Origin of the sequence: Streptomyces sp. CA-294286 (assembly GCF_050947155.1) — a bacterium.
Classification (GTDB): domain Bacteria; phylum Actinomycetota; class Actinomycetes; order Streptomycetales; family Streptomycetaceae; genus Streptomyces.
Map to the genome: position 1 here is coordinate 5,149,727 of NZ_CP192005.1, position 335,274 is coordinate 5,485,000.

Annotated in this window: 295 protein-coding genes, 8 tRNA genes, 3 pseudogenes and 1 riboswitch (2 of these 307 only partly in view); of the genes and pseudogenes, 204 read left to right on the forward strand and 102 right to left on the reverse strand. The window is 71.9% G+C overall.

The genetic code is table 11. The annotated features are described in order from the left end of the window. Positions 1 to 213, forward strand: the 3' end of a protein-coding gene (locus ACQPZG_RS27445) for a Zn-dependent alcohol dehydrogenase (RefSeq protein ID WP_433548377.1). It extends 870 nt beyond the left edge of the window; 213 of the gene's 1,083 nt are visible here — the last part of the coding sequence; its start codon lies beyond the left edge, outside the window; it ends in the stop codon at positions 211 to 213. A 10-nt stretch (positions 214 to 223) separates the two neighbouring features. On the opposite strand, the gene ACQPZG_RS27450 is transcribed toward ACQPZG_RS27445, so the two are convergent. The 3 genes from ACQPZG_RS27450 to ACQPZG_RS27460 are packed head-to-tail and all read right to left on the reverse strand — an operon-like array spanning position 224 to position 2,684. Then, on the reverse strand, positions 224 to 1,180 hold the full coding sequence (locus ACQPZG_RS27450) for a DMT family transporter (protein WP_433548378.1): 957 nt from the start codon (positions 1,178 to 1,180) through the stop codon (positions 224 to 226). Positions 1,181 to 1,232: 52 nt separating this feature from the next. Next, positions 1,233 to 1,982 (reverse strand): ArsR/SmtB family transcription factor, encoded by a 750-nt coding sequence (locus ACQPZG_RS27455; protein WP_433548379.1) that lies wholly within the window; start codon positions 1,980 to 1,982, stop codon positions 1,233 to 1,235. 51 nt (positions 1,983 to 2,033) lie between these two features. Continuing rightward, positions 2,034 to 2,684, reverse strand: coding sequence for a TetR/AcrR family transcriptional regulator (locus tag ACQPZG_RS27460; protein WP_433548380.1), 651 nt, complete (start codon positions 2,682 to 2,684; stop codon positions 2,034 to 2,036). 78 nt (positions 2,685 to 2,762) lie between these two features. Here ACQPZG_RS27460 and ACQPZG_RS27465 point away from each other — a divergent pair, with 78 nt between their 5' ends. The 3 genes from ACQPZG_RS27465 (at position 2,763) to ACQPZG_RS27475 (ending at position 5,037) form a co-directional block, all read left to right on the forward strand. Then, the gene (locus ACQPZG_RS27465; RefSeq protein WP_433548381.1) at positions 2,763 to 3,914 is read left to right on the forward strand and encodes an acyl-CoA dehydrogenase family protein; all 1,152 of its coding nucleotides are present in this window, start codon (positions 2,763 to 2,765) and stop codon (positions 3,912 to 3,914) included. Between the two features lie 60 nt (positions 3,915 to 3,974). Then, on the forward strand, positions 3,975 to 4,262 hold the full coding sequence (locus tag ACQPZG_RS27470) for a YiaA/YiaB family inner membrane protein (protein ID WP_185030938.1): 288 nt from the start codon (positions 3,975 to 3,977) through the stop codon (positions 4,260 to 4,262). A 94-nt stretch (positions 4,263 to 4,356) separates the two neighbouring features. Continuing rightward, positions 4,357 to 5,037 carry a TetR/AcrR family transcriptional regulator gene (locus ACQPZG_RS27475; protein WP_433548382.1) on the forward strand — a complete coding sequence of 227 codons (681 nt, stop codon included), beginning with the start codon at positions 4,357 to 4,359 and terminating at the stop codon, positions 5,035 to 5,037. An 11-nt stretch (positions 5,038 to 5,048) separates the two neighbouring features. Here ACQPZG_RS27475 and ACQPZG_RS27480 read toward each other — a convergent pair whose 3' ends face one another. Next, positions 5,049 to 5,510: a MaoC family dehydratase gene (locus tag ACQPZG_RS27480; RefSeq protein WP_433548383.1), complete on the reverse strand. Its 462-nt coding sequence runs from the start codon at positions 5,508 to 5,510 to the stop codon at positions 5,049 to 5,051. Positions 5,511 to 5,630: 120 nt separating this feature from the next. Between ACQPZG_RS27480 and soxR the strand changes: the two genes are divergently transcribed. Continuing rightward, positions 5,631 to 6,092, forward strand: a complete 462-nt coding sequence (gene soxR / locus ACQPZG_RS27485) for a redox-sensitive transcriptional activator SoxR (RefSeq protein ID WP_433548384.1) — start codon at positions 5,631 to 5,633, stop codon at positions 6,090 to 6,092. Positions 6,093 to 6,192: 100 nt separating this feature from the next. Here soxR and ACQPZG_RS27490 read toward each other — a convergent pair whose 3' ends face one another. From ACQPZG_RS27490 to ACQPZG_RS27500, 3 genes are all read right to left on the reverse strand, one after another. Continuing rightward, the gene (locus ACQPZG_RS27490) at positions 6,193 to 6,945 is read right to left on the reverse strand and encodes a 3-keto-5-aminohexanoate cleavage protein (RefSeq protein ID WP_433549576.1); all 753 of its coding nucleotides are present in this window, start codon (positions 6,943 to 6,945) and stop codon (positions 6,193 to 6,195) included. Positions 6,946 to 7,196: 251 nt separating this feature from the next. Next, entirely contained in the window at positions 7,197 to 7,808 is a 612-nt protein-coding gene (locus ACQPZG_RS27495) for a hypothetical protein (protein ID WP_433548385.1), read from the reverse strand. A gap of 211 nt (positions 7,809 to 8,019) precedes the next feature. Next, entirely contained in the window at positions 8,020 to 9,288 is a 1,269-nt protein-coding gene (locus ACQPZG_RS27500) for an exo-beta-N-acetylmuramidase NamZ family protein (protein WP_433548386.1), read from the reverse strand. A 183-nt stretch (positions 9,289 to 9,471) separates the two neighbouring features. On the opposite strand from ACQPZG_RS27500, the gene ACQPZG_RS27505 reads away from it, so the two are divergent. The 3 genes from ACQPZG_RS27505 to ACQPZG_RS27515 all read left to right on the forward strand — a co-directional run bounded on the left by ACQPZG_RS27505 (position 9,472) and on the right by ACQPZG_RS27515 (position 12,613). After that, positions 9,472 to 10,236 carry an SDR family oxidoreductase gene (locus ACQPZG_RS27505; protein WP_433548387.1) on the forward strand — a complete coding sequence of 255 codons (765 nt, stop codon included), beginning with the start codon at positions 9,472 to 9,474 and terminating at the stop codon, positions 10,234 to 10,236. A 92-nt stretch (positions 10,237 to 10,328) separates the two neighbouring features. After that, positions 10,329 to 11,954, forward strand: a complete 1,626-nt coding sequence (locus ACQPZG_RS27510; protein WP_433549577.1) for a class I adenylate-forming enzyme family protein — start codon at positions 10,329 to 10,331, stop codon at positions 11,952 to 11,954. Positions 11,955 to 12,019: 65 nt separating this feature from the next. Beyond that, positions 12,020 to 12,613, forward strand: coding sequence for a TetR/AcrR family transcriptional regulator (locus tag ACQPZG_RS27515; RefSeq protein WP_433548388.1), 594 nt, complete (start codon positions 12,020 to 12,022; stop codon positions 12,611 to 12,613). Positions 12,614 to 12,693: 80 nt separating this feature from the next. Here ACQPZG_RS27515 and ACQPZG_RS27520 read toward each other — a convergent pair whose 3' ends face one another. From ACQPZG_RS27520 to ACQPZG_RS27540, 5 genes are all read right to left on the reverse strand, one after another. Further along, complete coding sequence (locus ACQPZG_RS27520; protein WP_433548389.1) at positions 12,694 to 13,914, reverse strand: acyl-CoA dehydrogenase family protein; 1,221 nt, start codon at positions 13,912 to 13,914, stop codon at positions 12,694 to 12,696. Between the two features lie 6 nt (positions 13,915 to 13,920). After that, the gene (locus tag ACQPZG_RS27525; protein ID WP_433548390.1) at positions 13,921 to 14,979 is read right to left on the reverse strand and encodes a phosphotransferase family protein; all 1,059 of its coding nucleotides are present in this window, start codon (positions 14,977 to 14,979) and stop codon (positions 13,921 to 13,923) included. A gap of 125 nt (positions 14,980 to 15,104) precedes the next feature. After that, the gene (locus ACQPZG_RS27530; protein ID WP_433548391.1) at positions 15,105 to 15,422 is read right to left on the reverse strand and encodes a DUF202 domain-containing protein; all 318 of its coding nucleotides are present in this window, start codon (positions 15,420 to 15,422) and stop codon (positions 15,105 to 15,107) included. Between the two features lie 37 nt (positions 15,423 to 15,459). Further along, on the reverse strand, positions 15,460 to 15,840 hold the full coding sequence (locus tag ACQPZG_RS27535) for a YidH family protein (RefSeq protein ID WP_433548392.1): 381 nt from the start codon (positions 15,838 to 15,840) through the stop codon (positions 15,460 to 15,462). Continuing rightward, positions 15,837 to 16,352: an NUDIX hydrolase gene (locus ACQPZG_RS27540; RefSeq protein ID WP_433548393.1), complete on the reverse strand. Its 516-nt coding sequence runs from the start codon at positions 16,350 to 16,352 to the stop codon at positions 15,837 to 15,839. The genes ACQPZG_RS27535 and ACQPZG_RS27540 overlap by 4 nt, the downstream gene beginning before the upstream one ends. 167 nt (positions 16,353 to 16,519) lie before the next feature. On the opposite strand from ACQPZG_RS27540, the gene ACQPZG_RS27545 reads away from it, so the two are divergent. Continuing rightward, entirely contained in the window at positions 16,520 to 18,199 is a 1,680-nt protein-coding gene (locus ACQPZG_RS27545; protein WP_433548394.1) for an FAD-binding dehydrogenase, read from the forward strand. Positions 18,200 to 18,223: 24 nt separating this feature from the next. Here the strand turns inward: ACQPZG_RS27545 and ACQPZG_RS27550 are convergent, their stop codons facing one another. After that, entirely contained in the window at positions 18,224 to 18,688 is a 465-nt protein-coding gene (locus ACQPZG_RS27550; protein WP_433548395.1) for an ASCH domain-containing protein, read from the reverse strand. A gap of 185 nt (positions 18,689 to 18,873) precedes the next feature. Between ACQPZG_RS27550 and ACQPZG_RS27555 the strand changes: the two genes are divergently transcribed. From ACQPZG_RS27555 to ACQPZG_RS27570, 4 genes are all read left to right on the forward strand, one after another. Further along, positions 18,874 to 19,821 (forward strand): hypothetical protein, encoded by a 948-nt coding sequence (locus ACQPZG_RS27555; RefSeq protein WP_433548396.1) that lies wholly within the window; start codon positions 18,874 to 18,876, stop codon positions 19,819 to 19,821. Positions 19,822 to 19,886: 65 nt separating this feature from the next. Continuing rightward, on the forward strand, positions 19,887 to 21,497 hold the full coding sequence (locus tag ACQPZG_RS27560; RefSeq protein ID WP_433548397.1) for an APC family permease: 1,611 nt from the start codon (positions 19,887 to 19,889) through the stop codon (positions 21,495 to 21,497). Between the two features lie 312 nt (positions 21,498 to 21,809). Then, complete coding sequence (locus ACQPZG_RS27565; protein ID WP_433548398.1) at positions 21,810 to 22,475, forward strand: molybdopterin-dependent oxidoreductase; 666 nt, start codon at positions 21,810 to 21,812, stop codon at positions 22,473 to 22,475. Beyond that, complete coding sequence (locus ACQPZG_RS27570; RefSeq protein WP_433548399.1) at positions 22,417 to 23,070, forward strand: cytochrome b/b6 domain-containing protein; 654 nt, start codon at positions 22,417 to 22,419, stop codon at positions 23,068 to 23,070. The genes ACQPZG_RS27565 and ACQPZG_RS27570 overlap by 59 nt, the downstream gene beginning before the upstream one ends. Before the next feature lie 21 nt (positions 23,071 to 23,091). On the opposite strand, the gene ACQPZG_RS27575 is transcribed toward ACQPZG_RS27570, so the two are convergent. Next, entirely contained in the window at positions 23,092 to 23,595 is a 504-nt protein-coding gene (locus tag ACQPZG_RS27575; protein WP_433548400.1) for a gluconokinase, read from the reverse strand. A gap of 300 nt (positions 23,596 to 23,895) precedes the next feature. On the opposite strand from ACQPZG_RS27575, the gene ACQPZG_RS27580 reads away from it, so the two are divergent. Further along, positions 23,896 to 24,984, forward strand: a complete 1,089-nt coding sequence (locus ACQPZG_RS27580; protein ID WP_433548401.1) for an S-(hydroxymethyl)mycothiol dehydrogenase — start codon at positions 23,896 to 23,898, stop codon at positions 24,982 to 24,984. Beyond that, positions 24,981 to 25,649, forward strand: a complete 669-nt coding sequence (locus ACQPZG_RS27585; RefSeq protein WP_433548402.1) for an MBL fold metallo-hydrolase — start codon at positions 24,981 to 24,983, stop codon at positions 25,647 to 25,649. Before ACQPZG_RS27580 ends, ACQPZG_RS27585 begins: the two co-directional genes overlap by 4 nt. A 141-nt stretch (positions 25,650 to 25,790) precedes the next feature. On the opposite strand, the gene ACQPZG_RS27590 is transcribed toward ACQPZG_RS27585, so the two are convergent. Beyond that, a tRNA-Leu gene (locus ACQPZG_RS27590) sits at positions 25,791 to 25,878 on the reverse strand. A 205-nt stretch (positions 25,879 to 26,083) separates the two neighbouring features. On the opposite strand from ACQPZG_RS27590, the gene ACQPZG_RS27595 reads away from it, so the two are divergent. From ACQPZG_RS27595 to ACQPZG_RS27605, 3 genes are all read left to right on the forward strand, one after another. After that, positions 26,084 to 27,415, forward strand: a complete 1,332-nt coding sequence (locus ACQPZG_RS27595) for a M20/M25/M40 family metallo-hydrolase (RefSeq protein ID WP_433548403.1) — start codon at positions 26,084 to 26,086, stop codon at positions 27,413 to 27,415. 189 nt (positions 27,416 to 27,604) lie between these two features. Next, the gene (chpH, locus tag ACQPZG_RS27600) at positions 27,605 to 27,838 is read left to right on the forward strand and encodes a chaplin ChpH (protein ID WP_433548404.1); all 234 of its coding nucleotides are present in this window, start codon (positions 27,605 to 27,607) and stop codon (positions 27,836 to 27,838) included. Positions 27,839 to 27,977: 139 nt separating this feature from the next. Beyond that, positions 27,978 to 28,760, forward strand: a complete 783-nt coding sequence (locus tag ACQPZG_RS27605) for a chaplin family protein (RefSeq protein WP_433548405.1) — start codon at positions 27,978 to 27,980, stop codon at positions 28,758 to 28,760. Between the two features lie 73 nt (positions 28,761 to 28,833). Here ACQPZG_RS27605 and ACQPZG_RS27610 read toward each other — a convergent pair whose 3' ends face one another. After that, a complete protein-coding gene (locus ACQPZG_RS27610; RefSeq protein ID WP_005319466.1) occupies positions 28,834 to 29,022 on the reverse strand; it encodes a DUF5703 family protein in 189 nt (62 codons plus the stop codon). 47 nt (positions 29,023 to 29,069) lie between these two features. Here ACQPZG_RS27610 and ACQPZG_RS27615 point away from each other — a divergent pair, with 47 nt between their 5' ends. Beyond that, positions 29,070 to 29,714 (forward strand): hypothetical protein, encoded by a 645-nt coding sequence (locus tag ACQPZG_RS27615; RefSeq protein WP_433548406.1) that lies wholly within the window; start codon positions 29,070 to 29,072, stop codon positions 29,712 to 29,714. 70 nt (positions 29,715 to 29,784) lie between these two features. Here the strand turns inward: ACQPZG_RS27615 and ACQPZG_RS27620 are convergent, their stop codons facing one another. Continuing rightward, entirely contained in the window at positions 29,785 to 32,133 is a 2,349-nt protein-coding gene (locus tag ACQPZG_RS27620) for a helix-hairpin-helix domain-containing protein (RefSeq protein ID WP_433548407.1), read from the reverse strand. Beyond that, complete coding sequence (locus ACQPZG_RS27625) at positions 32,130 to 33,113, reverse strand: aldo/keto reductase (protein ID WP_433548408.1); 984 nt, start codon at positions 33,111 to 33,113, stop codon at positions 32,130 to 32,132. Before ACQPZG_RS27625 ends, ACQPZG_RS27620 begins: the two co-directional genes overlap by 4 nt. A 163-nt stretch (positions 33,114 to 33,276) precedes the next feature. Here ACQPZG_RS27625 and ACQPZG_RS27630 point away from each other — a divergent pair, with 163 nt between their 5' ends. Then, a complete protein-coding gene (locus tag ACQPZG_RS27630; RefSeq protein ID WP_433548409.1) occupies positions 33,277 to 34,326 on the forward strand; it encodes an LLM class F420-dependent oxidoreductase in 1,050 nt (349 codons plus the stop codon). A 190-nt stretch (positions 34,327 to 34,516) separates the two neighbouring features. On the opposite strand, the gene corA is transcribed toward ACQPZG_RS27630, so the two are convergent. Then, a complete protein-coding gene (gene corA, locus ACQPZG_RS27635; protein ID WP_433548410.1) occupies positions 34,517 to 35,509 on the reverse strand; it encodes a magnesium/cobalt transporter CorA in 993 nt (330 codons plus the stop codon). A gap of 59 nt (positions 35,510 to 35,568) precedes the next feature. On the opposite strand from corA, the gene ACQPZG_RS27640 reads away from it, so the two are divergent. The 4 genes from ACQPZG_RS27640 (at position 35,569) to mshC (ending at position 39,206) form a co-directional block, all read left to right on the forward strand. Continuing rightward, on the forward strand, positions 35,569 to 36,288 hold the full coding sequence (locus ACQPZG_RS27640) for a histidine phosphatase family protein (protein ID WP_433548411.1): 720 nt from the start codon (positions 35,569 to 35,571) through the stop codon (positions 36,286 to 36,288). Positions 36,289 to 36,373: 85 nt separating this feature from the next. Next, the gene (locus tag ACQPZG_RS27645; protein WP_433548412.1) at positions 36,374 to 36,964 is read left to right on the forward strand and encodes a DUF3090 domain-containing protein; all 591 of its coding nucleotides are present in this window, start codon (positions 36,374 to 36,376) and stop codon (positions 36,962 to 36,964) included. Beyond that, positions 36,928 to 37,785 carry an SCO1664 family protein gene (locus ACQPZG_RS27650; RefSeq protein WP_433548413.1) on the forward strand — a complete coding sequence of 286 codons (858 nt, stop codon included), beginning with the start codon at positions 36,928 to 36,930 and terminating at the stop codon, positions 37,783 to 37,785. The genes ACQPZG_RS27645 and ACQPZG_RS27650 overlap by 37 nt, the downstream gene beginning before the upstream one ends. 191 nt (positions 37,786 to 37,976) lie before the next feature. Further along, complete coding sequence (gene mshC, locus ACQPZG_RS27655; protein ID WP_433548414.1) at positions 37,977 to 39,206, forward strand: cysteine--1-D-myo-inosityl 2-amino-2-deoxy-alpha-D-glucopyranoside ligase; 1,230 nt, start codon at positions 37,977 to 37,979, stop codon at positions 39,204 to 39,206. Positions 39,207 to 39,420: 214 nt separating this feature from the next. On the opposite strand, the gene ACQPZG_RS27660 is transcribed toward mshC, so the two are convergent. The 6 genes from ACQPZG_RS27660 to ACQPZG_RS27685 all read right to left on the reverse strand — a co-directional run bounded on the left by ACQPZG_RS27660 (position 39,421) and on the right by ACQPZG_RS27685 (position 46,453). Then, a complete protein-coding gene (locus tag ACQPZG_RS27660) occupies positions 39,421 to 40,488 on the reverse strand; it encodes a PAC2 family protein (protein ID WP_433548415.1) in 1,068 nt (355 codons plus the stop codon). Positions 40,489 to 40,646: 158 nt separating this feature from the next. Beyond that, positions 40,647 to 41,318 (reverse strand): FadR/GntR family transcriptional regulator, encoded by a 672-nt coding sequence (locus ACQPZG_RS27665; RefSeq protein ID WP_433548416.1) that lies wholly within the window; start codon positions 41,316 to 41,318, stop codon positions 40,647 to 40,649. 138 nt (positions 41,319 to 41,456) lie between these two features. Then, a complete protein-coding gene (locus tag ACQPZG_RS27670; protein ID WP_433548417.1) occupies positions 41,457 to 43,067 on the reverse strand; it encodes an FAD-dependent oxidoreductase in 1,611 nt (536 codons plus the stop codon). A 5-nt stretch (positions 43,068 to 43,072) separates the two neighbouring features. Beyond that, on the reverse strand, positions 43,073 to 44,608 hold the full coding sequence (glpK, locus tag ACQPZG_RS27675; protein ID WP_433548418.1) for a glycerol kinase GlpK: 1,536 nt from the start codon (positions 44,606 to 44,608) through the stop codon (positions 43,073 to 43,075). Between the two features lie 50 nt (positions 44,609 to 44,658). Continuing rightward, positions 44,659 to 45,465 carry an MIP/aquaporin family protein gene (locus ACQPZG_RS27680; RefSeq protein ID WP_433548419.1) on the reverse strand — a complete coding sequence of 269 codons (807 nt, stop codon included), beginning with the start codon at positions 45,463 to 45,465 and terminating at the stop codon, positions 44,659 to 44,661. A gap of 223 nt (positions 45,466 to 45,688) precedes the next feature. Further along, positions 45,689 to 46,453, reverse strand: coding sequence for an IclR family transcriptional regulator (locus ACQPZG_RS27685; protein WP_433548420.1), 765 nt, complete (start codon positions 46,451 to 46,453; stop codon positions 45,689 to 45,691). A 302-nt stretch (positions 46,454 to 46,755) separates the two neighbouring features. On the opposite strand from ACQPZG_RS27685, the gene metH reads away from it, so the two are divergent. From metH to ACQPZG_RS27705, 4 genes are all read left to right on the forward strand, one after another. Beyond that, positions 46,756 to 50,268 (forward strand): methionine synthase, encoded by a 3,513-nt coding sequence (gene metH / locus ACQPZG_RS27690; protein WP_433548421.1) that lies wholly within the window; start codon positions 46,756 to 46,758, stop codon positions 50,266 to 50,268. Positions 50,269 to 50,397: 129 nt separating this feature from the next. After that, positions 50,398 to 51,099 (forward strand): HAD family hydrolase, encoded by a 702-nt coding sequence (locus ACQPZG_RS27695; protein ID WP_433548422.1) that lies wholly within the window; start codon positions 50,398 to 50,400, stop codon positions 51,097 to 51,099. A gap of 423 nt (positions 51,100 to 51,522) precedes the next feature. After that, positions 51,523 to 53,124 (forward strand): ABC transporter substrate-binding protein, encoded by a 1,602-nt coding sequence (locus ACQPZG_RS27700; protein ID WP_433548423.1) that lies wholly within the window; start codon positions 51,523 to 51,525, stop codon positions 53,122 to 53,124. Between the two features lie 85 nt (positions 53,125 to 53,209). Continuing rightward, on the forward strand, positions 53,210 to 54,805 hold the full coding sequence (locus ACQPZG_RS27705; RefSeq protein WP_433548424.1) for an ABC transporter substrate-binding protein: 1,596 nt from the start codon (positions 53,210 to 53,212) through the stop codon (positions 54,803 to 54,805). Positions 54,806 to 54,927: 122 nt separating this feature from the next. Here the strand turns inward: ACQPZG_RS27705 and ACQPZG_RS27710 are convergent, their stop codons facing one another. Next, on the reverse strand, positions 54,928 to 55,599 hold the full coding sequence (locus ACQPZG_RS27710; RefSeq protein WP_433548425.1) for a response regulator: 672 nt from the start codon (positions 55,597 to 55,599) through the stop codon (positions 54,928 to 54,930). A 100-nt stretch (positions 55,600 to 55,699) separates the two neighbouring features. Next, positions 55,700 to 56,779, reverse strand: a complete 1,080-nt coding sequence (locus ACQPZG_RS27715) for a PD-(D/E)XK nuclease family protein (protein ID WP_433548426.1) — start codon at positions 56,777 to 56,779, stop codon at positions 55,700 to 55,702. Between the two features lie 136 nt (positions 56,780 to 56,915). Between ACQPZG_RS27715 and ACQPZG_RS27720 the strand changes: the two genes are divergently transcribed. The 3 genes from ACQPZG_RS27720 (at position 56,916) to ACQPZG_RS27730 (ending at position 60,773) form a co-directional block, all read left to right on the forward strand. After that, positions 56,916 to 58,667 carry a site-2 protease family protein gene (locus ACQPZG_RS27720; protein ID WP_433548427.1) on the forward strand — a complete coding sequence of 584 codons (1,752 nt, stop codon included), beginning with the start codon at positions 56,916 to 56,918 and terminating at the stop codon, positions 58,665 to 58,667. A gap of 58 nt (positions 58,668 to 58,725) precedes the next feature. Further along, positions 58,726 to 59,631, forward strand: a complete 906-nt coding sequence (locus ACQPZG_RS27725; protein ID WP_433548428.1) for a tRNA (adenine-N1)-methyltransferase — start codon at positions 58,726 to 58,728, stop codon at positions 59,629 to 59,631. Positions 59,632 to 60,221: 590 nt separating this feature from the next. Continuing rightward, positions 60,222 to 60,773, forward strand: a complete 552-nt coding sequence (locus ACQPZG_RS27730; protein WP_433548429.1) for a hypothetical protein — start codon at positions 60,222 to 60,224, stop codon at positions 60,771 to 60,773. 14 nt (positions 60,774 to 60,787) lie between these two features. On the opposite strand, the gene ACQPZG_RS27735 is transcribed toward ACQPZG_RS27730, so the two are convergent. After that, a complete protein-coding gene (locus tag ACQPZG_RS27735) occupies positions 60,788 to 61,108 on the reverse strand; it encodes a ferredoxin (protein ID WP_433549578.1) in 321 nt (106 codons plus the stop codon). 243 nt (positions 61,109 to 61,351) lie between these two features. Here ACQPZG_RS27735 and arc point away from each other — a divergent pair, with 243 nt between their 5' ends. The 6 genes from arc to prcA all read left to right on the forward strand — a co-directional run bounded on the left by arc (position 61,352) and on the right by prcA (position 67,461). Then, positions 61,352 to 63,118 carry a proteasome ATPase gene (gene arc, locus ACQPZG_RS27740; protein ID WP_185030845.1) on the forward strand — a complete coding sequence of 589 codons (1,767 nt, stop codon included), beginning with the start codon at positions 61,352 to 61,354 and terminating at the stop codon, positions 63,116 to 63,118. Positions 63,119 to 63,381: 263 nt separating this feature from the next. Then, the gene (gene dop, locus ACQPZG_RS27745; RefSeq protein WP_433548430.1) at positions 63,382 to 64,893 is read left to right on the forward strand and encodes a depupylase/deamidase Dop; all 1,512 of its coding nucleotides are present in this window, start codon (positions 63,382 to 63,384) and stop codon (positions 64,891 to 64,893) included. 135 nt (positions 64,894 to 65,028) lie between these two features. Beyond that, positions 65,029 to 65,247 (forward strand): ubiquitin-like protein Pup, encoded by a 219-nt coding sequence (locus ACQPZG_RS27750; RefSeq protein WP_185031130.1) that lies wholly within the window; start codon positions 65,029 to 65,031, stop codon positions 65,245 to 65,247. Positions 65,248 to 65,253: 6 nt separating this feature from the next. Then, positions 65,254 to 65,847, forward strand: coding sequence for an endonuclease VII domain-containing protein (locus ACQPZG_RS27755; protein WP_433548431.1), 594 nt, complete (start codon positions 65,254 to 65,256; stop codon positions 65,845 to 65,847). Further along, entirely contained in the window at positions 65,799 to 66,644 is an 846-nt protein-coding gene (gene prcB / locus ACQPZG_RS27760) for a proteasome subunit beta (protein WP_433548432.1), read from the forward strand. The genes ACQPZG_RS27755 and prcB overlap by 49 nt, the downstream gene beginning before the upstream one ends. A 67-nt stretch (positions 66,645 to 66,711) precedes the next feature. After that, positions 66,712 to 67,461 carry a proteasome subunit alpha gene (gene prcA / locus ACQPZG_RS27765; RefSeq protein ID WP_433548433.1) on the forward strand — a complete coding sequence of 250 codons (750 nt, stop codon included), beginning with the start codon at positions 66,712 to 66,714 and terminating at the stop codon, positions 67,459 to 67,461. A gap of 133 nt (positions 67,462 to 67,594) precedes the next feature. Here the strand turns inward: prcA and ACQPZG_RS27770 are convergent, their stop codons facing one another. Continuing rightward, entirely contained in the window at positions 67,595 to 68,617 is a 1,023-nt protein-coding gene (locus tag ACQPZG_RS27770) for a LacI family DNA-binding transcriptional regulator (RefSeq protein ID WP_433548434.1), read from the reverse strand. Between the two features lie 128 nt (positions 68,618 to 68,745). Here ACQPZG_RS27770 and ACQPZG_RS27775 point away from each other — a divergent pair, with 128 nt between their 5' ends. The 11 genes from ACQPZG_RS27775 (at position 68,746) to ACQPZG_RS27825 (ending at position 80,293) form a co-directional block, all read left to right on the forward strand. After that, positions 68,746 to 70,014, forward strand: coding sequence for an MFS transporter (locus ACQPZG_RS27775; protein WP_433548435.1), 1,269 nt, complete (start codon positions 68,746 to 68,748; stop codon positions 70,012 to 70,014). Between the two features lie 9 nt (positions 70,015 to 70,023). Then, positions 70,024 to 71,385 carry a Pup--protein ligase gene (gene pafA, locus ACQPZG_RS27780; RefSeq protein ID WP_185030834.1) on the forward strand — a complete coding sequence of 454 codons (1,362 nt, stop codon included), beginning with the start codon at positions 70,024 to 70,026 and terminating at the stop codon, positions 71,383 to 71,385. A 158-nt stretch (positions 71,386 to 71,543) separates the two neighbouring features. Further along, positions 71,544 to 72,557: an FKBP-type peptidyl-prolyl cis-trans isomerase gene (locus ACQPZG_RS27785; RefSeq protein ID WP_433548436.1), complete on the forward strand. Its 1,014-nt coding sequence runs from the start codon at positions 71,544 to 71,546 to the stop codon at positions 72,555 to 72,557. A gap of 42 nt (positions 72,558 to 72,599) precedes the next feature. Next, positions 72,600 to 72,974, forward strand: coding sequence for an FKBP-type peptidyl-prolyl cis-trans isomerase (locus ACQPZG_RS27790; RefSeq protein ID WP_433548437.1), 375 nt, complete (start codon positions 72,600 to 72,602; stop codon positions 72,972 to 72,974). A 174-nt stretch (positions 72,975 to 73,148) separates the two neighbouring features. Then, positions 73,149 to 74,108 carry a helix-turn-helix transcriptional regulator gene (locus tag ACQPZG_RS27795; protein ID WP_433548438.1) on the forward strand — a complete coding sequence of 320 codons (960 nt, stop codon included), beginning with the start codon at positions 73,149 to 73,151 and terminating at the stop codon, positions 74,106 to 74,108. A 15-nt stretch (positions 74,109 to 74,123) separates the two neighbouring features. Beyond that, positions 74,124 to 75,104, forward strand: a complete 981-nt coding sequence (locus ACQPZG_RS27800) for a helix-turn-helix transcriptional regulator (RefSeq protein ID WP_433548439.1) — start codon at positions 74,124 to 74,126, stop codon at positions 75,102 to 75,104. Positions 75,105 to 75,375: 271 nt separating this feature from the next. After that, a complete protein-coding gene (locus ACQPZG_RS27805; protein ID WP_433548440.1) occupies positions 75,376 to 75,630 on the forward strand; it encodes a hypothetical protein in 255 nt (84 codons plus the stop codon). Positions 75,631 to 75,665: 35 nt separating this feature from the next. Beyond that, positions 75,666 to 75,863 carry a hypothetical protein gene (locus tag ACQPZG_RS27810; protein WP_433548441.1) on the forward strand — a complete coding sequence of 66 codons (198 nt, stop codon included), beginning with the start codon at positions 75,666 to 75,668 and terminating at the stop codon, positions 75,861 to 75,863. Between the two features lie 223 nt (positions 75,864 to 76,086). After that, a complete protein-coding gene (tatA, locus tag ACQPZG_RS27815) occupies positions 76,087 to 76,359 on the forward strand; it encodes a Sec-independent protein translocase subunit TatA (RefSeq protein WP_433548442.1) in 273 nt (90 codons plus the stop codon). 106 nt (positions 76,360 to 76,465) lie between these two features. Further along, entirely contained in the window at positions 76,466 to 77,359 is an 894-nt protein-coding gene (gene tatC, locus ACQPZG_RS27820) for a twin-arginine translocase subunit TatC (protein ID WP_433549579.1), read from the forward strand. 111 nt (positions 77,360 to 77,470) lie between these two features. Next, entirely contained in the window at positions 77,471 to 80,293 is a 2,823-nt protein-coding gene (locus ACQPZG_RS27825) for a DEAD/DEAH box helicase (RefSeq protein ID WP_433548443.1), read from the forward strand. Between the two features lie 127 nt (positions 80,294 to 80,420). Here the strand turns inward: ACQPZG_RS27825 and ACQPZG_RS27830 are convergent, their stop codons facing one another. The 8 genes from ACQPZG_RS27830 to ACQPZG_RS27865 form a co-directional block, all read right to left on the reverse strand. After that, entirely contained in the window at positions 80,421 to 81,563 is a 1,143-nt protein-coding gene (locus tag ACQPZG_RS27830; protein ID WP_433548444.1) for an RluA family pseudouridine synthase, read from the reverse strand. Positions 81,564 to 82,044: 481 nt separating this feature from the next. Continuing rightward, the gene (locus ACQPZG_RS27835; protein ID WP_433548445.1) at positions 82,045 to 82,704 is read right to left on the reverse strand and encodes a fasciclin domain-containing protein; all 660 of its coding nucleotides are present in this window, start codon (positions 82,702 to 82,704) and stop codon (positions 82,045 to 82,047) included. A 66-nt stretch (positions 82,705 to 82,770) separates the two neighbouring features. Beyond that, positions 82,771 to 84,624 carry a molybdopterin-dependent oxidoreductase gene (locus ACQPZG_RS27840; protein WP_433548446.1) on the reverse strand — a complete coding sequence of 618 codons (1,854 nt, stop codon included), beginning with the start codon at positions 84,622 to 84,624 and terminating at the stop codon, positions 82,771 to 82,773. A 219-nt stretch (positions 84,625 to 84,843) separates the two neighbouring features. Next, positions 84,844 to 86,253, reverse strand: a complete 1,410-nt coding sequence (locus ACQPZG_RS27845) for a cryptochrome/photolyase family protein (protein WP_433548447.1) — start codon at positions 86,251 to 86,253, stop codon at positions 84,844 to 84,846. After that, a complete protein-coding gene (locus ACQPZG_RS27850) occupies positions 86,250 to 86,996 on the reverse strand; it encodes an anti-sigma factor (protein WP_433548448.1) in 747 nt (248 codons plus the stop codon). The genes ACQPZG_RS27845 and ACQPZG_RS27850 overlap by 4 nt, the downstream gene beginning before the upstream one ends. Continuing rightward, the gene (locus tag ACQPZG_RS27855; protein WP_433548449.1) at positions 86,993 to 87,577 is read right to left on the reverse strand and encodes a sigma-70 family RNA polymerase sigma factor; all 585 of its coding nucleotides are present in this window, start codon (positions 87,575 to 87,577) and stop codon (positions 86,993 to 86,995) included. Before ACQPZG_RS27855 ends, ACQPZG_RS27850 begins: the two co-directional genes overlap by 4 nt. Positions 87,578 to 87,852: 275 nt before the next feature. Continuing rightward, a complete protein-coding gene (locus ACQPZG_RS27860; protein ID WP_433548450.1) occupies positions 87,853 to 88,689 on the reverse strand; it encodes a siderophore-interacting protein in 837 nt (278 codons plus the stop codon). Positions 88,690 to 88,744: 55 nt separating this feature from the next. Beyond that, positions 88,745 to 89,650, reverse strand: a complete 906-nt coding sequence (locus tag ACQPZG_RS27865; RefSeq protein ID WP_433549580.1) for a 5'-3' exonuclease — start codon at positions 89,648 to 89,650, stop codon at positions 88,745 to 88,747. Between the two features lie 354 nt (positions 89,651 to 90,004). On the opposite strand from ACQPZG_RS27865, the gene ACQPZG_RS27870 reads away from it, so the two are divergent. Together ACQPZG_RS27870 and ACQPZG_RS27875 are read left to right on the forward strand one after the other, a co-directional pair. Continuing rightward, the gene (locus ACQPZG_RS27870; RefSeq protein WP_433548451.1) at positions 90,005 to 90,595 is read left to right on the forward strand and encodes a helix-turn-helix domain-containing protein; all 591 of its coding nucleotides are present in this window, start codon (positions 90,005 to 90,007) and stop codon (positions 90,593 to 90,595) included. Next, positions 90,592 to 91,341 carry a helical backbone metal receptor gene (locus tag ACQPZG_RS27875; protein WP_433548452.1) on the forward strand — a complete coding sequence of 250 codons (750 nt, stop codon included), beginning with the start codon at positions 90,592 to 90,594 and terminating at the stop codon, positions 91,339 to 91,341. The genes ACQPZG_RS27870 and ACQPZG_RS27875 overlap by 4 nt, the downstream gene beginning before the upstream one ends. On the opposite strand, the gene ACQPZG_RS27880 is transcribed toward ACQPZG_RS27875, so the two are convergent. After that, on the reverse strand, positions 91,289 to 92,440 hold the full coding sequence (locus tag ACQPZG_RS27880) for a TDT family transporter (RefSeq protein ID WP_433548453.1): 1,152 nt from the start codon (positions 92,438 to 92,440) through the stop codon (positions 91,289 to 91,291). The two genes, ACQPZG_RS27875 and ACQPZG_RS27880, sit on opposite strands and share 53 nt — an antisense overlap. Before the next feature lie 70 nt (positions 92,441 to 92,510). Here ACQPZG_RS27880 and ACQPZG_RS27885 point away from each other — a divergent pair, with 70 nt between their 5' ends. Beyond that, on the forward strand, positions 92,511 to 93,440 hold the full coding sequence (locus ACQPZG_RS27885; RefSeq protein WP_433548454.1) for a LysR family transcriptional regulator: 930 nt from the start codon (positions 92,511 to 92,513) through the stop codon (positions 93,438 to 93,440). Positions 93,441 to 93,615: 175 nt separating this feature from the next. Next, positions 93,616 to 94,101, forward strand: a complete 486-nt coding sequence (locus ACQPZG_RS27890) for a hypothetical protein (RefSeq protein WP_433548455.1) — start codon at positions 93,616 to 93,618, stop codon at positions 94,099 to 94,101. Positions 94,102 to 94,188: 87 nt separating this feature from the next. Here the strand turns inward: ACQPZG_RS27890 and ACQPZG_RS27895 are convergent, their stop codons facing one another. The 4 genes from ACQPZG_RS27895 to ACQPZG_RS27910 form a co-directional block, all read right to left on the reverse strand. Continuing rightward, the gene (locus tag ACQPZG_RS27895) at positions 94,189 to 95,712 is read right to left on the reverse strand and encodes an SDR family oxidoreductase (protein WP_433548456.1); all 1,524 of its coding nucleotides are present in this window, start codon (positions 95,710 to 95,712) and stop codon (positions 94,189 to 94,191) included. 165 nt (positions 95,713 to 95,877) lie between these two features. After that, positions 95,878 to 96,621, reverse strand: a complete 744-nt coding sequence (locus ACQPZG_RS27900) for a gamma-glutamyl-gamma-aminobutyrate hydrolase family protein (protein WP_433548457.1) — start codon at positions 96,619 to 96,621, stop codon at positions 95,878 to 95,880. 30 nt (positions 96,622 to 96,651) lie between these two features. Beyond that, entirely contained in the window at positions 96,652 to 98,130 is a 1,479-nt protein-coding gene (gene eat / locus ACQPZG_RS27905; RefSeq protein ID WP_433548458.1) for an ethanolamine permease, read from the reverse strand. Positions 98,131 to 98,229: 99 nt separating this feature from the next. Continuing rightward, positions 98,230 to 98,967 carry a FadR/GntR family transcriptional regulator gene (locus ACQPZG_RS27910; RefSeq protein WP_433548459.1) on the reverse strand — a complete coding sequence of 246 codons (738 nt, stop codon included), beginning with the start codon at positions 98,965 to 98,967 and terminating at the stop codon, positions 98,230 to 98,232. A gap of 76 nt (positions 98,968 to 99,043) precedes the next feature. On the opposite strand from ACQPZG_RS27910, the gene ACQPZG_RS27915 reads away from it, so the two are divergent. The 4 genes from ACQPZG_RS27915 to ACQPZG_RS27930 all read left to right on the forward strand — a co-directional run bounded on the left by ACQPZG_RS27915 (position 99,044) and on the right by ACQPZG_RS27930 (position 103,865). Continuing rightward, positions 99,044 to 100,420: a glutamine synthetase family protein gene (locus tag ACQPZG_RS27915; RefSeq protein WP_433548460.1), complete on the forward strand. Its 1,377-nt coding sequence runs from the start codon at positions 99,044 to 99,046 to the stop codon at positions 100,418 to 100,420. Between the two features lie 259 nt (positions 100,421 to 100,679). Continuing rightward, complete coding sequence (locus tag ACQPZG_RS27920; protein ID WP_433548461.1) at positions 100,680 to 102,044, forward strand: aldehyde dehydrogenase family protein; 1,365 nt, start codon at positions 100,680 to 100,682, stop codon at positions 102,042 to 102,044. Positions 102,045 to 102,051: 7 nt separating this feature from the next. Beyond that, complete coding sequence (locus tag ACQPZG_RS27925; protein ID WP_433548462.1) at positions 102,052 to 102,840, forward strand: 3-oxoacyl-ACP reductase; 789 nt, start codon at positions 102,052 to 102,054, stop codon at positions 102,838 to 102,840. Between the two features lie 23 nt (positions 102,841 to 102,863). Further along, entirely contained in the window at positions 102,864 to 103,865 is a 1,002-nt protein-coding gene (locus ACQPZG_RS27930; RefSeq protein WP_433548463.1) for a DUF2510 domain-containing protein, read from the forward strand. Between the two features lie 46 nt (positions 103,866 to 103,911). Here ACQPZG_RS27930 and ACQPZG_RS27935 read toward each other — a convergent pair whose 3' ends face one another. After that, the gene (locus ACQPZG_RS27935) at positions 103,912 to 105,111 is read right to left on the reverse strand and encodes an amino acid deaminase/aldolase (RefSeq protein ID WP_433548464.1); all 1,200 of its coding nucleotides are present in this window, start codon (positions 105,109 to 105,111) and stop codon (positions 103,912 to 103,914) included. 266 nt (positions 105,112 to 105,377) lie between these two features. Here ACQPZG_RS27935 and ACQPZG_RS27940 point away from each other — a divergent pair, with 266 nt between their 5' ends. Genes ACQPZG_RS27940 through ACQPZG_RS27950 form a run of 3 tightly spaced genes read left to right on the forward strand, consistent with a single transcriptional unit; the run spans position 105,378 to position 108,409 of the window. Continuing rightward, a complete protein-coding gene (locus ACQPZG_RS27940) occupies positions 105,378 to 106,424 on the forward strand; it encodes a hypothetical protein (RefSeq protein WP_433548465.1) in 1,047 nt (348 codons plus the stop codon). Further along, positions 106,421 to 107,638, forward strand: a complete 1,218-nt coding sequence (gene mycP / locus ACQPZG_RS27945; protein ID WP_433548466.1) for a type VII secretion-associated serine protease mycosin — start codon at positions 106,421 to 106,423, stop codon at positions 107,636 to 107,638. The genes ACQPZG_RS27940 and mycP overlap by 4 nt, the downstream gene beginning before the upstream one ends. Before the next feature lie 27 nt (positions 107,639 to 107,665). Beyond that, positions 107,666 to 108,409 (forward strand): SseB family protein, encoded by a 744-nt coding sequence (locus ACQPZG_RS27950; RefSeq protein ID WP_433548467.1) that lies wholly within the window; start codon positions 107,666 to 107,668, stop codon positions 108,407 to 108,409. A gap of 88 nt (positions 108,410 to 108,497) precedes the next feature. Here ACQPZG_RS27950 and ACQPZG_RS27955 read toward each other — a convergent pair whose 3' ends face one another. Next, entirely contained in the window at positions 108,498 to 108,875 is a 378-nt protein-coding gene (locus tag ACQPZG_RS27955) for a DUF1844 domain-containing protein (RefSeq protein WP_433548468.1), read from the reverse strand. Positions 108,876 to 109,273: 398 nt separating this feature from the next. On the opposite strand from ACQPZG_RS27955, the gene infC reads away from it, so the two are divergent. From infC to ACQPZG_RS28005, 10 genes are all read left to right on the forward strand, one after another. After that, positions 109,274 to 109,930 carry a translation initiation factor IF-3 gene (gene infC / locus ACQPZG_RS27960; RefSeq protein WP_433549581.1) on the forward strand — a complete coding sequence of 219 codons (657 nt, stop codon included), beginning with the start codon at positions 109,274 to 109,276 and terminating at the stop codon, positions 109,928 to 109,930. A gap of 130 nt (positions 109,931 to 110,060) precedes the next feature. Next, the gene (rpmI, locus tag ACQPZG_RS27965; RefSeq protein WP_030387121.1) at positions 110,061 to 110,255 is read left to right on the forward strand and encodes a 50S ribosomal protein L35; all 195 of its coding nucleotides are present in this window, start codon (positions 110,061 to 110,063) and stop codon (positions 110,253 to 110,255) included. A gap of 106 nt (positions 110,256 to 110,361) precedes the next feature. Beyond that, entirely contained in the window at positions 110,362 to 110,748 is a 387-nt protein-coding gene (gene rplT, locus ACQPZG_RS27970; protein WP_266655864.1) for a 50S ribosomal protein L20, read from the forward strand. Positions 110,749 to 110,875: 127 nt separating this feature from the next. Continuing rightward, complete coding sequence (locus tag ACQPZG_RS27975) at positions 110,876 to 111,718, forward strand: TrmH family RNA methyltransferase (protein ID WP_433548469.1); 843 nt, start codon at positions 110,876 to 110,878, stop codon at positions 111,716 to 111,718. 149 nt (positions 111,719 to 111,867) lie between these two features. Continuing rightward, positions 111,868 to 112,923, forward strand: a complete 1,056-nt coding sequence (locus ACQPZG_RS27980; protein WP_433548470.1) for an ATP-binding protein — start codon at positions 111,868 to 111,870, stop codon at positions 112,921 to 112,923. Positions 112,924 to 113,037: 114 nt separating this feature from the next. Continuing rightward, on the forward strand, positions 113,038 to 114,168 hold the full coding sequence (gene pheS, locus ACQPZG_RS27985) for a phenylalanine--tRNA ligase subunit alpha (protein WP_433548471.1): 1,131 nt from the start codon (positions 113,038 to 113,040) through the stop codon (positions 114,166 to 114,168). Next, complete coding sequence (gene pheT, locus ACQPZG_RS27990; protein WP_433548472.1) at positions 114,168 to 116,696, forward strand: phenylalanine--tRNA ligase subunit beta; 2,529 nt, start codon at positions 114,168 to 114,170, stop codon at positions 116,694 to 116,696. Before pheS ends, pheT begins: the two co-directional genes overlap by 1 nt. A gap of 182 nt (positions 116,697 to 116,878) precedes the next feature. After that, complete coding sequence (locus ACQPZG_RS27995; RefSeq protein ID WP_433548473.1) at positions 116,879 to 117,970, forward strand: PP2C family protein-serine/threonine phosphatase; 1,092 nt, start codon at positions 116,879 to 116,881, stop codon at positions 117,968 to 117,970. 282 nt (positions 117,971 to 118,252) lie between these two features. Beyond that, the gene (locus tag ACQPZG_RS28000; RefSeq protein ID WP_433548474.1) at positions 118,253 to 119,608 is read left to right on the forward strand and encodes a transcriptional regulator; all 1,356 of its coding nucleotides are present in this window, start codon (positions 118,253 to 118,255) and stop codon (positions 119,606 to 119,608) included. Positions 119,609 to 119,706: 98 nt separating this feature from the next. After that, complete coding sequence (locus ACQPZG_RS28005; protein ID WP_433548475.1) at positions 119,707 to 120,258, forward strand: NUDIX hydrolase; 552 nt, start codon at positions 119,707 to 119,709, stop codon at positions 120,256 to 120,258. 79 nt (positions 120,259 to 120,337) lie between these two features. Here ACQPZG_RS28005 and ACQPZG_RS28010 read toward each other — a convergent pair whose 3' ends face one another. Both ACQPZG_RS28010 and ACQPZG_RS28015 read right to left on the reverse strand, forming a co-directional pair. Next, positions 120,338 to 120,595 (reverse strand): hypothetical protein, encoded by a 258-nt coding sequence (locus ACQPZG_RS28010; protein ID WP_433548476.1) that lies wholly within the window; start codon positions 120,593 to 120,595, stop codon positions 120,338 to 120,340. A gap of 224 nt (positions 120,596 to 120,819) precedes the next feature. Further along, positions 120,820 to 121,680 carry a 3-hydroxybutyryl-CoA dehydrogenase gene (locus ACQPZG_RS28015; RefSeq protein ID WP_433548477.1) on the reverse strand — a complete coding sequence of 287 codons (861 nt, stop codon included), beginning with the start codon at positions 121,678 to 121,680 and terminating at the stop codon, positions 120,820 to 120,822. 172 nt (positions 121,681 to 121,852) lie between these two features. Between ACQPZG_RS28015 and ACQPZG_RS28020 the strand changes: the two genes are divergently transcribed. Then, on the forward strand, positions 121,853 to 123,061 hold the full coding sequence (locus ACQPZG_RS28020) for a glycoside hydrolase family 10 protein (protein WP_433548478.1): 1,209 nt from the start codon (positions 121,853 to 121,855) through the stop codon (positions 123,059 to 123,061). 509 nt (positions 123,062 to 123,570) lie between these two features. Further along, positions 123,571 to 124,014: a barstar family protein gene (locus ACQPZG_RS28025; RefSeq protein ID WP_433548479.1), complete on the forward strand. Its 444-nt coding sequence runs from the start codon at positions 123,571 to 123,573 to the stop codon at positions 124,012 to 124,014. A gap of 9 nt (positions 124,015 to 124,023) precedes the next feature. Here ACQPZG_RS28025 and ACQPZG_RS28030 read toward each other — a convergent pair whose 3' ends face one another. Further along, on the reverse strand, positions 124,024 to 125,460 hold the full coding sequence (locus ACQPZG_RS28030) for a PLP-dependent aminotransferase family protein (RefSeq protein WP_433548480.1): 1,437 nt from the start codon (positions 125,458 to 125,460) through the stop codon (positions 124,024 to 124,026). Here ACQPZG_RS28030 and ACQPZG_RS28035 point away from each other — a divergent pair. Next, complete coding sequence (locus ACQPZG_RS28035) at positions 125,459 to 126,424, forward strand: DMT family transporter (RefSeq protein WP_433548481.1); 966 nt, start codon at positions 125,459 to 125,461, stop codon at positions 126,422 to 126,424. The two genes, ACQPZG_RS28030 and ACQPZG_RS28035, sit on opposite strands and share 2 nt — an antisense overlap. A gap of 93 nt (positions 126,425 to 126,517) precedes the next feature. Further along, positions 126,518 to 126,715 carry a DUF1918 domain-containing protein gene (locus ACQPZG_RS28040; RefSeq protein ID WP_433548482.1) on the forward strand — a complete coding sequence of 66 codons (198 nt, stop codon included), beginning with the start codon at positions 126,518 to 126,520 and terminating at the stop codon, positions 126,713 to 126,715. Between the two features lie 136 nt (positions 126,716 to 126,851). Here the strand turns inward: ACQPZG_RS28040 and ACQPZG_RS28045 are convergent, their stop codons facing one another. Continuing rightward, positions 126,852 to 127,331, reverse strand: coding sequence for a nucleoside deaminase (locus ACQPZG_RS28045; RefSeq protein ID WP_433548483.1), 480 nt, complete (start codon positions 127,329 to 127,331; stop codon positions 126,852 to 126,854). Between the two features lie 107 nt (positions 127,332 to 127,438). Between ACQPZG_RS28045 and ACQPZG_RS28050 the strand changes: the two genes are divergently transcribed. Then, the gene (locus ACQPZG_RS28050) at positions 127,439 to 130,108 is read left to right on the forward strand and encodes a GNAT family N-acetyltransferase (protein ID WP_433548484.1); all 2,670 of its coding nucleotides are present in this window, start codon (positions 127,439 to 127,441) and stop codon (positions 130,106 to 130,108) included. 193 nt (positions 130,109 to 130,301) lie between these two features. Continuing rightward, the gene (locus ACQPZG_RS28055; protein ID WP_433548485.1) at positions 130,302 to 132,524 is read left to right on the forward strand and encodes an NADP-dependent isocitrate dehydrogenase; all 2,223 of its coding nucleotides are present in this window, start codon (positions 130,302 to 130,304) and stop codon (positions 132,522 to 132,524) included. Positions 132,525 to 132,785: 261 nt separating this feature from the next. On the opposite strand, the gene ACQPZG_RS28060 is transcribed toward ACQPZG_RS28055, so the two are convergent. Further along, on the reverse strand, positions 132,786 to 133,523 hold the full coding sequence (locus ACQPZG_RS28060; RefSeq protein ID WP_433548486.1) for a TetR/AcrR family transcriptional regulator: 738 nt from the start codon (positions 133,521 to 133,523) through the stop codon (positions 132,786 to 132,788). A gap of 89 nt (positions 133,524 to 133,612) precedes the next feature. Here ACQPZG_RS28060 and ACQPZG_RS28065 point away from each other — a divergent pair, with 89 nt between their 5' ends. After that, a complete protein-coding gene (locus tag ACQPZG_RS28065) occupies positions 133,613 to 134,578 on the forward strand; it encodes an alpha/beta fold hydrolase (RefSeq protein ID WP_433548487.1) in 966 nt (321 codons plus the stop codon). Positions 134,579 to 134,964: 386 nt separating this feature from the next. On the opposite strand, the gene ACQPZG_RS28070 is transcribed toward ACQPZG_RS28065, so the two are convergent. From ACQPZG_RS28070 to ACQPZG_RS28085, 4 genes are all read right to left on the reverse strand, one after another. Then, on the reverse strand, positions 134,965 to 135,984 hold the full coding sequence (locus ACQPZG_RS28070) for a MerR family transcriptional regulator (RefSeq protein WP_433548488.1): 1,020 nt from the start codon (positions 135,982 to 135,984) through the stop codon (positions 134,965 to 134,967). Between the two features lie 233 nt (positions 135,985 to 136,217). Next, a complete protein-coding gene (locus tag ACQPZG_RS28075; protein ID WP_433548489.1) occupies positions 136,218 to 136,901 on the reverse strand; it encodes a HEAT repeat domain-containing protein in 684 nt (227 codons plus the stop codon). Positions 136,902 to 137,699: 798 nt separating this feature from the next. Beyond that, positions 137,700 to 138,308 (reverse strand): HNH endonuclease signature motif containing protein, encoded by a 609-nt coding sequence (locus ACQPZG_RS28080; protein ID WP_433548490.1) that lies wholly within the window; start codon positions 138,306 to 138,308, stop codon positions 137,700 to 137,702. Positions 138,309 to 138,448: 140 nt separating this feature from the next. Beyond that, complete coding sequence (locus ACQPZG_RS28085) at positions 138,449 to 139,708, reverse strand: AAA family ATPase (protein WP_433548491.1); 1,260 nt, start codon at positions 139,706 to 139,708, stop codon at positions 138,449 to 138,451. 396 nt (positions 139,709 to 140,104) lie between these two features. On the opposite strand from ACQPZG_RS28085, the gene ACQPZG_RS28090 reads away from it, so the two are divergent. From ACQPZG_RS28090 to ACQPZG_RS28130, 9 genes are all read left to right on the forward strand, one after another. After that, a complete protein-coding gene (locus ACQPZG_RS28090; protein WP_433548492.1) occupies positions 140,105 to 140,953 on the forward strand; it encodes a TnsA-like heteromeric transposase endonuclease subunit in 849 nt (282 codons plus the stop codon). Next, positions 140,946 to 142,985 carry a transposase gene (locus ACQPZG_RS28095; protein WP_433548493.1) on the forward strand — a complete coding sequence of 680 codons (2,040 nt, stop codon included), beginning with the start codon at positions 140,946 to 140,948 and terminating at the stop codon, positions 142,983 to 142,985. Before ACQPZG_RS28090 ends, ACQPZG_RS28095 begins: the two co-directional genes overlap by 8 nt. After that, positions 142,982 to 144,232 (forward strand): TniB family NTP-binding protein, encoded by a 1,251-nt coding sequence (locus ACQPZG_RS28100; RefSeq protein WP_433548494.1) that lies wholly within the window; start codon positions 142,982 to 142,984, stop codon positions 144,230 to 144,232. The genes ACQPZG_RS28095 and ACQPZG_RS28100 overlap by 4 nt, the downstream gene beginning before the upstream one ends. A gap of 2 nt (positions 144,233 to 144,234) precedes the next feature. Next, complete coding sequence (locus tag ACQPZG_RS28105) at positions 144,235 to 146,058, forward strand: TniQ family protein (RefSeq protein ID WP_433548495.1); 1,824 nt, start codon at positions 144,235 to 144,237, stop codon at positions 146,056 to 146,058. A 140-nt stretch (positions 146,059 to 146,198) separates the two neighbouring features. Continuing rightward, on the forward strand, positions 146,199 to 147,227 hold the full coding sequence (gene argC, locus ACQPZG_RS28110; RefSeq protein WP_433548496.1) for an N-acetyl-gamma-glutamyl-phosphate reductase: 1,029 nt from the start codon (positions 146,199 to 146,201) through the stop codon (positions 147,225 to 147,227). Next, entirely contained in the window at positions 147,224 to 148,390 is a 1,167-nt protein-coding gene (argJ, locus tag ACQPZG_RS28115; protein WP_433548497.1) for a bifunctional glutamate N-acetyltransferase/amino-acid acetyltransferase ArgJ, read from the forward strand. The genes argC and argJ overlap by 4 nt, the downstream gene beginning before the upstream one ends. Then, the gene (gene argB, locus ACQPZG_RS28120; protein ID WP_433548498.1) at positions 148,387 to 149,364 is read left to right on the forward strand and encodes an acetylglutamate kinase; all 978 of its coding nucleotides are present in this window, start codon (positions 148,387 to 148,389) and stop codon (positions 149,362 to 149,364) included. The genes argJ and argB overlap by 4 nt, the downstream gene beginning before the upstream one ends. Continuing rightward, positions 149,361 to 150,569, forward strand: coding sequence for an acetylornithine transaminase (locus tag ACQPZG_RS28125; RefSeq protein WP_433548499.1), 1,209 nt, complete (start codon positions 149,361 to 149,363; stop codon positions 150,567 to 150,569). The genes argB and ACQPZG_RS28125 overlap by 4 nt, the downstream gene beginning before the upstream one ends. Before the next feature lie 5 nt (positions 150,570 to 150,574). Beyond that, positions 150,575 to 151,126 carry an arginine repressor gene (locus ACQPZG_RS28130; RefSeq protein ID WP_185031121.1) on the forward strand — a complete coding sequence of 184 codons (552 nt, stop codon included), beginning with the start codon at positions 150,575 to 150,577 and terminating at the stop codon, positions 151,124 to 151,126. Between the two features lie 88 nt (positions 151,127 to 151,214). Here the strand turns inward: ACQPZG_RS28130 and ACQPZG_RS28135 are convergent. From ACQPZG_RS28135 to ACQPZG_RS28145, 3 genes and pseudogenes are all read right to left on the reverse strand, one after another. Continuing rightward, positions 151,215 to 151,909, reverse strand: a pseudogene (locus ACQPZG_RS28135) (L,D-transpeptidase family protein). Between the two features lie 64 nt (positions 151,910 to 151,973). Beyond that, positions 151,974 to 153,371, reverse strand: a complete 1,398-nt coding sequence (locus tag ACQPZG_RS28140; protein ID WP_433548500.1) for a hypothetical protein — start codon at positions 153,369 to 153,371, stop codon at positions 151,974 to 151,976. Positions 153,372 to 153,413: 42 nt separating this feature from the next. Continuing rightward, the gene (locus tag ACQPZG_RS28145) at positions 153,414 to 154,772 is read right to left on the reverse strand and encodes an NAD(P)/FAD-dependent oxidoreductase (RefSeq protein ID WP_433548501.1); all 1,359 of its coding nucleotides are present in this window, start codon (positions 154,770 to 154,772) and stop codon (positions 153,414 to 153,416) included. A 293-nt stretch (positions 154,773 to 155,065) separates the two neighbouring features. Here ACQPZG_RS28145 and argH point away from each other — a divergent pair, with 293 nt between their 5' ends. The 3 genes from argH to ACQPZG_RS28160 all read left to right on the forward strand — a co-directional run bounded on the left by argH (position 155,066) and on the right by ACQPZG_RS28160 (position 158,778). Continuing rightward, positions 155,066 to 156,496 carry an argininosuccinate lyase gene (argH, locus tag ACQPZG_RS28150; protein WP_433548502.1) on the forward strand — a complete coding sequence of 477 codons (1,431 nt, stop codon included), beginning with the start codon at positions 155,066 to 155,068 and terminating at the stop codon, positions 156,494 to 156,496. A gap of 180 nt (positions 156,497 to 156,676) precedes the next feature. Beyond that, positions 156,677 to 157,225, forward strand: coding sequence for a TetR/AcrR family transcriptional regulator (locus ACQPZG_RS28155; protein WP_433548503.1), 549 nt, complete (start codon positions 156,677 to 156,679; stop codon positions 157,223 to 157,225). Beyond that, positions 157,222 to 158,778, forward strand: a complete 1,557-nt coding sequence (locus tag ACQPZG_RS28160; protein WP_433548504.1) for an MFS transporter — start codon at positions 157,222 to 157,224, stop codon at positions 158,776 to 158,778. The genes ACQPZG_RS28155 and ACQPZG_RS28160 overlap by 4 nt, the downstream gene beginning before the upstream one ends. A 68-nt stretch (positions 158,779 to 158,846) precedes the next feature. Here the strand turns inward: ACQPZG_RS28160 and ACQPZG_RS28165 are convergent, their stop codons facing one another. Beyond that, positions 158,847 to 159,518 (reverse strand): lysophospholipid acyltransferase family protein, encoded by a 672-nt coding sequence (locus tag ACQPZG_RS28165; RefSeq protein ID WP_433548505.1) that lies wholly within the window; start codon positions 159,516 to 159,518, stop codon positions 158,847 to 158,849. 217 nt (positions 159,519 to 159,735) lie between these two features. On the opposite strand from ACQPZG_RS28165, the gene ACQPZG_RS28170 reads away from it, so the two are divergent. The 3 genes from ACQPZG_RS28170 to ACQPZG_RS28180 all read left to right on the forward strand — a co-directional run bounded on the left by ACQPZG_RS28170 (position 159,736) and on the right by ACQPZG_RS28180 (position 162,024). Beyond that, complete coding sequence (locus ACQPZG_RS28170; protein WP_433548506.1) at positions 159,736 to 160,884, forward strand: glycerophosphodiester phosphodiesterase; 1,149 nt, start codon at positions 159,736 to 159,738, stop codon at positions 160,882 to 160,884. Positions 160,885 to 160,960: 76 nt separating this feature from the next. Then, entirely contained in the window at positions 160,961 to 161,476 is a 516-nt protein-coding gene (locus ACQPZG_RS28175) for a sigma-70 family RNA polymerase sigma factor (protein WP_433548507.1), read from the forward strand. 35 nt (positions 161,477 to 161,511) lie between these two features. Then, positions 161,512 to 162,024 carry a GNAT family N-acetyltransferase gene (locus ACQPZG_RS28180; RefSeq protein WP_433548508.1) on the forward strand — a complete coding sequence of 171 codons (513 nt, stop codon included), beginning with the start codon at positions 161,512 to 161,514 and terminating at the stop codon, positions 162,022 to 162,024. A 130-nt stretch (positions 162,025 to 162,154) separates the two neighbouring features. Here ACQPZG_RS28180 and ACQPZG_RS28185 read toward each other — a convergent pair whose 3' ends face one another. Both ACQPZG_RS28185 and ACQPZG_RS28190 read right to left on the reverse strand, forming a co-directional pair. Next, positions 162,155 to 162,484: a hypothetical protein gene (locus tag ACQPZG_RS28185; RefSeq protein ID WP_433549582.1), complete on the reverse strand. Its 330-nt coding sequence runs from the start codon at positions 162,482 to 162,484 to the stop codon at positions 162,155 to 162,157. 82 nt (positions 162,485 to 162,566) lie between these two features. Then, positions 162,567 to 162,926, reverse strand: a complete 360-nt coding sequence (locus tag ACQPZG_RS28190; protein WP_433548509.1) for a hypothetical protein — start codon at positions 162,924 to 162,926, stop codon at positions 162,567 to 162,569. Between the two features lie 516 nt (positions 162,927 to 163,442). Here ACQPZG_RS28190 and ACQPZG_RS28195 point away from each other — a divergent pair. From ACQPZG_RS28195 to ACQPZG_RS28230, 8 genes are all read left to right on the forward strand, one after another. Next, a complete protein-coding gene (locus tag ACQPZG_RS28195) occupies positions 163,443 to 164,507 on the forward strand; it encodes a methionine ABC transporter ATP-binding protein (RefSeq protein ID WP_433548510.1) in 1,065 nt (354 codons plus the stop codon). Further along, positions 164,504 to 165,172, forward strand: coding sequence for a methionine ABC transporter permease (locus ACQPZG_RS28200; RefSeq protein ID WP_433548511.1), 669 nt, complete (start codon positions 164,504 to 164,506; stop codon positions 165,170 to 165,172). Before ACQPZG_RS28195 ends, ACQPZG_RS28200 begins: the two co-directional genes overlap by 4 nt. A 72-nt stretch (positions 165,173 to 165,244) precedes the next feature. Beyond that, entirely contained in the window at positions 165,245 to 166,099 is an 855-nt protein-coding gene (locus ACQPZG_RS28205) for a MetQ/NlpA family ABC transporter substrate-binding protein (RefSeq protein WP_433548512.1), read from the forward strand. A 196-nt stretch (positions 166,100 to 166,295) separates the two neighbouring features. After that, complete coding sequence (locus ACQPZG_RS28210) at positions 166,296 to 166,946, forward strand: GNAT family N-acetyltransferase (RefSeq protein ID WP_433548513.1); 651 nt, start codon at positions 166,296 to 166,298, stop codon at positions 166,944 to 166,946. Positions 166,947 to 167,096: 150 nt separating this feature from the next. Continuing rightward, the gene (gene cbiE, locus ACQPZG_RS28215; protein ID WP_433548514.1) at positions 167,097 to 168,332 is read left to right on the forward strand and encodes a precorrin-6y C5,15-methyltransferase (decarboxylating) subunit CbiE; all 1,236 of its coding nucleotides are present in this window, start codon (positions 167,097 to 167,099) and stop codon (positions 168,330 to 168,332) included. A 497-nt stretch (positions 168,333 to 168,829) separates the two neighbouring features. Beyond that, positions 168,830 to 173,341, forward strand: coding sequence for a nicotinate-nucleotide--dimethylbenzimidazole phosphoribosyltransferase (gene cobT / locus ACQPZG_RS28220; protein ID WP_433548515.1), 4,512 nt, complete (start codon positions 168,830 to 168,832; stop codon positions 173,339 to 173,341). Positions 173,342 to 173,930: 589 nt separating this feature from the next. Then, entirely contained in the window at positions 173,931 to 175,274 is a 1,344-nt protein-coding gene (cobA, locus tag ACQPZG_RS28225; protein WP_433548516.1) for a uroporphyrinogen-III C-methyltransferase, read from the forward strand. A gap of 63 nt (positions 175,275 to 175,337) precedes the next feature. After that, positions 175,338 to 176,156 (forward strand): TrmH family RNA methyltransferase, encoded by an 819-nt coding sequence (locus ACQPZG_RS28230; RefSeq protein WP_433548517.1) that lies wholly within the window; start codon positions 175,338 to 175,340, stop codon positions 176,154 to 176,156. Between the two features lie 123 nt (positions 176,157 to 176,279). On the opposite strand, the gene ACQPZG_RS28235 is transcribed toward ACQPZG_RS28230, so the two are convergent. Continuing rightward, complete coding sequence (locus ACQPZG_RS28235; RefSeq protein WP_433548518.1) at positions 176,280 to 177,584, reverse strand: protein kinase domain-containing protein; 1,305 nt, start codon at positions 177,582 to 177,584, stop codon at positions 176,280 to 176,282. Positions 177,585 to 178,245: 661 nt separating this feature from the next. Between ACQPZG_RS28235 and ACQPZG_RS28240 the strand changes: the two genes are divergently transcribed. Continuing rightward, positions 178,246 to 178,467 carry a hypothetical protein gene (locus ACQPZG_RS28240; protein WP_433548519.1) on the forward strand — a complete coding sequence of 74 codons (222 nt, stop codon included), beginning with the start codon at positions 178,246 to 178,248 and terminating at the stop codon, positions 178,465 to 178,467. Between the two features lie 281 nt (positions 178,468 to 178,748). Here the strand turns inward: ACQPZG_RS28240 and ACQPZG_RS28245 are convergent. The 5 genes from ACQPZG_RS28245 to ACQPZG_RS28265 form a co-directional block, all read right to left on the reverse strand. Next, positions 178,749 to 178,820: transfer RNA gene (locus ACQPZG_RS28245), tRNA-Val, on the reverse strand. A 39-nt stretch (positions 178,821 to 178,859) separates the two neighbouring features. After that, positions 178,860 to 178,931 (reverse strand) — tRNA-Val (locus ACQPZG_RS28250). 41 nt (positions 178,932 to 178,972) lie between these two features. Next, a tRNA-Val gene (locus ACQPZG_RS28255) sits at positions 178,973 to 179,044 on the reverse strand. A 1-nt stretch (position 179,045) separates the two neighbouring features. Then, positions 179,046 to 179,119: transfer RNA gene (locus ACQPZG_RS28260), tRNA-Cys, on the reverse strand. Positions 179,120 to 179,162: 43 nt separating this feature from the next. Beyond that, positions 179,163 to 179,235 (reverse strand) — tRNA-Gly (locus ACQPZG_RS28265). 156 nt (positions 179,236 to 179,391) lie between these two features. On the opposite strand from ACQPZG_RS28265, the gene ACQPZG_RS28270 reads away from it, so the two are divergent. The 3 genes from ACQPZG_RS28270 (at position 179,392) to ACQPZG_RS28280 (ending at position 182,182) form a co-directional block, all read left to right on the forward strand. After that, positions 179,392 to 180,450 carry a chorismate-binding protein gene (locus ACQPZG_RS28270; protein ID WP_433548520.1) on the forward strand — a complete coding sequence of 353 codons (1,059 nt, stop codon included), beginning with the start codon at positions 179,392 to 179,394 and terminating at the stop codon, positions 180,448 to 180,450. Continuing rightward, positions 180,447 to 181,268 (forward strand): aminotransferase class IV, encoded by an 822-nt coding sequence (locus ACQPZG_RS28275; protein WP_433548521.1) that lies wholly within the window; start codon positions 180,447 to 180,449, stop codon positions 181,266 to 181,268. The genes ACQPZG_RS28270 and ACQPZG_RS28275 overlap by 4 nt, the downstream gene beginning before the upstream one ends. Before the next feature lie 74 nt (positions 181,269 to 181,342). After that, positions 181,343 to 182,182: a GNAT family N-acetyltransferase gene (locus ACQPZG_RS28280; RefSeq protein WP_433548522.1), complete on the forward strand. Its 840-nt coding sequence runs from the start codon at positions 181,343 to 181,345 to the stop codon at positions 182,180 to 182,182. A gap of 19 nt (positions 182,183 to 182,201) precedes the next feature. On the opposite strand, the gene ACQPZG_RS28285 is transcribed toward ACQPZG_RS28280, so the two are convergent. Then, positions 182,202 to 182,717: a DsbA family protein gene (locus ACQPZG_RS28285; RefSeq protein ID WP_433548523.1), complete on the reverse strand. Its 516-nt coding sequence runs from the start codon at positions 182,715 to 182,717 to the stop codon at positions 182,202 to 182,204. Positions 182,718 to 182,877: 160 nt separating this feature from the next. Between ACQPZG_RS28285 and ACQPZG_RS28290 the strand changes: the two genes are divergently transcribed. Further along, entirely contained in the window at positions 182,878 to 183,342 is a 465-nt protein-coding gene (locus ACQPZG_RS28290) for a hypothetical protein (protein ID WP_433549583.1), read from the forward strand. A gap of 148 nt (positions 183,343 to 183,490) precedes the next feature. Further along, the gene (locus ACQPZG_RS28295; RefSeq protein ID WP_433548524.1) at positions 183,491 to 183,649 is read left to right on the forward strand and encodes a hypothetical protein; all 159 of its coding nucleotides are present in this window, start codon (positions 183,491 to 183,493) and stop codon (positions 183,647 to 183,649) included. Positions 183,650 to 183,712: 63 nt separating this feature from the next. Here the strand turns inward: ACQPZG_RS28295 and ACQPZG_RS28300 are convergent, their stop codons facing one another. Next, positions 183,713 to 184,270, reverse strand: a complete 558-nt coding sequence (locus ACQPZG_RS28300; RefSeq protein WP_433548525.1) for a CGNR zinc finger domain-containing protein — start codon at positions 184,268 to 184,270, stop codon at positions 183,713 to 183,715. Positions 184,271 to 184,522: 252 nt separating this feature from the next. Beyond that, on the reverse strand, positions 184,523 to 184,936 hold the full coding sequence (locus tag ACQPZG_RS28305) for an SsgA family sporulation/cell division regulator (protein WP_003987206.1): 414 nt from the start codon (positions 184,934 to 184,936) through the stop codon (positions 184,523 to 184,525). A 190-nt stretch (positions 184,937 to 185,126) separates the two neighbouring features. Between ACQPZG_RS28305 and ACQPZG_RS28310 the strand changes: the two genes are divergently transcribed. Next, positions 185,127 to 185,579: a TIGR02611 family protein gene (locus ACQPZG_RS28310; RefSeq protein WP_433548526.1), complete on the forward strand. Its 453-nt coding sequence runs from the start codon at positions 185,127 to 185,129 to the stop codon at positions 185,577 to 185,579. Positions 185,580 to 185,659: 80 nt separating this feature from the next. After that, positions 185,660 to 185,731: transfer RNA gene (locus tag ACQPZG_RS28315), tRNA-Val, on the forward strand. Between the two features lie 81 nt (positions 185,732 to 185,812). Here the strand turns inward: ACQPZG_RS28315 and ACQPZG_RS28320 are convergent. After that, positions 185,813 to 188,506 carry an SCO7613 C-terminal domain-containing membrane protein gene (locus tag ACQPZG_RS28320; protein ID WP_433548527.1) on the reverse strand — a complete coding sequence of 898 codons (2,694 nt, stop codon included), beginning with the start codon at positions 188,504 to 188,506 and terminating at the stop codon, positions 185,813 to 185,815. A gap of 104 nt (positions 188,507 to 188,610) precedes the next feature. Here ACQPZG_RS28320 and ACQPZG_RS28325 point away from each other — a divergent pair, with 104 nt between their 5' ends. The 3 genes from ACQPZG_RS28325 to ACQPZG_RS28335 all read left to right on the forward strand — a co-directional run bounded on the left by ACQPZG_RS28325 (position 188,611) and on the right by ACQPZG_RS28335 (position 189,577). After that, positions 188,611 to 189,072, forward strand: coding sequence for an SRPBCC family protein (locus ACQPZG_RS28325; protein ID WP_433548528.1), 462 nt, complete (start codon positions 188,611 to 188,613; stop codon positions 189,070 to 189,072). Positions 189,073 to 189,124: 52 nt separating this feature from the next. Beyond that, positions 189,125 to 189,196 (forward strand) — tRNA-Val (locus ACQPZG_RS28330). Positions 189,197 to 189,388: 192 nt separating this feature from the next. Beyond that, the gene (locus ACQPZG_RS28335) at positions 189,389 to 189,577 is read left to right on the forward strand and encodes a hypothetical protein (RefSeq protein ID WP_433548529.1); all 189 of its coding nucleotides are present in this window, start codon (positions 189,389 to 189,391) and stop codon (positions 189,575 to 189,577) included. Positions 189,578 to 189,615: 38 nt separating this feature from the next. On the opposite strand, the gene ACQPZG_RS28340 is transcribed toward ACQPZG_RS28335, so the two are convergent. Continuing rightward, positions 189,616 to 190,344: a 3'-5' exonuclease gene (locus ACQPZG_RS28340; RefSeq protein WP_433548530.1), complete on the reverse strand. Its 729-nt coding sequence runs from the start codon at positions 190,342 to 190,344 to the stop codon at positions 189,616 to 189,618. 229 nt (positions 190,345 to 190,573) lie between these two features. Here ACQPZG_RS28340 and ACQPZG_RS28345 point away from each other — a divergent pair, with 229 nt between their 5' ends. The 4 genes from ACQPZG_RS28345 to ACQPZG_RS28360 all read left to right on the forward strand — a co-directional run bounded on the left by ACQPZG_RS28345 (position 190,574) and on the right by ACQPZG_RS28360 (position 195,106). After that, the gene (locus ACQPZG_RS28345) at positions 190,574 to 191,161 is read left to right on the forward strand and encodes a DUF4365 domain-containing protein (RefSeq protein ID WP_433548531.1); all 588 of its coding nucleotides are present in this window, start codon (positions 190,574 to 190,576) and stop codon (positions 191,159 to 191,161) included. Beyond that, positions 191,161 to 192,378 (forward strand): hypothetical protein, encoded by a 1,218-nt coding sequence (locus tag ACQPZG_RS28350; RefSeq protein ID WP_433548532.1) that lies wholly within the window; start codon positions 191,161 to 191,163, stop codon positions 192,376 to 192,378. Before ACQPZG_RS28345 ends, ACQPZG_RS28350 begins: the two co-directional genes overlap by 1 nt. 111 nt (positions 192,379 to 192,489) lie before the next feature. After that, on the forward strand, positions 192,490 to 194,466 hold the full coding sequence (thrS, locus tag ACQPZG_RS28355) for a threonine--tRNA ligase (protein ID WP_433548533.1): 1,977 nt from the start codon (positions 192,490 to 192,492) through the stop codon (positions 194,464 to 194,466). 85 nt (positions 194,467 to 194,551) lie between these two features. Then, complete coding sequence (locus ACQPZG_RS28360; protein ID WP_185030658.1) at positions 194,552 to 195,106, forward strand: HIT family protein; 555 nt, start codon at positions 194,552 to 194,554, stop codon at positions 195,104 to 195,106. Between the two features lie 4 nt (positions 195,107 to 195,110). Here ACQPZG_RS28360 and ACQPZG_RS28365 read toward each other — a convergent pair whose 3' ends face one another. Together ACQPZG_RS28365 and ACQPZG_RS28370 are read right to left on the reverse strand one after the other, a co-directional pair. Then, positions 195,111 to 196,766, reverse strand: a complete 1,656-nt coding sequence (locus ACQPZG_RS28365; protein ID WP_433549584.1) for a hypothetical protein — start codon at positions 196,764 to 196,766, stop codon at positions 195,111 to 195,113. Positions 196,767 to 196,980: 214 nt separating this feature from the next. Beyond that, positions 196,981 to 199,185: an elongation factor G-like protein EF-G2 gene (locus ACQPZG_RS28370; protein WP_433548534.1), complete on the reverse strand. Its 2,205-nt coding sequence runs from the start codon at positions 199,183 to 199,185 to the stop codon at positions 196,981 to 196,983. A gap of 349 nt (positions 199,186 to 199,534) precedes the next feature. Here ACQPZG_RS28370 and pgsA point away from each other — a divergent pair, with 349 nt between their 5' ends. From pgsA to ACQPZG_RS28445, 15 genes are all read left to right on the forward strand, one after another. Beyond that, complete coding sequence (pgsA, locus tag ACQPZG_RS28375) at positions 199,535 to 200,191, forward strand: phosphatidylinositol phosphate synthase (RefSeq protein ID WP_433548535.1); 657 nt, start codon at positions 199,535 to 199,537, stop codon at positions 200,189 to 200,191. Further along, positions 200,188 to 201,126: a phosphatidylinositol mannoside acyltransferase gene (locus ACQPZG_RS28380; RefSeq protein WP_433548536.1), complete on the forward strand. Its 939-nt coding sequence runs from the start codon at positions 200,188 to 200,190 to the stop codon at positions 201,124 to 201,126. The genes pgsA and ACQPZG_RS28380 overlap by 4 nt, the downstream gene beginning before the upstream one ends. Further along, positions 201,123 to 202,298 (forward strand): glycosyltransferase family 4 protein, encoded by a 1,176-nt coding sequence (locus tag ACQPZG_RS28385; protein ID WP_433548537.1) that lies wholly within the window; start codon positions 201,123 to 201,125, stop codon positions 202,296 to 202,298. Before ACQPZG_RS28380 ends, ACQPZG_RS28385 begins: the two co-directional genes overlap by 4 nt. A 58-nt stretch (positions 202,299 to 202,356) precedes the next feature. Then, the gene (locus ACQPZG_RS28390; protein WP_185030648.1) at positions 202,357 to 202,902 is read left to right on the forward strand and encodes a hypothetical protein; all 546 of its coding nucleotides are present in this window, start codon (positions 202,357 to 202,359) and stop codon (positions 202,900 to 202,902) included. Positions 202,903 to 203,011: 109 nt separating this feature from the next. Continuing rightward, positions 203,012 to 203,977, forward strand: coding sequence for a pyridoxal 5'-phosphate synthase lyase subunit PdxS (pdxS, locus tag ACQPZG_RS28395; protein WP_433548538.1), 966 nt, complete (start codon positions 203,012 to 203,014; stop codon positions 203,975 to 203,977). Positions 203,978 to 203,982: 5 nt separating this feature from the next. Next, the gene (pdxT, locus tag ACQPZG_RS28400; protein ID WP_433548539.1) at positions 203,983 to 204,576 is read left to right on the forward strand and encodes a pyridoxal 5'-phosphate synthase glutaminase subunit PdxT; all 594 of its coding nucleotides are present in this window, start codon (positions 203,983 to 203,985) and stop codon (positions 204,574 to 204,576) included. A gap of 62 nt (positions 204,577 to 204,638) precedes the next feature. Next, positions 204,639 to 205,394 carry a YebC/PmpR family DNA-binding transcriptional regulator gene (locus ACQPZG_RS28405; protein WP_433548540.1) on the forward strand — a complete coding sequence of 252 codons (756 nt, stop codon included), beginning with the start codon at positions 204,639 to 204,641 and terminating at the stop codon, positions 205,392 to 205,394. A 181-nt stretch (positions 205,395 to 205,575) separates the two neighbouring features. Further along, positions 205,576 to 206,160 (forward strand): crossover junction endodeoxyribonuclease RuvC, encoded by a 585-nt coding sequence (ruvC, locus tag ACQPZG_RS28410; protein WP_433548541.1) that lies wholly within the window; start codon positions 205,576 to 205,578, stop codon positions 206,158 to 206,160. Then, positions 206,157 to 206,789 (forward strand): Holliday junction branch migration protein RuvA, encoded by a 633-nt coding sequence (ruvA, locus tag ACQPZG_RS28415; RefSeq protein ID WP_433548542.1) that lies wholly within the window; start codon positions 206,157 to 206,159, stop codon positions 206,787 to 206,789. The genes ruvC and ruvA overlap by 4 nt, the downstream gene beginning before the upstream one ends. 56 nt (positions 206,790 to 206,845) lie before the next feature. Then, positions 206,846 to 207,922, forward strand: coding sequence for a Holliday junction branch migration DNA helicase RuvB (gene ruvB, locus ACQPZG_RS28420; RefSeq protein ID WP_185030637.1), 1,077 nt, complete (start codon positions 206,846 to 206,848; stop codon positions 207,920 to 207,922). A 165-nt stretch (positions 207,923 to 208,087) separates the two neighbouring features. Next, entirely contained in the window at positions 208,088 to 208,558 is a 471-nt protein-coding gene (yajC, locus tag ACQPZG_RS28425; protein WP_433548543.1) for a preprotein translocase subunit YajC, read from the forward strand. Between the two features lie 146 nt (positions 208,559 to 208,704). Beyond that, on the forward strand, positions 208,705 to 210,477 hold the full coding sequence (gene secD, locus ACQPZG_RS28430; protein ID WP_433548544.1) for a protein translocase subunit SecD: 1,773 nt from the start codon (positions 208,705 to 208,707) through the stop codon (positions 210,475 to 210,477). 1 nt (position 210,478) lies between these two features. Further along, entirely contained in the window at positions 210,479 to 211,561 is a 1,083-nt protein-coding gene (gene secF / locus ACQPZG_RS28435; RefSeq protein WP_433548545.1) for a protein translocase subunit SecF, read from the forward strand. Further along, the gene (locus ACQPZG_RS28440) at positions 211,558 to 212,106 is read left to right on the forward strand and encodes an adenine phosphoribosyltransferase (protein WP_433548546.1); all 549 of its coding nucleotides are present in this window, start codon (positions 211,558 to 211,560) and stop codon (positions 212,104 to 212,106) included. Before secF ends, ACQPZG_RS28440 begins: the two co-directional genes overlap by 4 nt. Positions 212,107 to 212,294: 188 nt before the next feature. Further along, complete coding sequence (locus ACQPZG_RS28445; protein ID WP_433548547.1) at positions 212,295 to 214,781, forward strand: RelA/SpoT family protein; 2,487 nt, start codon at positions 212,295 to 212,297, stop codon at positions 214,779 to 214,781. A 414-nt stretch (positions 214,782 to 215,195) separates the two neighbouring features. Here ACQPZG_RS28445 and ACQPZG_RS28450 read toward each other — a convergent pair whose 3' ends face one another. Together ACQPZG_RS28450 and ACQPZG_RS28455 are read right to left on the reverse strand one after the other, a co-directional pair. Further along, positions 215,196 to 216,425 (reverse strand): DUF349 domain-containing protein, encoded by a 1,230-nt coding sequence (locus ACQPZG_RS28450; RefSeq protein ID WP_433548548.1) that lies wholly within the window; start codon positions 216,423 to 216,425, stop codon positions 215,196 to 215,198. 159 nt (positions 216,426 to 216,584) lie between these two features. Beyond that, on the reverse strand, positions 216,585 to 217,391 hold the full coding sequence (locus ACQPZG_RS28455) for a peptidylprolyl isomerase (RefSeq protein WP_433548549.1): 807 nt from the start codon (positions 217,389 to 217,391) through the stop codon (positions 216,585 to 216,587). A 182-nt stretch (positions 217,392 to 217,573) separates the two neighbouring features. On the opposite strand from ACQPZG_RS28455, the gene ACQPZG_RS28460 reads away from it, so the two are divergent. The 9 genes from ACQPZG_RS28460 (at position 217,574) to ruvX (ending at position 226,868) form a co-directional block, all read left to right on the forward strand. Continuing rightward, positions 217,574 to 218,269 carry an MBL fold metallo-hydrolase gene (locus ACQPZG_RS28460; protein ID WP_433548550.1) on the forward strand — a complete coding sequence of 232 codons (696 nt, stop codon included), beginning with the start codon at positions 217,574 to 217,576 and terminating at the stop codon, positions 218,267 to 218,269. A 10-nt stretch (positions 218,270 to 218,279) separates the two neighbouring features. Further along, on the forward strand, positions 218,280 to 219,542 hold the full coding sequence (hisS, locus tag ACQPZG_RS28465; protein ID WP_433548551.1) for a histidine--tRNA ligase: 1,263 nt from the start codon (positions 218,280 to 218,282) through the stop codon (positions 219,540 to 219,542). A 193-nt stretch (positions 219,543 to 219,735) separates the two neighbouring features. Further along, on the forward strand, positions 219,736 to 220,371 hold the full coding sequence (locus tag ACQPZG_RS28470) for a vitamin K epoxide reductase family protein (RefSeq protein WP_433548552.1): 636 nt from the start codon (positions 219,736 to 219,738) through the stop codon (positions 220,369 to 220,371). A gap of 59 nt (positions 220,372 to 220,430) precedes the next feature. Beyond that, entirely contained in the window at positions 220,431 to 221,783 is a 1,353-nt protein-coding gene (locus tag ACQPZG_RS28475) for a replication-associated recombination protein A (RefSeq protein ID WP_433548553.1), read from the forward strand. A gap of 344 nt (positions 221,784 to 222,127) precedes the next feature. Then, entirely contained in the window at positions 222,128 to 222,742 is a 615-nt protein-coding gene (gene rpsD / locus ACQPZG_RS28480; RefSeq protein ID WP_185030621.1) for a 30S ribosomal protein S4, read from the forward strand. 212 nt (positions 222,743 to 222,954) lie between these two features. Next, positions 222,955 to 223,395 (forward strand): DUF948 domain-containing protein, encoded by a 441-nt coding sequence (locus ACQPZG_RS28485; RefSeq protein WP_433549585.1) that lies wholly within the window; start codon positions 222,955 to 222,957, stop codon positions 223,393 to 223,395. 7 nt (positions 223,396 to 223,402) lie between these two features. Continuing rightward, positions 223,403 to 223,735 (forward strand): DUF6167 family protein, encoded by a 333-nt coding sequence (locus ACQPZG_RS28490; protein ID WP_433548554.1) that lies wholly within the window; start codon positions 223,403 to 223,405, stop codon positions 223,733 to 223,735. Further along, positions 223,735 to 226,404: an alanine--tRNA ligase gene (gene alaS / locus ACQPZG_RS28495; protein ID WP_433548555.1), complete on the forward strand. Its 2,670-nt coding sequence runs from the start codon at positions 223,735 to 223,737 to the stop codon at positions 226,402 to 226,404. Before ACQPZG_RS28490 ends, alaS begins: the two co-directional genes overlap by 1 nt. Next, a complete protein-coding gene (gene ruvX, locus ACQPZG_RS28500) occupies positions 226,404 to 226,868 on the forward strand; it encodes a Holliday junction resolvase RuvX (RefSeq protein WP_433548556.1) in 465 nt (154 codons plus the stop codon). The genes alaS and ruvX overlap by 1 nt, the downstream gene beginning before the upstream one ends. A 93-nt stretch (positions 226,869 to 226,961) precedes the next feature. Here the strand turns inward: ruvX and ACQPZG_RS28505 are convergent, their stop codons facing one another. Then, the gene (locus tag ACQPZG_RS28505; RefSeq protein ID WP_433548557.1) at positions 226,962 to 227,387 is read right to left on the reverse strand and encodes a hypothetical protein; all 426 of its coding nucleotides are present in this window, start codon (positions 227,385 to 227,387) and stop codon (positions 226,962 to 226,964) included. Here ACQPZG_RS28505 and mltG point away from each other — a divergent pair. From mltG to nusB, 10 genes and pseudogenes are all read left to right on the forward strand, one after another. Further along, positions 227,349 to 228,863 (forward strand): endolytic transglycosylase MltG, encoded by a 1,515-nt coding sequence (gene mltG / locus ACQPZG_RS28510; RefSeq protein WP_433548558.1) that lies wholly within the window; start codon positions 227,349 to 227,351, stop codon positions 228,861 to 228,863. The two genes, ACQPZG_RS28505 and mltG, sit on opposite strands and share 39 nt — an antisense overlap. Next, the gene (locus ACQPZG_RS28515) at positions 228,860 to 229,690 is read left to right on the forward strand and encodes a shikimate dehydrogenase (protein WP_433548559.1); all 831 of its coding nucleotides are present in this window, start codon (positions 228,860 to 228,862) and stop codon (positions 229,688 to 229,690) included. Before mltG ends, ACQPZG_RS28515 begins: the two co-directional genes overlap by 4 nt. Positions 229,691 to 229,842: 152 nt before the next feature. Then, on the forward strand, positions 229,843 to 231,027 hold the full coding sequence (gene aroC, locus ACQPZG_RS28520; RefSeq protein WP_433548560.1) for a chorismate synthase: 1,185 nt from the start codon (positions 229,843 to 229,845) through the stop codon (positions 231,025 to 231,027). 41 nt (positions 231,028 to 231,068) lie between these two features. After that, positions 231,069 to 231,551: a shikimate kinase gene (locus ACQPZG_RS28525; RefSeq protein WP_433549586.1), complete on the forward strand. Its 483-nt coding sequence runs from the start codon at positions 231,069 to 231,071 to the stop codon at positions 231,549 to 231,551. Further along, positions 231,548 to 232,648: a 3-dehydroquinate synthase gene (gene aroB, locus ACQPZG_RS28530; protein WP_433548561.1), complete on the forward strand. Its 1,101-nt coding sequence runs from the start codon at positions 231,548 to 231,550 to the stop codon at positions 232,646 to 232,648. The genes ACQPZG_RS28525 and aroB overlap by 4 nt, the downstream gene beginning before the upstream one ends. Further along, complete coding sequence (aroQ, locus tag ACQPZG_RS28535; protein WP_433548562.1) at positions 232,645 to 233,091, forward strand: type II 3-dehydroquinate dehydratase; 447 nt, start codon at positions 232,645 to 232,647, stop codon at positions 233,089 to 233,091. The genes aroB and aroQ overlap by 4 nt, the downstream gene beginning before the upstream one ends. Before the next feature lie 573 nt (positions 233,092 to 233,664). Beyond that, positions 233,665 to 234,564, forward strand: a pseudogene (locus tag ACQPZG_RS28540) (AAA family ATPase); the annotation flags it as partial. A gap of 90 nt (positions 234,565 to 234,654) precedes the next feature. Beyond that, positions 234,655 to 235,770: an aminopeptidase P family protein gene (locus ACQPZG_RS28545; RefSeq protein ID WP_433548563.1), complete on the forward strand. Its 1,116-nt coding sequence runs from the start codon at positions 234,655 to 234,657 to the stop codon at positions 235,768 to 235,770. Between the two features lie 60 nt (positions 235,771 to 235,830). Next, positions 235,831 to 236,397: an elongation factor P gene (efp, locus tag ACQPZG_RS28550; RefSeq protein ID WP_185030603.1), complete on the forward strand. Its 567-nt coding sequence runs from the start codon at positions 235,831 to 235,833 to the stop codon at positions 236,395 to 236,397. A gap of 2 nt (positions 236,398 to 236,399) precedes the next feature. Then, a complete protein-coding gene (nusB, locus tag ACQPZG_RS28555; protein WP_433548564.1) occupies positions 236,400 to 236,834 on the forward strand; it encodes a transcription antitermination factor NusB in 435 nt (144 codons plus the stop codon). Positions 236,835 to 237,027: 193 nt separating this feature from the next. Here nusB and bldD read toward each other — a convergent pair whose 3' ends face one another. After that, the gene (bldD, locus tag ACQPZG_RS28560) at positions 237,028 to 237,528 is read right to left on the reverse strand and encodes a transcriptional regulator BldD (protein WP_185030598.1); all 501 of its coding nucleotides are present in this window, start codon (positions 237,526 to 237,528) and stop codon (positions 237,028 to 237,030) included. Between the two features lie 206 nt (positions 237,529 to 237,734). Between bldD and pyrR the strand changes: the two genes are divergently transcribed. From pyrR to ACQPZG_RS28630, 14 genes are all read left to right on the forward strand, one after another. Beyond that, positions 237,735 to 238,334 carry a bifunctional pyr operon transcriptional regulator/uracil phosphoribosyltransferase PyrR gene (gene pyrR / locus ACQPZG_RS28565; RefSeq protein ID WP_433548565.1) on the forward strand — a complete coding sequence of 200 codons (600 nt, stop codon included), beginning with the start codon at positions 237,735 to 237,737 and terminating at the stop codon, positions 238,332 to 238,334. Between the two features lie 100 nt (positions 238,335 to 238,434). After that, positions 238,435 to 239,421, forward strand: a complete 987-nt coding sequence (locus ACQPZG_RS28570; RefSeq protein ID WP_433548566.1) for an aspartate carbamoyltransferase catalytic subunit — start codon at positions 238,435 to 238,437, stop codon at positions 239,419 to 239,421. A 2-nt stretch (positions 239,422 to 239,423) separates the two neighbouring features. After that, a complete protein-coding gene (locus ACQPZG_RS28575; protein WP_433548567.1) occupies positions 239,424 to 240,710 on the forward strand; it encodes a dihydroorotase in 1,287 nt (428 codons plus the stop codon). After that, positions 240,707 to 241,327, forward strand: a complete 621-nt coding sequence (locus ACQPZG_RS28580) for a hypothetical protein (RefSeq protein WP_433548568.1) — start codon at positions 240,707 to 240,709, stop codon at positions 241,325 to 241,327. Before ACQPZG_RS28575 ends, ACQPZG_RS28580 begins: the two co-directional genes overlap by 4 nt. Next, on the forward strand, positions 241,324 to 242,460 hold the full coding sequence (gene carA / locus ACQPZG_RS28585; protein WP_433548569.1) for a glutamine-hydrolyzing carbamoyl-phosphate synthase small subunit: 1,137 nt from the start codon (positions 241,324 to 241,326) through the stop codon (positions 242,458 to 242,460). Before ACQPZG_RS28580 ends, carA begins: the two co-directional genes overlap by 4 nt. After that, complete coding sequence (carB, locus tag ACQPZG_RS28590; protein ID WP_433548570.1) at positions 242,453 to 245,764, forward strand: carbamoyl-phosphate synthase large subunit; 3,312 nt, start codon at positions 242,453 to 242,455, stop codon at positions 245,762 to 245,764. Before carA ends, carB begins: the two co-directional genes overlap by 8 nt. Before the next feature lie 79 nt (positions 245,765 to 245,843). After that, positions 245,844 to 246,956 (forward strand): quinone-dependent dihydroorotate dehydrogenase, encoded by a 1,113-nt coding sequence (locus ACQPZG_RS28595; protein ID WP_433548571.1) that lies wholly within the window; start codon positions 245,844 to 245,846, stop codon positions 246,954 to 246,956. Then, positions 246,953 to 247,792: an orotidine-5'-phosphate decarboxylase gene (gene pyrF, locus ACQPZG_RS28600; protein ID WP_433548572.1), complete on the forward strand. Its 840-nt coding sequence runs from the start codon at positions 246,953 to 246,955 to the stop codon at positions 247,790 to 247,792. Before ACQPZG_RS28595 ends, pyrF begins: the two co-directional genes overlap by 4 nt. A gap of 257 nt (positions 247,793 to 248,049) precedes the next feature. Beyond that, complete coding sequence (locus ACQPZG_RS28605) at positions 248,050 to 248,373, forward strand: integration host factor (protein ID WP_014157387.1); 324 nt, start codon at positions 248,050 to 248,052, stop codon at positions 248,371 to 248,373. 96 nt (positions 248,374 to 248,469) lie between these two features. After that, the gene (gene gmk / locus ACQPZG_RS28610; RefSeq protein ID WP_433548573.1) at positions 248,470 to 249,063 is read left to right on the forward strand and encodes a guanylate kinase; all 594 of its coding nucleotides are present in this window, start codon (positions 248,470 to 248,472) and stop codon (positions 249,061 to 249,063) included. An 81-nt stretch (positions 249,064 to 249,144) separates the two neighbouring features. Further along, positions 249,145 to 249,417 carry a DNA-directed RNA polymerase subunit omega gene (rpoZ, locus tag ACQPZG_RS28615; RefSeq protein ID WP_003970369.1) on the forward strand — a complete coding sequence of 91 codons (273 nt, stop codon included), beginning with the start codon at positions 249,145 to 249,147 and terminating at the stop codon, positions 249,415 to 249,417. A gap of 103 nt (positions 249,418 to 249,520) precedes the next feature. After that, complete coding sequence (coaBC, locus tag ACQPZG_RS28620) at positions 249,521 to 250,747, forward strand: bifunctional phosphopantothenoylcysteine decarboxylase/phosphopantothenate--cysteine ligase CoaBC (protein WP_433548574.1); 1,227 nt, start codon at positions 249,521 to 249,523, stop codon at positions 250,745 to 250,747. Positions 250,748 to 251,005: 258 nt separating this feature from the next. Then, a complete protein-coding gene (gene metK / locus ACQPZG_RS28625; protein ID WP_433548575.1) occupies positions 251,006 to 252,214 on the forward strand; it encodes a methionine adenosyltransferase in 1,209 nt (402 codons plus the stop codon). Between the two features lie 229 nt (positions 252,215 to 252,443). Continuing rightward, on the forward strand, positions 252,444 to 254,615 hold the full coding sequence (locus ACQPZG_RS28630) for a primosomal protein N' (RefSeq protein WP_433548576.1): 2,172 nt from the start codon (positions 252,444 to 252,446) through the stop codon (positions 254,613 to 254,615). A 72-nt stretch (positions 254,616 to 254,687) separates the two neighbouring features. Here the strand turns inward: ACQPZG_RS28630 and ACQPZG_RS28635 are convergent, their stop codons facing one another. Then, on the reverse strand, positions 254,688 to 255,329 hold the full coding sequence (locus tag ACQPZG_RS28635; RefSeq protein WP_433548577.1) for a hypothetical protein: 642 nt from the start codon (positions 255,327 to 255,329) through the stop codon (positions 254,688 to 254,690). Between the two features lie 293 nt (positions 255,330 to 255,622). Here ACQPZG_RS28635 and fmt point away from each other — a divergent pair, with 293 nt between their 5' ends. From fmt to ACQPZG_RS28675, 8 genes are all read left to right on the forward strand, one after another. Continuing rightward, on the forward strand, positions 255,623 to 256,564 hold the full coding sequence (gene fmt / locus ACQPZG_RS28640) for a methionyl-tRNA formyltransferase (RefSeq protein WP_433548578.1): 942 nt from the start codon (positions 255,623 to 255,625) through the stop codon (positions 256,562 to 256,564). A gap of 34 nt (positions 256,565 to 256,598) precedes the next feature. Further along, entirely contained in the window at positions 256,599 to 258,077 is a 1,479-nt protein-coding gene (locus ACQPZG_RS28645) for an RsmB/NOP family class I SAM-dependent RNA methyltransferase (RefSeq protein WP_433548579.1), read from the forward strand. A gap of 298 nt (positions 258,078 to 258,375) precedes the next feature. Further along, entirely contained in the window at positions 258,376 to 259,062 is a 687-nt protein-coding gene (gene rpe, locus ACQPZG_RS28650; RefSeq protein ID WP_433548580.1) for a ribulose-phosphate 3-epimerase, read from the forward strand. Between the two features lie 150 nt (positions 259,063 to 259,212). Next, positions 259,213 to 260,226, forward strand: coding sequence for a sugar-binding transcriptional regulator (locus tag ACQPZG_RS28655; protein ID WP_433549587.1), 1,014 nt, complete (start codon positions 259,213 to 259,215; stop codon positions 260,224 to 260,226). 266 nt (positions 260,227 to 260,492) lie between these two features. After that, positions 260,493 to 261,935 carry a GuaB1 family IMP dehydrogenase-related protein gene (locus ACQPZG_RS28660; RefSeq protein ID WP_433548581.1) on the forward strand — a complete coding sequence of 481 codons (1,443 nt, stop codon included), beginning with the start codon at positions 260,493 to 260,495 and terminating at the stop codon, positions 261,933 to 261,935. A gap of 198 nt (positions 261,936 to 262,133) precedes the next feature. Beyond that, positions 262,134 to 262,790, forward strand: coding sequence for a response regulator (locus tag ACQPZG_RS28665; protein ID WP_433548582.1), 657 nt, complete (start codon positions 262,134 to 262,136; stop codon positions 262,788 to 262,790). A 126-nt stretch (positions 262,791 to 262,916) separates the two neighbouring features. Then, positions 262,917 to 264,455, forward strand: a complete 1,539-nt coding sequence (locus ACQPZG_RS28670; protein ID WP_433548583.1) for a sensor histidine kinase — start codon at positions 262,917 to 262,919, stop codon at positions 264,453 to 264,455. 136 nt (positions 264,456 to 264,591) lie between these two features. Further along, on the forward strand, positions 264,592 to 265,464 hold the full coding sequence (locus tag ACQPZG_RS28675) for an RNA polymerase sigma factor SigF (protein WP_433548584.1): 873 nt from the start codon (positions 264,592 to 264,594) through the stop codon (positions 265,462 to 265,464). Between the two features lie 81 nt (positions 265,465 to 265,545). Here the strand turns inward: ACQPZG_RS28675 and ACQPZG_RS28680 are convergent, their stop codons facing one another. From ACQPZG_RS28680 to ACQPZG_RS28715, 8 genes are all read right to left on the reverse strand, one after another. After that, positions 265,546 to 265,929, reverse strand: a complete 384-nt coding sequence (locus tag ACQPZG_RS28680; protein WP_433548585.1) for an ATP-binding protein — start codon at positions 265,927 to 265,929, stop codon at positions 265,546 to 265,548. Positions 265,930 to 265,996: 67 nt separating this feature from the next. Further along, complete coding sequence (locus ACQPZG_RS28685; protein ID WP_433548586.1) at positions 265,997 to 266,368, reverse strand: STAS domain-containing protein; 372 nt, start codon at positions 266,366 to 266,368, stop codon at positions 265,997 to 265,999. Continuing rightward, a complete protein-coding gene (locus tag ACQPZG_RS28690; protein WP_433548587.1) occupies positions 266,365 to 267,633 on the reverse strand; it encodes a PP2C family protein-serine/threonine phosphatase in 1,269 nt (422 codons plus the stop codon). Before ACQPZG_RS28690 ends, ACQPZG_RS28685 begins: the two co-directional genes overlap by 4 nt. Further along, on the reverse strand, positions 267,630 to 268,775 hold the full coding sequence (locus ACQPZG_RS28695) for a SpoIIE family protein phosphatase (protein WP_433548588.1): 1,146 nt from the start codon (positions 268,773 to 268,775) through the stop codon (positions 267,630 to 267,632). Before ACQPZG_RS28695 ends, ACQPZG_RS28690 begins: the two co-directional genes overlap by 4 nt. Then, the gene (locus ACQPZG_RS28700; RefSeq protein WP_433549588.1) at positions 268,775 to 269,212 is read right to left on the reverse strand and encodes an anti-sigma regulatory factor; all 438 of its coding nucleotides are present in this window, start codon (positions 269,210 to 269,212) and stop codon (positions 268,775 to 268,777) included. Before ACQPZG_RS28700 ends, ACQPZG_RS28695 begins: the two co-directional genes overlap by 1 nt. 22 nt (positions 269,213 to 269,234) lie before the next feature. Next, entirely contained in the window at positions 269,235 to 269,696 is a 462-nt protein-coding gene (locus ACQPZG_RS28705; protein ID WP_433548589.1) for an STAS domain-containing protein, read from the reverse strand. Continuing rightward, complete coding sequence (locus ACQPZG_RS28710) at positions 269,693 to 270,574, reverse strand: STAS domain-containing protein (RefSeq protein ID WP_433548590.1); 882 nt, start codon at positions 270,572 to 270,574, stop codon at positions 269,693 to 269,695. Before ACQPZG_RS28710 ends, ACQPZG_RS28705 begins: the two co-directional genes overlap by 4 nt. Positions 270,575 to 270,728: 154 nt before the next feature. Next, entirely contained in the window at positions 270,729 to 271,694 is a 966-nt protein-coding gene (locus ACQPZG_RS28715; protein WP_433548591.1) for a GDSL-type esterase/lipase family protein, read from the reverse strand. Positions 271,695 to 272,055: 361 nt separating this feature from the next. Between ACQPZG_RS28715 and ACQPZG_RS28720 the strand changes: the two genes are divergently transcribed. From ACQPZG_RS28720 to ACQPZG_RS28735, 4 genes are all read left to right on the forward strand, one after another. Continuing rightward, on the forward strand, positions 272,056 to 273,546 hold the full coding sequence (locus tag ACQPZG_RS28720; protein WP_433548592.1) for an amino acid permease: 1,491 nt from the start codon (positions 272,056 to 272,058) through the stop codon (positions 273,544 to 273,546). Between the two features lie 10 nt (positions 273,547 to 273,556). Then, positions 273,557 to 274,012 (forward strand): Lrp/AsnC family transcriptional regulator, encoded by a 456-nt coding sequence (locus tag ACQPZG_RS28725; RefSeq protein ID WP_185030508.1) that lies wholly within the window; start codon positions 273,557 to 273,559, stop codon positions 274,010 to 274,012. 415 nt (positions 274,013 to 274,427) lie between these two features. Beyond that, positions 274,428 to 275,267, forward strand: a complete 840-nt coding sequence (locus tag ACQPZG_RS28730; RefSeq protein ID WP_433549589.1) for a carbon-nitrogen hydrolase family protein — start codon at positions 274,428 to 274,430, stop codon at positions 275,265 to 275,267. Between the two features lie 87 nt (positions 275,268 to 275,354). Then, entirely contained in the window at positions 275,355 to 277,049 is a 1,695-nt protein-coding gene (locus tag ACQPZG_RS28735) for a flavin monoamine oxidase family protein (RefSeq protein WP_433548593.1), read from the forward strand. A gap of 109 nt (positions 277,050 to 277,158) precedes the next feature. On the opposite strand, the gene ACQPZG_RS28740 is transcribed toward ACQPZG_RS28735, so the two are convergent. Further along, a complete protein-coding gene (locus tag ACQPZG_RS28740; protein ID WP_433549590.1) occupies positions 277,159 to 277,839 on the reverse strand; it encodes a DUF5995 family protein in 681 nt (226 codons plus the stop codon). Between the two features lie 419 nt (positions 277,840 to 278,258). On the opposite strand from ACQPZG_RS28740, the gene ACQPZG_RS28745 reads away from it, so the two are divergent. Beyond that, positions 278,259 to 279,401: a glycoside hydrolase family 6 protein gene (locus tag ACQPZG_RS28745; protein WP_433549591.1), complete on the forward strand. Its 1,143-nt coding sequence runs from the start codon at positions 278,259 to 278,261 to the stop codon at positions 279,399 to 279,401. A 219-nt stretch (positions 279,402 to 279,620) separates the two neighbouring features. Here ACQPZG_RS28745 and ACQPZG_RS28750 read toward each other — a convergent pair whose 3' ends face one another. Together ACQPZG_RS28750 and ACQPZG_RS28755 are read right to left on the reverse strand one after the other, a co-directional pair. After that, positions 279,621 to 281,024 carry a uracil-xanthine permease family protein gene (locus ACQPZG_RS28750; RefSeq protein WP_433548594.1) on the reverse strand — a complete coding sequence of 468 codons (1,404 nt, stop codon included), beginning with the start codon at positions 281,022 to 281,024 and terminating at the stop codon, positions 279,621 to 279,623. Positions 281,025 to 281,118: 94 nt separating this feature from the next. Further along, entirely contained in the window at positions 281,119 to 282,312 is a 1,194-nt protein-coding gene (locus ACQPZG_RS28755) for an MFS transporter (protein WP_433548595.1), read from the reverse strand. Positions 282,313 to 282,402: 90 nt separating this feature from the next. Between ACQPZG_RS28755 and ACQPZG_RS28760 the strand changes: the two genes are divergently transcribed. Further along, positions 282,403 to 283,566 carry an ROK family transcriptional regulator gene (locus ACQPZG_RS28760; protein ID WP_433548596.1) on the forward strand — a complete coding sequence of 388 codons (1,164 nt, stop codon included), beginning with the start codon at positions 282,403 to 282,405 and terminating at the stop codon, positions 283,564 to 283,566. Positions 283,567 to 283,744: 178 nt separating this feature from the next. Here the strand turns inward: ACQPZG_RS28760 and ACQPZG_RS28765 are convergent, their stop codons facing one another. After that, positions 283,745 to 286,132: a chitinase C-terminal domain-containing protein gene (locus ACQPZG_RS28765; protein WP_433548597.1), complete on the reverse strand. Its 2,388-nt coding sequence runs from the start codon at positions 286,130 to 286,132 to the stop codon at positions 283,745 to 283,747. Between the two features lie 250 nt (positions 286,133 to 286,382). After that, a riboswitch (FMN riboswitch) is annotated at positions 286,383 to 286,513 on the forward strand. A gap of 220 nt (positions 286,514 to 286,733) precedes the next feature. Between ACQPZG_RS28765 and ribD the strand changes: the two genes are divergently transcribed. Genes ribD through ACQPZG_RS28805 form a run of 8 tightly spaced genes read left to right on the forward strand, consistent with a single transcriptional unit; the run spans position 286,734 to position 292,693 of the window. Beyond that, a complete protein-coding gene (gene ribD / locus ACQPZG_RS28770) occupies positions 286,734 to 287,801 on the forward strand; it encodes a bifunctional diaminohydroxyphosphoribosylaminopyrimidine deaminase/5-amino-6-(5-phosphoribosylamino)uracil reductase RibD (protein ID WP_433549592.1) in 1,068 nt (355 codons plus the stop codon). A gap of 2 nt (positions 287,802 to 287,803) precedes the next feature. Then, entirely contained in the window at positions 287,804 to 288,421 is a 618-nt protein-coding gene (locus ACQPZG_RS28775; RefSeq protein WP_433548598.1) for a riboflavin synthase, read from the forward strand. Next, positions 288,418 to 289,074: a nicotinamide mononucleotide transporter family protein gene (locus ACQPZG_RS28780; protein WP_433548599.1), complete on the forward strand. Its 657-nt coding sequence runs from the start codon at positions 288,418 to 288,420 to the stop codon at positions 289,072 to 289,074. Before ACQPZG_RS28775 ends, ACQPZG_RS28780 begins: the two co-directional genes overlap by 4 nt. Next, positions 289,071 to 290,441, forward strand: coding sequence for a bifunctional 3,4-dihydroxy-2-butanone-4-phosphate synthase/GTP cyclohydrolase II (locus ACQPZG_RS28785; RefSeq protein WP_433548600.1), 1,371 nt, complete (start codon positions 289,071 to 289,073; stop codon positions 290,439 to 290,441). The genes ACQPZG_RS28780 and ACQPZG_RS28785 overlap by 4 nt, the downstream gene beginning before the upstream one ends. A 49-nt stretch (positions 290,442 to 290,490) precedes the next feature. After that, a complete protein-coding gene (ribH, locus tag ACQPZG_RS28790) occupies positions 290,491 to 290,976 on the forward strand; it encodes a 6,7-dimethyl-8-ribityllumazine synthase (protein WP_433548601.1) in 486 nt (161 codons plus the stop codon). A gap of 35 nt (positions 290,977 to 291,011) precedes the next feature. Continuing rightward, positions 291,012 to 291,284, forward strand: coding sequence for a phosphoribosyl-ATP diphosphatase (locus ACQPZG_RS28795; RefSeq protein ID WP_185030482.1), 273 nt, complete (start codon positions 291,012 to 291,014; stop codon positions 291,282 to 291,284). 56 nt (positions 291,285 to 291,340) lie between these two features. Next, the gene (gene hisG, locus ACQPZG_RS28800; protein ID WP_433548602.1) at positions 291,341 to 292,189 is read left to right on the forward strand and encodes an ATP phosphoribosyltransferase; all 849 of its coding nucleotides are present in this window, start codon (positions 291,341 to 291,343) and stop codon (positions 292,187 to 292,189) included. A gap of 57 nt (positions 292,190 to 292,246) precedes the next feature. Continuing rightward, the gene (locus ACQPZG_RS28805) at positions 292,247 to 292,693 is read left to right on the forward strand and encodes a PH domain-containing protein (protein WP_433548603.1); all 447 of its coding nucleotides are present in this window, start codon (positions 292,247 to 292,249) and stop codon (positions 292,691 to 292,693) included. A 266-nt stretch (positions 292,694 to 292,959) separates the two neighbouring features. Here the strand turns inward: ACQPZG_RS28805 and ACQPZG_RS28810 are convergent, their stop codons facing one another. Then, the gene (locus tag ACQPZG_RS28810; protein ID WP_433548604.1) at positions 292,960 to 294,849 is read right to left on the reverse strand and encodes an AAA family ATPase; all 1,890 of its coding nucleotides are present in this window, start codon (positions 294,847 to 294,849) and stop codon (positions 292,960 to 292,962) included. 424 nt (positions 294,850 to 295,273) lie between these two features. After that, a complete protein-coding gene (locus tag ACQPZG_RS28815) occupies positions 295,274 to 295,858 on the reverse strand; it encodes a uridine kinase family protein (protein ID WP_433548605.1) in 585 nt (194 codons plus the stop codon). Between the two features lie 583 nt (positions 295,859 to 296,441). On the opposite strand from ACQPZG_RS28815, the gene ACQPZG_RS28820 reads away from it, so the two are divergent. The 3 genes from ACQPZG_RS28820 to ACQPZG_RS28830 all read left to right on the forward strand — a co-directional run bounded on the left by ACQPZG_RS28820 (position 296,442) and on the right by ACQPZG_RS28830 (position 299,412). Continuing rightward, positions 296,442 to 297,695, forward strand: coding sequence for a peptidase C39 family protein (locus ACQPZG_RS28820; protein ID WP_433548606.1), 1,254 nt, complete (start codon positions 296,442 to 296,444; stop codon positions 297,693 to 297,695). A gap of 111 nt (positions 297,696 to 297,806) precedes the next feature. Beyond that, complete coding sequence (locus tag ACQPZG_RS28825; protein ID WP_185030462.1) at positions 297,807 to 297,959, forward strand: SCO1431 family membrane protein; 153 nt, start codon at positions 297,807 to 297,809, stop codon at positions 297,957 to 297,959. Between the two features lie 280 nt (positions 297,960 to 298,239). Beyond that, positions 298,240 to 299,412: an acyl-CoA dehydrogenase family protein gene (locus ACQPZG_RS28830; RefSeq protein ID WP_433548607.1), complete on the forward strand. Its 1,173-nt coding sequence runs from the start codon at positions 298,240 to 298,242 to the stop codon at positions 299,410 to 299,412. Positions 299,413 to 299,472: 60 nt separating this feature from the next. On the opposite strand, the gene ACQPZG_RS28835 is transcribed toward ACQPZG_RS28830, so the two are convergent. Then, on the reverse strand, positions 299,473 to 299,907 hold the full coding sequence (locus ACQPZG_RS28835) for a hypothetical protein (RefSeq protein WP_433548608.1): 435 nt from the start codon (positions 299,905 to 299,907) through the stop codon (positions 299,473 to 299,475). Between the two features lie 288 nt (positions 299,908 to 300,195). Between ACQPZG_RS28835 and ACQPZG_RS28840 the strand changes: the two genes are divergently transcribed. The 4 genes from ACQPZG_RS28840 (at position 300,196) to fxsA (ending at position 304,403) form a co-directional block, all read left to right on the forward strand. After that, complete coding sequence (locus ACQPZG_RS28840; RefSeq protein ID WP_185030450.1) at positions 300,196 to 300,636, forward strand: Lrp/AsnC family transcriptional regulator; 441 nt, start codon at positions 300,196 to 300,198, stop codon at positions 300,634 to 300,636. A gap of 130 nt (positions 300,637 to 300,766) precedes the next feature. Further along, entirely contained in the window at positions 300,767 to 302,425 is a 1,659-nt protein-coding gene (locus ACQPZG_RS28845) for an amidohydrolase (RefSeq protein WP_433548609.1), read from the forward strand. Positions 302,426 to 302,900: 475 nt separating this feature from the next. Next, the gene (locus tag ACQPZG_RS28850) at positions 302,901 to 303,668 is read left to right on the forward strand and encodes a polyprenol monophosphomannose synthase (protein ID WP_433548610.1); all 768 of its coding nucleotides are present in this window, start codon (positions 302,901 to 302,903) and stop codon (positions 303,666 to 303,668) included. 120 nt (positions 303,669 to 303,788) lie between these two features. Next, positions 303,789 to 304,403, forward strand: coding sequence for an FxsA family membrane protein (gene fxsA / locus ACQPZG_RS28855; protein ID WP_433548611.1), 615 nt, complete (start codon positions 303,789 to 303,791; stop codon positions 304,401 to 304,403). Positions 304,404 to 304,524: 121 nt separating this feature from the next. Here the strand turns inward: fxsA and ACQPZG_RS28860 are convergent, their stop codons facing one another. The 3 genes from ACQPZG_RS28860 to ACQPZG_RS28870 form a co-directional block, all read right to left on the reverse strand. Next, positions 304,525 to 304,899 carry an RNA polymerase-binding protein RbpA gene (locus ACQPZG_RS28860; RefSeq protein WP_142215978.1) on the reverse strand — a complete coding sequence of 125 codons (375 nt, stop codon included), beginning with the start codon at positions 304,897 to 304,899 and terminating at the stop codon, positions 304,525 to 304,527. Between the two features lie 434 nt (positions 304,900 to 305,333). Further along, complete coding sequence (locus ACQPZG_RS28865; protein WP_433548612.1) at positions 305,334 to 306,104, reverse strand: glycerophosphodiester phosphodiesterase family protein; 771 nt, start codon at positions 306,102 to 306,104, stop codon at positions 305,334 to 305,336. Further along, complete coding sequence (locus tag ACQPZG_RS28870) at positions 306,101 to 306,847, reverse strand: YczE/YyaS/YitT family protein (RefSeq protein WP_433548613.1); 747 nt, start codon at positions 306,845 to 306,847, stop codon at positions 306,101 to 306,103. The genes ACQPZG_RS28865 and ACQPZG_RS28870 overlap by 4 nt, the downstream gene beginning before the upstream one ends. A gap of 29 nt (positions 306,848 to 306,876) precedes the next feature. On the opposite strand from ACQPZG_RS28870, the gene ACQPZG_RS28875 reads away from it, so the two are divergent. Further along, positions 306,877 to 308,376, forward strand: a complete 1,500-nt coding sequence (locus ACQPZG_RS28875) for a PLP-dependent aminotransferase family protein (RefSeq protein WP_433548614.1) — start codon at positions 306,877 to 306,879, stop codon at positions 308,374 to 308,376. Here ACQPZG_RS28875 and ACQPZG_RS28880 read toward each other — a convergent pair whose 3' ends face one another. Beyond that, complete coding sequence (locus tag ACQPZG_RS28880; protein WP_433548615.1) at positions 308,377 to 310,011, reverse strand: hypothetical protein; 1,635 nt, start codon at positions 310,009 to 310,011, stop codon at positions 308,377 to 308,379. 37 nt (positions 310,012 to 310,048) lie between these two features. Then, positions 310,049 to 310,243, reverse strand: coding sequence for a hypothetical protein (locus ACQPZG_RS28885; protein WP_018534760.1), 195 nt, complete (start codon positions 310,241 to 310,243; stop codon positions 310,049 to 310,051). Positions 310,244 to 310,499: 256 nt separating this feature from the next. Here ACQPZG_RS28885 and ACQPZG_RS28890 point away from each other — a divergent pair, with 256 nt between their 5' ends. The 5 genes from ACQPZG_RS28890 to ACQPZG_RS28910 all read left to right on the forward strand — a co-directional run bounded on the left by ACQPZG_RS28890 (position 310,500) and on the right by ACQPZG_RS28910 (position 320,295). After that, on the forward strand, positions 310,500 to 310,892 hold the full coding sequence (locus ACQPZG_RS28890; protein WP_433548616.1) for an ankyrin repeat domain-containing protein: 393 nt from the start codon (positions 310,500 to 310,502) through the stop codon (positions 310,890 to 310,892). A 280-nt stretch (positions 310,893 to 311,172) separates the two neighbouring features. Continuing rightward, positions 311,173 to 312,591 (forward strand): HEAT repeat domain-containing protein, encoded by a 1,419-nt coding sequence (locus tag ACQPZG_RS28895; RefSeq protein ID WP_433548617.1) that lies wholly within the window; start codon positions 311,173 to 311,175, stop codon positions 312,589 to 312,591. A gap of 136 nt (positions 312,592 to 312,727) precedes the next feature. Further along, positions 312,728 to 314,260 carry a hypothetical protein gene (locus ACQPZG_RS28900; protein WP_433548618.1) on the forward strand — a complete coding sequence of 511 codons (1,533 nt, stop codon included), beginning with the start codon at positions 312,728 to 312,730 and terminating at the stop codon, positions 314,258 to 314,260. A 58-nt stretch (positions 314,261 to 314,318) separates the two neighbouring features. After that, positions 314,319 to 315,209, forward strand: a complete 891-nt coding sequence (locus ACQPZG_RS28905; RefSeq protein WP_433548619.1) for a hypothetical protein — start codon at positions 314,319 to 314,321, stop codon at positions 315,207 to 315,209. Between the two features lie 37 nt (positions 315,210 to 315,246). Beyond that, positions 315,247 to 320,295, forward strand: a complete 5,049-nt coding sequence (locus ACQPZG_RS28910; protein ID WP_433548620.1) for a hypothetical protein — start codon at positions 315,247 to 315,249, stop codon at positions 320,293 to 320,295. 108 nt (positions 320,296 to 320,403) lie between these two features. Here ACQPZG_RS28910 and ACQPZG_RS28915 read toward each other — a convergent pair whose 3' ends face one another. After that, complete coding sequence (locus tag ACQPZG_RS28915) at positions 320,404 to 320,829, reverse strand: hypothetical protein (protein ID WP_433548621.1); 426 nt, start codon at positions 320,827 to 320,829, stop codon at positions 320,404 to 320,406. A gap of 449 nt (positions 320,830 to 321,278) precedes the next feature. Here ACQPZG_RS28915 and ACQPZG_RS28920 point away from each other — a divergent pair, with 449 nt between their 5' ends. The 4 genes from ACQPZG_RS28920 to ACQPZG_RS28935 all read left to right on the forward strand — a co-directional run bounded on the left by ACQPZG_RS28920 (position 321,279) and on the right by ACQPZG_RS28935 (position 325,952). Further along, a complete protein-coding gene (locus ACQPZG_RS28920) occupies positions 321,279 to 324,215 on the forward strand; it encodes a sensor histidine kinase (protein ID WP_433548622.1) in 2,937 nt (978 codons plus the stop codon). Continuing rightward, positions 324,212 to 324,652, forward strand: coding sequence for a roadblock/LC7 domain-containing protein (locus ACQPZG_RS28925; RefSeq protein WP_433548623.1), 441 nt, complete (start codon positions 324,212 to 324,214; stop codon positions 324,650 to 324,652). Before ACQPZG_RS28920 ends, ACQPZG_RS28925 begins: the two co-directional genes overlap by 4 nt. An 11-nt stretch (positions 324,653 to 324,663) precedes the next feature. After that, entirely contained in the window at positions 324,664 to 325,218 is a 555-nt protein-coding gene (locus ACQPZG_RS28930; RefSeq protein WP_433548624.1) for a DUF742 domain-containing protein, read from the forward strand. A gap of 119 nt (positions 325,219 to 325,337) precedes the next feature. Then, positions 325,338 to 325,952 carry a GTP-binding protein gene (locus ACQPZG_RS28935; RefSeq protein ID WP_433548625.1) on the forward strand — a complete coding sequence of 205 codons (615 nt, stop codon included), beginning with the start codon at positions 325,338 to 325,340 and terminating at the stop codon, positions 325,950 to 325,952. Positions 325,953 to 326,111: 159 nt separating this feature from the next. Here the strand turns inward: ACQPZG_RS28935 and glpK (ACQPZG_RS28940) are convergent, their stop codons facing one another. The 3 genes and pseudogenes from glpK (ACQPZG_RS28940) to ACQPZG_RS28950 form a co-directional block, all read right to left on the reverse strand. Next, on the reverse strand, positions 326,112 to 327,632 hold the full coding sequence (gene glpK / locus ACQPZG_RS28940; protein WP_433548626.1) for a glycerol kinase GlpK: 1,521 nt from the start codon (positions 327,630 to 327,632) through the stop codon (positions 326,112 to 326,114). Between the two features lie 9 nt (positions 327,633 to 327,641). Next, a pseudogene (locus ACQPZG_RS28945) lies at positions 327,642 to 328,435 on the reverse strand (MIP/aquaporin family protein). Between the two features lie 215 nt (positions 328,436 to 328,650). Beyond that, positions 328,651 to 328,995: an Mpo1-like protein gene (locus ACQPZG_RS28950; protein WP_433548627.1), complete on the reverse strand. Its 345-nt coding sequence runs from the start codon at positions 328,993 to 328,995 to the stop codon at positions 328,651 to 328,653. Between the two features lie 894 nt (positions 328,996 to 329,889). Here ACQPZG_RS28950 and ACQPZG_RS28955 point away from each other — a divergent pair. From ACQPZG_RS28955 to ACQPZG_RS28965, 3 genes are all read left to right on the forward strand, one after another. After that, entirely contained in the window at positions 329,890 to 330,390 is a 501-nt protein-coding gene (locus tag ACQPZG_RS28955; RefSeq protein WP_433548628.1) for an NUDIX domain-containing protein, read from the forward strand. A 972-nt stretch (positions 330,391 to 331,362) separates the two neighbouring features. Continuing rightward, entirely contained in the window at positions 331,363 to 333,369 is a 2,007-nt protein-coding gene (locus ACQPZG_RS28960; protein ID WP_433548629.1) for an acetoacetate--CoA ligase, read from the forward strand. A gap of 77 nt (positions 333,370 to 333,446) precedes the next feature. Further along, a complete protein-coding gene (locus ACQPZG_RS28965; RefSeq protein WP_433548630.1) occupies positions 333,447 to 334,367 on the forward strand; it encodes a hypothetical protein in 921 nt (306 codons plus the stop codon). Between the two features lie 69 nt (positions 334,368 to 334,436). Here the strand turns inward: ACQPZG_RS28965 and ptsP are convergent, their stop codons facing one another. Next, positions 334,437 to 335,274: the 3' portion of a phosphoenolpyruvate--protein phosphotransferase gene (gene ptsP, locus ACQPZG_RS28970; protein WP_433548631.1), read on the reverse strand. It continues 833 nt past the right edge of the window; the window shows 838 of its 1,671 coding nt (coding positions 834-1,671); its start codon lies beyond the right edge, outside the window; it ends in the stop codon at positions 334,437 to 334,439.

Consider the following 335,274-nt stretch of genomic DNA (forward strand, 5'->3'; position numbering starts at 1 on the left):
CTGGAGATCTTCCACTGGGGCCGCACCCTGACCGGCTGCGTGTACGGCAACAGCGACCCGGCCCGCGACCTTCCGGTCCTCGCCGAACACGTGCGCGCGGGCCGCCTCGACCTGGCCTCCATGGTCACCGAACGCATCACCCTGGACGGCATCCCGGCCGCCTTCGCCAACATGCTGGCGGGCAAGGGCGGCCGGGCGATGGTGGTGTTCTAGGCCCCGCGACTCACCGGATTCCGGCGGCGCGGGCGGCGTCCTCCCCGGCCGGGGGCACCGCGCCCCGCCGGGTCCGCGACCGGGAGACCGCCACCCCCGCCAGGCAGACCACGCCACCGAGCAGCGTCAGCCACCCGGGGACCTCGTCCAGCAGCAGCCACGACATCAGGACGACGATCGCCGGCACCGCGTACGTGGTCGCGCCCATCTTCCCGGCGGTCGTGCGCTTCAGCGCGTACGCCCAGGTGGTGAACGCCAGGGCGGTCGGGAAGACGCCCAGGTAGAGCATGTTGAGGGTGGCGGACAGCGGGGCGCGGGCCACGTCGTGGACCAGCTGTCCGGCGAACGGCAGGCAGGCGACGGCACCGATCAGGCAGCCGTACGCCGTGGCCTGGAGGGGTGTGGCGTGTCCCAGGGCGGGCTTCTGTGCGACCACGCCGATCGCGTACGTCACGGCCGCGGCCAGACACAGCCCCACGCCGAGCAGTGACGTTCCGCCGCCGCCCGACATCGAGACGCCCACGATCGCTGCGCCCGCGAACGACACCGCCATTCCCGCGAGCAGTCGCGGCGGCAGGCCCTCGCCGAGGAAGCGGCCTGCGAGCAGCGCCATCAGGATCGGCGCCACGTTCACCACCAGGGAGGCCGTGCCCGCGTCCACGAGCTGCTCGCCCCAGTTGAGGGCGACCGCGTACGCCCCGAACCACAGCAGTCCGGACGTGACGATTCCCGGCCAGGCGGCGCGCGGCGGCAGCCCCTCGCGGCGAAGCAGCACGAGGGCCACCAGGACGAGGGAGCCGGACAGCAGGCGACCCAGCGCCAGAGCGCCGGGCGCGTACGACTCGCCGGCGCTGCGGATCGACACGAAGGCCGAGGCCCAGAGCACGACGGTGACACCGGCGGCGACCAGGGCGAGAGGTTCGGCACGGCCGCCGGAACGGTCCGTGGCGGAGGGGGAGTTGCTCATGCCGCGATGCTAGGGCACGAATAGTTCGGCTGTCACCGAAGTATGTTCGGCGTCAGCGGAGCGCGTCTGCCTCGATGCCCAGCAGGTCGTACAGGGCCCGCTCGCCCGCCGCCGTCACCTTCACCGCCCGCTCGCTGCCGATCCGCACGCACCACTGCCTCTCCAGCGCCAGCCGGCACAGCTCCGCTCCCGCGATGCCCGCCAGGTGCCGCTTGCGCTCCGTCCAGTCCAGGCACGAACCGACCATGGGGCGGCGGCCCTTGGCCCGCAGGAGATGGACACCGAGTCCGCCGAACCAGTCGAGCCCCTCGTCCGTGAGGGCGAACCCGCTGCCCGTCAGCAGCAGCCCGCGCCGTTCCATCGCGTCCGTGATCGCGATGCCGAGCCGCCCGGCGAAATGGTCGTAGCAGGTGCGCCCGCGCGCCATGGCACTGCTCGCGCCCGCCGCGCGCAGGGTGTGCGGATTGTCGCGGCCGGGCAGCGCGTACGCGGCGACGGACTCGACGAGCTGAGCGGCCGCCGCGTCGGCGAGCCGTACGTAACGGTGTCTGCCCTGCCGTTCCTCGGTGAGCAGTCCGGCGGCGGTGAGCCGGCTCAGGTGCTCGCTCGCGGTGGAGGCGGCGACACCCGCCTGCCGGGCGAGCTCGCCTGCCGTCCAGGCGCGGCCGTCCAGCAGGGAGAGGAGGAAGACGGCCCGGGTCTCGTCGGCGAGCAGGGAGGCGACGTGGGCCAGCCTGAGTCCGGGCGGCGTCTGCGCGACGGTGTCGGCGGGGGCGGCTGCGGGGCCGGAGGAGGGCGACATCTCCCCAGCATGCCCCAGTGACCCTTCGGCGCGGACCGAACGGTCGCACCGTCATCCCTTCCGGTAGCCGCCCGCCTCGTACTGGCACCCCAGCCCGTCGAGCAGCGCCCGCAGCCCCGTTCCGAAGGCCCCCTCGTCCACCTTCTCCTGATGGTCCGCGAGCAGATGCGCCTGCTGGAGGTGCGGGTAGTCCGCCGGGTCGTACGCCGTCCGGTCGTCCACGAAGCCGCGGGCGAACGACCCCAGGGCGGAGCCCGTGATGAAGTACCGCATGAGGGCTCCGATGTGGGTGGCCTGCGCGGGCGGCCAGCCGGCCCGCGTCATCGCACCGAACACCGCGTCCGCGACCTTCAGGCCGGCCGGCCGCCGCCCGGGGCCCCGGGCCAGCACCGGGACGATGTGCGGGTGCGCGGTGAGCGCCGCGCGGTAGGAGAGCGCCCAGTCGTGCAGCGCCTCGCGCCAGTCGCGGGGATCGCCCTCGTCGAACATCGACAGGTCGACCTTCGCCGAGACCGCGTCCGCGACCGCCTCCAGAATTTCGTCCTTGGTGCGGAAGTGGTTGTAGAGGGACGGGCCGCTGACCCCCAGCTCGGCCGCCAGTCGCCGGGTGGACACCGCCTCCAGGCCCTCCGAGTCGACGAGCGCGCCCGCCGTCCCGACGATGCGGTCTCTGCTCAGGAGGGGCTTGCGTGGTCGGGCCATGCGGCACATAGTAGGCCCTGCACACCAGAAACTAGCAGTGCTAATTAATCGTGCGACGAACGGGATGGTGAGTGGTCCGTGAACCTGGAACTCAGCGAGGAGCAGGCTGCCGTCCAGCGGCTCGCCCGCGACTTCGTCACCCGCGAGATCACCCCGCACGTCGTCGAGTGGGACCGTGCCGAGAACGTCGACAGAGGGATCGTGAAGAAGCTCGGCGCGCTCGGCTTCCTCGGCCTCACCGTCCCCGAGGAGTACGGCGGCTCGGGCGGCGACCACCTCGCGTACTGCCTGGTCACCGAGGAGCTCGGCCGCGGCGACTCCTCGGTGCGCGGCATCGTCTCCGTGTCGCTCGGCCTGGTCGCCAAGACGATCGCCGCCTGGGGCAGTGAGGAGCAGAAGCAGCGGTGGCTGCCCGGCCTCACCTCGGGCGAAGCCGTCGGCTGCTTCGGCCTCACCGAGCCGGGCACCGGCTCCGATGCCGGAAACCTGAGCACCCGGGCCGTCCGCGACGGGGACGACTACGTCATCAACGGCACCAAGATGTTCATCACCAACGGCACCTGGGCCGACGTCGTCCTGCTCTTCGCCCGCTCCACCGACGCCCCCGGCCATCGGGGCGTCTCCGCCTTCCTCGTCCCCGCCGACACCCCCGGCCTCACCCGCCGCACCCTGCACGGCAAGCTCGGCCTGCGCGGCCAGGCCACCGCCGAACTCGTCCTCGAAGACGTCCGGGTCCCCGCCTCCGCGATGCTGGCGCCGGAGGGCAAGGGCTTCTCCGTCGCCATGTCCGCCCTGGCCAAGGGCCGGATGTCGGTCGCCGCCGGCTGCGTCGGCATCGCCCAGGCGGCACTGGACGCGGCACTCTCCTACGCCGGTGAGCGCGAGCAGTTCGGCAGGACCATCGCCCACCACCAGCTCGTCCAGGAACTGCTCAGCGACATCGCGGTCGACGTCGACGCGGCCCGCCTGCTCACCTGGCGCGTCGCCGACCTGGTCGACCGCGGCCTGCCGTTCGCCACCGAGGCGTCCAAGGCCAAGCTCTACGCCTCCGAGGCCGCCGTCCGTGCCGCGAACAACGCCCTTCAGGTGTACGGCGGCTACGGCTACATCGACGAGTACCCGGTCGGCAAACTGCTCCGGGACGCCCGCGTGATGACCCTCTACGAAGGCACCAGCCAGATCCAGAAGCTCCTCATCGGCCGGGCGCTGACGGGGATTTCGGCCTTCTGAGTACCCGACTGAGTACGAAAGCGGATGGTGCGCCCGGGTGATCCGGGTCACTGTGGCCGCATGAGTGAGACACAGGTAAAGCAGCAGAGCAGCGGCGCCTTCTACGGCCAGGCGGTCGCCTCCTTCGCCGTCGCCCTGGCCGCCACCTCGATCGGCATCTTCTTCCTCGACGCCAGCGGCTGGGTCCGCGCCTTCCTGGCGATCGCCGTCCTCTACCTCACCACCTCCGCCTTCACCCTCGCCAAGGTGATCCGCGACAAGCAGGAGGCCGGGCAGATCGTCAGCCGGGTCGACCAGGCGCGACTGGAGAAGATCCTGGCCGAGCACGACCCGTTCCAGAAGCTCTGACCCGGCTCGCTCCGCCCCACTCGCTCTAAGCGCTTGCTCAGAGGGCCGGGGTATGGTGTTCGTCCTGCTGTACGGACGGACGAAGGGGCGAGCGATGAGCACGGCGGAGGGCGCGGCGGAAACCACCGACGGCAAGCCGGGCGGCGGTGCCGCCGACGAGGTGCCCGCCTGGGCCGAGGTCGCCCCCGAGGCCGCCCGCAGGCTGCTCGTCGCCGCGGTCGAGGCATTCGCCGAGCGCGGCTACCACGCCACCACCACGCGCGACATCGCGGGCCGCGCGGGCATGAGCCCCGCCGCGCTCTACATCCACTACAAGACCAAGGAGGAGCTGCTCCACCGGATCAGCCGCATCGGCCACGACAAGGCCCTGCGCATCCTGGAGAGCGCCGCCGACGGCGACGGCAGCGCCGCCGAGCGCCTCACGGACGCCGTCACCACCTTCGTGCGGTGGCACGCCGCGCACCACACCACGGCGCGGGTGGTGCAGTACGAACTGGACGCGCTGGCCGACGAGCACCGTGCGGAGATCGTCCAGCTGCGCCGCCGCAGCGACGCGGCGGTACGGCGCATCATCAACGACGGCGTGAAGGCGGGCGAGTTCCAGGTCGCCGACGTTTCCGGCACCACGCTCGCCGTGCTGTCGCTGTGCATAGACGTGGCGCGCTGGTTCGACGTGCAGGGGCGGCGGACCCCCGACGAGGTCGGCGCGCTGTACGCCGAACTCGTCCTGCGGATGGTGGCCGCCGACTCCTCGGAGCAGCCGACGTCCGCGTGAGGTCCGGCGGGTCAGAAGTAGTAGCGGGAGATCGACTCCGCCACGCACACCGGCTTCTCGCCGCCCTCGATCTCCACCGTCACCGTCGCCGTGACCTGCACTCCGCCGCCGGCCTCGGCGACGTCCGTCAGCACCGCGGTGGCGCGCACCCGTGAGCCCACCGGCACGGGGGCGGGGAAGCGGACCTTGCCCGTCCCGTAGTTGACGCCCATCTTCATGCCCTCGACCCGGAGGATCTGCGGCACGAGCACCGGCAGCAGCGACAGCGTCAGGTACCCGTGCGCGATCGGCTTCCCGAACGGCCCCGCAGCCGCCTTCTCAGGGTCCACGTGGATCCACTGGTGGTCGCCGGTCGCCTCGGCGAACAGGTCGATGCGCTTCTGGTCGATCTCCAGCCAGTCGCTGTACCCCAGTTGCTCGCCCACCCCGCCCCGCAGTTCCTCGGCGGACATGAAGACCTTCGGCTCGGACATCCTTGTGCTCCCTCTGCTCAGGCGCTGCCGCGTTCACCGTTCACACCACTGTCTAAGCGCTTGCTCAGCATGGTCGGGCCCCCGTGTTCCTGTCAACGGATGGCCACTAGGCTTCGCGGAGTGCCGCAGATTCCAGAGAAGATCCACGAGCTCACGGTCGGCCAGCTGTCCTCCCGCAGCGGCGCCGCCGTCTCCGCCCTGCACTTCTACGAGGCCAAGGGGCTCATCTCCAGCCGCCGCACCTCGGGCAACCAGCGCCGTTACGGCCGCGACGCGTTGCGCCGCGTCGCCTTCGTGCGGGCCGCCCAGCGCGTCGGCATCCCGCTCGCCACCATCCGCGACGCCCTCGCCGAACTCCCCGAGGAGCGCACGCCCACCCGCGAGGACTGGGCCCGGCTGTCCGAGAACTGGCGTGCCGAACTCGACGCCCGCATCATGCAGTTGGGGCGCCTGCGCGACCACCTCACCGACTGCATCGGGTGCGGCTGCCTGTCGTTGGAAACCTGCGTGCTGTCCAACCCCGACGACGTGTTCGGCGAGAAGGCGAGCGGCTCGCGGCTGCTGGTCGAGAAGAAGAAGTAGCGTTCCGGGGCGGGCCGCCCCTTCCCCCCGGAAGGCGGCCCGTGCCCCCGTAAGCGGCCCGTGTCCCTGCGGCCCGTGCCCCGCGGTCCGCGACCCCCGGTCAGACCTCCTCCCGCGGCCACCGGATCTCCCGCGCCGCGCCGACCAGTTGGGCGTTCGACTCGGCGTACCGGCCGTCCGGCAGCAGCAGCGTGTCCTCCAGGCCGATCCGGGTGGCCAGCCCCAGCCGCCGCGCCAGCGCGAGCACCGGCCAGGCCCCGCCGCCCTCGCCGTGCAGCAGCATCGGAGCACCGCACACGTCCCCCCGGGGCCCCACCGCGCCCCGGCGCGAGAGGTCTGCCAGGAACTGCAGCGCGGAGTCCTCGGCGGTCAGCGGATCGGGGTCGGTCACCTCGACCAGCACCCGCAACGACCGGGAGGCCAGCGGGGAACGCAGGAACCGCTCCGCCCCGTCCGTACCCGACCACAGCCCCGACTCCACCGCGACACCGCGTGCCAGCAGCGCCTCGACGACCTCCTCCGCGCCCGGCTCGTGCCAGTTCACCGAGGCGTGGTCGGGCAGCACCGTCCAGGAGGCGATGCGCTCGACGCGGCGCTGCGGCTCCGGTTCCGTCCACGCGCCGGTCGTCACCCCGACGGGCACGTCCACCGCCGCGCGCATCGCCGTGAGGGTCTGGGCCAGGACCCGGGGCGACAGGGTGTCGTCCCCGCAGGGCGACTTGGGGTGCACGTGCACATCCGCCGCACCCGCCGCCACCGCGGCGGCGGCGGACCGCGCCATCGCGTCCGGAGACACCGGGACCGCCGCTCCGTCGCCGGGACCGCGCTGTCCGTTCACACAGACCTGAATCAAGGGCTCGACCATGCATTCGATGGTGGCACCCACCACTGACATTCAGCCATGCACTGAGCATTCGCACGGTTGTCGCGCGGAAACCCTCCGGTCGGAGTGCGACGCCCCTCCGCGCCACACCCCCGCGCGCCCCGCTTCCCTCTCCGGCGGCCTACCGTACCGAGCCGGTCGCACCACCGCTCCCGCGCAGCCGGCTGCCACGCACACGGGACGCGGCGCCACGGGGATGGCCTCCGCCGCGCCCCGGGCGCTCACCCCACGGACGCCAGCTCCCTGCGCCGGACGCGACGGGCCTGCGCCAGCGCCTCGTCCGTCAGGACGGGCTGGGGCACCAGGATCCCGCACCCCGTGCAGACCGGCCCGCACCACGGCTCGTGGACCATGTCCTGCTTCCACACGATCCGGCTCGACGTGCAGACCGGACAGTGCCCGCCGGGTTCCGACTCCAGTGCGGCGATCAGTGCGCGCAGCACCCCGGCCAGCGGGCCCTTCGGATGGACCGCCGGGTCGTCGCACCAGGCGACCCCGAAACCGCCCCAGGTCCGCCGGTGCCAGTCGTCGAAGGAGCCCGGCCGGCGCAGCCCGTCGTGCTTCTCCCGCTTGCGGCGCTCGGCGAACGCCACCTCGTACGCGAGCCAGACGGCCCGCGCCTCCTCCAGTTCCTCCAGCGCGGCCACCAGCCGCGCAGGATCGGGCGACCTGTCCTCGGGACCGAACCCGTGCCGGGAGCACAGGTGGTCCCAGGTCGCCCGGTGCCCGTAAGGGGCGAACCTCTCCAGGCACTTGCGCAGCGAATACCGCCTGAGCGCAAGGTCGCACCTCGGATCACGGACCTGTCTTGCGAGACTCCGAAAACCGGCCATCGCACTGCCACCTCCGTCGCTGGTACTTCGGCGTCGATGAATGGACGTACGAGTGCCCGTTTCGGCTCCATCGAAAATCCGATGAGCCCCATCAGAGAACAATTGGCCCGGATTCGCACCGTTCCCTCCCGTCCCCTCCAGATTCGAATGGCATGCTCGAACGCGTGGAGGGGCTGGGAGAACAGGCGCACCACCACCCCGCGGGAGGCGGTCACCGGTACAGAAGATGCTCCCGCCGCACCCGCCGGAACGTGGCGAGATCCGACTGCCAGGCCCCCACCACCTCGTCCGTGCCGGCCCCCGCGTCGATCATCGTCCGCACCCTGTCGTTCCCGGTGAGCTTGTCGATCCAGTGGTCCGGCCGCCACGCGAACCCGCTCCACGACCTCTTCGCCGTCACCAGCAGGGCGATCCCGGTCCGCACCGGGTCGAACGACTCCCGGTCGTGCACGTGCAGTTGCACACCGCCGATCGTCCGCCCCTGGAACTTGGAGAAGGTGGGCGCGAAGTACGCCTCCCGCAGCCGCACCCCCGCCAACCGTTCCCCGTTCGCCGCCTCCGCCCACCGGCGGTCGACGCCCTCCGCGCCCAGCAGCTCGAACGGCCGGGTCGTGCCGCGTCCCTCCGACAGATTCGTCCCCTCGAAGAGGCAGGTGCCGGAATACACCAACGCGGACTCGGGTGTGGGCATGTTGGGACTCGGCGGCACCCACGGCAGCCCGGTCGCGTCGAAGAAGTCGCCCCGCCGCCACCCCGACATCCGCACCACCTCCAGGGGCACCGGTTCGGCCAGGAACTCCGCGTTGAACAGCAGCGCCAGCTCCGCCACCGTCATCCCGTGCGCCTGTGCGATCGGTTCCCGCCCCACGAACGTCGCGAACGCCCGGTCCAGGACCGGCCCGAGCGCCGCCCGCCCGGTCACCGGGTTCGGCCGGTCGAGCACCACGAACCGCTTGCCCGCGAGCCGCGCGGCCACCATGCAGTCGTACAGCGTCCAGATGTAGGTGTAGAAGCGGGCGCCCGCGTCCTGGATGTCGAAGACGACGGTGTCCACGCCCGACGCGGTGAAGACGTCGGCCAGTTTCCGGCCGCTGGTCAGGTACGTGTCGTAGACCGGCAGCCCGGTCGCGGGGTCGGTGTGGCGGCCCTCGGAGCCGCCCGCCTGCGCGGTGCCCCGGAAGCCGTGCTCCGGGCCGAAGACGGCTGTCAGGCGCACCCGCTCGTCGGCGTGCATCACGTCGACGACGTGCCGCACGTCGGCGGTCACCCCGGTCGGGTTGGTGACGATGCCGACCTCGCGTCCGTGCAGCAGCCGGTAGCCGTCGTCGGCCAGCCGGTCGAAGCCCGTACGGACCCTTCGGTGACCGCCGAACCCTGCTCCGGGCGGGCCGGACGCCGCCGAGGCGGCGGTCCCGGTGGCGGCCAGCGCGCCCACCGCGCCGCCGCTCGCGGCCAGCAGCCCTCTTCTGGACAAGCTCATGTGCACAACCTCCGGGATCGGACGGTCTGTCATGTCCGCGCACGCTAGCCCGTGCGGCCTTCCCGCGGAACGGAACGCGCCCCGGTTCGCGCGCACACCACCCCCACCGGTGTCGCCGGGCCCTTTCCTCCCGGCATACCGACTGGTTAGTCTGCGAGGCAGTCGTCAGGGAGAGGCAGGCCGATGGTGAACGCGGTGCAGGGTGCCACAGTGGTGGTCACGGGCGCGGGAGGCGGCATCGGAGCCGCACTGGCCCGCAGGTTCGCGGCCGAGGGAGCCAGAGTCGTGGTCAACGACCTGGACGCGGACAGGGCCAAGGCGGTCGCCGAGGACATCGGCGCGACGGCGGTCCCCGGAGACGCCTCGCACATCGTCGAGGAGGCACGCGCGGCACTCGGCGGCACGATCGACGTGTACTGCGCCAACGCCGGCGTCGGCGGCGGCGGCGACCCCTTCGGGGAGGAACTCTGGGAAAGGGCCTGGGACGTCAACGTGATGGCCCACGTACGGGCGGCCCGCGCACTGCTGCCCGAGTGGGTGGAGCGCGGCAGCGGCCGGTTCGTGTCCACGGTGTCGGCGGCCGGCCTGCTGACGATGATCGGCGCAGCCCCCTACAGCGTCACCAAGCACGGGGCCCTCGCCTTCGCGGAGTGGCTGTCGCTGACCTATCGCCACCGCGGGATCAAGGTCCACGCGATCTGCCCGCAGGGCGTACGGACCGACATGCTGACGTCCGCCGGCTCGGCCGGGAGCCTCGTCCTGGCGCCCACCGCCATCGAACCCGAGGACGTCGCCGACGCTCTCTTCGACGGCATGGCGAGCGACCGCTTCCTGATCCTGCCGCACCCCGAGGTGGCCGACTACTACCGGGCGCGCGCGGCGGAACCCGAGCGTTGGCTGGCGGGCATGAACCGCCTCCAGCAGAAGTGGGAAGGGGCAGGCCGGTGACCGGGCCCGCGCGGGACACGGCGACGGCGGCGGAACCGCCGCGCACGACGACCACCGGGACGGCCGGGTCCCCCTACGCGGCCAAGCCGTGGCTGGCGCAGCTCACCGAGGCCCAGCGGGCGCCCGTGCACCCCGAACCCACCCTGGTGCACGCCTTCCGGGAGAGCGTCCGGCGCGCCCCCGACCGCACCGCGCTCGCCTACTTCGACGGCAGGCTGAGCTACCGGGAGACCGACGCCCTGTCGGACTCGGTGGCCGGACACCTCGCCGCCGAGGGCCTGCGGCCCGGCGACCGGGTCGCGCTCATGCTCCAGAACTCGCCGCACTTCGTGCTCGCGCTGCTCGGCGCGTGGAAGGCGGGCGCGACGGTCGTCCCGCTCAATCCGATGTACAAGTCGGCGGAGGCCGCCCACGTCCTCAAGGACGCCGAGGCGAGCGCGCTGATCTGCTCCGACCGGGCCTGGGCGGCCTACCTGCGGGAGACCGCAGCCGACGTGCCGTCGGTCCGTACCGTGCTGACGGGCTGCGAACGCGACTTCCAGAGCACGGACGACCCACGGGTGCTGAACTTCGAGCGGCTGCCCCGGGCGGCCGACGCGGCCGATCTGACCGCTGTGGCCCGCGCGGGCGCGAACGCGCCCCGCGAACGCGCACCCGGCCCCGACGACACGGCGTTGATCAGTTACACGTCCGGCACCAGCGGCACGCCGAAGGGGGCGATGAACTCCCACCGGAACATCATGGTCAACGCGGAACGGCAGCGCACCGGGCACCCCGTCGCCGAGGGGTCGACCTACTTCGCGCTCGCCCCGCTCTTCCACATCACCGGCATGGTCTGCCAGCTGGCCGTCTGCCTCGCCCACGCGGGCACCCTCGTCCTCACCCACCGCTTCCACCCCCAGGTGGTCCTGGAGGCCTTCGCCGAGCACCGGCCCGCGTACACCGTCGGCCCCTCGACGGCGTTCATGGCGCTCGCAGCGACCCCGGGCGCCACGCGCGAGCACTTCGCCTCGTTCGAGGTGATCTCCTGCGGAGGCGCGCCGCTGCCGCCGGCGCTGGTGGAGAAGTTCCGGGCGGGCTTCGGGCCGTACCTGCGCAACGGCTACGGGCTGACCGAGTGCACGGCGCCCTGCGCTGCCGTACCGCCGGAGAAGGAGGCGCCCCTCGACCCGGTGTCGGGCACGCTGTCGGTCGGTGTGCCGGGGGCCGACACGGTCGTCCGCATCGTCGACGACAAGGGCGCCGACGTGCCCTTCGGCGAGCACGGCGAGATCGCGGTGCGCGGCCCGCAGGTCGTCTCCGGCTACTGGCGGCAGCCCGGGGCCACCGCGGAGGCATTTCCGGACGGCGAGCTGCGAACCGGCGACATCGGCTTCATGGACGCCGACGGCTGGCTCTACGTCGTCGACCGCAAGAAGGACATGATCAACGCGTCCGGCTTCAAGGTCTGGCCGCGCGAGGTCGAGGACGTCCTGCACACCCATCCGGCGGTGCGCGAGGCGGCCGTGGTCGGCGTCCCCGACGCGTACCGGGGGGAGAGCGTCAAGGCGTACGTCAGCCTGCTCCCCGACGCGGGGACCGGCCCCCAGGAGCTCGTGTCGTACTGCCGGGAGCGGCTCGCCGCGTACAAGTACCCGCGCGAAGTGGTCATCCTGCCGGAGCTTCCCAAGACCACGAGTGGGAAGATCCTCCGACGGGAACTGCGTTCCCCGCGGTGAGCACGAACGCACCCGTACGACGGCATGCGGACAACGGACAAGCGACGAGCAAGGCAGGTGCGGCCATGGCCAGGACGACGGAACCGAACGGCACCCCCGTTCCCCAGCGACTGCTGGCCGCCGCCACCCGGCTCTTCGCCGAGCGCGGCTACGACCGCACGTCGGTCCAGGAGATCGTCGAGGCGGCGGGCGTCACCAAGGGCGCCCTCTACCACTACTTCGGCTCCAAGGACGACCTGCTGCACGAGGTGTACGCGCGCGTGCTGCGCGTGCAGCAGGAACGACTGGACGCGTTCGCCGACGCCGACGCGCCGGTCGAACGGCGGCTGCGGGACGCGGCGGCCGACGTGGTGGTGACGACCATCGAGAACCTCGACGACGCGTCGATCTTCTTCCGCTCCATGCATCACCTGGGGCCGGAGAAGGACAAGCAGGTACGCGCGGAGCGCAGGCGCTACCACGAGCGCTTCCGCGCGCTGGTGGAGGAGGGCCAGCGGTCCGGCGTCTTCTCCACGGCCACCCCCGCCGACCTGGTGGTGGACTACCACTTCGGGTCGGTGCACCACCTGTCCACCTGGTACCGGCCCGACGGCCCGCTCACCCCCCAGCAGGTCGCCGACCACCTCGCCGACCTCCTGCTGCGGGCCCTGCGCCCGTAGCCCACGGCCGCCCGCAGGCGGCGGACGCCGCAACCCCCGGCGCCCGCCCCCCGAGAGGGCGGGCGCCGGGGGCGTCCCCGTTACGCGTACTTCTTCAGCTCCCGACGGGCCAGCGACCGCTGGTGCACCTCGTCCGGCCCGTCCGCAAGCCGCAGCGTCCGGGCGCTCGCCCACAGTTCGGCCAGCGGGAAGTCCTGGCTGACGCCGCCCGCGCCGTACAGCTGCACCGCGTCGTCGATGATGTCGAGCACCGCGCGCGGCGTCGCGATCTTGATGGACTGGATCTCGGTGTGCGCCCCCCGGTTGCCGACCGTGTCCATCAGCCAGGCGGTCTTGAGGACCAGCAGGCGCAGCTGCTCGACGGTGACCCGGGCGTCCGCGATCCAGTTCTGCACGACGCCCTGCCGGGCAAGCGGCTTGCCGAACGCGGTGCGCGTGACGGCCCGACGGCACATCAGCTCGATGGCGCGCTCGGCCATCCCGATGAGGCGCATGCAGTGGTGGATCCGGCCGGGGCCGAGCCGTGCCTGGGCGATGGCGAAGCCGCCGCCCTCCTCGCCGACCAGGTTCGCGGCGGGCACCCGCACCCCGTCGAGGACGATCTCCGCGTGACCCCCGTGGGAGTGGTCCTCGTACCCGTACACCTGCATCGCACGGCGGATCTCCACGCCCGGCGTGTCGCGCGGGACCAGGATCATCGACTGCTGGCGGCGCACGTCGTCGCCGTCCGGATCGGTCTTGCCCATCACGATGAAGATCTTGCAGTCGGGGTTCATCGCCCCGGAGATGTACCACTTGCGGCCGGTGACGACGTACTCCGAGCCGTCGGCCGACCGCTCGATACGGGTCTCGATGTTCGTCGCGTCCGAGGACGCCACCTCCGGCTCGGTCATCGCGAACGCCGACCGGATCTCCCCGGCCAGCAGCGGCTCCAGCCACTGCTTCTTCTGCTCGTCGGTCGCGAACTGGGACAGCAGCTCCATGTTCCCGGTGTCCGGAGCGGCGCAGTTGAGGGCGGTGGGCGCCAGCTGCGGGGAGCGGCCGGTGATCTCTGCCAGCGGGGCGTACTGGAGGTTGGTCAGCCCGGCCCCGTACTCGGCGTCGGGCAGGAAGAGGTTCCACAGACCCTGGCGGCGCGCCTCGGCCTTCAGCTCCTCCACCACCGCCGGGGTGTCCCACGGCGAGGCGAGCAGGGCGCGCTGTTCCTGGGCGACGGTCTCGGCCGGGTAGACGTGTGCGTCCATGAAGGCGAGCAGCCTGCCGCGCAGTTCTTCGGTGCGCGCGTCGTATGCGAAGTCCATGAGGAATCAGCCCTTCCGGGGGGTCGTCAGAGTCGTCAGGCCGTGCTGGATGAAGACCGGCACCAGCTCGCCGATCCGGTCGAAGCCCGCGCCGACCGTCTGCCCGAGCGTGTAGCGGTAGTGGATGCCTTCGAGGATCACGGCGAGCTTGAACCAGGCGAACGCCGTGTACCAGTGGACCGCCGAGACGTCCCGCCCGGACGCCTGCGCGTAGCGGGCGACGATCTCGTCCGTCGTCGGGTGGCCGGCCGCCGAGGCCGTCGTCGAGACGGGGGAGGCGGGAAGGTCGAGCTTCGTCCCGTACATCACGAGCAGGCCCAGGTCGGTCAGCGGGTCGCCGAGCGTCGACATCTCCCAGTCGAGGATCGCCCGGGTGGTGTCGTCGGGGCCGCCGATGAGGACGTTGTCGAGGCGGTAGTCACCGTGCACGACGGTCGCGGCGGGGGAGGCGGGGAGCGCCTCGCCCAGCGCGGCGTGCAGTGCGTCGATGCCGGGCAGCTCGCGGTTGCGGGAGGCGTCCAGCTGCTTTCCCCAGCGCCGCAGCTGCCGGTCCAGGAAGCCCTCGGGACGGCCGAAGTCACCGAGTCCGGCCGCCACAGGGTCCACCGCGTGCAGTTCGACGAGCGTGTCCACCAGGCCGAACACCGCGGCCCGGGTCCGCTCGGGACCGAGCGGGGCCAGTTCCTCGGCCGTGCGGTACGGGGTGCCCTCCACGAACTCCATGACGTAGAAGGGCGCTCCGAGCACCGAGTCGTCCTCGCACAGCAGCACCGGAGCGGGCACCGGCACGGCCGTCGGATGCAGTCCGCTGATCACCCGGAACTCGCGCTTCATGTCGTGCGCGGTCGCCAGTACGTGGCCCAGCGGCGGCCTGCGCACCACCCAGCGCGAGCGCCCGTCGGTGACGTCGTACGTCAGGTTGGACCGCCCGCCCTCGATCAGCCGTGCGGACAGCGGTCCGGCCACCAGACCGGGCAGCACGCCGTCGAGATGGCCGCGCAGCCGCTCCGGATCGAGTCCGGGCGGCGCGGCGGCCTGGGGCCCTGGTGGGGGGACGGAGCTCATGGGCGATACCTCCGGGCGCGTGCGTGCGTACAGAACAGTCCGCCTCATGATGCCGACCAGTCGGTATGCCGTCCAGAGGGGCGGACCCACCGGGTGCCCGGCACCCGGTGGGGGCAGCCGACGGCTCAGAGCGCGACGGCCACCGCGAACGCCGCCAGAGCCACCGCGCAGCCCACCGCCGCCACCGCCCGCCCCGGCGTCAGCGCGTCGGGCCGCGCCCGCTCCAGCTCCCGCATCCGACGGTGCGCGACCACCAGGAACAACACCCACACCAGCGCGCTCAGGGCGGCGGCCAGCAGCCCGGGAGCCGTCACCCCGTCGTGCACGGCCTGCTTCCCCGCCAGCACCGCGACGACCGTGCAGGACAGCGTCGTGCGCCGCCACGCGAGCCGGGTCCGCTCGGGCTGGAGCCCCGGATCCCGCACCGCCACCGGCGCGCTCACCCGGCCCACCCGCTCAGCAGGCACACCACCGGCGCGCTCACCCGGCCCACCCGAACAGCACGAGCACCACCATCGCGACGGCGACCACCGCCACCAACAGGCCGAGCAGCACCGGAAAACGCGTCATCGGCAGGTCCTCGCCGCGTCGCATCGCCCGCTCGCAGCGCACCCAGTGGTTCACCGCGCGCAGCGCGCACAGCGCACCCACCGCCAGGAGCGCGAGCGCCATCCCCACCCGAACGCCCCACCGCAGGTCCGGGAGGAACTGGTCGACCGCGAAACCGGCCCCCACCAGCGCCAGCGCCGTCCGTACCCAGGCGAGGAAGGTCCGCTCATTGGCCAGCGAGAACCGGTAGTCGGGGGTCTCGCCCTCCTCCCGGACACGCTGCGGCGCGAACCACAGCCGCGGACCGGTCACCGGTTCACCAGCCGCTCGTACGCCGCCAGGCCGTCCGGCACCCACTCCCAGCCGTCCGGACCGCCGCCGAGCCGCCGTGCCAGCTCCTCCTCCGTGAGGAAGGCGTGCCACGCCACCTCTTCGGCCTGCGGGCGCACCGGCAGCGCGCAGCGCACCTGGTACACCTGGCTCCACCAGGTCCTGCCCGCCCCCTCGAAGAGGAACTTGAACAGGGGCTCCGGCCGGGCGAGCCCCGACACCCCCAGCTCCTCCTCCGCCTCCCGCAGCGCCGCCTCGTCGTACGACTCGCCCGCGCCGACGACACCGCCCACGAACATGTCGTACAGCGAAGGAAAGACCGGCTTCGTCGCGGTCCTGCGGTGCACGAAGATCCGGTCCTCCGGGTCGCGCACCAGGACGAAGGCGCAGCGGTGACGCATCCTCCGCGCGGTCGCCTCGCCGCGCGGGGCCTGCCCGACGACCTCGTCGTTCTCGTCGACGATGTCCAGGATCTCCTCAGAAGGGGAAGTCATGCGCCCATCCAACAGCACGCCGCGCCACCGGCCACGACGCGCTGCACCGCCGGGCCGGTCGGCCCGCCGACGTCCGCCCCGCCCGCCGGTCCGCCGACCGCCACGGTGCCGCGAAAGCGTGCCGCCGGACGGTTGACTAGTTACCGCCCCGTACCGAAGATCGGGCCATGGGAGACACGGGTACGGCAGCCACGGGTTACGACGCGGACGTCATCGTCATCGGAGCGGGCCTCGCCGGCCTCGTCGCGACCGCCGAGCTGGTCGACGCGGGGCGGAAGGTGATCCTCCTCGACCAGGAGCCCGAGCAGTCGATCGGCGGCCAGGCGCACTGGTCCTTCGGCGGCCTCTTCCTCGTCGACTCGCCCGAACAGCGCCGGATGCGCGTCAAGGACAGCCGCGAACTCGCCCTCCAGGACTGGCTCGGCACCGCCGGGTTCGACCGCGAGGAGGACGAGTGGCCGCGCAAGTGGGCCGAGGCGTACGTCGACTTCGCGGCCGGGGAGAAGCGCAGCTGGCTGCACCGGAAGGGCGTCCGGTTCTTCCCGGTCGTCGGCTGGGCGGAGCGCGGCGGCTACGACGCGAACGGCCACGGCAACTCCGTGCCCCGCTTCCACATCACCTGGGGCACCGGCCCCGGCCTGGTCACGCCCTTCGAGCAGCGGGTGCGCGACGGCGTCGCACGCGGCCTCGTCACCCTCATGTTCCGCCACCGGGTGACCGGGCTCGCCGCCACCGCCGGAGCCGTCGACACGGTGACCGGCGAGGTACTGGAGCCGTCGTCCACCGCACGCGGCACCGCCAGCAGCCGTACCGTCACCGGGGACTTCTCGCTCCGCGCGCAGGCGGTGATCGTCACCTCGGGCGGCATCGGCGGCAACCACGACCTGGTCCGCGCCCAGTGGCCCGAGCGACTCGGCACCCCGCCCGCCCACCTGCTCTCCGGAGTCCCCGCCCACGTCGACGGCCTGATGCTCGGCATCACGGAAGCGGCCGGCGCCAGCCACATCAACCGCGACCGGATGTGGCACTACACCGAGGGCATCCAGAACTGGGACCCGATCTGGGCCAGGCACGGCATCCGGATCCTCCCGGGTCCGTCCTCCCTGTGGCTGGACGCCCGCGGGAACCGGCTGCCCGTCCCGCTCTTCCCCGGCTTCGACACCCTCGGCACCCTCGACCACATCATGAAGACCGGCTTCGGCCACACGTGGTTCGTCCTCGACCAGAAGATCATCGGCAAGGAGTTCGCCCTCTCCGGCTCCGAGCAGAACCCCGACCTGACCGGCAAGTCGGTGCGCGGCGTCCTCGACCGGGCCCGCGCCGCCGTCCCCGCCCCGGTGAAGGCGTTCATGGACCACGGCGCGGACTTCGTCGTCGAGAAGGACCTGTCCTCGCTCGTACGGGGCATGAACGCACTCACCAAGGAACCCCTCATCGACGAGGCCGAGCTGCGCCGTCAACTCGTCTCCAGGGACCGGGAGATGGCCAACCCCTTCACCAAGGACCTCCAGGTCACCGCGATCCGCGGCGCCCGCAAGTACCTGGGCGACAAACTGATCCGCACCGCCACCCCGCACCGCATCCTGGACCCGAAGGCGGGCCCGCTGATCGCCGTGCGCCTGCACATCCTGACCCGCAAGTCCCTCGGCGGCCTGGAGACCGACCTGTCGTCCCGCGTGCTCACTCCGCAGGGCTCGCCCCTCCCGGGCGTCTACGCGGCCGGGGAAGCGGCCGGCTTCGGCGGCGGCGGCGTCCACGGCTACCGCTCCCTGGAAGGCACCTTCCTCGGCGGCTGCATCTTCTCGGGCCGCGCGGCGGGAAGGGCGGCGGCGAAGGCGGTGGGGTAGCGCCCGCCCCGGTACGCGCCGCCCCTAGAGCACCTCCACCACCTCGAACCGCTCCGCCACCACCTGCGTCTCGTCGTCCACGGCGAAATCCGGGTCGCCCATCGCCTCCCGCATCTCCTCGCCGTGCCAGAACCTCTCGTGCGCCGCCCGCCACTCGGCCACGGACCGGTGGCCCTCGCCCTCGTCGATCGCGTGCTGGAGATCCACGTCCCCGAGCCGCAGCACCCGCACGTCGGTCGTTTCGAGGACCGCCACCTCGCGTCCTTCCGAGTCGATCAGCGCGTACCGTTCGCCGACCGGCGGCAGCTCCTCGTCCTCCGCCTCGTACTCGGCGAGCAGACCCGTCGTCGACACCTTCTCGCCGCTCAGCACCGCCGCGACCAGCCGGTCGCGCAGCGGCCCGGGGAACGCCAGCAGATACGGCGGCAGTGCCGGACGCCGTTCCGTCGCCGCACCGTTCGCGGCCTCGGCCCTCAAGTCGTCGCTCATCCCGCCACCTTAGCCGCGCCGCCCCACCCCACCTGCGGCGCTCTCTCACCGCGCGTATCCAACCCACGCGCCGGAGGTCCCAGTTGACGGCGGCGGCACTTATCCGGCCTTGACGTGGAGCCGTCCCTACCGCTTTGCTGTCCGTGATCAAACGTCGGCCGGCTCGTCGTGGAGGTACCCCGCGGATGGCCCCACCTCCGCCGTTCCCCGGCCGCCGACGCCGCGGCGAGCAGCCCCCGGATCCGGCCCTCGACGACGCCGAACTCGTCGACGTGCGCGAACAGCTGGCCCAGGGCCGCTGGACGAGGGTGCGCAGCCTGCTGGCCCGTACCGGCGACGACTGGGACCGCCGGGGGCACCGGCTGCTCGTCCTCGGCGAGGCCAGGAGCACCCACGCCTGGGCGCAGGACTGGCTGCTCGCCGAACCCGAGAGCGCCGACGCCGCCGCACTGCTCGCCTGCGCCGCCGTCCACCGCGCCCTGGCAGGCAAGGGCTGCACCGACCGCGCCCAGCAGGCGTGCCGGGCGGCAGCCGCGCGCGCCCCGCAGGACCCCACGCCCTGGCTCGCCCAGCTTCTCCTCGCCCGCCACCTCGGCACGGAGGAAGCGGTCACCCAGCTCTACGACCAGGTCAGGGCACGCCACCCGGAACACCACCACGCCCACCACCTGATCATCGCCCGCCTCGCGGAACGCCGCCCCGACACGGGGCAGGACCCCCTCCACGAGGTCTACGACTTCGCCGCCTGGGCCGCCGAACAGGCCCCGGCGGACTCCCCGCTGGCGGTGCTCCCCGTCGTCGCGCACGCCGAGCGGCACCGGGCGCTCGCCGTCGCCGGACAGGTCCCGCCGGACCCGGTGGCCTCCGGGCACTGGGCGACCCGCCGGGCCCGGCAGACGATGAAGGCCGCGTTCGACTGGTGGCTGGAGTGGGAGCGCGAGGACCACCCCCGCTCCCGCGTCGACCTCAACTACCTCGCCCACGCGAAGTTCTGCGAGGGCCGTCTCGCGGAGGCCGCCGCACTCTTCCACCGCATCGGCCCGCACCGCACCACCGCGCCCTGGTCCTACCCCGACCGGGACCCCCACCAGGCGTTCCGGGCCGCGCGCCGAGCCGCGCTCGGAGACGCCTGAGCACATCCGACCAGCGACCCACGACCCGCTCCTCACGACTCGCACTCCGAAGGGACCACCCCGCTATGGCCACGGGCAGTTCACCCACCCGCGCGAAAAGAGCGACCGGCGCCGCCGGCAACGGCCGCCCCGCGAACGGCGGCGACGGCGAAGCCGGAATCAGCACCTACAAGGGCGAGGAGAGCGCCCTGCGGGCCGGCCGCCTCGGCACCCTCGGACTCCTGCTGTCCGTCCTCGCCGCGAGCGCCCCCCTGATGGTCGTCGCAGGTGTCATGCCCACGATCTTCGGCGTGATGGGAGTGGTCGGCCAGCCGCTCCTGTTCCTCATCCTCGGCGCGGTCCTGCTGCTGTTCAGCGTCGGGTACGCGGAGATGAGCCGACACGTCCACAACGCGGGCGCGTTCTACGCGTACATAGCCCGCGGTCTCGGCGCCACCGCCGGCGCCGGGGCCTCCCTGGTCGCCCTCGTCGCGTACAGCGCGATGCAGGTCGGCATCTTCGGCATCCTCGGCTTCGAGCTCTCCGGCATCTTCGCCACCTACCTCGGCCTGCACATCGCCTGGTGGATCCCGGCCCTGGCCTCCGTCCTGCTCATCGGCGTCCTCGGCTGGCTGAAGATCGACCTCAACGCCAAGGTCCTCGGCGTCCTGCTCCTCATCGAGTGCCTGCTCGTCGTCATCTTCGACGTGTCCGCCGTCGCCGAGCCGGCGGAGGCGACCGGCCTGTCCTTCGCCGCGTTCGACCCCGGCACCCTCGCCGGCCCCGGCGTCGCCCTCGGTACCGCGCTCTGCTTCTCCGTCGCCGCCTTCGTCGGCTTCGAGCAGGCCCCGGTGTACGCGGAGGAGACCAAGCGCCCGCACGTCGTCGTCTCCCGCGTGATGTTCCTCGGCGTCGCCTACTCCGCGGTCTTCCTGGCCCTCAGCTCCTGGGCGATCAGCATCGCCGCCGGGCCCGACAAGGTCGCCAAGCTGGCCGCCGACGAGGGCCCGGGAATGCTGTTCACCCTGGTACAGGCGCGCCTGGGCGACACCTTCACCGACGTGCTGCACATCCTCTTCGTGTCCGGCATGCTCGCCGCGCTCCTCAGCTTCCACAACGTCGTCGCCCGCTACTCCTTCGCGATGGGCCGCGAGGGCCTGCTGCCCGCCGCCTTCGGCCGCACCAACAAGAGCACCGGCGCCCCCGCCACCGGCTCCATCCTCCAGACGGTCGTGTCCGTCCTCGTGGTCCTGGCCTTCGCCGTCACCGACGACAAGCCCATCGGCGACCCGACCGCCCCCGTGCTGCACCTCTTCACCTGGATGGGCAACATCGGCGCACTCGGCGTCATCCTGCTGATGGCCGTCGCGTCCTTCGCGGTCATCGCCTTCTTCGTACGACGCGGGGCGGGCGCGGCGCAGAAGTGGCGGCTGCTCTGCTCGGGCGTGGCGGGTACCGCGCTGCTGGGCATCGCCGTCTACACCGTCAAGGACTTCGCCCTCCTGGTCGGCGCGGAGTCCGGTTCGGCCCTGAGGTGGCTGCTGCCCGCCCTCATCGGCGCCACAGCGGTCGGCGGGCTGGCGTACGGAGCGGTCCTCAAGGCGAAGAGGCCCGAGGTGCACGCCCGCATCGGCCTCGGCAACGAAGCGTTCCAGCTCGACAAGGCGGCGGCCGCCTCCCCGGCGGAACGCCACTGACCAGCCGCCCGTCCCCGACGTCGCCGGATCCGCACACACTCCGTCCCTCGGACGCCGTGCTCGGCGACGCAGCAAATCTGACCGAACGCTGACGGACACTCGCGGCCCCTGGTACCGAAAGGCCGCGAGTGCTCGAATCGTCGTGTGACCCCTCAACCCCCACCCCAGGACCCGGCGCCGCCCCTTGCGGAACCGCCCCACGGCGCATCCCCGCCCCACGGCGAACCGGCACCGCCGGAACCGTCCCGCAGGGCACGGCCGACCGCCCCGGTGTCCCGCGGTGCGCCCGTCGGCCGCCGTCTCGTACTCGGCATGCTCGGACTCGGCGCGGCCGGCGTGGCGGCGGCCCCGTACCTGCAGAGCGGCTTCGACTCGTTCCTGGGGGCGGCCGCAGGCAAGGATCCCACCGGCCTCACCGGTCTCCTCCCCGGCAGCGGCGGCTTCCGCTACTACTCGGTCGCCTCGTCCGTCCCCGAGAAGACCCCGCAGACCTACCGCCTCACCGTCGACGGCCTGGTGGACCGCCCCGCCACGTACACGCTGGCCCAGCTCAAGGCGCTGCCGCAGACCCGGATGGTCCGCGACGTGCAGTGCGTGACCGGCTGGCGCGTCCCGGACACGCCTTTCGAGGGCGTACGGCTGTCCCACCTGCTCTCGCTCGCAGGCGTGCGGCCCACCGCCCGCGCCCTCCGCTTCACCTGCTTCGACGGCGTGTACAGCGAGAGCCTCACCCTCCAACAGGCGGGCCGCGGCGACGTGTTGGTGGCCCTGCGCATGCAGGACAAGGACGTCTCCCACTCACACGGCGGCCCCGCCCGCCTCTACGTGGCCCCCATGTACTTCTACAAATCCGCGAAATGGCTCACGGGCATCACGGTCACGGACCGGGCGCGGCCCGGCTACTGGGAGGAGTTGGGCTATGACATCGACGCCTGGGTCGGCCGGTCCAACGGACGCGACGACACCCCCACCGCCTGAACGCCCCTCGCACGGGGCGAAAAAACGGGTTCCGTCCCCGCCGCCCGCCCCGGTGCGGCGGTTCAGCCCCGCCGAGCGCCTCATCCACCGTACGACCGCGATCCTGACGCTCACCTGCGTCGCCACCGCCGCCTGCCTCTACCTGCCCTCCCTCGCCGAACTCGTCGGCCGCCGACACCTGGTGGTCACCGTCCACATCTGGACGGGCCTGCTGCTGCCCGTCCCGTACGTCCTGGGCCTGGCCTCCCGGGCCTTCCGCGCCGACCTCGCGCTCCTCGGCCGTCTCACACCGGCCGACAGGGCGTGGCTGCGCGCCGTCCGCCGGCGCCGGCCCGCACGCCCGTCGGGGAAGTTCAACGCGGGGCAGAAGCTGTTCGCCGGCTGGATCGCGGGCGCGACTCTGGTCATGCTCGGCACCGGCCTCCTGATGTGGCTCAGCCACCTCGCCCCGCTCACCTGGCGCACCGGAGCCACCTTCGTCCACGACTGGCTCGCACTGGCCATGGGCACGGTCATCGCCGGTCACCTCTGGATGGCCGCCACCCACCCGGAAGCCCGCCGCGCCCTGCGCACCGGCTTCACCCGGCCCCGGTAGACCCACGGACGCCCCGCCCCGCTACCGTTCCCTAAGCCGCTCCACCGCCCGCCGCACGATCTCCTCCGGCGTCCCGTCCACCGACACCGTCGCACCGGCCTCGTCGGCCCCCAGTTCCTCCAGTGCCGCGAACTGCGAATCCAGCAGCCCCACCGGCATGAAGTGCCCCTCGCGGGCCGCCATCCGCCGCTCGATCAGTTCCCGGCCCCCGGCCAGGTGCAGGAAGAGCACCCCGGGCGCAGCCTCCCGCAGCCGGTCCCGGTACGCCCTCTTCAACGCCGAACAGCTCACCACGCCCCCCGACTCCCCGCGCGTGGCAGCCCACGCGCCGACGCGGTCCAGCCACGGCCACCGGTCCGCGTCGTCCAGGGGAAGGCCGGCGGCCATCTTCGCGACGTTCGCCGCCGGGTGGAAGTCGTCGCCCTCCGCGAACTCGACGCCGACCGCGTCGGCCAGCAACGCCCCGATGGTGGACTTTCCGGTGCCCGATACGCCCATGACCGCCACCACGTGTGGAGAATTCATCAGCCCGTCCGTTCCCCTCTGCCGATCCGATCGCCCGCGAGGCCCCGTGTACCCGTAGCAGCACCGGCCAGACGGTGTTCCGTGCCGGCAAGGGTACGTACGTACGGGGGCGAGCCGACGGACCCGGCCCCCAGCGGCCCCCGTGCACACGCGAGCGCACCGCGCGGGTGCCGAACCGCCCCGTACCCACACGTATCCGCCCGTGCCCCGGTCGCCCCTCTCCGGGCACGGGAGCGCCCCACCGGCGTAGGGTCGGACATATTGCGAGGTCAGGCACCCCCAGCTCAGAAAGGACCGCACATGCCGCAACAGGTACGAGGCGTGATCGCACCCGGCAGGAACGAACCGGTACGGGTGGAGACGATCGTGATCCCCGACCCCGGCCCCGGCGAGGCCGTGGTGAGGATCCAGGCATGTGGCGTCTGCCACACCGATCTGCACTACAAGCAGGGCGGAATCAACGACGAGTTCCCCTTCCTCCTCGGCCACGAGGCCGCGGGCGTCGTGGAGTCCGTCGGCGAAGGCGTCGGCGACGTGCGCCCCGGCGACTTCGTCGTCCTCAACTGGCGCGCGGTGTGCGGCCAGTGCCGGGCCTGCCTGCGGGGCCGCCCGCAGTACTGCTTCGACACCCACAACGCCCGGCAGAGGATGACCCTGCTCGACGGCACGGAACTCTCCCCGGCCCTGGGGATCGGCGCGTTCGCCGAGAAGACCCTGGTCGCCTCGGGCCAGTGCACCAAGGTCGACCCCGCCGTCGCGCCGGAGGTCGCGGGCCTGCTCGGCTGCGGCGTCATGGCGGGCATCGGCGCGGCGATCAACACCGGCCAGGTCGGCCGCGGCGACTCGGTCGCCGTCATCGGCTGCGGGGGAGTGGGCGACGCCGCGATCGTCGGCGCCCGCCTCGCCGGAGCGTCGAAGATCATCGCCGTCGACATCGACGACCGCAAGCTCGCCACCGCGAAGACCATGGGCGCGACCCACACCGTCAACTCCCGCACCACCGACCCCGTCGAGGCCGTCCGCGGGCTCACCGACGGCAACGGCGCGGACGTCGTCATCGAGGCCGTCGGCCGCCCCGAGACCTACAAGCAGGCCTTCTACGCCCGCGATCTCGCCGGCACGGTCGTCCTCGTCGGCGTCCCCACCCCGGAGATGACCCTCGAACTCCCGCTCCTCGACGTCTTCGGCCGCGGCGGCGCGCTCAAGTCCTCCTGGTACGGCGACTGTCTGCCCTCCCGCGACTTCCCGATGCTCGTCGACCTGCACCAGCAGGGCCGCATCGACCTGGCCGCGTTCGTCACGGAGACCATCGGCCTCGGCGACGTCGAGAAGGCCTTCGCCCGCATGCACGAGGGCGACGTACTGCGCTCGGTGGTGACGTTCGCATGAGCCCCACGGACCCCACCGACCGCACGGCCCCCGCAGCGGCCGTCCGCATCGACCATCTGACCACCTCCGGCACCTTCTCCCTGGACGGCGGCACCTGGGACGTCGACAACAACGTCTGGATCGTCGGCGACGACTCGGAGGCCGTCGTCATCGACGCCGCCCACGACGCGGACGCCATCCTCTCCGCCCTCGACGGCCGCACCCTGCGTGCCATCGTCTGCACCCACGCCCACAACGACCACATCGACGCCGCACCCGCCCTGGCGGCCGCCACCGGCGCGCCGATCCTGCTGCACGAGGACGACCTCCCCCTCTGGAAGCAGACCCACCCGGACCGCGCCCCCGACGGCGCCCTCACGGACGGCCAGGAGATCACGGTGGCCGGTACGGTCCTCCGGGTGCTGCACACCCCCGGCCACGCCCCCGGCGCGGTCTGCCTCCACTCCGAGGAACTCGCGACCGTCTTCACCGGCGACACGCTCTTCCACGGCGGCCCCGGAGCCACCGGCCGCTCCTTCTCGCACTTCCCGACGATCATCGACTCGATCCGCGACCGACTGCTGGCGCTCTCCCCGGAGACCTCCGTCCGCACCGGCCACGGCGATTCCACCACCATCGGCGCGGAGGCCCCGCACCTGGCCGACTGGATCGACCGGGGGCACTGACGGCCCTCGCCGCTCACCGCCGCCGCCCACGCCGAAGGGGGCCGCTCAACCCGAGCGGCCCCCTTCGTGACGTCCGTCCTCGCGTCGAACGATTCGTCCGAACACGCGAAAAAGGCCCCAGGAGAACCGGGGCCTTCGCCGTGGTGTCCGAGGGGGGACTTGAACCCCCACGCCCGATAAAGGGCACTAGCACCTCAAGCTAGCGCGTCTGCCATTCCGCCACCCGGACAAGGTGTCTGCCGTCCGGGGCCGCTCTGCGCTGGCCCGTTCCGACGTAGAAAACAATACCAGGGGTTTCGAGTGCTCCCCGACCACCCCCGCCACACCGCCCCACCTGCGTGAACGGCGCCTCGTGGGAAGGGCCCCCCTTGGGCGGGGAAGCCGGGAGCGGGAGGATGAGGGGGACCACCAGCAACGCAGTGGGAGGAAGCAGCGTGAGCGAGTCGAACACGACGCGGAAGGTGACCGGCGAGGACGAGGTCGTCGACCTCTGCCGGGACCTCATCCGCATCGACACCAGCAACTACGGCGACCACTCCGGGCCGGGGGAGCGCAAGGCCGCCGAGTACGTCGCCGAGAAGCTCGCCGAGGTCGGTCTCGAACCGAAGATCTTCGAGTCGCATCCGGGACGGGCCTCCACCGTGGCCCGGATCGAGGGCGAGGACCCGTCGCGGCCGGCACTCCTCATCCACGGCCACACCGACGTCGTCCCGGCCAACGCGCAGGACTGGACGCACCACCCGTTCTCCGGCGAGATCGTCGAGGACTGCGTGTGGGGGCGCGGCGCTGTCGACATGAAGGACATGGACGCGATGACCCTCGCGGTCGTCCGCGACCGGATGCGCTCCGGCCGCAAGCCGCCGCGCGACATCGTGCTGGCCTTCCTCGCCGACGAGGAGGCGGGCGGCACCTACGGCGCCCGCCATCTCGTCGACAACCACCCGGACCTCTTCGAGGGCGTCACGGAGGCCATCGGCGAGGTCGGCGGCTTCTCGTTCACGGTGAACGAGAACCTGCGGCTGTACCTGGTGGAGACCGCGCAGAAGGGCATGAACTGGATGCGGCTCACGGTGGACGGCACCGCGGGCCACGGTTCGATGACCAACAAGGACAACGCCATCACCGAACTGTGCGAGGCGGTGGGGCGGCTCGGCCGCTACGAGTGGCCGGTGCGCGTCACCAAGACCGTACGGTCCTTCCTCGACGAGCTCTCCGACGCGCTCGGCACCGAACTCGACCCGGAGGACATGGACGAGACCCTGGCCAAGCTCGGCGGCATCGCCAAGATGGTCGGCGCCACCCTCCGCAACTCGGCGGCGCCCACCATGCTCGACGCCGGGTACAAGGTGAACGTCATCCCCGGCCAGGCGAGCGCCCACGTCGACGGACGGTTCCTGCCCGGGTACGAGGAGGAGTTCCACGCCGACCTGGCCCGCATCCTCGGCCCCCGGGTGAAGATCGACGAAAGCCGCTCGCACCGCGACAAGGCGCTGGAGACCGACTTCGACGGCCACCTCGTGGACGCCATGCAGACCGCACTGCGCGCCCATGACCCGATCGCCCGCGCCATCCCGTACATGCTCTCCGGCGGCACCGACGCCAAGCACTTCGACGACCTGGGCATCCGCTGCTTCGGCTTCGCGCCGCTCAGGCTGCCGCCGGAGCTGGACTTCGCCGGCATGTTCCACGGCGTGGACGAGCGGGTGCCGGTCGACGGGCTGACGTTCGGAACGCGGGTGCTGGACCGTTTCCTCGACGACTGCTGAGGGCTCGTCGACGCCCCTGTGTCCCGTGCGGCGGCCCCGGCCACGCGCACGCTCCGCAATTCGCCCAAACGTTCCTCTTGAGTGAAACGAGTGAATGAGGCTGTCGGGTCGTAGCCCCGCGCGCCTCCCTTCGTTACAGGTGATGCGGTCCGCGGCTGGGATCGCACCTTTCAACTAGGAGGAACAACAATGATCAAGAAGATCGTCGCTGCTGCGGCTGCCACGGGTGGCCTCGTTCTCGCGGGTGCGGGCATGGCCGTCGCCGACTCCGGCGCCCAGGGTGCCGCGCTGAACTCCCCCGGTGTCCTCTCGGGCAACGTCGTTCAGGTTCCGGTTCACATTCCGGTGAACCTGTGCGGCAACACGGTCTCCGTGATCGGTCTGCTGAACCCGGCCTTCGGCAACACCTGCGTCAACAGCTGACGTCGTGCATGACCCCGTGAGGGGCTGAACTACCCGGGCGGCCCCGGAGTGCGCGCCATGCACTCCGGGGCCGTTCCGGGTTTCTCGCCCGCGGACACGCACGTACGCGGGCACTCGGAAGGCAGAGACAGGGGAACGAATGCGTCAGGTCACCAAAAAAGGGCTCATCAGCTTCGCGGCCGCCGGTGGCGTGCTCGCTCTGGGCGGCGGTCACGCTCACGCCGACTCAGGTGCCGACGGGACCGCCTCGAACTCGCCGGGCGTGCTGTCCGGCAACTCGCTCCAGGTCCCGGTACACGTCCCGGTCAACGCGTGCGGAAACACCGCCAGCGTCGTCGGGGTCCTCAACCCGGCAATGGGCAACGCGTGCGCCAACAAGTCGGAGCCGGCCAAGCACGGGCATCCCGGACAGCCCCACAGGCCCGGACCGGCGGAGCCCGGCACACACAGCGAGCAGGGCTCGTCCGCGCACGGCAACACCACCGACTCGCCCGGCGTCGGCTCCGGCAACAACATCAAGGTGCCGGTCCACGTACCGGTGAACGCGTGCGGCAACAGCGTCGACGTCATCGGGCTGCTCAACCCGACGTTCGGCAACGACTGCACCAACCAGTCCGGCCCCGCCACCCCGGACGAGCCGCAGACCCCGGACGAGCCGAAGAACCCGGGCAACCCCGACATCCCGCACACCCCGGGTGACCCGGTCTCCCCGGGACAGCCGCGCGACCGGGCGATCCCGAGCGACCCGAGCGCCCCCCACACGCCGAACGCCCCGGAGGCGCAGACCGTCGCCCAGGCCGAGAGCACCGAGGCGCTGGCACAGACCGGCGCCTCGGACTCCCTGGGCATCGCGGTTCCCGCAGGAGCGGGCCTGCTTCTCGCGGGCGCGATCCTCTACCGCCGGGCACGCTCGGCGGCGTGACGCGGCAGGAACACCGATCGGCGTTACGGAGCGGGCCCCCGGGTTGCGGGACCCGCTCCGTTGCGGAAGCCGCTCACCAGGTGGCGCGCACCTGGCGGATGATCCGCCTGCGCAACCGCACCCGGCGGCTCCCGTCGCGGTGCAGACTCAGTCGGTCCAGCTCCCAGTGCCCGTACTCGGCATGGTCGGTCAGCAGACGCGTCGCTTCCTTGCGGGAAACCCCGCGCGGGACGTACACGTCGACAAATTCGTATTCCGGCATCGCATCTATTGTGCGGGCAGAGGTCGTCTACGGATAGCGTCTGTCCCATGTCTGATGCCGCTCAGCCCACCGCTGCCGAGGTACGCGCCGCCGCCGAGGCGGTAAAAGCCGCGCTGGACCGCCACCTTGAGGCGGTCGAGCGCCGATCCGGAGACGACGACCCCGCCGTCTACGACGCATTCAACGAACTCGCCTCGGCCGCGGAAGAATACGACGAGCTGCTCTACGAGCGCTACGACGAAGTCACCCCGTTCGAGATTCCCAGCCCCGAGGACGCGCTGCCCGCCCACGAGGGGCCCGTCGACGCCCTCAGCGTGCTGATCCGTCGCGACTACGCCGTGGCCCAGCCGCAGCGCCTGCTCGCCCAGGCGCAGCGCATCGCCGACCTCGACCCGGACGTCGCCCCGAACGGACTGCCCGCCGCCGCGGGTGTCGTCGGCGGCAGCGTGCAGGCGGCGCTGGGTGTCCTCTTCGGCGAGTACGAACCCGACGAGATCGCTTCCCGGCACAAGGAGTTCGGCCTGGAGGAGGGTGACTCCACGCTGTGGGTCGCGGCCGTGGAGGAACTGCCGGAACCGGGGGAGTGGCTCAGCTCCCCGTTCGAGGGCGCGGACCCGCAGGCCGTCGTCTGCCGCTTCGACGTGAGTTCGGTCTTCGACGACGACGAGATGGACGACCTCGAAGAGGTCTGAGCAGCCACGAAGGGGGCGGGGGTGCGGGGCTCGACGGCCCCGCACCCCCGCCCCCGTTCCTTCGCCTTCGTTACGCGGGTGCCTCGACCGGCACCGGGCGCAGCAGCTCCGCCAGCCGGGTCGTGCGCCGCTTGGCCGGAATCTCGGCCACCGCCTTGGGCAGTGCCTGGTCCACACCGTGCACCACCGACAGGTGCCGCTGGGCCCGGCCGAACGCCGTGTACACCCAGGGGCGGTCCAGAGCCGCCGCGGCGTCGCCCGGCAGCACCACGACCACCGCGGGCCAACGCATCCCGGCCGCCTGGTGCGCGGTCAGCGCCCACGCGTGCCGCACAGCCGTCTCGACCTGCTCCTTCGGTACGAGGACGGGCGTGCCCGCACAGTCCAGCCGCAGCCCCTGGGCGTCGGCGCCCAGCACCGTGCCCGTCACCGTCCGGCCCGGGAGGGGTACGTACGCGATCCGGTCCCCCGCGTCGAACCCGCCGAAGCGGCCGGGGCCGGGGTTGAGACGCTGCTTGAGCGCCGCGTTCAGCGCCCGGGTGCCGGCCGAGCCGCCGTGGCCCGGGGTGATCACCTGGGTGTCCTCGGACGGCACACCGACGGCACGCGGCACCGAGTCCGCGACGAGCTGCACCGTGCGGTGCACGGCCTCGCCCGCGTCGCGCACCGGCACGATCACCACTTCTCTGCCGGGAGCATCGACCTGGTTCAGTTCGCCGATGCCGATTCCCGAGACCAGCTCGCCGATCGGCCCGGGGTCCGGCGTGCGCGAGGCGACCTGAGGGCAGGCGCGGGCACTCAGGACGTCCACGAAGACCTGCCCCGCGCCCGCCGAGGCCAGCACGCCCGGGTCGCCGCTCAGTACCAGCCGGGCACCGTCCGGCAGCGCCTCGACGAGCACCGCGCCGGTTTCCACGTCGAGCTGCGGCGCGTCGAGCACGACCAGCAGGTCGAGGGCGAGAGCGCCGTCCGCGTCCCGGCCCGGCCCCTCGGCCCCCGACAGGAGACCGGCGAGGGTGACGACGGCACCACCGGACGCGTCGGGGTCGCCGACGGCACCGAGCGCCTCGGCGACACGGGCGCGGCCGTCGGCGCTGTGAGTGGCCGCGTACGCGCGCAGGCCCAGGCGGTGCGCCGTGGCCAGCAGGGCGACGGGTTCGGCGCGGGCGGCCTCGCCGCCGGTGTGGGCGACCAGCCCGTGGCCCGCCACCGCACGCACCAGTTCACCTGCGGAGCCCGCCGGCGCCGGCCACTCGTCGGCGTCCGGCACCGGCGAGCCGACCAGCCGGGCGAGGCCCTCGGCCAGGCTCTCCTCGGCCATCGCGTACCGGTCCAGCCCGAGGAGGGCGGGCGCGGCCTCCGGCTGGTCGGCGTCGGGAGCGCCGCCGTGCACGGCCTCCTCGTCCTCGCCCTCGTCCGGGTACGCCTCCTTGGACCCGGCGCCGTCCTGCAGGGACAGGGCCACGCCTTCCGCCACGGCGTGGTCCACGGCCCCGGCCGGGTCCGGCACCGCGAGTCCGGCGAGCGCCGCGCACACCTGCTCCGTCGCGACGGCCGTGTGCCCCTGAAGGGCGGCCCGCTCCAGCAGCCAGCCGACGAGCGCGGCGGTCCTTCGCCCGTCGCCCGGACCGCACTCGGCGCCCAGCAGCGCACGGGCGAACCCGTCGGCCTGCTCGGGGCGTACACCCGGTACGGCCAGCAACTGCCAGGGATCCGCGCGCAGCAGTCGTCCCGCCTGCTCGCCGAGCGCCTTCGCGACGTTGGCGGCGAGCGTCTCGGGCGCCCCTCCGGCGATCAGCACGCCCCGTGCGTCCTCCACGGTCTCCGCCGCCACGGGCGCTGCCGGCGGGGCCGTGGGCGGTGCGTTCGTCCCCTGGGCCGGTACGGGAGCGGGTGCGGCCGTCGGCGCGGTGACAGCGGGGGTGGAGGCCGTGACGAACGTCGCGGCAGGCTTGGCTCCGCTCTCCACCGCCTTCACGGCGGCCAGGAGGTCGGCGGCCCGTCCGCTCAGCTTGGTGCCGGCGGTGATGGCGGCCTTCTCGGCCTTCCGCTTCTCGATCTTCGCCCGGAACTCGCGCTGTGCGGCCAGCTCGGCCTCCGCCTCGGAGAGTGCGGGGACGGCGGGGGCGTCGGCCGCGGTGGCGGAGGCGTCGCCGTCCGCGGTGGCCGGCCCGGCGGCGTCCGCGGTGGCCGGCCCGGAGTCAGGCGCTTCCGCATCGGGCGCGTCCGCGGGCGCGTCCGCCGGTGGCGCTTCCGGTCCGGGCGGTTCCGCGGGATCGGCCTCGGCCTTCGCCTCGGACGCCTTCGCGCCGGTCGGCGGAACCGGGGCGGCTGTGTCGTCGTCCGGTGTCCCGGCCGCGGGGGCGGTCTCGGGGTCGGCCTCCGGGACGGGGGTCTCCCCCCGGGGGTGCGCGGTCACAGCGTGCTCCAGTCCTGATCGGGATAGCGGTGCACGGGCGCGGACACGTCGTCCAGCGCTCGGCGGATCTCGTAGGGAAGACTAAGCGCCTCCACTGACAATGCCGCCGCCAGTTGCTGCGCGTGGCGCGCGCCCACGATCGGGGCGACCACCCCGGGCCGGTCCCGTACCCACGCCAGCGCCACCTGGAGCGCCGTCGCCGCCAGACCGTCGGCGGCCGTCGCCACCGCGTCCACGATGCGGCCCGCCGCGTCGTCCAGGTAGGGGGCGACGAAGGGGGAGAGGTGGTCGGAGGCGCCCCGCGAGTCGGACGGGGTGCCGTGCCGGTACTTGCCGGTCAGCACGCCCCGGCCGAGCGGCGAGGAGGGGAGGAGGCCGACGCCCAGGTCGAGCGCGGCGGGCAGGACTTCGCGCTCCACGCCGCGCTGGAGAAGGGAGTACTCCATCTGCGTACTGGCCAGCCGGGTCCGTACGCCCGGTGCCGCCAGCTGCCAGGTCGCGGCCTTCGCGAGCTGCCAGCCGCAGAAGTTGGAGACTCCGGCATAGCGGACCCGGCCGCTGGCCACGGCGATGTCGAGGGCCTGGAGGGTCTCCTCCAGCGGGGTGCCGGGGTCGAAGGCGTGCACCTGCCACACGTCGACGTAGTCCGTGCCCAGGCGTTCCAGTGAGGCGTCCAGCGCGGAGAGGAGGTGTCCGCGCGAGCCGTCGAAGCGGCGGTCCGGATCGGGCACGCTGCCCGCCTTGGTGGCGATGATCAAATCCCGGCGCGGGACGAGCCGTTCGACGAGCTGCCCGAGCACGTACTCCGCGTCGCCGTCCCCGTACACGTCGGCCGTGTCGACGAGTGTGCCCCCGGCCTCCCAGAAGACCTTCAACAGGTCGGCGGCGTCGTGCTCACGGGTGTCCCGGCCCCAGGTCAGGGTGCCCAGCCCGATTCTCGAAACGCGCAGGCCCGTGCGGCCGAGATGCCTCTGCTCCATGGCGGCGAGGTTACTGGGCCACCCGCATGTCCGAAGGGGGCCTGTGGACAACCCGTGGCTGACGGATCGCCGTACCCGCGCTAGAGTCCGCCGGACCAGGACGTTACTGGTTGGTACGACAGTGAGAGCGCACGGCAGAAGCGACGGCAAGAGGGAGCGACGTATGCAGCTCGGGATCAACCTCGGCTACTGGGGAGCGGGCATGGACGGCGACAATCTCGCCGTCGCCAAGGAAGCGGACCGGCTCGGCTACGCGGTCTGCTGGGCCGCCGAGGCGTACGGCTCGGACGCCCCCACCGTGCTCTCCTGGGTCGCCGCCCAGACCGAGCGCATCGACGTCGGGTCCGCGATCATGCAGATCCCGGCCCGCCAGCCAGCGATGACGGCGATGACGGCCGCCACCCTCGACTCGCTGTCCGGCGGCCGCTTCCGGCTCGGCCTGGGCGTCTCGGGGCCGCAGGTCTCCGAGGGCTGGTACGGAGTCAAGTTCGACAAGCCGCTCGCCAGGACCCGCGAGTACGTCGAGATCGTCCGCAAGGCCATGTCGCGGGAACGGCTGACGTACGAGGGGCAGCACTGGACGCTGCCGCTGCCGGACGGTCCGGGCAAGCCCATCAAGCTGACCGTGCACCCCGAGCGCGAGACCATCCCCCTCTACATCGCCGCGATCGGCCCCAAGAACCTGGAGCAGACCGGCGAGATCGCCGACGGCGCGCTGCTGATCTTCCCCTCCGCCGAGCACCTGGAGGAGACCGCCCTCGCCCCGCTGCGCGCGGGTCGCGCGAAGGCCGGCAAGACCATGGAGGGCTTCGACGTCTGCCCGACGCTGCCGCTCGCCGTCGGTGACGACGTGACGGCGCTGGCAGACATGTTCCGCCCGTACACCGCGCTGTACGTCGGCGGCATGGGCAGCCGCAAGCAGAACTTCTACAACAGCCTCGCCCAGCGCATGGGCTACGAGAAGGCCGCCGCCGAGATCCAGGACAAGTACCTGTCCGGCGACAAGGAGGGCGCCGCCGCGGCCGTACCCCACGAGCTGATCGACCGGACGACCCTGCTCGGCCCCGTCGAGCGGATCGCCGAGCGGATGCAGGCGTACGCCGCCGTCGGGGTCACCACGCTGACGCTGGCTCCCGCCGGGTTCACGCTCGACGAGCGGATCGCCGCCCTGCGGGCCGGCACCGAGGCGTTGGAGCGCGCCGGACTCGCCTGAAGCCCGACGCGACAAGACGCGGAGGGAGAAAGGGAGTTGAAGTCCGCGGCCGTGGTGGGGGCTCGGGGGTCTTCCCCGCCACGGCCGTCACGCAGAACAACGCGCGAGACGGCCCCGGGTTACGCCTCCGTCCCTCCGAGCGGACGGCACGCCTCTCCGGAGGGCGACACGGCGCCCCGGGGCGGGCCGTTCAGAGCCAGCCGCGCCGTTTGAAGAGGCGGTACAGGCCCACCTCGCACACCGCCATGAACACCAGCACCGCGTAGTACGCCCACGACCACTCCAGCTCCGGCATGTGCGCGAAGTTCATGCCGTAGATGCCCGCGACCATCGTCGGCACGGCGGCCATCGCCGCCCACGCGGAGATCTTCCGCATGTCGTCGTTCTGCCGTACGCCCATCTGCGCCAGGTGGGCGGACAGGATGTCGGAGAGCAGCCGGTCCAGGCCGTCCACGTGCTCGTTGGCGCGGGTCAGGTGGTCGCTGACGTCCCGGAAGAACGGCTGCGCGTGGTCGTGCACGAACGGCAGGCCGGGGCTGGACAACCGCTGCATCGGCTGCGCCAGCGGGCCGGTCGCCCGGCGGAACTCCAGCACCTGCCGCTTGAAGGTGTAGATCCGTGCCGCGGTGCCCTTCGCGTCACCGCCCTGCGGGGCGAACACCTCCGCCTCCAGCTCCTCCAGGTCGGTCTGCAGTTCCGCCGCGACCTCCATGTAGTGGTCGACCACCGCGTCGCTCACCGCGTAGAGGACCGAGGTCGGCCCGTGCGAGAGCAGTTGCGGATCGGACTCCAGCCGCTTGCGCACGGCGGCCAGCGGCGCGCCCTCGCCGTGCCGCACGGTCACCACGAAGGAATCCCCGACGAAGACCATCAGTTCGTCCGTCGACACGGTGTCGCTCCGCGGCTCGTACACGACCGGCTTGAGGACGGCGAACAGCGAGTTGTCGTACACCTCCAGCTTGGGCCGCTGGTGCGCGGACAGGGAGTCCTCCACCGCCAGCGGATGCAGCCCGAACTCGCTCGTGACGAGTGCGAACTCCTCCTCCGTCGGCTCGTGCAGGCCGATCCAGAGGAACCGGTCCTGCGCGGACCGCGCCTGCCCCAGCGCCTCGGAGAAGTCGGACGGGCCCTCGGTGCGGCAGCCCTCTCGGTAAATGGCGCAGTCGACGATCACGGCGTGCATTCTCCCCGGGCGAGGGCCCCTGCGCACGCCGGTGCGCCCGGCCGCCTACGCTGAGGCACATGGCCACGCTGATCCTCGTACGGCACGGACGCTCCACCGCCAACACCGCAGGTCTGCTCGCGGGCCGTACCCCCGGTGTCGCTCTGGACGAACGCGGCGCCGAACAGGCCGCCGCGCTTCCCGGACGGCTCGCGGGACTGCCCCTGGCAGCGGTGGTGAGCAGCCCCCTCCAGCGCTGCCGCGAGACCGTACGACCGCTCCTGGACGCCCGCCCGGACCTGCCGCTGCACACCGAGGAGCGGATCAACGAGTGCGACTACGGCGAGTGGTCGGGGCGCAAGCTCGGCGAACTCACCGACCATCCCCTCATGGACGTCGTGCAACGGCACGCGTCCGCCGCGGCCTTCCCCGGCGGCGAATCCATGCGCGCCATGCAGGCCCGCGCGGTGGACGCCGTGCACGACTGGAACGCGACGATCGACGCCGGACACGGTGCCGACGCGCTCTACGTCATGTGTTCCCACGGCGACATCATCAAGTCCCTCGTCGCCGACGCCCTCGGCATGCATCTCGACCTCTTCCAGCGCATTCACGTCGACCCGTGTTCCCTGACCGTGATCCGCTACACCAGGCTCCGGCCCTTTCTCGTGCGTCTCGGCGACACCGGCGACCTGTCCGGCCTCGCCCCCCGGCCGGTCGACGACGGCGCGGCCGACGCGAGCGGCAGCACGGGCAGCGACGGCGACGCGGCGGTCGGGGGCGGCGCGGGGGCGCCGTGATCGCCGTGCACAGTAGGGTGGTCGCGCCGTAAACCATTTGTTGTCCCCGCCCCTTTTCTGCCCCCGAATCGATGGAGATCAGGACGTGTCCCGTCAGGTGTTCCTCTACGACCCGCCGGAGCGTTTCGTGGCCGGTACGGTCGGGCTGCCTGGCCGCCGTACCTTCTTCCTCCAGGCGTCGGCGGCCGGCCGGGTGACCAGCGTTTCCCTGGAGAAGGCCCAGGTCGAGGCGCTCGCCGAACGCATCGACGAACTCCTCGACGAGGTCGTGCGCCGCACCGGGGGCAACGCCCCCGTACCCGCGGTCGCCCCCGCCGACGTGCACGACACCGCCCCGCTGGACGCCCCCGTCGAGGAGGAGTTCCGGGTCGGCACCATGGCGCTCGCCTGGGACGGCGAGGACCAGCGCATGGTCGTCGAGGCGCAGGCGCTGGTGGAACTCGACGTCGACACCGACGAGGACCTCGCCGAGGCCGAGGAGCGGATGCTCCAGGACGACGAGAACGGCCCGCCCATGCTGCGCGTACGGCTCAGCGGCGCCCAGGCCAGGGCCTTCGCCAAGCGCGCCCTGGACGTCGTCAACGCCGGCCGCCCGCCGTGCCCGCTGTGCAGCCTGCCGCTCGACCCGGAGGGACACGTATGCCCGCGCCAGAACGGATACCGGCGGGGCCTGTGACCCCGGCGGCCCCCGATGCCCTGACCCTCCTCACCAAGGGCGAGCTCACGGTGCTCGGGCAGATCCGCGAGGCATCCAACGCGGTGCTCCACTGCGAGATCTCCTACGAGGGCGACAGCGCGACCTGCGTCTACAAGCCCGTCGCGGGGGAGCAGCCGCTGTGGGACTTCCCCGACGGCAACCTTGCCCGGCGCGAGGTCGCCGCGTACGAGGTCTCCGAGGCGACGGGGTGGGGCCTGATCCCGCCGACGGTGCTGCGTGAGGGACCGTACGGCGAGGGCATGTGCCAGCTGTGGATCGAGGGCGCGCAGGACACGGGCGAGGACGGGGCCCTCCTGGCCCTCGTGGAGGAGCCGGCGGAGGGCGAAGGACCGGGCGACGGATGGAAACCAGTGGTGCTGGCGGAGGTCGCCGAGGGCCGCACCGCACTTCTCGTGCACGCCGACGACATACGCCTGCGACGCCTCGCCGTGCTCGACGCGGTGATCAACAACGGTGACCGCAAGGGAGGCCACCTGCTGCCCGCCGGGGACGGCCGCCTCTACGGCATCGACCACGGCGTCACCTTCCACGTCGACGACAAGCTGCGCACGCTGCTGTGGGGCTGGGCCGGCGAGCCACTGCCGGACGAGGCCCTGTCCGTACTGGAGAAGCTCGCCGCCGCGCTCGCCCCGGGGGCGTCGCTCGCCACCCGACTGGCCGAACTCGTCACGACGGCGGAGCTGGAGGCACTGCGGGAGCGGGTGACGGCGCTGCGGACCACGGGAGCGCACCCGCGCCCGAGCGGACAGTGGCCCGCCATTCCCTGGCCGCCCGTCTGAACTGCGCACCCTGTCCTGTTGTCCTGTGAACCGCGCACCCTGTCCGGTTGTCCTGACACATGGTCCGGGTCCTTGTCCGGACATGCAGCCCCGACACGGTGTCTGCACACGCGCGGCGCGCAAGACGGCGTAATCGGCCAAGATCCCGATCCGGGTCGTAACCGGAACATGCGTCCGGTTAGGCTCGACGTATGCATGCCTGGCCCGCTTCCGAGGTCCCCGCTCTGCCCGGCAAGGGCCGCGACCTCCAGATCCACGACACCGCGACCGACGGGTTGATCACCCTCGCCCCCGGTCCCGTCGCCCGCATCTACGTGTGCGGCATCACGCCGTACGACGCGACCCATATGGGGCACGCGGCGACCTACAACGCGTTCGACCTCGTACAGCGCGTGTGGCTCGACACCAAGCGGCAGGTCCACTACGTCCAGAACGTCACGGACGTCGACGACCCCCTGCTGGAGCGGGCGATCCGCGACGGCGTCGACTGGACCGGCCTCGCCGAACGCGAGACCGCCCTCTTCCGCGAGGACATGACCGCCCTGCGCATGCTGCCTCCGCAGCAGTACGTCGGCGCGGTCGAGGCGATACCCGGCATCGTGCCGCTCGTCGAGCGACTGCGGGACGCGGGCGCCGCCTACGAACTCGAAGGCGACGTCTACTTCTCCGTCGAGGCCGACCCGCACTTCGGCGAGGTCTCCCGCCTCGACGCCGAGGCGATGCGGATCCTCTCCGCCGAGCGCGGCGGCGACCCCGAGCGCCCCGGCAAGAAGAACCCGCTCGACCCGATGCTGTGGATGGCGGCCCGCGACGGCGAACCCAGCTGGGACGGCGCCTCGCTCGGCGCAGGCCGCCCCGGCTGGCACATCGAGTGCGTGGCCATCGCCCTGGAACACCTCGGGATGGGCTTCGACGTGCAGGGCGGCGGCTCCGACCTCGCCTTCCCGCACCACGAGATGGGCGCCTCGCACGCCCAGGCGCTGACCGGCGAACACCCTTTCGCCAAGGCGTACGTGCACGCCGGCATGGTCGGCCTGGACGGCGAGAAGATGTCCAAGTCCAAGGGCAACCTGGTCTTCGTCTCCGCGCTGCGCCGCGACGGCGTCGACCCGGCGGCGATCCGCCTCGCCCTGCTCTCGCACCACTACCGCGCCGACTGGGAGTGGACCGACCAGGTGCTGGCCGACGCGGTGGCCCGGCTGGGCCGGTGGCGCGCGGCCGTCTCCCGCCCGGACGGACCGTCGGCGGACGCCGTGGTCGACGAGGTCCGCGAGGCCCTCGCCCACGACCTCGACGCCCCCGCGGCACTGGCCGCCGTCGACCGCTGGGCGCAGCTGCAGGCCGCCGAGGGCGGTACCGAGGAGGGCGCACCGGGCGTGATCTCGCGGGCCGTGGACGCGCTCCTCGGAGTCGCGCTCTAGCCGCGGGCGACAGTCGCGGCGCACGACCGGCGGCGCCGGGCGGGGGATCGACCACCGCCCGGCGCCGCCGGCCCGTGCGGAACCGGGCCCGGGACGCGGCCCCCGCGCCGTCCCGGCCGGCAGGCCACCGTTCCCCGGCCGCACACGGGAGAGGGGCGGCGCCGACCGGCACCGCCCCTCGCTGCCCGCACGTTCCGTACCGCGCGCAGTCGGCCTACTCCCCGCCGCCCCCGGAATCCCCGGAGCCCGCACCCGACCCGGAGGACGAACCGTCGCCGCCCGGATCGTCGCCGCCCTCGGGGCCCTCGTCCGTGCCCGTGCGGGGCTTCTTCGGCGGCCGGGTCCTTCCGCTCGCCGCGTCCCGGAGGTACGAACCGCCCTCCCCGCCGTCCGTCGCGTGACCGGTGCCGCCGCCCGGCACGTTGCCGCCCGGACCCGCGCCCGGGTCACGCCGTCGCAGATACCGCTCGAACTCGCGCGCGATGGCCTCGCCCGACGCCTCCGGGAGGTCCGCGGTGTCCCGCGCCTCCTCCAGCGACTGCACGTACTCCGCCACCTCGCTGTCCTCGGCGGCCAGCTGGTCGACGCCCACCTGCCAGGCCCGGGCGTCCTCGGCCAGCTCGCCCAGCGGAATGCGCAGTCCCAGCAGGTCCTCCAGCCGGTTCAGCAGGGCCAGCGTCGCCTTCGGGTTCGGCGGCTGCGACACGTAGTGCGGCACCGCCGCCCACAGGCTCACCGCGGGCACGCCCGCGTGGGTGCACGCCTCCTGGAGAATGCCGACGATTCCCGTGGGCCCCTCGTAGCGCGTCTCCTCCAGGTCCATCGTGCGCGCCAGGTCCGGGTCCGAGGTGACCCCGCTGACCGGTACGGGACGGGTGTGCGGGGTGTCGCCGAGCAGGGCGCCCAGCACCACCACCATCTCCACGCCCAGTTCGTGCGCGAAACCCAGGATCTCGTTGCAGAACGAGCGCCACCGCATGGAGGGCTCGATTCCGCGCACCAGCACGAGGTCGCGCGGCTTCTCGCCGCCGGTGCGGATCACCGAGAGCCGCGTCGTCGGCCAGGTGACCTTCCGTACCCCGTTCTCCAGGAAGACCGTGGGCCGGTTCACCTGGAAGTCGTAGTAGTCCTCGGCGTCGAGCGCCGCGAACACCTCGCCCTTCCACTCCCGGTCCAGATGCGCGACTGCGGCCGAAGCGGCGTCACCTGCGTCGTTCCAGCCCTCGAACGCGGCCACCATGACCGGGTCGACCAGCTCGGGAACCCCGTCGAGCTCGATCACCCAGCGCCTCCTTCATCCGGAACATCCCTGTGCGGGCGATACAGCAGAACCCCCACCTTACGCATGCCGAAAGCGTGCCCTCCGGGCGCTGAATCAATCGACATCGACCACGGCGGAGAGACCCGATCTTCCGCCCCGCGACCTGGGCCGTGCCCCGCCTACGGCATGGACCGAAGCCACCGCTCCACGCTCGCGATGTGCACCGTCGCCCAGGACCGGGCGGCCTCCGCGTCCCGGTCGCGCAGCGCGCCGAGGATCGCCCGGTGCTCGTGCAGGGTGCGGCCGAGCGCGTCGTCCTGCGCCAGGCCCCGCCAGATCCGTGCCCGGGTGGTCGGCCCGGAGAGACCGTCGAGCAGCGAGCACAACACGGAATTCCCCGAGGCCCGCACGATGCGCCGGTGGAACTCCAGGTCGGCCGCGACCAGCTCCTCCACCGACGGCTCGGGGACCAGCGCCGCCAGCTGTGCCTCCAGGGCGTCCAGTTCGTCCTCGCCGATCCGTCCGCACGCCATCGCCGTGGCCGCCGGCTCCAGAATCCTGCGTACCGCCAGGAACTCCAGGACCGTGTCGTCGCGGTGGAAGTCCACCACGAAGCTCATCGCCTCCAGCAGCAGCTGGGGATCGAGGCTGGTGACGTAGGTGCCGTCGCCCTGGCGCACGTCCAGGATCCGGATCAGCGACAGCGCCCGTACCGCCTCGCGCAGGGAGTTGCGGGACAGGCCCAGCTCGGCGGCCAGCTCGCTCTCCTTGGGCAGCCGGTCGCCCGGCCGCAGCGCACCCGAGACGATCATGGCCTTGATGCGTGCGATGGCCTCGTCGGTGACGGCCATGGGCTGCCCTCCTGCTCCCGCCCGGCGCCGCCGCCAGACATCCGACCTATGGTCGCACGGTGCTCAGCAGGGGCACCGCACACGGCGGCGGGCGGACCCCGAGGGGCCCGCCCGCCGCCGTGAAGCGGTGATGCCTGCTCAGACCTCGCGGCTCAGTACCCGCTCGACCTGCGCCCGCACGTCGTCCGTGGCAAGGCCCCGGATCGTCAGCGTGGTGCGGCGGCGCAGCACGTCGTCCGCGGTCTCCGCCCACTCGTGGTCGCGTGCGTAGACGACCTGCGCCCAGATCTCCGGGGCGTCGGGGTGGATGCGCTCGGCCAGGGCCGGGTCCTCGTTCGCCAGGCGGGCGATCTCGAAGGACAGCGACCCGTAGTGCGTGGCCAGGTGGCGGGCGGTCTCCGGGGACATCCGGGGGCCGGGCGTACCGCCGTCGACCAGCAGCCGGTGGGCGACCGCGTTCGGGTTGGAGATGCCCGGCAGCGGCAGCTTCTTCGGCAGGTGGGAGATGGGCTCCATGTCCTCGCCCAGCGGGTGGCCGGGCAGGGCGGCGAGCTTGTTCATCACCGTGCGGCCGATGTGGCGGAACGTCGTCCACTTGCCGCCGGCCACCGACAGCATGCCGCCGCGGCCCTCGGTGACGACCGTCTCCCGCTTGGCCTTCGAGGTGTCGCCGGGGCCACCGGGCAGCACCCGCAGGCCCGCGAAGGAGTACGTGATCAGGTCCCGCGACAGCTGCTGGTCGCGGATCGAGAACGCGGCCTCGTCGAGAATCTGCGTGACGTCCTTCTCGTTGACCGAGACGTCGGCCGGGTCGCCCTCGTACTCCTCGTCGGTGGTGCCCAGCAGGAGCTGGTCCTCCCACGGCAGGGCGAAGGTGATCCGGTACTTGTCGATCGGGGTGGCCAGCGCGGCGTTCCACGGCGACGTCCGCTTGAGGACCAGGTGCGCGCCCTTGGACAGGCGTATGGAGGGCGCCGCGTTGGGGTCCTCCAGCTTGCGCAGGTGGTCCACCCACGGGCCGGTCGCGTTCAGCACCAGCCGGGCGTCGACGCCGAACTCGGCGCCGTCCATGCGGTCCTTGAGCTCCGCGCCCGTCACCCGGCCGTGCGTGAAGCGCAGCCCGGTGACCTCGGCGTGGTTGAGGACCGTGGCGCCGGCCTCGGCCGCCGCGCGGACCGTCATCAGCGCCATGCGCGAGTCGTTCATCTGGTCGTCGCCGTAGACCGCGACGGCCTTCAGGTTGTCCGTGCGCAGCTCCGGCACGTCACGCGCCGCCCGCGACGGCGAGATGACGTGGCCGACGCCGTCGCCGAACGCGGACAGCGCGGAGTAGGCGAAGACGCCCGCGCCGAGCTTGGCCGCGCCGTGCGGGCCGCCCTTGTAGACGGGCAGGTAGAAGGTCAGCGGGTTGGACAGGTGCGGGGCGACGTCCCGCGAGACCGCCCGCCGCTCGAAGTGGTTCTCCGCGACGAGCTTGACCGCACCCGTCTGGAGGTAGCGGAGCCCGCCGTGGAGCAGCTTCGAGGAGGCGGAGGAGGTGGCGCCGGCGAAGTCGCCGGCGTCCACCAGGGCCACCCGCAGTCCGGACTGCGCGGCGTGCCAGGCGGTGGAGATGCCCAGAATGCCGCCACCGATCACCAGGAGGTCGTACGTCGCCTTGGAAAGCCGCTCCCGGGTCTCGGCGCGGCTCGCGGTCGAACCGTCGGCCGGGCGCGTCCCGGGGGCCGGGACGCTCTGCAGGGTGGTCATGTCGGTTACTCCTCGCCTGTGTTTTCGTCGAGCCAGCCCATGGAGCGTTCAACGGCCTTGAGCCAGTTCTTGTACTCGCGGTCCCGCATGTCCGCGTCCATGCGGGGGGTCCACTCGGCGGCCCTGCGCCAGTTGGCGCGCAGCTCGTCGGTGCTGGACCAGAAGCCGACCGCGAGGCCGGCTGCGTAGGCAGCGCCGAGACAGGTCGTCTCGGCGACCATCGGACGGACGACGGGGGCGTCCAGGAAGTCCGACAGGGTCTGCATCAGCAAGTTGTTGGAGGTCATGCCGCCGTCGACCTTCAGCGCGGTCAGCTCGACCCCGGAGTCCTTGGTCATGGCGTCGGTGATCTCACGGGTCTGCCAGGCCGTCGCCTCCAGCACGGCGCGGGCGATGTGCGCCCGGGTGACGTACCGGGTGAGGCCGGCGATCACCCCGCGCGCGTCGGAACGCCAGTACGGGGCGAACAGACCGGAGAAGGCGGGCACGAAGTACGCGCCGCCGTTGTCGTCGACGCTGGAGGCCAGGGTCTCGATCTCGGCAGCGGTCTTGATCATGCCCATCTGGTCGCGCATCCACTGCACCAGCGAACCGGTGACCGCGATCGACCCCTCCAGCGCGTACACCGGCTTCTGGTCGCCGATCTGGTACCCGACGGTCGTCAGCAGGCCGTTGTACGAGTTGACGGGCTCCTCGCCGGTGTTCATCAGCATGAAGGTGCCCGTGCCGTACGTCGACTTCGCCTCACCCTCGGAGAAGCAGGTCTGGCCGAACAGGGCCGCCTGCTGGTCGCCCAGCGCGGACGCCACCGGCACGCCCTTCAGGACGCCGGAGGCGGCCTTCCCGTACACCTCGGCGGAGGACTTGATCTCCGGGAGGACGGCGGCGGGGATGCCCATGGAGGAGAGGATCTTCTCGTCCCAGGCCATCGTGTGCAGGTTCATCAGCAGGGTGCGCGAGGCGTTGGTGACGTCGGTGACGTGCACGCCGCCGTTCACGCCGCCCGTGAGGTTCCAGATGACCCAGGAGTCCATGGTGCCGAAGAGGATGTCGCCGCTCTCGGCGCGCTCGCGCAGGCCCTCGACGTTGTCGAGCAGCCAGCGGATCTTCGGGCCGGCGAAGTAGGAGGCGAGCGGCAGACCGGTCTCGCGGCGGAAACGGTCCTGGCCGACGTTGCGGCCGAGCTCCCTGCACAGCGCGTCGGTACGGGTGTCCTGCCACACGATGGCGTGGTGGACCGGCTCACCGGTGGTCCGGTCCCACATCATCGTGGTCTCGCGCTGATTGGTGATGCCGATCGCCTTGACGTCGGCGGCGGAGATGCCCGCCTTGACGACCGCCCCGGCCACGACCTCCTGGACGTTCTCCCAGATCTCGGTCGCGTCGTGCTCCACCCAGCCCGGCTTCGGGAAGATCTGCTCGTGCTCCTTCTGGTCGACGGAGACGATCCGGCCGTCCTTGTCGAAGACGATGCAGCGGCTGGAGGTGGTGCCCTGGTCGATGGCCGCGATGAACGGGCCGGTGGTGTGTGCGTCGGTCACGGTGTGCTCCTCGAAGTCTTGTGTCGTACGGCTCTGGCGCGTGCGGGCTCTCAGGCGAAGGCGAGCTGGTATATGCCGCCCGCCAGCGCGCCGCCGATCAGCGGCCCGACGACGGGAATCCAGGCGTAGCCCCAGTCGGAACCGCCCTTGTTGGGCAGCGGGAGCAGAGCGTGCACGATGCGCGGACCGAGGTCACGGACCGGGTTGATGGCGTAGCCGGTCGGTCCGCCGAGGGACAGGCCGATGCCGACCACGACCAGGGCGGTGATCAGCGCGCCCATGACACCGGGGCCCTTGGGGTCGGTGGGCAGGACGCCGCCGATGGTCGACTGCGTCAGGATGGCCAGAACCAGGACGGCGGTCGCGATGATCTCGGTGACCAGGTTCTGCGCGACGTTGCGGATCTCGGGGCCGGTGGAGAAGACGCCCAGCACCGGACCGGCCTGCGGTGCGGTCTTCTGGTCGACCATGCCCTCCTCGGCGGGCTGGGCCGCGAGGATCTCCGGGTCCGTCAGGTGTGCGCGGAACTGACCGGCGTACGAGGCCCAGACCAGCAGCGCACCGATCATCGCGCCGAGGAGCTGGCCCGCGAAGTACACCGGGACGTCGCCCCAGTCGGTACCGCCCTTGACGGCGAGACCGACGGTGACGGCCGGGTTCAGGTGGGCGCCGGAGAGCCCGCCGGAGATGTAGGCGGCGGTCAGCACGGCGAAACCCCACCCGAAGGTGATGGCGAGCCAGCCGGCGTTGAGCGCCTTCGAGCGCTTGAGCGTCACGGCGGCGCACACGCCGCCGCCGAGCAGGATGAGTACGGCGGTACCTATGGTCTCGCCGGTGAAGATGTCGAGGCTGGACACCCGCGACTCCTTTGTCCTTCGTCCAGGTTCAGAACCCTCGATGAGGGCCCAGTCGGTTCCTGGCCTGTCACATCCTAACTCCTATTGCCGTCAGGTGTTCGACAATGCCGACCGATGAACGGCAGTTTTCCTCCCGGTTACCGGCACGTCAAGGGTTCTGTGAGCTGCGTTTCACAGCGCCGTGCGGTCTTCCATGGTCATCCCCGCGCCCGCACGGCGCAGCTCAGAAGCGCCCGGCGCCCAGATCCCGCGACACGGCGCGCGCGCAGTCCCGTACCGCCGCGACCAGCTCCGGCTTCAACTCCCCGTCGGGGCAGATCCGTTCGACCGCACCGGCGACGCCCACCGCGCCCACCGGCATCCGCCGCCGGTCGTGAACGGGTGCGGCGATCGAGGCCAGCCCCTCCCAGGTCTCCTCCACGTCCGCCGCCCAGCCGCGCGCCCGGGTGAGGTCGAGCACCCCCTCGAAGTCCGCCTCCGAGGTCAGCGTGCGCGCGGTGAACGCCTCCCGCTCGCCCTCCACCGCCTCCGTGTGCGCCACCGGGTCGTACGCGGAGAGCACCTTGCCCAGGGCCGTGCTGTGCAGCGGCTGCATCGCCCCCACCTCCAGGACCTGGCGGCTGTCGTCCGGGCGGAAGACGTGGTGGACGATCAGGACGCCCTGCTGGTGCAGCACGCCCAGGTAGACGCTCTCGCCGCTGGAGCGGGCCAGGTCGTCCGTCCACACCAGTGCGCGGGCCCGCAGCTCGTGCACGTCCAGGAAGCTGTTGCCCAGGCGCAGCAGCTCGGCGCCCAGCTGGTAGCGGCCCGAGGCCGGGTCCTGCTCCACGAAGCCCTCGTGCTGGAGGGTGCGCAGGATGCCGTGTGCGGTGCCCTTGGCCAGCCCGAGGGCGGTCGCCACGTCGGAGAGGCCGAGCCGCCGCTCACCACCCGCGAGCAGCCGCAGCATGGCGGCCGCCCGCTCCAGCGACTGGATGTTGCGAGCCATCGCTCGATCGCCTCCACGGGGCAGTTCGGTTCGTTTCTTCTGGTCGGCGCCGTCGGCCGGTGGCCGGCCGCCTCGGGGCAGCCCCTCCAGGCCGAAGCAGCACCCGACGTTCGGCAATGCTGAACACTATCGGCCCTGGCCGACCCCTGTCATGACGGCCACTGGCCCACCGGCACCTTTCGGCCCGTCCATCGACCGGGACACTTGCGCGCCTGGAGGGTCCTCCCCGTTACCCTGACCGCGTGCGCCCGCCACCGGGCGGGCGCAAAGCCGACAGCCGTCGCAACCCTGGGAGCACATCCATGGCCTCGTTGCCGAACTCCACGCCCGACGCCCGGACACGAGTCGAAGCCCTCCGCGAGGCGCTCGCCACCCGCGTAGTGGTCGCCGACGGCGCGATGGGCACGATGCTGCAGGCGCAGGACCCCACCCTGGAGGACTTCCAGAACCTCGAAGGCTGCAACGAGGTCCTGAACGTCACCCGCCCGGACATCGTCCGCAACGTGCACAAGGAGTACTTCGCGGTCGGTGTCGACTGCGTGGAGACCAACACGTTCGGCGCGAACCACTCCGCGGCCAACGAGTACGACATCGCCGACCGCATCGTGGAGCTCTCCGAGTCCGGCGCCCGTATCGCCCGTGAGGTCGCCGACGAGTTCACCGCCGCCGACGGCCGCCCGCGCTGGGTGCTCGGCTCGATCGGCCCCGGCACCAAGCTGCCCTCCCTCGGGCACATCGAGTACGAGGTCCTGCGCGACGGCTACCAGCAGAACGCCGAGGGCCTCCTGGCGGGCGGCTCGGACGCCCTCATCGTGGAGACCACCCAGGACCTCCTGCAGACCAAGTCGAGCCTGATCGGCGCGCGCCGCGCGATGGACGCCCTCGGCGTCAGCGTCCCGCTGATCTGCTCCCTCGCCTTCGAGACCACCGGAGTGATGCTGCTCGGCTCGGAGATCGGCGCGGCCCTCACCGCCCTGGAGCCCCTGGGCATCGACCTGATCGGTCTGAACTGCTCCACCGGCCCCGCCGAGATGAGCGAGCACCTGCGCTACCTGGCCCGCCACTCGCGGACCCCGCTGATGTGCATGCCCAACGCCGGCCTGCCCGTCCTGACCAAGGACGGTGCGCACTTCCCGCTCGGCCCCGAGGGCCTCGCCGACGCCCAGCAGGCGTTCGTGCAGGACTACGGCCTCTCCCTGATCGGCGGCTGCTGCGGCACCACCCCCGAGCACCTGCGCCAGGTCGTCGACCGCGCCCGCGGTCTGACGCCCACGGCCCGCGAGCCGCGCCCCGAGCCGGGCGCCGCGTCCCTCTACCAGACCATCCCGTTCCGCCAGGACACCGCCTACCTGGCCATCGGCGAGCGGACCAACGCCAACGGCTCGAAGAAGTTCCGCGAGGCCATGCTGGACGGCCGCTGGGACGACTGCGTGGAGATGGCCCGCGACCAGATCCGCGAGGGCGCCCACATGCTCGACCTGTGCGTCGACTACGTGGGCCGCGACGGCGTCGCCGACATGAAGGAACTCGCCGGCCGCTTCGCGACCGCCTCCACCCTCCCCGTCGTCCTGGACTCGACCGAACTCCCCGTCCTGAAGGCGGGGTTGGAGAAGCTCGGCGGGCGCGCCGTCATCAACTCGGTCAACTACGAGGACGGCGACGGCCCCGAGTCCCGCTTCCAGCAGGTCACCGCCCTCGCGGTCGAGCACGGCGCCGCCCTCATCGCGCTGACCATCGACGAGGAGGGCCAGGCCCGCACCGTCGAGCACAAGGTCGCCATCGCCGAGCGCCTCATCGCCGACCTGACCGGCAACTGGGGGGTGAACGAGTCCGACATCCTCATCGACGTCCTCACCTTCACCATCTGCACCGGCCAGGAGGAGTCCCGCAAGGACGGCATCGCCACCATCGGGGCGATCCGCGAACTCAAGAAGCGCCACCCCGACGTCCAGACCACCCTGGGCCTGTCCAACATCTCCTTCGGCCTCAACCCGGCCGCCCGCGTCATCCTCAACTCCGTCTTCCTCGACGAGTGCGTCAAGGCCGGACTCGACTCCGCCATCGTGCACGCCTCCAAGATCCTGCCGATCGCCCGGCTGGAGGAGGAACAGGTCGAGGTCGCCCTCGACCTCATCCACGACCGCCGCGCCGAGGGCTACGACCCGCTGCAGAAGCTCATGGAGCTCTTCGAGGGCGTCAGCACCAAGTCGATGAAGGCCGGGCGCGCCGAGGAACTCATGGCCCTGCCCCTCGACGAGCGGCTCCAGCGCCGCATCATCGACGGCGAGAAGAACGGCCTGGAAGCCGACCTCGACGAGGCCCTCACCGGCGCCCCCGCCCTCGACATCGTCAACAACACGCTGCTCGAAGGCATGAAGGTGGTCGGCGAGCTGTTCGGCTCCGGCCAGATGCAGCTGCCGTTCGTCCTCCAGTCCGCCGAGGTCATGAAGACCGCGGTCGCCTACCTGGAGCCGCACATGGAGAAGACGGACGACGACGGCAAGGGCACCATCGTGCTGGCCACCGTCCGCGGCGACGTCCACGACATCGGCAAGAACCTCGTCGACATCATCCTCTCCAACAACGGCTACAACGTCGTCAACCTCGGCATCAAGCAGCCCGTCTCCGCGATCCTCGAAGCCGCCGAGGAACACCGGGCCGACGTCATCGGCATGTCCGGCCTGCTCGTCAAATCCACCGTGATCATGAAGGAGAACCTCCAGGAGCTCAACCAGCGCAAGATGGCCGCCGACTTCCCCGTCATCCTCGGCGGCGCCGCCCTCACCCGGGCATACGTGGAACAGGACCTCCACGAGATCTACGAGGGCGAAGTACGTTACGCCCGCGACGCGTTCGAGGGCCTGCGCCTCATGGACGCCCTCATCGGCGTCAAGCGCGGCGTCCCCGGCGCCAAGCTCCCCGAGCTCAAGCAGCGCCGCGTGCCCCGGCGCGAGAACGCCGCCGTACCGGAAGTCGACGAGCCCGAGGGTTCCGTGCGCTCCGAGACCGCCACCGACAACCCGGTGCCCACCCCGCCGTTCTGGGGCACCCGCGTCGTCAAGGGCATCCCGCTCAAGGACTACGCCTCCTGGCTCGACGAGGGCGCCCTCTTCAAGGGCCAGTGGGGCCTGAAGGAAGCCCGCAAGGGCGGACCGAGCTACGAGGAACTGGTGGAGACCGAGGGCCGCCCGCACCTGCGCGGCTGGCTCGACAAGCTGCACACCGACAACCTCCTCGAAGCGGCCGTCGTCTACGGCTACTTCCCCTGCGTCTCCAAGGGCGACGACCTGATCCTCCTGCACGAGGACGGCTCCGAGCGGACCCGCTTCACCTTCCCGCGCCAGCGCCGCGGCCGCCGCCTGTGCCTCGCGGACTTCTTCCGTCCCGAGGAGTCCGGCGAGCAGGACGTGGTCGGCCTCCAGGTCGTCACCGTCGGCTCCAGGATCGGCGAGGAGACCGCCAAGCTCTTCGAGGCCAACGCCTACCGCGACTACCTCGAACTGCACGGCCTGTCCGTCCAGCTCGCCGAGGCCATGGCCGAGTACTGGCACGCCCGGGTCCGCTCCGAGCTCGGCTTCGCCGGCGAGGACCCGTCCGACGTCCAGGACATGTTCGACCTGAAGTACCGGGGCGCACGCTTCTCGCTCGGCTACGGCGCCTGCCCCAACCTGGAGGACCGCGCCAAGATCGCCGAACTGCTGGAGCCGGAGCGCATCGGCGTCCACCTCTCCGAGGAGTTCCAGCTCCACCCGGAGCAGTCCACCGACGCGATCGTCATCCACCACCCGGAGGCCAAGTACTTCAACGCGCGCTGACCCCCGGAAACAATCCACAGCGCACGTTCACCGGGCCCGACGTACACTGGTCGGCCCAGTGCAGGCCGGTCGTCCTTCCCCACGGGGGAGGACGACCGGCCTTCTCGTCCCCCCAGGAGGTGTGCCCGGATGACCAGTACCGTCCCCGCGCCCAGTACACGCACGGCCGAAGGCGCGACGCTCCAGGCGGTCTTCCTCGACATGGACGGCACTCTCGTCGACACCGAAGGCCTGTGGTGGGACGTCGAGAAGGAGGTCTTCGCCGACCTGGGGCACCAGCTCGACGCATCCTGGCGGGACGTGGTCGTCGGCGGCCCGATGACCCGCAGCGCCGGCTTCCTCATCGACTCCACCGGCGCCGACATCCCCCTGCCCGAGCTGACCGTACTGCTCAACGACCGTTTCGAGGCACGCATCAAGAACGGCGTGCCCCTGATGCCGGGCGCCGCGAAGCTGCTGGCCGAACTGCGGGCGCACGACGTGCCCACCGCTCTCGTCTCCGCCTCGCACCGGCGCATCATCGACCGCGTCCTTGAGTCCTTCGGCCCCGACGACTTCCGCTTCACCGTCGCCGGCGACGAGGTGGCCCGTACGAAACCCCACCCCGACCCCTACCTCCACGCGGCGGCCCGGGTCGGCGCCGACCCGGCCAGGTGCGCGGTCGTCGAGGACACCGCGACCGGTGTCGCGGCAGCGGAGTCGGCGGGCTGCCGGGTGGTCGCCGTACCGTCCGTGGCGCCCATCGCGCCCGCGCCGGGACGAACGGTCGTCGCCTCGCTGGAAGAAGTCGATCTCGCATTTCTCCGCACACTCATGACGGGAATGCACTGAACCGGACACCCAGTGTGGTTTTCCGCGGCACCGGAAACACAGGGGAACGGTTCATGCGGGCTCCGTAATTTCCGCTATTAGGAATTCACTCCTCCGTAAATGTATTCAGGGGTGAGCTTGGTCACGAGGCGGCCCGCCGACACGGGGAGAGCAGCACGGGAACCCCGGTCGGCGGGCCGTTTTGCCCACCCTTGTGTCCTGATTCGTGAATCCCTGTACGAAAAATTCCCCTCCAGTACGCGCCGCCGGGAACACGGGACAGCGGTCGGAACGCCCGCACATTCCCACTAATCTCAACGCGAGAACTTCGCCGGACCCCTGCGGCTCGGTAACCGGCCCGAACTGCATCCCCAACTGGCGGACAACGGCGAAGTGTTCGCAGACCGCTGCAATGCAGCCGCCGGTTGAGGGAGAACGTCCAGGATGAACCGCAAGACATGGGTACTGCCGGCAGTCGTCGGCCTGCTCGCCCCGGCACTCGCCGCGTGCGGCGGCGGGTCCGACAGTGGCGAGGGCAGCGGGTCCATTGTCGTCGGCACCACGGACCACTTCGTCGCCACCAAGGAGGCCCCGGCCCCCTTCGACCCGGCACACGCCTACGACGTCGGTGCCTGGAACGTCCTGCGGCAGTCCCTGCAGACCCTGATGCGCGTCCCGCGCGGCGGCGGCGAACCCGTCCCCGAAGCCGCCCAGAAGTGCGGATTCACCGACACCCAGAACACCAGCTACCGCTGCACCCTGCGCAGCGGCCTGAAGTTCTCCGACGGCAAACCGCTGGACGCCACCGACGTCAAGTTCTCCATCGACCGCGTCCTGAAGATCCAGGACGAGAACGGCCCCGTCACCCTCCTCGCCAACATCGACACCGTCGAGACCAAGGGCGAGAACGAGGTCGTCTTCCACCTCAAGACCCCCGACGCCACCTTCCCGTACAAGCTGGCCACCCCCGCCGCCTCCCTCGTGGACAACGCCACCTACGCCCCCGACAAGGTGCGCGCCGGCTTCCGGGTGGACGGCTCCGGCCCGTACACCGTCGAAGTCGAGACCAAGGGCCAGACCGTCACCAAGACGGTCTTCACGAAGAACCCGCACTACAAGGGCGACGTCACGTTCCAGAACGACAAGGTCGAGATCCGGTCCTTCGACGACTCCGCCGCCATGGAGAAGGCCCTGCGCGACGGCGAGATCGACACCGTCTCGCGCACCCTGACGCCCCAGCAGGTCAACAGCATGTCCGCGAGCAACGACCAGTCCCTCAAGCTCACCGAACTGCCCGGCCTGGAGATCCGCTACCTCGGCTTCAACACCGCCGACCCGGTGATGAAGAAGAAGGCGGTACGCCAGGCCATGGCGTCCGTCATCGACCGCACCAAGCTCACCAGCGAGGTGTACGGCGCCACCGCCGAGCCGCTCTACTCAGTGGTCCCCACGACCATCACCGGCCACAAGAACTCCTTCTTCAACAAGTACCCCGCCGCGGACCTGAAGAAGGCCGCCGACCTGCTGCGCGGCGCGGGCGTCCGCACGCCCCTCAAGGTCACCCTCAACTACACGACCGACCACTACGGCTCCGTCACGAAGAAGGAGTTCGAGGTGCTCCAGCAGCAGCTGAACGCCTCCAAGCTCTTCGACGTCACCCTCAAGGGCACCGCGTGGAGCGAGTTCTCCCCCCAGCAGAAGGCCGGCAAGTACGCCGTCTACGGCATGGGCTGGTTCCCCGACTTCACGGACGGCGACAACTACGTCGCCCCGTTCCTGGACAAGGACAACTTCCTCAACAGCCCCTACGCCAACGCCGAGATCCGCGACACCCTCATCCCGCAGTCCCGCCGCGAAGCCGAACGGGGCTCGGCCGTTCCCGCCTTCGAACGGATCCAGGACATCGTCGCCGACGACGTACCGATCCTCCCGCTGTGGCAGGGCAAGCAGTACCTCGTCTCCCGCACCGACATCACCGGCACCGAGTGGGCGGTCAACTTCGCCGCCGACCTCCAGCTGTGGGAACTCGGCCGCGGCGTCGCCTGACCCACGCACGCCCCTCACCCCTACACCCCCACCTCGTACGCCACCCCTCGTACGACGTACAGACCCGGAAAGTGTGAATCGCGCGGTGCAGATACGAAAGCCATGGCTGACCGCCCCCCTCGCGGCAGGACTCTCGGCAGGCCTCCTCGTCGGATGCGGCACCTCCGACGGCTCCGACGCCGGCCAGAACGCCGGAACCGGCAAGGGCATCGTCATGGGCATGTCCGACGAGATCAAGGCCATCGACCCCGCCTCCGGATACGACCCCGGCTCCTGGCTCCTGTTCAACAACGTCTTCCAGTCCCTGATGGCCTTCCCCAAGGGCAGCTCGGAACCCGAACCGGAAGCGGCCCGCAGCTGCGCCCTCGACAAGGGCAGCACCGTCTACCGCTGCACCCTGCGCGACGGCCTCACCTTCAGCAACGGCAACGAGCTCACCTCCAAGGACGTCAAGCACTCCTTCGAGCGCATCCTGAAGATCAACGACCCCGCCGGGCCGGCCGTCATGCTCTCCACCATCAAGAGCATCGAGACCCCCGACGACAAGCAGGTCGTCTTCCACCTCACGGTCCCCGACGCCACCTTCCCCAGCAAGATCGCCTCCGGCGCCGGTTCCATCGTCGACCACCGCGAATATCCCGCCGACAAGCTGCGCACCGGCAACAAGGCCATCGGCTCGGGACCGTACCGCCTGGACTCCTACGAAAAGGACCAGGCCGTCTTCGCCGTCAACGCCAACTACCGCGGCACCGCCGAGGTCCAGAACACCGGCATGACCCTCAAGCTCTTCCACGGCGACCAGAAGGCGCTGGGGGACGCACTCAAGAAGGGCAGCATCGACCTCGCCTACCGAGGACTCGACGCCAAGGAACTCGCCGAGACCGAGGCCGCCGCACTCGACGGCAAGCACCCCGTCCAGCCCATCGAAGGCAGCAGCGCCGAGGTCCACCACCTGGTCTTCAACATGAAGGACCCGGTCGCCGGAAACGTCGCCGTCCGCCGCGCCGTCGCCCACCTCGTCGACCGCGACGCACTCGTCCACGACGTCTACCGCTCCACCGCGACCCCCCTCTACTCGATCATTCCCGCGGGCATCACCGGCCACAACACCGCCTTCTTCAACCGGTACGGCGGCTCCCCCCAGCCCGACAAGGCCAAGAAGGTCCTGCGCGCGGCAGGCATCAAGGACAAGGTCAAGCTCACCCTCTGGGCCACCCCCACCCGCTACGGACCCGCCACCGTGGACGAGTTCAAGGCCCTCGCCGCCCAGCTCAACAGCAGCGGCCTCTTCACCGCCGACGTCAAGTCCGTCCAGCAGGAGCAGTACGAGAAGGACATCGCGGCCGGAAAGTACGGCGTCTACGTCAAGGGCTGGATCCCGGACTACCCCGACCCCGAGAACTTCACCCAGCCGTTCTTCGGCAAGGGCAACGTCCTCTCCAACAACTACGAGAACGCCGAGATCACCGGCAAGATCCTCCCCGCCACCGCGGCAGCCGCCGGCCGCGGCGCCACCGCGGACGACTTCGACCGCCTCCAGAACGTGGTCGCCGAGGACGTCCCGATCATCCCGCTGTGGCAGGGCAAGCAGTACGCCGTCGCCCGGGACGGCATCACCGGACTCGAATGGACCCTCGACTCCTCCACGGTCTTCCGCTTCTGGGAGATCAGCAAGAACTGAGCGGCCGGCCGCACCACACCGTCGAACGGCGCCCCCGTACGACGACCCGCACACCGTACGACGGAGGGGCCCCACCGGACACGATCCGGTAGGGCCCCTCCCGCACGCAGCGAGCGGAACCGCTACTGAGCGCCCGGACGCACCAGACCGCTCTCGTACGCGTACACCGCCGCCTGCACCCGGTCCCGCAACCCCAGCTTCGTCAGCACGTGCCCGACATGCGTCTTGACCGTCGTCTCGCTCACGAACAGGTCCGCCGCGATCTCGGCGTTCGACAGGCCGCGCGCCACCAGCTTCAGCACCTCCACCTCACGCTCGGTCAGCGTGTGCAAGGTGTTCGGCACCTCGTCCTCCCCGGACGGCAGATGATCCGCGTACTTGTCCAGCAACCGGCGCGTGATGCTCGGCGCGAGCATCGCCTCACCCGCCGCCACCACCCGGATCGCCTGCACCAGCTCGTGTGCGGGAGCGTCCTTCAGCAGGAACCCACTGGCCCCCGCACGCAGCGCCTCCACCACGTACTCGTCCAGGTCGAACGTCGTCAGCACCAGAACCTTCGCCGGGCCGTCCCGTCCCGGACCCGTGATCTGCCGCGTCGCCTCGACACCGTCCATCCGCGGCATCCGGATGTCCATCAACACCACATCGGGCTGCAACGCCCGCACCTGATCGAGCGCCTGCAGACCGTCACCGGCCTCACCGACGACCGCGAGGTCCTGCTCGGCCTCCAGAATCATCCGGAACCCGGTGCGCAGCAGCGGCTGGTCGTCAACCAACAGGACGCGGATAGCCACGTGTACTCCTTCTCTAGACGGCCCCATTCTGCCCTGCCGCCCGAGCGCCGCACCCGCCCGGGGGACAACCCCGAACCTCCTGCCGCAGCGCCCCCGCAAACTATTCCGCGGTCTCCCGCGGCCGGACCTCCCGGGGCTGTGCCGCCACGCGGACAGCCTCCGGGCCCCCGCCCGGTGTCCCCGCCGCTTCCGGCCCCCGGACCGCCTGTGCCTGCGCTGTTCCGGGGGCGACCTCCGGACCCCCGGCGGGTGCTTCTGGGGGGTGCTGCTCCCGGTTCTCCTCCGGCTGTGCTGTTCCGGGGGTGACCTCAGGGCCCCCGGCGGGTGCTTCTGCCGCCTCCTGCCCGCGGATCTCCAGCGGGTAGACCGGTGGCGTCCCGCCGAACTCGGGACACACCGCCCGGTGGTCGCACCACCCGCACAGCTTCGTCGGACGCGGACGCCACTCGCCCGTCGCCGTCGCCTCCTTGATCGACTCCCACAGCGCGTGCAGCTTTCGCTCCATCCGCTCCAGGTCCGCCTCGTTCGGGTCGTACGTCATCACGTCGCCACTGCCCAGATACACCAGCTGGAGCCTGCGCGGCACGATCCGCTTCCACCGCCAGATCACCAGCGCGTAGAACTTCATCTGGAACAGCGCGCCCTCCGCGTACTCCGGACGCGGCGCCTTCCCCGTCTTGTAGTCGACGATCCGCACCTCGCCCGTCGGCGCCACGTCCACCCGGTCGATCACGCCGCGCAGCCGCAGCCCCGACTCCAGCTCCGTCTCCACGAACAGCTCCCGCTCGGCGGGCTCCAACCGGGTCGGATCCTCCAGCGTGAACCACTTCTCGACCAGGTCCTCCGCCTGCCCCAGCCACCGCGTCAGCCGCTCGCCCTGCGCGTCGTCCGCGAACAACTCCGACAGCTCCGGCTTCGACTCCAGCAACCGGTCCCACTGCCCCGGCACCATCGCCCGCGCCTTCGGAGCCGTACGCTCCACCGCCGGATCGTCGAACAGCCGCTCCAGCACGGCATGCACCAGCGTCCCCCGGGTAGCAGCCTCACTCGGCTTCTCCGGAAGCTTGTCGATCACCCTGAACCGGTACAGCAGCGGGCACTGCATGAAATCGCTCGCCCTGGAGGGTGACAGCGAAGTGGGCCGCCTCGCCGCAGCCGCCGGACCGGAACTCGTATTCATGACTCCGACCCTACGGCCCGCCACCGACAACGCCCCCCTACCATCGACGACAGACCCTCCCGCACTGCATGATCAGGGCATTGCCCCGCACATCGGCAACAGGGCGGCAGAGAGCGTACGCAGACGAAGGGACCCCGTGGACGAGCGCGACGAGAGCGGCGAGGCCGGCGACGGCCGACGCCCCAGGCCCGGCACGGCAGACACCACCACCTCCGCCGGCCCCACGGACACCACCGACCCCGCCACCTCCACCGAGGGCGGCCCCTCGGCCACGCCCACGGCCCCGGACGCCCCCGCGACGGCCCCCGCCCCGGACGCCCCCGGCGCGGGCAGGCCCCAGGACGCCAGCACGGACACCGACCCGGCGCCCCGCACCCCCGCACCCGACAGCGACACCGGTCCCGCGTCCGGCGATACCGCTCCGGGCGCCGTCTCCGAGCCCGGACCGCCCCCGAGCCGCCCCGACGGCAGCGCCCCCGCCGCCGCCGACCACGGCCCGAACCCGAACAGTCCCACCGGCACCGGCACCGGCACCGGCACCGGCACCGGCACCGACCACGCCCACCCCTCCGCCACCGGGAGCACCATCAGCGGGAGCACAGGGAGCACAGGGAGCACAGGGAGCACAGGGAGCACCCGGAGCACCGGGAGCACAGGCAGTACCGGGAGCACCGGGCGGAGCACGAGCAGCAGCAACACCGGCAGCGCGCCGGGCAAGACCCCCAAACCCCCCGGCGAACCCGGAGGAGGCATCCTCATGGGACGGCCCTTCGGCGTGCCCGTCTACGTCGCCCCCAGCTGGTTCCTCGTCGCCGCCCTGATCACCTGGGTCTTCGGCGGACAGATCGACATCGTCCTGCCCGAACTCGGCGCCGCCCGCTACCTCGTCTCCCTCTTCTTCGCCGTCGCCTTCTACGCGTCCGTGCTCGTCCACGAGCTCGCCCACACCGTCGCCGCCCTCCGCTTCAAACTCCCCGTCCGCCGCATCCAGCTCCAGTTCTTCGGCGGCGTCTCCGAGATCGAGAAGGAGACCGAGACCCCCGGCCGGGAATTCGTCCTCGCCTTCGTCGGCCCCCTCCTCTCCCTCGTCCTCGGCGGCCTCTTCTACCTCGCCATGGACCTCGTCGAAGCGAGCACCGTCCCCGGCGTCCTGCTCGCCGGCCTGATGATCTCCAACCTCATCGTGGCGGCCTTCAACCTGCTCCCCGGCCTGCCCCTCGACGGCGGCCGGATGCTCCGTGCCGTCGTCTGGAAGATCACCGGCAACCCCATGACCGGTACCGTCGCCGCCGCCTGGGTCGGCCGCGCCCTCGCCGTCGCCGTCCTCATCGGCCTCCCCCTCCTCACCCACACCGGCGCCCTCGGCAACGACACCGAGGACATCACCGGCATGGACACCGTCCTCGACGCACTCCTCGCCGCGATCCTCGCCGCCATCATCTGGACCGGCGCCGGCAACAGCCTCCGTATGGCCCGCCTGCGCGAGCACCTCCCCGCCCTGCGCGCCCGCACCCTCACCCGGCGCGCCGTCCCCGTCGAACCCGCCACCCCCCTCTCCGAAGCGCTCCGCCGCGCCAACGAAGCGGGCGCCCGCGCACTCGTCGTCGTCGACGCACAGGGCCGCCCCACCGCCCTCGTTCGGGAAGCCGCCATCGTCGGCGTCCCCGAACACCGCCGCCCCTGGGTCGCCGTCAGCGGCCTCGCCCAGGACCTCACCGAGGACATGCGCATCCCCGCCGGACTCGACGGCCAGGACCTCCTCGACCGGCTCCAGACGGCCCCCGCCACCGAGTACCTCGTCGTCGAGGACACCGGCGAGATCTACGGCGTCCTGTCCACCGCCGACGTCGAGCGTGCCTTCGTCAACGCCATGGCCCGCCCCCAGTGAGACCCCGGCCGGAACGGGCCCGGCGCGAGGGCACCCAAACAGCCGGTAGGCTGGTCACATGTCCGAACCGACCGGTGCCGCCCGCCGACGCGGGCCCTTCAAGGTCGGGGACCAGGTCCAGCTGACTGACCCCAAGGGCCGCCACTACACGTTCACGCTCGAAGCCGGGAAGCAGTTCCACACCCACAAGGGTGCCTTCTCGCACGACGAGCTGATCGGGGCGTCCGAGGGCAGTGTTGTCCGTACCACGGGGAACGTCGCCTACCTGGCGCTCCGCCCCCTGCTCCCCGACTACGTCCTGTCCATGCCCCGCGGCGCAGCCGTGGTCTACCCCAAGGACGCGGGGCAGATCCTGGCCTTCGCCGACATCTTCGCCGGCGCCCGCGTCGTCGAAGCCGGAGTGGGCTCCGGCGCACTGAGCGCCTTCCTGCTGCGCGCCATCGGCGACCACGGGATGCTGCACTCCTACGAGCGCCGCCAGGACTTCGCGGACATCGCCCAGGGCAACGTGGAGCGGTACTTCGGCGGCCCCCACCCCGCGTGGACCCTCACCGTCGGCGACCTCCAGGACAACCTGTCCGACACCGAGGTCGACCGCGTCGTCCTCGACATGCTCGCCCCCTGGGAAACCCTCGAAGCCGTCTCCAAGGCGCTCGTCCCCGGCGGCATCATGTGCGCCTACGTCGCCACCACCACCCAGCTCGCCAGGACCGTCGAGTCCATCCGCGAGATCGGCTGCTTCGCCGAGCCCCAGCCGTGGGAATCCATGGTCCGCAACTGGCACGTCGAGGGCCTCGCCGTCCGCCCGGACCACCGCATGATCGGCCACACGGGCTTCCTCGTCACCGCCCGCCGCCTCGCCGACGGCGTCGAGCCCCCCATGCGCCGCCGCCGCCCCTCCAAGGGCGCCTACGGCGAGGACTACGAGGGCCCCAACAAGGAGCGCGGCAGCGGCCAGGTCTGACCGCCCGGCCCACCGCCCCCAACAGACCGGCGCCGCCGTCCAGTTCCCGGACCGACACGAGAACTGGACGGCGGCGCCTTTTGCTTGCCCACCCGTGGGCTTCCCAGCCCACCCGTGGGCACCATCCCATCCCACCCCGTGGGCACCACCACGCCGAGCAGCTCCGCCACGGCACACGCGGAGCGACCGGCCCACGTACGCGCGCGTGGAAGCTACGGCACACGCGGAGCGACCGGCCCAGGCACGCGCGCGTGGAAGCTACGGCACCCGTGGAGCGACCGGTCCGGGCACGCGCGCGTGGAGCGACCGGCCCGGGCACGCGCGCGTGGAGCGACCGGCCCACCGCGTCAGTGAGGGCCGGGATCCGGTCCTGCCTACGCGCGACCGCGGTCCGGTCCTGCGTACGCGCGACTGCGGTCCGGTCGCACCTACACGCGAGTGAAGCCCCCGCAGGGCCCCGCCACGGCCCTCCGCGACGTCACGCGCACTTCCGCCCCGGCGTTCCGCTCCGCCGCACCGTGTGGCACGATGCTGGCCACCCTCCCGTCGCCGACGCCCCTGGCGCCACAGCCCCACAGGAGACACCCCGCGTGCACACCCCCGCGCCCACGGCCCCCGCACACGCCCGGCCCCGCGCGGTGCACTGGCTGATCACCGCCGCAGCCACCGCAGCCGTCATAGCGGGCGCCGCCCTCCTCCAGCCCGCCACCGCCACCGCCACCCAGGAAACCCCCACTGCGGCCGAGGCACGCCCCGCCCCGGACCCGAAGGCGGCCACGTACCCCCTGGAGTGCCGGGGCGGCGCACCCCGCGTCGTGAACCGCGCCACCGGCGACCTCGACGGCGACGGCCACCCCGAAACCGTCGCCGTCGTCCGCTGCGACGCCGGCATCGGCACACCGCCGAGCGGGATCTACGTGCTCACCTCACCCCACCGCGTCGTCGCCACCCTCCTCGACCCGCGCGACGGAGAGAACGTCACCGAGATCGCCATCGCCGGAGGCGCGGTCGCCGCCACACTCCTCGGCTACTCCTCCGACGCGGTCGCCCGCTGCTGCCCCGACCGGACCCAGAAGGTGAAATGGCAGTGGCGGAACGGGAAGTTCACCCGCTCCGCCACCCCCGACGCCCGCGGCGTCTGAAACACAAGGCCCAGCTACTCCGCGTCCGGCCCGTACACCTCGACGCTGTCCGAAACGCGACGTACATGAATGCAGTCGCCCGGGCACTCCTTCGCCGAGTCCACGACGTCGTTCAGCAGCGTCAGCGGCACCGGCGTCGTCGCCCCAGGCGTCTGCAGCAACTCGTCGTCACCGCTCTTGACGTACGCCAGCCCGTCGATGTCGAGCTCGAAGACCTCCGGCGCGTACTGCGCACAGATGCCGTCACCGGTGCAGAGGTCCTGGTCGATCCACACCTCAAGGGGGTCGCCTGCCTGGGCGCCCTCTGCGGTGGGAGCCTTCTCCTCCACGGTCATATCTCCTGCCGTTCCCTGCGCGGTATGCACCAATTGAAGCCAGCCCTGACGGGTGTTGAACACTTCGACGATACAACCGCCCGCTTTCCGATGTTGCTGGGTGGGTATCCCCCCTCCATGAGGGAGTACGCAAGGGTGAAGATCAGACACTCCTCGATCCTGTTTGTGATCTAGGGGTTTCAACCAGCACCCACCCAGGTAGGGTCAGGAAGCGTCCAGCTCCCCTTGGAGGAGGTGAGGACCGTGGCAGCCCACGACGACGACATCAACCGCGGCATCCGGCCCGCGCGAGGGTCCGAGGACCCCGCCGGACAGGTTGCCTATCTAGAGCAGGAAATCGCCGTCCTGCGACGCAAGCTCGCCGACTCTCCGCGTCATACGAGGATTCTCGAAGAGCGGATCGTCGAGCTGCAGACCAACCTGGCAGGCGTGTCCGCACAGAACGAGCGGCTCGCCAACACACTCCGCGAGGCCCGCGACCAGATCGTGGCCCTCAAGGAAGAAGTGGACCGGCTCGCACAGCCGCCGGCCGGCTTCGGTGTGTTCCTGGAGGCCAACGAGGACGGCACGGCCGACATCTTCACCGGAGGACGCAAACTCCGGGTGAACGTCAGCCCGAGCGTCGAGCTCGAAGAGCTCCGGCGCGGCCAGGAAGTCATGCTGAACGAAGCGCTCAACGTGGTCGAGGCCATGGAATTCGAGCGCGCAGGGGACATCGTCACCCTCAAGGAGATCCTTGAGGACGGCGAGCGCGCCCTGGTGGTCGGGCACACCGACGAAGAGCGGGTGGTGAGGCTCGCCGAGCCGCTGCTGGACATCACCATCCGCCCCGGCGACGCCCTGCTGCTGGAGCCCAGGTCCGGCTACGTCTACGAGATCATCCCGAAGAGCGAGGTCGAGGACCTGGTCCTCGAAGAGGTCCCGGACGTCGACTACGAGAAGATCGGCGGCCTGGGCAACCAGATCGAACTGATCCGCGACGCGGTCGAACTCCCCTACCTCTACCCCGACCTCTTCAAAGAGCACGAACTGCGACCCCCGAAGGGCATCCTGCTCTACGGACCGCCCGGCTGCGGCAAGACGCTCATCGCCAAAGCCGTCGCCAACTCCCTCGCCAAGAAGGTCGCCGAAGTCACCGGCCGACCCCAGGGCAAGTCCTACTTCCTCAACATCAAGGGCCCCGAACTCCTCAACAAGTACGTCGGCGAGACCGAGCGCCACATCCGCCTGGTCTTCCAGCGCGCACGGGAGAAGGCGAGCGAAGGCACCCCCGTCATCGTCTTCTTCGACGAGATGGAATCCCTCTTCCGCACCCGCGGATCAGGCGTCAGCTCGGACGTGGAGAACACCATCGTCCCCCAGCTGCTCGCCGAGATCGACGGCGTGGAAGGCCTGGAGAACGTCATCGTCATCGGCGCCTCCAACCGCGAGGACATGATCGACCCCGCGATCCTGCGGCCCGGACGACTCGACGTCAAGATCAAGATCGAGCGCCCGGACGCCGAAGCCGCGAAGGACATCTTTGCCAAGTACCTCAAGGCGACCCTGCCGCTGCACTCCGACGACCTCGCCGAGCACACCGGCTCCAAGGACGCCGCAGTACACGGCATGATCCAGACCGTCGTCGAGCAGATGTACGCGGAATCCGAGGAGAACCGCTTCCTGGAGGTCACGTACGCCAACGGCGACAAGGAAGTCCTGTACTTCAAGGACTTCAACTCCGGCGCGATGATCCAGAACATCGTCGACCGGGCCAAGAAGATGGCCATCAAGGCCTTCCTCGACCAGAACCAGAAGGGCCTGAGGATCGCACACCTCATCCAGGCCTGCGTGGACGAGTTCAAGGAGAACGAGGACCTCCCCAACACCACCAACCCCGACGACTGGGCCCGCATCTCCGGCAAGAAGGGCGAACGGATCGTCTTCATCCGCACGCTCGTCACCGGAAAACAGGGCGCGGACACCGGGCGCTCCATCGACACGGTGGCCAATACGGGCCAGTACCTCTGAAGCACAGCCCGGCTGCGGATACCCCCCGGGTATCCGCAGCCGGTTGCTTTCCCCCGCAACCCCGGCCATCCGAGCGGGACTTCCGCACACAACAGGGCAATGACGGATTTGATCTCCCCACCAGCGCAAAGGCGTTCTAGGCTCTTCCGTACCGCCACCGCCGGGCCGCACAGTGCGGGGACGGGCACCGCACACGCACCCGAGAACCAGCGGTACTTGAGCGCCGCCCCAGGACGGGGGCGACGCCGGGCAAGGAGGGCCGCATGACCGTACGGCGAGTAATGGGCATCGAGACGGAATACGGAATCTCCGTCCCCGGCCACCCCAACGCCAATGCCATGCTCACCTCGTCCCAGATCGTCAACGCCTACGCGGCGGCGATGCACCGGGCGCGCCGCGCCCGCTGGGACTTCGAGGAAGAGAACCCGCTGCGAGACGCCCGAGGCTTCGACCTCGCCCGCGAAGCAGCCGACTCCAGCCAGCTCACCGACGAGGACATCGGCCTGGCCAACGTCATCCTGACCAACGGCGCCAGGCTCTACGTCGACCACGCACACCCCGAGTACAGCTCCCCCGAAATCACCAACCCCATGGACGCCGTCCTCTGGGACAAGGCCGGCGAGCGCATCATGGCCGAAGCCGCCGAACGCGCCGCACAGCTCCCCGGCGCCCAGCCGATCCTGCTCTACAAGAACAACACCGACAACAAGGGCGCCTCCTACGGCACGCACGAGAACTACCTGATGAAGCGGGAGACCCCCTTCTCCGACATCGTGCGCCACCTCACGCCGTTCTTCGTCTCCCGCCAGGTCATCACAGGCGCAGGACGGGTCGGCATCGGCCAGGACGGCAACGAACACGGCTTCCAGATCAGCCAGCGCGCCGACTACTTCGAAGTGGAGGTCGGCCTGGAGACCACCCTCAAACGCCCCATCATCAACACCCGCGACGAACCCCACTCCGACGCCGAGAAGTACCGCCGGCTGCACGTCATCATCGGCGACGCGAACCTCTCCGAGATCTCGACCTACCTGAAGCTCGGTACGACGGCGCTCGTCCTGTCGATGATCGAGGACGGCTTCATCAACGTCGACCTGGCCGTGGACCAGCCTGTGCGGACCCTGCACCAGGTCTCCCACGACCCCTCGCTCCAGCACCTGATCACCCTGCGCAGCGGACGCTCACTGACCGCCGTCCAGCTCCAGCTGGAATACTTCGAGCTGGCCAGGAAGTACGTCGAGGACCGGTACGGGGCGGACGCCGACGACCAGACCAAGGACGTCCTCACCCGCTGGGAGGACGTGCTCAACCGGCTGGAGAACGACCCGATGAGCCTGTCCGGGGAACTGGACTGGATCGCCAAGCGGGAGCTCCTGGAGGGCTACCGCCGCCGCGACAACCTCGAATGGGACGCACCCAGGCTCCACCTGGTCGACCTCCAGTACGCGGACGTACGACCCGACAAGGGGCTCTACAACCGGCTGGCGGCCCGCGGCAGGATGAAGCGCCTGCTGGACGAGAGCGCCGTCCAGCGGGCCGAGAACAAGCCCCCGGAGGACACCAGGGCGTACTTCCGCGGCCGCTGCCTGGAGCAGTACGCGGACGACGTCGCGGCGGCCTCCTGGGACTCCGTGATCTTCGACCTGCCGGGCCGGGACTCGCTCCAGCGGGTGCCGACGCTGGAGCCGCTGCGGGGCACCAGGAACCACGTCAAGGAGCTCCTGGACCGGTGCCGCACGGCGGACGAACTGGTCCGGGTGCTGTCCGGCGGCTGAAGCGCGGCTGAAATGCGCGGCAAGTGGGAATCACAGAAGTACGGAGCGAATGTCGGAGCCTGGTTATAGGGTCTGATCAACGGTCCGGTGAGCGACCGGCTGCAAAAGCATCCAACCGAGCGGGGTGAGGTAGAGATGGCGAGCAAGGACACCGGCGGCGGACAGCAGAAGGCGACGCGTTCCACCGAGGAGACCGAAGAGCAGACTGCGGAGGCGCAGGGCTCGGAAGACCTCAAGGAACGCCAGGAGAAGCTTTCGGACGACGTGGACTCGGTTCTCGACGAAATCGATGACGTACTTGAGGAGAATGCAGAGGAGTTCGTGCGGGGATTTGTTCAGAAAGGCGGAGAATAGGGCGTTATGTCCGATTCGCTTGAAGCGAAGAAATGTTCGCGTTGTCAGCAGGTTCTTTCCCGGGATGCTTTTGCGCGTAATAAAGCATGCCGGGATGGGCTCCAAGCCTATTGCCGGAATTGCTGGGCGGAGTATTACCAGGAACGCCAGATTGCGCGCGGAAAGACCGTCCGGCAAAAGGTAGAAGTGCCTGAAGGGTACAAGTTCTGCCGAACCTGCGAGCAAATCAAGCCGCACAGTGAATGGTGTCGGAATCGAACCGCTCCCGATGGCCTGGACACCCTGTGCAAGCCTTGTAAGGCAGAAAAGAGCCGGGCGAGTCATTTCAAGCGTTCGTACGGCATCACCCTCGCCCAACGCGACGAAATGATCGCCTCGCAAGCAGGGGTCTGCACGATCTGCCTGAAGGTCCCCGCCGTGCATGTGGATCACTGCCACGAGACGGGTAGGGTCCGGGGCGTACTGTGCTTCAACTGCAACGCGGCCATCGGACAGTTGGGAGACGATCCCGGCAGTCTGCGTCGGGCCATCGCATACCTGGAGGGAAACGCGTGGAAGCCAACACTCGTAGCACCGGGCGTCTACCAGCTGCCTTCCTGACGCCCGGGTCGTCCTCGTTCATGGACTTCCTCGGGGAGCACTCGCCGGAGATGCTCCCCGGCAAGCGGGTGCTGCCGCCCGTGCAGGGCGTCATCGAAGCGCCGCACGGAACGACCATCGTGGCCGCCGCCTTCCCCGGCGGCGTCGTTCTCGCCGGCGACCGCCGCGCGACCATGGGGAACATGATCGCCCAGCGCGACATCGAGAAGGTCTTCCCGGCGGACGAGTACTCGGCGGTCGGGATCGCGGGCACGGCCGGGCTCGCCGTCGAGATGGTGAAGCTCTTCCAACTGGAGCTTGAGCACTTCGAGAAGGTGGAAGGCGCCCAGCTCTCGCTCGAAGGCAAGGCGAACCGCCTCTCGACCATGATCCGGTCGAATCTCGGAATGGCCATGCAGGGCCTCGCGGTGGTGCCGCTGTTCGCCGGTTACGACGTCGACCGTGAGAAGGGGCGCATCTTCTCCTACGACGTCACCGGCGGCCGCTCGGAGGAGCACGGCTACGCCGCCACCGGGTCGGGTTCCGTGTTCGCCCGCGGTTCGATGAAGAAGCTCTACCGGAACGACCTGACGGAGCAGGAGACCACCACCCTGGTCATCCAGGCGCTCTACGACGCGGCCGACGACGATTCGGCGACCGGCGGGCCCGATGTGGCGCGGCGGATCTATCCGATCGTGACGGTCATCACGGAGGAGGGTTTCCGGCGGCTTTCGGACGACGAGTCCGCCGAACTGGCGCGGGCGATTCTGGCGAAGCGGCTGGAGCAGCCCGACGGGCCGCGTGCCGCGCTTCTCTGAAGTTCCGCGCGTATTCTCCTGGGCTTCTTCGATGTTTTTGCCTCTGACAGAAAGGGACGGATAGCCGGTGTCGACGCCGTTCTATGTCTCACCCCAGCAGGCCATGGCCGACCGGGCGGAATACGCCCGGAAGGGCATCGCCCGTGGACGCAGTCTGGTTGTGCTGCAGTTCGCCGACGGCATCGTCTTCGTCGGCGAGAACCCGTCCCGTGCGCTGCACAAGTTCAGCGAGATCTACGACCGGATCGGTTTCGCGGCCGCCGGTAAGTACAACGAGTACGAGAATCTGCGGATCGGTGGTGTCCGGTACGCGGATCTTCGTGGGTACACCTACGACCGTGACGACGTGACGGCGCGCGGTCTGGCGAACGTCTACGCGCAGACGCTCGGCACGATCTTCTCCAGCAACGCGGAGAAGCCGTACGAGGTGGAGCTGGTGGTTGCCGAGGTCGGTACGGAGCGTGAGGGCGACCAGATCTACCGGTTGCCGCACGACGGGTCGATCGTGGACGAGCACGGTTCGGTCGCGGTGGGCGGCAACGCGGAGCAGATCAGTGGTTATCTGGATCAGCGGCACCGGGACGACATGTCCTTGGCAGAGGCGCTGAAGCTGGCCGTGCAGGCGTTGTCGCGGGACACCAACGGTACGGAGCGGGAGATTCCGGCGGAGCGGCTGGAGGTGGCAGTGCTGGACCGTACGCGGCCGCAGCAGCGGAAGTTCAAGCGGATCGTGGGGCGTCAGCTGGCGCGGTTGCTGGAGGCCGACGGTGATGCGTCGGCGCCGACGGACGTGCCGTCGGACGCCGAGGAGGAGTAGTCCTCGAAGGTGTGGTGTGTGGCCCCGGACCGCGTGGAGCGGTCCGGGGCCACACGTGTGTCAGGACGCGGGTGGGGCGGTCCGGGGCCACACGGTGTCAGGGCGCGGCTGGAGCGGTCCGGGGCCACACGGGTCAGGGCGCGGGTGGGGCGGTGGAGCCGCGTACGACGAGTTCGACGGGGAGGTCGTCGCCGGTGGGGGTGCGGTTGTCCAGGACGGCGAGGAGGGCTGCCATGCCGCGTTCGCCGACCTGTTCGGCGGGGAGGCGGACGGTGGTGAGTTCGGGTTCGACGGCGGTGGCGAGGGCGAGGTCGTCGAAGCCGGTGACGGAGACGTCCTCGGGGACGCGCAGGCCCAGGCGGCGCAGGGCTTTGCAGGCACCGGCGGCGAGGATGTCGTCGTCGCAGATCAGGGCCGTGGGGCGGGTGCGGCCTGCGGTGAGGGCGCGGGTGGTGGTTTCGCGGGCGCGTTGGACGTCGTGGGCGGAGCGTGCGGTGTGCAGGGTGACGTCCGGGAGCGGGGCGAGGGTGTCGGTGAGGGTGTGGGCGCGGACGTCGAAGGTCCAGGTGTCGACGGCGGAGGCGAGGTGGAGGAAGCGTCGGTGGCCGAGGTCCAGGAGGTGGCGGGCGACCTGGTGCATGCCGTCGGCGATGGCGAGGTTGACGTGGGCGGCTGCGTCGCTTGCGGGGTCGCTGTCGAGCATGACGAGGGGGAGGTCGGCGCTGCGGAGTGCGCCGAGGGCGCCGGTGGCCATGGAGGAGGCGATGACGCCGTCGAGGGCGGTGCGGGCGGAGGCGAAGGGGTCGCGGGCGGGGCCGGTGCCGTCGGGGGAGGGGTAGAGGACGACGCCGAAGCCGTGGGTGGCGGCGGTGGCGGCGGCTCCGGCGTAGACGCGGGCGAAGAATTCGTTGGTGAGGGCGGGGACGACGAGGAGCGCGGTGCGGGTGTTGCCGAGGCGGAGGCTGCGGGCGGCCTGGTTGGGGCGGTAGCCGAGGTCGGTGGCGGTGGTGCGGACGAGGGCGGCGGTGCGTTCGGAGACGCGTCCGCGCCACTTGTCGCCGAGGACGAGGGAGACGGTGGCCTGGGAGACGCCGGCGGCCCGGGCGACGTCGCGGCTGGTGGGTGTGGTGCGGGCGGGGTGTGCGGGGGTGGGCACGGGGGTCTCCGTGGGTGGGGGCCGTGGGGTGGACCTCGGGTCCGGGGTCATGGTACGTATGACGGCGGTAGTTATACGTAAAACGTGCGTCGTCCGCGTGGGCGGCGTCCTCTGGGAGAGGCGGCACGATGGCCGCGGGATATGCCGAACTGCTCAGGACGCGGCATGCCGCGCGGCTGCTGGCCGGGACCCTGGTCGGGCGGTTGCCGAACGCGACGGCGCCGATCGCGATCATGCTGTTCACGCGGGCGGAGGGCGGGAGTTACACCCTGGGCGGCGCGCTGGCCGCGGTGTACGGGGTGACCAACGCGATCGGGCAGCCGCTGCTGGGGCGGGCGGTGGACCTGCACGGGCAGCCGCGGGTGCAGCTGCCGGCGGTGCTGGTGTCGGCGCTGGGCGTGGTGGTGCTCTGTCTGGCGGGGATCGATCCGCTGGTGCTCACGTACGCCGCGGTGGCGGTGGCGGGGCTGTTCACGCCGCCGCTGGAGGGCGGGCTGCGGGCGCTGTGGCCGAGTGTGCTGGGGGACGGGGACAAGGTGCACCGGGCGTACGCGATGGACGCGGTGGCCCAGGAGATCATGTTCACGGTCGGGCCGTTGCTGGTGACGCTGCTGGTGTCGTTGTGGTCGCCCGCGGCGGCGTTGCTGGTGATCAACGGCGTGGGGGTGCTGGGCGCGCTGTCGGTGGTGCTGTCCGAGCCGTCGAGGGGGTGGCGGTCGGCGCCGCGTGAGGCGCACTGGCTGGGTGCGCTGCGTTCGCCGGGGCTGCTGGCGCTGCTGGGGTCGTTCTTCTTCGTGGGGACGGCGTTGGGGTCGATCACGGTGGCGGGGGTGGCGTACGGCGACGACCACGGGAAGACGTGGGTGTACGGGGTGCTGATGGCGGCGCTGGGGCTGGGCGCGCTGTGCGGGGGGCTGGTGTACGGGGCGCGGCGGTGGGCGGGGGAGCCGGAGGCGCGGCTGCTGGTGATCGTGGCGTTGCTGGCGGCGGGGTACCTGCCGTTGATGCTGACGCCGGGTGTGGTGGCGATGGCGGTGCTGGCGGGGGTGTCGGGGGTGTTTCTGGCGCCGGCGCTGGCGTGTGCGTTCATCGTGGTGGACCGGCATGCGCCGCGGGGGACGGTGACGGAGGCGTTCTCGTGGCTGGTGACGACGTTCGGCGTGGGGTCGGCGGTCGGTACGGGTGTGGCGGGGCCCGCGGTGGAGTTCGGGGGGACGTCGGTGAGTTTCGCGGTGGCGGGGGCCGGCGGGGTGGCGGCGTTGCTGGTGCTGTTGGCGACGCGCCGGGTGTTGAGGGCGCCTCAGGTCGGGGAGGGCGGCGTAAACCTCGTGGGGGCTTGCGAAAATGATCGAATCGGTGTTGTCGAACCCGGTTTCAGCTCCGGTCATCAGGCGTAATGTTCAGACATGGACCGCCGCATTTTCGGGCTGGAGAACGAGTACGGCGTCACGTGCACATTCAGGGGACAGCGCCGACTGTCTCCTGACGAAGTGGCGCGCTACCTCTTCCGCCGTGTTGTGTCATGGGGCCGCAGCAGCAATGTCTTCCTGCGGAACGGCGCCCGCCTGTATCTCGACGTGGGTTCGCATCCGGAGTACGCGACACCCGAGTGCGACAACCTGACCGAGTTGGTCACGCACGACAAGGCAGGCGAGCGCATTCTCGAAGGTCTGCTGGTCGATGCCGAGCGCCGCCTGCACGAGGAGGGGATCGCGGGCGACGTCTATCTGTTCAAGAACAACACCGACTCCGCGGGGAACTCCTACGGGTGTCACGAGAATTACCTGGTCGCGCGGCACGGTGAGTTCTCCCGGTTGGCGGACATCCTCATTCCGTTCCTGGTGACGCGTCAGCTGATCTGTGGTGCGGGGAAGGTGTTGCAGACGCCGCGTGGTGCGGTGTACTGCGTGAGTCAGCGGGCGGAGCACATCTGGGAGGGTGTCAGTTCGGCGACGACCCGTTCCCGGCCGATCATCAACACCCGGGACGAGCCGCATGCGGATGCGGAGCGTTATCGGCGTCTGCATGTGATCGTGGGCGACTCGAACATGTCCGAGACGACGATGCTGCTGAAGGTCGGCGCGACGGATCTGGTGCTGCGCATGATCGAGGCGGGCACGGTGATGCGGGATCTGACGCTGGAGAACCCGATCCGGGCGATCCGTGAGGTCAGTCATGACATCACGGGTCAGCGCAAGGTGCGTCTGGCCAACGGGCGGGAGGCGTCGGCGCTGGAGGTGCAGCGGGAGTACTACGAGAAGGCGGTGGACTTCGTCGATCGGCGCGGTATCCGGACGGGGACCGTGGCGCAGGTGCTGGAGCTGTGGGGCCGGACGCTGGACGCGATCGAGGCGGAGGACCTGGACCGGGTCGGCACGGAGATCGACTGGGTCATGAAGTACAAGCTGATCGAGCGGTACCGGGCCAAGCACAACATGACGATGTCGCATCCGCGGGTCGCGCAGTTGGACCTGGCGTACCACGACATCCACCGGCGCCGTGGTCTGTACTACCTGCTGGAGCGGAAGGGGCAGGCTGCCCGGATCTGCAACGATCTGAAGATCTTCGAGGGGAAGTCGGTTCCTCCGCAGACGACCCGGGCGAGGTTGCGGGGTGACTTCATCCGGCGGGCGCAGGAGCAGCGGCGGGACTTCACCGTGGACTGGGTGCATCTGAAGCTCAATGACCAGGCGCAGCGCACGGTTTTGTGCAAGGACCCGTTCCGGTCGGTGGACGACCGGGTGGAGAAGTTGATCGCGGGCATGTAGTCGGTTTTCCGGCGGCATGTGGGGGAGTTGCGTCACTCCTCGGGGCCCCATGGACTTGTTGTCCGTGGGGCCTTGCGTATGCCCTCCGGCGTGTGGGGCCGGGCGGGCCGTAGAGTGGCGGGACTGAATCAGGTCCCCCCCAATCCCCGAGGACACTCGTGCGACGTCGACTTGCAGCCTTGTTGATCGTTCCGGCCCTGGCGCTGACCGCGTGCGGGGGCGGTGAGTCCAAGGAGCCGACCGATGCGAAGAGTGCGTCGTCGACTCCGGACAAGCCTGCGGATCAGCCGGAGGCGCCGAAGCCGGTGGACTCCGCCGACCCGATGCCCACGGTGAAGGGTGAGGCGGGGAAGCAGCCCGAGGTGACCATTCCCAAGGGTGAGCCGAGCGGCAAGTTCGTGGTGAACACCGTGAAGGCGGGTGACGGCGCGGAGGTCAAGAAGGGCGATCTGGTCGTCGCCGGGTACGAGGCGAAGGTCTGGAAGGGCAGCAAGTCGCTGGGTGGTTCGTACGGTGAGAAGGGTGCCCCGCAGGTCATTTCGGCGGGTTCGCCGTCGGTGATTCCGGCGTTCTCGCAGGCGGTGCTGGGCAAGAAGCTGGGCAGCCGTCTGCTGGTCGTCGCTCCGCCGGCCGCGGCCTTCGGTGCGCAGGGGCAGCCGCAGATGGGGGTGGGCCCGACGGACAACCTGGTCTTCGTGCTGGATCTCCAGAAGGTGATGCCGAAGAAGGCGGAGGGCGAGCAGAAGGACACCGCCGCCGACCAGCCGAAGATCGAGGCGGACAAGGAGGAGCCGGCGACGATCGCGATTCCGAAGAACGACCCGCCGAAGAAGCTGGTCTCGGAGACGCTGATCGAGGGCGACGGTCCGGCGGTGAAGAAGGGCCAGACCGTGTACATGCAGTACAGCGGTGCGGCCTGGGAGCTGAACAAGGGCAAGCCGAAGGCGGAGCTGTTCGACTCCAGTTGGAAGACCGGTTCGCCGTTCGTCACGCCGATCGGTGAGGGCCGGGTCATCAAGGGCTGGGACGAGGGTCTGGTCGGCAAGAAGGCCGGCAGCCGCGTCATGCTGGTGATCCCGCCGGAGATGGCGTACGGCAAGGAGGCCAAGGGGGAGACGCTGCCGGCGAACTCCACGCTGGTCTTTGTGGTGGACATTCTCTCGGCAGTGTAAGACTGTCCCTTTGTCCGACATGTACGAAGTAGGAGCGCAGTGGTGAGCATCGAGAAGCCCGAGATCGACTTTCCCGGTGGCGAGGCCCCGAAGGACCTGCAGATCAAGGAGATCTGGGAGGGCGAAGGTGCCGTTGCCAAGGCCGGTGACTACGTCAAGGTCCACTACGTGGGTGTGGCCTTCTCCACCGGTGAGGAGTTCGACGCCTCCTGGAACCGCGGTACGCCGCTGGAGTTCCAGCTGGGCGCCGGTCAGGTCATCGCGGGCTGGGACCAGGGCGTGCAGGGCATGAAGGTCGGCGGCCGTCGTCAGCTGACCATCCCGGCGCACCTCGCGTACGGCGACCGCGGTGCGGGCGCCGGTGTGATCGCGCCGGGCGAGACGCTGATCTTCGTCTGCGACCTGGTCTCCGTCTGATCGGGGCAGGTGTGTGAGGAGGGCCCCCGCCGGACGGCGGGGGCCCTCCGTTCGTTCCGCTCGTGTTCGCTGTCCGCTTTCTCCCTCGGCTTTTGCCGCGACACCCCGGGGCGGTACGGTCGACGGTCGTAGCGCCGGGACGGTACGCGGTGCACTTCGGATGAGAGGGCGTCGATGGCGATTGCCAAGGCCGAGCGTTTGATGAACCTGGCTCTGTGCCTGTTGGGGACCCGGCGCCCGCTCAGCAAGCGTGAGTTGAAGGAGTCCATCGAGGCCTACCTGGAGGCGGGCAACGAGGAGTCCTTCAACCGGATGTTCGAGCGCGACAAGGACGATCTGCGCGAGCTCGGTCTGGTCATCGAGACGGTGGAGAACCTGGACGGTGACGCGGGTTACCTGGCCCGCCGGGACAGCAACCGGCTGCCCGCGATCCAGTTGGACGCCGAGGAGGCCGCCGCGCTCGGGCTGGCGGCGAAGGTGTGGCAGCAGGCGCGGTTGGCGGGTGCGGCCAGCGGTGCGCTCCAGAAGCTGCGCGCGGCGGGGATGCCGGAGGCGGAGGACCCCTATGCCGGGGGGCAGCACAGTGCGCTGGAGCCGCGGATCCCCGTGCACGAGGCGGCGTTCGAGCCGTTGATGCTGGCGTGCCGGGACCGCCGGCCGGTGGTCTTCGAGTACCGCAAGGCGACCGCTGCCCGTCCCGAGGTGCGGCAGGTGGAGCCGTGGACGCTGGAGTGCTGGCGCGGCCACTGGTACCTGGCGGGCTGGGACCGGGACCGGGGTGCGGAGCGGGTGTTCCGGCTGTCGCGCATCACGGGCAAGGTGCGGTCGCGGGCGGGCGCGTTCACCGTCGAGGTGCCGGACGTGGTGACGGTGCGGGAGACGGTGGAGAGCTGGGCGGGGGAGACCGCGACCCGCAGTGCGCTGATCAAGCTGCGGGCGGGGGCGGGCTACCCGTTGCGGTCGCGGGCGAGCGCGGTGCGCGAACTGGGCGACGGGTGGGACGAGTTGGCCATTCCGTACGGTCATGGGCTGGATGCCTGGCTGGTGGAGTTCGGGCCGGACGTGGTGGTGCTGGAGCCCGCGGACCTGCGGGCGGATGTCGTGGACCGGCTGCGCGCCGTGGCCCAGGGCTGAGGGGCGGGACGGATCGTGGCGACCAATGCCATCGACCAGACGCGGCGGATGCTGTCGCTGGTGACGTATTTGCGGGAGCGGCCCGGGGCGCACGTCGACGACGTGGCGCGGGCCTTCGGCATCACCCAGGACGAGCTGATCTCGGACCTGGACGTGCTGCCGATGTGCGGGACGAGTTTCCGGGGCGGTGACCTGCTCGACATCGACACCGACGGCGAGCGGATCTGGTGGCACAACCCGGACGACGTGGCGTCCCCGTTGCGGCTGGCCGCCGACGAGGCGACGGCGCTGCTGGTGGCGGCGCGCGCGGTGTCGACGTTGCCCGGTCTGCGGGAGGGCGACCGGCAGGCGCTGCTGCGGGCGACCGCGAAGCTGGAGGCGGCGGCGGGCGAGGTGGCGGGCGCCAGCTCGCGGCTCTCGGTGACGTTCGAGTCGGAGGGCGGGGTCTTCGCGGACGTCGACCGGGCGATCTCGGAGCGGCGGCGGCTGTGGCTGCGCTACTACTCCCCGGCGCGTGACGAGCTGACCGAGCGGGAGGTGGACCCGATCCGGCTGTTCGCGGTGGGGCACACGTACATGGAGGCGTGGTGCCGGACGTCCGAGGCGCGGCGCACGTTCCGCCTGGACCGGGTCGCGGAGATCAAGCTGCTCGACGAGCCGTCCGAGCCGCCGCAGATCGAGTTGCGGGACCTGTCCGAGGGGCTGGTGCAGCCTGCGGCCGAGGACCCGGAGGTGGTGGTCGAGGTGGGGCCCGGCGGGCGCTGGGTCGCCGAGTACTACCCGCACGACAGCGCGGAGGAGCTGCCCGACGGCGGGCTGCGGGTGACGCTGCGCACGCCGGATCCCACGTCGCTGCGGCGGCTCGCGCTGCGCCTGGGCCGGGACGGGCGGATCGTCTCGCCGGCCGGGCTGGCGGTCAGTGCGCGGGAGGCGGCCCGGGAGGCGCTGGCGGCGTACGGGCCGGTCGAGGGGCGGAGCCCCGATCCGGTCGCCTGACGCCGGGGTCCGGAAGGCACCGGGCTCGCGCCGGGGCGACGGGCGCACCGGCACGAGGAGGCACCGGTCCGCCGCACCGGACGCGGCTCCGGATGTCGGCCCGGCAGGCCGGACGGCGGCGCTGGTCGCCTGCGAGGCGTCGGGCCCGGTCCGGGGGCGGGCGTCCGACGCGTCACCCCCGGCGCACCGCCGCCGCAGTGAGCAGCAGCCGTGCAGGCGGAACACCCGCCGCGCCGGGCGGGAAGAACAAGGCACGAGGAGAGCTGGGGACATGAGCGTGATGTCTGGTATTGCCGCTCCGGAGGAGTCGATCCTCTTCAAGGCCGCGTGCCCCGACTGCCGGGCCCGCATCGAGCTGGCCGCGGGGGCGCTGCGGCTGGCGATCGGCGGCAGCCGCCGTACGACGTTCTACTCCTTCACCTGCCCGGAGTGCGGGTCGGCGGTGCGCAAGCCGGCCGGCGAGCGCATCGTGGAACTGCTCACCGGCGGTGGGGTGCGGACGCTGCGCCTGCACTCCGCGCTGTGATGCGCGCCCGTCCCGGGACCCCGTAGGCTCGGCCCATGTTCTGGCCCATGCTCGCCATCGCGCTCGGTTTCCTCGGTCTCGCCGTACTCGGTGTCCTGGCGGTCCGGGTGTTCGCCGAAGTCCGCAGGCTGGGCCGGCAGGTCGCGGAGAGTTCGCAAGCCATCAACGTCGCCGCGGGCGAGCTGGAGCGGTCGGCGGAGAGCCTGGCGCGGACGGGTGACGCGTTGCGCTAGCCGGCCGGGGCCCCGTGCGCGTATCCCTCCGCGGTGGTACCGGCGGTACGCTCGGTAAACGCGGACTCGGAGCGAGGCGTCGGGCCGCTACCGGGGCGACGCACGGGCATTGCCCCGCGTTTACCCCCTCGGGTTACGATCGCTGTCAGCGCGGCGACCGGACAGACGTCCGGCCGGTCGAGTGCCAGACCCCCCTGTCGCCTCGGTGAAGAAGGTAATCAGCATGAACCTCGGTGCCCCCGAAATCATCCTCATCGTCCTGGTCGTCATCCTGCTGTTCGGCGCCAAGAAGCTGCCGGACATGGCCCGCTCGCTGGGCAAGTCCGCCCGCATCCTCAAGAGCGAGGCCAAGGCGATGAAGAAGGACGACGCCCCCGAGCACACCTCCGCGACCCCGCAGGGACCGGTCACCGAGGCCCCCCGCACGATCAAGGCGGCGCCCGGTGACGTGACCGGCTCGCGCCCGGTGACCGAGCCGACCGACACCCAGCGCTGACCCAGGTCCGCCGCAGGCACCGCAACCGGTGAATCCCTGCCGCACGAGATGAGGACGTGGGTTGCTCAAGTCTGCCCGCAAGACGGAGAAGGACCCCGAGGGCCGGATGCCCCTCGTGGAACACCTGCGTGAGCTCCGCAACCGGCTCGCCAAGGGTGTGCTCGCCATTCTGGCGGCGACCATCGTGGCTCTCGTCTTCAGCGAGAAGCTGCTCGGCTTCATCACGGAACCGGTGCCCAAGTGCGACCCGGACGTCACGAGCAGCGGCGGCAACTGCGCCATCGTCGCGTTCAACTCCCTCATGTCGCCACTGAGCGTGACGATCCAGGTGAGCCTCACCGTCGGGCTCGTGGTGTCCAGCCCGGTCTGGCTGTACCAGCTGTGGGCGTTCGTCGCGCCGGGCCTGCACCGCAACGAGAAGAAGTACACGTACGCCTTCGTCGGCGCTGCCGTGCCGCTGTTCGCGGGCGGTGCCTACCTCGCGTACCTGATCCTCCCCATCAGCGTGAAGGTGCTCATCAGCTTCACGCCCGACGGGTCCGCGAACATCCTCTCGCTCGGTGACGTCCTGGACTTCACGCTGCGCATGGTGCTCGTCTTCGGCGTCTCCTTCGAGCTGCCCCTGGTCCTGATCATGCTGAACATGACGGGTGTCCTGTCCGGCAGGCGCATGGTCAAGTGGTGGCGCGCCGTCATCATGGGCGTCTTCGTCTTCGGCGCGGTGATCACGCCGACGACCGACCCCGTCGGCATGCTCGCCCTGGCCGGCCCGATCGCCGTCCTGTACTTCCTCGCGGTCGGCTTCTCGCTGCTCAACGACCGGCGGCGCGAGCGCAAGAACCCGGACGCGCACCTGAGCGACGACGAGGCGTCCGCCCTCGACCTGACGCCCGAGCCGCTCGACCACGAGGTCGAGCCCGTCGCGGCGTCCCGGATGCTTCCGGAACAGCCCCAGCCGACGCCGGCCAAGCAGCTCAACGGGTACGACGACATCACCTGAGCCCCAGCCGGGCACCGGGTCGGCGGGAGCGTTCCGTTCCGGGGCCCGGTCCGTCGGGCTGAACAAAGATCGGGCCGAGTGTCACAGGTGCCGGGTAGGCTCGAAGACAAGATGACAGAGGACCTCTCACCAGCCGAGCGATACGCCGCCTCCCGGATCCGCGCCGCCGAGGAGGCCACCGCGCTCCACCCGTTCCGCGCCATGTACGACTTCGATCTGGACCCCTTCCAGATCGAGGCGTGCGAGGCGCTGGAAGCGGGAAAGGGAGTGCTGGTCGCGGCACCCACCGGCTCGGGCAAGACGATCGTCGGCGAATTCGCCGTGCACCTCGCCCTCACGCAGGGCGGCAAATGCTTCTACACCACGCCCATCAAGGCGCTGTCCAACCAGAAGTACCAGGACCTCGTGAAGCGCTACGGCGCGTCCAAGGTCGGTCTCCTCACCGGTGACAACAGCGTCAACGCGGACGCACCCGTGGTCGTGATGACCACCGAGGTGCTGCGGAACATGCTGTACGCGGGCTCGCAGTCGCTGCGCGGCCTGGCCTATGTGGTCATGGACGAGGTGCACTACCTCTCCGACCGCTTCCGCGGGGCCGTCTGGGAGGAGGTGATCATCCACCTTCCCGAGTCGGTGACGCTGGTCTCCCTGTCGGCGACCGTCTCCAACGCCGAGGAGTTCGGCGACTGGCTGGACACCGTCCGCGGCGACACCGACGTGATCGTCTCCGAGCACCGGCCGGTGCCCCTGTGGCAGCACGTGCTGGCCGGACGGAAGATGTACGACCTCTTCGAGGAGTCCGACGACGGGCGCGGCGGGCGACGCGAGGTCAACCCGGACCTGCTGCGGATGGCCCGGCTGGAGAACCAGAAGACGTACCACCCGCGCGACCGCCGCAAGGGCAAGACGGTGCGCGAGGCCGACCGGGAACGCGAGCGCCGCTCCCGCACGAGGATCTGGACGCCCAGCCGGGCGGAAGTGATCGAACGGCTGGATTCGGCGGGCCTGCTGCCCGCGATCACGTTCATCTTCAGCCGGGCCGGCTGCGAGGCCGCCGTGCAGCAGTGCATGTACGCCGGTCTGCGGCTCAACGACGAGGACGCCCGGCAGCGCGTGCGGGAGATCGTCGAGGAGCGGACCGCGTCCATCCCCGGCGAGGACCTGCACGTCCTCGGGTACTACGAGTGGCTGGAGGGCCTGGAACGGGGCATCGCCGCGCACCACGCGGGCATGCTGCCGACGTTCAAGGAGGTCGTGGAGGAGCTGTTCGTACGAGGACTGGTGAAGGCCGTCTTCGCGACGGAGACCCTCGCGCTCGGCATCAACATGCCCGCCCGTTCCGTGGTGCTGGAGAAGCTCGTCAAGTGGAACGGCGAGCAGCACGCCGACATCACCCCCGGCGAGTACACGCAGCTCACCGGGCGGGCCGGACGCCGCGGCATCGACGTCGAGGGGCACGCGGCGGTGCTCTGGCAGCGCGGCATGGACCCGACGGCGCTGGCGGGCCTGGCCGGAACGCGGACGTACCCGCTGCGCTCCAGCTTCAGGCCGTCGTACAACATGGCGGTGAACCTGGTCCAGCAGTTCGGCAGGCACCGGTCGCGGGAGCTGCTGGAGACCTCGTTCGCGCAGTTCCAGGCGGACAGGTCCGTGGTGGGGATCTCCAAGCAGGTCCAGCGCAACGAGGAGGGCCTGGAGGGCTACAAGGAGGGCATGACCTGCCACCTCGGGGACTTCGAGGAGTACGCGGCGATGCGCCGGGACCTCAAGGACCGGGAGACGGAACTCGCCAAGCAGGGCGCCGCCCAGCGGCGGGCGGCCGCCGCGGACTCGCTGGAGAAGCTCAGGACCGGCGACGTCATCCACGTGCCGACGGGCAAGTTCGCGGGCCTCGCCCTGGTACTGGACCCGGGCGTGCCGGCGGGCCGCACCAACGGGCACCGGCGCGGCTTCGAGCACCACGACGGGCCCCGTCCCCTGGTGCTCACGGCGGAGCGGCAGGTCAAACGCCTCGCGGAGATCGACTTCCCGGTGCCGGTGGAGGCCCTGGAGCGGATGCGGATCCCGAAGTCCTTCAACCCGCGGTCCCCGCAGTCCCGGCGGGACCTCGCCTCGCAGCTGCGGTCCAAGGCCGGGCATCTCGCCCCCGAGCGGCAGCGCAGGGGGCGGGCCGCGGCCGCCGACGACCGGGAGATCGCCCGGCTGCGGGCCGCGCTGCGCGCCCACCCCTGCCACGGCTGCGACGAGCGCGAGGACCACGCACGGTGGGCGGAGCGCTACCACCGGCTGCGGCGCGACACCCGGCAGCTGGAGAACCGGATCGAGGGCCGGACCAACACCATCGCCCGCACCTTCGACCGGATCTACGGGCTCCTGACGGAGCTGGACTACCTGCGCGGCGACGAGGCCACCGAGCACGGGAAGCGACTGGCCCGGCTCTACGGCGAGTTGGACCTGCTGGCGTCCGAGTGCCTGCGCGAGGGGGTCTGGGAGGGGCTCGGCCCGGCCGACCTCGCCTCCTGCGTCTCCGCTCTGGTGTACGAGGCGCGGCAGTCCGACGACGCGGTGGCGCCGAAGGTCCCCGGCGTCGCGGCGAAGGCGGCCCTCGGGGAGATGGTGCGGATCTGGGGCAGGCTGGACGCCCTGGAGGAGGAGCACAGGATCAATCAGGCGGAGGGGGTCGGCCAGCGCGAGCCGGACCTCGGGTTCGCCTGGGCGGTTCACATGTGGGCCTCCGGCAAGGGGCTCGACGAAGTGCTGCGTGAGGCGGAGATGCCGGCCGGGGACTTCGTGCGCTGGTGCAAGCAGGTCATCGACGTGCTGGGGCAGGTGGCGGCGGCGGCTCCCCGGGAGGGCAGCACGGTCACCAAGAACGCCCGGAAGGCGGTCGACGCGGTGCTGCGGGGAGTGGTGGCGTACAGCTCGGTGGGGTGAGGCCGAAGCGGTGTGCCGCGTCTCGCGGCAGCGGATCGGGTGGGGCCCTCGTCGGACGCTTCGGTGTCCCGGCGGGGGCCTTCGGCCTGTGCGGGCCCTGCGCGGCCTGTGCGGGGTGACGTGTGGATCAGGGGGTGGGTCCCGTCGACCAGCCGTCGGGGTCGGTCCATGCCTGGAGGGTGCGGCGGGACTCGAAGCGGTGCCGGACACCGGTCAGGGGGTCGGTGAACTCCAGTACCCGGGCCAGGAGTTGCAGCGGGCGGCGGAAATCGGTGGGCGACGGGTCGGTGAGCCGGGGGAAGTAGGGGTCGCCGAGGATCGGGAGGCCGAGCGAGTTCATGTGGACGCGGAGCTGGTGCGTGCGGCCGGTGCGGGGGACGAGGCGGTAGCACCCCAGGTCGCGGTCGTGGTCGACGAGTTCGATGCGGGTCTCGCTGTTGGGCTCGCCCGGGACCTCGCGGGCGGCGACGACGCCGGGCGTCTTCTCGATCCGGCTGCGCAGAGTGCGGGGGAGGGTGACAGTGGGGTCGTACGCGGCCAACGCCGTGTACTCCTTGTGGACTTGACGGTCACGGAACAGGGTCTGGTACGCGCCGCGCACGTCCGGGCGGACCGTGAACAGGACCAGACCGGCGGTGAGGCGGTCCAGACGGTGCGCCGGGCTGAGGGCGGGGAGGTCGAGGTCGCGGCGCAGGCGGGCCAGTGCGGTCTCGGTGATGTGGCTGCCGCGCGGGGTGGTGGCGAGGAAGTGCGGCTTGTCGACGACGAGGAGGTGCTCGTCGCGGTGCAGCACGGTGACGGGGAACGGAACGGGAGGCTCCGGGGCGAGGTGGCGGTGGAACCAGACGCTCAACCCCGGGACGTACGGGGCGTCCGGGGCGAGCGGGGTGCCGTCGGCGGTGACGAACGCACCGGACCGGAGCATGCGGTCGACGGTGTCGTACCCCGCGACGGTGCCGAGACGGCTGCGGAGGTACGCGCGGGCGCTGCCCGGCGGAGGGCTCGGGGCGCGCCGGGCGGCCGGGGGGCGCGGGGCGCCCGCACCGTCCGGGACGCCCGCGCCGTCCGTGTTCGTGCCGTCCGGGACGCCCGCGCCGTCCGTGACCTCCGCGCCGCTCGGGGCACACGGGCCGTCCGGGACGCCGCCCGGGGTGTCCCGAGCGTCCCGGGACCCGGGAGCGAGGGGTGGGAACCTCAGGTGGACGGGGTCGATGCCCTGACGCTGGGGGAGCGGGGCGGGGGCGGGGCGGCGGCGAGGTCTGCGGTTCATGTCGGGGACCAGGGTACGGAGCGGTGGGGCGGGGTCGCGGCGTGTGGGTGAGGCGGAGGCCGGAACCAGGACGGCCGTCCCGGTGGCGGGCCGCTGTCCCCGCCGGGTTCGTCCCGGTGGCGGCCCGGCGTCCTCTGCGGGTCCTCGCGGGGTGCCTGGGTCTCATTGGCCACGCTGCTCGGTGGGGGTCTGCCTCCCGACCGGTCCGGGCATCCGGTGACGGTCCGGCGTCCTTTCCGTCCCGTTCGCGGGGTGGGGCCCGTCTTCACCGGCCACGCTGCTTGTGGGGGTTCTGCGTCCCGGCCGGTCCGGCCCTCCGGTGACGGGTCCGGCGTCCTCTGCGGACCCGTCACCCGGGGGCGGGCCCGCTTCCCCCCCGCCCCGCCCCTGCACCCCGGCTCCGCCTCGCGCGCGAGTGAGCCGTGTCCGTACGCGTCACGGGTGGGCGTACGGACACGGCGGAGTTGCCCGGTGCGACGGGTCAGCTCTTCGGCATCAGGACCGTGTCGACGATGTAGACCGTCGCGTTGGCGGTCGGGACGTTGCCGCAGACGACGTTGGAGCTGTCGTTGACCTTGTAGGACTCACCGGATCCGGCGGTGGTCAGAGTGGACTTCTGGAGGGTCGGGTAGGTGCCCGACTCCAGCTGCTTGGGCGTCAGCTTCTCGCCCACCACGTGGTAGGTGAGGATGCTGGTGAGCTTGTCCTTGTCGGCGAGGACCGCGTCCAGGTCGGCCTTCGGGAGCTTGGCGAAGGCGTCGTTGGTGGGCGCGAAGACGGTGATGTTCTCGGCGTTGTTGAGGGTGTCGACCAGGCCCGCCTTCTTCACCGCGGTGACCAGGGTGGACAGGGCCGGGTTGTTGGAAGCGGCGGTGGCGACGGGGTCCTTGGCCATGCCGTCGAAGCTGCCCGCGCCTTCCTTCGGGACGCCGGCACACCCCGGACCGAACGGGGTGGCCATCGGGTCGGCGGAGGCGGCCCCGGCGGGCGTCTCCGGCGCCTGGCTCTGCGAGACGTCGGACTTGGCGGGCGCGTCCTTGTCCGTGCCGCCGTCGGAGCAGCCGGTCAGGGCGAGGGGGAGCAGTGCCACCGCGGAGACGGTGAGGGCGGCACGACGGGCGAGGGTGCGGGTGGTGCGCATGATGTTCTCCTTGAAAAGGGGGTGGGCTTGCTGGGGTGTGCGGTGGTCCGGGGCGTGCCCGGTGCGTCAGGTCACGGCGACCACCACCGAATGGAGGCCGGTGGCGCCGTCGGGGACGGTGCCGACCCGGCGCTCGGTCTGGGTGTCCCCCTCGCGGTCCGTCGCGCGGACTTCGAGGGTGTGGTTGCCGGGGGTGGCAGTCCACGGCCACGTCCACTGGCGCCAGGTGTCGCGGCCCGCCTCGGCGGCGAGCCGCGCGTCCTGCCAGGGGCCGCCGTCGACCCGTACCTCCACCCGGGCGATGCCCCGGTGCTGGGCCCACGCGACGCCGGCCACGGTGACCCGGCCGGCCTTCGGCGAGGCGAGGGGACGCGGGGTGTCGATGCGTGACTGCGTCTTGATCGGCGCCTCACGGGCCCACTTGCGGCGCACCCAGTACGCGTCGAAGTCGTCGAACGTGGTCAGTTCCAGGTCCTGGAGCCACTTGCACGCCGAGACGTACCCGTACAGGCCCGGGACGACCATGCGGACGGGGAAGCCGTGGTCGAAGGGGAGCGGTTCGCCGTTCATGCCGAGGGCCAGCAGGGCGTCACGTCCGTCCATGACCGTCTCGACGGGGGAGCCGAGCGTCATGCCGTCGACCGAGCGGGCGACCAGCTGGTCGGCGGGGCCGCCGCGCGAGGGCGGTCGCACGCCCGCGTCGCGCAGGACGTCGGCCAGCCGTACGCCGATCCAGCGCGCGCTGCCCACGTACGGGCCGCCCACCTGGTTGGACACACAGGTGAGGGTGATGTCCCGCTCGATCAGCGGAAGCTTGAGGAGGTCGTCGTACGAGAGGGACAGCGGGCTGCGTACCCCCCGGCCGTGCACCTTCAGCCGCCAGCGCGTGGCATCGACGCGGGGCACGACGAGGGCGGTGTCCACCCGGTAGAAGTCCCGGTTGGGCGTGGTGAAGGGGGCGACGCCGGGGAGGGAGAGTTCCGCGCCCCGGGGGATCGGGCGGGCCCGTTCGGCGGGGGCGGGGAGGTCGATCCGGGACCGGGCGGCGGAGGCGTCGGCCTGACGACCGGAGTTGAGGTGCCGGCCGAGCAGTCCGGCGCCTGCGGAGGCGGCGACCGAGGCGGAGGCGGCGAGTACGAACGCGCGGCGGTCGAAGCCCGGCGATCCGGCGGGGCGGCGGCGGTCCGCTTCCTGGCTGCCGGGAATTCCGTGGATGGAGGATGCGTCCGGGCGCATCGTCGGCTTTCCGGCGGAGCGCTCGGGCTCCGCCGCGGCCGTGTCCGCCGGGCGGGAAGGGGCCGCCCCCGCAGTGGGCGGCCGCTCCCTCCCGCTCGGGGCGGTGGGGGGCGCGGAGGCCGCACTCCCCGCGCCCCCGGGGCGGGCCGGGTCCGTGGGGGAGCCCACGTTCCCCGTACCGGAACCTCCTGGCCCGCCCCCGGGCGCCGCCGTCTTCCCCTCAGCCGCGGGGGACGGGCGTGCGCCCAGTTTCGATGTGAGCACGAACAGCACCGCGCACCCGGCGAGTCCTCCCGCCAGCGAGGGCAGCGCATCCAGAAGACGGCCGTCCGGCCGTCCCACGGCGGCCCACGCGCCCAGTGCGCCGAAGCCCGCCACGAGGAGCGCGGCCGTGCGCCGGTGCCGGGCCGACAGCAGACCGACGGCCAGTGCGAACACGGCCAGTACGGTCAGGATGCCGATCTGGAGCACCAGTTTGTCGGCGGTGCCGAAGGTGCGGATGGCGAAGTCCTTCACGGCGGCCGGGGTGCGGTCCACGACCGCGCCGCCCACCGCCGTCACGGGACTCGCCTCGGGGCGTACCGCGGCCGCCGCCAGCTCCGCCACGCACAGCGCCGCGAAGGCGGCGATCGGTCCGCTGACCGCTGCCGCGAGGATGCGTCGACTTCCGGTTTTTTCGCTCACGCAATGCATTCGGGGCCGAGGCCGCTTCCGGATTGGTCCGCGTGCGTGATTCATCCGTGCGGGTATTTCTCGGCCCCTCGGGCAATCCGGCCGCCCCGCGGCTCCGAAGGTCCGTGGCGTTCCTCCGGAAAGGGCAGGTGGGCCCGTCGGGGAAGCCACCCGTCGTGCGGGTGCGGGTACGGGGGCGGTGCGGGTGCGGTTCCGCTCCGGCGGTGGCCGCTACTCGCGTGCCCGCTCGAACCGGGCCCGGCTCTCCGCCAGGTCGACGATCGGGTCCGGGTAGTCGAAGCGGGCCCGTGCCGGCCCCTCCAGACGCCACGGCTGGTGCACGGCGGAGCCCGCGAAGTCCGCCAGTTCCGGCACCCAGCGGCGCACGTAGTCGCCGTGCGGGTCGAAGCGTTTGGCCTGGGCCAGGGGGTTGAGGATGCGGTGGGGGCGGGTGTCGGTGCCGGTGCCCGCCGCCCACTGCCAGTTCATCTGGTTGTTGGCCAGATCGCCGTCGACCAGGAGCGACAGGAAGTGGGCGGCCCCCACCCGCCAGTCCACGTACAGCGTCTTGGTGAGGAAACTGGCGACCAGCAGCCTGCCCCGGTTGTGCATCCACCCTTCGTGCGCGAGCTGCCGCATCGCCGCGTCGACCACCGGGAAACCGGTCAGGCCCGCCTTCCAGGCGTCGATCTCGGCCGCGTCCGAGCGCCAGGCGTCGTGCCGTGGACGGTAGTCGGTGTGCGCGGCGGCCGGGCGCGCCGCGAGGACCTGGTGGTGGAAGTCCCGCCAGGCCAGCTGACGTACGAACGCCTCCGCACCGGGCCCGCCCTTCTGCCGGGCCCGGTGCACCGCCTCCAGGGGCGACAGGCACCCGAAGTGGAAGTACGGGGAGAGCCGGGACGTGGCGTCGCCGGGGAGGTCGTCGTGCTGGTCCTCGTAACCGGCGATGCCCGACGTGCCGTCGCTGAGCCAGGCGGTGAAGCGTTGACGGGCGGTGCGCTCGCCGCCCGTGGCCAGCCCGGGGGAGGTGTGCCGCACGGACGTGCGGGCGGGAAGAGGATCGCTCGCGACCCCCTCCGGCACGCGCACCGTCCTCGGGGCCCCGAGCACCGCACGCGTCCCCGCCGCTTCCCATCGGCGGAGGTACGGGGTGAACACGGCGAAGTGGTCGCTGCCGGAACCCGTCGGGGTCTCCGCGCCGGGCGGCAGCACGGTGATCACCGCGTCGTGCACCGCCAGCTCGCAGCCGTGCGCGGCCAGCGCGGTGCGCAGCCGCTGCTCGCGCCCGGTGGCGTACCCGCTGACCCCGCCCGCCACGTGCACCGTCAGCGCGCCGGTCTCGGCCACCACCCGGACGACCTCGTCCACCACCCGGCCGGTACGGACGACCAGCCTGCCGCCCCGCGCGCGCAGTTCCGCGTCCAGCCCGGCCAGGCAGTCGGCGAGGAAGGCGCGCCGGTTGGGGGCGGCGAAACCCGCCTCCCGCACCCCGTCGTCGAGCACGAACAGCGGGACCACCTCGTCGGCCCCGCGCAGTGCCGCCCGCAGCACGGGCTGGTCGTGGACGCGCAGGTCGGAGGTGAAGAGGACGACGGAGACACGGCCGCCGGACGTGGCGGAAGAGGGAGTCGAGGGGCTCATGCGGGAAAGTCCATCACTGCGAGCGGGTCCGACGTGGGAGCGGCGGAACCTCCGGCGGGTTCGACCGTGAGGCCCATGCCGGACGCGCTGCCGACCGGGCCGTCGAGGAGCACCGCGTCGGTGCGCGCCCCGGGGTCCATCAGCCCGGCCGCACGCATGGTGCCGCCGTCGTTGAACCACAGCTGGTAGACCTTGCCGGGCGGCGGCTGCGGCAGCCCGGCCGCCACGAACGCCGCCTGGTTCCGGCTGCGGGACACCACGACCGTGGCCGACGCGCCGTCCCCGACCCGGCCCGTCGCGGCCTTGGCGTCCGGTGCGGCGAGCACCGACGCCAGCGCCTCGGCCCGCGTCTGGGCGGCCTGCGCCTGCTGTCGGGCGTCCCGCGCCTCGTCGTACTGCCACAGGGCGACACCGCCGAACGCGGCCGCCGCCGCCACGCACGCGGCGAGCACGAACCGTGACGCGGCCCGCCCGTACCTGCCCGGCGACCGGCCCTGACGGGCCGTCAGCGGGCCCTCCTGGCGTTCGGCCGCGATGCGCCGCAGGACCTCGTCCTTCATGCGGTCCGGAGGGTTCTCCGTCATGGCGCGGCCCAGCCGGGCTGCCGTGGCGGCCAGTTCCCGTACCTCCTGCGTGCAGGAGGGGCAGTCCGCGAGGTGGCGCTCGAAGGCGGCGCGTTCGTCGTCGGGCAGTGCGTGCAGCGCGTACGCGCCGGTCAGCGTGTGCAGTTCGGCGGTGCTCATGCGCCCACTCCCAGGCAGTCGCGCAGCCGGATCAGTCCGTCGCGCATACGGGTCTTGACGGTCCCCAGAGGTACGGAGAGCAGCTCGGCGACCTCGCGGTAGGCGAGGCCGCGGTAGTACGCCAGGGTCACCGACTGGCGTTGCAGCTCGGTGAGCGTGCGCAGGCAGCGGCGCACCTGCTCGCGCTCCAGCCGGGCCTCCACCTGCTCGGTGACCTCGTCGAACGCGGGGGTGCGGTCGAGCAGCGCGGCCCGTTGCTCCCGGTCCGTCGACGCCTGCGCCGCACGCACCCGGTCGACGGCCCTGCGATGCGCCAGGGTCAGCACCCAGGTCATTCCGCTGCCGCGGGCCGGCTGGAAGCGGGCGGCGGTGCGCCACACCTCCACCAGCACCTCCTGGGCGACCTCCTCGGACTGTGCCGGATCGCGCAGCACACTGCGGATCAATCCCAGGACCGGGCCGCTGACCAGGTCGTACACCCGGCCGAAGGCGTCCTGGTCGCCCCTGGCCACTTGCCCGATGAGCTCTTGGAGGTCCGGCCCCGAGGGGGCTGCTCCACTGAACTGGACGGCTTCTTCCACGCGGGTCTTTCCTTCGCTCTCACTCTGCGGACACTGGCTCCCACAGGGTGTTCGGAGCGGGCGCCCGCCCGGATTGGTCAGCTTGCCCCGCCCGACGGGTGCGTAGGGCTGCGACTCACGGGAGCGGGCGAAGGAGCGAGGGCGTGGGGTCGGGGGGCGACGGCAGGAGGGCGCGGAGCCGACTGGCTCCGCGCCCTCCTGCCGGACCTGCCGGACGTACCGGATGTGTCTGTCGTGCCGGACGGGGGGCGGATCGTGCCCGCCCCCGGGATGCGCTACTGCTCCTGTTCGCGCTCCACCTGCTCGTTCCACTCCCGCTTGACCGCGCGCCACGCGTCGTCGTCCTGGCCCTGACGCCAGTAGCCGGAGATGGAGAGCCGCTCGCGGGGGATCTCGCGGTCGATGCGCAGGTGGCGGCGCAGCTCCTTCACGAAGCCCGCCTCGCCGTGCACGAACGCGTGGACGTCGCCGGAGGGGAAGTCCAGGTCGCGCACCGCCGCCACCAGTTGCTCGCCGACCGGGCGGCCGTCGCGGTGCAGCCAGGTCACCGAGACGCCGTCCGGGGTGACGATCTTCTGCTCCTCGGCCGCGTCCTGGACCTCGATGAACGCGTGCACCACCGCGCCCCGGGGCATCCGCTCCAGGGAGGCGGCGATCGCCGGCAGTGCGCTCTCGTCGCCGACGAGCAGGTGCCAGTCGGCGGCCGGGTCCGGGGCGTAGCCGCCGCCCGGACCCAGAAAGCGCACCGTTTCGCCGGGCTGGACGCGGGCCGCCCACGGACCGGCCAGGCCCTCGTCGCCGTGCACCACGAAGTCGATGGCCAGCTCGCGGGTCCCGGCGTCCCAGCTGCGCACCGTGTACGTCCGGTTGACCGGCCACTGCTCGGCCGGGAACTCCTCGCGGATCCGGGCCATGTCGAAGGGCTCCGGGTAGGTCACCCCGGGCACGGGGAAGAGCACCTTCACGTAGTGGTCGGTGAACTCGTCGGCGCCGAGGGCCGCGAGAGCCTCGCCGCCGAGAACGACGCGCACCATGTGCGGAGTGATCCGCTCGGTGCGCACCACCGTCGCCTCGTGGGCTCGCGGTGCCTTACGGGCCGGTCGTTCTGCCACGGTGCTCTCCCCAAAACGCTCTGCTGCATTGCTTAGGCTTACCTAAGCTAACAGCTCAGCCGGGCAGCACCGAGAGAAGTCGCTGCAAAGAACCGCCCAAGCCGTACCGCTGTGCCAGGGCCTCCAGTGCCGCCGGATCCCGGGGGGCGGAGGGCAGTGCCGGATCGAAGGGCGGGAGGGGGACGTCGTCGGCGACCCGTACGACCTTCGGCGCGACCGCGAGGTAGGGACGGGCCTCGTCCAGCTTCCTGCGCTGGGAGGGGGTGAGCCGGGAAGCGGGGTCGTCGACGGCCGCCATGATCCCGGCCAGGTTCCCGAACGCGTCGAGCAGCTTGGCTGCGGTCTTCTCGCCGACCCCCGGTACGCCCGGCAGGCCGTCGCTCGGGTCGCCGCGCAGCAGGGCCAGATCGACGTAACCCGGGCCGTCCACCCCGTACCGCTCGCGCAGCCATGCCTCGTCGGTGACCTGGAGCGTGCCGACGCCCTTGATCGGATAGAGGATGCGGCGCCCGCGGGCGTCGTCGACGAGCTGGAAGAGGTCCCGGTCGCCGGTGACGACGTCGACCGGCCCCTTCGCCCGCGCGGTGAGGGTGCCGATCACGTCGTCCGCCTCGTACCCGTCCGAGCCGACCCGGGCGATGCCCAGTGCGGCGAGGACCTCCTCGATGACCGGGACCTGCGGGGAGAGGGTGTCGGGGGTCTCCTCGGCGTCCGGGGCGCCCTCGATCTCCTCGGCGACGCGGTGCGCCTTGTAGGACGGGATCAGGTCGACCCGCCACTGGGGGCGCCAGTCGTTGTCCCAGCAGGCGACCAGGTCGTCCGGCCGGTGGTCGTGGACCAGGCGGGCGATGAAGTCGAGCAGCCCGCGCACCGCGTTGACGGGGGTGCCGTCGGGTGCGCGGACCGAGTCCGGGACCCCGAAGTAGGCCCGGTAGTAGAGGGAAGCGGTGTCGAGGAGCATCAGGCGTCGGGTCACGTCCCCGATGATGCCGCACACCACTGACAGCGGCCCGGGACCGGGCCGAGGAGCAGTGTGCGGGCATCGCGGGGAGGGCCGCGGGTGCGGCGGGTGAGGGTCTCTCAAGTGCAGTGCGGTACCACGCCGTTCGCGAGGCGGGCCGGTGGTGGGGCGGCGCGCCGGGGGCGGTACCCGGCCGCGGCGCCCCGCACGGGGTCCGGGGCGGGCGAGTGACGTCCGGGCGGAAGCAGTGGTGTCGTCCAGGTGTGACGTGTGCGGGAAACCATGGGATGAAATTGCGTAGGCTGCTGTGCGTCGGTGGGAGAACGGGACGGGGCGGGGAGGAGGGCCGGAGCGATGCCGAGGGACGACAAGGACGAGAAGAAGGACGACAAGGCGATCGTCCGCGTCGGTACGGCAGTGCGCAGGCGCCGCCGCGCCCTGGGGCTGACCCTCGCCGTGGTCGCCGAGCGCAGCGGCCTGTCCGTGCCGTTCCTCAGCCAGATAGAGAACGAGCGGGCCAGGCCCAGCATGCGTTCGCTCCAGCGGGTCGCGGACGCCCTGGAGACGACCGCGGCGCAGCTGCTCGCCGCGGCGGACTCCGCACTGTCGGTGGACCTCGTACGGGCGGGCGAGGACCCCGGCCTGGAACCGGGCGCGGGAGTACGGCCCCTGGTGCGCGGACACCACCAGCTGCACGCCCTGGAGTTCACCGGGATGCAGGACGCGGGCCGGGAGTACCAGCACCGCAACGACGAGCTGATGTACGTCGCCGACGGCGCGGTGGAGGTCGAGGCGGAGGGCCGCGCCTACCGGCTGTCCAAGGGGGACGCGCTGCATCTGTCCGGCGGCGTCCGGCACCGCTGGCGGGCCACCGAACCCGGCACCCGGCTCGTGGTCGTGGCGGTGGCGGAGCACATCGACGCGGCGGACGGGTCCCGGCGGTGAGCGCGGCCCCGGCGGCGCGGAAGCGGGTCGTCTCGCTGGTCCCCTCGCTGACCGAGGCGGTCGCCGTCACCGTGCCCGGGGCACTCGTCGGCGCCACGGACTGGTGCACGCACCCGGCGGACCTCGGGCCCGGGGTCGTACGCGTCGGCGGCACCAAGAACCCGGACGTCCCGGCAGTCCTCGCGTTGCGCCCCGACCTCGTGCTCGCCAACGAGGAGGAGAATCGCGCACCGGACGTGGCCGCCCTGCGGGAGGCGGGCGTCGACGTCCTGGTCACCGAGGTGCGCAGCCTGGAGCAGGCATTCGCCGAGCTGGCCAGGACGCTGCGCGCCTGCGGGGCCGCCGGGCGCGTCGCGTGGCTGGACGAGGCGCGGGCGGCGTGGGACGCGGTGCCGGAGCCGGACGCTCGGTGCCGGGCGGTCGTGCCGGTCTGGCGGCGGCCGTGGATGGTGCTGGGCCGGGACACCTTCGCCGGGGACCTGCTGCGCCGGCTCGGCGTGGCGAACGCGTACGCCTCGCACGAGGACCGTTATCCGAGAATCGGCATCGGCGAGCTCGGCTCCTGCGGGGCCGAGCTGGTGGTCCTGCCCGACGAGCCCTACCGGTTCACCGCCGAGGACGGGCCGGAGGCGTTCCCGGGTTGTGCGGCGGCCCTCGTCGACGGGCGGATGCTCACCTGGTACGGGCCCTCGCTCACCCAGGCGCCGGCCGTGCTGGCCGCGGCCCTGCGAGCAGCGCGCCGCTGAGCAGGCCCCGTACGGTGCGGAAGGCCGTCACCGTCCAGGCGGCGACGAGCAGCAGGAACAGCCCCGTCGCGAGCCAGAGCAGGGCGTCGAGCCCGGTGTGCCGGGCCAGTCCCGCCGCCCCCGTCACGCACGTGCCGACGGGGAAGGTGAAGCCCCACCACGTCATCGCGAACGGCATCCCGGCGCGGGCTCCCCGTACGACCATCGCCACCGCCAGTGCCAGCCACAGCAGCGCGAAGCCCAGCACGGGGACCCCGTAGACGACGGCGAAGGCCTGGAAGCCGTGCGCGTACGTCGCGCCTATCGCGCCCGGAGCGACGTCCGCCAGCTGGTTGACGGCGGTCGTGGACTGGCCGAGCGGACCCAGTACCAGGAACAGCGTCGGCGTGAGCGGCAGCGGCAGCGGCCCGTGCACGAGCAGCCGCGCCAGCACCAGCGGCAGGATCAGCAGCGTCGCCAGCAGGCTCAGTCCGAACAGGGCGTAGCAGGTGAGCAGCATCGCCGTACGGGCCTGGCCCTGCGGCAGGTGCCCCATCAGCTGCGGGCCCAGCGCGGCCGACACCATCGGCGCGACCAGCGGCAGCAGCCACACGGGAGAGGCGGCGGACACCCCCTCGATGCGGTGCCGCACCACCATCAGGTACGGCACGACCGCCGCCGCCAGCAGTGCGAGGACGGTCCCCGCGCCCCAGAGCACCGACGCCACCCCCAGTGCCGTCGCAGGACCCAGCACGTCCTGCCCCACGGTCGCGGCACCCCCGCCGACGGCGAGCACGGCCATGGCGAGACAGCCGTAGAAGGGGGCGACCGCCGGGTCGAGGAGATGGGCGCGGGCCTGGTCGCGGTGGTGGCGCCAGTGGAGGGCGCGGGCCGCCAGCAGGACGAGCAGGACGAGCGCGGCCAGCACCCAGGCGGCGGTCAGTGCCACGTGCAGGACGGGCGAACGGTACGGCAGGGCGGTGCCGGCGGTTGCCAGGACGGCGGTGCCCATGACGGTGGCGTACCACTGGGGGCCCAGGTGACGCAGCTGCGGGAACGGCACGACGGGATCGGCTCGTTCGGGGGTGCGGGGGAGGAGCTGCTGCGCGGTGAGGGCCATGGCTCCAGGGTCCGGTGCCAATGCCCCGCCCACCAGGGACAACGCCTCTATGAGGACATAAGCTGGGCTTATGAGCCCCGGTGAACCGTCTCTCCCGACCCCTCTCTCCCACCGTGTCCCGGACCTGGCCGCCATGGAACTGCTGCTCGCCGTGGCGCGGCTCGGGAGCCTCGGGCGTGCCGCCAGGGAACTGGGCGTCTCACAGCCCGCCGCGAGCGGCCGGATCCGGTCGATGGAGCGACAGCTCGGCGTGACCCTGGTCGAGCGTTCGCCGCGCGGTTCGCGGCTGACGGAGGCCGGTGTCCTCGTCACCGACTGGTCGCGGCGGATCGTGGAGGCCGCCGAGGCGTTCGACGCGGGGGCGCGGGCGCTGCGCGGACAGCGGGACTCGCGGCTGCGCGTCGCCGCGAGCATGACGATCGCGGAGTACCTGCTGCCGGGGTGGCTCGTCGCCCTCCAGGCGGAACGTCCCGGTACGGCGGTCTCGCTCCAGGCGGGCAACTCCGCGGCCGTGGCACGGAGCCTGCTCGACGGATCCGCGGACCTGGGATTCGTGGAGGGCACCGCGATGCCCGAGGGGCTGGACGGGGTGGTCATCAGGCGCGACCGGCTGGTGGTCGTCACGGCACCGGGCCACCCCTGGGCACGGCGCCGGCGTCCGGTGGACGCGGCCGAGCTGGCGTCCACGCCGCTGATCCTGCGCGAGGAGGGGTCGGGAACCCGCCAGGTCCTGGACGCGGCCCTCGCCCCGTACGGCGGCCTGGCGCTGCCGCTCCTCGAACTGTCCTCCACGACGGCCGTGAAGGCCGCGGCGGTGAGCGGGGCGGGACCGAGCGTGCTGAGCGAGCTGGCGGTGGGGGAGGAAGTGGGCGCGCGCCGGCTGGTGCCGGTCGAGGTGGCAGGGGTCGAACTGCGCCGCGACCTGCGCGCGGTCTGGCCCGTGGGGCCGGCGCCGGTCGGGCCGGGAAGGGATCTGCTGGGCCTGACGCGGGAGCGATGACGCGGGGCGGCCGGGCGCTCCCGGGTGCGGGGACATCAAGGGCCCGCTGACGAGCGTTTCGTGACGGCCCATCGGCCTCGTCGCTTCCCTTCGCGGAACCCGACCGGGCGAAACGGCCGCCCTGTTGTGCCGCGTGGTGTTGTTTGCGGTGTGGACGAGCGGATACCCGGTGTTCATGACTGCACAGAATTCGAACGCCAAGTCCGCTGCCACCGACGCCAAGACCGATGCCACCGGCGCGAAGGCCACTGCCGCAGGCGCCGCGAAGTCCACCGCCGCCGACGCCAAGAAGGCCGCGACGGACACCAAGGCCACTGCTCAGGACACCACTTCGCAGGCCAAGGGCGCCGCCGACAAGGCCAAGGACGCCACCGGCCCGGTGAAGGACGTCGCCGGGAAGGCGACGAGCGCCGCGCAGAGCGCGACGGCCGCAGGTCTCAAGGGGGTCCAGGCCGGGAAGCAGGCCCTGGAGTCCGCGTCCGGGAAGGTCGCATCGAAGGCCACCACGGCATGGACGCTCATCAACAACCGCAAGGCGATCGTCGCCGGGGCGGGCGCGGGGGTCGTCGCGTTGACCGCCGCCTCCTTCACGGCCGGCCGCCGCGTCGAGCAGCACAGCCGCGGCCCGCTGACGAAGCTCCTCGCCGGTACGAAGCTCTGAGTCCGGGAGCGCCCGCGCGGATCCTCGACGGGCTGCCGCGACCGCGGCCGACGCGACGTGCTTCGCCCCCTGAGCGAAGACGTCACGTCACGCGGTCGCGGCTGCCGCGATGTTGCGCACCATCCCTCCGAACACCACGCCGTGGAACGGCGCCACGCTCCACCAGTACGCGTGCCCGGCCAGCCCGTGCGGGTGGAAGACCGCCCGCTGCCGGTAGAGCGTCCGGCCCTTCTCGTCCCGTTCCACGGCCAGCTCCAGCCAGGCGAGACCCGGCACCCGCATCTCGGCCCGCAGCCGCAGCAGCTTCCCCGGCTCGATCTCCTCGACCCGCCAGAAGTCGAGCGAGTCCCCGACCCGCAGCCGCGCCGCGTCCCGTCGTCCGCGCCGCAGGCCCACACCGCCCACCAGGCGGTCCATCCACCCCCGTACCGCCCAGGCCAGCGGGAACGAGTACCAGCCGTTCTCTCCGCCGATGCCTTCGATCACCCGCCACAGCCGCTCGGGCGTGGCCTCCACCACCGCCTCCCGCACGTCGGTGTAGAGGCTGCCGCCCGCCCACGCGGGGTCGGTGGGCAGCGGGTCGCTCGGCGTTCCCGGCACGGACGCGTTCGACCAGCGGGTGGTGACGTCGGCCTCCTGGACCCGGCGCAGCGCCAGCTCCACGGCCCGTTCGAAGCCGATCGGCCCGCCGTCCTCGTCCTGTGCCGCGCGGGGCACGTACCGCTCGATGTCGTGCTCGGCGCACACCACCTCGTGCCGCAGCGACTCCGCCAGCGGGCGGGCGATCGACGCGGGCACCGGCGTGATCAGCCCCACCCAGTGGCTGGAGAGCCCCGGGGTGAGCACCGGAAGCGGCAGGATCAGCCGACGGGGGAGCCCGGCCACCCGGGCGTACCGCTGCATCATGTCCCGGTAGGTGAGGACGTCCGGCCCGCCGACGTCGAAGGTCCGGTTCACGTCTTCCGGAAGCCGGGCGCAGCCGACGAGCAGCCGCAGGACGTCCCGCACCGCGACCGGCTGGATGCGGGTACGGACCCAGCTGGGCGTCACCATCAGCGGCAGCCGCTCCGTCAGGTACCGCAGCATCTCGAACGACGCCGAGCCCGAACCGATGATCACCGCCGCGCGCAGGGCCGCGGTCGGAACCCCGGAGTCCAGCAGGATGCGTCCCACTTCGGCACGCGAACGCAGGTGCGGCGACAGCTCGTGCTCCGCGACCCCGGCCGGGGTGAGTCCGCCCAGGTAGACGATGCGCCCGACCCCGGCCCGTTTCGCCTGCTCGCCGAAGTTCCGTGCGGCGTCCCGGTCGGTCCTCTCGAAGCCCTTGCCGGTGCCGAGGGCGTGCACCAGGTAGTAGGCGACGTCCACTCCCTCCATGGCCCGCCGCGTCGACTCCGGGTCCGTGACGTCACCCCGTACCGTCTCCACCTGCGCGGCCCAGGGGAAGTCCCGCAGTTTGGCGGGGGTGCGCGCCAGACAGCGCACCTCGTACCCGGCGGCCAGCAGCTCGGGCACCAGCCTTCCGCCGATGTAGCCGCTCGCCCCGGTCACCAGACACCGCACGCCGTCGCCTCCTCGCTCCTGTGACTTCCGTGTTCTCCGCCCCTCCACTGTGGACCCCCACCGGTGATTCGGAGCGGCGGGGCGGGCGGATGGGTGTGCGGACGGGTGAACGGGACCATCGGAGCGTCGTTGCTGGCCGCGGGGTGCACCGTGCGGTGCGGGCGCGGCTGCGGGAGGGGGAGCGGGGGGCGGCGCGCGCCGCCGGGCGCTTCCTTACGGGCGTCCGGCGGTCAGGACGCCGTCGGCCCCCGCGGCGCCGGCCTCGTCGGGGGTGCTGAGGGCGGCCGACACCAGCGCCTGCGTCAGCCGCAGGTCGGTGCCCATCTCCGGGTGCCACTGCACGCCCAACGCCCAGCTCTCGCCCGGTAGTTCGACCGCCTCCACCGTGCCGTCCGCGGTGTACGCGGAGACCACCAGGCCCTCGCCGACCCGCAGGACGGCCTGGTGGTGGTAGGCCGGTACGTCGCTGCTGCCCGGCAGGATCTCCGCGCAGCGCGTGCCGGGCACCGTCCGCACCGGGTGGGTTCCGAAGGCGCCGACGGTCACGGCGTGCCCGTCGAGGTGCTGGACGAGGGTCCCGCCGAGCGCCACGTTCAGCAACTGCATGCCCCGGCAGACGCCGAGCAGTGGGGTGCGGGAGTCCAACGCGGCCCGGATCAGAGCCAGTTCCCAGGCGTCGCGCGCCGTCGCGGGCGGCCCGGTGCGGGGGTCGCGCTCGGCTGCGTACCGTACCGGATCCACGTCGGGACCTCCCGCGATCACCAGCGCGTCGAGCCGGGCGACGACCTGGGCCGCGTACGCCGGGTCGTCGGGCGGCAGCAGGAGCGCGCTGCCGCCCGACGCCTGGACGAGCTGCGGGTAGCCGGCGGGGACCAGGGCGGCGGGAAGCTCCCAGACGCCCCACCGGACGGACGACTCCAGGTAGGTGCTGATGCCGACGAGGGGCTTGACGGACACGTGCGGTTCCTCCCACTGACGCGGTACGGGTTACTTGCGTTCCAGTTCGGCCTCGGCGGCGGCCAGCGCCGCGAACTCCTCCTCGGGCGCCGAAGCGACCAGCCGGTGCCGAGAATAGAGCGCGAAGTAGGCCAGGGCGACGACGTACACCACCAAGGCGATCAACGCCGCGTCCGTGTCCACCAGAAACGTCGCCACCAGCGCGAACAGTGCCAGCACGAACGCCGTCGACGAGGTGACGACGCCGCCGGGCGTGCGGTACGGGCGGGGCAGGTCCGGCTCGCGACGGCGCAGGACGATGTGCGACAGGGCCATCAGGGCGTAGGAGATGGTCGCGCCGAAGACGGCGATGTTCAGCATCCGGGCCCCGTTGCCGGTGGACGCGGCCAGCGCGAAGCCGATCGCGCCGGGTATCAGCAGGCCGAGGTAGGGGGCCTTGCGGCGGCTGGTGAGCGAGAGGAACCGGGGGAGGTAGCCGGCCCGGGACAGGGCGAAGAGCTGGCGGGAGCCCGCGTAGATGAGGGAGAAGAACGACGCGACGAGCCCGGCCAGCCCTGCGTAGTTCACGAAGCGGCTCAGCCCGGTGGCCGGTCCGTCGCCCTGGAGCGCCACGACCAGCGGATTGCCCGCGTCCTGCACGGCGGCCGCGCCGCGGGCTCCCGTCGCGGCGAAGAAGGTCAGCATGGCGAGCAGGACCAGGACGCCCAGGGAGATCGACAGTGCCCGCGGCATCGACCGCACCGGGTCCTTCGCCTCCTCGGCGGCCAGCGGGACCCCCTCGACCCCCAGGAAGAACCACATGCCGAACGGGAACGCCGCCCAGATGCCGAGCAGTCCGAACGGCAGCCACGAGTTCGCCCCGAGCGCGCCCTCGTCCACCGGGATGTCGTTCAGGCCGTCCGCGTCGAACTCGGTGAACGCGCCCACCGCGAAGATCAGCAGCGCGGCCACCGCGATCGCCGTGACGACCAGGCTGAAGCGCAGCGCCTCGCCGACACCCCAGAGGTGGATGCCGATGAAGACGACGAAGCAGGCGAGGTAGACCGGCCAGCCGGAGGTCAGGCCGAACAGGTTCAGCGACTCCACGTAGTCGCCGATGAAGATGGAGATCGCGGCCGGGGCGAGGATGTACTCGATGAGGATGGCCGTGCCGGTCAGGAAGCCGCCCCAGGTCCCCAGCGCCCGGCGGGCGAAGCCGTAGCCGCCGCCCGCCGTCGGCAGGATGGCGGACAGTTCCGCGAGGGCGAAGACCAGGCAGGCGTACATCGCGCCCATCAGGAGGGTGGCGATCGCGAGGCCGCCGAAGCCGCCCTTGGAGAGGCCGACGTTCCAGCCGGAGAAGTCCCCGGAGACGACGTAGGCGACGCCGAGCCCGGTGAGCAGCAGCCAGCCCGCGCTGCCCCGGCGCAGGGCGCGGCGTTTGAGGTAGTCGTCCGTGACGTCCGCTCCGCCGGTGGTTCCCGGTCCGCCGGTGGATCTGTCCGTGGAACCCTGTCCGTCCGTGGCCATGGGCCGCTCCCGCCGTCGCCTGACAATGGTGTGGGACCACACCTTTGCGGCCGGAACGGCTCCTGGCAACCCCTCTGCGTCACGCGGGAGTTGCGGACGTCACGAGAGGAAGCCCCGGAGCAGCGCCGCCGTTCCCGAGCAGTGCTCGCGCATCACCTCGCGCGCCGCCTCCGCGTTGCCTTCGAGGACGGCCTCCACGAGTGCCGTGTGCTGGCGCTGGGAGTGCTCCAGATTGCGCACCAGCAGGGGTATGCAGTCCAGGAGTTCGTTCACCTCGGCCCGTACGGCGGCGTACTGCGCGTCAAGCCGCGGCGAGCCGGCGAGCCCGGTCAGCGTCAGGTGCAGCAGCGTGTCCGCCCGGCGGTAGTCGGCGAGGGGGGCGTCGTGCGTCGCGGCCAGTGCGGCCCGCAGCCGGTCCGCCTCCGGGCCGTCCAGTCCCCGGTCCGCGCAGAGCCCGGCCGCCCCCACCTCCAGCACCTCGCGGAAGCGCAGCGCGTCCTCCACGTCCAGCGAGGCGATCCTGCGCCGGAGTTCCTCGCCCCCGGGGCTCTCGGGGCGGCGGCACACGAACGTCCCCCCGTACCTGCCGCGCCTGCTCTCCACCAGCCCCTGGTCCTGGAGCACCTTCAGCACCTCGCGCAGGGTGACCCGGCTGACGCGCAGCCGCTCCGCCAGGTCCCGCTCCGCCGGCAGCCGTCCACCAGCCGGCACCAGGCCCAGCCGCAGCACCTGGAGCACCTGTTCCAGGGCCTCCTCGAAGCCGTTGCCCGCCCGCACCGGACGCAGTACGGCCGTCAACCGGTCGCCGTACACATCACCCTCCCCACCCTCCGGCATGTTCCCGAACCCCCTTCCCAAGCAATGGTCTTGAGGAATACCTTAAGGGCTCCGGCCGACCCTGGAGGGCTTTCCCGTGGCAGTTCCCGAGGCAGACCGCACACCCCCGCTCCCGTTGGAAGAGCTGCGCGCGCTGGTCGCGAGCGGCGAGATCGACACCGTGGTGCTGGCCTTCCCCGACATGCAGGGACGACTCACGGGCAAACGGTTCGCCGCCCCGTTCTTCCTCGACGACGTGCTGACCGACGGCGCGGAGGGCTGCAACTACCTCCTGGCCGTCGACGTCGACCTCAACACGGTCGACGGCTACGCCATGTCCTCCTGGGACAGCGGCTACGGCGACTTCGCCATGCGACCCGACCTCGCCACCCTGCGCCGCGTCCCCTGGAACGAGGGCACCGCCCTGCTGATGGCCGACCTGATGTGGCACGACGACACCCCGGTCGTCGCCGCGCCCCGCCAGATCCTGCGCCACCAGATGGCACGACTCGCCGAGCTCGGCTACACCGCGTACGCCGGCACCGAACTGGAGTTCATCGTCTTCAAGGACACCTACGAACAGGCGTGGGACGCCTGCTACCGGGACCTGGAGCCCGTCAACCAGTACAACGTCGACTACTCCATCCTCGGCACCGGCCGCGTCGAGCCCCTGCTGCGCCGCATCCGCAACGAGATGGCCGCCGCGGGTCTGACCGTGGAGTCCGCCAAGGGCGAGTGCAACCCCGGCCAGCACGAGATCGCCTTCAAGTACGACGAGGTTCTCACCACCTGCGACCAGCACGCCCTCTACAAGAACGGCGCCAAGGAAATCGCCGCCCAGGAAGGCGTCTCGCTCACCTTCATGGCGAAGTACAACGAGCGCGAGGGCAACTCCTGCCACATCCACCTCTCGCTGCGCGACGCGGACGACCGGAGCGCGATGGCCGGTGACGGCCCCGACGGCATGTCCCCGCTGATGCGCCACTTCCTCGCCGGACAGCTCGCCGCACTGCGCGACTTCTCCCTCCTCTACGCGCCCAACATCAACTCCTACAAACGCTTCCAGCCCGGCTCGTTCGCCCCGACCGCCGTCGCCTGGGGCCACGACAACCGCACGTGCTCGCTGCGCGTCGTCGGCCACGGACCCTCGATGCGGTTCGAGAACCGGCTCCCGGGCGGCGACGTCAACCCGTACCTCGCCGTCGCGGGCCTGATAGCGGCAGGCATGTACGGCGTCGAGCACAAGCTGGAACTCCCCGAACCCTGTACGGGCAACGCCTACACCGCCGACTACGAGCGCGTCCCCACCACGCTGCGCGAGGCGGCCGAGCTGTGGGAGGCGAGCCCGATCGCGCGGGCGGCCTTCGGGGACGAGGTGGTGGCGCACTACGCCAACATGGCCCGCGTCGAACTGCGGGCCTTCGACGCCGCGGTCACGGACTGGGAGCTGCGGCGCTCCTTCGAGCGCATGTGAGCCGAAGCCCCACACGGGGGTGCGCGAAGGGCCGATGCCCCGCGGCGAGCACGCGGGGCGGCCCTTCGGCGGGCCCGTCGCCCCCTTCACGCCCTTCACGCAGGCCCGCGCATGCCTCGATTCCGCTGCCCCGGGCCGCCCCCGGCCCCCGCCCGACCACCGCCCCCGGCCCCACCCGCCGGACGGTCCGCCGGCGTGACGGGGCCCCGCGGGCGGACGCCCGCAGAGCCCCGCCCGACCCACCCCGTAAGGAAGCCCCTTGCAGATCCTCAACCCCGCCACCGAAGAAGTGATCGCCACCGTCCCCGCCGCGACGGCGGCGGACGTCGACGCCGCAGTCGCCCGCGCCACGCACGCCCAGCGCGCCTGGGCCGCCACCCCTCCGGCCGCCCGCGCCCGCCACCTCCGCCGCTTCGCCGCCACCGTCGACCAGCACGTCGAGGAACTCGCCCGGCTGGAGGTGCGGGAAGCCGGCCACACCCTCGGCAACGCCCGCTGGGAAGCGGGCAACGTCCGCGACCTCCTCGACTACGCCGCCGGAGGAGCAGAACGCCTCCACGGCCGCCAGATCCCGGTGCCCGACGGACTCGACGTCACCCTCCTGGAACCCCTCGGCGTCATCGGCGTCATCGCCCCCTGGAACTTCCCCATGCCGATCGCCGCGTGGGCGACGGCCCCCGCCCTGGCCGCGGGCAACGCGGTGCTCCTCAAGCCCGCCGAAACCACCCCGCTCACCGCGCTGCGCCTCGCCGAACTCGCCCTGGAGGCCGGGCTGCCCGAACACCTCTTCCAGGTCCTCCCCGGCGAGGGCCCGGTCGCCGGCAACGCCCTCGTCGAGCACCCCGGCGTCGCCAAGATCGTCTTCACCGGTTCCACCCGCGTCGGCAAGGAGGTCATGGCCAGGTGCGCGGCCCGGGTGAAGCGCGTCACCCTCGAACTCGGCGGCAAGAGCCCCAACATCGTCTTCGCCGACGCCGACCTCGAAACCGCCGTCGCCGCCACCCCCCTGTCCTTCCTCGACAACGCCGGCCAGGACTGCTGCGCCCGCACCCGCATCCTCGTCGAGCGCTCCGTGCACGACCGCTTCCTCGAACTCCTGGCCCCCGCCGTCGAGTCGATCGTCGTCGGCGACCCCTTTGACGAGAAGACCCAGATGGGCCCGCTGATCTCCCGGACGCAACGGGACAGGGTCCGCGCGTACGTCGACGAGAACGCCCCCGGCATCCGCGGAACGGCCCCCACCGGCCCCGGCTTCTGGTTCCCGCCCACGGTCCTCACGGGCCTCGCCCCCGACGCGCCCGCCGCCACCGAAGAGATCTTCGGCCCCGTCGCCGTCGTCCTCCCCTTCGACGACGAGGCCGACGCGATCCGCCTCGCCAACGCCACCGACTACGGGCTGTCCGGTTCGATCTGGACCCGCGACGTGGGCCGCGCCCTGCGCGTCTCCCAGGCCGTACGGGCGGGCAACCTCTCCGTCAACTCCCACAGCAGCGTCCGCTACTGGACCCCCTTCGGCGGTTACGGCCAGTCCGGTCTCGGCCGCGAACTCGGCCCCGACGCCCTCGCGGCCTTCACCGAAACCAAGAACGTCTTCATCAGCACGAGCCACGGCACGGAGGCCTGAGAACACCATGAGCACCGACAACGACATCGTCTGCCGCCGCCTCGTCGGCCGCACCGCCGTCATCACCGGCGCCGGAAGCGGCATCGGTCTCGCCGCCGCCCGCCGCCTGGCCTCCGAGGGCGCGCACGTCGTCTGCGGCGACATCGACGAAACGGCGGGGAAGGCCGCCGCCGAAGCCGTCGCGGGCACCTTCGTCCGGGTCGACGTCACCGACCCCGAGCAGGTCGACGCGCTCTACCGGGCCGCGCACGACACCTACGGCAGCGTCGACATCGCGTTCAACAACGCCGGCATCAGCCCGCCCGACGACGACTCCATCCTCACCACGGGCCTGGACGCCTGGAAGCGCGTCCAGGACGTCAACCTCACCTCCGTCTACCTGTGCTGCAAGGCGGCCCTGCCGTACATGCGGCGCCAGGGCCGGGGCTCGATCATCAACACCGCGTCCTTCGTGGCGGTCATGGGCGCCGCCACCTCCCAGATCTCGTACACCGCCTCCAAGGGCGGCGTCCTGGCGATGTCGCGGGAGCTGGGCGTGCAGTTCGCCCGCGAGGGCATCCGCGTCAACGCGCTCTGCCCGGGGCCGGTCAACACCCCGCTCCTCCAAGAGCTGTTCGCCTCCGACCCCGAGCGCGCCGCCCGCCGTCTCGTCCACATCCCGCTCGGCCGGTTCGCCGAGGCGACGGAGATCGCGGCGGCCGTCGCCTTCCTGGCCAGCGACGACTCCTCGTTCGTCAACGCCACGGACTTTCTGGTCGACGGCGGCATCTCGGGCGCATACGTCACTCCGCTCTAGGCCCGCCCTTTAAGGTGAGCCGCATGAGCATGACGACCCCGCCCGGCTGGTACCAGGACCCCAGCGCCCCCACCCAGGAGCGCTGGTGGGACGGTTCGGCATGGAGCGCGCACACCCGCCCTCCCGGTCAGAGCCCGCAGTTCGGCACGCCGCAGTCCCAGCCGCCGCAGGGGGGTTACGGCTACCCGCAGACCGCACCACCGGCCCAGGGCTACGGATACCCGCAGGCCCCGCAGCCGTACGGCACGCCGCCGCCCCCGCCCGCACCCCCGGGCGGAGGGCAGGGCGGCTCCGGCGGCCTCAGCAAGGGCGCGCTCATCGCGGTCGTCGTCGCGGGGGTCGCCGTCGTCGCCGCGATCATCACCGGCGTCGTCGTCCTCGGCAAGGACGACGACGCCCCCGCACCCCCCGTCGCGGCGCCCACGTCGGCGACCAGCCCGGAAGCGGACCGCAGCGCCCCCGCCGAGCCGACGGCCCCCGGCTCCTCCGGTCCGTCCGCCGACGCCACCACGCTCGCCGACCAGCTCAACGGGATCACGCTGCCCATCCCCGAGGGCTGGGAGATCCCGGAGTACGGCGGCGACCGCGAGGCCGCCACCATGCAGACTGACGAGACGTACGACTGCCCCGCCGAGGGCGGCTTCTGCCGCCACGGCACGGTCACCTCCCGCACGGCGCCCTCCGGGCCGACCACTCCCGAGGCCGTGGCCAAGGCCGACATCGCCAAGGCCACCGAACTGGCCTACGGCAAGGACTACCTCGACCGCGAGAAGCACGGCGGCGTCACCTCCCACACCGAGGTCAAGTCGGAGGCCGTCACCGTCGCGGGCAAGCAGGGCTACCTGGTCCGCTGGAAGGTCGTCACCGGCAAGGGGCCGGGCGGCTACGTGCAGTCCCTCGCCTTCCCCAGCAGCGTCGGCCCCGGCTCGCTCGTCCTGGTCCGCTTCCACGTCGACGCGGGACCCGGCGCCCCGTCGGTCGACGTCATGGACACCATCACCCAGGGCATCCGCAGCACGACCTGAGGCGCACGAGGGGGCCGTGGGCCCCGGCAGGCGGGGGCCGCACCTGTCACAGGAAGGTGTGGCCCTCGCCCCGGTACGTCGGGACGGACTCCGTCACCCGGTCGCCCTCGATCAGGTGCAACCGGGCGAAGCGCTCGCACAGTTCACCCGCCTTCGCGTGCCGGAACCACACCTTGTCGCCGATGAGCAGATCGTCCGCCGCCGAACCCAGCAGCGGCGTCTGCACCTCGCCCGCCCCCTCCTGCGCGTCGTACCGCAGACCCTCCGGCAGGTACGGAACGGGCGAGCGGTCCGCACCGGCCACACCGGAGGCGGGGTAACCGCCGCCGAGCACCGTCACCACGCCCACCCCCGGCCGCCGCACCACCGGCATCGCGTACAGCGCCGCCGGACGCCCGCTGAACGACCGGTAGTTGTCGAACAGGCGCGGCACGTACAGCCCCGATCCGGCAGCCACCTCCGTCACCGCGTCCTCGGCGACCGTGCTCTCCACGCTCCCCGTCCCGCCGCCGTTCACGAACTCCAGATCCGGTACGACGTTCCGCACCGCCCGTACCACCTCCGCCCGCCGCACCGCCAGCTCCCGCCGCGCCGCCGCCTGCATCACCCGCACCGCACGGGACCGCAACGGCCGCCCCCTGACGAGGTCACCGACGCCGGCGACATGCCCCTCGTACGCCATGATCCCGACCAGCCGGAAACCCGGCCGACGGGCCACCGAGCGTGCCAGCTCCGCGAGTTGGGCGGGCTCGCGCAGCGGGGAGCGCAGCGCGCCCAGCCGGATCCGGCCGCCCAGCATCCGCAGCGAGGTGTCCAGCTCCAGGCAGACCCGGATCTCCTCGTTCCCTCCGCCGCGCGACCGCTCGATCAGCTCCAACTGCGCCGGGTCGTCCACCATCACCGTCACGGCGGCGGCCAGCTTCGGATCGCCGGCCAGCTCCGCGTACCCGCCCCGGTCCACGGACGGATAGGCGAGCAGCACGTCCTCGAAACCGGACCGCGCCAGCCACAGCGACTCGGCCAGGGTGTACGACATCACCCCGGAGAAGCCCTCCCGCGCCAGCACCCGCTCCAACAGCGCCCGGCACCGCACCGACTTGCTCGCCACCCGTACGGGCTTGCCGCCCGCCCGGCGCACCAGGTCGGCGGCGTTGTCGTCGAACGCCTCCAGATCGACCACGGCCAGCGGCCCGTCCAGGTGCGCCGTCGCCCGGTCGTAGCGGGCCCGGTCAGTGGCCCGAGGCACCGCACCGGACACGGCGGCAGGGGCTGTACGGGCAACTGCGCGGGGAGTCACACGGGGAGTCATGGCCGCAGCTTGCCAGAGACGATTACCCCTCGGTAGGGGGACGATCCGGTCAGATGCGCCCTCCGCCCGGCTCTGGTTCCCCGGGCGCCGGGGCCACCCCGTAGAGTGACCGGAATTCCGCAGGAATCCCGGGTGGGCCCGGGTGAAGGGGCTGCCACGGGGCAGCAGCCGGGAACACGAGAAGAGACGGACCTGGGGGCCGGATGACCACCGAACCGCACGGCCCCACCGTCCCTCCCCGGCCCTCCTCCCCTCCGCCCCCGGCGGCCCCCCGCACACCCGCACCCGAGCCGTCGCCCGGCCCGGCGTACGCCCACTCCGGCGCGCCCCTCGCCCAGGCGCCGACGCGGGCACCGCGTCCCGCGGTGCCCCACGCCCCCCGCCACGACCCGCACGACGCCGTCGGCGACCCCCGTACGGACACGGCCCGCCCCCTCGCCTTCGCCCCGCCGCAGCACTGGGCCCGGGACGACGAACGGCCCCCCGCCCGGCACCGGCCGACCGCGGCCCGCATCGCCGCCACCGCCGTCTGCACGGTGCTCGGCGTCGGCCTCATCGGCGGTGCCGCCGCCGGGAGCTGGCTGGCCGACAGCTCTGCCGCACCCACCGTCGACAGCGCCTTCGCCGAGGCCCGTGCGACATGGCACAGCACCCCCGTCGACACCCTCTTCCCCCGCGCACTCGCGGGAACGGGCGCGGGCCCCGGCGGCGCCGACCGAAAGTGGACGCGGGTGGCCGTCGCCCCGGACGGTGACTGCGCGAACGCCCTGGACCCGCTCCTGCTCAAGGCCCTAGGTCCGGTCGGCTGCGAACGCCTGCTGCGCGCCACCTACACCGACGCCACCACCAGCAGCGTCACCACCGTCGGCATGGTCTTCACCCAGGCGGACGAGAACGCGACGCACGCCCTGCGCGCACGCTTCGCCCGCGAGAAGCTCGACCGGCGCCGGGACCTGATGCCCCGTACGCACCCCGTGCCCGGGACCGTCGCCGCCGGGTTCGGCGACGGGCAGCGGGCCAGCTGGACCGTCAGCGTCCTGAAGGACGCCCCCGTCGTCGTGTACGCGGTCTCCGGCTTCGCCGACGGGCGCGCCGTGTCCGACCCGCAGCCCGCCGCGCTCGCCACCGTCGCGGGGGCGGTCAGCACCCCCGCCCAGGCCGGACTCGGCCACGAGGCGAAGGGCATCGCGGACCGCATCGAACGCGCACTGCGCAGAACCGTCAACTCGGCGGCGGAGAAAGCAGGATGAGCACCCGTCAGACGTGCGGATTCGCAGACGGGGCGGCGCCCCGTCCGGCGCACCGCACGCGTCGCGCCGTCGCCTTCGTGTCCGCGGCCACCGCTGCCCTGCTCGCCGTGCTGCCCCACTCCGCCGCCCACGCCGACAGCATCCGCGACCGGCAGTGGGGGCTCGCCGCCCTGCACACGCAGGAGGCATGGCGCACCACGAAGGGCGCGGGCATCACCGTCGCCGTCCTCGACACCGGCGTCGACGACCAGCATCCCGACCTGCGCGGCAACGTGCTCAGGGGCCGCGACCTCGTCGGCTTCGGCGCGAAGCGCGGCAACCGGTCGTGGGCCCGGCACGGCACGGCCATGGCCTCGATCATCGCGGGCCACGGACACGGCCCGGGGCGGGGCGAGGGGGTGCTCGGGATCGCCCCCGAAGCGAAGATCCTGCCCGTACGCGTCATCCTCGAAGGCGGCGACCCGGCCCGCGAGAAGGCGCGCGAGTCGCGCGGCAACGCCCTTGCCCAGGGCATCCGTTGGGCCGTCGACCACGGCGCGGACGTCATCAACCTGTCGCTGGGCGACGACAGCGAGTCCGCGCACCCGCAGGCCGAGGAGGACGCGGCCGTCCAGTACGCACTCAGCAAGGGCGCCGTGGTCGTCGCCTCCGCGGGCAACGGCGGCGAGAAGGGCGACCACCTCTCCTACCCGGCCGCCTACCCCGGCGTCATCGCGGTCACCGCCGTCGATCCGGCCGGCACGCACGCCTCCTTCTCCACCCGGCGCTGGTACGCGACCGTGGCCGCGCCCGGAGTCGACGTCGTGATCGCCGACCCCGACCGGAGCTACTACGAGGGGTGGGGAACGAGCGCCGCGGCCGCGTTCGTCTCGGGGGCGGTGGCGCTGGTGCGCTCCGCGCATCCCGGACTGCCGCCCGCACAGGTCAAGCGCCTGCTGGCGAAGACCGCACGGAACGCGCCGAGCGGAGGGCGGGACGACTCCCGCGGGCACGGGATGGTCGATCCGGCGGCCGCGATCGCGGCGGGGGGACGGGACACGGCGGTGCGGTCCACCTCGGGGGAGGGGTACGCCGAGCGGTACTTCGGGCCGGGTCCGCGGGCTCCCCACGAGGCGGCCGCGGGGCCCGAGGCCTGGGCGCTGGCGGCCGGCTCGGCGGGCGTGCTGGTGCTGGGAGCGGGTGTGGTGATCTGGCGCAGGGGCGCGAGGAGCTGAGGACTCCGCTCCCGTTAGGGTCGGTCCGTGCTCAAGAACATTCCCGATCCCGGTTTCGGCGACGACGACGGCACCGCCGACCCCGCCCTCGCATCCGCCCTCGCGGCCTGGGCCGGCGGGCCGCCGGACGACGCGCCGGCCCAGCAGCGCATCCTCGACGCGCTACCCGCCGCCCGTCTCCTGGTGCCCGTCGTCGCGGTCCTCGGCGAGGTCGAGACCGACCCGGAGACCGGGCTCAAGCGGGAGAAGACGAGCGACATGGCGGTGCCGACCCTCCGCGCGGGGGACCGCAAGGCGCTGCCCGCGTTCACCTCCGTCGAGGCGTTGGCGCGGTGGGACCCCGCCGCCCGGCCCGTCGCCGTACCCCTGCACCAGGCACTTCGGGCCGCCGCCCACGAGCAGGCGGACACCGTGGTGCTGGACCTCGCGGGGCCGGTGCCCTACCAGCTCACCGGGCCCGCCCTGCGTGCCCTCGCCGAGGGCCGCACCAGTACCCGCCCGCTCGACGACCCCGCCGTGACGCAGGCCCTGCGCGCGCTCGTCGCCGCCGAGCCCGCCGTGCTCCGGGCCCATCTCGGGCCCGGTGAGGCCGACGGAGTGCTGGCCCTGGTGCTGACCGCGGACGCGGTGCCGGCCGAGGCCGTACGCCGCATCGCGCAGGCGCTGGCGGCGGACGAGGTGCTCAGGGCCCGTCTCGTACGGGGGCTGGACCTGGCCCTGCTGCCCGCCGGGGCCACCCCGCCGCCCGGCGAGCCGCTCTTCACGCGCTGACGACCCGCGCGGGTGACGCGTGCAGCCTCCCCCGCCCGGACGCGGCCCGTGTCCGCGAGGACGGGGCCGCGGCAGCGGGCCGGAGCGCTCAGCCGTAGACCGGACCGGTGTACTTCTCGCCCGGTCCCTGGCCCGGCTCGTCGGGGACCACGGAGGCCTCGCGGAAGGCCAGCTGGAGGGACTTCAGGCCGTCCCGCAGCGGCGCCGCGTGGAAGGAGCTGATCTCGGTGGCACTGGCCGTGATCAGGCCCGCCAGTGCCTGGATCAGCTTCCGGGCCTCGTCCAGGTCCTTCTGCTCCTCGCCGCCCTCGGCGAGGCCCAGGTTCACGGCGGCGGCGCTCATCAGGTGCACGGCGACCGTGGTGATGACCTCGACGGCGGGAACGTCCGCGATGTCGCGGGTCATGTCGTCGAAGCCGGGGTTGTTCTCGTCAGTGGTGCCGGTGGTGCCGGTCGCGTCGCTCATGGCGTCAACGATAGGTCCCGTGTCGCGGCGGACTTCCCCGGGACGGGTGGTTTACGCAGGGTTCGCGGTGATGGGGAAAGTGCAGTACTGTTTTCTCACGACCGGCTGGACACTCCTGTGCCCGGCCCACAAGTGGAGGCTCCGATCTCCCACCTGACCGTCCCCCGGGACGGCGGGTCACCGGTCAGAAGACGGTACCCATCGTTCCGTACGGACGATGGAACTGTCCGATGTGCGCGCCCCGCGGTTTCAGACGCGGCGGTGCTCCGGTATTTCCAGGAGCCCTGCCTGTGTCCCGTCCGGGGCGTTTCTTGCTCTCCCGGTGCGGTTGGTCCGAAGAAATAAGACGTTGCGCGGCTGTCTGCCAGACAGCCGTGTGGTGCTACTGAGGAGGATCCATCAGCGCCGAGCCCCGCATTAACGACCGGATTCGCGTTCCCGAGGTCCGGCTTGTAGGCCCCAGCGGCGAACAGGTCGGCATCGTTCCCCTCGCCAAGGCCCTTGAGCTGGCGCAGGAGTACGACCTCGACCTGGTCGAGGTCGCGGCGACCGCCCGTCCGCCCGTGTGCAAGCTCATGGACTACGGGAAGTTCAAGTACGAGTCGGCCATGAAGGCCCGTGAGGCGCGCAAGAACCAGGCGCACACGGTCATCAAGGAAATGAAGCTCCGCCCGAAGATCGACCCGCACGACTACGACACCAAAAAGGGTCACGTCGTCCGGTTCCTCAAGCAGGGTGACAAGGTCAAGATCACGATCATGTTCCGTGGTCGTGAGCAGTCCCGTCCCGAGCTTGGCTTCCGGCTGCTTCAGCGACTCGCCTCCGACGTGGAGGACCTGGGCTTCATCGAGTCCAACCCGAAGCAGGACGGCCGGAACATGATCATGGTTCTCGGCCCCCACAAGAAGAAGACCGAGGCGATGGCCGAGGCCCGCGAGGCCCAGGCCGCCCGCAAGGCGGAGCGTCAGGGCACCACTGCCCACGACGACCAGCCCGCGGGCGAGGTCGCCGAGGCCGCTGCCGAGGCTCCGGCCGAGGCACCCTCCGAGGCGTGATCCACGGGGCCGCCATCCAGGCGGCCCCCGGGTCCCCGACCGGAACCCCCAACCAAAGATCTGACGCTCCCGCAGTCCGGTGCCCGCACCGGGGGCCGGGGGAGCGGCACTGACGAGGAGATACGGCGCGATGCCGAAGAACAAGACGCACAGCGGTTCCAAGAAGCGCTTCAAGATCACCGGCTCCGGCAAGGTGCTCCGCGAGCGTGCCGGCAAGCGCCACCTGCTCGAACACAAGTCGTCCCGCGTGACGCGCCGCCTCACCGGCACCGCCGAGATGGCCCCGGGCGACGCCGCGAAGATCAAGAAGCTTCTCGGCAAGTGATCCGGCTGCCCCGGGTGCACCCGCCCGAGGCGCTGGAACAAGACCGGGACCAATTCGTTTTCGGGTCGTGTGAACACCCCCACGACCCCGCTACAAGGAGTCAAAAGTGGCACGCGTCAAGCGCGCAGTAAACGCCCACAAGAAGCGCCGGGCAATCCTCGAAGCGGCCAAGGGCTACCGCGGCCAGCGTTCGCGCCTGTACCGCAAGGCCAAGGAGCAGGTCACCCACTCCCTGGTCTACAACTACAACGACCGCAAGAAGCGCAAGGGCGACTTCCGCCGTCTGTGGATCCAGCGCATCAACGCCGCTGCCCGCGAGAACGGCATGACGTACAACCGCCTCATCCAGGGTCTGAACGCCGCCAACATCGAGGTGGACCGCAAGATCCTCGCCGAGCTGGCCGTCAACGACCCGAACGCGTTCGCCGCGCTCGTCGAGGTCGCCCAGAAGGCGCTTCCGAGCGACGTCAACGCCCCGAAGGCCGCCGCCTAGTCCTCGCGACAGGCACGATCTTCCTGGCTTGAAGCCGGACCCGCAGGCGCACCGTGCGCCTGCGGGTCCGGTGCGTTGTGCTCCTGCCGGCCCGTCCCGCCCCTACGAAGAAGTGAGCCGCACACCCATGGGCAGCACCCCCGAGCCGATCTCCCCGCGTTCCCCCCGCGTCGTCGCCGCCAGACGGCTGGCCAAGCGCAGCTTCCGGGGCAAGGAACGCCGGTTCATCGCCGAGGGACCGCAGGCCGTGCGGGAGGCGGTCGGCCACCGGGGGCCGGACGGGACGCCCACGCTGATCGAACTGTTCGCGACCGTGGAGGCCGCCGAACGGTACGCCGACATCGTGGACGCGGCCCAGGCGGCCGGGGCCCGGGTGCACCTCGCCGCGGACGACGTCCTCGCGGACATCTCGCAGACCGTCACCCCGCAGGGCATCGTCGGCGTGTGCCACTTCCTGGACTCCCCGTTCGCGGACATCCTCGCCGCCGGACCCCGGCTGGTCGCCGTCCTCGCGCACGTGCGCGACCCCGGCAACGCCGGCACGGTGCTGCGCTGCGCGGACGCGGCCGGCGCCGACGCGGTGGTCCTCACCGACGCCTCCGTCGACCTCTACAACCCCAAGTCGGTGCGCGCGTCCGTCGGTTCGCACTTCCACCTGCCGGTCGCCGTGGGCGTACCCGTCGAACAGGCGGTCGCCGAGCTCCGGGCGGCGGGAGTGCGCGTCCTGGCGGCCGACGGCGCGGGCGACCGCGACCTGGACGACGAACTCGACGCGGGCACCATGAGCGGCCCCACCGCCTGGGTCTTCGGCAACGAGGCATGGGGACTCCCCGAGGAGACCCGCGCGCTGGCGGACGCCGTCGTGCGCGTCCCCATCCACGGAAAGGCCGAGAGCCTCAACCTCGCCACGGCCGCCGCCGTATGCCTCTATGCGTCCGCGCGCGCACAGCGGGTACGCAGCACTCCCTGACAGGCCCCCTTCCCGGATAGGGTGACGGGCTCGGGGGCTCCTGCGCTCGTCGGATGGGTGGGGTACGGGGAATGGTTGCGCAAGTGCCTGAACGGGCGTCCGGAGCGCAGAAGCCGATGCCTGAACGGGCGTCCGGAGCGCGGAAGCCGATGGAGCCCGCCATCGGGGCCGACGATCTCCCGGACGGCCTGGTCGTCGCCGACGAGACGGGCGCCGTCGTCTGCTTCAACGCCGCCGCCGCCCGCCTCACCGCGGTCCCGGCCGGCCGCGCGCTGGGCCGCGCGCTGGACGACGTGCTCCCGCTCGAAGACCTCAAGGGCCGCCGCTGGTGGGCGCTGACCGACCCGTACGGAGGTCTCGCCATCCGGGCGGGGCAGCCCGAGCGGAACCTGCTGCTGCCCGGCGGGCGCGAGGTGCTGGTCTCCGCGCGTTACGTGCGGGAGCGGCCGTGCGGTCCGGTGCGCCGCGTGGTGGTGACGCTGCGCGGGACCGAGGCGCGTCGGCGCACCGAGCGCAGCCACGCCGAGCTGATCGCGACGGTCGCCCACGAGCTGCGCTCTCCGCTGACCTCGGTGAAGGGGTTCACCCGGACCCTGCTGCGGAAGTGGGAGCGCTTCACCGACGACCAGAAGCTGATGATGCTGGAGACCGTCGACAACGACGCCGAACGGCTCACCCGGCTGATCGCCGAACTCCTCGACATCGCCCGCATCGACTCCGGGCGCCTGGAGCTGCGCCGGCAGCCGGTGGACGTCGTGGCGGCCGTCGGACGCCACGTGCACGCCCGGGTCTCCGCCGGGCAGGCCGCCGATCGCTTCCTGGTGCGGATCGAGCACCCGCTGCCCGGCCTGTGGGCGGACCCCGACAAGATCGACCAGGTGCTCGACAACCTGCTGGAAAATGCGGTGCGGCACGGCGCTGGAATGGTCACCATCGAGGTGGCGCCCGCCACCGCCAAGGACGACGAGAAGGGAACGGCAGTGACCGTCAGCGACGAGGGCCCGGGAATTCCGGAGGAGTCGCTGAGCCGCGTCTTCACCCGTTTCTGGCGGGGCAGCAAGTGCGGCGGCACCGGCCTGGGGCTGTACATCGTCAAGGGCGTCGTCGAGGCGCACGGCGGCACGATCACGGTCGGCCGCGGACCCGGCGGCGGCGCCGAGTTCCGATTTATCCTGCCCGTGGGGGCACCGGCCTACCTGGCCTGACCCCGCCCACGGGCTTCGTCGCGTCCCGCGTCCCTTTAGACTCGACTTTTGGCACCTTTGCGTCCTCACGTGTCGAGCGGGGCCGCCCACCAGCCATCGGAAGTACGGGAAGAGATGTCCGCACCCAATAAGTCGTACGACCCTGTCGAGGTCGAGGCGCTGAAACCCGAAGAGATCGAGCGCATGCGGGACGAGGCGCTCGCCGCCTTCGAGTCCGCCGCCGACCTCGACGCGCTGACGCACGCCAAGACCGCGCACACCGGTCCCACCTCGCCGCTGTCCCTCGCCAACCGCGAGATCGGCGCGCTCCCGCCCCAGGCCAAGGCCGAGGCGGGCAAGCGCGTCGGCATGGCACGCGGTGCCGTCAACAAGGCCCTCGCGGCCCGGCTGGCGGTGCTGGAGGCCGAGCGCGACGAGCGCGTGCTGGTCGAGGAGGCGGTGGACGTCACCCTGCCGTACGACCGCACCCCGGCAGGCGCCCGGCACCCGCTGACCACCTTCATGGAGCGCGTCGCCGACGTCTTCGTGGCGATGGGCTACGAGGTCGCGGAGGGCCCCGAGGCAGAGGCCGAGTGGTTCAACTTCGACGCCCTGAACTTCGTGCCGGACCACCCGGCCCGGCAGATGCAGGACACCTTCTTCGTCCAGGACGCCGCCGGCGCGACGTCCGACGAGTCCGGTGTCGTGCTGCGTACGCACACCTCGCCCGTGCAGGCCCGCGCGCTCCTGGAGCGCCGCGAGCCGCCCGTGTACGTCGTGTGCCCCGGCCGCGTCTACCGCACCGACGAGCTCGACGCCACGCACACCCCGGTCTTCCACCAGATCGAGCTGCTGGCCGTCGACGAGGGCCTCACCATGGCCGACCTCAAGGGCACCCTCGACCACATGGTCCAGGCGCTCTTCGGGGAGGGCATGAAGACCCGGCTGCGCCCCAACTACTTCCCCTTCACCGAGCCGTCCGCCGAGATGGACATGGTCTGCTACGTGTGCCGCGGCGAGTCCGTCGGCAACCCGGACCGTCCCTGCCGCACCTGCGGCAGCGAGGGCTGGATCGAGCTCGGCGGCTGCGGCATGGTCAACCCGAAGGTCCTCGTGGCCTGCGGCGTCGACCCCCAGAAGTACAGCGGCTTCGCCTTCGGCTTCGGCATCGAGCGGATGCTGATGTTCCGGCACAACGTGGAAGACATGCGAGACATGGTCGAGGGTGACGTGCGTTTCACTCGGCCCTTCGGGATGGAGATCTGATGCGGGTCCCGCTTTCCTGGCTGCGGGAGTACGTCGATCTCCCCGCCACCGAGACCGGCCGTGACGTACAGGCCAAGCTCGTGTCCGCCGGTCTGGAGGTCGAGACGGTCGAGCAGACCGGCGCCGGCCTCAAGGGCCCCCTGGTCGTCGGCCAGGTCCTCACCATCGAGGAGTTGGAGGGCTTCAAGAAGCCCATCCGCTTCTGCACGGTGAATGTGGGCCAGGCGAACGGCACGGGCGAGCCGCAGGAGATCGTCTGCGGCGCCCGCAACTTCGCCGTCGGCGACAAGGTCGTCGTGGTCCTCCCCGGTGCGGTGCTGCCCGGCGACTTCGCGATCGCCGCGCGCAAGACGTACGGCAGGACCTCGCACGGCATGATCTGCTCCGGCGACGAGCTGGGCATGGGCGACGACGGGACCGGCGGCATCATCGTGCTGCCGCCCGAGTACGAGCCGGGCACGGACGCCATCGAGCTGCTGGAGCTGGTGGACGAGGTCCTCGACATCGCCGTCACCCCCGACCGCGGCTACGCGCTGTCCCTGCGCGGCATCGCCCGCGAGGCCGCCACCGCGTACGGACTGCCGCTGCGCGACCCCGCGCTGCTCGACGTGCCCGCACCGAACTCGTACGGCTACCCGGTGAAGATCAGCGACCCGCAGGGCTGCGACCGCTTCACCGTGCGCACCGTGACCGGTGTCGCCCCCGAGGCCCGCTCGCCGATCTGGATGCAGCGCCGCCTGCAGAAGGCCGGCATGCGTCCGATCTCGCTCGCCGTGGACGTCACCAACTACGTGATGCTGGAGCTGGGCCAGCCCCTGCACGCGTACGACCGCTCCCGCGTCCAGGGCGCCATCGGCGTCCGCCGCGCCGAACCGGGCGAGAAGTTCACGACGCTCGACGGCGCCAAGCGGGTGCTCGACGCCGAGGACCTGGTCATCACCGACGACCGCGGGCCGATCGGCCTGGCGGGCGTCATGGGCGGCGCGAACACCGAGGTCGCCGACGTACGGACGGACGCGCAGACCGGTGAGGCGACCGGGACGACCGACCTCGTCATCGAGGCCGCGCACTTCGACGCGCTGACCGTGGCCCGCGCCTCGCGCCGTCACAAGCTGACCTCCGAGGCGTCCAGGCGCTTCGAGCGCGGCGTGGACCCGCAGGCCGGCCCGGCCGCCGCCCAGCGGTGCGTCGACCTGCTCGTACTGCTCGCCGGCGGCACCGCCGAGGCCGGGGTCACCGAGGTCATCGCGCCCTCCGCGCCCCGCTCCATCTCCATGAAGGCGGACCACCCGGACCGCGTGGCGGGCGTCGCCTACGGCCGCGAGACCGTGGTGCGCCGCCTCCAGGAGGTCGGCTGCGACGTCTACGGTTCCGACGAACTCGTCGTCACCGTGCCGTCCTGGCGGCCCGACCTGGCGTTCCCCAACGACCTGGCCGAAGAGGTCATCCGGCTGGAGGGCTACGAGAACCTGCCCTCCACGCTGCCGACCCCGCCGTCCGGGCGCGGGCTCACCGAGCGCCAGCGGCTGCACCGCCGCGTCGGCCGCTCGCTGGCCGGCGCAGGATACGTCGAGGCGCTGAACTACCCGTTCGTCGGCGACGCCGTCTTCGACCAGCTCCAGCTCGACGCCGACGACGCCCGCCGCCGTACGGTCAAGCTGGTCAACCCGCTCGCCGACACGGAGCCCGCGCTGCGCACGACGCTGCTGCCCGGCCTCCTGGGGGCGCTGCGCCGCAACGACGGGCGTGGCGCGCACGACCTGGCGCTGTTCGAGACGGGCCTGGTCTTCCGGCCGACCGGCCAGGAGCACAAGGCGGTACGCCTTCCCGTCGACCGCCGCCCCACGCAGGAGGAGATCGCGGGGCTGAACGCCTCGCTGCCCGCCCAGCCCCGGCACGCCGCCGTCGTCCTCGCGGGCGCCCGCGAGCAGGCCGGCTGGTGGGGCAGGGGCCGTCCGGCGACCTGGGCCGACGCGGTCGAGGCCGCCCGCGGGCTGGCCCGTGAGGCCGGCGCCGACCTGCGCGTGGGCCGTGCCGTCAACGCGCCCTGGCACCCGGGCCGTTGCGCCGCGCTGTCCGTCGTCGTCGACGGCGAGGAGCAGATCATCGGGTACGCCGGTGAACTGCACCCGCGCGTCGTGAAGGCGATGCACCTCCCGGAGCGCACCTGCGCGATGGAACTCGACCTGGACGTCCTGGAGAAGGCCGGCCGGGGGGCGCTGCGCGCGCCCCGGATCTCCACCTTCCCGGTCGCCACCCAGGACGTGGCGCTGGTCGTCGACACGGACGTGACGTCCGCGGCCGTCGAGGACCTGCTGCGCGAGGGGGCCGGTGAACTGCTGGAGGGCATCCGGCTGTTCGACGTCTTCGAGGGCGAGCAGCTCGGCGCGGGCAAGAAGTCCCTGGCGTACGCGCTGCGCTTCCGCGCAGCCGACCGCACGCTGACCGTCGAGGAGGCCACGGCGGCCCGCGACGCGGCGGTGGCACGCGCCGCCGAGCACGTGGGCGCGGTACTGCGCGGGGCGTAACTCCGCGCGGTGTCACGGTCGTTGCACGCGTGACAGAGGGGCACATCCGGGACACGGGTGTGCCCCTCACTCATTCGGGTGAGTTGTGCGGGCGATGTACGCATAGCGGCACGAACGGTGGACACAATCGTTCCGGCCGACCGGCCGCACCGCCGCAGAGCGCTCCGAGGGGGCCGTCCGCGATGAACACGTTGAAGGCGGGCCCACCGCGCAGGGCGGGGGGCCGCGCCCGCCGCTTACCGCGCTCCGTCGTCGCCGTGCTCCTCGGACTCTGGCTCGTCCTCGTCACCTGCTGGGAGCTGGCCTGCCCGCTGTCGGACGCGGGCGTCGTTCCGGGCCTCGCCACCTGCACGGGATTCCTGCTGGCCGTCCTCGTGCTGGCCGGGTGGCTGCGGAGCGGGCTGCTGCGGGAGCTGCGCCGGGCCAAGGAGGTCGCGCGCGCCGCCCAGGAGGTGCTGCTGCGCCCGTTGCCCGCCCGGCTCGACGGACTCGCCCTGGCCGCAGGACAGTTGTCGGCCAGCCGGGGCGCGTCCGTCGGCGGCGACCTGTACGAGGCCGTGGCGACGGAGGACGGGGTACGGGTGGTGATCGGCGACGTGCGGGGGCACGGCCTGCCCGCGATCGCAGTGGTGGCCGCCCTGCTCGGCAGCTTCCGTGAGGCCGCACACGACGAAAGCGAACTCGGCGGCGTGCTGCGGAGGCTGGAGCGCGCTCTGCAGCGGAACCTGAGGGAGCGGGCCCGCGACGAGCACCCGGCGTCCGGCGGGGCCGGCCCGGACACCCCGTCGGCCGAGGAGTTCGTCACCGTGCTGCTGCTGGAGATCCGGCAGGACGGCGAGGTGCTGGCCCTCAACTGCGGTCATCCGTGGCCCCACCGGCTGAGCGGGACGGCGGAGCAGGTGGCCGGAGGGGAGCCGCTGCCGCCGCTCGGGCCCTTCCCGCTCCCGGTCGAACTGCCCGCCCGCCGCTGCATGAGGCTGCTGCCGGGCGAACTGCTCGTCCTGCACACGGACGGGGCCGAGGACGCCCGGAACGCGCACGGGGAGTTCTTCCCGCTGCGGGAAGTACTCGGCCGGACCGCCGCGGCGCGTCCCGCGTCGCCCGCCGCGGTCGTCGAGGGAGTGCAGCGGGAGCTGCTGCGGCACGCCGGGGGACGGGTGCGCGACGATGTGGCCCTGGTGGTGCTGCGCAACGACCGGCTGCGGATGCCCGTACAGCCCGGCGAGCAGGCCGTCGCCGCCCGGCGGCCGTGCCCCGAACCGTCCCGGCGGTAGGTTCGTCCGCCGGGCGCGGCGGGGTGCGGGACGCGGCTGCCGCCCGCCCCGCCCGGGGATGCCGGGCAGCCGGGGCGGGGCGGGCGGGGGTGGGAACGGGCCGCCGCACTGAGGGAGGGGGGAGCCGGCGGCCCGGCCGCCTCTTGCGAGGCAGTTCAGTCAACCGACTCGCGGGGCGCGAGGGGAGTGGGTGAAGGGGGTGGATGCGGGCGTTCCGTTCACCCCCCGTGTGAATCGCCCCGTACTACGCTGGTCGGGACCGAGTCAGCCGGAGGCGCTCTCATGCAGCCCAATGCACTCCTCGACGCCCTGCTGGACGAGGCGGGGATCTCCCAGGCCGGACTGGCCGCGCACGTCAACCTGGCGGGGAGGAAACGCGGGTTGGCGCTGCGCTACGACCACACGGCGGTCCGCCGGTGGCTCAAGGGACAGCGCCCGCGCGGCCAGGCACCCGACCTGATCTGTGAGGTGCTCAGCGCACGGCTGCACCGCCAGGTCGCGCTGGTCGACATCGGGCTGAGCGGAATCCAGGGAGAGTTGATCTCTCCCAGCAGCAGTTCCAGCAGCTCCACCCTGTCCGGGTTCGTGGAGCGGGCCACCGCGCTGTGGCGCTCGGACGAACAGCAGCGCCCGCACGTCATCAGCGCTCCCGCCGTCACCGGGACGCCCGCCGTGATGCCGGTCTGGGAGTGGGAGAACCCGCCCGAGGACAGCGACGTGTCCCGGTCCGGGCCGACCCATGTGAACCTCTCGGACATCGAGACCCTCAAAGGGGCCAGGGCGCACTACGAGCAGATGTACCGCAAGGCCGGCGGCATCGCGACCCGTTCGCGCATCGTCGGCTTCCTCAACTCCGAGACCGCGCCCCTGCTGCGCGGCGGCTACAACGACGCGACCGGCCGTCAACTCCACCGGGCGACGGGAGGGTTGGTGGCCATCGCGGGGATCTGCGCCTACGACTCGGACGCCCAGGGGCTCGCCCAACGCTACTTCCACCAGGCCCTGCGTCTGGCGAAGGCCAGTTGCGACCGGGGGCTCGGCGCGTACGTCATCGCGCTGCTCGTCAACCAGTCGCTGTTCATGCGGGAGTACCGGCAGGCCGTCGCCTTCGCGGAGGCCGCCCTGCGCACGGCCGGACGCGAGATCAGCCCCGCGCTGGCCGCCGACCTGTACGCGATGCAGGCCAAGTCGTACGCCCATCTCGGCGACGGGACGAGCGCGCTGGCCTGCATCAGGCGGGCCGAGAAGGCCGCCGACCGCATCCGCCCCGGCCGCGAGCCCGACGAGACCGGCTACGTGCAACCGGGGCTGGTCAACGTGCAGGTGGCGGAGGCGCTGCTCAGCATGGGTGATCTGCCGGCCGCGCGGGAGCACGCGGCGACGGCTGTCGACACCCGCGCACACGACCGCGGCCGGGTGCACCGGCTCGCCATCCTCACCCATGTCGAGCTGAGGCAGGGGGAGGCCGATCTGGCCGTTGCCACCGCGGTCGAGATGGCCGAGCAGGCGCGGGGCATGGAGTCCCACCGGCTGAGAGACCGGTTGCGGGCCGTCCGCGAACATCTCGCGGCCAGCGGCTGCGCCCAGGCCGACGAGGCGGCCGAAATGATCGACGGGGCGCTGCGGATTCCGCTGTAGCATCCCGCGTCCGACCGGACGACCGCTGGTTCCCCCGGCGTGCCCCTCCTGCGATGTTGCCATCTACGTGCATCCAATTGCCGGAAGGTGGCAGAACCGTGCAGTGGACGAACCTAAACGAACAAACTGTGTATGAGAACCCGTGGTTCCGGGTGAATCTCGCGGACGTCGAACTCCCCAACGGCCGTCATCTGGACCACTTCCTCATCCGTCTGCGCGCGGTCGCCGTGGCGACCGCGGTCAACGAGGAGAACGAGGTGCTGATGCTCTGGCGCCACCGCTTCATCACCGACAGCTGGGGCTGGGAACTGGCCGCGGGCGTCGTCGAGGACGGCGAGGACGTCGAAGCCGCGGCGGCACGCGAGATGGAGGAGGAGACGGGGTGGCGGCCGGGGCCGCTGCGTCATCTCCTCACCGTCGAGCCGTCCAACGGCCTCACCGACGCCCGCCACCACCTCTACTGGGCGGAAGGCGCGACGTACACCGGCTACCCCGAGGACGACTTCGAGTCCTCGCGCCGTGAGTGGGTACCGCTGAAGCTGATCCCCGACATGATCGCCCGGGGCGAGGTCCCGGCCGCCAACATGGCGGCCGGGCTGCTGATGCTGTATCACCTGCGGCTGGGCCAGCAGGAGTTGCGGCGCTCCTGAGCCGCGACTGCCGTAGGCCGTGGGCGCTGTCCGTCGAGCGCGCCGTACTTCGCGCGCGGCGTGCGGCGCAGGCGTCGCGTCAATGCCCGAGGGCCTGCCACACGGTGACGGCGAGTGCGCCGATCGCGGTGAGCGCCGCCACCGCCGGCAACGGCCAGCGGGAGTGTTCAAGGGCGCTGACGCGGACGATCAGATCGGCGAGGTCCTTGTCGTTCTGGTCGTCCCGCAGCGTCTGTACGGCCAGCCGTCCCTCGATGTGGGCCAGCCCCACGTCGAGGCGGCGGCGGACCTCCGCGAGTTCCTCTACGACCACGCTCTGCTCGGGGTCGGTGGTCACGATGTCCGCTCCTTCGGGAGAGTCGTCTCTGCATCTCGTGACGGTGAGTCAACTCTCTTTGCGGGCCCAGCGGGAGCGTGTGTTCCGGGCATATGCGAGCACGCCTCGCACACCGCGCGCGCCCCCGCACACACCGTGTGAATCAGGCGTGGGCGGGGGCACGGGTGACGCTCTGTCAGGAGCGGACCGGTCAGGGGCGGCGCACTGTCCGGGCGCGCGGCACGTCAGCCGTACGGGTAGAAGCCCGAGCCCGTCTTGCGGCCGAGCCGACCGGCGTCCACCATCCGCTGGAGCAGCGGCGGAGCGGCGTACAGCGGCTCCTTGAACTCCATGTACATGGAGTCCGCCACGGACGCGACCGTGTCCAGGCCGATGAGGTCGGCGAGCTTCAGCGGGCCCATCGGGTGCGCGCAGCCCAGCTCCATGCCGTTGTCGATGTCCTCGCGGGACGCGATGCCCGACTCGAACATCCGGATCGCGGAGAGCAGGTACGGGATGAGCAGCGCGTTCACCACGAAGCCCGACCGGTCCTGGGCGCGGATCGCGTGCTTGCCGAGGATCTTCTCCACCATGGCGTGCGCCCTGCTGATGGTGCCCTCGGAGGTGGTGAGGGCCGGGATCAGCTCGACGAGCTTCTGCACGGGGGCCGGGTTGAAGAAGTGGATGCCGATGACGGCGTCCGGGCGGGACGTGGCGACGGCCAGCTTCACCAGCGGGATGGAGGAGGTGTTGGAGGCCAGGATCGCGTCCGGGCGGGTCACCACCTGGTCCAGAACCTGGAAGATCTCCGTCTTGACCTGCTCGTTCTCCACCACGGCCTCGATGACGAGGTCGCGGTCGGCGAACTCGCCGAGGTCGGTGGTGAAGCTCAGGCGCTCCAGCGTCGCGTCGCGCTCCTCCTCGGTGATCTTGCCGCGTTCGGCGGCCTTCGAGAGGGAGTTGTAGAGGCGCGTGCGGCCGATCTCCAGGGCCTCGCCGGTGGTCTCGGCGACCTTGACCTCAAGGCCGCTGCGGGCGCACACCTCCGCGATACCGGCGCCCATCTGGCCGCAGCCCACTACTCCGACGCGTTCGATGTCGGTCACATCGTGCCTTTCGCTCTACGTTCACGCTCTACGGCTCGGCGGGCCCCCCGGTGTCTCCGTCGGCCCGCCCCGAACCCCTGACGTTACTCCGCGTCCGAGCGGCGGTGAGGCGGTGGGGCGGGCATGCTGTGCGGGAACGAGCAGCGGAACCGGCACGGCGAGGAGCTTTTTTGTGGGACATGTCGCACGAAGGCAGATTCTGGCGGGCGCACTCGGAGCGCTGTCCGCACTGGCCCTGACGAGCTCCTCGGCGGCGGATCCGCGCCGATCCGCGAAGGGTGACCTGCGGGGGGTCTGGCTGGCCACCGTGGCCAACCGGGACTGGCCGTCCCGCAAGGGCCTCACGGCCGCCGAACAACGCGCTGAGCTGCTGGTTCACCTGGACACGGCGGTGCGGCGGAAGCTGAACGCGGTGATCCTCCAGGTGCGCCCGACCGCCGACGCGCTGTGGCCCTCCCCGTACGAACCCTGGGCCGAATGCCTCACCGGCCAACAGGGCCGGCATCCCGGCTGGGACCCCCTCGGCACAGCGGTGGAGGAGGCCCACCGGCGGGGCCTGGAACTGCACGCCTGGTGCAATCCCTACCGGGTGGCGAATCACACAGACCCCACCCGGCTCTCGCCGTCCCATCCGGCTCGGGCGAACCCGGGATGGGTGCTCCCGTACGGCGGCAAGCTCTACTACAACCCCGGACTGCCCGAGGTCCGCCGCTTCGTGCAGGACGCGATGCTCGACGCGGTGCGGCGCTACGAGGTGGACGCCCTCCACTGGGACGACTACTTCTACCCGTACCCGGTGAAGGGCGAGACCTTCGACGACTCCGCGGCCCACGCGGCGTACGGCGCGGGATTCGCCACGCTGGGGGACTGGCGCCGTCACAACACGGACCTGCTCGTACGCGAGACGAGCGAGCGGATCCGGCAGGTGCGGCCCGGGGTGCGCTTCGGCATCAGCCCGTTCGGCGTGTGGCGCAACGAGTCGGCGGATCCGGAGGGATCGCGGACCCGGGCGGGCGTCGGCACGTACGACGACCTGTACGCGGACACGCGGAGGTGGGTGCGGGAGGGGTGGCTGGACTACGTCTGCCCGCAGCTGTACTGGAACGTGGGGTTCGAGGCCGCGGACTACGCGGAGCTGGTGCGCTGGTGGTCGGGCACGGTACGGGGGACCCCGGTCGACCTCTACGTGGGGGAGGCGCTCTACAAGGCGGGGAACCCGGCGCAGGGCAAGGCGTGGCAGGACCCGGCGGAACTGTCGCGCCATCTGACGCTGGCCAAGTCGCACCCGGAGGTGGGGGGACACGTGTTCTTCGCGGGACGCGAGATGCGGGAGGACCGCATCGGCGCGATGCAACGCGTGGTCCAGGACCACTACCGCTAGCCCCCGGACCAACCCGCCCGCCCGCCCCTTCTCCACCTCCGCGCGCGCCGGAGCCGTCCTCACCTCGGCTTCGGTACGAGCCGGGACCGCCGCCTCTCAGCACCCGTGTGCGCCGCGGCCGCCCCCTTCCAGCCCATGCGAGCCGGGGCGTCCTCACTTCAGCCGCCGTGCGCGCCGGGGCACGCCCTGACGTCCGTTCTCCCCGCGGGCGGCACGCCCTCCCGGTAGCTCCCTTGGGCGGAGGTGCCCTCGGGGGCGCGGGGGCACGTCCCTGCACGGGCGGAACCGAGTGCCTGGGGGGAGGGCGGGCAAGGGGGGCGTGCCCCCACCGGAGCGGTGCCCGCCCACCCGACGCGCCCCACGTGCGTTCCTCACCCCATCCTTCCCGCCCCGCGCCACCGCTGCCCACCCCACACCCACCGCACCGCCTCATCTCTGCCCCCGCAGACGCCCACGCCTACGCCCCCGCCCACCTCGCCGCCTGCGGCCACCGCCCGCACAATTCCCCCATGAGCGACCATCCTCCCCACCTCCCCGGCGCCCACGCCTCCGACGTCCCCGACCTCCGCACCCTCACCCGCTCCAGCGCCTGGGCCCCCCTCGACGCCGACGGGCGTCGCCGCTGGCTCGTCGCCGTCCGGGAGCAGTACTTCTCCCGGACGGAGGTCGCCCCGGACACCCCCGCGGGCGCCGTCCACACCCTCGCCGGGCGGTACATCACCGACCGGTCCGCCCTCTTCCTCGCGCTCGGCGAGGCGGTGAACGGCCCCGGCGGCTATTTCGGAGCGGATCTGGACGCCCTCAACGACTGCCTGCGCGGTGGTTTCGGCGCCACCACCCCGTTCACGCTCGACTGGCCGGACTCCGCGACCGCCCGCACCCACCTGGTGGCGTACTTCGACTCAGCGCTCGACGTGCTCCGCGACCACGGGGTGGACGTACGCCTGCGGTGAGTGCGCGGCTCATCCGGCCGGCCCGTCGACGGCGGTGCGCAGCCTCCGTACCCCTTCGGTGATCTCCGCGGCGCTCGCCACCGCGGCGAAGCTGAGGCGCAGGTGCCCGGCGGAGGGCTCCGCGCTGAAGTAGGGGCGGCCGGGGGCGACGGCGACCCCGGCGCGCAGCGCGGCGGCGACCACGGCGGTCTCGTCCGTGCCGTCGGGCAGCCGGAGCCACAGGTGGTAGCCGCCGGACGGGACGTGGGGGAGGGCCAGTTGAGGGAGGTGCAGGCGCAGGGCCGCCGTCGCGGTGTCGCGGCGCAGCCTCAACTCGGCTGCCACCGTGCGGAGATGACGCGACCAGGCCACCGATCCGACCAGCTCGGTGGCGGCCTCCTGGAGGGGACGCGGGACGAAGAAGTTCTCGACGACCTGGATGGCGCGAAGGCGTTCGAGCACCGGGCCGCGCGCGGCCAGCGCGCAGACGCGGAAGCTGGGCGAGGTCGCTTTGGTGAGCGAGCCGACGTGGACGACGACCCCGTCGTGGTCGTCGGCGGCCAGCGGGCGCGGCAACGGGCCCGCGTCCTCGTGGGCGAGGCGGCGCACGAAGTCGTCCTCGACGACGAAGGCCCCGGCCGCGCGGGAGATCCGCAGCACTTCGGGGCGGCGTTCGGCGGAGAGGACCGCGCCGGTGGGGTTCTGGAAGAGCGGCTGGCACACGAAGGCGCGGGCGCCGGTCGCCCGGAAGGCGGCTTCGAGGAGTTCCGGGCGCACCCCGTGCCGGTCCACGGGCACGGGTACCGGCCGCAGCCCCGCGGCGCGGGCGATGGCGAGCATGCCGGGGTACGTCGGCGACTCGACCAGCACCGGGGCGCCGGGCGGCGCGAGTGCGCGCAGGGTGGTCGTCAGCGCGCTCTGCCCGCCCGAGGCGATCAGCACGTCGGCGGCGGTGATCGCCCCGCCGATGCCCCGGGCGAACCATTCGCGCAGCTCGGGAATGCCGTCGGTGGGCGGTCGCCCCCACACCCCGGGCCGCCTGCCCGCACGGGCCAGGGCGGCGGCCATCGCCCGCTCCGGCTGGAGCGAGGCGTGCAGGTAACCGCCGTTGAACTCGACGACTCCGGCGGCCGGCGCGGTCAGCGTGGCCAGCAGGCCGGACGCGTCGACGTGGCGCGGGACGAGATCGGTCGCCCCGTCGGCGCTCAGGGACACCTCCTGCCAGGACGTGTCACCGGGCGCCGGGGCGGGCGTACGGGGCTCCGCCCGGAAGGCGCCCGCCCCGGGCCTGGTCACCACCAGCCCCTCGGCGGCGAGCTTGGCCAGCGCCCGGGAGACGGTGACGGGGCTGACGCGGTACCGCTCGACCAGTGCGCGGCTCGACGGCAGCTTTCCACCGGGGGAGTAGCGGTGAAGGTCCGCGCGAAGGGCTTCTGCCAGTTCGGAGACGCTGCTACGCTCGTGCATGACAGCAAAGAATAGCGCTACTGGCTCGCCCTCGATAGCGGTTGAAGGTTCGACAACAGGTGGGGAAACTCCACCGAGCGATCCGGTACCGGTGGGCGGCGCTTCCCGGACCCGCGAAGGCACCCTGCTCGCCGCGCTCGGCATCGTCTGCTTCTCCCTCACCTTCCCGGCGACCGCGTGGGGGCTCGAAGGGTTCGGGCCGTGGTCCCTGGTCGCCGTGCGGAGCGTGCTCGCCGCGCTCGTCGCGGGCGGTGCGCTGCTGGCCCTGCGGGTGCCGGTGCCGGACCGGCGGCACCGGGGTGCACTGGCGGTCGTCGGGCTCGGCGTCGTCCTCGGCTTCCCCATGCTGACCACGCTCGCCCTCCAGACGTCCACCACCGCCCACTCGGCCGTGGTGGTGGGACTGCTGCCGCTGACCACCGCCGTCTTCTCCGCCGTACGTACGGGAAACCGGCCCTCGCGCGCCTTCTGGGCCGCCGCGCTCGCCGGGGCGGCGGTCGTCATCGGTTTCACGGTGCAGCAGAGCGGCGGCGTCCTCTCGGCGGCCGACCTCTGTCTGTTCGGTGCGCTGGTGGTGTGTGCGGCCGGATACACCGAGGGCGGCCGGCTGGCCCGCGAGATGCCGGGCTGGCAGGTCATCGGGTGGGCGCTCGTCATGTGCCTCCCGGTGACCGTCCCTGCGGCGGCCGTGGGGCTGACCTTCGAACCGGTGCGGTGGACGGTCCACGGGGTCGTCGGGCTGCTGTGGGTGGCGGTGGGCTCTCAGTTCCTGGGGCTGTTGGTCTGGTACCGGGGGATGGCGGCGATCGGAGTGGCGCGGGCCAGTCAACTCCAGTTGGCGCAGCCTCTGTTGACGCTGGTGTGGTCGGTGTTCCTGCTGGGCGAGGTGCTGCCGGTGGCGGCCCCGGTGGCGGCGGTGGCGGTACTGGTGTGCATCGCGGTCACCCAGCGCGCCCGAAGCTGAGGAAGGGCGTCACGACGGGGGCCAACTCCCTTCTGGAGTCCTAGACTTGGGTCGACCGAAAGGGCCTTGGGCGACCTTGGAGGTTCAGTCGCGATGCGAGCGAACGTGGGCGACCAACTGCTGACGCACGGCCGGATCGTCGGCCGGCGGGACCGCGTGGTACTGATCGTCGAGGTACTGGGTCCCCACGGGGCGCCGCCGTACCGGGTGCGGTTCGAGGACGGGCACGAGACGGTGATGTCGCCCGGACCGGACACGGTGGTACGGGAGCGGCGGGGCCCCGGACGCTGAGGCGCACGCGCGGTGACCGTGGGGCGGGGCGGGGTCGCGGGCACCGCCTGCCGGTCGGGACGGTGCGGTCGCACGGGCCGTGACCGCGGCCCCTGCGGGCCGGGACAGCGGCGGCCGGGCGTGTCGGGGCCGGACCCTACGCCCCGCGCAGCATCCTGCGGAACAACCCCCGGATCTCCTCCTCCAGCTCCGGCGCCGGCCCCTCCACCACGATGCCCGGCGCCACCTCCCGTACGGAGAGAATCGTCACGGGCGGCTTCTCCGCGCCCCACTCGCCCAGCCACCCCATCAGCTGCTCGGAGGAGCTGGCGTACGAGATGCGGCCGAGCCCGACCCAGCCGTGGGCGGCGGCACACATGGTGCAGTGCTCGCTGGACGTGTAGACGGTCGCGGCCCGCCGCTCCTCGGGCGTCAGGTGCGCGGCGGCCCAGCGGGCGAGCGCGAACTCGGGGTGCTGCGTGGCGTCACCGCCGCCGACCCGGTTGTGGTCCTCGGCGAGCACCGTGCCGTCGCCGCCGACGAGCACCGATCCGAACGGTTGGTGGCCCGCCGCCAGGGCCTCCGACGCGAGCTGTACGCAGCGGCGCAGATGGACGAGTTCGCTCTGTTCCGTCATGAGGTCTCCGAGTGCGCGAAGTGCCGGGGTGATCAACTCAGTGGAGGGTAGCCGCTCTTGGGGCTACGGTGGCCGCACCCCGCCTCGACGTACGGAGCCCCTTCGACATGCCCCAACCGCCCGACGTGCCGCGCCCCGAGGTCATCAGGACCGACCGGCTCGACCTCCTCCCGCTCGCCGTCGAGCACGCCGCCGAGATGAGCGGGGTCCTCGCCGACCCCGCCCTGCACGCCTTCATCGGCGGCGAACCGCTCTCCGTCGACGCCCTGCGCGCACGCTACGAACGCGTGGTGCGCGGCACACCGGATCCGTCCGTGGGCTGGCTCAACTGGGTGGTCGGGCTGCGCGACGAGGAGCGGCTGACGGGCACGGTGCAAGCGACGATCGCGGACGGGCACGCGGAGGTCTCCTGGGTGCTCGGGACGCCCTGGCAGGGACGCGGCCTCGCAGCGGAGGCCGCGCGCGGGCTGGTGGAATGGCTGGCCGCCCGTCCCGGCATCTCCGAGGTGCGCGCCCACATCCATCCCGACCACCACGCGTCGGCGGCCGTCGCCGGGGCGGCGGGTCTGACGCCATCGGGGGAGTGGCAGAACGGCGAGCGGCGCTGGACACGGAACATCCGCCCCGACGCCGACCCCGCCGCCAGGACACGGAACACCCGTCCCTACGCCGTCACCTCCGCCACGCCCGAAGCGACGCCGAAGGCGCGCCTTCGCGCCGTGGCCGCAGGGCCCTCCGCAACCGCCACTCCCGCCGCGCCGCACGCGCGTGTCCGTGCGGCGACCGTGCCCCTCTCCGCGTCCGCCTCCCCCGCGTCGGTGGACGCCGTGCCGGATGCGGGTGCCTGTGCGGCGACCGTCGTCCGCGCGTCGGCCGAGGCCGTGCCGGGCGCGGGTGTCCGTGCGGCGACCGTCACCCTCTCCGCGACCGCCTCCCCCGCGTCGGTGGACGTCGTGCCGGATGCGGGTGTCCGTGCCGCGACCGGCGTCCCCGCGCCAGCCGCCTGTGCCGCGACCGCCGCCCCCGCCGCGACCGCCGCCCCGACCATCGCCCTCGCGCCGACCATCGCCCTCGCGCCCGCCGAGGCCGCGCCCCGCACGCGCGCCCGTGCCGTGGCCGCGGGGCCCTCGGAAACCTTCGCCCCCGCGCCGCCCGAGGCCGTCGTGCGCACCGGTCGGATACGCGGGCTGCGCCCCGCCCCCGGTATGCGCGCCTTCCTCGGGATCCCGTACGCCGCTCCTCCGTTCGGCTTCCACCGCTTCCGGCCGCCGCAGCCGCCCGAGCCCTGGGACGGCGTGCGGGACTGCACCGCCTTCGGGCCCGTCTGCCCGCAGTCGGCGGAGCTGCCCGGCGCGCCCTCCTGGTCGCCCGGCGACGAGGACGTACTGACCCTCAACGTATGGGCCGCGGAGAGGGGCTCCCAGGACGGGCGGCAGCAGGGGGCGCTCCCCGTCCTCGTCTGGATCCACGGCGGCGCCTACACCTTCGGCTCCTCCGCACAGCCCGACTTCGACGGCACGGCACTGGCCCGCGCCGGGCTGGTGGTGGTCACGGTCAACTACCGGCTCGGTTTCGAAGGCTTCGGGCACGTCCCCGCGGGAGGACCCGCGCACCCGGACAACCGCGGCCTCCTCGACCAGGCTGCCGCCCTGCGCTGGGTCCGCGACAACATCGCGTCCTTCGGCGGCGACCCGCAGCGCGTCACCGTCGCCGGCCAGTCCGCCGGGGCCACCTCCGCGACCTGCCTGATGCTGATGGACGAGGCGCGCGGGCTCCTTGGGCGAGCCGTCGCGCACAGCGCCGTGGGGCCGTGCTTCTCGCCCGCCACGGCGAGCGAGTACACCCGGCGGATCGCCGCCGCCGCGGGTGTCCCCGCCACCGTCGAAGGGCTGCTCGCCGCCTCTCCGCAGGACCTGGTCGCCGCCTCGGACGCGGTCGTCGAGTCCCTCCGCAGGGACCCCGGCTCCGGCGCCCCGCACTACGACCCCGTCCTGTACGGGCCGGTCGCCGACGGTGCGGTACTGCCCGCCGACCCCTTGGCGGCCCTGGCCTCGCCCGCCGCCGCGGAGGTCGACCTGCTGGTCTGCCACACCACCGAGGAATTCTGGCTGATGGACGCCGTCGACGGCTGCGCGAAAGTCACCACCGAGGCCGAACTCTCCGCGTTCCAGGCCGCTTTCCGCCTTCCGGACGCCCTCGTCGACGCCTACCGATCCCGACTCCCGGACGCCCCTGTCCTCGACGTCTACCTCGCCCTCCTCGGCGACCTGTCGTTCGCCGAGTACAGCAACCGCGTAGCCGACGCCCACACCCGCGCCGGGGGCCGCACCCACCTCGCCCGCTTCGCCCGCACCCGCAGCGACGCCGCGGGCCGTCCCCAGGTACGCGCCTGGCACTGCGCCGACGTCCCCTTCGCCTTCGGCACCCACCGGGACCCGCGTCTGGAGTTCCTCGTGGGCGGTCCGCCCACCCGCGCCGACGACGAGCTGTCCGCCCGGCTCCTCCGTGCCTGGGCGGACTTCGCGGCCACCGGAGATCCGGGCTGGGGGCCCTACGACGGCACGGAGACGGGGCCGGTCCGCATCTGGGGCGCCTCCACGGCGAGCGGCCCGCCACGTGCGGCATGGCGCGAGGTGGACTACGCGCCCGTCACATGGGACCCGGTGTCCCGTGCCGACGGCTCGGCGCCCGACGCGGACTCCGACGCGACCGCGCCCGCCGAGGACGGCCGCATCGCCTCGGTCCAGGGCCTCCCGGGCCGCGAACCGGGAGCCTGACCGCCGGAGCGCGGTCCGGTCGGCGACGGCGTTCGCGCAGGGCGCCGACGTCGGCTCCGAGGGGCCGCCCCCGTGCCCGTACGCAGGCACATCGACCGCCCCGCACCCCGCTGCCCGCCCCCGCTCCCCGCCCACCCCCTCCACGAGATATCTTGACGTCAAGCAATGTTGCAGACGTGGAGCGGAGTACCCGGTGACTGACTCGACCATCATCTATACGCACACCGACGAGGCCCCGGCCCTCGCGACGTATTCGTTCCTGCCCGTCGTGAAGGCCTACGCCTCCACGGCCGGTGTCACGGTGGAGCGCCGTGACATCTCCCTGGCGGGCCGCATCATCGCGAGCTTCCCCGAGCGCCTCAAGGAGGAGCAGCGTATCGATGACGCGCTCGCCGAGCTCGGCGCGCTGGCCAAGACGCCCGGCGCCAACATCATCAAGCTGCCCAACATCTCGGCCTCGATCCCGCAGCTGAAGGCCGCGATCGCGGAACTGCAGGAGCAGGGCTACGCCCTCCCGGACTACCCGGACGACCCGCGGACCGACGAGGACAAGGACGTCCGCGCCCGGTACGACAAGGTCAAGGGCAGCGCCGTCAACCCGGTCCTGCGCGAGGGCAACTCCGACCGCCGCGCCCCCGCCTCGGTCAAGAACTACGCCAAGGCCCACCCCCACCGCATGGGCAAGTGGACCGCGGACTCGAAGACGAACGTCGCCACCATGGGCGCCGACGACTTCCGCTCCACCGAGAAGTCCGCCGTGATCGCCGAAGAGGGCTCGCTCCGCATCGAGCTGGTCGGCGACGACGGCGTCACCACCGTCCTGCGCGAGTCGGTCCCCGTCCTCGCGGGCGAGGTCGTCGACGCCTCGGTCATGCGCGTCGCCGCGCTGCGCGAGTTCTTCACCGCACAGCTGGCCCGCGCCAAGTCCGAGGGCGTGCTGTTCTCCGTACACCTCAAGGCCACGATGATGAAGGTCTCCGACCCGATCATCTTCGGCCACGCCGTCCGCGCCTTCTTCCCGAAGACCTTCGCGAAGTACGGCGAGGCGCTCATCGCGGCCGGCCTCACCCCGAACGACGGCCTCGGCGGCATCTACAAGGGTCTGGAGTCCCTCCCGCACTTCGGCGAGGAGATCAAGGCATCCTTCGACGCCGAGCTCGCCGAGGGCCCGGCCCTCGCGATGGTCGACTCCGACAAGGGCATCAGCAACCTGCACGTGCCGTCCGACGTCATCGTCGACGCCTCCATGCCGGCCATGATCCGCACCTCCGGCCACATGTGGGGCCCGGACGGCAACGAGGCCGACACCCTCGCGGTCCTCCCGGACTCCTCGTACGCGGGCATCTACCAGGTCGTCATCGACGACTGCCGCGCCCACGGCGCCTTCGACCCGGCGACCATGGGCTCCGTCCCGAACGTCGGTCTGATGGCGCAGAAGGCCGAGGAGTACGGCAGCCACGACAAGACCTTCGAGATCCCGGCGGGCGGCACCGTGCGCGTCGTCGACGCCGCGGGCAACGCCGTCCTGGAGCAGGCCGTCGGCGCCGGCGACATCTTCCGGATGTGCCAGACGAAGGACCTCCCGATCCAGGACTGGGTCAAGCTGGCCGTCACCCGCGCCCGCGCCACCGGCGTCCCGGCGATCTTCTGGCTGGACGAGACCCGCGCCCACGACGCGCAGCTCGTCACCAAGGTCGAGAAGTACCTCGCCGACCACGACACGGACGGCCTGACCATCGAGATCATGGCGCCGGAGAAGGCCATCGCCTACTCCCTTGAGCGCATCCGCCGCGGCGAGGACACCATCTCGGTGACCGGCAACGTGCTCCGCGACTACCTCACGGACCTCTTCCCGATCCTTGAGCTGGGCACCAGCGCCAAGATGCTCTCCGTGGTGCCGCTGATGAACGGCGGCGGCCTCTTCGAGACGGGCGCCGGCGGCTCGGCCCCGAAGCACGTCCAGCAGCTCGTCAAGGAGAACTACCTCCGCTGGGACTCGCTCGGCGAGTTCCTGGCACTGGCCGTCTCCTTCGAGCACCTCGCCACCACCACGGGCAACGCGCGGGCCCAGGTCCTCGCCGACACCCTGGACCGCGCCACGGGCACCTTCCTCAACGAGGACAAGTCCCCGAGCCGCAAGCTCGGCGGCATCGACAACCGCGGCAGCCACTTCTACCTCGCTCTGTACTGGGCGCAGGAGCTGGCCCAGCAGACGTCGGACACACAGCTGGCGGAGGCCTTCGGCCCGGTCGCCAAGGCGCTCGCCGAGCAGGAGGAGACCATCGTCGCCGAGCTCGTCGCGGTGCAGGGCTCCCCGGCCGACATCGGCGGCTACTACCAGCCGGACGCCGCGAAGTCCGAGGCGGTCATGCGTCCGTCGAAGACGCTGAACCAGACGCTGTCGCTGCTCGCCTGACGCCTCGTCAGCCGCAGCCGCGGTCGCAGTTCGTGGGACGGGGCTGCCCCGACCGGTGCTCCACCGGTCGGGGCAGCCCCTTTTGTGTTGCGGGGTGGGCGGGGGTGTGGGGTGGCGGGGTGGGACACCTCCGGTGGAGGCCGCCCCCTTGCCCGCCCGTTCCGCGCTCGGGGGCGGCCCCGCCACCCAAGGGGCTACGGAGGTACGGCGCCGGCCCCGGTGGCCGACGGGGCCGGCGGCCGGGACGAGGTGCGGACGCCCTCAGTGGGCACCCCCGGGCACCACGAGCGCGTCGAGCACCCGGCGCATCGTCCGCCGGAACACCGCCTCCCCGCCGTCCGAGGACTCCGCCGTCGCCCGCGCGGCGTCGGCCTGCCCCGCCTGCCCGGCCAGTGCGGCCGCCAGGTGCGGGTGCTCCCCTCCGGCGGCGGCACCGGCCAGGTACGCCGCCTGTGCCGCCCGTCGCCCGGCATCTGATGCGGGGCCCTGCTGCTCCGTACGGGCGAACTGCGCGACCAGCGCGTTCATCACGGCGACCACCTCCAGCTGAACCGGCCCCGGCAGTCCGGTGGGCGCGAGGGCCCGCAGCGCGTACTCCAGGTACGCCAGCCCGCACGGGCCCAGCCGGAGCGGCTCCGGAGGCACGTCGACAAGCCAGCGGTGCCGCAGCAGGACGGCCCTGGTGCGCTCCGCCAGGCCCAGCAGATCCTCGGCGGGGCCACCGGACAGGGGGACACGCAGGTCGGTTTCGCCCGCCACCCTGTCCGTCATGAGGTCGAGCAGGTCGTCGCGACCGGCGACATAGCGGTAGAGGGACGACTGCCCCACGCCCAGTTCCCGGGCGACCCGACGCATCGACACCGCCGCGAGCCCCTCCCGGTCCGCGAGGGCGACGGCCGCCGCCGCCAGTTCCGTACGGCTGTGCCCGGCGGCCGGGCCCCGTGCTCCGCGCTCGGGGCGCGTCCACACGCTGACCGGCTGCTGCGTCACCTCGTCCACTCGTCCGCTCCGCCCTTCCGGCCTTCCCCGTTCGGGGTGCGCACCCCTATAAAACTGCGAACATCGATCGCAGTTACAGGGAGGCTCCGATGACCACGTCCCCCACCCCCCTCTGGGGGCCCACCCGCTTCGCCGAGAACGGCCCCGTCCGCCTCGCCTTCGACGCCCTGAACGAGGGCGCGGACGGCGAGCCGCTGCTCGTCGCCACCGGCCTCGGAGCGAACCGTCACTGGGTACCCGACGGGCTGTGCCGGATGCTCGCCGCGGAGGGCTTCGCCGTCGCCCGGTACGACCAGCGCGACGGCGGCGAGTCGACCCACCTGCCGCCGCCGCCCACCGCCGCCCGGAACCCGATCTCCGCACTGCTCGCCAAGGGTTCGGGCCGTGGCCGTGCCCCGTACACGGCCGAGGACATGGCGGACGACGCGGTCGCCGTCATGAACGACCTGGGCTGGAGGTCCGCGCACCTGGTGGGCGTCTCGCTCGGCGGCGCCGTCGTCCAGCGCGTCGCCCTGCGCCACCCGGACCGCGTCCGTACGCTCACGACCGTGAGCGCCGTCCCCGGCGACGCCGCCGGGCTGCGGGCACTGCGGTACGTACGGCTGGGCACCCTGGCGAAGTTCGCCCGACTGAAGTTCCCCGACACACGTGAAGGGGCGATCGAGGCGGGCGTCGCCGTGTCCCGCCTCCTCGCCTCCCCGTACCGCCCCTTCGACGAGCGGGCGGCCCGCGCCGCAGCCGAGGGCAACGCCGACCGCGGCATCCACGACCGGCAGGCCCAGAGCCGGCAGATCGGCGCGCGCTGGCACGGTCCGCCGATCGGCGCCGTCGACCGGCCGACCCTCGTGCTCCACGGCGCGGACGACCCGCTCATCAAGCCCCGCGCGGGCAGGGCCGTCGCCGCGCGCATCCCGGGCGCGCGTCTGCTCGTGCTGCCCGGCGTCGGCCACGAACTGCCCGAACCCGCCTGGCCCGCCCTCGCCACGGAGATCCGCAGGCACGCCGACAGCGCATCCCGGACGCCCGGAGCCATGCCGGGCGTCCGGGAACAATGAGCTGCACGCGAATCCCGCGGACTCCGAGCTGGGACCGGTTCGAGATCCGGACGCTCGACGCGCATGTCCGAAATCGCGGGCATCGCCCGCCGCACACTGAGCCCGTGCCTCGTGCCCCGTGCCTCGTGCCCCGTGCCTCGTGCCCCGTGCCTCGTGCACTGAGCCCGTGCCCCGTGTGTGCTCCCTGCTTGTGGGCGCGGTTCGCTGAGAAGGCCCCGTGTTCCGTCCTTGGCGGCGTGCTGAGGAGGGCACCGCGCCCCGTGCGTGCGGGCCCGGCGTGCTGAGAAGGGCACCGTGTCGCGTGCGTGAGGGTGCGCCCTGCTGGGAAGGGCACGTGTCCCGTCCTTGCGGGCGCGGCCTGCTGCGGAGTGCCCCTCCCGAGACCGTCAGGGCGCGTCACGCAACCGCAGAAGGTACGTCGCCGTCAGCGCGACGGCGCGGTCCTCGTCGTTCGACAGCTCCGCGAGGGCACGTGAAGCCGTCGGGCCGGGGACGTCCGCCAGCGCCTGGGTCAGGCGTCCGCGCGCGGACGCCTCCGTGGCCCGGAGGGACAGGCGGCCGACGAGATCCCTCGCGATGCGCTCCGCCGTCGCGGCGTCCCTGGCCGCCAGCAGGCTCAGCGCGTCGGCGGCATCGGTGTCGTTCCTGCCCGCCACGACCATGTCGACCAGCGTCGGCACCGTGTCGGTGACCCCGCGTGCCGCGAGCGCGGGCGCCGCGTGTCCGCGGACCACCGGGTCGGGGTGCGCCAGTGCCTCCCGCAACCGCGCGTCCGCCGCGGCGCCGGGCAGTGCGGCCAGAGCCCGGACAGCGCGTTCGCGCACGGCCGCCACCGGCGAACCGAGAGCCTCCGCCAACAGTGCCGAACCGTCCCCCGCCGCACGCGCGAGCGCCCAGCGCAGGGCCCCGGCGACGTTCGGGTCCGTCTCCGCGAGGGCGGCCTCGACCAGGGCCTCCACCGGCGCCTCGTCGTGCGACGAGGCAGAGGACGCCGAGGACAGGGCCGCGCGCTGGCGTGCGGCGGGACTCGTCGAACCCAGTGACCGCAACAGCGACACCACTTGGAGTACGTCCTCCCAGCCGGCGGGCTCCGCCCTGTCGATCCGGTGCAGCCGCGTCAGCAGCTCCGTCTCCGCCGCGATGCGTTCGCGGGTCCGGCGGACGAGGTCGCCGACGAGTGCGGAGGGCGTGAATCCGGGATCGTCGAGGGCGCGCCCGACCTCCCGCAGCGACAGGCCGAGCGACCGCAGGCTCTCCACGTGCAGGATCCGCCGGATGTCCGCGTCCGCGTACTCCCGGTACCCGGAACCGGTGCGCCCCGACGGCCGCACCAGGCCCAGGGATTCGTAGTGCCGGAGCATGCGGGCACTGACTCCCGAGCGCCGCGCCACCTCACCGATCAACACACCCTCATCGTCCTCTCTCGCCGCACCGCCGCCCCCGCCGGGAACCTCGGACACACCCGCTCCGCGGATCTCCGCCCCACCCTCCCTGCCGAGCGCCCTCACCCACACACCCGCTCCGCGGATCTCGGCCCCACCCTCCTGGTCGAGCGCCCCCACCCAACCACCCGCTCCGCGGATCTCCGCCCCACCCTCCCCCCGCCGAGCGCCCCGCCCCCACCGTCCCGTCATGGGCGTCAGCTCCCGTCGTCCCCGTCGAGATCTCCCGCCCCGCCCAGCGCCACGAGCCTCAGCGCCTCCGCGACCGCGCTCTCGAACCCCGCCTCCGGGTCCCGCAGCAGCCGCCGTGTGGCGAGTGCGTGCGCGCGTACCTCCGGGTCGGCGGTCGCCGTCGCCGTACGCACCGCCGGAACCATCGCTTCCCCGAGCGCGACCAGAGCACGGCTGAGGCTCAGCCGCGTGTCCCGCCCGCCCCGGCCGAGCTGCGTCGCCAGCACTGCGGCGAGGTCCGCCTCCCCGCCCGCCGGTACGAGCACGACCGCGGCCCGCCAGGCGCTCCGCGCCACCTCGTCGTCGGCGTCGCACAGAAGCTCCCGCGAGAGAGCCGGCCACGCCCGCCGGTCCCCGAGCTTGGACAGCGTGTGCAGCGCCTGACTCCGTGCCTGCCCCCGCTCCGACCGCACCTCGGCCATCAGCGCCGGCAGCGTCAGGGAGACCGGATGCCGGGTGAGCGCCCAGGTCAGCATGTCCCGTACGAGAAATTCGGGCTCGCTCGCACACCGTGCGACGAGCGGTTCGACGAAGCCCGGGTCGGGCGTCGACCCCATCGCCAGGGCTGCCCGCAGCCGTACGGACGCGTGCGCGTCGCCCAGCGCCCGGAGCGCTCGTGCCGCCGGTGTCTCCTCTTCCGTGGTCGTCATCGTGACCACCTCCTCGCCGAGCAGTGAAGACCTTGTCACCGTGTCAAGGTCAACCGGTGTGACTGAGCGCCATAGATGGCGGACTTCGCCAACTGAAGTGCGCGAGTACTGACGAGCCTCATCCACGTACATGCACCAAGCCGTCCGACGGCGAGACGTCTCGATGAGGCGGCAGGTTGTATGGCCATGATGGGCATGCTTTCGACTCTGACCTGCACGGGAGTCGCATGGGTTGCGTCAACGCCTTTTGCCCACATGCCTCTCACACGATTGCAGGGGTGGGAAGACTGCCAGCGTGGTGTGCGCGGGGGCAGGATTCCGGTGGGAACGACAGACGGATGCTTGTACTGAGGCGCTTCGGGAGTCTGCTGCGAACCTGATTGCTTTGAATCAGCTGGCTTAGGAGACGAGGGGGCGGCCAGCGGGCGAGCCAGCTGGTGCGGTTGCGGCTATCAACTGGCGGCCGCGGCAAGACACTCTGGTAATGGCGAGTCTCGTGGCCGACCTTGGACTCGCCCACGCAGCTCATGCGATTGACGAGCAGATCTGGCGCACTCATCTTGCTCCAGTCCGCCAGGCATCCACGCAGGAGCGCTGGTTTGAGCTATGAGGCATTGTTGAGGGCCGCCAGTCCTTCACCGCAGTTGCCCGCCGCCGATTGTCTGTCCGGGACCGGTACCGAGCCGACTTCACGGTCGGCCGGACCCGAACGATCCGGTGTGGGTACTTCCGGCACCCCCGCCGCCTGTGCCGGACAAGGCGTGAGTGGAGGGATGCCGCAGCGTAGTTGGACAGGACCTAGTTTTGTAGGGCAAGCCTCACGAACTTGCGCCAACAGTGCGGAAAATCTTTCCTCAGTTGCAGAAACTTTTCCTCTTTCGCGCCTTCTCGCAGTGCGAACCATGCTGATACGCCGTACTCATCTTCTCTGACTTCGCGTGCCAGACCTGCAAATTGTGTGGACGAGCCGCTGGATTCAAGTATCCGGTCGATAGCTTCGTAGTAGCGGCGAATAACGCGTTTCCGTCCTTCGGTGACAGCCTCGAAATTTATGCAGGAGAGAACGTCGAGCGTTGCCTCGCCCATAGGGTCGAAGTCATTATCTAGAAACCGTGGAGCCAGGTATCCTGTAGCCGTGTCCAGGATTAGGTGATCCCATGGGTCAACTTGGGTCGGATCGATGATAAGTGGCGCACCCGTTGGATCAAGCGGGAATCGCTTGCCCTTCCTCCTGTTGCACTCTGGGCACACCCAGATGAAGTTGACCCACTTGAATGCCTTGGTGAAGTCGATGCCGATTGGGATGAAATGATCAACATCGGCTGAACGTGAGTCACAACAGTAGAGGCATCTTTGGCGGATACCTACAGCACTTTTCAGTGCGTCGACCACAACCTTACTCTTCACCGACTTTCGGTATTTATTCCATTCCCCCCTGGCCTTTTCTTGAGAAGTTGCTAGTCTCTGACGCTTGAAGAGTTCTTGGCGTGCCTGGAGAGGGATTTCCCCTCTCTCGATCCTCCGCAATTTCCCCCCTTCCTCTCTGTTTAATCGGCAAAAAGTGAGAGCTGATTCAACTCTAGCTCCTCGTTTTTGCTGAGCCTTCCAGAGAGCTGTTTGGCGCGAAGGCGAGAGTGCTGTCGGTTTGCCATTACTGCCCTTGGTGACCTGGTGTGAGGCATGCCGAATGCTGGTGAAATAAGGATCTGGTCGGGCTTTCCCGCGATGACTCGGTTGAAGTCGTTTTCGTCAAGTCGGAAAGGGATCTCGCCCGACCCAGGCTGAGCCATGTGGTAAATGCGGCCGCGATCCGCAGCCTGGCAGACGAGTGGGCTGTGGGTAGTGACGATGAACTGAACCAGCGGGAAGTGCTTTTTCAGCCAGAACCCGATTTCCCTCTGCCAAGCTGGATGAAGATGCGAGTCGACTTCATCGATAACTACAACACCGGGACGGTTTACATAAGAAGACCCGTCTTCACTCTTCGAGGTTAGATCTACGGCTCCATATACATCTACCATGTGTCGGAAGATATCGATGAGCATCGCCAGAGCTGACCTGTAGCCTTCACTCATGTCGGCCAGGGGCATGTCCCGTCCGGCTGAGTCGGTCAACCAAATCCCCTCGGAGTTGACGCCCCGGACGGAAACCCCTTGGCGCAAGAAGTCATCATTTAGGATCTCAAGTAGGCTATCGAGGGCAATCTTTTCTGACTCTTGCTTTTCAAGTTTCTTGTAGTTGAGCTGCTTCACCCACTGTTCGCACTCGCCGAGCGTCGCGTCTTCCTTGAATAGAGTTGCAAACCTTGGAACACGACCAGGGATCACCATAAGGCGCTGGGCGTCGGGGGAACTTCCGTACAGGCGCCGAAATGGACCGTACCCTAGCGAAAACCATCCGGGAGTTCCGACCGACCATGGTCCATTGAACGCCCCTTTCTTCTTGTTTCGGTAGACGTCGGCAGAGGAGATTGCCCAAGAGCTACTCTCCCGCTTGAATTCGATCTCTGCCCAGAATGTGTTCTGGACGCGAAACCCTCCCTTGGCTGTCCGGTCGAAGTCGTGGTGCGGTTTTACTTCGACCGAAATCGAGCCATTATCTTGCCCTTCCGTAACCCATCCGCGCAGGTCGGGAATTAGAACGCGAGAATCGTCAGGTCCAAGAAGGGCCATGCAGAGAGATTTCAGAAAGGCAGTCTTTCCTGAGCCATTATCGCCGGTTATTACGGCCCAACCCGCATGCTTCCCATCGTTTCCTGAAAAGTCTAGTTCCGCCTCCGTGAACCCCTTGATATTCCTCAGAGCCACTCGCTCTACATACATGCCGCCCCCTGGATAATGGCTAGGTAGGATCGGTGCGCACCCGTGCCGATAGCATAGATGCGATCTGCGTGTACGCACTGCCCAAACTGCGTGTCTCTCTGCAAGGTCGGCGACGCGTGGCACATGGTCGCGATGGCGGCACGTTCAAGGCGCGCGTATGGGTATCGGCCTGCCTGCCGGCTCCGGTGCCACCCTGCCTCCCTTTCGTCTCCACTCGGAGGGCGTGTATCACCACTCTCCGCCCACTACGATCGCCTGAAATGCGCAGCCCCAGCCCGGAGCCTTCCAGTTGGCGGGCAGGGTACTTGACTCTGCCTCTGACCTGTGGGGCTTTCCCGGGAAGCTGTACGAGAAGCGGCTTGGGCGGGCTGTGCTGGGTACATGGAAGCTTCGGTCTGCACACAGGACGTCGAGGCGGGGTCGGTGTGGTCGCACAGCTGCACCTTGGATGATCTCCTCGCGACGTACGTCCTTGACCCTGCGGCAGGCGCGTGTCTGGAGTCGGGGCCGGGGTGGACGCGCCGGTGGAAGACGGTGTGGAGAGCGTCCCAGGCGGAGGTGACCTGCCCGGTCCAGGACTTGGCCGTTTTCCCGGTGCTGGCCTCGGTGCCGGTACGCGGCTTCACCTGGCGGGCGCGGCAGCGTCATCGGCCGGGACTGGCATACACGCTGACCACGGGCCGGATGCACGGTTTCGAGAGCCTGGCCGAGCGTCGCCTGCTGCTGGCCCTGGACTTTCTGGACGGTGTCGAGGAGGTGTTGTCCCAGCCGTTCAGGCTGAAGTTCATCACAGTCGAGGGCGCCAAGGACCACACCCCGGATTTCCTGGTCCTGCTGCCCGGGACGGCGGTGCTGGTCGACGTCCGGCCCGGCCATCTGATCAAGGACAAGGACCTGGTGAAGTTCGCGGCGGCCGAGCGGGCGGCGGCAGCAGCGGGATGGCGCTACCTGGTGGTGACCGGCTGGCGCCGTCACGTGACCGCCGGACTGGACGCGCTGTCGGCCCGGCGGCGGCCGATGGCCGACCGTCTCGGGCTGCACGGTGAACTGCTGGGTCTGGTCGCCGAACGTCCGCGACGGTTCGGTGAACTGGTGGAGGAGACGTCGCTGCCGGCGGTCGCCCGTGCACACGCCCTTCATCTGCTCTGGCACCGGCGGCTGGCAGTGGATCTTGCCCAGCCGCTGGGTGATGCCGCGTGGGTCTATCCGGTGGGAGGCCGTGATGGGTGAGGAGCGCCAGCCGCAGCGGGCCGAGGACTTGCATGGCCATGACCTGACGCGGGCTCAGATCCGGGCGGCGCATCTGCTGGAGGCGCAGACCGGTTACCGCAGCGGCAGCCGGTATTGGGCGCTTTCGGGAGAGCCGAGGCCCGAGTACGACCCGGAGCACACCACGCTGACGGAGCGGCGCAGGGCAAAGGCGGCCGAGCTGAAGGGGCTGGACCGGCGGGAGGCCAAGCAGCTGGGGCTGGAGTGGATCAGCCAGCGGACGCTGGAGCGGATGGCCGCCCAGTACGCCGAGCACGGGCTGATGGGGGTGGCGGACGGGCGGTGGACGCCGCCGTTGCGGGGCTGGCGGACGGTCACTGATCAGGTCGCCGAGGCGATCCGGGCCGTCCATGCCGAGTGCGAGCACCGCTCCAGGGTGAGCATGAAGACCAAGGAGCGGATGATCCACCAGTACGTGCGCGAGAGGTTCGGCCCGGCGGAGGAGGAGAGGATCCCGCATTACACGACGCTCGCGAAGATCTGGAAGGAGTGGTTCGGGCCGCAGGGCGCGCGCCAGCGCTATGTCCGTTCGGCCGCGGCGGTGGAGACGGGCAAGGCGAAGGTCGTGGTGACCCGGCCTGGGCAGGTGGTCGCGCTGGACACCACGCCGTTGCCGGTGAAGGTCCTAGACGACGTGTTTGGTGCCCCGATCACCGTGCATCTCACGCTGGCTTTGGATGCCTACTCGCATTCCCTGGTCGCCTTCCGGCTCACGCCGGTGTCTGAGTCGTCGGTGGAGGTGGCGATGCTGCTGCGGGATGTGCTGCTGCCGCTGCCAATGCGCCCGGACTGGGATGAGGAACTGGAATGGTCCTACCCCTGTGTCCCGGCCGCGCTGGTGGCGGAGTTCGCCGGGCATCCGGTGGCGGGGCTGCCGTTCTTCGCGCCGGAGACGGTGACGGCCGATCACGGGGGCGTCTACAAAAACCATCATGTCGTCGCTGTCGCCCGCCAGTTGGGGATCGATTTGCTACCGGCCCGCGCAATGCGACCGACCGACAAGGCCGCCTGCGAGCGCGCCTTCGCCGGAATCCAGTCCCTGCTGTTGGAGTTGCTGCTCGGCTACCGCGGTGTCGATGTCGCCGATCGCGGCGCCGACCCGGAAGGGGACGCGGTCTGGACGCTGTCGCAGATGGAGCACCTTCTGGCCACCTGGATCGTCTCGGTGTGGCAAAAGCGCAGGCTGGACCAGAGTGCGCCGGCGTGGGACCCGGGTGGGCGGCACAGCCCGAACACGCTCTTTGCCGCTGCGGCGGCCCGTGACGGGATCAGCCTGGAGATCCCTGAACCGGAGTTGTACTTTGAGCTGTTGCCCACCCACTTAGTGAAGATCGACGCCCGGCGCGGGGTGAAGATCGGCGGACTTTGGTACGGCGGCACTGACCCAGCGCTCGATCCCTATCGTGGCCGGCGTTCGGGGCGCAGTGGACGGCACGCGGGCAAGTGGGCGATCCACCGCGATCCGCGCGACTGCCGTCAGGTCTTCTTCGAAGATCCTTTTCAGCCGGGCTGTTGGAGTGCACTGGACTGGAACGGTCTGCCGCCCGGAGACGACGTTCTGGCCTTCTCCGATGCACGGGTGGGCGAGCTTCTCGCCCAGGCTGCCCGCGCCGGCCTGAGGCCACTTGACGACCGGGAACTGCTTCCGGTGCTGCTGAAACTGCTGGCCACGCGGACTCCGGTGAATCAGTGGCCGACCCAGATGACCACGACGGAGAAGGCCGATAGGGCTCGCGAACTGGCCCGGGCACGGTCGGCCGCAGCCGACCGGCCGTCCAGCCCGATCACAGTCCTTCCCGAACCAGCCCAGCCGGCCGAGCTAGCCGCATCCACCCGCCGGGCCGTCACCGCCGACCGGCAGCGGCGCCGCCAGGCGGCTCTTTCCTCAAGGCCACCGACCCCGCCGCCCCTGCTCGGCGAGGCACTGCGGGAACGCAGCTTCTTCCTGCTGCCCGGCGGCCAGGACGACGAGCCGGACCCGGAGCAGGGATGAGTACGTTCGGGTCGCCTGCGTTCTTTCGTCCCGGGCCGCCGCCGATGCGGGACACCCTCCCGCACTGGCAGAACTGGGTGGCCACCCGGAACACCTTCGAGCCCGCACCGCAGCTGAGGCTGGCTGAGTGGAGGCACTTGAGCCCACAAGACAAGGCGCTGCACGATCTGCACCGCGCGGTAACCCACGCCAACCTGCCGCTGCTACAGACCCCGATGAGCCTGGCCGTCACGAAACTGCTGCGCGGCCGCGTCCAGAGCAACGCGGTCAAGCGAAAGCCGACCACCTTGTCCGGTCTGATGATCACTGGCGGCGGCTATCAGGGGAAGACTGAGACGGCATGCGAGTGCCTGGCCACGTTCGAGGAGGACTGGCTGGCCCTACACCACTACCTCAACCCCCAGACCGTCCCCGGCACCCGAGACCTCCACGTTCCCGTCGCCTACGTACAGACGCCGGTGACCGCGAAGCCCAAGAGCCTCTGCAAAGCCATCCTTCACTTCTACGACGCTGAGGTGAATCCACGCATGGACCTGCCCGATCTGATCCGTCAGGTCGCACTGTCCCTGCGTGAACACGGAACAAGAGCCTTGCTCCTGGACGACATTACGAGGCTCCGCATGCATCGCGCCGATGACCAAGACACCCTCGATCTGATCCGGGCATTCATGAGCATGAACGTGACCCTCGTACTGGTCGGCGTCAACATCCACGGCGCCGGCTTGCTGCGGGAAGGGCGCCATGACCCGCGCACCGGCCAAGTCGCCTTCCCACCTTCCCGGCACAAGGTGGTAAACGGAGAGGAAGCGACACAGACCGAGCGGCGCTTCGACGTGGCCGAACTCGACCGCTTCCGCTACGACACCGACGCGCAGATCATGGCCTGGACTGACCACCTCGCCGGTGTCGAGGGCCACCTTCGCCTACTCAAAGCCAAGCCGGGCATGCTCACTTCGGGCACCATGCCCGAGTACTTCTACGAGCGCACCGACGGTGTGGTCGGCCTCCTGGAGCGGCTGGTCGAGGACGGCTGCCGGGAAGCCCTCGACTCCGGCGCCGAATGCCTGACCGAGCCGCTGCTGGATGGCATCGCCATCACCCTCAATTCTGCCGATGGCCGAGACCTGGGCGCCGGGGAGATCCCCGACATCCCTGAGCCGAAGGAATGGAAGCGGAGCAGCAGCCGGACCCGTCCGAGGAACACCGTCCTCGACGACCAGGGCCCGGCCGCAGGGACCGGGAGCTAAGGATGCGTCCCCTGCCCCGAAGCCTTGACCCGCTGCCGGGGGAGTCCCTGCCCGGCTATGTCTTGCGGCTCGCCCACCGGCTTGACCTCGCACCCTCTGACGTGGCCCGGCGCACTGGCCTGCTGCCCGCGGGCAGCCAGCGCCTCGTCCGCCTCAGCTACCAGCTTTTGATCAACCCAGCACCGGACATTCTCGCCGACTTCGCCGCCTCGACCCGGCTCAGCTACGAAGAAGCCGCCGCGCTAACACTGACCGACCTGCGCGACCACTATCCGCCCTTGGCCCTCAGCCTCAGACAGCCCCTGGGCGCCGGGCATCGCAGCCTCGACCACTGGCTCTTAACCGGCTTCCCCCGCTACTGCTCCCAATGCCTGGCCGGAGACGGATCCGCCATCCAGCAGGCCCACGGCGGCCCCTGGAAGAAGGAATGGCACCTCGCAGTCGTCTTCTCCTGCCTTGAGCACGAGTGCTTCCTGAAACACCAGTGCCCCACCTGCCACCGCCCCGACAAACGACTGGCAGGTGGTCCGTTGCTGATCCGGCCCGGTGCCCGCCGCCTGCACCCCACCCAATGCCGCTTCCCCGCACCCGACTCGGGACGCGGAGCGCAGGGAAAAGCCTGCGCAACCCGGCTCGACCTCACCGAGACCCTGATCCGGCCCAGCCGAAAACTCCTCGACATCCAGCGCGACATCCTGAGCGGACTCGACCCTGCCCTGCCCGGAGCCCTCACCACCGAGAGCTTGACCGACCTGCGGATGGTCGTGGGCTTCATCGCCGCCTCATGGCCCCGGTCCCGCTACCTACTCGACGTCGACCTCGTGGATTCCGTGAACACGTACTTCCAGGCGGGAAAGTCTCCCGCCGACAGGCACTACAGGGTGAGCCTGATGAACACGGCACCGGCGGACGCCGCGGTCTGCGGCGCACTGCTCGGCGTTGCCGACTCTCTGCTGTTTGCCACGAACTCCTGGCAGCGGATCATGAGCCTGTTCGAGGTCTCCTTCGACACTCACGACAGCCGCATGTCCTGGTTCCGCTTCTACGACCGCCACAAACACACCTGCTCACAGCGACTGCATGAAATCTTGAAACCGCTGGTCAATGCCACTCCGGCCACTGCCGACCGGTTCGTCCCCCGCGGCCCAGGGTTCGCACCCCACCACATCCCGGCCTTCTTGGAACAGGACTGGCACGAGCGATTCGTCCAGCCGGCCAACATCCCCCTCGATGAACGACTTGTCCGCCGCTGCGCGGCCATCCAACTCGTCCGCCGGGCCGCCCACTGCGACACCCGCGAAGCGGCTCTCCTGCTGGGCATCCCAACGGACAAAGTTCCCCGAGGCATCGACGACGACCGCTTCTGGATCGGCGCCAAGGACGCCCCTACAGACTTCCGCATTGCCATGACCGAACTCGGCCTGCACCTGGGCGAGAACACCGACCGGCTGCCCGACTACCAACGGCGGCGGGACGCCCTGCGGGACTGGGTCCTCCCTCAAAATGACTGGCGGGACGTGACCGCCCAGCTCCCCAGGACCTTCGGAAAGCAGCCCGTTCTCGACGACCGCAAGCGCCAGGTCGCCTCCATCTTCATCTGGACCCGTGTCACCGGCGGCGAACACCTCTTCGCTCCCCGCCCCCTCGAACAGACCCAGCCTCAGCACATCCGGCGGGCCTGGGCCGCACGGCGCCCTACCACCTGGCACCAACTCGCCGGTCGACCGGATCCGGGCCCGCACTACGCGACGCTTCGGCGTCTCCTCAGCAAATACGCCGACGACCTGGTCAAAAGAGTCGACGCCGGCGCGCTCCTCGCCAACTGAATTCCTCAGCCCCGCCAACTCAGCCGCTCACCCGCCACCTGAAGCGCTCAGTCACAACCGGAGCGCCGCCCAGCGCCGCATCTCTTTGCATAAACCTGCGTGTGTACGTATAGTCATGCCATCGGCGAGGAGGGTTTTCGATGGTGGTACGGGCAGCGGTGGCAGGGGCGAGTGGATATGCGGGGGGTGAACTCCTGCGCTTCCTCCTCGCGCATCCCGGCGTCGAGATCGGCGCGCTGACCGGGCACTCGAACGCGGGGCAGCGGCTCGGGGCGCTCCAGCCGCATCTCGGTCCGCTCGCGGACCGCGTCCTGGAGCCGACCAGCCCGGAGGTGCTCGCCGGTCACGACGTGGTGTTTCTCGCGCTGCCGCACGGGCAGTCGGCCGCGGTGGCCGAGCAGCTCGGCGAGGAGGTGCTGGTCGTGGACATGGGCGCCGACTTCCGGCTGACGGACGCGGCGGACTGGGAGGCGTTCTACGGTTCCCCGCACGCCGGTACCTGGCCGTACGGCCTGCCGGAACTGCCCGGCGCGCGTGCCGCGCTGGCGGGGAGCCGGCGCATCGCGGTGCCGGGGTGCTACCCGACGGCCGTCACCCTCGGTCTCTTCCCCGCGTACGCGGCCGGCCTCGCGGAGCCGGAGGCGGTGATCGTCGCCGCGTCGGGCACCTCCGGCGCGGGCAAGGCGGTCAGGCCCCATCTGCTGGGTTCGGAGGTCATGGGTTCCATGTCCCCCTACGGCGTGGGCGGCGGCCACCGGCACACCCCCGAGATGATCCAGAACCTGAGCGCGGTCGCGGGGGAGCGGGTCACCGTCTCCTTCACGCCGACACTGGCCCCCATGCCCCGCGGCATCCTCGCCACCAGCAGCGCCAGGGCCAGGCCCCACGTGACGTACGAGGCGGTCCGGGCCGCCTACGAGAAGACCTACGCCGACGAGCCGTTCGTCACGCTGCTGCCCGAGGGGCAGTGGCCCGCGACCGCTTCCGTGTACGGGTCCAACGCCGTACAGGTCCAGGTCGCACACGACACCGCCGCGCACCGCATCGTCGTCGTCAGCGCGATCGACAACCTCGCCAAAGGCACCGCCGGCGGCGCGGTGCAGAGCATGAACATCGCCCTGGGACTGGACGAGTCCGCAGGACTTTCCTCGATTGGAGTCGCACCGTGAGCGTCACGGCAGCACAGGGATTCACCGCGGCGGGCATCGCCGCGGGAATCAAGGCCAACGGAAACCCGGACCTGGCCCTCGTGGTCAACACCGGGCCGCGCCGGGCCGCCGCGGGCGTCTTCACCTCCAACCGCGTCAAGGCCGCCCCCGTCCTGTGGTCCGAGCAGGTCGTCAGGGGCGGGGAGGTCTCCGCCGTCGTCCTCAACTCCGGCGGCGCCAACGCCTGCACGGGCCCGCGGGGATTCCAGGACACCCACGCCACCGCCGAGAAGGTCGCCGAGGTCCTCAGCGCGGCCGGAACGGAGACCGGCGCGGGCGAGGTCGCCGTCGCGTCCACCGGACTCATCGGCATCCTCCTCCCCATGGACAAGCTGCTCCCCGGCATCGGGACGGCCGCCGCCGAACTCTCCGCGCACGGCGGCGAGAAGGCCGCCATCGCCATCAAGACCACGGACTCCGTCCACAAGACCGCGGTCGTGGAGGGCGCCGGCTGGACCGTCGGCGGGATGGCCAAGGGCGCGGGCATGCTCGCCCCGGGCCTGGCCACCATGCTCGTCGTGCTGACCACCGACGCGGACGTGGAGACCCCGGTACTCGACCGCGCGCTGCGCGACGCCACCCGGCAGACCTTCGACCGCATCGACTCCGACGGCTGCATGTCGACCAACGACACCGTGCTGCTGCTCGCCTCCGGCGCGTCCGGCACCGCCCCCGGGTACGACGAGTTCGCGGCGGCCGTGCGCAGCGTCTGCGACGACCTCGCCCGCCAGCTCATCGGCGACGCCGAGGGCGCCAGCAAGGACATCCGGATCGAGGTGATCAACGCGGCCACCGAGGACGACGCCGTCGAGGTCGGCCGGTCCATCGCCCGCAACAACCTCCTCAAGTGCGCCCTGCACGGCGAGGACCCCAACTGGGGCCGGGTGCTCTCCGCCATCGGCACCACGAAGGCCGCCTTCGACCCGGACGCGCTCAACGTCGCCATCAACGGCGTATGGGTCTGCAAGAAGGGCTCCGTCGGGGACGACCGCGACCTCGTCGACATGCGCTACCGCGAGATCAGGATCACCGCTGACCTCGCCGAGGGCTCCGAGTCCGCCGTCATCTGGGCGAACGACCTCACCGCCGACTACGTCCACGAGAACAGCGCGTACTCCTCATGAGCACCGGAGCGGGCAACCCCGCCGCGAGCGGCCCGGCGGAGCGCACTCCCGCCGCGAGCAGCACCCGCAAGCACACCGCCCTGCCCAAGGCGCAGATCCTCATCGAGGCCCTGCCCTGGCTCACCCGCCACCAGGGCAAGACCGTCGTCATCAAGTTCGGCGGCAACGCCATGGTCGACGAGGACCTCAAGGCGGCCTTCGCCCAGGACGTCGTCTTCCTGCACCACGCCGGCCTCAAGCCGGTCGTCGTGCACGGCGGCGGCCCCCAGATCAGCAGGCAGCTCGACGCCGCGGGCATCGTCAGCGAGTTCAAGGCCGGCCTGCGCGTCACCACGCCGGAAGCGATGGACGTCGTACGCATGGTCCTCGCGGGCCAGGTCCAGCGCGAACTGGTCGGGCTGCTCAACCAGCACGGCCCGCTCGCCGTCGGCCTCACCGGCGAGGACGCCCACACCATCACCGCCACCCAGCACTTCCCGCAGATCGACGGCGCGGCCGTGGACATCGGCCGGGTCGGCGAGATCACCGCGATCGACACGGGCGCCATCAAGGCGCTCCTGGCCGACGGCCGCATCCCGGTCGTCTCCTCGATCGCCCGCTCCCAGGACGACGGACATGTCTACAACGTCAATGCTGATACGGCGGCTGCGGCACTCGCTGCGGCGCTGGACGCCGAAACGCTGATGGTCCTCACCGACGTCGAGGGCCTCTACGAGGACTGGCCCCACAGCGACGACGTCATCAGCCGCCTCACCGCCACCGAGCTGGAGAAACTCCTGCCCGAGCTGGCCAGCGGCATGGTGCCCAAGATGCAGGGCTGCCTGCACGCGGTACGCAACGGAGTCACCACCGCCCGCGTCATCGACGGACGGGTCCCGCACTCCATCCTGCTGGAGATCTTCACGGACGAGGGCATCGGCACGATGGTCGTGCCCGACGCGCAGCACGAACAGCACGCACAGGGGGAATCATGAGCAACGCCGACCTCACCGGACGGTGGCAGAACGCACTGGCCGACAACTACGGCACCCCGAAGCTCGCCCTCGTCCACGGCGAGGGCTCCCGGGTCCGGGACGCGGACGGCAAGGAATACGCCGATTTCGTCGGGGGCATCGCGGTCAACGCGCTCGGCCACGCACACCCCGCGATCGTCGAAGCGGTCTCCCGTCAGATCGCCTCCCTCGGCCACGTCTCCAACCTGTACGTCGCGGAGCCGCCCGTGGAGCTGGCCGAGAAGCTCATCCAGGGCTCCGGGCGCCCCGGCCGGGTCTACTTCTGCAACTCCGGCGCCGAAGCCGTCGAAGCGGCCTTCAAGATCGGCCGGCTCACCGGCCGCGGTCACATGGTCGCCACCACCGGCGGCTTCCACGGCCGGACCATGGGCGCCCTCGCCCTCACCGGGCAGCAGGGCAAGCGGGAACCCTTCCTCCCGCTCCCCGGCGACGTCACGCACGTCCCGTACGGAGACGTCGACGCGCTCCGCGCGGCGGTCACCGAGGACACGGCGCTGCTGGTCGTCGAACCCATCCAGGGAGAACTCGGCGTCGTCGTGCCGCCGCCCGGCTACCTGTTGGCCGCCCGTGAGATCACCCGCGCCACCGGCACGCTCCTGGTCCTCGACGAGGTCCAGACCGGCATCGGCCGCACCGGCCACTTCCTCGCCCACCAGGCCGAGGACGGCATCGACCCCGACGTCGTCACCCTGGCCAAGGGCCTCGGCGGCGGCCTCCCGCTCGGCGCGACGATCGCGTACGGCGAGGCCGCCGACCTCCTCAAGCCGGGTCACCACGGCTCCACCTTCGGCGGCAACCCCGTCGCCTGCGCCGCCGGAATCGCCGTCCTGGACACCCTCGCCGCCGACGGACTCCTGGACGCGACCAAACGCAAGGGCGAGAAACTGCGCGACGGAATCCAGTCACTCGGGCACCCGCTGGTCTCCCACGTCAGGGGGGCGGGTCTGCTCCTGGGTATCGTCTTGACCGAGTCCCTCGCTCCCCGAGTGCAGCAGGCGGCTCAGGACGCCGGTTTCCTGGTGAACGCGCCCGCCCCCGATGTCGTACGGCTGATGCCGGCCCTGACCATCGAGGACGACGTGCTGGACACCTTCGTGACGACCCTCCCCGGCATCCTCGACGAGGCGTACGCCGCAGCACACGGGGACCAACGATCCGGAGAATGACGCAGATGACCGAGGCCCAGGCGCGGGACAACGAACACGGCGGCAACGGCGGCCCCGCGGTACCGCAGACCCGGACCGCACGCCACCGCCGGATCGTGGACATCCTGAACCGGCAGCCGGTGCGCTCGCAGAGCCAGCTCGCCAAGCTCCTCAGCGACGACGGGCTGAGCGTCACCCAGGCGACGCTCAGCCGCGACCTCGACGAGCTCGGCGCGGTGAAGATCCGCAACACCGGCGGCGAACTGATCTACGCGGTTCCCAGCGAGGGCGGCTTCCGCACCCCGCAGGCCCCCCTCGGCGAGTCCGCCAAGGAGGAGCGGATGAGCCGCCTCGCCGCCGAACTGCTGATCTCGGCGGAGGCCTCGGCCAACCTCGTCGTCCTGCGCACCCCGCCCGGCGCCGCCCAGTTCCTGGCCTCCGCCATCGACCAGGCGGAACTGCGCGCCATCCTCGGCACCATCGCGGGCGACGACACGCTGATGCTGATCAGCCGCGACCCGGCGGGCGGCCAGGCACTGGCCGACCACCTGCTGAGGCTGGCGCAGAAGGAGCGCTGAGCGCCCGAGAGCCGACGGACGGCGCGCGGGAGGCCCACCGCACGGGGCGGCGGGCAGCACCTCCGCACGCCGGTCGCCGGAGACCGGGTCATCGTCGGGCGAGCGCGGTCGCCCCGCCCTCGGTCCCGATCGCCAGGTGCGGCCGACGGGCCGGATCGACCCACGCCAGGATCCGCCGCATGGCCTCCCTCGGCACCGACACGCAACCGGCCGTCGCCCCCGCCCGTTCACGTGCAGGAAGATGCCCGCGCCCCGCCCGCGTACCGGGTGCGCGTAGTTGTACCCGACGACCAGGGCGTACGCGTACTGGGTCCCGTACGAGTCCAGCTTCTCGGCCTCGCCCGGACGGCAGTCCTCCGGCAGCCCCTCCACCCACCGGTTGTACGACAGGGAAGCGTTGTCCTGGCACCACCAGGACTGCGGGCCGACCCGCCGGTAGCCGATCCGCGTCCCCTCCGGGGCCTCCTGCGTGCCGAAGCCGTACGGCAGGTCGTACAGCCCGGTCGGCGTCGTGTGCGTGCCCTGCACCCGCCGGGCGCCGTCCACCAGCCCCTTCGCGCCGAACCGGGCCGGCGCGCGCCCCGCCTCGACCCAGCGCCCGCGCCGCCGGTCCCACCAGCTCACCGTGCCCGTGGTCGCGCGCAGGTCGGCGGCGACGGCGGTGATCAGCTGGCGCCCGCCACCGGTGTCCGCCATCCGCGTGGGCAGCGGATCGTTGCCCGTTCCGCCTCCGGCGAGAGCGAGAACGGCCAGCAGAACGGAAGCGGCGGCGGTGCGCAGAATGGTCACCCCCCGACGTTAGGCACTCTCACCCCCGCAACGGCGGAAGCGGCAACGGCAAGCCGCCTCAGTGCTTCAGCGCCCGCGTGGCCGCGCGGACGACGGCGCGGGACGGGTCGTCGAGCAGAGGGAGCAGATCGTTCGCGAAGGTCAGGTCCAGCGCCCGCAGCCCGGCGACGGCGTGCGCGCGGACCTGGGGGAGCGGGTGGGCGAGCAGCGGGCGCAGCAGCGCGCCGTCCCGCTTGCGCTCGCCGCACTCGCCGAGCCCCGCTGCCGCGGCGGCGGTCGTGCGGTCGAACCGGTCGGGTTCCGCGCACAGTTGCCGGTAACGGGGCGCCGGGTCGACGCCGTGCCGCCGCAGCACCCAGCGCGCGCAGGCCCGCACGACCGGGGCGCGGTCGGTGAGGAAGGGCGCGGCCCGGTCGGGCAGGCCGAGCCGGTGGAGAGCGGTCACGCCGGTGGCGCGGACGCGCGGCTGCCGGGAGCCGAGGAGCAGGTCAAGGACCTCGCCCGTGGCCGCACCGGCGGGCAGCGCGACGGCAGCCGCCCGGGCGAACCGGTCCTGTACGACGACGTCGCAGCCGGTCGCCGCGAAGAGAGCGAGCTGCAAGGGCGCGAACACGCCCCGCTCCACGGCGACCTGAGCGGCCGTGCGCTGCACCCGGCGGTCAGGTGCGTCGAGGCATCCGGTGAGGAACCCGCCTCCGGCGTCGCGCAGGCGCTGCTCCACCAGGTCCCGCGCGGGTTCGCCGTGGCGGCGGGTGGCGGTGCGTGCGACAACGGCCGCGACGTCGCAGAAGGCGTCGACGGACAGGGAGGGCAGCGCCGTGCGGAGGAGAGCGAGCGCCCGTGTGCGTACCGGAGCCACCCAGTCCGTGCAGCGGACGGCCACCAGCGGCAACAGCCCCGGAGCCCCGGCCGCCCGGAGGACCGCTGCTTCGCGCACCCGGCCATCGGGGTGGCACAGGGCCGTGGCGAGGGCCTGCTGGGGGAGGTCGCCGGGGAGGGCCTGCCCGGTGTCCGCGAGCTCGCGAGGAGAGGAGGCGGGGGAGGCGGGCCCGGCGGCTTCGTCCCACGGCCGCCACGCCCAGCGGAGCGCCGCACGGGTGTCGAGGTCGAAGGCGACCCAGGCGCGGGGATCGCGGAGCGTCAGGACGGCCGCCACCGAGGGTGCGGCGGGAGGAACCAGCGCGAGCGGTGCCGCACCGCACGGCGGGACAGCATCGGCCCCGCCGCGCGCTGCTTCCTCCTGGGGCGCGTCGCTCCGCGCTGCTTCCTCCTCGGGTGCGTTGCTCCGAGCTGCTTCCTCCTCGGGTGCGTCGCCCCGCGGTGCTTCGCCGCCGGCCGAGGCCCCCGGTTGCGGCGCGCACGGCCGTGCGTGCGGCACGGACCCGTCGGCCGCGCCTGAGGACAGGCGCGCCGGGGGCCCGTGAAGGATCCTGCTCAGGCGCTTCTTGAGGTTCACCCGGCGGAGCCTACGGTCGCAGCCCCGCCCCCCGACAGCCGATTACGCCCGTACGTTCAGCGTCTCGCTGTGCTTCTTCACCTCGTCGGGCGACAGGTACGCCTTCGTCCGCTCGAAGTCCTGGAGGGTCTTGGGGCGGCTGTCCTGGAAGTCCGTGCGGACGAAGTCGTCGCCGGCGACCGCGTTGAGGCCCCAGTTGACGAGGACCCGGGTGCGGGCCGTGAAGGTCGGCAGGGCCATGACGTGGTAGCCGCGGGCCACGACCTGGGCGGGCAGGCCGTGGAGTTCGACACCGAGGGGCTTGGAGACGGCGTCCGCGCCACCGAGGTCGACGACCAGTCCGAGGTCCTTGTGGATGTACGGCTTCAGCGGAGTGGCGGACATGCTCGCCACGATGTTGTCCGCGAGGACCTTGCCCTGGCGCTGGGCGTGCTGGGCGGTCGGCGGGCAGATCGCGTCACCGCCCTTGGCGACGTCCGGGACCGCCGCCACGTCCCCCGCCGCGTACAGGCCGGCGTAACCGGGGACGGTCAGCTGGTTCGAGGCGATGATGCGACCGCGTACCGTCTCCGCGCCGAGCGTGGTGACCAGCGGCGACGCGGCGACGCCCGCGGTCCAGATGAGGGTGCGGGAGGGGAGGGTGCGCCCGTCGGTGAGCTTGACGGTGGTCCCGTCGACGGAGGCGACGGAGGTGCCGAGGGAGAACTCGATGCCGCGTTCGCGGAGCATCGCCATGGCCTTGACACCGAGGCGGTCGCCGAGTTCGGGCAGGAGCCGGGGGGCCACGTCGACCAGGTGCCAGCGGAGCAGCGCGGGGTCCAGGCGGGGGTAGCGCTTGAGTGCGTTGGTGGTGAGACGCTGCAGGCAGGCGGCCGTCTCCACGCCCGCGTAGCCGCCGCCGACGACCACGAACTGGAGTCGGGCCCTGCGCTCCTCCTCGTCGGTGGCGGCCGCCGCGAGGTCGAGCTGGGCGATCACGTGGTCCCGGATGTACGCGGCCTGGGCGAGCGTCTTCACGCCGAGCGCGTGGTCCGTGAGGCCGGGGATGTCGAAGGTGCGGGTGGTGGAACCGGCGGCGATGACCAGGTGGTCGTACGGCTTCACCGTCACCTCGCCCGTCGTCCGACGGACGATGCAGACCTTGGCGGCCGCGTCGATGCCGATCGCCACACCGGGCACGATCTTCGTACGGCGGAGACGGCGGCGCAGCGAGACGGCGACCGACTGCGGGGTGAGGACGCCCGCCGCCACGTGGGGGAGGAGGGGGAGATAGAGCTGGTAGTCCTGCGGGGACACCAGGATCAGTTCGGCATCGCGCGCGGAGAGCTTGCGCTCCAACCGGTGCAGGCACTCGATCCCGACGAAGCCTGCGCCGACCACCACAATCCTCGGTCGCGTCATGGTGTCCACTGCTCCTTCGGTCCGGCGGGATGACTCAAGCGGCAATCTCGGAGATCGTCTCCAGCATCAGCTCTCGCTCGCCTGCCCGCTCGTTGGCGGACGATTCACCGGCCATCCGGGGGAGCCGGGGAAGCTTTTGACAAAACATACGGACCTCCGCATAGTTATGCTCAGCGCGGTTCGGGGTCGACCCGGCTCGATCTTCGTCCGCAACGTGAGAGACCCGCCTGCCCGCCCTGCGCGCGAGCAGGCGGCGGCGCACTTCCACCCCGAGGCTCTGAGGAGTTCCAGCTGTGAGCAGCAACACCGGTGATGTTCGGCTCTGGGGCGGCCGTTTCGCAGACGGCCCGGCCGAGGCCCTGGCCAAGCTGTCCGCGTCCGTCCACTTCGACTGGCGGCTCGCCCCGTACGACATCGCCGGCTCGCGCGCCCACGCCCGCGTCCTGCACGGGGCGAACCTCCTCACCGCCGACGAGCTGACCCGGATGCTCGCGGGGCTCGACCGGCTGGAAAGCGACGTCGCGTCCGGCGAGTTCGTCGGCACGGTCGCCGACGAGGACGTGCACACGGCCCTGGAAAGGGGGCTGCTGGAACGCCTCGGCGCAGACCTCGGCGGCAAGCTGCGCGCCGGACGGTCCCGCAACGACCAGGTCGCCACCCTCTTCCGGATGTACCTTCGTGACCACGCCAGGATCATCGGCGGCCTCATCGCCGGACTCCAGGACGCGCTGATCGGACTCGCCGAGGCCCACCCGGACCTGGCGATGCCCGGCCGGACCCACCTCCAGCACGCCCAGCCCGTCCTCTTCGCCCATCACGTCCTGGCCCACGTGCAGGCCCTGTCCCGGGACGCGGAGCGGCTGCGCCAGTGGGACGCCCGCACCGCCGTATCCCCCTACGGCTCGGGTGCCCTGGCGGGCTCCTCGCTCGGCCTCGACCCGGAGGCGGTCGCCGCCGACCTCGGCTTCGAGAACGGGTCCGTCGGCAACTCGATCGACGGCACCGCCTCCCGCGACTTCGCGGCGGAGTTCGCGTTCGTCACCGCGATGATCGGCGTGAACCTGTCCCGGATCGCCGAGGAGATCATCATCTGGAACACGAAGGAGTTCTCCTTCGTCACCCTCCACGACGCCTTCTCCACCGGCTCCTCGATCATGCCGCAGAAGAAGAACCCGGACATCGCGGAACTGGCGCGCGGCAAGTCGGGGCGGCTGATCGGCAACCTCACCGGGCTGATGGCGACCCTGAAGGCCCTCCCGCTCGCCTACAACCGTGACCTCCAGGAGGACAAGGAACCCGTCTTCGACTCCTGCGACACGCTCGAAGTCCTGCTCCCCGCCTTCACCGGCATGATGGCGACGCTCACCGTCAACCGCGAGCGGATGGAGGAGCTGGCCCCGGCGGGCTTCTCCCTCGCCACCGACATCGCGGAGTGGCTGGTCAAGCAGGGCGTGCCGTTCCGGGTGGCGCACGAGGTGGCGGGCGAGTGCGTGAAGGTCTGCGAGCGCGAGGGGATCGAACTCGACGAGCTGACGGACGAGCAGTTCGCCGCCCTCTCGACGCACCTGACACCGGAGGTGCGGACCGTCCTCGACGTCGCCGGCGCGCTGGCCTCCCGCGACGGCCGCGGCGGCACCGCGCCGTCCGCGGTGGCCGTGCAGCTGGCCGAGCTGAAGGCGGACCTGGCGCAGCAGTGGGCGTGGGCGGAGGCGAAGAAGGCGTAAGGAGCCCACGGGGGCGGGGCGAGGGAGCATGCCCCGCCCCCGGCTTCCGGGGTGCAGCGGCCCCGCCTCTTGCGGATGCGCGCCGCTCCGGGTCTCCCAGGGGCACGCCCGCCCCCGCCTCCCGCGTGCACACGCACACCCAATGAGACATTGTCGTCTCACCCGGGCTATCCTCGTCTCATGACAGTCGACCGTGAGCGCGTTCTGCGTTCCGCCGCCGCGCTCCTCACCCGCAAGGCCACCTCCACCATGGACGAGGTCGCCAGAGCCGCCGGGATCGGGCGCGCCACCCTGCACCGCCACTTCGCCGGCCGTGACGCGCTGATCAAGGCACTGGAGGAGTTCGGCCTCCGCGAACTGAACGCCGCCCTCGACGCCGCCGCCCTGGACGAGGGCCGCGCCGCGGACGCCCTGCGCCGCCTGGTCCGCGAGGTCGAGCCCGTCGCGGGTCTCTTCGCGTTCCTGATCACGGAGAACCAGCTCTTCGAAGCGGGCCAGAACCCCGGCTGGGACCGCGCGGACGCCCGTCTGGCCGCCCTCTTCCGGCGCGGTCAGGAAAACGGCGAGTTCCGCATCGACCTCAGCCCCGCCTGGCTGACCGACGCCCTGTACGGTCTCGTCAGCTCCGCGGCCTGGTCGGTCCAGGACGGGCGGACCGCCGCCAAGGACTTCCAGCACATGATCGTCGAGTTGCTGCTCGGCGGTGCACGGCGGAGCGTGGAGAAATGACAAGCACAGAGCGGCGCCTGTCCGCGGACCAGCCGGACTCCCCGGGAGCGACCTCCCGACCCGGCCGCTGGCTCGCGCTCGCCGTACTCGTCCTCGCGGTGCTCCTGGTGGCGGTCGACGCCACCGTGCTCGGCCTGGCGACCCCGTTCCTGAGCGAGGACCTCAAGCCGTCCGGCACGCAGCTCCTGTGGATCGGTGACGTCTACTCGTTCGTCATCGCCGGTCTGCTCGTCTCCATGGGCAGCCTCGGCGACCGCATCGGACGCAAGAAGCTCCTGCTCACCGGCGCGGTCGCGTTCGGCGCCGTGTCCGTGCTGAACGCGTACGCCACCAGCCCCGAGATGATGATCGTCGCCCGCGCCCTGCTCGGCGTCGCCGGCGCGACCCTGATGCCCTCCACGCTCGCCCTGATCCGCAACATCTTCCACGACGCCAAGGAACGCAGCCTCGCCGTCGGCATCTGGGGCGCCGCCGCCTCGGCCGGCGCGGCGGTCGGACCCGTCGTCGGCGGGTTCCTCCTGGAGAACTTCTGGTGGGGTTCGGTCTTCCTCATCAACCTGCCCGTGATGGCGGTCCTGGTCGTCGTCGGCATCAAGCTGCTGCCCGAGTCGAAGAACCCCCGACCCGGCCCGTGGGACCTGCTCAGCGTGGCGCTCTCGCTCGTCGGCATGGTCGCCGTCGTGTACGCCGTCAAGGAAGCGGCGGTGCACGGCTTCCGCTGGGACATCGCCGCCGCGGCCGTCGTCGGCGTGGCCGCGCTGTACTGGTTCGTACGACGCCAGCGCACGCTGCCCTCGCCGCTGCTGGACATGCGGCTCTTCCAGCACCGGGGCTTCTCGGGGGCGGTGCTCGCCGACCTGCTGACCATCCTCGGCCTCGCCGGACTGGTCTTCTTCCTCTCCCAGTTCCTCCAGCTGGTGCAGGGCCGCACGCCGCTGAACGCCGGACTCATCGAACTCCCGGCGGCGGTGGGCGCTGTCGCGGCCGGGCTGTCGGCCGGCTACCTCGCCCGGAAGGTGTCCGTACGGAGCGCGGTCGCCGTCGGCCTCCTCGCCGTCGGCCTCGCCCTGGCCGCCTGCACCCTGATGACCGCCGACACCGGCGAGGTGGCGCTCGGGCTCGCGCTCTTCCTCGGCGGGCTCGGCGCGGGACTCGCCTTCACGGTCACCGCCGACGTCATCCTCTCCAGCGTCCCCAAGGAACAGGCGGGCGCCGCCTCCGCCGTCTCCGAGACCGCCTACGAACTCGGCGCGGCCCTCGGCATCGCCCTGCTCGGCTCCATCGTCACCGGTATCTACCGGGGCTTCCCGGTCCCGGCCGGAGTCCCCGCCGACGTGTCCGCCGCCGCACACGACTCGCTCGGCGGAGCCGTCGAGTCGGCGACCGACCTCCCGCAGGAACAGGCGGCCGCCCTGCTCGCCGCCGCCCGTGACTCCTTCACCGACGGCTTCCAGACGGCCGCCCTGGTCGGCGCCCTGGTGCTCTTCGCGACGGCGGTCGCGGCCTGGTTCATGCTCAAGGGCCAGAAGCTCGAAGAGGGCGTCGAGCACTGAGCGGTACGGGTACGGGTGGGGCCCGCCGGAAAGATCCGGCGGGCCCCACCCGTACCCGTACGGAAGACTCAGGCGGCCTTCGCCTTGGTCGCGTACATGTCCACGTACTCCTGGCCCGACAACTGCATGACCTCGGACATCACCGAGTCCGTCACCGCCCGCAGCACATAGCGGTCGCGGTCCATGCCCTCGTACCGGGAGAACTCCATCGGCGCGCCGAAACGCACCCTCACCTTGCCCGGACGCGGCAGCCCCGCGCCGCCCGGCTGGATCTTGTCGGTGCCGATCATCGCGAACGGGACCACCGGCGCGCCCGTCATCAGCGTCAGCCGCGCGATACCGGTACGGCCGCGGTACAGGCGGCCGTCGGGAGAGCGGGTGCCCTCGGGGTAGATGGAGAACATCTTGCCCTCCTCCAACACCCGGCGGCCCGTCATCAGGGCCGCGACGCCGCCGCGCCCGCCGTCCCGGTCGACCGGGATCATGCCGCAGCTGGTGAAGAACCAGGCCATCAGACGGCCCTTGAGGCCCTTGCCCGTGACGTACTCGTCCTTGCCGATGTAGTGCACCGGGCGGTCCAGGCAGATCGGCATGATCATCGAGTCGATGAAGGTGAGGTGGTTGCCGGCGAGAATGACGGGCCCCGTTCCCGGGATGTTCTCGGCGCCCTCCACCTGTGGGCGGAACATCAGGCGCAGGATCGGTCCGAGCACTGCCTTGATGAGCGCGAGACGGGACAACGGTTCCTCCGAAGTCGTGATTCTTCTGGTGGCCATTCGAGGTTTACGAGGGTCGGTGCAGGTGAGGACGATACTCGCGGGTCGCCGCTGATCGCACATCGGGTTCACCGATTGGATACGCAGTGTTGACGTGTGTTTCCGGTGCGTACCGTCCAGGGGCTCCACTCTTTACGTCGTAGCCCTTCGCGGGCCTTCTCCCCACCTCAAGGAGTACTTCATGACGCACGGTGCGCAATTCGGTCCCGGTCGCAGGGCGTTGCTGGGAGCAGCGGTCCTCGGTGCCGGCGGTGCCGCCCTGGGGCTGTCGGGTACGGCGTCCGCGGCCGAGCGCGGCAAGGGCGGGACCTCGTACACGCGCCTGCCCGTGCCGACCGTGGTCGCCCACCGCGGCGCCAGCGGGTACCGCCCCGAGCACACCCTCGGCTCGTACCAGCTCGCCCTCGACATGGGCGCGCACGTCATCGAGCAGGACGTCGTCCCGACCAAGGACGGCCACCTGGTCTGCCGCCACGAGAACGACATCACCGGCACCACGGACGTGGCGGCGCGCCCCGAGTTCGCCTCCCGCAAGGCCACCAAGAAGATCGACGGCGTGGAACTCACCGGCTGGTTCACCGAGGACTTCACCCTCTCCGAGCTGAGGACGCTGCGCACCAAGGAGCGCATCCCCGCACTGCGCCAGCACAACACCGTCTACGACGGCCGCTGGCCGATACCCACCCTCGAAGAGGTGCTCCGCTGGGCGGAGAAGGAGGGTCGCAGGCGCGGCCGCCCGGTCTGGCTGCACATCGAGACCAAGCACCCCACCTACTTCCGCGGCCTCGGTCTGGGAACGGAGGAGCCGCTGGCCAAGCTCCTGCGCAAGTACGGCCGCCACAAGCGGAACTCCCCGACCTTCCTCCAGTCCTTCGAGCCCAGCAGCATGCAGCGGCTCGCCCGGCTCGTGGACGCGCCGCGCGTGGTCCTGCTGGACGGCCCGAAGACCCGCCCTTGGGACTTCGTGCAGGCGGGCGACCCGCGCACCGTCGCCGACCTGATCAAGCCCGAGGGCCTGAAGTGGATCGCCGGATTCGCGCAGGGCATCGGCCCGTCCCTCAACGAGATCATCCCCAGGGACGCCGCAGGCAGGCTGGGCAGGCCCACCACCCTCGTCCGGGACGCGCACGCCAAGGGTCTTCTCCTGCACCCGTACACGATGCGCAACGAGAACAACTTCCTGCCGGCCGACTTCCGCCGCGGCACCGACCCGGCCGCCCACGGCGACGCCTTCGGCGCCCTGAAGGCGTACTTCGCGACCGGCATCGACGGCATCTTCTCCGACCACCCGGACACCGCGCTCCTGGCGGCGGCCGACTGCACCGCGTAACCCGCCCACGCGCCCGTACGGGTGAGACGCGGCCGCGACGGCAACCACAGCCGCCCCCGGCCGCGTCCCGCCCGGCATGGATCTACTGCTGCAAGAGGTGCACGCCCTCACTCCGCTGCTGGCGGCCGAGGCCGCCGCGGAGGCGCCGGGCGCGGGGATCGACGCCGCCGATCTCGAACAGGCCGTCTGGGTCAGGCTGTTGGAACACCCGGACGGCGTGCCCGCGGAACCCGCCGGGTGGCTGCGCACCGCCGTACGGGCCGAAGCGCGGCTCGCCAGACGCCGGACCCTGCACGAGCAGCCGTACGCCGCCGAGCCCCCGGCCGCGTACGACGCGGGACCCGAACCGGCCGCTCTGGCCGCCGAACGACGCCGGGTGCTGCGGGCCGCCGTCCGCCGTCTGCCCGCCCGCTGCCGTCCCCTGCTCGCCCTGCTCCTCTCGCCCTCTGACCCCACCTACCGGGAAATCGCAGGGAAGTTGGGAATGTCACAAGGGAGTTTGGGGCCCATGCGTTCCCGATGCCTGGGATGCCTGCGCAGAATGCTGGCGGCGGAGGTTGCGCCCCCCGAACGCAGGGGAATGGAGCCGTAGACCGGCCGGTGGAGCGGGCGAGCAGGAGGCAGCACATGGGCACGAGCGTGATCATCTCTGCGGTGGCGGACGAACGGGACGCCGAGCAGATCCTCAAACTCCAGTACCTCTGCTACCAGAGCGAGGCGGCGCTCTACGACGACTACGGCATGGAGCCGCTCACCCAGACCCTCGCGGACCTGACGGCCGAACTCGGCCGGGGGCGCGCCCTGGTGGCCCGCCTGGGCGACGAGGTGGTCGGTTCCGTACGGGCGACGGTCGACGCATCCGGCACCGCGCGGATCGCGAAGCTCATCGTGCACCCGCGGATGCGGCGGCACGGGCTGGGCGGGCGGCTGCTGGCGGCCATCGAGGCCCAGCTGACGGCGGAGGACTGCGCCGAGCGCTTCCGGCTCTTCACCGGGCACCGCAGCGAGACGAACCTGCGGCTGTACCGCAGCAGGGGCTACGAAACCGTCTCCCGCGAACCGTCGGGGCCGAACCCGAAGCTGACGGTGATCACCCTGGAGAAGGTCGCCGGGGCGGGGGAGTTCGCCGCGAGCGCGTAGGGGTGGGGAGGGGAGTGGGCGAGCGGGGGTGGCGGGCGTACGGGGGGGGTGCACCTCCGGTGGGGGCCGCCCCCTTGCCCGCCCGTTCCGCCCCCGGGGCGGCCCCGCCGCCCAAGGAAGCCTGAGGGGGCTAACGGCGGTGGCGCAGCCAGAGGAGGCCGGTGAGGGGCAGGATCACCGGGATCAGCAGGTATCCGGCTCCGAACTTCGACCACACCGTCGCATCGGGGAACGATCCCGGCGAGACGAGCGTCCACGTGCCGACCACCAGCACCCCCACCAGCTCCACGGCGCAGCACCCCAGCGCCACGCGCCGGGCCGTCTCCCCGCCGCGCACCAGTGTGTACGTGATGAACGCGTAGACCACCGCCGCGACCGCCGACAGCGTGTACGCCAGCGGCGCCCGGTCGAACTCCGTCGCGATCTGGTACGCCGAGCGCGACACCGCGCCGACCGACATCACTCCGTACAGCCACACCAGGAGCAGTCCCGGCCCCTTGACGAGGCGCTTGCGCTCGCCCGCATCCGTCCCGGAAACCACGTCAGCCACCCCAGATGTCGTACAGCCGTACTTCCAGCACGGCCAGGACGACCGCCCCCGCCGCCACGGTGATCGAACCCCACTTGGTGCGCTCGGCCAGCGACATGAACCCCGCGGCCGGGACCGCCGCGAACGCCCCGACCAGGTACGACACGAAGATCACATTGCCCTCGGCGGGCTTCTCGCCGCGTGCCAGCTGCACGATGCCGACCACCAGCTGGGCGAGCGCGAGGACCGTCACCACGGCCATGCCGATGAAGTGCCAGTCCTTGGTGGGCTGGTCGCGGAAGGCGGCATGGCCGCACCACGCGGCGAGGGCGAGCGCGGCCACGGAGACCGCGACCGTCAGGGCGTCAAGCATGGAAAGGAGCGTACTGGGCGCTTCCGGACGCCGTCCGAGGGCCCCCGGGCGGGACGGTCCGGCGTGGCGTCCGCCACACCGCCTGCGGGAATCACGCCGCCGAGGCCGTGCCGGAGCGGCTGTCCGGCGCCTTTCCGTATCCACCCGTGGACACGTCGCGTCCGCTATTCGGACACGCGAGAGTGCCTCGCACGCCCGTCTGGTTTACTCGTTCTCATGACCACGACGAGCAACCGCACCCTTGCGACCGAGGCGATGACGACGCCCGGTGCTCGTTGTATGTGTCGAATGTGCGACTTCTGAGGGCCCCCGTCTGAGCCTCGCGCCCCGAAGCGAGCCCCGGTCCGGCCGTGTGCGTACCGCAACCCCCTGCCCCGTACGTGACGCGCCGCCCGCCCCGCGCGCAGCCGGCTTCCCCGAGCACCCCGAGCCGAGCCGTGCCGCGCGCCCCGGACACCTGCCCCGTGCGCCCGGCGGAAGAGCCGCCGCGCACTCGACAACAGTGATGGAAACCCTGTGATCACCACTACTGGCCTGACCAAGGTCTACCAGTCGCGCGGCCGTGAGGTCACCGCTCTCGACGGCGTCGACCTGCACGTCCGCGAGGGCGAGGTGTTCGGCGTCATCGGTCAGAGCGGCGCCGGAAAGTCCTCGCTCATCCGCTGCGTCAACCTCCTGGAGCGTCCCACCACCGGCACCGTGACCGTCGACGGCGTGGACCTCACCGCCCTCGCCGGCCGCGGCCACCGGGCCGGCAGGGAACTGCGCGAGGCCCGCTCCCGCATCGGCATGGTCTTCCAGCACTTCAACCTGCTCTCCTCGCGCACCGTGCAGGGCAACATCGAACTGCCGCTGGAGATCCTCGGCGTCTCCGGCAGGGAGCGCAGCCGCAAGGCGCTGGAACTGCTGGACCTGGTGGGACTCGCCGACAAGGCGAAGTCCTACCCCGGCCAGCTCTCCGGCGGGCAGAAGCAGCGCGTCGGCATCGCCCGCGCCCTCGCGGGCGACCCCAAGGTGCTGCTCTCCGACGAGGCCACCAGCGCCCTCGACCCGGAGACCACCCGCTCCATCCTCCAGCTGCTGCGCGACCTCAACCGTCAGCTCGGCCTGACCGTCCTGCTCATCACGCACGAGATGGACGTCGTCAAGACGGTCTGCGACTCCGCCGCCCTGATGAAGCGCGGCCGCGTCGTCGAGACCGGCACGGTCGGCGAGCTGCTCGCCACCCCCGGCTCCGAACTCGCGGCGGAACTGTTCCCGGTGACCGGCCACGCGACCGGCCCCCGCCGCACGGTCGTCGACGTCACCTTCCACGGCGAGGCGGCGACCCGGCCGGTCATCTCGCAGCTCTCCCGCACCTACAACATCGACATATCGATCCTGGGTGCCGCCATGGACACCGTCGGCGGCAAGCAGATCGGCCGGATGCGCATCGAGCTGCCCGGCCAGTACGAGGAGAACGTCGTCCCCGTCGGATTCCTGCGCGAGCAGGGCCTCCAGGTTGACGTCGTCGACGACGAGAACGCTTCGCCCGAACCCCAGGACCCCACGCCCGCCCTGGTCAAGGAGACTGCCAAGTGACCTGGTCAGAGATGCAGCCGCTGCTGTCGCAGGGCATCATCGACACGCTCTACATGGTGCTGTGGTCCACCCTGGTCTCGGTGGCCGTCGGTCTGCCGCTCGGCGTGCTGCTCGTCCTCACGGACAAGGGCGGACTCCTCCGGAACGTCGCCGTCAACAAGATCGTCGGCGTGATCGTGAACATCGGCCGCTCGCTGCCGTTCATCGTGCTGCTGATCGCCCTGATTCCGTTCACGACGCTCGTCGTCGGCACCTTCATCGGGCCCAGCGCGATGATCGTTCCGCTCGCCATCGGCGCCATCCCCTTCTTCGCGCGGCTGGTCGAGACCGCCGTGCGCGAGGTCGACCACGGCCTCGTCGAAGCGGCGCAGGCGATGGGCGGCGGAGTGCCCACCGTGGTCTTCAAGGTGCTGCTGCCGCAGGCGCTGCCCTCGCTGATCTCGTCCGTCACCACCACGTTCATCGTGCTGATCGGCTACTCGGCGATGGCCGGAGCGGTCGGCGGCGGCGGTCTCGGCAGCGTCGCCATCAGCTACGGCTACCAGCGCTTCGAGACTCAGTTCATGCTCGCGACCGTCGTGATCCTGGTGCTGCTGGTCACCGTCGTCCAACTGCTCGGCGACGCCGCCGTCCGCCTCCTCGCCCGTCGCGGACGCACCTCCTAGAACCTTCTCCCCCCGAGCCCGCACTCCTTGTCCGGGCGTACCACCCGCAAGATCAAGAAAGAGGCACTTTTCGTGCGCAACAACATCAGGATCTCCGCCGCAGCCGCCGTCACCGCACTCGCCCTGGGCGCCACCGCCTGCGGCACCGCGTCCGACCCGGCCAGGAAGTCCGAGGGCGGAAAGGTCGACGAGTCCAAGGCACTCGTCGTCGCCGCCTCCCCGACGCCCCACGCCGACATCCTCGAATACGTCAAGAAGAACCTCGCCGAAAAGGCCGGCCTCAAGCTGGAGGTGAAGGAGTTCACGGACTACGTCCTGCCGAACACCGCCACCCAGTCCGGCGAGGTCGACGCCAACTTCTTCCAGCACAAGCCCTACCTCGACGACTTCAACAAGAAGCAGAAGACGGACATCGTGCCGGTGGTCAACGTCGAGCTGGAACCGCTGGCCCTCTACTCCAAGAAGGTCAAGGACCTCAAGGACCTGAAGGCCGGCCAGACCGTCGCCGTTCCCAACGACACGACCAACGAGGGCCGGGCGCTCCACCTGCTGGCGGACAACGGCGTGATCGTCCTCAAGGAGGGCGTCGGCACCGACGCCAAGCTGTCCGACATCAAGGACACCAAGGGCCTGCAGTTCAAGGAACTGGAGGCGGCCACCCTGCCCCGCGCCCTGAACGACGTGGACGCCGCCGTCATCAACGGCAACTACGCCATCGAGGCCGACCTCAAGCCCGTCGAGGACTCCCTGGCCATCGAGAAGGCCGACGGCAACCCGTACGCCAACTTCCTCGCCGTCAAGAAGGGCAGCGAGAAGGACCCGCGCGTCGAGAAGCTCGCCGGGCTGCTCAACTCCGACGAGGTCAAGGCGTTCATCGAGAAGCAGTACGCCGGCGCGGTCGTACCGGCCTTCGGCCCGGTCAAGTAGCCCGAGCGCACCCCGCCGGCGGCCGGTTCCGTACGGCAGCCGGCATGCGGAACGCACCGACGGCCCCGTACTCCCGCGCGGAGTACGGGGCTTCGGCCCGTTCAGACCCGTCACCCGCACCGCGGACCCGGTCATGCGCACCGCGCGCCGCATGCTGCATGCTGTGCGTTCACGCCCCTTCGGTATGGAGCAGCGCATGACTACCACCTTCCCGGACGTCTCGATCAGCACGGACCGGCTGGTGCTTCGCCCGTACGAGGAGGCGGACGTGCCCGCGCACATCGAGATGATGAACGACGAGGCCGTCACGGCCTGGACCAACGCCCCGCACCCCTACACCGCGCGCGACGCCGAACGCTGGGTGCGCCGCATCGCGCCCACCGAGCGCACCCAGGGCCGCGGCATCGTCCTCGCCGTGACCGAGTTCCTCACCCAGCGACTCGTCGGCCTCGTCCATCTCTCCCGCACCGACTGGCACATCCGGGCCGCGGAGGTCTCGTACATCACCGCCCCCTGGGCGCGCGGCGAGGGTTACGCCACCGAGGCCGTGCTCGCCGTCGCCCAGTGGCTCTTCCGCGACCAGCGCTTCGAGCGCATCGAACTGCGCACCCCGGCCGACAACACCGCCGCCCAGCAGGTCGCCCAGAAGATCGGCTGCATCAGCGAAGGCGTACTGCGCAACGCCTGGATAGCGCGTACCCGCACGGAGAACGGCAGCCCCGAGGGCTGGACGAACATCCGTACCGACCTCCTCGTGTGGAGTTTGCTCCCCGAGGACCTCGAAGGCGTCGGCGACGAGATGGCCGACGCGGGAGGCTACGCCTCCGCGTACAACGACTGGAACTGAGCCGCCGCACCCGGGGCCCGAGCGGTCCGCAGCAGGTACGCTCAGCCTGCCTCGACCGCGGAGATCACCACACCGGGAAACAGCCTCGCCCCACGCGCCCACCCGTGACACCTTCCGCTCGACCTTGACTGCTTCAGGAGACAGACCACGATGGCCGACCGCGTCACGGTGATCGGCTGGGACGGCTCACCCCTCACGGAGGCCGCCAGGTCCGCCCTCCGGGCCGCCACCCTCGTCGCGGGCGCCGCACACCACCTCGCGCTCCCCGAGGTGCCGCCCCGGGCAGAGCGCATCCGGCTCGGCAGCGTCGACCTGGCCGCCCGCCGGATCGCCGCCCACCGCGGCACCGCCGTCGTCCTGGCCGACGGCGACCCCGGCTTCTTCGGCGTCGTACGGGCCCTGCGCGCCCCGGCGCACGGACTGGAGGTGGAGGTCGTGCCCGCCGTGTCGGCCGTCGCCACCGCCTTCGCCCGCGCCGGCATGCCGTGGGACGACGCCCAGGTGGTCGTCGCCCACCGCCGTACCCTGCGCCGCGCCGTCAACGTCGTCCGCGCCCACACCAAGGTCGCCGTCCTCACCTCCCCGGGCGCGGGCCCCGCCGAACTCGCCCTGCTGATGGACGGCGTGCACCGCACCTTCGTCATCTGCGAGGAACTGGGCACCGACCGCGAACGCATCACCGTCCTCACCTCCGACAAGGCCGCCGACCACGTCTGGCGCGACCCCAACGTCGTCATCGCCGTCGGCGGCACCCAGCCCCCCGCCCCCGGCGGCGGCTGGCTGGCGGGACGCGAGCCCGGCCACCCCCAGGACCCGCGCGGCTGGGCGCTGACGGCACAGGAGTACGGGGAGGGCCTGGCGGAGGGCGAGGCGCCGGGGCTTCGCGCGGCACAGCTCGCCCGCCTGGGCCCCCGTACCGGCGACCTCGTGTGGGACATCGGCGCGGGCAGCGGTGCGCTCGCCGTGGAGGCGGCCCGGTTCGGGGCCGCGGTCATCGCCGTCGACGCGAGCGCGGACGCCTGCGTACGGAGCGCCGCCGCCGCGCGCAGGTTCGGCGTACAGCTCCAGGTGGTGCACGGCCGCGCACCGTACGTCCTGGAGGATCTGCCCGAGCCGGACGTCGTACGCATCGGGGGCGGCGGAGCGCCCGTCGTCCAGGCGTGCGTGGACCGGCGGCCCGAGCGGATCGTCACGCACGCCCAGAACCGTGACGTCGCCGAGGAGATGGTCCGTACCCTCGCCGAGGGCGACTACGACGTCGACTGCGCACTCTTCCAGGCAGTCGACCTGGACACGGCGGGGGACTGGGCGGAGCGCACCCGGTCGGTGGTCTTCCTGGTGACGGGCCGTCGGCGCGAGCGGGCGACCCGGGACGCCCGCCACTGAGCCGTGCGGCTGCGGGCGGGCTCCTCCACCGCATCCCCGCCGCCCGCGCGGCACTTCGGGACCCTCGTACTCGAACCGGCGGGACCATCTCCCCTTCTTCGCGCTGATGTTCTGCCGATCGCTCCCCAGGGCGAACGCTGTCGGTGGCGCGAGGTAGGCTGACCGATCGTTGTACCGCAGACGGGCGCTCGGCAAAACGTTCGCCGATGTCCCGGAAAGTGGCCTTCTTCGGGGTCGTGAGCGGTGCGGCGGACCCGGGACGTGCGCGACGTGGCGCAGCCCACAGAGGGTCGTGGCTGTTCTTCCTGCCCCGGCCCCCGAGGGCCGCGACAATGCTTGATGTCCGCGGAACCTTTCGTGCCGCGCGACACCCCCGCTCGTTCAACCAACTGACGGGCGCGGGTGTGTCGAGCGGTCGTCCCGGGCGACGGGGTCCTGCCGGCGAGAGGCGGCGGGGCCGAAGAAGCGCTGGCGCTACAGATGGGCGAGGGGTACGCATGACTGACACCGGCCAGGTCCCGGGCGAGGGACTGCCGGAGAACGCAGGCATGGTGGAGCAGCCGGGCGTCCCCGCCCCAGGCGCCTACACCTTCCTCGACCCCTCCGACCCTTCGGGGCACAGCACCGACCCCTCCATGGAGGACGACGACCTCCTCCTCATGCCCGCCTCGCAGGGCGCGTGGAGCGACCCCCAGGTCGTCCCCGCCTCCGCGCCGTACGTCGCCGAGGCGGTCACCCCCGCGGAGACGGGTGCGCACGAGGCCGGTGGCAGGGACTCCGGTTCCGTCGACCTGTCGGGCGTACGCATGCCCGCGCCGTCCGCGCAGACCCCCACGCCCTCCGGCGCCCCCGCGGCACCGCCGTCCCGCCGGCCGCTGCACATGGGCCCGCCCGTCCCGGACGCCTCGGGCGGCGTCGTACGGTCGCTGGCGGACCGCGGTCCGGCGGCGCAGGGCCGCCCGGCGGGAAGTCAGGTCTCGGCGCAGGCGGCCCCCGCCGCGCCCGGTGCGGTCCCCGGCCCGTACCCGACGCCGACGCGTCACGCGGGGCCGCCGACGATGGGCCTCGAATACCTCGACGTCCCGGCCGAGGAGGCCGCGTTGCTGCCCGGACCGCAGCTGGGTGAAATCCCGTCGCAGGGTCCCTCTCCCTGGGCGCACCACCCCCGGACCGCCCCGACGCACGCGGCGGCGCCGACGTCTGCGCCCGTAGAGCCGGCCGGTTCCGGGCAGGTGCGGGAGCCGCAGGCGGGTGCCTCGCAACCGGATGCCCGGACCGCGGAAGTCCAGCAGATGCAGGGTGCGCCGGTGCCGACGCAGGCCCAGCCGCAGGACGGGTCGCAGGGCGGTGCGGAGGGCGCGGTTGCGCGGACGGGCTCCGAGCAGGCCGTCCCCGCGCCGACCGAGACGCATGTGCAGGACGCGACGCAGACCGGTGCCGTGCCGCCGCAGGCCCGGCCGCATCAGGACCCGCAGGGCTCCGAGGCCCCCCAGGACTCGCAGAATCCCCGGAGCGTCGCAGCAGAAACGGTCGCTCCGGAAAGGGGCACCTCGGAGCAGGGTGTTCCGGAGCCGGGTCTTCCGTTGCAGGTTGCGCCGGAACACCTCGCTCCGGATGTGGACGCGGCAGCGCTCCCGGCGGAGGCCGTGGCGCCGGACCCGGGAGCGGCCGAGGCGTCGGCAGCCGCCGAGCCGGCGGTTGCCGCCCAGGTGCCGACTGCGCCCGTTGACGCGGCTGCGGCGACCGACAGCTCGGGGGAGGCTGCTCCGGCCGCGACTGCTCCGGTGGCCGAGGCCACGGAAGCCGCCGCAGGGGGAGCGCCCGCGACAGCGGCCCCGGCGGGGGAGTCCCCGGGGCCGGGGGTCGCTGCGTCGGCCGTGGTGGCTCCGGCCGGTGCGGACACGGAGGCTGTCGCCACCGCGGGTGCTGCCCAGCGGGACGCAGCCGAGGAGGGCGTGGCGGTGTCGGCCGGGGCCGTGGTGACGGAGGCCGGGGCCATGGTGCCGGAAGGCACGGTTGCGGGATCTGCGGAGCCGGAGGTCGCAGCGACCGAAGCCCGGACGCACCACGCCGAGGCCCCTGGCGACCCGGCTGATGCCGACACGGAGATCCCCCGTGCCGGAGGTACGGAAGCAGGGACCCCAGCGACGGCGGTCCCGGAGTCGGCGGGCCCGCTCGCCGCCTCGGGAGGAGATGCGGAGCCGAGCGAGGTGACGGCGGAGGCCGTGCCGGAGGCCGCCGTCCCGGCGGAGGCCGTCGCGGAGGCCGCTGTTTCTGCGGACGTCGCTCCGGAGGGGGACGTGCCTGCGGGCGGTGCCCCGCAGGAAGCCGTTCCGGTGGGTGGCGCGTCCGACGTCGCCCCTCCCGGGCACCTCGTCCCGGACGGCGCCGCCGCGACCGCTCCCGGTACCGAAAGTCCTTCCGCACCCGCACCCGCACCCGCACCCGCACCCGCACCCGCACCCGCACCCGCTCCGGCGAGTGCGGCTCCGCACGCCGTCCCCTTCGCGGGCCCTTCCCCCACGCAGCCCGTCTCCCCGCCCGGCCCCGCGCACGCCACTCCGACCGTGCCGGTGCCCGACCCGGGGGCGACACCGCTCCAGGGGCAGTTCGTACTGGTGCAGGGCACGGTTCCGGACGGTACGGGCCCGGCGCCGACGGCCGCACCCCCGGTCGAGTCCGCGGCCGCACCGGTCGAGTCGGCGGTCGCCCCGGTCGAGGCCGTACCCGTGCAGCAGGCCGCTCCCGAGCAGGCCGCCGCGTCGGGCGGTGCCGCCGGTGAGGCCCCGGCGGACGAGGCCCCGGCGACCGTCGTGCCCGCCTCGCAGCCCCTCGTCACCGTCGAACAGCCGGAACCGGTACAGAACGTGCAGCCCACCGACCTTCCCCCCGTTGCCCCCGCCCCCGGTGCGGCCGAGCCCGCCGCGGTACGGCAGGACGCGGAGCGGCCCGCTGCCTCCGGGCCCGTGCCCCCGGCCGAGACGGCAGCCGTCCCCGCCGTCGCCCCGGCCACCCCCGCGGAGGCCGAGGGCACCCCCGCCGGGCAGCCCGGCGCCGTACCCGTGGAGCAGCAGTCCGCACCGGTGCCCGCACCGCGCCACGGGGGGCCGGTCGCACCGCAGGCGCCGACGTACCAGGAGTCCGAGACCGCCGAGGTCATCGAGACACCCGCGGAACCCGAGGACCCCGCGGCCGTGTCCCAAGCCCCCGCGCCTGCGGAGTCCGCCCCGACGGCGGCCGACGGGCCCGCGGCAGCCGGCAGGGAGCAGCACACGGGCCCCCCGGCCCCCGGCTACGACGACGCCGAGCGCGAAGCGGTCCTCCGCGTCATGCGTGAACGCCGCGACATCCGCAACGGCTTCCGCAGCGACCCCATCCCGCACGAGGTTCTGCTCCGCGTCCTGGAAGCAGCCCACCACGCCCCCAGCGTCGGCCATTCCCAGCCCTGGGACTTCGTCGTCATCCGCTCGGCCGAGACCCGCCGCGCGATGCATGAGCTCGCCGTCCGCCAGCGCGAGGCGTACGCCAAGTCGCTGCCCAAGGCCCGCGCGAAGCAGTTCAAGGAGCTGAAGATCGAGGCCATCCTCGACACCCCCGTCAACATCGTCGTCACCGCCGACCCGACGCGCGGCGGCCGTCACACCCTCGGCCGCCACACGCAGCCGCAGATGGCCCCGTACTCCTCGGCGCTCGCCGTCGAGAACCTGTGGCTCGCCGCCCGCGCCGAGGGCCTGGGCGTCGGCTGGGTCAGCTTCTTCGACGAGCGCGAGATGGTACGGGCGCTCGGCCTGCCCGAGCACCTCGAAGTCGTCGCCTACCTGTGCGTGGGATACGTCGACGAGTTCCCCGAGGAGCCGGAACTCCTCCAGGCGGGCTGGTCCAAGCGCCGCCCCCTGTCCTGGGTCGTCCACGAGGAGACGTACGGCCGACGCGCCCTGCCCGGCGAGGAGCCGCACGACCTTCTCCAGGAGACGATCCGGAACATCCGCCCGCTGGACGCCAAGGCGCTCGGCGAGGCGTGGGAGCGTCAGAAGCGGATGACCAAGCCGGCCGGCGCGCTCGGCATGCTGGAGATCATCTCCGCACAGCTCAGCGGTCTGTCGCGGGCCTGCCCGCCGCCGATCCCGGAGCCCGCGGCCGTCGCGATCTTCGCGGGCGACCACGGCGTCCACGCCCAGGGCGTCACCGCCTGGCCGCAGGAAGTGACCTCCCAGATGGTCGCCAACTTCCTCGGCGGGGGAGCGGTCTGCAACGCGTTCGCCCACCAGGTGGGCGCCGAGGTCTGCGTGATCGACGTCGGTGTCGCAGGCGAACTCCCGGCCACCCCGGGCCTGTTGCCCCGCAAGGTACGTCCGGGCACGGCCGACTTCACGACCGGCCCCGCGCTCTCCCGCGAAGAGGTCCTGGCCGCGATCGAGGTGGGCATCGAGACCGCCCGCGACCTCGTCGCCGCCGGCAACAAGGCCCTCCTCACGGGCGAGATGGGCATCGCCAACACCACCGTGTCGGCCGCCCTGATCTGCGTGTACACCGGCCAGGACCCGGCCGAGGTCACCGGCCGCGGCACCGGCATCAACGACGAGATGCACGCCCGCAAGGTCGACGTCGTCCGCCGGGCCCTGGACCTCCACAAGCCGGACCCGGCTGACCCCATCGGCGTGCTCTCCGCGGTCGGCGGCCTGGAGCACGCGGCCCTGGTCGGCTTCCTGCTCGGCGGGGCGTCCCTGCGTACGCCGGTGATCCTGGACGGGGTCAGTGCCGGCGCGGCGGCGCTGGTCGCCCGTGCGGTCGCCCCGGAGTCCCTCGCGGCCTGCATCGCCGGCCACCGCAGCGCGGAGCCCGGCCACGTGGCCGCCCTCAACAAGCTGGGCCTGCGTCCGCTGGTCGACCTGGACCTCCGCCTCGGCGAGGGCACGGGCGCACTGCTCGCCCTGCCGGTGGTGCAGAGCGCGGCACGGGCGATGCACGAGGTGGCGACGTTCGACTCGGCAGGCGTCACCGAGAAATAACGCGCAGGCGCATGGGAGCCAGGCGGCGGAACCGCCCCGCCGCCTGTTTCCCCAAGCCTGCTCGCCCCGGTCGGCCTCCCGGGGGGACGGGCGCGCCCGTGCGTCAGTCACCTCGGGCGGCGGGACCGCCCGCCGGGAGCCCGGGGGCCGCCGTACGAGCGAAGCCGAGTGCGGGGGGAGGAGGGCCGGGGGAGGGCTGCCAAGTGAGCGGCCCCCTCGCGAAGCGTCGCGCTCCTGCCGCACGCCCCGCTCCCGCTGCCGCCCCCGCCGTACGCCCCGCCCCGGTCCCGCATCCGTGCCCCGACCGAGCGAAGCCCCGCCCCCCGCTCCAGCCCGTGCCAGGGATCACGAGCGCCCCCCTTGCCACGCCCCGTAAGGTAGCCCCCGGGGCTGAAACACCGCCCCACCAGCGCCGCTCCACCGCCGAAGCGGCCGGCCCCGGCACCCGGCCCGCCCGGTTCGAGACCCCACGGTCCCGAAATCCGGGCCAGGCCCCGCCCGCCCCGGTACGTACATCCCGTAACGAGGCGGACCCAGGGCCACCCCCGGACAGACGACCCAGCTCGCCCCTCCCGAGGAGCCGCACCCCATGACCGCGCACGCCGCAGGCGACCCGCAAGCCAACGGGACCCCCTCTCCCGCCACCGGGGCCCCCGCACCCGCCGCCCCCGCCACCGGCGGCCCGGAAACCCCCGCCTACCCCGTCGGGCTGCGCCTCTCCGGCCGCCGCACCGTGGTCGTCGGCGGCGGCCAGGTCGCCCAGCGCCGCCTCCCCGCCCTCGTCGCGGCCGGTGCCCGCGTCACGCTGATCTCGCCCTCCGCGACCCCCTCCGTGGAGGCCATGGCCGAAGCGGGCGAGATCACCTGGCACCGGCGCCGCTACCAGGACGGCGACCTCGCCGACACCTGGTACGCCCTCGTCGCCTCCAGCGACCTCGCCGCCAACGAGGCCGCCTCCGCCGAGGCCGAACGCACCCGCACCTGGTGCGTGCGCTCCGACGACGCCGAGGCCGCCACCGCGTGGACCCCCGCCACCGGCCGCTCCGACGGCGTCACCGTCGCGATTCTGACCGGCCACGACCCCCGCCGCAGCGCCGCCGTCCGCGACGCCGTCGTCGAGGGGCTGCGCGACGGCAGCCTCGCCGCCCCGCGCCACCGCGCGGCCGGCGACGACACCCCCCGGGTCTCCCTCGTCGGCGGCGGCCCCGGCGACCCCGACCTGATCACCGTCCGCGGTCGGCGTCTGCTCGCCGAGGCCGACGTCGTCATCGCCGACCGTCTCGGCCCCCGGGACCTCCTGGACGAACTGCCGCCGCACGTCGAGGTGATCGACGCCGCGAAGATCCCGTACGGCCGCTTCATGGCCCAGGAGGCCATCAACCAGGCCCTGATCGACCACGCCAAGCAGGGCAAGGCCGTCGTACGCCTCAAGGGCGGCGACCCGTTCGTGTTCGGCCGCGGCATGGAGGAGGCACAGGCGCTGGCCGCCGAAGGCATTCCCTGCACGATCGTGCCCGGCATCTCCAGCACCATCAGCGTCCCCGGCGCGGCCGGCATCCCGGTCACGCACCGTGGCGTGGCCCACGAGTTCACCGTGGTCAGCGGCCACGTCGCGCCGGACGACCCGCGTTCCCTCGTCGACTGGGAGGCCCTCGCCAGGCTCCGCGGCACGCTGGTGCTGCTGATGGCCGTCGAGCGGATAGCCCCGATCGCCGACGCACTCGTCGCGCACGGCCGCTCTCCCGAGACCCCGGTCGCGATCATCCAGGAGGGCACGATGGCCACCCAGCGCCGCGTCGACGCCACCCTCGCCACGGTCGGCGCGACAGCGAAGGCGGAGAACGTACGCCCGCCCGCCGTCATCGTCATCGGCGACGTGGTGGCCGTGAACGCCGGACCGGTCGTCCCCAGCACCCAGCAAGCCGTCGAATAACCCCGGGTAACCCGTCTCCGTCCCCCCGTTGGCCCCGCACCCACGACAAGGCAGTATCACCCTGTGGCCGAACTCATCACGATCGACGACCCCGACGACCCGCGGCTGCGCGACTACACGGGCCTGACCGACGTCGAGCTACGGCGCCGCCGCGAGCCCGCCGAGGGCCTGTTCGTCGCGGAGGGCGAGAAGGTCATCCGGCGTGCCCGGCAGGCCGGGTACGCCATGCGCTCGATGCTGCTCTCCGCCAAGTGGGTCGACGTCATGCGCGACGTCATCGACGAGGTCCCGGCCCCGGTGTACGCCGTGAGCCCGGACCTCGCCGAGCAGGTCACCGGCTACCACGTGCACCGCGGCGCTCTCGCCTCCATGCAGCGCACACCGCTGCCGGAGGCGGCCGAACTCCTCACGGACGCCCGCCGGGTGGTCGTCATGGAAGCCGTCAACGACCACACGAACATCGGGGCGATCTTCCGCAGTGCCGCCGCTCTCGGCATGGACGCCGTCCTGCTCTCCCCGGACTGCGCCGACCCGCTCTACCGCCGCTCGGTCAAGGTCTCCATGGGCGCGGTCTTCTCCGTGCCGTACGCACGCCTCGACGCCTGGCCCGCGGACCTCGAAACGGTCCGCGAAGCCGGGTTCAAGGTCCTCGCCCTCACCCCGGCCGAGCGGGCCCGTTCCCTCGACGAGGTCGCCCCGCACGCGATGGAGCGGGTGGCGCTGATGCTGGGCGCGGAGGGCGACGGCCTGTCCGCACGGGCGCTCAGGGCCGCCGACGAATGGGTCCGCATCCCCATGGCCCACGGCGTCGACTCCCTCAACGTGGGCGCGGCGGCAGCCGTCTCCTTCTACGCGGTGACCACGGGCCGCCCCCAGTCCTGACCCACACGCTTCCGCGCCCGCCGGACCGACTGCCACGCCCGCCTCACCCCCCCCGGCACCCACGAAGGCGCGCGGGCACCTGCTTCACTCCGGTGCCCGCGCGTCCTCCTACGTGCCGCCGGGTCAAAGCCCCGGCTGCCGCACCTTCTCCACCGCCGGTGCCGCGACGCCGGGCGAGGTGCCGTTCCCCAGCCCCCGGGACGGCCCCTGACACCCCTGTGCCGCGGCGATCCCCAGGGCGACCAGCAGCGTCACCACCACGAACACCACCAGCCGCTGCCGCAGCAACCGGGGGTTCGCCGGCCGCAGCCTGCCCCCCGAGGTCGGGCGTGCCCCCGGCCGGGTGCCCTTGCGGGCGGCCGACGAGCGCGTGGTGCTGCGGGCCCCGGAAGGCGTCCCGCCGCGGGCGGACGACGCTCCGGTACGGGAGGGGCCGCCGCGCGACGCCTGCGGAGCGGGACCCCGCGCCTCGTGCGAGGACGCGTGCCCCTCCGCCCGCTGTTCGCCGGGACGCCGGGGCTGGGTGGAGCGCTGGGTGCGCTGGTCGGCGTACCCCTCGCTCTCCGAGCCCCGTTGGGCGGGCGGACGCTTGTCGGAACCGCCTCCCTGCGCCTCGCGTGCCGCGATCTCCTTGAGCCGCATCGACAGCTGGAGTGTGCTGGGACGTTCCTCCTGGTCCTTGGCGAGGCAGGCCCGCACGAGCGGAGCCAGGGCGTCCGGCACCCCGCCCAGCAGCGGTTCCTCGTGCACGACCCGGTACAGCATGACCTCGGAGCTGCCCTGCCCGAACGGTGAGTCGGCGGTCGCCGCGTACGCCAGTGTCGCTCCGAGCGCGAAGACGTCCGTCGCCGGGGTGACGGTCGCACCCCGGACCTGCTCGGGAGCCAGGAATCCCGGGGAGCCGACCGCTGTGCCCACGTGGGTCAGCGTGCTCGCCCCGGTCGCCCACGCGATCCCGAAGTCGATGATCCGCGGGCCCTTGGGGGAGAGGAGGATGTTCGACGGCTTGAGGTCCCGGTGGACCACGCCCGCCTCGTGGACCGCCACCAGTCCCTCCGCGAGCGCGGCGCCGATCGAGGCGACCTCCGCCGCGATCAGCGGCCCCTCCTCGGCCACCCGGTCGTGGAGCGAGGGGCCGGGCACGTACTGCGTCGCGAACCACGGCCGCTCCGCCTCCAGGTCGGCGGCCACCAGCCGTGCCGTGCAACCGCCCCTGATCCGCCGCGCCGCCGACACCTCGCGCGCGAAGCGCGACCTGAACTCCTGATCCTCCGCCAGGTCCGGCCGGATCACCTTGAGCGCGACCCGCTGGCCCCGCCGGTCGGAGCCCAGGTACACGACACCCATGCCGCCCGCGCCCAGCCGCCGGTGAATCCTGAACGAGCCGACGACACGCGGGTCCTCGCGCCGGAGCCGCATCATCGCCATGTCCGTCCCCTACCTCCGGTGGGGCCTCCCCCACCCCACTGCTGACCGGTCCGTTCGACGTGGCCCAGCTTACGTACCCGTGGCGCGGTGTGCTCACAGGCCACACCCGCTCGGAGCGACGCGTTGTCGCCGCCGGGCGGGAAACGTGAAGGACGGTCAGGGAGCGGCCGCTCCGGCCACCCTGACGCCCGTTCATTCTCAACGGGGTGCGGCGGGAGGGTATTTGGATCACACAAGGCCGATCGCGTCGAGGGGGAGCAGGACGCCCGAAGGGTCGCCCGGACGGACGCAGGGGTGGCCGGCAGAGCCGGCCGGAGGACCGGGAGGGCGGTACGCGGAGGGGTGGCCGAAGTGAGTGAAGTCACCCCGACCCGCACCCGAACGGCCTCGAACGGCGCACCGCGGGGGAGTGCCCCCGGGACCTCGCCCCAGCCACCCACCGTGCGACCCCTCCGGGAAGTCCCTCAGCCCTCCACCCGCCTCTCCACCCAGGGGAGTACACCATCACCCGGTTGGTCATCCTCGGGGAGGCCGGGCAATAGGTACGAGGGCATGACGACCGGGCGCCCACCCGCCCCTAATCTTGAAATCAAGCGGTGGGTGCAGCACTCGTCCCCCGAGGTCAGACACCCACCGCTTACCGGACGACAGGAGAGGGACCATGGCGGACACGGCATCGAGGACGATGATCCGCACGCACGCGATCCGTATCCACGGGCGCCGTGCGCTCGCGGTGTTCGGCGGACGCAACTCCGGGCCGCGCCACCCGCTGGTGGCGACGGCCATGGTCCTCCCCCTGGCGGCCCTGCTCCTCTTCCTCTTCGGAGGGTGGGAAGCGGTGGTCACGCAAGCGTCGTCCGTGGGCATGGTGCTGGGGCGCTGAGCGGCGCCGCCGGCCCGGAAGAGCGGTCCGGACCGGAACAACACCAGGCCCCTCAGCCCCGTGGGGACGGGGGTGCGGCGGACGGCTGAGTTTGCCCGGACAGCTGGGGAGCTGTCCGGGCAAACGTGCGTCCGGAGCCCGCCCACGTCCAGGGATCCGCGCACGGCGGGGGTTTGTGCGCGCACGGCGGCGCAGGCGCCCACGCGCAAGGCTCATGGAGGCGAACCGGCGCGCACACGACGAAGCCCCCGGCCGAGAACGGCCGGGGGCTTCAAATGCGGTGCGCGATACTGGGATTGAACCAGTGACCTCTTCCGTGTCAGGGAAGCGCTCTCCCGCTGAGCTAATCGCGCGGGACGGTCCACGCGGACCGGATCGTGCGTCGTACTGCGTGCGCGATACTGGGATTGAACCAGTGACCTCTTCCGTGTCAGGGAAGCGCTCTCCCGCTGAGCTAATCGCGCGGGTCGATCCATACGGACCGGATCTGTTCAGTTGTTCTGCGTGCGCGATACTGGGATTGAACCAGTGACCTCTTCCGTGTCAGGGAAGCGCTCTCCCGCTGAGCTAATCGCGCTTGGAGGTGGAGACGGGATTTGAACCCGTGTAGACGGCTTTGCAGGCCGTTGCCTCGCCTCTCGGCCACTCCACCAGGAGTGTGCAGCAAGGGTACCGGGAAGATTCCCCCACTATCGAGCGGACGACGAGATTCGAACTCGCGACATCCACCTTGGCAAGGTGGTGCTCTACCAGCTGAGCTACGTCCGCTTGTCTGCTCCGCTCCACTTGCGTGTCCCGGCGACGTGTTGAACTCTAGCGGATTCCTGGTCCAGTACAAAAACGCGTTTGTGCAGCGTGCTGCGCTGTCCCCGGCACCCACGCCTGCCCAGGTGGCGGCGCTGTCCCCGCCATAGACTCGACGGTGTGTCCGACCTCCCCTCCCTGGCCCGCTTCGGCGGCCTGCTCGCCACCGATCTGCGCGACGTGACCAGCGATCCCGCGGCCCTCGACTCCGCCGGCTTCTGGGCCGTCGCCGCCGACTTCGAGGGCCGCCTCGTCTGCGCCCGCTTCGGCGACGTCCGCAGGCAGCCGGTTCCCTCCCCCGTCCCCGGCGCCTGGCGGGGGCCCGCCGCCGGCGACTGGACGTCCTCGCTGGACCGCGCCGCGTACACGGCAGGGGTGCGCCGCATCCGTGAGCACATCGCGAGGGGCGAGGTCTACCAGGCCAACCTCTGCCGGGTGCTGAGCGCTCCGGTGGACCGGGCCGCCGACGTCGACGCCCTCACCGCGCTCCTGGCCCGCGGCAATCCCGCCCCGTACGCAGGAACGATTCGGCTGCCCGCGCACGGCGTGGAGACAGCCACCGCCTCCCCCGAGCTGTACCTGCGCCGCGCGGGACGCACCGTCGAGTCGGGGCCCATCAAGGGCACCGGCAGGACGGCCGGGGACCTCCTGGACAAGGACCACGCCGAGAACGTGATGATCGTCGACCTGGTCCGTAACGACCTCGGTCGTGTCGCCGTCACCGGTTCCGTGACCGTCCCCAAGCTGTGCGCCGTCGAGCAGCACCCCGGCCTCGTCCACCTCGTCTCCACCGTGCGCGCCGAACTGGCCCCCGGCGCCGGCTGGGCCGACCTCCTCGCGGCCACCTTCCCGCCCGGCTCCGTCACCGGTGCCCCGAAGTCGAGCGCACTGAAGATCATCGAAGCGCTGGAGACCTCCCCCCGCGGCCCCTACTGCGGCGGTATCGGCTGGGTGGACGCCGACCGGGGTACCGCGGAGCTGGCAGTCGGCATCCGCACGTTCTGGATCGACCGCACCGCGGCGGGCGGCCCCGTCCTGCGCTTCGGCACCGGAGCGGGCATCACCTGGGGCTCCGATCCCGAGCGGGAATGGGCCGAGACCGAACTGAAGGCGTCCCGGCTGCTCGCGGTAGCGTCGGGCGCGTACGAAGCGACAGTGAGAGAGAGGGCCGTGCCATGAAGCTCTGGGTCAACGGGGAACTGCTCGACGCCGACGCGGCCCGGGTCTCCGTCCTCGACCACGGGATGACCGTCGGCGACGGCGTCTTCGAGACGATGAAGGCCGTGCACGGGCGCGCCTTCGCCCTCACCCGTCACCTCGACCGGCTCACCGCCTCGGCCCGCGGCCTCGGCCTCCCGGCGCCCGACCTCGACGAGGTGCGCCGCGCCTGCGCCGCCGTCCTCGACGCCAACCCGATGCCGATGGGCCGCCTGCGCGTCACCTACACCGGCGGCGTCTCGCCGCTCGGCTCGGACCGCGGCGACGCCGCACCCACCCTGGTCGTCGGGCTCGGCGAGGCCACCCGCCGCCCCGACTCCACCGCCGTCGTCACCGTCCCCTGGACGCGCAACGAGCGCGGCGCCCTCACCGGACTGAAGACCACCTCGTACGCCGAGAACGTGGTGGCGCTCGCCCGCGCACGCGAACACGGCGCCACCGAGGCCCTGTTCGCGAACACCGTCGGGCAGCTCTGCGAGGGCACCGGCACCAACGTCTTCGTCGTCCTCGACGGAGAACTCCTCACCCCGCCCGTCGCCTCCGGCTGCCTGGCCGGGATCACCCGGGCGCTCACCGTCGAGTGGACCGGCGCCCGGGAACGGGACCTGCCGCTGGACGTGCTGGAGCGGGCCGACGAGGTCTTCCTGACCTCCACCCTGCGCGACGTGCAGGCGGTCCACCGGGTGGACGGGCGCGACCTGCCCGCCGTGCCGGGACCCGTCACGGCGAAGGCCATGCGCGTCTTCGACGAGCGTTCCGGGGACGACCTGGACCCGTAGGACCTGCCCCGCGGTACCCCTCGCGGCCCGCGCGCATGATGACGGGAGGGTCCGGGGCGGGTACAACTCCCTTGATGACAACGACTCTGCGGCCGACCGCGCCGCTCCGGACCAGCGCCGACGGCGCGCGCTCACGCACGTACGAAGTGTGCGTGAACAGCCGTCCCGTCGGCACCGCCGAGATCGACACCCTGTCCGGCTTCGGGAACCGGGCCGGCCGGATCCGCTCGCTGCGGATCGACGAGGCGGACCGCCGCCGGGGTCGCGGCACGGTCGCCGCCCTCGCCGCCGAAGAGGTGCTGCGCGGCTGGGGCTGCGACCACGTCACCGTCTCCGTCCCGGCGGACGCCGAACCCGCGCTGCGGATGGTGACCGCCCTGGGGTACGTCGAACGCAGCCGCAACATGGCCAAGGACCTGCCGACGGAGCCGCCCGCCCTCCCCGCGCACGTCTCGGCCCGCCCCATGACGCCACAGGAGTACGACACCTGGCGACGCCGTTCCGCCGAGACGTACGCCCAGAGCTGGATCGACCGGGGCGCGACGCCCGAGCAGGCACGGGCCAAGGCCGCGGCGAGCCACCGCACGTTCCTGCCCGAGGGCCTCGCCACCCCGCACACCTGGATCAACCACCTCGTCCACGACGGAGAACCGGTCGGCTTCCTGTGGGTCGGCCGGCACGAGGTCGAACCCGGCGAGCCGGCCGCCTTCGTGTACGACGTCGAGGTCGCCGAGGGACAGCGCGGCAGGGGATACGGGCGCGCCCTGATGGCGTTCGCCGAACGCGTCGCCCTGCGGGCCGGCGAGAGACGGATCGCCCTGCACGTCTTCACCGGGAACACCCCGGCGCTGCGGCTGTACGAGTCGCTGGGCTACCGCACCACGCACCTCAACAGCTACAAGCAACTGCTCTAGCGGTGCGTTCGCCCGTGGCTCAGCCCTGTGCGGCGAGCAGGCGGTCGGCGATCTCCTCGATGCGCGCCCGCAGGCCGCTCTGGTCCTTGCTGCCGTCGAGGAGCTGCCCGCCGATCCCGTACGTCGGCGTGCCCGTCACCTTGATCGCCTTGCCCTCCGCCTGGTCGGCGTCCACGATCAGCAGGTGCCGTCCGTCGATCAGGGCGGTGTCGAACTCCTCGGCGTCCATGCCGAGTTCACGCGCCACGTCCAGCAGCAGCGGCTGTCCGCGCTCGCCCAGTTCCGCCGTACGGCCGAGCACGGCCTCCACGTACGCCCAGCCGTCGCCCTGCTGGAACGCCTCCTCGGCGGCCTGTGCGGCGTCGTACGCGTGGCGGTGCTTCTCCAGCGGGAAGTGCCGCAGCCGCACGTCCAGCCTCTCGCCGTAGCGGGCCCGCAGCGCGGCGAGGTCGCTGAGGGCGGTGTGGCAGTCGGGGCACTGGAGCTCGCACCAGACGTCCAGGACGACGGGGGAGGCGGGGGAGGGGTTGCTCATGGGGCCAGTCTCCCAGTCGTACGCGCGCGGCCCCAACCGGGACCTGGGGAGGATCCGCACCCCGGAGTTCTCCCTGAGACGGGGGCCGGGGATGGCCGGGCCGGGGGTGGGGGGTGCAGGATGGGAGGGAACCGCACTTCCCACCGCTGGAGGACCGATGCTGCTGGTAGAGACCGTCTGCTCCGCGGTGTCCGCGGCCGGCCTGGGCATCGCCGCCATCACCGCGTACCGCAAACGCTTCCTCACCGCGACGCGTTTGGCCGCCTACTCGCTGGTCCCGGTCGGCCTGGTGATGATCGGGGCGGTGGGCTGGCTCTCCGACATCGTCTTCAAGCCGATGGTCTGGGCGGGCTTCGGAGTGCTCGGGCTCGCCTGGCTGCTGTTCGTGACGACCCGGGCCGTGGAACGGCGTACCGGCGGCACCCGCAAGGAACGCAGGGCCGCGAAGGCCGCCCGGCGCGAGGCCGTCGCCCCGGGAGCCTCGGCCCCCTCGCTCGGCCGCGGACGCACCGCGGCGGAGCCCGCCGCGGCGTCGGCCCCCGCCGCGTCCGCGCAGCCGAAGAAGGCGCAGCCCGACGAGGACTTCAGCGACATCGAGGCCATCCTGAAAAAGCACGGCATCTGAAGCACCGCGTTCCGCCGTCCGTACCCCGAAAGCCTGGGGACTCGGACAGCGGAACGATTGTGCATTTGCACGGAATCCGGCGAACTGCGCCCGACAGTGGGCGTGTTGGTCATTCCGTACCACCGGACTGGGTCATCATCAGCCGGAGATGCTGCAGACCTCCTCGGACGAAGCCCCGGCGCCCGCCCCTGCCGAAGAAGCGCGCGGGTGCCTCTTCGCGCTTTCCCAGCCGCCCCTGATGATCTTCCTCGGGCTGATCGGCACGCTGCTCATGATGGGAGCGATCCATGACCTGTACCTGGACTGACGCGGCCCGGGGCGACAGGGCCCGGATCCCGGTGGTCCCCGCCGGTGCGACCCGGCCGGGCGCTCAGCCGGAGGCTTCCTTGCGCCGGGCCCGGTACGCCGCCACGTGCAGCCGGTTCCCGCAGGTACGGCTGTCGCAGTAGCGGCGCGAACGGTTCCGGGACAGGTCGACGAACGCGTGCCGGCAGTCCGGCGCCTCGCAGCGCCGCAGCCGCTCCTGCTCGCCCGAGGTCACGATGAACGCCAGCGCCATCCCGCAGTCCGCCGCCAGGTGGTCCGCCATGGAGGCGCCGGGAGCGAAGTAGTGCACGTGCCAGTCGAAGCCGTCGTGGTTGGTGAGGCGGGGCGTGGTCCCCGCGGCGGCCACCAGCCGGTTGATCAGTTCGGCCGCGGCCTGGGCGTCCGGGGCCGCGAACACGTCCGCGAAGCGCGCCCGTACGGCCCGTACGGCCCGCAGATCGGCCTCGCCGAGCGTGCCCACGTCGCTCACGTCGTGGATCCGTGCGAAGGCGCTCAGCGCTTCCACGTCCGCGAGACGGTCGTGGGGCTCGCTCTCCGGTGCCGTGTTCACCAGATCGACGACGACATCGAGGGCTTTCCGGGTGTCGTGGGGGATCAGCACGCTTCGCTCCCTGGCCTGCTGCGGGCCGGTGCCCGCGCTGCTGGCCGACTCTAGCCCGTGGTGGTCACGGGACTTCGGACAGCGTCCGTCCCGCGTCGGCACGCCCGGCCGCGGAACGCGCAACGGCGCCGTCGCCGCGGTGGATTCCGCGACGACGGCGCCGTTGACCGGCTTATGAAGTTGTCCCTATGGGGGTGTCCGTCCCGCGCCGTCGCCCCGAGTCGGACGGCGATGAACGACTCTCGTCCTGGCTCAGTTCTCGGCCAGGATGTGAGAGAGCTCCGTGTCGAGGTCGAAGTGCCGGTGTTCAGTGCCGGGTGGCACTGCGGCATCCGTCCTCTTCAGGAACGACTCAAGCGCCCGCGCCGGGGCTTCGAGCAGGGCCTCGCCCTCCGGTGAGCTCAGGGCGATGCAGACAACGCCCTGACCGTGGCTCCGGGACGGCCAGACTCGGACGTCGCCGGTTCCGGTGGGCCGGTGCAGGCCCTCGGCGAGGAGATCGCGGGCGAATACCCACTCGACCGTTTCCTCGGCTCCGGTGTGGAAGGTGGCATGCACGGCATAGGGATCGGCCGTGTCGTACCGCAGGCCCGCGGGTACAGGCAGTGATGACTCGCTCGACACAACGAGGCGCAGGTGCAGCTCGCAGCTGACCGTGGTGTTCATAAGCGCCAGGGCCTTTCGCTCAGTGTGCGCTCGGGGATTCGCACGTCGGCGAATTCGACATGCCACCTACAGTGCCGTTGTAAACCCTTATGAGTGTTTTGAGTCTCTTGATGTCGCTCGTACGGCCGAGTCCGGGGTTGACCCTTACGGCTATTCCGGTGAAGGGCCGCGCTCGGGTAAGTTGGCGCCCATGAACGCGGAGAGTGACGGACGGGACGAGGTGGTCGCCACGGCGACGGCCGACCCCGCCACGGGGGGCGCAGACGACGAGCGAGAGCTCGGATCGCGGGCGCCGCAGTACATCCAGGCACGCAGGACGCTCCACCTCAGCTGGCAGGTCGGCGTCTTCGTCGTCGGCCTCGCGGTCGTGATCACGGGCGTCATCATGCTGCCGCTGCCGGGACCCGGCTGGGTCGTGATCTTCGGCGGCATGGCGATCTGGGCGACCGAGTTCGTGTGGGCGCAGCTGGTGCTGCGCTGGACGAAGCGGAAGCTCACCGAGGCCGCGCAGCGGGCACTCGACCCCAAGGTGCGGCGGCGGAATCTCGTCCTGACCACGATCGGGGTGGTGATCGTCGTCGTCCTGCTCGGGATCTACCTCTGGAAGTTCGGCCTGGTGATGCCGTGGAAGATCACCGAGTGAGAGCCGGGCGATGACCTCACGGCGACCGGAAAAGTGGTCGGGGGCACGCGCTGACATGCGGTAATGTTCTGCCTGTGCCCGGGCGATTAGCTCAGTGGGAGAGCACTTCGTTCACACCGAAGGGGTCACTGGTTCGAACCCAGTATCGCCCACCCGGGATCAGAGGCCCGAGAGACTGCGACAGTCTCTCGGGCCTCTGGCGTCCCCGGGGTCCGAGGTGACGACGGGCGTCGTCACCCGAGGCGGGTCAACCGCTCGCGCAGCCTGCGGGCGTCGTGCAGCCGCCGCTCGTACGTCGCCCCCACGGCGAGCAGGAGCAGCCCGGCCAGCGCCGGGGGCAGCCAGCGCGGCAGCACGCCGACCACTTGCACGACGTACGGGGCCAGCTCGTGCAGCGCCACCAGGGCCAGGACCGCGGAGCCGAGCAGCAGCGGCGCGCCGAGCCGGTACCGGGCGCCCAGCAGCGTGATTCCGAGCGAGGCGCAGCCCAGCAGGAGCGGTCGCGGCCAGTACGGGTCCGCCCAGACGGCGACCAGGCTCGGCAGGAGCGTCACGGCCAGCCCCGCTCCGTACGCCGTCCAGGACGACGTCCCGGGTGCGCTGCGCCGGCGCAGGTGGCCGGCGGCGAGCGCCAGGACGGTCACGGGCAGCGTGTACGCCTCCGGCTCCGCGACCTGCCAGACCGCCAGCCGCACCCAGGCGGCCAGCAGGAACAGCACCGCGGCTGCCCAGCCCGCGCTCCGCCGGTCGGGCCGCGCGGCAATACCGGCGACGATCGCCCCGCACAGGCCGAGGACCGTGGCCAGGGCCGGGAGGTCTCCCACCACGAGGCCGACGGCGAGCAGCGCGGACCCGGCGGCGGCGATCTCGGCGGGGACGACCGCGGAACCCGTCAGCCGCGGGACGAAGGCCGCGAGGAGGGCGACGGCGACGGGAACCGTGAGGACCAGGGCGGCCGCTTGCAGCGGCGTCGCGTTCAGGACCGCGGCGGACGCACACGCGAGACCGGTGGCGCAGCCGACGGCGGCGACCGAGCCCACCGCCCGCAGCACCGGAGCCGGGCCGCGGGCGCCGAGCAGGCCGAAGACGGCCAGCAGCGCGCCGAGGACCGCGAAGGTGGTGCTCCGGGAGGCGAGCGCGAGGCACGACGCCGCGCCCGCGGCGACCAGCCCGGCGGCGAGCGCGGAGTGCGCCGGGGCGGTTCCTGGACCGGTGGACGGCGAGCCCGTCGCCGGGACGGCCGGTGAGCCCGCGGACGCCGGCGCCGTCGGGGCCGCGGACGGGAAGAGGCGGGCTGCCAGGAGCAGGGCGGCGGCGGCCGTGGCGACGTGGAGGGCCAGTGCGGCGACGTACGGGAGGTGCAGGGCCGCCGGGGCCAGGAGGAGGGCGGCGGCGCCCGTCAGGACCGCACCGGCGGCCGCGGCGGGGTGCGGCGACCGGCGGTGGACGACGGCGAGTGCCGAGGCGACGGCGAGCAGGACCAGCGGAGCCGTCGACATCGCGTGCCCGAACACCTCCGAACCGCCGCCGACCGTCTCGCGGACCGTCGCGGGCAGGCCGCGCCACGGAGCGGCGGCGTGCGACAGCGGGCCCGCCAGCACCGTCAGCGCCAGCGCGGGCAGCGTCGTCAGGACCGCGCCGCCGCCGACGGCCGAGGCCGCCCCGCGCAGGCCGTGCCGGACGGCACGGGGAAGGCGCGCACCGGGGGCGGACGCCGACACCAGCACCCCCAGCGCGCACAGGAGGTACGCGGGGACCGTCCACGCGACGGGCAGCGCCGGGCGTACCGCTCCGGCCGTCGCGGCGACGAATGCCAGTCCCGCCACCGCGGCGGTCGCGCGCTGCGGACGGCGCAGGGAGACCGCCAGCGCGAGCGCGGCGCCCGCCAGGAGGACTCCGGAGGGCCGGAGGGCCTCGGCGGTGGTCGACGCGGCCAGGGAGAACGCGAGGGCGGCCAGGAGGGAGAGGCCGCCCGTGGCCCAGGCGCAGAACGCGGCGAGGACACCGAGCGGGGCGAGCGGACGGCCGGACCCGGCGGCACGGGGCGCGTGCGGCCCGGCGTCCCGCACCGCGGCGCCGGGCAGCGGCGGCGTACCGGATCCGGGCGTGCCGGAGGGCGATCCGGAACGGGTGGAAGCGCCTGCGGGAACCGCGGGAGCGGAAGTGCCCGCGGCACAGGCGCTGCCCGCGGAGGCGGCGCGGCGGGTGCCCGACGCGGACCCGGCGTCGGCGGTGGCGGCCGGGGGGCGCAGGAGCCGGACGGCCACGGCGGCGTCCAGGGCGGCGGTGGCCAGCAGCGCCCAGACGAAGGGGAGTGCGGTCACGGAGTGGGTGGCGGCCCAGAGGGGGAGGGGAAGCTGGGCGGAGAGGAGGGCCGCCGGAAGCGGACCGCGCAGGCGCGGCAGGAGGAGACCGTACGCGGCCCAGAGCGCGGCGAGGGCGGCTGCGGCGAGCGCCGTGTACGCCGTGCCGTCGACGTCGGTGAAGGCGACCTCGTGCAGCGCGTAGGCGTCCAGGACGGTCAGGAGCAGGCCCACCACGCCGACCGCCTCGGCGGTGGCGGTCAGGCCGCGCCGCACGAGGAGAACGGGGGCCGCCAGCGCGCCGAGCGTCACCGCGGCCAGGGCCGCCGCCCGGCCCGCGATGCCCAACTGGCCCCAGCCGACCAGCGTGAAGGCCAGGGCCGCGACCGCGAGCAGGATCCCGCCGAGCGTCAGCAGCACGTTCTGCGCACCGGGGGCGGACGAGGCGCGAGGAGCCGGGGCCGGCTGCCACGAGGGCTGCGGCGGGGTGGCGCGCGGGCTCAGGACGTTCAGCAGCCAGGCCCGGCGGAGCAGCAACTGGTGCCTGCGCGCGTCGAGTCGGGCCAGCTCGCCGTCGATGACGAGCAGTTCCTCGGCCGGGGCGAGTGGGGGAGTGTCGCTCATGGGAGGCAGTCTGCGGGCGGAGGGCGGGGCCCGGGATGGGCGTGCGTACTCAAAGCCGTACTCAGGTGGGGATGAGTACCGCCGTGTACAGGCAGACTTGGCCCATGGACTGGTGCCACTACCGCTTCCGCAGCATCTGGGAACTCCCCGCCCCGCCCTCCGCCGTGTACGGAACGCTCGAACGCGCCGAGGACTATCCGCGCTGGTGGCCGCAGGTGCGCGAGGTGACCCCCGAGGACGGGCGGAGCGGAACCGCGCGCTTCCGGTCGTTCCTCCCGTACGACCTGGTGGTCGACGTGAGCGAGCGACGGCGCGACCCGGACGCCGGAGTCCTGGAGATCGGCATGACCGGGGACCTGGACGGCTGGATGCGCTGGACGGTCCGGCCGCACGGCACGGCCGGCGCCCGGGTGTTCTACGAGCAGGTGGTGGACGTGCGCAAGCCGCTGCTGCGGTACTTGGCGGTCCCCGGAAGGCCGGTCTTCCGCGCCAACCACGCATGGATGATGCGGTCCGGCCGGCGCGGACTGGCCGCCGCGCTCGCGGGTGCGGCCCCCGCGGCGTGACACCGCGGTTTGAACCGCACGCGAGAAGCCCTGTATGGTTCAACCCGTTCCCGGGCGATTAGCTCAGTGGGAGAGCACTTCGTTCACACCGAAGGGGTCACTGGTTCGAACCCAGTATCGCCCACCCAGGGAAAGGCCGGTCCGTCATCGACGGACCGGCCTTTTCGTGCCCGGAACGCGCGCACGGCGGTGCCGCCCGGTGTACCTGGCACCACCTTCGTCCGGGTGCGGGGTCCCTCGTCCCGGACGCGGGAACTTCCTGGCCTGGTCGGTGTACGGACATCCGTACGCGACGCGAGCGAGGGGAACCGTCCTGATGGACACCATGATCAAAGCGATGCTGTGGATGCTGCTGGCCGTCGCCGTGGCCGCCAACGTCTTCCTCGGGCTCGGGACGGTGGCGGACGGCGCCCTGCGGATCGTGCTCAGTGCGCTGACCGGAGCCGTCGCCCTGGCGGCGGTGACCGGTCTGGTGGTCGTGCGGCGGGCGGCCAGGACCTCCTGAGGACCTCGGCCACGGGTGCGCGGTGGGGCCGCCCGCCGTCAGGCGGCCCGGGCCCGCAGCTCCGGGCGCAGCGGCCAGGCCGGGTCGACCGCCTCGTCCGAGCCGTTGCGCGCGAACCACGCCTGGAGGCCGCGTGCCTGCACCGCGTGCCACACCGCCTGGAGCGTGTGCAGTTCGGCGGGGGACAGGTGCGCCAGGCGGGCCGGGAAACTCTTGCCCACCGCCCGTACGAGACGCAGCGAGGCCGTCGCGTCGGCCACCGCGTCGTGCGCCCCGTCCAACTCCACGCCATAGTGCGCGCACAGATCGGTGAGGGTGCGACGGCCCTTGCGGTAGCGGTCCAGGTGCTTGTCCAGCACCCTCGGGTCGACGACGTGCAGCGGCCTGGCCTCCAGGTAGCGGGAGAGCGACGAGGCCCGGTGCCGCCTCAACTCCCGGTCCAGCACGGTCAGATCGAACGGCGCGTTCATGATGACCAGCGGCCGGTGCGCCGCGCACTGCTCGGCGAGCGCCCGCGCCACCTCCTCCATCACCGGCGCCGGCCAACGCCCGTAGCGCTGCAGGTGCTCGTCGGTCAGGCCGTGCACCTCCGTGGCCCCGGGCGGCACCGGGACACCCGGGTTGACCAGCCAGCGGGTGGCCCGGAACCGGCCTCCCGCCGCGTCCTGCACCACGAGGGCCGCCGAGACTATCCGGTCGCCCTCCACGTCCACGCCCGTGGTCTCCGTGTCGAAGGCCGCCAAGGGTCCTTCGTACCAGCACGTCATAGGTCCCCACTCCTCTTGCTCGAAACGGCAGATGGCGTGCTTCACGGGAACGTCCGGTGCGCTTTCTGCCCGAAGCGGTGATACCCGGGCCGTTTACGGCATAAGCCGTACGGAGACAACACAGGTGACAGAGACGGAAGTTGACAGCCCGTCGAGCACATCGCACGGCAACTGACCGACACCGCCGCAGAGCAACTGATCGGCACAGCCCGGAAGGCACACGTCAGCCATGGCGCTCGCGCAGCCCGAACCGGGCGGGCTGCTGCCCGAACGGACCTCCACACCCGTCCCACCGGACCGTCCGCTGCGGGGCGCACTCGCCACCACCGCCTGCATGGAGACACTCCAGGTGGGCTACCTGCACGCAGTCGCGGCAGCCGCCGGCTGCTCGCTCTCCCAACCCTTCCCCGACAACGGCATCGACTGGCACGTCAGCCACGGTTCCCCCGCGCACACCGTCGACGACGAGATCACGATCAAGGTGCAGCTCAAGTGCACCTACCAGATCGCCCCGCGCCCGCCCGGCTCCGCGTTCTCCTTCACCCTCGACAACGACCACCTGGTGAAACTGGCCCGCACTCCCGTGTCGGTGCACAAGATCCTGGTCGTCATGCTGGTGCCCAGGAGCCGCGACGACTGGCTGCGCGCCGACCACGACCGACTCGACCTGCGGCACTGCTGCTACTGGATCAACCTGGCCGGACACCCGGTGACCGGCAGGCACCGGACCAATGTGCGGGTGCCCACCGCGCGGATCTTCGACGACCGAGCCCTCTGCGAGATCATGACCCGCGTCGGAGCGGGAGGGAGGCCCTGATGCACCGGTACCGGCCGATCGACGAGTCCGGACGGGAGCACCCGAGCGAGATCCCGGGCAGCTGGGGCGGCGGCGGACCCCCGACGGACCAGGTGGACCCGGCGGTCCTGGGCGCGCTGCTCGCCCGGCACGGGTGGCGGCGGCGCGGGGGCGCGGCCGGGCGGTACGCGCGGTGGACGCCGCCGGGGAGCGGCGGGACCAGCCTCCTCGTACCGGAATCACGGGCCTTCCCCGACAGCGAGGACCTGCTGGCGGAGGCGCTGGGCGCGCTGGAACGGTGCCCCGCGCCCTCGGCGCGCGAGGTGCTCGTCCAGCTCGCGGTGCCGAGCGACGAGGTGCGGTGGTGGCGGGACGTGCCCGAAGCGGTGACCGGCGCGGCGGCCTGGCCCGCCGAGGAACAGCTGCGGTCGGCGGCCCGGCAGATGCTGCTCGCGGCGGCCCTCGCGGCGCGCGGACGGGCCGGATACCACGGCGGACGGCACCGGCGGCAGGCCCGGTCGGCGCTGGACGGCGTGCTCGTGGGCACCGGGGCCGGCGGACGCAGGCTGACGGCTTTCGTGCCGGTGGCCGGTGGGCGCAGCACCGTCGTACGGCTGCACCACGCCCTGCACGCGGCCCGGGAAGCCGTCGACTACCGGCGCGCCACGGGCGGCATGGATGCCTTCGACACGGCGGTCGAGGCCGGCGTCAGTCACGAACTGGCCGGAGCGGTGGTGGCGTTGGTGGAGGGGACCGAGGGCGCGCGGATCGCGCTCGACTGGGCTCCGTCGACCGGCGCGCCGCCCGGGTGCGCCGTGCGGCCGGAGACGGTGGAGTTCTCCCCCGGGGACCTGCCCGCCCTGCGCGAGGCGGCGGACAGGTACCTGCGCCAGGAGCCGGCGGTGCCGGTGCGGATCACCGGCGCTGTCGTACGGATGCGAAGGTCGGCGCCGCGCGGCGGAGGAACGGTGCGGCTGCGGGTCCTGGCCGGGGCGGAGGTCGCGTACGTACGGATGGCGCTGGGCGAGGAGGCGTACCGGATCGCGGGCCACGCCCACCTGGTGGGCCTGCCGATCCAGGTCGGGGGGCGGCTGGAGCGCAGGGGCGGCTTCCGGCGGCTGACGGGGGCGTGGGGGGTCGTGCCCGTGCAGGTCGACGAAGCGGAACGGGACCGGCTGATGAAGGCGCTGCACGAGAACCTGGACTTCTTCGAGGAGGCGTGCAGCGGGGAGGAGTGAGGGGGCGTGCCGGGGGAGGGCGTAACCGTTTCGCGTGCGGGGCGGGTCGCTCGGTACGATTCGGGATGCGTGCCGCTTCCAGGCGCGTACCCCCTCAGTCAGGAGAGACCGGTGTCAGATGTCCGTGTGTTCATCCAACGCGATTCCGAGCGGGAAGAGCGCGTGGTGACGACGGGCACTACGGCAGCCGAGCTCTTCGCCGGCGAGCGCTCGATCGTCGCCGCCCGGGTTGCGGGCGAGCTGAAGGACCTCTCGTACGAGATCCAGGACGGCGAGGAGGTCGAGCCCGTCGAGATCACCTCCGAGGACGGCCTGAACATCCTGCGCCACTCCACCGCGCACGTCATGGCGCAGGCCGTGCAGGAGCTGTTCCCCGACGCCAAGCTGGGCATCGGCCCGCCGGTCAAGGACGGGTTCTACTACGACTTCGACGTCGAGAAGCCCTTCACTCCGGAGGACCTCAAGGCGATCGAGAAGCAGATGCAGGTCATCCAGAAGCGGGGGCAGAAGTTCTCGCGCCGGGTGGTCAGCGACGAGGCCGCCCGTGAGGAGCTGGCCGACGAGCCGTACAAGCTGGAACTCATCGGCATCAAGGGCTCCGCGTCCAGCGACGACGGCGCGGACGTCGAGGTGGGCGGCGGCGAGCTGACCATCTACGACAACCTCGACGCGAAGACCGGCGAGCTGTGCTGGAAGGACCTCTGCCGGGGTCCGCACCTGCCCAGCACTCGCAACATCCCGGCCTTCAAGCTGATGCGCAACGCCGCCGCCTACTGGCGCGGCAGCGAGAAGAACCCCATGCTCCAGCGCATCTACGGCACCGCGTGGCCGTCGAAGGACGAGCTGAAGGCACACCTGGAGTTCCTCGCCGAGGCGGAGAAGCGCGACCACAGGAAGCTCGGCAACGAGCTGGATCTGTTCTCGATCCCCGAGCAGATCGGCTCCGGCCTCGCCGTCTTCCACCCCAAGGGCGGCATCATCCGCCGGGTCATGGAGGACTACTCGCGCCGCAGGCACGAGGAGGAGGGGTACGAGTTCGTCTACACCCCGCACGCCACCAAGGGGAAGCTCTTCGAGCAGTCGGGCCACCTGGACTGGTACGCCGACGGCATGTACCCGCCCATGCAGCTCGACGAGGGCACGGACTACTACCTCAAGCCCATGAACTGCCCGATGCACAACCTGATCTTCGATGCGCGGGGGCGTTCGTACCGTGAACTGCCGCTTCGCCTCTTTGAGTTCGGCACCGTGTACCGGTACGAGAAGTCGGGTGTGGTGCACGGGCTGACCCGTGCCCGGGGCTTCACGCAGGACGACGCGCACATCTACTGCACCAAGGAGCAGATGGCGGAGGAGCTCGACAAGACGCTCACCTTCGTCCTGGGGCTGCTGCGCGACTACGGTCTGACCGACTTCTACCTGGAGCTGTCCACCAAGGACCCGGAAAAGTTCGTCGGCTCGGACGAGATCTGGGAAGAGGCGACCGCGACGCTTCAGCAGGTCGCCGAGAAGCAGGGGCTGCCGCTGGTCCCGGACCCGGGTGGGGCCGCGTTCTACGGGCCGAAGATCTCCGTGCAGTGCAAGGACGCCATCGGCCGTACCTGGCAGATGTCGACGGTGCAGCTGGACTTCAACCTCCCGGAGCGCTTCGACCTGGAGTACACCGGTCCTGACGGCTCGAAGCAGCGTCCCGTCATGATCCACCGTGCGCTGTTCGGATCGATCGAGCGGTTCTTCGCGGTGCTCCTGGAGCACTACGCGGGTGCGTTCCCGGCGTGGCTGGCGCCCGTGCAGGCGGCCGGCATCCCGATCGGAGACTCGCACATCCCGTACCTCCAGGAGTTCGCCGCCGAGGCGAAGAAGAAGGGGCTGCGGGTCGAGGTCGACGCGTCGTCGGACCGGATGCAGAAGAAGATCCGGAACTGGCAGAAGCAGAAGGTTCCCTTCATGATCATCGTCGGCGACGAGGACATGGCGGCCGGTACGGTCTCCTTCCGCTACCGCGACGGCTCGCAGGAGAACGGGATTCCGCGTGACCAGGCGATCGCCAAGCTGGTGGACGTCGTGGAACGCCGCGTGCAGGTGTAGCGCCCGAGTGTGACCGGGGAGGGCGGTTCCGTCGAGGAGCCGCCCTCCCCGCTGTTTCCGCAGCTCGTCCGCCTATGCTTTCCGCATGACGACTGAGCCCGAGCAGCAGAGTGGACCGGTGGGTGAACCCGACGGGTTCGGGCGGCTGTGGACGCCCCACCGGATCGCGTACATCCAGGGTGAGAACAAGCCGACCGGGCCCGGTTCCGGCGACGGTTGCCCCTTCTGCGTGGCTCCCGCGCACAGCGACGAGGAGTCGCTCATCGTCGCGCGCGGTACGAGTGTTTTCGCGATCATGAATCTGTACCCGTACAACGGCGGCCACATGATGGTCATGCCCTACCGGCACGTCGCCGACTACACCGAGCTGGACGGCCCCGAGACCGCCGAGCTGGCGGACTTCACCAAGCGGGCGATGACCGCGCTGCGCAAGGCGTCCGGGGCGCACGGCTTCAACATCGGGCTCAACCAGGGCGCCGCCGCCGGTGCCGGGATCGCCGCCCACCTGCACCAGCACGTCGTGCCCCGCTGGGGCGGCGACACCAACTTCATGCCCGTCGTCGGTCACACCAAGGTGCTGCCGCAGCTCCTCGCGGACACCCGCAAGATGCTCGCGGACGTGTGGCCCGAGACCCCGTAACGGCTCACGCGTCGTACAGGTCGGCCTTGCGCGGGGCCGGGTCCTGGATCATGCCGCTGAGGAACGTGGAGCGGCCGCTGAAGCGGTCGGTGTCGACGCCGTGGTCCTCCAGCACCTTGATGGCGGCCGTGTGCACCACCCGCAGCACCGGCGCGGCGGCACGCATCGCGTCGTCGGCCATGAAGCGGTGCCGCCAGGGCTTCTGCGCCCAGACGTGCCGCAGTCCGAAGGGCTCGGGGAGCGTGAGCTTGCCGCCGAGGAAGTCCAGGACGTTCGGGAACCAGGTCAGCGGTGCGCGAGCGCTGAGGCGCACCACCTCGGTGGTGTCCGTCAGTGGCAGAGCGCGGTCCTTGGTCTCCCAGAACCTGACCGTCTTGTTGACCGTCACGGTCTTCGGGCTCGGCTTCGTGGTGAACAGGGGGTGGACCGGTCCCAGTGCGTGGCCGGTGACCTCGATGCGCAGGGTTTCGTGCAGGACGGTGACCGTGATGAGCATGGTGATGACCAACTGGCCGTCCCACAGGGTGAACTGGACGCCCAGGTAGTGCCGGTTGCCCGCGCCGAACTGCTGCTCGTTGCAGATCCGCTGTATCTCGTGGTTCTTGATCTGGTACGCCTCCACGTCCTGGCCCTCGGGGCGGCTGATCTCGCCCGCGTTCTCGCCGACGGGGGCGACGATCCAGTGCTTGACCGAGGGGGTGGGGAAGCCGCCGGTGTGCAGCGGACCGCGCTCCAGCATGCGGAGCTGGTCGTGGATGGCGCGGATGACGTCCCAGCTGCGGAAGCCGTGGATCTCCTTGCCGGGATCGGCGCGGTCGAGCACCTCGGCGAGCTGCCAGCTTCCCCAGCGGGTGCCCATGCCGAGTATGCCCTTGGGGCCGGCGTAGAAGACCGAGTTGGACTGCTGCTCGGCGCTGAGCCTGGCGAGACCCTGGCGGAGGCTCTCGGCGGCGATCTCACCGGGGCTGCGGGGCACGGCCTCGGGGATCTTGGGGCCGATGCCGCCTCCGGAGAGCAGGGCGGACCAGCGGTCCCGCAGGTCCCTGGCGCCGGCCTCGCAGATCTGCTTGGCCCAGAGCCAGCCGATCACGGGGGCGACGAGCATGGCACGCAGGTAGATGCCGAGGATGCCGTCGAAGGGGAGTTTGACCAGGAAGATGACGAGCAGGCCGCCGACGGCGACCAGCAGGACGGTGCCCAGGGCGCCGGCCCGCTTGTCCTTGGCGCCCGCCAGGGTCCGGCGGAGCTGGAAGACGGCCAGCCACAGCAGGAGCCCGGGGAGGAAGAGCACCCCGAAGACGCCCATCACCAGGGTGAGTTTGGTGTCGCGGGCCTTGCGGATGTTGGTGGCGGCCAGGCAGTGCTCCACGATGGTCTGCGGATCGGTGCCGAAGGACTGGACGAGCGCCTTGCGGGCGCCGCCGAGCATGCGGACCTGGACGGCGCGCGAGAAGGCCTCGCCCAGGTTCGGCTCGAAGAGGGAGAGCTTGCCCTTCTTCACGGCGGACTTGTGCCACTCGCCGTTCGCGTCGAGGATCGTGGTCACCGGGCTGTCGCGGTACGCCGCCGAGGCGAGCGCGTGCGTGGCCGCGGTCTGTCCCGCCGCTCCGGAGAGCGGTACCTGTGCACCGGGTGAGAAGTCGAATCCCGAGTCCGCCACTACCGCCCCCATCGACCGCCACCGTACGACATTGCCTTGCGGCCCTTGCCCAACTGGCGGGTTCCGCACACCTGCTGAGCTGGCATCACATCGTATCGACGTGGCGCCCTGCTCGTCATGGGAGCGCGGAATGCCGTCCACCGCAAGCGATTTGGGCGGACGGCATCGCCGCATATCGGTCAACTCGGTTGCCTCGGACACGTGTTGTGGGCGGTTACGAGACCTTTTGTTCGCGTTCGAGGAGTTTGCCTGCGAGGGGGAGCGGCATCGCCTCGTGTCGGGCGTACGTACGACTGAAGCGGCCGGTGCCGTGCGACACGGAACGCAGGTCGACGGCGTACCGGCCGATCTCGCTCTCGGGGACCTCGGCGCGGATCAGCGTGCGGCCGTGCCCCGCCTGCTCGGTGCCCATGACGCGCCCGCGCCGCCCGGAGAGGTCGCTCATGACCGGGCCGACGTAGGCGTCGGGTATGAGCACGGTGACGGCGGCCACCGGTTCCAGCAGGTCGATGCGGGCGCCTGCGGCGGCCTCGCGCAGCGCCAGCGCCCCCGCCGTCTGGAACGCGGCGTCGGAGGAGTCCACCGAATGCGCCTTGCCGTCGCGCAGGGTGATCCGCACGTCGACGAGCGGGTGGCCCGCGGTCAGGCCCCGGGCGGCCTGCGCGCGTACGCCCTTCTCCACGGACGGGATGAACTGGCGTGGCACCGCGCCGCCGACCACCTTGTCCACGAACTCGATGCCCGTTCCCGGCGGCAGCGGCTCGACGTCGATCTCACAGATGGCGTACTGGCCGTGGCCGCCCGACTGCTTGACGTGGCGGCCCCGCCCGGTGGCTCTCTCGCCGAAGGTCTCGCGCAGCGACACCTTGTGGTCCACCGCGTCGACCTGGACGCCGTACCGCGAGCGCAGCCGCTCCAGGGCGACGTCCCGGTGCGCCTCTCCCAGGCACCACAGCACCAACTGCCGTGTGGACGGGTTCTGTTCGAGGCGCATGGTCGGGTCCTCGGCGACCAGCCGGGCGAGGCCCTGGGACAGCTTGTCCTCGTCGGCCTTGCTGTGCGCCCGGATGGCGAGGGGGAGCAGCGGGTCGGGCATCGACCAGCCCTCCATGAGCAGCGGGTTGTCCCTGTCGGACAGGGTGTCGCCGGTCTCGGCGTGAGTGAGCTTGGCCACGCAGACGAGGTCGCCGGCGACGGCGTGGGTGAGCACGCGCTGCTGCTTGCCGAAGGGGGAGGAGAGGGCGCCTGTCCGTTCGTCGAGGTCGTGGTCCTCGTGCCCCCGGTCGGCGCGGCCGTGGCCGGAGACGTGGACGGTCTCGTCGGGGCGCAGGGTGCCGGAGAAGACCCGTACCAGGGAGAGCCGGCCGACGTAGGGGTCGGAGGAGGTCTTGACGACCTCGGCGACCAGCGGGCCCGCCGGATCGCAGACGATCGGCGGGCGGGGCCTGCCCCGGGGAGTGGTGACGGCCGGCAGTGCGTGCTCGGCGGGGGTGGGGAAGCCACCGGTGATCAGCTCCAGGATCTCCACCGTGCCCAGGCCCTGGCGGCTGCCCTCGGGGGCGGGGGCGGCAGCCAGGACGGGGTGGAACGTGCCGCGGGCGACGGCCCGTTCGAGGTCGCCGACGAGCGTCCTGACGTCGATCTCCTCACCGGCGAGGTAGCGGTCCATGAGCGACTCGTCCTCGCTCTCGGCGATGATCCCCTCGATGAGCCGGTTGCGGGCCTCCTCGATGCGCGGCAACTGGGTGGGGTCGGGGAGGAGCTCCGTGCGCTCCCCGGAGGAGTAGTCGTAGATCCTCTGCGAGAGCAGGCCGAGGAGACCGGCGACCGGTGCGTTCCCGTCCGGGCCGTGCTCGCCGTAGAGCGGGAGATAGAGCGGCAGTACGGCATCCGGGTCGTCGCGGCCGAAGGCCTCGGCGCAGAAGTCGGTCATGGACTCGAAGTTCGCGCGGGCCGCCTCCAGGTGGGTGACGACGATCGCGCGCGGCATTCCGACGGCCGCGCACTCCTCCCACACCATGCGGGTCGCGCCGTCCACGCCGTCCGAGGCGGAGACGACGAAGAGAGCGGCGTCCGCGGCGCGCAGACCGGCCCGCAGCTCGCCGACGAAATCCGCGTAGCCGGGAGTGTCCAGGAGATTGATCTTGATGCCGTCGTGCGTGACGGGGACGAGGGAGAGCTGTACCGAGCGATGCTGCCGGTGCTCGATGTCGTCGTGGTCGGAGACGGTGGTGCCGTCCTCGACGCGGCCCGCCCGGTTCACCGCCCCCGCCGCCAGCGCGAGGGCCTCCACCAGGGTGGTCTTGCCCGATCCGCTGTGGCCGACCAGCACCACGTTCCGTACGGACGAGGGCCGGTCGGCCGTCGCCGCCCTGCCGGCGGCTCCGGGGTGTGTGCTCGTGCGTGTCTTGTCGCCCATGATGTCGCGGCCTCCCGGTCGTCGTGCACGGTGAGGAGATGGGCGCGGACATGAGGAGCCGCAACGGCGTGGCGGCACCGGTGACGCCCGCGGTCATTCGAGCTTTCCACTCGGCTCACCGCGCGTCCATACCCCGGCCCGCCGCGTCTCCGGCGGCCGGCGCGGGCGTTCCCGGCACGGGCGCGCACCGGACGCTCCGCGCCGGGCGGGCGCCGGGCGGGTGCCGCCATCCGTCGTACGCGAGCCGCGCCCGGCCGGGTGCCCGGCGGTGCGGCCCGGCGGTCGTGGCTACGATGGGCCAGCCGGTGGCCGTAGGGGCCGCTCGGCCCACCGACCCCTCGGGAAGGCCATGCTGAACAAGTACGCGCGTGCATTCTTCACGCGTGTCCTCACACCGTTCGCCGCGTTTCTGCTCCGACGAGGAGTCAGCCCGGACGCGGTCACGCTCATCGGCACGGCCGGTGTGATGGCGGGTGCGCTGGTCTTCTTCCCTCGCGGGGAGTTCTTCTGGGGCACCATCGTCATCACCCTCTTCGTCTTCTCCGACCTCGTCGACGGCAACATGGCGCGGCAGGCCGGGGTGTCCAGCCGGTGGGGTGCGTTCCTCGACTCGACCCTGGACCGGGTCGCCGACGCGGGCATCTTCGGCGGACTCGCCCTCTGGTACGCGGGGAACGGCGACGACAACGTGCTGTGCGCCGTCGCGCTGTTCTGCCTCGCGAGCGGCCAGGTCGTGTCGTACACGAAGGCGCGCGGCGAGGCGATCGGACTTCCGGTGGCCGTCAACGGGCTCGTCGAGCGCGCGGAGCGGCTGGTCATCACGCTGGTCGCGGCCGGTCTCGCCGGACTGCACGCCTTCGGTGTGCCGGGCGTCGACGTGCTGCTGCCCATCGCCCTGTGGGTGGTGGCCGTCGGTTCCCTGGTGACGCTGGGACAGCGCGTGGTGACCGTACGCCGGGAATCGGCCGAGGCCGACGCCGCGACCGGGAACGGAGCCGCTTCGTGAGCGCGCCCGCCGCCGGGAAAGGGCGGCCGTCCGCGAAGGACAAGCTGGTGGACGGGGCGTACGGGCTCGGCTGGGCGGGCGTCAGGAAGCTCCCCGAGCCGGTGGCCAACGGACTCGGACGCGTCATCGCCGACCGGGTCTGGAAACGGCGCGGCAAGAGCGTGCTGCAACTGGAGGCCAACCTCGCGCGGGTCGTGCCGGACGCGGGCCCGGCCCGGCTGCGGGCGCTGTCCCGGGCGGGCATGCGCTCGTACATGCGGTACTGGATGGAGTCCTTCCGGCTGCCCGCGTGGAGCCGCGAGCGCATCGCGACCGGTGTGGAGATCCAGGACATCCACCGGTTGACGAACACCCTGGAAGCGGGTCGGGGCGTGGTCCTCGCGCTGCCGCACATGGCCAACTGGGACCTGGCCGGCGCGTACGCCACCACGCATCTCGGGCACCCGTTCACCACGGTCGCCGAGCGGCTCAAGCCGGAGTCGCTGTTCGACAGGTTCGTCGCGTACCGCGAGGGCCTCGGCATGGAGGTCGTGCCGCACACCGGCGGCTCCGCCTTCGGGACCCTCGCCAGGCGGCTGCGCGCGGGCGGCCTGGTCTGCCTGGTCGCCGACCGGGACCTCTCCGCCTCCGGCGTCGAGGTCAAGTTCTTCGGCGAGAGCACCCGGATGCCGGCGGGACCGGCGATCCTGGCCCAGCAGACGGGGGCGCTGCTGCTGCCCGCCACGCTCTGGTTCGACGGCACGATGATGCGGGGGAGGGTGCACCCGCCCGTGGACGTGCCCGAGACGGGCACCCGCGCCGAGAAGTCTTCCGTGATGACGCAGGCGCTGGCGGACGCCTTCGCGAGCGGGATCGCCGAGCATCCGGAGGACTGGCACATGCTGCAACGACTGTGGCTCGCCGACCTGGAGACACGACCGGGGGAGGGCGCGTGAGGATCGGCATCGTCTGCCCCTACTCGTGGGACGTGCCCGGAGGCGTCCAGTTCCACATCCGCGACCTCGCCGAGCACCTGATCGGGCTCGGACACGAGGTGTCGGTGCTGGCCCCGGCGGAGGAGGACACGCCGCTGCCGCCCTACGTCGTCTCGGCGGGCCGGGCGGTCCCGGTGCGTTACAACGGATCGGTGGCCCGGCTGAGCTTCGGCGTCCTGTCGGCGGCGCGGGTGCGCAGGTGGCTGCACGACGGGACCTTCGACGTCGTACACATCCACGAGCCCGCCGCCCCCTCCCTGGGCCTGCTGACCTGCTGGGCCGCGCAGGGGCCGATCGTCGCGACCTTCCACACGTCGACGGCGCGCTCCCGGTTCATGCTCGCCGCGTACCCGATCCTCCAGCCCGCGCTGGAGAAGATCAGCGCGCGCATCGCGGTCAGCGAGTACGCGCGCCGCACGCTCGTCGAGCATCTGGGCGGCGACGCGGTGACCATCCCCAACGGCGTCGACGTCGACTTCTTCGCCGAGGCCGAACCCAGGGCCGAGTGGCAGGGCCGGACCCTCGGCTTCATCGGCCGCATCGACGAGCCCCGCAAGGGCCTGCCGGTCCTGATGCGGGCGCTGCCGAAGATCCTGGCCGAGTGCCCGGACACCCGGCTGCTCGTCGCCGGCCGCGGTGACGAGAAGGAGGCCGTCGCCTCGCTGCCCGAGGAGATGCGCGCGCGGGTGGAGTTCCTCGGCATGATCAGCGACGAGGACAAGGCGCGGCTGCTGCGCAGCGTCGACGTGTACGTGGCGCCGAACACCGGCGGCGAGAGCTTCGGGATCATCCTCGTCGAGGCGCTGTCGGCGGGGGCGCCGGTGCTCGCCAGCGACCTGGACGCGTTCGCGCAGGTGCTGGACCAGGGCAGGGTGGGTGACCTCTTCGCGAACGAGGACGCGGACGCGCTCGCGACGGCGGCCGTACGCCTCCTCGGCGACGCGGCGCGGCGGGCGGGCCTGAGCGAGCGGGGCGCACTGCACGTGCGGCGGTTCGACTGGTCGACGGTGGCCACGGACATCCTCGCGGTGTACGAGACGGTGATGGACGGGGCGGCCTCGGTGGTCGCGACCGAGGACGCGCGGCCCGGGAGGGTGGCACGGGTGCGGGCACGGATGGGGCGGGAGCAGTAGGGGGGCTCACGGGGGCGCGGGGCGGAAGGGGCGGGGTGAGGGCCGGTAGCCTCGGCGGGTGACCGTAACCCTCATCTGGATCGTCGTCGCCCTCCTCGCGATCGGCCTCTACCTCAGCTGGACCGCAGGCCGCCTCGACCGCCTGCACGCCCGTATCGACGCCTCCCGCGCCGGCCTGGACGCGCAGCTCCTGCGACGGGCTTCCGTCACCCAGGAACTGGCGACGTCCGGCGTGCTCGACCCGGCGTCGTCGATCGTGCTGTACCAGGCCGCGCACGACGCGCGGCAGGCCGAGGAGGAACAGCGGGAGGTGGCGGAGAGCGAACTCAGCCAGGCACTGCGGGCGGTGTTCGGCGAACCGGAGCAGGTGGAGGCGCTGAAGGAGGCCCCGGGGGGCGAGGAGGCCGCGGGAGAACTGGCCGCCGCGGTGCGCCGGGTGCCGATGGCCCGCCGCTTCCACAACGACTCCGTACGCGCGGCCCGTGCCCTGCGCCGCCACCGCAAGGTGCGCTGGTTCCGGCTGGCCGGGCACGCCCCCTTCCCGATGGCGTTCGAGATGGACGACGAGCCCCCGGTGGCCCTCGCCGACCGCCCCGGCACGTAGCGCCACTCCAGGAAAACGAGCCACCGGCTCCCCATTGGCCCTTGCAGTGGACTGGTCCGAGGCTGTTCTCTCGGGAGTGCCAGAACCTTCAGCACCGAGTGAGGTCCCCGTGTCCAGCAAGTCCTCGAAGTCCTCGAAGTCCCCGAAGTCCTCCAAGGCAGGCAAGTCCGCCGAGAAGACCGAGGTTCAGCAGTCCGCCACCGGCACCGACCGCGTCAAGCGCGGCATGGCCGAGCAGCTCAAGGGCGGCGTGATCATGGACGTCGTCGACGCCGAGCAGGCGAAGATCGCCGAGGACGCGGGCGCCGTCGCCGTCATGGCGCTGGAGCGGGTGCCCGCCGACATCCGCAAGGACGGCGGCGTGGCCCGGATGTCCGACCCCAACATGATCGAAGAGATCATCGAGGCCGTCTCCATCCCGGTCATGGCCAAGTCCCGCATCGGCCACTTCGTCGAGGCCCAGGTCCTCCAGTCGCTCGGTGTCGACTACATCGACGAGTCCGAGGTGCTGACCCCCGCCGACGAGGTCAACCACTCCGACAAGTGGGCGTTCACCACCCCCTTCGTCTGTGGCGCCACGAACCTGGGCGAGGCCCTGCGCCGCATCGCCGAGGGCGCGGCCATGATCCGCTCCAAGGGCGAGGCCGGCACCGGCAACGTCGTCGAGGCCGTCCGTCACCTGCGCCAGATCAAGAACGAGATCGCCAAGCTGCGCGGCTACGACAACAACGAGCTGTTCGCCGCCGCCAAGGAGCTCCGCGCCCCCTACGAGCTGGTCAAGGAGGTCGCCGAGCTCGGCAAGCTCCCGGTGGTGCTGTTCTCCGCCGGTGGTGTCGCCACCCCGGCCGACGCCGCGCTGATGCGCCAGCTCGGCGCCGAGGGCGTCTTCGTCGGCTCCGGCATCTTCAAGTCCGGCGACCCGGCCAAGCGTGCCGCCGCCATCGTCCGCGCCACCACCTTCTTCGACGACCCGAAGATCATCGCGGACGCCTCCCGGAACCTGGGCGAGGCCATGGTCGGCATCAACTGCGACACCCTCCCGGAGTCCGAGCGCTACGCCAACCGGGGCTGGTAACTCCGATGAAGAGCAACCCCGTTGTCGGCGTCCTGGCCCTCCAGGGCGACGTGCGGGAGCACCTGATCGCCCTGGCCGTGGCCGACGCCACGGCCAGGGAGGTCCGGCGCCCCGAGGAGCTCGCCGAGGTCGACGGGCTGGTCATCCCCGGCGGCGAGTCCACCACCATCTCCAAACTGGCCGCCCTCTTCGGCCTGCTGGAGCCGCTGCGCACGCGCATAGCCGACGGCATGCCCGTGTACGGCACCTGCGCCGGGCTGATCCTGCTCGCCGACAAGATCCTCGACCCCAGGTCCGGTCAGGAGACGCTCGGCGGCATCGACATGATCGTGCGCCGCAACGCCTTCGGTCGGCAGAACGAGTCCTTCGAGACCACCGTCGACGTCACCGGCGTCGAAGGCGGCCCGGTCGAGGGCGTCTTCATCCGCGCACCGTGGGTGGAGTCGGTCGGGGCCCAGGTCGAGGTGCTCGCCGAGCACGGCGGCCACATCGTCGCCGTACGGCAGAAGAACGCGCTCGCCACGTCGTTCCACCCGGAACTCACGGGCGACCACCGCGTGCACGCGATGTTCGTGGACATGGTGCGGGCCGCAAGCTGACGCGCTCCCGGTAGGATCTCTGCCGAACGCAGCAGAATTGGTTACGCGAAGGAGACAGGCAGATGTCCGGCCACTCTAAATGGGCTACGACGAAGCACAAGAAGGCCGTGATTGACGCCAAGCGCGGCAAGCTCTTCGCGAAGATGATCAAGAACATCGAGGTCGCGGCGCGCACGGGCGGCGCGGACGTCGCGGGCAACCCGACCCTCTTCGACGCCATCCAGAAGGCCAAGAAGAGCTCGGTCCCGAACAAGAACATCGACTCCGCCGTCAAGCGCGGCGCCGGCCTGGAAGCCGGTGGCGCCGACTACGAGACGATCATGTACGAGGGCTACGGCCCCAACGGTGTCGCCGTGCTCATCGAGTGCCTCACCGACAACCGCAACCGTGCCGCCTCCGACGTGCGCGTCGCGATGACCCGCAACGGCGGCTCGATGGCCGACCCGGGCAGCGTCTCGTACCTCTTCCACCGCAAGGGCGTCGTCATCGTCCCCAAGGGCGAGCTCACCGAGGACGACGTGCTGGGCGCGGTCCTCGACGCGGGTGCCGAAGAAGTCAACGACCTCGGCGACACCTTCGAGGTGCTCAGCGAGGCCACCGACCTGGTCGCGGTCCGCACCGCGCTCCAGGACGCGGGCATCGACTACGACTCGGCCGACGCCAACTTCGTGCCGACCATGCAGGTCGAGCTGGAGGAAGAGGGCGCGCGCAAGATCTTCAAGCTGATCGACGCGCTGGAGGACAGCGACGACGTGCAGAACGTCTTCGCCAACTTCGACGTCAGCGACAAGGTGATGGCCGCGCTCGACTCGGAGTAGCCGGCTGCGGCGGTACGACGGCGGGCCGGTAGGGGACACACCCCTACCGGCCCGCCGCGTTGTCAGAGGCGGCCGTTAGCCTGTGGGCCTCAGCCATCAGGCGCGAGAACACGACGGTGACCGGCCACCTCCGCGGGAGCGGAGGCGCTTCAGCCGCACAGAGGGGCAGAAGGGGGGCACGGTGCGGGTACTCGGAGTGGACCCGGGGCTGACCCGGTGCGGCGTCGGCGTGGTCGAGGGGGTGGCCGGACGGCCGCTGACCATGTGCGGGGTGGGCGTCGTCCGGACGCCCGCCGACGCGGAGTTGGGAATGCGCCTGGTCGCCATCGAGCAGGGCATCGAGCGGTGGCTGGACGACTACCGTCCCGAAGTCCTCGCCGTGGAGCGCGTGTTCAGCCAGCACAACGTGAGCACGGTGATGGGCACCGCCCAGGCCAGCGCGGTGGCCATGCTGTGCGCCTCCCGCCGCGGCATCCCCGTCGCCCTGCACACCCCCAGCGAGGTCAAGGCCGCCGTCAGCGGCAGCGGGCGCGCCGACAAGGCACAGGTCGGGGCGATGGTCACCCGGCTGCTGCGACTCGACGCCCCGCCGAAACCGGCGGACGCGGCCGACGCCCTCGCCCTCGCCATCTGCCACATCTGGCGGGCCCCCGCGCAGAACCGGCTCCAGCAGGCGGTAGCCGCCCACAAGTCCCGTACCACCCAAGCAAGCGCTCCGAGCGCGCCGCGTACCGCTCGTCCCGCAGGGAAAGGCCGCACCTCATGATCGCCTTCGTCACCGGCCCGGTGGCCGCACTCGCCCCGACCACCGCCGTCATCGAGGTCGGCGGCATCGGCATGGCCGTGCAGTGCACGCCGAACACGCTCTCCACGCTCCGCATGGGCCAGGACGCCAAGCTCGCCACCTCCCTGGTCGTACGGGAGGACTCGCTCACCCTGTACGGGTTCGCGGACGACGACGAACGCCAGGTCTTCGAACTGCTCCAGACCGCGAGCGGCGTCGGCCCCCGCCTCGCCCAGGCCATGCTCGCCGTGCACAGCCCCGACGCGCTGCGCCTCGCGGTGTCCACCGGGGACGAGAAGGCCCTCACCGCCGTCTCCGGCATCGGCAAGAAGGGGGCGCAGAAACTCCTCCTCGAACTGAAGGACCGACTCGGCGAACCGCTCGGCACCGGCGGACACCCCGGCATCCGGCGCAGCACGGCGTCCGGCCCCGCCCCGTGGACCGAGCAGCTCAGCGCGGCACTGATCGGACTCGGCTACGCCTCCCGCGAGGCGGAGGAAGCGGTCGAGGCCGTCACCCCGCAGGCCGAGGCCGCCCTGGCCGAGGGTGTCCAGCCGCCCGTGCCGCAACTGCTGCGCGCCGCGCTCCAGACCCTCAACCGCACCCGCTGACCCACCGCCGACCCCGGCCCTCCTGACGTACCGCAGCCGACCCGAGAGATCCGCACATGAACTGGGACGAGACCGGACCCGACACCGCCGCCGACCCGAGGCTGGTGGACTCCTCCGCCGACGGCGAGGACCAGGCCGTCGAGGCCGCGCTGCGCCCCAAGGACCTGGAGGAGTTCGTCGGCCAGGAGAAGGTGCGCGAGCAGCTCGACCTCGTCCTGCGTGCGGCCCGCGCCCGCGGCGCGACCGCCGACCACGTCCTGCTCTCCGGTGCCCCGGGCCTCGGCAAGACCACCCTCTCCATGATCATCGCCGCGGAGATGGGCGCCCCGATCCGCATCACCAGCGGCCCGGCCATCCAGCACGCGGGTGACCTCGCCGCGATCCTCTCCTCCCTCCAGGAGGGTGAAGTCCTCTTCCTCGACGAGATCCACCGGATGTCCCGCCCGGCGGAGGAGATGCTCTACATGGCGATGGAGGACTTCCGCGTCGACGTCATCGTCGGCAAGGGACCCGGCGCCACCGCGATCCCCCTGGAGCTGCCGCCCTTCACCCTCGTCGGTGCGACCACCAGGGCCGGGCTGTTGCCGCCGCCGCTGCGCGACCGCTTCGGGTTCACCGGGCACATGGAGTTCTACGAACCCTCCGAACTGGAGCGCGTCATCCACCGCTCGGCCCGTCTGCTGGACGTCGAGATCGGCGCCGACGGGGCCGCGGAGATCGCCGGCCGTTCCCGCGGCACCCCCCGCATCGCCAACCGGCTGCTGCGCCGGGTCCGCGACTACGCCCAGGTCAAGACCGACGGCGGGATCATCGACAAGGACGTCGCCAACGCCGCCCTCAAGGTGTACGAGGTGGATCCGCGCGGACTGGACCGGCTCGACCGGGCCGTGCTCGGCGCGCTCCTCAAGCTCTTCGGCGGCGGACCGGTCGGCCTGTCGACGCTCGCCGTCGCCGTGGGGGAGGAGCGGGAGACCGTCGAGGAGGTCGCCGAACCCTTTCTCGTACGGGAGGGCCTGCTGGCCAGAACACCGCGCGGCCGGGTCGCCACCCCCGCCGCGTGGGCGCACCTGGGACTCGTACCGCCGCAGCAGGGTTCAGGGAAAGCCGGACAACCGGGTCTGTTCGGGACGTGACGGTGTGGAAGCTCGCCGGGCCAGGAACCACGGTGCGATGCTGGGCGTTGTTCCATTGACGCGGACTCGCTTAGACTCCGCCGATGCCGACCTCTCCGGCCGGCATGCCCACCCCCGTATATATGAGGCCGCTGCTGAGCGGTCGTGCGAAGGAAGTTCCGTCCCGTGAGTATCGTGACCCTCCTCCCCTTCATCGTGCTCATCGGGGCCATGTTCCTGATGACCCGGTCCGCCAAGAAGAAGCAGCAGGCCGCTGCGCAGATGCGCAACGAGATGCAGCCCGGCACCGGTGTGCGCACCATCGGCGGCATGTACGCCACGGTCAAGGAGGTTCACGACGACACGGTCCTTCTTGAGGTCGCCCCCGGCGTCCACGCCGTGTACGCGAAGAACTCCATCGGTGCCGTCCTCTCCGACGAGGAGTACAACCGCATCGTGCACGGCGAGGAGATCGCCGGCGACCTGGAGTCCGATGCTCCCGTCGTCCCGGACGACGCCTCGTCGCTGACCGGTTCGGACGACCCGGACGTGGCCCGCATCGACCTCGGCAAGAAGCCCGAGACGGACGAGCCAGCCACCGACGCCGACGCGGCGCCGAAGGACAAGAAGACCGACGGCGAGAGCGACGCGAAGTAGCCACTGCCACGGACCGCGGTGACGCACACCGTCGCACCGCGGTCCGTGGACCGTGCCGACGTCCTCGGGGGGCAGGCCCCCACAACACTTCGTGGCCGCATCGGCGCACATCCCGCGCGTGCGGTTGGACAGGGAGAAACGAGAAGGTGGCAGCACCGAAGAAGGGCCGCAAGGCCCCGGGGGCCCCGGGCAGGCCAGGGCGCGCCCTGGCCCTGATGGCGATCGTCCTCCTCGCCCTCGTGGGCGGGATGTTCGCGTCGGGGCACACCACCCCGCGCCTGGGCATCGACCTCGCCGGCGGTACGAGCATCACGCTCAAGGCGCAGAACGAGCCGGGTCAGCCCAATGCGATCAACAAGACCAACATGGACACCGCGGTCGGCATCATGGAGCGCCGTGTCAACGGCATGGGCGTCTCCGAGGCCGAGGTTCAGACCCAGGGCAACGACAACATCATTGTCAACATCCCCAAGGGCACGAACTCCCAGCAGGCCCGTGACCAGGTCGGCACCACCGCCAAGCTCTACTTCCGGCCCGTCCTGACGGTGACGCAGGGGGCACCGCTGCCCGATCCGGGCAAGACGCCCGCGCCGAACCCGTCCGCCACGGACAAGGACAAGCCCGCGGCCGAGAATTCCAAGGGCCCGGGAACCCCGTCCGCGACGGCCACACCGACGTCGACCGCCACCTCGCAGGGCCGTGCCGTCACCGACGCGCTGAAGGCCCCGACGCCGACCCCGAACCCCACGGGCGGCACGAGCGGCACCCCGGACCCGCAGAAGACGCCGCCGCCCGCACAGGACCCGGCCACCGCCAAGCTGGAGAAGGCGTTCGCCGCCCTCGACTGCAACGATCCCAAGCAGCGCGAGAAGGCCGGCGACGGCTTCAGGCCCAGCGAGACCACCATCGGCTGCGGCCAGTCCCCGGACGGCACGAGCTGGGACAAGTACATCCTCGGCCCGGCCGAGCTCGAAGGCACCGACGTCAAGAAGGCCAGTGGAACGTTCGACACCCAGCGCGCGCTGTGGAAGGTCGACATGGAGTTCACGAAGGCCGGCTCCGACAAGTTCGCCAAGACGACCGCCAAGCTGATGAAGCAGCAGTCGCCGATGAACCAGTTCGGCATCGTCCTCGACGGCAACGTCGTCTCCGCGCCCTCGGTCAGCTCCGTCCTCAGCGGCAACGCGGAGATCACCGGCAGCTTCAACCAGGAGTCCGCGCAGGAGCTGGGCAACATCCTGTCGTACGGCTCCCTGCCGCTGACGTTCAAGGAGGAGACCGTCACCACGGTCACCCCCGCGCTCGGCAGCGACCAGCTCGAAGCCGGTCTCATCGCGGGCGCGATCGGCCTCGTGCTCGTCGTGATCTACCTGGTGGTCTACTACCGCGGGCTCTCGTTCGTCGCGCTGCTGAGCCTCCTGGTGTCCGGCATCATGACGTACACGATCATGGCGCTGCTCGGCCCGGCCATCGGCTTCGCGCTGAACCTGCCCGCGGTCTGCGGTGCCATCGTCGCCATCGGCATCACGGCCGACTCGTTCATCGTGTACTTCGAACGCATCCGGGACGAGATCCGCGAGGGGCGCACGCTGCGGCCCGCGGTGGAGCGTGCCTGGCCGCGTGCCCGACGCACCATCCTGGTGTCGGACTTCGTGTCGCTGCTCTCCGCCGTGGTGCTGTACGTCGTGACCGTCGGCAAGGTGCAGGGCTTCGCGTTCACGCTCGGCCTCACCACGCTGCTCGACGTCGTCGTGGTGTTCCTCTTCACCAAGCCGCTGATGACGCTGCTCGCCTCGAAGACGAAGTTCTTCGGCAACGGCCACAAGTGGTCCGGCCTCGACCCGAAGCGGCTGGGCGTGCAGCCCCCGCTGCGACGCACCCGCCGCGTGTCCGCTACGACCGAACCGAAGGAGGCGTGAGATGTCGCGACTCGGCAACATCGGCGCCAAGCTCTACCGCGGCGAGGTCGGCTACGACTTCGTCAAGAACCGGATGATCTGGTACGGAATCTCCGTCCTGATCACCATCGTCGCCCTGGCGGGCCTCGGGTTCAAGGGCCTGAACATGGGCATCGAGTTCCAGGGCGGCGCGCTCTTCACCACGCCCCCCACCTCGGTCTCCGTCCAGCAGGCGAAGGAGGACGCGGAAGAGGCCTCCGGGCACGACGCGATCGTCCAGAAGCTCGGCAACGGCACCCTGCGCATCCAGGTCGGCGGGCTGGACACCTCGACCGCTTCCCCGGTCACCAAGAAGCTCGCCGAGGACCTGAACGTCCCCGCCGACAAGATCAACACCGAGCTGGTGGGCCCCAGCTGGGGTGCCCAGATCGCCAACAAGGCATGGACCGGCCTCGCGGTCTTCATGGTCCTGGTGGTGGTCTACCTGGCCCTCGCCTTCGAGTGGCGGATGGCCGTCGCCGCCCTCATCGCCCTCATCCACGACCTCACGATCACCGTGGGCGTCTACGCCCTGGTGGGCTTCGAGGTCACCCCGGGCACGGTGATCGGTCTGCTGACCATCCTCGGCTACTCCCTCTACGACACCGTCGTCGTCTTCGACGGTCTCAAGGAGGGCGGCAAGGACATCGCCAAGCAGTCCCGCTACACCTACAGCGAGATCGCCAACCGCAGCCTCAACGCGACCCTGGTGCGCTCCATCAACACCACCGTCGTCGCCCTGCTGCCGGTCGCCGGTCTGCTGTTCATCGGCGGCGGCGTGCTCGGCGCGGGCATGCTCAACGACATCTCGCTGTCGCTGTTCGTCGGCCTCGCGGCCGGTGCGTACTCCTCGATCTTCATCGCCACCCCGCTGGTCGCCGACCTCAAGGAGCGCGACCCGCAGATGAAGGCTTTGAAGAAGCGCGTGCTCGCCAAGCGGGCCTCCGAGGCCAAGAACGAGGCGGGCGACGGTTCCGACGACGTGCAGGACGCCGTTCCGGCAGCCGCCGGAGTCGTCGGCCAGCGTCCCGACCGTGGCCGCCCGACCCAGGGGAAGCGCCGATGACCACCGTGGACACCACCCGTGAGCTGCTGCTCAGCCGCATCCGGGACGTGCGGGACTACCCCAAGCCGGGCGTCGTCTTCAAGGACATCACGCCGCTGCTGGCCGATCCCCGGGCGTTCGGCGCCCTCACCGACGCCCTCGCGGACCTGTGCGTGCAGCACGGCGCCACGAAGGTCGTCGGCCTGGAGGCGCGCGGATTCATCCTGGCCGCCCCGGTCGCCATCCGTGCGGGCCTCGGGTTCATCCCGGTCCGCAAGGCCGGCAAGCTCCCCGGCGCGACGCTCTCCCAGGCGTACGAGCTGGAGTACGGCACCGCCGAGATCGAGGTGCACGCCGAGGACCTGAGCGCGGGAGACCGCGTCATGGTCATCGACGACGTCCTCGCCACCGGTGGCACGGCCGAAGCCTCCCTGGAGCTGATCCGGCGGGCCGGCGCGGAGGTCGCGGGCGTCGCGGTCCTCATGGAGCTCGGCTTCCTGGACGGCCGCGCCAAGCTGGAGCCGTCCCTCGCGGGCGCTCCGCTGGAGGCCCTGATCACCGTCTGACCGTGGCCCGAACCGACAGCCCGGCCCAGCCGCCGGGCGCCGTCGGACCGGGCACGGAACACCGGCACGAGGCGGGTCCCGGGAACACCCCGGGGCCCGCCTTTCCCACGTGGTGACTTCCTGCCCAGGAAGAACGTGGGGCCAAGGCTCGATACCATGGGCTTTCCGGACCCGTACGAGGAGCGCTCTTGCCTGACGAGGCCCAGCCAGTCGCCACCCCGCAGCCGGACAAGGCCGCAGCGGGTGGCGCCACGCCCCCGAAGCCCCCGGTCGTCCCGGCTGACAAGCCCGGCCCGCCGGTGACTCCGGAGAGCGCCAACGGATCCGCGCCCGCCCCCGCCCCCGCGGTACGCCCCGCCGCCCCGGCCGGCGCCACGGCGCGCACCGGAGGCTCCTCAAACCGGGTACGCGCCCGGCTCGCGCGGCTCGGCGTGCAGCGCCAGTCCCCGTACAACCCGGTCCTGGAACCCCTGCTGCGGATCGTGCGCAGCAACGACCCCAAGATCGAGACGGCGACCCTGCGCACCATCGAGCGCGCCTACCAGGTCGCCGAGCGCTGGCACCGCGGGCAGAAGCGCAAGAGCGGCGACCCGTACATCACGCACCCCCTGGCCGTGACGACGATCCTCGCGGAGCTGGGCATGGACCCGGCGACGCTGATGGCGGGCCTGCTGCACGACACCGTCGAGGACACCGAGTACGGCCTGGACACCCTGCGCCGCGACTTCGGCGACCAGGTGGCGCTGCTGGTCGACGGCGTGACCAAGCTCGACAAGGTCAAGTTCGGCGAGGCCGCGCAGGCGGAGACCGTGCGCAAGATGGTCGTCGCCATGGCCAAGGACCCGCGCGTCCTGGTCATCAAGCTCGCCGACCGCCTCCACAACATGCGCACCATGCGCTACCTCAAGCGGGAGAAGCAGGAGAAGAAGGCGCGCGAGACCCTGGAGATCTACGCGCCGCTCGCCCACCGCCTGGGCATGAACACCATCAAGTGGGAGCTGGAGGACCTCGCCTTCGCGATCCTCTACCCCAAGATGTACGACGAGATCGTGCGCCTGGTCGCCGAGCGCGCTCCCAAGCGCGACGAGTACCTGGCCATAGTGACCGACGAGGTGCAGAGCGACCTGCGGGCCGCACGCATCAAGGCGACCGTCACCGGGCGGCCCAAGCACTACTACAGCGTCTACCAGAAGATGATCGTCCGCGGCCGGGACTTCGCGGAGATCTACGACCTGGTGGGCATCCGCGTACTGGTCGACACCGTACGGGACTGCTACGCCGCCCTCGGCACCGTGCACGCGCGATGGAACCCGGTCCCCGGCCGGTTCAAGGACTACATCGCGATGCCGAAGTTCAACATGTACCAGTCCCTGCACACGACGGTCATCGGCCCCAACGGCAAACCCGTCGAGTTGCAGATCCGCACCTTCGACATGCACCGCCGCGCCGAGTACGGCATCGCCGCGCACTGGAAGTACAAGCAGGAGGCCGTCGCCGGGGCCTCCAAGGTCCGCACCGACGTGCCCCGGCACAAGGACGACGCCGTCAACGACATGGCGTGGCTGCGCCAGTTGCTGGACTGGCAGAAGGAGACCGAGGACCCCAGCGAGTTCCTGGAGTCGCTGCGCTTCGACCTCTCCCGCAACGAGGTCTTCGTCTTCACCCCGAAGGGTGACGTCATAGCGCTCCCGGCAGGGGCGACGCCGGTCGACTTCTCGTACGCCGTGCACACCGAGGTCGGGCACCGGACCATAGGAGCGCGGGTCAACGGGCGGCTCGTCCCGCTCGAATCGACCCTGGACAACGGCGACCTGGTCGAGGTCTTCACCTCCAAGGCGGACGGCGCGGGGCCCTCCCGCGACTGGCTGGGCTTCGTGAAGTCGCCGCGCGCCCGCAACAAGATCCGCGCCTGGTTCTCCAAGGAGCGCCGCGACGAGGCCATCGAGCAGGGCAAGGACGCCATCGCGCGCGCCATGCGCAAGCAGAACCTGCCGATCCAGCGCATCCTCACCGGGGACTCGCTGGTCACCCTCGCGCACGAGATGCGCTACCCGGACATCTCGTCCCTGTACGCGGCGATCGGCGAGAACCACGTCACCGCGCAGTCGGTCGTGCAGAAGCTGGTGCAGGCGCTCGGCGGCGAGGACGCCGCCAACGAGGACATCGCGGAGAGCTCGCCGCCCTCACAGAGCCGCAGCAAGCGCCGGGCCAACGCCGACCCCGGAGTGGTGATCAAGGGCGTCGACGACGTGTGGGTCAAGCTGGCGCGATGCTGCACGCCGGTGCCGGGCGACCCCATCATCGGCTTCGTGACGCGCGGCAGCGGCGTCTCCGTCCACCGCGCGGACTGCGTCAACGTCGACTCGCTGTCGCAGCAGCCCGAGCGGATCCTCGAAGTCGAGTGGGCGCCCACCCAGTCGTCGGTCTTCCTGGTCGCCATCCAGGTCGAGGCCCTCGACCGGTCCCGGCTGCTCTCCGACGTCACCCGGGTCCTGTCCGACCAGCACGTCAACATCCTGTCGGCGGCCGTCCAGACCTCCCGCGACCGGGTGGCCACCTCCCGCTTCACCTTCGAGATGGGCGACCCGAAGCACCTGGGGCACGTGCTCAAGGCGGTACGCGGGGTCGAGGGCGTGTACGACGTCTACCGCGTGACGTCGGCGCGCAGGCCGTAGGACCGCCGCGGACGCCGTCACCCCGCCCGGACGCGGGCGTCGCGCACGCGTGCCGCGCGGGCCTCGTGCCGCGTACGCGCGCGTCGTGTGTACGCGGGCCCTCGTGCCCGCGCCCACCGGCGTAACACACGCGGACGCGTCACACGCCCAGGCGCTGGCGTCGCGCCCGCGGGCGTAGCGCTCGTAGGCGTCGCGCCCGCATACGGGCGTCGCGCCGCGCGCGCAAGCGTCGTGCCGCGCACAGGCACGCGCCCGCACACGAGCCTCGCGCCGCGCCCGCAGGAGTAGCGCAGGCGTCGCGCCCGCACGCAGGCGTCGCGCCCGCAGGCGTCGGGGCACGCAGACGAGCGGGGCCCCGGACTGCGCGTCCGGGGCCCCGCTCGTACGTACTGGCCGGCGTCGGCCGGCGGTCGGTCAGCCGCCGAACTCCTCCAGGCCCTTCATCGCCTGGTCGAGCAGCGCCTGACGGCCCTCCAGCTCACGCGCCAGCTTGTCGGCCTTGGCGTTGTTGCCCGCCGCGCGTGCCGTGTCGATCTGCTTGCGGAGCTTTTCGACGGCGTCCTGGAGCTGACCCGTCAGCCCCGCGGCGCGGGCCCGCGCCTCCGGGTTGCTGCGCCGCCACTCGGCCTCCTCGGCCTCCTGGATCGCCCGCTCGACGGCCTGCATCCGGCCCTCGACCTTGGGACGCGCGTCCCGGGGCACGTGACCGATGGCCTCCCAGCGCTCGTTGAGCGACCGGAACGCGGCACGCGCGCCCTTGAGGTCCTTCACCGGCACCAGCTTCTCGGCCTCGGCGGCGAGTTCCTCCTTGAGCTTGAGGTTCTCGCCCTGCTCCGCGTCCCGCTCGGCGAAGGTCTCGCCCCGCGCGGCGAAGAACACGTCCTGGGCGCCGCGGAAGCGGTTCCACAGGTCGTCCTCGAACTCGCGCTGCGCGCGGCCCGCGGCCTTCCACTCCGTCATCAGCTCGCGGTAACGCGCCGCCGTGCCGCCCCAGTCGGTCGACTTCGACAGCGACTCGGCCTCCACGACCAGCTTCTCCTTGGCCTTGCGGGCCTCCTCGCGCTGCGCGTCCAGCGACGCGAAGTGCGCCTTGCGGCGCTTGGAGAACGCCGAGCGGGCGTGCGAGAACCGGTGCCACAGCTCGTCGTCGGCCTTGCGGTCGAGGCGGGGGAGACCCTTCCAGGTGTCCACCAGCGCCCGCAGCCGCTCGCCCGCCGAACGCCACTGGTCGCTCTGCGCCAGCTCCTCGGCCTCGGCGACCAGCTTCTCCTTGGCCGCCTTCGCCTCGTCGGCCTGCTTGGCCTTCTCCGCCTTGCGCTCCTCGCGGCGCTTGTCGACCGTCGTCACGAGGGCGTCGAGACGCTTGCTCAGTGCGTCGAGGTCACCCACCGCGTGGTGTTCGTCCACCTGGGTCCGCAGGTGGTCGATCGCGGTCTGCGCGTCCTTGGCCGACAGATCGGTGGTCTTCACCCGCTTTTCGAGGAGGCCGATCTCGACCACCAGGCCCTCGTACTTGCGCTCGAAGTAGGCCAGGGCCTCCTCGGGAGAGCCGGCCTGCCAGGATCCGACGACCTTCTCGCCCTCGGCCGTACGCACGTACACGGTGCCCGTCTCGTCGACGCGGCCCCACGGGTCGCTGCTCACAGCGCCTCCTCCACATGATGTCCGCAAGGGGTCGTGACCCCCGGGCATCGTCCACACGTTTTTCAACGTCCACAGTCTGATCGCGGGGCCGAAGACGCCCTGCACACCGCCAACATAGGCGACGTGCGGGGCGGCTGTCCGCATCCCGCACTTCCCGGTTTACTTGGTGACGGTCGCCTTGTCGATGACCACGGTGGCGTTCGGCGCCCCGTCGCCCTGCCCGCTCGACTCACCCGCACCAGCGATCTTCTCCAGCACGTCCAGGCCGCCCTCGATGGTGCCGAACGGCGTGTAGTCGGGCGGCAGCGGGCTGTCCTTGTAGACCAGGAAGAACTGGCTGCCGCCGGTGCCCGGACCCGCGTTGGCCATCGCCACCGTGCCCGCCGGGTACGTGCCGCCCGCCACCTTCGGGTCCTTGAGGTTCTCGTCGGGGAGCTTGTAGCCGGGGGTGCCGCTGCCGGCCGCCGTCGGGTCGCCGCACTGCAGGACGTGTATGCCCTGCGTGGTGAGCCGATGGCACTCGGTGTGATCGAAGTACCCCTTGCCCGCGAGGAAGTGGAAGGAGTTGACGGTGCGCGGTGCCTTCCGCGCGTCCAGCGCCAGATCGATGTCGCCGCACGTGGTCCGCAGCTTCATCGCGTACTTCGCCGACTTGTCGACAGTGAGCGGGGGCTCCTTGTCGAAGGACAGCTTCGCCACCTCGCCCGGCGCGGGCGCCCTGCACGGGTCGGCCTTCTTCGACGGAGCGTCGGCGCCCGCGTCCACGACCTTGCCGTCCTCGCCACTCTTGGATTCGAAGAGCCCCGCCGCACACGCGCTCGCGGTGCCCGCGAGGACGACGGCCAGGGCCGCGCCGATCACCGCGGTGCGCCGCCGGGTCGTGCGCTGCCGCTCGGCACGCCGCTGCTGCTGCCGCTCGAACTTCTCCCTGGCGAGCTGGCGCCGCCGCTGATCGTTGTTGACCACCGGGTCTTCTCCTCGTACGTGTCGACTGCTGCCGGACGCCCGTCCGACCGGGCCCGAGCTAGCCCGTACCGTATATGGGTTCGCTGTGGAACGAAGAGCGCCGGTAGGCTCTCTTTCCGTTGCACGCGCGAGCGAAAGCGCTGCGACAAGCCGCTGACGGACGACACACACCGAGGACCATCGTGCTTATTGCCGGGTTCCCCGCCGGGGCCTGGGGGACCAACTGCTACCTGGTCGCCCCCGCCGCAGGCGAGGAGTGCGTGATCATCGACCCGGGCCACGAGGCCACCCAGGGTGTCGAGGAGACGCTGAAGAAGCATCGGCTGAAGCCCGTCGCCGTCGTGCTCACCCACGGGCACATCGACCACGTCGCCTCCGTCGTACCCGTCTGCGGGGCCAAGGACGTACCCGCGTGGATCCACCCCGAGGACCGCTTCATGCTCAGCGACCCGGAGAAGGCCCTCGGCCGCTCCCTGGGCGCGCAGCTCATGGGCGAGCTGAGGGTGGGCGAACCGGACGACCTCAAGGAGCTGCACGACGGGGCGGAGCTGAAGCTCGCCGGTCTGGACCTCACCGTGTCGCACGCGCCCGGCCATACCAGGGGGTCGGTGACCTTCAGGCTGCCCGAGGCCGCGGACATTCCGCAGATCCTCTTCTCGGGCGACCTGCTGTTCGCCGGCTCCGTCGGACGCACCGACTTCCCCGGTGGCTCCCACGACGAACTCCTCGCCTCGCTGGCCCGTGTGTGCCTGCCGCTGGAGGACTCGACCGTGGTGCTGTCCGGGCACGGCCCCCAGACCACCATCGGCCAGGAGCGCGCGACCAACCCGTACCTGCGGGACCTGGGCGCAGCGCCCGCCCCTCGACGAGGAATGTGAACCACCTCCCGTGAGCACTTTTCAGGCCCCCAAGGGCACGTACGACCTGCTTCCGCCCGTCTCCGCGACGTATCTCGCCGTGCGCGAGGCGATCGCCGCACCGCTGCGGAACTCCGGCTACGGCTACATCGAGACGCCCGGCTTCGAGAACGTCGAGCTGTTCGCACGCGGCGTCGGCGAGTCCACCGACATCGTCACCAAGGAGATGTACGCCTTCGAGACCAAGGGCGGCGACCGGCTCGCGCTGCGCCCCGAAGGCACCGCCTCCGTCCTGCGCGCCGCCCTCGAAGCCAACCTGCACAAGGCCGGCAACCTGCCCGTCAAGCTCTGGTACTCCGGCTCGTACTACCGCTACGAACGCCCGCAGAAGGGCCGCTACCGCCACTTCTCGCAGGTCGGTGCGGAGGCCATCGGCGCCGAGGACCCCGCCCTCGACGCCGAGCTGATCATCCTGGCGGACCAGGCGTACCGCTCGCTCGGCCTGCGCGACTTCCGCATCCTGCTCAACTCGCTCGGCGACAAGGAGTGCCGTCCCGTCTACCGGGAGGCCCTCCAGTCGTTCCTGCGCGGCCTCGACCTCGACGCGGAGACCGTGCGCCGCGCCGAGATCAACCCGCTGCGGATCCTCGACGACAAGCGCGCCGACGTGCAGAAGCAGCTGGTCGGCGCGCCCGTTCTGCGCGACCACCTGTGCGACGCGTGCAAGGCGTACCACGAGGAGGTGCGCGCGCTGATCACGGCGGCCGGCGTCGCCTTCGAGGACGACGAGAAGCTGGTCCGCGGGCTGGACTACTACACCCGCACCACCTTCGAGTTCGTCCACGACGGTCTCGGCTCGCAGTCCGCGGTGGGCGGCGGCGGCCGCTACGACGGCCTGTCCGAGATGATCGGCGGCCCCGCGCTGCCGTCCGTCGGCTGGGCGCTCGGCGTGGACCGCACGGTGCTCGCGCTGGAGGCCGAGGGCGTCGCCCTCGACATCCCGGACGTCACCGCCGTGTACGCGGTGCCGCTGGGCGAGGAGGCCCGCCGGGTGCTCTTCGCCAAGGTCGTCGAGCTGCGGAAGGCCGGGGTCGCCACGGACTTCTCGTACGGCGGCAAGGGGCTCAAGGGGGCCATGAAGAACGCCAACCGCAGCGGCGCGCGCTACGTCGTCGTCGCGGGCGAGCGCGACCTGGCCGACGGTCAGGTCCAGCTCAAGGACATGGAGACCGGCGAGCAGGAACCGCTCGCCCTGGACGCGGTCGTCGCGGAGATCCGGCGTCGGCTGGCCTGACCCGTTCCGCACGTGCGTGCGTGCCGTCCCGCTCAGGGAGGGCGTGCGCGTGCGGCGCGGGCGTCCGTAGCGGGCAAGGGCCCGGAACCTTGGGTTCCGGGCCCTTCCTTATGTCCGACGAACACCCTCCGGCATCCCCCGTACGGCACAATGAGCCTGCCCAGCAAGGCCACAGCAGCGACGGAACGGCGATATGACGACGACAGCGGTTGACGAGGTGTCGGGGCAGCGGGAAGCCCCGGACGGAACGGGCAGGTTCGGAGCCGGGCGGGCGTTCGCCTGGATGCTGATCCTCACCGGGGCGGCCGGCCTGCTCGCCGCCTGGGTGATCACGCTCGACAAGTTCAAGCTGCTCGAAGACCCGAACTTCACCCCGGGATGCAGCCTCAACCCGGTCGTCGCCTGCGGCAACATCATGAAGAGCGACCAGGCGTCCTTCTTCGGGTTCCCCAACCCGATGCTCGGCCTCGTCACCTACGGCATGGTGATCGCCATCGGCGTGGCCCTCCTGGCCGGCGCGCGCTACAAGCGCTGGTACTGGCTGGGCCTCAACGCCGGCACCCTCTTCGGCGTCGCCTTCTGCACGTACCTCCAGTACCAGTCCCTCTACACGATCCGCTCGCTGTGCCTCTGGTGCTGCCTGGCCTGGGTCGCCACCATCGTGATGTTCTGCTACGTCACGGTGCACAACCTCAAGCACCGCATCCTGCCGTCGCCCCGCTGGCTCCGCAGCGGCCTCGTCGAGTTCCACTGGGTGCCGCCGGTGCTCTGGATCGGCATCATCGGCATCCTGATCCTCACCAACTGGTGGAGCTTCTGGACCAGCTGAGCCCGGCACCGGGGGCCGGCCGGACGGCATTGTCGGTGGCCTGACCTAGGCTTCGGGGTGTGGAGCCCGATCTGTTTACCGCAGCCGCAGAAGAACGCCAGGCCACCGACCCGTCCAGCAGCCCCCTGGCCGTCCGGATGCGCCCGCGCACCCTCGACGAGGTCTTCGGACAGAAGCACCTCCTCAAGCAGGGCTCACCGCTGCGCCGCCTGGTGGGGGAGGGCGCCGGCGGACCCGCGGGAGCGTCGTCGGTGATCCTGTGGGGCCCGCCCGGCACGGGCAAGACGACCCTGGCGTACGTCGTCAGCCAGGCCACCCGGAAGCGGTTCGTCGAGCTGTCCGCGATCACCGCCGGAGTCAAGGAAGTGCGGGCGGTCATCGAGGGCGCCCGCCGCGCCTCGGGCGGCTACGGCAAGGAGACCGTCCTCTTCCTCGACGAGATCCACCGCTTCAGCAAGGCCCAGCAGGACTCCCTGCTGCCCGCCGTGGAGAACCGCTGGGTCACCCTGATCGCGGCGACCACCGAGAACCCGTACTTCTCGATCATCTCCCCGCTCCTCTCGCGCTCCCTGCTCCTCACCCTCGAATCCCTCACCGACGACGACCTGCGCGGACTGCTGCACCGCGCGCTCGCCGAGGAACGCGGACTCGGGGGCGCGGTCACCCTGCCCCAGGACGCCGAGGACCACCTGCTGCGCATCGCGGGCGGCGACGCCCGGCGCGCGCTGACCGCCCTGGAGGCGGCGGCCGGAGCGGCGATCGACAAGGGGGAGGAGGAGATCACCCTGGAGACGGTCGAGGAGACCGTCGACCGGGCGGCCGTGAAGTACGACCGGGACGGCGACCAGCACTACGACGTCGCCAGCGCCCTCATCAAGTCCATCCGCGGCTCGGACGTGGACGCCGCCCTGCACTACCTGGCCCGGATGATCGAGGCCGGTGAGGACCCCCGGTTCATCGCCCGGCGGCTGATGATCTCCGCCAGCGAGGACATCGGCCTCGCGGACCCGACCGCGCTGCCCACCGCCGTCGCCGCCGCGCAGGCCGTCGCCATGATCGGCTTCCCGGAGGCGGCGCTCACCCTGAGCCACGCCACCATCGCGCTGGCCCTCGCCCCGAAGTCCAACGCCGCCACACTCGCGATCACCGCCGCGCGGGCGGACGTCCAGAAGGGCCTGGCCGGAGCCGTCCCCGCACACCTGCGCGACGGCCACTACAAGGGCGCCGCCAAGCTCGGGCACGCCCAGGGGTACGTCTACCCGCACGACGTCCCCGGCGGGATCGCCGCCCAGCAGTACGCACCGGACGAGGTGCACGGCAGGCAGTACTACACACCCACCCGGTACGGCGCGGAAGCGCGGTACGCGGACGTGGTGGAGAAGGTGCGCGAGCGGCTGAACGGCCAGGGGTGAGCGCCCGAGGCCGCGCCCCGGAGGCCCGGTCCGCACCATCGCGCCCGGCCTAGTACAATCGACCGAAGCGCTGCGTCCCGTGTCCGGTCCCGTACCGGCACCACCAGATCGGGACATCCAGCCGGAACCCCCTCCGGGGGCGTTCCAGGAGCGTCGCGCACCGTTGAAGGTGTCGCGGGCAGCCCGTCATCCCCTGCGGATCGACGGGCCACTCGCGTGCTGCACATAGTGCCCAGACCAGGGAGCGGCTGCCCGTCCAGCGATGGAGGGGTTTCCCAGGCTGCGGATGCGACCTCCCTTAACCCTGGTGAAGCCGTTTTCCATTCAGACAGAGAGGTTGGTTCGTGCCGAACCAGTCCCGCCCCAAGGTCAAGAAGAGCCGCGCGCTCGGCATTGCGCTGACGCCGAAGGCCGTCAAGTACTTCGAGTCGCGCCCCTACCCGCCGGGCGAGCACGGCCGTGGCCGCAAGCAGAACTCGGACTACAAGGTCCGTCTGCTGGAGAAGCAGCGTCTGCGCGCCCAGTACGACATCAGCGAGCGCCAGATGGCGCGCGCCTACGACCGCGCCAAGAAGGCCGAAGGCAAGACGGGCGAGGCGCTCGTCGTCGAGCTTGAGCGTCGCCTCGACGCCCTGGTCCTGCGTTCGGGCATCGCCCGCACCATCTACCAGGCCCGCCAGATGGTCGTGCACGGTCACATCGAGGTCAACGGCGGCAAGGTCGACAAGCCGTCGTTCCGCGTCCGTCCCGACGACGTCGTGATGGTCCGCGAGCGCAGCCGCGAGAAGGTCCCGTTCCAGGTCGCCCGCGAGGGTGGCTACGACACGGACGGCGAGACCCCGCGCTACCTCCAGGTGAACCTGAAGGCCCTGGCCTTCCGCCTGGACCGCGACCCGAACCGCAAGGAAATCCCGGTCATCTGCGACGAGCAGCTGGTCGTCGAGTACTACGCCCGCTGATCCGGCCGTAGTCCTCACGCACACGCGTGCACTGCCCGCCGTCCTCCCGCTCCCCCGTGGAGCGGGAGGCGGCGGGTTTGCGCGTTGCGGGACGGGGGACCCGGCGCGGGATATGCGGTACGGAGTCCCGGCCCCGGCGCGATAGGCTCGCGGGACGACTTTGACGTAACGAAGATTTCTCACGCAGGGAGCGCAACGTGTCCGGTGGAGAGGTGGCCGGCATCCTGGTGGCGGTCTTCTGGGCGATCCTCGTCTCCTTCCTCGCCGTGGTGCTGGTGAGGCTGGCGCAGACGCTCAGGGCGACGACCCGGATGGTGGCCGACGTGACGGAGCAGGCCGTTCCGCTGCTCTCCGACGCCTCCGCGACCGTGCGCTCGGCGCAGACCCAGCTGGACCGGGTCGACGCGATCGCCTCCGACGTGCAGGAAGTCACCTCCAACGCATCGGCGCTCTCCTCCACCGTCGCCTCCACCTTCGGCGGCCCGCTGGTCAAGGTGGCCGCCTTCGGGTACGGCGTACGGCAGGCGATCGGCCGCAAGAAGAACCCGGAGCCGCCGGTTCCGGACCGCCGAACCGTGATCGTCGGCCGGACGCTGCCCTCCGCGCGGCGGACGAAGCGCAACGGCCGGAGTTCCCGCGGAAATAAGGACTGACGCTGCGATGTTCCGCCGTACGTTCTGGTTCACCGCAGGCGCCGCAGCCGGCGTGTGGGCCACCCAGAAGGTCAACCGCAAGATCAAGGCGCTGACGCCCGAGAGCCTGGCCGCGCAGGCCGCCGACAAGGCGGTCGAAGCGGGCCACCGGATCAAGGAGTTCGCGCTCGACGTGCGGGCCGGCATGGTCCAGCGCGAGGCCGAACTCGGCGACGCGCTCGGTCTCGACGCGGCCCCCGACGACGCGCGGGCGCTTCCTCCGCAGCGCCACCTCGCTGCGCTCGACAACCAACCCAAGCCCCCGCACGGCAATTCGTACAACCGGAATGAGGACCACTGATGGAGTCGGCAGAAATTCGTCGCCGCTGGCTGAGCTTCTTCGAGGAGCGCGGTCACACCGTTGTCCCTTCGGCGTCGCTCATCGCGGACGACCCGACTCTGCTCCTGGTCCCGGCCGGCATGGTGCCCTTCAAGCCCTACTTCCTCGGTGAAGTGAAGCCGCCGTGGCAGCGTGCCACCAGCGTCCAGAAGTGCGTCCGCACCCCGGACATCGAAGAGGTCGGCAAGACCACCCGGCACGGCACGTTCTTCCAGATGTGCGGCAACTTCTCCTTCGGCGACTACTTCAAGGAAGGGGCCATCCGCTTCGCCTGGGAGGTCCTGACGAAGTCCGTCGACGACGGTGGTTACGGACTCGACCCGGAGAAGCTCTGGATCACCGTCTACCTCGACGACGACGAGGCCGAGGAGATCTGGCGGGAGAAGATCGGCGTCCCCGCCGAGCGGATCCAGCGCCTGGGCAAGAAGGACAACTACTGGTCGATGGGCGTCCCCGGACCCTGCGGCCCGTGCTCGGAGATCAACTACGACCGCGGCCCCGAGTTCGGCGTCGAGGGCGGCCCCGCGGTCAACGACGAGCGCTACGTGGAGATCTGGAACCTGGTCTTCATGCAGTACGAGCGTGGCGCCGGCACCGGCAAGGAGGACTTCGAGATCCTCGGCGACCTCCCGTCGAAGAACATCGACACGGGTCTGGGCCTCGAACGCCTCGCCATGATCCTCCAGGGCGTACAGAACATGTACGAGACCGACACCCTGCGCGTCGTCATGGACAAGGCCACCGAACTGACCGGTGTGCGCTACGGCGCCGCCCAGGGCACCGACGTCTCGATGCGCGTGGTCGCCGACCACATGCGCACCTCCGTCATGCTCATCGGCGACGGCGTCACCCCCGGCAACGAGGGCCGCGGCTACGTCCTGCGCCGCATCATGCGCCGCGCCATCCGCAACATGCGCCTCATGGGCGCCACCGGCCCCGTCGTCCAGGAACTGGTCGACACCGTGGTCGACACGATGGGCCAGCAGTACCCCGAGCTCATCACCGACCGCCAGCGCATCCTGGGCGTGGCCCTCGCCGAAGAGGCCGCCTTCCTCAAGGCACTCAAGGGCGGCACCAACATCCTGGACACCGCCGTCACCGAGACCAAGGCCGCCGGCGGCCAGGTCCTCTCCGGCGACAAGGCGTTCCTGCTGCACGACACCTGGGGCTTCCCCATCGACCTCACCCTGGAGATGGCCGCCGAACAGGGCCTTTCGGTGGACGAGGACGGGTTCCGCCGCCTGATGAAGGAGCAGCGGGACCGCGCCAAGGCCGACGCCCAGGCCAAGAAGCACGGCCACGCCGACATGTCCGGCTACCGCGAGATCGCGGACGCCGCCGGCGAGACCGACTTCATCGGCTACACCTCCACCAGCGGCGAGTCCCGCGTCGTCGGCATTCTCGTGGACGGCGTGCCCTCGCCCGTCGCCACCGAGGGCGACGAGGTCGAGATCGTCCTGGACCGCACGCCGTTCTACGCCGAGGGCGGCGGCCAGATCGGCGACACCGGCCGCATCAAGCTGGACACCGGCGCCGTCGTCGAGATCCGCGACTGCCAGAAGCCCGTGCCCGGTGTGTACGTCCACAAGGGCGTCGTCCAGGTCGGCGAGGTCACCGTCGGCGCCCAGGCCCAGGCGATCATCGACGTGCACCGCCGCAACGCCATCGCCCGCGCCCACTCCGCCACGCACCTCACCCACCAGGCACTGCGCGACGCCCTGGGCCCGACCGCCGCCCAGGCCGGTTCCGAGAACCAGCCCGGCCGCTTCCGCTTCGACTTCGGCTCCCCGGCCGCCGTGCCCGGCGCCGTCCTCACCGACGTCGAGCAGCGGATCAACGAGGTCCTCTCGCACGAGATGGACGTCCGCGCCGAGGTCATGTCGATCGACGAGGCGAAGAAGCAGGGCGCCATCGCCGAGTTCGGCGAGAAGTACGGCGAGCGCGTCCGCGTGGTCACCATCGGCGACTTCTCCAAGGAGCTGTGCGGCGGCACGCACGTCCACAACACCGCCCAGCTCGGCCTGGTCAAGCTGCTCGGCGAGTCGTCCATCGGCTCGGGCGTACGCCGCATCGAGGCCCTGGTCGGCGTCGACGCGTACAAGTTCCTGGCCCGTGAGCACACGGTCGTCGCCCAGCTCCAGGAGCTGGTCAAGGGCCGCCCCGAGGAGCTCCCGGAGAAGATCTCCGCCATGCTCGGCAAGCTGAAGGACGCCGAGAAGGAGATCGAGAAGTTCCGCGGCGAGAAGGTCCTCCAGGCCGCCGCCGGACTCGTCCAGGAAGCCAAGGACGTCAAGGGCGTCGCCCTGGTCACCGGGCAGGTGCCGGACGGCACCTCCGCCGACGACCTGCGCAAGCTGGTCCTCGACGTGCGCGGCCGCATCCAGGGCGACCGGGCCGCCGTGGTGGCCCTGTTCACCACCGCCAACGGCCGCCCGCTGACCGTCATCGCCACCAACGAGGCCGCCCGTCAGCGCGGACTCAAGGCAGGTGACCTGGTCCGTACCGCCGCCAAGACCCTCGGCGGCGGTGGCGGCGGCAAGCCGGACGTCGCCCAGGGCGGCGGCACCAGCGTCGAGGCCATCGGCGACGCCATCGACGCCGTCGAGCGCCTCGTCGGGGAAACCGCCTGATGCGACGCGGACGCCGGCTCGCGATCGACGTCGGGGACGCCCGGATCGGGGTCGCCTCGTGCGACCCCGACGGGGTCCTCGCCACGCCGGTGGAAACCGTCCCCGGACGTGACGTTCCGGCCGCCCACCGGCGCCTGCGCCAGTTGGTCGAGGAGTACGAACCCCTCGAAGTCGTCGTCGGCCTCCCTCGCTCCCTCAACGGGGGCGAGGGGCCGGCCGCGGCCAAAGTGCGACTTTTCGCACAGGAGTTGGCGCGTGGCATCGCCCCGGTCGGCGTCCGGCTGGTCGACGAGCGGATGACGACGGTGACGGCCACTCAGGGACTGCGCGCCTCCGGAGTGAAATCCAAGAAGGGGCGTTCCGTCATCGATCAGGCCGCTGCGATCGTCATTCTTCAGAACGCGCTTGAGGCCGAACGGGTGTCGGGAGAGCTCCCTGGTGAGAACGTCGAAGTGGTTGTCTGATCGCGATACGGTAACGTTCCGCGCGACGTGGCGGCTATTCGAACAGTCGCCGCACAGGAATTGAGGCGGGACGGATGCCGTGCCCCACGCGCGTCACACCCGTCGCCTCGCGGCTCTAGGGGACCGATGACTGAGTATGGCCGGGGTCAGGGCTCCGAACCGTGGCACCCCCAGTACCCCGATCAGCAGCAGTACGGGGACCAGGGCGACCAGGGTTGGGGCGGACAGCAGGCCGGACAGGGGCAGGTCCCGTACGACCAGACCTACGCCGGCCAGCAGCAGTACGGACAGCAGGGACAGCCCCAGCAGCCGTACTACGACAGCGGCCAGCACCCCCAGGCTCAGCAGAACGGGCAGCACCCGCAGGGCCACGACAGCGGTCAGTACCCGCAGGCCCACGACAGTGGTCAGTACGCGCGGGCGCATGACGACAGCGGTCAGTACCCGCAGACACACGACGACAGTGGTCAGTACGCGCGGGTGCATGACAGCGGCCAGTACCAGCAGGCTCAGCAGCATCAGCAGTACCCGCAGCAGAATGGTTACGGCCAGCAGCAGGGCGACTGGGACACCGGGCAGGGCCAGGCGATTCCGTACGGCATGAACCCGGCCGACCCCTACAGCGGTCAGCAGCCCGGTTACGACACCGGCGGCCAGGACCACTACGGCACCCCCGACGCCTACCCGCCGCCGCAGCCCCCCGGCCAGCGGAAGGCGCCGCCGGAGCCCGCCCCCGACTGGGACCCGGACGCGCCCGTCGAGGAGGAACACCCCTTCTTCACGGGCACCGACGACAACCGTAACCCTCCCCGTGGCGACGGTGACGACGAGGACTTCGACGACGACCCGCGCGCCTCGCGCCGGGGCAAGGGCGGCAAGCCCGGCAAGGGCAAGAAGAAGAGCCGCAATGGCTGCGCGTGCCTGGTGGTCTCGGCGGTCCTGCTCGGCGGAGCGGGCGGGGTCGCCTACTTCGGCTACGACTTCTGGAAGGCCCGGTTCGGCCCGGTGGAGGACTACTCCGGCGGGGGCACCGGCGCGGTGCAGGTCGAGATCAAGGACCACGCCGGCGGCAACGAAATCGGCAGCGTCCTCAAAAAGGCCGGTGTCGTCAAGAGCGTCGACGCCTTCGTCGCGGCGGTGAAGAAGAACCCCCAGGGGCGGTCCCTCCAGCCGGGCTCCTACACGCTCAAAAAGGAAATGTCCGCAGCCAGCGCCGTCGAGCTGATGCTCGACCCGAAGAGCCGCAACAACCTCATGGTGACACCGGGCCAGCGCAACACCGCGGTCTATGCGGACATCGACAAGAGGCTCGGACTCGCCGAAGGCAGCACCAAGAAGCTCGCCAAGGAGAAGGCGAACGAGCTGGGTCTGCCGCCCTGGGTGCCCCAGGACCCGGAGATCATGGACCGGCTGGAGGGCTTCCTCCACCCCGGCACGTATCCCATGGCCAAGGGCACCAAGCCCGAGGCCGTGCTCAAGAAGATGGTCGCTCGCGCGAACCAGCACTACGAGGCGCAGGATCTGGCGGGTTCGGCCCAGAAGCTGGGCCTTGAGTCCCCGTTCCAGATGATCACGGTGGCGAGCCTGGTGCAGGCCGAGGGCAAGTACAAGCACGACTTCGACAAGGTCTCCCGCGTCATCTACAACCGACTCAAGCCCAACCAGCAGGAGACCTGGGGGCGGCTCGAATTCGACTCCACGGTCAACTACATCAAGGGCACGAGCACGCTGGACATCGGCCCTGTGTCGCAGCAGCGGAAGTTCAAGCACCCGTACAACACGTACTACGACTTCACCAAGGGCCTGCCGCCGGGCCCGATCAGCAACCCGGGTGAAGAGGCCCTGCACTCCGCGATGAACCCGACGCCCGGCCCCTGGTTCTACTTCGTGTCCATCAACTCGGAGAAGACCGTGTTCACGAACACGATCGAGGAGCACAACAAGGCCGTCGAGGAGTACCGGAAGGAACGCGCGAAGGAGAAGTCCGGCCAGTGAACGGCAACCGCAACCGGGCCGCCGTCCTCGGCAAGCCCATCGCCCATTCCCTCTCCCCGGTCCTGCACCGCGCCGCCTACGCGGAACTGGGCCTGGACGACTGGACCTACGACAGGTTCGAGGTCGACGAGGCCGGGCTCCCCGCGTTCGTGGGAGAGCTGGGCGAGGGCTGGGCCGGTCTCTCGCTGACCATGCCGCTCAAGCGGGCGATCATCCCGCTGCTCGACGAGGTCAGTGACACGGCGGCCTCGGTGGAGGCGGTGAACACCGTCGTCCTCACCGACGACGGGCGCAGGCTCGGCGACAACACCGACGTCCCCGGCATGGTCTCCGCCCTGCGCGAGCGCGGGGTCGAGAAGGTCGAGTCCGCGGCGGTCCTCGGAGCCGGCGCCACGGCGTCCTCCGCGCTCGCCGCCCTGGCGCGCATCTGCACCGGCCCGGTCACCGCGTACGTACGCAGCGGAGCGCGCGCCGAGGAGATGCGGACCTGGGGCGAGCGCCTCGGCGTCGACGTGCGGACCGCCGACTGGGCCGACGCCCGCGAGGCGTTCGCCGCGCCGCTGGTGATCGCGACCACGCCCGCCAGAACCACCGACGCGCTGGCCCAGGACGTGCCGAAAACCGCCGGAACGCTCTTCGACGTGCTGTACGACCCCTGGCCGACCGCTCTCGCCGCCGCCTGGTCCGCGCACGGGGGAGCGGTGGTCGGAGGGCTCGATCTCCTCGTGCACCAGGCGGTGTTGCAGGTCCAGCAGATGACGGGAGCGGCCCTCGCGCCGCTCGCGGTCATGCGGGCCGCGGGCGAGCGGGCGCTGGCCGGGGGATAGCCCCGCCCTGTCCGGCAGGCGGGCGAGCGGTCCGAGTGCTGGACCGGGGGCGAGGGCGTGCGTCCGGACGTGGGAGGATCGGGGTTGGCGGGTCCGGGCCGCGCATCCGGGCTGCGTCGTTGCAGTTCAGGGCGCGAGCATGAGGAGCACCGTTGAGCAGGTTGCGCTGGCTGACCGCGGGGGAATCCCACGGACCCGCACTCGTCGCGACGCTGGAGGGACTTCCCGCCGGCGTGCCGATCACCACGGAGATGGTGGCGGACGCGCTGGCGCGACGGCGGCTCGGTTACGGGCGCGGCGCCCGGATGAAGTTCGAGCAGGACGAGGTCACCTTCCTCGGCGGCGTGCGGCACGGCCTGACCATGGGCGGCCCCGTCGCGATCATGGTGGGCAACACCGAGTGGCCCAAGTGGGAGAAGGTCATGTCGGCCGACCCCGTGGACCCCGACGAGCTGGCCAAGCTGGCGCGCAACGCGCCGCTGACCCGCCCCCGTCCCGGCCACGCGGACCTCGCGGGCATGCAGAAGTACGCACTGGACGAAGCCCGTCCGGTCCTTGAGCGGGCCAGTGCGCGGGAAACCGCGGCGCGCGTCGCCCTGGGCACGGTCGCCCGCTCGTACCTGAAGCAGACGACCGGCATCGAGATCGTCTCGCACGTCGTCGAGCTGGCCGCCGCCAAGGCCCCGTACGGGGTGCTGCCCGAGCCCTGCGACGAGGCGAAGCTGGACGAGGACCCGGTGCGCTGCCTGGACGCGGACGCGTCGAAGGCGATGGTCGCGGAGATCGACCAGGCCCACAAGGACGGCGACACCCTCGGCGGTGTGGTCGAGGTGCTGGCGTACGGCGTGCCGGTCGGACTCGGCTCCTTCACCCACTGGGACCGCCGTCTCGACTCCCGTCTCGCGGGGGCGCTCATGGGCATCCAGGCCATCAAGGGCGTCGAGGTCGGCGACGGCTTCGACCTGGCGCGGGTGCCGGGCTCCCAGGCGCACGACGAGATCGTGCCGACGGCGGACGGCGTGAAGCGCACCACCGGGCGGGCCGGCGGCACCGAGGGCGGCATGTCCACGGGCGAGCTGCTGCGCGTGCGGGCCGCGATGAAGCCGATCGCGACGGTGCCGCGCGCACTGGCGACGATCGACGTGGCCACCGGCGAGGTCGCCGCGGCCCACCACCAGCGCTCCGACGTGTGCGCCGTTCCGGCGGCGGGCATCGTGGCCGAGGCCATGGTGGCGCTGGTGCTCGCGGACGCCGTCGCGGAGAAGTTCGGCGGGGACAGCGTCGGCGAGACGCGGCGCAACGTGCAGTCCTACCTCGACAACCTCCAGATCCGGTGACCGGCACTCCGGACGGGCCCAGGATCGTCCTGATCGGTCCGATGGGGGTCGGCAAGACCACCGTCGGCGCGCTGCTCGCCGAGCGGCTCGGTGTGGCGCACCGCGACACCGACGCGGACATCGTCGCCGCTCAGGGGCGCGAGATCGCCGACATCTTCGTGGACGAGGGCGAGCCGTACTTCCGTGAGCTGGAGCGGGAGGCCGTACGCGCGGCCGTCGCGCAGCACACCGGCGTGCTCGCGCTCGGCGGCGGGGCGATCCTCGACGCGTCCACCCGCGAGCTGCTCGCCGCGCACCCGGTCGTCTATCTGTCGATGGACGTCGAGGAGGCGGTCAGGCGCACCGGGCTCAACCAGGCCCGCCCGCTGCTCGCCGTCAACCCGCGCAAGCAGTGGCGCGAGCTGATGGACGCCCGCCGCAGTCTGTACACCGAAGTCGCCCGGGTGGTCGTCGCCACCGACGGGCGCACCCCCGATGAGGTCGCCCAGGCGGTCCTCGACGCACTGGAGTTGAAGGACGCATGACGCAGCAGGCAACAGCGCCCACCCGGATCACCGTCGGCGGCACGGACGGCACCGACGCCTACGACGTGCTGGTGGGACGGCAGCTGCTGGGCGAGCTTCCCGGACTGATCGGGAAGAAGGCCAAGCGGGTCGCCGTACTGCACCCCGAAGCGCTCGCCGAGACCGGTGAGGCGGTACGGGAGGACCTGGCGTCCCAGGGCTACGACGTCATCGCCGTCCAGCTGCCGAACGCCGAGGAGTCCAAGACCGTCGAGGTCGCGGCGTACTGCTGGAAGGCCCTCGGGCAGACCAACTTCACCCGCACCGACGTGATCGTCGGCGTCGGGGGAGGGGCCACCACCGACGTGGCCGGATTCGTGGCCGCGACCTGGCTGCGCGGGGTGCGGTGGATCGCCGTGCCGACGACCGTGCTGGGCATGGTGGACGCGGCGGTCGGCGGCAAGACCGGCATCAACACCGCCGAGGGCAAGAACCTCGTCGGCGCCTTCCACCCTCCGGCCGGGGTGCTGTGCGACCTGGCCGCACTGGACTCGCTGCCCGTCAACGACTACGTCTCCGGGCTCGCCGAGGTCATCAAGGCCGGCTTCATCGCCGACCCGGTGATCCTCGACCTCATCGAGGAGGACCCGCAGGCGGCCCGCACGCCCGCCGGACCGCACACGGCCGAGTTGATCGTACGGTCGATCCGCGTCAAGGCCGACGTGGTGACCGGCGACCTCAAGGAGGCCGGCCGACGGGAGATCCTCAACTACGGGCACACCCTCGGTCACGCCATCGAGAAGAACGAGCGCTACAACTGGCGGCACGGCGCGGCCGTCTCCGTCGGCATGGTCTTCGCCGCCGAACTCGGCCGGATCGCCGGACGCCTGGACGACGCCACCGCCGACCGGCACCGGAGCGTCCTGGAATCGGTCGGACTGCCGCTGACCTACCGCGGCGACCAGTGGCCGAAGCTGGTGGAGAACATGAAGGTCGACAAGAAGTCCCGCGGTGACCTGCTGCGCTTCATCGTCCTGGACGGCCTCGGCAAGCCGACCGTGCTGGAGGGACCCGACCCGGCGATGCTGCTGGCCGCCCACGCGGAGATCGCCGCGTGAGCGCCGCGAACCGGGTGTTCGTCCTGAATGGGCCCAACCTCGGGCGGCTCGGCTCGCGCGAGCCCGACGTGTACGGGGCGACCTCGTACGCCGGACTCGTCCGGGCCTGCCAGGAACTCGGCAAGGAACTCGGCTTCGAGGTCGAGGTCCGCGAGACCAACGACGAGGGCGAGCTCATCCGCTGGCTCCACGAGGCGGCGGACGGATCAATTCCGGTCGTTCTCAACCCCGGTGCGTTCACGCACTACTCGTACGGAATGCGGGACGCGGCGGCCCAGCGCACCGCCCCGCTGATCGAGGTGCACATCTCCAACCCGTACACCCGGGAGGAATTCCGGCACACCTCGGTGGTGGCGGCCGTCGCCGACGGCACGATCGCCGGCTTCGGCATCGGCTCGTATCTGCTGGCGCTTCGCGCGCTCGCGGAGGAACGGGACGCCTGACAAAGACGTCTGTCAGAGCAGGGCACTGAGGATCGCTTCCGTCCGTTCATCGGGTGAACGGACGGAAGCGGTACCGTGCGAGGGTTCGAGTGGGCTCCCGCGGGTCAGATACCTCACGGTTCGGTTCTGCCGCCGGGTGGGACCGACGGGCCCGGCAACAGTCGCCTGTACGAGACGGAGTGGCACCGGATGCAGCACGTAGTGGGGGCTCCGCTGCCGCTTCCCCACGGGACCGGCGCGGCGGGCCGGGCGGGAGACGGCGCCGCGTACCTGCCGCAGGGCGCCCCGCCGCTGCCGGCGGCCGGCCTGCCGTCGGCACACCCGCCCGCAGGACCACCGGCGCCCCGGACCCTCCCTCCGGCGCCGCAGTCCCCGTTTGCGGCCCAGGCCCAGCAGGAGCACGCACCCCGGGCCCAGGTTCCGGCGTCGGAGCCCGCCGCGGGCGAACCTGCGCGGGCGCCCCGGCCGTACGCCCCCGAGGCCCAGCAGGGCTCCGCCCCACAGCCCCCGGCCGCGCAGCCGCCCGCCGCCCCCGAGCCGCCGCACGCACCTCACGCACCTCATGCCCCGGCGCCTCAGCCGCCTTCGCACGCGCCCCGGCCGCACAACCCGGGCTTCGCGGCACCCGCGCCCCACCACGGCAACGGCAGCGGTCACGCCCCGAACGCCCCGACCCATGCCACCCCGCCGCAGCAACCCCACCAGCCCCCGGCGCCCTCTCAGCACCCTCAAGCCCAGCAGCCCCAGCCCCCGCAAGCCCAGCAGCCCCAGCACCACCAGCCGCCGTCGCCCCACCACGCGCCCGTTCCGACCGGCGCGCGGGACACCACCGGGCACATCCAGCTGCCGCCGGGCGGTCCCGTGGCCCTGCCCGCTCCTCCGCCCTCCGCCGCGCCCGCGCACGCCGGCACCGGCGCCACCACCCTCGCGGTGCTGCTCATAGGGCCCGCGGGGGCGGGCAAGACGACGGTCGCCAAGTACTGGGCGCAGAGCCGCCGGGTGCCGACCGCGCACATCAGCCTCGACGACGTCCGCGAGTGGGTCTGCTCCGGCTTCGCCGACCCGCAGGCCGGGTGGAACGACCACTCCGAGGCCCAGTACCGGCTCGCGCGCCGTACCTGCGGCTTCGCCGCCCGCAACTTCCTCGCCAACAACATCTCCTGCATCGTCGACGACGCCGTGTTCCCCGACCGCCCGGTGGTCGGCCTCGGCGGCTGGAAGCGGCACGTGGGCCCCGGGCTGCTCCCCGTGGTCCTGCTGCCCGGCCTGGAGGTCGTCCTGGAGCGCAACGCCAAGCGCAGCGGCAACAGGCGGCTCAGCGACGAGGAAGTGGCCCGCATCCACGGGCGGATGGCCGGCTGGTACGGGTCCGGACTGCCGATCATCGACAACTCGCAGTACGACGTGGCCACCACCGCCCAACTGCTGGACGAGACCCTCGCGCGGGCGGTGGCGAGCCCGCCCACCTGGTAGGCCCCCGCGCCGAGCCCGCCGTCCGTCGGCCGACCCCCGGTCGGACGCGCAGAAACGGCACGCGACCGCCCCCGTACCTACGCTCGGGGCATGTCCGATGCCCATGGAATCCGCCGCGGGCGGCTGCGCGACCGCGTGGCCGCCGCGGGCAGCGAGGCCGTGCTGGTCTCCCGGCCCGCCAACGTCCGCTACCTGGCGGGCAGTGCCCCGTCCGGCGCCGTACTGCTCATCGGCCCCGGCGGCCCGGAGAGCGACGTGCTGCTGTGCCCCCGTACGCCCGAGGGCGCGTCCGGTGAGGGACGTCCCGACGAAGCCCTGCGCGTCCACGTCCTGCCCGCCCCCGGCGCGGACGCGGCGGTGGCCGCCGCGGGGCTGGCGGAGGCTCAGGGGGCGCGTTCGCTGGCGGTCGAGGAGCACCACCTGACCGTCGCGCGCCACCGGGCGCTCGGTTCGGTCGCACCCCGGCTTCGTCTCACCGGGCTCGGCTCCGCCGTCGAGCAGCAGCGCATCGTCAAGGACCAGGAAGAGATCTCCTGCCTGCGCACCGCCGCCGAGATCGCCGACCAGGCACTCGGCGAACTCCTCGAATCCATCCTCGTGGGGCGTACCGAGCGGCACCTCGCGCTGGAACTGGAGCGCCGCCTCGTCGACCACGGCGCCGACGCCCCCGCCTTCGCCACGTCCGTCGGCACCGGACCCGATTCGGGCCGCGCGGGTCACCGGCCGACCGACCGCCGGGTCGAGGAGGGCGACTTCCTGTCCGTCTGCCTCGGCGCCGACTACCGGGGCTACCGCTGCGAGATCGGCCGCACCTTCGTCATCGGCTCCAGCCCCGCGGACTGGCAGATCGAGCTGTACGACCTGGTGTTCGCCGCTCAGCGGGCGGGCCGGGAGGCGCTCGCACCGGGTGTGGAGTACCGCGAAGTCGACCGCACCGCACGGCAGCCACTGGAGGCGGCGGGGTACGGAGAGGGCCTCCCCGCGTCCACCGGACACGGTGTCGGGCTCGAAATCGTGGAGGACCCGGAGTTCGCACCGTCGGCCATGGGTAAACTGGACGCTTGTGTGCCGGTCACCGTCGAACCGGGGGTTCACCTCCCTGGCCGGGGCGGAGTCCGGATCGATGACACTCTCGTCGTGCGCCCCGAGGCGGACGGCGGACCCGAGCTACTCACCATTACGACCAAGGAACTGCTCGCGCTGTAGCTTCGTGCTCGCCGAGGGCGTTCTTTCGGTCGTTCCACCAGTCCAGGAGATTCCGCAACCGTGGCTTCCACGAACGACCTCAAGAACGGCATGGTGCTCAAGCTCGACGGAGGCCAGCTCTGGTCCGTCGTCGAGTTCCAGCACGTCAAGCCCGGCAAGGGCCCCGCCTTCGTGCGCACCAAGCTCAAGAGCGTGATGTCCGGCAAGGTCGTCGACAAGACGTTCAACGCCGGCACGAAGGTCGAGACGGCCACCATCGACCGCCGCGACATGCAGTTCTCGTACATGGACGGCGACTACTTCGTCTTCATGGACATGGACACGTACGACCAGCTCATGGTCGACCGCAAGGCCGTCGGCAACACCGCCAACTTCCTGATCGAGGGCTTCACCGCCTCCGTCGCCCAGCACGAGGGCGAGGTGCTCTACGTCGAGCTGCCGGCCGCCGTCGAGCTGACGATCCAGCACACCGACCCCGGTGTGCAGGGTGACCGCTCCACCGGTGGCACCAAGCCCGCCACCCTGGAGACCGGTTACGAGATCGGCGTCCCGCTGTTCATCACGACCGGCGAGAAGATCAAGGTCGACACCCGCACGGGCGACTACCTCGGCCGGGTGAACAGCTAACCGTGGCTGCTCGCAACAACGCCCGCAAGCGCGCGTTCCAGATCCTCTTCGAGGCCGATCAGCGCGGCACGTCCGTGCAGAATGTCCTCGCGGACTGGGTCCGGCACTCGCGGAGCGACGAGCGCCAGCCGCCGGTGACCGAATACACGATGGAACTCGTCGAGGGGTACGCGCAGTACGCGCCGCGCATCGACGAGCTCATCGAGACCTATGCCGAGGGCTGGGACCTCGACCGCATGCCGGTCGTGGACCGCAACATCGTCCGGCTCGGTACGTACGAGCTGGTGTGGGTGGACGGGACCCCGGACGCGGTGGTGATCGACGAGGCGGTACAGCTCGCCAAGGAGTTCTCCACCGACGACTCCCCGTCGTTCGTGAACGGCCTGCTGGGCCGGTTCAAGGACCTGAAGCCGAAGCTCCGCCGCGAGGAGGGCTGACGCTCGCCGCCGGTGGGCTCATGCCACCGAGGGGCCCGCGGTGCGGATCATCCGTGCCGCGGGCCCCTCGTCGTGCCCCGGAGCGTTCGCCCCGGAACGGAAGAACCGCCGGGGGCGGTGCGAACCGGATGGTTCCCACCGCCCCCGGCGGTACGTTTCTTCTCTTGCGGCGCACAGGCCCGAGGGCCCTGTATCAGACCTCTTCGTGGCCCACGGCGCGACGCGCGTCCGCGTCCAGCACGCCCCAGCTGATGAGCTGTTCGGTCAGCACCGAGGGGGACTGGTCGTAGATGACGGCGAGGGTGCGCAGGTCGTCCTGACGGATCGACAGCACCTTGCCGTTGTAGTCGCCGCGCTGCGACTGGATGGTGGCCGCGTACCGCTGGAGCGGGCCGGCCTTCTCCGCCGGAACGTGCGCGAGACGCTCCAGGTCGAGACGGAGCTTGGGCGGCGGCTCGGCGGCACCGCCGGGCGTGGTTCCCGGCAGCAGCTCCTGCACCGGCACCCCGTAGAAGTCCGCGAGCTCGGCAAGACGCTGCACGGTCACTGCGCGGTCGCCGCGCTCGTACGAACCCACCACGACCGCCTTCCAGCGGCCCTGGGACTTCTCCTCGACACCATGGAGGGAAAGGCCCTGCTGGGTGCGGATCGCACGGAGCTTGGCTCCGAGCTGCTTGGCGTATTCGCTGGACATAAAGCTCCCCGGACGCTGGAACATTGCGGCTCCGCCGCGTGGCTGGTAACTCACTGTGAGGTTACGCAGCGTTACTTGGTTGCGTCAAGCCGAACGGGTGGGGCCCCCGGGAATGAAGGGAACCAGGGCCCCTGCTACCGTGGGACCGTACATCCGACGTCCTTTAAGAGCCGTCCCGTGAGGCGGAGAAGGAGGTCCGTTTCATTATGGACACCGGCAATACCGGCATTACCGGCGGCACAAGCGATTCCGATGCCGCGCGGGCCGTTCTCGAAGGCCCCGACATCGCCCGCATGCTGACCCGCATCGCGCACGAAATCGTCGAACGCGCCAAAGGCGCCGACGACTGCGTCCTTCTCGGCATCCCGACCCGCGGCGTCTTCCTCGCCCGCCGGCTCGGCGCCAAGCTCGAAGAGATCACCGGCCGCCCGGTGCCGGTCGGCTCCCTCGACATCACCATGTACCGCGACGACCTGCGGATGCGGCCCGCCCGCGCCCTCGCCCGGACCGAGATCCCCGGCGACGGCCTCGACGGCCGCCTCGTGGTCCTCGTCGACGACGTGCTCTTCTCCGGCCGGACCATCCGCGCCGCCCTCGACGCCCTCGGCGACCTGGGCCGCCCGCGCGCCGTCCAGCTGGCCGTCCTCGTCGACCGCGGCCACCGCGAACTGCCGATCCGCGCCGACTACGTCGGCAAGAACCTCCCCACGTCGCTGCGGGAGACGGTCAAGGTCCAGCTCGCCGAGGAGGACGGTCGCGACACCGTACTGCTCGGCGTCAAGCAGACCTCCCCGGCCGACAAGTAGCAGTACGCCTCCCCGTACGGCCCGCGACCCGGGTCGTACGGACGCTGCTGCCTGCTCGTAGGCCCCCTCCCCACCTGCGTACACCTGGAGAGAACCCAAGATGATGCGCCACCTCATCTCGGCCGCCGACCTCACCCGCGACGACGCCGTCCTGATCCTCGACACGGCCGAGGAGATGGCCCGGGTCGCCGACCGGCCGATCAAGAAACTGCCCACCCTGCGCGGGCGCACCGTCGTCAACCTCTTCTTCGAGGACTCGACGCGCACCCGGATCTCCTTCGAGGCCGCCGAGAAGCGCCTGTCGGCGGACGTCATCAACTTCACCGCCAAGGGGTCCTCGGTCTCCAAGGGCGAGTCGCTGAAGGACACCGCACAGACCCTGGAGGCGATGGGCGTCGACGCCGTCGTCATCCGGCACGGCGCGAGCGGGGCCCCGTACCGCCTCGCGACCTCCGACTGGATCGACGCGACCGTCATCAACGCCGGCGACGGCACGCACCAGCACCCCACCCAGGCCCTGCTCGACGCCTTCACCATGCGACGCCGCCTGGTCGGACGGGACGCCGGACTCGGCCGGGACCTGGAGGGCAAACGGATCACGCTCGTCGGCGACGTCCTGCACAGCCGGGTCGCCCGCTCCAACGTGGACCTGCTGCACACCCTCGGCGCCGAGGTCACCCTCGTCGCGCCGCCCACCCTGCTGCCGATCGGCGTCGAGCACTGGCCCGCGCACGTCTCGTACGACATCGACAGCGTCCTCGCGAAGTCCGACGCGGTGATGATGCTGCGCGTCCAGCGCGAACGCATGAACGCCGCCTTCTTCCCGACCGAGCGCGAGTACTCGCGGCGGTACGGGCTCAACGGCGAGCGCATGGCGAAGATGCCCGAGCACGCCGTCGTCATGCACCCCGGCCCCATGGTCCGCGGCATGGAGATCACCGCCGACGTCGCCGACTCCGACCGCTGCACGGTCGTCGAGCAGGTCGCCAACGGCGTGTCCGTCCGCATGGCCGTCCTCTATCTGCTCCTGGGCGGCAACGAGTCCGCCACCCCCGCCCCTGCCGCCCGTACCGAGGAGAGCAAGTAATCATGAGCAAGACCCTGATCCGTGGTGCGAAGGTGCTGGGCGGCGAGGTCCAGGACGTACTGATCGACGGCGAGACGATCGCCCAGGTCGGTACCGGTCTCGAAGCCGGGGACGCGACCGTCGTCGAGGCCGGAGGCAAGATCCTGCTGCCGGGCCTCGTCGACCTGCACACCCACCTGCGCGAGCCGGGCCGCGAGGACTCCGAGACCGTCCTCACCGGCACCCGCGCCGCCGCCTGCGGCGGCTACACCGCCGTGTTCGCCATGGCCAACACCTTCCCCGTCGCCGACACCGCCGGCGTCGTCGAGCAGGTCTGGCGGCTGGGCCAGGAGTCCGGCTACTGCGACGTGCAGCCCATCGGCGCCGTCACCGTCGGCCTGGAGGGCAAGCAGCTCGCCGAGCTCGGCGCGATGCACGACTCCGCCGCCGGCGTGAAGGTCTTCTCCGACGACGGCAAGTGCGTCGACGACGCCGTGATCATGCGCCGCGCCCTGGAGTACGTGAAGGCATTCGGCGGCGTCGTCGCCCAGCACGCCCAGGAACCCCGCCTCACCGAGGGCGCCCAGATGAACGAGGGCGTCGTCTCCGCGGAACTCGGACTCGGCGGCTGGCCCGCCGTCGCCGAGGAGTCGATCATCGCGCGCGACGTGCTGCTCGCCGAGCACGTCGGCTCGCGGGTGCACATCTGCCACCTGTCGACCGCCGGTTCCGTCGAGATCGTCCGGTGGGCGAAGTCGCGCGGCATCGACGTGACGGCCGAGGTCACCCCGCACCATCTGCTGCTCACCGACGAGCTGGTCCGCTCGTACAACCCCGTCTACAAGGTCAACCCGCCGCTGCGCACCGAGAAGGACGTCATGGCGCTGCGCGAGGCGCTCGCCGACGGCACGATCGACATCGTCGCCACCGACCACGCCCCGCACCCGCACGAGGACAAGGACTGCGAGTGGGCCGCCGCCGCCATGGGCATGGTGGGCCTGGAGACCGCGCTGTCCGTCGTCCAGCAGACGATGGTGGAGACCGGGCTGCTCGACTGGGCCGGTGTCGCCGAGCGCATGTCGTACGCCCCGGCCGTCATCGGCCGGCTGGAGGGCCACGGCCGTCCCGTCTCGGCGGGCGAACCCGCGAACCTCACCCTCGTCGACGCCGCTTACCGTGGACAGGTGGACCCCGCGGGCTTCGCCTCCCGCAGCCGCAACACCCCCTACCAGGGGCGCGAGCTGCCGGGACGCGTCACCCACACCTTCCTGCGGGGCCGGGCAACGGTCGTGGACGGGAAACTCGCGTGACAACTCTCACTGTGCTGGCAATCGAAGCCGAGAAGAAGTCGGCGGAGGTGACCGACTGGGGCGCGCGCATCGCCTGGGTGGTCGGCCTGCTGATCTTCGTGGCCTTCGTGTACTGGCTGATGCGCCAGGGCTGGAAGTGGCGGGGCACCCTCCAGTCGGACCTGCCGCCCCTCCCCGAATCGCCGACCGGGCCCGGTGAGGCGAAGCTGAGGACGAGTGGCCGGTACCACGGGTCCACGACCGCCGGGCAGTGGCTCGACCGGATCGTGGCCCGGGGCCTGGGCACCCGCAGCAGGGTCGAGCTGACGCTCACCGACCAGGGCATGGACGTCGTACGGCCCGGGGCGGACGACTTCTTCGTACCCCGCGCCCAGCTCGTCGCGGCCCGCCTCGACAAGGGCATCGCCGGAAAGGTCCTGGCGGAGGGCGGCCTGCTGGTCGTCACCTGGGAACACGGCGGCAAGCAGATCGACTCGGGCTTCCGCTCCGACAGGGCGGCCGAACACACGGCCTGGGTCGAGGCCATCAACTCCATGACCGACAGCTCCACGACCGACAGCTCCACGGGCAACAGCTCCACGAAGACCGCAGGCACTACGGAAGGCACCGCACGATGACGATCTCCACCCGGGGAGCCGGCCAGGCTCCCGCCGTACTCGTCCTGGAGGACGGCCGCAGCTTCCGCGGCCGCGCCTACGGGGCCGTGGGGGAGACCTTCGGCGAGGCGGTGTTCAACACCGGCATGACCGGCTACCAGGAAACCCTCACCGACCCCTCGTACCACCGTCAGGTCGTCGTGATGACCGCCCCGCACGTGGGCAACACCGGCGTCAACGACGAGGACGACGAGTCGAAGAAGATCTGGGTCGCGGGCTACGTCGTACGGGACCCCGCCCGCGTCCCGTCCAACTGGCGCGCCCGGCGCACCCTGGACGACGAGCTGAGCGCCCAGGGCGTCGTCGGGATCTCCGGCATCGACACCCGCGCCCTCACCCGCCACCTGCGCGAGCGCGGCGCCATGCGCGTCGGCATCTTCTCCGGCGAGGCACTGGCCGACGAGGCCACGCTCCTTGCGCGGGTCCAGCAGGCCCCGCAGATGAAGGGCGCCGACCTCTCCGCCGAGGTCGCCACCGAGGAGACGTACGTCGTCCCCGCGATCGGTGAGAAGCGCTTCACCGTCGCCGCGATCGACCTCGGCATCAAGGGCATGACCCCGCACCGGATGGCCGAACGCGGCATCGAGGTGCACGTGATGCCCGCGAGCGCCACGGCCGAGGAGCTGTACGCCGTCAACCCGGACGGCGTCTTCCTCTCCAACGGCCCCGGCGACCCGTCGACCGTCGATCTCACCCTGATCAAGGCCGCGCTGGCGAAGAAGACGCCGCTGTTCGGCATCTGCTTCGGCAACCAGATCCTCGGCCGGGCGCTCGGCTTCGGCACGTACAAGCTGAAGTACGGCCACCGCGGCATCAACCAGCCGGTGCAGGACCGCACCACCGGCAAGGTGGAGATCACCGCGCACAACCACGGATTCGCCGTCGACGCACCCCTCGACGAGGTCTCCGACACCCCCTACGGCCGGGCGGAGGTCTCCCACGTCTGCCTGAACGACGACGTGGTGGAGGGCCTGCGGCTCCTCGACCAGCCGGCCTTCAGCGTCCAGTACCACCCCGAGGCGGCAGCGGGTCCGCACGACGCCGCGTACCTGTTCGACCGCTTCGTAGAGCTCATGGAGGGCCAGCGTGCCTAAGCGCACCGATATCCAGTCCGTCCTGGTCATCGGCTCCGGCCCGATCGTCATCGGCCAGGCCGCGGAGTTCGACTACTCCGGCACCCAGGCCTGCCGCATCCTCAAGGCCGAGGGCCTGCGGGTCGTCCTGGTCAACTCGAACCCGGCGACGATCATGACCGACCCGGAGATCGCCGACGCCACGTACGTCGAGCCGATCACCCCGGAGTACGTCGAGAAGATCATCGCCAAGGAGCGTCCCGACGCCCTCCTGCCGACCCTCGGCGGCCAGACCGCGCTCAACACGGCGATCTCCATGCACGAACAGGGCGTGCTGGAGAAGTACGGCGTGGAGCTGATCGGCGCCAACGTCGAGGCCATCAACAAGGGCGAGGACCGCGACCTCTTCAAGGGCGTCGTCGAGGCCGTCAAGGCGAAGATCGGGTACGGCGAGTCCGCCCGCTCGGTCATCTGCCACACCATGGACGAGGTCGTCGCGGGCGTCGACACGCTCGGCGGCTACCCCGTCGTCGTGCGCCCCTCCTTCACCATGGGCGGCGCCGGGTCCGGCTTCGCCCACGACGAGGAGGAACTGCGCCGCATCGCGGGACAGGGCCTCACACTCTCGCCGACCACCGAGGTGCTCCTGGAGGAGTCCATCCTCGGCTGGAAGGAGTACGAGCTGGAGCTGATGCGCGACAGACACGACAACGTCGTGGTCGTCTGCTCCATCGAGAACTTCGACCCGATGGGCGTGCACACCGGAGACTCCATCACCGTCGCCCCGGCGATGACGCTGACCGACCGCGAGTACCAGCGGCTGCGCGACATCGGCATCGCGATCATCCGCGAGGTCGGCGTCGACACCGGCGGCTGCAACATCCAGTTCGCGGTCAACCCCGACGACGGCCGCATCATCGTCATCGAGATGAACCCGCGCGTCTCCCGCTCCTCGGCGCTCGCCTCCAAGGCCACCGGCTTCCCGATCGCCAAGATCGCCGCCCGCCTGGCCGTCGGCTACACGCTGGACGAGATCCCCAACGACATCACCGAGAAGACCCCGGCCTCCTTCGAGCCGACCCTCGACTACGTCGTCGTCAAGGTCCCGCGCTTCGCCTTCGAGAAGTTCCCGGCCGCCGACGCCACCCTCACCACCACCATGAAGTCGGTGGGCGAGGCCATGGCGATCGGTCGCAACTTCACCGAGGCGCTCAACAAGGCGCTGCGCTCCCTGGAGAAGAAGGGCAGCCAGTTCAGCTTCACCGGCGAGCCCGGCGACAAGGCCGAACTGCTCGAACTCTCCCAGGTCCCCACCGACGGCCGCATCAACACCGTCATGCAGGCCATCCGGGCCGGCGCCACCCAGGAGGAGGTCTTCGACGCCACGAAGATCGACCCCTGGTTCGTCGACCAGCTGTTCCTGATCAAGGAGTACGCGGACGAGCTGGCCGCCGCCGACAAGCTCGACCCCGAGCTGCTCGCCGACGCCAAGCGGCACGGCTTCTCGGACGTCCAGATCGCCGAGATCCGCGGCCTGCGCGAGGACGTCGTCCGCGAGGTCCGCCACGCGCTGGGCGTGCGCCCCGTCTACAAGACCGTCGACACCTGCGCCGCCGAGTTCGCCGCGAAGACGCCGTACTTCTACTCCTCGTACGACGAGGAGTCCGAGGTCGCGCCCCGCGAGAAGCCCGCCGTGATCATCCTGGGCTCCGGTCCGAACCGCATCGGCCAGGGCATCGAGTTCGACTACTCCTGCGTCCACGCCTCCTTCGCGCTCAGCGACGCCGGCTACGAGACCGTGATGGTCAACTGCAACCCGGAGACGGTCTCCACCGACTACGACACCTCCGACCGCCTGTACTTCGAGCCCCTCACCCTCGAAGACGTGCTGGAGATCGTCCACGCGGAGTCCCTCGCGGGCCCGATCGCCGGTGTCATCGTCCAGCTCGGCGGCCAGACCCCCCTCGGCCTCGCCCAGGCGCTCAAGGACAACGGCGTCCCCGTCGTCGGCACCCCGCCGGAGGCCATCCACGCCGCCGAGGACCGCGGCGCCTTCGGCCGCGTGCTCGCCGAGGCCGGCCTGCCGGCGCCCAAGCACGGCACCGCCACCACGTTCGACGAGGCCAAGGCCATCGCCGACGAGATCGGCTACCCGGTCCTGGTGCGCCCGTCGTACGTGCTCGGCGGCCGCGGCATGGAGATCGTCTACGACGAGACCCGGCTCTCCTCGTACATCGAGGAGTCCACCGAGATCGGCCCGGACCGCCCCGTCCTGGTCGACCGCTTCCTCGACGACGCCATCGAGATCGACGTCGACGCCCTCTACGACGGCCACGAGCTCTACCTCGGCGGCGTCATGGAGCACATCGAGGAAGCCGGCATCCACTCCGGCGACTCGGCCTGCGCACTGCCCCCGATCACCCTCGGCGGCTTCGACATCAAGCGGCTGCGGATCTCCACGGAGGCCATCGCCAAGGGCGTCGGGGTGCGCGGACTGATCAACATCCAGTTCGCCATGGCCGGGGACATCCTCTACGTCCTGGAAGCCAACCCGCGCGCCTCCCGCACCGTCCCCTTCACCTCGAAGGCGACCGCGGTGCCGCTCGCGAAGGCCGCCGCCCGCATCTCGCTGGGCGCCACCGTCGCCGAACTGCGCGCCGAGGGCATGCTGCCGAAGACCGGCGACGGCGGCACGCTGCCGCCCGACGCGCCGATCTCCGTCAAGGAGGCCGTGATGCCGTGGAGCCGCTTCCGCGACATGCACGGACGCGGCGTCGACACCGTGCTGGGCCCGGAGATGCGCTCCACCGGCGAGGTCATGGGCATCGACTCGGTCTTCGGCACGGCGTACGCCAAGTCGCAGGCCGGCGCGTACGGCCCGCTGCCCACCAAGGGCCGCACCTTCATCTCGGTCGCCAACCGGGACAAGCGCTCGATGATCTTCCCGGCGCGCGAGCTCGTCGCCCACGGCTTCGAACTGCTCGCCACCTCCGGCACCGCCGAGGTCCTCAAGCGCAACGGCATCAACGCCACCGTCGTGCGCAAGCAGTCCGAGGGCGAGGGCCCGAACGGCGAGAAGACCATCGTCCAGCTGATCCACGACGGCGAGGTCGACCTCATCATCAACACCCCGTACGGCACGGGCGGCCGACTCGACGGCTACGAGATCCGCACGGCCGCCGTGGCCCGTTCCGTACCCTGCCTCACCACGGTCCAGGCGCTCGCCGCCGCCGTCCAGGGCATCGACGCCCTCAACCGCGGCGACGTGGGGGTCCGCTCCCTCCAGGAACACGCGGAACATCTGACCGCGGCCCGCGAGGACTAGACCGCAGGGGAGGGGGACACCGGAAACGGTGTCCCCCTCTTCGCGAGCCCGCCCTCCCCACAGACTTCCGAAGGCACCCATGTACAAGTTCTTCTTCGACCTCGTCTTCAAGCGGATGGACCCCGAGAAGGCCCACTACCTGGCCTTCCGCTGGATCCGCCTGGCCGCCCGCGTCCCCGTCCTGCGCACCTTCGTCGCCGCCGCCCTCGCGCCCCGGTACGAGGAGCTGCGCACCGAGGCCCTGGGCCTGCGCATGCACGGCCCCTTCGGCCTGGCCGCCGGTTTCGACAAGAACGCCGTCGCCATCGACGGCATGACCATGCTCGGCTTCGACCACGTCGAGATCGGCACCGTCACCGCGCAGCCGCAGCCCGGCAACCCCAGGAAACGCCTCTTCCGCCTGCTCGCCGACCGCGCGCTGATCAACCGCATGGGCTTCAACAACGAGGGCTCCGAGGCGGTGGCCGCCCGCCTGGCCGCCCGCAACCCCGTCTTCAAGACCACCGTCGGCGTCAACATCGGCAAGACGAAGGTGGTCCCCGAGGCGGAGGCCATCGCCGACTACGTGACCTCCACCGAGCGGCTGGCCGCCCACGCCGACTACCTCGTCGTCAACGTGTCGTCCCCGAACACCCCCGGCCTGCGCAACCTCCAGGCCACCGAGTCGCTGCGCCCGCTGCTCACCGCCGTACGGGAAGCAGCCGACCGGACCGTCACCGGCCGCCGCGTCCCGCTCCTGGTCAAGATCGCCCCCGACCTCGCGGACGAGGACGTCGACGCCGTCGCCGACCTGGCCCTGGAACTCGGCCTCGACGGCATCATCGCCACCAACACCACCATCGCCCGCGAGAGCCTCGGCCTGAAGTCCTCCCCCGAGCTGTACGGCGAGACCGGCGGCCTCTCCGGCGCACCCGTCAAGGCCCGCTCCCTGGAGGTCCTGCGCCGCCTGTACGCCCGCGTGGGCGACGACCTCACCCTCATCGGGGTGGGCGGCATCGAGAACGCCGAGGACGCCTGGCAGCGCATCCTCGCGGGCGCGACCCTGATCCAGGGTTACAGCGCCTTCGTCTACGAGGGCCCCTGCTACGCCCGCGCCATCCACAAGGGCCTGGCCGCGCGCCTCGCCAACAGCCCGTACAAGACCCTCGCCGAGGCCGTCGGCGCCGACACCCGTAAGAAGGCCGCCGCATGACTGTGACCCCCTTCGGTACGCGACTGCGCGCCGCCATGAACACCCGTGGCCCCCTCTGCGTCGGCATCGACCCGCACGCCTCCCTCCTGGACGCCTGGGGCCTGGCCGACGACGTCCGGGGCCTGGAGACCTTCACCCGCACCGTCGTCGAGGCGCTCGCCGACCGGGTCGCCGTCCTCAAGCCGCAGTCCGCGTTCTTCGAGCGGTTCGGCTCGCGCGGCATCGCCGTCCTGGAGAAGGCCGTCGAAGAGGCCCGCGCGGCCGGGGCCCTGGTCCTGATGGACGCCAAGCGCGGCGACATCGGCTCGACCATGGGCGCGTACGCGGCCACCTACCTCGACCCCGCGTCCTCGCTGTTCTCGGATGCGGTCACCGTCTCCCCGTACCTCGGCTTCGGCTCGCTGCGCCCGGCGCTCGACCTGGCCGCCGCGAACGGCGCGGGCGTCTTCGTCCTGGCCCTCACCTCCAACCCGGAGGGCGCAGAGGTGCAGCGCGCCACCGCCGCCGACGGCCGCTCGCTGGCCCAGCTGATGCTGGACCACATGGCCGCCGAGAACGCGGGCGCCGAGCCGATGGGCTCCGTCGGCGCGGTCGTCGGCGCGACGCTGGGCGACGCGGGCGCGAACCTCGCGATCAACGGCCCGCTGCTCGCCCCCGGCATCGGCGCGCAGGGCGCGACCCCCGCCGATCTGCCCAAGGTCTTCGGCTCCGCGGTCGGCAACGTCGTGCCGAGCGTGAGCCGCGGGGTCCTGCGCCACGGACCCGGCCGGAGCGGACTGCGGGACTCCGCCCAGCGGTTCGCGGACGAGGTGCGCGAGGCCGTTTCGGCCTCCTGACCACCCGGCCGGGAGCGTTCCGGGTGCGCAGTTGACGAATTCATCAGCCAAAACTCGGTCGGTATCGGCAGAAATGTCCAGCTCGTCTGAGGCTGACCAGGACTTTTGGTCCGTTCTCACTGACGGGAGCGGCCATCCCCGCTAGTCTCCGACGAGAGCAAACACACAGCTCCACCGTGTGTTTGGTCACCGAGTGCGGGGTTACTAGCTCCACACCGGTCCGTATCCGACAGTTCGACATCCGAGGTGACGTAGGCGTGGCTCTTCCGCCCCTTACCCCTGAACAGCGCGCAGCCGCGCTCGAAAAGGCCGCCGCGGCTCGCCGGGAGCGGGCCGAGGTCAAGAATCGACTCAAGCACTCCGGCGCTTCCCTCCACGAGGTCATCAAGCAGGGCCAGGAGAACGACGTCATCGGGAAGATGAAGGTCTCCGCACTCCTGGAGTCCCTGCCCGGCGTCGGCAAGGTCCGCGCGAAGCAGATCATGGAGCGGCTCGGCATCTCCGAGAGCCGCCGGGTGCGCGGTCTGGGCTCCAATCAGATCGCATCCCTGGAGCGGGAGTTCGGCGGCAGCGCCGCCTGAGCGTCCCCCGTGGACGCCCCGGCGGTTCTCCCCGTCCTCACGCAAGGCGGTTGACTCGCGGTCCGGGCACGCCCGGGAAGCTGGAATAATCGCTCCATGGCTGCAACATCCCGGGGGACGACCCCCGCACCCCCGGACGCACGTCCGCGGCTGACCGTGCTCTCCGGCCCCTCCGGGGTCGGCAAGAGCACGGTCGTCGCGCACATGCGCAAGGTCCACCCCGAGGTCTGGCTGTCCGTCTCGGCCACCACCCGCAAGCCGCGTCCCGGCGAGCGGCACGGCGTCCAGTACTTCTTCGTCTCCGACGAGGAGTTCGACAAGCTGGTCGCCAACGGGGAACTGCTGGAGTGGGCCGAGTTCGCGGGCAATCGTTACGGCACCCCGCGCGCCGCCGTCTCCGAGCGTCTGGAGGCGGGCGAGCCCGTACTGCTGGAGATCGACCTCCAGGGGGCACGCCAGGTCAAGGAGTCGCTCGCCGACTCCCAGCTGGTCTTCCTCGCGCCGCCGAGCTGGGACGAACTGGTCCGCCGCCTGACCGGCCGCGGCACCGAGTCGCCCGAGGTCATCGAGCGCCGACTGGCTGCCGCCAAGATCGAACTCGCCGCCGAGGCGGAGTTCGACACCACCCTTGTCAACACCTCCGTCGAGGACGTAGCACGTGAGCTGCTAGCCTTGATGGAAGTTGTTTGATCTTTGTCCACTTTTTTCGGGCGGCCCAGAAGACCGGTTCTCCGGAAGCCGGGTGTCCCGGAAGTTTTCGGAAGGTAGAGCGTGTCCTCTTCCATCACCACGCCCGAGGGCATCATCAACCCGCCGATCGATGAGCTGCTTGAGGCCACGGACTCCAAGTACAGCCTCGTGATCTACGCGGCCAAGCGCGCGCGCCAGATCAACGCGTACTACTCCCAGCTCGGCGAAGGCCTGCTGGAGTACGTCGGTCCGCTGGTGGACACCCACGTCCACGAGAAGCCCCTCTCGATCGCCCTGCGTGAGATCAACGCGGGTCTGCTGACGTCCGAGGCCATCGAGGGCCCCGCGCAGTAGGCATAACAGAGCGTCTTCACCACAGGCCCGACGGCACGCCCGTCGGGCCTGTGGTGTGTGATGGGTCCTGTACGCACGTGTGTCGAAGCGGGGAGCTGTGACTGTGGAGAAGCCGAAGGTCGTCCTGGGGGTCAGCGGGGGCATCGCCGCCTACAAGGCGTGCGAGCTGCTGCGCCGGCTGACGGAGTCGGGCCACGACGTACGGGTCGTGCCGACGGAGGCATCCCTGCACTTCGTGGGCGCGGCCACCTGGTCGGCGCTGTCCGGCAACCCGGTCTCCGCCGAGGTGTGGGACTCCGTCCACGAGGTCCCGCACGTCCGCATCGGCCAGCACGCGGCCCTCGTCGTCGTCGCCCCCGCCACCGCGGACATGCTCGCCAAGGCGGCCCACGGCCTCGCCGACGACCTCCTGACCAACACCCTCCTCACCGCCCGCTGTCCGGTCCTCTTCGCCCCGGCCATGCACACCGAGATGTGGGAGCACCCCGCCACCCAGGAGAACGTGGCCACGCTGCGCCGCCGCGGCGCGGTCGTCCTGGAGCCGGCCGTCGGCCGGCTGACCGGCGTCGACACCGGCAAGGGGCGCTTCCCCGACCCCGTCGAGATCTTCGAGACCTGCCGCCGGGTCCTGGCCCGCGGTGCCGCCGCACCCGACCTCGCCGGCCGTCACGTCGTCATCAGCGCGGGAGGCACCCGCGAACCCCTGGACCCGGTGCGCTTCCTGGGGAACCGATCCTCCGGCAAGCAGGGGTACGCCCTCGCGCGCACCGCCCTCGCCCGGGGCGCCCGGGTCACGCTCATCGAGGCGAACACCGGGCTGCCCGACCCGGCGGGCGCCGACATCGTCCGTGTCGGAACGGCGGTGCAGCTCCGCGAGGCGGTCCTGCAGGCCGCGGCGGACGCCGACGCGGTGGTGATGGCCGCGGCGGTCGCCGACTTCCGCCCCGAGACCTACGCCACGGGCAAGATCAAGAAGCAGGACGGCCACGAGCCCGCGCCGATCGCCCTGGTCCGCAACCCGGACATCCTCGCCGAGCTCGCCGGCGGCGGTGCGCAGGAGCGGCCGCGTCCCGGACAGGTCGTCGTCGGATTCGCCGCCGAGACCGACGACGTCCTCGCGAACGGGCGCAGGAAGCTCCGGCGCAAGGGCTGCGACCTGCTCGTCGTCAACGAGGTCGGGGAGCGCAAGACCTTCGGCTCGGAGGAGAACGAGGCCGTGGTGCTCGGCGCGGACGGGACGGAGACCCCGGTGCCGTACGGCCCCAAGGAGACTCTCGCGGACCTCGTGTGGGACTTGGTCGTTCCTCGTCTCGATCAGAGCCGCCGGTAGAGCCGCGAGGCCCGGGACCGCGCTCCGCCCCCTCCGGAAGCCCGAAAACCCGCAATAGTAGGATTTTTGGCCCCTGGCGGAGATCGCTTTCCGTGCTGCACAATGCAGTGCCGCCGATCACATGACTCCCATTCGGTGAGACACGTGGTCCGGCGGGCAGGCACGACCGATAAAGTGGTGGCGGACCGATGCCGGGCGCAGCTCCCGTGCCGGTCCGCCAATGATCAGCCAGCAGCCGCTGCAACCCCAGGGAGCGTTGTGTCCCGTCGTCTGTTCACCTCGGAGTCTGTGACCGAGGGCCACCCCGACAAGATCGCTGACCAGATCAGCGACACGATTCTCGACGCGCTCCTGCGGGAGGACCCGACGTCCCGGGTCGCCGTGGAGACCCTGATCACGACGGGCCTCGTGCACGTCGCCGGCGAGGTCACCACGAAGGCGTACGCGCCGATCGCGCAGCTCGTGCGCGAGAAGATCCTCGACATCGGCTACGACTCCTCGAAGAAGGGCTTCGACGGCGCCTCCTGCGGCGTGTCGGTGTCCATCGGCGCCCAGTCCCCGGACATCGCGCAGGGTGTCGACACCGCGTACGAGAAGCGGGTCGAGGGCGATGAGGACGAGCTCGACAAGCAGGGCGCGGGCGACCAGGGCCTGATGTTCGGCTATGCCTGCGACGAGACCCCGGAGCTGATGCCGCTCCCGATCCACCTCGCGCACCGGCTGTCGCGCCGTCTGTCCGAGGTCCGCAAGAACGGGACGATCCCCTACCTGCGCCCCGACGGCAAGACCCAGGTCACCATCGAGTACGACGGTGACAAGGCCGTCCGCCTGGACACGGTCGTCGTCTCCTCGCAGCACGCCTCGGACATCGACCTGGAGTCCCTGCTCGCCCCGGACATCCGCGAGTTCGTCGTCGAGCACGTCCTCAAGCAGCTCGTCGAGGACGGCATCAAGCTCGACACCGAGGGCTACCGCCTCCTGGTCAACCCGACCGGCCGCTTCGAGATCGGCGGCCCGATGGGCGACGCCGGCCTGACCGGCCGCAAGATCATCATCGACACGTACGGCGGCATGGCCCGCCACGGCGGCGGCGCCTTCTCCGGCAAGGACCCGTCCAAGGTCGACCGCTCGGCCGCGTACGCGATGCGCTGGGTCGCCAAGAACGTCGTCGCGGCCGGCCTCGCCGCCCGCTGCGAGGTCCAGGTCGCGTACGCGATCGGCAAGGCCGAGCCGGTCGGACTCTTCGTCGAGACCTTCGGCACCGCCACCGTCGACACCGACAGGATCGAGCACGCCATCGCGGAGGTCTTCGACCTGCGCCCGGCCGCGATCATCCGCGACCTCGACCTGCTGCGCCCGATCTACTCGCAGACCGCCGCCTACGGACACTTCGGCCGCGAGCTGCCGGACTTCACGTGGGAGCGCACCGACCGGGTGGACGCGCTGAAGCAGGCCGCGGGTCTCTGAGCCCCGTCCGCCCCGGTCTCTCTCCGGGCCCGCGGATCCCGACCTGCTGAGGGACGCCGCCGGTTCCGTTTCGCGAGGGCCCCGGACCGCTTGACGCGGCCCGGGGCCCTCGCGTTTCCCGTACGGCTCCCACCGCCGGTCCGGCAGCGGTCCGCGGGCCGAGGCGGTCGCCGAACGCAGCGGCGGCGACGGACGTCGGCTGTCAGAGGGGTCTGGTAGGTATGGGGCTGTGAGCAGCGAGAACGAGGGGCAGCAGGGTGGGCAGGGCGGTCCGCAGGACGGGCCGCCCGAGCAGCTCGCGCTGATGCGGGAGTTCCTGCGGCACGAGAAGCAGGTGCCGAAGGCGAAGCCGCGGACGTGGCGGGGAGCGCCGCTGGCCAAGGAGCTGCCCGTCGCACGGGTCATGGTCAACAAGGGCGTGCTGCATCTCGACCGGTACTTCGACTACGCGGTGACCGAGGAACTGGACGCGGACGCGCAGCCGGGGGTGCGGGTGCGGGTGCGGTTCGGGGCGGGCGCACACCGGGTGCGGGACGGGCGGCGGGAGGGCGGCGGCCTGATCGACGGGTTCCTGGTCGAGCGGGTCGCCGAGTCGGACTACCCCGGACCGCTGGCGGCGCTGGCCCAGGTGGTGTCGCCGGAGCCGGTGTTGAGCCCCGAGCTGCTGGGACTGGCCCGCTCGGTGGCCGACCGGTACGCGGGCAGCCTGGCGGACGTGCTGCAACTCGCGATTCCGCCGCGGAACGCGAAGGCGGAGAAGAAGGAGTTCCCGGCCGCGCTCCCCGCCCCGGAGCCTCCCGGCACGGGCAGCTGGGGCCGGTACGAGCAGGGGGCGGCGTTCCTGGAATCGCTGGCCCGGGGCGGGGCGCCGCGAGCCGTGTGGACCGCGTTGCCCGGAGCCCTGTGGGCCGAGGAGATCGCGCGGGCGGTCACGGCGACGCTCGCGTCCGGGCGGGGGGCGCTCGTCGTGGTGCCCGACGGCCGGAGCGTGGAACGGGTGCACACGGCGCTCGGCGAGGTGCTCGGGGAGGGGCGGCACGCGGTGCTGACCGCCGACGCCGGGCCCGAGAAGCGCTACCGGGAATGGCTGGCCGTGCGGCGGGGAGCGGTGCGGGCCGTGGTGGGGACCAGATCGGCGATGTTCGCGCCGGTCAGGGACCTCGGTCTGGTCGTGGTGTGGGACGACGGGGACCAGAACCTCAGCGAACAGCACGCCCCGTTGCCGCATGCGCGGGAGGTGCTGGAACTGCGGGCCACGCAGGACCGGTGCGCGTTCCTGCTGGGCAGCACGAGCTGCACTGTCGAGGCCGCGCAACTGGTGGCGAGCGGCTGGGCCCGGCCGTTGGCGGCCTCGCGCGAGGTGGTGCGGCAGGCGGCCCCGCTGGTACGGACCGTGGGGGACCTGGAGCTGGCCCGGGACGGCGCGGCGCGGGCCGCCCGGCTGCCGAGCCTCGCCTGGCAGGCGGTACGGGACGGGCTGAAGTCGGGGCCGGTGCTCGTGCAGGTGCCGCGTCGTGGGTACGTTCCGCGGCTGGCGTGCGAACGGTGCCGGACGCCCGCACGGTGCACGCACTGTGCGGGGCCGTTGGAAGCGGCCGACGCGAGGGAGCTGCACTGCGGCTGGTGCGGACGGGGGGAGGCGCAGTGGCGGTGCGCGGAGTGCGGGTTCCACCGGCTGCGGGCACAGATCGTGGGAGCGCGGCGGACCGCCGAGGAGCTGGGACGGGCGTTCCCGGCCGTGCCGGTGCGGACCTCGGGACGGGACCATGTGCTCGACGTGGTGCCCGGGGCGCCGGCGCTGGTGGTGAGTACGCCGGGGGCCGAACCGGTGGCCGAGGGCGGATACGCGGCGGCACTGCTGCTGGACGGATGGGCCATGCTCGGACGGCCCGACCTGCGGGCCGGGGAGGAGGCGCTGCGGCGGTGGATCGCGGCGGCCTCGCTCGTCCGCGGGCAGGCCGAGGGCGGCACGGTCGTGATCATGGCGGAGCCGACGCTGCGGCCCGTCCAGGCGCTGGTGCGCTGGGACCCGGTGGGCAGCGCCCAGCGCGAGCTGGCCGAGCGCGCGGAGCTGGGCTTCCCGCCGGTGTCCCGGATGGCGGCGGTGAGCGGGAAGCCCGAGGAGGTCGCGGAGTTCCTGAGGGTCGTCGAACTTCCGCAGGAGGCCGAGGTGCTGGGACCCATTCCGCTGCCGGTGACGGACGCGGGGCGACCCCGCCGCCCGCAGGACCCGCCGGTGGGGGAACGCTGGGAGCGGGCGCTGGTACGGGTGCCGCCCGGACGGGGCGCGGGGCTCGCGGCGGCGCTGAAGGCGGCACAGGCGGCGCGGATGGCACGGGGCGGGACCGGAGGGCCGGGGGAAGGGGTGCGGATCCGGGTGGACCCGCCGGACATCGGGTGAGCGTGTGGGGGTGTGGGGGGCAGTGCGCGGGGCCCCCGCCGTGGGGCGAGGGCCCGGGGCGCGGGGGTTAGGTCAGCCGTTGCGGGGGGCGGGGAAGGGGCGGGTCTCCTCACGGACGGACTGGCCGCCCGCCGTCGGCTGTGGCGGCATGGAGCGTGCGGCGGGGACCGCGGGGAGGACTCCGGGCACGGTCCGCTTCGTGATCGGCGCGGCCGGCGCCATGGTTCCGGTCCCGGTGCTCCCGGCGGTCAGCGGGCCGGCCGACGCGGTTGCGGCGGAGGGGCCCGCCACAGGGGCGGCGAGCGGCGCGGCGGCGGGGTCCGTGCCGTGGAGGTCCGTGGCGGGGGCCTGGGCGGACTGGGGCGCGGTCCGGCGTGCGCCGTAGCGGCGGTGCACGGCCTGTTTGGTGACGCCGAGCGCCGAGCCCACCGCGTCCCACGAGAAGCCGAGCGAGCGGTCGAAGTCGACGGCGGCGGTCACCAGGGTCTCGACGCTGTCGCGCAGTTCCTGCGCGAGGCGGACGGTCGGGGCGGGCGCCCGCCCGTACACGACGAACCCCGTGGAGGGGCCGGAGCGACGCGGACGGTAGACATTGCCCAGCTGGGCGGTGAGGGTACGCAGTGCGTCCACCTGCCGGCGGACCCGCTCGATGTCCCGTACCAACAGGTGCAGGCTGGCCCGCGCTTGGGCGTCGTGGGTTGCGTGGTCGGCCATGAAGAAGCCTCTCGAACCGGCGTTGATGAAGAAGGACGAAGCAGGACGGGACCGCCGCTGCGGCGACCCGTTTCGGTCAATCTCTTTTGACCAACGCGCCACCGGGCGTTGGGGTCACGCTCCAGGGGCGTGTCCGCATATGCGCGGGGCGCACGGACGTGCGTACGCCCCCTCGGGCGGGTGCCGTGCCGCGCCCATAGACTGGTGCGCTGCCCGATTCCGTACCACCGTCGGCCGCCCGGCAGTGCCGTGGGCGGCCCTCCCGGCCGCCCGAACGAGAGGCTCGTACACCTATGAAGCTCGTCTTCGCCGGTACCCCCGAGGTCGCCGTGCCCGCCCTGGACGCCCTGATCGACTCCAAGCACGAGGTCGTCGCCGTCGTCACCCGGCCCGACGCTCCGGCCGGCCGCGGCCGGCGAATGGTCGCCTGCCCCGTCGCGGAGCGGGCGGAGGAGGCCGGGATCGAGGTGCTCAAGCCGGTGAAGCCGCGCGACGAGGATTTCCTGGCGCGACTGCGCGAGATCGGACCCGACTGCTGCCCGGTCGTCGCGTACGGGGCACTGCTGCCGAAGGCCGCGCTGGAGGTTCCCCGGCAGGGGTGGGTCAACCTGCACTTCTCGCTGCTGCCCGCCTGGCGCGGCGCCGCTCCCGTACAGCACTCCCTGATGGCGGGCGACGAGGTGACCGGCGCGTCGACCTTCCAGATCGAGCAGGGGCTCGACTCGGGGCCGGTGTACGGGGTGATCACCGAGGACGTACGGCCGACCGACACGAGCGGCGACCTGCTGACCCGGCTCGCGTTCGCCGGGGCGGGGCTGCTGGTCGCGACGATGGACGGCATCGAGGACGGCACGCTCAAGCCCGTGCCGCAGTCCGCCGACGGCATCACCCTCGCCCCGAAGATCACCGTCGAGGACGCCAGGATCGACTGGCACGCGCCCGCACTGCGCGTGGACCGGGTCGTGCGCGGCTGCACGCCCGCCCCCGGCGCGTGGACCGTCTTCCGCGGCGAGCGGCTCAAGCTGGTGCAGGCGGCGCCGGTGACCGACCGGACCGACCTCGCCCCGGGCGAAATCGCCGCGGGCAAGAACAACGTCTTCGTCGGGACCGGTTCGCACGCCGTCGAGCTGCTCTGGGTGCAGCCGCAGGGCAAGAAGCCGATGCGGGCCGCCGACTGGGCACGCGGCGTGCGGATCGCCCCCGGGGAGACGCTGACCACGGCGGAAGTACGCTGAGGGGGTTCGACCCTGACGACAAGCGGAGCACCTTGTGAGCGACCAGAAGCCCCGGCAGACCCACGCGAAGGCCGGTAACAGCGGTCCCCGCAAGCCGTACAAGCCGCACCGCAAACCCCAGAAGGACCCCGTCCGCTTCCTCGCGTTCGAGGCCCTGCGCGCCGTCGACGAGCGCGACGCCTACGCCAACCTGGTGCTGCCGCCGCTGCTGAAGAAGGCCCGCGAGAAGAACGAGGGCTTCGACGGGCGCGACGCCGCGCTCGCCACCGAGCTGGTCTACGGGACGCTGCGCAGGCAGGGCACGTACGACTCGGTCATCGCGGCCTGCATCGACCGGCCGCTGCGCGAGGTCGACCCGCCCGTGCTCGACGTGCTGGCGCTGGGCGCGCATCAGCTGCTCGGCACCCGCATCCCCACTCACGCCGCCGTCTCGGCGAGCGTGGAGCTGGCGCGGGTGGTGCTCGGCGAGGGCCGGGCGAAGTTCGTCAACGCGGTGCTCCGCAAGATCTCCCAGCAGGACCTGGACACCTGGGTGGAACAGGTCGCTCCGCCGTACGAGGACGATGCCGAGCAGCACCTCGCCGTCGTCCACTCGCACCCCCGCTGGATCGTCTCCGCCCTGTGGGACGCGCTGGGCGGCGGCCGGGCGGGCATCGAGGACCTCCTGGAGGCGGACAACGAGCGGCCCGAGGTGACCCTGGTGGCCCGGCCCGGCCGGTCCACCACCGACGAGCTGCTGGACGTACTGGGCGAGGAGTCCGGACTGCCGGGCCGCTGGTCGCCGTACGCGGTACGGATGGCCGAGGGCGGCGAGCCGGGTGCGCTGGACGCCGTGCGGGACGGGCGCGCGGGCGTGCAGGACGAGGGCAGTCAGCTCGTCGCCGCGGCGCTCGCCGACGCGCCGGTCGAGGGGCGCGACGAGCACTGGCTCGACGGGTGCGCCGGCCCCGGCGGCAAGGCCGCCCTGCTGGCCGCCCTCGCTTCCGAGCGCGGCGCGGTGCTGCTGGCCGCCGAGAAGCAGCCGCACCGGGCCCGTCTCGTCGAGCAGGCGCTCGCCGGGAACCCGGGCCCCTACCAGGTCGTCACCGCGGACGGGACCCGGCCGCCGTGGCTGCCGGGGAGCTTCGACCGGGTGCTGATGGACGTGCCGTGCTCGGGTCTCGGCGCGCTGCGTCGCCGGCCGGAGTCGCGGTGGCGTCGCCGCCCGGAGGACCTGGACGGCTTCGCTCCCTTGCAGCGGGAACTGCTGCGGCAGGCGCTGAAGGCCGTACGGGTCGGGGGCGTCGTCGGGTACGCGACGTGCTCGCCGCACCTCGCGGAGACGCGGGTCGTGGTGGACGACGTGATCCGGGGCAAGGGAGCGGGCAACGAGCCCTTCGAGGTGGAGTGGGTGGACGCGAGGCCGCTGATGCCGGGGGTTTCGTTGCTGGGGGAGGGGCCGGATGTGCAGCTGTGGCCGCATGTGCATGGGACGGATGCGATGTATCTGGCGTTGTTGAGGCGGGTGGGGTAGGAGGGTTCACGGGGCTGGTCCTGCGGGGGCGTGGGCGTACGCGGGGTGGCGGGGCGTACGGCGGGGGGTGCACCTTCGGTGCGTGCCGGCCCCTTGCCCGCCCTCTCCCCGGCACTCGGCTTCGCTCGTGCAGGCGGACCCCCTGCCCCGGGGGCGGTCCCGTCGCCGCCCAAGGGGGCCACGGCGTGCGGGCTACGGCGTGCGGCCCCACTGTCCGAGGGAGCCAGGGGGCGAGCGCGTTTGCCGCTTGGGGGCTACCGGGGGTGGGCGCGGGGGTGGGGCATGGCACGCTTGGGGCATGGCAGCGCAGATCAATCCCAGCATCCTGTCCGCGGACTTCGCCCGGCTCGCCGAGGAGGCGAAGGCCGTCGAGGGAGCCGACTGGCTCCATGTCGACGTCATGGACAACCACTTCGTCCCGAACCTCACTCTGGGCGTCCCCATCGTCGAGTCGCTGAGCAGGGCCACGGACATTCCGCTGGACTGCCACCTCATGATCGAGGACCCGGACCGCTGGGCCCCGCAGTACGTGGAGGCGGGCGCGGGATCGGTGACCTTCCACGCCGAAGCCGCCGCGGCCCCCGTCCGCACCGCCCGCGAGATCAGGGCCAAGGGCGCCCGCGCCTCCATGGCGCTCAAGCCGGCGACGCCGATCGAGCCGTACGAGGACCTGCTCCCCGAGCTGGACATGCTGCTGATCATGACCGTCGAGCCCGGTTTCGGCGGCCAGTCCTTCCTCGACATCATGCTGCCGAAGATCCGCCGCACCCGGCAGCTCATCGCCAAGCACGGCCTCCAGCTGTGGCTCCAGGTGGACGGCGGGGTCTCCGCGACCACGATCGAGCGGTGCGCGGAGGCGGGAGCGGACGTGTTCGTCGCGGGTTCGGCCGTCTACAACACCGACGACCCGGCCGCCGCCGTACGGATGCTCCGCAGCCAGGCCGACGAGGCCACCGCGAAGGCTCCCTGGGCCTGCGCCCACTGAGCGGCACCGCGGCAGCGGGACGGCCACGGTAACAAGAAGGCAAAATGAACGTGGCCCGCAGGGCTGATCAAGGTCCGTCGCATCTGACAGGATGAACGACGAACCATTGTGTGAACCTGAAACAGAGGTAAGGAGATCGCGGTGTCTGCGATGTCAGCGGGCCGGTCGGCCATGCGGATGGGACCCGCTGAGCTGGTGCAGGCGGCGGCCATGGCCCGCCGTTTCTACTTGGAGGGCAAGTCCAAGATCCAGATCGCCGAGGAGTTCGGCGTGAGCCGCTTCAAGGTGGCCCGGGTCCTGGAGACCGCCCTGGAGCGCGATCTCGTGCGGATCGAGATCCGCGTCCCCGCCGAACTGGACGCGGAGCGCTCCGACGCGCTGCGCGCCCGGTACGGCCTGCGGCACGCGGTGGTCGTCGAGTCCCCGGCGGACGCCGCCGACGACGCCCCCGATCCGGAGAACCTGGGCGAGGTCGCGGCCGACCTCCTCGGCGAACTCGTCAACGAGGGCGACGTGCTCGGCCTGGCCTGGGGCCGGTCCACCATCCACATGGCCGCCGCCCTGCACCACCTCCCGCCGTGCACGGTCGTGCAGTTGACCGGCGTGTACGACGCGGGAACGGCCGAGCGCGGCTCCGTCGAAGCCGTCCGCCGGGCCGCGCAGGTCTCCGGCGGCGAGGCGCATCCCATCTACGCGCCGATGCTGCTGCCGGACCCCGCCACCGCCGCCGCCCTGCGCAACCAGACCGGGATCGCCCGCGCCTTCGACTACTTCGACAAGGTGACCGTGGCGTGCGTGTCCATCGGCTCCTGGGAGCCGGGGATCTCCACCGTCCACGACATGCTCACCGACGAGGAGCGCTCCCACTACGCCTCCCTCGGTGTCGCCGCCGAGACCTCCGCGCACCTCTTCGACGCGGAGGGCCGCCGGGTCGGCCGGGACCTCGGCGAGCGCTGCATCACCGTCGAGGCGGACCGGCTGCGGCGCATACCGGAGGTGGTGGCTATCGCGGGCGGGCTCCGCAAGGCGGCCGCGATCGACGCCGTGCTGCGTTCCGGTCTCGTCACCAGCCTGGTCACGGACACCGCGGCCGCGGACTACCTGCTCGGTGCGGGCGGACCGCCGCCGCGTCCGGCCCTGGACAGGTCCGACCCGGACGACTGAGCCGGCCGCGGCCCGTACGCACGCGAGGGGCGGGGCAGGTGCGGATGATGCGCGAAGGCCCGTACGGACGAAGCCCGTACGCGTGCGAGGGGGCGACCGGCGGCAGGCCGGGCGTCCCCGTTGGAGCATCCGCCCACGTGGCGGCCCCCGGCCTGGAGGATCCGCCGGGTCGCGAACCCGGACAGTCGTGGGAGAATCAAGTACGTGCGTTTTCCCCCGGGCTGAAATGCCCCGGGGCCAACACCGAACGACTGGATGTTCCGCGCGTGCGTTTCCTCAACGATCTCAAGCCGCCGTACGACCTCACGTACGACGACGTCTTCATGGTGCCGAGCCGTTCCGCGGTCGGTTCCCGCCAGGGCGTGGACCTTTCCTCGCCCGACGGCACCGGTACCACGATCCCGCTGGTCGTCGCCAACATGACCGCCATCGCCGGCCGCCGCATGGCGGAGACGCTGGCCCGCCGCGGCGGGCTCGTCGTCATCCCGCAGGACATTCCGATGGAGGTCGTCACCGAGGTCGTCTCCTGGGTGAAGACCCGGCACCTCGTGCTCGACACCCCGATCGTGCTGGCCCCCACCCAGACCGTCGCCGAGGCGCTGTCCCTGCTGACCAAGCGGGCGCACAACGCGGGAGTCGTCGTGGACGACGACCAGAAGCCCGTCGGCGTCGTCACCGACCAGGACCTGACCGGGGTCGACCGCTTCACGCAGCTCTCCGAGGTCATGTCCAAGGACCTGCTGCTGCTCGACGCGGACATCGACCCGCGCCAGGCGTTCAACACCCTCGACGCGGCCAACCGCCGCTACGCCCCGGCCGTGGACGGGGACGGCCGCCTCGCCGGCATCCTGACGCGCAAGGGCGCCCTGCGCGCCACCCTCTACACCCCCGCCGTCGACGCGGAGGGCAAGCTGCGCATCGCCGCCGCCGTCGGCATCAACGGCGACGTCGCGGGCAAGGCCAAGCAGCTCCTCGACGCGGGCGTGGACACGCTCGTCGTGGACACCGCGCACGGCCACCAGGAGTCGATGATCGCCGCGGTCAAGGCCGTGCGCGCGCTCGACCCCCGGGTGCCGATCGTGGCGGGCAACATCGTCGCCGCCGAGGGCGTCCGGGACCTGATCGAGGCGGGTGCCGACATCATCAAGGTCGGTGTGGGTCCCGGCGCGATGTGCACGACGCGCATGATGACCGGTGTCGGCCGACCGCAGTTCTCCGCCGTGATGGAGTGCGCCGCCGAAGCCAGGAAGCACGGCAAGCACGTCTGGGCCGACGGCGGCGTACGGCACCCCCGCGACGTGGCCATGGCGCTCGCCGCCGGTGCGTCCAACGTGATGATCGGTTCCTGGTTCGCCGGCACGTACGAGTCGCCGGGCGACCTCCAGCAGACCGCCGACGGACGCTGGTACAAGGAATCCTTCGGCATGGCCTCCGCCCGCGCGGTGAAGAACCGTACGAGCGAGGAGTCGGCGTACGACCGGGCCCGCAAGGCGCTCTTCGAGGAGGGCATCTCCACCTCGCGCATGTTCCTCGACCCGGCCCGGCCGGGCGTCGAGGACCTGATCGACTCGATCATCGCGGGCGTCCGGTCCTCCTGCACGTACGCGGGGGCGGCCTCCCTGGAGGAGTTCGCCGAGAAGGCGATCGTGGGCGTGCAGAGCGCGGCCGGCTACGCGGAGGGCAAGCCGCTGCACGCGAGCTGGAGCTAGGCGCGGCGCCGGCCGGGCGGTCCTGGCGGCCCGTTCCCCACGGTGGGGAGGGCAGGTAGCGTCCGCCCGCCCCGCCGCACGTCGCAGGCGCCGTGGTTGCGGAAGTGGCCCGTCCCCGATCGGGGAGGGGCCACTTCGTGCGTGCGCCCGGGTAGCCTGCGGGGGAAGACCGGGGCGGGGACCAGGGGAGCGGTGGGGATGATTCGGGTACTGCTGGCCGACGACGAGGCGATGATCCGGGCCGGGGTGCGGGCGATTCTGTCCTCGGCGGACGACGTCGAGGTCGTCGCGGAGGCCGGCGACGGGCACGAGGCCGTCGAACTCGCCCTTCTGCACCGGCCCGAGGTCTGCCTCCTCGACATCCGGATGCCCGAGCTGGACGGGCTCGGGGCCGCCGAGGAACTGCGGCGGGTACTGCCGCAGACCGCCGTCATGATGCTCACGACGTTCTCGGAGGACGAGTACATCGCGAGCGCGCTCGGTTCCGGGGCCGCCGGATTCGTCCTCAAGTCCGGCGACCCCCGCGAGCTGATCGCCGGGGTGCGGGCGGTCGCCGAGGGCGGCGCGTACCTCTCGCCGAGCGTCGCGCGGCGCGTCATCTCCCATCTGGGGCCGGGACGGTTGGGCAAGCAGGCGACGGCCCGTGCCCGGATCGAGGGTCTGACCGTACGGGAACGCGAGGTGCTCGCGCTGGTCGGCGAGGGCCTCTCCAACGCGGAGATCGCACGGCGGCTGCACGTGGTGGAGGGGACGGTGAAGGCGTACGTCAGCCAGATCCTGGCCCGGCTCGACTTCCGGAACCGGGTGCAGGCGGCGATCCTCGCGTACGAGGCGGGACTCGTCCCGCAGGCGTGAGGCCGAAGCGGCGGGCCGCCCTACCGGAGCGGTGCACCCAAGGGGCCCGCCCGCCCGCGCAGTTCGCAGTGACCGGACTGCTGCGGTCGGCAGCGGCGGGCCGCAGGATCGGCGAAGCTGGGGCGCATGGACGACAGAGTGCGGGCCCGCTGGTACGACCTGGGGCTGTGGCTCGCGGTGAGCGCGCCGCCGGTCATGGCCGCCGACGCACTCCGCGACAGGGCGGCCGTGATGGCGGCTGTCGGCGTTCCGCTGCTGGCCCTCGCGGTGGCGGCGGCCAGGCGGTGGCCGCTGGGCGTACTGACGGTGCCGCTGGCGCTCAACCTCGCCCATGACGTCGAGCTGCTCACGCTGCCGTTCCTCCCCGCGCTCACGGCTTTCGCGTTCCTGGCCGGGGTGCGGGCGGGAGAAGTCCGGGCGGCGGTGCGGTTCTTCGGGGCGGTGGCGGTGGCCGGCCTGCCGGTGTGCGTGCTGGGACGCGACCTGTGGTCCTGGCCCTCGCAGCTGCTCATGCTGTTGCTCACGGTGGGACTGCCGTGGCTGCTGGGACGCTGGTGGCGGCAGTACGCCGAACTCGTCCGGTCCGGCTGGCGGCTCGCCGACCGCATGGAGCGCGAGCAGCGGGCCCTCGCCGACCGGACGCGGATGCGTGAGCGCGCCCGCATCGCGAGTGACATGCACGACTCCCTCGGCCACGAGCTGACCCTGCTCGCCGTACGGGCGGCAGCCCTTGAGGTGGACCGGTCCCTGGACGCCCGGCAACAGGCCGCTGTCGGGGAACTGCGGGAGGCCGCAGCCGTGGCGACGGGGCGGCTGCGCGAGATCATCGGCGTCCTGCGCACGGACGACGAGGCGGACGGCGCCGCGCAGGGCACGGCAGAGACCCCGCAGGCGGTGGTCGGACGGGCGCGGGCCTCGGGCCTCGACGTCGTACTGGAGCAACGGGGCGAGTGGGACGGGCTGCCGCCCATGGTGGGGCACGCCGTGCACCGGGTCGTGCAGGAGGCCCTGACCAACGCGGCGAAGCACGCGCCGGGGGCGGTGATCCGGGTCGACGCCGTCCGGGACGCCGACATCCTGCGGGTCACGGTCGCCAACGGGCCCGCGGACAGCGGCGCCCGGCCCCCCGGGCTCGCCTCCGGGGGGACCGGGCTCGTCGGGCTGGACGAGCGGGTGCGGCTCGCGGGCGGCACCCTGCGGGCAGGGGCCGGGGCGGACGGCGGGTTCGAGGTGCACGCCCGGCTGCCGGCGGAGGAGGGGGCCGCGGCCCGGGAACGGGGGGCCGCCGAGGACTCACTGTCCGTACGGGAGTTGGCGCGGGCCCGCAAGCGGGTGCGGCGCAGCGGTCGGCAGGCCGTGCTCGCCCCGCTCGCGGTGCTGGCCGGGATCTGCGTCGTGCTCCTGCCCGTCTCGTTGATCAGCTCCGCGCTCTCCGTACTGGACCGGGAGGGGTTCGACGGGCTGAGGGTGGGGGAGACGAGAGAGGAAGTGGCCGAGCGACTACCGGTGTTCGACCGGGACGGAGCGCCCGAAGGAGCGCCGGAGGAGCCGCCGGGTGCCCAGTGCGCGTACTACCACACACGATTGATGTCGGACGAGGCGTACCGTTTGTGCTTTTCCGGTGGGAGACTGGTGTCCCGGGAGGTTGTGTCGGATTTGCGATGATCGAGGAGGGGGAGAACCGGTAATTCGTGAAGTGAAACCGGTGTTGAGCAAATTCGCGGTGGGTGAACACGAATGGCCTGCGCTCTCGCGGGTACACGCGCCCTTGCGCTGATATATCGATGAAGGGGAGGACACCGTGTCCATGGCGACCGCAGTCCCGACTGGAGCCACGCTGGAAACGTCCGCGGCCGAACAGGTCGAGCTGGAGCTTCCGGTGGTGGACAACCCGTCGGAGGTAGCCCCGAAGGACGCGAGGGAGCTGTCGAGGCTTTTCTTCGCCCGGCTCGCCGTCCTTGAGGAGGGCACGCACGAGTACCAGTACGCCCGCAACACGCTGATCGAGCTCAACCTGGCGCTCGTGAAGTACGCGGCCACCCGCTTCCGCAACCGTTCCGACCAGATGGAGGACATCGTCCAGGTCGGCACGATCGGCCTGATCAAGGCCATCGACCGGTTCGAGCTGACCCGCGAGGTCGAGTTCGCCACCTTCGCGATGCCGTGCATCGTCGGTGAGATCAAGCGGTTCTTCCGTGACACCAGCTGGTCCGTGCACGTGCCGCGCCGGCTCCAGGAGCTGCGGATAGACCTCGCGAAGGCGTCCGACGTGCTGTTCCAGCAGTTCGACCGCTCGCCGACCACCGCCGAGCTGGCCGCCTACCTGGACATGGAGGAGGAGGAGATCGTCGAAGGTCTCGTCGCCTCCAACGGGTACACGGCGGGCTCGATCGACATCCCGCTCGACGACGGTTCGGAGTCCGGCTCGCAGACCCTCGCCGACCGGCTCGGCGACACCGACGCCGACCTGGAGATCGTCGAGAACGTCCAGGCGCTGAAGCCGCTCATCGAGGAACTCGACGAGCGCGACAAGCAGATCCTGAGCATGCGCTACGGCGCGGAGATGACGCAGTCGCAGATCGGGGCCGAGCTGGGGGTTTCCCAGATGCAGGTGTCCCGGCTGCTGACGCGCATCACCAAGAAACTGCGGGAAGGCCTCCTCACCCAGGAGTGAGAACGCACAGGCTTCATGTACGAGAGTCCGGCCACCCCCGCGGGGGTGGCCGGACTCTCGTACATGAAGCCCCCGGGCGCCTCAGCACGGGCCTGCGGCCGAGCGCAGCCAGGTCGCCCGCACCCGCTTGCCTTCCGGCAGCGGTCGCACCTCCACCTGGCCTGCCAGCCGCTGCACCATGTGCCAGCCGAAGCCTCCGCCGCCGGTGAAGTCCGGTTCGCGGGGCACGGGCGGCTGGGGGCTGGAATCGTCCATCTCGACCACCAGCTGTTCGTGCCCGGCACGCAGTCTCAGCCGCCACCAGCCCGAGGTGTGCCGGACGGCGTTGGTGACCAGCTCGCTCACCACCAGCAGCACGGCGTCGAGATCGGCCCAGGCGCAGTGCTGGGTCAGGTAGGCGGCAGCGGTCTCCCGGGCGGAGGCGCTGTCTTCGTTTGCTCCCTGCGGAGAATCCAGGACAACCACGGGCGGCTCCTCAGTCATCAATCACCCGCGTACCCCGAGTTCACCAACTCACCGGCCTCTCGCCCGCTCAGTTCCGTGCGGCGGCCGCGAAAGCCGCCGAGGGGTCGGGGTAGGACCGGAAGACCATGTCGAGCCCGGTGATGTGGAATATCTTCGCCACCATCGGTCCCACCCCGCTCACCGCGACGTCCGCGCCCGCCGCCAGCGCCACCTTCCGGGCGATGACCAGCATCGTGATCCCGCTGGAGTCGAAGAAGGTCAGCCCGGACAGGTCCAGCACCAGCAGCCGGCCGGGGGACAGGGCGAGCCTGCCGATCACGGAGCGCAGCTCGGGCGAGTTGTCGAAGTCGAGGTCGCCGCCGATGGTGAGCACCACCCCGGCGGGCCCCTCGGCCACGCCCACGGTCAGTTCGTTGTCGAGGCCTCGGTCACGGCTCATGAGACGTCCTCGTCCGTTCTGCGTACGGTCAGTGCCACGGTGTCGTCCGGGTGCAGGATGACGGTGTGCATGTCGGCGGCGATGGCGCCGGGGATCTTCTCTATCGGCAGGTGGCGGTGACGACGGGCCGCCTCCATGAGGCGCTGTTCGCCCTCGCGGGGGTCCCTCCTGCTCTCGGTCAGCCCGTCGGTGTACAGCACCAGCAGATCGCCCGGGGCCAGCTGGTCGTACAGCAGCTGCTCACTGCCCGGCAGCGGGTAACCGATGCCGCGGCCGCGCACCTCCAAGTACTCCGCCTCGCCGTTCTCCCGCACCAGCAGGGCGGGCGGGTGGGAGCCGTTCGCGAGCTTGAGGGCGCCGCCCAGCGGGTTGATCCGGGCGAGCAGCACGGTCGCCATCAGCTCGCGGTCGAAGGGCAGCAGGATCTCGTCGGTGCGCTCCACGATGGAGTCCATCGGATGGCCCTCAAGGGCCAGGGTCCGTACGGCGTGCGTGACGTTGAGAGCGCTGCGGGTACTGGTCACACCGTGCCCCAGGGCGTCCACCAGGGTGATGTGGACCCGCCCGTCGGGCAGCAGGAACCAGTCGTAGAGGTCTCCGCCGGTCGGGGCGTCGGTCCCGGCCGGCTCGTAGTGCACCGCCATCTCCAGGCCGGGCACGCGCACCGGGGCGGGCCGCAGGGCGTCCTCCAGCTCGCGCAGCATCTGGCCGTGCGCGCGCCGCAACTGCTCGTCGCGCTCGTCGAGTTGGACGTACAGGGCGAGGACGCCGCTGTTGGTCTCGGCCAGTTCGTCCTTGAGCCGCTCACGGTCCTGGGCGAGCGCGTCGGCGCGGGCGACGGCGGCGCGCAGTTCCTCCTCCAGGAGGTCGGCCACGTCGGGGACCCGACCGTTGCCCTCTGCGCACGGGCGCGTCTGCATGTGCACGTCGTTCTGCTCCTGGTCCGGCGGGGGGAAGCGCCAGAGAGCCGCCGCTCCCGGGGCCCGCTCGGCGGGCAGCGGGAGGTTCTTGAGCACGGGCGGGCGCGTGGCGAGGGGGGTGCGCAGCCTTATGGCGAGCACGGGACGCCCGGTGTCGGGGTCGGTCTCCCGGCAGGCGTGCAGGGACACCGCCCGGCCCGCGCCCAGTTCCCCGGCGGCGACCTGGGAGACCGCGAGAGCGAGGCGGGCCCGCAGTTCGACCGGCAGCCGCAGCTGGTGCGCGAGACGCCGCAGGGCGCTGCGCAACCCGGGGAGGGTGTGGTGGGTGGTGCTGTGGGGGATCATTCGTCTCTCTTCGGGCTTCTCGGCTCCGGGCTGCCCGGCAGCGGGGAGCCCGTGCGACGCCCCCCGTCCGGCGGTGCGTCGGGCAGCGGAAGCAGGGCGCCGGTGGCGAGCACGGTCGCGTCGTCGCGGCTGCGCCGGAAGTCGTGCGCCAGCGACGCCACCAGCAGCGGCGGCGGCAGCCGCAGCAGGAACCGCGTCGGATCGTACGTCCACCGGGGGTCGACGCCGTCGCTGTGCAGCACGAGCAGGGAGCCGGGTGGGACGGGGATCCGCTGGACGCGGGGCAGCGGCATGTTCCAGCCGACCACGCCCGGCTGGCCGGAGAGGCGCGAGCGCACCCCGTCGAAGCCGACCGTCTGGGCCCGCACGTTGCCCACCGAGCAGTGCTCGGCGTGCCCGTCGGCGCGCAGCCGCAGCAGCCCCACCGCCGCCCCGCGAGTGCGCCGCAGCGACTTGTGCAGGGAGGTCATCAGGGCGGGCAGCGGGAGGTCGGGGCCGCGGCGGAACGCCCGCAACGCCGTATCCGCGGCCTCCGCGGCGGGCGGGCCGTGCCCGAGGCCGTCCACCACCACGACGGTGCGCTGCGGCGTTTCCGTGGCGGGGTCGCCCGTGTCGGCGACCGCCCAGCCGTCGCCGCAGCTGTCCTCGCTCTCCCGCGGCAGGCACAGTGCGGCCAGGTCCGGTCCCCGGACGGCCGGCGCCCCGGGCGCGGTGAGCCGGGCGCAGATCACGGTGCCCGCGCCCGGATTCGTCCGGAGGGTGAACTCGGAGGCGATGCGGCGGACCGCGCCCAGCCCCGAACCGAGTGTGTTGGTGGTCGTCCAGCCATCGGTGAAGGCCGCCTCCAGGTCCGGAATGCCCGGCCCGCGGTCGAACGCCAGGATCTCCACCCCCGGCCGCAGCGGCAGCGGCTGGACGAACACCGAGCCCTCCTGCGCGTGCTTGGCGATGTTGCTGGCCAGCTCGCTCGCCAGGACCGCGGCCCGGTCCGGCAGGGCCCCCGGCAGGCCGCTGTCCAGGGCGATCTGCCGGGCCGTGGCCGCCGCCAGGTGGACCGCGCTGTAGTGGTCGATCCGGACGCGCGCGGCGACCGTCGACGGCGGGCCCGGCGGGCCGCCGACGGGCTGCGGGGTGGCGGACATCAGCGGCCGTTCCAGCGGGTGGCGACGACCGTGGTGCCCTCGCCCGTGGTGCTGTGCACCGAGAACTCGTGCATCAGCCGCTGCGCACCGCCGAGGCCGTGGCCGAGCCCCGCGCCGGTCGTGAAGCCGTCCGTGAGGGCCGACTCCAGGTCCGGGATGCCGGGCCCGTCGTCGCGCACGGTCAGCCGCAACCCACGCCGGCCGCCCTGCTGCGGCTGGCGCAGCTGTTCGATGGTCAGGCTGCCGCCGCCGCCGTGGATGTAGGCGTTGCGGGCCAGCTCGCTCGCCGCGGTGACGATGCGGGTCTGGTCCACCAGGCCGAAACCGGCCTCCACGGTGGCCGCCCGCACCGCGTGCCGGACCGTCAGCAGGTCCTCCTCGGAGGAGACGGAGTACGTCGCGGAGCCTGCCCGGACCGGGCCCCGCTGCGGTCCCAGCCCCGCGCTCCGGGTCAGCTGCTCATCGTAGAGAGTCACGTGGGGCCTCCCCGGAAGGCCGGGGCATCTGCTGCCAGCCCAGCGCGAGAAGGCCCGCTTCCGCGTTGAGCGCCGTCTCCACTCCGGTCAGCTGGAGGCCGAGCTCGACCAGCGTGATCGCCACCGCGGGCCGCATGCCCGCCACGATCACCCGGGCGCCCAACAGCCTTGCCATGGTGGTGAGTTCCATCAGCGTGCGGGCCACGAACGAGTCGATGATCTCCAGCCGCGAGATGTCGATCAGGACGCCGCGAGCCGCGTCCCCCACGATCCGCGTCGTGAGTTCCTCGGTGAAGGCGACGGCCGACTTGTCGTCCAGCTCGTTGAGGAGCCCGGTGACCAGGACGTCGCCGAGCCGCAGGATCGGCACGCCGGCCGGTTGCGGGAGCGGCGGCGGCAGCGATGATCCGGCGGGTGCGCCCGGTGCGCTCAGAGGGCCGTTCATGGGCCCGCCGGTGAGTACGAACCGGAGACCGAGGGCTGGTCGGTGAGGTGCACCGCGGCGGCCAGCGCGTCGGCGAGCGTCGCCCGGGTGAGGATCGTGGACAGGTCGATGCCGAGCTGGGCGATGGTCTGGGCGATGGGCGGCCGGATGCCGGAGATCACACAGTCCGCGCCCATCAGCCGTACCGCGTTCACCGTGTGCATCAGGTGCTGCGCGACGGCGGTGTCCACGGCGGGGACGCCGGTGATGTCGACGATGGCGACCTTCGCCTCGTGGTCCTGGATGCCCTGGAGCAGGTTCTCCATCACCACCTGGGTGCGGGCGGTGTCCAGGGTGCCGATCAGCGGCACGGCCAGGACGTGGTGCCACAGTCGTACGACCGGGGTGGAGAGTTCCATCAACTGCCGCGACTGCCGCTGGATGATCTCCTCGCGGCCCTCGACGTACGTCTCGAAGGACAGCGCCCCCGCCGCGTCCAGCAGCCGGTTCACCAGCACGGCGGCGGAGAACAGCTCGGCGGTGTCCCGGGTGGTGTGCTGCATCGCCTCCAGGAGCACCTCCTTGAGGGACAGGACGGCGAGGGAGGTCGCCGTCGGCGTCGCGCCCGCGCGGGCCCGGCGCAGCGACAGTTCTATGACCGTCCTGCGCAACTCGTGCTGAGAGGTCACCAGCCGTTCCACGGGCACGTCGCTGGCGAGCCCCGTGCGGAGCGCGGAGATCAGCAGATCCGCCTCCTCGCGCAGCTCGTGCTCGTTCATGTCCGTGTCGAGGGTCGACTGCTCCAGCTGGAGCCGGACCCAGCGGTCCGCGATCTCCTGCTCCCGCTCGCGCAGGGCCTCCAGGAGGCCGTCCCGCACGCTTGTCTCGCTGGTACTCACACACACCTCTCGCGGTTGGCGTTGGCTTGCCGGGTCCGGCAGCGCGCCGGGCTGCCCGGCCGTTCGGCCGCGCAGCCCACGGGGCCCCGGTTACCCCACGGGAAGCGAACCATGCGCGCGTGCTCGGAAGTCGCGCGCCGGATCGTGGCCGCCTTCATGGAACCAGTTTTCCCAGCGCCGTCGCCACTGCCCCGGCGAGGACCGCGTGCCCCGCGTCGTTCGGGTGCAGGCCGTCCGCGAGGTGCTCGGGGCCGAGCAGCCCGAGGCCGGGGAGGAGCGCCAGACTCCCGTCCCCGGAGCCGATCTCCTCCTGTACGGCGTCCTCCAGCGCCGCACGCAGTTCGGCGAGCGTCGCGCCGAGGGCGTTCGGGGTGTCCTCGGCGTCGGGGCGCAGTACGGGGGAGAGGACCAGCAGGGGGGCGTGCGGATGCCCCTGCCGTACGAGGGCGACATAGGCCCGCAACGTCTCGCCCAGCAGGGCCGGGGTGAAGGGGGTGCGGCCCCAGCAGTTGGTGCCGAAGGCCAGGGTGAGCACGTCCGCGGGCAGGGCGGCCAGTTGCTGGGCGGTCGCCAGTTCGCCCCGGGCGGCGCCCGCGTATCCCACGTTCACGGTGTCCAGCCCGAGGAGCCGGCCGGCCGCGGCGGGCCAGGCGTGCGCGGGCCGGGTCGACCACCAGCCCTCGGTGACCGAATCGCCGTGCACCACCCAGCGCGGGCGGGGCCGGGCCGGTTCGATGCGGCCGTTGACGGCGCGGATCCCCAGGAAGCGCGGCGACTGCGACTCGGGCGGGTAGACGGTGAACGGGCCGTCGAGGGGCGGCAGCCGCAGCCGTACGACCCCTTCGGCGACCGGGGAGGCCAGCGTCTCCGAGATCTGCTGCCCGTCCGCCCAGAGCCCGAACGCGTGCGGAACGTCGCCCGCTTCGGCCCGGTAGCGCAGCTCGACGGCTTCCGTCCCGTACGCCGCGAACTCCAGCCGTACCCCGACGGGGACCCTGGCCCGCTCCAGCACGTCCCACGGCAGCCGGTCCAGGTCGTCGGGGTCCGCCCGCACGGGTCGTCCCTCCGCGTCCCGCCACGCCACTCCGCGCAGAAAGAGCCCCGGATCCAGCCAGTTCATCGGCGCCTCCTCCTCGGTCGTGCCCGCCCGTGCGGCCGGTCCCCGACACCTGCCCGCCAGGGCCGCGGCCATGAGTGGGCGGTGTGCGGGGTCCGCCTCGCGTACCGGGCATAAGGGATATCGAACACTGGGGCGCAACGAAAGCCCATCGGCGGCGTTTGCGCGCAAGAATCGTCCACCCATGCGCAAGGTTGCTGCATTACGAGCGGGAAGGGACCCCCATAGGCTTCACGGCTGTACGTGGAGTGGCGGGGACCGCCTGCTCGGCGGTTCCCGGGCTTTCGGCTGCTTCGCCGCGCCCTCGGAACCTGTGCCGCGAGGGTCGCCGCCGTCCGATCGGAAGTGAGCAAGGAGCCCCCTCGTGTTGGACCAAGGCGCAGCACCTCCCGTCGCCACCCCACCCCCTTCCCCGGGCCGCAACGGCACCGGCGTGATGCGCCGCAAGCCGGTGGAGCTGCTGGTCAGCGAGGGAGGCAAGGGCGAGGGCGGCTCGCTGCGACGCACCCTCTCGATGTGGCAGCTGACGATGATCAGCATCGGCGCCACCCTCGGCACCGGCATCTTCGTCGTCCTCGGCGAGGCCGTGCCCAAGGCCGGCCCCGCCGTCACGATCTCCTTCGTGATCGCCGGTCTCACCGCTCTCTTCTCGGCCCTCTCCTACGCCGAACTCGCGGGCAGCATCCCGGTCGCCGGATCCTCGTACTCGTATGCGTACGCAACGATGGGTGAACTCATCGCCTGGGTCTGCGGCTGGTGCCTGGTCCTGGAGTACGGCGTCTCGGTCGCGGCGGTGGCCGTCGGCTGGGGCGAGTACCTCAACGAACTCCTCGACGGAACCTTCGGCTTCACCATTCCCGACGCGCTGTCCGCGCCGCCCGGCGACGGCGGGATCTTCAACCTGCCCGCGCTGATCGTCGTCCTGCTCGCGATGGTCTTCCTGCTGGGCGGTGCGCGCGAGTCCGCCCGCATCAACACGATCATGGTCGCCATCAAGATCGGCGCCCTGCTGCTCTTCTGCGTGATCGGCTTCATGGGCTTCAAGTCCGGCAACTACGAGGACTTCATGCCGCTCGGCATGGCGGGCGTCAGTGCCGCCGGCGCCACCCTCTTCTTCTCGTACATCGGTTTCGACGCCGCCTCCACGGCCGGCGAGGAGGCGAAGAACCCGCAGCGCGACCTGCCGCGCGCGATCATGCTGTCGCTGATCATCGTCACCGCCCTGTACGTGCTGGTCGCGGCCGTCGCCGTCGGCGCGCAGGACTGGGAGGCCTTCGAGGGCTCCGAAGCCGCGCTCGCCGGGATCATGAAGGACGTCACCGGGCAGGCCTTCTGGGGCACCCTCCTCGCGGCGGGCGCGGTCATCGCCATCGCGAGCGTCGTGCTGACCGTGCTGTACGGGCAGACCCGCATCCTCTTCGCGATGTCCCGCGACGGGCTCGTGCCGAAGGCGTTTTCGAAGGTCAGCTCGCGCACCGGCACGCCCCGCGTGAACACCGTCATCGTCTCGCTCTTCTGCGGCGTGCTGGCCGCCGCGATCCCGCTCGGCAAGCTCGTCGAAGCCACCAGCATCGGCACGCTCTTCGCGTTCGCGCTCGTCAACGTGGCGGTCGTCATCCTGCGGGTGCGGCGCCCCGACATGAACCGGACGTTCCGGGTGCCGCTGGGCCCTGTCTTCCCGGTGCTCGGCTTCGCCTTCTGCGCGTACAACATGTTCAGTCTCGACACCGCGACCTGGGTGGTCTTCGGAATCTGGATGGCGGCGGGACTCGTGTTCTACTTCGGATACGGCTTCCGCCGTTCCCGCCTGGCGAAGAACCCGGGCGCAGGAGCATCCGTGACCGCAGAAAAGTGACCCACCCGCAGTGCGACTCAACGATCTCGACGAGCGAATCGTCCACGCCCTGGCGGAGGACGCCCGGCGTTCGTACGCCGACATCGGCTCCCTCGTAGGCCTCTCCGCCCCCGCCGTGAAGCGCCGGGTCGACCGGCTGCGGGCGGAAGGCGCCATCACCGGGTTCACCGTGCGGGTGGACCCGGCGGCGCTGGGCTGGGAGACCGAGGGGTTCATCGAGATCTACTGCCGCCGGAACACCTCGCCCGAGGCCATCAACCGGGGTCTTGAGCGGTATCCGGAGGTCGCGTCCGCGTCCACCGTCACGGGGGACGCGGACGCGATCGTCCAGGTCTTCGCCTCGGACATGCGGCACTTCGAGAGGGTGCTGGAGCGGATCGCGGGAGAGCCGTTCGTGGAGCGCACCAAGTCGGTGCTGGTGCTGTCCCCCCTCCTCCGCCGCTTCTCCTCCGGCTCCCCTGCCTGACCCCGGTAGCCGCCTCGGGCGACGGGGCCGCCCCCCGTCCGGGAGGGCCCGGGTTCCTCCTGTACGAGCGAAACCGCGTGCGTGGGCGCGGACGGGGGGCGGGCGGCCCCTCACCGGACGGCGCACCTCCAGCTCCGGCCCCACCCCGTACCCGAGGCCACCCCACGCGCCCGGCCCCCGCCGCGTACGCGCACCCGGCTCCGTACCCGCATCCGCTCCCGCGAGCCCCACCACCGGCGCGCGCACCGATCACCCACCCCACCCCGGCCCGCCGCAACGAATCACCGGCAGACCCCCTTCGCGCGCAACGGATCGACGGTCAGCGCGCAACGGTCGCGCCTTGTCCGCCCCGCACACCGCCCCGTACCGTCGATACGTCTTCCACCCCGCCCTCCCCACCCGCCCGAGGTCCGCCATGCCGTCGTCCCCTTCGTCGCCGCAGCCGCTCCGTATCGCCCTGCTCCAGAGCTCCGGGCGGCCCGGTTCCGTGGCCGCGAACCTTGAGGCGCTGGACGAGGCCGCGGGACGGGCGGCCGACGCCGGGGCCGCGCTGCTGGTCTGCTCCGAGATGTTCCTCACCGGTTACGCCATCGGCGAGGACGTCCGCCGCCTCGCGGAGAGCGCGGACGGGGACGCCGCCGACGCGGTCGCCGACATCGCCGTACGCCACGGCCTCGCGATCGTCTACGGCTACCCGGAGCGGGACGGGGCGGACGGCGAGCGGGTCTTCAACTCGGCGCAGCTGATCGACTCGACCGGCGCGCGGCTCGCCAACTACCGCAAGACCCACCTCTTCGGCGGCTTCGAGCAGGACCACTTCACCCCGGGTGAGCAGTCCGTCGTCCAGGCCGATCTGGGCGGCCTGCGGGTCGGCCTGATGATCTGCTACGACGTGGAGTTCCCGGAGAACGTCCGGGCCCACGCCCTCGCCGGCACCGACCTCCTGCTGGTGCCGACCGCCCAGATGCACCCCTTCCAGTTCGTCGCCGAGTCCCTCGTCCCGGTGCGCGCCTTCGAGAACCAGATGTACGTCGCGTACGTCAACCGCACCGGCCCCGAGGGCGAGGGCGCGGAGTCCTTCGACTTCGTCGGGCTCAGCTGTCTCGCCAGCCCCGACGGCGCCACCCGGCTGCGTGCCGGACGCGGCGAGGAGCTCGTCGTGGGCGAGGTCGATCCCGAGCTGCTCCGCAGCTCGCGGGAGACGAACCCGTACCTGCGCGACCGCCGCCCCGGCCTCTACGCGTCGCTGCTCTGATCCGGCTTCCGCGCACGCCGCACCGGCCCGAACCGACCGGGCCGCTTCCCTGTGACTTTTCCCCGCCCAGCTAGGAGTCCGTACCCCATGACGTCCACGGTGCCCACCGCCGTCCAGCACACCGACGCGCAGCCGCCGATCACCATGTTCGGGCCGGACTTCCCGTACGCGTACGACGACTTCCTCGCCCACCCGGCGGGCCTCGGCCAGATACCCGCGACCGCGCACGGCACCGAGGTCGCCGTCATCGGCGGCGGACTGTCCGGCATCGTCGCCGCGTACGAGCTGATGAAGATGGGCCTCAAGCCCGTCGTGTACGAGGCCGACCAGATCGGCGGCCGGCTGCGCACCGTGGGCTTCGACGGGCCCAGCACCGAGGGCCTGACCGCGGAGATGGGCGCGATGCGCTTCCCGCCGTCGTCGACCGCGCTCCAGCACTACATCGACCTGGTGGGCCTGCGGACCCAGCCGTTCCCGAACCCGCTCGCCCCGGAGACCCCCTCCACCGTCGTCGACCTCAAGGGCGAGTCGCACTACGCGGAGACCGTCGAGGACCTTCCGCAGGTCTACCGCGACGTCGCCGCCGCCTGGGCCGCCTGCCTGGAGGAGGGCGCCGACTTCTCCGACATGAACCAGGCGATGCGCGAGCGCGACGTTCCGCGCATCCGTGAGATCTGGGCCAAGCTCGTCGAGAAGCTCGACAACCAGACCTTCTACGGCTTCCTCTGCGAGTCGGCGGCCTTCAAGTCCTTCCGGCACCGGGAGATCTTCGGACAGGTCGGCTTCGGCACCGGCGGCTGGGACACCGACTTCCCGAACTCCATCCTGGAGATCCTGCGCGTCGTCTACACCGAGGCCGACGACCACCACCGCGGCATCGTCGGCGGCAGCCAGCAGCTCCCGCTGCGGCTGTGGGAGCGCGAGCCGCAGAAGCTGGTGCACTGGCCGCTGGGCACCTCGCTGGAGTCCCTGCACGAGGGCGACCCGAAGCCCGCCGTCACCCGGCTGAACCGCACCGCGGGCAACCGCATCACCGTGACGGACTCCTCCGGCGACATCCGCACCTACCAGGCGGCGATCTTCACCGCCCAGTCCTGGCTGCTCCTGTCGAAGATCGACTGCGACGACTCGCTCTTCCCCATCGACCACTGGACGGCGATGGAGCGCACCCACTACATGGAGTCCTCGAAGCTCTTCGTGCCCGTGGACCGGCCGTTCTGGCTGGACAAGGACGAGGAGACCGGGCGCGACGTGATGTCGATGACGCTCACCGACCGGATGACGCGCGGCACGTACCTGCTGGACGACGGCCCGGACAAGCCCGCCGTCATCTGCCTCTCGTACACCTGGTGCGACGACAGCCTCAAGTGGCTGCCGCTGTCCGCACAGGAGCGCATGGAGGTCATGCTCAAGTCGCTCGGCGAGATCTACCCGAAGGTCGACATCCGCAGCCACATCATCGGCAACCCGGTGACCGTGTCGTGGGAGAACGAGCCGTACTTCATGGGCGCCTTCAAGGCGAACCTGCCCGGCCACTACCGCTACCAGCGCCGCCTGTTCACCCACTTCATGCAGGACCGCCTGCCCGAGGACAAGCGCGGCATCTTCCTCGCGGGCGACGACATCTCGTGGACGGCCGGCTGGGCCGAGGGCGCGATCCAGACGGCGCTGAACGCGGTCTGGGGCGTCATGCACCACTTCGGCGGCACCACGGACACCACCAACCCGGGCCCCGGCGACGTCTACGACGAGATCGCCCCTCTGGAACTCCCGGAGGACTGAGGCCCCGCCCTCCGTCGCCCCGCAGCCCCCCTCCGGGCGGCGGGGCGGCAGCACGTCGGCCCCGCAGCCCCCCTCCGGGCCGCGGGGCGGCAGCACGTCGGCCCCGCCCCTAGCGCAACGGCGTCAGCAGGCACCGGCCCACCAGCCCCACCCCGGCGTCCATCCGCTTCACGAACTCCTCCGCCAGGTCGGGCAGGCCGCGCAGCCCCCACATCACCCGCGCCGCCGCCCACGCGGCCTCGCGCGCCCGCTCCAGACTCCACGTCCCCAGCAGATGCGTCAGCGGGTCCGCGATCTCCAGCAGGTCGGGGCCCGGCATCAGGTCCTCCCTGATCCTTTCCTCCAGGGCGACCAGTGTGTCCCCGACCCGGTCGAAGTCCCCTTCCACGTCGGCCGGTTCGCACCCCAGCACCACGCAGGTGTCGACGACCGCCCGCGCCAGGTCGTGCCCGATGTGCGCGTTGATCCCCGCGAGCGCGAACTGGAGCGGCCGAACGCCAGGATGGCGCCGGTACTGGAACAGCGGCCGCCAGCAGGCGGGCGTACGGAGCCCCGCGGCGGCGGCATCGACGGCGGCCAGATATCTTTCCGCGAAGAGCACATCGAGCGTGGCCGCGGCGTGCGGGTCGGCGAAGCGGCCGGTGTCGATCTGCCGGGCGATCTCCTCGGTGACCGTCAGGTAGACGCGGTTGAAGACGGCGACCCCGTCGCCGGGGTGCCAGCCGGAGCGGAAGGCACGCATCCGCCGCACCACGCCGTCCACGGGGCCCGTACCGCCCGCGAGTTCCATGCCGTCCACGGGCGGCCGAGGAGTGAGCAGTCCGGCGAGCCGTGTACGGTCCCTCTCAACTGTGAAGTGCTCGATCTGTGCCATGGGGGCAGCGTCCCAGTCATAGGCTTCCTGCGACGCAGCCGGGCCGGGGCTTCCCCAGAACGAGGGAATCCGGAGCCCCCGGTACCCGGGGGAAAGGGGGGAGTGACAGGGTGTCAGGCATACGAGGCCAACGCCGGAAGAACCGCGTCGAGGGCCGACACGGCGACAGCCGGAGCGACGGTGGCGGAGACGGCGGCCGACGCGACGACGGCGGAGCCGTCCCCGTGACCGGCGCACAGGTGCTGACCGGCCCCGTCGCGGGCGAGGGACGGGCGGCGCGTCGCGGCCGCGCGCGGAACGACAAGCGGGTGAACGGCGGCACCCTGCGCGGCGCGATGGCCGTCGTCGCCTCGGCGGTGGTGGCCGTCGGGACGGTCACCGGCGTGGTCTCGACCACCTCCGGCGAGAGGGAGCGCACCACGGCGGCCCCGGAGATCACGAAGACGCCGGACATGCCGCCGCTGCCCGGGATGCCGACCCCGTCGCCGACCACGGCGTCACCGTCCGCCTCCGCCGCCGCATCGGCGTCCGCCACCGCGACGAAGAAGCCCGCAGCCACGAAGACGCCGCCGCCCGCTGCGAAGAAGCCACCGGCCCGGCAGCAGAGCGCACCGGTCTCGGCGAACCTCTACCTGCACCCGCAGTCGCAGGTCCTGGACTGGGTGCGCGCCAACCGCGGCGACCCGCGGCACGCCCTGATCCAGGCGAGGATCGCCGCCCAGCCGGCCGCCGTCTGGTTCGCCGAGTACAAGCCCTCCACCATCACGAACGAGGTGCGCAAGGTCACCGCCGGAGCGGCGGCAGCGGGCCGGGTGCCCGTCGTCGTGCCGTACGCGATCCCCGAACGGGACTGCGGCGGCGCCTCGCAGGGCGGCGCGCCGGACTTCGGGTCCTACGACAGCTGGATACGCAGCTTCGCCGCGGGCCTCGGCAAGGGCGACGTCATCGTCATCCTGGAGCCCGACGCCATCGCCCAGACCGACTGCCTGAACGACGCGCAGCGCGCCACCCGCTTCGCCGCGCTCTCCCGCGCCGGCAAGGCCCTGCGCGCGGCGAATCCGAACGCCCGGGTCTACTTCGACGCCGGACACTCGGGCTGGCACGCACCCGCGAAGATGGCCGGCTACCTGCGCCAGGCGGGCGCGGCCACCAACAGCGACGGCATCTTCACCAACGTCTCGAACTTCCACCGGACCGCGGACGAGGTGGCGTACGCCCGCCAGGTCCTGTCGGCCCTCGGCGGGCCGTCCTCCCTGGGCGCGGTCATCGACACCAGCCGCAACGGGAACGGCGCTCCGGCGGCAGGGCAGTGGTGCGACCCCGCGGGCCGCGCGCTGGGCCGCCCCCCGACGACACGGACGGGCGAGTCCCGCATCGACGCGTACCTGTGGGTCAAGCTGCCGGGCGAGTCGGACGGCTGCAAGGGGGCGGCGGGCAGCTTCACGCCGGACTACGCGGTGGACCTGGCGAACGGGTAGGCCACGCGACGTGTCCGGCGAACGGACGGGACGCGCGGCATACGGCGAAGGAGCCGGGCGCCGACGGCCGGGCGAGGGGCCCGGCGGTGAAGCGGGAGCGCTCGGCTCCGCCTGGTGCAGCCGCACCGCACGGGGTTCCCGTCCGCTCTCCGCCTGGTGCAGCCGCACCGCACGGGGTTCCGGCCCGTTCCGCGCCGTCGCACCGGGCATCCGCCGTCCTCAGTCCTTCGCCGGCCTCTTCTCGTCCGCCCTCTCCTCGTCGTACGAGGAGGTCCCCGCGTCGAGCAGCGGCTCGCGCTCCTTCATGTGCGCCGGCGCCAGGGCCCGCAGCACGTGGTACCCCGTGATCACCACGATCGTCCCGAGCGCGATCCCGCTCAGCTCGAAGCTGTCGGTGAACTTCAGGCTCACCCCGCCCACCCCGATGATGATTCCGGCCGCCGCGGGCACCAGGTTCAGCGGGTTGCGCAGATCGACCTTCGCGTTGATCCAGATCTGCGCGCCGAGCAGCCCGATCATGCCGTACAGGATGACCGTGATCCCGCCGAGCACCCCGCCCGGGATCGCCGCCACCACGGCGCCGAACTTCGGGCACAGCCCGAAGAGCAGCGCGAAGAACGCCGCTGCCCAGTAGGCGGCCGTCGAGTACACCCGGGTGGCCGCCATCACCCCGATGTTCTCGGAGTACGTCGTGTTGGGCGGCCCGCCGACCGCCGTGGACAGCATCGAGGCGGCACCGTCCGCCGCGATCGCGGTGCCGAGCTTGTCGTCGAGGTCGTCACCGGTCATCTCGCCGACGGCCTTCACGTGCCCGGCGTTCTCGGCGATGAGTGCGATGACGACCGGCAGGGCGACCAGGATGGCCGACCACTCGAAGCTCGGCGCGTGGAAGGAGGGGAGCCCGATCCAGTCCGCCTTCGCGACCCCGGACAGGTCCAGCCGCCAGTGGTCCACCGGGGCTCCGCCGCCCACCGACGAGTGGATCCTGCCGAAGACCAGGTCGAAGACCCACGAGATCCCGTACCCGAAGATCAGCCCGAGGAAGATCGCGATGCGGGAGAGGAAGCCGCGCAGCGCCACCACGGCCAGACCGGTGAAGAGCATGACCAGCAGTGCCGTCCACTGGTCCTGCGGCCAGTACGTCGACGCCGTCACCGGCGCCAGGTTGAAACCGATCAGCATGACCACGGCGCCGGTGACCACCGGTGGCATCGCCGCATGGATGATCCGCGCGCCGAACCTCTGCACCGCGAGCCCCGACAGGAACAGCGCCCCGCCCACCACGAACACCGCGCCGGTGACCGTCGCGCTGTCGCCGCCGCTCGCCCGGATCGCGGCGGCCACCCCCACGAAGGACAGGGAACAGCCCAGGTAGGAAGGGACGCGGCCCTTGGTCGCGAGCAGGAAGATGGCGGTCGCGACACCGGACATCATGATGGCGAGGTTGGGATCGAGGCCCATCAGGACGGGCGCGACGAACGACGCGCCGAACATCGCCACCACGTGCTGCGCACCCAGCCCCGCCGTCCGGGGCCACGACAGCCGCTCGTCGGGTCGGACGACGGCTCCGGGCGCGGGGGTGCGCCCGTCTCCGTGCAAGGTCCAGCGGACGCCGAGGCCCATGGGTGCTCCCGTTCAGCTCTGTTCAGTCTGCTTCTGATCCGAATTGATCGAATCCGAATGGATCGAAGCAAATGCTAGAGCCGAAAACGGGCGCTCACTTCCCGGTGGGCGACCCGGCCGTTTCGGCCGCCGCGGCTTCCCGGCCCGCACCGCGCAGCACCTGCGCCCCGACCACGAGGCCGAACGCCAGAACCGTCACCAGGCCGAACGACACCACCAGTGACGTCACGTCCGCGACCGCGCCGATGGCGGAGGGCGCGATCAGCCCCGAGGTGTACGTGATGGTCGCCACGCCCGCGATGGCCTGGCTGGGGTTCGGCCCGCTGCGTCCGGCCGCGGCGAAGGCCAGCGGTACGACGACCGCGATGCCGAGGCCGATGAGCGCGAACCCGGTCAGGGCCAGCGGCACGTTCGGCGCCACGACCACCAGCGCCCCGCCCAGGGTCGCCGCCACCCCGCCCACGCGCACGGTGCGCACCGGGCCGAAACGGTCCACCACGCGGTCGCCGGACAGCCGTGCCACCGCCATGGTCGCCGCGAAGGCCGTGGTGGACGCCGCCGCCAGCCCGGGGTCGGTGTTCAGGACGTCCCGCAGGTAGACCGCCGACCAGTCCAGGCTGGCCCCCTCCGCGAACACCGCGCAGAATCCCACCGCGCCGATGACCAGCGCCGACCTGGGCGGCAGGGCGAAGCGAGGCGGCGCCTCCGCTTCCGGAGCGCTGTGCAGGTCCAGTACGCCCCGGCAGGCGGCCAGGCCCAGCGCGGTCAGCACGAGCGCGGCGAGCAGGTGGTGCAGCCGCGCGTCGCTGCCCAGGTGGGCGGCGAGGGTGCCGGCGGCCGAACCGATCAGTGCGCCCACGCTCCACATGCCGTGCAGTCCCGACATGATCGACCTGTCGAGCCGGTTCTCGACGTCCACGCCGAGCGCGTTCATCACCACGTCCGACATCCCGGCCGTGGCTCCGTACACGAAGAGCGCCGCACACAACGTCCAGAGGTTCGGCGCGAGGGAGGGCAGGATCAGCGCGAGCGTCCACAGCGCCAGCAGGCCGCGCAGCGCGTTGCGGGCCCCGAAGCGATGCGAGACCGCTGCCGCCAGCGGCATCGCCACGGACGCGCCGATCGCCGGGAAGGCCAGCGCCAGACCGAGCTGTCCCGCGCCGACCGAGGCGTGGTCCTGGATCCACGGAATGCGGGTGGCGAAGCTGCCGGTCACCGCCCCGTGCACGCAGAACACGGCCGCGACGGCGTACCGCGCCCGCTTCAACCGCTCCGTACCGACTTCCATGCTTCCCCTCACGCCCGCTTCGGCTCCCCGTGTCGCGCCGTAAACTATCAGGAAGCCTGCCTGATAAATAGATCTGAAAGGATCCGGCTCATGCCCGCCTCCCCGAGCACCGCCCGCGCCCTCAACGACCGGCGCGCCCTGCAACTGCTCCAGGAGGAGGGCCCGTTGACGGCAGGACAGCTCAAGAACCTCACCGGCCTCTCCCGTCCCTCGGTCGCCGATCTCGTCGAACGCCTCCAGGACGGCGGCCTGATCACCGTCGTGGGGGAGAGCGGCGCCCAACGGCGGGGCCCCAACGCGCGGGTGTACGGGATCGTCGCCGACCGCGCCTACCTGGCGGCCCTGGACGTACGGACCGACAGCGTCGGCGTCGGCGTCGCCGACCTGCTCGGCCGCCCCCTCGCCGAGGCGACCCTCTCGGTGGAGGAGGACGTACCCACCGAGCAGGCGGTGGAAGCGGCCGTCGCGCTGCTGGAGCGCACCGCCCGCGAAGCGGGAGCCGCCCCCCTGCACACCGTCGGCATCGGCGCCCCCGGGCTCGTCGACCCGGCCACCGGTGAACTGCGCGACTCCACGGGGCTGCCCGCCTGGCACCGCGGCCTCGTCCGGGTGCTCCAGGAGCGCCTGCCCGCCACCGTGCTCGTCGAGAACGAGACCAACCTCGCCGCCGTCGCCGAACAGCGCCTGGGCGGGGCGCGCGCCCACGACACCTTCGTCCTCCTGTGGCTGGGGGCGGGCGTCGGGGCGGCCGTGGTGCTGGACGGGAGACTGCGCAGAGGAGCGTCCGGCGGCGCGGGCGAGATCGGCTTCCTGCCGATGCCGGGCACGCGCGGGCTGCCGTCGGCCACCCACTGCGACGGCGGATTCCACTCACTGGCCGGCAACGCGGCGGTCCAGGATTTGGCCGCCGAACACGGCGTGCCGACCGGGCCGCACGCACCCGCCACGCTCGCCGCGGCCCTGGAGGCGGGCGAGCGCGCCGAGCCGTTCCTGGACGCCCTCGCCGACCGGCTGGCACTGGGCGCCGCCTCGGTGGCCGCCGTCCTCGACCCGGGGTGCGTGGTGCTGGGCGGCGAGCTGGGGCTCGCGGGCGGCAAGGCCCTCGCGGCGCGGGTCGAGGCACGACTGGCGCAGCTGTCCCCGCTGCGCACCGAGGTACGGGCCGGGGAGCTGGGCGGCGGCGCGGTCCTGGGCGGCGCGCTGCTCGTCGCCCGCGAGGCGGCCCAGGACGAGCTGTTCACCCCGGCCCGCTAGCCGGGGCGCGTGAGCCGTGCGTCCGGCCCGCTGGCCGGGGCGCGAAAGACCTGCGCCCGGACCGCTGGCCAGGGCGCGAAGGTCCTCCGCCCGGCCCGTCGGCCCGGCAGCGGGAAACGCGTCCGCCCCGGCTCCCTCCGAGAGGGGGAACCGGGGCGGGGCGGATCGGTGCGGTGCGTCAGCAGGCGCCGAGGTCCTGCCACACCCCCCATTCACCGGTGGTGCCGGGCTCCGCGCCCTGCGTCCACCACTTGGCCTTCCACTGGCGGCCCTTGTGCGACACGGTCGCCCCGCCGCCGTACGCGGTGGCCGCGACGTAGGCGGGCGCGGCGCACGCACCCGGGGTGGGCGTGGGGGTGGGGGTGGGCGTCGGGTCGGGGCCCGGTCCCGGACCCGTGCCCGGCTCCACCTGCTCCGTGCCGCGCGCCAGGTCACCGGCGAGGGCGTAGGAGGTGCCGCCGATGTTCACCGTCCAGTTCCACGGCGTGGACACCGGAAGGTAGTAGTTGAACGACAGCTCGACGGATGCGCCGGGCGCCAGCGACTGCCAGGCCGGGAGCTTCAGCGAGGCCCGGTGGAAGTCGCCCTTCAGGCCGCCGATGTTGCTGCCGGTGTGATCGCTGCTGATCACCTTGGTGCCGAAGCCCGACTGGTCGGACGCGTTGGCCGGGGCCGACGTCGCGTAGTCGAACTGGAACTCCGTGCCGCCCGGAAGGGCCGTCTTCGTACGGTTGGTGATCTTCAGCTTCGGGGTGATCGGGTAGTTGGAGTCGCCGAGCTTGAATTCGCCGAACTCCACGCCGATGTCGACGGCCTTCTTCGGCAGCGGCTTGTTCGACACGGCCGCGCCGTACGGCTTCGCCGCCTTGAACTTGTCGTACATCAGCGAGGTCAGTGTGGAACCGGGCTCGTACTGGCCCTTCGCCGCGTTCCAGCCGTAGTCACCGGCCAGTTCCCAGATCATCGTGCCGCCGATGCCCCGGTCCACCACGTAGTCCGCCTTGACGCCCACCGACTGCTCGTCCTCCGTCGACAGGAAGACCTTCTTCTCCGCGTTCCACAGCCACGGCGCGACCAGCGTCGAGTCGTACTTGCGGACGTAGGCGCCCGTCAGCTTGGTGCCGGTCGGGAAGCCGTAGGTGGTCAGGTAGTCGCCGACGATCCCCTTCTCCAGGTTCTTCGCGTGCCACATCGGGTTGGAGCCCGCCGGGGACTCCTTGCCGTTGTCGTCCTTGTCGTGCCACAGGTTGTCGATGCCGACCGCGCCGTCGCCGCACTTGGTGAGGCCCGATCCGGCCGGACAGGTGGCGGCCGACGCCTTGCCCCACAGGCCGTCCGTACCGCCCTGCACGTTCTTGTGACCGCGGGTGTAGTACGGCAGGCCCACGTTGATGCGTCCCGCGGGCATCGAGCCGCGGAAGTAGTGGTACGCCCAGTCGGTGTTCAGATAGCCGATGCCGCCGTACTGCGCGCTGCCGTAGACGTTGGCGGCGGCCAGTTCGCCGTCCTTGCCGTTGTCGAAGAGCGCGGCGTTCGGGCCGACGTGCTCGTTCCATGCGCCGTGCAGGTCGTACGACATGATGTTGACGTAGTCCAGGTACTTCTGGACCTGGAAGGTCTCCATGCCGCGCAGCAGGTAGCCGGAGGAGGGGGCGGCGACGGTGAGGAGGTAGTGCTTGCCGTCGGCGGCGCCCGCCCGGTCGAGCTTCTCGCGCAGCGACTTCATCAGCACCGCGTAGCCCTTGACCAGGCCGCCGCGCCGCGCGTTGGAGATCGGGAAGTCCGCCGGGTGTCCCGCGTCCTTCATCGACGTGGGGTATTCGTAGTCGATGTCGAGGCCGTTGAAGCCGTACTTCTTGATGAAGGCGACGGCGGAGTCGGCGAAGGTGTTGATGCCGGCCTGGTTCACCGATCCGTCGGCGTTCGTCGCCATCGTGTAGAAGCCGCCGGAGTCGACGCGCTTGCCGTCCTCGCCGAAGTAGCCCCCGGACTCCGCCCAGCCGCCCACCGAGACGAGGGTCTTGACGTCCGGGTGCTTCTTCTTGAACTTGTTCAGCTGGTTGAAGTGGCCCTTGTACGGGAGCGCGGGATCCATCTCGGAGCCCGCCACGCCGGGCCAGGTCATGCCGGTGGCGGCGTTCTTCTCGCCGTCCGCGCCGACGGAGATCCTGTTGTCGCCGCCGACGTGCGCGAACGCGTAGTTGAGGTGGGTGACCTTGTTCCAGGGGATGTCGGACGCCAGGTAGGAGGGCATGCCGTCCTTGCCGGTGCGCCATCCGGTGAAGTAGCCGATGATGCGGCGCTGGTGGTCGGCGCCCATCTTCTCGCGGCCCTCGGTGTCGTAGACCGAGCAGTACGGGACGTCCACGCCCGGCGTCTTGTACAGGCCGTCGGGCCTACAGGTCTCGTGGTCCACGGCGGCGGCGGGGGCGGCCGGTGCGGCGTGGGCGGCGAGGGTGCCGGCGAGCAGCGCGGCGACCGCCGCCGTCGCGGTGCCCGCGGCGATCAGGGAGCCCCGGGCGCGCGGGGCGCGGGAGCGGCGGGTGGGTCTTGTGGGGGACAGCACGTCAGGTCCTCCTGGGGAGGCTCGGCGTCACACGAGGGGACGGGGGATGGTCCGTGTTGCGTGCCCGGGGCGTGCGCACACCGGCGGGCTGTCTCCGGGGAGGTGACGCAGACGTTAAGAGGACTAGACCAGCGCGTCAATAGGTCTGGACCTTTAATTGTGATCCGGCCCACAGGAGCTGTGAGTCACTCCACAGCTCCGTCCCGCCCACGCCGCCGCCCGGCGTGGCACACTGGCCGTGTACCAACAGCAGCGCACTCCGGGGTCGGTGTAATTCCGAACCGGCGGTTATAGTCCGCGACCCGGTCACCTCCAGTGACCGGTTGACCAGGTGTAATTCCTGGACCGACGGTGAAAGTCCGGATGGGAGGCAGTGCGCGGCGGGCCGTCACAGGTCGTTCGGTACGCCGCCGTCGGCGGGTGGTCCGTGCAGGCACATGACGTGCGTGCGCAGGAGGACCCTCTTTTCCGGCCCGGCGTGGCCGTGCTTCCGCATCCCGTGACGTGCGCCCGCTTCCTCTGTCGTCATCGACAGGCCCCGGAGTCCGTGCCCGAAGAGGCAGGAGACCCGGTGGCAACCGCCGCAGCAGACCGGACCGCGATGCGCCGAGCGATCACGCTCGCAGCGCGCGGCCTCGGCGCCACCAGCCCCAACCCGGTCGTGGGATGCGTGCTCACGGACGCCTCGGGCCGGATCGTCGGCGAAGGCTTCCACCAGCGGGCCGGCGGCCCGCACGCCGAGGTCCACGCCCTGCGCGACGCGGGGGACAGAGCACGGGGCGCCACCGCCTTCGTCACCCTGGAACCCTGCAACCACACCGGCCGCACCGGCCCCTGCGCCCAGGCACTCCTCGACGCCGGAGTCGCCCGCGTCGTCTACGCCGTAGCCGACCCGAACCCGCAGGCCACCGGGGGAGCGGACACCCTGCGCGCCGCCGGGGCCGAGGTCGAGCAGGGACTCCTCGAAGCGGAGGCCGCCGAGGGGAACGCCGCCTGGCTCACCTCGGTGCGCCTGGGCCGGCCGTACGTCCTGTGGAAGTACGCGGCCACGCTCGACGGCCGGATCGCGGCCGCCGACGGCACCAGCCGCTGGATCTCCTCCGCCGAGTCCCGCGCCGACGTCCACCGGCTGCGCGCCGAGTCCGACGCCGTGGTGGTCGGCTCCGGGACGATGCGCGCGGACGATCCGCACCTCGCCGTGCGCGGCGTCGACGGCGCGGTACAGCCGCTGCGCGTCGTCCTGGACACCGACGGGCGAGCGGTCGGGCCCGGCGCGCGGGTCCTGGACGACGCCGCGCCGACCCTCGTCGCGGTCGCCGAGGACGCGCGGACCGACCTGGCCGACGTCGTACGCGTGCCCCGCGCCGACGGCGGACTCGACGTCCACGCCCTGCTCGCCGAGTTGTACGCGCGCGGTGTCCGCTCCGTACTGCTGGAGGGCGGTCCCACCCTCGCGGGCGCGTTCGTCGCGGCCGGAGCCCTCGACAAGGTGGTCGGCTACCTCGCCCCCGTCCTGCTGGGCGCAGGCCCCGCCGCCCTCGGCGACGCCGGAATCAGCACCCTCTCCGACGCGTTGCGCCTCGATGTGACCGAGACGGTCCGCATCGGCCCCGACCTCCGCATCACCGCCGTCCCCACCGTCACCCCCGCCGCAACGAAGGAGCGCTGAGCGTGTTCACCGGAATCGTCGAAGAACTGGGTGAGGTCACCGCCGTCGAGAACCTCGGCGACTCCTCCCGCTTCCGCCTGCGCGGCCCCCTCGTCACCGAGGACGCCAAGCACGGCGACTCGATCGCCGTCAACGGCGTCTGCCTGACCGTCGTGGACACCGCGGACGGCGAGTTCACCGCCGACGTGATGGCCGAGACCCTCGACCGTTCGAGCCTCGGCGCCCTCGCCGTCGGCTCGCGCGTCAACCTGGAGCGCCCCATGGCGCTCGGCGGACGTCTCGGCGGCCACCTCGTCCAGGGCCACGTCGACGGCACCGGCACCATCGTCGACCGCAGGCCCTCCGAGCACTGGGAGATCGTCGAGGTCGCCCTCCCCGAGGGGATGTCCCGGTACGTCGTCGAGAAGGGCTCGATCACGGTCGACGGCGTGAGCCTCACCGTCGTCGACGCGGGCGACGACCACTTCACCGTCAGCCTCATCCCCACCACCCTCGCGATGACCACGCTCGGCATCAAGCAGGCCGGAGACCCGGTCAACCTCGAAGTCGACGTCCTGGCCAAGTACGTCGAGCGCCTGCTCGGCACCCGCGGCGACACCCCCAAGGAGACCGTGAAGTGAGCGCCTTCGCCTGGCTCAACGCCGAAGCCTTCACGGCCTTCGGGCAGCACATCCTGTGGTCCGACATGATCGGCAACAGCGTCGGTCTGCTGGCCCTCGCCCTCGGCTGGCGGCGCTCCATATGGACCTGGCCCGCCCAGCTCGCCTCCGGTGTCATCCTGGTCGCCGCCTACGCGTCCGTGCAGCTCAGCGGCGGGGTCGGGAAGCAACTGCTGGTCATCGGCGTCGCGCTGTGGGGCTGGCGGCAGTGGCAGCGCGGCAAGCAGCAGGCACAGGACGGGACGATCGCCGTCCGCTTCGCCACCTGGCGCGAACGCGGCCTGCTGATCGGCGGCGCGGTCCTCGGCACCCTCGCCGTCGGCGGCCTCTTCACCCTCTACCCGAACCTGTCCTGGAGCCCGTGGGCCGACGCGTACATCTTCGTCGGCACGCTCGCCGCGATGGTGGCGCAGGCACGCGGCCTGGTCGAGTTCTGGTTCGCCTGGCTGCTGGTCGACCTCGTCGGTGTCCCGCTCGCCTTCAGCAGCGGGCTCGCCTTCTCCGGATTCGTCTACGTCGTCTACCTCGTCCTCGTCCTGTGGGGGATGCGGGACTGGTGGCTGCGCTCCCGCGCCGCCGTCGCCCCGCCCGCACTCGAAGGAGCCTCGGCATGACCACCGCACTGACCCCCGTCGACACCGTCCCGCCCCCCTACGACAGCCGGGAGGCAGTCGTGCTCCACGACAGCCACGAAGACCTGCGCCTCGACCCGGTCGAGCAGGCCATCCGCGACATCGCGGCCGGCCGTCCGATCGTCGTCGTCGACGACGAGGACCGCGAGAACGAGGGCGACCTGATCGTCGCCGCCGAGAAGATCACGCCCGAGATCGTCGCGTTCATGATGAGCGAGTGCCGCGGCCTGATCTGCGCCCCCATGGAGGGCCCGGAGCTGGAACGGCTCGCCCTGCCGCAGATGGTCGAGCACAACACGGAGTTGATGCGCACCGCCTTCACCGTCTCCGTCGACGCCTCCGGCGCGCACGGGGTGACCACCGGAATCTCCGCCTCCGACCGCGCCACCACGCTGCGGCTGCTGGCCTCCGGCGACAGCACCCCGGTCGACTTCGTCCGGCCCGGCCACATCTTCCCGCTGCGCGCCCGCCCCGGCGGCGTCCTGGTCCGCAACGGCCACACCGAGGCCGCCGTCGACCTGGCACGCCTCGCGGGACTGCGGCCGGCCGGGGCCATCGTGGAGATCGCGGACGAGGACGGCGTGATGCTGCGGCTGCCCGAACTGGTCCCCTTCGCCCGCAAGCACGGCCTGACGATCATCTCCATCGAGGACCTGGTCGCCCACCGCCGCGCCACCGAGTTCGCTCCGGCCCCGACGGTCGCCCCGGAGGCGGACGCCCCCGTCGTACGGCGTGAGGCAGAAGTCCACCTGCCCACCACGTTCGGCGAGTTCACCGCGTACGGCTACCGCGCGCTCGCCGACGGCGTCGAGCACGTCGCGCTCGTCCACGGCGACCTCGGCGACGGCGAGGACGTCCTGGTCCGCGTCCACTCCGAATGCCTCACCGGCGACATCTTCCACTCCCAGCGCTGCGACTGCGGCCCCCAGCTGGACGCCTCCATGCGCCGCGTCACCGAGGAGGGCCGCGGCGTCGTCGTCTACCTGCGCGGGCACGAGGGACGCGGCATCGGCCTGCTGTCCAAGCTCCGGGCGTACGAACTCCAGGAGCGCGGCGTCGACACCCTCGACGCCAACCTCGAACTGGGCCTGCCCGCCGACGCGCGGGACTACGCGGCCGGGGCGCGGATCCTCGCCGACCTCGGCGTGCGCAGTCTGCGCCTGATGACGAACAACCCGGACAAGATCACCGCGCTCGTCCGGCACGGTCTCGTCGTCGGCGGGCGCGAGGCCATGCCCGTGCAGGCGGGCGAACACAACCTCCGGTACCTGCGCACCAAGCGGGACCGGATGGGCCACGACCTGCCCTGGCTGGACGGCGCCGCCGCCCCTACCTGCGGCAACCAGTAACACCTCCGGACCACCACACAGACGTACACCACCACACAGAGGAGAGCGCGTGAGCGGCAAGGGTGCACCCGAACTGAGCGTGAAGAACTGCAACGACCTGCGGGTGGCGGTGATCGCGGCCCAGTGGCACGAGAAGATCATGGACGGCCTCGTCGACGGCGCCCTGCGCGCCCTGCACGAGCTCGGCATCGACGAGCCGACCCTGCTCAGGGTCCCCGGCAGCTACGAGCTGCCCGTCGTCGCCAAGGTCCTCGCGGGCCGCGGCTACGACGCGATCGTCGCCCTCGGGGTCGTCATCCGCGGAGGCACCCCCCACTTCGAGTACGTGTGCCAGGGCGTCACCCAGGGGCTCACCCAGGTCTCCGTCGACACCGGCGTCCCCATCGGCTTCGGCGTACTGACCTGCGACACCGAGGAGCAGGCCCTGGACCGGGCCGGACTGGAGGGCTCCACCGAGGACAAGGGGCACGAGGCCGTCACCGCCGCCGTCGCCACCGCCACCACGCTGCGCACGGTCGCCGAACCCTGGCGCTGAGTGCCGGACCGGCACCCCGTACTCTAAGGACCATCATGGCCAACAAGACTTTCGAAGAGCTCTTCACCGAGCTCCAGCTCAAGGCCGCCAACGGCGACCCCACCACCTCCCGCACCGCCGAGCTGGTGGAAAAGGGCGTCCATGCCATCGGCAAGAAGGTCGTCGAGGAGGCCGCCGAAGTCTGGATGGCCGCCGAGTACGAGGGCAAGGAAGCCGCCGCCGAGGAGATCTCGCAGCTGCTGTACCACGTCCAGGTGATGATGGTCGCGCGCGGGATCTCGCTCGACGACGTCTACGCACACCTCTGAGCCCACGCCCCGCCCCACCCCCCGCTGTTCCCTTCGCACCAAAGGAAGCTGACCTCATGCTGCGCATCGCCATCCCGAACAAGGGCTCCCTCTCCGGACCTGCGTCGGCGATGCTCCATGAGGCCGGCTACCAGCAGCGCAAGGAGTCCAAGGAACTCGTCCTGGTGGACCCGGAGAACGAGGTCGAGTTCTTCTACCTCCGCCCCCGCGACATCGCCATCTACGTCAGTTCCGGCAAGCTCGACATCGGCATCACCGGGCGTGACCTGCTGCTCGACTCCGGGGCCAACGCCGAGGAGATCCTCCAGCTCGGCTTCGCCCGCTCGACGTTCCGCTACGCGACCCGTCCGGGCACCGCGACCGGCGTCCAGGACTTCGGCGGGATGACGGTCGCCACCTCGTACGAGGGCATCGTCGCCAAACACCTCGCCGACGAGGGCATCGACGCCTCCGTCGTCCACCTCGACGGCGCGGTGGAGACCGCCATCGAACTCGGCGTCGCCCAGATCATCGCGGACGTCGTCGAGACCGGGACCTCGCTGCGCAACGCGGGCCTCGAAGTCATCGGCGAGCCCATCATGAAGTCCGAGGCCGTCGTCATCCGCCGCACCGGCGCCCCCGCGGACGACCCCAAGGTGCAGCAGTTCCTGCGTCGCCTCCAGGGCGTCCTGGTGGCCCGCTCGTACGTGATGATGGACTACGACTGCCGGGTCGAGCACCTGGAGAAGGCCGTCGCGCTGACCCCCGGCCTGGAGTCCCCGACGATCTCCCCGCTGCACCACGAGGGCTGGGTCGCGGTCCGCTCCATGGTCGCCGCGAAGGAGGCCCAGCGGATCATGGACGACCTGTACGCGCTGGGCGCGCGGGCCATCCTCACCACGGCCATCCACGCCTGCCGTCTCTGACACCGTCCGGCCCGTTCAGCTCGTTCCCCGTACGTACGCAGAAGGATGCAGTCCGCCGTGTCGCAACCCGAACCCCCCGCCCTGCCGGTCACCTTCAGGCCCAACCGCACCCGTGCGGTCCTGCTGACCACAGGGGCGCTGATGTTCACCGTGATCTCGGCGGTCGGCCTCCTGCTGGAGACGCTCAGCGCGGGGGAGCGGGCCAGTTTCGTCTTCACCGGCGCGCTCATGTTCGGCGTGCTGCTGCTGCTCAGCCGGCCCAAGGTGGTCGCCGAGGAGTCCGGCGTCACGGTGGTGAACCTCACCACGAAGCGCCGGCTCGCCTGGGCGGAGATCCTCCAGGTGAACCTGCGCCCCGGCGACGCCTGGGTCTTCCTCGACCTCAGCGACGGCACCAGCCTGCCCGCCCTCGGCATCCAGCCGGGCATCGCCAAGGAGAAGGCCATCCACGACGCCCGCGCGCTGCGCGCCCTCGTCGAGGCCCGCGGCACGCACGCCGACTGACGCCTGCCCCTCCCCGCCCGCACCGCGCGGCCGGGCCTCATGCCCGCCGACGGGCCGCCTCGCCCACTTTGCTCGCCGACTCTGCGGGGCCGAGCGCCCGTGCTGCGCGTCCGCGGTCCCGGGCCCGGCAGAGGCACGTACGGGCTGCCCCACGTCGCGGACGTCCTCGACGTGGACGGCACCGAGGCAGCGGCGCCCACCGGACGTGCGCCCCCGGCCCTTCCGCCGCACGCGACACCGGTACGCGGCCCCACGGCCGGCGCCCCTCACATTCCGCCCCCCACCGGCCCGCGCCCCGACAGAACCTCCCCGTACGCCTGCATCAGGTCCGGCAACCGCAACGTCGCCAACTCGTCCCGCGTCGGCGTCGACGCGTACCCCGACAGCCGCAGATCCCGGTACGCGCAGCTCTTCTCGTACAGCGTCCGCAGGAACCGCCCGTTGCCCAGCTCGTCGATCCACCCCTGCTCGACGACGTGCGCGCTGATGCTCCGCAGCTCCTCCAGCGCCTCTTCGTCCCACCCGTCCCCGTTGTCCCCGGCCAGCACCTCACCGATGCTCGTCAGTTCGAGCGGGCGGTAGCTCGGGAAGTCGACCCGGGTGGTGAACCTCGACGAGAGCCCCGGGTTGACGGCCAGCAGCCGGTCCATCCCCTCCGGGTACCCCGCGAGGATCACCACCAGGTGGTCCCGGTTGTCCTCGGCCCGCTTCAGCAGCACCTGAAGGGCCTCGTCCCCGTACGCGTCGCCCTTGCTGTAACCGGAGTTGGCGAGACTGTAGGCCTCGTCGACGAAGAGGACGCCACCCAGTGCGGAGTCGATCAGCTCGTTCGCCTTCACGGCGGTCTGCCCGAGGAACTCACCGACCAGATCGGCGCGTTGGGCCTCCACCAGATGGTCCCCGCCCAGCAGTCCCAGGGCGTAGAAGACCCGCCCCAGGATCCTGGCGACCGTCGTCTTCCCCGTCCCGGAGGGGCCGGAGAAGACAAAGTGACGTTTCGGCGGCTGGACCGGCAGTCCCTGGCCGGCCCGCAGCCGGGCCATGTTCAACTGCGCGGACAGCGCGCGCACCTGGCGCTTCACCGGCTCCATGCCGACCATCCGGTCCAGTTCCCCGAGCGCCTGCTCCAGGAGGGCCGGATCGGACGGCCCGGCCGGGAACGGCGGCAGCCCGGCGGGCAGCGGCGGCCCCGGCTTCTCCCGTACTCCGGCGGGTGGCCCCGGCGGTACGGCTCCGCCGAACGGGAGCTGTCCGTCTCCCCCCAGCCGCAGATCGCCGCCGCCGTCCGACGGATCCGCGTCGCCCTGCGCTTCGGCTGCCTCCTGACCGCTTCCCACGCCGGCCCTCGACACCGCGGCGAGACCGGCCGCCGTCTCGTCGTAGCCGTCCAGGCCGTCTCCCTCGGAGATCGCCGCCAGCCGCGCGGCGGTGTCCATGAAGGCGGGATCCACCCGGTGCACCGAGCGGTACAGGGGGAGTGCTGCGGCACTGCGCCCCGTGCCCTCGTGCGCCCGCGCCAGCCAGTAGCGCAGTTCCTTGCGCTGCGGCTGCTCGCTGCGGCAGCGCATCAGGGAGGCGGCGAGCAGCGGCTCGGCCTGCCCGAACATCTCCAGCCTCACCCGCGCCATCCCGCCGAAAAGGCCGGACTCGATGCCGAGGAGCGCATCGTCGACGAGAGGGTCCGTGTGCCGGACCAACTGCTCCCAGTCCTTGACCAGATACGCCCGGCACGCGTGCAGGAACCTGACGTGGCTGTCGGTGTCCACGGGCGGCAGCCCGGCCAACGCCCGGTCCAGCTCCGGGACATGCCGCCCGTCCAGCCAGTGCGAGGCGTGCGCGAGCAGCAGGTCGCGGGGGCTCTCCAGGACCGGCTGCACCCACCAGCCCAGCCAGTACCAGGAGTTGAGCGTCCTGCGGTGTCTGGCGCGCTGCTCGCCGAACCTGTCCCGGTGGCGGTGCATGCGTAAGAGAGCCGTCGTCGTGTCGATGCGCAGGGCGTGCAGGCCGAGCCAGCCGTCCGCCATGCCGGGGTCCAGCCTTACCGCCGCCCGGAACTCCTCCTCCGCCTGCGGGTACGCCCCCATCGTGTAGGCGTCCACGCCGCGCAGCCAGGCGAGGTCGGCCGGGGCGTGCGTGCCCTGCGTGCCGAAGTCCATCACGTCCCCCACAGACCGTGCCCCCCGTGATGTGCTGCCGGGCGCGCACCGCAGGCCTGATGCCGTTGGCACTTGCCCGAACCGCTGTGTCCCGGACGGGAATTGACCGCACCGAAGGGCATCGTACCTGGGCAAGTGGCAGGTGAATAAGGGCGCAACGAGGCCCGCACGAATGGTGACCCTGGGTGAGCGAACCGGGCTCCCGTGCGGCCGGGCGAGGTGGCTCAGGGCAGAACGAAGCCCCCGATCACGGGGGAACAACCGGGGGCTTCGTGTCTGCGGGCGGCTTCGAAAAGCCGCACATTGAGAACGTAAGACCTGTACGCCCCCTGGGTCAAGCACAGTTGAGGCACTTGCGTGCCCGGTTTTCGCCGTCCTCCGCGACGTCCGCCGGGCAGTCACACAGGGTGATGGGCCGGTTCGCTCACGCGGTCGTGCGGAGTCCCGGGCGCCACTCGTACCCCTCCGGCACCTGCCGTACCAGAGTGTCGGCGAACGGGCGGGACGGATCCGTGGAGAAGTGCCGGGTCTCCGCCGTCGTCCAGCCGTCCCAGAAGGCGGACTGCTCGCTTCCGTCCCGGTCCCGGCCGCGCCGCCAGGACAGTTCGGCCGACAGATCCATCCAGAGGAGGTGGGCCAGGAGGGGACGCAGCGCGCGCCTGCCCGCGCCCACGCCCTCCATGAGCACGACCGGGGCGGGCGGCAGCTCGTACCGCGCGGGCCCGAAGCGACGGCGCGTCCAGTCGTAGGGCGCGTACCGCGCGCACTCGCCGCGGGACAGCGGGCCGGTCACCTCGGAGCGCAGCCGATCGGTCCAGCCGAAGAGTTCCTCGTGACTGGCCAGGTCGTCCAGATGCAGTACGGGGGCCGCGCCCAGCGCGTCGGACAGGCGGGCGGCGAAGGTGCTCTTGCCGGAACCCGCGTGTCCGTCCACGGCGATCAGACGCACCGGGCCGCAGGACGGTGGCAGGGCGCGGAGCCGGGCGGCGAGGGGGTCGAGGCTGTTCACCCGCGCCACCCTACGAGGAACGGCACGGCCGGACCGGAGCGCGGTGTTCCGCGTGCCGTCCCGGGACAGGAGCAGGACGGTCGCAGTATGGGCGGTCCGGGGTGCCGGAGGTTCCGCCGGGGTGGACACCGTGCCCGCCCGGACCGCGCTCGCCGGACCGCCCTCACGGGCCCGCGCGCACGGGCCCGTGCCGCTCCGCAACGACAGGGGGTCCCCGACCTTGACCAGCCCCGACACCACCCCGCCGGAAACGGCGGAAGCCACTTCGACGCCCGGCGTTCCGACGCACGGCGCCCCCGTGCCCGGCGTTCCGCCGCACGGCGCTCCGGTCGGCTCCGCTCCGGGGCACCCCGCCCCGACGTGCCGCGATGCGGCAGGTCCCGTCCCGGTACGGCCCGCTCCGACTTGCTCCGGCCCGACGGGCCCGAACCCGGACCCGGCACCCCCCGCTCCGACGGACTCCGGCCTTCCGTCCGCCGCGCGCAGAACCGTCCTGGCCGCCGCGCTCGCCGCCACCGTGCCGCTGCTTCCCGCCGCTCCACCGGCAGCGGCACGCGCCGCCGAAGGACAACGGGAGCCCCGTATGCCTCGATCGCCCCAGGAACCCCACCCGGTCGACAACCACTTCTGGACCACGTACACCGACTGGCGCTCCGGCACCCGGGGCGGGACCCGCGCCGTCGGTGGCCGTCGCCCCGGACTGGTCATCGGCGCACCGGACGGGCTGACCGACCACCCCGACCCGCACACCGGACGAACCGGAACCTACGAGTACGCGGTGTGGACCTCGCCCCCGTACCGCACGCGCGTCCCCGCCACCGAGATCGTCGCCTCCTGGAACGCCGACACCCCGCCCGGCACCTGGCTCGCCGTCGAGCTGTGCGCCCGGTACGCCGACGGGTCCCGAACCCCCTGGTACGTGATGGGCCGCTGGGCCGCCGCCGACACCGACATCCGGCGCACCTCCGTCGACGGCCAGTCCGACGGCCGCAGCAGCGTCCAGACCGACACCCTCGCCGTCGCCGACCCGGCGTCCGGCACCCGCCTCACCGGACACCAGCTGCGCGTGACCCTCCACCGGCTGCCGGGCTCGGGGCGGACGCCGACGCTGTGGCGGCTCGGGGCGATGGCCTCCGACGTGCCGGACAGGTTCACCGTCCCGGCGTCCGCGCCGCGCCGTACGGGAGAGCTGCGGGTGCCGTGCCTCTCGCAGGAGGTCCACGTGGGCCGGTACCCGGAGTACGACAACGGGGGAGAGGCGTGGTGCAGCCCCACCTCCACCACCATGGTCCTGGAGTACTGGGGGCGCGGGCCGGCCCCCCAGGAGCTGGCCTGGGTGGACCCCTCGTACGCCGACCCCCAGGTGTGCCACGCCGCCCGCCACACGTACGACCACCAGTACAAGGGCTGCGGCAACTGGCCGTTCAACGCCGCGTACGCCGCCTCGTACCCCGACATGAACGCGGTGGTCACCCGCCTGGGGTCGCTGGACGACCTGGCGGTCCTCATCCGTGCCGGCATCCCCGTCACGACGTCGCAGTCCTTCCGCAAGGAGGAGTTGTCGGGCGCGGGCTACGGCACCGCGGGTCACCTGATGACGGTCGTCGGCTTCACCGGCGCGGGCGACGTGATCGCGAACGACCCGGCCGCGCCCACGAACGAGGCCGTCCGCCGCGTCTACCGCAGGCGGGAGTTCGAGAACGTCTGGCTGCGCACCAAGCGGTACGACGCGCGCGGCGATGTGGCGTCGGGCACAGGGGGCATCTGTTACCTCTACTGGCCCCTGGACGCGACGCCCAGCCAGCGCAAGGCTCTCGCGGCGGTCGGCGTCCGCTGAGGCAGCCCGCCGGCTCCGGGACAGTGACCCACGTCATCTGTTCCGGAGCCGGACCCGCTGGCAATGTGGAAGCAACCGTTCCGCATGTCCCCCACGTACTGCGAGTGTCCGATGACTGCAGCCTCCGCCGCCCTCTCCGCCCGCCTCCGCACCCGCACGGGCGGCCCCGACGACCTCGACGGGCCGACGCTGTTCGAGCACGTGCTCGGCTGGACCCTGGTGATCGTCGTCGCCATGTTCGTCACGGGCGCGGGCCTGCTGTAGTCCCGGTTCCCGGCTCCTCCGCTCTCCTCCCGTATGCGCCGGGGACCGCCCGGCCCCGTCGCCGCACCACTCGGCCGTGCCGCGCCGACCACCCGGCCCGGCCTGCGCGTTTCCGACGCGTGACGGAACGGGGGTGATCGGGCATACTCAGCCGCCACAGCCCCGGACAGTCCGCTTCCGTAACCCGGAGGGGTCCTTCAGGCTGGCAGTAGTGAGACCGGCGGCGCCGCCACACCCTGCGCGCGCGCCTGCCGCCGCGCCCGACAGGGAGGACGCCGCAATGCCCGACCGCGCTCCGCAGCCGGTGGAACGACAGCTGCCCACCGAGGAGTCCCGTGACCTTCTCGCGCTCGTGCGCGACATGGTCCAGCGGGAGATCGCTGCGCAGGCCGCAGCCGAGGAGGACAGCGGGCACTTCCCCCGCGAGGTCTTCTCGCTCCTCTCCGAGTCCGGCCTGCTCGGCCTGCCGTACGACTCGGAACACGGTGGCGGCGACCAGCCGTACGAGGTCTACCTGCAGGTGCTCGAAGAACTCGCGGCGGCCCGGCTGACCGTCGGCCTCGGCGTCAGCGTGCACAGCCTCGCCTGCCACGCACTGGCCGGATACGGCACCAAGGAGCAGCAGACCGCCCACCTGCCCGCCATGCTCGGCGGCGGCCTCCTCGGCGCGTACTGCCTCTCCGAACCGGCCTCCGGCTCCGACGCGGCCTCGCTCCGCACCAAGGCCGTCCGCGGGGGCGACGACTGGGTCATCACCGGCACCAAGGCATGGATCACCCACGGCGGCATCGCCGACTTCTACACGGTCCTCGCCCGCACCGGAGGCGAAGGCGCCCGCGGCATCACGGCGTTCCTCGTGCCCGGCGACGCACCCGGGCTGAGCGCCGCAACACCCGAGAAGAAGATGGGCATGAAGGGTTCGCCCACCGCCCAGCTCCACTTCGACGGCGTGCGCGTTCCCGACGCGCGCCGCATCGGCGAGGAGGGCCAGGGCTTCGCCATTGCCCTCTCCGCCCTGGACTCCGGGCGGCTGGGCATCGCCGCGTGCGCGATCGGCGTCGCCCAGGCGGCCCTCGACGAAGCGCTCGCCTACGCCGCCGGGCGGCGGCAATTCGGCCGCCCCATCGCTGACTTCCAAGGTCTGCGCTTCATGCTCGCCGACATGGCAACCCAGGTCGAGGCGGGCCGCGCGCTCTACCTCGCGGCGGCCCGGCTCCGCGACGCCGGCCGGCCCTTCTCCCGCCAGGCGGCCATGGCGAAGCTCTTCTGCACCGACGCCGCGATGAAGGTCACCACGGACGCCGTGCAGGTGCTCGGCGGCTACGGTTACACGGCCGACTTCCCCGTCGAACGCTTCATGCGGGAGGCGAAGGTCCTGCAGATCGTCGAGGGCACGAACCAGATCCAACGCATGGTCATCGCCCGCCACTTGGTGGGCCCGGAGTCCCGCTGAGACGTGCCGGAACCGCGCGGCCCCGCTTCCCGGAGGGAACGGGGCTGCCGGAAGGGCCGGTTACGCGGCCCGCTGCCGCGGCACCTTCAGCGGCCGCGAGCCGGGACCGCCGACGTGCGAGAACGGCTGCGTCCGCCAGTCGAGTCCCTGAGGGAGCGTCAGCAGCAGCGCGGTGTCCTGCTCCTGGACCGCCAGGCTCTCGTCGGCCGGCTTCGCGTCGGCGGCCGGTCGCCCGGTTCCGGCGCAGGCGGTCAGCCCGAAGGGGTTCCACGGGGTGGGGCACTTCGCGTGCTCCGGCAGGACGTCCTCGTCCGCGAGCAGAGCGATCGGCTGCGCACAGTCCGGGCAGACCACCCGGTACATCTCGAAGGTGTCGTACGCGTCGTCGCCGGCGTCCCCGGCGGGAGGGAAGGAAGCGATGTCGGTGACGTCGGCGACGTCGGCGACATCAGGGAGCTCCGGCTCGGTGCGTCCGGTGCGCTTCAGGTTCTGCATGGAGACTCTCCCCCTCAAGGTGGGCCGACAAGGCGCTGCGGCCTCGACCACACCAAGCACTTCCCTGTGCGCCTGCGCGATAACCCCACAACGGAGAAGGACACGGCCACAGATGTGTGGCCTTCGTCACACGGTCGTCCCAGTGTGCCCGGCGCACCCGCCCGCGACCCGTCCCCAGGGGCGGTTCGTGAAGATGTGCGCGCGGTCCGCGGCGCCCCGCGTTCCAGCAGGCAAGACGCAGGCCGCTCAGGTGCCGTACGAGCCCCCGGCCCTGTAGGTTCTCCGTCCATGGAGGAGTTGGATCGTCACATCGTGGACCTGCTCGTCAAGGACGGGCGGATGAGCTACACCGACCTGGGCAAGGCCACCGGCCTGTCCACCTCGGCGGTGCACCAGCGCGTCCGCAGGCTGGAACAGCGCGGAGTGATCCGCGGGTACGCCGCGGTCGTGGACCCCGAAGCGGTCGGGCTGCCGCTCACCGCGTTCATCTCGGTGGCGCCCTTCGATCCCAGCGCCCCGGACGACATCGCGGAACGCCTGGCCGGCATCGACGAGATCGAGGCCTGCCACAGCGTCGCCGGTGACGAGAACTACATCCTCAAGGTCCGGGTGGCCACCCCTCTGGAACTGGAGCACCTGCTCACCAGGATCCGCACCCTGGCCGGCGTCTCCACCCGCACCACCGTCGTTCTTTCCACCCCGTACGAGGCCCGCCCGCCCCGCATCTAGGTCCTGCCCTCCGCGTTCTGGCAGCGCCGGACAGCCGGTATCCGGGTGCGCACCGCGTCCGGGCCGCGTCGGACAGCCGTATCGGGGCCCCTGGTCACACGCGCCCCAAGGGCTGCGCGAGACTGGTTCCATGACCGAGCGCACCGCCCCCTCCTCCCCTTCTTCTCCCGCTCCCGCGGACCGCACCGTGCTGCTGCGCGGCGGTGAGGTCCACAGTCCCGCCGACCCCTTCGCCACCGCGATGGTCGTCGAGCGCGGGCATGTCGCGTGGGTCGGCTCGGAGGGAGCGGCCGACGCCTTCGCGAGCGGCGCCGACGAGGTGCTCGACCTGGACGGCGCGCTCGTCACCCCGGCGTTCACGGATGCGCATGTGCACACCACGGCGACCGGTCTCGCCCTCACCGGTCTGGATCTGGCCGCCGCGCGCACACTGGACGAGGCGCTCGTTCTCGTACGTGAGCACGCCGCCGCCCGCCCGGTCGGCGAGGTCCTCCTCGGCGGCGGCTGGGACAGCTCCCGCTGGCCCGAGCAGCGCCACCCCTCGCGGGCCGAACTCGACGCCGCGGCCGGCGGGCGCCCGCTCTACCTGCCCCGCGTCGACGTGCACTCGGCCGTCGTCAGCACCGCCCTCCTCGACCTCGTCCCCGGTGTCACGGGGCTGGCCGGGTACGCCCCGGACGCCCCCCTCACCGGCGCCGCCCACCACGCGGTGCGCGCCGCCGCGCACCGGGCCGTCAGCCCCGCGCAGCGCCGTGCCGCCCAGGGTGCCGCCCTCGCACGGGCCGCCTCGCTCGGCATCGGCACCGTCCACGAGTGCGCCGGGCCCGACATCTCCGACGAGGAGGACCTGACCGGTCTGCTGGAGCTGGCCGCCGAGACGCCCGGCCCTCGCGTCTTCGGCTACTGGGCCCAACAGGTCGCGAATGCGAAGGACGCCCGGCGCATCCGGGAACTCGGGGCGATCGGCGCCGCCGGAGACCTCTTCGTCGACGGCTCGCTCGGCTCGCACACCGCCTGCCTGCACCAGCCGTACACCGACGCCCCGCACACCGGCACCGCGCACCTCGACGCCGCCGCGATCGCCGCGCACGTCACCGCCTGCACCGAGGAGGGCCTCCAGGCCGGCTTCCACGCCATCGGCGACGCCGCCCTGAGCGCCGTCGTCGAAGGAGTCCGGGCCGCTGCCGAGAGGGTCGGCCTCGCCCGCGTGCGCGCCGCCCGCCACCGGGTGGAGCACGCGGAGATGCTCACCCCGCAGACCATCGCCGCCTTCGCGGACCTGGGCCTCACCGCCTCAGTCCAGCCCGCCTTCGACGCCGCCTGGGGCGGCGACGACGGCATGTACGCCCAGCGCCTCGGCGCCGCACGCGCCCGCACCCTCAACCCGTACGCCGCCATGCTCAAGGCAGGCGTGCCGCTCGCCTTCGGCTCCGACAGCCCCGTCACCCCTCTCGACCCGTGGGGCACCGTCCGGGCCGCCGCCTTCCACCGCACCCCCGGGCACCGGGTCTCCGTGCGCGCCGCCTTCACCGCCCACACCCGCGGCGGCTGGCGGGCGGTCGGCCGCGACGACGCGGGCGTCCTGGTACCCGGCGCGCCCGCCGACTACGCGATCTGGCGTACCGGTGAGCTCGTGGTCCAGGCCCCCGACGACCGGGTGGCCCGCTGGTCCACCGACCCGCGCTCCGGCACGCCCGGACTCCCCGACCTCGCGCCGGGCGCGCCGCTCCCGGTGTGTCTGCGCACCGTGGTGGCCGGGCACACCGTGCACGTACGGCCGAACGCGTGACGCGCGGCGGGCCGCGTACCGCCGATCGGTGAGCGCCGGGCGGTCGGGGAGTTCTGCGCGCCGTCGGCACTGACCTGCTGATTCAACGAAACGCCGCAGGTCGCACAGGTGTTGACAGGAAGCGGCCACCGGCGGGTAGGTTCGGCCGGGTCCACCACGAAACGTCCGGCCGGAAATCCTCCACGCAGTCGTCGAACGCCGCTGGGTCATGGGGGCGGGAGTGCCGAACCGGCACCGCCGCCCCGGGAACCAGGTTCAGCGCCCGCGCCTCGGGGGCGAGGGAAGGTTTTTTCGGCCGCCGGTGCGACACGGGTAGGGCCCCGGCGTTCAGTAGACAACGGCGAGGATGTCCGCAGCCGGCGGGCACCTGGTCGGCCCGAAGGACGCCGGGCCCCCATCCGTAGCCCCTCAACCCCTCGCCCGCACGCGCTCGCTATGGTGGGTCCTCTGTGTTCGGGCATGAAAAGGGGCAGCAGTGAACGACGGCGGACAGAAGCGTTACGGCCCGCTCGGCAGCGCTTTGGTGATCATCCCGACCTACAACGAGGCCGAGAACATCAAGCCGATCGTCGCGCGGGTCCGGGAATCCGTTCCCGAGGCGCACGTTCTCGTCGCCGACGACAACAGCCCCGACGGCACCGGCAAGCTCGCCGACGAGCTCGCGGCGGCCGACGACCAGGTCCACGTCCTGCACCGCAAGGGCAAGGAGGGTCTCGGCGCCGCGTACATGGCGGGCTTCCGCTGGGGCATCGACCACGGGTACGGCGTCCTCGTCGAGATGGACGCCGACGGCTCGCACCAGCCCGAGGAACTGCCCCGGCTGCTGACCGCCCTCAAGGGCGCCGACCTCGTCCTCGGCTCGCGCTGGGTGCCCGGCGGCCGCGTCGTGAACTGGCCGAAGTCCCGCGAGTTCCTCTCCCGCGGCGGCAGCCTCTACTCCCGTACGCTGCTGGGCGTGCCGATCCGGGACATCACCGGCGGCTACCGGGCCTTCCGCGTCGAGACGCTCCAGGGGCTCGGCCTCGACGAGGTCGCCTCGCAGGGCTACTGCTTCCAGGTCGACCTGGCCCGCCGCGCCGTCGAGGCGGGCTTCCACGTCGTCGAGGTCCCGATCACCTTCGTCGAGCGGGAGATCGGCGAGTCGAAGATGAGCAACGACATCGTGGTCGAGGCCCTGTGGCGGGTCACCGCGTGGGGCGTCGGCTCACGCACCGGCAAGATCCTCGGCCGCAAGCCCTCCTGACCCCGCCCGCCGCCCTCCGTGCTCCCGGGGCGGCGCCCGGCCTGCCGCCGCGGAGCGTCACCGGGGCCCCTCACGCCCTCTTTACGCCGTTCACGCACTCCGCCAGGCACACTGGGGAACATGACGACCGGCACCCCGCCCCCGCCCTCTCCGACGACCGCCCGCAAGCGCTCCCGCGCCCGCACGTTCGTACCTCTCGGCCTCGCCGTCTGGCTGGTGCTGGAGATCTGGCTGCTCACCATGGTGGCCGACGCGGCAGGAGGACTGACCGTCTTCCTGCTGCTGGTCGGCGGCGCGGTGCTCGGCGGCGCCGTCATCAAGCGGGCCGGCCGTCGCGCGTTCAAGAACCTCAGCGAGACGATCCAGCGCCAGCAGCAGAGCGGCGGCGCCTACGACCCGGCCGCCGACCGGCAGGGCCGCAAGGGTTCCGGCAACGGCTTCGTGATGCTCGCCGGGCTCCTGCTGATCCTGCCCGGCCTGCTCTCCGACGCCCTCGGCCTGCTGGTCCTGCTGCCTCCGGTGCGCGCGGCACTCGGCAAGTACGCGCAGACGTCGCTGGAGCGGCGCATGAAGGCCGTGCAGCAGCCCGGCAGTCTCGGCGACGCGTTCCAGCAGGCCCGCATGCACCGCCCGGACGGCAAGGTCGTACAGGGAGAGGTCATCCGTGACGACGCCCCGAACCGGTCCCACCCGCCGCACCGCGAGGACGGCCCTCGGACGCCGCTGACGTCCTGACCCCTCACGCACGGACAGAGCACCCACGACAAGAGCCGCGGGGCTCCGGCACACACTCGGTGTGCCGGAGCCCCGCGGCTCTTGCGCTGTACTTCTCCAGTGCCTGGCCGCCCGAAGGGCGTCAGGCGGACTTGCGGCTGTCCCGCGGATGCACCGCGATGTTCATGGCGCCGGAACGCAGTACCGCGAGCCTTTCGGCCAGGACCTCTTCGAGCTCCTCGCGGGTGCGCCGCTCCATGAGCATGTCCCAGTGCGTGCGCGCGGGCTTGCCCTTCTTCTCCTCCGGCCCATCGCCGTCCACCAGAAGTGCCTGGGTCCCGCAGACCTTGCACTCCCACTCCGGCGGAATTTCCGCTTCCACGGAGAAGGGCATCTCAAAGCGATGTCCCTTCTCACATGCGTACTCCACCGCCTGGCGCGGGGCCAGATCGATGCCGCGGTCCGTCTCGTAGCTGGTCACCACGAGCCGCGTACCGCGGAGAGCTCGCTCACTCATGAATCGTGCCTCCCGGGCTTGTCGCCCACAGGACAGGTATGTGTCGCTGTCGTCGTCATCCGGTCAACGTCCGGTCGGCGGTAAAGATTCCCGTTGCGGGTCAGTGCGTCGCCCGTCGTGCCGCCCTTGTTGTACCCACCAGTGACCGCTTTGTCACATCTGACAGCAGATGTCACCCAAGCATTTTCCTGCGCAAGCACGCAGTAACGGTCCGCCCGGCAGGCCAAAGGCGTACACTACCGGCCTTTTACTTCAAGGTCTAAATTCTTTCCGGTACGGAGTTTCTCGCCGCCTCGCCGGCCTTCCGCACGGGTACCCGTGCGCCCCGGATGAATCCCCCGCGAAGAACACCGGTCCCGGGGAATGTCGTTCAGCCGTGCGCACACCGTCCGCTCCCCGGCGCGACCCGCGAACGCGAGGTCCGCGCGACGGGATCAGGCCCAGACGCCCCGCCCGGTCAGCACCGAACGCAGCGTCGCGATCCGGTCCGTCATGATGCCATCCACTCCGAGGTCGACGAGGGCGGCCATCCGGTCGGCGTCGTTGACCGTCCACACGTGGACCTTCAGCCCCCGTGCGTGCGCCGCCGCGACGAAGCGCCGGTCGACCACCCGTACGCCGTTCCGGGACTCCGGCACCTGGACGCACACCGCGCCCCGGCGCAGCGGGGCCCAGACACCCAGCGAGCGCGTCCGCAGAGCCAGCACGCCCCGCACGCCGTACGACGTCGCCAGCCGGGGACCCGCGAGGCGCTGCGCCCTGGCCACCCGGCCCTCGCTGAACGATCCGACACAGACGCGGTCCCAGGAGCGGGTACGGCGGATCAGGTCGACCAGGGGCAGCAGCGCGGCCTCCGCCTTGAGGTCCACGTTCCAGCGGGCGTCGGGGAACTCCTCCAGGAGCTCCTCGAACAGCGGGAGCGGCTCCGTGCCCGCCACCCGGGCCTCGCGCACCCGGCTCCAGGGCAGCTCCGCGATCCGGCCGCGGGAGTCCGTCACCCGGTCCAGGGTCGCGTCGTGAAAGGCGACCAGGCTGCCGTCGGCCGTGGCGTGCACGTCCGTCTCGAAGTAGCGGTAGCCCTCTTCGGCGGCCCGGCGGAAGGCCGCCGCGGTGTTCTCCAGGCCGTCGGCCGCGCCGCCGCGGTGGGCGAACGGAACGACCCGTCCCGGATGGTCCAGATAGCTGTGCTCACGCGCGCGGTTCACCCGGGCAGTATCGCCCGTCCCTGCTCCGGGTCGCGCGGGTCGTCCCGCACCGCGGGCCCGGCCGGGGCGGGCGCGGGTGCGGCGAACAGGCGCAGGAAGAACTGGGCGAGCGGGCCGATCGCCAGGGCGTACAGGACCGTGCCCACGCCCACCGTCCCGCCGAGCACGAACCCGGTGACGACCACCGCGACCTCGACGCACGTACGGGAGAGACGCACCGAGCGCCCGGTCGCCGCGTGCAGGCCGGTCATCAGGCCGTCGCGCGGCCCGGGACCGAACCGGGCGGCGATGTAGAGCCCGGTCGCCGCCCCGTTGACCACGATCCCGCCGACCAGCAGCGCGATCCTCCCGGTGAGCCCGTGCACCTCCGGCACGAGGGCCAGCGTGCCGTCCATCGCGAGACCGACGACCACGACGTTGGAAACCGTGCCCAGGCCGGGCCGCTGCCGCAGCGGTATCCAGAGCAGCAGCACCACCGCCCCGACGGCGATCGAGACGACTCCGATGGTGAGCCCGGTGCGCTGCGCGAGGCCCTGGTGCAGCACCCCCCAGGGTTCGAGTCCCAGCCCCGCACGCACCAGCGCCGCCGAACTCGCCCCGTACAGGGCGAGGCCGACGTACAGCTGTGCCAGCCGCCGGAAGAGATCCGTGGACCGCGAAGACCCGGACAAGTGGTGCCCCCTGGGGTGTGGATGGTGGACCGATGCATGACACTCTGTGGCCCGTAAGGATGAGCCATCCATGGCCAATCCGGGGAAGGTGGACCGAAATCATGGCGCAGTGGACTTCGGCGGTGGGGGCGACGCAGCTCGCCCGGCAGCTCGGCTCCCAGCAGTCCCGGCCGGCGGGCCCGCAGTCGCGCAAGCCGCCCGCCTACCGCGCGCTCGCCGACGGGGTGCGGCTGCTCGTCCTGGAAGGCCGCGTTCCGGTCGCGGCCCGGCTGCCCGCCGAGCGGGAACTGGCCGTGGCGCTCTCCGTCAGCCGCACCACCGTGGCCGCCGCCTACGAAGCGCTGCGGGCGGAGGGCTTCCTGGAGTCCCGCAGGGGAGCGGGGAGCTGGACCGCCGTCCCGGCGGGGAACCCGCTGCCCGCCCGCGGTCTGGAGCCGCTGCCGCCCGAGGCCCTCGGCTCCGTCATCGACCTCGGCACGGCCGCGCTGCCCGCCCCCGAGCCGTGGCTCACCCGGGCCGTGCAGGGAGCACTCGAAGAGCTGCCGCCGTACGCCCACACGCACGGCGACTACCCCGCGGGGCTGCCCGCCCTGCGCCAGATGCTCGCCGACCGCTACACCGCACAGGGCATCCCCACCATGCCCGAACAGATCATGGTCACCACCGGTGCGATGGGCGCCATGGACGCGATCTGCCACCTCTTCGCGGGACGCGGCGAACGCATCGCCGTCGAGTCCCCTTCGTACGCGAACATCCTCCAGCTCATGCGCGAGGCCGGAGCCCGTCTCGTTCCCGTCGCCATGGCGGAGGGGCTGACCGGCTGGGACCTGCCGCGCTGGCGCCAGGTGCTGCGCGACGCCGCCCCGCGGCTCGCGTACGTCGTCGCGGACTTCCACAACCCCACCGGCGCCCTGGCGAGCGAGGACCAGCGCCGCGCACTGGTCGAGGCGGCCCGCTCGGCGGGCACCGTCCTGGTGGTCGACGAGACCATGACGGAACTGCACCTGGACGAAGGGCTTCGGATGCCGCGCCGGGTCTGCTCCTTCGACCCGTCGGGCAGCACCGTGCTGACGGTCGGCTCGGCCAGCAAGGCGTTCTGGGCGGGCATGCGCATCGGCTGGGTCAGGGCGGCCCCCGAGGTCGTCCGCAGCCTGGTCTCGGCACGCGCGTACGCCGACCTCGGCACCCCCGTACTGGAGCAGCTCGCCATCAACTGGCTGATGAGCACGGGGGGCTGGGAGCAGGCGGTCGAGGTCCGGCGCGGCCAGGCACGGGAGAACCGGGACGCGCTGGTGGCCGCCGTGCGCCGGGAGCTGCCGGACTGGGAGTTCGACGTGCCGGGCGGCGGGCTCACCCTGTGGGTGCGCACCGGCGGTCTCTCCGGGTCGCGGATCGCGGCGGTGGGCGAGCGGGTCGGCGTACGGGTGCCGTCGGGGCCCCGGTTCGGGGTCGACGGGGCCTTCGAGGGCTACGTGCGGCTGCCGTTCACCGTGGGCGGGCCGGTGGCGGAGGAGGCCGCGGTGCGCCTGGCCGCGGCGGCGCGGCTCGTCGAGACGGGTGCGGGGCCGGGGGCGGAGGGGCCGCGGACGTCCGTGGCGTGATCACCCGGGCGTCTGCACCGGATCGGCGTCGCGGTCGGCGTCGCGGCGGGGAGCGCACGCCGGGCCGGGGGCGGGCTCGGGGACGGGGTGGAGGTCGGGCTCGGGGTCAGGGTCGCAATCCTCCAGCGGAACAGCGCGTTCCGGCAGCAGTTCCAGCACGGCCTGCCGGTGCGCCTCGCTGGTGGCGTCGTCGTACGGGTCCGGGGTGGCCGGCACCTGGAGGCGCATCACCGGACCCGTGCCGAGCCGGGCGTAGCCCCGCCCCGGGGGGACCTCGGGCGTGGGCGTGGTGTGCGGCGGGGCGCCCAGCACGGACGCCACCTCCTGGGGGGACGCCGGCCCGAGGACGGCACGCGCGCGGGTGTGTGCGCGTACCGAATCGCTGAGGGTGTCCAGGGTGTCGAACTGCTCGGCCACCACCACCGTGACGTGCGCCGCCCTGCCGTGCCGCAGCGGCACCTGGAGCAGTTGCTGGGGGTCGACGCGGCCGTCGGCTGCCGCGAGGTGCCCGAGGACGCTCGGCCGGTCGAGCAGGATCCACAGCGGGCGCCGGGTGTCCTCGGGCGCGGGGAGGCCCGCCTGCCGCGCCCGGTTGGCGGAGACCAGCCGCCGCTCGGTTTCCGCCGCGGCCCACTCCAGACTCGCCAGCGCGCCGCTCACGCCGCACTCGACGGCCAGGACGCCGCTGCGGCCGGCGAGGCAGGCGTACTCGCCGGTGCCGCTGCCCTCGGCGATCAGCACGTCGCCGTTCTGGAGCGCCTGGAGGGCGACGGAGCGCAGCAGACTCGTCGTCCCGCTGCCGGGCTGGCCGACGACCAGCAGGTGCGGCTCGGTGGAGCGCGGTCCGGTCCGCCAGATCACCGGGGTGGCGTCGTAGGACTCGTCGTCGGCCCGCACGGGGACCGTGCGGGGCGCCGCGTCCTCGTCGGTGAAGCCGAGGACCGTCTCGCCGGGCGCGGTGACGAAGCGCTGGGCGGCGATCGTCGTCGGGAGCGCGTCCAGCACCGTCATGACGAGCTCGTTGCCCTCCTCCTCCCAGTCGAAGCGGTATTCCCGGCCACGCCCCGACTTGGCGTGCAGCAACTGTTCGATGCGGGCCCGGGAGGAGGCCTCGCCGTCGGGGAAGTACGCGGGGTAGTGGATCAGCAGCCGCGACAGCCGGCCGGTGGCGTCGAACTCGTGGTCGCCGAAGGCCCTGTCCCACTCGCCGCCGTGCGCGAAGAGCGGATCGGGGTCCTCGGGCACGGAGAAGTACGGCACCAGCGCCTCGTAGAGGGACTGGAGCCGCTCCGTCTCCGCCGGGGCGGGACCGGTCTGAACGGGGGCGCGTTCATGACCCTTCCAGGCGGCGGCGGCCATCACCGTGACGAGGACGAGCAGCGGTCCGTACGGAATGAGCGCGACCACCAGGACGACGGAGCCCACCAGGAACAGCGCGGGACCGCGCCTCTCCTTCGGGGTGGCGCACCATCTGTCCCGGCCGGCCGCGGCGAGCTTGCGCAGGCCGCGGCCGATCGTGATGAGCGGGTGGAGCACGTCCGTGGCGCTGTCGGCGGCGGTGCGCGCCAGTTCGCGGCTGCGGGCCAGCGACACACTGCTGCTGCTCAGAATGCGGGGGAGGGGACGCCGGGCCACGTCGGGACTCCTGAGGTGAGAGTGGGTGGACGCGGGGTCAGAACTTGATCCCGCCCAGAAGGCTGGCGAGGCTCGCGCCCCCGGCCTTGATGCTCGGGGCGATGGCGGTGCCCGCGAGGTAGAAGCCGAAGAGTGCACAGACCAGGGCGTGGGATGCCTTGAGTCCGTCCTTGCGGAAGAACAGGAAGACGATGATGCCGAGCAGCACGACACCCGAGATGGACAGGATCATGAGGGTTCTCCTGGTCGATGGGGACAGTCACCATGAGTTCTTCCAGGCTCACAGAAAGTATCAATACCGCAAATCCTGCAATCGGGTTACTTCTCATCTTTTTCACCGGACTGGTCGAGCCTGCCGCGCACGTGGTGATCTTTGCCGCCGGGAGGCCGGGTCATGTCGCCCGGCGGGCAGTACCCTGACGATTCACTCGTACGGCCCCTGTGCCGTGCGCCCCTGGTCACGGCATGTGAAAGGCAGGCTGCCCGCGATGAGCGAAGCTCCCGACCCCGAGGTCGTCGAACTCGCGACCAAGATCTTCGACCTCGCCCGGCAGGGCGACGCCGAGGCGCTCGGCGCGTACGTCGACGCGGGCGTCTCCCCGGACCTCACCAACGAGCAGGGGCAGACGCTGGTGATGCTCGCCGCCTACCACGGGCACGCGGGCGCGGTGGAGGCCCTCCTGCAGCGCGGGGCGGACGCCAACCGGGCCAACGACCGGGGGCAGACACCGCTCGCCGGCGCCGTCTTCAAGGGCGAGGACGCGGTGGTCCGGGTGCTGGTCGCCGGCGGGGCGGACCCTGCCGCGGGCACGCCCTCCGCCGTGGACACCGCCCGGATGTTCGACAAGAAGGACCTGCTGGAGCTGTTCGGCGCCCACTGAGGGCCCGCAGCGGGGAGTCCCGGGGGGACGTCGTAAATGTGGTCGCGGTGGTGAAATGCCTGGGCCATCATGACGTCGGATTCACAAACACCAGGTGCGGGCAGGAGTCGCCGCATTACGGATATGTGGAACGGGCCCACTCCGGGCCACCGATGAGAGGCAGAGGAAGATGGTCTACAGCAAGCAGAAGACTGTGACGGGCGGCCGAGCAAGTTGTCGCACGGCGTAGGCACGGCATGAATCCCGGATGCGTCGACAGCTTGATGTGAGGCTTTTTCCCATGTTCGAACCAGTCATAGCGCCGAGCGGCACGCTGCTCGGCCTCCTGCAAAGGGGCAGGGGTGACGGCACGCTGCACGCGCTCGCCGCACCCCGCCCGGAAGCCCTCGCGGCCCTCGACCACTGCGTGCTCCACGACCCCCGCCACGACTGGCAGGTCGAGAACCGCTCGCTCTACTACGCACGCCTCTACCTCGACCTCGACGGCGGCCTCGACGCGATCGAACGCCACCTCTTCGACGTCGAGGACGTCCTCGACACGGACGAGCACCGCACCGGGCTCGCGCTCGCCGTGCTCGGCCACCTCGCCTCCTACGGCAGGGACGACGCCCTCATCCTGCTGCGCCGGTACGCCAGGACCGGCACCAACTGGACCTGGGCACTGGACGAACTCGCCCTGCGCGACGACGACGCCGGCCTGCGCGCGCTGGCCGGACCGGTGCTCGCGCGCTTCGCGAACTCGCCCGAGGGCGACGCCGAACTGGCCGTCGCCGTGCGCGACGCCTTCGAGCCCAGGCCCTGGCGGCTGTGGGCCGAGGATCCGCGCGACACGGTCGGCGGCCGGGTGCGCGCGGCCCGCGAACAGGGGTCCTTCGACCGCTGGCAGCGCCAGCTGCGACCCGCGGGACCCCGGCCCGGGTGGAGCGTGGAAGCCGTCCTCGCCTGGGCGCAGGACGGGCTGGAACGGGGCGCCGCCCTGCACGTGCCCGCCGCCCGGTGCCTGACCGCGGTCGCCGGGCCCGAGGACCGCCCCGAGATCCTTCGGGCGGCGCACGCGGGCTCCGACGGGGCGCGCTGCACTGCGCTGCACTACCTCGCCGAGTCGCGCGACCCCGCTGTCCTCGGCCTGATAGAGGCAGCGGCGGCGAGTCCGTCGCGGTCCGTCGCGGACGCCGCCGTCGCCGCGTTCGAGCGGATGTGCGGCCCGGAAGCGGTGGACTCCGCCCGCGGCTGGGTGCACCGGCCCGACGCCCTCGGGGCCTCCGCCGCGGGCGTGCTGGCCTGTCGCGGCGGAGCACAGGACGCGCCCCTCGTCCTCGGAGCGCTGCGCGAGGCCGTACGCACCGAAGGCCCCGACGCCCCGCTGCTCTGGACGCTGGTGGACGGCGCGGGACGCCTGGGGATCTGCGCGGCGGCACCCGTACTGCGGCACGTCTACCGCGAGACCACCTCCTCCCACCTGCGGCAGCGCGCGGCAGGCGCCCTGGCCGCCACCGATCCGTCCTTCGCCTCCGGCTTCGCCGTCGAGTGCCTGTGGGACTGCGAGGAGACGACGCGGGAAGTCGCCGCCCGGCACGCCGAGACCGCGGACGCACGGGTCGCCGACCGGCTGCGGCGACTGGCCGCCGACCCGGCCGAGGAGGCCGAGGTGCAGACCGCCGTACGCAGCAGGTTCGGGCCGGACGCGACCGCCGTGTGAGCCCTCGGGCGGCGCGCCCCGGAACGCTCCGGGGCGCGCCGCCCGCCCACGGCTCCGAGGGTGGCGTCCGCCGCGGCAAGCGTTCCCATCTGGGCCGTTTCGACCGTTGTCAGTGCGAGGACCTAATCTGTGCCACGTGACTTCGCCTGCCTCGACGGAATTCGTTCCGCCCCAGCTCAGCGCGGGGCCGCGGCCCGCCCAGGGCCCGGCCGCCGACGAAGGGCTCGCGCGGCGCCTTCGGGCGCTCGCCTGCACCGCCCCGCTCCACGACCTCGACGTGCGCAAGGCCAACCTGGCCGGCGAGTACACGGTCTACGCGATGGCCGAGGTCGCCCTCGCCGCGATCGACCTCATCACGCTCCACATGGACTTCGACACCGGCGCCGACCACGAGCAGATCGTCTCCCGGCTGCTGCCGCGCGTCGCCGCCCAGGCCCCCGGCCGCCCCGCCGCCGAACACGAACGGGTCGCCCGCTGGGTCCTGGAGAACCTGATCAACGTCGGCAGCGTCGACCGCGGCTTCCGCGCCGTCTACGGCACCTTCTCCGCCGACGGCGTCTACACCCGCCGCGACTACGACTTCAAACTCGTCGAAGAGGTCGCCGGATACGGCGGCGGAGTCTTCCTGCGCACCACCGACGAGGCCGTCAACGTCCTGGTCGGCGCCCTCGACACCGACGTCACCAGCGCCCAGATCGCCGCCGAGGTCAAACTTGAGGTGCTGATCAACCGCGGCCGCCTCGCCGACGCCCAGCTCGCCGCCGAACAGGCCCGCTACCGCACCGTCCAGTACGCCGAGACGCTGCGCCGCACCCTGGAGGCCACCCGGCGCAACGTCCGCGCGGTCGACTGGCTCAACGCCGTCCCCGACATGATCGCCGAGGCCCTCGACCACGTCGCCGACCGCTACCGGCACGAGAACGCGATCCTCACGAACATCCGCAAGGCCCGCGACGAGTCCGAGGAGCCGGAGCAGAAGCGCCGCGCCGCCGAACTCGTGGACATCGTCAAGGACTGCATCCGCCGCCACACCCAGCTCCAGTCCCGCCTCCTGGAGGCCGGACCGCTGTTCCGCGCCGAGCAGGACCGGCAGGCCTTCGCGCCCGTCAGCGCCCATGCCGGCCTCGACCTGTACGGGCAGCTGGTCGCCCCCGTGCTTCCGCTGCCCCTGGAGAAGGCGATCCGCGTCACGGACGCCTTCTTCGCCCACGGCGCGGGACTGCGCACCCCCACCTCCGTACGGGTCGCCGACCTGGTCGACATACTGCTCAGCCCGCCCGTGGAACGCGAGCACCTGGGCGTCGAGATGCCCGAGCCCGACCTGATCGCCACCCCCGACGACAGCCGGTTCAGCGAGCAACAGCTCGCCGACGCCCAGGACCTGCTCGACCTCCCGCACGACGCGCCCCGCCGGCTCTCCGGGCTGCTCGCCGAGGCCCGCCGCCGGGCCCCCGGCACCGAACTGCCCTACCTGGTCGCCCTGCTCGCGGTGCACGCCGCCAGTCCGCCCGTCGGCACGGCGTACCGCCAGGGCGAGGAACGCCTGCTGTTCGCCGTCGACGACGGCACGCCGCTGGAGGACCCGGAGTTCGGCGGAGCCGACCTCGTCGTGGGCACCGCCCTGCTCGACGCGGCCGGCATGGCGACCGGCCGGGCGGAGGCCACGTGATCCACGGCAGTCCGACCCCCCGAGTACCCCCGAACACCCCCACCAAGGAGCAGCAGACGTGAGCGAGACCCACGCCGAGCACAGCGCGTGGAGCAGCGACGCCGTCGACGTGCCCGCCGCCCCCGCAGCGGTCACCCCCGCCGACGCGGCCGACGCCGCCCGCCTCGTCTCCTTCGGCCTCCAGCCCAAGCTGCTGCCCGCCCGCGACGCCGAGTACGCCGAACTGCTGCGCCGCTACCGCGAGGACAGCGCCTTCGCACGGCTCGCGGACGCCGTCGCCACCGGCCTGGGGCTCGTCGTCCTTGAGGTGTCCACGCGCGCCGGAATGGCCGTCTCTGCGGGGGAGGACTCGGTCTTCGCCGTACGGATGGGGGACTACGCCCGCCGCGCCTCGGCCGAGTCGGCCGACCGGTTCCTGCACGGCCTCGCCCATCTCGCCGTCGCCGCCATGGCCTTCCCCCGCCCCGAGGACCTCGCCGACGACGGCTACATCGGCCGCCTCACCGTCAACGGCGTGGACGCCTTCGTACGGCAGGCCTGCCGACGGCTGGAGGAGCGCGCGGAGGAGGCGGGCGAGAACACCGACCCCGCCACCGAGGCGCCCGGCCTGGAGTCCGCCTGGCGGATCTACTCCCGGCGCAGCGCCACCGGCGCCACCAAGGACGCCCGCCGCCTGGCCGGCTCCACCACCGGCATCGTCGGCAAGGCCGTCGCCTTCCTCACCGACTCCGGCTTCCTCCAGCGCACCGGGGACGACGCGGGCGGCTCCTACCGCACCACCGCCCGCTACCAGTTGCAGGTCCGCGACATGGCGGGCAGCGCCGCCCTGACCGAACTCCTCGAACTGGGCGTCGTCCCCGTCACGGACGGCACGGCCACCCTCGTCCCGCCGTCCGAAACCGACGACCTCGAACTGGCCGCCGACGCCGGCCTGCCCTTCCACGCGTAATTCCGCCGAGACGACTTAAGACTGAGAGTCCGCCGCCATGTACGAGTTGTCCCGGGTCCGCCTCTACTCCATCGGGCCCGCCGGAGCGCGTTACGCCGACACCGTCCTCGACCTGCGCGGGGTCGGCGCACCGGTGCCCCGGCCGGCGCCCGCCCAGGCGGAGTTCTTCGAGGACGAGCCGGTCGGACCGCCGCGCCGCCCGGCGCCCGCCGGCGTGCTCTTCCTGGAGAACGGCGGCGGCAAGTCCGTCCTCCTCAAGCTGATCTTCTCGGTCATGCTGCCCGGCCACCGCAACACCCTGGGCGGCGCCAGCTCCGGAGTGCTCCGCAAGTTCCTGCTCGCCGACGACTGCGGGCACGTCGCCCTGGAGTGGCAGCACACCCTCACCGGCGAGTGCGTCGTCGTCGGCAAGGTCAGCGAATGGCGCGGCCGGCAGGTCTCCCCCGACCCCCGCAAGTTCGCCGAGGCCTGGTACTCCTTCCGTCCGGGCCCCGGGCTGAGCCTGGACTCCCTGCCGGTCGCCGAGTCCACCGCCGTACGACGCCCCGTCGAGGGCGCCTCGGGCGCACAGGGCCGCCGCCGCACCATGAAGGGCTTCCGCGACGCGCTCACCGAGGCGGGCAAGTCCTACCCCCACCTCGACATCCACTGGGAAGAGATCCACGACCGCTGGAACGAGCACCTCACCGAGCTGGGCCTCGACCCGGAACTCTTCCGCTACCAGCGCGAGATGAACGCCGACGAGGGCGAGGCCGCGGGCCTCTTCGCGGTCAAGAAGGACTCCGACTTCACCGACCTGCTGCTGCGCGCCGTCACCGACACCCGGGACACCGACGGCCTCGCGGACCTGGTGCACGGCTTCGGCAACAAACTGGGCCGCCGCGCCGAACTGATGGCCGAACGCGAGTTCACCGCCGGATCCGTCGACCTCCTCGGCCGGATCGTCGACGCCGCCGACGCCCGTGCCCGTGCCCGCGACGTCCACACCGGCGCCGAGCGACGCACCCGCACCCTCTCCCGGCGGCTCTCCGCCCGCGCCGCCCAGGAACGCTGCCGCACCGCGGAACTCGCCCACCAGGTCGCCACCGCCGCGCACACCGTCACCGAAGCCGAGACGGCCCGCGGCCACAGCGCCCTGATCTCCGCCGAACTGGCCTACCGGCACGCCTCCCTGGCCCTCGCCGCCGCCGAGAAGAGCGCCACCGCCCAGCGCCGCGAACTGGCCGACGCCCGCACCCTGCACTCGGCGTGGCAGGCCGCCGAGGTCGTGCTGCGCCACCGCGCCGCCGCCGACCGCTCCGCGCGCGTGGCCGTCGCCATCCGGGAGGCGGAACGCGACGCGGCCCCCGCGCTCGCCGCCCGCGCCACGGCCGCCGCCGACCTCGTCAGGGCCCTGCACAGCGCCGCCGAGGACGGCGAGCGCGTCGCGGCCGAACAGGAGGAGCGCTCCGCCGCCCTCCAGGAGACGGGCGAGGCCGCCCACCGCGACGCCACCGCCGCCGCCACCGAGGCGCAGCGCGCCCGCAGCGAGATCGGTCACCTCCGCCAGCGCCTGGCGGAGGTCGAAGCCGAGACAGCCGAAGCGGTACGCGCGGGCTGGCTCGACGACACCGCCCCCGACGCCGACCCGGCACGCGCCGCGCTGGCGGCCTCCGACGCCGAGAAGACCGCCGTCGCCGCGTGGGACACCGCCCGCGAAGCCGCCCGTACGACGGCGGACAGGGCCCGTGAAGCGGCCGCGGCCGACGCGCGCGCCGAACTGGGCGCCGCCCGCGCGGCAGACGCGGCACGGGCCGCCACCGCCGCCCACGAGGCGGAACACCGCGCAGCGGCCTCGATCGCCGCCGAGGAACGCCTCGCGGAGCTGCTGAGCCTGCCGACGGCCGCCACGTCCGGCCTCCCGCAGCCCCGCAGCGGCGAGGGACCGACGGAGTACGGAAGCGACTTCGACGGCACGGAACACGGCGAGGGTTTTGGACGGCGCACCGCCACCGCCGACGGGCACGGCACGGCCGGTACGGGCAGCGGCGACGCCCCGCACACCGGCGGCGCGCAGACCCCGCAGGACCCGCAGCAGGCCCGCACCCCCGGCACCGTCGGCCCCCCGCGCCACGGCGGCACCTCCGCCGCCTCCGACGGCCACCGCCGTACGGGCACCGCCACCGTCGCCCCCGCCCACCGTCGCCCCCGCCCCGGCACCGACGGCCCGCTCACCGTCGAGGAGCTGGACCGCAACGCCGAGGACCTCCTCGCCCTCCTGGAGCAGGGCGTCGCCTCCGCCGAGCGCCAGCTCTTCGACCTGCGCACCGCTGCCGCCGACGACTCCCGCATCCTCGGCGCCCTCGGCGACGGCGGCCTCCTGCCACCCAGCCCCGACGTCCTGGCCACCGTGGAGTACCTGGGCGAGCACGGCATTCCGGCCCTGCCCGGCTGGCGCTACCTCGCCCAGGCCGTCGACCCCGCCGACCACGCCGCCGTCCTCGCCGCCCGGCCCGAACTCGTCGACGGCGTCGTCATCACCGACCCCGACTCGCACGCACGCGCACGCGACGTCCTGGCGGGTGCCGCCCTGCTGCCGCGCTCCGCCGTCGCGGTCGGCACGGCCTCCGCGCTTCTCGCCCCCGTTCCCACGCCGGGCCGCGGCGACGGCACCGACTGGGGCGCCGTCTTCCTCGTACCGCCGAACCCCGCCATGCACGACGAGCACGCCGCCGACGAGGAACGGCAGGCACTGCGCGCCCGCGCGACCGCCCGCGACGAGGAGATCCGCGCCCTGTCCGCGCGGCTGGCCGGGGACCGCACCCTCGCCGCCCGGCTCGGCTCCTGGCGCGCGGACTGCCCGCCCGGCAGGCTCGCCGAACTGGCCGAGGCCGCCGCGACCGCACGCGAGGCGGCCGAAGCAGCCGAAGCCGTCCACGCGGAGGCCCGTACGGTACGCGCCGAAGCCGACGAGGCCGCGGCCGAAGCCGCCCGGGTGCGCGACGAACGGCAGGAAGGCGCCCAGCGCGCCCGTCGGGCCGCCGACGTCCTCGCCGGACTCGCCCACCGGCTGCGCGAACGCGCCGGCTGGCAGGCCCGGCTCCGCGAACTCGCCGACGAGGCAGCCGAGTCGGAGGCCCGCGCCGCCACCCTCCTGGAGCGCGCCAAGGCCGCGGACGAGGACCGCCGCACCGCCCAGCGCACCGCCGACGACGCCCACCGCACCTCGCGCACCCTGCGTGCCGAGCGGGCCGAGATCGCGGGCGCGCCCGAGACGGTGCCCGACCTGCCCGAAGGCGCGCCGCGCCAAGCGCTGCCCGCCCTGCGCGAGGCCTACCGGGCCGCCTCCCAGCTCTACGAGAAGGTCGGCGTCGGCGCGGACCTGCGTGCCGAGCAGGCCCGCGCCGAGAGCGACGAGAGCGCGGCCCTCACCGAGCTGAACCGCCTCAGCAACAAGGTCCGCAACCGGGCGGGCCAGCTCCTGGAGAGCAACGACGGTGCCGACGGGCCGTCCCGACAGGCAGCCGCCGCCCGCGCCGAGTCGCTCGTCCAGACCCTGGAAACCAGGGCCTCGGCCGCGAGCGAGCAACTGGGCCGGCTGCGCGGCGAGGCGGAGCGTTTGGCGCCCGAGGAAGGGCAGGCGCACACCGGACTGGCCGAGGAACTGGTGCCCGCCGACGCCGAGCACGCCCAGACCCTGCTGCGCACCGCCACCGCCGAACTCGCCTCCCGCACGGCGGCGTTGGAGTCGGCCCGCGCCGCGCACGCCGAACTGCTGCACGCGCACCGCGCCGCCGAGGACGCTGCCGGAGGCTTCGACGAGACGGCCGCGCTGCTGCGGGACCTGCTGCGCGACCACCAGGACGAGGACCAGCAAACCCCCGAGCCCTACCCCGGCACCCTGGAGGAGGCCCGCAACTCGGCTGCGGAGGCCCGCCGTTCACTGCGCGGCTGCGCGGGCGACCTGTCGTCGGCGGAAGCGGCGGTGCGCGAGGCGAGCGACGTCCTCGTACGGCACGCCAACGCCACCCGGTACGAACAGGTGCGCACCCCCGCCCGGCAGCAGATCCGAGAGCTGCCGGCCGCTTCGCTTCCCGAACACGCGGCGGCCTGGGCGGCGGCCTTCGCGCCCCGGCTGCGCGTCCTCACCGACGAGTTGGCGCAGCTTGAGCGCAACCGCGACAGCATCGTCGACCGGCTGCGTGGGCTCGTGGAGTCCGCGCTGGCCACGCTGCGTTCCGCGCAACGACTGTCCCGGCTGCCGGAGGGGCTGGGGGAGTGGTCGGGGCAGGAGTTCCTGCGCATCCGCTTCGAGGAGCCCGACCAGGCCACCCTCGTCGAACGGCTCGGCGAGGTCGTCGACGAGGCCACCCGGGCAGCCGTGAAGAAGAACACCGACATGCGCCGCGACGGGATGTCCCTGCTGCTGCACGGGGTGCAGGCGGCACTGGAACCCAGGGGCATCGCGGTGGAGATCCTCAAGCCGGACGCGGTGCTGCGTGCCGAACGGGTGCCGGTCGGGCAGATGGGCGACGTCTTCTCCGGCGGCCAGCTGCTCACCGCGGCGATCGCCCTGTACTGCACGATGGCCGCGCTGCGCAGCAACGACCGGGGCCGCGACAAGCACCGGCACGCGGGCACGCTCTTCCTGGACAACCCGATCGGCCGCGCCAACGCGACGTACCTGCTGGAACTCCAGCGCGCGGTCTCCGACGCGCTCGGCGTCCAGCTCCTCTACACGACCGGACTGTTCGACACGACCGCGCTCGCCGAGTTCCCGCTCGTCATCCGGCTGCGCAACGACGCGGACCTGAGGGCGGGCCTGAAGTACATCAGCGTCGAGGAGCACCTGCGGCCCGGACTGCCGCAGCAGAGCACCGAGGGTGAGACCATCCACGGCGAGATCACCGCGACCCGGATGTTCCGGCGGACGGCGGACGAGGCGGCGGGGTCCTCGGCGGACGAGAACACGGCATCCCCGGCGGCGGACGTGACGGGCGGATCGCCGACGACGGACATGACGCAGGGTTCGCCCGTGGTACCGGAGGCCGCGTCGGTCCGTACCGGCTCGCCCGGGGGCACCGGACAGGCGTCGGCGCGCGGGTAGGAGCTCCCGTACTTCCTCGACAGCGGTTTCGTGGGGGGGAGACCGCAGTGGCGGTCTCCCCCGCACGGAAGCGGTACGGCAAGCACACGCCCCGCGCACACAGAGGTCTCAGGCCTGCGAGAGCCGGCCGGGCCCCGGCCGGCTCTGCCGCCGTCCCCGTATTCGCGCGTCCTTGTGCGCGGTGCGCCGCGCCTGGCGGCGTTCGCGCCGCAACTGCCGTGCGGTGCTGCTCGGTACGGACACCACGCCGTTGCGCTGGTTCCACACCTGGCGGGTGATCCACACGTCCAGTACGCCCCAGGTCGCCGCGACCGTGCTCGCCACGCTGCTGAGCACCATCGGGAAGGCCAGCCAGGAACCGGCCAGGGTGCAGAAGTAGGCCACCACCGCCTGAATCAGCGTCAGCGCCAGTATGAGCACCGCCCGTACCGCGGAGGTGCGCACCGGATCCGGCAGCCGCCGGCGCACGGCCGGTTCCTCCACCCACAGCTGCCTCTGCGGCGCCGCGCCCGCCGGAAGCTCCTCCGTCGTCATGTCCCCACTCCCCACTGCCCACCGCTCAACCGAGGCCCGTCGCGACGGGCCCTCAGCTGTGCCTGCCCGTCCTGTGCCGCCTTACGCAGGCACCATCACGCCGTTCGTCCACTCGACGTGTCCCCCGGATCTCCCCGTACAAAAGGACGAACGACGGATCCGAAAGATTCCCGTGCCACACAGGAGGAGCGAACAGTTCCAGCCATCCCCTCAGGAGCCGTGACCCGCCTCCGGACGGTATTCCCGTACCGCGGGTACGGTTGCCAACTCCCTTGATTCCGGGACAAGTCATGATCGGCTCCCGGCCCGTCGGCCGAAAACAGACCGGACGTGTCTTCGAGTTGCCGCTGGGGCAGTAGTAGGCTCACGCCGCTTGTCGACGAATTGCGTCGACGGCTCAACGAGACGGAACATCACCTCCGCCGGACGGAGGTGAGCTGGGGGAGGCCATGCGCTTTCGCGGGAAGTCCATCCGCCGGAAGATCGTGGCGTTGCTGCTGGTGCCGCTCGTCTCCCTCACCGCACTGTGGGGCTTCGCGACCGTACTGACCGGCCGCGAGGCAAGCGAACTCCTGGACATCGCCCACGTCGTCGAGAAGATCGGCTCGCCGGTCGAGGACGCCGTGCAGGTCGTCCAGAAAGAGCGCCGCCAGACCCTCGTGTACCTCGCCGACCAGCGAAGTTCCGAAGCGTTCCCCGAGCTGCGCGCACACCGGGGCGCCACCGACGCGGCAGTGGCCAAGATCCGCAGGCACTCCCAGGACCCCGACGTCACGGACGAGCTGAACCCGGCGGCCAACCAACGCCTCACCCTGCTCCTCAAGGAGTTCGACGGCCTCTCCGCGCTGCGCCGTTCCGTCGACCAGAACACGGTCACCCGCAGCGACGCGCTCGCCCACTACAGCCGGCTCGTCGACCCCTGCCACACCTTCCTGGCGAACCTGCACGTGCTGCGCGACGTCGAGATGGACAAGCAGGGCCGCGCCCTCGTCGGCGTCACCCGGGCCCGCGAACTCCTCGCGCGTGAGGACGCGTTGGTCGCCTCCGCGCTGGTCGCCCGCCAGTTCACCCGCGAGGAACTCCGCTCCCTCACGGGTCTGATCGCGAGCCGCAAGGTCCTCTACGACACCAGCCTGGAACAGCTCCCGGCCGCCGACCGGCAGCGCTACGAGCAGCTCCTGAGCGGCCCCGAAGCCGCCGCCCTGCGCGCCGCCGAGGACAAGATCCTCAACCAGGGACCCACGCGCCGCCCCACCGCCGTCAGCGCCGAAGCCTGGCAGGAAATCGCCCCGCCGGCCCTCGACCGGCTCGCCACGCAGGGCGCCGAGGCAGGCGACAACTACCAGGCCCGCGTCGAACCCGTCGCCTTCGGCGTTCTCCTCGAAGCCGGTGCGGCCGGCGTCCTCGGCTTCCTCGCCCTGATCGTGTCCGTCGTCGTCTCCGTACGCATCGGGCGGGAACTCGTCCGCGACCTGAACCGGCTCCGCAAGGAGGCGCACGAGGCCTCCGGCGTACGCCTCCCCGGCGTCATGCGCCGTCTCGCCGCGGGCGAGAACGTCGACGTGGAGACCGAGGCCCCGCGCCTGGAGTACCCCAAGGACGAGATGGGTCAGGTGGGCCAGGCCCTCAACACCCTCCAGCGGGCCGCCGTCGAATCCGCCGTACGCCAGGCCGACATGCGGCGCGGCGTCTCCGAGGTCTTCGTCAACCTGGCCCGCCGCAACCAGGTGCTGCTGCACCGCCAGCTGACGCTCCTGGACGCCATGGAGCGCCGTACCGAGGACACCGAAGAACTCGCCGCCCTGTTCCGGCTCGACCACCTCACCACCCGCATGCGGCGGCACGCCGAAGGCCTCGTGATCCTTTCCGGGGCCGCCCCGTCCCGGCAGTGGCGCAAGCCCGTCCAACTGATGGACGTCGTGCGGGCGGCCGTCGCCGAGGTCGAGGACTACGAGCGCATCGAGGTGCGCCGGCTGCCGCGCATCGGCGTCGGCGGACCCGCGGTCGCCGACCTCACGCACCTGATCGCCGAACTCCTGGAGAACGCCACGGTGTTCTCGCCCCCGCACACCGCGGTGCAGGTGCTCGGCGAGCGCGTCGCCAACGGCTTCACCCTGGAGATCCACGACCGCGGCCTCGGCATGGCCCCCGACGTCCTCCTCGACGCCAACCTCCGGCTCGCGGAGACCCCCGAGTTCGAACTCTCCGACACCGACCGCCTCGGCCTCTTCGTGGTGAGCCGGCTCGCCCAGCGGCAGAACGTACGGGTCTCCCTCCAGCAGTCCCCCTACGGCGGCACCACGGCTGTCGTCTTCATCCCTGCGGCCCTCCTCACCGAGGCCCCGGACACCGACGGCAGCGGCTTCCGCGTGGAACACGAGGGCGCCCGGGGCCGAGGGCTCGTGGACGAACCCGCCGCCACCGGACCCGGCGGGCGCAGGCACAATCTCACCGCCCTGGGCCGTACGACCCCGGGCGGGCCGGGGCGGTCGGTACTGGACGGTCCCGTCGAGCTCGAACCGCCGCTGGGCACCCTCGGTCTGGAGCCCGCGCCCGCCCTGGGGACCGCCTCGGGGGGCGTCGTCGGCGACCTGGAGGAGACCGAGAGCGAGCGCGGCGGCATCTTCCGGGCGCGTGGGGTGGACAAGCCCCGCCGGGTGGACAAACCCCGTGGCCGGGACGCCCTGCGCGGTCCGGGCGACCTGCGGCGCGGCCCGAACGACGGCGCGGGCGCCGGCCGTGCGAGCAGCGGCAGGGGCCGCGTCTCCGACGCCGCCCGCGTACAGCACCAGCAGGCCGCCGACCTCGCCCGGGACGATACCGACGCGGCCCGCCCCGGCGGCCCCGTACCACTGCCCCGGCGCAAACCCGCCCTGGTCGCCGAGCACGGCCGCCGCATCGGCCCGCAGCCACGGCAGGCCCAGGAGCCCCAGCGGTCCCGCCGGTTCGAGACGCCCCGTGACCAGGACGAGCCGCAGGAGACACCGACCGGCTCCGGCCACGGATCCGGCGACGCGGCCGGGGGCGGGAGCCCCGCGCTCGGCGGCCTTCCGCGCCGCGTGCGCCAGGCGAGCCTCGCGCCACAGCTGAAGCAGGAGACCGAGGCGGCCCGTACCGCCGAGACCGTGCGCCCGGACCCCGTGGCGGAGCCGGACCGGGACGCCGAGGAGGTACGCAGCCGGATGGCGTCCCTGCAGCGCGGCTGGCAACGCGGACGCCGCGAGAACGAGGACGGCAACCCCGGGCCCGCCGACTCCGCCGTCCGGGCCCCCAGCACCGCCACCACCGACGAAACCGCTGCCGACGCCACCGGGCCACGACCGGGATACGACGCCACGACGGCCGAGACAGCACCAGGAACGACAGCAGAGGGAGACGGTCGATGACCGCACCGAACGCCGCAGCACACCACGCCTCGGGCCGAGGGTCCGGCGAACTCAACTGGCTGCTCGACGAGTTGGTCGAGCGGGTCGGCAGCATCCGCAAGGCGCTGGTGCTCTCCAGCGACGGGCTCCCCACCGGGGCCTCCCGGAGCCTCACCCGGGAGGACGGTGAGCACCTCGCCGCCGTCGCCTCCGGCTTCCACAGCCTCGCCAAGGGCGTCGGACGCCACTTCGAGGCCGGCAAGGTCCGCCAGACCGTCGTCGAACTCGACGAGGCGTTCCTCTTCGTCACCGCCGCGGGCGACGGCAGCTGCCTCGCCGTGCTGTCCGACGCCGACTCCGACGTGGGCCAGGTGGCGTACGAGATGACGCTCATGGTCAAGCGCGTCGGCGCCCACCTCAGGACGGCGCCGCGGACCGGCCTGCCCGCCGGAGGGTGAGCGGGGACGGCATGACCGACGCAGGTACGGAGGCCGCGGGCACGGACGCCGGCCGGGCCGCGGGCGGCGAACCGCAGCCCGCCCCGTGGACGCCGCGGGACACCTGGCCGAGGACGGCCGCCGCGCCGCGGCAGGACGACGGTCCCCGCGCGCCCGCCGCACCGCACGCGGCCGCCGCCCGGCCGCAGCCGCCCCCGCACTGGTTCGACGACGACGCGGGCCCCGTCGTACGCCCGTACGCGATGACCAGAGGCCGTACGAGCAGCGCGACCCGCCACCGGCTCGACCTGATCGCCATCGTCATCCCGGAACCCGCGGCGGACGAACCGGACCGCGACCAGACGCTCGCCCCCGAGCACGTCGAGATCGTCGAGCTCTGCCACGAGAACCCGCAGTCGATCGCCGAACTGGCCGCCACCCTCGACCTTCCCGTCGGCGTCGTCCGGGTTCTGGTCGGGGACCTGGTCGAGGAACAACTCGTCCACGTCACACGCCCGGTGGAGCCGGCCGAGCTGCCGGACGAGAGCCTGCTGCGCGAAGTGATCGACGGCCTCAGAGCCCTCTGATCCCCGTCCGCACCGGCGCCCGCCCGCACCCCGCCGCCCCACGAGCATCACACCCCAGCACCGCCCAGTACCGAGCGGAAGACAACCCTCCGCGCAGCGAGATCGGGAGAAACCAAACGATGGTCTTCGGGCGTTCCAGCCGCAAGAAGCGGCCCGTGGAGCCGGTGACGCTGAAGATTCTGGTCGCCGGCGGATTCGGGGTGGGCAAGACGACCCTGGTCGGCGCGGTCAGCGAGATCAGACCGCTGCGCACCGAGGAGACCCTCAGCGAGGCGGGCCGCCCGGTCGACGACACCCACGGGGTCGAGGCCAAGACGACCACCACCGTCGCCATGGACTTCGGCCGCATCACCCTCAGAGAGGACCTGGTGCTGTATCTCTTCGGCACCCCGGGCCAGGACCGCTTCTGGTTCCTCTGGGACGAGCTGGCACAGGGCGCGCTCGGCGCGGTCGTCCTCGCCGACACCCGGCGCCTTGAGGACTGCTTCGCCGCCGTCGACTACTTCGAACGCCGCAACATCCCTTTCACGGTCGCCGTCAACTGCTTCGACGACGCTCCCCGGCACCCCGTGGAGACGATCGCCGCCGCCCTCGACCTCGACCCGGACGTGCCGGTCCTGCTGTGCGACGCGCGGGGCCGGGAATCGGTGAAGGAGGTACTGATCGGGGTGGTGGAACACGCGCTGGCGCTCTCCGAGAGCCGCCGCAGGGCCGCCACCGCCGCCACCACGTGACGGCCTCCGCCCCGGCGAAGCGGCCCGCACCCCCGCCGACTGGGGTGCGGGCCGCGGCCGTTGCCCCTCCCGTGCGACGCGTGCGGTACGGCCTGCCGTCGGCGTGAGCCGACGACGCGGGCGCACCCGGCAACGCGACGCCCGACGATCGTAGTGCCGTTACCCCTCCCCGTCCCCCTGCCAGCCGAAGCTGCGTTCCACGGCCTTGCGCCAGTTCCGGTACTCACGCTCGCGCTCCGGTGCACCCATCCGCGGCGTCCACTCCGCGTCCCGCTGCCAGTGCGCCTTCAGCTCGTCCAGGTCCGACCACACGCCGGTCGCCAGCCCGGCCGCGTACGCCGCGCCCAGGCACGTCGTCTCGGCGACCCTCGGCCGGATCACCGGCACGTCCAGCACATCCGCCTGATGCTGCATCAGGAGATCGTTGCCGGTCATCCCGCCGTCGACCTTGAGGGTGCTGATCCGCACGCCGGAATCCTGGTACATGGCGTCGACGACCTCACGCGTCTGCCAGCTCGTCGCCTCCAGCACCGCTCGGGCCAGATGCGCCTTGGTGACGTACCGGGTCAGCCCGGTGACGACGCCGCGTGCGTCCGCACGCCAGTAGGGCGCGTACAGGCCCGAGAAGGCCGGCACGATGTACGCGCCGCCGTTGTCCTCGACGCTCGCCGCGAGCGGTTCGATCTCGTCCGCGCTGCGGATGATCCCCAGCTGGTCGCGGAACCATTGCACCAGCGCGCCCGTGATCGCGATCGACCCCTCCAGGCAGTAGACCGGGGCCTCGCCGCCGATCTTGTAGCCCACCGTGGTGATCAGGCCGTTCTTGGACGGGACCGGCCGGGTCCCGGTGTTCAGCAGCAGGAAACTGCCCGTCCCGTACGTGTTCTTGGCCGTACCCGTCTCGTAGCACGCCTGCCCGAACACGGCCGCCTGCTGATCGCCCAGCGCGGATGCCACCGGCACCCCGGCGAGCTGTCCGACAGCGGTCCCGTACACCTCCGCCGAGGACCTGATCTCCGGCAGCACGGCCTCCGGCACCCGCATCGCGGAAAGGATCGACGGATCCCACTCCAGCGTCTCCAGATTCATCAGCATGGTCCGCCCGGCGTTGGTCACGTCCGTCACGTGCACGCCGCCCTGGGTGCCGCCGGTGAGGTTCCAGATCAGCCAGGAGTCGATCGTGCCGAAGGCGATCTCGCCGCGTTCGGCCCGCGTGCGCAACCCGGGGACGTTGTCGAGCAGCCAGGCCGCCTTGGGCCCGGAGAAGTAGCTCGCCAGCGGCAGCCCCGTTCGGTCGCGGAAACGGTCCTGCCCGTCGGTCCCGCCGAGTTCCGTGCACAGGGCGGCGGTGCGGGTGTCCTGCCAGACGATCGCGTTGTGCACCGGCTTGCCCGTTGCCCGGTCCCACAGAACGGTCGTCTCGCGCTGGTTGGTGATGCCGAGCGCGCTCAGCCGGTCGGCGCGCATGCCCGCCTTGGCGAGCGCCCCCGCGACGACCGCCTGGACCTTCGACCAGATTTCCGTGGCGTCGTGCTCCACCCAGCCCGGCTTCGGGAAGATCTGCCGGTGTTCCCGCTGGTCGACGGCCACGATCGCACCGCCGTGGTCGAAGATGATGCAGCGGCTGGACGTGGTGCCCTGGTCGATCGCCGCGACGAACGTCTCGCTGTGGTCGCTCATGAGATCCCCTCACTGTGAGAGCTGCTGGCGGAACGGCCCCGCATGCGGGGCCCGAAAGGGCCGGGACGAGAAAGCCATGGTGCAGACGAGGCCACCGAGGGCGCCGCCGCCGAGCGGGCCGACCACCGGAACCCCTGCATAGCTCCAGTCGCCACATCCCCTTGTGCGGGATCGGCAGTACGGCGTGCCACCAGGCGCGGACCGAGGTCGCGGGCGGGGTTGATGGCGCAGCCGGTGGGCCAGCCCAGGGACAGACCGATGCCGACCACCAGGAACGCCACGAGCAGAGGCTGGGTGCCGGATGTCCCCAGGCCCTTCGTCAGCCCGAACGCCAGGACGGGCAGAACCAGGGCGAAGGTGGCGATCACCTCGGTGAGGAAATTGCCGACCGGATTCTTGAGCTCGGGGATCGTCGCGAAGACGCCCAGAGTCGGAACGGCGGTCTCCGCCTCACGGCTGGCGTCGAACCGGGCGTAGTAGACGAGCCAGGCGAGCACGCCACCGACCACCGCCCCCGCCGGCTGCCCGAGCACGTACACCCAGACCCGGCTCCACACACCGGTGTCGACCGCGATGCCGAGGGTGGCCGCCGGACCGAGGTGTCCGCCGGAGAGCGCCCCCGCGGTGTACGCCCCGGCCAGCACCCCGAAGCCCCAGCCGAAGGCGATGACGACCCACCCGGCCGCTTTCGCCTTGGAGAACCTCGGAGCGACGGCAGCGCACACGCCCACCCCGAACAGGACGAGGATCGCGGTGCCGAGCAACTCACCGCGGAAGACTTCCCAGTTGCTCCAAGTGCTCATGAGGGGGCGGCTCCCAGGGCCTCGCCGGGGCGGGCCCCGGGCCTTGACCGAGCAGGGCGAGGCGCACTCAACAGCCCTACTGCACAAGCCAGTTGACATGGCACCGCGGACCGACACCGGGAAGTGTTCACCGGCCGGGATCGGGCGTCAAGGAGTTGGACGGCAACGGTGACAGGGGTACCGCAGCGGCGCCCCGAGGCGGGGCGCCGAGCCCCTCAGCGGTTCTCCGCGAGCCACTTCTCGGCGGTCTCCGCGAGCTCACGGTCGCGTCCCGCCAGCATCGTCCGGATCATCTGGACGTCTGCGCGCAGCGACCAGCCGGGGTGGCCGAAGGTGGCCGGATTGTTCTTCTCGATCAGGAAGTGGGCGGGCCACGCCGTCCCGTAGCCGATGAGCGGCAGCGCCGCCGCGTACCGCCGGCGGCCACGGGCCAGTCCGTAGAGGCTGACGGCGAGACCGGTGAGGGTACCGGTCAGGTGCAGCCAGCGGGTGGCGGCGCGGGAGTGCATCGCGACGTAGTAGGGCCAGAACTCCTCGTACGAATCAAACGTCTGCTCCATGAGGGCACGGTAGGCGCTCACCGGCGAACGGAACACGGAGCCGACCGCAAAAACCACCACGAACAACGGGATACGGAGAACCGTACGCGGAGATTCGGCGTCCGGTAGGAGAGAACGGGCTGCCGGGGCCGACGGGGGTGGTCCTGGCAGCCCGTTCGGTTGCCCGCCCCGAGACTCGGTCCGTGTTCCACCGTGCCGACTCCGGGCCCCGCCGTCCGACCCGCCCCACGCCCGGCCTCCCTCCAGGACCGACGTCGGGCGTCCACCTCCGCGCCTCCGTCCACGTGTTCCCACGTCGGGCCTCCCTCCACGTGTCCCCCGCATCGAGCCCCCTCCACGTGTCCCCATGCACGGCCGCTGTCCAGGTGCTCCCTCACCGGGCCCGTCCGCGTGACCCCCACGACGGGCCCTCTCCGCGTGTCCCCACGCACGGCCGCCGTCCGGGTGCTCGCACGCCGGGCCTCCGCCCGCGCGACCCCATACCAGGCCCCTTTACGTGTGCGCACGCACAGCCACTGTTCAAGTGCTCGCACACCGGGCCCCGTCCGCGTGACCCCACACCGGGCCCCTTTACGTGTGCGCACGCACAGCCACTGTTCAAGTGCTCGCACACCGGGCCCCGTCCGCGTGACCCCACACCGGGCCCCTTTACGTGTGCGCACGCACAGCCACTGTTCAAGTGCTCGCACACCGGGCCCCGTCCGCGTGACCCCACACCGGGCCCCTTTACGTGTGCGCACGCACAGCCACTGTTCAAGTGCTCGCACACCGGGCCCCGTCCGCGTGACCCCACACCGGGCCCCCGCCCACCGGCGCCGCGACGGGCTTTCTGCCACCCGCCGGCTGCGCCTCGGACCCTCCCGGCCCATCGAACTTCCGCTTACAGTCAGCGCCGTGACGTACACCCACTGTCCCCACTGCGGCACGCCGTACGCCGACGCCGGAGGTTGGCCCCGCACCTGCGCCGTCTGCCACGAGAGCACCTATCGCAATCCGCTGCCCGTGGCCGTCGCGCTGCTGCCCGTACGGTCGGGCGACGGCGTCGGGCTGCTCGTCATCACCCGTGCCATCGAGCCGCGACGCGGCGGAGTCGCACTGCCGGGCGGCTTCATCGACCACGGAGAGGACTGGCGGGAGGCCACGGTCCGCGAACTCCGCGAGGAGACCGGGATCGTCGCCGCGGCCCGGGACGTCCGGCTGGCCGACGCACTCAGCTCCCCGACCGACCACCTCCTCCTCTTCGGCCTGCTCCCCACCGTTGCCGCAAGCTCCCTGCCTCTCGCGGTGCCCACCGCCGAAACGACCGGCTGGCATCTTCTCCACACACCGGCCGAACTGGCTTTCCCTCTCCACACCCGAGCCGCACGTGCCTGGTTCAACGGCTCGTACGCCTGACCCGCCCCGACCCGCCACACGAGCCCCAGGTCCACGCGCACGTTCCGTGCGGTTCGTCGCCCCCGTACGTGCGCCAAGTGCACGCTCCGGTGGTCGGCTCCCCGAGGGCCGTCGCGGACACCCGGCAGCGCCCGCCGACGTACCTGCCGCCCCGCGCCCCGCCGACGCGTACCCACCGCGGACGCACCTGTCGCTCCTCTGATCCGTATCCAAGCCCGTCCCTCCCATCGCCCTGCGTTCGCGAGCACGCCCCGGCTCGCCAGGCGGCACTCGGGCACGTCGCTCCCTCACAAGCCCCGGCGGCCCACGAGCACCGAGAGTCGTCGCCCTCCTCCCGTCGTCAGGCATCGGCCCCGGCCAGAGGCAACGCCACGACCGCGGCTCCCGGGCCTCAGCGGTCAGACACGACGCCCGTCGTACGCCGACGCCCCGGAGCAACGCCGACGACAACAGGGCGAGCTCCCTGCCCACCCGGCCCTCCGCCGCTCGGCGTCCGCGCCCGCACGTCCAGCCACGCACCACACAGTCCGAGCGCCGGCGGCCGCGGCAGTGCGGGAGGCGGCCCCGACGATCGGCCGTGCGCTATACGGCACCCGACGATCGGCGCCCGCGCGGTGAACGGCAGGCGTCGGCACCGGCCACTTCCCGGCAGCGCGCCCGCCCGCCCCCTCGAACGGACAGCGGAGGCCCGGCCCCCGCACACCGGCCGCTGTATCCGTCCGGTAGTCGGTCACCCTGGTGCGGAAGTCGATCACGTGGCATCGTCCCCCTCAGCCCTGCTCGCGGCACGGCGCGCCGCGACGGCTCGGCCGGACACCGACCCGATCGGACCGGCCGCCCACCCCCGGCGCAGCCGGAGCGACAAGAACCGGAACGACCCGCACCAGCCCGTCCAGCAGCCACCCCCGCAGAACAGCCGAACGACGTAACCGCACCACAGAACCCGTAGAGCCGCAGAACCCGGGAGCCCCCATGACCTCGACCGCAGCGACGAACTCCGCGTCCCAGCCCGAGCCGCCCCTGTGGCAGCCGGGACCCGACCGCATCGCCGAGGCGGCGGTCACCCGCTTCCAGTCCTGGGCCTCAGAGCACTACGGTGCCCCCGCCGACGGAGGATACGAAGCCCTCCACCGCTGGTCGGTCACCGAGCTCGACACGTTCTGGAAGGCCGTCGCCGACTGGTTCGACGTCCGCTTCTCCACCCCGTACGAGTCGGTACTCGGCGATCGCACGATGCCCGGTGCGCAATGGTTCCCGGGGGCCACCCTCAACTACGCCGAACATGCCCTGCGCGCCGCGGAGGACCCCTCCCGAGCCGCCGAGCCCGCCCTGCTGCACGTCGACGAGAACCAGCGCCCCGACTCCGTCACCTGGGCCGAGCTCCGCCGTCAGGTCGGTTCCCTGGCCGCCGAGCTGCGCGCCCTCGGCGTGCGGCCCGGCGACCGCGTCAGCGGCTATCTCCCCAACATCCCCCAAGCCGTCACCGCCCTCCTCGCCACCGCGGCCGTCGGCGCCGTATGGACCTCCTGCGCCCCTGACTTCGGCGCCCGCAGCGTCCTCGACCGCTTCCAGCAGGTCGAACCCGTCGTCCTCTTCGCCGTCGACGGCTACCGCTACGGCGGCAAGACCCACGACCGCACCGACACCGTCGCCGAACTCCGCCGCGAACTCCCCACCCTGCGCGCGGTGATCCACATCCCGCTGCTCGACACGCCCGCCCCCTCCGGCACCCTCGAATGGTCATCCCTCACTGAGAGTGACAACGAGCCGGTCTTCGAGCAAGTTCCCTTCGACCACCCCCTGTGGGTTCTCTACTCATCGGGAACCACCGGCCTCCCCAAAGCAATCGTCCAGTCCCAGGGCGGCATCCTGCTCGAACACTTCAAGCAGCTCGGGCTGCACTGCGACCTCGGCCCCGAGGACCGCTTCTTCTGGTACACCTCCACCGGCTGGATGATGTGGAACTTCCTCGTCTCCGGTCTTCTGACAGGAACCACGGTCGTGCTGTACGACGGCAGTCCGGGCTTCCCCGACACGGGCGCCCAGTGGGCCGTCGCGGAGCGTACCGGCACCACCCTCTTCGGCACTTCCGCCGCCTACGTCATGGCCTGCCGCAAGGCAGGAGTCCACCCCGCGGCCGGTCACGACCTCTCCCGCGTCAAGTGCGTCGCGACCACCGGTTCTCCGCTCCCGCCCGACGGCTTCCGCTGGCTGCACGACGAATTCGCCGAAGCCGGCCACGACCTCTGGATCGCGTCCGTCAGCGGCGGCACCGACGTGTGCAGCTGCTTCGCAGGAGCCGTCCCCACCCTGCCGGTCCACATCGGCGAACTCCAGGCACCCTGCCTCGGCACCGACCTCCAGGCATGGGACCCCCAAGGCGCACCCCTCACCGGAGAAGTCGGCGAACTCGTCGTCACCAACCCCATGCCGTCCATGCCGACCCGCTTCTGGAACGACCCCGACGGCGCCCGCTACCACGACAGCTACTTCGACACCTACCCCGACGTGTGGCGGCACGGGGACTGGATCACGATCACCGCACGCAACTCCGTGATCATCCACGGCCGCTCGGACTCCACCCTCAACCGCCAGGGCGTCCGCATGGGCTCCGCCGACATCTACGAGGCGGTCGAACGGCTCCCCGAGATCCGCGAATCCCTCGTCATCGGCCTCGAAGAGCCGAACGGCGGCTACTGGATGCCGCTCTTCGTCCACCTCGCCGACGGCGCCGTGCTCGACGACACGCTGCGCACCCGCATCAAGAACACGATCAGGACCGCACTGTCCCCCCGTCACGTCCCCGACGAGGTCATCGAGATCCCCGCCGTCCCGCACACGTTGACCGGCAAGCGCATCGAAGTTCCGGTAAAGCGCCTCCTTCAGGGGACCCCCCTGGCAAAGGCGGTCAACCCGGGCTCGGTCGACAACATCGACCTCCTCCACTTCTACGCGGAACTGGCCCGCACCCGACGCTGAACCAGTCGACCCACCTGCGTTGTCAGTGCTCCCGGTTACTGTGAGTGAGCAATGATCGACAGCGCTCAGGGGGAGCCATGGAGCAGGCGCACCACCACCAAAACCGGATCAGCAGCACCTCGAACCGCCGGAACACGAAGGCGAGGCGTCGCACTCTGCGCCGCGAAGTCCCCAGCACAGTGGGCCTGTTGGCCGACGAGCAGGACTTCGCGGCCATGACCGGCTACCGCAACTTCGCCTTCGACGACCACCCCACCTACCTCCAGCAGATCGACGACCTGCTCAAGACCCTGGCGGCCCAGGGCCTGCACACGAGCGTCACGCTCTTCGACCCGGAAGAATTCGGAGAGTTCTGTGCGGCGGCGGGCCTGGACCCCGACAGACCGGAGACCCGGGCCCGCTTCACCGCGCACGCCGCAGCCCGCGGCGTCTGCGTCCCGTACACGGGCCAGCCCGTCGACGCCCTGGTGCCCGTACTCATCAACGAGGCGGTCCGACAAGCCACCTGGGACTGCGCGACCCTCCTCCTCACCGACCTCGGCAACTGCGCCGAATGCGGCGAGGACATCGGTCGCGAAGCCTTCGAACGGTCCTCGCGCCTGCTGCTGGGACTGCTGAGGGGAGCGGGCACCGGGATCCACCACCTCGTGTGCAGCGTCCCGGCCGACGAGGAACAACTGCTCGCCGTACTGCACGCCGAAGCGAGCGACGACGGTGTCCCCGAGCTCCAGGACGACGAGGGGGCGGAGTTCGTGACGGTCCTCGCCGCGGGCATCGCCCTCGGAAGCCCTGTGGGGGTGGTGCTGCGCACGAGCCGGCAGGACGAACCCGACCGGGTGTACGGCTGGCGACTCGACCACGGCGGCCTCGCCGTCCTGACCGCGGCCGAAGTCTTCAACGCCTACTGCACCGACGCCGAGACCGGGGAACCGGTCGCCCCGGAACCAGGCGTCGACTACTGCGCGGGCTTCCCGATCACCGACGTGACAGGCCACTGAAAAGGTCCTGGGGGCCGCCGAAGGATCCGGCGGCCCCCAGGACCGGCAAGTACGCTCAGCGCTGTCGGGTCATTCCCCGGACAGCACCGCCTGCGCTGCCAGACGAGCCTCGTCGGCCGTGTCCACGGCACGCGCCGCGGCAGCCGCCCGCTCGCACTGCGCAAGCGTGTACTTCGCCAGCGTCGCCCGCACGTACGGGATGGCCTTGGCGCCCATCGACAGGGAGGTGACGCCCAGACCGGTCAGCACACAGGCGAGCAGAGGATCGGCAGCGGCCTCGCCGCACACGCCGCAGCTCTTCCCCTCGGCCTTGGCCGCCTCGGCGGAGGCCGCCACCAGGTCGAGCAGCGCAGGCTGCCACGGGTCCTGGAGCCGCGACACCGCACCGACCTGCCGGTCCGCCGCGAAGGTGTACTGCGCCAGGTCATTGGTGCCCAGCGAAAGGAACTCGACCTCCTGGAGGATCGATCGCGCCCGCAGCGCGGCGGACGGAATCTCCACCATCGCACCGAACTTCGCCTCCAGGCCGGCCTCACGACACGCATCCGCGAACGCCCTGGCATCCGTACGGTCCGCGACCATGGGCGCCATGACCTCCAGGTACACCGGCAGGCCCTCGGCGGCCTTCGCCAGCGAGGTCAGCTGGGTGCGCAGCACCTCGGGGTGGTCCAGCAGCGAACGCAGTCCCCGTACGCCGAGTGCCGGGTTCGGCTCCTCGGCCGGGGTGAGGAAGTCGAGCGGCTTGTCCGCACCGGCATCCAGCACACGGACGACCACACGGCTCTCGGGGAAGGCCTCCAGCACCTGACGGTAGGCCCCGACCTGAGACTCCTCGGACGGCGCCTGCTTGCTGTCGTCCAGGAAGAGGAACTCGGTACGGAACAGCCCGACGCCCTCGGCACCGGCC

Excerpts from the sequence above, each read along its gene's own strand:
- ACQPZG_RS27450 (WP_433548378.1), bottom strand. The coding sequence starts at position 1,180 with ATGAGCAACTCCCCCTCCGCCACGGACCGTTCCGGCGGCCGTGCCGAA.
- ACQPZG_RS27455 (WP_433548379.1), bottom strand. The coding sequence starts at position 1,982 with ATGTCGCCCTCCTCCGGCCCCGCAGCCGCCCCCGCCGACACCGTCGCG.
- ACQPZG_RS27460 (WP_433548380.1), bottom strand. The coding sequence starts at position 2,684 with ATGGCCCGACCACGCAAGCCCCTCCTGAGCAGAGACCGCATCGTCGGG.
- ACQPZG_RS27470 (WP_185030938.1), top strand. The coding sequence starts at position 3,975 with ATGAGTGAGACACAGGTAAAGCAGCAGAGCAGCGGCGCCTTCTACGGC.
- ACQPZG_RS27475 (WP_433548382.1), top strand. The coding sequence starts at position 4,357 with ATGAGCACGGCGGAGGGCGCGGCGGAAACCACCGACGGCAAGCCGGGC.
- ACQPZG_RS27480 (WP_433548383.1), bottom strand. The coding sequence starts at position 5,510 with ATGTCCGAGCCGAAGGTCTTCATGTCCGCCGAGGAACTGCGGGGCGGG.
- ACQPZG_RS27495 (WP_433548385.1), bottom strand. The coding sequence starts at position 7,808 with ATGGCCGGTTTTCGGAGTCTCGCAAGACAGGTCCGTGATCCGAGGTGC.
- ACQPZG_RS27500 (WP_433548386.1), bottom strand. The coding sequence starts at position 9,288 with ATGAGCTTGTCCAGAAGAGGGCTGCTGGCCGCGAGCGGCGGCGCGGTG.
- ACQPZG_RS27505 (WP_433548387.1), top strand. The coding sequence starts at position 9,472 with ATGGTGAACGCGGTGCAGGGTGCCACAGTGGTGGTCACGGGCGCGGGA.
- ACQPZG_RS27515 (WP_433548388.1), top strand. The coding sequence starts at position 12,020 with ATGGCCAGGACGACGGAACCGAACGGCACCCCCGTTCCCCAGCGACTG.
- ACQPZG_RS27520 (WP_433548389.1), bottom strand. The coding sequence starts at position 13,914 with ATGGACTTCGCATACGACGCGCGCACCGAAGAACTGCGCGGCAGGCTG.
- ACQPZG_RS27525 (WP_433548390.1), bottom strand. The coding sequence starts at position 14,979 with ATGAGCTCCGTCCCCCCACCAGGGCCCCAGGCCGCCGCGCCGCCCGGA.
- ACQPZG_RS27540 (WP_433548393.1), bottom strand. The coding sequence starts at position 16,352 with ATGACTTCCCCTTCTGAGGAGATCCTGGACATCGTCGACGAGAACGAC.
- ACQPZG_RS27545 (WP_433548394.1), top strand. The coding sequence starts at position 16,520 with ATGGGAGACACGGGTACGGCAGCCACGGGTTACGACGCGGACGTCATC.
- ACQPZG_RS27550 (WP_433548395.1), bottom strand. The coding sequence starts at position 18,688 with ATGAGCGACGACTTGAGGGCCGAGGCCGCGAACGGTGCGGCGACGGAA.
- ACQPZG_RS27555 (WP_433548396.1), top strand. The coding sequence starts at position 18,874 with ATGGCCCCACCTCCGCCGTTCCCCGGCCGCCGACGCCGCGGCGAGCAG.
- ACQPZG_RS27560 (WP_433548397.1), top strand. The coding sequence starts at position 19,887 with ATGGCCACGGGCAGTTCACCCACCCGCGCGAAAAGAGCGACCGGCGCC.
- ACQPZG_RS27565 (WP_433548398.1), top strand. The coding sequence starts at position 21,810 with ATGCTCGGACTCGGCGCGGCCGGCGTGGCGGCGGCCCCGTACCTGCAG.
- ACQPZG_RS27570 (WP_433548399.1), top strand. The coding sequence starts at position 22,417 with ATGACATCGACGCCTGGGTCGGCCGGTCCAACGGACGCGACGACACCC.
- ACQPZG_RS27575 (WP_433548400.1), bottom strand. The coding sequence starts at position 23,595 with ATGAATTCTCCACACGTGGTGGCGGTCATGGGCGTATCGGGCACCGGA.
- ACQPZG_RS27580 (WP_433548401.1), top strand. The coding sequence starts at position 23,896 with ATGCCGCAACAGGTACGAGGCGTGATCGCACCCGGCAGGAACGAACCG.
- ACQPZG_RS27585 (WP_433548402.1), top strand. The coding sequence starts at position 24,981 with ATGAGCCCCACGGACCCCACCGACCGCACGGCCCCCGCAGCGGCCGTC.
- chpH (WP_433548404.1), top strand. The coding sequence starts at position 27,605 with ATGATCAAGAAGATCGTCGCTGCTGCGGCTGCCACGGGTGGCCTCGTT.
- ACQPZG_RS27605 (WP_433548405.1), top strand. The coding sequence starts at position 27,978 with ATGCGTCAGGTCACCAAAAAAGGGCTCATCAGCTTCGCGGCCGCCGGT.
- ACQPZG_RS27610 (WP_005319466.1), bottom strand. The coding sequence starts at position 29,022 with ATGCCGGAATACGAATTTGTCGACGTGTACGTCCCGCGCGGGGTTTCC.
- ACQPZG_RS27615 (WP_433548406.1), top strand. The coding sequence starts at position 29,070 with ATGTCTGATGCCGCTCAGCCCACCGCTGCCGAGGTACGCGCCGCCGCC.
- ACQPZG_RS27625 (WP_433548408.1), bottom strand. The coding sequence starts at position 33,113 with ATGGAGCAGAGGCATCTCGGCCGCACGGGCCTGCGCGTTTCGAGAATC.
- ACQPZG_RS27630 (WP_433548409.1), top strand. The coding sequence starts at position 33,277 with ATGCAGCTCGGGATCAACCTCGGCTACTGGGGAGCGGGCATGGACGGC.
- corA (WP_433548410.1), bottom strand. The coding sequence starts at position 35,509 with ATGCACGCCGTGATCGTCGACTGCGCCATTTACCGAGAGGGCTGCCGC.
- ACQPZG_RS27640 (WP_433548411.1), top strand. The coding sequence starts at position 35,569 with ATGGCCACGCTGATCCTCGTACGGCACGGACGCTCCACCGCCAACACC.
- ACQPZG_RS27650 (WP_433548413.1), top strand. The coding sequence starts at position 36,928 with ATGCCCGCGCCAGAACGGATACCGGCGGGGCCTGTGACCCCGGCGGCC.
- mshC (WP_433548414.1), top strand. The coding sequence starts at position 37,977 with ATGCATGCCTGGCCCGCTTCCGAGGTCCCCGCTCTGCCCGGCAAGGGC.
- ACQPZG_RS27665 (WP_433548416.1), bottom strand. The coding sequence starts at position 41,318 with ATGGCCGTCACCGACGAGGCCATCGCACGCATCAAGGCCATGATCGTC.
- ACQPZG_RS27670 (WP_433548417.1), bottom strand. The coding sequence starts at position 43,067 with ATGACCACCCTGCAGAGCGTCCCGGCCCCCGGGACGCGCCCGGCCGAC.
- ACQPZG_RS27685 (WP_433548420.1), bottom strand. The coding sequence starts at position 46,453 with ATGGCTCGCAACATCCAGTCGCTGGAGCGGGCGGCCGCCATGCTGCGG.
- metH (WP_433548421.1), top strand. The coding sequence starts at position 46,756 with ATGGCCTCGTTGCCGAACTCCACGCCCGACGCCCGGACACGAGTCGAA.
- ACQPZG_RS27695 (WP_433548422.1), top strand. The coding sequence starts at position 50,398 with ATGACCAGTACCGTCCCCGCGCCCAGTACACGCACGGCCGAAGGCGCG.
- ACQPZG_RS27700 (WP_433548423.1), top strand. The coding sequence starts at position 51,523 with ATGAACCGCAAGACATGGGTACTGCCGGCAGTCGTCGGCCTGCTCGCC.
- ACQPZG_RS27715 (WP_433548426.1), bottom strand. The coding sequence starts at position 56,779 with ATGAATACGAGTTCCGGTCCGGCGGCTGCGGCGAGGCGGCCCACTTCG.
- ACQPZG_RS27725 (WP_433548428.1), top strand. The coding sequence starts at position 58,726 with ATGTCCGAACCGACCGGTGCCGCCCGCCGACGCGGGCCCTTCAAGGTC.
- ACQPZG_RS27735 (WP_433549578.1), bottom strand. The coding sequence starts at position 61,108 with ATGACCGTGGAGGAGAAGGCTCCCACCGCAGAGGGCGCCCAGGCAGGC.
- dop (WP_433548430.1), top strand. The coding sequence starts at position 63,382 with ATGACCGTACGGCGAGTAATGGGCATCGAGACGGAATACGGAATCTCC.
- ACQPZG_RS27750 (WP_185031130.1), top strand. The coding sequence starts at position 65,029 with ATGGCGAGCAAGGACACCGGCGGCGGACAGCAGAAGGCGACGCGTTCC.
- ACQPZG_RS27755 (WP_433548431.1), top strand. The coding sequence starts at position 65,254 with ATGTCCGATTCGCTTGAAGCGAAGAAATGTTCGCGTTGTCAGCAGGTT.
- ACQPZG_RS27775 (WP_433548435.1), top strand. The coding sequence starts at position 68,746 with ATGGCCGCGGGATATGCCGAACTGCTCAGGACGCGGCATGCCGCGCGG.
- pafA (WP_185030834.1), top strand. The coding sequence starts at position 70,024 with ATGGACCGCCGCATTTTCGGGCTGGAGAACGAGTACGGCGTCACGTGC.
- ACQPZG_RS27795 (WP_433548438.1), top strand. The coding sequence starts at position 73,149 with ATGGCGATTGCCAAGGCCGAGCGTTTGATGAACCTGGCTCTGTGCCTG.
- ACQPZG_RS27805 (WP_433548440.1), top strand. The coding sequence starts at position 75,376 with ATGAGCGTGATGTCTGGTATTGCCGCTCCGGAGGAGTCGATCCTCTTC.
- ACQPZG_RS27810 (WP_433548441.1), top strand. The coding sequence starts at position 75,666 with ATGTTCTGGCCCATGCTCGCCATCGCGCTCGGTTTCCTCGGTCTCGCC.
- tatA (WP_433548442.1), top strand. The coding sequence starts at position 76,087 with ATGAACCTCGGTGCCCCCGAAATCATCCTCATCGTCCTGGTCGTCATC.
- tatC (WP_433549579.1), top strand. The coding sequence starts at position 76,466 with ATGCCCCTCGTGGAACACCTGCGTGAGCTCCGCAACCGGCTCGCCAAG.
- ACQPZG_RS27825 (WP_433548443.1), top strand. The coding sequence starts at position 77,471 with ATGACAGAGGACCTCTCACCAGCCGAGCGATACGCCGCCTCCCGGATC.
- ACQPZG_RS27830 (WP_433548444.1), bottom strand. The coding sequence starts at position 81,563 with ATGAACCGCAGACCTCGCCGCCGCCCCGCCCCCGCCCCGCTCCCCCAG.
- ACQPZG_RS27835 (WP_433548445.1), bottom strand. The coding sequence starts at position 82,704 with ATGCGCACCACCCGCACCCTCGCCCGTCGTGCCGCCCTCACCGTCTCC.
- ACQPZG_RS27845 (WP_433548447.1), bottom strand. The coding sequence starts at position 86,253 with ATGAGCCCCTCGACTCCCTCTTCCGCCACGTCCGGCGGCCGTGTCTCC.
- ACQPZG_RS27850 (WP_433548448.1), bottom strand. The coding sequence starts at position 86,996 with ATGAGCACCGCCGAACTGCACACGCTGACCGGCGCGTACGCGCTGCAC.
- ACQPZG_RS27865 (WP_433549580.1), bottom strand. The coding sequence starts at position 89,650 with ATGCTCCTCGACACCGCTTCCCTCTACTACCGGGCCTACTTCGGGGTC.
- ACQPZG_RS27870 (WP_433548451.1), top strand. The coding sequence starts at position 90,005 with ATGCCGAGGGACGACAAGGACGAGAAGAAGGACGACAAGGCGATCGTC.
- ACQPZG_RS27880 (WP_433548453.1), bottom strand. The coding sequence starts at position 92,440 with ATGGCCCTCACCGCGCAGCAGCTCCTCCCCCGCACCCCCGAACGAGCC.
- ACQPZG_RS27885 (WP_433548454.1), top strand. The coding sequence starts at position 92,511 with ATGAGCCCCGGTGAACCGTCTCTCCCGACCCCTCTCTCCCACCGTGTC.
- ACQPZG_RS27890 (WP_433548455.1), top strand. The coding sequence starts at position 93,616 with ATGACTGCACAGAATTCGAACGCCAAGTCCGCTGCCACCGACGCCAAG.
- eat (WP_433548458.1), bottom strand. The coding sequence starts at position 98,130 with ATGGCCACGGACGGACAGGGTTCCACGGACAGATCCACCGGCGGACCG.
- ACQPZG_RS27910 (WP_433548459.1), bottom strand. The coding sequence starts at position 98,967 with ATGCCGGAGGGTGGGGAGGGTGATGTGTACGGCGACCGGTTGACGGCC.
- ACQPZG_RS27925 (WP_433548462.1), top strand. The coding sequence starts at position 102,052 with ATGAGCACCGACAACGACATCGTCTGCCGCCGCCTCGTCGGCCGCACC.
- ACQPZG_RS27930 (WP_433548463.1), top strand. The coding sequence starts at position 102,864 with ATGAGCATGACGACCCCGCCCGGCTGGTACCAGGACCCCAGCGCCCCC.
- ACQPZG_RS27940 (WP_433548465.1), top strand. The coding sequence starts at position 105,378 with ATGACCACCGAACCGCACGGCCCCACCGTCCCTCCCCGGCCCTCCTCC.
- mycP (WP_433548466.1), top strand. The coding sequence starts at position 106,421 with ATGAGCACCCGTCAGACGTGCGGATTCGCAGACGGGGCGGCGCCCCGT.
- ACQPZG_RS27955 (WP_433548468.1), bottom strand. The coding sequence starts at position 108,875 with ATGAGCGACGCGACCGGCACCACCGGCACCACTGACGAGAACAACCCC.
- rpmI (WP_030387121.1), top strand. The coding sequence starts at position 110,061 with ATGCCGAAGAACAAGACGCACAGCGGTTCCAAGAAGCGCTTCAAGATC.
- ACQPZG_RS27975 (WP_433548469.1), top strand. The coding sequence starts at position 110,876 with ATGGGCAGCACCCCCGAGCCGATCTCCCCGCGTTCCCCCCGCGTCGTC.
- ACQPZG_RS27980 (WP_433548470.1), top strand. The coding sequence starts at position 111,868 with ATGGAGCCCGCCATCGGGGCCGACGATCTCCCGGACGGCCTGGTCGTC.
- pheS (WP_433548471.1), top strand. The coding sequence starts at position 113,038 with ATGTCCGCACCCAATAAGTCGTACGACCCTGTCGAGGTCGAGGCGCTG.
- pheT (WP_433548472.1), top strand. The coding sequence starts at position 114,168 with ATGCGGGTCCCGCTTTCCTGGCTGCGGGAGTACGTCGATCTCCCCGCC.
- ACQPZG_RS27995 (WP_433548473.1), top strand. The coding sequence starts at position 116,879 with ATGAACACGTTGAAGGCGGGCCCACCGCGCAGGGCGGGGGGCCGCGCC.
- ACQPZG_RS28000 (WP_433548474.1), top strand. The coding sequence starts at position 118,253 with ATGCAGCCCAATGCACTCCTCGACGCCCTGCTGGACGAGGCGGGGATC.
- ACQPZG_RS28025 (WP_433548479.1), top strand. The coding sequence starts at position 123,571 with ATGAGCGACCATCCTCCCCACCTCCCCGGCGCCCACGCCTCCGACGTC.
- ACQPZG_RS28035 (WP_433548481.1), top strand. The coding sequence starts at position 125,459 with ATGACAGCAAAGAATAGCGCTACTGGCTCGCCCTCGATAGCGGTTGAA.
- ACQPZG_RS28030 (WP_433548480.1), bottom strand. The coding sequence starts at position 125,460 with ATGCACGAGCGTAGCAGCGTCTCCGAACTGGCAGAAGCCCTTCGCGCG.
- ACQPZG_RS28040 (WP_433548482.1), top strand. The coding sequence starts at position 126,518 with ATGCGAGCGAACGTGGGCGACCAACTGCTGACGCACGGCCGGATCGTC.
- ACQPZG_RS28045 (WP_433548483.1), bottom strand. The coding sequence starts at position 127,331 with ATGACGGAACAGAGCGAACTCGTCCATCTGCGCCGCTGCGTACAGCTC.
- ACQPZG_RS28050 (WP_433548484.1), top strand. The coding sequence starts at position 127,439 with ATGCCCCAACCGCCCGACGTGCCGCGCCCCGAGGTCATCAGGACCGAC.
- ACQPZG_RS28065 (WP_433548487.1), top strand. The coding sequence starts at position 133,613 with ATGACCACGTCCCCCACCCCCCTCTGGGGGCCCACCCGCTTCGCCGAG.
- ACQPZG_RS28075 (WP_433548489.1), bottom strand. The coding sequence starts at position 136,901 with ATGACGACCACGGAAGAGGAGACACCGGCGGCACGAGCGCTCCGGGCG.
- ACQPZG_RS28090 (WP_433548492.1), top strand. The coding sequence starts at position 140,105 with ATGGAAGCTTCGGTCTGCACACAGGACGTCGAGGCGGGGTCGGTGTGG.
- ACQPZG_RS28095 (WP_433548493.1), top strand. The coding sequence starts at position 140,946 with ATGGGTGAGGAGCGCCAGCCGCAGCGGGCCGAGGACTTGCATGGCCAT.
- ACQPZG_RS28100 (WP_433548494.1), top strand. The coding sequence starts at position 142,982 with ATGAGTACGTTCGGGTCGCCTGCGTTCTTTCGTCCCGGGCCGCCGCCG.
- ACQPZG_RS28105 (WP_433548495.1), top strand. The coding sequence starts at position 144,235 with ATGCGTCCCCTGCCCCGAAGCCTTGACCCGCTGCCGGGGGAGTCCCTG.
- argC (WP_433548496.1), top strand. The coding sequence starts at position 146,199 with ATGGTGGTACGGGCAGCGGTGGCAGGGGCGAGTGGATATGCGGGGGGT.
- argB (WP_433548498.1), top strand. The coding sequence starts at position 148,387 with ATGAGCACCGGAGCGGGCAACCCCGCCGCGAGCGGCCCGGCGGAGCGC.
- ACQPZG_RS28125 (WP_433548499.1), top strand. The coding sequence starts at position 149,361 with ATGAGCAACGCCGACCTCACCGGACGGTGGCAGAACGCACTGGCCGAC.
- ACQPZG_RS28130 (WP_185031121.1), top strand. The coding sequence starts at position 150,575 with ATGACCGAGGCCCAGGCGCGGGACAACGAACACGGCGGCAACGGCGGC.
- ACQPZG_RS28145 (WP_433548501.1), bottom strand. The coding sequence starts at position 154,772 with ATGACGCGACCGAGGATTGTGGTGGTCGGCGCAGGCTTCGTCGGGATC.
- ACQPZG_RS28155 (WP_433548503.1), top strand. The coding sequence starts at position 156,677 with ATGACAGTCGACCGTGAGCGCGTTCTGCGTTCCGCCGCCGCGCTCCTC.
- ACQPZG_RS28160 (WP_433548504.1), top strand. The coding sequence starts at position 157,222 with ATGACAAGCACAGAGCGGCGCCTGTCCGCGGACCAGCCGGACTCCCCG.
- ACQPZG_RS28170 (WP_433548506.1), top strand. The coding sequence starts at position 159,736 with ATGACGCACGGTGCGCAATTCGGTCCCGGTCGCAGGGCGTTGCTGGGA.
- ACQPZG_RS28175 (WP_433548507.1), top strand. The coding sequence starts at position 160,961 with ATGGATCTACTGCTGCAAGAGGTGCACGCCCTCACTCCGCTGCTGGCG.
- ACQPZG_RS28180 (WP_433548508.1), top strand. The coding sequence starts at position 161,512 with ATGGGCACGAGCGTGATCATCTCTGCGGTGGCGGACGAACGGGACGCC.
- ACQPZG_RS28185 (WP_433549582.1), bottom strand. The coding sequence starts at position 162,484 with ATGTCGGTCGGCGCGGTGTCGCGCTCGGCGTACCAGATCGCGACGGAG.
- ACQPZG_RS28190 (WP_433548509.1), bottom strand. The coding sequence starts at position 162,926 with ATGCTTGACGCCCTGACGGTCGCGGTCTCCGTGGCCGCGCTCGCCCTC.
- ACQPZG_RS28210 (WP_433548513.1), top strand. The coding sequence starts at position 166,296 with ATGACTACCACCTTCCCGGACGTCTCGATCAGCACGGACCGGCTGGTG.
- cbiE (WP_433548514.1), top strand. The coding sequence starts at position 167,097 with ATGGCCGACCGCGTCACGGTGATCGGCTGGGACGGCTCACCCCTCACG.
- cobT (WP_433548515.1), top strand. The coding sequence starts at position 168,830 with ATGACTGACACCGGCCAGGTCCCGGGCGAGGGACTGCCGGAGAACGCA.
- cobA (WP_433548516.1), top strand. The coding sequence starts at position 173,931 with ATGACCGCGCACGCCGCAGGCGACCCGCAAGCCAACGGGACCCCCTCT.
- ACQPZG_RS28235 (WP_433548518.1), bottom strand. The coding sequence starts at position 177,584 with ATGGCGATGATGCGGCTCCGGCGCGAGGACCCGCGTGTCGTCGGCTCG.
- ACQPZG_RS28240 (WP_433548519.1), top strand. The coding sequence starts at position 178,246 with ATGGCGGACACGGCATCGAGGACGATGATCCGCACGCACGCGATCCGT.
- ACQPZG_RS28275 (WP_433548521.1), top strand. The coding sequence starts at position 180,447 with ATGAAGCTCTGGGTCAACGGGGAACTGCTCGACGCCGACGCGGCCCGG.
- ACQPZG_RS28280 (WP_433548522.1), top strand. The coding sequence starts at position 181,343 with ATGACAACGACTCTGCGGCCGACCGCGCCGCTCCGGACCAGCGCCGAC.
- ACQPZG_RS28285 (WP_433548523.1), bottom strand. The coding sequence starts at position 182,717 with ATGAGCAACCCCTCCCCCGCCTCCCCCGTCGTCCTGGACGTCTGGTGC.
- ACQPZG_RS28295 (WP_433548524.1), top strand. The coding sequence starts at position 183,491 with ATGCTGCAGACCTCCTCGGACGAAGCCCCGGCGCCCGCCCCTGCCGAA.
- ACQPZG_RS28305 (WP_003987206.1), bottom strand. The coding sequence starts at position 184,936 with ATGAACACCACGGTCAGCTGCGAGCTGCACCTGCGCCTCGTTGTGTCG.
- ACQPZG_RS28310 (WP_433548526.1), top strand. The coding sequence starts at position 185,127 with ATGAACGCGGAGAGTGACGGACGGGACGAGGTGGTCGCCACGGCGACG.
- ACQPZG_RS28320 (WP_433548527.1), bottom strand. The coding sequence starts at position 188,506 with ATGAGCGACACTCCCCCACTCGCCCCGGCCGAGGAACTGCTCGTCATC.
- ACQPZG_RS28325 (WP_433548528.1), top strand. The coding sequence starts at position 188,611 with ATGGACTGGTGCCACTACCGCTTCCGCAGCATCTGGGAACTCCCCGCC.
- ACQPZG_RS28335 (WP_433548529.1), top strand. The coding sequence starts at position 189,389 with ATGGACACCATGATCAAAGCGATGCTGTGGATGCTGCTGGCCGTCGCC.
- ACQPZG_RS28340 (WP_433548530.1), bottom strand. The coding sequence starts at position 190,344 with ATGACGTGCTGGTACGAAGGACCCTTGGCGGCCTTCGACACGGAGACC.
- ACQPZG_RS28345 (WP_433548531.1), top strand. The coding sequence starts at position 190,574 with ATGGCGCTCGCGCAGCCCGAACCGGGCGGGCTGCTGCCCGAACGGACC.
- ACQPZG_RS28350 (WP_433548532.1), top strand. The coding sequence starts at position 191,161 with ATGCACCGGTACCGGCCGATCGACGAGTCCGGACGGGAGCACCCGAGC.
- ACQPZG_RS28360 (WP_185030658.1), top strand. The coding sequence starts at position 194,552 with ATGACGACTGAGCCCGAGCAGCAGAGTGGACCGGTGGGTGAACCCGAC.
- ACQPZG_RS28370 (WP_433548534.1), bottom strand. The coding sequence starts at position 199,185 with ATGGGCGACAAGACACGCACGAGCACACACCCCGGAGCCGCCGGCAGG.
- pgsA (WP_433548535.1), top strand. The coding sequence starts at position 199,535 with ATGCTGAACAAGTACGCGCGTGCATTCTTCACGCGTGTCCTCACACCG.
- pdxT (WP_433548539.1), top strand. The coding sequence starts at position 203,983 with ATGAAGAGCAACCCCGTTGTCGGCGTCCTGGCCCTCCAGGGCGACGTG.
- ACQPZG_RS28405 (WP_433548540.1), top strand. The coding sequence starts at position 204,639 with ATGTCCGGCCACTCTAAATGGGCTACGACGAAGCACAAGAAGGCCGTG.
- ruvA (WP_433548542.1), top strand. The coding sequence starts at position 206,157 with ATGATCGCCTTCGTCACCGGCCCGGTGGCCGCACTCGCCCCGACCACC.
- ruvB (WP_185030637.1), top strand. The coding sequence starts at position 206,846 with ATGAACTGGGACGAGACCGGACCCGACACCGCCGCCGACCCGAGGCTG.
- secF (WP_433548545.1), top strand. The coding sequence starts at position 210,479 with ATGTCGCGACTCGGCAACATCGGCGCCAAGCTCTACCGCGGCGAGGTC.
- ACQPZG_RS28440 (WP_433548546.1), top strand. The coding sequence starts at position 211,558 with ATGACCACCGTGGACACCACCCGTGAGCTGCTGCTCAGCCGCATCCGG.
- ACQPZG_RS28470 (WP_433548552.1), top strand. The coding sequence starts at position 219,736 with ATGACGACGACAGCGGTTGACGAGGTGTCGGGGCAGCGGGAAGCCCCG.
- ACQPZG_RS28490 (WP_433548554.1), top strand. The coding sequence starts at position 223,403 with ATGTTCCGCCGTACGTTCTGGTTCACCGCAGGCGCCGCAGCCGGCGTG.
- alaS (WP_433548555.1), top strand. The coding sequence starts at position 223,735 with ATGGAGTCGGCAGAAATTCGTCGCCGCTGGCTGAGCTTCTTCGAGGAG.
- ruvX (WP_433548556.1), top strand. The coding sequence starts at position 226,404 with ATGCGACGCGGACGCCGGCTCGCGATCGACGTCGGGGACGCCCGGATC.
- ACQPZG_RS28505 (WP_433548557.1), bottom strand. The coding sequence starts at position 227,387 with ATGCTGCTGAGCCTGCTGGTACTGGCCGCTGTCATGCACCCGCGCGTA.
- ACQPZG_RS28525 (WP_433549586.1), top strand. The coding sequence starts at position 231,069 with ATGGGGGTCGGCAAGACCACCGTCGGCGCGCTGCTCGCCGAGCGGCTC.
- aroB (WP_433548561.1), top strand. The coding sequence starts at position 231,548 with ATGACGCAGCAGGCAACAGCGCCCACCCGGATCACCGTCGGCGGCACG.
- ACQPZG_RS28545 (WP_433548563.1), top strand. The coding sequence starts at position 234,655 with ATGTCCGATGCCCATGGAATCCGCCGCGGGCGGCTGCGCGACCGCGTG.
- bldD (WP_185030598.1), bottom strand. The coding sequence starts at position 237,528 with ATGTCCAGCGAATACGCCAAGCAGCTCGGAGCCAAGCTCCGTGCGATC.
- pyrR (WP_433548565.1), top strand. The coding sequence starts at position 237,735 with ATGGACACCGGCAATACCGGCATTACCGGCGGCACAAGCGATTCCGAT.
- ACQPZG_RS28570 (WP_433548566.1), top strand. The coding sequence starts at position 238,435 with ATGATGCGCCACCTCATCTCGGCCGCCGACCTCACCCGCGACGACGCC.
- ACQPZG_RS28575 (WP_433548567.1), top strand. The coding sequence starts at position 239,424 with ATGAGCAAGACCCTGATCCGTGGTGCGAAGGTGCTGGGCGGCGAGGTC.
- carA (WP_433548569.1), top strand. The coding sequence starts at position 241,324 with ATGACGATCTCCACCCGGGGAGCCGGCCAGGCTCCCGCCGTACTCGTC.
- ACQPZG_RS28595 (WP_433548571.1), top strand. The coding sequence starts at position 245,844 with ATGTACAAGTTCTTCTTCGACCTCGTCTTCAAGCGGATGGACCCCGAG.
- pyrF (WP_433548572.1), top strand. The coding sequence starts at position 246,953 with ATGACTGTGACCCCCTTCGGTACGCGACTGCGCGCCGCCATGAACACC.
- gmk (WP_433548573.1), top strand. The coding sequence starts at position 248,470 with ATGGCTGCAACATCCCGGGGGACGACCCCCGCACCCCCGGACGCACGT.
- ACQPZG_RS28635 (WP_433548577.1), bottom strand. The coding sequence starts at position 255,329 with ATGGCCGACCACGCAACCCACGACGCCCAAGCGCGGGCCAGCCTGCAC.
- fmt (WP_433548578.1), top strand. The coding sequence starts at position 255,623 with ATGAAGCTCGTCTTCGCCGGTACCCCCGAGGTCGCCGTGCCCGCCCTG.
- rpe (WP_433548580.1), top strand. The coding sequence starts at position 258,376 with ATGGCAGCGCAGATCAATCCCAGCATCCTGTCCGCGGACTTCGCCCGG.
- ACQPZG_RS28655 (WP_433549587.1), top strand. The coding sequence starts at position 259,213 with ATGTCAGCGGGCCGGTCGGCCATGCGGATGGGACCCGCTGAGCTGGTG.
- ACQPZG_RS28665 (WP_433548582.1), top strand. The coding sequence starts at position 262,134 with ATGATTCGGGTACTGCTGGCCGACGACGAGGCGATGATCCGGGCCGGG.
- ACQPZG_RS28670 (WP_433548583.1), top strand. The coding sequence starts at position 262,917 with ATGGACGACAGAGTGCGGGCCCGCTGGTACGACCTGGGGCTGTGGCTC.
- ACQPZG_RS28685 (WP_433548586.1), bottom strand. The coding sequence starts at position 266,368 with ATGAGCCGTGACCGAGGCCTCGACAACGAACTGACCGTGGGCGTGGCC.
- ACQPZG_RS28690 (WP_433548587.1), bottom strand. The coding sequence starts at position 267,633 with ATGATCCCCCACAGCACCACCCACCACACCCTCCCCGGGTTGCGCAGC.
- ACQPZG_RS28695 (WP_433548588.1), bottom strand. The coding sequence starts at position 268,775 with ATGTCCGCCACCCCGCAGCCCGTCGGCGGCCCGCCGGGCCCGCCGTCG.
- ACQPZG_RS28705 (WP_433548589.1), bottom strand. The coding sequence starts at position 269,696 with ATGAACGGCCCTCTGAGCGCACCGGGCGCACCCGCCGGATCATCGCTG.
- ACQPZG_RS28715 (WP_433548591.1), bottom strand. The coding sequence starts at position 271,694 with ATGAACTGGCTGGATCCGGGGCTCTTTCTGCGCGGAGTGGCGTGGCGG.
- ACQPZG_RS28730 (WP_433549589.1), top strand. The coding sequence starts at position 274,428 with ATGCCGTCGTCCCCTTCGTCGCCGCAGCCGCTCCGTATCGCCCTGCTC.
- ACQPZG_RS28735 (WP_433548593.1), top strand. The coding sequence starts at position 275,355 with ATGACGTCCACGGTGCCCACCGCCGTCCAGCACACCGACGCGCAGCCG.
- ACQPZG_RS28740 (WP_433549590.1), bottom strand. The coding sequence starts at position 277,839 with ATGGAACTCGCGGGCGGTACGGGCCCCGTGGACGGCGTGGTGCGGCGG.
- ACQPZG_RS28745 (WP_433549591.1), top strand. The coding sequence starts at position 278,259 with ATGGCCGTCGTCGCCTCGGCGGTGGTGGCCGTCGGGACGGTCACCGGC.
- ACQPZG_RS28750 (WP_433548594.1), bottom strand. The coding sequence starts at position 281,024 with ATGGGCCTCGGCGTCCGCTGGACCTTGCACGGAGACGGGCGCACCCCC.
- ACQPZG_RS28755 (WP_433548595.1), bottom strand. The coding sequence starts at position 282,312 with ATGGAAGTCGGTACGGAGCGGTTGAAGCGGGCGCGGTACGCCGTCGCG.
- ACQPZG_RS28760 (WP_433548596.1), top strand. The coding sequence starts at position 282,403 with ATGCCCGCCTCCCCGAGCACCGCCCGCGCCCTCAACGACCGGCGCGCC.
- ribD (WP_433549592.1), top strand. The coding sequence starts at position 286,734 with ATGCGCCGAGCGATCACGCTCGCAGCGCGCGGCCTCGGCGCCACCAGC.
- ACQPZG_RS28785 (WP_433548600.1), top strand. The coding sequence starts at position 289,071 with ATGACCACCGCACTGACCCCCGTCGACACCGTCCCGCCCCCCTACGAC.
- ACQPZG_RS28795 (WP_185030482.1), top strand. The coding sequence starts at position 291,012 with ATGGCCAACAAGACTTTCGAAGAGCTCTTCACCGAGCTCCAGCTCAAG.
- hisG (WP_433548602.1), top strand. The coding sequence starts at position 291,341 with ATGCTGCGCATCGCCATCCCGAACAAGGGCTCCCTCTCCGGACCTGCG.
- ACQPZG_RS28810 (WP_433548604.1), bottom strand. The coding sequence starts at position 294,849 with ATGGACTTCGGCACGCAGGGCACGCACGCCCCGGCCGACCTCGCCTGG.
- ACQPZG_RS28820 (WP_433548606.1), top strand. The coding sequence starts at position 296,442 with ATGCCTCGATCGCCCCAGGAACCCCACCCGGTCGACAACCACTTCTGG.
- ACQPZG_RS28825 (WP_185030462.1), top strand. The coding sequence starts at position 297,807 with ATGACTGCAGCCTCCGCCGCCCTCTCCGCCCGCCTCCGCACCCGCACG.
- ACQPZG_RS28830 (WP_433548607.1), top strand. The coding sequence starts at position 298,240 with ATGCCCGACCGCGCTCCGCAGCCGGTGGAACGACAGCTGCCCACCGAG.
- ACQPZG_RS28835 (WP_433548608.1), bottom strand. The coding sequence starts at position 299,907 with ATGCAGAACCTGAAGCGCACCGGACGCACCGAGCCGGAGCTCCCTGAT.
- ACQPZG_RS28840 (WP_185030450.1), top strand. The coding sequence starts at position 300,196 with ATGGAGGAGTTGGATCGTCACATCGTGGACCTGCTCGTCAAGGACGGG.
- ACQPZG_RS28845 (WP_433548609.1), top strand. The coding sequence starts at position 300,767 with ATGACCGAGCGCACCGCCCCCTCCTCCCCTTCTTCTCCCGCTCCCGCG.
- fxsA (WP_433548611.1), top strand. The coding sequence starts at position 303,789 with ATGACGACCGGCACCCCGCCCCCGCCCTCTCCGACGACCGCCCGCAAG.
- ACQPZG_RS28860 (WP_142215978.1), bottom strand. The coding sequence starts at position 304,899 with ATGAGTGAGCGAGCTCTCCGCGGTACGCGGCTCGTGGTGACCAGCTAC.
- ACQPZG_RS28870 (WP_433548613.1), bottom strand. The coding sequence starts at position 306,847 with ATGGATGGCTCATCCTTACGGGCCACAGAGTGTCATGCATCGGTCCAC.
- ACQPZG_RS28875 (WP_433548614.1), top strand. The coding sequence starts at position 306,877 with ATGGCGCAGTGGACTTCGGCGGTGGGGGCGACGCAGCTCGCCCGGCAG.
- ACQPZG_RS28885 (WP_018534760.1), bottom strand. The coding sequence starts at position 310,243 with ATGATCCTGTCCATCTCGGGTGTCGTGCTGCTCGGCATCATCGTCTTC.
- ACQPZG_RS28890 (WP_433548616.1), top strand. The coding sequence starts at position 310,500 with ATGAGCGAAGCTCCCGACCCCGAGGTCGTCGAACTCGCGACCAAGATC.
- ACQPZG_RS28895 (WP_433548617.1), top strand. The coding sequence starts at position 311,173 with ATGTTCGAACCAGTCATAGCGCCGAGCGGCACGCTGCTCGGCCTCCTG.
- ACQPZG_RS28910 (WP_433548620.1), top strand. The coding sequence starts at position 315,247 with ATGTACGAGTTGTCCCGGGTCCGCCTCTACTCCATCGGGCCCGCCGGA.
- ACQPZG_RS28915 (WP_433548621.1), bottom strand. The coding sequence starts at position 320,829 with ATGACGACGGAGGAGCTTCCGGCGGGCGCGGCGCCGCAGAGGCAGCTG.
- ACQPZG_RS28920 (WP_433548622.1), top strand. The coding sequence starts at position 321,279 with ATGCGCTTTCGCGGGAAGTCCATCCGCCGGAAGATCGTGGCGTTGCTG.
- ACQPZG_RS28925 (WP_433548623.1), top strand. The coding sequence starts at position 324,212 with ATGACCGCACCGAACGCCGCAGCACACCACGCCTCGGGCCGAGGGTCC.
- ACQPZG_RS28930 (WP_433548624.1), top strand. The coding sequence starts at position 324,664 with ATGACCGACGCAGGTACGGAGGCCGCGGGCACGGACGCCGGCCGGGCC.
- ACQPZG_RS28935 (WP_433548625.1), top strand. The coding sequence starts at position 325,338 with ATGGTCTTCGGGCGTTCCAGCCGCAAGAAGCGGCCCGTGGAGCCGGTG.
- glpK (WP_433548626.1), bottom strand. The coding sequence starts at position 327,632 with ATGAGCGACCACAGCGAGACGTTCGTCGCGGCGATCGACCAGGGCACC.
- ACQPZG_RS28950 (WP_433548627.1), bottom strand. The coding sequence starts at position 328,995 with ATGGAGCAGACGTTTGATTCGTACGAGGAGTTCTGGCCCTACTACGTC.
- ACQPZG_RS28960 (WP_433548629.1), top strand. The coding sequence starts at position 331,363 with ATGACCTCGACCGCAGCGACGAACTCCGCGTCCCAGCCCGAGCCGCCC.
- ACQPZG_RS28965 (WP_433548630.1), top strand. The coding sequence starts at position 333,447 with ATGGAGCAGGCGCACCACCACCAAAACCGGATCAGCAGCACCTCGAAC.